We start from the raw sequence: 461373 nt of genomic DNA, 5'->3' as shown, positions 1-461373 counted from the left end.
CGTGCGTAACATGCCGGAATCCCCGGAGATATTCGAGCAGGCGATGCAGAATCTGCCGGAATGTTTTTCTCCGCAGCTGCTGTTCCTTGATGCCGACCGCAATACCCTGATCCGCCGGTACAGCGATACCCGTCGCCTGCACCCGCTCTCCAGCAAGAATCTGTCGCTGGAAAGCGCCATCGACGAAGAGAGCGATCTGCTGGAGCCCCTGCGCTCCCGCGCCGATCTGATCGTCGATACGTCGGAAATGTCGGTGCATGAGCTGGCCGAGATGCTGCGTACCCGACTGCTGGGTAAACGCGAGCGTGAACTGACGATGGTCTTCGAATCCTTCGGCTTCAAGCACGGTATTCCGATCGATGCCGATTACGTCTTTGACGTGCGCTTTCTGCCCAACCCGCACTGGGATCCGAAACTGCGTCCAATGACCGGTCTGGATAAACCAGTGGCCGCCTTCCTCGATCGGCACACTGAAGTGCACAACTTTATTTATCAGACCCGAAGCTATCTTGAGCTATGGTTACCGATGCTGGAGACCAACAATCGCAGCTATCTGACGGTGGCCATTGGCTGTACCGGCGGTAAACATCGTTCGGTTTATATTGCTGAACAACTGGCTGACTACTTCCGCTCGCGCGGCAAGAACGTGCAGTCTCGTCATCGGACGCTGGAAAAACGTAAATCATGACCGTAAAGCAGACCGTTGAAATCACCAATAAGCTGGGCATGCACGCCCGCCCGGCGATGAAGCTGTTCGAACTGATGCAGAATTTCGATGCCGAAGTACTGCTGCGCAACGATGAAGGCACGGAGGCGGAAGCCAACAGCGTGATTGCCCTGCTGATGCTGGACTCGGCGAAAGGGCGACAGATAGAGGTGGAGGCCAGCGGTCCGCAGGAAGTTGAAGCCCTCGCCGCGGTGATTGCCCTGTTTAACGCTGGCTTTGACGAAGACTAAACGTGACGCTTCCCGGCGACGGACGACTGGCGACTGTACCAGCCCCGGCGCCGGAGTAACCCGCTAATAGAGCTTATGCTCGCGCATGAACCCTTCCCCGCCCAGCTGTCGCATCTGGCGTAAGATCCAGGCCTGACGACTGCGCACATAGCCTGACGGCGCATCGGCGCGATAGCGGATCGGGTTCGGCAGCACCGCGGCCAGCAGAGCCGCTTCCCCCGGCGTCAGCTGACTGGCGGGTTTATGAAAATAGCGCTGGGCGGCCGCTTCCACACCAAATATCCCATCGCCGAACTCGGCAATATTCAGGTAGACGGTCAGGATCCGCTTTTTACTCCACACGGTTTCGATCCCGACAGTCAGCCCAGCTTCCAGCCCCTTACGCAGCCAGCTGCGGCCATCCCATAAAAACAGGTTTTTCGCCGTCTGCTGCGACAGCGTTGACGCGCCGCGGATGCGGGTCTCGTGACGTTCATTGTGCGCCAGCGCTTTCTCAATCGCCGACACGTCGAACCCCCAGTGTTCCGGGAACTTCTGATCTTCGGCGGCAATCACCGCCAGCCCCATCCATGGAGAGATCTTATCCATGGCAACCCAGTCGGAATGCGCCAGATAATGGAAATCGCCGGACAGCCAGGCGCTCACCTGCCGCTCAAGCATCACCGCCGAAAACGGCACCGGCAGCACGCTAAACAGCGCGATCCCCCCGCCCCAGAGGACGGCGGCGATCAGCAGCAGACGCAATGCCAGACGTTTTAGCAGCGCAAGGGGCGCAACGCGGAGCCTCATGCGCTCAGCGCCAGCACGCGGGCCACCAGCTTCTCAATCCCGGTGGCGGCTTGCGCAATGTCCTCCGCCAGCATATACGCCGGAGTGGTGACCACTTTGTTGTCTTCATCCACCACGATGTCGTCGACCGGGCAAGGCACGTGCTCTGCCCCCATCTCTTCCACCACATCGGCGGTATCAAGATCGGTCCCAATGGTCATCCGCAGCGGAAACGCAAAGATCTTCGGCAGCATCGCCGGGGCAATGCACATAAAGCCCAGCGGCTTGCCGGTCTGATGCATCGCCAGCGCCAGGGCCCGCAGATCGGGATCCACCTGGCATTCGCTGCCCTCGGCGGCGAAGCTGCTTAGATTTTTCGCCGCGCCGAAGCCGCCAGGGACGATCAGCGCGTCCAGCGTCTCCGCACGCGCCTGCACCAGCGGCAGGATGTCGCCGCGGGCGATACGCGCTGCTTCCACCAGCACATTGCGCTGCTCTGGCATCGCCTCCCCGGTCAGATGGTTGATGACATCGCGCTGCGGTTTATCGGGCGCAAAGCACACTGCCTGCGCGCCGTTGCGCGCGATCGCCAGCAGGGTAATCACCGCCTCATGGATTTCACTGCCGTCGTACACGCCGCAGCCGCCCAGTACCACACCAATTTTTTTCATCGCTTTCGCTCCTCCATGCAACTCGCTGAAACCAGTCAAAAATGTCGATTAACTCGCTATGCTTCACATATTTTACTGATTCATGTAACAAATTAGTTAAGCTTTGCTATCTTAATGAGCGAGCAATCCACTTCTTCGGTTGCGCCACGTAACAACATCACTCAAACAACACTGGCTCAACCACCAGTTCCCTGGTGTTGGCGCAGTATTCGCGCACCCCGGTCTGTCCGGGGTCATTTTTTGCTGGCTTTCGCCACCCACGCCTTCAGTACCGCTACATCGTTTTGCCACTCGGATTTCATCTCTTCAACCCATTCAGCGACATTATCAGACCAGGCAGGCAGATCCGGAGTCTGGATCTGCTGGCCCAGCTGCTGGATGTGGCGCAGTCCGATAGAACCGGCCGCCCCTTTGATCTTATGCCCCTCTTCGACAATCCCTTTTTGGTCGCGGGCGGTCAGATTAGACTCCAGAACGGACATGTAGCCCGGCATCATCTTCTCAAACACCGCGAGGCCATCGTTGATAAGCTTCGGTCCCACCAGCTCGATATATTGCTCCAGCATATCGGTATCCAGCACCGCGTCGGCTTTATGCAGATCGGCCGCCGGCGCTTCCTGCGCTTCCTCATCCGGTGCATCCCAGAATTTCTTGATCATGGCCGTCAGCGCTGGCACCGATAGCGGCTTACTCAACACATCGTCCATTCCGGCGTCGAGATACTCTTTTTTATTCTTCAGCACGTTGGCGGTCAGGGCGACCAGCGGCGGTAGCTCGTCAGCGGCAAAGCGCTGTTTCAGTTCCCGGGAAATATCCAGTCCGGTCATGTCCGGTAACTGAATATCCAACAGCACAAGGTCATATTCGCCTGGCTCAAACATCTCCAGCGCGGCTTTCCCGGTCATCGCCACATCAACGCTGTTACCCAGTTTTTCCAGCACTGAACGGGCCACAATAACGTTGAGCTCAATGTCCTCAACCAGCAGCACGTTGAGCGCCGGTAATGGCATGTCGTCTTCCGCCAGCGTATCTTCCACTTCTTCCGCAATGGCAGGCGCATGGACGGTAAGCGTAAAGGTCGCCCCTTTACCCGGCTGGCTGGTAACGCTGATATCACCGCCCATATTACGCGCCAGGCGACGCGAGACGGCGAGACCAATCCCGGTTCCGGTGGCCGGTTTGCCGCCGTGGCTGTCTTTGACCTGGTAATACATGGCGAAAATTTTGTCCTGTTCCGCTTCAGGAATACCAATTCCGGAGTCTTCCACTTCGAAGTGCAGGATATCGCCTTCGTCATAGCGCACGCGGACGTTCACCCCTCCGCCCTGCGGGGTAAACTTCACGGCGTTACTGATAAGATTCCACAGGATCTGCCGCAGGCGGGTCCCATCCGTGATTACCTTATGCGGCAGCGGCAGGCTCGGCTCCAGCACAAAGCGCAGCCCCTTTTGCTGTGCCTGCAAGCCGGATAGGTTTTCAAGGTCGGCAAGGAAGCTGGTGAAGTCCACCGGCTGGTTATCGAGCTGCACCTTGCGGCGCTCCATTTTGTCCATGTCGATAATATCATTGAAGATATTCCCCAGCGTCACCGCCGAGACATGGATAGTTTTCAGGTATTTTTCCTGTTCGCTGGTCAGTTCGGTATCCAGCAAAATTCGGCTCAGCCCGACGATCCCGTTTAGCGGGGTACGCAGCTCATGACTGATGGTGGAAATAAAGGTGGTTTTATCCCGGCTGGCGCGCTCAAGAGCGTCCTGATAGCGTTTACGTTCGGTGATATCGCGGCCGAAGCCCATCAGGCCGCGACGCTTACCGACGCGATCGTAGTAGGGGACCTTGCGGATTTCAAAGCACGCTTTGCGGCCATCGGGATAGTCCAGCCACTGCTCATAGGTCAGCGATACATTATGGCGGAACACCTTCTCGTCGGTCTCCAGTACCTTTTCCGCCGCCTCTTCGCTATAGACGTCCTGCGGTTTGAGGTGGATCAGCTGTTTCTCGCTTTTGCCGGTCAGCAGCTCCATCGCCCGGTTACAGCCTGAAAACTCCTTATCCTCATTGCGATAGAAGACCAGGTCCGGGGAAGCATCAAGGAAAGAGCGCAGAAAGGAGGATTGCTGTTCGAGCTGGATCTGCGTCTCTTCACGCTCTTTCATCTCAATCTTCAACTGCTCGAGGGTGGTCTCGCGCTCGGCTTCCGCTTTTTCACGTTCGCCAATCTCCTGATTCAACTGCGCGATGTTATCTTTCAGTTGGACGTTCAGCTTTAGATCGCGCTCACGCATCTCCTCCAGCTTGTCCACCAGCCGCGAAAGACGCTGACGGGACTCTTCGAGCTGCTCCACCACCACCGAGAGAAAGTAGACCGCCCAAGGCGTGATCAGCAGGCCAAAGAAGATAGAGCGGATAACGTCGATACTTTCAACCTGGCCATGCAGCACCATGGTAACCGCCATCTGTACCACGATGGCCAGCACCACCAGCGCAAGAGCCAACAGCATCGAAAAGCGGACCAGACCCAGCTTCATCATCAGGTCGACATAATACTGCGCCAGCATACGAATTTGCTTCATAGGGGATTCCTTCACGACAACTCCGCACAATAATACTCAATTCTGAGCAATGCGCTGTAAGTTGTGCAAAAAATGCGGGCAGGAGTCGATACGGCGGCCGGCCGCAGAGGCGAACCAGCCGCAAAAGAGGGGGATCAGAAGAGGGATTAACGCTTGCTTAACGCCTCCCAGAGTCCTTTCAGGTAGGTCACGCCAAGGGCGCGGTCGAACAGGCCATAGCCCGGCCGTCCGGTCTCTCCCCAGATAAAGCGACCATGATCCGGGCGAATATAGCCGTCGAATCCGTTGTCATACAGCGCTTGCATCACTTTGTACATATCCAGGGAGCCGTACTCTGACGGATGGGCGCACTCGTAAAAGTCTTTATCCTGCATCAGCTTTATATTGCGGACGTGGGCAAAATGAATTCGCTTACGCCGCGTAAATTCTGCCAGGATGGCGTACACGTCATTATCAGGATCTTCGGCAATCGAGCCGGTGCAGAGCGTAATGCCGTTGGCGGGTGAATCGACGGCCCGGCAGATCCAGTCCAGATCGTCGCGGTTTTTGACCACCCGCGGCAGGCCAAAAATGGAGTACGGCGGGTCGTCCGGGTGGATCGCCATTTTCACCCCAACCTCTTCGCAAACCGGGATCACCGCCTGCAGAAAATAAACCAGGTTCTCCCGCAGCTTCTGATCATCCACCGCGCTATATTTGGCAAACAGGGTCTGCACCTCCGCCAGCCGTTCCGGCTCCCAGCCCGGCAAGGCGAAGCCGTTTGAATTCTCAAGCACCTCCTTCACCACGTCTTCCAGCCGCTTATCGATATCTTTCTTCTCAAACGCCATCGTCAGCGAGCCATCCGGCAGGACGTAGTTCATATCCGTCTTCATCCAGTCGAAAACCGGCATGAAGTTATAGCAGATGACTTTAACGCCAAAGCGGGCAAGGTTGCGGATGGTCTGCTGGTAGTTGGCAATATAGCGGTCACGGGTAGGTAGGCCGATTTTGATGTCGTCATGGATGTTGACGCTCTCTATCACCTCCATTTTCAGGCCTGCGGCATGGGCCTGACCGACCAGACGCTCAATTTTATCCACCGGCCATACTTCGCCCACCGCGACGTCGTAGAGCGCGCCGACCACCCCCTCAACGCCAGGCACCTGGCGAATATGTTCTAATGAAATCTTGTCTTCCTCTGGTCCAAACCAGCGCATTGTCATCTGCATTGTCTTCACCTGCTCAACTTAGTTTAATTTACCCTACTACCATACCAGTAATCATAGATGATTGAGCGTTGGCTGTCGTGATAGCGATCACATTCCTGCCGACCGGCTCGCCAGCGGTGAATGCGTCGGTGCATTCATAATTTTTTCAATTTATTTCAATAGATTAATCATGCTATGGCTTTTTCTGCCGAGCTTTCTCAAATGTGATCCAGGCCTGATTATGATCTTTTGCATACTTGTATGGTAATAAAAGTAGCGTAATTTGTTCAGAAAAAAGACAATGGAAGGAATCAAAATGAGAAGCGTCGTCGTCAAAGAGCCAGGCCAACTGAACATTGAATCACGTCCGGTTCCAGTTCCGGGCGCCCATGAAGTACGGGTGAAAATTGCTTTTGCCGGGATCTGTGGTTCCGATGTACACATCTATCACGGCCACAACCCTTTCGCGAAATATCCCCGCGTCATCGGCCATGAATTCTATGGCATCATCGACGCCGTCGGCGAGCAGGTATCTCCGGCACGCATCGGCGAGCGTGTCGCGGTGGACCCCGTTGTCAGCTGCGGCCATTGTTATCCTTGCTCGGTAGGAAGGCCGAATGTCTGTACGCAGCTCCAGGTCATAGGAGTTCACCGCGACGGGGGATTTAGCGACTATGCCTGCGTGCCGGCGAAAAATGCCTGGCGCATCCCCGAGGCTATCAGCGACCGTCAGGCAACGATGGTTGAGCCTTTTACCATCGCGGCAAATATTACCGCCCAGCTGCAGCCCACGGCGCAAGATATTGCCCTGGTTTACGGCGCTGGCCCGATGGGGCTGACAATCATTCAGGCGCTAAAGGGGGTATATGGCGTTAAGCAGGTGATCGTCGTGGATCGCATTGCCGAACGTCTGCAGATGGCCCGGGAAAACGGCGCCGATCTGACGCTCGATAACACTGACCAGCCGCTCGCGGAACAGCTGGCGCAGCGGCAGCTTGCCCCCACGCTGGTCATTGATGCCGCCTGCCACCCGGCGATCCTGCAGGAAGCCATTCTCCTCGCCTCCCCCGCCGCCCGCATCGGTATACTCGGTTTCTCCGGCGAGGCCTCGACCCTCACTCAGCAAAGCATCACCAGTAAAGAAATTTCTATTTTCTCCTCCCGGCTGAACAGCGGGCGTTTTCCGCTGGTCATCGACTGGATGGAGAAAGGCCTTATTCGTCCGGAGGCGTTAATCACCCATTGTATGCCGTTGGAGCAGGTGAAAGAGGCCATGGAGATTTTTGCTAACGACCGTAAGACCTGCTGCAAAGTGCTGCTGCAGCTGGGTTAAACCGGCATCGTATAGAATAACGGCCGACGGATATCTGCGTATCCGCCGCGCCTGATATAAATAATATAATGAGCATGGTGTTATCATGGGAAAAAATATCCGCTGGATTATCGTCCTGTTATTATTTTTAGTATATATGATAAATTATCTGGACCGGGTGGCATTATCCATTACGGTCCCGATGATTGAAAAGGACCTTGCACTTAACGCTGAACAATTCGGCATTATTTTCGGCAGCTTTTTCTTCGGCTACGCGGTATTTAATTTTATTGGCGGTTTGGCCGTGGATAAGTTTGGCGCAACGCTGGTAATGGGCCTGGCGGTCGGTCTGTGGTCGCTGTTTTGCGGCTTAACCGCGGTAGCCACCGGCTTTTATTCCATGCTGGTGCTGCGGGTGCTTTTCGGGATGGCGGAAGGCCCGATCTGCGCATCGGCGAACAAGATGATCAACGGCTGGTTTCCTAAAAAGCAAGCGGCTACCGCCGTCGGCTTTCTCAGCGCAGGCTCTCCGCTGGGCGGCGCGGTCGCCGGCCCCATCGTCGGTTACCTGGCCCTGGCATTCGGCTGGCGCCCGGCTTTTATGATTATTTTCGCTATCGGTATTGTATGGATGATAGCGTGGTTTTTCATTGCCGCTAATTCGCCCGAAAAGCATAAAAAAGTCAGCCAGGAAGAACTTAAGCTGATTAATAAAATGAAAGAAGAAGAAGTCGCGCTGGAAACAATAGAAAATCAAACAACTCACTCGCTGGGTTATTATTTGAAACAGCCAATTATTCTGGTAACGGCCTTTGCCTTCTTCTGCTACAACTATATTCTGTTTTTCTTTCTCAGCTGGTTCCCGTCCTATCTGGTACAACAGCACCATCTGGATATTAAACAGATGAGCCTTACCACTATGATCCCATGGATAGTCGGCTTTGTCGGTCTGGCGCTTGGGGGCTATATTTCCGATAAAATTTTTAAACTCACCGGGCGCCTGCTGCTGTCGCGCAAAATTGTGCTGGTGGTATGCCTGCTGATGGCCGCTATCTGCGTGGGACTGGCGGGTACCGTCAGCAGCGTCGTGCCTGCCGTTCTGCTGATGTCGGTCTCCATCTTTTTCCTCTATGTAACCGGGGCGATCTACTGGGCGATTATCCAGGACGTGGTGCATAAATCCCGCGTCGGCGGCGCCAGCGGCTTTATCCATCTTATCGGCAGCGTCTCCGGCATCGTGGGGCCGATTGTTACCGGCTATATCGTGCAGTCTACTGGTAAATTTGACAGCGCTTTCGTACTCGCCGGCACTATCGCCGCGCTTGGCGCCCTGCTGGTGCTGTTCGTGATCAAAACTCCGCGTGTGACGATGAAAGCCAGCCAGGCATAAATGGCAGGAGCGCGATGTCCGGCATTGTTCCGGACATCACGCTCGTACTTCTCACTCAGCCTGGGGAGCAACCCAGCTACGGCCCAGCGCCGAGCCCTGAGCGCCCTGCTGATTCAGATAACGATCCAGTTCAACCATGCCGGTCCAGCGATTTTCACACCACAGCGGCGCCAACAGCGTGGGCCGACGGGCGCTGGCGGAAATACGGTGGTAGATCACCTCCGGCGGCGTATGGCGGATCATCTCTCCAGCGGTGACGGTATACGCCTCCAGCTCAATGCCATCGAGACGCCCGGCCTGCCACGCTTTGGCCATAATGCTGCCTTTCACAATATGCAGTGGATGCAATTTGATCCCATCCACGCCGGTCGCCACTACCTGCTCCAGCGTCTGCAGACAATGCCCCTGGCTCTCTCCGGGCAGACCGACGATCAGATGCGCACAGACTTTCAGCCCCCGCTCTCGCGCCAGGCGCGCGGTACGCTGATAACAGGCGAAATCGTGTCCACGGTTAATGCGATGCAGGGTCTTATCATGAGCAGTTTGCAGCCCCAGCTCCAGCCATACCTCATACCCTTGCTGATGGTATTCACTCAGCAGGTCAAGGACCGCCTGCGGAACGCAGTCCGGGCGGGTGCCGACGCACAGGCCAACGATATTTGCGGCACTGACGGCCTGACGATACATTGAACGGAGCACCTGCACTTCAGCGAAGGTGCTGGTGTAGGCCTGAAAATAGGCCAGATAGCGCTTCGCCCGGTTGACGAGCTGCGCCTGATGAGCGAGCTGTTCGGCGATAGAGCGATGCTGCTGCGCCTCATCGGCAAACGATGCCACGTTACAGAAAGTGCAACCGCCGCGGCCCAGCGTGCCGTCGCGGTTTGGGCAGCTAAAACCGCCATGCAGCGTTAGCTTATGGACCTTTTCGCCATAGCGACGCATAAGATCCCCACCAAACATATTGACTAATTTCTGTAACTGCATAATCTGATAGACCGCCCTCAATAAAGGGGGCCAAGCCTGCCACTTTTCGTCACCGACGGCGATGACCTGGATCAATCGTCAGCGCGGCGATCAACTCTATTGCATAAACAATCAAGATTACTGCAATTTCATTCAACCACCAGGTGATGAGTTTTCCTTATATTTTATCTTCGCATTGCCCTAATCTGCTTTCTGGTAAAAAACGGTATTAATGTCCAGTAGTTAAAAATATTGCAGTCAAATATGCTAATAATGAAATATATTTCAGCGCATATTGGTAATGCAAAGCCGCGTGCACAGTGAGACAGATCACACTAGCCGCACCACCAGCAGGCGTATTCAAAGCATAAAAATTGCCATTATTTTCTTTAATAACAATTAGTTAACTTGTGTATAGCACATTTTTGTATTAATAAGATTGCCATTTGACGTAAGTGTGGATTCCCGATAAGTTGGGAATCCGCTGGAAGCTTTCTGGATGAGCACTCTGCTCATCATATTTATGCAGTAATTGAGATTCCCTCTTAACAGCAAGTCCTCAAACTTGTGTACCGATGCGAAAAGGATTTAAAGAGGGCGAATGCGAGGTGTAAACCCCGTCGCCATGCTCTTTCTGTGCCTGTGCGCAATCGGTATCGGAGGGTGTCCGTAGAGCCTGGGGAGGTTCACTGATATGTTGTACGACAAATCCCTTGAGAGGGATAACTGTGGTTTCGGCCTGATCGCCCACATAGAAGGCGAACCTAGCCACAAGGTAGTGCGAACCGCAATACACGCACTGGCCCGCATGCAGCACCGTGGCGCAATCCTTGCCGATGGTAAAACCGGCGACGGTTGCGGTCTGCTGCTGCAAAAACCCGATCGTTTCTTCCGCATCGTTGCCGAAGAGCGCGGCTGGCGTTTAGCCAAAAACTACGCCGTTGGGATGCTGTTCCTGAATAAAGATCCTGAGCTGGCTAAAGCGGCGCGCCGCATCGTTGAAGAAGAACTTCAGCTTGAGACCCTGTCGATTGTCGGCTGGCGCGATGTGCCGACCAACGAAGGCGTGCTCGGTGAAATCGCCCTCTCCTCGCTGCCCCGTATTGAGCAAATCTTTGTCAACGCCCCGGCTGGCTGGCGCCCGCGCGATATGGAGCGCCGTCTGTTTATTGCGCGTCGTCGCATTGAAAAACGCCTGCAGGAAGACAAGGATTTCTACGTTTGTAGCTTGTCCAATCTGGTCAACATCTATAAAGGTCTGTGTATGCCGGCGGATTTGCCGCGCTTCTACCTGGACCTCGCGGACCTGCGCCTGGAGTCGGCTATCTGCCTGTTCCACCAGCGCTTCTCCACCAACACCGTACCACGCTGGCCGTTGGCGCAGCCGTTCCGCTACCTGGCGCACAACGGTGAAATTAACACCATTACCGGCAACCGCCAGTGGGCCCGCGCCCGTACCTATAAGTTCCAGACCCCGCTGATCCCTGACCTGCACGACGCCGCGCCGTTCGTTAACGAAACCGGCTCCGACTCCAGTTCTATGGACAACATGCTGGAGCTGCTGCTGGCCGGCGGGATGGACATCGTGCGCGCCATGCGTCTGCTGGTGCCGCCAGCCTGGCAGAACAACCCGGATATGGATCCGGAGCTGCGTTCGTTCTTCGACTTTAACTCCATGCATATGGAGCCGTGGGACGGCCCGGCGGGCATCGTCATGTCCGATGGCCGCTACGCGGCCTGTAACCTCGACCGTAACGGTCTGCGCCCGGCGCGCTACGTCATTACCAAAGATAAGCTCATCACCTGCGCCTCCGAAGTCGGCATCTGGGATTACCAGCCTGACGAAGTGGTCGAGAAAGGCCGCGTGGGCCCGGGCGAGCTGATGGTTATCGATACCCGTGCCGGACGCATTCTGCACTCAGCGGAAACCGATGACGATCTGAAGAGCCGCCATCCGTATAAAGAGTGGATGGAGAAAAACGTTCGTCGCCTGGTGCCGTTCGAAGATCTGCCGGACGAAGAGGTTGGCAGTCGCCAGCTGGATGACGACACGCTCGCCAGCTACCAGAAACAGTTTAACTACAGCGCGGAAGAGCTGGACTCCGTCCTGCGCGTGCTCGGCGAAAATGGCCAGGAAGCAGTCGGTTCGATGGGCGATGACACGCCTTTCGCCGTGCTCTCCAGCCAGCCGCGCATTATCTACGATTACTTCCGTCAGCAGTTCGCCCAGGTGACTAACCCGCCGATCGACCCGCTGCGCGAAGCGCACGTCATGTCGCTGGCTACCAGCATCGGCCGCGAAATGAACGTCTTCTGCGAAGCGGAAGGCCAGGCGCATCGTCTGAGCTTCAAATCGCCGATCCTGCTGTACTCCGATTTTAAACAGCTGACGACGATGGAAGAAGAGCACTATCGCGCCGACGTCCTCGATATCACGTTCAACCCGGCAGAGGCCTCCCTCAGCGAGACGGTGAAAGCGCTGTGCGATAAAGCGGAGCAAATGGTGCGCGACGGCACCGTGCTGCTGGTGCTCTCTGACCGCAACATCGCCAAAGACCGTCTGCCGGTACCGGCGCCGATGGCCGTTGGCGCGATCCAGACCCGTCTGGTCGATAAAAGCCTGCGCTGCGATGCCAACATCATCGTTGAAACCGCCAGCGCCCGCGATCCGCACCACTTCGCCGTGCTGCTCGGCTTTGGGGCGACGGCTATCTATCCATACCTCGCCTACGAAACGCTGGCGAAGCTGGTCGACAGCAAAGCCATCGATAAACCGTACCGTGCGGTGATGCTGAACTATCGCAACGGTATCAACAAAGGTCTGTATAAGATCATGTCCAAAATGGGGATCTCGACCATCGCCTCCTACCGCTGCTCGAAGCTGTTCGAAGCGGTCGGTCTGCATCGCGATGTCTCCGATCTCTGCTTCCAGGGCGTGGTCAGCCGCATCGGCGGCGCCAGCTTCGACGACTTCCAGCAGGATCTGCTGAATCTGTCGAAACGCGCCTGGCTGGCGCGTAAGCCGCTGGCCCAGGGCGGTTTGCTGAAATATGTGCACGGCGGCGAATATCATGCCTACAACCCGGACGTGGTGCGCACCCTGCAGCAGGCCGTGCAGAGCGGCGAATACAGCGATTATCAACAATACGCGAAACTGGTTAACGAACGTCCAGCGGCCACGCTGCGCGACCTGCTGGCGCTCAACCCAGGCGAAGACGCCATCAGCATCGACGAAGTAGAGCCGGCGAAGGAGCTGTTTAAACGCTTCGATACCGCGGCGATGTCGATCGGCGCCCTGAGCCCGGAAGCGCACGAGTCGCTGGCGGAAGCGATGAACAGCATCGGCGGCTTCTCCAACTCCGGTGAAGGCGGTGAAGACCCGGCGCGCTACGGCACTAATAAAGTGTCGCGCATCAAGCAGGTCGCTTCCGGCCGCTTCGGCGTCACGCCAGCCTACCTGGTCAATGCCGACGTCATCCAGATCAAAGTCGCCCAAGGGGCGAAACCGGGTGAAGGTGGCCAGCTGCCGGGTGATAAAGTCACCCCGTACATCGCCAAACTGCGCTATTCGGTACCGGGCGTCACGCTGATTTCCCCGCCGCCGCACCACGATATCTACTCTATCGAGGATCTGGCGCAGCTGATTTTCGACCTCAAGCAGGTCAATCCGAAAGCGATGATTTCGGTCAAACTGGTTTCTGAGCCGGGCGTTGGCACCATCGCCACCGGCGTGGCCAAAGCCTATGCCGACCTGATCACCATCGCCGGCTACGACGGCGGCACCGGGGCGAGCCCGCTCTCTTCGGTGAAATATGCCGGCTGTCCGTGGGAGCTCGGCCTGGTGGAAACCCAGCAGGCGCTGGTTGCCAACGGTCTGCGTCATAAGATCCGTCTGCAGGTGGATGGCGGCCTGAAAACCGGTCTTGATATCATCAAAGCGGCGATCCTCGGCGCGGAGAGCTTCGGTTTCGGTACCGGCCCGATGGTCGCGCTGGGCTGTAAATACCTGCGTATTTGCCACCTGAACAACTGCGCTACCGGCGTGGCGACCCAGGATGACAAACTGCGTAAGAATCACTATCACGGTCTGCCGTTCAAAGTGACCAACTACTTTGAATTTATCGCCCGTGAGACCCGCGAGCTGATGGCCCAGCTGGGCGTCAAGCGTCTGGTGGATCTGATTGGCCGCACCGATCTGCTCAAAGAGCTGGATGGGTTCACCGCCAAGCAGCAGAAACTAGATCTGGGTAAACTGCTGGAGACCGCAGAGCCGCATCCGGGCAAAGCGCTGTACTGCACCGAGAACAACCCACCGTTCGATAACGGCGTGCTCAACGCCCAGCTGCTGCAGCAGGCGAAACCGTACGTGGATGAAAAGCAGAGCAAGACGTTCTGGTTTGATATCCGTAACACCGACCGCTCCGTGGGGGCCTCGCTGTCCGGGTATATCGCCCAGACCCATGGCGACCAGGGACTGGCGGGCGACCCGATCGTCGCTCACTTTAGCGGCACCGCGGGCCAGAGCTTCGGCGTGTGGAACGCCGGCGGCGTGGAACTGCATCTGACTGGCGACGCCAACGACTACGTCGGGAAAGGCATGGCGGGCGGTCTGCTGGCCATTCGTCCGCCGGTGGGCTCTGCGTTCCGCAGCCATGAAGCCAGTATTATCGGCAACACCTGCCTGTACGGCGCGACCGGTGGTCGTCTGTACGCCGCAGGCCGCGCGGGCGAGCGTTTCGCCGTGCGTAACTCCGGCGCCATCACCGTGGTGGAAGGCATCGGCGACAACGGCTGCGAATATATGACCGGCGGCATCGTCTGCGTGCTCGGAAAAACCGGCGTCAACTTTGGCGCAGGGATGACCGGCGGCTTTGCCTATGTCCTGGATGAAGATGGCGACTTCCGCAAACGCGTGAACCCGGAGCTGGTGGAAGTGCTGGACGTTGATTCTCTGGCCATCCATGAAGAGCACCTGCGCGGTTTAATCACCGAGCACGTACAGCTTACCGGTTCGCAACGCGGCGAAGAGATCCTCGCCAACTGGCCGGCCTTCTCCGCGAAGTTTGCGCTGGTTAAACCAAAGTCCAGCGATGTTAAAGCACTGTTGGGTCACCGTAGTCGTTCCGCAGCTGAGCTGCGGGTGCAGGCGCAGTAAGGGGTTAAGATGAGTCAGAACGTTTATCAATTTATCGACCTGCAGCGCGTTGATCCGCCAAAGAAACCGCTGAAGATCCGTAAAATTGAGTTTGTGGAAATTTACGAGCCGTTTTCAGAAGGCCAGGCCAAGGCGCAGGCGGATCGCTGCCTCTCCTGTGGCAACCCGTACTGCGAATGGAAGTGCCCTGTGCATAACTACATCCCGAACTGGCTGAAGCTGGCCAACGAGGGGCGTATTTTTGAAGCGGCCGAGCTGTCGCATCAAACCAACACTCTGCCGGAAGTCTGCGGGCGCGTCTGCCCGCAGGACCGCCTGTGTGAAGGCTCCTGTACGCTGAACGATGAGTTCGGCGCGGTGACCATCGGCAACATCGAACGCTATATCAACGATAAGGCATTCGAGATGGGCTGGCGTCCGGATCTCTCCGACGTGAAGCCGACCGGTAAAACCGTCGCGATCATCGGCGCTGGCCCGGCGGGCCTCGCCTGCGCCGACGTGCTGACCCGTAACGGCGTCAAGGCGGTGGTATTTGACCGCCATCCGGAAATCGGCGGCCTGCTGACCTTCGGTATCCCGGCGTTCAAGCTGGAAAAAGAGGTGATGACCCGCCGCCGGGAGATCTTCACCGGCATGGGCATTGAGTTCAAACTCAATACCGAAGTGGGCCGCGACGTGCAGCTCGACGACCTGCTGAAGGAGTACGATGCGGTGTTCCTCGGCGTCGGGACCTATCAGTCGATGCGCGGTGGACTGGACAACGAAGACGCCCCGGGTGTTTACGACGCGCTGCCGTTCCTGATCGCTAACACTAAGCAGATCATGGGCTTTGGTGAAACCGCCGATGAGCCCTATGTCAGCATGGAAGGCAAACGCGTGGTGGTGCTCGGCGGTGGCGATACCGCGATGGACTGCGTACGCACCTCCGTCCGTCAGAATGCGGCGCACGTGATCTGCGCCTATCGCCGTGACGAAGAGAACATGCCCGGCTCAAAACGCGAAGTGAAAAACGCGCGCGAAGAAGGCGTTGAGTTCCAGTTTAACGTCCAGCCGCTGGGCGTGGAAGTGAATGCCAACGGTAAGGTTTGCGGCGTGAAGATGGCGCGCACCGAAATGGGCCAGCCGGATGCGAAGGGCCGCCGCCGCGCGGAGATCGTCCCCGGCTCTGAGCACGTGGTGCCGGCTGACGCCGTAGTCATGGCGTTTGGCTTCCGTCCGCACAGCATGGAGTGGCTGGCGAAGCACAGCGTCGAACTGGACTCCCAGGGCCGTATTATCGCCCCGGAAGGCAGCGAAAACGCCTTCCAGACCAGCAACCCGAAAATCTTCGCCGGTGGCGATATCGTTCGCGGTTCCGATCTGGTGGTCACCGCGATTGCCGAAGGTCGTAAAGCGGCGGACGGGATCCTCAACTACCTTGAAGTCTGATTAGGTCCGGAGCCTCACGCATAAAAGCCCGATGGTTAACGTCATCGGGCTTTTTTATTGCTCATTCGCCGGGTAAACCGCCGCTTTCAGCGCCGTATTATACCAGCCGCAGATATGCTCCAGGCGGGTAATCGCCGAGCCGACGGTCACCGCCCACGCGCCGCAGCGCATCGCCTCCGCCGCCTGGGCAGGCGTGTTATAGCGCCCTTCGGCAATCACTCTGCAGCCCGCCGCGCTCAGGCATTGCACCAGCGCCAGATCCGGCTCATCCGGCGTCTCCTCTGCGGTATAGCCGGAGAGAGTCGTGCCGACAATCTCAGCCCCCAACTGCCAGCACTCGAGTGCATCGTCGAGAGATGAGCAATCGGCCATCGCCACTTTCCCCAGCTGATGAATTTCTGCTAATAGCGCCGACACTGACGCCGGACGCTGACGCTGGGTGCCGTCAATAGCAATAATATCCGCTCCGCCCTGCGCCAGCGCGTCGATATCTTCCAGCCATGGCGTAATACGCACCGGGCTATCGGGCAAATCGCGTTTGATCAACCCAATAACGGGCACCGTCACTAACGGACGAACGGCCTGCAGGTTGGCCAGGCCTTCGATGCGCAGCGCTACCGCTCCCGCCTGCTCAGCCGCCAGCGCCATTGCCGCGACGATAGCGGGATTATCCAGCGGACTGCCCGGCACCGGCTGGCAGGAGACAATTAATCCGCCATGATGACGGATACGCTGGTCCAGTTGTGCGAGTAAAGACATGTCTGCTCCCTAAAAACTACCTGTGGCGATGACGATACCAGCCATGGGACGCCTCGTTTGTGGCAGAGTTAACAAAGCGGACAGACAAAAAAACAGGCCCCGCAGGGCCTGTCAGAGAAGGGATTTACTTCACCACGCGCAGCGCCGGGCGACCACCGCGCGGCGGCGGCGTGTCGTCAGGATCGTCGTCGTGATTATCCGGCTTATCGCCATCGATCACCGACATCACCGTTTCGCTTTCACTCTCCGGCGCGACGTCATCATCGTTGAGGCTGCTGACGTCTTCGTCATAGGCCGCTTCCGGTTCGAACATCGTACCAGCGCCGTTCTCACGGGCGTAGATGGCGAGTACCGCAGCCAGCGGGACAGACACGTTGCGTGGTACCCCGCCAAAGCGCGCGTTGAAGCGCACTTCGTCGTTCGCCAGCTCGAGATTGCCTACCGCACGCGGGGCAATATTGAGAACGATTTGCCCATCGCGCGCGTACTCCATCGGCACGAGCACGCCCGGCAGCGTCACATCCACCACCAGGTGCGGCGTCAGCTGGTTATCCAGCAGCCAGTCATAAAACGCCCGTAACAGATACGGGCGACGCGGCGTCAGCTGTGATACATCCATTATTTAGCCCCGACCGAGGCGCATTTCACGCTCGGCTTCAGTTAAAGAAGCGAGGAAGGAATCACGCTCAAATACGCGAGTCATATAGCCTTTGAGCTCTTTCGCGCCAGCGCCAACCAGCTCCACACCAAGAACCGGCAGACGCCACAGCAGCGGCGCCAGGTAGCAGTCCACCAGGCTGAACTCATCGCTCAGGAAGTAAGGTTTCTGGGTGAAGACCGGCGCGATGGCCAGCAGTTCTTCACGCAGCTGCTTACGCGCAGCATCAGCTTGCGCTGCGGTACCGCTCTGGATGGTGTTCATCAGCGAATACCAGTCCTTCTCGATACGTTGCATATACAGGCGGCTTTCACCACGCGCCACCGGATAAACCGGCATTAACGGCGGGTGCGGGAAACGCTCATCCAGATACTCCATAATGATGCGGGATTCCCACAGAGTGAGCTCACGATCCACCAGCGTCGGTACGCTTTGATTCGGGTTGAGGTCAATCAGATCCTGAGGCGGGTTATCCTTCTCCACGTGCTCTATCTCAAAACTGACACCCTTCTCGGCCAGCACAATGCGGACCTGATGGCTATAGATGTCAGTAGGACCAGAAAACAGCGTCATTACCGAACGTTTGTTGGCAGCGACAGCCATGAAAACCTCCAGGTATATTCAGAATTTTGTACTGCTGCCGGCCACTCATGACCAGCCAGATGTAAAAACCCCATTAGCGCGATGTCACCTTCGTTCACGAATAAAACAAAAAATGAACAATCACCAGCATTTGGGCAGAAAATTGGATGATAGTTTACCAGATTTTGAAGACGTTGTGGTGAGGGGATTCTGGAAATGCTGAAAAAGTGGCGAGAACCGGCGCTATGCTTGTGGATAACAGCCGTTTTATCCATAAAAAAACCCGCCGAAGCGGGTTTTTTCGCAAATTGTTCTGCGTGAGCAGAAAACAATTAACGTTTGGAGAACTGCGGACGACGACGTGCTTTACGCAGACCGACTTTCTTACGTTCAACCTGACGAGCGTCACGAGTAACGAAGCCAGCTTTACGCAGTTCGGAACGCAGGGACTCGTCGTACTCCATCAGAGCGCGGGTGATACCGTGACGGATCGCACCAGCCTGACCAGAGATACCACCACCTTTAACAGTGATGTACAGATCCAGTTTCTCAACCATGTCGACCAGTTCCAGCGGCTGACGAACTACCATGCGGGCAGTTTCACGACCGAAGTACTGTTCCAGAGAACGCTGGTTGATAACGATTTTACCGTTGCCCGGTTTGATGAAAACGCGAGCTGCGGAACTTTTGCGGCGACCAGTGCCGTAGTATTGATTTTCAGCCATTGCCTATAATCCCGATTAGATGTCAAGAACTTGCGGTTGCTGTGCCGCGTGGTTGTGCTCGTTACCCGCGTAAACTTTCAGTTTACGGTACATAGCACGACCCAGCGGGCCTTTTGGCAGCATGCCTTTAACCGCGATTTCAATCACACGCTCAGGACGGCGGGCAATCATCTCTTCAAAGGTCGCTTCTTTGATACCACCGATGTGGCCGGTGTGGTGGTAGTACATTTTGTCTTCGCGCTTGTTGCCGGTAACAGCAACTTTTTCTGCGTTCAGAACGATGATGTAATCACCGGTATCAACGTGCGGAGTGTATTCCGCTTTGTGCTTACCGCGCAGGCGACGAGCCAGTTCAGTAGCCAGACGGCCCAGAGTTTTACCGGTCGCGTCAACAACATACCAGTCGCGTTTTACGGTTTCTGGTTTAGCTGTAAAAGTTTTCATTAAAAGCTTACCCAAATAATAAGTTACACGTTGGTGAACACCCAAACGTTTAGTCAGTTGAGGTTCACACGACATTGTCCAGCAAACCTACCCCTTCGAATAGCCTATGCCGGCGCATAGAAAGTTTCGGGAAAAAAACCTTCTCGTAACGTGGGGTCGCAAGATTATAGAGAAGTCGGGGTCAAAGATCGACCCCTTTATGAGATTTTTCAGGCCGCGCCCGGGGCGGCCTTGCGGCCCTGAATCCGCCTGAAAAAGTCCCCTGTCAGGGCATATGCGGACGTTTGAGGTACTCTTCGCTCTGCATCTCCTGCAGACGCGAGAGACAGCGCTGGAACTCAAACTTCAGCCGCTCGCCCTGGTAAATGTCGTACAGCGGTACTGCCGCGCTGACCACCAGCTTTACATGGCGCTCGTAGAACTCATCCACCAGAGCGATAAAGCGGCGGGCCTCGCTCTCCAGCTGCGCGGTCATCACCGGCACGTCGAACAGCATCACCGTATGGAACAGTCGGGAGAGCGCGATATAGTCATGCTGGCTGCGCGCATCCACGCATAGCGTGGCGAATGACGCCGCCAGCGTCTGGTTTTCTACGCCGAGGGTAGGCAGCTCGCGATGGTTAATCTCCAGCGTCGGCCCGGCAGCGCGCGGCGCGCCCGCCAGCGCGAGCCACAATTTATCCATCTGTTCGCGGGTGTCGTTATTCAGCGGCGACAGCCACAGGTGCGCCTGCGTCAGGGTACGCAGTCGATAATCGATGCCGGCATCGACGTTCATAATATCGCAATGCTGCTTGATGGCGTCGATCGCCGGCAGAAAACGGGCCCGCTGCAGGCCATTGCGATAGAGTTCATCCGGCGGAATATTGGAGGTCGCCACCAGGGTGATGCCGCGGGCGAACAGGGCTTTCATCAGCCCGCCCAACAGCATGGCGTCGGTAATATCGGAGACAAAAAACTCGTCGAAACAGAGCACGTCGGTTTCCGCTTTAAAGCGGTCGGCGACGATCTCCAGCGGGTCGCTATGTCCCTGCAGGGTGGTCAGCTCTTCGTGTACGCGCAGCATGAAACGATGGAAATGCAGGCGCTGTTTACGCTCGCCTGGCAGGCTCTGGTAAAACAGGTCCATCAGCCAGGTTTTGCCTCGCCCCACGCCGCCCCACATATACAGGCCGCGGACAGGTGCCGTCCCGGCAGCCGGCTCGCGCTTACCCAGCAGTTTGCCGAATTTCGCGCGCAAACCGCCGCCTGACGCGACCGGCGCGGGCTGCGTCTGCAGTTCCTGGTAAATGGTATCAAGGCGGCTCACCGCTTCTTGCTGGACGTCGTCGGGTTGATGGCTGCCCTCTTTCAGGGCTAAAAGGTAACGCGATGTTGGAGACAGGCTTTGCATGATCTAATTGTTATTCCTTGAAAACCGTAATGCCGAAGCTCACGATTGACGAAAAAAAGGCCGTTCTACACTACGCGATGATACGCCAGGATTCCACTTCTGTGGAATTAGCGGTTATAGTGGCACTATCGGGCGCAGGCGGAGAGCCTAAGAGCCACCCTACGGAACCACAATACAACGGGAGATGTTCATGACCTGGGAATACGCGCTAATTGGGTTAGTCGTCGGTATCATCATTGGCGCCGTCGCCATGCGTTTCGGCAACCGCAAACTGCGCCAACAGCAGGCGCTGCAGTACGAACTGGAAAAGAATAAAGCCGAGCTTGAAGAGTACCGTGAAGAGCTGGTGAGCCACTTTGCGCGTAGCGCCGAACTGCTGGATAACATGGCGCACGACTATCGTCAGCTATATCAGCATATGGCGAAAAGCTCTAACAACCTGCTGCCGGACTCGATGGCAGACGCCAACCCGTTCCGCAACCGTCTGGAAGAGTCTGAAGCCAGCAACGATCAGGCGCCGGTCCAGATGCCGCGCGACTACTCCGAGGGCGCATCCGGTTTACTGCGCGGAGGCGCAAAACGCGATTAAGCCTCGCTGCGATTAAAATATTCTCCGGGCGCGCCCGTCGCGCCCGCTCCTTCCCCCACTTCCCGGCTACAATTTAAACCAGTCCCCACGTTGTTACCTGTGCAAAAATTCAATAACATCAGGTTATTCAGGACATTTTTCCATACACCTCAGGTTACGAGAGCCAGCATCTAATGAAGAAACAGACTTTGCTGTTGAGTGCGTTAGCGTTAAGCATTGGGTTATCGTTGTCGGTCCTGCCTCCGGCAGCGGCATCCTTACCGACTCAGGTGCCCGGCCAGGGCGCGTTACCAAGCCTGGCGCCGATGCTGGAAAAGGTTCTGCCGGCGGTGGTTAGCGTACAGGTGGAAGGCACTGCCTCGCCGACGCTCAATATGCCGGAAGAGCTGAAAAAATATTTTGGCGATAACGCCCCGCAGGAGCAGGCGCAGCCGTTTGAAGGGCTCGGCTCCGGCGTTATCATCGACGCGGCGAAAGGCTATGTGCTGACCAATAACCACGTCATCAATCAGGCGCAGAAGATCAGCGTCCAGCTGAACGATGGCCGTGAGTTCGATGCCAAACTGGTCGGGAGCGATGAACAGAGCGATATCGCTCTGCTGCAGCTGATTAAGCCAGACCACCTGACGCAAATCGCCATTGCTGACTCTGATAAACTTCGCGTCGGCGACTTCGCCGTCGCCGTCGGCAACCCGTTCGGCCTTGGCCAGACCGCCACATCCGGCATTATCTCTGCCCTTGGCCGCAGCGGCTTGAACCTTGAAGGGCTGGAGAATTTCATTCAGACCGACGCCTCGATTAACCGCGGCAATTCCGGCGGCGCGCTGCTGAACCTCAACGGCGAGCTTATCGGGATCAACACCGCGATCCTCGCGCCGGGCGGCGGCAGCATCGGCATCGGCTTTGCCATTCCAAGCAATATGGCGAAAACCCTCGCCGACCAGCTTATTCAGTTTGGCGAAATCAAGCGCGGCCTGTTGGGCATTAAAGGCATGGAAATGAGCGCCGACATCGCCAAAGCGATGAATCTCAACGTTCAGCGCGGCGCCTTCGTCAGTGAAGTCCTGCCAAACTCCGGCTCCGCCAAAGCGGGGATTAAATCCGGGGACGTCATCGTGAGTCTGAACGGCAAACCGCTGAACAGTTTCGCCGAACTGCGTTCGCGGATCGCCACCACCGAGCCGGGTACCAAGGTCAAACTGGGCCTGCTGCGCGACGGAAAGCCGGTCGATGTCGAAGTGACCCTGGATAAGAGCACCTCCTCAACCGCCAGCGCGGAACTGATTATCCCGGCGCTGCAGGGGGCCTCGTTCAGCGACGGCCAGATGAAAGATGGCACCAAAGGAGTGGTGATCGATAATGTGGATAAAGGCAGCGCCGCCGCCCAGGTCGGTCTGCATAAGGATGACATTATCATTGGCCTTAACCGGCAGCGTATTCACTCGATTGCCGAACTGCGCAAAGCGCTCGAAGGCAAACCGCCGGTCATCGCCCTGAACGTGATCCGCGGCAACGAAAGCATCTATCTGCTGCTGCGCTGATTGTCTCTCCGGGCATCGCCGCCATGTGCGATGTCCGGACAACTCATGCTATGCTGCGCCTGACCATTCATTAACGATATCTGCATCATGCCTGGAAAGTTATTACGTTCAGTACTCATCGGTTTGCTTGTCGGGGGTCTGCTGCTGGCCCTGATGCCCTCGCTGCGCCAGTGGCAGTTGGCGCCGACTACCCAGAACGATACGGCAGACGACTCCCCGGCGAGCTATAACGCCGCGGTGCGCCGCGCGGCGCCCGCCGTGGTGAACGTCTATAACCGCGCCCTGAACAGCACCAGCCATAATCAGCTGACGCTTGGCTCAGGGGTGATTATGGATCAGCGCGGCTATATCCTGACCAACAAGCATGTTATCAACGATGCCGATCAGATTATCGTCGCCCTGCAGGACGGCCGCGTCTTCGAAGCGCTGCTGGTAGGATCCGATTCCCTCACCGATCTCGCCGTGCTCAAGATCAATGCTACCGGCGGGCTGCCGGTGATCCCGATCAATCCGAAACGCACGCCGCACATCGGCGACGTGGTGCTGGCGATTGGCAACCCTTATAACCTGGGGCAGACCATCACCCAGGGGATTATCAGCGCCACAGGGCGCATTGGCCTCAATCCGACCGGCCGCCAGAACTTCCTGCAGACTGATGCCTCGATCAACCACGGTAACTCCGGCGGGGCGCTGGTGAACTCCCTCGGCGAGCTGATGGGGATTAACACCCTCTCCTTTGACAAGAGCAATGACGGCGAAACGCCGGAAGGCATTGGCTTTGCGATCCCGTTCCAGTTAGCGACCAAAATTATGGATAAACTGATCCGCGATGGCCGGGTGATCCGCGGCTATATCGGCATTAGCGGCCGGGAGATCGCCCCGCTGCACGCGCAGGGCGGAGGGATCGATCAGATTCAGGGGATCGTCGTTAACGATGTGGCCCCGGACGGTCCAGCGGCGCAAGCCGGGATCCGCGCCAACGACGTAATCATCTCCGTGAATGACAAACCCGCCGTCTCGGCACTGGAGACGATGGATCAGGTGGCCGAGATCCGCCCGGGATCGGAAATTCCGGTGGTCATCATGCGTGATGATAAGAAAATCACGCTCCATATCGCCGTCCAGGAATACCCGGCCACCAACTAAACGGCTCCCCGTTTGGGGAGCCACGTTAATCGCTAAATACCGGACCGGCCGGGAATCTGACCAGAAACCCGGTTTCCATGAATGCTGGACAATAAAAAGCCGGAACAGCGGTTCCGGCTCTTCTGTTAGGGCGAGATTACTTGTTGACGAAGTCTTCGCCGAGCGCGATATCTTTCTTCAGGGTGTCCAGCATGCCCTCCAGCGCCTGCTGTTCAAAGGCGCTGAGTTTGCCGATAGACTGTCGCTCTTCCACGCCGTTTTTCCCCAGCAGCAGCGGCTGGGAGAAGAAACGCGCATAGTGGCCGTCGCCTTCCACGTAGGCGCACTCCACCACGCCTTTTTCCCCCTGCATGGCGCGAACCAGAGAGAGACCAAAACGGGCAGCCGCCTGGCCCATCGACAAGGTCGCCGACCCGCCGCCCGCTTTCGCTTCCACGACTTCGGTACCGGCGTTCTGAATACGTTTAGTCAGGTCGGCAATTTCCTGATCGCTAAAGCTGACGCCGGGGATCTGCGACAGTAAAGGCAGAATGGTGACCCCGGAGTGACCACCAATGACCGGGACTTCCACCTCGGTTGCCGATTTACCTTTCAGCTCCGCCACAAAGGTATTGGAACGGATGATGTCCAGCGTGGTAACGCCGAACAGTTTGTTTTTATCGTACACGCCGGCTTTTTTCAGTACTTCGGCGGCGATAGCCACGGTGGTATTCACCGGGTTGGTGATAATGCCGATGCAGGCCTGCGGGCAGGTTTTGGCAATCTGCTGCACGAGGTTCTTCACGATACCCGCATTCACATTAAACAGGTCGGAACGATCCATGCCGGGCTTACGCGCCACGCCCGCGGAGATCAGCACTACATCCGCGCCTTCCAGCGCCGGAGTAGCGTCTTCACCGGAAAATCCTTTAATTTTTACATCTGTGGGGATATGACTTAGATCTACCGCCACGCCCGGCGTAACCGGAGCGATGTCGTACAACGAGAGCTCTGAACCTGAAGGCAGTTGGGTCTTAAGTAGTAGGGCAAGCGCCTGGCCGATACCACCGGCAGCGCCAAGGACTGCAACTTTCATCCTAAACTCCTTATTATGGTTAATTTAGTCTTTCGTTATTCCGTCGCCTGGACCTTAATTCACAAGATGAACAATTACAATGATTATGGCTGAAGAATGCATTATTGTGCGTAGCAATAGAACAGCGGCGCACTTTATGCTTCCTGACTGACCATCCAGCAAAGCGAAGTACCGGATCGACTATTGGTTACAATACACCCAGCCAGTTGCGCAAAACAACACCAACTCAATAACATTTCATTTACTTTTACATGGCTTTAAGCGTTGTGATGAGAACATGTTCCTTATACGGTTTTTTTGCTAAAATATGCCCCCTTCATAACATTATTGACCTATCCTTTCGCGGATTATTTGCATAAAAATTCATGGTTATGCATAATGATGTTGATTTTACCACCATAATCTGGGTGACTTATGCGAAGTTCGGCAAAACAAGAAGAACTGGTTAAAGCGTTTAAAGCGCTGCTTAAAGAAGAGAAATTCAGCTCGCAGGGAGAGATCGTCCAGGCGCTGCAGGAAGAGGGCTTCGAGAATATCAACCAATCGAAGGTTTCCCGCATGCTCACCAAATTTGGCGCGGTGCGTACCCGTAACGCCAAAATGGAAATGGTCTATTGCTTGCCTGCCGAGCTTGGGGTACCGACCACCTCCAGCCCGCTGAAGAATTTGGTGCTGGATATCGACTATAACGATGCCGTAGTGGTGATTCATACCAGCCCCGGCGCCGCGCAGCTGATCGCCCGTCTTCTCGACTCGCTGGGCAAAGCGGAAGGCATTCTTGGCAGTATCGCCGGGGATGACACCATCTTTACCACGCCTGCGCGCGGTTTTACGGTGAAAGATCTGCACGACGCCATTCTGGTTCTGTTTGAGCAGGAACTCTGAGTAATTCCCCTCTGGCTACCGTCAGAGGGCGACTCCCCTTTCTTTTGCTTCTCCCCCTTCTGGCACAACAACTATTTAACACTTAGTGTCATTTACGCCGTCTATACGTTCTTTTACTAACGCAAAAATCGTAAAACGCACAAAAGATCAAATTCGTATACCTTTATGAATTTATTAGAAATAAATCTTATCGCTGTCGCTAACGTGTCATTTTTAATTCTTATCCGTTATAAAAAGCGCAATCTATTGTAACTATTAACGCACAAAACAATTAGCATGGTATTAATATTTTTGGTGATTAGTGTATACTTGGTTTTGTGATGAGGGTCACGAAACAAAGACCCCCAACAAAAAGATTCGACGAGGTGAACATCATGAAAATCAAAACCACTGTAGCTGCTATCAGCATCCTGTCCGTCGTGTCGTTTGGCGCTTTCGCCGCTGATATTATCAACAGCGAGCAGGCCCAGGGCCGCGAGGCCATCGGCACGGTTTCCGTCGGCGCGGTAGCATCTTCCCCGATGGATATGCATGAAATGCTGAACAAAAAAGCGCAGGAAGAAGGGGCTTCTTCTTACCGCATTATTGAAGCCCGCACTGGCGACCACTGGCATGCCACTGCTGAGCTGTATAAATAAGTTTTAGACGTCAACGATTAACCTGACAAAAATTCTCTACCGCGGCCCGGCGACATACATCGCCCCGCCGCGGCAAAACAAAGACTGGAGTAAAGATTATGAAACGCGCAATGATCATCGCATCCCTTGGCCTGGCTTCCCTTCTCTCTTTCGGTGCCAGCGCGGCTGTCCAGCAAGTGAACGCAGAGCAAGCCCAAAATCTGCAATCCATGGGCACCATCTCCGTATCCCAGGTAGGTAGTGCGCCAATGGACATGCGTCAGGAACTGGCGGCTAAAGCCGAGAAAGAAGGCGCCAGCAGCTACCGTATTATTGAAGCACGTACCGGCGATAGCTGGCACGCCACCGCTGAGCTGTACAAATAAACCCTCGTCGTCTTATTTCGACGACTTGCCCCCGCCTGCCGGGGGCTTTTTTATGCTTGTCGGGCATTAAAACGCAACTCCCCCTCCAGCTCTTCCTCTGCTTCATCAAACAATAAAATCAATGCGCCAAAGCGCCGGCGCTGCTTGTCATTTAAATGGATGAACTCAATATCCAGCGGCAGCGGTAGCAGGCCACCGGTCACTGCGTCCCATAGCGAATCCAGGTTGTTGACCTTATCCTGAGCCAGCTCGAAGGTTCGGGAAAACTCCCGGTAGAAATCCTGTTGTTCGGCGATTTCGTCAAAATCAAACGTATAGGTGGTCATGACAGCCCCTCCCGCTTCTCTTTCTGTCGCCGTTAAGTATAGCGATAAAAAAACCGACGCCTGGGCGTCGGTTTATGGGTTAGCTGCTGGTCAGCACATGCTGGTACTTATGCAACATCTCAACCAGTCGCCGTACCGGCTCGGTGACCTGCGGCGAGGCCTCCCAGACCCGCAGCTTCTCCTGATAGACATCAAGCTCCGCCAGCAGCTGGGTAAAATAGCGCCGACGCTTATCATCGCTGCCGGCGGAGATCACATGGTCCGCGGTACGTCGCAGCTGACGATGGAAGGCGGAGAGATCGTCGTTCACCGGCACGGGCGCATCGCGCAAGCGCTGATGGGCGATGATTAACGTCAAGGCCAGACGGAAACGGGCGACGTCACCTGGGAATTTATTGAGTAATAAAAACAGCTGCTGATAGAGCGCGGGCAGATGATTCTCTTTGCGACGCGCCGAGTTGGTGGTCAGCGAAGAGACCGCCGCGGAGACAAACTGGTTCAGCAGCACCCGACCGGTTCTGGCCCGGGAGTTATCCCTGACAATAAGAATAACCATCAGAGCGAGGAAACAGCCGACGATCTGCCCCAGCGCGCTATCGAGGAACTGGCTGAACTGGAACTGCATCGGATTATCCAGCACCAGAATGTTGATGGTGCTCGCCAGCGCCCCCAACGATCCGAGACGCCTTTTCTGCACTTCGATCCCGATAAAGAACGCCATCGCCGCCAGGCTGATGCAAAGCAACAGCATGCTCTGCTGCGTCGCCGGCATGATCACCAGGAAGTACAAGGTGCCCAACGGTAACGCCGCCAGGGTGCCATAGAGGAAGTCTATCGCCACCATTCGGGGATTCGGCAGGCGCATCGCCAGCGCGGTAACCACGGCGATCATTACCATCGCGCCGCTGCCTGAGGTCCAGCCCGTCCACAGCCAGAATAGCGTTCCGAGAATACAGGAGACGGAGGTGCGCCAGAAGTTCACCATCGCGTGATGACGTTCGGCGGACTCCACTTTAACCACCGTTTCGCCGCGCAACACGCCATCCTCGATACGGCTGATTTTAGTATTCCCCACCACGCCGCGCTTAAGCAGCAGGTAACGCGTGGCGGCGCCCACCCAGCTATAAATCGTGACCGGGGTATTATGCTCGCCTTTCCAGGTCAGGAAGCGGCGCATGCGCTTCAGCTGCTGGTGAACATCCTGCACCGTCTCAACCGGCTCGGCGAACAGCTCGCGATAGTCGTCCGTGACCATTTCCGGGCGTGAGTTCTGAATCAGATAGGTTTCGCAAGCCTGGGTGATAAGGGTTAGCGAAAGGGTGTTGATCGCCTTCAGGCGCTGATTGGCCTTTGCCCAGCGTGAGGATTCCATAATCAGGTTACTACGCATACCTTCCAGCGCCGTAGTGCGGCGTACCAGCGCTCCCCAGGCTTGATCCACTTCCTCTTTTTCACCGTGCGCGACGCATAACTGCATCAGCTTATACTGTGCAATCAGCAGATTATCGAGCTCGAGGTCGATCTCTTTTTTAATCGAACGCGGCGAAAACAGGAGATCGGCGACGATGGCGCTGACAATACCGATGACAATTTCGCTGCAGCGTTCGACAGCAAACTGCGGCGCCAGCACCGGATTGGTATGGATGGTAATAATGATAATCAGCGCGGTGTACCCGGCCAGCCCCCAGGCATAGGAGTTTTCGACCTTGACCAGCGACGAAACCCAGGTACAAAACCCGGCCCACAGACAGCAGACCAGCATCATCAGCAGAGGCGCGCGGATCATCAGGATGATGATAACCAGCGCCGCAATACAGCCAATAAAGGTCCCGGCAATACGCAACATACCGCGATAGCGGATCGCGCCGGAGTACGGTTCGCCGCCAGCAGCAAAGGCCGGCCCGGCGGCGACGATCGCTGCCGTCAGTACCGCCCAGCGCGGCGTTTCGAGCTGAAAATGGAAACCGACAAACAGCGCCAGCACCACCGCGCATGCAAGCTTAATGGCAAAGCGGAGATGCCGGGGAGCAATGGTATATGTCCCCATAGCGATTAACCAAATTCGCGCAGGCGCATAGCCAGTTTCTGGAAGAAGTTGGCCTGGCTGGTATCACGATCTTCTTGACCGGTGATCACTACCGTCGCCGTGGTGCCCGATGGCCACAGATTCCCCTGCTGGTGATCGAGGCGAATACGCACCGGCACACGCTGCGCCAGACGCACCCACTCAAGGTTGGAGTCGACCGAGGCCATCCCTTTCGAGTCGCTGCTGCTGCTGGCGTTGGTCACCCCCGCAGCGATACTGTCCACCGTCCCTTTAATGGTTTTGCTGCTGCCCAGCGGGGTAATCTCCGCACGATAGCCTGGACGGACGCCCTCCAGTTTGGTCTCTTCCAGATAGGCCATGACGTAAAACGTATTCTCTTTCACCAGCGCCACCGCCGTGGAGCCACGGGTGATAAATTCCCCAGTGTAGACGTTAAGGTTAGTCACCCAGCCATCCGCAGGGGCGCGAATGACCGTCCGCTCCAGATCTAGCCTGGCCAGGTCGCGACTAGCCACCGCTTTCGCCAGCTGATGTTCAACGGTTTGCAGTACGTTGTTCGCCTGATCAATCTCTTCCCGCGACATCGCCTGTACGCCAAGCTTATTACGCCGACCGGCTTCGACGCGTTTTTCCTGAGCTAACGTCTGATAATAGGCGACATCAGCTTCCGCCTGCGCCAGCGCTTTTTGGTAACGAGGTTGGTCAATAACGAACAATACCTGGTCTTTCTTAACCAGTTGGTTATCCTTGACGTTTACCTGAGAAATCAGCCCGGAGACGTCGGGGGCAATCGCCACAATGTCGGCGCTAAAGCGCGCATCACGCGTCCACGGCGAGGCGGTGTAATAAACCCAGGCGCGGAAAATCGCCACGAAGGCCAGAATGACCAGTATCACGGTAATGGCAGTACGGAGGATATTTCTTGTTAGTGTTTTCACATCAACCTCAAACGAACAAGCGCGATATCAAATAAAAAAGGCAGCAATAGAGCGCCGTATTAAACAGTGCTGGGTGCCAGACAAAATCGTAAATGCCGGTCGGAACCAGCAGTCGGTGCACCAGCCAAAAGATAGCCAGCGACAAAAGCAACTCGAAGAAGATCGGCGGAAACGATAAACCGAAAATCACGATGACAGGAAACAGACTCATGATGACCTTGAATAAGAAGCGTACAGGTAGTGAGCAAATGCGTTTATTATGTAGCTAACAATATATTAACGTAACGATTGCCGCATTATCTACAATGTGTGATCTAAATCACTTTTAAGCCAGAGTGAATAATGGAACGATTAAAACGCATGTCCGTTTTCGCCAAAGTGGTCGAATTAGGTTCATTCACCGCAGCGGCCCGCCAGCTTCAGATGAGCGTTTCCTCGATCAGTCAGACCGTCGCCAAACTGGAAGATGAGCTGCAGGTAAAGCTGCTCAACCGCAGCACCCGCAGCCTTGGCTTAACTGAAGCAGGTAAAATCTATTACCAGGGCTGCCGTAGGATGCTGTTTGAAGCGCAGGATGTCCATGAGCAATTATACGCATTTAACAATACCCCCATCGGGACGCTGCGCATCGGCTGCTCTTCAACTATGGCACAGAATGTTCTGGCGCGCATAACGGCGAAAATGCTCAAAGAATACCCCGGGCTCTCTGTTAATCTGGTCACCGGCATACCTGCGCCAGACCTGATCGCCGACGGCCTTGACGTGGTGATCCGCGTGGGCGCCCTGCAGGATTCCAGCCTTTTTTCCCGCCGCCTGGGCTCAATGCCGATGGTATTATGCGCCGCTAAAAGCTATCTGGCGCAGGCTGGCAATCCAGAGAAACCGGCCGACCTTGCCGGACATGCCTGGCTGGAATATAGCGTGCGGCCGGACAATGAGTTTGTCATTATCGCGCCGGAAGGGATCTCGACCCGCCTGACCCCGCAGGGGCGCTTCGTGACCAACGACCCTATGACGCTGGTGCGCTGGCTGACCGCCGGGGTGGGTATCGCCTATGTACCGTTAATGTGGGCGATCGAAGAGATCAACCGCGGTGAGCTTGAGATCCTGCTGCCCAGCTATCAGTCCGATCCGCGACCGGTCTACGCCCTGTATACGGAAAAGGATAAACTGCCGCTGAAAGTGCAGGTCTGTATCAACTATCTGACGGAGTATTTTGTCGACGTGGCGAAGATCTATCAGGGCATGCACGGGCGCGGGATCGCCCGGTGAAGCGGTTCCCGGCAGCGCCGGGAACCAGGTCAGGATCAGGCGGTGCCGCCGACGGTAAGGTTATCGACCTTCAGGGTCGGCTGGCCGACGCCCACCGGCACGCTCTGGCCCTCTTTGCCACAGACGCCGACGCCGTTATCCAGGCGCAGGTCGTTGCCCACCATCGAAATCTGCTGCATGGTCTCAATGCCGGAGCCAATCAGCGTGGCCCCTTTCACCGCCTTCGTGACCTTCCCTTTTTCGATCAGATAGGCCTCGGAAGTGGAAAAGACGAATTTACCGGAGGTGATATCCACCTGCCCGCCGCCGAAGTTAGGCGCAAAGATACCGTAGTCGACCGATTCGATAATCTCCTGTGGCGTCGACTGGCCCGCCAGCATATAGGTGTTGGTCATACGCGGCATCGGCAGATGGGCATACGACTCACGTCGGCCATTGCCGGTCGGTGCGACGCCCATCAGGCGCGCGTTGAGTTTATCCTGCATATAGCCTTTCAGAATGCCGTTTTCGATTAGCACGTTGTATTGCCCCGGCGTCCCTTCGTCATCAATGGCCACCGAGCCACGGCGATCGGCGATGGTGCCGTCATCCACTACGGTGCACAGCTCAGAAGCGACTAATTCCCCCATATGGCCGCTAAAGACCGAGGTGCCACGCCGGTTGAAATCGCCTTCCAGCCCATGGCCGACCGCTTCATGCAGCAGGACGCCAGGCCAGCCGGCGCCGAGCACCACCGGCAGCATCCCCGCAGGGGCGGCGACCGCCGAGAGGTTGACCAGCGCCATGCGCACCGCTTCTTTCGCCCAGGCATCGGCCCGCACGTCGCCCTCCTGGGAGGCGAGGAAATAGTCATAACCAAAACGCCCGCCACCACCGCTGCTGCCGCGCTCACGCTTGCCATCCTCTTCCACCAGCACGCTGACGGAAAGACGAACCAGCGGACGAACGTCGGCGGCCAGAGTGCCATCGGTGGCGGCGACCAGGATCAGCTCATACACCCCGCTCAGGCTGGCTGAAACCTCCTGCACCCGCTGGTCCGCCGCCCGGGCGACTTTGTCTACCCGGCGCAGAATATCCAGCTTCTCTTCCCGGGTCATACTCTGCAGCGGGTCGATGCTGGTGTACAGGGCACGATGCTCTACAGCGCCGAGGGTCTGCACTTTGCCATTGCCGGTGTCGCGCACAATGGTCCGCGCCGCCTGGGCGCTCTGCTCCAGCGCCAGTTTGCTGATCTGATCGGCGTAGGCAAAGCCCGTTTTTTCGCCGCTGACGGCGCGCACGCCTACGCCCTGGTCGATATTGTACGACCCATCTTTAATGATGCTGTCTTCCAGAACCCAGGATTCGTGATAGCTCGACTGAAAATAGAGATCGCCGTAATCGAGGCGGCGCTCGGTCAGTTGACCAAGAATGGCAAACAGGTCCTGATGATTCAGGCCATTTGCCGACAGTAATTGTTCACTTACCAGGTTCAGACTCATCGTTATGCTACTCGTTTGTTGCCGCCTGACAGGCGGAAATACAGAAGGCTATCTATTGAGATTGCGGCAATTCCCGGCAATCGTCAAATCATTGCTTTTTATTGCTGCGCGCCTGGCGCAGCACTTCATTGATCTGCGGCTGGTCAATCGGGCCAGTGATGCGATAGCGCAGAATCGAAACTTTATTCCACAGCGGACCCAGCACTTTGCTGGCGGCAAATACCGCTGCGCCGACGATGGGGTTGACGGCAAAGGCCGCCGCCACGCCGACGGTCGCGGAGATCTCCGGCGCCACCACCGCCTGCAGATCCAGCTGGCGACGCACCAGATCGACCGACCCTTTCATAGCAATATCCGCTTCAAGGCCATCTACCAGCGTATCATCGGTATGCAGTACGCCATCCTTAATCCATGCCGTACTGTTAATCGAATCGAAGTAAAAGCCTTCGCTGAAGGTATCGCTGAAATCGAAACGCAGTTTACGCAGCAGGGCATCCACACTCAGCAGACGCAGCAGCTGGCCAGCGTGCCCGGTACTCAGGTCGGTAAACTGCCCCTTGCCCAGGTGGCTTTTAATGATGCCATTGAGCGACGCGACATCGGGTGACCAGGGCGGCGCGCGCCAGTGCAGATCGTAGTCGATATCAAACGGCGAATCCTTCACCGGCGTGGAGACGCCAAAGAAATCCGCAAATGCATCCGTCTTATTGCCGTGCAGTCTGCCTTTCAGCGAGGTTCGAACCCCTGAAGGGGCGTTCACCCACACGCCGTTGGTCGTCAGCCGGCCAAACCCGGTATCCACCAGGCCGTTGGAGAGCGTTAAGGTATCCCCTTTGATCGCCACATCCCCATCGATGCGGCCATATTTTTGTCCCCACAGCCAGCATTCCGCGCAGCGTAGCTGCAGATCGGGCCAGCCATGGAAATCCAGCCGCGTCGCCGTCTGGGGGGCCACATTCTCTGTTGCGTTCTGGCCGCTGGCGCTGGCCGGATTGAAATAGAGATAACGCACATTTGCCAGCCACGGAGCATTGTCGCGCATCGTCAATGTGGCATTGATCTCACGCCCCTGCGCCTCAACCTGCGAGCCGCCGGCGACCGGCTGGGACATCAGACTGACGTTGTTCCACTGTTGCCCCGCGAGGGCCAGCGACGGCGTACGCAGCACAATGCGCGGTGGAAAGAGCACGCTGCTGCTCACTTCATTTGCCGCGCCGTTCTCGAAGAGCGCCAGCCACTGCGCGCCATCCATCGGCGGCAGGTTGAGCTCGATACCGGGCTGATCGGGCAGCGGAGAGTACCCTTTGCTGTCAGTGGTAAGGATCGCTCTATCCAGCGTCAGCTTATGATTGAGCAACCAGCGGCTGTTAATATGATTCTTCGCCCCGATGGAGCCGGTCAGGTCGAAGCTGCTAAGGCCGCCGGCGACGTTAATTTTGACCGGAAGGGGTTCGCCGGCGGGCTTACTGACTGGCGAAGGTAAGCGACTGCTCACATTCTTCAGATCGCCGTTGATATCGACCTTATAGCTGGCATTGCCATGGTACGGCAGTTCGATAGCGACCTTGCCATCCCACGGGACGCTACCGCTCAACGCCTCACTCATGGCTTTCGGCAGCAGCCCGGTGCGCGACGGCTGCCAGTTGGCATTCATCCCGACATCCACCAGAAACGCTTTTTCACCTTCGCGGGTGGAAAAATTGAGGTTCAGCGGCTGATTAAACCAGGTCGCGCTCAACGTTTGACTATTGAGATCGCCATTCACAAAGCTGAAATTACCGCTCAGGTTCTGCAGCGTAGTATCTAACGGTTTGATAAACAGGCTATTATTCTGCAGGCGCACATCGCCTTTCGCGGTGGTCATCTCGCCGTCGAGGGGGATATTCAGATGTAAGCGAGCGCTCACATCCCCATCCAGCTGCAGGGAATCCAGCGCCGCCCCGAGCGACTCTTTCAGCGGCGTAGTATTAAAGTAAGGTCCAACCTCTTTTCCCGGGCCTTTGATATCGGCATCAATCAGCAGTTTTTCCTGCGCATAGTCCGGGATCGCGGCATCGAGATTGCTGGCGGTCACGTTGCCAAGCATCGCTTTATCCGCCCGCATCCACAGGCCGTTGTTGATAAAATTGAGGTCGATGTTCAGCCCGGTTAACGCCGGCCAGTCCGGTTGGAAGGCAAAAGTGGCGTTCTTCAGCGGAACATAAACCTGGAACTGGCCTTCATTATGCGGATAAGGGAATAGATGCGGATTGCCGCCATACACCAGCGTCGCATCGCTGGCTTGCCCTGCTTTAATCGCGCCGCTGAGATAGTCCACCAGCGCTTTGCCCATCAGATTTTCCGGGAAATAACGCCATGCCTGGCCACCGTCATTGGTGCTGATGCCCGCCAGAATACCCAGCCAGGGATCGTCCCCCTGCGGTTGCAGATAGCGGAAGCCGCCGCGGGCGCGTACGCCTGTCGCCTGCACGTCTATATCGCGGCCATCAAGCATAAACCCTTTGTCGTTTTTCACCCAACTGAGCGTGGCTTCGCCAGCGGCTATCTCCAGCGGCGCGCGGAAGACGCCGGCATACGGCATCAGCGCCTTCGCCATATGAGCGCGTAATTCCCCGTGCTCAACGCTGCCATTCAGACTGCCGGAGAAGTGCTCTGCCCCAGGCAGGAGTTTCCACTGCTTCCACGCCAGATCGCTCCACTGCGCCTGAAAACGCGTTTTCTCCGTCGCCTGCAGGGGGATATCGAGAGCCAGCAAATTGATTTTGCCGCCAGGCTGCGTGGTACGCCAGAGTTCGCCCAGAGAAGGCGCCAGCTTATCAGCAAACGGCTGTAACCCGCTCAGGCCGCTGAGGGCCAAATTGCTGGCGCGAATACGTAACTCATCGCTACGCTGACGATCGTCGCCACCAACGTCCTGCGCCGGGATCCACGCCATCGCCAGGGCTCCGCTTGGCCAGGGTTTATCATCGATAGCGATCCGCGTATCGGGAATATAAAAGGCCCAGCTTTGCTTATCATGGGAGAGATGCGCCGTCAGGTTATCCACCGACAAATGATGGACTTCGTTATCGCCCTGCCAGCTGGCGCCCCCTTTTTTCAGCCATACGTCGCCGCTGGCCACATCGCCTTTTTCAATGGTCATCCAGCCTTCGAGGCTGAAGCGGGCGCTTTTCAGGGCGATATTGTCCTGCATCCAGCGTCCCAGCCACGGTTTGACGTCGATATCATCCGCCTGTAGCCAGACCCGGCCTTTATTCAGCAGGCCATCCTCATCGCGAAGATCCATCCGCACCTGCATGACGCCATGCTGGCCGGTGAGGCTGGAGAGGCTGAGCTGCCCCTCGGCGCGATGACGGTTCCTGCCGTTAAGCCATGTCAGCTGCGGAACCGCCAGCTCCGCCCGCTGACCGGAAAGGGTCAGGAAGCTCAGATGGCTGTCGCGCAGAGTAAAGTGATCGAACTGACGTAAAAAGAGATCGCTGATGCGGTCGGTTTTCAGGCTTTCGCCACCGTCATTGGTCTGAATAGGGGTATTGGTATGGACCTGCAGCTGCCAGAAGGTGAGGTCGCGGAACTGCCAGCGCATATGCAGCAGGCTCTGCCAGACATCCAGCGCCAGGGTTACGCGCTTGACCGCCATTGTGCCGCCATCTTTCAGCCCGACATGGATATCGCGGGCGTCTAACGTCGGACCAAAAGTCTGCCAGCTGGCGGTGATCTGCGAGGCGTCCACCGGCGTACCGGTGAGGGTGGAGATCTTCTCCAGCAGCTGCGGACGCCAGGCGTCGAGCTGTGGCAACACGAGACGCAAGCCACTCACCAGCAGCGCGACGATAACAATCAATGTTGCCACGGTGAGCAATAAAATCCCGGGCAGTCGCCTCACGCCTCTCTCCTTGTCAGCCGCACAATGACGCAGTGTCTTACATCATAACAACATCGAACTGCTCTTGATTATAGAGCGGCTCAATTTGTACCTTCACCTGTTTGCCGACAAAGATTTCCACTTCCGCCAGCGCATGCGACTCTTCCCCTTTCAGGGTTTCCGCCACCGCAGGGGAAGCATAGACCAGGAAGCGATCGGAATCATAAGCATGATGTACGCGGACGATCTCACGCATAATCTCATAGCACACCGTTTCCACCGACTTTACCGTTCCACGTCCGTGGCAGGTTGGGCACTCGTTGCACAGCACATGCTCCACGCTTTCACGGGTGCGTTTACGGGTCATCTCCACCAGGCCCAGCTGGGAGAAGCCGTTAATGCTGGTCTTCACCCGATCTTTACTCAGCGCCTGCTCTAAAGAGTGCAACACCCGTCGACGGTGATCTTCATTGTTCATGTCTATGAAATCAATGATGATAATGCCGCCGAGATTACGCAAACGTAGCTGGCGGGCTATCGCCTGGGTGGCTTCGATGTTGGTATTGAAGATCGTATCGTCAAGATTGCGGTGCCCGACAAAGGCCCCGGTGTTGATATCGATGGTGGTCATCGCCTCGGTCTGGTCGATGATCAGATAGCCCCCCGATTTGAGCTCGACTTTACGCTCCAGCGCGCGCTGAATTTCGTTCTCAACGTCAAAGAGATCGAATATCGGCTGACGGCCGCTGTAGTGTTCCAGCTTGCTGGTCATTTCCGGGATATATTCGGCGGTGAATTCGAGCAACGCCTCATAGGTCAGGCGCGAGTCGACGCGAATGCGATCCAGTTGCGCATCGGCAAAATCACGCAGCACGCGCTGGGCCAGAGCCAGCTCGCCATACAGCTGATAGCGGGTCTGGTTGCGCTTTTTGCGCTCCATCACCTTGGTCCATACGCGCTTAAGATAAGCGGCATCGGCGGCCATCTCCTGCTCGTGAACGCCTTCCGCAGCGGTGCGAATGATAAACCCGCCCTGCTCATCGCAATATTCTGCGACGACCTTTTTTAGGCGCTCGCGCTCGGCTTCGCTTTCAATCCGCTGAGAGACCCCCACGTGGGAGGCGCCTGGCATAAAGACCAGATAGCGGGAAGGCAGGGTAATATCGGTGGTCAGACGCGCGCCTTTGGTACCCAGCGGATCTTTAACCACCTGGACCATCAGGTCCTGGCCCTGGCGCACCAGCTCCGAAATATCGCGCACGGTAAACTGCTTTTGCTCCTCACCGGCGACGCACTCGGTATGCGGCATGATATCGGAGGCGTGAAGGAACGCCGCCTTATCCAGACCAATATCTACAAAAGCCGCCTGCATTCCCGGCAGCACTCGGCTAACACGACCTTTGTAGATATTGCCTACTATTCCGCGTCGCGCTTCACGCTCAATATGGATTTCCTGCAGAATACCGCCATCAATATACGCAACGCGCGTTTCGGATGGCGTTACGTTAACTAATAATTCAGCCGTCATCTTTATCCCTTTCCTTTACGCAGTGAGTTAAAGTTACTGAGCAACTCATACGTTTCCACCAGCGGTAAGCCGACTACGGCGTGATAGCTGCCATTAATCTTCCTGACGAAGCAACCACCCAACCCTTGAATACCGTATGCACCTGCTTTATCTAAAGGCTCGCCGCTGGCCACATAATCGGCGATATCCTGCTCGCTGAGCCGCCGGAAGGTCACTTCCGTGACCACCAGACAGTCCAGCGTTTGCTGCTTATCCGCCAGCGCCACCGCGGTCATGACCTGATGGGTGTGGCCGGAAAGCAAACGCAGCATCGCTGCAGCGTGTTCGGCGTCGCGCGGTTTTTCCAGCACTTCGCCGTTCAAAATGACAATCGTATCCGCTCCCAGCACCGGCAAATCGCGGGTGGCCATCGCCACCCCGGCCTGCGCTTTTTCGCGCGCCAGGCGGACGACATAGTGCTGGGCGCTCTCCTGCGGATGGCGCTGCTCCTCAATACCAGGAACCAGACGCTCGAAAGCGAGACCAAGCTGAGTCAGCAGTTCCTGCCGACGCGGGGAACCAGAAGCGAGATACAGAGTTGTCATATCAACCTTATTGCACTGCAAATTGCTGACGCACTTTACGCATCAGCAGGAAGAGCCATGGCCAGAGGATGCCGTTTACTACACTACTCCAGAATACTTCCGGACGGAAAGAGACGTTGATCACTAAAAACTCTGCCCAGAAAACAATGATATCCACGGCCAGGGATAACAGCATTACCACCAGCGCCTGCTGCCACAGCGCCAGGTTACGGAACAGCTGATACTTCAGCGCGACCAGATAGGCGACGATGCTTAAAGACAGCGCGCGAACGCCGAGCGTTGAACCGCTGATGAGATCAAGAATAGCCCCCATCACGAAACCCGTCCCCACGTTTACCCGGTGCGGCAACGCGAGGATCCAGTACAGCAGGATCAATAATACCCAGTTGGGCCGGAAAACGCTGATGTCCGCCGGCCAGGGCATAATTTGCAGCAATAGCGCGATAAGAAACGAGAGCCAGATAACCCAGCGTCCCTGGCTACGGTAACTTGCCACTATTGCCCCCCTGCAGGCTGCGACGGCTGAGGCGGCGTCAACCCGGTGGCGGGCGCCGGCATCTGCGGCCCCATCGCATCCGGCGCAGGCAGTACCTGCGGCATCATCTGCATCAGACGTTCGTTAGCCACCCGATGAACCTCTTCCGGGGTCATCGGGTTAGCGCCATTACGATCGGCGCCCCACAGCAGCAACAGATAGCGCAAGCGCTGCAGCCCGGCCGTCGGACGCGCCTGAATCACGGTATAGGCGCGCTGGGTGTCCAGTTTCACCGAGGAGACTACCCCAACCGGATACCCTTCAGGGAAACGACCGCCGAGACCGGAGGTCACCAGCACGTCGCCGACGCGAATATCGGTATTCGCCGGCAGATGCTCAAGCTGGAGATCGTCCGTGCAGCCGTTACCGGCGGCAATGACGCGAATGTCGTTACGCAGAACCTGGATCGGCAGCGCATGAGTGGCATCGCAGATCAGCAGCACCCGGCTGGTCATTTTCGCCACGGCCACGACCTGCCCCACGACGCCTTTATCGCTGATAACCGGCTGGCCTTCATAGACGCCGTTCACGCTGCCTTTGTCAATAACCACCTGATCGCTGTAAGGGTCGTTGACCGTTGAGATGACCTGCGTCACCATTTTTTGCTCGTCCTGGCGCAGCGGCGAGCCAAGCAGTTCACGCAGGCGCGCGTTCTCCTGCTTGTACTGGCCCAGCATCAGCAGATCGCTGTTTTTCAGCAACAGCTCCTGGCGCAGCGCGCGGTTTTCCAGTTCGAGCTGGTCGCGGGTAGCTAGCGTCTGCGATACGCTGTCGAGCAGTTCCCGGGGACCATTAGAGACAAAGTAGAAAGGGCTGACGGCTGTATCCATGTACGTTCTGATTTGACTGAACGTACCCAGGCGGCTGTCGGCGATAATCACGCCAAGCGCCACCAGCACCGCCAGAATAAGGCGAATCTGTAGCGAGGGGCCACGGCTAAAAATTGGCTTCATAGGCTATGCGTATTCTCGTGTCAGTAAAGACCAGGGGCAGCTCGTATGCCGCCCCGGACCTTCAGGCTGACTACTCTTCGCTAAACAGGTCGCCGCCGTGCATGTCGATCATCTCCAGCGCCTTGCCGCCGCCACGCGCTACGCAGGTCAGCGGATCTTCAGCAACCACGACTGGAATACCGGTTTCTTCCATTAACAGACGGTCCAGGTTGCGCAGCAGCGCACCACCGCCGGTGAGAACCATCCCGCGTTCAGAGATATCAGACGCCAGTTCCGGCGGGCACTGCTCAAGGGCAACCATGACCGCACTCACGATGCCGGTCAGAGGCTCCTGCAGCGCTTCAAGAATTTCGTTTGAGTTCAGGGTGAAGCCGCGTGGCACGCCTTCCGCCAGGTTACGACCGCGCACTTCAATTTCGCGCACTTCATCGCCCGGGTAAGCCGAACCGATTTCATGCTTGATACGTTCAGCGGTCGCTTCACCGATCAGGGAGCCGTAGTTACGACGCACGTAATTGATAACGGCTTCGTCGAAGCGGTCACCGCCGATACGTACAGAAGAGGAATAGACCACGCCGTTCAGGGAGATAACCGCCACCTCAGTGGTACCGCCACCGATATCCACCACCATGGAGCCGGTCGCTTCAGAAACCGGTAAGCCTGCGCCAATCGCTGCCGCCATCGGCTCTTCGATCAGGAAGACTTCACGGGCGCCTGCGCCCTGCGCGGATTCACGAATAGCGCGACGTTCGACCTGGGTTGCGCCAACCGGTACACACACCAGCACGCGCGGGCTCGGGCGCATAAAGCTGTTGCTGTGCACTTGTTTGATAAAGTGCTGCAGCATCTTTTCCGTCACGAAGAAGTCAGCGATAACGCCGTCCTTCATCGGGCGAATCGCCGCGATATTACCCGGGGTACGGCCGAGCATCTGCTTCGCTTCATGACCCACGGCGGCGACGCTTTTCGGCGATCCGGCACGATCCTGACGAATGGCCACCACGGAAGGCTCATTCAATACGATGCCTTGTCCTTTTACGTAAATAAGGGTATTCGCGGTACCCAGGTCAATGGACAGGTCATTGGAAAACATGCCACGAAATTTTTTTAACATACTAAGGGATAATCCTGAAAGCTGGGGCGGAAAACAAAATCCGCTTACTTTACCAACCACACGCAGCAGCGACAAGGCGCAAAAATCACCTGCTGCGGTGAAAATTAGTGCAGTTCATTTCCTTTGTTACAAATTTTCCCGACTCCGTTCATTGCTGAAATCTTCAGCAGCGCTCCACGCCTGAATTTGTAACCTGTCAAAGGAGGGTCACTGGCATTTACATTGCGATGATCCGGCAGGTAGACAAGCACACCCCCTTCACGATGGCGCGCGTTATTCTACGTGAAATCACGCTAAACGGCAGATCAAACCGAGTATCTTTGCGAATATTTTTTCACATTTGTGTCAAGTGGCTGTGAGGCGGCAAAAAATTCCCCCTGCCCGCCCGTGACACCGCATTGGGACAGTACCAACCACTCGCTGCGGCTGCGTACGCCCGTCGCAAAAACTTGCATAGGCATGCCTTTACAGGCTTCCACCAGGCTTTGCACCAGCAGTTGGTTCTCGCTGCGCTTTTCGATGTTGCGCGCCAGACCCGGATGCAGTTTGATCAGCTCCGCATCCAGCTGCTTGATCCAGCTGGTTCCAACCAGGGTTAACCCCGCCTGAACCACTGCCACCCGAACGCCCAGAGCGTTAACCAATCGCATAACCGGCTGCAGACGGCCGATATATTGACAAACATCTGCCTCTGCAAGTTCAAAAATAATCCGCTGACGCTGCGATTTTTCACACTGCATCAAGGCATCGCGCAGCCAGCGCTGGAAACGCGGACGGATCAGCGACTCCACCGACAGCTGGAGCGCCAGATTCTCCTCGGGCCAGAAGCCTAAAAACGGCAGCAGGCGCGTTACCTGCAGGCGGTCATACTCCTCCGCCAGGCCAAACTGCAGCACCATCGGCATGTATTCCGCTGCAATCACCTCTTCTTTACCGTCGTACATCCGCGACATCAGTTCACGATGATGTACCCGCCCGTCGCGGGTGACAGCTGGTTTTTGGTACAACCGCGGCCCGCCGCGGCTCAGCATCTGTTCGATCAGCGTTCGCCAGCGAACGTTGCCGCGACCTTTCTCCGGAAGGGTGTCATCATAGACCGACCAGCTGTTGCTGCCCTGCAGCACCGCGTTGCGCGTCGCCGCTTCCGCATGTTCCATCACCTGCGCCGCCGATTGCCCGCTGCGGAAAGAACAGATGCCGATATGCATCATATCGTCGCGATCGAGGATACGCGTTGGAGGCAGCGCATCCATCGCCTTCAGCAACAGGCCGGCGATACTATCCGCCTCTTTCAACGTACGGTGCGGCAGCAGCACGGCGAAGTCGCTACGGTGATAGCGCGCCAACAGCGCGCCGGGGTAACGCATAATAAAGGTAGAGAGCAGGTTGATAAGCGTAAAGTAATGTTCTTCGGCCGCCGCCCGTCCCCAGTTGTCCCGTAGCAGATCAAACTCCGGCAGACGGATCATCATCACGATGCCGTAGGCTCCCACCTTCTCCTGGTCTTCCAGCAGCGTGGCCAGCTGATTGTCAAAAAACAGGCGGTTATTCAGTCCGGTTTTCGAATCCTGCGCCGCGTAGGAGCGAATAAGCGTATCCATCCGGCTGCGCTGATCGCTGGCGAACTGCAGCTCCGACAGCAGCATATCCAGCGCGCTACTGGTGCTGGCCGGCCATTCATAGACCGACCCGCGCACCTGCGGCCCGCGCTCGCCGCTCAGGATACGCGTGGAACGCACCTCCAGCAGCTCCTGGCCGGCCAGCTGGCGGCGGATCCAGCGGACGGCGAAGAAAATAATCACCACCATGAAGCCAATGGAGATCGACAGCGGGGCAGTGATCGACAGCGAACGGAAATAGTTCACCATCGGGTCAACGTAGACCAGATGCAGCGTAATACCAGGATGTTTAAGCGACTGAACCGTGATCTCACGGAATTGCTCATGGCTGCCGAGCGGGCGATAGCTATCGGGTCGGGAATGGCTGTAGAGCGGTTTGCCGTTGAGCATGAAATCGATATGCACGATCTCGATCGGCGTCATCAGCTCATCCAACTGCGGTTCAAGCTTATCGAAAGAGGTGGTGATGAGCCGGTTATCCAGCATGGTCGCCACCGCCTGAACGCGGTTTTCGACCTTGTTCTCAATGCCGTTATAAAAACTCAGCGAAGCGCCAATCAGCGTGACAAAGATGGTCAGGCTAGTTAGCAGCGTAATAAAGGCTGAGAACTTCGTCGTTAATCGCATCCCTGTGTTAACTCCGCGAGTGAATGACTACCCGATGAACCATCAGGCTCCCGTGCCGGCGCGCGCCTTGCCGCAAGCATTAACCTTTTAAAGCGCGACGCATACTATCAAAGATGGCGAGTCTGGCAATGGAATGCGTATTATCGGTAAAAGTATGCCGATAGCGAGTATAGTTTGCAGAAAAAATTTGCCAATCGTCGCCCGCCTGCGGCCTGCGCCAGAAGCGCTTTAATTTTAGACGCAGGATGGCAAACCCGCGCCGGCGACGCAAATTATTACCGGTTTACCGTCTGGCCAGCTTACCGCCCCCTTTTCCCTGCTAAAGATGCCGGGTCATGCGCGGCAAAGGAAACGTCTTGCGCCACTTTCCGATGATTCCTGGACGACCGCGCCTCTGCTTCGGCGGCGGCTCCTCATCCTAATGTGCAATTTTTCGTGACATATTCGCCATTCATCGCCGTCTCCGTCATGCTTAGGAAAACGCATGACGGAGGACACCATGAAAAGAAAAAAACTGACGGAAGCCGACGTCACGGCCGAATCCGTTTTTATGCTCAAGCGGCGCCAGGTGCTGAAAATGCTGGGTATCAGCGCGACCGCGCTTTCCCTTCCCGCCGCCGCGCAGGCCGATCTGCTGGACTGGTTTAAAGGAAATGACCGCCCGCCGGCCCCGGCGGGCAAGGCCCTGGAGTTTGCTAAACCCGCCGAGTGGCAGGCTAATCTGACGCTTACCCCGGAAGATAAGGTCGCCGGTTACAATAATTTTTATGAATTCGGCCTCGATAAAGCCGATCCGGCGGCGAACGCGGGTAGCCTGCGCACCGATCCCTGGACGCTCACCATCGGTGGCGAAGTGGCGAAACCTCTGACCCTTGACCATGACGATCTGACCAAACGCTTCCCGCTGGAAGAGCGCATTTATCGTATGCGCTGTGTGGAAGCCTGGTCGATGGTGGTCCCCTGGGTCGGCTTCCCGCTGCATAAACTGCTGGCGCTGGTGGAGCCCACCAGCAGCGCGCGCTATGTGGCCTTCAAAACCCTCTATGCTCCGGATCAAATGCCCGGCCAGAAAGACCGGTTTATCGGCGGGGGGCTCGCTTACCCTTACGTGGAGGGGCTACGGCTGGATGAAGCGATGCACCCGCTGACGCTACTCACCGTCGGGGTGTATGGCAAAGCGCTGCCGCCGCAAAACGGCGCGCCGGTCCGCCTGACCGTGCCGTGGAAGTACGGTTTTAAAGGCATAAAATCCATTGTTAGTATCGAGCTGACCCGCGAGCGGCCGCCAACCACCTGGAACCTGGCGGCGCCGGACGAATACGGCTTCTTCGCTAACGTCAATCCGCACGTCGATCACCCCCGCTGGTCGCAGGCTAGCGAGCGGTTTATCGGCGCCGGCGGCGTGCTCGATGTGAAGCGTCAACCGACGTTGCTGTTTAATGGCTATGCCGACGAAGTGGCGTCGCTGTATCGCGGCATGAATCTGCGGGAGAACTTCTAGTGCGTTTCACCGTCAAACAGATCGTCTGGCTGAAGGTTTTACTTCACCTTGCGGGGTTTTTGCCGCTGGTCTGGTTATTCTGGGCCGGGCACCAGGGCTACTTTAGCGCCGATCCAGCCAAGGATATCCAGCACTTTACCGGCAGAATGGCGCTTAAGTTTCTGCTGGCGACGCTGCTGGTCTCTCCGCTGGCGCGCTATGCGAAGCAGCCATTATTGATTCGCGTTCGTCGGCTGTTAGGTTTATGGTGTTTTGCCTGGGCGACGCTGCACCTGACCAGCTATACCCTACTGGAGCTGGGCATTAACAATCTGGCTCTGCTGGGCTCGGAGATTATCACCCGCCCCTATCTGACATTGGGCATGATCAGCTGGGCGATTCTGCTGGCGCTGGCGGTGACCTCCACGCAAGCGATGCAGCGAAAACTGGGGCGTCGCTGGCAACTTTTACACAACTTCGTCTATCTGGTGGCGATCCTCGCGCCGATACACTACCTGTGGTCAGTGAAGATCGTCTCGCCGCAGCCCGTTATATATGCCCTGCTGGCAGCGGGGCTATTGACATGGCGTTACAAGAAGTTCCGCCAGTGGTGGCGCGCAATCCGGTAATGTGCAGTTTCCCGCAGATCCTTTATCAACCGCGACTCTTTTTCAGATAGCGGTTGATAATCTTCCCTGATAAGACCAGTATTTAGCTGCCAATTGCTACGAAATCGTTATAATGTGCGACTTTGGTTTTCCTGACGGGGTTTTCTGACCCTGAAAAGGTGACAAGGGCGCATTGAAGGTATATGTTGTTTTTTACCCGAAAATGGCAGGAGATCGCCACACAATGGCAGTGAAGTTTCACATTTTGCTTTTGAATGGTCCAAACATTAACATGCTCGGTACCCGCGAGCCTGAGAAGTATGGCCCTCTCACGCTGGCTGAAATTGTTAACCGTTTAACATCTGAAGCGGCGGCGCTGAATGTGAGTCTGGATCACCTGCAGTCCAACGCGGAGCATGCGTTAATCGACCGAATTCATCAGGCTAAAGACAACGTGGACTATATCCTGATTAATCCGGCCGCGTTCACGCATACCAGCGTAGCAATCCGTGACGCTTTGCTCGCCGTGAACATCCCGTTTATCGAGATTCACCTGAGCAATGTGCATGCACGCGAACCCTTCCGCCAGCACTCGTATCTGTCAGATGTCGCCGCTGGCGTCATTTGCGGGCTGGGGGCGGATGGTTATTCATACGCTTTACAGACGGCGGTAAAACGCCTGTCACAATCACACTAAACAAAGAGTACGGAACCCACTCATGGATATTCGTAAGATTAAAAAACTGATCGAGCTGGTTGAAGAATCAGGTATCTCCGAACTGGAAATTTCTGAAGGCGAAGAGTCTGTTCGCATCAGCCGCTCTGCACCGGCCGCAAGCTATCCGGTTATGCAGCAGGCTTATGCTGCGCCGATGATGCAGCCTCAGGCGCCTGCCGCCGCGACTGCCGCACCAGCTGCTGCGGCTGAAGCGCCGGCGAAAGCGGAAATCAGTGGTCACATCGTACGTTCCCCGATGGTTGGTACTTTCTATCGTACGCCGAGCCCGGACGCGAAAGCGTTTGTGGAAGTTGGCCAGAAAGTTAACGTGGGCGACACCCTGTGCATCGTCGAAGCGATGAAAATGATGAACCAGATCGAAGCCGACAAAGCCGGCGTGGTGAAAGCCATTCTGATCGAAAGCGGCCAACCAGTAGAATTCGACGAGCCGCTGGTAGTTATCGAGTAACGAGGCGAACATGCTGGATAAAATTGTCATCGCTAACCGTGGCGAGATCGCACTGCGCATCCTGCGTGCCTGTAAAGAACTGGGCATCAAGACTGTCGCTGTGCACTCCACTGCGGATCGCGATCTAAAACACGTATTGTTAGCGGATGAGACGGTCTGCATCGGTCCGGCTCCGTCCGTAAAAAGCTATCTGAACATTCCGGCCATTATCAGCGCCGCTGAGATCACTGGCGCGGTAGCGATTCACCCGGGTTATGGCTTCCTCTCTGAGAACGCTAATTTTGCTGAGCAGGTTGAGCGTTCCGGCTTTATCTTCATCGGCCCGAAAGCCGACACTATCCGCCTGATGGGCGACAAAGTGTCCGCGATCACCGCCATGAAGAAAGCCGGCGTCCCGACCGTTCCGGGTTCTGACGGCCCGCTGACCGACGACATGGACGCTAACCGCGCCCATGCCAAACGCATCGGCTATCCGGTGATCATCAAAGCCTCCGGCGGCGGCGGCGGTCGCGGTATGCGCGTTGTACGTAGCGACGCTGAACTGGCGCAATCCATCTCCATGACCAAAGCGGAAGCCAAAGCGGCTTTCAACAACGACATGGTCTACATGGAGAAATACCTGGAAAACCCACGCCACATTGAAATTCAGGTGCTGGCGGATGGTCAGGGTAACGCGATCTATCTGGCTGAACGCGACTGCTCCATGCAGCGCCGTCATCAGAAAGTGGTCGAAGAAGCGCCGGCGCCGGGCATCACCCCGGAACTGCGTCGCTACATCGGCGAGCGTTGCGCGAAAGCCTGTGTGGATATCGGCTACCGCGGGGCGGGTACCTTTGAGTTCCTGTTCGAAAACGGCGAGTTCTACTTCATTGAAATGAACACCCGTATCCAGGTAGAGCATCCGGTAACTGAAATGATCACCGGCGTTGACCTGATCAAAGAGCAGCTGCGTATCGCAGCCGGCCAGCCGCTGTCCATCAAGCAGGATGAAGTGGTAGTTCGCGGCCATGCGGTGGAATGCCGTATCAACGCCGAAGACCCGAACACCTTCCTGCCGAGCCCGGGCAAAATCACCCGTTTCCACGCGCCGGGTGGCTTTGGCGTGCGCTGGGAGTCACATATTTACGCCGGTTACACCGTACCGCCGTACTATGACTCCATGATCGGTAAACTGATCTGCTACGGCGAAAGCCGTGACGTGGCGATTGCCCGCATGAAGAATGCGCTGCAGGAGCTGATCATCGATGGCATCAAAACCAACGTCGATCTGCAGATGCGCATTATGAGCGACGAGAATTTCCAGCATGGTGGCACCAATATCCACTATCTGGAGAAAAAACTCGGCTTGCAGGAAAAATAATTCTGCTCTCTCAGCAAAAGGCCGGGTAAACCGGCCTTTTTTCTTTTTCTCTCTCCTCATCTATACCATGCGGTACAATCCCCGCTTTCTTCATCCTCAAGGGACAAAAAATGGACAAACGCTTTGTTCAGGCCCACAAAGAAGCGCGCTGGGCGCTGTGGCTGACCCTTCTCTACCTTGCCGCCTGGCTGGCCGCCGCCTATCTGCCGGGGGTGGCTATTGGCTTTACCGGCCTGCCACACTGGTTTGAAATGGCCTGCCTGCTGGTACCGCTGCTGTTCATTCTGCTGTGCTGGGCGATGGTCAAACTGATTTTCCGCGATATTTCTCTGGAGGACGATGATGCAGTTTGAGGTCATTATTCCCCTGATCGCCTACCTGGTGGTGGTGTTCGGTTTATCCCTCTACGCCATGAGAAAACGCGCCTCAGGTAGCTTTCTTAATGAGTACTTTCTCGGCAGCCGCTCGATGGGCGGCTTCGTGCTGGCCATGACGCTAACCGCCACCTATATCAGCGCCAGCTCATTTATCGGCGGACCCGGCGCCGCCTATAAATACGGCCTGGGCTGGGTGCTGCTGGCGATGATCCAGCTCCCCGCCATCTGGCTGTCGCTGGGCGTGCTGGGGAAAAAATTCGCCATCCTTGCGCGTCGCTATAATGCTGTCACCCTCAATGACATGCTGTTTGCGCGCTATCAGAGTCGCCTGCTGGTCTGGCTGGCCAGCCTGAGTCTGCTGGTGGCCTTTGTCGGCGCCATGACCGTCCAGTTTATCGGCGGCGCCCGCCTGCTGGAGACGGCTGCCGGTATTCCTTACGATACCGGCCTGCTGATCTTCGGGGTCAGCATCGCGCTGTATACCGCCTATGGCGGCTTTCGCGCCAGCGTGCTCAACGACACGATGCAGGGCATGGTAATGCTGATCGGCACGATCGTGCTGCTGGTGGGCGTGATCCACGCCGCCGGGGGGGTTGGCCATGCGGTAGAGACGCTGCAGTCGATCGACGTCAAGCTGGTGTCCCCGCAGGGCGCGGAGGATATCCTCTCGCCAACCTTTATGGCCTCGTTTTGGGTGCTGGTCTGCTTCGGCGTTATTGGTCTGCCACATACCGCAGTGCGCTGTATCTCCTACAAAGACAGCAAAGCCGTGCATCGCGGCATCATTATCGGCACCATCGTGGTGGCGATCCTGATGTTTGGCATTCATCTGGCTGGGGCATTAGGCCGGGCGGTGATCCCCGATTTAACCGTGCCGGATCTGGTGATCCCGACGCTGATGGTTAAAGTGCTTCCGCCCTTTGCCGCCGGGATCTTCCTTGCCGCGCCGATGGCGGCGATTATGTCGACGATCAATGCCCAACTTCTGCAAAGTTCCGCTACGATCATCAAAGATCTGTACCTGAACTGGCGGCCGGATCAGGCGACTAACGAAAAGCGGCTTAAACGCATGTCCGCCGGCATCACGCTCCTGCTGGGGGTCTTGTTGCTGCTCGCGGCCTGGCGGCCGCCGGAGATGATAATCTGGCTGAACCTGCTGGCCTTCGGCGGCCTGGAAGCCGTCTTCCTGTGGCCGCTGGTGCTGGGCCTTTACTGGGAACGCGCCAACGCGGCTGGCGCGCTGAGCGCGATGATCGTAGGCGGCGTCCTGTATGCCGTACTGGCCACGCTGAAAGTGCAGTTTCTGGGCTTTCACCCGATCGTTCCCGCGCTGCTGCTGAGTTTGCTGGCGTTTGTGGCGGGGAACAGTTTCGGTCGTCCCGCCCCACAGTCCCCCATTTTGACTACTGATAAATAAAGAGTTTTGCTATGCCATGGATCCAACTGAAACTAAATACCACCGGCGCGAACGCTGAAGATCTTAGCGATGCGCTGATGGAGGCCGGATCGGTCTCGATCACCTTCCAGGATACGCACGATACGCCGGTATTTGAGCCATTGCCCGGGGAAACCCGCCTGTGGGGGGATACCGACGTAATCGGCCTGTTCGATGCTGAAACCGATATGAAAGCGGTCGTTGCCCAACTGGAGCAGCATCCGCTGCTGGGCGCCGGGTTCGCGCATAAGATCGAGCAGCTGGAAGATAAAGACTGGGAACGGGAATGGATGGATAACTTCCACCCCATGCGCTTCGGGGAGCGGCTATGGATCTGCCCAAGCTGGCGCGATGTTCCGGATGAAAATGCCGTCAACGTGATGCTCGATCCGGGTCTGGCCTTTGGCACCGGTACGCATCCGACGACATCCCTGTGCCTGCAGTGGCTGGATGGGCTCGACCTCAACGGAAAAACGGTGATTGATTTCGGCTGCGGCTCCGGCATCCTGGCGATTGCCGCACTGAAGCTGGGGGCGGCAAAAGCAATCGGGATTGATATCGACCCGCAGGCTATTCAGGCCAGTCGTGATAACGCGCAGCGTAACGGCGTTTCTGAACGCCTGGAGCTCTATCTTCCTCAGGACCAACCGGAGTCGATGAAAGCCGACGTGGTGGTCGCGAATATCCTGGCAGGCCCGCTGCGTGAGCTGGCGCCATTAATCAGCGTCCTGCCCGTTTCAGGCGGTTTGCTGGGGCTTTCCGGCATCCTTGCCAGCCAGGCGGAAAGCGTCTGTGAAGCCTATGCCGATCTCTTCACCCTTGACCCGGTGGTCGAGAAGGAAGAGTGGTGCCGGATTACCGGCCGGAAAAACTAAGCGCGATGCGGCCTACGGGCCGCATTTTTGTTTCCAGTAGCCACCAAATAATGCCAGGAAATGAGAGGCAAATCGCACTACAGAGCACTTTTTTGGCTACAAAAACAGCGTTTTATATCGCCATGCGGCCAGTCTATCCAAGAAAAATCGAGAAGTTTTATGATTTTATAAATGGACACAAATTATCCATCATCCATTAAATCAATGATTAATATAAGTATTTATTCATCCCTTTTACGCTAGTCCCGGATTCATTGATCTGCAACAGAGGATTGCTCAAAGTTTGGCCTTTCATCTCGTGCAAAAAATGCGTAATATACGCCGCCTTGCAGTCACAGTATGGTCATTTCTTAACTCATGCGCATCGGACACCACCAGCTCAGAAATCGCCTGATCGCAGCGCCCATGGCTGGCATTACTGACAGACCATTCCGGACGCTGTGCTACGAGATGGGAGCGGGTTTAACCGTTTCCGAGATGATGTCTTCTAACCCACAGGTGTGGGAGAGCGACAAGTCCCGTTTACGGATGGTGCATATCGATGAGCCCGGTATTCGTACCGTGCAAATCGCCGGTAGCGTGCCGGAAGAGATGGCTGCCGCCGCGCGGATTAACGTGGAAAGCGGCGCCCAGATTATTGATATCAATATGGGATGCCCGGCGAAAAAGGTGAATCGCAAGCTTGCAGGTTCAGCCCTCTTGCAGTACCCCGACCAGGTGAAGTCGATCCTGACGGCGGTCGTTAACGCGGTGGACGTTCCTGTGACTCTCAAGATTCGCACCGGTTGGGAACCGGAACACCGTAACTGCGTAGAGATTGCCCAACTGGCCGAAGAGTGTGGCATTCAGGCTCTGACTATTCACGGACGCACCCGCGCCTGCTTGTTTAACGGAGACGCTGAGTACGACAGTATTCGGGCAGTTAAGCAGAAAGTTTCCATTCCGATTATCGCGAATGGCGACATTACTGACCCGCTTAAAGCCAGAGCTGTGCTCGACTATACAGGGGCTGATGCCCTGATGATAGGCCGTGCAGCTCAGGGAAGACCCTGGATCTTTCGGGAAATCCAGCATTATCTGGACACTGGAGAGCTGCTGCCCCCGCTGCCGCTGGCAGAGGTGAAGCGCTTGCTTTGTGCGCACGTTCGGGAGTTGCATGACTTTTATGGTCAGGCAAAAGGGTACCGAATCGCGCGTAAACACGTCTCCTGGTATCTTCAGGAACATGCTCCAGATGACCAGTTTCGGCGCACATTCAACGCCATTGAGGATGCCAGCGAACAGCTGGAGGCGTTGGAGGCATACTTCGAAAATTTTGCGTAATAGAAATAAAGAGCTGACAGAACTATGTTCGAACAACGCGTAAATTCTGACGTACTGACCGTTTCTACCGTTAACTCTCAGGATCAGGTAACTCAAAAGCCCCTGCGTGACTCGGTTAAACAGGCACTGAAGAACTATTTTGCTCAACTGAACGGTCAGGATGTGAATGACCTGTATGAGCTGGTACTGGCTGAAGTTGAACAGCCCCTGTTGGACATGGTGATGCAATACACCCGTGGTAACCAGACCCGCGCTGCTCTGATGATGGGCATCAACCGCGGTACGCTGCGTAAAAAACTGAAAAAATACGGCATGAACTGATACTAGTCAGTTGCTTGCTTGATATAAAAGGCGCTCTTCGGCATGGGGAAGCGCCTTTTTTATTATCTGCGCCAACAGAACTCATTACTAATTCACCAGCCGTAGCGCAGGCCCTCCCGATAAACGCGCAGCACAGACCACCGCCATTATATTATCCACCAGCGCAGGCGCCTGCTGATAAAGATCGAAGCGTTGCGGATCGAGCAGCCAGTTTTTAATCAGCCCGGAAAAAGCACTGTGTAAAACAATTAATATCATCTCAATGTTTGTTTCGGCTGGCAATATATTGTTACGCACGCAGCACTGCAGGATGCCGCCAATGAGTGAATAATTAAAACCAATACGTTGGCGAATTTCGTATTCCGAAAGCATATCACTGGAAAACTCACAGCGCTGATAAAGAATTTGCATCAGAGCGCGCTGTCGAGGATTCGCAGCAATATAGCGCAGGCCTGCAATAAACCGCTCGCGTAAAGCATTTAACGGCTCCTGTTCGTACTCTATGGCCTGACTGGGCTGAATCAAATCTCTAAGCGGCGGCTGCTGCTGCCACATTTCATTAAACAGCTCCGTCTTACTGGCAAAATGCCAGTACACCGCGCCGCGAGTCACTCCCGCCGCATCGGCGATATCCGTCAGGGTGGTGTTGGTTACTCCGCGCAGGGCGAACTGCTGGATTGCGGACTCAATCAGGAGCTGCCGCGTGCGCTGCGCCTCTTCTTTTGTTTTTCTTGCCATACAAGGCCCCACTTCCCGATAAGCAGATAATATAGGATATTCTTAATTAGAATTAATCTAGCATTTGCCATGAAGTATTATTTAGCAAAAATGCAGACAAGTTAATCCTGATGCGAAAAGAGAATTAATTATTCAAGTGAATATCACCGGAAAATACATTCACTGAAATAATGTCTATTTATCAACTTTTACAATTGCGATAAATCGCAATACTACAGTGACCATTTTTTTGTTTTTGCGTGCCTTGCTGATTGCTTAAAAATAAGTATCTCTTACATCCAACGGCGTTTATTTGTAGGATGGCAAACTGCTTTTTGATTCCCTCTTTCTTTCACAGATTCGCCGCCTGATTGGGTACGTAATCTATAAGGAACCGCCATGACGACTCACGCCAGAGTGACACTTTTATCCGGTTTAATTATCTCGGCCTTATTGCTAACCGGTTGCGATAATTCTGACAACCAGCAACCCCATGCGCAGGCGCCGCAGGTGACGGTCCATGTCGTGAACAGCGCGCCGCTATCAGTCACCACCGAACTGCCGGGCCGAACCTCTGCTTTTCGCGTAGCGGAAGTCCGCCCCCAGGTGAGCGGTATCATCCTGAAGCGTAACTTTGTTGAAGGAAGTGATGTCGAAGCAGGCCAGTCACTCTATCAGATCGATCCGGCGACCTACCAGGCGGCGTGGAACAGCGCCAAAGGCGATGAGGCCAAAGCCGAAGCCGCGGCCGCTATCGCCCATTTGACGGTGAAACGCTACGTTCCACTGCTGGGTACTAAATATATCAGCCAGCAGGAATACGATCAGGCAGTGGCCACCGCCCGCCAGGCCGATGCCGATGTCATCGCCACCAAAGCTGCCGTGGAAACGGCCCGTATCAACCTGGCCTACACCAAAGTAACCTCCCCCATTAGCGGGCGCATCGGTAAATCGAGCGTCACCGAAGGGGCGCTGGTCACCAACGGCCAGTCGGATGCCCTGGCTACCGTCCAGCAGCTCGATCCCATCTATGTTGACGTGACGGAGTCCAGTAATGACTTCATGCGCCTTAAGCAGGAAAGCCTGCAGCGCGGCGGTGATACCAAAAGCGTTGAGCTGGTCATGGAGAACGGCCAGGCCTATCCGCTCAAAGGTTCACTGCAGTTTTCTGACGTCACTGTTGATGAAAGTACGGGCTCAATTACTCTGCGCGCTATCTTCCCTAACCCGCAGCATGTCCTGCTGCCAGGGATGTTCGTCCGCGCCCGCATAGACGAAGGCGTCGATCCGCAGGCTATCCTGGTACCGCAGCAAGGGGTGACCCGCACGCCGCGTGGTGATGCCTCCGTGATGCTGGTGAATGACAAAAACCAGGTTGAAACCCGGGAAGTGGTCGCGACTCAGGCCGTTGGCGATAAGTGGCTTATCACCAGTGGGCTGAAGCCGGGCGATAAAGTGATTGTCAGCGGCTTACAGAAAGTCCGTCCAGGCGTCACTGTCAAAGCGGAAGCGGAGCGTGCGGCGCCGGCCGTGCAATAAGGATACCCAGCCATGTCTAAGTTTTTTATTCATCGACCGGTCTTCGCCTGGGTGCTGGCTATCATTATGATGATTGCCGGCGGCCTGGCCATCCTGCAGCTGCCGATAGCTCAGTACCCGACAATCGCCCCTCCTGCGGTAGCGATCTCCGCCACCTACCCCGGTGCAGATGCCCAGACCGTACAGGATACGGTCACTCAGGTTATCGAGCAGAATATGAACGGCATCGACAATCTGATGTATATGTCGTCGACCAGCGACTCTGCCGGTTCGGTAACCATTACGCTCACCTTTAAATCGGGTACCGATCCCGATATTGCCCAGGTACAGGTGCAAAACAAACTGCAGCTGGCCACGCCGCTGCTGCCCCAGGAAGTACAGCAGCAGGGGATTAGCGTCGAGAAATCCAGTAGCAGCTTCCTGTTGGTCGCCGGCTTTATCTCTGATAACCCGACCACCACCCAGGACGATATTTCTGACTATGTCGCCTCCAATGTCAAAGATCCTATTAGCCGCCTCAACGGCGTGGGCGATGTGCAGCTGTTCGGCGCGCAATACGCCATGCGCGTCTGGCTGGATGGCAACCTGCTGAATAAATACAACCTGACGCCGGTGGACGTCATCAATGCGCTGCAGGTCCAGAACGATCAGATCGCCGCGGGTCAGCTCGGCGGCACGCCAGCGCTGAAAGGCCAGCAGTTGAACGCGTCAATCATCGCTCAGACGCGGCTCAAAGATCCGCAGGAGTTTGGCAAGGTCACGCTGCGGGTCAATGCCGATGGCTCTGTCGTCCATCTGAAAGACGTCGCCCGCATTGAGCTGGGGGGAGAGAACTATAACGTTGTCGCCAGAATTAACGGTAAACCTGCCTCTGGTCTGGGTATTAAGCTTGCGACCGGCGCCAACGCCCTGGATACCGCCACCGCGATTAAAGCGAAGCTGGCCGAGCTGCAGCCCTACTTCCCTCAGGGGATGAAGGTGGTCTATCCGTATGATACGACCCCTTTCGTCAAAATCTCCATTCACGAAGTGGTCAAAACGCTTTTTGAAGCAATTATTCTCGTCTTTCTTGTCATATATCTGTTCCTGCAGAACATGCGCGCAACGCTCATTCCAACCATTGCCGTACCCGTGGTGCTGTTGGGAACCTTCGCGGTATTGTCGATGTTTGGCTACTCCATCAACACGCTGACAATGTTTGGCATGGTGTTGGCGATAGGTCTGCTGGTCGATGACGCTATCGTAGTAGTGGAAAACGTCGAACGTGTGATGGTTGAGGAGAAGCTCTCGCCAAAAGAAGCGACGGAAAAATCTATGTCGCAGATCCAGGGAGCGCTGGTGGGTATCGCCATGGTGCTCTCCGCAGTATTTGTCCCGATGGCCTTTTTCGGCGGCTCAACCGGCGCGATTTATCGTCAGTTTTCAATCACCATCGTCTCCGCCATGGCGCTCTCCGTGCTGGTTGCGCTGGTACTGACGCCGGCGCTCTGCGCCACGTTGTTGAAGCCAGCCTCAGCTGAACACCATGAGAAAAAAGGATTTTTCGGCTGGTTTAACGCCCGCTTCGACCAGAGCGTTAACCACTATACCAACAGCGTCAGCGGTATTTTACGTGGAACTGGCCGTTATCTGGTGATCTACCTGCTGATCGTCGTGGGGATGGCCGTGCTGTTCATGCGCTTGCCCACGTCCTTTCTGCCCGACGAAGACCAGGGCGTCTTCCTGACCATGATCCAGCTGCCGTCCGGTGCTACCCAGGAGCGCACGCAGAAGGTCCTGGATACGGTGACTGATTACTACCTGCATAACGAGAAGGCCAACGTTGAAAGCGTCTTTACCGTTAACGGCTTCAGCTTCAGCGGCCAGGGACAAAACTCCGGTATGGCGTTTGTCAGCCTGAAGCCCTGGGAAGCGCGCAGCGGCGATGAAAACAGCGTGGAGTCCATCATCAAGCGGGCCACCGTAGCCTTTAGCCAGATCAAAGACGCCATGGTTTTCCCGTTCAACATGCCAGCCATTATTGAGCTGGGTACCGCCACCGGCTTCGACTTTGAACTGATCGACCAGGGCGGACTCGGTCATACCGCTCTGACCCAGGCGCGCAATCAACTGCTGGGCATGGTGAAACAGCATCCGGATCAGCTGGTTCGGGTACGCCCTAATGGGCTGGAAGATACCCCTCAGTTCAAACTGGATGTCGATCAGGAAAAAGCGCAGGCGCTGGGCGTATCGCTCTCCGATATCAATGAAACGATATCAGCCGCGCTGGGCGGATACTACGTCAATGACTTTATTGACCGCGGCCGCGTGAAAAAAGTGTACGTTCAGGCTGATGCCCACTTCCGTATGCTGCCGAGCGACATTAACAACATGTATGTTCGTAGCGCCAACGGCGAAATGGTGCCGTTCTCCGCTTTTGTCACTTCACGCTGGATATATGGCTCGCCGCGCCTGGAGCGCTACAACGGGTTGCCATCTATGGAGATCCTCGGTGAAGCTTCGCCAGGCAAAAGTACCGGGGAAGCCATGGCGCTGATGGAAACGCTGGCCAGTAAACTGCCGAGCGGCATCGGTTATGACTGGACCGGGATGTCTTACCAGGAACGGCTCTCCGGCAACCAGGCGCCTGCGCTCTATGCCATCTCGCTGATCGTCGTATTCCTGTGTCTGGCGGCGCTGTATGAAAGCTGGTCGATTCCCTTCTCAGTCATGTTAGTGGTTCCGCTGGGGGTGATCGGCGCGCTGTTAGCCGCCACGCTGCGTGGGCTGAATAATGACGTTTACTTCCAGGTAGGCCTTCTGACCACGATCGGTTTGTCGGCGAAGAACGCGATCCTGATCGTCGAATTCGCCAAGGATCTGATGGAGAAAGAGGGGAAAGGGATCATTGAAGCAACCCTGGAGGCATCGCGGATGCGCCTGCGACCCATTCTGATGACCTCTCTGGCTTTTATTCTCGGAGTCATGCCGCTGGTGATTAGCCATGGTGCCGGCAGCGGGGCGCAGAATGCGGTAGGTACCGGCGTCATGGGCGGGATGCTAACCGCGACACTGCTGGCGATCTTCTTTGTTCCGGTCTTCTTTGTGGTCGTCAGACGACGTTTTACCCGGCACGCTGAATAACGCGGCCTGGTTTTAAAGGCGCCCCCTGCGGGCGCTTTTTTTCGCATGCAATATTGGCAGCCAGCTAAACGCGCCACAGTCTGGCAACCGCCATCGCACGCAGCATCGCTGAATCACAATCTTTCTCTCCATCTTTTCTGCATATTCCCGGGCTTATCTTCACGATATTTACGCGGCTCATATATTGAGATGATTTCGGCCTCCGGCCCGGACAATTCGCGGTGATAAAATAAGCCATTCCGTTCTGCACTGGCTTTCAGTACAACCCAGCGGATTATCCAGAGGTAATATCATGAAAAAGTATTTAATCGTGGCGCTGCTGGCCTCTCTACTGGCAGGCTGTGCCCATGACTCTCCCTGCGTACCGGTTTATGACTCGCAAGGCCGCTTAGTCCATACCAATACCTGTATGAAAGGCACAACAGAAGACAACTGGGAAACCGCAGGCGCAATCGCCGGGGGTGCGGCCGCGGTAGCCGGCCTCACGTTAGGGATCGTTGCTCTGACCCGCTAGATCGCTTCCCCAACCGCAGATACAGGTATATCCCCTGTATCTGCTCCACTCCATTCCCCAAAGTAAGCGATCATTCAGGCTCTTCCTGACGATAGTTCGCCAGCTTTCTTAGCCGTTGTTGTTGCCAGAGACCGCTGGCAATGAGTCGTCCATCGCTATCGGCAAACTTTTCAGATTCAGGGTTCAGAACCAACAAACACCAAAGGCCCGGTCGAAGAGCGGGCCTTTACTCTGATGGTGAGCAATGATGGCGAACGTCCTTTCCCTCTCTCCGGGCCGTTGCTGCGCAATGTTCATATCGATGCCAGTTAGATTTTCCCTGGGCAGCAAAGAAGCTCATCGGCAAACAACAGATAACACAAAAGCAAAAGGCCCAGTCTTTCGACTGGGCCTTTTGCTTTATTTGATGCCTGGCGATTCCCTACTCTCACATGGGGAGACCCCACACTACCATCGGCGCTACGACGTTTCACTTCTGAGTTCGGCATGGGGTCAGGTGGGACCGCCGCGCTATTGTCGCCAGGCAAATTCTTTACAACGTGCCGAACTTTAACCTAAAAAGTGGTGCTGATACCCAGAGTCGAACTGGGGACCTCACCCTTACCAAGGGTGCGCTCTACCAACTGAGCCATATCAGCACGCTAAATTTGATGCCTGGCAGTTCCCTACTCTCACATGGGGAGACCCCACACTACCATCGGCGCTACGGCGTTTCACTTCTGAGTTCGGCATGGGGTCAGGTGGGACCACCGCGCTAGTGCCGCCAGGCAAATTCTGTTTTATCAACACGTTTCACCAACGTATCGATTAATCTGTATCAGAGCTGAAAATTCTCTCAAATCGCCAAAACATCTTCGGCGTTGTAAGGTTAAGCCTCACGGTTCATTAGTACCGGTTAGCTCAACGCATCGCTGCGCTTACACACCCGGCCTATCAACGTCGTCGTCTTCAACGTTCCTTCAGGAGACTTAAAGTCTCAGGGAGAACTCATCTCGGGGCAAGTTTCGTGCTTAGATGCTTTCAGCACTTATCTCTTCCGCATTTAGCTACCGGGCAGTGCCATTGGCATGACAACCCGAACACCAGTGATGCGTCCACTCCGGTCCTCTCGTACTAGGAGCAGCCCCCCTCAATTCTCCAGCGCCCACGGCAGATAGGGACCGAACTGTCTCACGACGTTCTAAACCCAGCTCGCGTACCACTTTAAATGGCGAACAGCCATACCCTTGGGACCTACTTCAGCCCCAGGATGTGATGAGCCGACATCGAGGTGCCAAACACCGCCGTCGATATGAACTCTTGGGCGGTATCAGCCTGTTATCCCCGGAGTACCTTTTATCCGTTGAGCGATGGCCCTTCCATTCAGAACCACCGGATCACTATGACCTGCTTTCGCACCTGCTCGCGCCGTCACGCTCGCAGTCAAGCTAGCTTATGCCATTGCACTAACCTCCTGATGTCCGACCAGGATTAGCTAACCTTCGTGCTCCTCCGTTACGCTTTGGGAGGAGACCGCCCCAGTCAAACTACCCACCAGACACTGTCCGCAACCCCGGTAAGGGGCCAACGTTAGAACATCAAACATTAAAGGGTGGTATTTCAAGGTTGGCTCCACGCAGACTGGCGTCCACGCTTCAAAGCCTCCCACCTATCCTACACATCAAGGCTCAATGTTCAGTGTCAAGCTATAGTAAAGGTTCACGGGGTCTTTCCGTCTTGCCGCGGGTACACTGCATCTTCACAGCGAGTTCAATTTCACTGAGTCTCGGGTGGAGACAGCCTGGCCATCATTACGCCATTCGTGCAGGTCGGAACTTACCCGACAAGGAATTTCGCTACCTTAGGACCGTTATAGTTACGGCCGCCGTTTACCGGGGCTTCGATCAAGAGCTTCTCCTTACGGATAACCCCATCAATTAACCTTCCGGCACCGGGCAGGCGTCACACCGTATACGTCCACTTTCGTGTTTGCACAGTGCTGTGTTTTTAATAAACAGTTGCAGCCAGCTGGTATCTTCGACTGGTCTCAGCTCCATCCGCAGGGACTTCACCTACACACCAGCGTGCCTTCTCCCGAAGTTACGGCACCATTTTGCCTAGTTCCTTCACCCGAGTTCTCTCAAGCGCCTTGGTATTCTCTACCTGACCACCTGTGTCGGTTTGGGGTACGATTTGATGTTACCTGATGCTTAGAGGCTTTTCCTGGAAGCAGGGCATTTGTTACTTCAGCACCGTAGTGCCTCGTCATCACACCTCAGCCTTGATTATCCGGATTTGCCTGGACAACCAGCCTACATGCTTAAACCGGGACAACCGTCGCCCGGCTAACATAGCCTTCTCCGTCCCCCCTTCGCAGTAACACCAAGTACAGGAATATTAACCTGTTTCCCATCGACTACGCCTTTCGGCCTCGCCTTAGGGGTCGACTCACCCTGCCCCGATTAACGTTGGACAGGAACCCTTGGTCTTCCGGCGAGCGGGCTTTTCACCCGCTTTATCGTTACTTATGTCAGCATTCGCACTTCTGATACCTCCAGCAACCCTCACAGGTCACCTTCGCAGGCTTACAGAACGCTCCCCTACCCAACAACACATAGTGTCGCTGCCGCAGCTTCGGTGCATGGTTTAGCCCCGTTACATCTTCCGCGCAGGCCGACTCGACCAGTGAGCTATTACGCTTTCTTTAAATGATGGCTGCTTCTAAGCCAACATCCTGGCTGTCTGTGCCTTCCCACATCGTTTCCCACTTAACCATGACTTTGGGACCTTAGCTGGCGGTCTGGGTTGTTTCCCTCTTCACGACGGACGTTAGCACCCGCCGTGTGTCTCCCGTGATAACATTCTTCGGTATTCGTAGTTTGCATCGGGTTGGTAAGTCGGGATGACCCCTAGCCGAAACAGTGCTCTACCCCCGAAGATGAATTCACGAGGCGCTACCTAAATAGCTTTCGGGGAGAACCAGCTATCTCCCGGTTTGATTGGCCTTTCACCCCCAGCCACAAGTCATCCGCTAATTTTTCAACATTAGTCGGTTCGGTCCTCCAGTTAGTGTTACCCAACCTTCAACCTGCCCATGGCTAGATCACCGGGTTTCGGGTCTATACCCTGCAACTTAACGCCCAGTTAAGACTCGGTTTCCCTGCGGCTCCCCTATACGGTTAACCTTGCTACAGAATATAAGTCGCTGACCCATTATACAAAAGGTACGCAGTCACACCCGAAGGTGCTCCCACTGCTTGTACGTACACGGTTTCAGGTTCTTTTTCACTCCCCTCGCCGGGGTTCTTTTCGCCTTTCCCTCACGGTACTGGTTCACTATCGGTCAGTCAGGAGTATTTAGCCTTGGAGGATGGTCCCCCCATATTCAGACAGGATACCACGTGTCCCGCCCTACTCTTCGAGTTCACAACCTGTGCATTTTGGTGTACGGGACTATCACCCTGTACCGTCGGACTTTCCAGACCGTTCCACTAACACACAAGCTGATTCAGACTCTGGGCTGCTCCCCGTTCGCTCGCCGCTACTGGGGGAATCTCGGTTGATTTCTTTTCCTCGGGGTACTTAGATGTTTCAGTTCCCCCGGTTCGCCTCGTTAACCTATGTATTCAGTTAACGATAGTGTGACGAATCACACTGGGTTTCCCCATTCGGACATCGCCGGTTATAACGGTTCATATCACCTTACCGACGCTTTTCGCAGATTAGCACGTCCTTCATCGCCTCTGACTGCCAGGGCATCCACCGTGTACGCTTAGTCGCTTAACCTCACAACCCGAAGATGTTTCACTTCTGATTGCGAAAATTTGAGAGACTCGAACACACATTAACTGTGTGTCGTTTCAATTTTCAGCTTGATCCAGATTTTTAAAGAGCAAAATTTCACAATGCACTTCGCAGTACATTTTGAAATTTATTATTTATCAAACAATCTGTGTGGACACTACAAAGGCAGGTTCTTTAAGGTAAGGAGGTGATCCAACCGCAGGTTCCCCTACGGTTACCTTGTTACGACTTCACCCCAGTCATGAATCACAAAGTGGTAAGCGCCCTCCCGAAGGTTAAGCTACCTACTTCTTTTGCAACCCACTCCCATGGTGTGACGGGCGGTGTGTACAAGGCCCGGGAACGTATTCACCGTAGCATTCTGATCTACGATTACTAGCGATTCCGACTTCATGGAGTCGAGTTGCAGACTCCAATCCGGACTACGACATACTTTATGAGGTCCGCTTGCTCTCGCGAGGTCGCTTCTCTTTGTATATGCCATTGTAGCACGTGTGTAGCCCTGGTCGTAAGGGCCATGATGACTTGACGTCATCCCCACCTTCCTCCAGTTTATCACTGGCAGTCTCCTTTGAGTTCCCGGCCGGACCGCTGGCAACAAAGGATAAGGGTTGCGCTCGTTGCGGGACTTAACCCAACATTTCACAACACGAGCTGACGACAGCCATGCAGCACCTGTCTCACAGTTCCCGAAGGCACCAATCCATCTCTGGAAAGTTCTGTGGATGTCAAGACCAGGTAAGGTTCTTCGCGTTGCATCGAATTAAACCACATGCTCCACCGCTTGTGCGGGCCCCCGTCAATTCATTTGAGTTTTAACCTTGCGGCCGTACTCCCCAGGCGGTCGATTTAACGCGTTAGCTCCGGAAGCCACGCCTCAAGGGCACAACCTCCAAATCGACATCGTTTACGGCGTGGACTACCAGGGTATCTAATCCTGTTTGCTCCCCACGCTTTCGCACCTGAGCGTCAGTCTTTGTCCAGGGGGCCGCCTTCGCCACCGGTATTCCTCCAGATCTCTACGCATTTCACCGCTACACCTGGAATTCTACCCCCCTCTACAAGACTCTAGCCTGCCAGTTTCGAATGCAGTTCCCAGGTTGAGCCCGGGGATTTCACATCCGACTTGACAGACCGCCTGCGTGCGCTTTACGCCCAGTAATTCCGATTAACGCTTGCACCCTCCGTATTACCGCGGCTGCTGGCACGGAGTTAGCCGGTGCTTCTTCTGCGGGTAACGTCAATCGCCAAGGTTATTAACCTTATCGCCTTCCTCCCCGCTGAAAGTGCTTTACAACCCGAAGGCCTTCTTCACACACGCGGCATGGCTGCATCAGGCTTGCGCCCATTGTGCAATATTCCCCACTGCTGCCTCCCGTAGGAGTCTGGACCGTGTCTCAGTTCCAGTGTGGCTGGTCATCCTCTCAGACCAGCTAGGGATCGTCGCCTAGGTGAGCCGTTACCCCACCTACTAGCTAATCCCATCTGGGCACATCTGATGGCATGAGGCCCGAAGGTCCCCCACTTTGGTCTTGCGACGTTATGCGGTATTAGCTACCGTTTCCAGTAGTTATCCCCCTCCATCAGGCAGTTTCCCAGACATTACTCACCCGTCCGCCGCTCGTCACCCGAGAGCAAGCTCTCTGTGCTACCGCTCGACTTGCATGTGTTAGGCCTGCCGCCAGCGTTCAATCTGAGCCATGATCAAACTCTTCAATTTAAGTTTGATGCTCAAAGAATTAAACTTCGTAATGAATTACGTGTTCACTCTTGAGACTTGGTATTCATTTTTCGTCCGAGGACGTTAAGAATCCATGTCACTTTGAGTGCCCACACAGATTGTCTGATAAATTGTTAAAGAGCAGTTGCGACGCGCTTTAGCGCCCTGTCGCGAGGTGGCGTATATTACGCTTTCCTCTTTCAGAGTCAACCCGTTTTTCAGGATTTTTCTCTGCAACCGAACCGGCTGTTTGTGTGAAGTGATTCACATCTGCCGTGTCAGTGGGTGCGCATTATAGGGATCCCATTTTTTTGCACAAGCCTTTTTTCGATCTTTTTTTTCTGAATGGTGATTTTTCACCCTTTTCGCCGTGTAATTGCACGATTTGCTCAATTTTCACCGTTTTCAGGGGTTGCACAGGGAGATAAAAGCCACCAAAGTCTTCTTACGTTCCCGTATTTTGAGGTCTATATGTCTGCTCAGCTGCGCCCCTACAAAGCATTTTTCCCACAAATCGGTCTTCGCGTCATGATTGACGCATCCAGCGTTGTCATCGGCGATGTCAGAATTGCCGATGACGTCAGCGTCTGGCCTCTGGTGGCCATTCGCGGCGACGTCAACTATGTATCGATAGGTCAACGCAGCAATATTCAGGACGGTAGCGTTCTCCATGTGACCCATAAGTCCTCTTATAAGCCGGAGGGAAATCCGCTGATCATTGGTGAGGATGTAACTGTTGGTCATAAAGTGATGCTGCACGGCTGCACTATCGGCAACCGCGTACTGGTTGGTATGGGTTCGATCTTATTAGATGGTGTCGTCGTTGGCGATGACGTCATGATTGGTGCGGGCAGTCTGGTTCCGCAGAATAAACAGCTGGAAAGCGGCTACCTTTACTTTGGCAATCCGGTCAAACAGATCCGCCCCCTGACAGAGGCGGAACGGGAAGGACTCAAGTATTCAGCAAATAACTATGTGAAATGGAAAAATGAGTACCTGGATCAGGATAACCAGATCCAGCCCTGAGCATCTTCCTGACCATCGCGGATCAATGCTTCTGCCTCTTCCTCTAGATCCCAACGATGTTCCTGGAAGGCGGCCAGCCACTGCGCTGGCCCCTCTGCGCCGAAACGCTGCTGCAAGATTTGCCCTGAAATTGCGCAGGTTAATTGCATCCCATTCACCAGCGCGGGAAAAACCACGCCCTGCCGTTCGGCATCCCATGATTCCCGGTCAGGAAACTGAATCGCCTGATTCATGCATTCAGTTCCTGCTGCAGCGTTTCAATGACCGGAGCGATAGCCGGCAGAACGCCGTGCCATAGCAGAACAGCATGGGCGGCTTGCGCCACCAGCATTCCCAGCCCATCGGCACAGTGAACTGCGCCATATTGCTGGCACCAGTGAAGAAACGGTGTCGGCCCTTTCTGGTAAAACATGTCATAGCAATATACGTCAGCGTTGACAATAGATGCCGGGATAGCTGGTACATCACCGTCTATTCCACTGGACGTCGCATTGACGATCAGATCGAATGTTTCCCCGGATAAGGTATCCATCTCCCTTGCGCTAACGCTCCCGGTATGGGCGAAGAGAGTGGCTAACTCACGGGCACGAGAATAGGTGCGATTCACGATCGTGACGGCGCATCCCAGCGACAGAAGCGGCAAAAGAACCCCGCGAGATGCCCCACCAGCACCAACAAGCAGGATCCGTTGGCGCGGCTTAATGAATCCCAGGCGTTCAAGATCGCTCAGAAGACCAATACCGTCGGTGTTGTCCCCCAGTAAACGGCCATCTTCCAGGCGTTTCAGGGTGTTTACTGCTCCCGCCAGCGCTGCGCGTTCTGTCAGTTCGTCGGCACGCGCAAAGGCTTCCTCTTTAAAAGGAACGGTGACGTTGGCCCCCTTTCCTCCTTCTGCAAAGAACTGATTCAGAGAAGAGACAAAATCATCCAGCGGCGCCAGTACACGTCCATAAGGATGAGTAATTCCTAACTGGCGGGCAAACAGCTGATGAATAGCAGGCGACTTGCTGTGCGCGATCGGATTACCAAAAACGGCATAGGTTTCCATGTTTCACCCCTGGCGGAACAGTTCACCCGTCAGGGCATCACGGATTTCAGATGGGTTTTGCCGGCCGCCCGTGGCCCCATCCACCACCGGGAAGCTGTCGCCAAACTGAGCATGGACCTCTGCGGTAGTACGGCACGGTGGTTGCCCGGTGAGATTGGCGCTGGTCGAAACCAGTGGTTTTCCGTAGGCTTCGCACAATTCGATTACCAGCGGATGGTTAGTCACGCGTACGGCCAGTGAATCAAAACGTCCTGTCAGCCAGCGCGGCGTTTCAGGACGCGCCGGGAATACAAACGTCACCGGTCCCGGCCAGCAAGAGAAGATGGCTTCCCGCTGTGAGTCACTTAACCGTGAATCATCAATATAGGGCTTCAGTTGCTCAAAGCTGGCGGCGATAAGGATCAATCCTTTCTCAACGGGACGCTGCTTCAGCTCCAGCAGGCGTATAACGGCCGTTTCGCTGTCAGGGTCGCAGCCGACGCCAAACACGGCTTCGGTGGGATAGGCGATGACATGTTCATTTTTCAGGACCGCCACGGCATGGGCGACGGCTTCTGAGGGCAGGTTATTATTCACTGATTTATTCCGCCGGGATCGGCTTTCCACATTGTTTACTGGCACAGAAGCGTCTGAGCCCCTGCGCCGTCTTCTTTTCTATTAACAGCGGGTAATGGCATTCAGGGCATTCGCCCGCCACCGGTTTAAAATTGATAACGAACTGGCAATCAGGATAGCGATCGCAGGAGTGAAAGGTTTTACCGAAACGGGAACGACGCTGGACCAGATGGCCTTGTCCGCACTGCGGGCAAGCGATAGCCGTCTCATCGGGTTTATCAATCAGCTCGGTATGTTCACATTCCGGATAGCGGCTACAGCCAATGAACATCCCAAAACGCCCCTGGCGTAACACCATAACCGCACCGCACGATGGGCACTCTTGCCCCTCCAGCACCTTAACGATATGCCCGTCCGCCTGGCTTTTCAGGGGACGAATATAGTCACAGTCCGGATAATGCGAACAGCCGAGAAACGGGCCATGTTTCCCGGAACGGATCACCAGTTCGGCCCCGCACTGCGGGCAGGGCTCATTTTTACGCACCGAAAACAGTGCTGATTTGGTCATAACAACTCGATGTTGCTGCAAAAAGATTAATGCAGCATACCTTCATTTACTTCGAAGAGTAATTCTTCCATTTGCTGATAGGCGTTTTCACAGCCCGGAATATTGAACAGTACCATCAGGATGACCCATTTCAGGTCTTCCAGCTCAAATTCCGCCGTATCCAGCGCCAGTACGCGCTCTATCACCATTTCTCGCGTTTCGAGGTTCAACACCTGAATCTGCTCGAGGAAGAGTAAAAACCCCCGGCAACTGGCATCCAGACGCTGGCACTCCTCTTCGGTATATACCCGAAGAGAGAGCGGGTCGGAAGCGAGCTGCATGGGTTCAACGAGACCTTCCTGATAATCAGCCAGTTTCTCGAGCCACATTAACGCGTTATAGATGTCTTCCCGCTCAAAACCCGCATCGGTAAGATCCCGCGTCAGTTTGTCCTGATCCACGCGCATTTCTGCTTCGCTATGGATGTAAGTTTCAAACAAATACATGAGTACGTCGAACATGGCTTGCCCTCCTTAATCGGACATAGCCGCCGGGTACAGCTGCGATCCAGCCTGCTAACTCCAGTTCAAGTAGCTGAGCTACGGTTACTGGCACAGATTGGCCGGCACGTTCAGCGACAACGTCAACAGGTGTTACCTCATCTCCTACGTTAGCCAGGAGCTCCGGAAATGGCAATGCTACAGACGGCTGATCGACGCAAATATTTATCGAATCAGACGTATCAGTCAGCCAGGCCAGCTCGTTATGCCAGTATTCCACAATATCCTCTGGCGAGGTCACTGGCACCGCGCCTTGCTTAATTAACCAGTGCGGGCCTTCCGATCCCGGATTGCCTATCGGGCCAGGCAGGGCGAACACATCCCTTCCCTGCTCCAGGGCGCAGCGGACGGTGACCAGCGATCCGCTTCGCAACGCCGCCTCAATCACCAGCACGCCCAGGCTTAAGCCGCTGATAATCCGGTTGCGCCTGGGGAAATGTGCGGGAAGCGGCGGCGTAATGAGTGGAAATTCAGATACCAGCGTACCGCCATTGTCGATGATCTGCCGGGCGAGGGTTGCATGGCGCCGCGGATAAACCTGACTCAGCCCATTGCCCAGTACCGCGATAGTTTTACCCTCCGCCGCCAGCGCGCCGCGGTGCGCGACCCCGTCAATGCCTAACGCCAGCCCACTGGTGATGGTAATCCCTTTCTGCGCCAGCGTTTCGCTGAACAGTTTCCCCCAGCGGGCGCCATACCAGGAGTGCGAGCGACTGCCAATAACGGCAAGCTGCGCGCTGTGAAGCAGGGCGAGGCCGCCGCTGACCAGCAACGCGCCGGGATAATCAGCGATAGCCTTTAACCGCAATGGATAGCGCGGATCGTCACCCCGTAACAGATGATGATCCGGTTGTCCCAGCCAGCGCCGCGTCTCGTCAAGCTCATGCTCGTCAAGCCGGAAAAATAACTTTGCCTGCGCCGCGGTCATCCCGACGGCATGCAGCGCTTCACGATCAACGCTGGCGGCTGCGCATAAGCGCTGAGCGATCTCTACCATCCTGTCGCCATACAAGCTACTGACCTTCATCAGCCGCAGCCAAATCTCGTCGGGCGTCATCCTTACCCCCTGCCATAAGCGGTATTGACAATCTTTGCGATTGGACAGTGAGACTGTCAATTGCAGGGGGTTTTGTCTAGAATAGAGCTAATAATCTTATCAACTCCTGAATACGACTCTGGAACTTTATGGCAGTTTTGCAAGTGTTACATATTCCGGACGAGCGCCTTCGCAAAGTCGCCGAGCCGGTCAAAGAAGTGAATGCGGAAATTCAGCGTATCGTCGATGATATGTTCGACACCATGTACGCCGAGGAAGGCATCGGTCTGGCCGCAACCCAGGTCGATATCCATCAGCGCATTATCGTTATTGATGTGTCGGAAAATCGTGAAGAGCAGCTGGTATTAATTAATCCGGAAATGCTGGAGAAAGATGGCGAAACCGGTATTGAAGAAGGCTGCTTGTCTATTCCTGAACAGCGCGCCCTGGTCCCGCGTGCGGAAAAAGTGAAGATCCGGGCACTGGATCGCGATGGTAAGCCGTTTGAACTGGAGGCCGATGGCCTGCTGGCTATCTGTATCCAGCATGAGATGGATCACCTGGTCGGCAAACTGTTTATTGACTATCTGTCACCACTCAAACAACAGCGCATTCGTCAGAAGGTAGAGAAACTGGATCGTTTACGTTCCCGTGCCTGATAACAAGGAATACCGTGTCACAATCACTACGTATCATTTTCGCCGGCACCCCTGATTTTGCAGCGCGTCATCTTGATGCGCTGCTGTCGTCTGAACATCAGGTTGTTGGCGTATTCACTCAGCCTGATCGCCCTGCTGGTCGCGGCAAAAAATTGATGCCAAGCCCGGTAAAAGTGCTGGCAGAAGCCCATAACTTACCTGTGTTCCAGCCATCCTCCCTGCGTCCGCAGGATAACCAGCGGTTAGTCGCCGATCTCGGCGCCGATATTATGGTGGTAGTGGCGTACGGTCTGATTCTGCCTAAAGCGGTGCTGGAGATGCCCCGTCTGGGCTGTATCAACGTTCACGGCTCGCTGCTACCGCGCTGGCGTGGCGCAGCGCCTATTCAGCGTTCACTGTGGGCGGGGGATAGCGAAACTGGCGTAACCATCATGCAGATGGACGTCGGCCTTGATACGGGGGATATGCTGTATAAGCTTTCCTGCCCCATTACCGCAGAGGATACCAGCGGCAGCCTGTACGATAAGCTGGCCGAGCTCGGCCCTCAGGGGCTGCTGGCAACGTTAGCCCAGCTGGCCAACGGCACCGCACGGCCTGAAGTACAAGATGAATCGCTGGTGTGCCATGCCGAAAAGCTGAGTAAAGAAGAGGCTCGTATCGATTGGTCGCTTTCCGCTGCGCAGTTGGAACGCTGCATCCGCGCGTTTAATCCGTGGCCAATGAGCTGGCTGGAAATTGACGGACAACCGGTAAAAGTGTGGCGAGCATCGGTCATCGCCGAAGCCGCTCACGCCGAACCGGGTACTATCGTAGCAGCAACCAAACAGGGTATTCAGGTCGCCACGGGGGATGGGATCCTCAGCCTGGAGTCGCTACAGCCTGCGGGTAAAAAAGCGATGAGCGCCCAGGACTTACTCAATTCCCGCCGGGAGTGGTTTATCCCTGGCACCCGTCTCGCCTGACGGTCGTCTCTTCTGAAGCCCGGGTTCGCCGGGCATTTTTATTTTTGCGCTTATGAAAAAGAATATAAATTTACGCAGCCTGGCCGCCCAGGCTATCGAGCAAGTTGTTGAAAAAGGGCAGTCTTTAAGCAACGTACTGCCCCCTCTACAGCAGAAAGTCAGCGATAAAGATAAAGCGCTACTGCAGGAGTTGTGCTTTGGTGTACTACGTACTCTAAGCCAGCTGGAGTGGCTTATCAGCAAGCTAATGGCGCGTCCGATGACCGGCAAACAGCGCACCGTGCACTTTCTGATCATGGTTGGTCTCTATCAGTTACTCTACACCCGCATTCCACCACACGCCGCGCTGGCGGAAACGGTAGAAGGCGCGGTGGCCATTAAACGCCCGCAGCTTAAAGGGCTAATCAACGGCGTGCTACGCCAGTTCCAGCGCCAGCAGGAAGCGTTGTTAGCCGAATTTGCTGAGCATGAAAACCGCTATCTTCATCCCAAATGGCTGCTGAAACGCCTGCAGCAGGCCTGGCCGCAGCAGTGGCAGGAGATCGTCGAGGCGAACAACCAGCGCCCGCCGATGTGGCTGCGCGTTAACCGCAACCATCATTCCCGGGATGAGTGGCTTGCCCTGCTTAACGAGACCGGTTTAGAGGGCTTTACCCACCCTGATTATCCGGACGCCGTACGCCTGGCCACCCCTGCTCCGGTCCACGCGTTACCAGGCTTTGCCGAAGGCTGGGTGACCGTCCAGGACGCCTCGGCTCAGGGCTGTATGCGCTACCTGCAACCGGAAAATGGCGAACGCATTCTCGATCTCTGCGCGGCGCCGGGCGGGAAGACGACGCATATTCTGGAAGTCGCTCCCCAGGCTCAGGTTATGGCGGTGGATATTGATGAACAGCGTCTGTCCCGCGTCTATGACAACCTGAAGCGTCTGGGTGTAAAAGCGGATGTAAAACAGGGCGATGGCCGCTTCCCTGAGCAGTGGTGTGGCAATGAGCAGTTCGATCGTATTCTGCTGGATGCTCCCTGCTCCGCAACCGGCGTTATTCGCCGCCATCCGGATATCAAATGGCTGCGCCGGGATCGGGATATCGCCGAGTTAGCCCAGCTGCAGGCCGAGATCCTCAATGCCACCTGGACGCACCTGAAGCCTGGCGGCACGCTGGTTTACGCAACCTGTTCTATTCTGCCGGAAGAGAACAGTCAGCAAATTGCCGCCTTCCTCGCGCGAACCCCGGATGCAGAACTTCACGCCACCGGCACGCCGGCGAGCCCCGGGCAGCAAAATCTGCCGGGCGTGGAAGAAGGTGATGGCTTCTTTTACGCTAAGCTAATCAAACGTCGGAACTAATGGGTCACTGCAGATGAAGATTATTATTCTGGGCGCCGGCCAGGTCGGCGGCACGCTGGCGGAAAACCTCGTCGGCGAGAACAATGATATTACGCTGGTTGATACCAATGGCGACCGTTTGCGCAGCCTGCAGGATAAGTTCGACCTGCGTGTCGTCCAGGGGCATGGCTCTCACCCTCGCGTACTGCGTGAGGCGGGGGCCGATGATGCCGATATGCTGGTAGCGGTCACTAGTTCGGACGAAACCAACATGGTGGCCTGCCAGGTCGCTTACTCATTGTTCAATACGCCAAACCGCATAGCGCGTATTCGTGCGCCTGATTACGTTCGTGATGCGGAAAAGCTCTTCAACTCTGAAGCGGTACCCATCGATCACTTAATCGCTCCGGAACAACTGGTCATCGACAACATCCACCGTCTGATCGAATATCCCGGCGCGCTGCAGGTCGTGAACTTCGCCGAAGGAAAAGTCAGTCTCGCGGTAGTAAAAGCCTATTATGGTGGCCCGCTGGTGGGGAATGCCTTATCCACTATGCGGGAGCATATGCCGCATATCGATACGCGCGTGGCCGCCATTTTCCGCCACGATCGCCCCATCCGCCCGCAGGGCTCGACGATTGTCGAGGCCGGAGATGAAGTCTTCTTTATTGCCGCCTCGCAGCATATTCGCGCGGTCATGAGCGAACTGCAGCGACTGGAAAAGCCGTATAAGCGTATTATGCTGGTCGGCGGGGGCAATATTGGCGCGGGTCTGGCCCATAAGCTGGAAAAAGATTACAGCGTTAAGCTTATCGAACGTAATCAGCAGCGAGCCGCTGAGCTAGCGGAAAAGCTGCAGCATACTATCGTCTTCTACGGGGATGCATCGGACCAGGAGCTGTTGGCTGAAGAGCATATTGACCAGGTGGACCTGTTTATTGCCGTCACTAACGACGACGAAGCCAATATTATGTCGGCTATGTTGGCCAAGCGAATGGGCGCGAAAAAAGTGATGGTGCTAATCCAGCGCAGAGCCTACGTGGATCTGGTCCAGGGTAGCGTCATCGATATTGCGATTTCGCCTCAGCAGGCCACAATTTCCGCACTCCTCAGTCATGTCCGTAAAGCCGATATTGTCGGCGTCTCCTCCTTGCGCCGCGGCGTTGCAGAAGCGATTGAGGCAGTCGCGCACGGCGATGAGAGCACCTCCCGGGTAGTCGGGCGTTCGATCGATGAGATCAAACTTCCACCGGGCACGATCATCGGCGCCGTCGTGCGGGGCAATGACGTGATGATCGCCAATAATAATCTACGGATCGAGCAGGGCGACCATGTGATCATGTTTTTGACCGATAAGAAGTTTATTTCCGATGTCGAAAGGCTGTTCCAGCCAAGTCCTTTCTTCCTGTAATTCCCAGGGCGCCGAACAGGCGCCTTTTTATTATCCCTTATTATTCAAAGGTTAATATTTTGCAGTAACTATCTGCTGGGAATGGCAAATGAAAATACATTTGTTAAACTTACAACGTCAGCTGGCACAAGGAGAATAAAATGAGTTTTTTAAAAGAGTTTCGCGAATTCGCGATGCGCGGGAACGTTGTCGATTTGGCAGTGGGTGTGATCATCGGTGCAGCATTCGGTAAAATTGTTTCATCACTGGTCGCGGATATTATTATGCCGCCACTCGGCCTGTTGATTGGCGGGATCGATTTTAAACAGTTTGCCGTCACGCTACGTGATGCCCAGGGCGATGTCCCGGCTGTGGTGATGCATTATGGGGTATTCATTCAGAACGTTTTCGATTTCATCATCGTCGCGTTTGCCATCTTCATGGCGATTAAATTGATGAATAAGTTAAATCGTAAGAAAGAAGAGGCTCCGGCGGCACCGCCAGCCCCCTCTAAAGAAGAAGTTCTGCTGAGCGAAATTCGCGATCTGCTGAAAGAACAAAACAACCGTTCTTAATCAGCAGAGAAAGCAGAAGGCCAGTGGTAAAAAAGCGATTCGCTTGCTTGCCACTGGCCTCCCGATCAATCCTTCCTGCATGTTTATCTTTACGTTGATAGCTTCCTTTCCCTTTCTTGTTTTTCTCTACGCGCTGCCTGAATAACGGATCGTGGAGAAGTGCCTCAATGGCGTTATCTTTAATTTGTCCTTTAGTATGCTGATAGCGACTCATAGTTACTCCGGTATATGTATAAACTCGGCGCGAGTGTAGATCCGCGCGTTTAAAAAATCAACGTCCGCCATTGCCGTTGCTGGCCCCTTGTTCAAGGGCCTCAAGGATAGAACAGTAAACGCTGCTGTGGGCAGTGCCGCAACAGGCATCGTTGAGCCGCTGCAGAGAGCGGCGCATCGTCTGTAGCTCTTTAATCCGCGCCTCAACTTCACTTAATCGCGCCTGAACGATCCCTTTCGACTCCTGACAGGTATGATGCTCCGGATCGATGCGGATCGACAATAATTCGCGGATCGCTTCCAGGGTGAAACCCAGTTGTCGGGCATAACGAATAAAGCGCAGCCGTTGAAGATCGTTATCCGAGTACAGACGAAATCCTCCCTCGGTGCGTATGTCATGATCCATCATCTGCTGCTTTTCATAGTAGCGGATGGTATCAGGCGTCACGTCAGCCAGTTTTGCCAATTCACCAATACGATACATATTTACTCCTGATTTATTTTTTGCAGCAACGCATCGGCGTACTCACCGCGTAAAAAGTCGGTGTTCAGACCTGCCTGACGTAACTTCAGCTCGAGCAGGGCAAGGCGTTTGCTAAGTTCGGCATGACGCGGATCGTCCTGACGGACGCCATTCAGTAAGTCTGCCAGAGCCAACGCTTCTTTGCGTTGCTCCAGTTCCGGAGGAAGACATCCTGCATTTTTCAGAAGGCGATAGCCTGCCCGCAACTCCGCCGGCACATGTGAATCGTCATCGAGAGTCAGCGGTTCTCCGCTGCCGGGTAAATTATCGAACTCACCTTTGGTTTGGGCATCGAGGATATGACGTTCCGCCCACTGATCCAGCAACCACATTCTACGGCTCCAGGGGATGAACAAAAAGAGTACAGATAGTGTAGTGAAATGGGGATGGGGTAGATATAAAAAAACCCGCCAGGGCGGGTTTTTTTACGTTACTACAGATTACTCTGCAGCAGCTTCTGCTTTCGGCTCAGCACGATCAACCAGCTCGATGTATGCCATCGGCGCGTTGTCGCCTGCACGGAAGCCACACTTCAGAATGCGAGTGTAACCACCGGCGCGGCTCGCGAAACGCGGGCCCAGCTCGTTAAACAGTTTTGCCACGATCTCGTTATCACGAGTGCGGGCGAATGCCAGACGACGATTAGCAACGCTATCAGTCTTGGCAAGAGTAATCAGCGGCTCAACTACGCGACGCAGTTCTTTCGCTTTCGGCAGGGTCGTCTTGATGATTTCATGACGAACCAGCGAACCTGCCATGTTACGGAACATAGCCTGGCGATGGCTGCTGTTGCGGTTCAGTTGACGACCACTCTTACGATGGCGCATGACCTTATCCTTCTCAGTAAAACCTTAACCTGTGATCCGGTTACTCGTCAGCAATGCTTGCTGGTGGCCAGTTTTCCAGGCGCATGCCCAGAGACAGTCCACGGGAAGCCAGCACGTCTTTAATCTCAGTAAGAGATTTTTTACCCAGGTTCGGCGTTTTCAGCAACTCAACCTCGGTACGCTGTACCAGATCACCGATATAGTGGATAGCTTCTGCCTTGAGGCAGTTAGCAGAGCGGACAGTCAATTCCAGATCGTCAACAGGGCGCAGCAGGATCGGATCGAATTCTGGTTTCTCTTCTTTCACTTCTGGCTGACGTACATCACGTAGGTCAACAAAAGCTTCCAGTTGTTCAGCCAGGATGGTTGCCGCACGACGAATCGCCTCTTCAGGATCGATTGTGCCGTTGGTTTCCATTTCGATGACCAGCTTGTCCAGGTCGGTACGCTGTTCTACACGCGCAGCTTCAACATTGTAGGCAATACGCTCTACAGGGCTGTAGCAGGCGTCGACCAGCAGACGGCCGATTGGGCGCTCATCTTCTTCCGAATGAATTCGGGCAGAAGCCGGCACATAACCGCGACCGCGCTGAACTTTGATACGCATGCTAATAGCAGCGTTCTCATCAGTCAGGTGGCAAATCACGTGCTGCGGCTTGACGATTTCGACATCACCGTCGTGGGTAATGTCGGCTGCGGTCACAGGGCCAATGCCAGATTTATTCAAAGTAAGGATGACTTCATCTTTACCCTGAACTCTCACCGCCAGCCCTTTCAGGTTGAGCAGGATTTCAAGGATGTCTTCCTGAACGCCTTCTTTGGTGCTGTACTCGTGCAGTACACCATCAATCTCAACCTCGGTCACCGCGCAACCCGGCATCGATGAGAGCAGAATACGGCGCAGTGCGTTACCCAGAGTATGGCCGAAGCCACGCTCTAAAGGCTCAAGGGTCACCTTGGCGTGCGTCGAACTCACTTGCTCGATATCGACCAGGCGCGGTTTTAGAAACTCTGTCACAGAACCCTGCATTGTGTCCTCTCTTTGGTACTAAGCTTTACTTGGAGTAAAGCTCGACGATCAGGTGTTCGTTAATGTCCGCAGACAGATCAGAACGCTCCGGCTGACGCTTGAACGTACCTTCCATCTTGCCAGCATCAACTTCCAGCCAGGTTGGCTTTTCACGCTGCTCAGCCAGCTCCAGAGCGGCTTTCACGCGAGATTGCTTTTTCGCTTTCTCACGAATGCTGACAACGTCATTCGCTTTAACCTGATAAGAAGCGATGTTAACAACACGACCGTTTACCATAATCGCTTTGTGGCTAACCAGCTGGCGTGCTTCAGCACGAGTGGCGCCGAAGCCCATACGGTATACAACGTTGTCCAGACGACCTTCCAGCAGAGCCAACAGGTTTTCACCGGTGTTGCCTTTCAGACGTGCTGCTTCTTTATAGTAGTTACGGAACTGACGCTCCAGCACACCGTACATACGGCGAACTTTTTGCTTTTCACGCAACTGCACACCATAGTCAGACAGACGCGGCTTACGCGCACCGTGCTGGCCAGGAGCTTGTTCAATTTTACACTTGGTATCGATCGCGCGAACGCCAGACTTAAGGAATAAGTCGGTGCCCTCACGACGGCTCAGCTTGAGCTTAGGACCCAAATATCTTGCCATTTTCTTTCTCCAACTAACCTGGAAAACGCAGCGTTATACGCGACGTTTTTTCGGCGGACGACAACCGTTATGAGGGATCGGAGTCACATCAGTAATATTAGTGATGCGGAAACCAGCGGCGTTCAGTGCACGAATGGTAGATTCGCGACCCGGACCCGGACCTTTGACCATAACTTCCAGATTCTTGATGCCGTATTCTTTTACGGCTTCTGCGCAACGCTCTGCTGCAACCTGAGCTGCGAACGGAGTGGATTTGCGAGAACCACGGAAACCGGAACCACCGGCTGTTGCCCAACCCAGTGCGTTACCCTGACGATCAGTGATGGTAACGATGGTGTTGTTAAAAGAAGCATGGATATGAGCCACGCCGTCAGAGACTTGTTTTCTTACACGCTTACGTGCACGAATTGGTGCCTTTGCCATTATTCAATCACCCCGATTATTTCTTGATCGGTTTACGCGGACCCTTACGGGTACGTGCGTTGGTCTTGGTACGCTGACCGCGAACCGGGAGACCACGACGATGACGCAAACCACGGTAGCAACCAAGGTCCATCAGACGCTTGATGCTCAGGGTGATTTCACGGCGCAGATCACCTTCAACGACAAATTTACCTACTGCTTCACGCAGAATATCAATTTGTTCTTCAGACAGCTCACTGATCTTAACATTTTCAGCGATGCCCGTTTCAGCGCAGATGGCTTTAGAACGGGTTTTGCCGATACCGAAAATAGCGGTTAAAGCGATAACGGTATGTTTGTGATCAGGAATGTTAATGCCTGCTATACGGGCCACTATGCACTCCTACTATTTAATATGTACGCACCATGCTGAAAAGCCCGTTTTCAGGATACTCAAATGGAAACGTACAGACATACAAAAGATTGGCTGGCTAATCTAGCCAGCTCAATCCAACTTTGCAAGAAAAATATGCGAAAAAATCAGCCTTGGCGCTGTTTATGCTTCGGCTCGGCACTGCAAATCACACGGATGACACCATCACGCTTAACGATTTTGCAGTTACGGCATAATTTCTTGACGGAAGCACGAACTTTCATTTTTACTCTCCGTAACTTCTCGGGCGACCAGTTTTAACGGCCGTAGCCTTTCAGGTTCGCCTTCTTCAATGCAGACTCATACTGACTGGACATCATCAGAGTTTGCACTTGAGCCATAAAGTCCATAATCACGACAACAACGATAAGCAGCGAGGTCCCACCGAAGTAGAACGGCACTTTCATCGCGTCACGCATGAACTCCGGGATCAGGCAGATAAAAGTAATGTACAACGCACCAACCAGAGTCAGGCGAGTCATCACTTTATCGATATACTTCGCCGTTTGCTCTCCCGGACGAATTCCTGGTACAAATGCACCGGACTTCTTCAGGTTATCTGCTGTTTCACGCGGGTTGAAAACCAACGCCGTGTAGAAGAAACAGAAGAAGATGATTGCAGACGCATAGAGTAACACATAAAGCGGTTGCCCAGGCTGCAAATACAGCGAAATTGTTGTCAGCCAGTTCCAACCAGTACCACCCCCGAACCATGACGTGATGGTTGCCGGGAACAGTATAATACTGGAAGCGAAGATTGCCGGGATTACCCCCGCCATATTCACTTTCAGCGGTAAATGTGTGCTCTGTGCAGCATAGACACGACGACCCTGTTGACGTTTCGCGTAGTTTACCACAATGCGGCGTTGACCACGCTCAACGAATACAACAAAGAAGGTCACTGCAAATACTAATACTGCAACCAACAGCAACAGGAGGAAGTGCAGGTCGCCTTGACGCGCTTGCTCGATAGTATGGGCGATGGCCGGCGGGAGTCCCGCAACGATACCGGCGAAGATAATGATCGAGATACCGTTACCGATACCACGTTCAGTGATCTGTTCGCCGAGCCACATCAGGAACATAGTCCCTGTGACCAGACTGACAACAGCGGTGAAATAGAATGCAAAGCCTGGATTAATCACCAGGCCTTGCATACCAGGCATATTCGGCAGACCGGTAGCAATACCGATCGACTGGAATATCGCCAGCACCAGAGTACCGTAGCGGGTGTACTGGCTGATCTTACGACGACCAGACTCCCCTTCTTTCTTCAGTTCCGCCAGCGGTTGATAAACCACCGTCAGCAGCTGCACGATGATCGATGCCGAAATGTACGGCATAATCCCCAGCGCAAAGATAGAAGCACGGCTGAGAGCACCACCAGAGAACATGTTGAACATTTCAATGATGGTGCCTCGCTGTTGCTCAAGCAGTTTGGCAAGTACAGCGGCATCAATACCAGGGATCGGAATAAAAGAGCCAATACGGAACACTATCAGCGCACCGACCACAAACAGAAGTCTGCGTTTCAGTTCGCCAAGGCCACCTTTGGCACTTTGAAAATCTAATCCCGGTTGTTTAGCCATCTGCTACTTATTCCTCAATTTTACCGCCAGCAGCTTCGATAGCAGCACGAGCACCTTTAGTCACACGCAGGCCACGAACAGTTACCGGACGAGTTACCTCACCAGACAGGATCACTTTCGCGAACTCGATCTGGACACCGATAATGTTAGCCGCTTTCAGCGCGTTCAGGTCTACTACATCGCCTTCTACGTGAGCCAGATCGGAGAGACGGATCTCTGCGGTGATCATCGCTTTACGAGAAGTGAAGCCGAATTTCGGCAGACGACGGTACAGAGGCATCTGACCACCCTCGAAACCGCGACGTACGCCACCGCCAGAACGAGATTTCTGACCTTTGTGACCACGACCACCGGTTTTACCGAGGCCAGAACCGATACCACGACCCAGGCGTTTACCCGCCTTTTTGGAGCCTTCGGCCGGAGACAGAGTATTTAAACGCATCTCTTACTCCTCAACTTTAACCATGAAGGAAACCGCGTTGACCATACCACGAACAGCAGGAGTATCCTCGCGCTCTACGGTGTGACCAATACGACGCAGACCCAGGCCAAGCAGCGTTGCCTTGTGTTTCGGCAGACGACCGATTGCACTGCGGGTTTGAGTAATTTTAATAGTCTTTGCCATGGTTTATTTCCCCAGAATTTCTTCAACGGATTTACCACGCTTGGCAGCGACCATATCCGGGGACTTCATGTTTTCCAGACCGTCGATAGTTGCACGAACCACGTTAATCGGGTTAGTGGAACCATACGCTTTAGCCAGAACGTTACGAACCCCAGCGACTTCCAGAACGGCGCGCATTGCACCACCGGCGATGATACCGGTACCTTCGGAAGCCGGCTGCATGAATACACGAGAACCCGTGTGAGTACCCTTAACCGGGTGCTGCAGGGTGCCGTGGTTCAGCGCGACGTTAATCATATTGCGACGGGCTTTTTCCATCGCTTTCTGGATCGCTGCTGGAACTTCACGCGCTTTACCGTAACCAAAACCAACGCGACCGTTACCATCGCCTACTACAGTCAGAGCTGTGAAGGAGAAAATACGACCACCTTTAACGGTTTTAGATACGCGGTTTACCGCGATCAGCTTTTCCTGCAGTTCGCCAGCTTGTTTTTCGATGTGAGCCATCTTACACCTCTACCTTAGAACTGAAGGCCAGCTTCACGGGCAGCATCTGCCAGTGCCTGGACACGACCATGATATTGGAACCCGGAACGGTCAAAGGAAACATCTTTGATGCCTTTTTCCAGAGCGCGTTCAGCGACAGCTTTACCCACAGCTGCTGCAGCGTCTTTGTTACCGGTGTACTTCAGTTGTTCAGCGATAGCTTTTTCTACAGTAGAAGCAGCTACCAGAACTTCAGAACCATTCGGTGCAATTACCTGTGCGTAAATGTGACGCGGGGTACGATGTACCACCAGGCGAGTTGCGCCCAGCTCCTGGAGCTTGCGGCGTGCGCGGGTCGCACGACGGATACGAGCAGATTTCTTATCCATAGTGTTACCTTACTTCTTCTTAGCCTCTTTGGTACGCACGACTTCGTCGGCGTAACGAACACCCTTGCCTTTGTAAGGCTCAGGACGACGGTAGGCGCGCAGATCTGCTGCAACCTGGCCGATCACCTGCTTATCAGCGCCTTTCAGCACGATTTCAGTCTGAGTCGGACATTCTGCAGTGATACCCGCAGGCAGCTGATGATCAACCGGGTGAGAGAAACCTAAAGCCAGGTTTACTACATTCCCTTTGACCGCTGCACGATAACCTACACCAACCAGCTGCAGCTTCTTAGTGAAGCCTTCGGTAACACCGATAACCATTGAGTTCAGCAGGGCACGCGCGGTACCAGCCTGAGCCCAACCGTCTGCGTAACCATCACGCGGACCGAAGGTCAGTGCATTATCTGCATGTTTAACTTCAACAGCATCGTTGAGAGTACGAGTCAGCTCGCCGTTTTTACCTTTGATCGTAATAACCTGACCGTTGATTTTTACATCAACGCCGGCAGGAACAACGACCGGTGCTTTAGCAACACGAGACATTTTTTCCTCCGATTAGGCTACGTAGCAGATAATTTCGCCACCAAGACCAGCCTGGCGCGCTGCACGATCAGTCATAACACCTTTAGAGGTAGAAACAACTGCGATACCCAGACCGGCCATAACTTTCGGCAGCTCATCTTTTTTCTTATAGATGCGCAGACCTGGGCGGCTGACACGCTGAATGCTTTCTACAACAGCTTTGCCCTGGAAATACTTGAGAGTAAGTTCCAGTTCAGGCTTGGTGTCGCCTTCAACTTTAAAATCTTCGATAAAACCTTCTTCCTTCAGCACGTTGGCGATTGCCACTTTCAGCTTGGAGGAAGGCATGGTGACCGCAGCTTTGTTCGCGGCCTGACCGTTACGGATACGGGTCAGCATATCCGCGATCGGATCTTGCATGCTCATCTGTCTTTACTCCCGTGATTCAATTGGTGACAATTACCAGCTAGCCTTTTTCAGACCCGGGATTTCACCGCGCATAGCGGCTTCACGGACCTTGATACGGCTCAACCCGAACTTCCGCAGGAAACCATGCGGACGACCTGTTTGACGGCAGCGGTTACGCTGACGAGACGGGCTGGAATCACGCGGCAGAGTCTGCAGCTTGAGAACGGCATTCCAACGATCTTCGTCGGTTGCGTTCACATCAGAGATGATAGCTTTCAGTTCAGCGCGTTTAGCGAAGAATTTATCAGCTAAAGCCACGCGCTTTACTTCGCGTGCTTTCATTGATTGCTTAGCCATTAAGTAACCCTACCTTACTTGCGGAACGGGAAGTCAAAGGCAGCCAGCAGAGCACGGCCTTCTTCGTCAGATTTCGCAGTAGTGGTAATGGTAATATCCAAACCACGAACGCGGTCGACTTTATCGTAGTCGATTTCTGGGAAGATGATCTGCTCACGGACACCCATGCTGTAGTTGCCACGACCGTCGAAAGACTTAGCGGACAGGCCGCGGAAGTCACGAATACGCGGTACAGCAATAGTGATCAGGCGCTCAAAGAACTCCCACATGCGTTCGCCACGCAGAGTTACTTTACAGCCGATCGGATAGCCCTGACGGATTTTGAAGCCTGCAACTGATTTGCGTGCTTTGGTGATCAGCGGTTTTTGACCGGAGATTGCTGCCAGGTCAGCTGCTGCGTTATCCAGCAGTTTCTTGTCAGCGATCGCTTCACCAACACCCATGTTCAGGGTGATCTTCTCGACCCGAGGGACTTGCATGACAGAATTGTAGTTAAACTCAGTCATGAGTTTCTTAACTACTTCGTCTTTGTAGTAATCATGCAGTTTCGCCATCGTACTACTCCAAATTACTTGATAGTTTCGCTGTTAGACTTGAAGAAACGGACTTTTTTACCGTCTTCGAATCTAAAGCCTACACGGTCAGCCTTGCCGGTTGCCGCATTGAAGATTGCAACGTTAGAAACCTGAATTGCAGCTTCTTTTTCAACGATGCCGCCTGGTTGGTTCAGAGCCGGAACCGGCTTCTGATGTTTCTTAACCAGGTTGATACCTTCAACAATGACCTTGCCGGAAGACAGGACATTCTTAACTTTACCGCGCTTACCTTTATCTTTACCGGTTAACACGATAACTTCGTCATCACGACGGATTTTCGCTGCCATGATTCGCTCCTTAGAGTACTTCTGGTGCCAGAGAGATAATTTTCATGAACTTCTCGGTACGAAGTTCACGAGTTACCGGCCCAAAAATACGCGTACCGATAGGCTGCTCGCTGTTATTGTTCAGAATAACGCATGCATTACCATCGAAGCGAATGACAGAACCGTCCGGGCGACGAACACCCTTCTTGGTGCGCACCACTACCGCCTTCAGCACATCACCTTTTTTGACCTTACCACGCGGAATTGCTTCTTTGATGGTGATCTTGATGATGTCGCCTACGCCTGCGTAGCGACGGTGCGAGCCACCCAGAACCTTGATACACATTACGCGACGTGCACCGGAGTTGTCGGCGACGTTCAGCATAGTCTGTTCTTGGATCATTTTAGTGCTCCGCTAATGTCAACTACTACTGAGACCCGAAAATTAGGGTCGTTAAAAAGCCCCATATCGAGGGCGCGGCATTATAACACCACAAACCAGATATGGGTAGAAAAAATAAACGGCTCATCGCTGAGCCGTTTATCCGTATCGAGAATGCGTACTCTATTACAGAACCGCTTTCTCTACAACGCGAACCAGCGTCCAGGACTTAGTCTTGGACAGCGGACGGCATTCGCGGATTTCAACCTTGTCGCCGATACCGCATTCGTTGTTCTCGTCATGTACGTGCAGTTTGGTCGTACGTTTGATGAATTTACCGTAAACCGGGTGTTTCACCATACGTTCGATAGCAACAACAATGGATTTCTCCATTTTGTCGCTAACTACGCGACCTTGCAGAGTACGGATTTTATCGGTCATTACGCACCCGCCTTCTGAGTCAGTAAAGTCTTAACGCGTGCAACATCACGACGCACTTGCTTCAGCAGATGAGTCTGTTGCAGCTGGCCACTTGCAGCCTGCATGCGCAGGTTGAACTGCTCACGCAGCAGGTTCAGCAGCTCAGCGTTCAGCTCTTCAACGCTTTTTTCACGCAGCTCTTTTGCTTTCATTACATCACCGTCTTAGTTACAAAGGTGGTTTTGATCGGCAGTTTCGCTGCTGCCAGGCCGAATGCTTCACGGGCCAGCTCTTCCGGTACACCGTCCATTTCATACAGGACTTTACCCGGCTGAATCAAGGCAACCCAGTACTCCACGTTACCTTTACCTTTACCCATACGAACTTCCAGCGGCTTCTCGGTGATCGGTTTGTCCGGGAATACACGGATCCAGATCTTACCTTGACGCTTAACTGCACGGGTCATAGCACGACGTGCTGCTTCGATCTGACGTGCAGTCAGACGACCACGGCCAACAGCTTTCAGACCGAAAGTGCCGAAGCTAACATCCGTACCCTGCGCCAGACCACGGTTGCGGCCTTTGTGCACTTTACGGAATTTTGTACGCTTTGGTTGTAACATCAGCGACGCTCCTTATTTACGGCCTTTACGCTGCTGCTTTTTAGGTTGAGCAGCCGGTTCCGGTTGTTCAACAGCAGCCATACCACCCAGGATCTCACCTTTGAAGATCCATACCTTAACGCCGATTACACCGTAAGTGGTGTGCGCTTCAGAGGTGTTGTAGTCGATGTCAGCACGCAGAGTGTGCAGCGGTACGCGACCTTCACGGTACCATTCGGTACGTGCGATTTCCGCGCCGCCCAGACGGCCGCTAACTTCAACTTTGATACCTTTAGCGCCCAGACGCATTGCGTTCTGTACAGCACGCTTCATCGCACGACGGAACATAACGCGACGTTCCAGCTGAGAAGTGATGCTGTCAGCAACCAGTTTTGCGTCCAGTTCAGGTTTACGAACTTCGGCGATATTGATCTGTGCAGGTACGCCAGCGATATCCGCTACGACCTTGCGCAGTTTTTCTACGTCTTCGCCTTTCTTACCGATAACGATACCCGGGCGAGCGGTGTGAATGGTCACACGGATGCTCTTAGCCGGACGCTCGATAACGATGCGAGATACAGACGCTTTAGCCAGTTCTTTAGTCAGGAACTGACGTACTTTAAAATCGCTGTCCAGGTTGTCAGCGAATTCTTTGGTGTTCGCGAACCAGGTAGAGTTCCATGGTTTGACAATACCCAGGCGAATACCATTAGGATGTACTTTCTGACCCATTGCTAGTCTCCAGAGTCTCAGCGATCGGACACAACCACAGTGATGTGGCTGGTGCGCTTCAGGATGCGATCTGCACGACCTTTAGCACGCGGCATAATGCGCTTCATGCTCGGGCCTTCGTCTACGAAAATTTTCGCAACTTTCAGATCATCAATGTCAGCGCCATCGTTGTGTTCAGCGTTAGCAATGGCAGATTCCAGTACCTTCTTGACCAGTACAGCAGCTTTTTTGTTGGTGTAGGTCAGAATATCCAGGGCCTGCGACACTTTCTTACCGCGAATCAGGTCAGCTACAAGGCGAACCTTCTGAGCAGAAGAACGAGCATGGCGATGTTGAGCTAAAGTTTCCATCTCTTCCTCCTACCTTATTTCTTCTTCGCTTTTTTATCAGCAGCGTGGCCGCGATAAGTACGAGTCGGTGCGAATTCACCCAGTTTGTGACCGACCATTTCGTCGGAAACAAATACTGGAACGTGCTGACGACCATTATGGACAGCGATGGTCAAACCGATCATGTTAGGAAAGATCGTTGAACGACGGGACCAAGTGCGCAGGGGCTTCTTGTCTCCGCTTTCCACCGCTTTCTCTACCTTCTTCAGCAAGTGCAGGTCAATAAAAGGACCTTTCTTGAGAGAACGTGGCATGGCTTATCCTCTAAAATTATTTGCTACGGCGACGTACGATGAATTTATCAGTACGCTTGTTGCTGCGGGTCTTCTTACCTTTGGTCTGCAGGCCCCACGGGGATACCGGGTGCTTACCAAAGTTACGACCTTCACCACCACCATGTGGGTGGTCTACTGGGTTCATCGCAGTACCGCGAACGGTAGGACGAACACCACGCCAGCGTGCAGCACCTGCTTTACCCAGAACGCGCAGCATATGCTCAGCATTGCCAACTTCGCCCAGAGTCGCGCGGCAGTCTGCTTCGACTTTACGCATTTCACCAGAACGCAGACGCAGGGTGACATAAGCACCGTCACGAGCAACGATCTGAACGTAAGTACCAGCGGAACGAGCCAGCTGACCGCCTTTACCTGGTTTCATTTCTACGTTATGAACGGTAGAACCAACCGGGATATTGCGCATCGGCAGGGTGTTGCCTGCTTTGATTGCAGCATCAACGCCAGACTGAATCTGGTCGCCAGCTTTCAGGCCTTTCGGGGCCAGGATGTAACGGCGCTCGCCGTCTTTGTACAGAACCAGCGCGATGTTCGCGGAGCGGTTCGGATCGTACTCAAGACGTTCAACAACTGCCGGGATACCATCTTTGTTGCGTTTGAAGTCAACAATACGGTAAGCCTGCTTGTGGCCACCACCGATATGACGGGTGGTGATACGGCCATTGTTGTTACGACCACCGGATTTGCTGTTTTTTTCCAGCAACGGAGCAAAAGGTTTGCCCTTGTGCAGCTCTGGGTTAACCACTTTAACGACGTGGCGACGACCCGGAGATGTCGGTTTACATTTAACAACTGCCATTGTATTACTCCTCCGACTTACTCAGCGCCGCCAACGAAGTCCAGATTCTGGCCTTCTTTCAGGGTGACGTAAGCTTTTTTCCAGTCGCTACGACGACCGATACGCTGTCCGTGACGTTTAACTTTCCCTTTAACAACCAGGGTGTTAACGACTTCGACTTCGACTTCAAACAGTTTCTGCACAGCAGCTTTGATTTCTGCTTTGGTCGCGTCTTTAGCAACTTTGAGAACGATGGTGTTTGTTTTTTCCATCGCAGTAGACGCTTTTTCAGAAACGTGCGGTGCGCGCAGCACCTTCAGCAGACGTTCTTCACGAATCATGCCAGCATCTCCTCAACTTGCTTAACAGCATCAGCAGTCATTACGACTTTGTCGAAGGCGATCAGGCTAACCGGGTCGATACCGTTCGCATCACGTACGTCAACCTTATGCAGGTTACGTGCGGCCAGGAACAGGTTCTCGTCCAGCTCACCGGTGATGATCAGCACATCTTCCAGAGCCATGTCTTTCAGTTTCTGTGCCAGCAGCTTAGTTTTCGGCGCTTCAACAGAGAACTTCTCGACAACGATCAGACGATCCTGACGTACCAGTTCGGACAGAATGCTTTTCAGCGCGCCGCGGTACATCTTCTTGTTAACTTTTTGACTGTGGTCCTGCGGACGAGCAGCGAAGGTCACGCCACCGGAACGCCAGATCGGGCTCTTGATAGAACCAGAACGCGCACGGCCGGTACCTTTCTGGCGCCACGGTTTTTTACCGGAGCCAGTGATTTCAGCACGAGTCTTCTGAGCACGAGTGCCCTGACGCGCACCGGCTGCATAAGCAACAACAACCTGGTGAACCAGCGCTTCGTTGAAATCACGACCGAAGGTAGTTTCGGAAACAGTCAGCGCGCTCTGCGCGTCTTTCAATACTAATTCCATTGCTATCTCCTCACGCCTTCACAGCTGGTTTAACGATCAGGTCGCTACCGGTCGCACCCGGGACAGCACCTTTAACCAGCAGCAGGTTGCGCTCAGCGTCAACACGTACTACGTCCAGGCTCTGAACGGTTACACGCTCATTACCCAGCTGACCTGCCATTTTCTTGCCTTTGAACACTTTGCCCGGAGTCTGGTTCTGACCGATAGAACCCGGAACGCGGTGGGACAAGGAGTTACCGTGAGTAGCGTCCTGGGTACGGAAGTTCCAGCGCTTAACGGTACCAGCAAAACCTTTACCTTTAGAGGTACCGGTTACGTCAACTTTTTTAACGTCAGCAAACAGTTCAACGCTAATGTTCTGACCTACGGTGAATTCTTCGCCGTCAGCCAGACGGAATTCCCACAGACCACGGCCAGCTTCAACGCCAGCTTTAGCGAAGTGACCCGCTTCCGGCTTGGTTACACGGTTAGCTTTTTTAGCACCGGTGGTAACCTGGATTGCGCGGTAGCCATCGTTAGCCAGGTCTTTAACCTGAGTAACACGGTTTGCTTCAACTTCGATTACGGTTACTGGGATAGAAACGCCATCTTCAGTGAAGATGCGGGTCATGCCCACTTTTTTACCGACTAAACCAATCATTGTTTCAACCTCTCAATCGCTCGATGACCTGATTAACCCAGGCTGATCTGCACGTCTACACCGGCAGCCAGATCCAGACGCATCAGAGCATCAACGGTTTTTTCAGTTGGCTCAACGATGTCAACCAGACGCTTGTGAGTGCGAATTTCGTACTGGTCACGCGCGTCTTTGTTGACGTGCGGGGAGATCAGAACGGTAAAGCGCTCTTTGCGGGTCGGCAGCGGGATCGGACCACGGACTTGCGCACCAGTGCGCTTAGCAGTCTCGACGATTTCCGCGGTTGATTGATCGATCAGACGATGATCAAACGCTTTCAGGCGGATACGGATTCTTTGGTTCTGCATGAGACCAGAGCTCCAATTATTTTATAGACGAAATGATTACTCCTCATACCCATTACGATTGATGGGAGAGTGTAACCGTTCTTACATAGTCCCCCGATTGGGGACATTGTTTGATAACCCAAATGCGATTACCAGGGTTCATATTGAACCGGCCGTCAACTTTGACAGGCCCGCGCATTATACGCAAATTCTGGCGCGACGCAAGTGCTGTTTAGAAAATCATCACAAGGATTTGCGCGCCTTCGCGTTAGCGCGCTGTACGGGGCTGCAATGCGGAGTAAGAGTGCGGATTATGGGATCCATTCCCGGAAAATGCCTTTTGTGCTGAACGGGAGAGGATGAGCATAGTGACGAAATGTTCATCGATCATTGCGGGGTTAACTATGCTCGCCGCCCTCCCCTTCTTGCTGTGCTATAGCGGTTTGACCGTGGCATTATGCCACCAGGATCTGCGCCACGGTCTGTTGCCCGACCGTTACACCTGTCCCCTGCTGTGGAGTGGTTTACTTTTTTATCTCTGTCTGGCGCCGCACCAGCTGCATGATGCCGTCTGGGGGGCGATAGCGGGCTATCTCTCTTTGGCTGCGATTTACTGGCTATACCGCGGTATCCGCGGCTATGAAGGATTGGGTTATGGAGATATAAAATATCTTGCCGCCCTCGGCGCCTGGCATGGCTGGCGGTTACTGCCGCAGTTGGTCCTGGTTGCCTCGCTACTCGCCGGCATAGCGTGGGCAGGAGCAGGTTTATACGCCAGTTGCGGCGGGAGGAGCAAATGGAGAAGAAGCAACCCGCTGCCGTTTGGGCCATTCCTGGCGGCCGCGGGTTTTTGGTGCGGGTGGCAGACGCTGGCTAATCTGACACTTTGATCTGCGACTGCAGGTAATTTTGCAGACCGATTTTGCCAATCAAATCGAGTTCGGTTTCCAGCCAGTCGATATGGCCTTCTTCATCCGCCAGGATCTCAATCATCATATCGCGGCTGACGTAGTCATGGACGCTGTCGGCATAGGCAATAGCCTCACGCAAATTTTGCGCCCCTTCCAGCTCCAGCCTCAAATCGGACCGCAGCATCTCTTCCACATCTTCACCGATGCCAAGTTTGCCGAGATCCTGCAGATTAGGGATACCTTCGAGAAAAAGAATACGCTCGATATACTTATCGGCGTGCTTCATTTCGTCGATGGATTCGTGGTACTCAATATCGTTGAGGCGCATCAGGCCCCAATTTTTAAACATTCTCGCATGAAGAAAGTACTGATTAATTGCGACTAGCTCATTTCCCAATAATTTATTGAGATAACTTATGATTTTGACATCACCTTTCATTATATAGTCCCTCCGCTTCCACTCATTGAAGCGTAGTCCGGCCTATAGGGATGTCAAAAGAGAAGCGTGGACTTCAGGCGATTTCTTTGAATTCCGGCATGGTGGTTAATTCATCTTCCATCACTTCACGCGCGGCACGAACACACTTACCGCATTGATTTCCCACGGGAACAAACTTACGTAATTGCTGAAAAGATTGCGGTTGAAACTGGCGCACAACCTGACGAATTTTTTTATCGCTGACGCCATTGCACAAACAAACGTACATAGAAACTCCCGTTCAATTTATGCACAAATATTAAATGAGAATGGTTATGATTACAATAGACCATTTGCTCATTATCCGCCGCAACGCACGATATGAATAGCCAGCAAAAATTCGTTTTTCGCTGAATGACAGACAGCAAAAAGGGCGCCGAAGCGCCCTTTTTAATTCAAAGCTAACGAATTAGCCCAGAACTTTAGCTACAACGCCCGCGCCAACGGTACGGCCGCCTTCACGGATTGCGAAACGCAGACCGTCGTCCATCGCGATCGGGTGGATCAGGGTAACAACCATTTTGATGTTGTCGCCCGGCATTACCATCTCTACGCCTTCCGGCAGTTCGATGGTGCCAGTCACGTCAGTAGTACGGAAGTAGAACTGCGGACGGTAGCCTTTGAAGAACGGAGTATGACGGCCGCCTTCATCTTTGGACAGGATGTACACTTCAGATTCGAACTTGGTGTGCGGGTTGATGGTGCCCGGCTTAGCCAGTACCTGACCACGTTCGATTTCTTCACGTTTGATACCACGCAGCAGAACACCTACGTTCTCACCAGCACGGCCTTCGTCCAGCAGTTTGCGGAACATTTCAACGCCAGTACAGGTGGTTTTCGCGGTTTCTTTGATACCAACGATTTCAACTTCTTCACCTACTTTGATGATACCGCGCTCTACACGACCGGTAACAACGGTACCACGACCGGAGATGGAGAATACGTCTTCGATCGGCAGCAGGAACGGCTTGTCAATCGCACGCTCTGGTTCCGGGATATAGGTATCCAGGTGGCCAGCCAGTTCGATGATTTTCGCTTCCCACTCTGCGTCGCCTTCCAGCGCTTTCAGAGCAGAACCACGAACGATCGGAGTGTCGTCGCCCGGGAAATCGTACTGAGACAGCAGTTCACGAACTTCCATCTCAACCAGTTCCAGCAGCTCTTCGTCATCAACCATGTCGCATTTGTTCAGGAACACGATGATGTACGGAACGCCTACCTGACGACCCAGCAGGATGTGCTCACGAGTCTGCGGCATCGGGCCGTCAGTCGCAGCAACAACCAGGATCGCGCCGTCCATCTGCGCAGCACCGGTGATCATGTTTTTAACATAGTCGGCGTGGCCCGGGCAGTCTACGTGCGCGTAGTGGCGAGTCGGGGTGTCATATTCAACGTGAGAGGTGTTGATGGTGATACCACGAGCTTTTTCTTCCGGCGCGTTATCGATCTGGTCGAATGCGCGAGCGGAACCACCGTAGGTTTTAGCCAGTACGGTAGTGATGGCAGCAGTCAGGGTAGTTTTACCATGGTCAACGTGGCCGATAGTACCAACGTTGACGTGCGGTTTTGTACGTTCAAATTTTTCTTTAGACACGGCTATATTCCTTACTATAGTGCTCTCCCCTTCGGAGAGAGCACGGGACTTAGGTTTTAATCCTGTGGATTATTTACCACGGGCTTCAATAACGGCCTGAGCAACGTTGTTCGGCGCATCATCATACTTCAGGAATTCCATGGTGTATGATGCACGACCTTTGGTCAGAGAACGCAGCTGAGTTGCATAACCGAACATTTCGGACAGCGGTACTTCAGCGTGGATCTTAACGCCGGTTACTTCGGATTCCTGACCGCGCAGCATACCGCGACGACGGCTCAAGTCACCGATAACGTCACCAGTGTTCTCTTCCGGAGTTTCTACTTCAACCTTCATGATCGGCTCAAGCAGAACTGGTTTTGCTTTCTTAAAGCCTTCTTTAAAGGCAATAGACGCAGCCAGTTTAAACGCCAGCTCAGAGGAGTCAACGTCGTGGTAAGAACCGAAGTGCAGACGGATACCCATATCAACTACCGGGTAACCTGCCAGCGGACCAGCTTTCAGCTGTTCCTGGATGCCTTTATCAACGGCCGGGATGTATTCGCCAGGAATTACACCACCTTTGATGTCGTTGATGAACTCGTAACCTTTCGGGTTAGAGCCCGGCTCCAGCGGGTACATGTCGATCACAACGTGACCGTACTGACCACGACCACCAGACTGCTTGGCGTGTTTACCTTCGATATCGGTAACTTTCGCGCGAATCGCTTCACGGTAAGCAACCTGAGGTTTACCGACGTTCGCTTCAACGTTGAATTCACGCTTCATACGGTCAACGATGATGTCGAGGTGCAGCTCACCCATACCGGCGATAATGGTCTGGTTAGACTCTTCGTCAGTCCATACGCGGAAAGACGGGTCTTCTTTAGCCAGACGACCCAGAGCCAGACCCATTTTTTCCTGGTCAGCTTTGGTTTTCGGCTCAACGGCGATGGAGATTACCGGCTCAGGGAATTCCATACGCTCCAGAATGATCGGCGCATCCGGGTCACACAGGGTGTCACCAGTAGTTACGTCTTTCAGACCGATAGCAGCAGCGATGTCGCCCGCGCGAACTTCTTTGATCTCTTCACGTTTGTTAGCGTGCATCTGAACGATACGACCGAAACGCTCACGTGCAGCTTTCACGGAGTTCAGTACGGTATCACCAGAGTTAACCACACCGGAGTACACGCGGAAGAAGGTCAGGTTACCCACGAACGGGTCGGTAGCGATTTTGAACGCCAGTGCAGAGAACGGCTCGTCGTCGCTTGCGTGACGCTCAGCCGGGGTATCTTTACCGTCGTCCAGGATACCGTTGATCGCAGGTACGTCAACCGGGGATGGCAGGTAATCAATTACCGCATCCAGCATCGCCTGAACGCCTTTGTTCTTGAACGCAGAACCACAGGTTACCAGGATGATTTCGTTGTTCAGAACGCGCTGACGCAGAGCTTTTTTGATCTCTTCTTCAGTCAGTTCTTCACCACCCAGGTATTTTTCCATCAGCTCTTCAGAAGCTTCAGCTGCGGATTCGATCAGGTTCTGGTGCCATTCATCAGCCAGGTCCTGCATGTCAGCCGGGATATCTTCGTATTCGAAGGTTACGCCCTGGTCTGCATCGTTCCAGTTGATGGCTTTCATTTTCACCAGGTCAACAACGCCGGTGAAACCTTCTTCAGCACCAATTGCCAGCTGCAGCGGAACCGGGTTCGCGCCCAGACGGGTTTTGATCTGACCAACAACTTTCAGGAAGTTAGCGCCCATGCGGTCCATTTTGTTAACGAACGCGATGCGCGGAACTTTATATTTGTTTGCCTGACGCCATACGGTTTCAGACTGCGGCTGAACACCACCAACTGCGCAGTAAACCATTACCGCACCATCAAGAACACGCATGGAACGTTCTACTTCGATAGTGAAGTCAACGTGCCCCGGGGTGTCGATGATGTTTACGCGGTGCGGTTCATACTGTTTGGCCATACCAGACCAGAATGCAGTAGTCGCAGCGGAAGTGATGGTGATACCACGTTCCTGCTCCTGCTCCATCCAGTCCATGGTAGCGGCGCCGTCATGAACTTCACCGATTTTGTGGTTTACACCGGTGTAGAACAGAATACGTTCGGTAGTAGTGGTTTTACCGGCGTCGATGTGCGCACTGATACCGATGTTACGGTAGCGTGCGATGGGTGTTGTACGAGCCATTTGATTCCTCGTTTATTTCTTTAGGCGTTCAGTTAAGTTATCCAGAGCGGGCGACTCATCTGAAGCGCCCGCCTGGTGACTATGACTCCGAAGGGATTACCAACGGTAGTGAGCGAACGCCTTGTTGGCTTCGGCCATACGGTGAACGTCTTCACGTTTCTTAACTGCAGTACCTTTGTTGTCTGCAGCATCAGTGAGTTCGTTCGCCAGGCGCAGAGCCATGGATTTATCACCGCGTTTACGAGCAGCTTCAACGATCCAACGCATTGCCAGGGCATTACGACGGACCGGACGAACTTCAACTGGAACCTGATAAGTAGAACCACCTACGCGGCGGGACTTAACTTCGACAGTCGGGCGCACGTTTTCGAGCGCAACTTCGAAGGCTTCCAGTTCAGATTTACCAGAACGCTGAGCCAGGGTCTCCAGCGCGCTGTATACGATAGTTTCTGCAGTAGATTTTTTACCATCTACCATCAGGATATTGACAAATTTAGCCAGCAGTTCTGATCCGAACTTCGGATCCGGCAGAATTTTACGCTGACCAATGACGCGACGACGTGGCATGGAAATACTCCGTTGTTAATTCAGGATTGTCCAAAACTCTAAGAGTTTAGTATGACATTAAGATAAATCAGTTTGGCCTTACTTAACGGAGAACCATTAAGCCTTAGGACGCTTCACGCCGTACTTGGAGCGAGCCTGCTTACGGTCTTTAACGCCGGAGCAGTCAAGCGCACCACGAACGGTGTGGTAACGAACACCCGGAAGGTCTTTAACACGACCGCCACGGATCAGGATCACGGAGTGCTCCTGCAGGTTGTGACCTTCACCACCGATGTAGGAGGTGACTTCGAAACCGTTAGTCAGACGCACACGGCAAACTTTACGCAGTGCGGAGTTCGGTTTCTTAGGAGTGGTGGTATATACGCGAGTACATACGCCACGTTTCTGCGGGCAGGCTTCCAGCGCTGGCACGTTGCTCTTTGCAACTTTGCGCGCGCGTGGTTTGCGTACCAGCTGGTTAATTGTTGCCATTAAATAGCTCCTGGTTTTAGCTTTTGCTTCGTAAACACGTAATAAATCGCCTCATATATTATGAGGACGCAGAATTTTAGGGCGGTGCCGAAAAGGTGTCAAGAAATATACAACAATCCCGCCATCACCAGGCCAACTGACCGGCATGTTTGACTGTGAGTCTGACGAAATCAGTATAGCTAACCCTGCCGACACTGTCCGCAATTTGACCAGCCAGCCCGCGGGCGTCAACGTCGTCTTGCAGCACGTAAAGGGTTATGGGGGCGGATTGCAGGATCTCAAGGAAGCGGCCGCCGGCGATAGCCGCCGCGACGCCATCAGACAACAGTAACAGATCGTCACCCTGCTCCATCAAGCGAAGCATTGCTGCGATATCGGCATGCCAGGGAGAAACACTGAGCGTATGGAGCATGGGGGCCTCAGAAACGCAAAATCACATCAAATTCATGCAGACGGGCGCGCAGGGCATCCGGCGCCAGGCATTCGACATCCACCACCCACGGGGTCGCGGGATCCAGGCCGCGCTCTCGCGCTGAGTCGGCGCACAGCCAGCACTGGTCGATATCATATAGCGACAGCAATTTAAAGGTAGCGATGTAGTCGCGGGCCAGCACAGCGCCAGGCCGCTGTTCGGGTAACAGCTGAAACACGCCGTCGCCCACAAAAAACACGCCAATATCGTCGGTGAGCGCGGAGGTTGCTAATAAGGCATCGAGGCCTTCCCTGCCGGCGGCGCTGCCGTGCGGCGCAGAGGAAAATACAAAAGCCACACGTTTCATCAGAACTGCACCATCCGATCGCAAGTAAGCGCCGCTTCCGCTAGCGCGCCGAGCCCGCTCAAGGTAAAACCCGGCTGCAAATTGTGGCCAGGCAGAGCGAGCTGTTGCGCTTCGCGTTCGTCCGTTACGCCACGACGCAGGGCGGCCGCCACGCAGATATGCAGCGCGACGCCGTGCTCATCGTGGAGGGATTGCCACCCGCGCACCAGATCGAACTCATCGCTGGCGGGCGCCGTCAACTGGTTAGCGTTAAGCACGCCTTCGCGATAGAAAAAAACGCACGCCAGCTCATGGCCTTCCTGCAGCACGGCCTGGGCAAATTGCCAGGCGCTGCTCGCCTGCTGCGTGCCATAGGCTGGGCCGGTCACCGTGAGGGCAAATCGCATTACTTATCCAGCCCCTGGAAATCGCCGCTTTTGAACTGGCGAATATAGAGGTAGACGGTGTGCTTGGAGATGTTCAGACGATCGGCTACCTGGTTAATAGCGTCTTTAATATCGAAGATCCCTTTCTCGTAGAGATTCAGCACGATTTGACGGTTTTTCGCATTGTTAGACACGCTGCGATCGGCATTCACCTCTTCAATGGTGAACTCCAGCGTCTGGGCGACCAGATCGTCTACCGAAGAAGCAAAGTTCACCGGCGAGTTCACTTCAGGCGTTTCTGGCGGAATAAAGGTGCTCATGATCTGGGAAAACGGCACATCCAGATTCATGTTGATACACAGCAGACCAATCACCCGGTGATCGCGGTTGCGAATGGCAATCGTCACCGACTTCATCAGTACGCCGCTTTTAGCGCGGGTAAAGTAGCATTTGGAAACGCTGCTATCGGCGCCCGTCATATCGTGCAGCATGCGCAGCGCAAGATCGGTAATCGGTGAACCAATTTGGCGGCCGGTATGTTCACCATTGGCGATACGGATGGCAGAGCATTTCAGATCCTGCAAAGAATGCAGCACGATTTCACAGTGCGAACCGATGAGCATCGCCAACCCGTCCACTACCGCTTCATAAGATTTGAGAATATCGAAATCGGTCTGGTCAAAGGGACGTTGATCCAGCAGGTCAAGCTCGCTGGTTTCATTGGTTAAAAGCGACCTGGACATGAAAAAAAGCACTCCTTTTCAGGAGCCTGTCGTTATTGTCAGGGCAGGCTCATCATCATTATTAAGCTATCTAAAGTAATACAGCGCCTGAGGATCTTTCCAGTTTTAATTATATCTGCGCTCAATAAAAAAGCCGCCGCCTCTGACGAGACGGCGGCCTGAACCTGATTACTTCTTAGCGTCAGCTTTCGCGTCCGCGGCTTTCGCATCGCCTGCGGCTTCCGGCTGTGCATCTGCCTTCGGCGCCGGTTTGATATCCAGCAGTTCTACATCAAAGACCAGCGTAGAGTTGGCCGGGATGCCCGGGACGCCAGTTTTACCGTAGGCCAGGTCCGGCGGAATAACCAGCTTGATTTTGCCGCCTTTCTTGATGTTCTTCAGGCCTTCAGTCCAGCCCGGGATCACGCCGTCGAGACGGAAAGAGAGCGGCTCGCCGCGAGTATAAGAGTTATCAAACTCTTTACCGTCGATCAGGGTACCTTTGTAGTTTACCACCACGGTATCGCTGTCTTTCGGCGCATCGCCAGCCCCTTCTTTCTCGACTTTATACAGCAGGCCAGTTTTTGAGGTTTTCACGCCCTTCTCTTTGGCAAAGTTGTCACGGAAAGCTTTGCCTTTGGCTTCGTTCTCAGTGGCGTCTTTTTCCATTTTCTGCTGAGCCGCGGTCTTCACGCGCGTTTCAAAGGCCTGCAGAGTCTGTTCGATCTCCTGGTCGGACAGTTTGCTCTTATCGGCAAACGCGTCCTGTACGCCGGCGATCAGCTGGGCTTTATCCAGCTTAATGCCCAGCTTCTCTTGTTCTTTCAGGGAGTTTTCCATGTAACGCCCCAGGGACGCGCCCAGCGCATAGGCCGATTTCTGATCGTCATTTTTAAATGCCGATTTACTCTCAGCCGCCGGGGCTGCCTTCGTTGCCGTATCTGCAGCGAAGGTCAGCGGTGCATTCAGGGCGACGGCCATTGTGGCCGCCAGCAGCGTTACTTTAAACAGTGATTTCATCCATTTCTCCAGGGCCGGGGCCTCTCGCCCCAGGGTTATCGTAAAAAGCAAAAAACGTACTATAGAACGTTGCCGTTAAAATCTACATACGGACGTTCCTGAATATCGCCTCTTTTAGGACTATTTTTGTATGAATAAGTTTCCTGTACGGCGCAGCGATGCTGCGCGCCAGGGGAAACTTAAGTAGAATCCGCCCGCAGGATCAGACTAAAGAGGTTACCCATGCACGATAGCACATTAGAAACGCGCCTTGCGGAGCTGGAAAGCCGGCTGGCGTTTCAGGAAATCACCATCGAAGACCTCAACAAAACCGTGACTGCCCACGAGATCGAGATGGCGAAGATGCGGGAGCATATGCGTCTGATGATCGAGAAGCTGAAGGCGACCCAACCCTCCCATATCGCCTCCCAGGCGGAAGAGACGCCACCGCCGCACTATTGAGGCGTAAAAAAAGCGGGTTTCCCCGCTTTTTTGTCGTCTTCGTGCCGAAGCGCAAAGATTAGTGGCAGCCGCAGCCACCGTGGCCGCCGCAGCCGCCTTTACCATGGTCGTGACCATGATCGTGGCCGTGGCCGCCGCAGCAACCGTCATGACCATGGTCATGATCGTGATCGTGGCCATGCGCGCCGTGCACGTGACCGTGCTCCAGCTCTTCCGCAGTCGCTTCGCGGATGGCGACGACTTCCACATTAAACTTCAGGTTCTGGCCAGCCAGCATGTGGTTGCCATCAACCACAACGTGGTCGTCTTCAACTTCAGTGATTTCTACTGGTACCGGACCCTGATCGGTTTCCGCCAGGAAGCGCATGCCAACCTGCAGTTCATCAACGCCCATGAAGACGTCTTTCGGTACACGCTGCACCAGGTTTTCGTCATACTGACCGTAAGCGTCGTTAGCGCCGACGGCAACGTCAAATTTGTCGCCCACTTCGTGGCCATCCAGCGCGTTTTCCAGGCCGGAAATCAGGGAGCCGTGACCGTGCAGGTAATCCAGCGGCGCGCTTACCGGAGACTCATCAACCAACACACCGTCTTCTGTACGTACCTGATAGGCCAGGCTGACCACCAGGTCTTTTGCTACTTTCATGATATCTCCTGAGATGGGAAGAATAGTGGCGCAGATTGTAGCGGAATTCTGCTGCCGTGTACCCTTTAGCTTAAAAAAAGCCGACGGATAACGCTAGTCGGGATGAAAAATGCCAATCACCTGCTCCTCTTTGCGTACATGCTCACGGGCCTCTTTATCTGCCTCACGCATCTGATGACCGCACTTAACGCACTCAACAACATCGACATTATTCTCACGCCACATTGCCAGCGAATCCTGCGCCTGGCACGCCGGACATTTCGCCCCGGCAATAAAACGTTTACGCACTGCCATAAGATTTACCTTTATTCAAACTCGTCCCAGCCGTCCAGCTGCCGGCTCTCTTTCTGCATTTCGCGCTGGAAAATCTCTTCCAGTTCGCGCCGGGCCTCCCGCACGCGTGATATCTGTACCGTATCAGTATGCACTGGCATTAGCTCGCGCAGCATTCGCATATCGAGGCGTCGGAAGTGCAGCTGCGCGCGCTGGGCCTGGTGAGGATGCATCCCGAGGGTGATGAGCGCTTTGCGCCCCAGCTCCAACGCACTGGAGAAAGTTTCGCGAGAAAACTGCGTCACGCCGGCCTGCAGCAGCTCATGCGCCTCAACGCGCCCGCGAGCGCGGGCCAGAATATGCAGATGTGGAAAGTGTTGTTGACACATTTCCACCAGCCGCATGGTATCTTCTGGCTCATTACAGGTGATGACGATCGACTGCGCCTCTTCCGCTCCCGCCGAGCGCAGCAGCTCCAGCTGGGTGGCATCGCCAAAATAGACTTTATAGCCATAGTTGCGCATCAGATTTACCGCGCTGATGTCCCGCTCCAGTACCGTAATACGCATCTTATTGGCCATCAGCAGGCGACCAATGACCTGACCAAAGCGACCAAACCCGACAATAATCACCTGCGGCTTGTCATCCTCCACCCACGGCGCCTCACCGGTATCGTCCGCCGGGTTCAGCCGTCGCGACAATAGCTTATCTATCCCCTTCATCAGCAGCGGCGTCGTCATCATCGACAACGTTACCGCCACCAGCAGCAGCGCCATCTGGTCGTGCTGAAACAACCGCTGAGAGGCGGGCAGCGAAAAGAGGACAAACGCGAACTCGCCGCCCTGGCTTAATACGCCCGCGAACTGCATCCGCTCGGAACTTCGCAGGCCATAGAGACGGGCCAGCAGATAGAGCACCAGCATTTTTACCGCCACCAGCACCGCCACGCTCACCGCCACCCACAGCAGATGGGTATACAGTACGCCAAGGTTCAGCGCCATGCCGACGGAAATAAAGAACAACCCGAGCAGCAGCCCCTTGAACGGATCGATAGCGATCTCCAGTTCGTGGCGATACTCACTTTCCGCCAGCAGCACGCCGGCAATAAAGGTGCCCAGCGCCATCGACAGCCCCAGCGCCTCCATAAACAGGGCAGATCCGAGGACCAACAGCAGCGTGGCGGCAGTGAACACCTCCCTGACCCCCGAGCTGGCGATAAAACGGAACACCGGCCGCAGCAGATAGCGTCCGCCAATCAGCATCCCGGCAAAGGCCAGGACCTTCATGCCGACCGTCAACCAGTTCACATGCTCATCCGCTGAACCGGCCAGCAGGGGCACCAGCGCCAGCGCCGGGATCACCGCCAGATCCTGAAACAGCAGCACCGAAAAGCCTAGCTGTCCCGCTTCGCTGCGGCTCATTCCCTTCTCACGCATCAGCTGCAGCGCCATGGCGGTGGAAGACATCGCCAGGCCGATCCCGCCGACCACCGCCGCCTGCCATGAAAACCCGGTCGTCATCAGCAACCCACCGAGGATCGCCGCGCTGAGCATCACCTGCGCCGCGCCAACGCCGAAGATGGAGCTCCGCAGTCGCCATAGCTTGGCGGGATTGAGCTCCAGGCCGATGATAAACATCAGAAACACTACGCCGAGCTCAGAGAAATGGAGAATTTCATCCACATCGCTGATAAACCCGAGCCCCCACGGACCAATGGCGATCCCGGCCAGCAGATAGCCCAGCACCGCGCCAATCCCCAGTCTTGAAGCCAGAGGGACGGCGATGACGGCCGCGAACAAAAACAACACCCCCGCCAGCAGCAAATCAGATCCCGCCATGGACACCTCCGGCGGCGATGGGGTTGGCCAACCAGTCCCGGTAGGCCAGGGCGCGGCTACGCAGCTCCTCTGGCTGCTGCCTCCGGGCCCAGTAGACGATAATGGGGCTCATCCAGTGCATACGGCACATGCCGGCGGTCAGTTCAAAAGGACGTAAAATATCGTTCATCGGATAGCGATTAGCATCGCGACGGTAGGCGCTCTCAGGCTCGCCGGTAGTGATCACGCTGCGCCAGTACTTTCCCGCCAGTTCGTTCCCTCCGGCGCCGCTGGCGAAGCCGCGGCTTAACACACGATCCAGCCACTCCTTAAGCAGCGCCGGACAGCTCCAGGTATATAAAGGGTGCTGGAAAACAATCACCTCATGCTGGCGCAGCAGGTCCTGTTCGTAAGCAATATCGATAAAAAAATCCGGATAGTGCGCGTAGAGATCGTGCACGGTGACGTTCGGCAACTGTAAGGCCGGCTCTAATAAAACCCGGTTGGCCACGGAATCCTGAGATTCTGGGTGGGCATACAGCAGCAACACTTTCGCTGTCTGAGACATCATTCCCCTCCCGTAGGTCTTCTGGCGGCCTGCACAGCCCCGGCGTTTTGACACAGCCAGAATGACTTTGTGTATCGTCTTCGTTTTGGGCTACCATGGCGGCCCGGTGAAGCGATTCGCTTCCACACTACATTATCATAATGACAAATTAACATAGTCTGAACATACGGCGCCTTATGATTGTTTTCTCCTCGTTACAAATTCGTCGCGGCGTACGCGTCCTGCTGGACAACGCCACCGCTACCATCAATCCTGGCCAAAAGGTTGGTCTGGTGGGGAAAAACGGCTGCGGGAAATCGACGCTGCTATCGCTTTTGAAAAACGAGATAAGCGCTGACGGCGGCAGTATGACCTATCCCGGCAACTGGCAGCTGGCCTGGGTGAATCAGGAAACCCCGGCGCTACCGCAGCCGGCAATCGATTATGTCATTGACGGCGATCGAGAATATCGCCAACTGGAGGCCGCGCTCCAGCAGGCTAACGAACGCAACGACGGTCATGCTATCGCCACCGTCCACGGTAAGCTGGACGCCATCGACGCCTGGACGATCCGTTCGCGCGCCGCCAGCCTGCTGCACGGTCTGGGTTTCAGCAATGAACAGCTTGAGCGGCCGGTCAGCGATTTTTCCGGCGGCTGGCGTATGCGCCTTAACCTCGCCCAGGCGCTGATCTGCCGCTCCGATCTGCTGCTGCTCGATGAACCGACTAACCACCTCGATCTCGATGCGGTGATTTGGCTGGAGAAGTGGCTGAAGGGCTATACGGGAACGCTGATCCTCATCTCCCACGATCGCGATTTTCTCGATCCTATCGTCGACAAAATTATCCATATCGAACAGCAGACAATGTTTGAGTACACCGGCAACTACAGTTCGTTTGAAGTGCAGCGCGCCACCCGCCTCGCTCAGCAGCAGGCGATGTACGAAAGCCAGCAGCAGCGCGTCGCGCACCTGCAAAGCTATATCGATCGCTTCCGTGCCAAAGCCACCAAGGCCAAGCAGGCGCAAAGCCGGATCAAAATGCTGGAGCGGATGGAGCTTATCGCTCCGGCGCACGTGGATAACCCGTTCCACTTCAGCTTCCGCCAGCCGGAGAGCTTGCCTAACCCGCTGCTGAAGATGGAGAAAGTCAGCGCCGGCTACGGCGAGCGTATTATTCTCGACTCCATCAAGCTTAACCTGGTGCCGGGCTCGCGTATCGGCCTGCTGGGCCGCAACGGCGCCGGGAAGTCGACGCTGATTAAGCTCCTGGCAGGCGAGCTCCAGCCCGTAAGCGGCGAGATCGGCCTCGCGAAAGGCATCAAGCTCGGCTACTTCGCCCAGCATCAGCTGGAATTCCTGCGCGCCGATGAGTCGCCGCTGCAGCACCTGGCGCGTCTGGCGCCGCAGGAGCTGGAGCAGAAGCTGCGTGATTATCTCGGCGGCTTTGGTTTCCAGGGCGATAAGGTGAGCGAAGAAACCCGCCGCTTCTCCGGTGGAGAAAAGGCGCGCCTGGTACTGGCCCTGATCGTCTGGCAGCGCCCTAACCTGCTGCTGCTCGATGAACCGACCAACCACCTTGACCTCGATATGCGTCAGGCCTTAACCGAAGCGCTGATCGACTTTGAAGGGGCGCTGGTGGTCGTATCGCACGATCGGCACCTGATCCGTTCCACCACTGACGATCTGTACCTCGTCCACGATGGTAAAGTCGAGCCGTTCGACGGCGATCTGGAAGATTATCAGCAGTGGCTCAGCGACTCGCAAAAACAGGAGTCCCAGAGCGGCGAGGCGCCAAAAGAGAGCGGCAATAGCGCCCAGGCGCGCAAAGACCAGAAGCGTCGGGAAGCGGAGCTGCGCAGCCAGACCCAACCGCTGCGCAAAGAGATCGCCCGTCTGGAAAAAGAGATGGACAAGCTCAACGCGCAGTTGGCCAGTGCGGAAGAAAAACTTGGCGACAGTGAGCTTTATGACGCCTCACGTAAAGCCGAGCTGACCGAATGCCTGCAGCAACAGGCCAGCGCGAAGTCCGGGCTGGAGGAGTGCGAGATGGCCTGGCTGGAGGCCCAGGAGCAGCTGGAGCGCATGCTTCAGGAAGGCTAAACTCTTCCTCTTCATCCTGCCTGCGCGTACGCTGCCGCTGGCAGGGTGGGTTTCTGCCCTCTTCATGGCCTGGCCATCAGCGACATCAATGATTTGTTTTTGCTGTAAGCTGGCGTCACTGGCCGCAAGACCACATATTGGCTAACCCCCTGCATGCCCTGCGCGGTATAGTCATCATCACGTTTATTAATTGTTCTGGTGCTATGGTTGAAATCATCCCCACAGACATGACGCCCCCCGAAAACGATTCGCGTGAGTTCCATCCGATGCGCGGCGTGGGCAATCGTCATCTGCAAACCATGCTGCCGCGGCTGATTCGCCGTAAATTGCGCTTTACCCCGCACTGGCAGCGCCTTGAGCTGCCGGACGGCGATTTTGTCGATCTGGCCTGGAGCGAAGACCCGCACCAGGCGCGCCATAAGCCGCGCCTCGTCGTTTTTCACGGCCTGGAAGGCAGTCTGCACAGCCCGTACGCCCATGGTCTGATCCACGCGGCGATGCAGCGCGGCTGGCTGGGCGTGGTGATGCATTTCCGCGGCTGCAGCGGCGAACCTAACCGCAATCACCGCATCTATCACTCCGGCGAAACGGAAGATGGCACCTGGTTTTTGCACTGGCTGAAGCGCGAGTTTGGTCCCGCGCCGACCGCGGCCGTCGGCTATTCGCTGGGCGGCAATATGCTGGGCTGCCTGCTGGCAGAGGAAGGCGACCGCTGCCCGCTGGATGCGGCGGTGATCGTCTCCGCGCCTTTCATGCTCGAAGCCTGCAGCTATCATATGGATAAGGGCTTCTCGCGAGTTTATCAGCGCTATCTGCTCAATCTGTTAAAAGCCAACGCTTCACGCAAGCTGAAAGCGTACCCGGGCTCGCTGCCCGTCGATTTACGCCAGCTCAAAGGGATGCGCCGCATCCGGGAATTTGACGATATGATCACCGCCAAAATCCATGGCTTTGCCGATGCGCTGGATTATTACCGGCAATGCAGCGCCATGCCGCGGCTCAGCGATATCACTAAGCCGACGCTCATCATTCACGCGAAAGACGATCCGTTTATGGATCACCACTCGATTCCGCCGCAGGAGCAACTGCCCGCGAACGTAGAGTATCAATTGACCGAGCAAGGCGGCCACGTTGGTTTTGTCAGCGGCACTCTGCGTAAACCGGAGATGTGGCTGGAAAGACGCATTCCCGACTGGTTAAACCGCTGGCTGGAGGTTCCCGCATGATTATTCCCTGGCAGGATCTGGATCCCGAAACGCTGGATAACCTGATTGAAAGCTTTGTGTTACGTGAAGGCACCGATTATGGTGAATATGAACGTTCACTTGCCGATAAAGTCGCCGATGTAAAACAGCAGCTGAAACGCGGAGAGGCGGTCCTTGTGTGGTCGGAACTGCATGAGACGGTCAATATTATGCCGCGCGCGCTGTTTAACGGCTAAGGCGACGCCACTACATCGTTTAACCAGGGAGTTGTTATGTCTGCCAAACATCCGGTGATCGCCGTCACGGGCTCCAGCGGCGCGGGCACTACCACCACCAGCCTTGCCTTTCGCAAAATCTTCGCGCAGCTAAACCTGCACGCCGCGGAGGTGGAAGGCGATAGCTTTCATCGCTACACCCGCCCGGAAATGGACATGGCGATCCGTAAGGCGCGGGATCAGGGCAAACATATCAGCTACTTTGGCCCGGAGGCGAACGACTTCGGCCTGCTGGAGCAGACCTTTGTCGACTATGGTCGCCACGGCAAAGGTCAGTCGCGGAAATACCTCCACACCTATGACGAAGCCGTGCCGTGGAATCAGGTGCCGGGGACCTTTACCCCCTGGCAGCCGCTGCCGGAGCCGACAGACGTGCTGTTCTATGAGGGGCTGCACGGCGGGGTTGTCACGCCGCAGCATGATGTCGCCAGCCATGTCGACCTGCTGGTCGGGGTGGTGCCTATCGTTAACCTCGAGTGGATCCAAAAGCTTATTCGCGACACCAGCGAACGCGGCCACTCCCGGGAGGCGGTGATGGACTCGGTCGTCCGCTCGATGGAAGATTACATCAACTTCATTACCCCGCAATTTTCCCGCACCCATATCAACTTTCAGCGCGTGCCGACGGTGGACACCTCCAACCCGTTTGCCGCCAAAGCGATCCCCTCGCTGGACGAGAGCTTTGTAGTGATCCATTTCCGCAATCTGCAGAATATCGATTTCCCCTGGCTGTTGGCGATGCTGCAGGGCTCGTTTATCTCGCACATGAACACCCTGGTGGTGCCGGGCGGTAAAATGGGGCTGGCGATGGAGCTTATCATGACGCCGCTGGTCGAGCGCCTGATGGAAGGCCGTAAGATAGGCTAACCAAAAAACCCCGGCCTGGCCGGGGTTGAGATTCGATACAACGGCAGGCGAAGACTACGCCTCGATCACTTCATAGGAGTGAGTGATGTTCACCGCTTTTTCCAGCATCAGCGCCACCGAGCAGTATTTCTCTGCCGACAGGTCCACCGCCCGGGAGACCGCGGCATCTTTCAGCGCCTTGCCGGTGACGATAAAATGCAGATTAATATGCGTGAACAGACGCGGAGCCTCTTCGCGACGCTCGGAGGTCAGCTTCACTTCGCAATTGGTCACGTCGTGACGACCTTTTTGCAGAATGGAGACCACATCGATCGCACTGCAACCGCCCGCCGCCATCAGCACCATCTCCATCGGGCTGGGAGCCTTATCCCCGGAGTTGCCATCCATCAGAATCTGGTGTCCCGATGCGGACTCCCCGATAAAGGTTAACCCTTCTACCCATTTCACACGCGCTTGCATAAAATTTAACTCCAGTATCGCAATATTCCTGTCAGATTACGCGCACATAACAATTCTCGCAACGGAAGGCGACCTGCGTCATGCTGAAGCGAGACACCAGGAGACATGCGGCGAAAGCTATGCTAAAACAGTCTGGATGCTACAGTAATACATTGATGTACTGCATGTATGCAGAGGAGTTCACATTACGGGCTGTCGAAAAATCATCAGCCAGCTTCCCAGGTATAGGGAAACAATACGATTGCATGCCCGGACGCCGTGTAGTGTCGGCGCCCGGAGATAGCTTATAACAGAGGATAACCGCGCATGGTGCTTGGCAAACCGCAAACAGACCCTACCCTTGAATGGTTCTTGTCTCATTGCCACATTCATAAGTACCCATCAAAGAGCACGCTGATCCACCAGGGTGAAAAAGCAGAAACGCTGTACTACATCGTTAAAGGCTCCGTGGCTGTACTCATCAAGGATGAAGAAGGTAAAGAGATGATCCTCTCCTACCTCAACCAGGGCGATTTCATCGGTGAATTAGGCCTGTTTGAAGAGGGTCAGGAACGTAGCGCCTGGGTACGGGCGAAAACCGCATGTGAAGTGGCCGAAATCTCTTATAAGAAATTCCGTCAGCTGATCCAGGTGAACCCGGACATTCTGATGCGTCTCTCTTCGCAAATGGCTCGCCGTCTGCAGGTCACGTCTGAGAAAGTGGGCAACCTGGCCTTCCTCGACGTGACGGGCCGTATCGCCCAGACGCTGCTGAACCTGGCGAAGCAACCGGATGCCATGACCCACCCGGACGGTATGCAAATTAAAATTACCCGCCAGGAAATTGGTCAGATCGTCGGCTGCTCTCGTGAAACCGTTGGTCGTATTTTGAAAATGCTGGAAGATCAGAACCTGATTTCCGCGCACGGTAAAACCATCGTCGTCTACGGCACCCGTTAAGTTGCTAAGCGGCGTATTGCTCCCGCAGTACGCCGTTTTTGTTTTTCCCTCATGTGGCGCAGGCTGATTTACCACCCGGAAGTCAACTATGCACTGCGGCAAACGCTGGTGCTGTGTCTGCCCGTGGCCATCGGTCTTCTGCTCGGCCATCTCCAGCAGGGGCTGTTATTTTCCTTAGTCCCCGCCTGCTGCAACATTGCCGGTCTTGATACCCCGCATAAGCGCTTTTTCAAACGCCTGATTATCGGCGGCTGCCTGTTTGCCGGATGCAGTCTGGTGGTGCAGTTGCTGCTTGCCCAGGCGATACCCCTGCCGTTTATTCTCAGCGGCCTGGCGCTCTTGCTCGGCGTTACCGCGGAGATCAGTTCGCTGCACGCGCGGCTGCTGCCCGCGTCGCTGATCGCCGCCATCTTTACCCTGAGCCTGGCGGGCAATATGCCCATCTGGGAGCCGCTGCTGATCTACGCCTTCGGCACGCTGTGGTACGGCGTGTTTAACTGGTTCTGGTTCTGGCTGTGGCGCGAACAGCCGCTACGGGAGTCGCTTAGCCTGCTTTACCGGGAGCTGGCGGACTACTGTGAAGCCAAATACAGCCTGCTGACCCAGCATACCGATCCCTCGACCGCCCTGCCGCCGCTGCTCACCCGCCAGCAGAAAGTGGTCGATCTGATTACCCAGTGCTATCAGCAGATGCATATGCTGGCCGCTAACCAACGCAACGATCATAAGCGCCTGCTGCGGGCGTTTCAGATGGGGCTGGATCTGCAGGAGCATATTTCGGTCAGCCTGCATCAGCCGGAAGAGGTGCAAAAGCTGGTGGAACGCAGCCATGCCGAAGCGGTGATCCGCTGGAACGCGCAGACCGTCGCCGCCCGCCTGCGCGTGCTGGCGGATGACATGCTCTATCATCGCTTTCCAAAGCGCTTTCAGATGGATAAACAGATCGAGGCTCTGGAAAAGATCGCCAGACAACATCCGGATAACCCGGTCGGCCACTTCTGCGCCTGGCACTTCAGCCGCATCGCCCGGGTGCTGCATACCCAGCGCCCGCTGTATGCCCGGGACCTGATGGCCGACAAAGAGCGTCGTTTACCGCTATTGCCCGCGCTAAAGAACTACCTGTCGCTAAAATCGCCCGCGCTGCGCAATGCCGCCCGCATCAGCGTGATGCTGAGCGTCGCCAGCCTGATGGGCAACGCCCTGCACTTGCCTAAGCCCTACTGGATCCTGATGACGGTGCTTTTCGTCACCCAGAACGGCTATGGCGCCACCCGGGTGCGTATTGTTCACCGGGCGGCGGGTACGCTCGCCGGCCTGACGATCGCCGGGCTGACCTTGCATTTTCACGTTCCGGAGAGCTACACCCTGAGCGGGATGCTGCTGATTACCCTGCTCAGCTATCTGATCATTCGCAAACACTATGGCTGGGCGATGGTTGGGTTTACGGTGACGGCGGTATATACCCTGCAGCTGCTGACGCTTAACGGCGAACAGTTTATTATCGCCCGGCTGATCGACACCCTTATCGGCTGCCTGATCGCCTTCGGCGGGATGGTCTGGCTGTGGCCGCAGTGGCAAAGCGGCCTGCTGAAAAAAAACGCCCACGATGCGCTGGAGGCCGACCAGCAGGCAATTCGCCTGATCCTCAGCCCCGACCCGAAAGCACCCGCGCTGGCCTATCAACGCATGCGCGTCAACCAGGCGCACAACGCGCTCTACAACTCCCTGAATCAGGCGATGCAGGAACCCGGGTTTAATACCCACTATCTGGAAGATATGAAGCTGTGGGTGACGCACAGCCAGTTTATCGTCGAACACATCAACGCTATGACCACCCTGGCCCGGGAGCATACGATGCTGACCCCGGATCTTGCCCAGCGCTATCTCGAATCCTGTGAGATTGCGCTGCAGCGCTGCCAGCAGCGGCTGGACAGCGATGGTCCCGGCAGCGCAGGGGATGCCAATATTATGGAGTCGCCGGAAAGCGAGGTGCCGATCGGTCCGTTAAGCACCCTGGAGCAGCATCTGCAACGCATTCTGGGCCATCTGAACACCATGCACACCATTTCGTCAGTGGCATGGCGTCAGCGGCCGCACCATGGCATCTGGCTGCGGAAGATCAACCGTTAATCACCTTTGCCACCGCCTGGGCAAAGCGCGCCATCCCTTCAGTAATATCCTGCTCGTCGATGATCAGCGAGGGAACAAAACGCATCACGTCCGGCCCGGCGTTGAGCACCATGACGCCGGCGTCGGCCGCGGCATAGAGGAAATCACGCGCGCGGCCTTTGTGCTGCGGCTTGAGTTCCGCGCCGATCAGCAGGCCCATCCCGCGTATATCACTGAACAGATCAAACTCGGCATCCAGCCGCTGCAGGTGTTTGACGAACAGTTCGCGCTTCGCGCTCACGCCATCCAGCACCGCCGGGGTATTGATCAGATCGAAGGCGGCGTTGGCGACCGCGCAGGCCAGCGGGTTGCCGCCGTAGGTTGAGCCATGGGAGCCCGCATGGAAGGCGCTGGCGATCTCGTGGGTGGTCAGCATGGCGCTGACCGGGAAGCCGCCGCCCAGCGCTTTGGCGCTGGTCAGAATATCCGGGGTCACGCCGTAGTGCATATAGGCGAACAGCGATCCGGTACGCCCCATACCACACTGTACTTCATCAAAGACGAGCAGCGCCTGGTGCTGATCGCACAGCTCGCGCAGTCCCTGCAGGAAAGCCGGCGTGGCCGCCGTCACGCCGCCTTCGCCCTGAATCGGCTCCACCACCACCGCGCAGGTGTGGTCATCCATCACCGCTTTTACCGCCTGCAGATCGTTGAAGGGAACATGGACAATATCCGCCGGTTTTGGGCCGAAACCATCGGAATACTTCGGCTGACCGCCGACGGAAACGGTAAACAGGGAGCGGCCATGAAAGGCATTATGGAAGGCGATGATTTTGGTTTTATACGGGCTATGGCGGGTCACCGCATAGTGACGCGCCAGCTTAAAGGCCGTTTCATTGGCTTCGGTGCCGGAGTTCATAAACACCACGCGCTCGGCGAAGGTAGCCTCGACAAGTTTACGTCCCAGACGCAGCGCCGGCTCATTGGTAAAGACGTTGCTGGTGTGCCACAGCGTTTCGCCCTGCTGATGCAGCGCCGCCACCAGCGCCGGATGGCAATGGCCAAGCGCCGTCACCGCGATACCGCCGGCGAAATCGATATACTCTTTCCCCTGCTGATCCCAGACGCGGCTGCCTTTCCCCTTCACCGGGATGAATTCTGCCGGTGCATAAATTGGCAAAATAACTTCATCGAATGTGGCGCGGGTGATTGCCGGTTGTTCAGTTGCCATGTCTTGCCCATCCCTCTTCGTTACGCAGATGCGATTATGATAATCTAATCACAAAATATGCATAAAAAATCAGTCAATAGCAACTGAAAATCACCGTTTCAAAAAGTTGGCCAGCAATTGATGGCCCTGCTCGCTGAGGATGCTTTCCGGATGAAACTGCACGCCCTCGAGATCCCATTCGCGGTGACGGATCCCCATAATCTCACCGCTGGCGCTGCGGGCAGTGACGTTAAACTCGGACGGGAGCGTCGGCGGGTCAATCACCAGCGAGTGATAGCGGGTCACCGTCAGGGGATTATTCAGCCCCTGAAACACCCCTTCGCCGTTATGCTCGATAAGCGAGGTTTTGCCATGCATGACCTGGGCCGCCCGCACGATAGTCGCGCCAAACGCCTGGGCGATCGCCTGATGCCCGAGACAGACGCCCAGCAGCGGCGTTTTTCCGGCATAGTGGCGGATAACCGCGAGGGAAATCCCCGCCTCATCCGGCGTGCAGGGGCCTGGCGAGATCACGATTTTCTCCGGCGCCAGCGCCGCTATCTCCTCCAGCGTCAACGCATCGTTGCGCCTGACCAGTACTTCCGCCCCCAGTTCGCAGAAGTACTGATACAGATTCCAGGTGAAAGAGTCATAGTTATCGATAAGCAGGATCATAGCGGCTCCGGAACAATCAAAACCGGGCTATTCTACTCAGATTCCCGCGCTTCGCTTACCACTTTGCGAAAGATCGCCACCAGCGGGGCCAGATCGCCCATCGCGCTCTGCTGGCAGGCCGCACTCCAGCCGGCGGGGTCAACGTCACGCCAGTTAAGAAGGTAGCCGGCATGTATCGCCAGCTGTTCAAAGAAAATGCGCTGGGTCAGGCCATTGCCAAGACGAAAAGGGTGCAGCACATTAATTTCACCATAGAACCAGCTCAGGCGTTCGATGAAGGTATCGCGCGGCAGGCCATTGAGATAATCCTCCTGCTCAAGGGCCTGCATCAGGGCATTCCCCTCCTCCTCGATCCGGGCAAAGTGGCAGAACGGCGTATCGCCCAGGTAGAGGTTCACTTCACGCAAGCGGCCCGCCCAGTCAAACAGATCCTGATACAACTGATGATGAATAGCGCACAGATAGGGTAAGCCGCGCACCCGCGGGCCCAGCGGCAGAGTGGCCGCCCGCAGCGCTGTCATCTCAAAGGCGGCCTGCTGCAGATTTTTAGCCTGGCGGATGCCGAGACGGTTGCGCAGCACGTTCAGCGCCGGATAGAGATAAGGATCGCGTTCATCGCCGAATTTATCGCTCATACTCCCTCCGCAACGTCGCCAGACGCGCCAGCGCCTCTTCGGCAGTCAGCGTAACCAGCGGCACCGTCACGCCTTCAAGGCGACGGCTGGCCTGAAAATTGGTATTGCGTGTCTGTTCCCAGAGTCGGGATTTTTGCTTATCGGTGAGTGGACGCATCGTCGCCCCCCTTATCGTCCCCTGTGTGCCACAAGTATAAGCAGCAATTTCAGGTTATGCCGGGAGGCGACCGGGCGCGGCGATAGACCACCGCGCCGCGGGAGGATTAGGGCAGCACTTTCGCTGAGAGGATAACGACTGGTTTGGTCGGCACATTCTGGTACGGACCAACGTTATGGGTCTGGACCTGGGAGATCTTATCCGCAACATCCATCCCCTTCACCACTTTGCCGAATACCGCATAGCCAAAGTCGCGCTGGCCATGGTCGAGGAAGGCGTTATCCGCCACGTTGATGAAGAACTGACTGGTGGCGCTATCCTGATCGGCGGTGCGCGCCATCGCGATGGTGCCGCGGATGTTGCGCAGGCCGTTGTCTGCTTCATTCTTGATCGGCGGGTTAGGCTGCTTCTGCTGCATCTGTTCGTTAAAGCCGCCGCCTTGCACCATGAATCCCGGGATCACGCGGTGAAAGGTGGTGTTGTTGTAGAAGCCGCTGTTGACGTACTTCAGGAAGTTATCCATGGAAATCGGGGCTTTCTGGCTGTTTAACTCAAGCTCAATGTTACCTGCCGAAGTGGTCAGCAGCACATGCGGATCGCCCTTTGCCGCCATGGCCGGGGAGAACGCTGAAATAGCGAAAACGGCAGCCATCGCCGCCAGTGTTGATTTGAGCATGGAAATTCCTTAACGGAGCAGAATAAAAGCGAGTGCCTTGATTCTAAAGAGCCTTTGCATCCTGGGCCAGCCTTTTACCAAATTTTACTTAGCTGTAATAATTGTAACCGCGCAAACGATCTCCTTTGCAGCGAACAAGCGTGATGCAGATCACATTAAAACATGCAAAAGATAACCCATTTCACAATAAACATTTAATTACATCACCTGAACGAATAAAATCTGTCCGCCCGGCGCAGCGTCAACGCGCTTTACCTTTCTATTCACAGGCCAGTCATGACTAACAGCAACCGTATTAAGCTCACATGGATCAGCTTCTTCTCCTACGCCCTGACCGGCGCGTTGGTGATCGTCACCGGGATGGTGATGGGTAACATTGCGGATTATTTCCATCTGCCCGTTTCCAGTATGAGCAACACCTTTACCTTTCTGAACGCCGGTATTCTTATCTCCATCTTCCTCAATGCCTGGCTGATGGAAATCGTGCCGCTGAAAACTCAGCTGCGCTTTGGCTTTATTTTGATGGTGCTGGCGGTGGCCGGCCTGATGCTCAGCCACAGCCTGGCGCTGTTCTCCGCGTCAATGTTCGTTCTTGGCCTGGTGAGCGGGATCACCATGTCGATCGGGACCTTCCTGATCACCCATATGTATGAAGGCCGTCAGCGCGGGGCGCGTCTGCTGTTTACCGACTCCTTCTTTAGCATGGCGGGCATGATTTTCCCGATGGTCGCCGCCGTCCTGCTGGCGCGCAGCATCGAGTGGTACTGGGTCTACGCCTGTATTGGTCTGGTGTATGTCGCTATTTTCGTCCTGACTTTCGGCTGTGATTTCCCGGTGCTGGGCAAAAAAGCCCAGAGCGAAAACAGCCAGCCGGTGGTGAAAGAGAAGTGGGGCATCGGCGTGCTGTTCCTCTCCGTTGCGGCGCTGTGCTACATCCTCGGTCAGCTGGGCTTTATCTCCTGGGTACCGGAATATGCGAAGAGCCTGGGCATGAGCCTCGGCGACGCCGGTAAACTGGTGAGCGATTTCTGGATGTCCTACATGATCGGCATGTGGTCATTCAGCTTCATCCTGCGCTTCTTCGACCTGCAGCGTATCTTAACCGTCCTCGCCGGGCTCGCGACGGTGCTGATGTACCTGTTTATCAATGGTTCGCCGGAGCATATGCCGTGGTTTATTCTGACCCTGGGCTTCTTCTCCAGCGCCATTTACACCTCGATCATTACGCTCGGTTCGCAGCAGACGCGGGTCGCTTCGCCGAAGCTGGTGAACTTTATCCTCACCTGCGGCACCATCGGCACTATGCTCACTTTCGTGGTCACCGGCCCGATTGTGGCGGCCAGCGGCCCCCTGGCCGCGCTGCACACCGCTAACGGCCTCTATGCCGTGGTATTCGTAATGTGCTTTATCCTCGGCTTCGTCTCCCGTCATCGCCAGAACAACGCTCAGGCGGCGTCTCACTAAGCCTTCGGCCCCTTTGCATCCGCAAGGGGGCTGTTCCTCATAAAAGAAAGCTCCTCGCCACCGCGGTCAGTTTGGATCCAGCTTTGCGCCGGCTGGGTGGTCGCGATCACCCTTCCCTGGCGAATTGACCAGCGCACCGGCACCTGGCAGCGGACGGCCTCAAAGCCATTCTCCACCGGGAGAATGATCAGGTTAGCCGGGTTGCCGCTGACAATGCCGTAATCCTCGAGGCCAAACGTGCGGGCGCTGTTGTCGGTGATAAGCTGCAGGCCGTCGTTGATCTGCTGGTAGCCCATCAGCTGGCAAACATGGAGCCCCATATGCAGGACCTGCAGCATATTGCCGGTCCCCAGCGGGTACCACGGGTCAAAGACGTCATCATGACCAAAGCAAACGTTGATCCCCGCCGCCAACAGCTCCTTCACCCGGGTAATGCCCCGTCGCTTCGGGTAGTCGTCAAACCGGCCCTGCAGATGAATATTCACCAGCGGATTGGCGACAAAGTTGATGCCGGAGAGCTTAAGCAAGCGGAACAGACGCGAGGTATAAGCGCCATTATAGGAGTGCATAGCGGTGGTATGGCTGGCCGTTACCCGCGGCCCTATCCCCGCTTTCAGCGCCAGCGCGGCAACGGTTTCAACAAAGCGCGACTGCTCATCGTCAATTTCATCGCAGTGAATATCCAGTGGGCGGTCATATTGCTGCGCCAGACGGAAGGCGATATGCAGCGATTCCACACCATATTCACGGGTGAACTCAAAATGCGGGATCGCCCCGACGACGTCCGCCCCCAGCTTGAGGGCCTCCTCCAGCAGCGCCTCGCCGTTGGGGTAAGAGAGGATCCCCTCCTGTGGAAAAGCGACAATCTGTAACTCGACCCATGGCGCCACCTCCTGTTTGACCTCCAGCATCGCCTTCAGCGCCGTTAACGTGGGATCGGAAACATCGACATGAGTGCGGACAAACTGCACGCCATTGGCGATCTGCCACTTCAGGGTTTTCCACGCCCGGGCTTTGACGTCCTCATGGCTGAGCAGCGCTTTCCGCTCCGCCCAACGCTCAATCCCCTCGAACAGAGTACCGGACTGATTCCAGTTCGGCTCGCCGGCCGTCTGGGTGGTATCCAGATGGATATGCGGCTCGATAAAAGGCGGGATCGCTAGCCCGCCGCGAGCGTTCAATACCTCGTAGCTTTCATCGTGCGCCTCCCCCATCGGCGTGATCGCGCCAAAGCGGCCCTTATCAATGGCTATTTGCCACAGGCCGTCGCGGTCTGCCAGGCGTACGTTCTGAATCAACCAAAGCGGCGCTGCTGTCATATCACCCTCTCTATTCAATACGGCTTGTTTTCTGTCTAACCCCAATCGCGGCTTACCCAATTCTTGTACACAAAATCAGCAAAAAGGAAAAGTCAGCGTTTTCCATGACTTATAAAAATACTGACAAATCAAACGCATACCCATTAAGTGGTAGGTGAAGTTGTCATTGATTTGCATCAATAAGCCTGATGGCTGAATCGTTAAGGTAGGCGGTAATAGAAAAGAAATCGAGGCAAAAATGAGCAAAGTCAGAATCGCTATTATCGGTAACGGCATGGTTGGCCATCGCTTTATCGAAGAGCTTCTCGATAAGGCGCCTGCCGGACAGTTCGACATTACCGTGTTCTGTGAAGAACCGCGTATCGCCTACGACCGCGTCCACCTGTCGTCTTATTTCTCCCATCACACTGCGGAAGAACTGTCGCTGGTACGCGAAGGTTTCTATGAGAAACACGGCGTCAAGGTGCTGGTCGGCGAACGGGCGATCACCATCAACCGCCAGGAGAAAGTGATCCACTCCAGCGCCGGGCGTACCGTGTTCTACGACAAGCTGATTATGGCGACCGGCTCATACCCGTGGATCCCGCCGATTAAAGGCGCGGAAACCCAGGATTGCTTCGTCTATCGCACTATTGAAGATCTTAACGCCATCGAATCCTGCGCCCGCCGCAGCAAACGCGGCGCGGTAGTCGGCGGCGGCCTGCTCGGCCTGGAAGCGGCCGGCGCGTTGAAAAACCTCGGTGTGGAAACCCATGTTATCGAATTCGCGCCGATGCTGATGGCCGAACAGCTCGACCAGATGGGCGGCGAGCAGTTGCGGCGCAAAATCGAAAGCATGGGCGTGAAAGTTCACACCAGCAAAAACACCAAAGAGATTGTTCAGCAGGGCACCGAGGCGCGCAAAACCATGCACTTCGCCGACGGTAGCGAGCTGCAGGTCGATTTCATCGTCTTCTCAACCGGGATCCGCCCGCGCGATAAGCTGGCCACCCAGTGCGGGCTGGCGGTCGCCCAGCGCGGCGGCATCATGGTCAACGATAGCTGCCAGACCTCCGATCCGGATATCTATGCTATCGGGGAATGCGCCAGCTGGAACAACCGCGTCTACGGTCTGGTCGCCCCCGGCTATAAAATGGCCCAGGTGGCCGTCGACCATCTCCTCGGCAGTGAAAATAGCTTCACCGGCGCCGACCTCAGCGCCAAGCTGAAGCTGTTGGGTGTGGACGTGGGCGGGATCGGCGATGCCCACGGCCGCACGCCGGGCGCCCGTAGCTACGTCTATCTCGACGAAAGCAAAGAAGTTTATAAGCGCCTGATCGTCAGCGCCGACAACAAAACGCTGCTCGGCGCGGTACTGGTCGGCGACACCAGCGACTACGGCAATCTGCTGCAGCTGGTGCTCAACGCCATCGAGCTGCCGGAAAACCCGGATTCGCTGATCCTCCCGGCCCACGCCGGCAGCGGCAAGCCGTCCATCGGCGTCGATAAACTGCCGGACAGCGCGCAGATCTGCTCCTGCTTCGACGTCAGCAAAGGCGACCTGATCGCCGCTATCAACAAAGGCTGCCACACCGTGGCGGCGCTGAAAGCGGAAACCAAAGCCGGGACCGGCTGCGGGGGCTGCATTCCGCTGGTCACTCAGGTGCTCAACGCCGAGCTGGCGAAACAGGGCATCGAGGTCAACAACAATCTGTGCGAACACTTCGCTTACTCCCGTCAGGAGCTGTTCCACCTGATCCGCGTGGAAGGCATCAAAACCTTCGACGAGCTGCTGGAAAAACACGGTCAGGGCTACGGCTGTGAAGTCTGTAAGCCGACCGTCGGTTCCCTGCTGGCCTCCTGCTGGAATGAGTACATCCTCAAGCCGCAGCACACGCCGCTGCAGGACAGCAACGACAACTTCCTCGCCAACATTCAGAAAGATGGTACCTATTCGGTGATCCCGCGCTCAGCTGGCGGCGAAATCACGCCGGAAGGGCTGGTCGCCGTGGGTCGTATCGCGCGTGAATTCAATCTGTACACCAAAATCACCGGCTCTCAGCGCATCGGCCTGTTTGGCGCGCAGAAAGACGACCTGCCGGAGATCTGGCGGCAGCTGATTGAAGCGGGATTCGAAACCGGCCACGCCTACGCCAAAGCGCTGCGAATGGCGAAAACCTGCGTCGGCAGCACCTGGTGCCGCTACGGCGTTGGCGACAGCGTCGGCTTCGGCGTGGAACTGGAAAACCGCTACAAAGGCATCCGCACCCCGCACAAAATGAAGTTCGGCGTCTCCGGCTGCACCCGCGAATGTGCCGAGGCTCAGGGCAAAGACGTCGGGATCATCGCCACCGAGAAAGGCTGGAACCTGTACGTGTGCGGTAACGGCGGGATGAAGCCGCGTCACGCCGATCTACTGGCCGCGGACCTCGATCGCGATACGCTCATCAAATATCTCGACCGCTTTATGATGTTCTACATCCGCACCGCCGATAAGCTGACCCGCACTGCCCCGTGGCTGGACAATATGGAAGGCGGTATCGACTATCTGCGCAGCGTCATCATCGATGACAAGCTCGGTCTGAACGACCATCTGGAAGAAGAACTGGCTCGCCTGCGCGCCGCCTTCGCCTGCGAGTGGACCGAGACCGTCAACAACCCGGCGGCGCAGACCCGCTTCAAACACTTTATCAACAGCGACCAGCGCGACCCGAACGTTCAGGTGGTGCCGGAACGTGACCAGCACCGCCCGGCCACGCCGTATGAGCGTATCCCGGTTACTCTGGTGGAGGAAAAAGCATGAGCCAGTGGGTAAATATCTGCAGCATCGACGACATCCTGCCGGCCACCGGCGTCTGCGCCCTGCTCGGTCAGCAGCAGGTGGCGATCTTCCGTCCCTACCATGACGACAGAGTATTCGCCATCAGCAACATTGATCCGTTCTTCAACGCCAGCGTACTGTCTCGCGGGATTATCGCCGAGCATGACGGCGCGCTATGGGTCGCCAGCCCGCTGAAAAAACAGCGCTTCCGCCTGAGCGACGGCCTGTGCATGGAAGATGCCAGCCACTCTATCGCCCGCTTCGACGCCCGCGTGAAAGACGGACACGTTCAGCTTAAAGCGTAAGTCCTTCTCCCTCCCCCCGGCCACGGGGGGAGATATAAGTAACAGTTCTGACCGACAGCGCATGAGTGCGGGATATGTCGCATGTTTTGTATTACCTTTGCTGCTATTCTACGACCACTCATTTTCTACCCCTTATTTTTATGAGGTTATTCTGTGGATCACTTACCCATATTCTGCCAGTTGCGCCAGCGCGATTGTTTACTGGTTGGCGGCGGGGATGTCGCCGAACGCAAAGCCCGTCTGCTGCTGGATGCTGGCGCTAACGTCACGGTCAATGCGCTCGACTTCACGCCCCAGTTTCAGGTGTGGGCTGATTCACAGATGCTAACTCTGGTGCAGGGGGAGTTTATCCCCTCGCTGCTGGATAACTGCTGGCTGGCCATCGCCGCTACTGATGATGAGACGGTCAACCAGCAGGTTAGCGAGGCGGCCGAAGCGCGGCGTATCTTCTGTAACGTGGTGGATGCCCCGCGCCAGGCCAGCTTTATCATGCCGTCGATCATCGATCGCTCGCCGCTGATGGTCGCCGTCTCCTCGGGCGGGACATCACCGGTTCTGGCGCGCCTGCTGCGCGAGAAACTGGAGTCAATTCTGCCCCTGCATCTCGGCCAGCTGGCCCGCTATGCCGGCCATCTGCGCGCGCGGGTTAAGCAGCAGTTTGCCACCGTAGGCGAGCGTCGCCGCTTCTGGGAGAAGCTGTTTGTTAACGACCGTCTGGCGCAGTCGCTGGCTAATGACGATCGGCAGGCAGTCGCGGATACCACTGAGCAGTTGCTGACGGAGCCGTTGGAGCATCGCGGCGAGGTGGTGCTGGTTGGCGCCGGCCCCGGTGACGCCGGGCTGCTCACGCTCAAAGGCCTGCAGCAGATCCAGCAGGCTGACGTGGTGGTCTATGATCGGCTGGTCTCCGATGACATCATGAATCTGGTGCGCCGCGATGCCGATCGGGTGTTCGTCGGCAAGCGCTCAGGCTACCACTGCGTCCCGCAGGAGGAGATCAACCAGATCCTGCTGCGCGAAGCGCAAAAAGGAAGACGCGTGGTCCGGCTGAAAGGCGGCGATCCCTTTATCTTTGGCCGCGGAGGGGAAGAGCTGGAGACGCTTTGCGAGGCGGGCATCCCCTTCTCCGTTGTGCCTGGCATTACCGCCGCCTCCGGCTGCTCCGCTTATTCGGGGATCCCCCTGACCCACCGCGATTTCGCGCAGGGCGTCCGCCTGGTCACTGGCCACCTGAAAACCGGCGGCGAGCTGGACTGGGCGAACCTGGCGGTGGAGAAGCAAACCCTGGTGTTCTACATGGGTCTGAACCAGGCGCCGGCGATCCGCGAGAAGCTTATCGCTCACGGCATGGCTGAAGATATGCCCGCCGCCATCGTCGAGAACGGCACCGCTGTGACGCAAAAAGTGGTCAGCGGCACCTTAGGACAACTGGATATTCTGGCGCAGCAGATGGCCAGCCCGGCGCTGATCATCGTCGGCCGCGTGGTCGGTCTGCGGGATAAACTGAACTGGTTTTCGAACCATTAACCTTGCCTCCCATAAAGTGACAGGCATAAAAAAGGGCGGGATAGCATCCCGCCCTTTTAGCTGTTGCGTCGCTTACGGCTTGGCGACAAAGCCAATCGCTTCGTATACCGCTTTCAGGGTTTGAGAAGCCCGCGCGCTGGCCTTTTCCGCACCGTCTTTCATCACCTGATTGAGAAACGCTTCGTCGTTACGGAAACGGTGATAGCGCTCCTGCAGGTCAATCAGCATGCCCGATACCGCTTCGGCGACTTCGCCTTTCAGGTGGCCATACATTTTGCCTTCAAAATGCTGTTCCAGCTCAGGAATAGTTTTCCCGGTAACCGCGGAGAGGATATCCAGCAGGTTGGAGACGCCCGCTTTCTCTTTCAGATCGTAACGCACTACCGGCGGCTCGTCGGAGTCGGTGACCGCACGTTTAATCTTCTTGACCACCGATTTCGGATCTTCCAGCAGGCCGATGACGTTGTTGCGGTTGTCGTCGGACTTGGACATCTTTTTCGTCGGCTCCAGCAGCGACATCACGCGCGCGCCGGATTTAGGGATAAACGGCTCAGGCACTTTAAAAATATCGCCGTAGATGGCGTTAAAACGCTGGGCGATATCGCGGCTTAGCTCAAGGTGCTGTTTCTGATCTTCGCCCACCGGAACCTGGTTGGTCTGGTACAGCAGAATGTCAGCGGCCATCAGTACCGGATAATCAAACAGACCGGCGTTGATGTTCTCCGCGTAGCGCGCTGACTTGTCTTTAAACTGAGTCATGCGGCTCAGTTCGCCGAAATAGGTGTAGCAGTTCAGCGCCCAGCCTAGCTGGGCATGTTCCGGCACGTGCGACTGCACGAAGATAGTGCTTTTCTGCGGGTCGATGCCGCAGGCCAGATACAGCGCCAGGGTGTCCAGCGTCGCCTTGCGCAGCTGCTGCGGATCCTGGCGCACGGTGATGGCGTGCTGGTCCACGATGCAATAGATGCAGTGGTAATCGTCCTGCATGTTTACCCACTGACGCAGCGCACCCATATAGTTGCCAATGGTCAGTTCACCTGAGGGCTGTGCGCCACTAAAAACGATGGGCTTAGTCATGTTTCAATTCCTGAGTTTCACTGTGCGGTAACCCGAGAGCGGGTAAGAGTTCGTTAAACTGGTCGAAGAGATAGTCCGGCTCGCTCAGCGCAAGCGGTTCACCATAGTTATAACCGTAGGTCAGACCAACAGAGCAGCAGCCTGCCGCTTTGGCCGCCTGAATATCATTGCGCGAATCGCCGACAAACAGCAGCTCGGCTGGAGCCAGAGAGAGCTTTTCCGCCACCAGCAGCAGCGGTTCCGGATGCGGCTTTTTATTCTGCACGTCATCGCCGCCAATCACCACGGTAAAATATTTCGCAATATCGAGCGCGTCCAACAGCGGGGCGACAAACGGCGTCGGCTTATTGGTAACCAGCGCCAGCGGCAGGCCTTTGGCATGCAGCGCGCCGAGCGTATCGGCCACCGCCGGGAACAGGAAACTGCCCTCTTCCGCCGCTTCGGCGTAATAGCGGTCAAACAGTTTACGCAAAATGCGCAGCTGCTCGTCTTGCGGAATATCATGATCGTCGACGGAAGGCTTACCCATCGCCGCACGTAACGTTGCTCGCTCCTGACGAGCCCAGGTCAGCGCCCGCTCCATCAGGACATCGGCGCCGTTACCGATCCAGGTGATAACGCGTTCTTCTCCCGCCACCGGCAGCTCCAGGGCGTACAGGGCGTTATCAACCGCCGAGGTTAAACCCGGCGCGCTGTCCACCAGCGTGCCGTCGAGATCAAATGCGATGCCGCGGATCGCCTGTAATTTATCCATGACTCACCTTCGCTAATTCACTACGCATTTGATCAATGACTTGCTTGTAGTCCGGCTGACCGAAGATCGCCGAACCGGCAACAAACATATCCGCACCCGCCGCGGCGATTTCGCCGATATTGCTGGCTTTCACGCCGCCATCCACTTCCAGGCGGATGTCGTAGCCGGACGCATCGATGCGCTGGCGCACTTCACGCAGTTTATCCAGCGTCTGGGGAATAAAGGACTGGCCGCCAAAGCCCGGGTTAACCGACATCAGCAGGATCACGTCCAGCTTATCCATCACGTAATCGAGGTAGCTCAGCGGCGTCGCCGGGTTAAACACCAGGCCCGCTTTACAGCCGTGCTCTTTGATAAGCTGCAGGCTGCGATCGACGTGTTCGGAGGCTTCCGGATGGAAGGTGATAATGCTGGCGCCAGCTTCGGCAAAATCAGGAATGATGCGGTCGACCGGCTTCACCATCAGGTGAACGTCGATTGGCGCGGTAATACCGTAATTTCGCAGTGACTTCAGCACCATCGGGCCAATCGTCAGGTTTGGCACGTAGTGGTTGTCCATAACGTCGAAGTGCACGACATCCGCACCCGCCGCCAGCGCCTTCGCGGTATCCTCACCCAGACGGGCAAAATCAGCCGACAGAATCGAAGGGGCAATCAAATACTGCTTCATCCGCATCTCCTTGAAATTTATTTGGTCTTAGGCGGACGGTAGAGCGCTAATAGCTCGTCCACCTTTTTACGCGTACCACCGTTGCTGCTGATGCTGCGCCGCACCTTCACAATATGCGTTTCTGCCGCGTTTTTATACCATTCCTGCGTCAGCGGCGTGCGGTGGTTGGAAATCAGCACCGGGATGCGCTTTTTCATCAGCGATTCCGCCTTTTGCGCCAGCAGTACCTGTTGTTCCAGGTTGAAACTGTTGGTGTGGTAGGCGGTAAAGTTCGCCGTCGCCGTTAGCGGCGCATAGGGCGGATCGCAATACACCACTGTGCGGCTATCCGCACGTTGCATGCACTCTTCGTAAGATTCGCAGTAAAACTCGGCGTTTTGCGCCTTCTCGGCGAAATGATAGAGCTCAGCTTCGGGGAAGTAGGGCTTTTTATAACGGCCAAACGGCACATTGAACTCGCCGCGCAGATTGTAGCGGCACAGGCCATTGTAGCCGTGACGGTTCAAATACAGGAACAGCACCGCGCGACGCAGCGGATCCTGGCTTTGGTTAAATTCATCACGATACAGGTAGTAGCGCTCAGCGACGTTATTTTCCGGGGTAAACATCTCACGGGCGGCGGCGACGTATTCGTCGGTGCGCAGTTTGACGATGTTGTACAGGCCGATTAAGTCACTGTTGATATCCGCGAGGATATAACGAGAAAAGTCGGTATTAAGAAATACCGACCCGGCGCCCACAAAGGGCTCGATCAAGCACTCGCCTTCCGGCAAATGCTTTTTAATATCGTCAAGCAGGGGGAACTTTCCCCCTGCCCACTTCAGAAAAGCGCGATTCTTTTTCATGCTGCCTAACTAATTACACGTTCTCCGGCTGTGGAGAAAGCTCCGACAGCATCCTGCGCTTAAGACTACCCCACGGCATTATTTCAGGTCAGCCTGAACCTGATGCAGCGGTTTTGCCCATGGATTTTTCGCCTGCACGTCCGCCGGCAGCGAGGTGACAGCACGTTTCGCTTCATCTTTCGATGCATAGATACCGCTCACCAGCACGTACCATGGTTGGCCGTTACGCGACGTTTCATAGACAACATATTTATCCAGCTTCTCTTTCTTCGCCCAGTTGTTGAGGTTGTCGTAGTTAGAGGAGCTGCTGAGCTGCAGAGTATAGTGACCCGACGGCGCAGTTTTCATTGAGCTGACGTCACCTGCCGTCTTCCCGGTCTTCGCTGCCGGCGCTGCCGCAGCTGCCGTTGCCGCTGGCGCTGCGGTCGTCGTGGTCGGTTTGCTCTGAGCGGTGGCCACCGGTTTGCTTTCGCTGACGGACGTTTTCGCCGGAGCGGTGGTCGCCGTGCTTTCAACATGCTTCTGCTGGACCGGCTTCGATTCTACCGGCGTTTTCGCCACGGCCTGTGGCTTCGACTGCGGCTTCGCTTCGATAACGGTATGCTTACGTTCAGCCGGACGCGGGGTCGCTGCTGTCTGACGCTCGGTCGCCTGGCGCGGCGCCGCGGTGCCATTGGCGCCATTCCGGATTGGCGCGACGGTAGCCGGTTCAGTCGGCAGCGTCGAGTTAGCCACGGCGCCGTCCAGTTGGCCCTGCTGCTGGGTCAACGCATTGTTCAGATCGCCCTGAACTTCGATACGCTGCTGGCCCTGCGGCGCAACCGCTGCCTGGCCCTGCGTCGGGTTCGCGGCAATAGGCGGTACCGTTACGTCCTGCTGTGAGGTGCTGTTAGCGGCGGCAGTCTGGTCCTGGCCGGCAGCAGGCATGCTGGCGGACTGGTCGTCAGACAGATTAATGCTCTTCTCGCCGGAAGCGGTCTGCTGGCTGGAAGATGATGGCGATTTCAGTGCGGAACCGATACCCACGATCAACAGCAGCAGCACCAGAATCCCCACACCCATCATGATGTACTGGCGGGAGGCCGGTTTGGCCGGCGCTTTTTTACGCTTGCGCGGACGACGCTCTACAGGCTGCTCTTCGAGCATCTCCTCGTCTTGCGCATCCAGTTCTTCTTCGAACTCTTCCTCTTCACGCTCGCGACGGGCCTTACCAGCGCGCGTCGGACGGCCTTCATCGGCATCAAGATCAACATCGTCAAAATTGATCTGCGGATCGGCATCACGCTCGGAAGACTGACGGGAACGACCAGCACGACGATCGTTGCGATCGGCTTTCATATCGTCTTCTGGTTTGAAATCATCCATTTAACACCCCACTAAAAGGCTTATGCTCACGATTATTGCACATCACCCGAAATGATAACGCCGCGCGAACGCGGCCAGACCTTCTTATTGTTGCGCCTGCTGAGTATCAGCAATCGCGCCAAGAACTACATCGTGCGGCACTCCGCCGCGCAGCTCGCTGCTTCCTATTGCGAGCGGGAGCACCAGCCGCATTTCGCCAGCCAGTACCTTTTTATCGCGCATCATATGGGGCAAATACGCCTGCGCACTCATTTCCTGCGGGCCGCGTACCGGTAAGCCTGCACGCTTAAGCAGCTCGATAATGCGCTGAGTATCCTGCGCGCGGAACTGCCCCAGCCGTTCGGACGTGCGTGCCGCCATCACCATACCTGCCGCCACCGCTTCGCCATGCAGCCAGTTACCGTAGCCCATTTCCGCTTCGATAGCATGGCCGAAGGTATGTCCAAGATTGAGTAAAGCACGTAACCCGGTTTCACGCTCGTCGGCTGCCACAACCTCCGCTTTCAGTTCACAGCAGCGGCGAATGCAGTACGCCATGGCGGTATCGTCCAGCGCCAGCAGCGCATCAATGTTGTTTTCCAGCCAGCTGAAGAATTCACCATCCAGGATCACCCCGTACTTGATGACCTCAGCCAGTCCGGAAGCGAGCTCGCGCTTCGGCAGAGTTTTCAGACAGTTAAGATCAACTACCACGGAAACCGGCTGCCAGAAGGCGCCAATCATGTTTTTGCCGAGAGGGTGGTTCACTGCGGTTTTGCCGCCGACCGACGAGTCGACCTGCGACAACAGGGTGGTAGGGACCTGGATGAAACGCACGCCGCGCTGATAGCTTGCCGCGGCGAAACCGGTTAAATCACCGATCACCCCCCCGCCAAGCGCCACCAGAGTGGTGTCGCGGCCATGTGGTTTTTGCAACAGCGCAGTAAACACGGTATCCATCACCGCCAGGCTTTTGTATTGCTCGCCGTCTGGCAGAATGACGCTGTCAACGTTGACCCCTGACTGCTCCAGCGCAGAGCGGACGGTATCCAGATAAAGCGGCGCCAGCGTTTCGTTGGTGACCAGCATAGCCTGGTCGCCCGACTTGAGTGGCAGGAAGGAAGCTGGATCGTTAAACAAACCAGCCGCGATGGTAATCGGGTAACTACGTTCCCCGAGGGTAACAGTAAGCCTCTCCATAACGCGACATCCACCTCAATGACTATTACTCTGACGCACTTTTATTAAGCCAGAATCAGTTGCTTTCCAGCATATGAATAATCTGGTTCGCGACGACTTTCGCACTCTGATCGTCTGTGCGGATAGTCACATCGGCGATCTCTTCATACAGCGGGTTACGCTCGTCAGCCAGCGCTTCCAGCACTTCACGAGGCGGCGCATCGACTTGTAGCAAAGGACGCTTTTTATCGCGCTGCGTACGGGCCAACTGCTTCTCGATCGTAGTTTCCAGGTAGACCACCACGCCGCGGGCGGAGAGACGGTTACGCGTTTCACGGGATTTTACAGAGCCGCCGCCAGTCGCCAGCACAATCCCCTGTTTTTCCGTCAACTCATTGATAATTTTCTCTTCACGGTCGCGGAAGCCTTCTTCGCCTTCAACATCGAAGACCCAGCCCACATCAGCGCCAGTGCGTTTCTCAATCTCTTGATCAGAATCGTAAAATTCCATGTTGAGCTGTTGGGCTAACTGGCGCCCAATAGTGCTTTTGCCGGCACCCATAGGCCCAACCAGAAAGATATTGCGTTTCTCTGCCATTTTTTCGGTACTACTAAGACTATTCGTTAATGATAAACCCGCTTCGCAGACACCCAGCGCCGCAGGGCATGAACTGAAACCTCATATGCAATAGAGCGAGAGTCAGACTAAAAATTATCTCAATACTCCGGCTGGTTTGGCAACTGAATAAAATCGCCGGACAATAAAGGGAGGATTGATGTCGTACCCGACTCTCAAATCGGTACCCCTTGTATGCTAAATCCGTCCTCACGTCAAACACCTGAAACGTGTTTAGCATGAAAAACCTGCTTAACGTACTGCCAGAATCCGTGGCGTAATAAAGACAACCAGTTCGCGACGTTCATTATCTTTCCCGTCACGACGAAACAGACGTCCCAGTACCGGGATATCGCCAAGCAGCGGGACGCTGTCGCGGGCGGTTTTGTTTTTCTGCGAAAAGATGCCGCCCAACGCTAAAGTCTCGTCGCTGCGAACTTCCACCAGGGTCTCTATCTCCTGCTTATCGATGGCCAGCGCTTCGCCGTTTTCCTGCTTCAGCACCTGGCCTGGCGTATTCTCGCTTATTCGCAGCTTAAGCCGCACTCTTCCCTGCTGCAGCACCGTCGGCGTGACCTCCATGCCCAGCACCGCCTCTTTGAACTCCACCGAAGTGGCGCCGCTTTCGCCACTGGAAACCTGATAGGGGATCTCGCTTCCCTGCTTGATGCTGGCAGGCTGCATGTGGGAGGCCAATAAACGCGGGCTGGCAATAATTTCGACCTGCTGCTTGCGCTCCAGCGCGGATAGCTCCAGCTCAAGCAAGCGACCGTTGATCTTGCCGATGTTAAACCCTGCGCGGGTGCTGGCATCGTTTACCGATACATCGCTGCTTAGGGTGGTGATTTGCCCGGAGCCTGGCGGGCTTCCGGCTTCCGCAAGCCGCCACTTCACCCCCAGCTCACGAAGACTGGTTTCGCTCATCGACACGATATGGGCGGCCAGCTCCACCTGGCCGACCGGCAGATCCATCTCCTGCGCCCAGGCCTTCAACGCCGGCAGGTGCCGGGCATCATCGCGGATCAGCAGCCGATTAGTCCGCTTGTCCGCCATCAGGTGTCCCCTGGCGCTGAGCAGCTTTCCGCCGCTTTTAGCCAGCTCCTCAGCGTCGGCAAAGTGCAGGGTCACGCTCTCCGCCTGCAGGGGCAGGTTCTGCAGGCGTTTCTCCTGTTCGGCTTCACGCTGCGCCTGATTTGCCTTTTGCCAGGCCTGAGTGTGCGCGTAGATGACCGTCCCCTGCTGTTGCAAAGAGAGACCCGCGCTATCCGCTACCGCCCGCAGCGCCTGGCTCCAGGGAACCTTCTGCAGACGCAGGGAGAGCGTGCCGCTGACGTCCGGCGCGACGACGAGGTTTTTATGGTTCATTTCGGCCAGGGCTTGCAGCACCTGGGCCACTGGCGCATCGTCAATCACCAGCGAAACCGGTTTATCATTGCGGGCGGCGGGGGCCACCGCCAGCGGCAGCAGCAGAAGCAGCAGGCTTATCCATCGCATCATGTTGTTTCCCTTCACGTTGCCAGCGCCACGCTGGCGGTTCACATCCCGAAGACGTGACGATGTCCAGCTCACCGGCCGTCAGCCGGCTCACCCGCCAGCCCGTGGGCAATTGCTCATCCATGCGTACCCGTCGCCACTTTCCGTTCCCATCCTGCAGAAACCCCGTCCAGCCAGCCTCATCCCCAACCGCCCCGCCATAGCGCCATTGCGAAAGCTGCGCCGTGCGGCAGGGATCCTCAACCGGCTGGAAAGGGTCACGCTCGGCCGCCAGCAGCGACAGCGGTAGCCACAGGAAGATCCAGCGTTTACCGCTCATCTTCCGCCTCCAGCAGCAGTCGCAGGCGGAGCGTCTGCGCCTCACGGCCCAGCGAAAACGAACGCGGATTCATCCCGCAGCGCGCCAGCCAGGAAAAAAGCGCGGGTACCGTTGACCAGGACAGGGTCAGCTCCATCTCGCCGCCGCTTCCCTGCGGACGCCAGGCGATAAGCTTCGCTCCGGAGAGCGGAATGGCTATGGGCGAAAATGACTGCGTGTCGATGCGCGCCCCGGGATTTTCCTCGCCGGGGATGCGCAGCGCCATGATCCGCCGCCACTGCGTTTGCAACGCCGCATCACGGGTTACCGCCGCCTGCGGCGGGCGCAGATCGCGCCAGAGCGCCACGCCGCCTCCCGACAGCCCCATTGCGATCAGGATCGGCAGCCCCGTCCAGGCGCCCCGAAGGTTAATCCGCATCAGCGCGCGCTCCCGTCAGGGTAAAACTGAACTGCCAACGCCCCTCGGCGTCGCGCTGGGTCCCGCCGGCTTTTGCCGGCGCGAATCCCGCGACGCGAGTCAGCGCAGCCTCCACGCTGGTTAGCGCCTGCAGGTTAAGGGCCAGGCCGTCCAGCGTGAGGAGTACGCCCTGGTACTCCAGCCGCGTCAGCCACGCCTGCGCGGGCAGATCTGCCGCCAGCGCCTGCAGCCTGGGTTGCCAGGCGGCGATCGCCGATCTGCGCTGGTACTGCTGGCGCTGCCGTTGATGCTGCTGCCACGCCTCACGCATCGCCTGCTCGCGCTGCTTAAGCGAGGCGAGCAGCTGCGCGTCGGCCGTCGTGTGAAGCGTCGCCAGGAAGTCGCGCTGCAGACGCGCCGTTCGGCTCACCAGCAGGCCCATCCCGCCCAGCAGCACAATGCCGATGGTTAACAACAGGACGTAGCGCAGGCGCTGGCGGCGACGCAGGTCGCGCCAGGGAAGAAGATTAACGACATGCGTCATGCCGCCCGCCTCCCAGCGCCAGCCCAAGGGCAATGGCGTAACGATCGCCATCGGCTGGCAGCGGGGGCTGCCGACGGTGAATCACTTGCCAGACATCAAAGCGACTGGCCTCATCGCCCGCGTCAATACACAGGCGCAGCGGAATCTGAAGCTGCCCCGCCAGCTGGCTTAAGGACCCGACATCAGCGCAGGCGTCGCTGCCCCAGGCCTCACGGGTCGCCCACAGCCAGTGCTTTTCATCCCGCCACGCCAGGCCCTGGTCTGCCGCAGTCATCCAGGGGAAAAAGGCGCCGAGCGCACTGGCATCCGGTACGATGGCCGCCACCCGCAGCCGCAGCCGCCCTGCCAGCTCCCGCAGAACATTGATATCCAGCCGCTGCGCCGCCGTAACCTGCCAGCCGTCATCCCGCGAGGTAGGCGCATAATCAATACATAGCGCGGAGGCAGGCATTGCCAGCTGCTGGCTCATGGCGCTGGCTACCCACGTCGCCTGTTCCCGCTCCCGCAGGGCGAACTGGGGATACGGAAGACGCTTTTGCAGTGTGCGCACCGCGGGAAAGGCGATACTAACCTGATGCTGCGCCGGTAGCTCCCGCCGCCAGGCGGCCAGCCGCGAACCGAGTGCGCTGACGTCCGCCACCATTCCCTGACGCACCAGCCCCGGCGGCAATGGGATACGCCACCAGCGGCGCAGCGCCCAGTGTGAACGTTCATGCAATAGCGCGACAATGGCAATGCTATCCTGTTGGATATGCATTCCAAGCCGCCAGTTTCTGAAAGCCATGCTTACGATCTCCTTATCCGGCAAAACTGCCCGGCTATATCAATGCACCTGGCTTGCCTTTATACTACCGCGCGTTTGTTTATAAACTGCCCAAATAAAACTAAATGGGAAAACACCGGTGAAGTTCGTAAAGTATCTATTGATCCTTGCAGTCTGTTGCGTACTGCTGGGAGCAGGCTCGATTTTTGGCCTCTACAAATACATAGAGCCGCAACTCCCCGACGTCGCAACCCTGAAGGATGTGCGTTTGCAGATCCCGATGCAGGTCTATAGCGCCGACGGTGAGCTTATTGCGCAGTACGGCGAAAAGCGCCGTATCCCTGTGACGTTGCAGCAAATTCCCCCCGAGCTGGTGAAAGCGTTTATCGCCACCGAAGACAGCCGCTTCTATGAGCACCACGGCGTCGATCCGGTAGGTATTTTCCGCGCCGCCAGCGTGGCGATGTTTTCAGGCCACGCCTCCCAGGGCGCCAGCACCATCACCCAGCAGTTAGCGCGTAACTTCTTTCTCAGCCCCGAGAAGACGTTGATGCGTAAAATTAAAGAGGCCTTTCTGGCCATCCGCATCGAGCAGTTGCTGAATAAAGATGAAATCCTTGAGCTGTATCTGAACAAGATCTACCTCGGCTACCGCGCCTATGGCGTCGGCGCCGCGGCGCAGGTCTATTTTGGCAAACCTATCGACCAACTGACCCTGAGTGAGATGGCGGTGATTGCCGGTCTGCCGAAAGCGCCTTCCACTTTTAACCCGCTCTATTCGATGGATCGCGCGACCGCCCGTCGCAACGTGGTGCTGTCGCGTATGCTGAGCGAAGGATACATCACCCAGGCGCAATACGATGAGGCGCGCAGCGAACCCATCGACGCCAGCTATCACGCGCCGAAAATCGCCTTCTCCGCCCCTTACCTGAGTGAAATGGTGCGCCAGGAGATGGTGAATCGCTACGGCGAGCAGGCCTACGAAGATGGTTATCGGGTCTACACCACCATTACCCGTAAAAACCAGCAGGCGGCCCAGCAGGCGGTACGCAATAACGTGCTGGATTACGATATGCGTCACGGCTACCGCGGCCCGGCCAGCGTACTGTGGAAAGTCGGCGAAACGCCGTGGGAGACGAAGAAGATCGTCGATTCGCTGAAGCGTCAGTCTGGCTACGGTCCGCTTTTCCCGGCGGTGGTCACCTCCGCGAATGCCCAGGAGGCTGTCGCGTTGTTGGCTAACGGCGACTCCGTTTCGCTGACGATGGAGGGCGTGCGCTGGGCCCGTCGCTTTATCTCAGATACGCAGCAAGGGGCGACCCCGCGTAAAGTCAACGACGTTGTGCAGGCCGGGCAGCAGATCTGGGTACGCAAGGTGGGTGACAGCTGGTGGCTGTCCCAGCTCCCGGACGTCAACTCAGCGCTGGTCTCCATTAACCCGCAAAACGGCGCGATTATTGCCCTTGTCGGCGGGTTTGACTTTAACCAGAGCAAATTCAACCGCGCCACCCAGGCGCTGCGCCAGGTCGGCTCCAACATTAAACCGTTCCTCTATACCGCCGCGATGGATAAAGGCTTAACGCTGGCAAGTATGCTCAACGATGTGCCGATCTCGCGCTGGGATGCGGGCGCAGGTTCCGACTGGCGGCCGAAGAACTCGCCGCCGCAGTATGCCGGTCCGATTCGTTTACGCCAGGGCCTGGGGCAGTCGAAAAACGTGGTGATGGTGCGCGCTATGCGCGCCATGGGCGTAGACTACGCCGCCGAGTATCTGCAGCGCTTTGGCTTCCCGGCGCAGAACATTGTCCACACGGAATCGTTGGCGCTGGGCTCAGCCTCCTTTACGCCCCTGCAGGTCGCTCGCGGTTATTCGGTGATGGCCAACGGCGGCTTCCTGGTCAATCCTTTCTTTATCAGTAAGATTGAGAACGATCAGGGCGGGGTCCTCTTCGAGGAGCGTCCGAAAATTGCCTGTCCGCAGTGTGATTTACCGGTAATTTACGGCGATACGCCAAAATCCAACGTGCTGGAAAACAAGGATGTGGAAGATGTCGCCACCTCCGCGGAACCGCAGAATGGCAACGTGCCGCCGCAGCCGCAGCTGGAGCAGGCCAACCAGTCGCTGGTCGCGCAGAGCGGCGCACAGGAATACGCGCCGCATGTGATTAACACACCGCTGGCCTTCCTGATCAAGAGCGCGCTGAACAGCAACATCTTTGGCGAGCCGGGCTGGATGGGCACCGGCTGGCGCGCCGGACGCGATCTGCAGCGGCATGACATCGGTGGGAAAACCGGGACCACCAACAGCTCGAAGGACGCCTGGTTCTCAGGCTACGGACCGGGCGTGGTGACCTCGGTTTGGATCGGCTTTGACGATCATCGTCGCGATCTTGGCCGGACCACCGCCTCCGGAGCGATTAAAGATCAGATCTCTGGCTATGAAGGCGGTGCCAAAAGCGCCCAGCCGGCCTGGGACAGCTTTATGAAGAGCGTGCTGGAAGGCGTTCCGGAAGAACCGTTAACTCCGCCGCCGGGTATCGTCACGGTGAATATCGACCGTAGCACTGGTCAGTTGGCGAACGGGGGCAATAGCCGGGCGGAGTACTTTATTGAAGGAACCCAGCCCACCCAGCAGGCAGTCCGTGAGGTTGGCACCACCCTGACTGACGGCGGCGGTGAAACCCACGAATTGTTCTGACAAAAAAAGCGCCTGCGGGCGCTTTTTTATTGCTGCTTAGCGTGGACGCTCGTTCAGAGTCGGCCCTGGGCCTGCAGCCATTCCCGCACTAAAAACAGCGCGCTGACGTTACGGGCCTCATTAAAATCTTCTTCATCCAGCAGCGACATCAGCTGCGCCAGCGGCCAGCGCACCTGCGGTAGCGGCTCAGGTTCATCGCCCGGCAGTGACTCCGGATAGAGATCTTCCGCCACCATGATATTCATTTTGCTGGAGAAGTAGGAGGGGGCCATACTGAGCTTCTTCAAAAACGTCAGCTTATTGGCGCCATAGCCAACCTCTTCTTTCAGCTCGCGATTGGCCGCTTCATCCACGGTTTCACCTGGATCAATCAGCCCTTTGGAGAAGCCCAGCTCGTAGGACTCCGTCCCCACGGCATACTCACGAATCAAAATAATGTGATCATCCACAATCGGCACAATCATCACCGCTTCACGGGTGGAAGGCCGCATACGTTCATAAACGCGACGCACACCGTTGCTGAACTCCAGATCGACGCTTTCGACATTAAAGAGGCGCGAACGGGCGACAGTTTCAACATTGAGAATGGTGGGTTTTTGTAATGATTTGCTCATTGTCATCGGTCTATGCTGTGATTAAGCAGTCATTGTGCGATACGCAACACGCTTTCGGCAATCCAAATTGCTACTTATTTACAGAGTTGTAACCTTTTCCCTGCAGGGGGAAAAGTAATAAAGATAAAAAAGTCAATAGCTTGAATTCGCTTTGAGAATTTACCGATTTCTGCGCTTTAACGTTTTTGGTAAGCTTGTGCGCTGCTGCATGACATATTCACTACCCTGTAAGCAGGTGCGCCGCTAACACTGCAGCTTGACGTTAGTCTTCACGTTCACCGACGATTTCGTAAGAAAAAAATAACTTTGATGGGATGGGCATGGGCACCTTTCTGATATTCCTTACAGCTCTGCTAATCTGCGTATTGCTCATCGGATGGTGGTATCGCGCTCACGCCAGACGCCGCCGACTCCCCCTACTGCACGCCTTTAGCGACGCTACCACGCGGCAGCTTCCTGCGGATGAGCGCCAGGCTATTGAGAAGTATGTTGCCGAGTTGAGCCACGCCCAGCAGGTGCCGGCGTCCGGTGCGACCAGCGCGCCTGTCGCTCTGGCGCTGAACGAACAGAGTGATACCGTCTATGCGGTGACACGCGCCATCACCCGCTACGGGATCACCACCGACGCGCCGAATAAATGGCGCTATTTCCTCGATTCGGTTGAAGTTCATCTGCCGCCGTTCTGGGAACAGCATATCAACGATGAAAACAGCGTCGAGCTGATCCCCACCGACAGCCTGCCGCTGGTTATCACCCTTAACGGTCATAGCCTGAGCGACTATCGCCAGGAAGCGCAAAGCTACGCCCTGGAACGCGCTTCGGCCACCCAGGCCTCCATTCGCGGCGAAGAGAGCGAGCAGGTAGAGTTGCGGCAGATCCGTCGGGAAACGCCTGAAGAACACGCTCTGAATCGCCCGGACGGGCTGCGCGAAGCGATCCTGATCGTCGCCTCCTTTCTGTTCTTTTATTTCAGCCTGATTGGGCCAGCTGTCTTTACCCCCTGGCTGGTCGCCGCAGGTTTGTTGCTGCTCGCCGCCGGACTGTGGGGGATTTATGCCCCGCCGCGTCGCGCCGCGCTGCGCGAAATCCATTGCCTGCGGGGCGTCCCTAAGCGCTGGGGATTGTTTGGCGAAAACGATCAGGAGCAAATCAATAACATCTCGCTGGGCATTATCGATCTCATCTATCCGCGCCACTGGCAACCCTGGATTGCCCAGGACCTGGGGCAGCAGACCGATATTGATATCTATCTCAACCGCCACGTGGCCCGTCAGGGACGCTACCTGTCGCTTCATGATGAAGTGAAAAACTTCCCGCTGCAGTACTGGCTACGCAGCGCGATTATCGCCGCCGGCGCCCTGGTGGTGGTGATTATGCTGTGGGCCAGCGTACCGTTGAATATGCCGTTTAAGTTCACCCTGTCGTGGCTGAAGGGCGCGCAAACGATTGAAGCCACTACCGTCAGCCAGCTGGAAAAAGCCCATGTGCGCATTGGCGATACGCTGCGCCTGGCCGGTACCGGGATGTGTAATATCCGCACGCCGGGCAGTTGGTCCGCCAAAGAGGATTCGCCGTTCCTGCCTTTCGATTGTTCACAGATTGTGTGGAACGACGCCCCTCCTCTGCCGCTGCCGGAGTCTGACATTGTCAGCAAAGCGACCGCCCTGATGCAGTCCGTCCAGCGCCAGCTGCACCCGGAAACCGACGATGATTCCCGCGTCAGCCCTGCCCTACGCTCCGCCATTCAGAAATCAGGCATGGTGCTACTGGATGATTTCGGCGATATCGTGCAGAAAACTAACGATCTCTGCTCGGCAAAGGATGATTGCCTGCGGCTGAAGAATGCGTTGGTCAATCTTGGCAATACCCGTAACTGGGAAACGTTAACCAAGCGCGCCACCGCCGGCAAGCTGGATGGCGTGAACGTGCTGCTGCGGCCGGTCAGCGCCGAGTCGCTGGAGAATCTGGTGACCACCTCAACCGCGCCCTTTGTGATACGCGAAACCTCACGGGCCGCGCAGGCGCTGAACAGCCCGGCTCCCGGCGGTTTTCTTATCGCCAGCGATGAGGGCAGCGTACTGGTCAATCAGCCGTGGCCGGCGGTGAGTCTGTATGATTATCCGGCCCATGAGCAGTGGGGCGAACTGCGGCGGCTGGCCGGTATGCTCATGCATACCCCCTTCCATGCCGAAGGTATCGTTACCAACCTGTTTACTGACGCCAACGGCACGCAGCATATCAACCTGCATCGCATCCCCGACCGCAGCGGCCTGTGGCGTTATCTGGGCATCACCCTGCTGCTGCTGTCAATGGTGGGGTGCATGGCTTACCACGCCGTGCAGGCCCTGCGTCGTTATCAACGCCATCGTCAGCGTATGGAAGAGATTCAGAAATATTACGAAAGCTGCCTTAATCCGGTTTTGCTCCCCTCATCTGACTCGCAAGATTAATTTTCCCGGCGACAGGGTGTGATACCCTGTCGCCCATTTTCCGCTCGCTGGAGAGTCATCATGCACTTTGATATCGCCTGGCAGGAGGTCGATACCGTTCTGCTGGATATGGACGGCACGCTCCTGGACCTCGCCTTCGACAACTACTTCTGGCAAACGCTGGTGCCTGAAACCTGGGGGGCCGCCCGCGGCCTCAATTTGCAGGAGGCGAAAGACGCCATGCGCCAGGAGTATCACGCCGTGCAGCATACGCTAAACTGGTACTGTCTGGATTACTGGAGCGAGCGCCTGGGTTTGGATATTTGTGCGATGACCAGCGAACAAGGTCCGCGCGCCACGCTGCGCGAGGATACCGTGCCGTTCCTTGATGCGCTCAAGGCCTGCGGTAAGCGACGCATTCTGTTGACCAATGCCCATCCCCACAATCTGGCGGTGAAGCTCAAACACACCGGCCTGGACGCGCACCTTGATTTATTACTTTCCACCCACACATTTGGTTATCCGAAAGAGGATCAGCGTCTGTGGTGCGCCGTGGCGGAGGAAACTGGCCTTGAGGCGCACAAAACGCTGTTTGTCGACGACAGCGAGGCGATACTGGATGCCGCGAGGGAGTTTGGCATTCGTTACTGCCTGGGTATTACCAATCCTGACTCCGGACTGGCGGAAAAGCAGTATCTGCGCCATCCGGGGCTGAATGATTACCGACGACTGATCCCTTCGCTTACCCCGAAGGAGAGGCGATGAAAGAGAAGCCCACCGAAACCGTCAGACTGGACAAATGGCTTTGGGCCGCCCGCTTTTACAAAACCCGCGCGCTGGCGCGGGAAATGATTGAAGGCGGCAAGGTGCATTACAACGGACAACGTAGCAAACCCGGAAAAATCGTCGAACTCGACGCCATGCTGACGCTGCGCCAGGGCAACGACGAGCGGACGGTGCGCATTATCGGCATTACCGAACAGCGCCGCCCGGCAAGCGAAGCCGTCAACCTGTATGAAGAGACGGCGGAGAGTATCGAGAAGCGTGAAAAAATGGCCCTGGCGCGCAAAATGAACGCCCTGACCATGCCGCACCCTGACAGACGTCCGGACAAGAAAGAGCGCCGCGACCTGATGAGATTTAAACACGGCGAGAGTGAATAACTCGCGCCAGAAAGAGAGATGATTATGACTCAACACGATCAATTACATCGTTATCTGTTTGAAAACTATGCCGTGCGCGGCGAGCTGGTGACGGTGTCGGAAACCCTGGAACAGATTCTGGCGAATCACACCTATCCCCAACCGGTCAAAACGGTGCTGGCGGAGCTGTTGGTCGCCACCAGTCTGCTGACCGCGACGCTGAAGTTTGCCGGCGACATTACCGTACAGCTGCAGGGGGATGGCCCTTTACAGCTGGCGGTGATCAACGGCAATAACCAGCAGCAGCTGCGCGGCGTCGCGCGCGTGCAGGGCGAGATTGCGGACGATGCGGATCTGAAAACGATGGTCGGCAACGGCTACCTGGTCATTACCATCTCTCCGGAAGAAGGTGAGCGCTATCAGGGCGTGGTCGGTCTGGAAGGCGATACGCTGGCCGCCTGCCTGGAAGATTATTTCCAGCGTTCAGAGCAGCTGCCGACGCGCCTTATCATCCGCACCGGCGATCATGAAGGCCAGCCGATGGCGGGCGGGATGCTGCTGCAGGTGATGCCGGCGCAGGATGCCCAGACTGCCGACTTCGAGCACCTGGCGACGCTTACCGAGACCATTAAGGCGGAAGAGCTGTTCACCCTGCCGGCAAATGATGTGCTGTGGCGCCTGTATCATGAAGAAGAAGTCACGGTCTACGACCCGCAGAGCGTGGAGTTCAAGTGCACCTGCTCCCGCGAACGCTGCGCCGGCGCGCTGAAGACGCTGCCGGATGAAGAGATTGATAGCATCCTCGCCGACGAAGGCGAAATTGATATGCACTGCGACTACTGCGGTAACCACTATATCTTCAATGCCATGGACATCGCCGAGATCCGTAATAACGCCTCTCCGGCCGATCCGCAGGTTCATTAATCCCCGCATCTTTCTCAGGCACAGGGCGGCAATGTTGTTTGTCGCGTTGTGCCTGACTTTTAATTTATTCGCGAGTTGAATCGATTTTCCCTGAAAGAGTTACGTAATTTAATTTCAGGAAAGCGATTACATTCACATTTCGGCAGTTTTTTTAATTACTTTTTAACCATTGAGAAACATCTAACCCCACCATCCGCCCATTTCCTGAGATAATCCACTCCACTTCGTGACAGGAGTCACCGTTTTTATCGTCATTCTGAGGAATGTCGAGATACGTAAATCTATGAGCCTGGTCGCGGTCAATACCCGGCAATTAACCCTACAATTTACAGCAGTACATCTTGGCTAAGGAGCAGTGACATGCGCGTTAATCATGGTTTAACCCCGCAGGATCTCAAGGCTTATGGTATCAATGACGTCCAGGATATCGTCCACAACCCCAGCTACGACATGTTGTTTCAGGAAGAGCTCGACCCGAACCTGGAAGGCTACGAACGTGGCGTATTAACCACTCTGGGTGCTATCGCCGTCGACACGGGCATTTTTACCGGTCGTTCTCCGAAAGATAAGTATCTCGTGCGCGACGACACCACCCGCGACACCGTCTGGTGGTCCGATAAAGGCAAAGGTAAAAACGACAACAAGCCGCTTTCGCAGGAAACCTGGCAGCATCTGAAAGGGCTGGTGACCCAGCAACTGTCCGGTAAACGCCTGTTTATCGTCGACGCTTTCTGCGGCGCCAACGCCGATACCCGTCTCAGCGTACGTTTCATTACCGAAGTGGCCTGGCAGGCGCACTTCGTTAAAAACATGTTCATCCGTCCGAGCGATGAAGAGCTGGCTGAATTCGTGCCCGACTTCATCGTGATGAACGGCGCGAAATGCACCAATCCGCAGTGGAAAGAGCAGGGCCTCAATTCGGAAAACTTCGTCGCCTTCAACCTCACCGAGCGCATTCAGTTGATCGGCGGCACCTGGTACGGCGGCGAGATGAAGAAAGGGATGTTCTCGATCATGAACTACCTGCTGCCGCTGAAGGGCATCGCCTCCATGCACTGCTCAGCCAACGTCGGCGAGAAAGGCGATGTCGCCATTTTCTTCGGCCTCTCAGGCACCGGCAAAACCACCCTCTCCACCGACCCGAAACGCCGCCTGATTGGCGATGACGAACATGGCTGGGATGACGACGGCGTGTTTAACTTCGAAGGGGGCTGCTACGCCAAGACCATCAAGCTCTCTGAAGCGGCCGAGCCGGATATCTATCACGCCATCCGCCGCAACGCCCTGCTGGAAAACGTGGTGGTACGCGCCGACGGCACGGTCGATTTCGATGACGGTTCAAAGACCGAAAATACCCGCGTCTCCTACCCCATCGACCACATCGACAACATTGTTAAGCCGGTGTCTAAAGCGGGTCACGCTACCAAAGTGATCTTCCTGACGGCCGATGCGTTCGGCGTCCTGCCGCCGGTCTCCCGCCTGACCGCCGACCAGACGCAGTACCATTTCCTGTCCGGGTTTACCGCCAAACTGGCCGGCACCGAGCGCGGCGTAACCGAACCCACGCCAACCTTCTCCGCCTGCTTCGGCGCCGCCTTCCTGTCGCTGCACCCGACGCAGTACGCCGAAGTGCTGGTCAAACGCATGCAGGCGGCTGGCGCGCAGGCTTATCTGGTCAATACCGGCTGGAACGGCACCGGCAAGCGCATCTCGATTAAAGATACCCGCGCGATCATCGACGCCATCCTCAATGGCTCGCTGGACAACGCGGAGACCTTTACCCTGCCGATGTTTAACCTGCAGATCCCGACGGCGCTCCCGGGCGTGGATACCCACATCCTCGATCCGCGCAGCACCTATGGTTCCCCGGAGCAGTGGCAGGAAAAAGCCGACCAGCTGGCGAAGCTGTTTATTGAGAATTTTGAGAAGTATACCGATACGCCAGCGGGCGCCGCGCTGGTGGCGGCAGGACCGCAGCGCTAACGGGCGCAAAGGTGAAAAAGCCGGGCTTGCCCGGCTTTTTATTGTGCAACATCCTGAGCAGCTAACCGCGGGCGCGATCAGCTCTCCCTGGCGGGTTTCATCGGCGCCAGCATCCGGTGCACCGGCAGCCAGGCGCGGATCAGTAACCCGCCGCGTTCGCTGGAGCCAATCTCCAGCCGGCCGTTGTGATTGTCGATAATACGCTGAACAATCGCCAACCCCAGCCCGGTGCCGCTGGTGCTGCGGGCGCTGTCGCCGCGTACAAACGGCTGAAACAGGTGCTCCCGCTGCTCAGGTTTAATCCCCGGTCCGTCATCTTCTACCTGGAACCAGGCCCGGCTCGCTTCGCTGCCGCTGCTGACCTTGATCCAGCCATTGCCATAGCGGGCCGCGTTGACCACCATATTCGCCAGCGCGCGCTTGATAGACAGCGGGTGCATACGTACCGGAATTTCGCCGGCCTGCAGGGCGGTGGCGATTTCCCGCTCATAGCCGCTCTCCGCAGCGATCACTTCCCCCAGCACCGCATTCAGATCCGCCAGCTCCATCGGCATCTCCTGCCCGGTGCGCAGATAGTCGATAAACTGCTCGATGATGGCGTTGCACTCTTCGATATCTTTGTTGATCGACTCCGCGAGATAGCCGTCCTGCTCGCCCATCATCTCGGTGGCCAGACGAATGCGGGTCAGCGGGGTTCGTAAATCATGACTGACCCCGGCCATCAGCAGCGTACGGTCATCAGCCAGCTGCTTCACGCCCGCCGCCATATGGTTAAAGGCGCGCGTCACCGAACGCACTTCGGAGGCGCCATACTCGCGCAGCGGCGGCGGAATAATGCCGCGCCCGACCTGCAGCGCCGCGTGCTCCAGATCCACCAACGGGCGGTTCTGAATACGAATAAACAGCCAGGCGCCGCCTATCGCCAGCAGCATGATCGCCAGGGTATAGCGGAACAGCGGCGAGAAGTCGCCCTGATGGATCTCGGTCAGCGGCACCCGCACCCAGATATTGGGCGACAGCCAGGTCTTCAGCCACACCACAGGGGAGCTTTTATTGACCTCTACCCGCACCTCTGTGGGGCCACCAAGCTGATGGGCCATCTGCTGACTTAAGAATTCATAATGCTGCGCCCAGCGCAGGCCTGCGTCTTCCGCCGCTTCATTGGAATAGAGCGAAATCCCCAGCTCGCGATAAATTTCACGACGAAACGCCGGGGGCACCACCAGCTGGGTGCCATCCTCCAGCTGCAGTTTGTCGGTCATCAGCATACGCACTTCGTAGGCTAACACTTTATTAAACTGCTGGAGACTCGGCAGGATCGCGAAATTCAGTACCACCAGATAGGTCGTCACCAGGCTGACGAACAGCAAGGTGACGATCAGGAGCAGTGTGCGAGCAAAGGAGCTGCGCGGCGAAAAGCGCACGCGTTTCATGCCTTAGAACCGTCCGGGACGAAGACGTAGCCCAGACCCCAGACGGTCTGGATGTAGCGCGGATGCGCCGGGTCCTCTTCCACCATGCGGCGCAGGCGGGAGATCTGTACGTCGATGGAGCGCTCCATCGCAGAGTATTCGCGGCCGCGGGCGAGGTTCATCAGCTTATCGCGCGACAGCGGCTCACGGGGATGGCTCACCAGCGCCTTCAGGACCGCGAATTCGCCGCTGGTCAACGGCATCGGCTCGTCTTCACGGAACATCTCGCGGGTACCCAGGTTCAGTTTGAATTTACCAAAGGCGATAACCGCCTCTTCCTGCGACGGCGCGCCCGGCAGCTCGTTCGCCTGGCGGCGCAGCACCGCCCGGATGCGGGCCAGCAGTTCGCGCGGGTTAAACGGCTTCGGAATATAGTCGTCAGCACCGATCTCCAGACCCACGATCCGATCGACCTCTTCGCCTTTCGCCGTCACCATAATGATCGGCATCGGGTTACTCTGGCTGCGCAGACGACGGCAGATAGAGAGACCATCTTCGCCCGGCAGCATCAGATCCAGCACCATCAGGTGGAAGGATTCACGGGTTAACAGACGATCCATCTGTTCGGCGTTCGCCACGCTACGAACCTGGAAGCCCTGCTCGGTCAGATAACGCTCGAGCAGCGCACGCAGGCGCATGTCGTCATCCACAACCAGAATCTTATAATTCTCTTGCATTGTTTGTACTCCCAAAGGTTCACTGCAATAGTCAGTGCGTATTCTCAAAAAAGCCCGGCGCGCTCACCAGCTAAATCTGGTATATATTCCAGGCTAAATTGTTACAAAGCATATTTAACAGCAGGTTAAGTATACATTTAATCATAAGACACAGTATTTATCCTGTCGGTATTATTACGCGCTACAAATTGTGCGCAACGACAGACAGTCAGAAGGTTGAACTCACGATGAAAACGCCGCTGATCACCCGCGAGGGATATGAAAAACTGAAGCAGGAGATGGACTACCTGTGGCGCCAGGAGCGTCCGGAAGTGACCAAAAAGGTGACCTGGGCCGCCAGCCTCGGCGACCGCAGCGAGAACGCGGACTACCAGTACAACAAAAAGCGCCTGCGGGAGATCGATCGCCGGGTCCGCTATCTGACCAAATGTCTGGAACAGTTGAAAATCGTCGATTACTCGCCGCAACAGGAAGGTAAAGTCTTCTTCGGCGCCTGGGTAGAGATTGAAAACGATGAAGGCGATATCAAGCGCTTTCGCATCGTCGGTTACGATGAAATTTTTGGCCGCAAAGACTATATCTCCATCGACTCGCCGATGGCGCGCGCACTGTTAAAAAAAGAGGTTGGCGATCTGGCCATCGTCAACACGCCGGCGGGCGAAGCCAGCTGGTATGTCAACGAGATCGAATACGTTAAATAGACAAGAACTTTCCGAGAGACGCCCGGCGCGGCTGGTATTTTTAGCCGTCAGTCCGTATAACTAGTCCCTGTTTTTTGACCCTAAAGATGAATTAAAAGCCATGATGAATGATTCGCTCTGCCGCATTATTGCGGGTGAACTTCAGGCCAGAGCCGAACAGGTAGAAGCTGCCGTTCGCCTGCTTGATGAAGGGAACACCGTGCCGTTTATTGCACGTTATCGTAAAGAAGTCACCGGCGGTCTGGATGACACGCAGCTGCGTAATCTGGAAACTCGCCTCGGCTATCTGCGCGAACTCGAAGACCGTCGTCAGGCGATCCTCAAATCCATCGCTGAACAGGGCAAACTGACCGACGCGCTGGAAAAAGCCATCAACACCACGCTCAGCAAAACCGAACTGGAAGATCTCTACCTGCCCTACAAGCCGAAGCGCCGTACACGCGGGCAGATCGCTATCGAAGCCGGGCTCGAACCGCTGGCTGACCTGCTGTGGAACGAACCGGCCCACGATCCGGAAGCGGAGGCCGCAAAATATATTGATGCCGATAAGGGCGTAGCCGACAGCAAAGCGGCCCTGGACGGCGCGCGCTATATTCTGATGGAGCGGTTTGCCGAAGACGCCGCGCTGCTGGCGAAGGTCCGTGACTATCTGTGGAAAAACGCCCACCTGGTCTCCACCGTCGTCAGCGGTAAAGAAGAGGAAGGCGCTAAATTCCGCGACTACTTCGATCACCATGAACCGATCGCCACCGTGCCGTCGCATCGCGCGCTGGCGATGTTCCGCGGTCGCAACGAAGGCGTCCTGCAGCTCTCTTTAAACGCTGACCCGCAGTTTGACGAGCCGCCGAAAGAGAGCCACGGCGAGCAAATTATTATCGACCACCTGGGCCTGCGCCTGAATAACGCCCCGGCGGACAGCTGGCGTAAAGGCGTCGTCAGCTGGACCTGGCGGATCAAAGTCCTGATGCATCTCGAAACCGAGCTGATGGGCACCGTGCGCGAACGCGCGGAGGACGAGGCAATCAACGTCTTCGCCCGCAACCTGCACGATCTGCTGATGGCCGCGCCCGCCGGGCTGCGCGCCACCATGGGACTCGATCCGGGCCTGCGCACCGGGGTGAAAGTGGCCGTCGTCGACGCCACCGGTAAACTGGTCGCTACCGATACCATCTATCCCCACACCGGCCAGGCCGCCAAAGCGGCCGTCGCCGTCGCCGCGCTGTGTGAGAAGTACAACGTTGAGCTGGTGGCCATCGGCAACGGTACCGCCTCGCGTGAAACCGAGCGTTTCTTCCTCGACGTGCAGAAACAGTTCCCGAAGGTCACCGCCCAGAAGGTGATCGTCAGCGAAGCCGGGGCTTCCGTTTACTCCGCCTCCGAGCTGGCGGCGCAGGAGTTTCCGGACCTCGACGTGTCGCTGCGCGGCGCGGTCTCCATCGCCCGCCGTCTGCAGGATCCCCTGGCCGAGCTGGTGAAAATCGACCCGAAATCCATTGGCGTCGGCCAGTATCAGCACGACGTCAGCCAGACCCAGCTGGCGCGTAAGCTGGACGCGGTGGTGGAAGACTGTGTGAACGCCGTCGGCGTTGACCTGAACACCGCCTCCGTTCCGCTGCTGACCCGCGTCGCCGGCCTGACCCGCATGATGGCGCAGAACATCGTCGCCTGGCGCGACGAGAATGGTCAGTTCCAGAACCGCCAGCAGCTGCTTAAAGTCAGCCGTCTGGGGCCGAAAGCCTTTGAACAGTGCGCGGGCTTCCTGCGTATCAACCACGGCGACAACCCGCTGGATGCCTCCACCGTTCACCCGGAAGCTTACCCGGTGGTCGAACGTATTCTGGCCGCCACCCAGCAGGCGCTAAAAGATCTGATGGGCAATAGCAGTGCGCTGCGCCACCTGAAGGCAGTGGACTTCACCGATGAGAAGTTTGGCGTCCCGACGGTCACCGACATTATCAAAGAGCTGGAAAAACCGGGCCGCGATCCGCGTCCGGAGTTTAAGACCGCGAAGTTCGCCGATGGTGTGGAGACCATGAATGACCTGCTGCCGGGAATGATTCTGGAAGGTGCCGTCACCAACGTCACCAACTTCGGCGCGTTTGTTGATATCGGCGTTCATCAGGACGGACTGGTACACATTTCGTCGCTTTCTGACCGGTTTGTTGAGGATCCGCACACCGTGGTGAAAGCGGGCGACATCGTCAAGGTCAAAGTGATGGAAGTCGATCTGCCGCGTAAGCGTATCGCCCTGACCATGCGTCTCGACGAGCAGCCGGGCGACAGCAACGCCCGCCGCGGCGGTGGTCAGGAGCGCCCGCAGGGAAATCGCCCGGCTGCGAAAGCCGCCAAACCCCGCGGTCGCGAGGCGCAGCCTGCCGGCAACAGCGCGATGATGGATGCCCTCGCCGCAGCGATGGGTAAAAAACGCTAAACTCTCCCTGCCCCTTTTTCAGGGGCAGTTTTTTTTCATGACCAGGCCATCGCCATCACGCGCAAAACAGGTTCAGTTGTTTCTGATAACCTGCTTTTATTCCATGCCTGAAAGGCAGCGAAATTAATATTTTCATTTCGTTAACTTCAGAAACCTTAATTAAACATTAGATCGTCGAAATAATATTTCGCGCATTTTTGATTACAGGCTGACTTTGCGGCATATCAATAAAAAGGTGATTTTCACTTTAAAAATAGCCTGCAGCGCATCATATGTATTGATGATAAAAACCATTCTCATTATCATCGATTACAGAACGTTTTTTCTTTTTTCGTTGGCTACGGTCCCCGGCGCAACTGCCTCCAGGCGTCCGGAAAATTCTTCTTCGGTTAGCGATAGACAAGTAGGCCCTATGCAATTCACACCTGATAGTGCGTGGAAAATTACCGGTTTTTCTCGCGATATTAGCCCAGCATACCGTCAGAAACTGCTCTCCCTCGGCATGCTGCCCGGTTCCTCTTTTCATGTGGTTCGCGTGGCGCCGCTCGGCGATCCTGTTCATATTGAAACCCGACGCGTCAGTCTGGTATTACGCAAAAAAGATCTCGCCTTAATCGAACTGGAAGCGGTTGCACAATAACGGCTGGCCCGGCACAAGAGTCTGAAATATGCAAAAATTAACCGTTGGTTTAATTGGTAATCCTAATTCCGGCAAGACCACCTTATTTAATCAGCTGACCGGCGCTCGCCAGCGCGTGGGCAACTGGGCTGGGGTGACCGTTGAGCGTAAAGAGGGGATTTTCGCCACCACTGACCACCAGGTCACGCTGGTCGACCTCCCGGGAACCTACTCCCTGACCACCATCTCCTCGCAGACCTCGCTGGACGAGCAGATTGCCTGCCACTACATCCTGAGCGGCGACGCCGACATGCTGATTAACGTGGTCGATGCCTCCAACCTCGAGCGCAACCTCTATCTGACGCTGCAGCTGCTCGAGCTGGGGATCCCCTGCGTCGTCGCGCTGAACATGCTGGATATCGCCGAAAAGCAGCAGGTGCGGATCGATATCGACGCCCTCGCCGCCCGTCTCGGTTGCCCGGTCATTCCGCTGGTATCGACTCGCGGACGGGGGATCGAAGCGCTGAAGATCGCCCTCGACCGTCATCAGGCGAACAGCGATCTTGAGCTGGTCCACTATCCGCAGCCGCTGCTGCGCGAAGCTGACCTACTGGCGCAGCAGATGTCAGCGCAGATCCCGACCCGGCAGCGGCGCTGGCTGGGTCTGCAGATGCTGGAGGGCGATATCTACAGCCGGGCCTATGCCGGCGACGCCGCCGATAAACTGGATATCGCCCTGGCGAATCTCAGCGACGAGATCGACGACCCGGCGCTGCACATCGCTGACGCGCGCTATCAGACCATCGCCGCCATTTGCGACGCCGTCAGCAATACCCTGACCGCCGAACCAAGCCGCTTCACCGCCGCGATGGACAAAGTGATCCTCAACCGCTTCCTCGGGTTGCCGATTTTTCTCTTTGTCATGTACTTGATGTTCCTGCTGGCGATCAACATCGGCGGCGCGCTGCAGCCGATTTTCGATGCCGGCTCGGTCGCGATCTTTGTGCATGGCATTCAATGGCTGGGTTACACCCTGCACTTCCCGGACTGGCTGACCGTGTTCCTCGCCCAGGGGATCGGCGGCGGTATCAACACCGTGCTGCCGCTGGTGCCGCAGATCGGCATGATGTATCTGTTTCTCTCCTTCCTTGAGGACTCCGGCTACATGGCGCGCGCCGCCTTTGTGATGGATCGCCTGATGCAAGCCCTCGGCCTGCCGGGGAAATCCTTCGTCCCGCTGATTGTCGGTTTTGGCTGCAACGTGCCGTCGGTGATGGGCGCCCGCACCCTTGACGCGCCGCGCGAGCGTCTGATGACCATTATGATGGCGCCGTTTATGTCCTGCGGCGCGCGGCTGGCGATCTTCGCCGTCTTCGCGGCCGCCTTCTTTGGTCAGAACGGCGCGCTGGCGGTCTTCTCGCTCTATGTGCTGGGCATTGTGATGGCCATCCTCACCGGCCTGATGCTGAAGCACACCATTATGCGCGGCGAAGCCTCGCCGTTCGTGATGGAGCTGCCGGTGTACCACGTTCCGCATATCAAAAGTCTGATTATCCAGACCTGGCAGCGCCTGAAAGGCTTTGTGCTGCGCGCCGGGAAGGTGATCGTCATCGTCAGCATCTTCCTCAGTGCGCTGAACAGTTTCTCACTGAGCGGTAAGGTCGTCGACAACATCAACGACTCCGCGCTGGCCTCGGTGAGCCGGGTCATTACGCCGGTGTTTAAACCGATCGGCGTGCATGAAGATAACTGGCAGGCCACCGTCGGCCTGTTTACCGGCGCGATGGCGAAAGAAGTGGTAGTGGGTACGCTGAACACCCTCTATACCGCCGAAGATATCCAGAATGAGGAATTCAATCCGCAGACCTTCAGTCTCGGCGAAGAACTGCTCGCCGCCGTCGATGAGACATGGCAGGGACTGAAAGACACCTTCAGCCTCAGCGTCCTGGCCAACCCCATCGAAGCCAGCAAAGGCGATGGCGAAATGGCCACCGGCGCCATGGGGGTGATGGGCAGTAAATTTGGCAGCGCAGCGGCGGCATACAGCTACCTGATCTTCGTCCTGCTCTATATTCCCTGCATCTCGGTGATGGGCGCCATCGCCCGCGAATCAAGCCGCGGCTGGATGACCTTCTCCATCCTGTGGGGGCTGAATATCGCCTATTCGCTCTCGACGCTCTATTACCAGACCGTTAGCTTTAGCGATCACCCGCGCTACAGTCTGGTGTGTATCCTGGCGGTAGTGTTGTTCAACGTGGTGCTCTTCGGCCTGTTGCGCCGGGCGCGCAGCCGGGTGGACGTCTCGCTGCTGGCCACGAGAAAAACGCCGGCCTCCTGCTGTTCCAGCCCGGCTGGCGATTGCCACTAAGGAGGGACTGTGGCGTCGTTAATGGAAGTCCGCGATATGCTGGCCCTGCAGGGCCGCATGGAGGCGAAACAGCTCAGTGCTCGCCTGCAGACGCCTCAGCCGCTGATTGACGCCATGCTTGAGCGAATGGAAGCCATGGGTAAGGTGGTCCGGATCAGCGAAACGAGCGAGGGCTGCCTCTCCGGCAGCTGTAAAAGTTGCCCTGAAGGGAAAGCGGCGTGCCGGCAGGAGTGGTGGGCGCTGCGATGAAAGGAGTCAGGCCTGGTCGCGCAACGAGGTAAAACGAGTAAGACAGCTATGAAAAACGGGCCAGCAGGCCCGTTTTCTTATGACTGGATTATTTATAAACGTCAGCGTTCGCGTGTACGGTTTTTTCGTTTTTCTGCCCGGCAATCACCACAAAGTATTTCCCACCCAGCTCATCGGCTTTTTTCGACAGATCGCGTCGGGCATCCATCGGCGACGTCGTCCTGGAGGTCGTAATGCTACCGACCTTGGTCAGATTCATCTTCGCCACGTCTTCTTTTTGGATCTCTTTCGCGGCGAATGCGCCGAAAGAGAGGGTGCCTATCACCAGAGATGCAACCATTCCTGTAACAAGTTTCATAGCCTCTACTCTCCATAAGGTTGTTATTGTAGGTCACGGTGGCGGATTGAAATAATCAACCACCGTAACAACCTAAGTATTGCTAGGAATGGCCCTTTTACCATGGCGCGGCAAAAAAAATTACCCCAGCCGCGTCTTCAGCGCCAGCAGCGGCTCGCAGAAGGCCGCGGGATGGGAAACAAACGGCGCATGCGCGGCCTTATCGAAGAGGATTGACTCGCTTTCCGGCCACAGGTCATCCAGCAATGGGACGATCTTGCGCGGCACCAGTCCATCCAGCCGGCCATACAGCCGCAGAAACGGCATCGGCAGCCTGACCAGCGCCTGACGCAGATCGACGGTTCTGAGGATCTCCAGTCCGCCATTCAGCGCCTCGGCGGAAGGCATCGGCAGCGAGAGCACCGCCTGCTTTAACACCCGCGCATCCTGACGCGCGCTCTCTGTGCCCATGGTTTGCAGGGCGAGGAATCGCTCGACGGTGCGCTGGAAATCGTCGCTCAGCTGCTGCTGAAATCCGGCCAGCACCTCGGGCTTGATGCCGGGCCAGTCGTCACGAGCCGCGAAACAGGGGGAAGAGGCAACCGTCACCAGCGCCTGCACGCGTTCCGGACGCATAATCGCGACCTGGCTGGCCACCAGCCCGCCCAGGCTCCAGCCCAGCCACACCGCCTGTGGAGGGGCCTGCTCCAGCACCCGCTGCGCCATCGCCTCCAGCGACATCGCCCCAAACCCGCCGCTGCGGCCATAGCCCGGCAGATCCACCAGGTGGAGGGTAAAATGCGAAGCCAGCTGCGGCGTGATGCAATCCCATACCTGAGCGTTCAGCCCCCAGCCGTGCAGCAGCACAAGATGACAATCTCCTTCGCCGATTGTTTGCCACCAGATGTCGTTCATCCGTTACCGTTCTCTTTTTACTGGACAGAAGGCCAAATATGCTAACAGCACACAGCTTATGCTGGCTATGCCAAATGCCGCTGGCAGTCGCCCGCTGGGGGATCTGCTCCCGCTGCAGCCGCGCCCTGCTCGCCTGTCCCCCGCTCTGCCCGCAGTGCGGCCTGCCGGCGGCGGCATCCCGTCACCCCTGCGGCCGCTGCCTGCAAAAGCCGCCTCCCTGGCATCGGCTGGTGGCGGTCAATGACTATCGCCCGCCGCTGAGCGGTCTGGTGCAGCAGCTGAAGTTTCACCATCGCCCGGAGCTGGGCCCCGCCCTCGCGCGTCTGCTGCTGCAGCGCCTTCTGCAGCGTGACGATTTGCCGCCAGTAGACGCTCTGGTCGGCGTGCCGCTATGGCATCGCCGTCGCTGGCGCCGGGGTTATAATCAGTGCGACGAACTGTGCCGACCGTTAGCCCGCTGGCGAGGATGCGTCTGGCATCGCGAAGGCCTGACTCGCCAGCGAGCCGGCGCCGTCCAACATTCGCTCAATGCCCGCCAGCGCAGGCAGAACCTGAAAAATGCCTTTCAGCTTGAATTTGCCGTGCAGGGACTCCATATCGCTCTGGTGGATGATGTCGTCACGACCGGCAGCACCGTCGCCGAGATATCCCGCCTGCTTTTGCGAAACGGCGCCGCGACGGTTCAGGTATGGTGTTTGTGCCGTACCTTGTAGACCCCCGCTGATGGGCGTATTATAACCCAGTAAAATAGTCAACTATTAGGCCAACGCTATGATCCGTATTTCCGATGCTGCACAAGCGCACTTTGCCAAACTGCTGGCAAATCAGGAAGAAGGGACGCAAATTCGCGTATTTGTGATTAATCCCGGCACCCCAAACGCTGAGTGCGGCGTATCCTACTGCCCACCGGATGCGGTGGAAGACACCGACACGGCGCTGAAATTTGAACAGCTGACCGCCTATGTCGATGAGCTCAGCGCGCCCTATCTGGAAGACGCTGAAATTGATTTCGTCACTGACCAGCTCGGCTCGCAGCTGACGCTGAAAGCGCCGAACGCCAAAATGCGCAAAGTCTCTGACGATGCCCCGCTGATGGAGCGCGTCGAGTACCTGCTGCAGTCGCAGATTAACCCGCAGCTGGCGGGCCACGGCGGCCGCGTATCGCTGATGGAGATCACCGACGACGGTCTGGCTATCCTGCAGTTCGGCGGCGGATGCAACGGCTGCTCGATGGTCGACGTGACCCTGAAAGAAGGTATTGAAAAACAGCTGCTGAACGAGTTTCCGGAGCTGAAAGGGGTTCGCGATCTGACCGAGCATCAGCGCGGCGAGCACTCCTACTACTAAGCCCTTCCTCCGGCGGCACCCTGCCGCCGGTCCTCCCTGGCCCTTTCTGTGTTACCGCGCAACATCTCCCGCTAAATGACCGGCAAAAACCGGGGAAAGAGTATGACTTAAGTCTCATATTTAACATTTTCCCCCGTCAGGTGATTCTCAACCCTCACATGTTACCCGTATCATCCATTTCAGGCGCCACCGGCAAAAAAATAGCCAGCTATCCTTTCTCTGGGTAAGGATAATGCAAGCGTTTACGGCGCCAGACTATTTTGCTCCCTGACGGAGCGGATGCTCTACAGGTTCGAACTTTGACGTTACCCATAACAAATTAAGGCCAGGTAAATCATGCCATTAGTCATCGTTGCTATCGGGGTTGCCCTGTTGTTGCTGTTAATGATCCGTTTCAAAATGAACGGCTTCATTGCGCTGGTTCTGGTGGCGCTCGCCGTCGGATTAATGCAGGGTATGCCACTGGATAAAGTGATCGTCTCCATCAAAAACGGCGTTGGCGGCACCCTTGGCAGCCTCGCGCTGATCATGGGCTTCGGCGCTATGCTCGGTAAGCTGCTGGCAGACTGCGGCGGCGCCCAGCGTATCGCCACCACGCTTATCAATAAGTTCGGTAAGAAGCATATTCAGTGGGCGGTGGTCCTGACCGGCTTCACCGTTGGCTTCGCCCTGTTCTATGAAGTGGGCTTCGTGCTGATGCTGCCGCTGGTGTTCACCATCGCCGCCTCGGCCCGTATTCCGTTGCTGTACGTCGGCGTACCGATGGCAGCCGCGCTCTCCGTCACCCACGGCTTCCTGCCGCCGCATCCGGGTCCGACCGCGATCGCCACCATCTTCCATGCCGATATGGGCAAAACGCTGCTCTACGGCACCATTCTGGCTATCCCGACGGTTATCCTGGCGGGACCGGTGTTTGCGCGCTTCCTGAAAGGGATAGATAAGCCGATCCCGGAAGGCCTGCATAACCCGAAAGTGTTCACTGAAGAAGAGATGCCAGGCTTTGGCGTCAGCGTCTGGACCTCGCTGGTTCCGGTGATCCTGATGGCGATGCGCGCCGTGGCTGAGATGATCCTGCCGAAAGGCCACGCCTTCCTGCCAATTGCCGAGTTCTTCGGCGACCCGGTGATGGCCACCCTGATTGCGGTACTGATTGCCCTGTTCACCTTCGGTTTGAACCGCGGCCGCTCCATGGAGCAGATCAACGATACCCTGACCTCTTCGATCAAAATCATCGCCATGATGCTGTTGATTATCGGCGGCGGCGGTGCCTTCAAGCAGGTGCTGGTGGATAGCGGCATGGATAAATACATCGCCTCTATCATGCACGAATCGAACATGTCTCCGCTGTTTATGGCGTGGTCTATCGCCGCGGTGCTGCGTATCGCGCTGGGTTCGGCGACCGTAGCCGCCATCACCGCGGGCGGGATTGCCGCGCCGCTGATCGCCACCACCGGCGTCAGCCCGGAGCTGATGGTTATCGCCGTTGGCTCCGGCAGCGTTATCTTCTCCCATGTTAACGATCCGGGCTTCTGGCTGTTCAAAGAGTACTTTAACCTGACCATCGGCGAGACCATCAAGTCCTGGTCGGTGCTGGAAACCATTATCTCAGTCTGCGGCCTGGTGGGCTGTCTGCTGCTGGGGATGGTGGTGTAAGGTCACTCCCGCCACAGAAAAAGGCCGGTCCGCGTGAAGCGGGCCGGCCTTTTTTATCGGACATGCTCTTCGCCGCGCAGAGGAGCGCGCGGCAGGAAGTTATCAGGAGGCGGCTTTCTTGCTCGCCGCCTTGCGCCGTTTATCCAGATCTTTAATCAGCTTATTGACCCGTTCATCGGCAAACATCTGCTCCAGGGTGACGGACAGCTTCCGGCGCCAGTTCGGGTACTCGGTGCTGGTGCCCGGAATGTTAACCGGCGTCGCCATCTCCAGCCAGTCTTCCGGCTGCAGGCCCAGCAGGGCGCTGTTGCTGTCGGCAATATAACGCTGCATCCCCCGGTTGAGGATCCCCGTCATGCTCATCAGCGAGGCCTTATGGCCGGCGCGCTTGGGCAGACAGCCGTACTTATGCAGTGCGTCCAGCAGCCCTTGTTTCGCCAGCTCGCGGTCCTGGTACAGTCCGCGCAGCACCACCTCATCAGGATAGAGGCCCAGCGCTTTACCTAACGTCAGATCGCCGCTTTCCCAGTAGCCGCGGAGAGTGGGCAGGTCGTGCGTCGTCGCCACAGCCATTGATTGCTCCGGGTACAGCGCCGGCGCGCGGAACGTTTTCTCTGCATCACTCTCAAAATAGAGCACCTTATAAGAATAGACGCCGCTGTTGCGTAACTTGCTGACGATCTCCACCGGTACCGTGCCCAGATCTTCACCGATCACCATGCAGCGATGACGCTGGCTTTCCAGCGCCAGCAGCGACAGCAGATCGTCGACCGGATACTGAACGTAAGCGCCATGGTCGGCGGTTTCACCATACGGGATCCACCACAGACGCAGCACAGACATCACGTGATCGATGCGCAACGCGCCGCAGTTCTGCATATTAGCGCGCAGCAGGTCGATAAACGGCTCATAGGCGCGGGCGGCAATGATATGCGGATCCATCGGCGGCAGGCCCCAGTTCTGGCCCAGCGGGCCCAGAATATCCGGCGGCGCGCCTACGGATGCTTTCAGGCAGTACAGTTCACGATCGCACCAGGTTTCCGACCCGCCCTCGGCGACGCCCACCGCCAGGTCGCGGTAGAGGCCGATCGGCATGCCGTCACGCTGGCTGGTTTCCCAGCAGGCGGCAAACTGACTCCAGGCCAGCCACTGCAGCCAGAGATAGAAACTGACGTCATCCTCATGCTCGACGCAGAAGGCTTTCACTTCCGGGCTGTCGATATCCTGAAAGGCCTTCGGCCAGGCGGGCCAGCCCCAGCGCAGCGGGTCCTGTTGTACCTGCCAGGCGTGCAGCGCATCGAAAGCCGCCTGCCAGTAGAGGCTTTCCCCTTCGCGCAGAACAAACTCGCGGAACGCTGTCATCTGCTCATCTTCACGACGAGAGAATTGTTTCCACGCCATACGCAGCGCGGTCATTTTCAGCGTAGTGACGGCGGTATAATCCACATCGTCCGTTTCCCGCGCCGCCTGCAGTGCCTGCTGCGTTGCCGGAGACTGCCACCACGCCTGCGCCTCTTCGCTACGCTGGAAATCTTCAACCGCGTTGACGTCGATATAAATAACGTTCAGCCAGCGACGTGAAGACGGGCTATAGGGGCTGGCGCTCTCCGGGTTCGCCGGATAGAGGGCATGAATCGGGTTAAGGCCAATAAACGACCCGCCGCGGCGGGCGATTTCCGGCAGCATGGCCCGCAGATCGCCAAAATCGCCGATCCCCCAGTTTTTCTCGGAGCGCAGGGTATACAGCTGCACGCAGGTGCCCCACAGCTTTTTCCCCTCTTTCAGCGGCTGCGGCTCATAGCAGCGGGCTGGCGCGACGATAGTTCGGCAGTGCCAGCGCTCCCCCTCCTGGGTGAGGGTCAGGGAGTGGTACCCCTCCGGCAGTTTGGCCGGCAGCGGCAGCGTCTCGCCGCCGCGGGTTTTCCCTTGATACTGCTTACCGTCCTCAGTAGTCAGGATCCACTGATACTCACCGCGTCCTGCCACCGGCAGCGACATTTTTTTGCCGTGAGTGAAAATTTTCACGTTCGGCAGCGGGTTAACCGCCACTTTCGTGGCGGCGGTAGAGCGATGCATCGCATCCAGCAGGCGCTGTTTGGTGACAGCCGCGATAGACTGCGGCTTGCCGTGCGCGTTGATATAGCTGGGGCTGATGCCCGCCGCCAGCGCGGCATTATCGAGGCGTTTACTCTCCATAGGCCTTCCTTTAGCGTTTCGCCTGCCAGATACGTTGCTGATAATCGCGGATCGAGCGGTCGGAGCTGAACATGCCGCAGCGCGCGGTGTTGAGGATAGCCGCGCGGGTCCAGGCCTCCTCGTCGCGATACAGCTCATCTACCCGTTTTTGCGCCGCTACGTAGGCTTCGAAATCGGCCAGCACCAGGTACGGATCGCCGCCCTGCAGCAGGCTGTGCAGCATCTGATCGAAGGCATGCTTGTCGCCGTTGCTGTAGGTGCCGTTCTCCAGCTCCTTAAGCACCGCATCGAGCAGCTTGTCTTTTTTACGCCATTTCAGCGGATCGTAGCCTTTCGCTTTCAGGGCTTTCACCTCTTCAACCGTGTGGCCGAAGATAAAGATGTTCTCCTCGCCCACCTGCTCAGCGATTTCCACGTTAGCGCCATCCAGCGTCCCGACGGTCAGCGCGCCGTTCAGCGCCAGCTTCATGTTGCCGGTGCCAGAGGCTTCTTTACCCGCGGTGGAGATCTGCTCGGAGATATCCGCCGCCGGGATCAGTTTTTCTGCTGCCGATACACAATAGTCCGGCAGGAAGACCACCTTCAGCTTATCGCCGACTTTCGGGTCGTTGTTGATCGCTTCCGCTACCTTATTGATGGCAAAAATAATGTTTTTCGCCAGATAGTAGCCCGGCGCCGCTTTCGCGCCGAACAGGAAGACGCGCGGTACGCGGTCGGACTGCGGGTTTTCGCGGATCTCTTTGTACAGCGCAAGGATATGCAGCAGGTTAAGGTGCTGACGCTTATACTCGTGCAGACGTTTGATCTGGATATCGAAGATCGCCTGCGGGTTGATCTCAATCCCGGTACGCTGCTTCACAAACTCAGCCAGATGAACTTTGTTGGCCTGCTTGATATCGCGATAAGTCTGACGGAACGCCGCATCGTCAGCATATTTTTCCAGGTTGATCAGCTGGTCGAGGTCATTGGCCCACTCTTTTTTCAGCGTCTCATCCAGCAGCGAGGCCAGCGCCGGGTTGCACTGCTTGATCCAGCGGCGCGGCGTGATGCCGTTGGTCACGTTATGGAATTTGTTCGGCCACAGCTGGTTATATTCCGGGAACAGATCTTTTACCACCAGATCCGAGTGCAGCGCCGCCACGCCGTTGACAGCAAAGCCGCCCACCACGCACATGTTGGCCATCCGAACCTGTTTGTCATGCACCACCGCCAGCTTCGCCCAGACCTGCTTATCGCCCGGCCAGGTTTTGTCCACCAGCTGTTTAAAGCGGTCGTTGATCTCTTTAATGATCTGCATATGGCGCGGCAGCAGCGCTTTTACCAGCTTCTCATCCCAGCATTCCAACGCTTCCGGCATCAGGGTGTGGTTGGTGTAAGCAAAGGTTTTGCTGGTGATCGCCCAGGCGTCGTCCCAGCTCAGCTGGTGCTCGTCGATCAGCACGCGCAGCAGCTCCGGGATGGCGATGGTCGGGTGCGTATCGTTCAGCTGGATCACTTCGTAATCCGCCAGTTCGGCCAGCTTGCGGCCTGCCAGATGATGACGGCGCAGGATATCGGCCACTGAGCAGGCGCACTGGAAGTACTGCTGCATCAGGCGCAGTTTTTTACCGGCCTGATGGTTGTCGTTCGGGTACAGCACCTTGGTCAGTTTTTCCGCGTCGATGCCCTGCTGCTCGGCGCGCAGGAAATCGCCATCGTTGAATTTGGTCAGGTTGAACGGATGAGCGTGTTTGGCCTGCCACAGACGCAGCGGCTGGGCGACGTTGTTGCGATAGCCAAGCACCGGCAGGTCCCAGGCTTCGCCGGTAATGACGAACGCCGGCTGCCATTCGCCGTTTTTGCTGACTTTCCCGCCGATACCTACCTGGACATCCAGCGCTTCGTTATGACGGAACCACGGGTAGCTGCTGCGCCCCCAGTCGTCAGGGGCTTCCATCTGCTGGCCATCGTCAAATGACTGGCGGAACAGGCCATACTGGTAGTTGAGACCGTAACCGGTCGCCGACTGCCCCACCGTCGCCATGGAGTCGAGGAAGCAGGCTGCCAGACGTCCCAGGCCACCGTTACCCAGCGCCGGGTCAGTCTCTTCTTCCAGCAGATCGGTGAGGTTGACATCGTAGCCTTTCAGCGCGTCGCTGACGCCCTCGTACCAGCCCAGGTTGAGCAGGTTGTTGCCGGTCAGACGACCAATCAGAAACTCCATTGAGATGTAGTTAACGTGACGCTGTCCTTGCGCCGGTTTCGCTACCGGCTGCGCCGCCAGGAGTTCCGCCAACGCTCCGCTGACTGCGCGCCACCATTGACGCTGTGTCATCTCGGAAGCGGACTGTAAACCAAAATGCTGCCACTGACGCGTCAGTGCAGCCTGAAACTGAGCTTTGTTAAATGTAGTCTGTGACATAATGAGATCCGGGTCCTTTACTAAAACGATGGCGCTAGTGTGCCGACCTCCCGATTCATCGTCCTCATCCTGACGGGGATTAGACAGGGAGGAGTGGCGGGGATGAGCGAAAAGTGTGATCCTGAACACTATAGTTTGGGCGAGAAGGCAAAAATATGCTGTAAAAATCACCGCGATATGACAATTGAGAGGTTACCTCCGGTAGCTAAAAATTTGTTACAGGCCAATACGCGTAAAAAATCTTCCAGTTCCTCGCCACGTTATTAACAAAATAAATAGAGGCCCCTGAAGAAATAAGCACCTTTCATCGCATTGACCCGCAAAAAAGATTACTTCTAAGAAATCGCTGACAATAATTTAATAAAAACAAACAACTACTCTTAGCGTAAAATAAATCCACCCACACTCCGCCAGCTACCGCCTGAAAACCGCGGCCGACCAGTCCTGCCTGCGATTTTTTCCCATTCTCAGCCAATGTCAAAATTTGTGACATAGAGCAAATTCAAGAGCATAAACTTCGGACATAACTTGCAATAAATTTCATAATCACCGACCTTATTAGATATTAATTACGAAGCGCAAAAAAAATCGCAACCTCTCTCTTGCACAGCGAAATGTAGAACTATGTTGATTCCGTCCAAATTAAGTCGTCCGGTCCGCCTTGAACACACTGTGGTTCGTGAGCGCTTACTGGCGAAACTTTCCGGCGCGAACAATTATCGTCTCGTGCTGATCACCAGTCCTGCCGGGTACGGTAAGACAACGCTCATTTCTCAGTGGGCCGCGGGTAAAAACGATCTTGGGTGGTTTTCGCTGGACGAAGGCGACAACCAGCAGGAGCGTTTTGCCAGCTATCTGATCGCGGCGATTCAGCAGGCTACCGGCAACCACTGCGCGGCCAGTGAAGCGATGGTGCAAAAACGCCAGTACGCCAGTCTCTCCTCTCTTTTTGCGCAGCTGTTTATTGAACTTGCCGACTGGCAGCGCCCGCTGTATCTCGTCATTGATGATTACCATCTGATCAATAATCCGGTGATCCATGACGCGATGCGCTTTTTCCTGCGCCATCAGCCGGAGAATATGACCCTGGTGGTCCTGTCGCGTAACCTGCCGCAGCTGGGCATTGCCAATCTGCGCGTCCGCGATCAGCTTCTGGAGATTGGCAGTCAGCAGCTGGCCTTTACCCACCAGGAGGCGAAACAATTTTTCGACTGTCGTCTGACATCGCCTATCGAAGCCGACGACAGTAGCCGGCTGTGCGACGATGTCGCCGGGTGGGCCACCGCGCTACAACTCATCGCCCTCTCCGCCCGCCAGAATAACTCCTCCGCCCAACACTCCGCCCGCCGCCTCGCCGGGATTAACGCCAGCCATCTGTCGGATTATCTGGTGGATGAAGTGCTGGATAACGTTGACGCCCGCACGCGCAACTTTTTGCTGAAGAGTTCTCTGCTGCGCTCAATGAACGACGCGTTAATCGTGCGCGTCACCGGCGAAGAGAATGGCCAGATGCAGCTGGAGGAGATCGAACGCCAGGGGCTGTTCCTGCAGCGGATGGATGATTCCGGCGAATGGTTCCGCTATCACCCGCTGTTTGGCAGCTTCCTGCGCCAGCGCTGTCAGTGGGAGCTGGCGGTTGAACTACCGGAGATCCACCGCGCCGCCGCGGAAAGCTGGATGGCGCAAGGTTTCCCCAGCGAGGCCATCCACCATGCGCTGGCGGCCGGCGATGCCAAAATGCTGCGCGATATCTTGCTCAATCATGCCTGGGGCATGTTTAACCATAGCGAGCTGGGGCTACTGGAGCAGTCGCTGGCGGCGCTGCCATGGTCCAATCTGCTGGAAAATCCGCGCCTGATCCTGCTCCAGGCCTGGCTGATGCAGAGCCAGCATCGCTACAGCGAAGTCAATACCCTGCTGGCGCGCGCCGAGCAGGAGATGAGTGTGGAAATGGACACCGCGATGCATGGCGACTTCAACGCGCTGCGCGCGCAGGTGGCGATTAACGATGGCGACCAGGACGAGGCGGAACGTCTGTCAATGGTGGCCCTGGAAGAGCTGCCGCTGGCCAACTATTACAGCCGCATCGTCGCCACATCGGTGCATGGCGAAGTTCTCCATTGTAAGGGAAAGCTGACCAAATCCCTCGCCGTGATGCAGCAGACCGAACAGATGGCCCGCCGTCATGACGTATGGCATTACGCCCTGTGGAGCATCATTCAGCAAAGCGAAATCCTCTTCGCCCAGGGCTTCCTGCAGGCCGCCTGGGAGAGCCAGGAGAAAGCCTTCCAGCTGGTACGCGAACAGCATCTTGAGCAGTTGCCGATGCATGAGTTCCTGCTGCGCATCCGTTCTCAGCTGCTGTGGGCATGGGCGCGCCTCGACGAGGCTGAAGCTTGCGCCCGCCAGGGGATGGACGTGCTATCCACCTATCAGCCGCAGCAGCAGCTGCAGTGCCTGGCGCTGATGGTCCAGTGCTCACTGGCGCGCGGCGATCTGGATAATGCCCGCAGCCACCTGAACCGGCTGGAAAACCTGCTCGGTAATGGTCACTATCACAGCGACTGGGTCTCCAACGCCGATAAGGTGCGAGTGATCTACTGGCAGATGACCGGTGATAAAACCGCGGCGGCCAACTGGCTGCGCCAGACGCCAAAGCCGGAGTTCGCCAACAACCACTTCCTGCAGAGCCAGTGGCGCAACATTGCCCGGGCGCAGATCCTGCTGGGCGACTTCGAACCGGCGGAAATGGTGCTGGAAGAGCTGAACGAAAATGCGCGTTCGCTGCGTTTGATGAGCGATCTCAACCGCAACCTGCTGCTGCTCAACCAGCTGTACTGGCAGTCAGGACGCAAGAGCGAAGCGCAGAAAGCCCTGCTGGAAGCCCTGACGCTCGCCAACCGCACCGGTTTTATCAACCACTTTGTGATTGAAGGCGAGGCGATGGCCCAGCAGCTGCGCCAGCTGATCCAGTTGAACACGTTGCCGGAGCTGGAGCAGCATCGCGCCCAGCGTATTCTGCGCGACATCAACCAGCATCATCGCCACAAATTCGCCCACTTTGACGAAGGGTTCGTCGAGCGACTGCTGAATCATCCGGAGGTGCCGGAGCTTATCCGCACCAGCCCGCTGACCCAGCGCGAGTGGCAGGTGCTTGGCTTAATCTATTCCGGTTACAGCAACGAGCAGATTGCCGGCGAGCTTGACGTGGCGGCCACCACCATCAAGACCCACATTCGCAACCTGTATCAGAAACTGGGCGTCGCCCACCGGCAGGACGCGGTACAGCATGCCCAGCAGTTACTTAAGATGATGGGATACGGCGTCTGACGACGCCGTTGCCGTTTAGCACAGCTCCAGCTGAAGGTTGTTATCAGTGATCACCTTCAGCACGCCGGCCGGCGGCAGCACGTCGGTATAGACCGCATCGACCATACTGATGCTGCCCATGTTGACCATCGCATTGCGGCCAAACTTGGTATGGTCCACCACCAGCATCACGTGGCGTGAATTCTCAATGATCGCCCGCTTGGTGCGAACTTCATGATAATCAAACTCCAGCAGCGAGCCATCGCTGTCTACGCCGCTGATGCCGAGAATGCCGAAGTCGAGGCGGAACTGCGAGATAAAGTCGAGGGTGGCTTCCCCGATGATCCCGCCGTCCCGGCTACGCAGTTCGCCGCCGGCGAGAATAATACGGAAGTCCTCTTTCACCATCAGCGTGTTGGCGACGTTAAGGTTATTGGTCACAATCCGCAGATCGTTGTGATCGAGCAGGGCGTGCGCCACCGCTTCCGGCGTGGTGCCGATATCAATAAACAGCGTCGCCCCGTCCGGGATCTCGCTGGCCACCCGCCGGGCGATACGCTCTTTCTCCGCCGTCTGGGTCGCTTTGCGATCGTGCCAGGAGGTGTTCACCGAGCTGGAGGGCAGCGCCGCGCCGCCGTGATGGCGGAGGATCATTTTCTGTTCGGCTAAATCGTTCAGGTCGCGGCGGATGGTCTGCGGGCTTACCGCGAACTGCTCAACCAGCTCTTCCGTGCTGACGTAACCCTGTTTTTTTACCAGCTCGATAATGGCGTCATGACGTTGTGTTTGTTTCATGAAATATCCCTGGAAAAATGTCGCCTACCCGACCCCTGTCGGTAAGTCTTTATGCGCGTTTTCGCCCATGTAAGGTATCAACAAACGCCATCGCCAGGCCGGTCGCCAGACCAGCCACGTGCGCGCCGTTGGCGATCGCCATGCCGAAAACATCAAACCAGCCAGCAATTAACCACACTAAAGAGAAGAGTATCAACCCGCGCTGCAGATAAATACCGCTCTGCGGATCGCGCTCGCCCCGCAGCCAGACGTAGCCCATCAGCGCGTAGACCACGCCCGACAAGCCACCAAACCACGGGCCGCTAAACTGGTGCTGCACGAAGCCGCTTAGCAGAGCGCTGATGACGGTGATCACCACCAGCTTGCCGCTGCCGATGCGCTTTTCCACCGCGCCGCCAAGATACCACCACCATAGCAGGTTGAAGAGAATATGCATCAGCGAGAAATGCATGAAAGCATGGCTGAAATAGCGCCAGGCTTCGAACTGCAGCGAAGGATCGTAGGGCCAGGCCAGCCAAATCATCACCGGCTGATCGCCCAGCAGATTTTGCAGGATGAACACCGCGATGCAGATCAGCAGAATCGCCCAGGTGAACGGACCGGCGTTATGCCGCAGCGTGGCAAAGAAAGGAAAGCGCTGATAGCGCAACCCGCTATTGGTCTGTCCGGACTGCCAGCTCGCCGCCAGATAGCGCGGGTCCGCCGGGTTTTCGAGAAAACGCGCCAGCTCAGCCCTGACGCGCCCGGCCTGACTCTCATCAGCCAGCCAGACGTCGCTCTGGGTATGCTGCTGGATGGTCAGGATAATCCCCTGCGTCGCCATATAATCGACAAACGCCTGGGCCACCCGCGGGTTGGCAAAAGAGGTAATCATTAACATGCAGCGAATCGCTTATTCCACACAAAGGGGGATAGTATACCTGCCAGTCGTTAAAACGTCCCGCGCGCCACTTCCGCCGGGAAATGGCGATGCCAGGCGTCGAACCCGCCGTCAACGCTATAGACCTTATCAAATCCCTGCTGCAGCAGATACTGCGCGGCGCCCTTGCTGCTGTTGCCGTGATAGCACATCACCATCACCGCCGTGTCAAAGTCGTTGTCACGCATAAACGCGCCCAGCGTATCGTTGGTCAGATGAAACGCGCCCGGCGTATGACCCATCGCATAGCTTTGCGGATCGCGGATATCGACCAGTACCGCCGTCTGCTGATGCAGTTTCTGGTGCGCTTCTTCAACATTGATGCATTCAAACTGTTCCATGATTCTCTTCTCTTTCTCGTCATGACGGGCGATGGCCGGCCCAATTTTACCCTGTAGTGTACCGTCAGGCGGTAAAGAAACGCCAATATGTTACACCCATCACTTCAAAATGTTTTTTTGATGTTACCAAAAGCGCGTTTGTTTGCTATAGTGAGCGATATCGAGCATTTATGAGCTTAAACGAAAGTGTGAGAGGGTAAGAACGTGGAAACCAAAGATCTGATTGTGATAGGCGGAGGCATCAACGGTGCCGGTATCGCGGCAGATGCCGCCGGGCGTGGTTTATCCGTACTGATGCTGGAAGCGCGCGATCTCGCCTGCGCCACCTCCAGCGCCAGTTCCAAACTGATCCACGGCGGGCTACGCTACCTCGAACACTATGAGTTCCGTCTGGTCAGCGAAGCGCTGGCCGAGCGTGAAGTGCTGTTAAAAATGGCCCCGCATATCGCCTTCCCGATGCGCTTTCGCCTACCGCATCGCCCGCATCTGCGCCCGGCATGGATGATCCGTATCGGCTTGTTTATGTACGATCATCTGGGCAAACGCACCAGCCTCCCGGGATCCACCGGGTTGCGTTTTGGCGCAGAATCGGTACTTAAACCGGAAATTGTGCGCGGTTTCGAATATTCCGACTGCTGGGTCGACGATGCCCGCCTGGTGCTGGCCAACGCGCAGATGGTCGTCCGCAAAGGCGGCGAAGTGCGTACCCGCACCCGCGCTATCTCGGCGAAACGTGAGAATGGCCTGTGGGTGGTGGAAGCGGAAGATATTGATAGCGGTGAGAAGTTTACCTGGAAGGCGCGCGGCCTGGTCAATGCCACCGGCCCATGGGTCAAACAGTTCTTCGACGAAGGGATGCATCTGCGCTCGCCTTACGGCATCCGTCTGATCAAGGGCAGCCACATCGTGGTGCCGCGGGTGCATACCCAGAAACAGGCTTATATTCTGCAGAACGAAGATAAACGCATAGTGTTTGTTATTCCGTGGATGGATGAGTTCTCTATCATCGGCACGACGGACGTCGAGTATAAGGGCGATCCGAAAGCGGTGGCCATTGATGATAAAGAGATCAACTATCTGCTGAACGTCTATAACGCGCACTTTAAAAAGACCCTCAGCCGGGACGATATCGTCTGGACCTACTCCGGCGTCCGTCCGCTGTGCGACGACGAGTCGGATTCGCCGCAGGCCATTACCCGCGACTATACCCTGGATATTCACGATGAGAACGGTCAGGCGCCGCTGCTGTCCGTCTTCGGCGGCAAGCTGACCACCTATCGCAAACTGGCCGAGCATGCACTGGAAAAACTGACCCCCTATTACAAAGGGATCGGCCCGGCATGGACCAAAACCGCGGTGCTCCCCGGCGGCGATATCGGCGGCGACCGCGACGACTACGCGGCAAAACTGCGCCGTCGCTTCCCGTTCATCAGTGAATCACTGGCCCGCCATTATGCCCGCACCTACGGGAGCAACAGCGAGTGGATCCTGAAGGAAGCCAGCGCCCTGAGCGATCTCGGGGAAGATTTCGGCCACGAGTTTTATGAAGCCGAGCTGAAATATCTGGTGGAGCACGAGTGGGTGCGCAGCCTGGATGACGCCATCTGGCGTCGTACCAAACAGGGCATGTGGCTGACTGCCGAGCAGCAGGCGCGCATCAGCGAATGGCTGGCGCAGCATGCGGGAAAGTCTGAGCTGTCGTTAGCGTCGTAACGCTGCCGGCGGAAACGCCTGAGGCCAGGTTCAACCGCAATAATCAAACAACGGGGTCAAATGGCCCCGTTGTGTTGCGTTGACTGGCTTACAGCCTTACCGGGTCGATATGCCAGATATATTTCGCGTACTCCTGGATCGTCCGGTCGGAAGAGAAGTAGCCCATGTTGGCAATATTCAGCATCGCCTTATAGGCCCACTCTTCCGGGTTTTGATACAGCTCGTCGACGCGATCCTGGCAGTCCACATAGCTACGATAGTCCGCCAGAACCTGGTAGTGGTCGCCAAAGTTAATCAGCGAATCCAGCAGGTCGCGGTAGCGCCCCGGTTCTGCCGGGCTGAAGACGCCGGTACCGATCTGCGTCAGCGCCTGGTGGAGCTCTTCATCCTGCTCGTAATATTCGCGTGGTTTATAGCCGCTGCGACGTAGCTCCTCCACCTCTTCCGCGGTGTTACCGAAGATAAAGATATTCTCTTCGCCCACGTGCTCCTGCATCTCCACGTTTGCCCCATCAAGGGTGCCGATAGTCAGCGCGCCGTTAAGGGCAAACTTCATATTACTGGTGCCGGAAGCTTCAGTGCCTGCGAGGGAGATCTGTTCCGACAGGTCTGCCGCCGGAATGATCAGCTGCGCCAGGCTAACGCTGTAGTTGGGGATAAAGACGACCTTCAGCTTGTCGCCAATCTGCGGATCGTTATTAATCACCGCCGCCACATCGTTGATCAGGTGAATAATGTGCTTGGCCATGTAGTAGGCCGAGGCCGCCTTACCGGCGAAAATATTCACCCGCGGCACCCACTCGGCCTGCGGATCGGCCTTGATCCGGTTATAGCGGGTGATGACGTGCAGCACATTCATTAGCTGCCGTTTGTATTCATGGATACGTTTGATCTGCACATCAAACAGCGCCTTCGGATTGACCACCACATTGAGCTGTTGAGCAATATAGCTGGCCAGCCGCTGTTTGTTCTCAAACTTGGCCTGACGCACCGCCTGATTGACCATCGGGTAGTCGATATGCTGTTTCAGCTCATCAAGCTGACTCAGATCGGTCCGCCAGGTGCGGCCGATATGCTCATCCAGCACTTTCGACAGCGGCGGGTTGGCCAGCGCCAGCCAGCGGCGCGGCGTCACACCGTTGGTCACGTTGATAAAGCGCATTGGGAAGATTTTGGCGAATTCGGCAAACAGTGACTCCACCATCAGTCGGGAATGCAGCTCGGACACCCCGTTGACCTTGTGGCTGACCACTACCGCCAGCCAGGCCATCCGCACACGGCGGCCGTTAGACTCGTCGATAATCGAGGTGCGGCTGAGGAGGTCGGTATCGTTCGGATACTGCTCCTGCAAGGTCTTGAGGAAATAGTCGTTAATCTCGAAGATAATCTGCAGATGGCGCGGCAGAATTTTACCCAGCATATCCACCGGCCAGGTCTCGAGCGCTTCGCTCATCAGGGTATGGTTGGTATAGGAGAAGACCTGACAGGTCACCTCGAACGCCTCGTCCCAGCTGAACTTATGTTCGTCGATAAGCAGACGCATCAGCTCCGGTATCGACAGCACCGGGTGGGTGTCATTCAGGTGAATGGCAATCTTGTCCGCCAGGTTGTCATAGGTCTTATGCAACATGTAATGGCGACTCAGGATATCCTGCACCGTGGCCGACACGAGGAAATACTCCTGGCGCAGGCGCAGCTCGCGGCCGGAGTAGGTCGAGTCGTCCGGATAGAGCACGCGGGAGACGTTTTCGGAGTGGTTTTTATCCTCTACCGCGGCGAAGTAGTCGCCCTGGTTGAATTTACCGAGGTTAATTTCGCTACTGGCCTGCGCGCTCCACAGACGCAGCGTGTTGGTGGCGTCGGTGTCAAAGCCGGGGATGATCTGGTCGTAGGCTTCCGCAATGATCTCCTCCGTCTCAATCCAGCGGGTTTTCTTTCCTTCCTGCTGAATGCGGCCGCCGAAGCGCACTTTATAGCGGGTGTTGTGGCGCTCAAACTCCCACGGGTTACCGTACTCCAGCCAGTAGTCAGGAGACTCTTTTTGTCGGCCATCGACAATATTCTGTTTAAACATCCCGTAGTCGTAGCGGATGCCGTAACCGCGTCCCGGCAGACCCAGCGCCGCCAGGGAGTCAAGGAAGCAAGCCGCCAGGCGGCCCAGACCGCCGTTGCCAAGCCCGGGGTCATTCTCTTCATCGATCAGCTCTTCGAGATCGAGCCCCATCTCCGCCAGCGCGCTGCTCACATCGTCATAAATGCCCAGCGACAGCAGCGCATTCGAGAGGGTGCGGCCGATCAGAAACTCCATCGACAGATAGTACACCTGGCGCACTTCCTGGGAGAGCTGCGCGCGGTTGGAGCGCAGCCAGCGCTCCACCATGCGATCGCGAACGGCAAACAGCGTGGCGTTAAGCCATTCATGCTTGTTGGCGATGGCCGGATCTTTACCGATGATAAACATCAGTTTATAGGCAATAGAATGCTTTAACGCCTCAACGCTCAGCGTCGGTGATGCATAGCTAAAGGGTACATTCATAACAATGACTCCAGTGGTTACATCAAGCGTTGATAAAGTTCGCGATAGGAGTTCGCGGCAACCTGCCAGCTAAAATCCATATTCATCGCCTGACGCTGAACGTAGCGCCAGAGCGACGGGCGCGACCAGAGGACAAAGGCGCGACGGATAGCGCGCAGCAATGACAGCGCATTGCTGTCCTCAAAGACAAACCCTGTCGCCAGACCATCGGCCAGATTCTCCAGCGAACTGTCAGCGACGGTGTCCGCCAGACCGCCGGTGCGGCGCACCAGCGGCAGCGTCCCGTACTTCAGACCATACAGCTGGGTCAGGCCGCAGGGTTCAAAGCGGCTCGGGACCAGAATGACGTCGGCGCCGCCCATAATGCGGTGGGAGAAGGCCTCATGGTAGCCAATCTGCACACCCACTTTGCCCGGGTGCTCGGCGGCGGCGGCGAGGAAACCTTCCTGCAGCACCGGATCGCCGGCGCCCAGCAGCGCCAGCTGGCCGCCCTGCTCAAGCAGACCCGGCAGCGCTTCAAGCACCAGGTCCAGCCCTTTCTGGCTGGTAAGACGGCTGACGACGGCAAACAACGGCGCTTTATCATCGACCTTCAGGCCCATGGCAATCTGCAGCTGACGCTTGTTCTCCGCCTTCTCCTCCAGCGTGTCGCGATCGTAGCGCATCGGCAGCAGCAGATCGTTTTGCGGGCTCCAGATACCGTCGTCAACGCCGTTGAGAATTCCCGACAGCCGACCTTCATGATGGCGCTGGCGCAGCAGCCCCTCCATGCCGTAGGCGTACTGCGGCTCGGTGATCTCGCGCGCGTAGGTCGGGCTCACCGCCGTAATATGGTCGGCGTAGTAGAGGCCGGCCTTGAGAAACGAGATCTGCCCGTTAAACTCGAGGCCATGCATGTTATAGAACGACCAAGGCAGCTCAATGTCATTCATATGCCAGGAGTAAAACATCCCCTGGTACGCCAGGTTGTGCACGGTAAACACCGATTTAGCCGGGCGTCCGCGCGCCGCCAGGTAGGCCGGCGTCAGGCCGGCGTGCCAGTCATGGGCATGCACCACATCCGGGCGCCAGAACGGATCCAGTCCGCTGGCCATTTCACTTCCCACCCAGCCCAGCAGCGCAAAGCGCAGGACGTTGTCGGGATAAGCGTGCTGGTTGGTATCGTGGTAAGGGCTCCCCGGACGGTCATAGAGATGCGGGGCGTCTATCAGGTAGATCCCCACGCCGTTAAAGTGGCCGTACAGCAGCGTGATCCGCCCGGCGAAGGTATCCCGGCGGGTCACCACCTGGGCATCCACCACGCCGCGACGGATATCGGGAAACGCCGGCAACAGCACGCGCGTATCGATACCCTCCGCGATTTGCGCCGCCGGCAGTGCGCCGATGACGTCCGCCAGACCGCCCGTCTTTAACAGCGGGAACATCTCAGAACATACATGTAAGACCTGCATTAGCGCTCCTGTTTGTGCCCTAATTTCCGCAGCATGTCGCGGGTCACCAGCACGATACCTTCCTCTGAGCGATAGAAGCGGCGTGCATCCTCTTCCGCATTCTCACCAATCACCATTCCTTCCGGGATAACACAGGCGCGGTCAATCACGCAGCGACGCAGGCGGCATGAGCGCCCCACCCAGACATCTGGCAACAAGACTGCCGAATCAATGTTACAGAACGAATTCACCCGCACGCGCGGGAACAGCACCGACTGCACCACCACCGACCCGGAGATAATGCACCCCCCGGAAACCAGCGAGTTCAGGGTCATGCCGTGGCTACCGGAGCGGTCCTGCACGAACTTCGCCGGCGGCAGCGATTCCATATGGGTGCGGATCGGCCAGTTCTGGTCGTACATATCCAGCTCCGGCGTGACTGACGCCAGATCGAGGTTAGCCTTCCAGTAGGCTTCCAGCGTCCCCACGTCGCGCCAGTAAGGTTCGGCGTTCGGGTCGGACTGCACGCAGGAGAGCGGGAAAGGATGTGCATAAGCCATGCCAGCTTCGGTGATCTTCGGAATGATGTCTTTGCCGAAATCGTGGCTGGAGTTCTCGTTGCGATCGTCTTCTTCCAGCAGCTCATAAAGATAGGCGGCGTCAAAGACATAAATGCCCATGCTGGCCAGCGATTTGGTCGGGTCGGTCGGCATCGCCGGCGGGTTGGCGGGTTTCTCGACAAACTCAATGATTTTTTCGTTTTCGTCGACCGCCATGACGCCGAAGGCGGATGCCTCTTCAATGGGCACCGGCATGCAGGCCACGGTGCAACGCGCCCCTTTTTCGACATGGTCGATCAGCATGCGCGAGTAGTCCTGCTTATAAATATGGTCGCCCGCGAGGATCACCACGTACTCGGCCTTGTAGCGGCTGATGATATCCAGGTTCTGCGTCACCGCATCCGCCGTGCCGCGATACCAATTTTCGCCATGCACGCGCTGCTGAGCCGGCAGCAGATCGACAAACTCGTTCATCTCTTCGCTGAAGAACGACCAGCCGCGCTGGATGTGCTGCACCAGCGTGTGCGACTGATACTGGGTAATAACGCCGATGCGGCGGATCCCTGAGTTAATGCAGTTAGATAATGCGAAATCGATAATACGGAACTTGCCGCCAAAGTGAACGGCAGGTTTCGCACGCTTAATGGTGAGATCCTTCAGCCGGGTGCCACGCCCGCCCGCGAGGATCAACGCCACGGATTTGATGGGTAATTGACGCGCCAGCATCAGCGGATCGTTTTTTTCAAGCCTAACCATGATTAACTCCTTTTTACACCCCCGCTTTCCAGCTCATCCCGCCGCGCCGCCGCCACGGGTCCAACCGAAAGCTTCAGGGCTTACGACCTTTGAAATACGCACACTCCGTGCGCGGGCCCATGCCAGACAGCCATGATGACCGGATTATCCTCTCCGGCGAATGGAGGAACGGCGCGCCATTCCCCCTCGGGTAAAACCATATCGACCACCTCTGCGGTGGCGTTCAGCGTGAGCAGCCAGCGATCCGACAACTGGATCTGCATACACGCGGCCCCCTGCTGCCACTCCGCGGCAGTCAGGGGCTGGGCGTTGCGATTAAGCCAGCGGACGTTGCCATCCCCCTCCTGCCACCAGCGGTTGCGGGTGAGCGCCGGAATACGGCGCCGCAGGTGGATCAGCGCCGCGGTAAAGGCGGTTAATCCCGGGTTCGCCTGGCGCCAGTCCAGCCACGTCAGGGCGTTGTCCTGGCAGTAAGCATTATTGTTGCCGTGCTGGCTGTGGCCCTGTTCATCGCCCGCCAGCAGCATTGGCGTCCCCTGAGCCAGCAGCAGCGTCGTCAGCAGCGCATGCGCGCTGGCGCGCCGCCGTTCAATCACCGCAAAATTCGCTTCTAATCCTTCTATACCATGATTGTTGCTGTAGTTATTGTTAGTCCCATCGCGATTCTCCTCCCCGTTTGCCTCATTGTGTTTCTGATTGAAACAAACGCAGTCGCGCAGCGTGAAGCCATCGTGGGCCGTCACCAGGTTGACCGTCGCCGATGGCGGTTTGCCATCGCGGGCAAAGAGATCGCTGGAGGCCGCGAAACGTTGGGCAAAATCCCCCAGGGAGACATTTTGCTGTAGCCAGAAGCGTCGGGCGCTATCGCGAAAATGGTCATTCCATTCAGCGAACAGCGCTGGGAAATTACCCACCTGATAGCCGCCCGGGCCGATATCCCAGGGTTCCGCAATCAGTTTCACCTGCGACAGCACGCTGTCGCGGCGGATAGCCTCGAACAACGGCGCATCCTGGCGGAATTCCGGCGTCCGCCCCATCACTGAGGCGAGGTCGAAGCGAAAGCCGTCGACATGGCACTCATCCACCCAAAAGCGCAAACACTGGCGCGCCCACTCCACCACGCCGGGGTGGCTAAGATTGAGCGTATTACCGCACCCGGTCCAGTTGTGATAATCGCCATCCTCCCTTACCCAATAATAGCTACGGTTGTCGATTCCGCGCAGGGAGACGGTGGGCCCTTCGAGATCGATTTCCGCACTATGGTTGAGCACGATATCCAGAATCACTTCGATACCGGCGGCGTGCAGCGCCTTAACCGCATCGCGAAACTCATCCAGGGCGCGATCCGGGTCGCTGGCGTAGCGCGGATCCAGCGCGAACCACGCCAACGGGTTGTAGCCCCAGTAGTTGCTTAACCCCATCCGCTGCAGTCGCGGCTCGCTGGCGAACTGCGCCACCGGCAACAGCTCAAGGGCGCTGATGCCCAGCGATTTGAAGTAAGCGATCATCGCCGGGTGGCCCAGCGCTTTATAGGTTCCGCGAATGGCTTCCGGTAGCTGCGGATTAAGCAAGGTGAGCCCTTTCACGTGCGCTTCATAAATCACCGTTTCCCCCCATGGGGTACGCGGCGGTTTATCGCCACGCCAGTCATAGCGCAGATCCACCACCTGCGATTTTGGCGCGACCGCGGCGCTGTCGCGGCGATCGGGCTGCCACATGCCGCCGTGCAGGCGCTCATCGTCAGGCAGATCGCCCTCGACCCGGTGGGCGCTGGGATCGATCAACAGCTTGGCCGGGTTAAAGCGGTGCCCCTGCGCCGGGTCCCAGGGACCATGTACCCGATAGCCGTAGCGCAGGCCCGGCCCGGCGGCGGCCAGCCAGCCGTGCCAGATGTCGCCGCTGCGCGCCGGGAGATCGAAGCGTTGCTCGTTGCCCTGCTCGTCGAATACGCACAGCTCCACCCGCTCCGCATGGGCGGAGAAGAGGGCGAAATTCACCCCCTTGCCGTCATAGCTGGCGCCCAATGGCGCAGGTTTGCCTGCCGCGAGTGAGGTCATTGCGCCTCCCGGACCAGCCAGATCGTCGCCAGCGGGGGCAGGGTCAGCGACAGCGAATGTTCGCGGCCATGGCTGGCGATAGCGTCGCTTTCCACCACGCCGCCATTGCCCTGATTGCTGCCGTGATAGTGCATGGAGTCGGTATTTAGCGCCTCGCGCCAGCGGCCCGGCTGGTTAATGCCGAAGCGGTAGTCGTGGCGCGGCACCGGCGTGAAGTTGCTGGCGACGATAATCTCGTTGCCCGCCCGGTCACGGCGTACAAAGACAAACACCGAGCGCTCATGGTCGTCGACCACCAGCCATTCGAAGCCGTAGGGGTCAAAATCCAGCTCGTGCAGCGCTTTATGATGACGGTAGGTATGGTTCAGGTCGCGCACCAGCCGCTGGACGCCGTGGTGCCAGTTGTCGCCGCCCTCCAGCAGATGCCAGTCGAGGCTAACGTCATGGTTCCACTCGCGGCCCTGAGCGAACTCATTGCCCATAAACAGCAGCTTTTTCCCCGGGAAGGCGAACAGCCAGCCGTAGTAGGCGCGCAGGTTGGCGAACTTCTGCCAGGCATCGCCCGGCATGCGGTCGAGAATCGATTTTTTGCCGTGCACCACTTCATCGTGGGAGAGCGGCAGCACAAAATTCTCGGTGTAGTTGTAGAGCATGCCGAAGGTCATTTTGTCATGATGGTAGCGGCGATGCACCGGATCGAGCTTCATGTAATCCAGGGTGTCGTGCATCCAGCCGAGGTTCCATTTGAACCAGAAACCGAGGCCGCCGCCGGCTGGCGGACGGGTCACCCCGGCAAAATCGGTGGACTCTTCCGCCATGGTGACCGCGCCCGGCGTCTGTTCGCCAAGGATGCGGTTGGTGTTGCGCAAAAACTCAATGGCTTCCAGATTCTCCCGACCGCCGTATTCGTTGGGGATCCACTCTCCCGCCTTGCGGCTGTAATCGCGATAGATCATCGAGGCCACCGCGTCGACCCGCAGCGCATCGATGCCGAAGCGTTCGATCCAGTACAGCGCGTTACCCACCAGGTAGTTGCTGACTTCCCGACGTCCGTAGTTGTAGATCAGGGTATTCCAGTCCTGGTGATACCCCTCGCGCGGATCGCTGTGCTCATACAGCGAAGTGCCGTCAAACGAGGCAAGGGCAAAATCATCCGCCGGGAAGTGGCCGGGCACCCAGTCAAGAATGACGTTCAGCCCGGCGGCGTGCGCGGCATTGATAAAGTAACGGAAATCGTCGCGGGTGCCGAAGCGGCGGGTCGGCGCATAGAGCCCGGTGGGTTGATAGCCCCAGCTGCCGTCGAACGGGTGCTCGTTAACCGGCAATAGTTCGAGATGGGTGAAGCCCATCCATTTCGCATAGGGCACCAGCTGGTCGGCCAGCTCGCGGTAGCTCAGCCAGAAATTATTATCGGTATGACGGCGCCAGGAGCCGAGATGCACTTCATAGATAGAGATCGGGGCATCAAACTGGTTCGCCGCTCTACGGTCCGCTGGCTGTTCCACTTTGGGCGGCAGATCGCAGATAAGCGAGGCGCTTTCCGGACGCATTTGCGACTCAAAGGCGTAAGGGTCGGCTTTGACCCGCAGATTGCCGTGGGCGTCAATCAGTTCGAATTTATACAGCTGGCCATTGTGCGCGCCGGGAACGAACAGCTCCCAGATCCCGGACTCTTTGCGGAATCGCATCGGGTGGCGACGGCCATCCCAGTAGTTAAACTGCCCCACCACCGATACGCGGCGGGCGTTCGGCGCCCACACCGAGAAACGGGTACCGGTGACGCCGTCCATGGTGGCAGCGTGCGCGCCCAGCGTTTCGTAAGGGCGCAGGTGGGTCCCTTCCGACAGCAGCCAGACGTCAAGGTCCTGCAACAGCGGACCAAAGCGATAAGGGTCATCGATCAGATTCTGCTGCCCGTGCCAGGTGACGGCCAGCTGATAGCGAAAAGCGTTTTTACGCCGCGGCAGGACGCCGCTGAAGAAACCACGCGAGTCGAGACATTCGAGCTTGCCGACTTTGCGTCCGGTTTTCGGTTCAATAACCCACACGTCGGTGGCATCGGGTAATAATGCGCGCACTTCCAGCCCGGCGTCAGTACGGTGCATGCCGAGCACGGAAAAGGGATCCGCGAAATGACCGGCGATTAGCGCATTAATCACGTCTCTATCAATATGATTAGACATGCTTTCATCCTGTTGTAAGTGTCGCTCATTCCTGTAACTGGCGACTTTTTTTGACCTGAACGGCGCAGTGCTCTCAGCATCCTCCTGCTCCGTCCCACCTTCAGGTAAGGAATTCCTTACTTAAAGCATAGCCAAGGCTGAGTTACCTCCGTGGGGAAAAATCTAACATCCGCGTTTACTCCTTGTATTACGCAAAAAAAAAGGGGGCTTGAAGACCCCCTTTCTGTTCATCCTGGGCTTACGCCAGCTGGCGAAGCATCCGGCGCAGCGGCTCCGCGGCGCCCCACAGCAGCTGGTCGCCAACGGTAAAGGCCGATAGATACTCCGGCCCCATATTCAGTTTACGCAGGCGTCCTACCGGGGTGGTCAGGGTGCCCGTCACCGCGGCTGGGGTCAGCTCGCGCATGGTAATCTCACGATCGTTCGGTACCACTTTGGCCCACGGGTTGTGCGCGGCCAGCAGCTCCTCAACGGTCGGGATAGAAACGTCTTTCTTCAGCTTGATAGTAAACGCCTGGCTGTGGCAGCGCAGCGCGCCAACGCGAACGCAGAGGCCGTCTACCGGGATAACGGACGAGGTGGCGAGGATCTTGTTGGTCTCCGCCTGGCCTTTCCACTCTTCGCGGCTCTGACCGTTATCCAGCTGTTTGTCGATCCACGGGATCAGGCTGCCCGCCAGCGGTACGCCAAAGTTATCGACCGGCAGCTCGCCGCTGCGGGTCAGCGACGTCACTTTGCGCTCAATATCCAGGATGGCGGAAGCCGGGTCCGCCAGCTCCGCGGCCACATGATTATGCAGCTGCCCCATCTGGCTCAGCAGCTCACGCATATGACGCGCGCCGCCGCCGGAAGCCGCCTGGTACGTCGCCACGCTGACCCACTCCACCAGATCCTGAGCAAACAGGCCGCCGAGGGACATCAGCATCAGGCTGACGGTGCAGTTGCCGCCGACAAAGGTTTTCACGCCGTTGTTCAGGCCGGCGGTGATCACGTCCTGGTTAACCGGGTCGAGGATAATGATCGCATCGTCCTTCATGCGCAGCGAAGAAGCCGCGTCAATCCAGTAACCCTGCCAGCCGCTTGCGCGCAGCTTCGGGTAAATCTCGTTGGTGTAATCGCCGCCCTGGCACGTGACAATAATGTCCAGCGCCTTCAGAGCGTCCAGATCGAACGCATCCTGCAGCGTGCCACCGGTGCTACCGCCGAATGACGGCGCTGGCTGTCCCAGCTGGGAGGTAGAGAAGAACACCGGGCGAATGGCGTCGAAATCGCGCTCTTCAACCATGCGTTGCATGAGGACAGAGCCGACCATTCCGCGCCAGCCGATAAAACCAACATTTTTCATAACGTATTCCTGCGAGGTGTGTGCTGTTTGTGCCTGGCCAGTTTCCAACTGGAGTATCCCTCACCTTACAAAATGCAGCTAAAGTCGCAAGTGAAATTAATCAATGATTGCTGAACAATCAGAAAAGCAACTTATCCTGCACATTGTCCACCGTCGCTGGTCGTCGTCAAAAGCGCAACGATTATCGGGGAAATCCCCTGGGGAATGGAATATTTTCCGTCGCTATTTTATTGATCCTGATTATGGATTAAGCGTGAAATCTGGTGCTTTTCCGCTTGCCAAAAAAAAGCGACAAACCCAGTCACAGCAAGGGCTGACGAGGGATACGAGCATCGTCGTAGCGCTAATAAGGGCCAATAGCTGGCAAGGAAAAGAGGGAAAAAGGACGGTTTATTGCAAAGAAGCCAGGGTAAGCAGCGTTACCCTGGCTTTTTATTTCCCGCGAGCGGGAGATGAGCGGGCTTAGCTCAGCAGCTGGAAGGCGATCATACCGACAATCGCCCCGGTGGTGCCAAGGATGGTTTCCATCATGGTCCAGGTCTTCAGCGTCTGGGCTTCACTGGCGCCGGTAAATTTACCAAACAGCCAGAAGCCGGCGTCGTTCACGTGGCTTACCACAATCGAGCCGCCGGCGATACAGATAGACAATGCCGCCATCTGCGCGCCGCTGTAATTCAGCTGCTCAATCACCGGCATCACCAGGCCGACCGCCGTCAGGCACGCCACGGTGGCAGAGCCCTGAATGATACGCACCGCCGCCGCCAGTACGAAGCAGGTAATAGCGATCGGCAGCCCCATTCCGGTCAGCGCTTCACCAAGCGCCGGGCCAACGCCGGAGTCAACCAGCACCTGCTTGAAGACGCCGCCTGCCCCGATCACCAGCAGAATAATCCCGGCCGGCTGCAGCGCGTGGCCGCAAATCTCCATCACCCGGTCTTTCGCCATTCCCTGACGTACCGCCAGACCGTAAATCGCCACCAGGCAGGCCACCAGGATCGCGGTGAACGGGTGGCCGATAAACTCGAACCATTCGTAGGCAGTGGAACCCACCGGCACAAAGCGCGCGGCGATGGTTTTCAGGCCAACCAGCACCAGCGGCAGCAGGATCAGCGCCAGGCTGAAGCCGAAGGAGGGCATTTTGCCTTCGCCGAGATGCGGTTCCGTGACGTCGTCAGGAATATGCAATTCGACGTAGCGGCTGATGAAGTTGCCCCATAGCGGACCGGCGATAATCATCCCCGGAATGGCCGCACACAGGCCAATCAGGATCATCCAGCCAAAGTCGGCGTGCATTTGCGACGCCAGCAGCATCGGCGCCGGTCCAGGCAACAGAAACGCCGCGGCGGCGGCAACGCCGGCAAACAGCGGGATCACCAGCTTCACGAGGTTAGTACCGGTATGGCGCGCCATCGAGAAGGCGACGCTAATCAGCAGTACGATCGCCACTTCGAAGAACAGCGGCAGCGCGCAGATGAGACCGGCGAGACCAATCGCATAGTGCGCGCGATTGTGGCCAAATGATTTGAGCATCTTGACGGCAATCTGATCGACCGCCCCCGTTTCATGCAGGATCTTACCGAACATCGCGCCGAGCGCGACGACGATCGCCAGGAAGCCCAGCGTACCGCCCATCCCTTTCTCCATCGTCGCCGCGATTTTATCCAGCGGCATGCCGGAGAAGAGACCGGCGCCAATAGAAACCACCATCAAAGCCACGAAGGCGTGCATTCGCGCCTTCATGACTAAAAACAGCAGCAGCAATACCGAGCCGACTGCTGTTAAAACAAGCGTTAAAGTACTCACTAGTGACTGCCTTTGTTGATCACCTCGATGGTGCTGGCCACCACGCCTTCCAGCGGCTGGTCGATATCGACGATAAGCACATCGCTCTCGTCGGCGCCTGGTTCCTGCAGCGTTTCAAACTGCGTCACCAACATTTGGGTTTTAAAGAAGTGCCCTTTACGCGCCTTCAGACGGCTTTCGATCACGTCGAAATCGCCTTTCAGGTAGATGAAGGAGAGGTTCGGGTTGCCCTTGCGCAGAATGTCGCGATAGCTCTTCTTCAGCGCCGAGCAGACGATCAGCGACACCTTGTTGGTACGCTGCATGGCGAACGCGGCGTCATTTAGCGCCTGCAGCCACGGCGTGCGGTCGTCATCGTTGAGCGGCTCGCCGGAGGCCATCTTGGTGATATTGCTGCGCGGATGGAGAAAGTCGCCGTCAAGAAACGCGGCATGCAGTTGATGCGCCACTTCGCTGGCGACAGCGGATTTTCCGCTGCCGGAAACGCCCATCAGGACATAGACGTGGTGATCATGGTTAGTCGTGCTCAAAGCGTCCTCCCACTGGACTGGTACGCCGCGCCGGGGCTGACTCATCCAGCGCGAAGGCGGCGTATCGGTTAATTGTTACGGGTAACTGTTATCGGTAACATTGTCATGCCGGACCTGTGGAGAAGCAATATCCATTCGTGCCAGATGTGAATATGTGTGATCTACTTCAAACTTGTCAGTTTAAATTGATCCGCCCGGTGACAATGTGAAACCTAAATCTAACATCTTAGGGGTAATCGCTTCACCACGAATGCGCGCCAGCAGCCGTTCGGCACCGATGCGCCCCATCCGCTCGCGCGGGGTCAGGACGCTGGCCAGCCGCGGCTCCATCACCTGGCCGATATCATGGCCGTGGAACCCGGCGATCGCCATATCATCGGGGATCTTCAGTCCCAGACGCTGGCACTCGAACGCCGCGCCGACCGCGAGGTCATCGTTGGTGCAGAAGATGCCGTCGAGCTGTGGATATTCGCGGCGCGCCTGGCGCATCAGCTCAATCCCCGAAGAATAGGACGAGGATTGCTCCACCATCACGCTGTAGGGCGTCATCCCGGCGTCAAGCATCGCCTGCTCGTACCCCTTCTGTTTGATGATAGTACGTTCATCAAGACGCGCCCCCAGATAGGCGACATGGCGGTGGCCGCGGGCGATGATCGCCGCGGTCATCTGCCGGGCGGCTTCAAAGTTATCAAACCCGACGGCAATATCGAGACACGGCGACCGGCTGTCCATCAGCTCCACCACCGGAATGCCGGCGACTTCGATCATCTTCAGGGTGCGCGGCGTATGGGTGCGTTCGGTGAGGATCAGGCCATCAATGTTCCAGGAGAGCATCGATTCGAGGCGTTTCTCTTCCATTTCCGGCTTATAGCCGTAGTGCGCCAGCATGGTTTGATAGCCGAAGGCGTCGGTGACGCTTTCGATACCGCGCAGTACTTCCGAAAAGACCTGATTGGTTAACGACGGCAGCAGCACGCCGATGGCGCGGCTGGTGGCGTTGGAAAGAATGTCAGGGGCGCGATTGGGAATATAACCCAGTTCATCGAGGGCAACGGCAATCTTGCCACGCAGCGCTTCGGAGACCTGCTCCGGGTTGCGTAAATAGCGACTGACCGTCATTTTGGTCACGCCGACAAGATCGGCTACATCCTGAAGTACGGGTCTTTTCTTTTTCATCGTCCTGACTGTGATCAACGGGGAAACATTTTCTCAGTTTATCACGGACAAAGCGCAACCTTCCCTAACATGAGGGAAGGTTGCGCAATTTATTTAACCTGGCTCAGATAACTATCAAACCGGCGGCAGATCGAACAGCAGGATCTCGCTATCGCTGTCGGCATGAACCGAAATCGCCTGCTCGTCCCAGATGGCCAAACCGTCGCTGGTGGTGGCTTTGGTACCGTTGATGGTCACTTCGCCTTTGACCACCTGGATCCACACGCGGCGTTCCGCGGCAATCTGGTGAACCGACTGCTCATCTTTCAGCAGCGCCCAGCGATAGAGTTCCATATCCTGGTACACCTTCAGCGAGCCATCTCGCGCATCCGGCGACAGCACCAGCTGTTTGCCCTGGGCGGCGTCGAAGCGGCGCTGCTCGTAGCGCGGGGTAATGCCGGTTTCTTCCGGAATAATCCAGATCTGATACAGACGCAGACGTTCGGTTTTGCTCGGGTTGTACTCAGAGTGGCGCACCCCGGTACCCGCGCTCATGATCTGGAACTCGCCCGCCGGCACCTGCTCTTTGTTGCCCATGCTGTCCTGGTGCTCCACCGCCCCTTCCAGCACATAGGTCAGGATCTCCATGTCTTTGTGCGGGTGGGTACCGAAGCCCTGACCGGCGTCGATGACGTCGTCGTTAATCACCCGCAGGGCGGAGAAGCCCATAAAGTTCGGGTCATAATAGTTGGCGAAAGAGAAAGTATGCCAGGAATCCAGCCAGCCATGGTTAGCGTGGCCACGTTCGTTCGCTTTGCGTAAATAGATCATGTTGCACCCCCGTATGTTGTCGATGGAGTCAGTGTGGACCCATTTCGCCGGCGATCATAGAGGGTGAAAATTGACTCCTCTGTTCAAAAAATATGAACAAGCGCAGAGGAGCCAATTTGACTTATCGGGTAAGGGTAATGGTGGCCGGTGAAGGCTGCTCAAAGCCGCGCTGCAGGATCTCCATATTGGTGAGAACGTCAGTTTCCTTGACGTAATTCGGCTGGCCGTTGACGAGGGTGTCGTACAGCGCGTCGTACACCCGACCATAATCGCCGCTCTCCAGCGGCACCGCTTCGCGCACCATCTCCCCTGCCTCGTTGACATACACCAGCTCGCCAACGCTGTCGTCCGCGCCAAATCCCGGCTCGCCCGGCATGACATTGGCCTTCAGGCTGGTCTCCTGCTGGTCAATGCCGTACTTCACAAACGAACCTTTGTGCCCGTGAACGATAAATTTCGGGTAATCGATCTGCACCAGATGGCTGGTCTTAACGATGGCCTTCATATCGCCGTAGAACAGCTGGGCTTCAAAGGTGTCATCCGGGTTGGCTTTATTGCGCAGCGAGCGCAGATCGTAAGAGACATGGTCCGGGCGGCCGAACAGCGAAATGATCTGATCCAGGGTATGCACGCCAAGGCCATAGAACTCGCCGTTTTGCGGACCGCCGGGGTTGGTCTCCGCCAGTGGGCGGTAGTTATCAAAATGACTTTCGATCTCCACCAGTTCGCCGAGTTTCCCGCTCTCAATCACCTTTTTGGTGGTCAGGAAGCAGGAGTCGAAACGGCGGTTCTGATAGGGCGTCACCGTCAGGCCTTTGCTGTTCGCCAGGGCAAACAGAGTTTTTGCTTCCTCCAGCGTCGGGGTGAACGGCTTTTCCACCAGCACGTTTTTTCCTGCCTCCAGCGCCTTTTTCGCATATTCAAAATGGCTGTCGGCGTGAGTGCAGACCACCACCAGCTTGACCAGTGGATCGTTTAATACTTCATCAAGGTCGCTGGTGAAATGAATATGGGAATACTGCGGCGCCTGCTCCTCGGGCTTCGCCCGGCGGCGGTAAATGTGCGCTACCTGCCAGCGGTCTTTGCGGTGCAAAACGTAAGGAAGGTGATAGCGGGTGGTGCTTTTACCAAAGCCAATAAATGCGCAGTGCAGAGTCATAACGCTGTCCTTAGTTAATGAGCTACCTTCAACCATAGCGCAAGCCGGTCCCTCACTTCATCCTCTCTGTTCGCTTGCAGTGAAGATTCGTTAGGAAAATAGTTCGAGTATCACTCATACGTAATTATTAATAACTTATTGATTAATAAGTGATTAGATCAACAGTTTTCGGCAAAAAACCTTGATCGCCATGGCAAAACTGCGGATAAGTGGAGAGCAAACCAGGAGGTTGCTGATGACTAACGGAGTAGCCAGCCGCTGCTGATGGACAAACAGTATCTCGCCATAAACGGCGCCCTTTTTTTCTGGCTTCTCGCGCTGATCGCCTGGTCTGTCGATGCAAGCGCGCTGGCGCGCCTGGCGGCCGCCTGCGCGCTTATCGCTTTCCTCCTCCATAGCCAACGGAACAAGATTAACGCGATGTTTATTAAGAAAAATAAAACGGAACCTCAGATATCAGAAGCAGCCACGCCTCCGGCAATTAACCCAGAACCCGAAGCGGTCGCCAGCAAAAAACACGAGACTACGGTCATCGCCAGCGGGGTGCATTTCGTCGGCAATATAGTCGCCAGCGGCCATGTCTATATCCACGGTCAGGTCACCGGCAACATTGAGGCCAAAGAGCATTTGATTAAGGTAATGCGTGAAGGCCAGGTGGAGGGCAACGTCAGCTGCCGGGAGCTAATAATTGACGGCAAGGTGCAGGGCCAGTGTCATGGCGACAGCATCACCATCGAGGAGCACGGCCATCTGGAGGGTACCCTCGCCTATCGCGCGCTGGCGATCAAGAAAGGCGGCGTTTTTAGCGGTCGCGCTGAAATGCTGGCCGCCGCGGAGAACAAAAGTCATATTCTCGGTCTGGTAGCAGACGCACCCTCCAAAACCGACGCGGAGCCCGTCAGGCCGCAGAGCGCCTGAGATAGCAGCAAAAAAAAAAGCCAGCACCCGGCTGGCTAAAGTAATACTGGAAGCAATGTGAGCAATGTCGTGCTTTCAGGCTTTCCGCAAGGGTCTCCCTGAATGCAGGACAATAATAATCATTCTCATTCGCACTTGTCTACTTTTTTTTGCAAATAATGCGTGTTGACTCGAACGCCGTAGTCAGTGATGTTTAAAGGGACTTTTCACCTGAATGAGGAACAAGGAATGAGTGACATCGTGATACGCCATGCTGAACCGAAAGATATTGACGCGATTCGTCAAATTCACGCCCAGCCGGAGGTGTATCACAACACGCTACAGGTCCCTCATCCATCCGAACATATGTGGCGGGAGCGGCTAACCGATACGCCCGGCGTGAAGCAACTGGTGGCCTGTATCGATGAGCAAGTCGTCGGCCATTTAAGCATTGCCGTCGTCCAACGTCCCCGCCGTAGCCACGTCGCCGATTTTGGTGTCAGCGTGGATTCGCGCTGGCACAACCGCGGCGTCGCCAGCGCGCTGATGCGTACCATGATTGATATGTGCGACAACTGGCTGCGCGTCGAGCGTATTGAGCTGACGGTGTTCGCCGATAATGCCCCGGCGATTGCGGTGTATAAGAAGTACGGCTTTGAGATCGAAGGCACCGGCAGGCGTTACGCGCTGCGCAACGGTGAGTATGTGGATGCGTATTATATGGCGAGAATGAAGTAGCGTGTTGCCGGGTGGCGGCTTCGCCTTACCCGGCCTGCGTTCGTGCAGTTGTAGGCCCGGTAAGCGCAGCAGCGCCACCGGGCAACACATCAATACCCCGCCGTTAAATCATCCGGCGAACGCGGATCGGAGGCGCCATACAGCATGCCGTCCGGTCCCACCATGATGCTCTGGGTACTGCCCATCGCCTCTTTCAGCGCCACTTTCTGCCCCTTCGCCTCCAGCAGCTTGAGGGTATCCGGGCTAAAGCCTTTCTCCACCCGCAGCTCATCCGGCAGCCATTGATGGTGGAAACGCGGCGCGTTGGTGGCTTCCGCGACGTTCATCCCGAAATCGATGGTATTGACCACCATCTGCAGTACGGTGGTGATGATCCGACTGCCGCCCGGGCTGCCGGTCACCAGCCAGGTTTTGCCGTCTTTCACCACAATGGTCGGCGACATTGACGACAGCGGGCGTTTTTTCGGCTCCACCGCATTGGCGTCGCCGCCCACCAGACCATAGACGTTAGGCACGCCGGGCTTCGCCGAGAAATCATCCATCTGGTTATTGAGCAGAATGCCGGAATTACCGGCCACAATGCCGGTACCGAAGGTCGTATTCAGTGTATAGGTCACCGCCACCGCATTGCCGTCTTTATCGACCACCGAGAAGTGGGTGGTCTGGTTGCTTTCATAGGGCGCCAGCTTGCCCGGACGGATCTGGCTGGAAGGCTTCGCCTTGTTGACATCAATCTCGGCGGCGATCGCTTTGGCGTAAGCCTTGCTGGTCAGCGCCTGCCACGGCACGTTGACGAAGTCAGGGTCGCCGAGATATTCAGAGCGGTCGGCGTAGGCGTGTTTCTCTGCCTCCGCCATCACCTGCATGGCGTCGGCGCTGCCAAAACCATATTTCTGCATATCGAAGTTTTCGAGGATATTGAGGATCTGCACGATATGGATCCCGCCGGAGGACGGCGGCGGCATAGAGTAAACCTCATACCCGCGATACTCGCCGCTAACCGGCGTACGCTCCACGGCCTTATAGCCGGCGAGATCGGCTTTGGTGATTAGCCCGCCGTGCTTTTTCATCTCGTCAGCGATCTGGTCGGCGATGGCCCCTTTATAGAAGGCGTCCGGGCCGTGCTCGGCAATCAGCTCCAGGCTCTTACCGAGGTTCTTCTGCACCAGCCGATCGCCCTTCTTCAGCGGCTCGCCGTTCTTCCAGAAGATCGCTTTACTATTTTCATGCTGCGGGATCACTTCGCTGCCGTAGGTCTTCAGATCGTCCGCCAGCGCATCGTTAACGATAAACCCCTCTTCCGCCAGCTTAATCGCCGGACGGATCACTTTGTTCAACGGCATGGTGCCATACTTTTCCAGCGCGAGGGAGAAACCGGCGACGCTGCCTGGCGTGCCGGAGGCCAGATGCGAAGTCAGTGATTTTTTACTGTCCGGGTTGCCCTGGTCGTCAAGGAACATGTCGCGGGTGGCCTGCTCTGGCGCCATTTCGCGGAAATCGATCGCCGTGGTCTTGCCGTCTTTAGTCCGCAGCATCATAAAACCGCCGCCGCCAATATTCCCGGCCTGCGGATGGGTGACCGCCAGCGCGTAGCCTACCGCTACCGCCGCATCGACAGCGTTACCGCCCTGGCGCAGGATATCCACGCCGACGCGGGTCGCCAGCGCGTCCACCGAGGCCACCATCCCCTGCCGGGCGCGTACCGGGTGGAACACATCTTCCTCTACGCCATAAGAGACCGGCGGCGGCGGTGGCGGATTGGCGGCGACGGTAAAGCTGCCCCCCGCCAGCAACGCAGCGATGACCACCTGACGCCATATTGTTGTTTTTATCATTGTCTTACTCCTGAAAGGTAGGTTTCATTCCCCGCTTAAGCCTGGTTGATAACTCCTAAAAAATCATTGTTATGGCAGATTCGAGGTACACTTAAGTGATCCCACGCACGGGAGGAGAAAACCATGAAAGCGATTCTGTTTCTGGCGGCGCTGATGCCGCTTGGCGTATTAGCCCAGCCGATCAATATTAATAACAACCCTAACCAGCCGGGTTACGTGGTCCCCAGCCAGCAGCGCATGCAAAATGAGATGAAGGTGCAGCAACAGCAGCAGCAAAGCATGCTGAAGCAGGATCTGAACAATCAGACCCGCTCGCAGCAGCAGCATTTGCAAAACCAGCTGCAGACTAATCAGCAGCGCGCGGCCCAGGGCGGCAATCTGAATGCGCCGCAGCAGGTGCGGCCAAATAACAACGGTGGAATGCTGCGGCAGACTAATCCGTAAAGGTCGTCCGCCGCAAATCCGTCTTAAGGCTGGAAATTCGGCCCGATGACATCAATGGCATCGGTGCAGATGCAGTCTACGCCCCAGCACAGCAGTTCGGCGGCGCGCTGGGGTTTATTGACCGTGTACACCAGAATGTGCAGGCCGGCCTGTTTCAGGCTCGCCACCCGCGCCGCATCCAGCAGTTTGTGATTGAGGTGAATCGACACGCAGCCCAACCGGGTGGTCAATTCGCGCCAGTCATCGCGCCACTCATCCAGCAGCAGCCCGCGCGGCAGCTCGGGCGCGGCTTCCTGCGCCGCCTCCAGGGCGTCGATTTCAAAAGAGGAGAGCAGCGGCGCGGTCATGCCTTGCCATAGATCGCGCGCGGCCAGCGCCACCACTTTCCCGGTCTGCGGCCCCAGCCCGGTGGTCGGCTTAATTTCGATATTCGCCATCATGCCGTGACGACGGCAGCGCTCCGCCACCTGGGAGAGCAGCGGCAGCGGCTCGCCCTTAAATTCACGGCTGAACCAGCTACCGGCATCGACCTTCAGCAGATCGTCCCACGCCAGCTCGCCCGCCACGCCCCAGCCATTGCTGGTGCGTTCGAGATTATCGTCATGCAGCAGAAAGATCTGCCCGTCCTTCGACAGCTTGGCGTCAAATTCAATCATCGTGTGCCCGTAGCGGGCGCCGACGTCGATAGCCGCCAGGGTGTTCTCCGGCGCCAGTTTACCGCCGCCGCGATGGGCGACGATGCGGGGATAAGGCCAGTTACTCATGCGCGTTGTCCTGTTTCACCATCAAAGAGGTGCAGATGTTCCAAAGGCAGATGCAGCCATAGCGTGCTGCCTGCCGCCGGGCGCTGCTGGTGCGGCAGTCTGACCACCAGCTTCTGTTCGCCCCAGCGCCCGTGAGCGAGGTTATCGGCACCTAAAATTTCCAGGGTGTCCATCAGCAGCGGAATACCACCTTGCGCCTGCGAGCTTAAGATAAAATGCTCCGGACGGATACCGAGCGTCATTTTACGCCCAGCGTGGCGCCGGTGCTCATGATTCGTCGGCAGCTGCATGCCGCCCGCCAGCTCAAAGCGACCGCCGTCATCGCTGATGCGCCCTTCCAGCAGGTTCATGGCCGGGCTGCCGATAAAGCTCGCCACAAAGCGGCTGGCTGGCTTCTCATACACTTCCACCGGGGTGCCGATCTGCTCGGCAACGCCTTTGTTCATCACCATCACCCGCTGGGCGAGGGTCATCGCCTCCACCTGGTCATGGGTGACGTACAGCGAGGTGGTTTTCAGGCGGCGATGCAGCTGCTGCAGTTCCAGACGCATCTGCACGCGCAGCTTGGCGTCGAGGTTTGACAACGGTTCGTCGAACAGGAATACCGCCGGGTCACGCACGATGGCGCGGCCCATCGCCACGCGCTGGCGCTGGCCGCCGGACAGTTCCCGCGGGCGGCGCTTGAGCAGACCATCCAGCTCAAGAATGCGCGCCGCCTCCTGCACCCGCTCGGCGATCAATCCCTTACCCATGCCGCGAATCTTCAGCCCCCACGCCATGTTCTCTTCCACGCTCATATGCGGATAAAGGGCATAGTTCTGGAACACCATCGCGATGCCGCGATCTTTCGGCTCCATCTCGGTCACCCGTTTACGATCGATCCAGATATCGCCGCTGGTCACCCGTTCAAGTCCCGCGACCATCCGCAGCAGCGTTGATTTCCCGCAGCCCGACGGGCCGACCATAACGATAAATTCCCCGTCCGCCACGTCCAGCGTCAGCGGTTGAATTACCTGGGTTTTGCCATCCCAGCTTTTGCTTACTGCCTGTAGTTTTAAACCAGCCATTTTATTTCTCACTATCGACCAGGCCGCGCACAAACGCGCGCTGCATGGCTAAAACGATGACGACCGGCGGGATCAGGGTCAGCAGCATCGCCGCCATCACCTGATTCCACTGGGTAGTACCTTCGCCGGTGGCGATCATGCCTTTAATACCGGCGACGGCGGTGCCAAGATTCACATCCTGAATAATCAGCAACGGCCACAGATACTGGTTCCAGCCGTAGATAAAGGTGATGACGAACAGCGCGGCGAGGTTGGTTTTCGACAGCGGCAGCACGATGTCGCGAAAGAAGCGCATCGGCGAAGCGCCATCGATACGCGCCGCTTCAATCAGCTCGTCCGGCAGGGTCATAAAGAACTGGCGGAACAGGAAGGTGGCGGTGGCCGAAGCCATCAACGGCAGCGTTAACCCGGCATAGCTGTCGAGCATGTTGAGGTTGGCGATCACCTCCACCGTCGGGAAAATACGCACCTCGACCGGCAGCATCAGGGTGATAAAGATCATCCAGAAGAACAGGTTACGCAGCGGAAAGCGGAACCAGACGATGGCGAACGCCGAAAGCATCGACACCACGATTTTGCCGACCGTAATGGCGAACGCCATGATGAAACTGTTGAGCATCATCAGCCAGAACGGCGCGCTGTTGACGCCGACGCCGTTCACCCAGATGGTCTTCATGTTCTCCAGCAGATGTCCGCCGGGGATCAGCGTCATCGGCGTTTCAAACACCGATTTGTTATCCAGCGTCGCCGCCACGAAGGCGACGTACAGCGGGAATAAAATGACGGCAATGCCCAGAATCAGCATGGTGTGGCTGAAAATCGTCAGCCCGCGACGGTTCTCAATCATTGGTAACGCACCTTACTTTCAACGTAACGGAACTGCACCACCGTCAGGATAATGACGAGGAACATCAGCACCACCGACTGCGCGGCGGAAGCGGAAAGATCGAGCCCGGCGAAACCTTCGCGATAAATTTTGTAGATTAGGGTGGTGGTCGCCTGCACCGGGCCGCCGGCGGTGGCGGCATCGATCACCGGGAAGGTATCGAAGAAGGCGTAAACCAGGTTGACCACCAGCAGGAAGAAACTCACCGGCGCAATCAGCGGCAGCGCCAGCTTGAAGAAGCGGCGAATCGGCCCGGCGCCGTCGATGGCGGCGGCCTCAACCAGCGAACGCGGGATCGACTGCAGCGCGGCGAAGAAGAACAGGAAGTTGTAGCTTATCTGCTTCCAGACCGAGGCGAAGACCACCAGGAACATCGCCTGGCCGCTGTTTTGCGCGTGGTTCCAGTCGTAACCCAATTCGCCGAGGAAATGAGTGATCAGCCCGCGTCCGGGATTGAAGAGGAAGATCCACAGCACCGCCGCGACGGCGGGAGCCACGGCATACGGCAGCAGCATCAGCGTTTGATAAAAGCGGCTGCCGCGCACCACATAGTCGACCAGCGCGGCGAAAAACAGCGAAATGAGCAGGCCGCTGACGGTCACCAGGGCGCTAAATTTTATGGTGGTCCAGAACGAGTCCAGGTAGTACGGATCGTGGAACAGCGCAACGAAGTTATCCAGGCCGACGAACTGGCTGGAAAGGCCAAAGGGATCGACGCTCTGCAGCGAGTACCACAGCGCTTCGCCTGCGGGCCAGATAAAGAAAATCAACGTGATAATCAGCTGCGGCGCGACCAGCACATAGGGCAGCCAGCGCGAGCGGAATACCGGACGGGATGATGACATTGAGATTGGGTTCCTGAACAATGCCGGGTGGCGGCTACGCCTTACCCGGCCTACATAGGGCACATCGTAGGCCCGGTAAGCGCAGCGCCACCGGGCAAGTTACAGATTACGATTTGGTCGCTTGCTCGAAGCGACGCAGCAGCTGGTTCCCTCGCTGCACGGCGGAATCCAGCGCCTGCTGCGGGGTTTTCTTGCCGGTCCACACGCTCTCCAGCTCTTCATCGACGATGGTGCGGATTTGCGGCATGTTGCCCAGGCGCAGACCTTTGGTGAACGGCAACGGCGGCTTGTTCAGCATCTGGCGGGTAGCGATATCGGCGCCCGGGTTCTTATCATAGAAGCCCTGCTGACGCGTCAGATCGTAGGCCACGGTAGTGATCGGCAGGTAGCCGGTTTTCTGGTGCCACTCGGCGGCGTTTTCCGGTTTGGTCAGGAAGTCGAGGAACTTCGCCACGCCGGTGTAGGTCTCTTTGTCTTTGCCCTGCATCACCCACAGGCTGGCCCCGCCGATGATGGCGTTCTGCGGCGCGCCTTTCACGTCGGCATCGTAAGGCATCATGCCGACGCCGTAGTTAAATTTGGCGTACTGGCGGATATCGGCCAGCGAGCCGGACGAGGCAGTGGTAATGGCGCAGTCGCCGTTATAGAACTTTTCGGTAGACTCGTCTTTACGCCCGAAGTAGCTGAAATCGCCCTTCTTGTTCATCTCTTCGAGCAGCGCGATATGCTTCACCTGCTCCGGCTTGTTGAACTCAAGAACCGCGTCGGTACCGTCGAAGCCGTTATTCTTCGTGGCCACCGGCAGACCGTGCCAGGCGCTGAAGTTTTCAATCTGGATCCAGCCCTGCCAGCCGCTGGCGTAGCCGCACTTCATCCCGGCGGCTTTCAGCTTCGCGGTGTAGGCCGCCAGATCCTGCCAGGTCTTCGGCGGCTGCTCCGGATCTAAGCCGGCTTTTTTGAAGGCGTCTTTGTTGTAGTAGAGCACCGGGGTAGAGCTGTTAAACGGCTGGGAGAGCAGATGGCCGGTTTTCGAATCGGTGTAATACCCGGCCACCGTCGGTACGAACTGCGATTCATCAAACTTGATGCCCGCCTCGCTAAACACCTGGTAGACCGGCTTAATGGCTTTTGACGCCATCATGGTGGCGGTGCCGACTTCATACACCTGCAGGATAGCCGGCGCGTTGCCGGTACGGAAGGCGGCGATACCGGCGCTCAGGCTCTGCTCGTAGTTGCCTTTGTATACCGGAACGATTTTGTAATCAGGATTGGCCGCGTTAAAGCGTTGCGCCAGAGAATCCACTTCTTTACCCAGCTCGCCTTCCATTGAGTGCCAGAATGGGATGGTGGTAACCGCCAGGGCCTGACCGGCAAAAGCCAGGCTCAGCGCCAGTCCTAAAGCTGTATGTCGTAACGATATCATCGGTTATCTCTCTTGTTGTGCCGGATGCGCGATTTCACGCGTTTTATGCTCGCGGGGTAACATGACATGTTCGAATTACAGAAAAATAACTTTTTTATTACAAAAAAAAGATAGTAACGGGTCAGAGAGATGACAAGCCGATGAAAGGACGGGGGAAGTAAAGTGGGAGCTGAGACACGGATAATATTCGTGCGGTCGGCTCCCGGGGTCGGCGCAAGCGCCTCGCCCGGGCTACAAACCGGCGAAGCCGCCGGGTTGCAACGAGTTAACCGTCATCCACGCAAACGCGCGACAATCTGTTCCAGGGTAAGTTGCCCTGCTGCTGCCTCGACGGTCATGCCGACGAAGTCTGGATTCGCTGGCAATATAATTCCATTTCGCTTTAAAAAAAGCAGGGTGATAAACAGTGCCGTACGCTTATTACCATCATTAAATATATGACCGCGAGAAATCGCCAGCAGATGCATCGCAGCGAGTCGCCACACGTCTGTCACACCTTCATATTCAATTTTGTTTAGCACCCTATACATTATCGCTTCGGCACGCCCCGGATCGGGCATACCGGCAACGCCAGGCGTGACGCGGAGCAGCCTGTCGTGAAACTGTATTATCTCTTCCGCTGAGATAATCTGCAGCGTCATTTATCCGCAAGCTCCCTGATCTCATCACCATGAACCGCCATGATAGCCGCGAACTCATCATCCATTCTGGCCGCCTGGTAGCGTTCAAACTCTTCTGCACTAATGATGACTGCAGATTTATGCCCACGACGGGTAATGGTCACAGGTACACCTGTCACTGCGCTTTCCAGCACATCGGCCAGATTTTGCCGGGCTTCGCTATAGTTAACCGTTCTCATAAAAACCTCCTAAGCTGTACTCTTTTATTGTACAACATACATGTACAAAAAAAGAGCCAACAGGCTCTTTTAAATGTATTCGTGCGATCGGCTCCCGGGGTCGGCGCAAGCGCCTCGCCCGGGCTACAAACCGGCGAAGTGAACGACGCCGGGTTGCGATGAATTAACCGCCGAGATAGGCGCTGCGCACCGCCTCGTTGGCCAACAGCGCGTCGCCGGTGTCCTCCAGCACCACGTGGCCGTTCTCCAGCACATAGCCGCGGTCGGCCAGCTTCAGCGCCTGGTTGGCGTTCTGCTCAACCAGGAAGATCGTCATTCCCTGCTCGCGCAGCTGCTCGATGGTGTCGAAAATCTGCTGAATGATAATCGGCGCCAGCCCCAGCGACGGTTCATCCAGCAGCAGCAGGCGCGGTTGGCTCATCAGGGCGCGACCGATCGCCAGCATCTGCTGCTCGCCGCCGGACATGGTGCCGGCGCGCTGAATACGGCGTTCATGCAGACGCGGGAACAGCTCATACACCCATTTGATGCGGGTCTGGAACTGATCGCGGTCGGCAAAAAAACCGCCCATCGCCAGGTTCTCTTCCACCGTCATACGCGAAAAGACGCGCCGCCCTTCCGGAACGATCGCCACCGCCTCGCGCATGATCTTCGCGGTTTGCCAGTCGGTAATATCCTTACCGTCAAAGACAATGCGCCCGCTGGAGGCGCGCGGGTCGCCGCACAGCGTGCCGAGCAGGGTGGTTTTCCCCGCGCCGTTGGCGCCGATAAGCGTGACGATCTCGCCCTGTTTGATATGCAGGCTGACGTTGTGCAGCGCCTGAATCTTGCCGTAGTGGGCGCTGACGTTGTCAAAAGTTAACATCGCGTTTTCCATCTTATGCCTCACCAAGGTATGCGCGGATCACGTCCGGGTTATTACGAATCTCTTCCGGCGTCCCGTTGGCCAGCGGTGTTCCCTGGTTCACGACGTAGATGCGATCGGAAATGCCCATCACCAGCTTCATATCGTGTTCGATAAGCAGGATGGTGGTGTTGTGATGGTTACGCAGCTCGGCGATAAGCTCGTCCAGCTCTTTGGTCTCTTTCGGGTTCAGCCCCGCCGCCGGTTCATCGAGCATCAGAATTTCCGGCTGGGTCACCATGCAGCGGGCAATCTCCAGCCGACGCTGGTCGCCGTAGGCCAGGTTGCTGGCCTGACGGTTGGCATGCTCCAGCAGGCCGATACGCTCCAGCCAGGTGGCGGCCCTGTCCAGCGCTTCGCTCTGTGCGCGACGGAAGGCCGGCGTTTTCAGCAGGCCGGAGAAGAGCCCGGTTTTCAGCTGCTGATGCTGCGCCACCAGCAGGTTTTCAATCACCGTCATTTCGCGGAACAGGCGCACGTGCTGGAAGGTCCGCACCACGCCCATCCGCGCAATCTGCTGACCCGGCAGCCCTTCCAGGTGCTGGTCGCGCAGCAGAATAGTGCCGCCGGTGGGCTTGTAAAAACCGGTCAGGCAGTTAAAGACGGTGGTCTTCCCGGCGCCGTTGGGGCCGATCAGCGAGACGATCTCGCGCTCTCTGAGCTCCAGCGACACATTGTTGACGGCCAGCAGACCGCCGAAACGCATCATCAGGCCGCTAACGGATAATAATGGCTGACTCATGCCTGCTCTCCTTTCGCCTGACCGTTTTTCAGCTTCAACTGCACGCGCGTCATTGGCAGAAGCCCCTGCGGACGCCAGATCATCATCAGCACCATCAGGCCGCCGAGCATTAACATGCTGTATTCGTTGAAGTCACGCATCAACTCGCGCGAGACCACCAGCAGAATAGCCGCGAGGATCACCGCGAACTGCGAGCCCATCCCGCCCAGCACGACGATCGCCAGCACAAAGGCTGACTCGGCGAAGGTAAAGGATTCCGGGCTGACGAAGCCCTGGCGCGCGGCGAACAGCGTGCCGGCGAAGCCAGCAAACGCGGCGCTGATGGTAAAGGCGGTCAGCTTGATGCGCGTCGGGCTCAGGCCCAGCGAACGACAGGCGATCTCATCTTCACGCAGCGCTTCCCACGCCCGGCCCAGCGGCATTCGCAGCAGGCGGTTGATGACGAACAGGCTGAGCACTACCAGCAGCAACGCCACCAGGTAGAGGAAAATCACCCGGTCGGAGGGATCGTATTTGACGCCGAAGAAGTTGCTGAAGGTATCCCAGCCGCCTTCGCGGGCGCTGCGGCTAAATTCGAGGCCAAAGAAGGTCGGTTTCGGGATCTGGCTGATGCCGTTCGGCCCGCCGGTGATCTCGGTATTGTTGAGCAGCAGAATGCGCACGATCTCGCCGAAGCCTAAGGTCACAATCGCCAGGTAGTCTCCGCGCAAACGCAATACCGGGAAGCCCAGCAGGAAACCGGCCGCCGCGGAGACCAGGCCGGCCAGCGGGAGACAGGTCCAGAAGCCGAGACCGTAATAGTGGTTCAGCAGCGCAAAGGTATACGCGCCGATGGCATAGAACCCGCCGTAGCCCAGCACCAGCAGGCCGGAAAGGCCGACCACCACGTTCAACCCGAGGCCGAGGATGATATAGATCATCGTCAGGGTGGCGATATCCACCGTGCCGCGCGACACCATAAACGGCCAGGCCACGGCAATCACCAGCAGGGCTATCAGGAACAGCTTCTGCTTCACCGTCGACCCGTCAATCGCCGGCATAATAAATTTCGGCCCGGAGACGTTCTTAACCGCTTTCTGGAACAGCGGCCGCAGCAGCTGGAAGAAAAAGACCACCGCGGTACCGATGAAGATCCACTGCCAGCGAATATCGGCGGCGGTATCGACCACCAGTTTGGTGCCGTTCAGCTCCAGCTGCACGCCCATAAAGACGCCCGCCAGAATGAAGAACATCACGGCAGAGAGCAGCGCCATTGCAATTTGCATCGGTTTCATACTTTTTCCACCTCCGGGCGGCCCAGAATGCCGGTCGGCATCACTAACAGCACCAGAATCAGCAGCGCGAAGGAAACGACGTCCTTATATTCGGTGCTGAGATAGGCGGAAGAGAGCGCCTCGGCAATACCCAGGATCAGGCCGCCGATCATCGCGCCAGGGATGCTGCCGATCCCGCCGAGCACGGCGGCGGTGAACGCCTTCATCCCGGCCATAAAGCCGATGTAGGGGTTAATCACGCCGTAGAACTGCCCCAGCAGCACGCCGGCCACCGCCGCCATCGCTGCGCCGATGACAAAGGTCAGGGCAATGACGCGGTCGGTGTTAATCCCGAGCAGGCTGGCCATTTTCAGATCTTCCGCGCAGGCGCGGCAGGCGCGCCCCATCCGCGAGTAGCGAATAAACAGCGTCAGGGCCAGCATGGCGATAAAGGTCACCACCCAGATCACCAGTTGCATGGTGGTGATCGTCGCGGAGAAGCTGTCGCTGTGGCCGACGACCCACTGGCCGTTAAACAAGCTCGGCAGCGCCACGTCGCGGGAGCCCTGGGTCAGGCTGACGTAGTTCTGCAGGAAGATAGACATCCCGATGGCGGAGATCAGCGCAATCAGGCGCTTGGAGTTACGCACCGGCCGATAGGCCACGCGCTCAATGCTCCAGCCGTAGGCGCTGGCAATCACAATGGCGCCCACGAATCCGGCGGCGACCAGCAGCCAGCTAGTGTCAATGCCCATCATCATCAGCGCGGCGATGATCATGAAGGAGACATAGCTGCCAATCATATAGACCTCGCCGTGGGCGAAGTTGATCATGCCGATAATGCCGTACACCATCGTATAGCCGATGGCGATCAGCGCATAGGTACTGCCCAGCGTGACGCCGTTAAACATCTGCTGCAGAAAATAGAGAAACTGCTCGGACATAAGGTAACCTTTTTCAAACCGCCCGCGGTTCGCGGGCGGAGGGATAACTCGTCTTCAGCGCTTATTTCGCCGCGCTCGAAGAGCCGTCGGCGTGCCACTGGAAGACACCAAACTCAAATCCCTTCAGATCGCCTTTTTCATCCCAGGTCAGCGGCCCAATCACGGTTTTCGCCCCGTGCGCTTTCAAATCTTTGATTAAATCCAGCGGCTGCTGGCTGCCGGTTCTGTCCATCGCCTGCGCCAGCGACTGAACGGCGGCATAGGTGATCCAGACGTACGGTCCGCTCGGATCTTTCTTCTCCGCTTTCAGCGCGTTGACGATGGCGCTGTTGGCAGGGTCCTGATCGTAGCGTTTTGGCATTGTCACCAGCATGCCTTCCGCCGCGGCGCCCGCGATATTGGACAGCGAGGCGTTGCCGACCCCTTCCGGCCCCATAAACACGGTTTTCAACCCGACGGAGCGCGCCTGGCGCAGCATCTGGCCCATTTCCGGGTAGTAGCCGCCGTAGTAGACGAAGTCGATGTTCTCTTTCTTCAGGCGCGCCAGCAGGGCGGAGAAATCTTTTTCCCCCGCGGTGATGCCATCGAAGAAGACGATGTTGGCCCCGGCTTTCTTCAGGTTGTCCTGCACCGAACGCGCCAGCCCTTCGCCGTACTGCTGCTTGTCATGAATGATGGCGATACGCTGCGGTTTCACTTTCTCGACGATATATTTCGCCGCGGTCGGCCCCTGCGAGGAGTCGAGGCCGGCGGTACGCATGATGTACTGGTATCCGCGCTGGGTCAGCTCCGGGTTGGTCGCCCCGGGGGAGATCATCAGGATGCCTTCATCCTCATAGATGTCGGAAGCCGGCTGGGTGGAAGAGGAGCACAGGTGGCCGATAACGTACTGAATGCCGTCGTTGACGATTTTGTTGGCCACCGCGACCGCTTGCTTCGGATCGCAGGCGTCGTCATATTCGACGGCCACCAGCTTGTCGCCCTTAATGCCGCCGCTGGCGTTGATGTCTTTAATCGCCTGACGCGCGCCATTGAACTCCATGTCGCCCCACTGGGCCACTGGACCCGACATCGCGCCGACCACGGCGACCTTAATATCCTTGGCCATCGCCGCGTGCGACATCGCTAATGCGACAATGCCCGCGACGATGGTTTTCGCGTTCCTTTTCATGCTGCAGAACCCCGTTCGTGATGTGGTGTAAATGTTTTGTATTTTTATGGTTAAAAAGCATTCTGTGCTTTTATTAAACAACGCCATTTTTACCATTGAGTTTAATGGTTTAGCGCAGTTTTTCACTAAAAAACAGATTAAAACCTCTATTTTTCAGTCGATTAAGCAAAGATAATATTCTGTATTTTGGTGAAGATAAACAAAAAAAAGTCCATCCTGCAGCATAAAATAACGATACATAAGGCGGAATAAAACGCTGCACATTAGGTTAAAATTCTGCTTATTTTTCGATCCATGACGGATTGCGCTACCCTGACAACGCCAGGAAAACGAATCCCCTGATGTACGCGCAAAAAACAGCGCTCCGCCAGACAGCAATTTTGGGTACACTGGCGCCTCTGTTTTGCACTGGATTTGCCGCCCATGAAACTGACCATTATCCGTTTACAGCACTTCAGCGATCAGGATCGCATTGATCTGGGGAAAATCTGGCCGTCACAGGATCTGTCGACGCTGACCCTTGATGAAAACCATCGTCTCTACGCCGCCCGCTTTAACGAGCGCCTGCTGGGCGCCGTGCGCGTTACCCTGCGCGGCGTCGAAGGTGAGCTCAGCGATCTGTGCGTGCGTGAAGTGACCCGCCGCCGCGGCGTCGGACAATACTTAGTGGAAGAGACATTGCGTGATAACCCGGCGATCAATAGCTGGCGCGTCGCCGACCATGGGGTGGAGGACCGCGGCGTGATGGCGGCCTTTATGCAGGCGCTCGGCTTTAGCGCCCAGCAGAATGGTTGGGAAAAGCATTAAGCCGTAGCCCCAATAAGCGGAGCATGACCAAGGAAGAACCCGGCGGCGCTTCGCTTAGCCGGGCTACCTGGCGACTGTAGCCCCGGTAAGCGCAGCGCGACCGGGGTCAGACAACGCATTTGCAGTGGGAAAGGCGCCCCCCATTTAACCCAGCATTTCGCGTTGCAAAAAGGCGTCAAGACCCGACATCCCCGGGAGCTTACATCAGTAAGTGACCGGGGTTGAGGGCCGCAGACAACGCATTTGCAGAGTGAAAGGCCCCCACCCATTTAACCCAGCATTTCGCGTTGCAAAAAGGCGTCAAGACCCGAAATCCCCGGGAGCTTACATCAGTAAGTGACCGGGGTTGAGGGCCGCAGACAACGCATTTGCAGCGTGAAAGGCGCCCCTCATTTAACCCAGCATTTCGCGTTGCAAAAAGGCGTCAAGACCCGAAATCCCCGGGAGCTTACATCAGTAAGTGACCGGGGTTGAGGGCCGCAGACAACGCATTTGCAGAGTGAAAGGCCCCCACCCATTTAACCCAGCATTTCGCGTTGCAAAAAGGCGTCAAGACCCGAAATCCCCGGGAGCTTACATCAGTAAGTGACCGGGGTTGAGGGCCGCAGACAACGCATTTGCAGCGTGAAAGGCGCCCCTCATTTAACCCAGCATTTCGCGTTGCAAAAAGGCGTCAATACCCGAAATCCCCGGGAGCTTACATCAGTAAGTGACCGGGGTTGAGGGCCGCAGACAACGCATTTGCAGCGTGAAAGGCGCCGGTTAAATTATTTGGCGTCGGTCGCCGTACCATTAGCATGCCAGGTAAAGACCCCGAACTCAAAGCCTTTCAGGTCGCCTTTCTGATCCCACGACAGCGGGCCCATCACGGTGTCTACTGTCGCGCCTTTCAGGTATTTAGCGATTTCCGCCGGATCGTCAGACTGATTCAGGCCTGCCTGCAGCGACTGCAGCGCCGCGTAGGTGGTCCACACGAAGGCGCCGCTCGGATCCTGTTTCTTCGCCTTGATCGCATCCACGATCGGTTTGTTCGCCGGCACCTGGTCGTAGTTCTTCGGCTTGGTTACCAGCAGGCCTTCCGCCGACTCGCCGGCGATGTTAGACAGGGAGACGTTCGCTACGCCTTCCGGGCCCATAAACTGGGTTTTCAGACCGGCGGCGCGCGCCTGACGCAGGATCTGGCCCATTTCCGGGTGATAGCCGCCGTAGTAGACGAAATCGATATCCTCTTTCTTCAGGCGCGCCACCAGGGTGGAGAAATCTTTCTCACCGGCGGTGATCCCGTCGAAGAAGACCACGTTTGCCCCACCTTTTTTCAGGCCATCCTGCACCGCACGGGCCAAACCTTCGCCGTACTGCTGTTTGTCATGTACCACTGCGATACGCTGCGGCTTCACTTTGTCGAGAATGTATTTCGCCGCGGTTGGCCCCTGATCGGAGTCCAGACCGGTGGTGCGCAGGATCAGCTTATAGCCGCGCGCCGTCAGCTCCGGAGCAGTCGCTGCCGGGGTAATCATCAGAATGCCTTCGTCTTCATAGATATCAGACGCCGGCTGAGTGGAAGAGGAACACAGGTGACCAATAACGTATTTGATGCCGTCGTTGACCACTTTGTTGGCTACCGCTACCGCCTGTTTCGGGTCGCAAGCGTCATCATATTTGACGATCTGCAGCTTATTGCCCTTGATGCCGCCCTTAGCGTTGATATCCGCTACCGCCTGCTCTGCGCCGGTAAACTCCTGGTCGCCGTACTGGGCCACCGGGCCGGACATCGCCCCGACTACCGCGATTTTGATATCTTCTGCCAGCGCCGCGCTGCTCATAACTAAGGCAATACATCCTGCCAGTAACGCTTTACCCTTCATATTCATCCTGAGGCTCCCCATTATTATGGTTTTTGCATTTGTTGTGATGTTGTTTATTAGCGCATTATTTTGTTTATACCGATAGGAAAAGCATATGATAGCTAATCAACCGGGGGCTGCCCGCGCTTTTGCAGCACACTATGCTAAACATACCGTCATTCTGAGGAATTTGAAACGACTAAATTGCGGGCTATGTAACAGATAAGTGACAAATAAAAAAACCGCGCCAGCATGAACCGGACGCGGTGCAAAACAGAGCCTGATTACCAGCCTGCGGGTAGGTAGCCCACCGCGGATGCTATCGCGTAGGCGGCGCTGCAAAGATACAACAACACAATGAAGCATTGGATAAGCGGATGGGTCATCCAGGCCGGACAGGTCCAGCCCGGGGTCAGATCGCCACGCTGGCGGGCGCCCTTGAGCATCAGGATCGGCATAATCGATAAAATGACGCCGCTGAACACCCCGGCAAAATAGAGCGCGTTGACGAAGGAAACCATGCCGCTATAGGCCAGTACAAACGGCGGGATCGCCACCACCAGCAGCACCATCAGGCGCCGGGCGGGCTGTTCGTCATTCCCCAGGCGGAACTGATCGAAGATATTGGTCAGGAAGCTGCCGCCCAGTCCCCAGTAGGAGGTCAGCATCGCGCACAGCGCAAACAGATTGGCTGAGAAGAAGGCCCATTCGCCAAGCGCCCGCCCCCAGGAGATGGTGGCCACATCCGAGATATTGTCCAGACCGTTAAGCGAGATCACCGACAACGGCACCAGCGCCAGCAGGGTAAAGGTCAGCGCCATGCCGACCATGATGGCTTTAGGCAATTTTTCCGGTTTGTCGGCGAAGCCCCGCGCCATCTCCGGCACGATATACTGTGCCGAGAAGCAGAATGCTACGACGTTGAAGACCGGAACCATATACAGCCAGTTGCCGTCGAGCAGATAGCCGACGCGGGTGGTCTCTTTCAACAGCGTGGCAATCACCAGCACCGAGATCATCACCACCATGCCGATGCTGATAAATTTCTCACCGCGGCCGATCGCCTTCAGCCCCAGGTAGAGTACCCCTGCCGCCGGAACGAAAAACAGCACGCTGCCCAGCGCCGGCGAGATGCCAAACAGGGAGTGCAGCAGCTTACCGCTGCCGGTCATATACGCCGTCAATGCCCCGACGCTATTGACGCAGACGGAGAGAAACATCATCAGCGCGCCAAAGCCGCCGACGTAGCGCTTCGATAATCCACTGAGCTGCAGATGTTTACGGGTGCGCAGCGTGGATTCCGCGACATAGAGCATAGTCACCGTGGTCAGACTACCCACCAGCACCAGCCAGAACAGCAGTGGTAAAAAGCCCGCTTTGCTTGACGCATAGGCGATAGAGAGGACGCCCGCGCCAATATTGGTACCGACAATCATCGATACCCCTTCGACGAAGCTCAGAGATTTTGCAGGGACAGCCGTACGTTCCCGGCCGGTGAGGACGGGAGAAAAGGTGGAGTTTTCAGACATAATACTTTCCGTTTTACTCCGGCGGTTGTCACCGCCGGAAAAAAGGTGATATCAGGGTGATAAACCACTCACGCTGAGCATAAACAGCCGGCTGCGGCGTCCTGTTTCTGTTCGGCTTCCCTGCCGCCGCAGCCCGCCGGGGAGACGTTAGCTCTTCAGTACGCGCGCCAGAATATCCAGCGCTTTCGAGAACTGGGCATCCGGAATCGTCAGCGGATACAGGAAGCGGATCACGTTGCCGTAGACGCCACAGCTCAGCAGCAGCAGGCCGTTCTCCTGCGCTTTCTGTTGCACCTGGCGGGTGAACTCCGGCGACGGCTCGCCAGTTTGCGGATCGTTAAACTCCACTGCCACCATCGACCCCCGGCCGCGGACATCAACGATCGCCGGGCAGGTAGCGCGCGCCTGGTTGAGCACTTCCTGCAGATGGCTACCCAGCTGTTCAGCGCGCTGGCACAGCTGCTCTTCGGCAATGACATCCAGCACCGCGTGCGCCGCGGCCACCGCCAGCGGGTTACCGGCATAGGTTCCGCCCAGCCCGCCTGGGGCTGGCGCATCCATCACCTCGGCGCGACCGACAACGCCCGACAGCGGGAAACCGCCGGCGAGGCTTTTCGCCATCGTCATCAGATCCGGTTTCACCTCATAGTGCTGCATAGCGAACAGCTTGCCGGTGCGGGCGAAACCGGTCTGCACTTCATCGGCGATCAGCAGAATGCCGTGGGTATCGCACAGGTCGCGCAGCGCCTGCATAAAATCGGCCGGCGCGACGTTAAAGCCGCCTTCCCCCTGGATCGGCTCGAGAATGATGGCCGCTACCTGGTCCGGCGCAATATCCGCTTTGAAAATGCGCTCCAGGCTTTTCAGCGCATCCGCGGTGGTCACGCCATGCGCCGCATTGGGGTAAACGCCGTGATACACCGAGCCCGGGAACGGCCCGAAGCCGATTTTGTAGGGCGCGACCTTACCGGTGAGGGCCATGGTCATAAAGGTACGGCCGTGGAAGCCGCCGCCGAAGGTAATCAGCCCCGGACGACCGGTGTAAGCGCGGGCGATTTTCACCGCGTTCTCGACCGCTTCCGCGCCGGTGGTGAAGAAAGCCGTTTTTGCCGGCCCGTCAATTGGCGCCAGATCGTTGATACGCTCCGCCAGCGAAACATAGCTTTCGTACGGCACAATCTGATAGGCGGTGTGGGTGAACGCCTGCAGCTGCTCGGCTACCGCGGCGACCACTTTCGGATGGCGGTGACCGGTATTTAACACGGCGATCCCGGCGGCGAAATCGATCACCTCATTGCCTTCGATATCCCACAGCGTGGCGTTTTCCGCCTTCTCGACAAAGTAGTTACACATTACGCCTACGCCGCGCGGCGTCGCCTGCTGGCGACGTTGATTCAGTTCTGAGCTTTTCACCTGCGAATCTCCTGTCGTGTATGTCACGTTATCGCAACAAATTAGAAACGATGTCGTTTATTTACACAGGAGTTGGCCCTATAATCGAGTACCAATTTTGAATATCTGAGGGATCCAATTGCGTTCGCTGGTGGGTGACCTGGTGCTGGTCCGTCTGCAGGAAGAGCGGGATCCTCTTCTGCACAAACGCTTATATAACGCGCTGCGCCGCGCGATCCTCGACGGTTCGCTGGCGCCTCAAAGCCGTCTGCCGCCGTCGCGGGACCTGGCGGGCGAACTTGGCGTGTCAAGAAACACCATATTAACAACTTATGAACAATTGCTGGCGGAAGGATATGTGGTTTCCCGTCGGGGAAGCGGAACATTCGTTGCCCAAACCGCCCCTGAGAGCTCATTGACGGCTAAAGAAGAGCGGGAAAACAACAGTCTTGCGGCACCGACGGCGCATCTTTCACACCGAGGCCAGCATCTGCTCGGCCAGGTCAGCGCCAGCCCGCGCCAGTGGGGAGCGTTTATACCCGGCGTGCCGGACGTTAACGCCTTCCCCCACCCGCTGTTCAGTAAGATCCAGGCCCGCATCAGCCGTCGGCCCAAACCGGAGCGGCTCAGCTATAGCTGCAACGGCGGCACTCCGGAACTGCAGCAGGCGCTGGTGGATTATCTGCGCGTGTCGCGCGGCGTCCACTGTCAGTCAGATCAAATTCTTATCACCGAGGGGATCCACCAGGCGATCGATCTGGTCACCCGCATGCTGTGTGATAACGGCGATCTGGCGTGGGTGGAGGAGCCTTCCTACTGGGGGATCCGCCACGTGCTGGCGATGAACGACGTTCGGGCAGAGCCCCTGACCGTCGATGCCAACGGCCTGTGCCCGCCGGAGACGGTTGACGATGCGCCGAGGCTGATCTTCGTTACGCCTTCCCACCAGTATCCGCTGGGCGCGGTGATGAGCCTTGAGCGCCGCCAGCGCCTGCTGGCGCTCGCCCGTCAGCAGGGGAGCTGGATCGTCGAAGATGATTATGACAGCGAGTTTCGCTTTTCCGGTCAGCCGATCCCCGCCCTGCAGGGTCTGGTCGCCGACGCCCCGGTGGTCTATATCGGCACCTTCAGCAAGACGCTCTATCCCGGCCTGCGTCTGGGCTACGTGGTGATCCCGCGGCCGCTGGTCAGCGACCTGAAGCACGCCCATGCCGAGCTTTACCGCGGCGGCCATTCGCTGATCCAGATGGCGCTGGCGGAGTTTATTACCGCCGGCCACTATTCGGCCCATATCCGCCGTATGCGGCTGCTCTACAGCCGTCGCCGCGCCTTTTTAACTGAGCTTATCCAGCAGCACTGTATGCCGTACGCCCTGTCTGACTTCAGCGATAATGCCGGGCTGCATTTGATCCTCAATTTGCCCGCAGAGGCTGACGATGTGGCGATCGCCAGAGAGGCCAATGCGCGGCACATTCTGGTGCGGCCGCTGTCGCGCTACTACCTGACGGCGGCGCGCAAGAAAGGATTACTGATGGGATTCGCCAGCCAGCCCGAAGAGCAGATGGCGTCGGCGTTCAGCGTCTTACTCGGCTGCCTGCAGACGCACTGCCCGCAGATGCTCCTGCTCCGGGAGGACGCAGAAAAACAAAACGCCCCAACCTGAGGCGGGGCGTTATCGGGGAGCCTGATATCAGGTATCAGGCAGGCGTGGCGTATCAGGCTTCGATAGCGGCACGCAGTTTTTTCATGGCGTTCTTTTCCAGCTGACGCACGCGCTCTGCGGAGACGCCGTAGCGGTCGGCCAGTTCCTGCAGCGTGGACTTGTTATCTTCGTCCAGCCAGCGGGCGCGGATGATGTCCTGGCTACGCTCGTCCAGGCCCTGCATCGCGTCAGTCAGCTTATTCGCCGCCTGCTCTTCCCAGTTATCGTCTTCGATGCCGTCGGCAAAGTTAGACGTTTTGTCCTGCAGATACAGGACCGGCGCCATCGGCTGGCTGTCGGACTCATCGTCGGACGACATGTCGAAGGTCATGTCCTGGGCCGCCATACGGGATTCCATCTCGCGGACGTCTTTGCTCGACACGCCCAGCTCACGGGCTACCATTTCCACTTCATCCTGGTTGAACCAACCCAAACGCTGTTTGGTTTTACGCAGGTTAAAGAACAGCTTACGCTGTGCTTTGGTGGTAGCGACCTTCACAATACGCCAGTTGCGCAGCACGTATTCGTGAATTTCGGCTTTAATCCAGTGCACGGCGAAGGAGACCAGGCGCACACCCACTTCCGGGTTGAAGCGACGCACGGCTTTCATCAGGCCGATATTGCCTTCCTGGATCAGATCCGCCTGCGGCAGGCCATAGCCCGAGTAGTTACGAGCAATGTGAACAACAAAGCGCAGGTGAGACAGAATCAGCTTTTTCGCTGCTTCCAGATCGCCCTGGTAATGCAGCTTTTCAGCAAGCTCCCGCTCTTCATCAGCCGACAGCATCGGCCAAGTGTTAGCGGCCCGGATGTACGATTCCAGGTTACCAACGGGGGCTAAAGCTAAAGTTTGCATTTCTTTGGTCATTCAAATCCTCTCAATTGATATCTTCTGACGCGTTCTTGTCCCCATCAGGCAACAAGCATGCCAGCATTCATGAGCAACGAGAATATCACTCACATTAGTATCAGACAGTGATTTTATCCACAAGTTCCATGCAACGGTGTGAATAAATTACGCACAAAATGTGACACCACGATGAAAAAGTGAGGGCAGGAAAAGGGGAACAAGCTTGCGGTATCTTTCCCTGCGAACAGGAACTCATTGCAGCAGGGAAAGATTATATCACGCTTTTATTAATCGGGAGTAAAGTGACGTAAATGTTGCACTGTCGCCAGCCAGGCGGCTACCCACCCGATCATCGAGCAGACGATCAACATCAACAGACACTCGTCGAAGCCTAAGCCGCTCAGCTCAAACTGGGTGCCGAAGACTTTCGCCACTTCGGTCACCGCCGACGAGAGGCGCATTACCAGAATCTCCGACAGGATCAGCGATAAAAACGCGCCGGAAAAGCCCAGCATCGCTCCGCCGTAGAGGAACGGACGCAGGATAAAGCCGTCGGTGGCGCCGATAAGCTTCTGAACGTTAATGGTATCGCGGCGGGCGAAGATGCTCAGGCGCACGCTGTTGCCGATCACCAGGAACACCGCCGCCACCATCAGCACGCCGATCATCGCCGACACGCGTCCTACCAGCCCGGTGAGCGAAGAGAGACGGGCAAACCAGCTGTCGTCCATCCGCACTTCATCGACCCCCTGGATCCGCGTTACCCGATCGCGCAGGGTATTCAGCGCCTCGGTGCTCTGGAAATCCAGCTTCGGCACCACGATGGCGACCGCCGGCAGCGGGTTCTCCTCCAGCATATCCAGGGCGCCGCCAAAGCCTGACCAGTTACGGAACTCCCCCAGCGCCTCGTCACGGGACAAATAGTTTACCTTGTCGACGCCCTGCTCCGCCTGCAGCTGGCCCACCACCCGCGCCGCGGCATCGTCATCCAGCGTTTTTTCCAGATAAACGGTGATCTGCGGCGAGGGATAATACTGGGACGCCGCGCTGCTGACGTTTTTGTAGACCATGTAGCAGACGCTTGGCAGGGTCAACGAAATGGCGATGACCATTACCGTCAGGAAGGTCGCCAGCGGCGTGCTTTTTAGATCCTGCAGCGCGCCGTGCCAGGCATAGCGCACCTGCTCGTTGAATACGTTGCTCTTACGCGAGGCCGGGTTAGGCGCCGCTTTCGGCCGTTTTGGCGCATTGCGCCCGCCGCCGCCGCCGCCCGCGGCGTTGCGCAGGCGATCGAACTTGCTGCCGAACTGGCGAATCTGGTTCATTGCGTCGCGCTTATTCACCCCGAATGCCTCCATGCAGATGGCCGTCGCTAAGCGTCAGCACGCGGTACGGACGACTGGAGATAAGCCCCAGATCGTGCGTGGCCATCAGTACCGTCACCCCGACGCGGTTAAACTCTTCAAACAGACGTAAAATCCCCTCCGAGAGCGCCTCGTCGAGGTTGCCGGTCGGTTCATCCGCCAGCAGCACCGCCGGCTTGTTGACCACCGCGCGAGCGATTCCCACGCGCTGCTGCTCACCGCCGGAGAGCTGAATGGGAAAATTCTTCGCTTTGTCCAGCAGGCCAACCTTGTCCAGCGCCGCCGAGACGCGACGACGAATATCATCGCCGCTGGCGCCGGCGATAATCAGCGGGATCGCCACGTTGTCATACACGGTACGATCCATCAGCAAATGGTGGTCCTGGAAAATCATACCGATCTGGCGGCGCAGGAACGGCACCTCACGGCTCTTCAGACGGCTGATTTCATGACCGCTGAAGAAGATTTTCCCGGCGCTGGGCCGTTCGATACCACAGATAAGCTTCAGCAGGGTACTCTTCCCTGCGCCGGAATGGCCGGTCAGAAACGCCATCTCGCCCGGCTGCAGGTGGAAGGTCACCCCCTGCAGCGCTTGTCTCCCACCGAGATAGGCTTTGCTGACTTGTTCAAAGCGAATCATTCTTAATCCTCTCGGGCAAAAAGTGCCTCAATAAAGTCGCCCGCATTAAACGGACGCAGATCCTCAATACGCTCGCCGACGCCAATATAGCGAATCGGAATGCCGAACTGATCGGCCACCGAGAAGATCACGCCGCCTTTGGCGGTGCCGTCCAGCTTGGTCAAAGTGATCCCGGTCAAACCTACCGCCTCATGGAACAGTTTGGCCTGGCTAATAGCATTCTGCCCGGTGCTGGCGTCAATGGTTAACATCACCTCGTGCGGCGCGTCGACGTCCAGCTTTTTCATTACCCGGACAATCTTCTTCAGCTCTTCCATCAGGTGCGATTTATTTTGCAAACGCCCGGCGGTATCGGCAATCAGTACGTCAACATGGCGCGCCTTCGCCGCCTGAATGGCGTCGAAAATCACCGAGGCGGAGTCGGCGCCGGTGTGCTGGGCGATCACCGGGATATTATTACGCTGGCCCCAGACCTGCAGCTGTTCCACCGCCGCCGCACGGAAGGTATCCCCCGCCGCCAGCATCACCGACTTACCCTGCTGTTCAAACTGACGCGCCAGCTTGCCGATGGTAGTGGTTTTCCCCACCCCGTTCACACCGACCATCAGAATAACAAATGGCGTTTTGCCTTCAACGTTCAGCGGCTCGTCTACTTTGGCGAGAATCTCGCCCATCTCTTCTTTCAGCAGGCCGTACAGCGCTTCCGCATCGCGCAGCTGCTTACGGCTGGCGCCTTCCGTCAGGTTGGTAATGATCTTGCGGGTGGTTTCCACCCCGACGTCGGCGATCAGCAGCTGTTCTTCCAGCTCTTCAAACAGATCATCGTCGATCTTCTTACCGCGGAACAGGCTGATAAATCCGGAACCGAGATTTTGCTTCGTTTTCAGCAGGCTACGTTTGAGGCGGGCGAAGAAACCTTCTTTTGTCGGTTTTTCCTGCTCCTGAGCCAGCGCTTCAAGCGGCGCCTCGTCCTCGGGCGCCGGCACCACTACCGCCGCCTCTTCTGCCGCTTCGGCCGCCAGCGCCTGCGCTTCCAGCTCTTCATCGCTTAACGGCGCGTCCTCTTCGGGCGCTTCTGTCTCCTGCGGCTGGACAACGATGCCTTCCACAGGCTGCTCTGCTACGGCTTCCGCCACCACCGGTTCGGCGATAACCTCTTCCGCCAGCGGCTCAACCACCGCAGGCTGTTCAGGCGGTTCGCTGACCGCGGGCTCCGGTTCAACAACAGGCGTTTCTTCGGTCAGAACAGGCGTTTCCACCCACTCTTCTTCCTGCGCGCTGGCAGGCTCCGCGAGGTGCGCTTTTTCGCTTTCGACCACCGTCTCGGTCACTTCGACGACGTCTTCGGCAAACGCCTCCGGGTCTACTTTCGGCGCGCTCGGCTCAGCAGGGGTTTCAACCGCCGGTATCTCTTCGGCAACCGCTTGCTGTTCTTCTACTTTTTGCTCAGTCTCGGTTTCCTGTGCCTGTTCTTTCTGTCCAAAGCCCAGCCAGGAAAAGAAGCCACGTTTTTTCTCTTTTGCCATTTGCGACCACACTCCTCGCTGTTTATTCATGGCGCAGCTTCATCAGAAGCTGAAAAAATGATGAAATTAGTTGGATAGTCTATCACTTAACTTAACTCGCAGCACCGCCCCCGGATTAAGGTTTCGTCAACCGCCGTCGATCGCTAGAATAGCAGGCTGGAAGTTGAGACTTGAGCAGAGAGATGAAAAAACCAAACCACGCGGGCAGCGGCCAGATCCGCATCATCGGCGGGCAATGGCGCGGCCGTAAATTACCGGTGCCGGAGAGCCCGGGCCTGCGGCCGACCACCGACCGGGTTCGCGAAACCCTTTTTAACTGGCTGGCGCCGTCCATTGTTGACGCGCACTGCCTCGATTGCTTTGCCGGCAGCGGCGCGCTGGGGCTGGAAGCGCTGTCCCGCTATGCGGCCAGCACCACGCTGCTGGAGATGGAGCGCGGCGTAGCCCAGCAGCTGCAAAAAAATCTCGCCACCCTGAAAGCGGATCGCGGCAAGGTGATCACCACCAACACCCTCAGCTTCCTGAGCCAGCCGGGGACCCCGCACCAGATCGTGTTCGTCGACCCGCCGTTCCGTCAGGGGCTGCTGGAGGAGACGCTACGTCTGCTGGAGACACAAGGCTGGCTGGCCGATGAGGCCCTGGTGTACGTCGAAAGCGAAGTCGAAAACGGCTTACCGCCGGTGCCGGCTAACTGGCAATTGTATCGTGAAAAAGTGGCCGGACAGGTCGCCTACCGTCTTTACCAACGTGAGGCCCAAGGAGAGCACCATGCTGATTAATTTAGGCCGCCTGCTGATGCTGTGCGTCTGGGCCTTTCTGTTATTGAATCTGTTTCAGCCCTTCCCGAAGCCGCTGAATATCTTTGTCAACGTCGCGCTGATTTTCATGATCCTGATGCACGGTCTGCAGCTGACGCTGCTCAAGGCGACGCAGCCGAAAGAGGCGCCGCCGCTGAGCCGCTTTGAGCAAATCCGCATTTTTATTTTCGGCGTGTTTGAGCTCGTCGCCTGGCAGAAAAAACTGAAGGCGACGCTGAAAAAATAGTCCTGAAAAGGGCTCAGGGATCGGGCGTAAACGCCACGAACGCTGTGCCCTTATAACTCAACATTCCGCGATCGCCGACGCTCAGCGCGTGATATTGCGGCGCGTCAAGGCGAAACACCACCTCCAGACCACCGTTTTCGGGGCGAAAGCTCGCTTCATAGCGCATCTCACTGCCTGCAGGCGTCACCGTCTGCTGCCGCGAGCGCCGATCGTTAATCACTTTTTCCCGTTTATTGCTGACGATAACCCGCTTTTGTAGCAACGGCGCGGCGTCATTCGCCTGTTTCTCACGGCGCTGCTGGACATAGCGAAACGAAGCCGCCACCACAATCACCGCGACGACCAGAACAAAAAAGAGGGGCATTTTACTCATTAGGGTTACCCATAAAAAATATCAGGAATCAGCATACTGCGTCGGGAATAACATTGTCATCTGCTACGCCAAACCACTACACTGAGTAGTAGCATCACGCATCCGTAACTTTCTTTATGATAACAGATACAGGGACTTACTATGCTTTGGTCATTTATTGCTGTCTGTTTCTCCGCATGGCTTTATGTCGATGCATCCTATCGTGGGCCGGCATGGCGACGCTGGGTTTTTAAACCTGTCACCCTGATTCTGTTGCTGTTACTGGCTTGGCAGGCGCCGATGTTCAATGCCATCAGCTATCTGGTGCTGGCTGGCCTGTGCGCCTCGCTGCTCGGCGACGCCCTGACCCTGCTGCCGCGCCAGCGGGTGATGTACGCGGTGGGCGCTTTCTTCCTGTCACATCTGCTGTATACCATCTGGTTCGCCAGCCAGCTGACGCTGTCGTTCTTCTGGCCGCTGCCGCTGGTGCTGCTGGTATTCGGCGCCCTGCTAATGGCGGTGATCTGGAGTCGGCTGGAAGAGATGAAAATGCCGGTGCTGACCTTTATCGGAATGACGCTGGTAATGGTCTGGCTGGCCGGTGAGCTGTGGTTTGCCCGCCCCACCAACACCGCGCTGTCCGGTTTCGCCGGCGCAGCCCTGCTGCTGCTGAGCAATGCCGTGTGGCTGGTGAGCCACTATCGTCGCCGCTTCCGCGCCGATAACGCCATCGCCGCCGCGTTCTACTTTGCCGGCCACTTCCTGATCGTGCGCGCGCTGTACCTGTAATTTAGTCCTTGACTCTGGAGTCGACTCCAGAGTGTATCCTACGGCTAATGAGAAAATTATCATTTCCCGGAGGGTGCCATGTCGACTCCAGACACGCAGGATAAAAAAGTCCCACAATTCTCGTCTTTCACCATGCGGCCAGCAACCGCCCCGGCGGAGAGCTGCTGTACAGATCACGTCTGCGCCACAGAGTCCGCCCCTGCCGCCGAAGCGCTTAGCGACGCCCGCTATAGCTGGCAAGTTGATGGCATGGACTGCGCCGCCTGCGCCCGCAAGGTGGAAACCGCGGTCCGTCAGGTGCCCGGGGTCAGTCAGGTCCAGGTGCTGTTCGCCACAGAAAAGCTGCTGGTTAACGCCGAGGGCGATGTCCGCGCTCAGGTTGAGAACGCGGTCCGCCAGGCGGGGTATACGCTGCGCGATGCCGATGCTCCCGCAGCTAAGCAAACCCGAGGGTCGCTGCTGCGCGACAATCTGCCGTTACTGACGCTGGTTATCATGATGGCCTTGAGCTGGGGGCTGGAGCAGGCCAACCACCCTGCCGGTCAGTTGGCCTTTATTGCCACCACCCTGGTTGGCCTGTGGCCGGTTGCTCGCCAGGCGCTGCGCCTGATCAAGAGCGGGAGCTGGTTCGCCATTGAAACGCTGATGAGCGTCGCCGCCATCGGGGCGCTGTTTATCGGCGCCACCGCGGAGGCGGCGATGGTGCTGCTGCTGTTCCTGATCGGCGAGCGTCTCGAAGGCTGGGCCGCCAGCCGCGCACGGCAGGGGGTGAGCGCGCTGATGGCGCTGAAGCCCGACACCGCCATCCGTCTGCGCAACGGCGTGCGGGAAACCGTCGCCCAGCGCGACCTGCGTCCCGGAGATGTGATTGAAGTGGCTGCCGGCGGGCGTCTGCCGGCGGATGGACAACTGCTGTCGCCGTTTGCCAGCTTTGATGAAAGCGCCCTGACCGGCGAGTCGGTGCCGGTGGAGCGTCAGGCCGGGGAACGGGTAGCGGCGGGCGCCACCAGCGTCGATCGCCTGGTGCAGCTTACCGTGATATCCGAACCGGGCGACAGCGCCATCGACCGCATCCTGAAGCTGATTGAAGAGGCTGAGGAGCGTCGGGCGCCAATCGAGCGCTTCATCGACCGCTTCAGCCGGATCTACACCCCGGCCATTATGGTCGTGGCCTTGTTGGTCGCCATTGTCCCGCCGCTGTTCTTCGCCAGCGCCTGGCTGCCGTGGATTTATAAAGGGCTGACGCTGCTGCTGATCGGCTGTCCGTGCGCGCTGGTCATCTCCACGCCGGCGGCCATCACCTCCGGCCTGGCGGTCGCCGCCCGCCGCGGGGCGCTAATCAAAGGCGGCGCGGCGCTGGAGCAGCTGGGCCAGGTGCGCCAGGTGGCGTTCGATAAAACCGGCACCCTGACCGTCGGCCAGCCGCAGGTGACTTCGGTTATTGCCACGGCCAAAGTTGACGACAACGCGCTGCTGGCGCTGGCGGCGGCGGTGGAGCAAGGCTCCAGCCACCCGCTGGCGCAGGCTATCGTCCGTGAAGCGCAGCGGCGTCAGCTGAGCATTCCGCTTGCCAGCGGCCAGCGGGCGCTGGCGGGCTCTGGTATCGAAGCCGAAGTCAACGGCAGCCGCATCCTGATCTGCGCCGCCAGCAAAGCCGCCCCGGCAGAGCATGAGGCGCAGATCCAGCAGCTGGAAAGCGCCGGGCAAACGGTAGTGCTGGTAATGCGCGGCGAGACGCTGTTCGGCATTCTGGCGCTGCGCGATACCCTGCGCGACGACGCGCGTCAGGCGGTGGATGCTTTGCATCAGTTGGGCGTTCAGGGGGTGATCCTTACCGGGGATAACCCGCGCGCCGCGGCGGCCATCGCCAGCGAACTGGGGCTGGAATTCCGCGCCGGTCTGCTACCGGCGGACAAGGTCAACGCGGTGATAGCGCTGAATGCCGACGCGCCGCTGGCGATGGTCGGGGACGGTATCAACGACGCGCCGGCGATGAAAGCGGCCACCATCGGCATCGCCATGGGCAGCGGAACCGACGTGGCGCTGGAGACGGCCGACGCCGCGCTGACCCATAACCGTCTGACCGGCCTGGCGCAGATGATTTCCCTGGCGCGCGCCACCCACGCCAATATCCGCCAGAACATCGCGATTGCCTTAGGGCTGAAGGGGATTTTCCTCGTCACCACCCTGCTCGGCCTGACCGGTCTGTGGCTGGCGGTGCTGGCGGATACCGGCGCCACCGTGCTGGTAACGGCTAACGCGCTGCGGTTATTGCGTAAGAAGTTGTAGCATCGATACCGGCTTCCCTGCTCGCGCTACGCTTAGCAGGGCTACGGTTCCAGACCGTCGGGTAGCCCGGATAAGGCGCTACGCGCCGCCATCCGGGAGAGGCTCAGTGGCTTTTGCGGATCAGGTAGCGGTACGGCAGGGCTTCGGTTTCCTGGGCCACCAGCTCATGCTCCATAAAGCGGCAGAATCCCGGGATATCGCGGGTGGTGGCCGGATCGTCAGCAATAATCAGCAGCGTCTCGCCCACCGGCATCGTCCGCACGGTTTTACGCACCATCATGACCGGCTCCGGGCAGCGGAGTCCCAGGGCATCCAGGGTGTGGTCAGGAGTGGAGAAAAGTTCGCTCATTTCAGTCTCACGTCAATAAAACGGCCCTAGTTTACCCCCTGCTCGCCAGTACGCAAGCCAGGTTAACGTTTGCGCGAAAAACAACCATTGCATTACGCCGGCAACGCAGTATCATGCAGCCGTTTTTAATTGGGTTCCCTCACCCCAACGTTCCGCTGCCGATTGCTCATTCACCTGAAGCATGACGGGCATAAAAAGGTCACAATATGAATCCGTTTACTACCGTACAGCGCAAAAAAGCGCTCGTCTGGCTTTCGCTATTTCATTTGCTGGTCATCACCTCCAGCAACTATCTGGTTCAGCTGCCGATCTCCATCTTTGGTTTCCATACCACCTGGGGCGCGTTTAGTTTTCCGTTTATTTTCCTCGCCACCGACCTGACGGTGCGAATTTTTGGCGCCCCGCTGGCGCGACGCATCATTTTCGCGGTGATGGTCCCGGCGCTGGCCATTTCTTACGGCATCTCCGCGCTGTTCTACATGGGCGAATGGCAGGGCTTTGCCGCGCTGGGCACCTTTAATCTCTTCGTCGCGCGCATCGCCGTCGCCAGCTTTATGGCCTATGCGCTGGGGCAGATCCTCGACGTTCACGTCTTTAACCGCCTGCGGCAGAGCCGCCGCTGGTGGTTGGCCCCTACCGCCTCGACGCTGTTCGGCAACATCAGCGATACCGTGGCGTTTTTCTTTATCGCTTTCTGGCGCAGCCCGGACCCGTTTATGGCCGCCCACTGGGGGGAAATCGCCCTCGTCGACTACAGCTTTAAAGTGCTTATCAGCATCATTTTCTTCCTGCCGATGTACGGCGTGCTGTTAAATATGCTGTTGAAAAGACTGGCGGATAAATCTGATTTGTCGGCATTACAGCCGAGTTAAAGGTACTCGCGGGCTGATGTGTTAAGATAGCCGGATGAGCCATTAGTGGCCGTTTATCGAAAGGAAGATGTCAATGCGCAATTTGGTTAAATATGTCGGTATTGGCCTGCTGGTGATGGGGCTTGCCGCCTGCGATAACAGCGATTCAAAAGCGCCAACCGTTGGCGCAGCAGCGGAGAGCAATGCCAGCGGCCAGGCAATCAGCCTGCTGGATGGCAAGCTGAGCTTCACCCTGCCTGCGGGCATGGCCGACCAGAGCGGCAAACTGGGTACCCAGGCGAACAATATGCACGTCTACTCTGACGCTACCGGCCAGAAAGCGGTCATCGTCATCGTCGGCGACAGCACCAATGAAGATCTGGCGGTGCTGGCGAAACGCCTGGAAGATCAGCAGCGCAGCCGCGACCCGCAGCTGCAGGTGGTAAGCAATAAACCGCTGGAGATTAAAGGCCATACCCTGCAGCAGCTGGACAGCATCATCTCCGCCAAGGGGCAGACCGCCTGGTCTTCCGTGATCCTCGGCAAAGTGGATGACAAGCTGCTGACCCTGCAGGTCACCCTGCCGGCGGATAACCAGCAGCAGGCGCAGACCGAAGCGGAAAGCATCATCAACACCCTCACCATCCAGTAATTACTGGCCTGGTGCGCTGGCCTCCGGTTCGCTAACCGGGGGCCGTTTTTTTAGCCGCCAGCCCAACAGCAGCGCCGCCATCACCAGCCCCGCCGCGGCGAGATAAATCATCGAGATCCCGGTCCACGCCATCAGCAATCCGGCCAGCGGCCCGCTGACGCCCAACGACAAATCCATAAACACGGTATAGGTCGCCAGCGCCGACCCCTGATTGTGCTGCGGCACCGCTTTCACCGCCACCACGCCCAGCGCCGGAAAGACCAGCGAAAAGCCAGCCCCGGTAAGCAAAGTACCGATTTTCGCCATCATCGGCGTATCGGCAAAGCCGACCAGCAGCAGGCCGATCGCCTCCACGCTAAAGCAGAGCATCGCCACGTTCAGCCCGCCGAGTCGGTTAATGGCGTTGGGAAACAGCAGCCGCGAGCCAACGAACGCGCAGCTGAATAATGTCAGCGCGAAAGCCGCGCCGTCCCAACCTTTGGCGTCATAAAATAGCGTGATAAAGGTGGCGATCACCCCAAAGCCGGCGGAGGCCAACGCCAGCGCCATGCCGTAGGGCCAGACCCGGCCGAGCACCGCGCGAAACGACATCGCTTTGCCTTTGGCAGCCTTCACCGCCGCGCGGGGCAGCGCGCAGAGGATAGCCACCAGCGCTACCGCCATAATGACCCCGGCCAGACCGCTGAGGCCAATGTGCGAATAGCACAGCACGCCGAGCGGCGCGCCCATCGCCATCGCCCCATAGGTCACAATCCCGTTCCACGAGATCACCCGCCCGATATGCAGCGAACCGACCACGCCGACGCCCCACAGCGTCGAGCCTGTGCCGGCGAAGCTCTGGCCGATACCAAGGATCACCCGTCCGAGGCATAGCAGCAGCAGGCTAATCAGTGGCCAGCCGCTGCCCCAGGCGGCCAGCAGATAGCTTAAACCGCTCAAAAAGCAGCCGCCGAGGCCGAAGACGACAATCTTTTTGGGCCCCAGCAGGTCGGCATAGCGCCCGGCATGCGGGCGGCTGAGCAGCGTGGCGAAATATTGCAGGCTAATCACCAGCCCGGCCCAGAAAGCGCTAAAGCCCATGACATCATGAACATAGCCGGGCAGCACCGCCAGCGGCAGGCCGATGGTGAGGTAGCTGGCAAAGTTAAAGATAACGACAGAGACAATCCGCAGATTGAGGCGCAGTCCATTAAGCGCCGGTTCGGCGACGGGTTCGGGCATCAGGTTCCACCAGATTTCGACAACCAGCTTTCACTATTACCACGCTGTCGGCGGAAAAGCAGCCCTCCTTTCGGAATATTGGCAGTCGGCGAACCGCTACACTTATCTGGCGCGACTCATAAAAGGAATACCTATGTCCCCTCCGCAGGCTGATAAAGCCGGGCTTCATATTTTACTTAAGCTGGCGGCGCTGGTGATTATCCTCGCCGGGATCCACGCCGCCGCCGATATCCTGGTGCAGCTGCTGCTGGCGCTGTTTTTCGCTATTGTTCTCAACCCGCTGGTCACCTGGTTCATTCGCCGCGGGGTGCGGCGTCCGTTCGCCATTACCCTGGTGGTGACGGCGATGCTGGTGATGCTCACCGCGCTGCTCGGCGTGCTGGCGGCGTCGCTCAATGACTTTGTCGCCATGCTGCCCGATTTCAACCGCGCCCTGACGCGCAAGATCCTCCAGCTCCAGGAGTATCTCCCCTTCCTTAATCTGCATATCAATCCGGAGCGGATGCTGCGGCGCATGGATTCAGAACGGCTGATGACCTGGGCCACGACGCTGATGACCCAGCTTTCCGGGGCGATGGCCAGCATCGTGCTGCTGGTGATGACGGTGATCTTTATGCTGTTTGAGGTTCGCCACCTGCCCTACAAACTGCGTTTTGCCCTCAATAACCCGCGCCTGCATATCGCCGGATTGCACCGGGCGCTGAAAGGCGTCACCCATTATCTGGCGCTGAAGACGCTGATTAGCCTGTGGACCGGGCTGATTGTCTGGCTGGGGCTGCTGGCGATGGGGGTACAGTTCGCCCTGATGTGGGGGGTGCTGGCGTTTTTGCTGAACTATGTGCCGAACATTGGCTCCGCCATCTCCGCTATCCCCCCCATGCTGCAGGCGCTGCTGTTCAGCGGCATTTATGAGTGCCTGTTGGTAGGGGCGCTGTTTCTGGTGGTGCATATGGTGCTGGGCAACATGGTGGAGCCGCGCATGATGGGCCACCGGCTGGGGATGTCGACCCTGGTGGTGTTCCTGTCGTTGTTGGTCTGGGGCTGGCTGCTGGGGCCGGTGGGAATGCTGCTCTCGGTGCCGTTAACCAGCGTCTGTAAAATCTGGATGGAAACCACCGTCGGGGGCAGCAAGCTGGCGATCCTGCTCGGCCCGGGCCGTCCCAAAAGCCGGCTCCCCGGCTAGCGGCGTTTCACCGGCCAGAAGATGGTCAATACGCCGGCGACGATGATCGCCACACCCAGCAGCGATTGCCAGTAGAACGGCTCATGCCAGCCGGGCAGCCAGATGGCGGCGGCCCACACGAGGATATAGCTCAGGCTCAGTAGCGCATACGCTTTCGACAGCGGCAGGCGATGGAGGGCAAAGTACCAGCAGACCATCGACAGCAGGTAGCCCAGCAGGCCGAAAAACAGGCCGAAAGTCCCGGGCTGGAAATGCAGCAGATGCTGGAGAAATGCCACAATATCGGTCAGCGGCGGCAAGGCCACCATGGCGCTGCGCAGCAGCAACTGCGCGGCGCTGACGAGGCCGACGCTGAGTAATGCCCAGAAAAAGCCCATCAGACGCTGGTCCCCAGAATGACAATGCCCACGACGATCAACCCGACGCCAAGCCAGTGGCGACGGGCGACCGGCTCATGCCAGATGCCCCAGCCCGCGAGGGTAACCCAGACGAAATTCAGGCTCAGCATCGGATAGGCGATGCTGACCGGAATAGACTGCAGGACGCTCAGCCACAGCAGCATGCCGCAGCCCAGACATAACAGCGCCATCCCCAACCAGAAGAGTATATGGCGACTCCGCCGTCCGCGACGGGACGGGCGGGTCGCCTGTTTCTGGCAGAGCTGTCCGGCGCAGCTCAGCAGGCTGGCGCACACCAGACAGATCCAGACGCTCATTGCGGCAGGTACTGAAGGAAAACGACCCGGCCCAGCTCGTAGGCGTTATCCGGCTTCGGTAACGGTAAGTCGAGCATACTCTCTCCTTTATCCATCAACAGCACCAGCGAGACCGGCCCCTGCTGACGATGCGCGGCCAGCCAGTCGGCAAAACCGGCCTGGCTGACAAAGCTTCCCTGAGCATCCGGCCAGTCGAGACCGTACTTCAGCTCACCCTGTTTGTCGAACATAATAATATCGCTTCGCTTCAGCTCCCAGGCCAGGCCGCCGGCGATCCCAACGTTGTTGGTCAGGACGTAACGGCTGGGCTGCAGGGATTCGCTGACGATATCCACGAGGAACTGCGGCTGTTTGCTGTCGATAACCCGGTCCGGGATGGCGAAGCCCACCAGCAGCGCCAGGCCGAGCGGACAGAGCGCGGCGAGGCTCCAGCGGCGGCCAGAGTCTTTCATCGCCAGCCAGCCCATCAGCGCCCAGACGGCAAAAGCGATCGCCGCCAGCAGACATTTATACAGCTCAATCTTGGTCCACACCGGCTTATGCATGAAGCCCCACGGCGAGACCACCAGCACGGCGATAAGCCCCAGCAAACCAACGCCCAGGTTGATCATCCCGTTGATGCGCAACGCTTTCGCGCCGGTCTTTGCGGCCTCCAGCGCGTAGCGGGCCATCAGGATCGACAGCGGCGCAAAGCACGGCAGAATATAGGTCGGCAGTTTGCCTTTGGCGATACTGAAGAACAGGAACGGCATCGCCACCCAACCCAGCAGATACAGCGCGCCGCGGGCCTCATCGCGCTCAAGCCAGCCGCGCTTTAGCGCCCCCGGCAGCAGGGCCAGCCACGGCAGACTGCCGGCGATCAGGAACGGGATGTAGTACCAGAACGGCGCTTTGTGCTGGGCGTCTTTTTCAGCAAAACGCTGAATATGCTCGACCCAGAAGAAGTAGCGCCAGAAGTCCGGCTCGCGCTGAGCGATAGCCAGCCCCCAGGGCAGCACCACCAGCGTACAGACGATTACCGCCAGCCAGCCGTAGGTCAGCACTTCACGCCAGCGTTTACGGGCGATCACCCACGGCAGAACGCCCACCACCGGCACCGCCAGCGCCAGGAAGCCCTTGGTCATCACCCCCATCCCGCAGGCGACGCCCAGCAGCACGTAGCCCAGTATTTTGCCGCTGCGGCTGTGCGCCTGCACCGCGCCCCAGAAGCTGCACATCGCCAGCGCCAGCCACAGGGTGATCATCGGGTCCAGCACCGCATAGGTGCCAATCGCATACACCAGCATCGCGGTGAGGAAGATAATCGGCGACAGGATAGCTACCCGCTTATCACGAAAGATCCGCCACGCCAGCCAGGCCACCAGCAGGGCGGTCATGGTGATGGCGAAGACCGACCCGAAGCGTACGCCGAAGTTATTATGGCCAAACAGCCACTGACCGATACTGTTGATCCAGTAACCGGCAATCGGTTTTTCGAAGTAGCGCAGGCCGAGAAAATGCGGTACCACCCAGTCGCCGGTGGCCAGCATTTCACGGCTGATCTCCGCGTAGCGGGTTTCGTCGGGTTGCCAGAGCAAACGGAAATTGAGCGGCAGCAGATAATACAGCGCAAACAGCGCAATCAGAGAGACGCCATAGCGAATGCTTTTCATCAAACACCCGAAGTCAGTAATTGTTCACGTCCGAGCCAGCCTTCCCGGCCAGCCAGTTCACCACGAACCACTTTGCCTGAGGGCAGCTCGCTAAAGTCAGCGGGCAGCAGCTGGCTCAGTGGGCAAAACTGAATTTCCTCTTCCGCCGCCATGGTCAGCAGTTCATTGAACTGATCGGCGTAAGCAATACCTTCCACTTCGGCGTGAATGGTATAGACCGGCACGCCCGGGTCGCGATGGATGCAGTCGAGCAGGTAGCGGTTAAAGCCGGCGATATCGACCGCCGTGCCCACCGCCTCATCCCAGGTCGGCAGCGTGACCGGGATCTGCACCGTACCGAACGTGCCGCTACCGAGCTGGGGCAGGAACGGCCGCGTGCCGCGACAGTCGCTGTTGTAGAGAAAATCGAAGGATTCTTTGGCTTTGACCACCCGCTGATCGGCGCGCCAGCCGGCGACGGCCGAGCAGGTCACCGGCCGGCCGATGATGCGCTCGAGCTCCAGCAGGCCGCGCTCAACCTCCAGCGCCAGCCGTTCCTGCGGCCAGACGCCGCTCCACGCCTGCCAGCTGTAGTGGTCCCAGGCGTGCAGGCCGACTTCATGAGATTCGGCGGCGGCGCGGATCACCGCTTCGTTCCCTGCTCCGATGCGGCGCCCCGGCCAGGCGGTGCCGGCCAGCAGAATATCCCAGCCGTACAGCGAGGCGGCTCTGGAACGCAGCATCTTCCACAGAAACTTCGGTTTTACCAGGCGCCACAGGTGGCGCCCCATATTGTCCGGCCCGACGCTGAAGAAGAAGCTTGCCTGGATCCCATGCCGGCCCAGCAGCTCCAGCAGCCGCGGAACGCCGTCCCGCGTGCCGCGAAAGGTATCGACATCTATGCGTAAGCCGACCTGTTTCATGGATTTTTATCGTCCACCAGTTCAACCGTGCGCAGGAAGAAGTCCAGCGTGTGTTCGACCGTTTCTTCCATCTCCACCTTCGGCTCCCAGTTCAGGCAGCGTTTGGCGTTGCGGATGCTCGGCTTACGATGCTCAACGTCCTGGTAGCCCTTTCCGTAGTAATCGCTGCTTTCCACTTCACGGAAGCCGGCGAACGGCGGGAAGCGATCGCGCAGCGGATGACGTTCGAAGCAGGCGAGCAGCATTTCGGCCAGCTCTTTGATGCTCGCTTCGTTATCCGGGTTACCGATGTTAATGATCTGCCCGTCGCAGCGGCCGTCTTTGTTCTCGATGATGCGGAACAGCGCTTCGATACCGTCGCTGATGTCGGTGAAGCAGCGCTTCTGCTTGCCGCCTTCGATAAGCTTGATCGGCGACCCTTCCACCAGGTTGAGGATCAGCTGAGTGATGGCGCGGGAGCTACCGATACGCGCGGCATTAAGGTTATCCAGCCGCGGCCCCATCCAGTTGAACGGACGGAAAAGGGTGAACTTCAGGCCGTTCTTATCGCCATAGGCCCAGATCACGCGATCGAGCAGTTGCTTGGAGACCGAGTAGATCCAGCGCTGTTTGTTGATCGGCCCCACCACCAGGTTGGAGCTATCTTCGTCGAAATTTTTGTCGGTGCACATGCCGTACACTTCCGAGGTCGACGGGAAGATAATGCGCTTATTGTATTTTACGCAGTCGCGGATGATTTTCAGGTTCTCTTCGAAATCCAGCTCGAACACGCGCAGCGGGTTGCGGGTGTATTCGATAGGCGTGGCGATGGCCACCAGCGGCAACACCACGTCGCATTTCTTAATGTGATACTCGATCCACTCAGAGTGAATGCTGATATCGCCTTCCACAAAGTGGAAACGCGGACAGTCGAGAAAACGGCTGATGGCGTCGGAGCCGATATCCAGACCGTAAATCTCATAGTTGTCGTCCTGCAGCAGGCGCTCGGTCAGGTGGTTACCGATAAAGCCGTTGACGCCGAGGATCAGCACCCGGGTGCGACGCTTAATCGCCACCACCGGTTTGCTGCTGATCACCGCCCCGGACACCAGGCCCAGCGCCTGCGCCAGCTGAGCGCCCTGCATGTACACGCCGCGTTCGGTCTGGCCGGTGACAATCTCCAGCGCCCCGTCCTGGCACGCGACGATCAGCGGCGCAATGGAGATCACGGTGCCCGGTTTAGCTGCTGGCAAATCGTGGCGAACGCGGGATTTCCAGACGATAAACTTGTTCGCTCCGGCGTAGCCGAAGGCGCCCGGCCACGGATCCGAGACCGCACGCACCAGATTGTGCAGGGTCTGCGCCGGCAGCTCCCAGTCCAGCCGGCCATCTTCCGGGGTACGACGCCCCACATAGGTTGCCTGGCTGTGATCCTGCGGACGCTCATCGGTGGTGCCGGCGAGGATCGCCGGCAGCGCCCGGCTCAGCAGCTCAGTGGCGGCAGCGCACAGCTTACGATGCAGCGTCAGGGCGGCGTCATCCGCGCCAATCGCCACGGCCTGCTGGGCGACGATATCGCCAGCGTCTGCGCGGTTCACCATCCGGTGCAGGGTGACGCCGGTTTCGCTTTCGCCATTGACCAGCACCCAGTTCAGCGGCGCGCGGCCGCGATATTTTGGCAGCAGCGAACCGTGCAGGTTGAACGCCCCTTTCGGCGCCAGATTGAGGATCTCATCGCCCAGCAGGTTGCGATAGTAGAAGGAGAACAGCACGTCCGGCTTCATCTCGCGGATACGCTCAATCCACAGCGGATGGTTCACGTCTTCCGGCGCCCACACCGGAATACCCTGCTCGGCGGCAAGGCGCGCCACGGAGCCAAAGAAATGGTTTTCGCCAGGGTTATCCGGGTGGGTGAAAATAGCAGCGATATCATACCCGGCGTCCAGCAGGGACTGGATACCGGTGCAGCCCATATCGTGATAAGCGAAGACTACGGCTTTCATGAACGATCTTCCTCTTTAGATGCCGTTTCCGGCTGGCGAACAACACGTTGAATAAAGTAGCGGGGGCGGGCGCGCACGTCGTTATAGATGCGGCCGATATACTCCCCGAGCAGGCCCATACCGACAAACTGGGCGCCGATGAACATGAACAGCACGGCGAAGAGCATAAACACCCCTTCCGCCGCCCACTGCGGGCCGAAGGCCAGACGCAGCACCACCAGCAGCAGGCCGAAGGCGAAGCCCAGCAGGGCAATCACGCTGCCGAAAATGCTGAGCAGACGCAGCGGCGTGGTGGTCAGACAGGTCACCAGGTCGTACATCAGGTTGATCAGGCGCATAAAGCTGTATTTGGAGTCGCCGAATTCGCGCTCGGCGTGCATCACCGGGATCTCCACCGCGCGCCGGGCGAAGGTATTCGCCAGGATCGGGATAAAGGTGCTGCGCTCATGGCAGTTGAGCATGGCGTCGATGATATGGCGGCGGTAAGCGCGCAGCATGCAGCCGTAGTCGCCCATCGCTTTGCCGGTGGTGCGCTGGATCAGGCGGTTGATCATCTTCGACGCGGTTTTACGGAAGATGCTGTCCTGACGGTTCTGGCGGACGGTGCCCACCACGTCGTAACCTTCATCAGCCTTCGCCACCAGCCGCGGGATCTCCTCCGGCGGGTTTTGCAGGTCGGCGTCGAGGGTAATAATCAGATCGCCGGTTACATGGCTGAAGCCGGCCATGATCGCCGAGTGCTGGCCGTAGTTACGGTTTAACAGCACGGCGACGACGTGGCTGCCTTCCGCCTCGGCGGCTTCGGTGAGCATGCGCGCGGAATCGTCGCTGCTGCCATCGTCGATCAACAGAATTTCATATTGCCGCCCCAGGGTGGCGCAGGCGGCATCCGTACGACGAAGCAGTTCCGGCAGGCTATCCTGTTCGTTATAAACCGGGATAACCACCGAGACCTTCTTCACGGGAGGGTAAGTAAGCATATCAACGTCCTGACAACTGGCGCAGTGCGGAGATAACGCGAGTGACATCGTCATCGGTCATATCCGGGAACAACGGGAGAGAGCAGATGCGGGCGCTGTTCCATTCGGTATTCGGCAGGGAAACCTCAGGGAAGCGCTCGCGGTAATATTTTTGCGTATGGGCCGCACGGAAGTGCAGGCCGGTGCCGATGCCCATCGCCTTCAGCTTTTCCATCAGCGCGTCGCGGCTGATGCCGCACGCGGCCTCATCGACGCGGATGATAAACAGATGCCAGGCGTGCTGGTGCTCCCATGCCGGGACGCTCAGCGGTTTAAACGACGTGTCCGCCAGCTCGCGCAGGTAGCGCTGGGCAATCTCGGTCCGGCGCTGATTGGCGTGGCTCAGTTTTTCCAGCTGGACCAGCGCCAGAGCGGCGTTGATATCGGCAAGGTTGTACTTGAAGCCCGGGGTGATCACCTCCGCCTGCGGCGCGCGGCCGTGGGTCTGGCGATCATAAGCGTCCACGCCCAGACCATGGAATTTCAGGCTACGGATGCGGGAGGCCAGCTCGTCGTCGTCGGTGACAATCAGCCCGCCTTCGGCGCAGGTCATGTTTTTGATCGCGTGGAACGAGAAAATGGCGGTCCCCTGCCAGCCCACGTGGCGGCCTTTATAATGGGTACCGGCCGCATGGGCGGCGTCTTCGATCACCGAAATGCCATGGCGCTCGCCCACCGCGCGAATGGCGTCGATGTCGGCTGGCGCCCCGGCGTAATGCACGGGAATTATCGCTTTGGTACGCGAGGTGATCGCCGCTTCCACCGCTGCAGGGGTAATCATCAGATTGTCGTTATCGACATCGATCATCACCGGCGTGGCGCCCAGCAGGCAGATCATATTGAGAGTGGAGACCCAGGTCTGGGACGGCGTAATGACTTCATCGCCGGGGCCAATACCCAGCGCCATCAGGGTCACATGCATCCCGCCGGTCGCTGAACTGACGGCAATCGCATGACGGTTGCCGGTCAGCTGGCAGAATGCCGCTTCAAGTGCCTGATTCTTCGGCCCGGTGGTGATCCAGCCCGACGCTAAAACTTCACGCAGCGCAGCCAGCTCTGCGTCGCCCATCGACGGGCGCGAAAAAGGCAAAAAATCGCTCATCATCATCCTGTTCTGTAGATGACCCACGCACGAATCTGGGTCGTTAGAATAAAATATCCTGCGCCTGCGGACTTAAACGAAATTAAAATGAAGTGAGTTCAGCACGGCATTCCATTTCAGGGTATCTCGACCACTATTAATGTAGTCGACCTTGCTTAGGATAATATTAAGAAATTAATATTTCTTCGGAATAAGAAATAAATTATTAATAAACAGTATGATAGGAGTTTTTTATGGCAGAAATTTGACGGAGATGCGTTCCTGTCACGAAAAAGAGAACAGGAACGCAATAGTTGAAATTAAACGAGAACTAAACCAGTTCACAATTTATTATTCTGTCATTGTCACGCTTAATGACAAAAAGTTAGCGCAGATCACAAAGTTATTTCTGCTGAATTACAAATTTGCAGGAAAATCCGCAGGCAATTCGCTCGCCGGGCAATTAATGACCTCGTCATTATCCGCGCCACAGTCGCGAATGAAGGTGATAGTGGCAAACTCGTCAATCACTTCCGTCGGGTAGGCCGGGCCGGCATCGCGATACGAATTCATCAGCGGAATATGGTCGTTCTGGAAGCAGATGGTTTTTTCCGGGTTATTCATGATCCAGCGCGGGAAGAAAATAGTGCCGTGGAACAGTTTGTCGCCCAGGTTGACGATCAGGCTGACGTCGGTGCCGGTCGGTTCGGTCCAGGAGATTTTGTAGATACTTTCCCCCACCCGCACAATGTACGCTTCCTGATCTTTCACCCAGCGATTGCCGACGATGCCGCTGTGAATACGGTAGTCGAGGGTGTGGCCATTTTTGACGTAAATCTCGTAGTTCCAGCCGTTGTCGTAGGTATAGACCAGATGTTTACCGATAAAGCCGCTGAGGTCATGTTTGTCGAAAGTGCTCATCATTTATTCTCCTCTGTTTTGTTGAGGACAGCATACGTCTTTAAAAAATGAATGAATAACGCTATGTTTGGATTAAATACATTCAAATTTTAGATTGATTATGCACAAGACAACCCTGGAGCAGTGGGCGTTACTCGAAAAGGTAGTGGAATTGGGGAGCTTTGCCAGAGCGGCGGAGGAGACCAATCGCAGTCAGTCATCGGTAAGCTATAACCTCGCGCTGCTGCAGGAGCGCTTAGGCGTGGCGCTGCTGGCGCCGTCCGGCCGGCGGGCGGTGCTGACGCCGGCTGGCGAACTACTGCTGAATCAGGTCAAGCCGCTGCTGCAGGCCTTCGCCTACGTCGAGACGCACGCCGCCACTCTGCGCAACGGGGCGCGGACCCGCCTGGATCTGGTGGTCGACAGTATTTTCCCGCGCCAGCGGCTGTTCGCGATTTTACGCCAGTTTCAGCAGCGCTATCCGCAGACCCAGGTCAGGCTCACCGAAGTGCTGGAAAACCTGGATGACGAGAGCGCGGCGCGGACGGAAGCCGATGTGATGGTGTTGACCCGCCGCCAGGATATTACCGGCCGCGGGGAGTGGCTGATGAATATTGATTTCATCGCCGTCGCCCACCGCGACCACCCTCTCGCCGCGCTGGACGGACCGCTGGAGGATAGCGCGCTGGCGCCGTGGCCGCTGGTGCGCATTGCCGATCAGGGCGGAGATAGCCAGGCGCCGCGAGACGCCTGGACCTTCTCCACCATTGATGCCGCCATTGATGCGGTGATGTATCAGGTCGGCTTCGGCTGGCTGCCGGAGGAGCGCATTCGCCCCCATCTCGACCAGGGCGTGCTGAAGCGGTTGCCCCTCAGCCATGGCGCGCGCCGCGCGACGCCGCTGCATCTGATCGTCAAGCGGGACCTGGCGCCGATCGACGAACAGGTGGCCACGCTGCTGGCGTTGTTCCGGACGCCCTGAGGGGTAAGGCGGCGCTGGTCGCCTGGGCGTAATGATACGATTTTCTTATACTTTCCGGCGCAATATTGATCCAGGTTACTCCCAAAGTATGATGAATCACTAAAATCGTCATACTTTCCTGTCGTTGAGATTGCCGTCTTGTCTATTATCCGCCTCACCCTGCTGGCGCTGGTCGCCTGCGTCCCTCTGCTGGCTCAGGCCGCGCCGTACCAGCTCACCACCGCCTGGCCGGTTAACGTCGGCCCGCTGAATCCCCATCTCTATACGCCCAACCAGATGTTTGCCCAAAGCATGGTCTATGAACCGCTGGTGAAGTATCAGGCTGACGGCAGCGTACAGCCCTGGCTGGCAACCCGCTGGCGTCACTCCGCCGACGGAAAAACCTGGTGGTTCACCCTGCGCGACGATGTGGCCTTCTCCAACGGCGAACCGTTTAACGCCCAGGCCGCGGCGGCCAATTTTCAGGCGGTGCTGGCCAACCGCCAACGCCACGCCTGGCTTGAGCTCGCCAACCAAATAACCGACGTGCGGGCCCTCAGCGCCACCGAGCTGCAGATCACCCTGAAAAGCGCCTACGCCCCCTTACTGCAAGAGCTGGCCCTGCCCCGCCCGTTCCGCTTCATCGCCCCCTCGCAGTTTATCGATGGCGGCACCGCCAGGGGCATTAAAGCCCCGATCGGCACCGGCCCGTGGCGGCTGGCAAGCTCGCAGCTCAATCAGCGCGATGTGCTGGTGCGCAATGAGCGCTACTGGGGTCGCAAACCCGCGCTACAGCAAATCACCATCAAGGTGATCCCTGACGCCACCAGCCGGGCGGTGGCGTTCGAAACCGGGGAAATAGATATGCTCTACGGCGATGAAGGGCTGCTGCCGCTGGACACCTTCGAACGCTTTCGCCATCACCCCGGCTACGTGGCGCGCCTGTCCGCCCCGGCGGAGACGGTAATGCTGGCGCTAAACGCCAGCCAGGGCCCGACCCGCGAGCAGGCGGTTCGTGAGGCGCTCAACTACGCCGTCGATAAACAGACCCTTGTCGATAGCGTGTTGTATGGCACCCAGCAGGTTGCCGACACCCTGTTTGCCCCCTCCGTCCCTTACGCCCCGCAGGATCTGACGCCGCGCCGTTACGACCCGACAAAAGCCCGCGCCCTGCTGGAACAGGCCGGCTGGCAGCAGCTGGAGGGCCAGCCCTGGCGACAAAAAGCCGGGCAACCGTTGGCGATTGAGCTGGCGTTTATTGGCACCGACGCGCTGGCTAAATCGATGGCCGAAATTATTCAGGCCAATCTGCGGCAGGTCGGCGTGCAGGTCACCCTGGTGGGCGAGGAGGAAAGCAGCATTTACGCGCGCCAGCGCGAAGGCCGCTTCGGCATGATCTTCAATCGCACCTGGGGCGCGCCCTACGATCCGCATGCCTTTTTAAGCTCGATGCGCGTCCCGTCGCATGCGGATTACCAGGCCCAGCGCGGCCTGCCAGACAAGGCACTGATTGATAAAGAGATTAGTGAAGTGCTGACCACCGGGGACGAGGCGCAGCGGAGAAAACTGTACCATGATGTGCTGACCCGTCTGCATCAGGACGCGGTGTATCTGCCCATCAGCTATGTCTCGCTGATGTCGGTCGCGCGCCAGGAGGTCGGGGAGATCCCGTTCGCCCCGGTGACCAGCGAGATCCCTTTCGACCAGATTACCCCGGTAACGCCATAATGCTACGCTATATTTTACGCCGCCTGCTGCTGCTGATCCCGCTGCTGCTCGCCGCCTCAGCCATCATCTTTCTGCTGCTGCGGCTCGGCGCCGGCGACCCGGCGCTGGATTATTTACGCCTGTCGAACCTGCCGCCCACTGAAGAGATGGTTGCCTCGACCCGCGAGCTGCTGGGGCTCAACCAGCCGCTGGCAATGCAGTATCTGCACTGGCTATGGCGGGCGCTGCACCTGGATTTCGGTCTCTCCTATGCCACCCAGCGCCCGGTGCTGGACGACCTGCTGCACTTCCTGCCGGCCACCCTGCTGCTCACCGGCGCGGCGCTGGCGCTGATCCTCGTCACCTCCCTGCCGTTGGGCATCTGGGCGGCGCGCCATCGCGATCGCCTGCCGGACTATATCGTACGGCTGATTGCCTTCCTCGGCGTCTCAATGCCCAACTTCTGGCTGGCCTTTCTGCTGGTGATGCTCTTTTCCGTGCATCTGCAGTGGCTCCCGGCGATGGGGTATGGCGACTGGCAGCACCTGATTTTGCCCGCCGTCTCCATCGCCTTTATGTCGCTGGCGATCAACGCCCGCCTGCTGCGCGCCAGCATGCTGGACGCCGCCAGCCAGCGTCACGTGATATGGGCGCGGCTGCGCGGATTGAGCGCGCGCCAGGTGGAGCGCCGACATATCCTGCGCAATGCCACCCTGCCGGTGGTGACCGCCATGGGCATGCACATTGGCGAGCTGATCGGCGGCACCATGATTATCGAAAATATCTTTGCCTGGCCCGGGGTCGGCCGCTACGCAGTTTCCGCCATTTTCAATCGCGATTACCCGGTGATCCAGTGCTTTACCCTGATGATGGTGACGGTGTTCGTGCTGGCTAATCTGGCGGTAGATGTGCTTAACGCGGCGCTCGACCCGCGCCTGCGCCGCCACGAGGAGGTGAGCGCATGAGAGGGCTACAAAGCTTTCGCTGGCCGGTAAAACTGGCCATGCTGGTTATCGCGCTGCTGGCGGTCATCGCCATCGGCAGCGGCTGGTGGCTGCCCTGGGATCCAGCGGCGATTGACCTTCAGCAGCGGCTGCTGCCGCCGGGCGCAGCGCACTGGCTCGGCACCGATCATCTCGGCCGGGATATTTTCTCACGCCTGCTGGCCGCCACCCGCGTTTCGCTGGGGGCGGTGATGGCTTGTCTGCTGCTGGTGCTGCTGATCGGCCTGGCGGTCGGCGGCTGCGCCGGACTGCTGGGCGGCCGCGCCGACCGCGGCCTGATGCGCATCGCCGAACTGTTTATGACCTTTCCGACCTCGATCCTGTCGTTCTTTATGGTGGGAGTGCTGGGTACCGGGCTGACCAACGTGATCCTCGCCATTGCGCTGTCGCACTGGGCCTGGTACGCCAGAATGGTGCGTAACCTGGTGGTTTCCCTGCGCCAGCGCGAATTTATCCTCGCCGCCCGTCTGAGCGGCGCCAGCCAGTGGCGGCTGTTCAGCGACCATCTGGCCGGCGCGGTGATCCCCTCGCTGCTGGTGCTCGCCTCGCTGGATATCGGCCATATGATGCTTCACGTAGCCGGCATGTCGTTCCTCGGTCTCGGCGTCAGCGCGCCGACGGCGGAATGGGGGGTGATGATCAACGACGCCCGGCAGTATATCTGGACCCAGCCGCTGCTAATGGTCTGGCCGGGGCTGGCGCTGTTCATCAGCGTGATGGCTTTTAACCTGCTGGGCGACGCGCTGCGCGATCGTCTCGATCCCCACCTGATCGCGGAGCATAGCCACTGATGCCGCAGAAGATCCAACTGGAACAGATCTCGCTTGCCGCTGACCGACCGCTGGTCAGCGACGTCTCCTTCACCCTGCGCCGCGGCCAGGTGCTGGCGCTGCTCGGCAGCAGTGGTTGCGGAAAATCGCTGACCTGCGCCGCCGCGCTGGGCCTGCTGCCGCCCGGCGTCAGGCAAACCGCCGGCCGGGTGCTTCTCGACGGCATTCCGGTGCACGGCGAACAGCTGCGCGGGGCGACCATCGCCACCATCATGCAGAACCCGCGTAGCGCCTTTAACCCGCTGCAGACCATGGCCGCGCACGCCCGGGAAACCTGCCGGGCAGCGGGTCGTGAAACGAATGACGCCGTGCTGCTGGCAGCGATGGAGGAGGTCGGTCTGGACAATCCGCGGGCGCTACTGAAGCGCTACCCTTTTGAAATGAGCGGGGGCATGCTGCAACGGATGATGGTCGCTCTCGCCCTGCTCAGCCGCGCGCCCTTTATCATCGCCGACGAGCCGACGACCGATCTCGATGCCATCGCCCAGGCGCGCATCCTCGACCTGCTGGCGGATATTGTCGCCAGGCGCGGTCTGGGACTGCTGCTGGTGACGCATGACATGGGCGTCGTGGCGCGGCTGGCGCATCACGTAACGGTGATGGAGAACGGTCGCCTCGTTGAACACTGCGATGTGAATACGCTATTTAGCGCCCCGCGGCACCCGCTCAGCCAGCGCCTGCTGGCCGCGCATCTGGCGTTATACGGTCTGGAGAAAACACCATGAATTTACTCAGCGTCACCGGGGTGAGTCACGATTATCCTCACCACGGCAGAGTCCTGCACGAGATACAACTCGCCATCGCCCCCGGCGAAACGGTGGCCCTGCTCGGACGCAGCGGCTGTGGGAAAAGCACCCTGGCGCGGATGCTGGTGGGTCTGGAAACGCCGCAGCACGGCGATATTGCCTGGCGCGGCGCGCCGCTGGCCGCCCTGAAGGGCGAGGCCATCGGCGCCTTCCGCCGCGATATTCAGCTGGTATTTCAGGATGCCTTCAGCGCGGTGAATCCGCGCAAAACGGTGCGCGAGATCGTCAGCGAGCCGCTGCGCCATCTGTTGTGCTTGCCGCGTGAGGCGCGTGCGCGGCGGGTGGAAGAGATGCTGCTGGCCGTCGACCTCGCGCCGTCGCTGCTCGATAAGCGCCCGGCGCAGCTCAGCGGCGGACAGCTGCAGCGCGTCTGCCTGGCACGCGCCCTGGCGGTACGGCCGCAGCTGTTGATCCTTGATGAAGCGGTTTCAAATCTCGATCTGCTGCTGCAGGCGGAGATTATCGCCCTGCTGAAGCGTCTGCAGGCGCAGTTTGACACCGCCTGCCTGTTCATCACCCATGACCTGCGGCTGGTGGAGCGCTTTTGCCAGCGAGTGCTGGTGATGGAGCACGGGCGCATCGTCGAAACCGCAACGGTTAGTCTACCGCTACGCCTGCGCTCTCCTGCCGGACAGGCGCTCCAGCAGGCGGTGCTCCCCCCTTTTCCTGCCACTCTGCTTAACGAGGCCATGCCATGCAGCGCGTAACCCTGACCCTTGATGATGACCTGCTGGCCGCCCTCGATGCGCTCAGCGCCCGCCGCGGCTACCACAACCGTTCGGAGGCGGTACGCGATATTCTGCGCGACGCCCTCAACCAGGATCCTCCGTCGCCGGAATCACGGCGCGGGTATGCCGTCCTGTCGTACGTGTATGAACATGAAAAACGCGAACTGGCGAGCCGGCTGGTGGCCACCCAGCATCATCATCACGATCTCTCCGTCGCCACGCTGCATGTGCATATCAGTCATGACGACTGCCTGGAGATTGCGGTGCTGAAAGGTGATATGGCCGAGGTACAGCATTTTGCCGACGACGTGATTGCCCAGCGCGGCGTGCGCCATGGGCATTTGCAGTGTTTAGCGGATGAAAATTAAAACGATAACGATCTGCTGCAGGCTGTTTTAAGCCTGTTTGAGACGTTCATTGAGCGTCTCAAGGATCCAGGTATTTACGGAAACCTGCTCCTCCGCAGCGGCGGAGCTAAGACGCTCACCAAATGACTCAGGATAGCGCAGCGTGAAGGTTTTCATCTTTTCCGGGTGAGCATAAGGCTCAATCCCCGCTTCATGACAATCTGCGAGATACTCCTGTAATGATATCTCGCCCTCCTGTTGTAACCCTTGAATACTATCGGAAACAAAATCGCAATATCCTGATAATCCCAGGAACTTACCGCGGAATGCATTGAGCTCAGGCACGTAATTGATAACGGCAGGCTGGCCGGCAATCTCCATTGAGTTTGGCGTTTTAGGTTTGATCATGGTTTTATCCCTCCTTGCCGCATGATTCACTTACTGAAATCATTTTTCTGATAGCACAATGTGAAGTCAACTTCTTACCAGGCAAACTTTGTTTATCAACAGTTGATAAACCATATAAATTATACGCTTTGTGAATTATCCCTCTTCGCCAATAATGGCGCCTCATTTAACGATCTCGTTATGGCGAGGCTCCTGCATAAATACAAGTTACCGCCCTGTTGGTATCGAGAGAGACCACTCAGGGAAATACAGGCTTCCATCGAATCAAGGTGTTGCCAAGGTAACTTCTGGCGGTCATGACCGTTCAGATACGTTATGCAGTGCTAAAACCAGGACGTAGGGATCTGCCTGCGCTAACCCTGTCTTGTTCGCCCCTATGAGTGATTTTTTATAGGGATTTTTAAACATGTCTTCCATTCAACTCTGCGCCGCCCATCAGGCGACCTCTGGCTTCGACGGCGATGCGATCGTCCAGTACATGCGTACCGATTTTATTACGCTGCAGGAACATCTCAGCGTTCATGAGGCGCGCGAACACTTTATCTCCCAGCTGGCCAGCGATGATATTCCCGGGCAGGTGTTTGTCGTCGCCGGCAAGAAGCTGCGTGGCAGCCTGTCGGTCAAAAAGCTACTCCAGGAAACGGATATCAACCAGTCTATCCGCCACCTGATGGACAGCTGCCTGTTTCGCGTCAAACCTGACGATGAGCGCCAGCAGGTGATTGCCGAGCTCAGCGAGCGCGGCCTCGACCTGGTCCCCGTCGTCGATAAAGGCGAGCTGGTCGGCTGCCTGATGGAGAAGGAGATCGCCCATCTGCTGGAGGATGACGTCACCGAAGATGCTCAGCTGCAGGGGGCAACGCTGCCGCTGGAAAAACCGTACCTCGAGATCAGCCCCTGGACGCTGTGGAAAAAACGCTCGGTGTGGCTGCTGCTGCTGTTTGTGGCCGAAGCCTACACCAGCAGCGTACTGCAGCATTTCGAAGAAGCCCTGGAATCGGCCATCGCGCTGGCCTTCTTTATTCCGCTGCTCATCGGCACCGGCGGCAACAGCGGAACGCAGATCACCTCGACGCTGGTGCGCTCGATGGCGCTGGGGGAAGTGCGACTGCGCGATATGGGGCGGGTGATCCGCAAAGAGGTATCGACCTCGTTTCTGATTGCCCTGACCCTGGGCCTGGCGGGCTGCCTGCGCGCCTGGATGATGGGGATTGGCATGGAAATCACGCTCATCGTCAGCCTGACGCTGGTGTGCATTACCCTGTGGAGCGCGATTGTCTCCTCGGTCATTCCGATGGTGCTTAAGCGGATCGGCATTGACCCGGCGGTAGTTTCCGCGCCGTTTATCGCCACGCTGATTGATGGCACCGGGCTGATTATCTATTTCAAAATCGCCCAGTATTTTCTTGGGTTGAACTGATCATATACGTCCGGGCACCAGGGCGCCCGGACGCGTAGATTACCCTTCCACCAGCGCCTGCGCGCAGGCCCAGGCGCTTGACCACGCCCACTGGAAGTTATACCCCCCGAGCCAGCCGGTAACGTCCATCACTTCGCCGATAAAGTAGAGACCCGGCGCCTTACGCGCCTCCATAGTACGCGACGAGAGTTCGTTGGTGTCCACGCCGCCGAGGGTCACCTCCGCCGTCCGGTAGCCTTCGGTGCCGTTCGGCTGCACGCGCCAGGCGGTTAACGTCTCCACCAGCGTCTGCTGATCGCGAACGTTCAGTTGCTTGAGCGTCACATCAGGTATCTGCCCCAGCTGCTGCAGACACTCCACCAGCCGCTTCGGCAGCTGCATCGCCAGGGTGTTCTTCAGGCTCTGGTTGGGATGCGCGCTGCGCTGCTCGTTAAGGAAGTCATCAAGATCGCAGTCCGGTAGCAGATTAACGGTGACGAACTCGCCGGGCTGCCAGTAGCTGGAAATTTGCAGCACCGCCGGTCCGGAAAGGCCGCGGTGGGTGAACAGCAGATTTTCGCGAAACAGAGTGCCGTTCTCGGCGGTAATGGTCGACGGCACCGACACGCCGGAGAGGACCTGCAGCTGCTCAAGCAATGGCTTGTGGAGGGTAAACGGCACCAGCCCCGCGCGGGTCGGCAGCACCTTCAGGCCGAACTGCTCGGCGACTTTATAGCCAAACGGCGAGGCGCCGAGCCCCGGCATCGACAGACCGCCGGAGGCGATCACCAGCTTTTTGGTCACCAGCGTTTCGCCGTTCACCTGTAGCCGGTAGCCTTGTTCATCGCGCTCCACGCTGAGGATTTCGCTGCGCAGACGGATCTGCACGCCGCCCTTTTCACATTCCGCGAGCAGCAGATTGACGATCTGCTCCGCCGAATCATCGCAAAACAGCTGGCCGAGGGTCTTCTCATGCCAGGCGATGCCGTATTTACCGACCAGCTCGATAAAGTCCCACTGGGTGTAGCGCGCCAGGGCAGATTTGCAAAAATGCGGGTTTTGGCTCAAATAGGCCGCCGGTTCAACATACATGTTGGTAAAGTTGCAGCGGCCGCCGCCGGACATCAGAATTTTTCGCCCCGGCTTTTTGCCGTTATCCAGCAGCAGGACGCGGCAGCCAAGCTGGCCCGCCTGCGCTGCGCAAAACATTCCCGCCGCTCCGGCGCCAACGACAATGGCATCAAACCTTTCCACACCGCGTTCCTCGTTCCCCAATTGTCGGGTTTTGTAAATATTTCACTCTGGTCACACCAGCGGGAAAAATCCCGCATTAGATACATCATTGAAAGATATAGGATTACTCTCAACAGGGTAAAACCTAAACAGGAAGAAAATCAAAAAAAGTCTATATTTCACTTTGCCCGCGCCGCTAAAGTCACTGATAATGCGCCGCGTTCATGTCCTCAAAATGGCGTAACGTCCTATGCTACATTTATTTGCCGGTCTGGATTTACATACCGGACTATTATTATTGCTTGCTTTAGCTTTTGTACTGTTTTACGAAGCGATTAACGGTTTCCATGATACCGCAAACGCGGTGGCTACGGTTATCTACACTCGCGCAATGCGCTCACAGCTCGCTGTGGCGATGGCGGCGCTCTTCAACTTCTTCGGCGTTCTGCTGGGCGGTCTCAGCGTAGCCTATGCCATCGTGCATATGCTGCCGACCGATCTGCTGCTTAACATGGGTTCCGCACATGGCCTCGCCATGGTGTTCTCTATGCTGCTGGCGGCGATCATCTGGAACCTCGGCACCTGGTACTTCGGTCTTCCAGCTTCCAGTTCTCATACCCTGATTGGCGCCATCATCGGCATTGGTTTAACCAATGCGCTGATGACCGGTACTTCCGTGGTTGATGCGCTGAATATCCCGAAAGTCATCGGTATTTTTGCTTCGCTTATCATCTCGCCGATCGTCGGTCTGGTGATCGCGGGCGGCCTGATTTTCCTGCTGCGTCGCTACTGGAGCGGAACCAAAAAACGCGCGCGTATCCACCTGACGCCCGCAGAGCGTGAAAAGAAAGACGGTAAGAAAAAGCCGCCGTTCTGGACCCGTATCGCGCTGATCCTGTCTGCTATTGGCGTGTCGTTCTCTCACGGTGCTAACGATGGGCAGAAAGGCATTGGCCTGGTGATGCTGGTGCTGATCGGCGTCGCGCCGGCGGGTTTCGTGGTGAATATGAATGCCTCTGGTTACGAAATCACCCGTACCCGCGATGCGGTCAACAACGTGGAAACCTTCTTCCAGCAGCGTCCTGAACTGCTGAAAAAAGCCACCGGCGTCGATCAGCTGGTGCCTTCTCCGGATACCAATACCGCGGCCAATGGCGAGTTCCACTGCCATCCGGCGAACACCATCAACGCCCTTGACCGCGTCAAAACCATGCTGACCGGCGTTGAGAACTACGAGTCGCTAAAACCGGAACAGCGCGGCCAGCTGCGTCGCATCATGCTCTGCATCTCCGACACCACCGACAAGGTGGCGAAGCTGCCGGATGTGAGCGCTGACGACCAGCGTCTGCTGAAGAAACTGAAAACCGATATGCTGAGCACCATCGAGTACGCGCCAATCTGGATTATCATGGCTGTCGCGCTGGCGCTGGGTATCGGCACCATGATCGGCTGGCGCCGCGTGGCGACCACCATCGGTGAGAAGATTGGTAAGAAAGGCATGACCTACGCTCAGGGGATGTCGGCTCAGATGACCGCAGCGGTTTCTATCGGTCTGGCGAGCTACACCGGGATGCCGGTTTCCACCACCCACGTACTCTCCTCCTCGGTAGCGGGGACGATGCTGGTGGATGGCGGTGGTCTGCAGAAAAAGACGGTGACCAGCATTCTGATGGCCTGGGTGCTGACCCTGCCGGCAGCGATTATCCTTTCAGGCGTCCTTTACTGGCTCTCCCTGAAACTGATTTAAGCGTTATTCGTTCAAAACGGGCCAGCTTGCTGGCCCGTTTTTTTATTCTGAAACGTTAGTGCCAGATCATCAGCGCAATCAGGCTCACCACCACCAGGCCGCACAGGGCGCTGGTCAGGATAAACTGGCGACGAACACGTTCGCAGCGACGAATAAATTCATCATCGTGATGGTCACGGTAGCGCTGGGCATAGATATACCACACCAGCCGCATCTGTTTGCTGGGCTGCCCGTGCGAGGTAAAAAAGCCGCCGCCATCAACATACTGATAGAGCAAGGGATCGCAACCACGTAGCACCACCAATAATGCACGCAACGATGAGAAGTAGCGTGCCATATTCACCACACAAACGACACACAGGGCCCAAAACAGCGCAATAGTGCTGATCATACCTCCTCCCCGGCGACCCGCCTACGGAGAAAACCTCCGCGGCTACCGCTCCCCAAATAACCCACGACGATACCGTAAAGAGTGCGATTCCGATCACATTTATTTTTCCGACCGGCTCATTAAATAGTGTAGGAGATCCATTAATTTTTTTACCACAAGGTTATTCGTTATCAATACGTAAGACGGATAAATTTGTTTAACTTTTAGGTGAACCCAGTGCATTGACGGAGTGCGGGGGGCGCTATAAGGTAGGAAATATCTTCTACAATGAAGTCCTTAAAGGCTACCCTCCCGCGAATGTAGCACGCAGGACGCGGGCGAAACGGCAGCGCCAGCTGTCAGGTCCAATGGTCATCGACAAACTTATGGAAGGAGTAACACTATGGCTTACAAACATATTCTGATTGCAGTAGACCTGTCCCCGGAGAGTAAAGTACTGGTTGAAAAAGCCGTTTCTATGGCCCGCCCGTATAACGCGAAAGTCTCCCTGATCCATGTGGATGTGAATTACTCCGACCTCTACACCGGGCTGATTGACGTTAACCTCGGCGACATGCAAAAACGCATCTCCGAAGAGACCCATCACGCGCTGACCGAGCTCTCGACCAACGCAGGCTATCCCATCACCGAGACCCTGAGCGGCAGCGGCGACCTTGGCCAGGTGCTGGTCGATGCGATTAAAAAATACGATATGGACCTGGTGGTCTGCGGCCATCATCAGGACTTCTGGAGCAAGCTGATGTCCTCTGCCCGCCAGCTGATTAACACCGTTCATGTCGACATGCTGATCGTCCCGCTGCGCGACGAAGAAGACGAATAACCGTCTCGTTTTATCCGCGCAATACGCCCGCCGATGCGGGCGTTTTTTATTTTCGCTTTCCCTCGCCATGCGGCAGAACTTCAATCCATAAAATCGCCATTCAATTAGTGTGATCAACCAGTTATTCGGCGAAATATCTATATAATAATCTATTCCATAAGCCAATAACCGCAGCATGGCGAGTTATCAGACATTTTCGGCGCGTTCTGGCATACGCGTTCATACTTTTTGGGAAAGTAATACAAGGCGAAGGAATATGAATACAACTGCACCTACGGGCTTGCTGCAGCAACCTCGTCCGTTCTTTATGATCTTCTTTGTGGAGCTCTGGGAACGTTTTGGCTATTACGGCGTTCAGGGGATCCTGGCGGTCTTCTTTGTTAAACAGCTGGGCTTCTCTCAGGAACAGGCCTTTATCACCTTCGGCGCCTTCGCGGCGCTGGTTTACGGGCTGATCTCCATCGGCGGCTACGTGGGCGACCATTTGCTGGGGACCAAACGCACGCTGGTGCTCGGCGCCATTGTGCTGGCTATCGGCTACTTTATGACCGGGATGTCGCTGCTGAAACCGCAGCTGATCTTTATCGCTCTCGGCACCATCGCCGTCGGCAACGGTTTGTTTAAAGCCAACCCGGCGAGCCTGCTCTCCAAATGCTATCCGCCGAAGGATGCCCGTCTCGACGGGGCATTTACCCTGTTCTATATGTCGATAAACATCGGTTCGCTGCTGTCGCTGTCGCTGGCGCCGGTGATCGCCGAAAAATTTGGCTACGCGGTAACCTATAACCTGTGCGGCGCGGGGCTGATTATCGCGCTGCTGGTCTACTTCGCCTGCCGCGGGATGGTGAAAGATATTGGCTCCGAGCCGGATCATCGCCCCCTCAGCCTACGCAATCTGGCGCTGGTGCTGGCCGGTACGGTGGTAATGATTTTTCTCTGCGCCTGGCTGATGCATAACGTGATGATCGCCAACCTGGTGCTGATTGTTCTGTCGGTCGTGGTTATTGCGTTCTTTTTCCGTGAGGCGTTTCGCCTCGATAAAACTGGACGCAACAAAATGTTCGTCGCCTTTATTCTGATGATCGAGGCGGTGCTGTTTTACATTCTGTATGCCCAGATGCCGACCTCGCTGAACTTCTTCGCCATCAACAACGTCCATCATGAGATCCTTGGCTTTACCATCAACCCGGTCAGCTTCCAGGCGCTGAATCCCTTCTGGGTAGTGGTCGCCAGCCCGGTGCTGGCGTCGATCTACACCCATCTCGGTCATAAGGGTAAAGACCTGACCATGCCGGTGAAATTTACCCTCGGGATGTTCCTCTGCGCGCTGGGCTTCCTGACCGCCGCGGCGGCCGGGATGTGGTTCGCCGACGCCCAGGGGTTAACCTCGCCGTGGTTTATTGTGCTGGTCTATCTGTTCCAGAGTCTGGGCGAACTGTTAATCAGCGCTCTGGGGCTGGCGATGGTTGCCGCACTGGTGCCGCAGCATCTGATGGGCTTTATTCTGGGGATGTGGTTTCTGACCCAGGCCGCCGCGTTCCTGCTGGGCGGCTATGTGGCGACCTTTACCGCGGTGCCGGAAAACATCACCGATCCGCTGCAGACCTTGCCGGTCTATACCAATGTGTTCAGTAAAATTGGCCTGGTGACGCTGGGCGTCACGGTGGTGATGGCGCTGATGGTGCCGTGGCTGAACCGGATGATTAATACACCGGCCAGCGCCGAGTAACCGTTTAAGATGGCCGATCCGCACTGGCGCCGTTTGTTCAGATATTGTGGTTCCCGGCTTGCGCTACGCGGAGCCGGGCGACGATTCGGTAGCCCGGATAAGGCGCGTTGCGCCGCTATCCGGGAGTTACCACCACGGCGTAATATTACTCCGGCGTACCGGCGTAAATATCAAACCGATGCCCTTTGGTCACCACCGCATTCGGCGTGGCGACTTCCGCCAGCGGCGGCGCGTAATCCGGGCGCTTCACCACCACCCGCTTAGTTGCCAGCTGGCGCGCCGGGGCCAGCAGGCCATCGGCGTCTAAATCCGGCCCCACCAGCGACTGAAAGACGCGCATCTCTTTCTTCACCAGCGCGCTTTTCTGCTTATGCGGGAACATCGGATCGAGGTACACCACCTGCGGGCGCGGGGTGATATCGATTAACGCCGTCAGGCTGGAGGCGTGGATCAGCTGCAGCCGCTCCTGCAGCCAGCCGCCGATTTCCGCGTCAGCATAGCCGCGCGCCAGGCCATCATCGAGCAGCGCGGCGACCACCGGATTACGCTCCAGCATCCGCACGCGACAGCCGACCGACGCCAGCACAAAGGCATCGCGTCCCAGCCCGGCCGTCGCATCGACGACATCCGGCAGGTAATCGCCTTTAATACCCACCGCTTTAGCCACCGCTTCGCCGCGGCCGCCGCCAAACTTGCGCCGGTGGGCCATCGCCCCGCCGACGAAATCGACGAAGATGCCGCCAAGCTTGGGCTCATCGCGCTTGCGTAGCTCCAGATGCTCCGTCGTCAGCGCCAGCGCCATCGGGTTATCGTCATCCTGCTCCAGCCCCCAGCGGGCGGCTAAAACAGATAAGGCGCCGTCACCGGCGCCTGTTTCATCAATTAAGCAGATCTTCACGTAGCAATCAGCCTTTGATCCCGTAATGCTCCAGCATCGCGTCCAGCTGCGGCTCGCGCCCGCGGAAGCGTTTGAACAGCTCCATCGGCTCTTCGGAACCGCCGCGGCTCAGGATATTGTCGAGGAACGACTGACCGGTTTCACGGTTGAAAATCCCCTCTTCTTCGAAGCGTGAGAAGGCGTCTGCCGCCAGCACGTCGGCCCACAGGTAGCTGTAGTAACCTGCCGCATAGCCGCCAGCGAAGATGTGGCTGAAGGCGTGCGGGAAGCGGCCCCAGGTCGGCCCCGGCACCACGGCGACCTGCTTTTTAATCTCGGCCAGGGTCTCAAGGATTTTCGCCCCCTGCTCCGGTTTGTACTCCGCATGCAGGCGGAAATCGAACAGGCCGAACTCCAGCTGGCGCAGAATAAACATCGCCGCCTGGTAGTTTTTCGCCGCCAGCATTTTCTCCAGCAGCTCCTGCGGCAGCGGTTCACCGGTTTCATAATGGCCGGAGATAAACGCCAGCGCTTCCGGCTCCCAGCACCAGTTCTCCATAAACTGGCTCGGCAGCTCGACCGCATCCCACGGCACCCCGCTGATGCCGGAAACCCCGGCGGTGTCGATGCGGGTCAGCATATGGTGCAGACCGTGGCCGAACTCGTGGAACAGGGTGATCACTTCGTCATGGGTGAACAGCGCCGGCTTGCCGTTGACCGGGCGGTTGAAGTTACAGGTCAGGTAGGCGACCGGCTTCTGCAGGGAACCATCCAGTTTACGCATCTGGCCGACGCAGTCGTCCATCCACGCCCCCCCGCGCTTATGCTCGCGGGCATACAGGTCGAGATAGAAGCTGCCGCGCAGCTCGTTGTGTTCGTCATACAGCTCGAAGAAGCGCACTTCCGGATGCCACACATCGACATCGGTACGCTCTTTAGCGGTAATACCGTAAATGCGCTTAACCACTTCAAACAGGCCGCTAACGGCTTTGTTTTCCGGGAAATAGGGGCGCAGCTGCTCATCACTGATGCTGTAGAGGTGCTGCTTCTGTTTTTCGCTGTAGTAGGCAATGTCCCACGGCTGCAGCTCATCGACGCCAAACTCGGCTTTGGCGAAGGCGCGCAGCTGGGCCAGCTCTTTTTCGCCCTGCGGATGGGCGCGTTTTGCCAGGTCGGTGAGGAAATCGAGCACCTGCTGCGGATCCTTCGCCATTTTGGTGGCGAGGGATTTATACGCATAGCTGTCAAAGCCCAACAGCTGCGCCAGCTCGTGACGCAGGGCGAGGATCTCCGCCATCACCGGGCTGTTATCCCATTTCCCGGCGTTCGGGCCCTGATCGGAGGCGCGGGTGGAATAGGCGCGATACATCTCTTCGCGCAGCGCCTGGTTATCGCAGTAGGTCATCACCGGCAGATAGCTCGGAATATCCAGGGTCAGCAGATACCCTTCCTGCTCTTTGGCCTGCGCCTGAGCCTGAGCGGCGGCCAGCGCGCTTTCCGGCATGCCGGCCAGATCGGCGACATCGGTCACCAGCTTGTTCCAGCCCATGGTGGCGTCGAGGACGTTGTTGCTGTACTGGTTGCCCAGCTCAGAGAGGCGCGCGGCGATTTCACCGTAGCGTTTCTGCTCCTCCGGCGGCAGGCCAATCCCGGATAATTCAAAATCGCGCAGCGCGTTATCAACCGCTTTTTTCTGCGCGGTATTCAGCGTGGCGTAGTTATCGCCATCGCGCAGGTCGCGATAGGCTTTATACAGGCTTTCATGCTGGCCGACCCAGGTGCTGTACTCGGAGAGCAGCGGCAGCGTCTGTTCGTAGGCCTCACGCAGTTCAGGGCTGTTTTTAACCGAATTCAGATGGCTGACAGGCGAGAAGATGCGTCCCAGCACATCGTCCACTTCCGCCAGCGGCTGGCAAAGATTTTCCCAGCTATACGGCGCGCCGTGCGCCACCGCGCTTTCCACCGCGGCCCGGCAATCCTCCAGCGCTTTGGTGACCGCAGGGACCACGTGCTCTGGTTTGATCGCAGAAAAAGGCGGCAGGGAGAAAGGCGTCAATAATGGATTGGTCATATGCGCTGTCCTGTTGAAAAGGGTGAATGAAGCGCGCGTCCGGCGCTTATGCATGAGATCTAGAATGGGGGATAGTTGGGGGAATTTCAATGACGGGCGGTGCGTCAGCCTGGGTATTGCTGCGATAAGTCCGCCCGTTGCCGGAAAAGCGCGACACGCAGTGCAGCGTGCCGGAAACCACATTAATGCCTTTTTTGCGCCATCTCCCAGGCCGCCGACAGATTCAGCCGCTGCCAGAATTGCTGTTCGGGGGTGGCGCCGGATAGCGGGTAACCCGCCGGCAGCGCGGTGTTGACCATCAGCGCCCGACGCTGGGCCGCTGACAGATGCGGCAGGGCATCTTCCAGCAGCACTTCCGCCCCCTCCGGCACCTGTAAACGCGGCTGCGGACCCTTCTGCTGCGGCAGATCGTAGGTCATGGTGAAGCGAGAGAAATCACGCATCGCCGGATCGCGCCAGGGATCGTCTTTCACGCTGCTCTTCGCGCACTCGGCAAGCGATGTGCCGCAGGCCTTCGCCAGCGCGGCGCGCAGCTGATCGCGGGCTTCGTTAAATAATACCCGGTAGTGCGGATCGTTAAGATAGTGGGCCACGTTGCGCTCGGCCACCATTCGCGAGCCGATCACGTCCAGCGGGTAGTGGACGCCCAGCACGATGCGCGAGTAGCCATAGCGGGCGCCGCGCGCCACCAGCGCGTCGTAGCGCTCCGGGATCATCGCCGCCAGCAGCAGCGCATCGGTATAGCCGGTGTTGGTGTGGCCGCTGGGGAACGAGCCGCCGTCGGCGGTGTAGGGCTGGTTATCTTTCACCACCACATCGTCAGGCACCAGGTGAATGGTGTTGCCCTGCACCAGAAACGGCCGCGGATTATTGAAGTGCTTTTTCGCCTCGCCGGTGCTGACCTCCGAGGCTTTGATCAACGCTGCCGCTTTCCCCAGCGCGCCCTGGTCATAGGCGGTCAGAAACGCTTTGCCAAGGCGTGGCCCCAGCGCATCGCTGAGGAAGTAGAGGTAGCTAATGCCTTCCGCATCGGCCAGCGCCTGACGGCGCGTGGTCTGCACGGCGTCGCGATTGATGGCGGTCACCGTCGCCAGATTCTGCTTCACGACGGTCTCCGGCAGGGTGCTGAACGCCGACAGCAGCGCAATGCCCGCCTGCTGGTTGGCCCGGGTCTGGAAGTCATAGCCGCTGGCCTTCAGCCAGGCGGTATCGGCCTGAGTTTGGTTTTGTTTGGTGTGCGCCAGCCGATCGCGGGTCAGCGTGGCGGCATTCCCCTGCAGAGCGTGGCGTAGCTGCGCCAGCGCCTGTTGCTCAAGATCGTCATACGCCTGGCTGGAGGCAGCCGGCGTCACGCTATTGGCGAGGGCCGCCGCCCTGTTCAGCGGGATGTCTTTAGCCAGAACCGGTTGCGCCAGCAGCAGCGCGACGGCCAGCAGCGAGAGTTGCCTTTTCATTATTTTTCCTTTTATTCAAATAATTACCTTGCCTGTATCCGACGCTAGCGCGGCCGTTTGACGTTTTTATGACAGCGTTATGTTTTGCAACGCTTTTGGCAGAAATGAAACAGCGCGGCGGCGCAGCGGTAATCTCGGCCGATCTGCGGTAAACTATCGGTTAACTTGTTTACTTCCCGGAATCTCTGCATCCATGCTCAGTTATCGCCACAGCTTTCACGCAGGCAACCACGCCGACGTCCTCAAACACACCGTTCAGAGCCTGATCATTGAATCACTGAAAGAGAAAGAAAAACCGTTTCTCTACCTGGACACTCACGCCGGCGCGGGCCGCTATCAGCTGAGCGGCGAGCACGCCGAACGTACCGGCGAGTATCTTGAAGGCATCGCCCGCATCTGGCAGCAGGACGACCTGCCGGCGGAGCTGGAGCCGTATATTTCGGTAGTCGAACACTTCAACCGTAACGGCCAGCTGCGCTACTACCCGGGCTCGCCGCTGATTGCCCGCCAGCTGCTGCGCGAGCAGGACAGCCTGCAGATGACCGAGCTGCACCCGAGCGACTTCCCGCTGCTGCGCGCTGAATTCCAGAAAGACAGCCGCGCGCGCGTCGATAAAGCCGATGGCTACCAGCAGCTGAAAGCCAAGCTGCCGCCGGTATCGCGCCGCGGTTTGATTCTGATCGACCCGCCGTACGAAATTAAAACCGACTATCAGGCGGTGGTCACCGGGATTAACGAAGGCTACAAACGCTTCGCCACCGGCACCTACGCCCTGTGGTACCCGGTGGTGCTGCGCGCGCAAATCAAACGCATGATCAAAGAGTTAGAAGCCACCGGCATCCGCAAAATCCTGCAGATTGAGCTGGCGGTGCGTCCGGACAGCGACCAGCGCGGCATGACCGCCTCCGGGATGATCGTCATCAACCCGCCGTGGAAGCTGGAGCAGCAGATGAATAACGTGCTGCCGTGGCTGCACAGCAAACTGGTTCCGACCGGCACCGGCCACGCCACCGTCAGCTGGATCGTACCGGAGTAATCGCAACCATCGGTGGAACCTTTTAAGCCTCGCGCTACAATCGCGGCAATCAACGATTAAGGACATATGGGCATGAGCAAACATTATGATTACCTCGCCATCGGCGGCGGTAGCGGCGGTATCGCCTCAATTAACCGCGCGGCCATGTACGGCCAGAAGTGCGCGCTGATTGAAGCCAAAGAGCTGGGCGGCACCTGCGTCAACGTCGGCTGCGTGCCGAAAAAGGTGATGTGGCATGCGGCGCAGATCCGCGAAGCGATTCATCTTTACGGCCCGGACTACGGTTTCGATACCACCATCAACCATTTTGACTGGGAGAAGCTGGTCGCCAGCCGTAGCGCCTATATCGACCGTATTCATACCTCTTACGACAACGTACTGGGTAAGAATAAAGTCGATGTGATCAAAGGCTTCGCGCGCTTTGTCGATGCCCACACCGTGGAAGTCAACGGCGAGATCATCACCGCTGACCATATCCTGATCGCCACCGGCGGCCGGCCGAGCCACCCGGATATTCCGGGCGTCGAATACGGTATTGATTCCGACGGTTTCTTCGAACTGCCGGCGCTGCCGAAGCGCGTGGCGGTGGTCGGCGCAGGCTATATCGCCGTTGAGCTGGCGGGGGTGATTAACGGCCTCGGCGCCGAAACCCACCTGTTCGTGCGTAAACACGCGCCGCTGCGCAGCTTCGATCCGCTGATCGTTGAGACCCTGGTGGAAGTGATGAACGCCGAAGGCCCGCAGCTGCATACCAATGCGATCCCGAAAGCGGTGGTGAAGAATGCCGACGGCAGCCTGACGCTGGAGCTGGAAGATGGCCGCAGCCAGACCGTTGACTGCCTGATCTGGGCGATTGGCCGCGAACCGGCGACCGACAACTTCAATCTGGCGGCAACGGGCGTTAAAACCAACGATAAAGGCTACATCATCGTTGATAAATTCCAGAACACCAACGTGCCGGGCATCTACGCGGTGGGCGATAATACCGGCGCCGTTGAGCTGACGCCGGTCGCCGTGGCCGCAGGCCGTCGTCTCTCCGAACGCCTGTTTAACAACAAACCGGAAGAGCATCTGGACTACAGCAACATCCCGACCGTGGTCTTCAGCCATCCGCCAATCGGCACCGTCGGCTTGACCGAGCCGCAGGCGCGCGAGCAGTACGGCGACGACGCCGTGAAGGTCTACAAATCTTCCTTCACCGCGATGTATACCGCCGTGACCTCTCACCGTCAGCCGTGCCGCATGAAGCTGGTGTGCGTCGGCCCGGAAGAGAAGATCGTCGGCATCCACGGCATCGGCTTCGGGATGGATGAGATGCTGCAGGGCTTTGCGGTGGCCCTGAAGATGGGCGCCACCAAAAAAGACTTCGACAACACCGTCGCCATTCACCCGACGGCGGCAGAAGAGTTCGTCACCATGCGCTAAGACGCGATCGCCGGATGATAAAAAGAAGCCCCGGGGGCTTCTTTTTTTATGCTCAGGCCACGCCGTTATTGCCATGGCGCATAAACGCCGGGCGCTGATTGAGCGCCATATACCAGCGCTCCACGGCTGGCATCTCCGGATGGGCGAAAGGGGTCATTTTCCAGCGATGCACCGACAGCCCCAGCACGATATCGGCCAGGGTGAAGCGCTCGCCGGCTATCCACGCCCCGGTACGCTGCAGCTGCGCTTCAACAATGCGCACGCAGTGGGTCCAGGCGGCAATACTCTCTTTAATCGCCACCGGATCCTGAAAGCGCGGATCTTTACGCACCAGCCCCATAAAAGCATGGCGCCAGGCAGTGTTAAACTCGGTCGCCTGCCAGTCCATCCAGTGCTCCACCTCGGCGGCGGGCTGCGGCTCGGCGGGCAGCAGATCCCAGCGCTCCGCTTTGCGCGCCAGATAGCGGCAGATACTGTTCGACTCCCAGAGCACGAAGTCATCGTCCAGTAGCACCGGCACCAGGCTGTTAGGATTCAGACGCTGAAACTCAGGCGTATCCAGGGGCTTAAATCCGCTGCCGTAATCTTCCTGCTGGTACGCCAGCCCGGCTTCCTCGCAGGTCCACAGCACTTTCCGTACATTAATTGAAGAGCGTTTACCCAGAATTGTTAGCATCGTCAGCGATTCCTCAGCCATAAAAGACAGTTCATTCACTCTACTCTATTGCCAGCCAGCAACAAGGCAGAGCGCTGGATAATGTGTATAGTTGATTCCAGCCTGTTTGCCGAAAAGGAACCCGACATGTTGACCCCTTTTACCGTTTTGATGCCTGCAAATATTCGTTTTGGCCGTGGTCAGGCCGAGAGCGCCGCCCCCTGGCTGGCGCAACAGGGCGGCCCAATCCTGCTGGTGCATGGCGCCAGCCCGCAGCGGGCGGCGTTTCTCCGCCAGCAGCTGGAGGCGCTGCAGCTTGCGGTCACGACGCTGGCGATAAGTCGCGAACCCTGGCTTAGCGATATCGAGCAGGGCGTCCAGCTGGCGCGCGAGAAAGGGATCAGAGCGGTGGTCAGCCTCGGCGGCGGCGCGGTGATTGACGCCGGTAAGGCGATTGCGGCGCTGGTCCCCGCCGTCGGCCCGGTGATCGACTATCTGGAGGTGGTGGGAACGGGCCGTCAGCTGGAAGCCAGTCCCCTGCCGTTCGTGGCGATCCCCACCACCGCTGGCACGGGCGCGGAGGTCACCAAAAATGCGGTGATCAACGTTCCGGAACAGCAGCGGAAAGTGAGCCTGCGCGACGACCGAATGCTGCCTGACCTGGCGATTGTCGACCCGACGCTAACCGACAACGCGCCGCGGAGCATCACCCTGAGCTCCGGCCTCGACGCCCTGACCCAGGTGATCGAGCCCTGGCTCTGCAGCCGGGCCACTCCCTTCACCGATGCTCTCTGCCAGCAGGCGATCCCGCGGGGAATTCGCGCGCTAAAAATCCTGATGGAACAAGAGTGTCCGGCCAGCCGCGACGAGATGGCCTGGGTCAGCCTGTGCGGCGGACTGGCGCTGGCGAACGCCGGGCTGGGGGTGATCCACGGCCTCGCCGGCCCGCTGGGCGGCCTGAGCCGCGCCTCGCACGGCGCCCTATGCGGCAGTTTGTTGCCGTTTGGCCTGGCGCTCAATGAGTCGCAGATCAACGACCCTGGCCTGCGCCAGCGCGTTAACGATGTCCGCCGCTGGCTGGCCGACGGGCTGGACGTCCCTGTGGATCAGGTCTGGGACAGTCTGCGGGAATGGAGCCATCGCGCTGGCCTTGGCACCCTGCGCGACCTCGGCGTAGCGCGCGATGCGCTGGAACCGGCGGCGCTGGCCGCCAGCACCTCCTCATCGATGAAGGCCAACCCGGTCAGCCTGAGCGGCGAACAGCTGCTGGAGATGCTGGAGGCGGCGTGGGAGTGAGCGCCCCGGGATAAAATTTTGTTGCATAATGAATGCTCCGAATTTCATCTGCGCCAGGATGTACAATTTTTAATTACTTATCAACAGCGTACTTTGAAATGGCAGCTTTTCTTCTCGGCGGAAAAGCGTGATCTCACGCACAGTTTGCTTCACACTCACCGAAGCGACTGTCTACGCTTAATAGACAAGGCCGGGTATGCCCGGCCCCGAACTCACGCTATCCGGAGGTCCGTATCGCTATGTTCAGCCAGAAATTACGCCACGTTGAAGACGACGAGTTAAGGATCGACATCGATCCCTGCTACGAAGCCGATCCGTACGAATTAAAGCTGGATGAGATGATAGACGCTGAACCGGAGCCTGAGGTGATCGAGGGGCTTCCGGCGTCCGATGCCCTCACCCCGGCGGATCGCTATCTTGAGCTGTTTACCAACGTGCAGAAATCACGCATTTTCGCGGACAGCAAAACCTTCCCCGACTGCGCGCCGAAACACGATCCGCTGGACATCCTGCGGAACTACCGCAAGGTCAAACGCCAGCCCGACTTCGATCTGCGGCAGTTCGTTGAGGACAACTTCTGGCTGCCGGAGAGCCAGAGCGACATCTATATCTCCGACCCCAGCCTGACCCTGAAAGAACACATCGACAAGCTGTGGCCGGTGCTGACCCGCGAGCCTCAGGATCATATCCCGTGGTCATCGCTACTGGCGCTGCCGCAGGCCTACATCGTGCCCGGCGGTCGCTTTAGCGAAACCTATTACTGGGACTCTTATTTCACCATGCTGGGGCTGGCGGAGAGCGGCCGGGAAGATTTGCTGAAATGCATGGCCGATAACTTTGCCTGGCTGATTGAAACCTACGGCCACATTCCGAACGGCAACCGCACCTACTACCTCAGCCGCTCGCAGCCGCCGGTGTTCGCCCTGATGGTCGAACTCTTTGAAGAGGATGGCGTGCGCGGCGCGAAGCGCTATCTGGACCATCTGAAGATGGAGCACGCCTTCTGGATGGACGGCGCCGAGTCGTTGATCCCGCACCAGGCGTATCGCCACGTGGTGCGTATGCCGGATGGCTCCCTGCTCAATCGCTACTGGGACGACCGTGACACGCCGCGGGATGAGTCGTGGCGCGAAGACGTGGAGACCGCCCGACACTCCGGGCGGCCCGCCAATGAAGTATACCGCGACCTGCGGGCGGGCGCCGCGTCCGGCTGGGACTACTCCAGCCGCTGGCTGCGGGATATCACGCGGCTGGCCAGCATCCGCACGACGCAGTTTATCCCCATCGACCTGAACGCCTTCCTGTTCAAGCTGGAGACGACCATTGCCAACCTCTCCGGCCTGAAGGGCGATCGCGAGACGGAGACGGCCTTCCGCCAGAAGGCCCAGGATCGGCGGGCGGCGGTCAACCGCTATCTGTGGGATGATGAGAACGGCTGTTTCCGCGATTATGACTGGCGCCGTGAACAGCTGGCGCTGTTTTCCGCAGCCAGTATCGTCACCCTTTACGTCGGCCTGGCGACCCACGAACAGGCAGAACGCCTTGCCGATGCGGTGCGGGCCCGCCTGCTCACCCCCGGGGGGATCATGGCCACCGAATACGAAAGCGGTGAGCAGTGGGATAAACCCAACGGCTGGGCGCCGCTGCAGTGGATGGCGATCCAGGGATTTAAACGTTACGGCCAGGATCCGCTGGGAGATGAGATTGCCTGGAGCTGGCTGCAGACGGTCAACCACTTTTACAAGCAGCATCACAAGCTGATTGAAAAATACCATATTGCCACCGGCGTCCCCCATGAGGGCGGCGGCGGGGAGTATCCCCTGCAGGATGGCTTTGGCTGGACCAACGGCGTGGTGCGCCGACTGATTGGCCTGTACGGTGAGCCAACCTAGTCGGGCTGTTCCCGGCGGCTTTCTCCTGCTATGTTCAGAGGATTCGCCCTGCCCGGAACGACGCTTATGCCTGAACTTCTGACGCCGCGCCTGCGCTGCTCACCGCTGCAGCTGGACGACTGGTCGTTTTTTCTTTCCCTGCAGCAGGATCCGCAGGTCATGCTCTACGTCGCCGATCCCCGACCGCAGGCGGCCATCCGCGAGGCGTTCGATTCGCGGCTGCCGCCGTGGACGCCCGGGGATGAACACTGGCTGTGCCTGGTGGTGCGCGACAGGCTGACCCATACCCCGCTCGGCCTGACCGGTTACCAGCATCATCAGCGCGACATTGCCGAGGTTGGCTTTCTCTTCGCCCCGGCGGCGCAGGGTCGGGGCTACGGCTACGAATCGCTGCGCGCGCTGTGCGACTACGCCTTTACCACCGGCGGCGTGCGCCGCCTGACCGCCAGCGTCACCGCCGGCAACGAGACGTCTAAGCAGTTACTGCTCAAAGCCGGCTTCCGGCTGGAGGGGGAGCTGCGGGAAAACTACTGGCTCAACGGACGCTGGCACAACGACTGGCTGTTCGGTCGGCTGCGTGGGGAGGGCGATGCGCCGTAGCGCACCGCCGGTCACAGGCTGGGGGCAGTCAGGATCAGAGGAACATCCCGCCCGAGACTTCCACACGCTGCGCGTTCATCCACGCCAGCTCATCGCTGAGCAGGGCGGCGATGGCGTCGCCGATATCATCCGGCAACCCAACGCGCCCCAGCGCAGTCTGGGCGGCGATATGCCGATTCACCTCGGCGTTATCGCGCACCTCCCCGCCGCCAAAGTCGGTCTCAATGGCCCCCGGCGCGATGATGTTCACCGATATCCCCCGTCCGCCCAGCTCTTTCGCCTGATAGCGGGTCAGAACCTCCATCGCCCCCTTCATCGCGGCGTAGGCCGCATAGCCCGGCAGGGCAAAGCGCGCCAGGCCGCTGGAGACATTGAGGATACGCCCCCCATCCTGCAGGAGAGGCAGCAGACGCTGGGTCAGGAAAAACGGCCCTTTGAACTGGATATTCATCAGCTCGTCACACTGCGCTTCGCTGGTCTCGGCGAAGGGCGCGTTGAGTCCGATCCCGGCATTGTTCAGTAAATAATCAAAGGTTGTGCGTCCCCACTTCTGCGCCAGCACCTGCGCCACCTCGCTGGCGAATGCGTCAAATGTTGTGGAATCGCCGACGTTCAGCGCTAATGCTGCCGCTTTGACCCCTTTTTGCTCTATTTCCGCCACCACGTCGAGGGCCGCCTGGCGGTTGCTGTGATAGGTCAAAAGAATATCGGTTCCCTTTGCCGCCAGCTTCAACGCGGCGTTTTTACCCAGACCGCGGCTGCCGCCGGTCACTAAAGCGATACGTTGTGTCATCAGAAGACCCCTTTCAGGTTGCGTTGTGATTGTGTTGTAGCTTATTAACTGCTCATGCAACAATAAATACGCTACATTGCGTTTTACTGTTTCATTAACAACAACAATAGGCGATCGGCATGGATAAAATTCATGCAATGCAGTTATTCATTCGCGTAGCGGATCTGGAGAGCTTCTCCCGCGCCGCCGAGACCTTGGCGCTACCTAAGGGTAGCGTCTCGCGACAGATTCAGGCCCTGGAAAGCCATCTTGGCGTGCGGCTCCTGCACCGCACCACCCGCCGGGTCCAGCTCACCCAGGATGGGATGGTCTACTACGAGCGGGCGAAAGATCTGCTGAGCAACCTCGACGAACTGGACGGCATGTTCCAGCACGATCCGGCGAGCATCAGCGGCCGGCTGCGGGTGGATATGCCGGTCGGTTTTGCTAAAAAAATGGTGATCCCGCATCTGCCGACTTTTTTACAGCAGTATCCGGGCATCGAACTGGAGCTGAGCAGCAGCGATCGGCTGGTGGACGTGATCCGCGAGGGGTTTGACTGCGTGGTGCGCGTCGGCGCGCTCAAAGACTCAGGGCTGATTGCCCGCCCGCTGGGCAAGCTGACGCAAATTAACTGCGCCAGCCCGGACTACCTGGCGCGTTTTGGCTATCCGCAATCCCTGGAGGATCTGGCGGATCATGCCCTGATCCACTACGCCAGCACCCTCGGGGTCCGTCCCCCCGGCTTTGAGGTAATGATCGACGGCGCGGTGCGCTGGGTAAAAACCGGCGGCATATTGACGGTCAACAGTACGGAAACCTATCAGGCAGCCTGTATCGCCGGGCTGGGGATTATTCAGGTGCCACGCACCGGCGTGCGCGAGGCGTTACGCGCCGGCGACCTGATTGAGATCCTGCCCCAGTACCGCGCCGAGCCGCTACCGGTCTCGCTGATCTATCCGCACCGGCGCAATCTCTCCCGCCGGGTAAATCTGTTTATGGAGTGGCTGGGCGGACTGATGAAAGCGTATGTCGATTGAGCGGCGCGGCTGAAAAACGGGCGGTGGAGAGAGGCATTCCTGCAGGATACGGCATTTAAGGTATACTTTTTGCTGAATCTCGCTGTAAAAAAGGAAGAAATTACGTATGACGCCGGAAAACGACGATCGACGCCCGCCACAGGAACCGGATACGCAGCCGGAGAAAAGCAAAAGCACGCTCGAGGCCCTTAATGACACCGCCGTCGGGCAAAAAGCCAGCCAGGCGCTGAAGACCGTCACCGGAACGGCGGCCAAAGTGCAGCGCAACCCGGTGATCGCCCATCTGCTGCGCGCCGCAGAGCGCTTCAATGACCGGCTCGGCAATCAGTTTGGGGCAGCTATCACCTATTTCTCGTTCCTGTCGATGATCCCGATCCTGATGGTCTCCTTTGCCGCCGCCGGCTTCGTGCTGGCCTGGCACCCAACCCTGCTGCAGGACATTTTCGACAAAATTCTGCAAAACGTCAGCGACCCAACGCTGGCGGCAACGTTGAAAAACACCATCAACACCGCGGTGCAACAGCGCACCGCCGTCGGTCTGGTCGGCCTGCTGGTCGCCCTCTATTCCGGTATTAACTGGATGGGCAACCTGCGCGAAGCGATCCGCGCTCAATCGCGCGACGTCTGGGAGCGCCGGCCGCAGGACGAGGAGAAAATCTGGGTAAAGTACTTCCGCGATCTTATCTCGCTGATCGGTCTGCTGGTGGCGCTGATTATTACGCTGTCGATCACCTCCGTCGCCGGCTCCGCCCAGCAGATGATTATCTCCGCGCTGTATCTCGACAACATTGAATGGCTGAAACCCGCCTGGCGGCTAATCGGCCTCGCCATCTCGATTTTTGCCAACTATCTGCTCTTTTTCTGGATTTTCTGGCGCCTGCCGCGCCATCGTCCGCGGCGCAAGGCCCTGTTTCGCGGCACGCTTATCGCGGCGATTGGCTTTGAAATCATAAAAATCGTCATGACCTGGACGCTGCCGGCGCTGGTGAAATCCCCGTCCGGGGCGGCGTTCGGATCGGTGCTGGGGCTGATGGCCTTTTTCTATTTCTTCGCCCGCCTGACGCTATTCTGCGCCGCGTGGATCGCCACCGCGGAGTATAAAGACGACCGGCGGATGCCGGGCAAAACCCACCGCTGAGGTATTGCGAGGATGAATAAAAGAGGCAAAATTCATCCTCGCGCTTGATTTCAGCAGATAAATCCAGCATGTAACTTTTATTTAACTCAAAACTGGTTTTATTCTCTATCTTTTTAATTGTGTGAAGCATTTCATAGAACTATTTTTACTGGTGTAAAAATTATCCGCTTTTTGCCTCTTTTTTGCCCATTTTCCGCGTTTGTTACAGATTGAAATGTCCCTGTGGCTGTGGCTATATGGCTTTTCGTTCGCGCAAAAATAAGAAAGATCTATGCAAGCCACAGCCACCACTCTCGAAAACACGCAGGAAACCGCCCCGGTCAACTCACGCAACAAGGTTGTTGTCGCCTCGCTCATTGGCACCGCCATTGAGTTTTTCGACTTCTACATCTATGCCACCGCCGCGGTCATCGTCTTCCCGCATATCTTTTTCCCGCAGGGCGATGCCGCTGCGGCCACCCTACAGTCGCTGGCCACCTTCGCCATCGCCTTCGTCGCCCGGCCGATCGGCTCCGCGCTGTTTGGCCACTTCGGCGATCGCGTCGGCCGGAAGGTCACCCTCGTGGCCTCGCTGTTAACCATGGGGATCTCCACCGTGGTGATCGGCCTGCTGCCCGGCTATGAAAGCATTGGCATTGTCGCGCCGATGCTGCTGGCGCTGGCGCGTTTCGGTCAGGGCCTTGGCCTCGGCGGGGAATGGGGCGGCGCAGCGCTGCTGGCTACGGAAAACGCCCCGGCGCGCAAGCGCGCCCTGTACGGCTCCTTCCCGCAGCTGGGCGCGCCGATCGGCTTCTTCTTCGCCAACGGCACCTTCCTGCTGCTCTCCTGGCTGCTGACCGACCAGCAGTTTATGGAGTGGGGCTGGCGCGTGCCGTTTATCTTCTCTGCGGTGCTGGTGATCATCGGTCTGTATGTTCGCGTCTCGCTGCATGAGACCCCGGTCTTCGCCAAAGTGGCGGCGGCGAAAAAACAGGTCAAAATCCCGCTGGGTACCCTGTTGACCAAACACGTCCGGGTGACGGTGCTGGGCACCTTCATCATGCTGGCCACTTATACCCTGTTCTACATCATGACCGTCTACTCGATGACCTTCAGCACCGGCGCGGCGCCGAATGGCCTGGGTCTGCCGCGTAACGAAGTGCTGTGGATGCTGATGATGGCGGTGATTGGCTTTGGCGTAATGGTGCCTGTCGCCGGCCTGCTGGCGGACGCTTTTGGTCGTCGCAAGAGCATGATTATCATCACCACGATGATTATTTTGTTCGCCCTGTTCGCCTTTAAACCGCTGCTGGGCTCCGGCAATCCGCTGCTGGTCTTCGCCTTCCTGCTGCTGGGCTTAAGCCTGATGGGACTGACCTTTGGCCCGATGGGCGCGCTGCTCCCGGAGCTGTTCCCGACGGAAGTGCGCTACACCGGCGCGTCGTTCTCCTATAACGTGTCGTCGATCCTCGGCGCTTCGGTCGCGCCGTACATTGCCGCCTGGCTGCAGGGTAACTACGGTCTCGCGGCGGTCGGCACCTATCTGGCGGCGATGGCGGCGCTGACGCTGATCGCCCTGCTGCTGACCCACGAGACCCGCCACCAGTCGTTGTGATCCTTCGCCCTGACGCCCCCGGCGTCAGGGCTCTCCTCTACTTTTTCATCTGCGACAAAATGGTCCGACACTGGTTGCTATCGCCCTCCGCCGGGGAGATCAGCGCCAGCAGCGCGGCGGCCGGCGTCACCAGGGTTGCCAGCGCCGCCGCTACCGCGCCGCGGACAATCAGCGGCCCGGCCTTCACCCCCGCCTGCGGCGATTTAAAGGTGCCCCGGACATACAGCGGGGAACGCAGGGTGATCACCCGAAAGCCTTTGCTTTCCGGATCGATGGTCAGGTCCAGCTGCTCGGAGGCGAAGCTGGCGGTCCCGGTCACATTGATTAGCGCGTTTTCTGTATCGAAGGCAAAAATCTGCGGCCGGGCGACGCCGTTGGTTACGTCGATATTGGCCGCAGCGCAGTTTACCCGAACCTCCTCATCGCCAAAAATCTGGCCGATCAGGTAGTTACCGACGTTAAGACCGAGGATTTCCATCAGGTTGCGACTGATCAGTCCGTCGTTCATCAGCAGCTTCAGGTTACCGTTACTGTTGCCGAGCAGGGCCGCCACCGAGTTGCCGCTGCCGCGCAGCTGGACGTCGCCATTCATCTCGCCGAGGGTTTTCTGCATCATCTCGACGTTTGGCATCAGCGCCTTCAGCTTCAGGCGTCGCGCCTGCAGATTGGCCTCACCCTGCAGCGGCTTTTTATCGCCCTGCAGGTGTACGCTGCCGGCAATCGACCCGTTGGCCAGGCCAAAGCGCACCGGCTGCAGGCGCAGGTCACCATCCTCCAGAATCACATGGGTCGACAGATCGCTGATCGGCAGGGTGCCGCCGTGCTCAATTCTCCGGCCCTTAAAGCGCACATCGGCATCCATCACCTGCCACTTGTCGGTTTCAAAGCGGTCCGCCGGCAGCACTTTACCCGCCGGCTGCGGCCGGTCACCCGCCTGGCGCGAAGCGCTTTTCTTCGTTCCTTTGCCGGAATCAACGCCGATTAATGGCCCGAGGTCCGCCAGACGCAGCTGCTTCGACTCCATATCGCCGCTGAGTTTCGGCCGCGGCTTGCCGGTGGTGTAGGTCAGGGAGCCATGAATGTCGCTATCGCCGATTCGGCCGTTAAAATTCTGATAGTTAAAGCGCATGCGGTTTTTTTGCGTAAAGTCGGCGCGCAGGCGGCCGTCGGTGGAGAATGACGGCGTCTCCGGCAGCAGCACGCCGGTCAGGTCGTAGAGATCGCGCAGCGAGTCACCGGCGAATTTTAGCCGCAGGTCAATGCCGCCGACGTTGAGCGGGTCGCTGACCGTGCCGCTGAACGCTACCCGGGTGTTACCGGAGTGGAAGTCGCCCTGCAATGGGAAGGGGGCGCTTGCGCTGCGCAGGGCCAGCATGCCGCCGATTTTCCCGTTGCCGGTGACCGGCTGGCCCTTGTAACGGCCCTTCAGCGACAGACCAAAGACATAGTCGCCTGGTTTCGCCGCGCTATGGCGATCCTTTGTGCCGGTCACTTCGCTGAACGGCAGCGGTTTGCCGAGGGGATCGACGAGGATGGTGATATCGCTGCGGGTGATCTTGTCGTCAATGGCGATAGTCCCGCGATCAAAGAGAATATTATCGAGGCGAAAGGACCAGCTGGAGGGCGCGCTGTCGCCCGAAGTACGCTTATCGCCCGCCAGCTGAAAGGTCCAGTTATTGTTGTCTTCCGCCAGGCGGATCAACCGTACGTCGGGCTGCTCCAGCTTGATCCACGGCAGGTACACCGTTTTGCTCAGCAGCGCCAGCGGGGCAAGGGTCGCCTCCACCCGCGGCAGATGGATCATGGTCACCTGGGGAATGGCCGGCGGGTTGCCCAGCACGATATCCTCCGCGTGTACGTGGGGCCACGGGATCCAGCTGCGCCAGCCGCGCTCGTCCGGCTGCCGCTCCCAGACCACGCCGAGATCGCCGCGGATGGCGAACGGGCGGTTAAGTTCGGCGGACACTTTCTGATTGATCGTCGGCTTCAGCCGGTTCCAGTCAAAGGTGGCCAGCACGATAAAGAAAAGAACGATCAGCAATAGTATCGTTCCTGTGATGATAACCAACGTTTTACGGGTTCTGCTCATCCCTACTCCGCTCCTTTTGCATCACGTCAGTCCTGAATATAGTCAAAAAGCGGCGTTTATCCTGGAAATGCGCTTTTCGTCACATTACGCGCGTCAGGTCAAAAAAATAATGGAACGATGTTTTAATATGATTGACCAGCAAAACAGCGCAGCGCACACTAGCGCTTATATCGATTCCATTGCAGGTTCTGGCTATGTCTAAAAAAATTGCCGTTATTGGCGAATGCATGATTGAGCTGTCAGAGAAAAACGGGGCCGTTAACCGCGGCTTTGGCGGCGATACCTTAAACACCTCGGTCTATATCGCGCGGCAGACGGATGCCAGCGCATTGAGCGTCCACTACGTCACCGCCCTGGGAACCGATGCGTTCAGCCAGCAGATGCTCGACAGCTGGCAACAGGAAAACGTCAACACCGATCTTATCCAGCGGATGGCCGACCGCCTGCCGGGACTGTATTACATTGAAACCGATGACACCGGCGAGCGCACCTTCTACTACTGGCGCAACGAGGCGGCGGCAAAGTTCTGGCTGGAGAGCGATCGCGCGGCGGCGATTTGCGAAGAGCTGGCCACTTTCGACTATCTCTATCTGAGCGGCATCAGTCTCGCCATTCTCAGCCCGGCCAGCCGCGACAAGCTGTTCACGCTGCTGCGTGAGTGCCGCGCCAACGGTGGCAAGGTGATCTTCGACAACAACTATCGTCCGCGCCTGTGGGCCAGCCAGGCGGAAACGCAGCAGGTCTATCAGGAGATGCTCGCCTGCACCGATATCGCGTTTCTGACCCTCGATGATGAAGACGCGCTGTGGGGAGAAAAACCGGTTGCTGAGGTGATCGCCCGCACGCACGCCGCCGGCGTGGAAGAGGTGGTGGTGAAGCGCGGCGCGGAAGCCTGCCTGGTCTCGGTTAGCGGGCAACCGCTGCGGGAAGTGCCGGCCGTCAGGCTGGCCAAAGAGAAGGTGGTGGATACCACCGCCGCCGGAGACTCCTTCAGCGCCGGCTACCTGGCCGTTCGCCTGACCGGCGGCGATGCCGAATCCGCCGCCAGACGCGGACACCTGACCGCCAGCACGGTGATCCAGTATCGCGGGGCGATCATCCCGCGGGAAGCGATGCCGCAGTAATTCTCCGCACAAAGCGCTCTCCGGCCGCCGCTGGCGCGTCGGAGAGGCGTTAGGTTACTGCCCCGGCGGGATGTCGCTGGCCTCGCTGTGGGCGTCAACCGTATCGGCGCTGCCGCTAGTCGCCGTGGCCGCCGGATTCGGCGCCATCAGTTTTTCCCAGGTGGCCTGCAGTTCCTTCATATTGTATTCCGGTTCGCCCTTCGGCTGTTGCAGCACCAGCGCCATGTCCTGCGAGAGCTGCTGGCGCAGATACTGGTTCAGCATGTCCACCGTCAGGGAGTTGAGGAACTCCTGACGCAGCTTCTGGTACTGCTCCGGCGCGATGTCCACCACCTGATTCTGCAGGGAGCGCATGCGCTGGCTCATCAGAATGTCGGTGTCAGTGCGCGCATAGGTGGCAAACAGCTTCTGCAGCTCGAGGCTTTTCTGAGCGATAAGCGCGTCAAACTCCTCCTGCGGCAGGCCGTTGTCCCGCACTTTCGCCAGCTCGCGCGAAACCACGCTCAGGTTGTTGTTCAGGCGCTCGCCCGGTGAATCGATGTTGATGGCGCACTGCGCGCGCTGATATAGCACCCGGCAGTCAAAGCCAAGGCCAATATCCTTCACGTTATTTTTGCTCAGGCTCTGCTGCACGTGCCAGAACAGCGCTTCACGGGCGAGATCGTCACGCCAGTAGCGCTGCAGCGCCGCGGAGTCGCGGATCGGCTGCCATGGCGCATCCCACATGATGGACAGTTTGTCCTGACGCACCGCGTTGGTCATGATGCTGACCGGCACGGTAGGCAGCGGCGATAAGGTCGGCACCGCTGCGGGGGTTTCCCGCTTGCCCTTCAGATCGCCAAAGGTCTTATTGATTTGCTCGGCAACGCTGCGGCTGTCGACATTCCCCACCACGATCAGCGTCATGGCGTCGGGGGTGTACCATTTTTGATAAAAGTCTTTCAGCTGAGCCACGTCGATCGGCTGCTTCAGCGGCGCGGCGGGGTCATGGCCCAGCATGGTGGACCCTTTCAGGCGATAGCGCCACCAACCCTCTTTGGTATCCAGTGGCCAGGTCGCCACCATGTCGCTGCCCTGCAGCGCATGATTGATCGATTCAGGCGTAATGGCCAGTTTACCGCTGGCGTCCGCCAGCCAGCTCAGCGCCTCTTTCAACAGATCGTTGCGGTTATTGGGCAGGCTGAGATTAAACATCGTGTAATCGTAGGAGACGATGGCCGGCGGCAGAGGACGCTTCGGGTCAATACTCTGCTGCCATAAAGAGCGCGCCTGCATCGTCGGCAGGCTGCCGCTTTGCGTCAACGCCAGGCGGGGAATAAAGCGGCTGAAACCGCTCTGCTGAGTGCTTTCGCTCAGCGAGCCAATATTGACGGACAAACGGACTTCGATACGGTCGCTGGGACGTTGCGGCGTGGCCAATACCTGCCACGACAAACCATTCGCTAAGGTCCCTTGTTGCCAGGCCGGATCAGGCTGGAGCGCTTCTGCCTGCACATAACCGGCCGCCGCTACCATCAGCAAACCGCCCGTTAAGAGTTTAATTGTTGTGCCCTGCATGTGAACCCCTGATGAACATTCCTGGTTACAACAGCACCCCACTGACGGGCTGCCGAAAAAAGTGAGAGTGAAATACGTCGGTTAGACCACACGGAGACGAAAATGTCGCATGACAACGTAAAATAATCATTTCGTGTCATTCCCACCGGGCGGGAATGACCTCTAATTATGCGCAGGAGGCCGTACTCCAGCAAGGGAGTACGGGCCTAAGAGGAGGATTTAAGAGGATAATTCGTGCGTTTTGTTCGCCGGAACACGGTTATTCAGAACGTCATCCATCTGTTTGGCATCCAGTTCTTTCACCCATTTCGCCACCACCACCGTGGCAACGCCGTTACCCACCAGGTTAGTCAGCGCGCGGGCTTCGGACATAAAGCGGTCGATACCGAGGATCAGCGCCAGACCAGCCACCGGTAAATGACCGACGGCCGAGATGGTCGCCGCCAGCACGATGAAGCCGCTGCCGGTCACCCCTGCCGCCCCTTTGGAGGAGAGCAACAGCACCACCAGCAGGGTGATCTGATGGAAAATATCCATATGGCTGTTGGTCGCCTGGGCGATAAAGACTGCGGCCATCGTCAGATAGATAGAGGTGCCATCGAGGTTGAACGAATAGCCGGTCGGGATCACCAGGCCTACCACCGATTTACGGCAGCCCAGCTTCTCCATCTTGTCGAGCATTCTCGGCAGCGCCGATTCTGATGAGGAGGTCCCCAGCACAATCAGCAGCTCTTCCCGGATATAGCGGATAAATTTGAAGATGCTGAAGCCGGTGGCCCGGGCGATGCTCCCCAGCACCACCACCACGAACAGGATACAAGTGATATAGAAGCAGATAATCAGCTGCCCCAGCTGCACCAGGGTGCCGACGCCATATTTACCGATGGTAAAGGCCATGGCTCCGAAGGCGCCGATCGGCGCCAGGCGCATGATCATATTGATAATGCCGAAGATAACCAGGGAGAAGCTTTCAATGACGTTGAAAATCAGCTGGCCCTTGCTGCCCAGACGGTGCAGGGCAAAACCAAACAGGACGGCGAACAGCAGAACCTGCAGAATGTTGCCGCTGGCGAAGGCGCCAATGACGCTGCCCGGGATCACATCCAGTAAAAAGGCCACTACCCCTTGATCTTTAGCCTGCTCAGCGTACACCGCCACCGCTTTCGCATCGAGCGTCGACGGGTCGACGTTCATCCCGGCGCCCGGCTGCACCACGTTGACGATAATCAGACCGATAATCAGCGCGATGGTGCTGACCACTTCGAAATAGAGCAACGCCACCGCCCCGGTACGGCCAACGGCTTTCATGCTTTCCATCCCGGCGATCCCCGTCACGACGGTACAGAAGATAACCGGAGCAATCACCATTTTAATCAGCTTAACGAAGGCGTCGCCAAAGGGTTTCATTTGCGCGCCCAGTTCCGGGTAAAAATGGCCCAGCAGAATACCGATCGCTATGGCCGTCAGCACCTGGACATAGAGGCTTTTAAAGATAGAGGTTTTCATAGGGTGTCCTTTGGGAATAACCACAGAGCAAGAAGGGATATTTGACGTCTGTGGCTTAAAAATAACACCCTGGAAACATTTCAGAAATAACTAACGCCGAAAGTGCAACGCAATTGTTAAAATCTTTGAGCTGACTCGCACAAGTCAACAAAACATTTACAAATTTTCATCCTCCCGAACCGGGGAGAGATAGCGCGCGCTGAATGCCTCCTGCGGCAAAGCGCAACCGAACAGATGGCCCTGGAGCACCTCGACGCCGGCGGCTTGCAACCAGCGGCGCTGGGCGTCGTTCTCCACCCCTTCCGCCACGATACGCAGCGACAGGCCGCGCGCGAGCTGGATCATCGCCGGCACCATGCTGACATCCTCCGGCAGCATATCGATGAATACTTTATCGATTTTCAGAATATCCACCGGCAGAGCTTTCATCTGCTGCAGCTGGTGCAACCCGGCATAACCCATGCCAAAATCATCCAGCGCAATCTGTACCCCGGCCTCGCGCAGCGGTCGCAACCGGGCCATCACATCCTGCGGATCGTCCATCCGGCAGCTCTCCGTCACCTCGAGGATGAGGGTGCCCGGGGCGATGCGGTAGCGGGCGATCAGCTTTAGCATCTCCTCGCCGCGGTCGTGTTCCAGCAGCTGGAGCAGGGAAACATTGACCGACAGCGGCAGCATAATCCCCTGGCTTTGCCAGGCCGCCAGCTGGCGGCAGGCCTCTTCCATCACCCAGTAGCCGACCGGGATAATCAGCCCGCAGGACTCAATGCGCTCAATCAGCGACGGCGGTAGCGACCAGCTGCCATCCGCCTGCCGCTGGCGCAGCAGTACCTCGGCGCCGCAGATCTCGCCGCTGGCGCAGGCCACCTGCGCCTGCAGCCAGATCGCGAACTGCTGGTTATCGAGCGCGGTCATAATGTCGTGCTCTTCCATCAGGCGGCGCTGAGCCTTTTCCATCTGCTCGGGATCGAAGAACTCGATCTGGTTTTTGCCTTTACGTCGTGCGGTGACGGCGGCCGACACCGCGCGCCGGTAAAACTGCTCGGCGCTGAGCCCGGCGTGGAACATGGCGATCCCGACGCTGGCGTAGGGCCGCAGCTGCAGCCCATGCAGCGGTAAACGCTCATTAATAATAGTGAGCACTTGCTTACTTAACGTTACCGCCTGCCACGGTTCGGCGAGGCCATCGGCGAGAATCGCGAAGTCATACCCGCTCACCTGAGCCAGCATCATCTGCGGCGGGATCGCGGCCCGCAGCTTCTCCACCAGCGTCAGGAGCAGCATTTCGCGCTGACTCTCCTTGAGGACTCCGGCGGCGTCCTGCAGGGTTTCACAGGCGACGACGATCAGCGCGGCGCTCTGCGGGCGGGCCACCGTCTGCTCCAGCATCGCCAGCAAAAAGGCTTTATTCGGCAGCTCGGAGACCGGGAAGCGGGTCGACTGGATGGACAGCTCATCATGCTGGCGGACCAGGCTCTGCTGGTTGCGGTTATAGCTACGCACCAGCATACCGATCTCGTCGTCATGGTGCAGGCGCGGCAGGGTCAGCTGATGGCCAAGACGCTCCTGCTGGGAGAGATCGTTCAGCTCGCGGGCGATACGCCGCAGAGGGCGAACCATCAGCCGGTTGATGCACCAGGTGAGCGCCACCGTCAGCATCAGCACCAGAAGTAAGTAAGCAGTCACTAACGTAGCAAGGGCGCTCATGACGAATTTATACATGCGATAGGAGTCGGCCTGCAGCACCAGATAGGCCAGCGGCTGCGGGTTGGCCGGCCGCTCCAGCGAATAAATGGGCAGCGAAATCTGCACCGGCAGCTCAAACAGCCGGGTGACGGTTACCGGCACCGGCCGCTCGGGGATAAATCGCATCCGCAGCGCCTGGAACTGGTTCGGCAATACCACATCCGCCCGGCTGACGATGCCAGCAGGCTGGATACGGCTTAAAATGGCTTCCGCTTCCGGAATATCGGCTTTCAGAATAGCCGCAGACAGCGGTTCGCGAACGGATCGCGCGATACTTTCTAACTGCGTGGCCGTGGTAAAGCGACTCTGTTGCACAAAGTGAAACAGCAAAATAGTGCAAAAAACCAATACAAAGGCCATGGACACGCTCGCGACCATCGCCATCTGTTTGATTGTAAGTGAACGGCTGACGCGCAACGGTGTTCTCCACTGATACTGAATACATACCCGGTATCAATCCTTCAATCCCGGTCGTTTCAGGCTGATTATATACTTAAATCCTTCGCCCACGCCCGCGAGGGATGAAGTGACGGGATATTTCCGCGCGGTGGCGCGGACGCCGGGATACATCCCCGACGGCCAACGGTGGGCAACGCCTCACGAGTATACGCGAAGCGCGTCGCGGAGTGGCGCTCTGTAACGTAATTCAGCCTATTCTGCTACCAGTCGGCGTAGGGCACCAGCGGCTGGGGCGGCATATCCAGATCCCCCTGCCAGCCGGCCGCCGAGTAGCGGACGTAAAGCAGCGCATGGCTCGGGGTGTAATCCTTCGCCTGCTGAATATCGACCGCGGCGCCGACGAACCAGTTGCTGGTCACCCGCCGCTCCACCAGCGCTCTGGCGGTGTAACCGAATCCATGGCTGCTGCTCCCCTCCTCCGTCAGCTCGCTGGCGCGCTGCCGGTAGTCGGACGGGATCAGGTTCAGCAGCGGATAGCGGGCTTGCGTCTGGGTGCGCGAATGGGACCATGACACCGACCCGCCGAGCTCCCAGGACCAGTTCTCGGTGCGCTGACGCCAGGTCACCGGCACGGCGAACGAGAGATACTCCTGTGGGCTGTAATAGCCGCCCTGGCCGAGGGTGTAGCCGCTGAGATCTTTGTCGTAGTGCCAGATCATATTGTTGAGGCCGACGGTGACGCGACGATTATTCTCGTTGATGACCTTGTAGTAGTACCCGGTCATCCAGCGCACACGCCAGTTATCCGCCACGTTTTTACCGGTCAGCGAGTCGGCGCCCAGCGAGGACCAGATGCCGTGAGCCTCCCCGCGATCGTAGCTCAGGCTCAGGCCGCCGCCGTCGGCGCGGACGCCGCCCCAGGTGGCGCCGGTATGGCTGCTGCTGTCCTTCTGCCCGCCAAAGGAGAGCAGCGAGCTGGAGATAGGCCGCCGGTGGACGTTGACCGTGTACCCCACCGGCCCGACGTCGCTGCTGTAGCTCAGCCCCCCCACCACATCGACGACATTGAAGCCCATCGGCGTGGTGCCGATATCCCCGCTCCAGGTGTCATTCTTCCAGCCGACCGCCACGCTGGCCCCGCTGTCGGTCTGATTTTTACTGCCGCTGGTACAGGCGATCTCCCCGCAGGTGCCCCAGCTGGGCGAGTAGCTCCCGTCGCTGTGGGTGGAAAAGCTGCCGGCATCCATATTGACCAGGTCGGTGCGGAAGAACATCCGGCCATCCGCCAGCGGAGCATCCACCTGCAGCATGGTGGTATGCGCCTTCAGGTCGGAATAGCCGCCGGTGCCGCTGGAACCCCAGAAGTCATGTTCCAGGGTGACGTTCAGATCCTGCTGACGATAAAGGTCGGCGGCATCGCTGCGGATCCCACGCTTCAGCCAGTCATCATGGCTGTCGTTGCGCGTCAGCCGCGTAAAAGTATCGTTATCCTGCGGCTGCGCGGGGGTAATGCCGGAGGCCACCATCGCTTCCCGGTAGTGCGTCAGCGCCTGCTGCGGCGCCCCGCTCTGGGTGGCAAAGCGCGCGGCATCGCGCAGCACCAGCGCGCTCTCCATCGAGGGCGGCTGCGCCTTCGCCTGCGGCACAATCTGATTAAAAATCCGTTGCGCGTCAGCGGTATCGCCAAGGCCAGCTCGCGCCAGCGCCACCCGCCGCTGCATGTTCATGGATTCGGTCTCTGCGCCTTTCAGCTGCATGACCTGCGCCCGGGCGGCCGGTTTATCGCCCTCCGCCAGGTAGACTTCCGCAAGGCCGAGGCGCGCATCGCCGTTGTCGGCTTCCTGACGCAGCACCCGCCGATAGTCGGCAATCGCCGTCTGGCTGTCGCCGCGCTGCTGCGCCCAGTCGGCCAGCGTCAGGTCATAGCGCACCGAAGACGGCTGCCGTTTGATGAGGGCGATCGCCTGCGCTTCGTCGCCGCTGTCGCGCAGCTGGTTGGCCTGGCGCAGCACCCGGTCGCTTTGCAGGCGCGCTTCGAGTTCACGAATGTTATCCGTCCACGCGCTGCGCGGCAGAGCGGCGATTTGCGCCAGAGCCAGATCGTCCTGGTCGTTCCCCGACAGGTAGAGTCCCGAGGCGTAGACCCGTTCGGCGTCCTGCGGCTGGCGGTTGACCATCGTCCGCATCAGCGCGTCGGCCTCCTGGCGTTCACCGGCGCTGACCAGATCCCGCGCCAGACGGTAGGTTATCCAGACGCTGTCCGGATCCAGCGCCAGGCGCCGACGCTGAACTTCCGCCGCCTGCGCCCAGTTGCCCTGGCTCTCCAGAGCCTGCGCCTGTTTCTCCAGCCGGTCGTTAGTCAGGCTGCGCTCAATATCATCGATGCTCCGCCGCTGAGCGGGAGGGAGGCCGGCGATCCAGGCGCTGGCTTTCTCCGGCGATTCGGCGCGGTAGAGGTTGGCCAGGCCGCGCACCGCCAGGTTATTGCCGCGATCCAGGCGCAACGCCTGCTGGTAATAGCGCTCCGCCGCCGCCGCCTCTTTGCGCGCCGCCGCGACGTCCCCCAGCCCCAGCACGGCATAGCTGTCGGTGCGATCGACCCGCTGCGCCTGGGCATAATAGTTCTGCGCCTGCGAAAGCTGGCCGGCTTTCAGGGCGTTATCCCCCTGCTTTATCAGCAGCCAGTAGCGGTTAGTTTGCAGCAGGCTGTCCCACTTGCCGCGGTTCGGGCTGTCAGGGTCCATAGCAATCGCTTTACTGAGCTGCGCCACTGCCCGCGCGCGGTCGCCGCGCTGGGAATAGGCCTGGCCAAGAGCGCCCACCGCGTCGCTGTCGCGGCTGTCGGCCTGAACGGCTTTCTGCAGATCCGCGACCGCCTGCGTGGTATTCCCGGACTTGACCGCCGCCAGCCCTTCCGAGCGGGCGCGGAAAGTCGGATCCTGCAGCTGCGCCTGCTGTTGGTCGAGCAGAACGCGGGCGTTCGCCGCCACCGAGCCGGTGGGAAACTGCAGAAGAAATTGCTGCAACGCCTGCACGCTGGCCTTACTCACCGGCATGCTTTTCACCTCACTGAACCACATATCGGCGGCGATACCGCGTCCCGAGGCCGATCGGGCCATCTCCGCCAGATAGGCGAACCCCTCCTGCGGTTTGTTATCTGCGAACATCTGCTTCGCCAGCGAAGTCAGCAGGCTGACGTTGCCCGGCGCGCTGGCGTTCAGTTTTTTCAACTGGCTGACGCCTTCGCTATGGCGGGACGGCAGGCGCGCCACCAGCGTCCAGTATTCAATGGCGACGTCAACGTCATCCGGCACCCCGCCGTACAGTTTTTCATAGGCGGCGATGGCTTCATCGACCTTCCCGGCCACGCCCAGCAGTCGCGCCTGCTGCAGCGCCTGGCGGCCCTCGCCGGTGTTGCTTTTCATCTCATTGCGCGACGCCTTCAGCTCCGGGGAGTCCGGCGCCAGCTTCGTCAGTCGTTCCAGCTCTTTTTGCGCCCCGGCGGCATCCCCCTGACGCAGCAGATAGCGCATCCGCGCGGCAATCAGCTCCGGGTTGTTGGGATCAATCAGCTCCAGACGGTACAGCGACTGGCGCACCAGGTCTTCACGATTGCTGGCCTCGCCGAGGCGCACCTGCTCCAGCAGATGCTCCTGGGCAGGCGTCGTCGTCGCCTGCGCTAACGGCAGCAGCGCAACGCCGAGGGACAGCGTGAGTAAACTTAGTGTGAGCTTGCGCATTCCTGGTTCCAGTCAGGTTGTAATTCGCCACTCGCCGTGAAACGAAAACGGTGTTGATCCCAACCCTGGCCGAACAGCGTCAGAACTGCGCTGTAGTAGGCATCCGCGCCGGGATAGTTATCGGCGACGCGCTGGCGTTGCACCGACCGGGCCTCGTCGTCCTGTAAAAACGGCAGCATTGCCGCGGAGAAGCCCACTGGCCCCTGACCGCTGGTTTTGCCGGTGACGATATTCACTTTCTCCGGGGGTACCCCATGCTCCGTGGTCTGCGCCGCCATCGGCGCGAAGCGTTGCAGCAGACGCGCTTTCTGCTTATCGCCATCATGGAGCATGCCCACCCACAGGTAGACGCGAATCGCGTCATAGCTGCCGATCGGCGGCTTTTCGGTTTTCAGCTGCCAGCCTTTCCCTTTCTCATAGCGCACCCAGTCCGGGGTAAAGCCTTTCGGCGCGGTCTCCAGCAGCAGGCGCAGGTTACTGTCGCGCAGAGCGGGCCACGGCGCGCCAAAACGCACAAAGTAGGTGGCCAGCTGCGGCGGAAGATAGCTGGGGTTAAACCGCCAGCCGCTGTCATCGGCAAAACCGACTTTTCCCGGCAGCAGCATCGTGCCGAGGCCCGGCACCGCCACCGTCTCTTCAGCGACAATCCGCGCCAGCAGGGCTTTACCGGTCTCGGTGTACTGCGGCTGTTGCCACAGGCGCCCCGCCTCCAGCAGCGCCCAGGCTATCCACAGATCCGAGTCGGACGCCGAGTTGCTGTCCAGCAGGGTCCACTGCTCATCGTCCTTTTTGCCCCACAGCCAGCCCGGCAAATGTTGTTTCAGATCGCCTTCCGCCAGGTTGTTCTGCGTCCAGGTCAGCAGTTTGTCGAACCCTGCGCGATCGTTGGCCGCCAGGGCGAAAAACAGGCCATAGCTCTGTCCTTCCGAGGTGGAGATTTTGCGCGCATCGCTGGGGTCAATCACCCGTCCCTCGGGGCTGACGTACGCTTGTTTAAACTGCTCCCAGGCGGGCCACTGGCAGGCGGCGCCCACCTGGCCCGCCGCCAGCAGCAGCGCCGAGAGCACCGCGCCACAAAGTACTTTCATCATGGTTTACTCATCATCCAGGCTAAGACGGCGGCGGCTGATGATGCGCAGCATGCGCCACAGCACCCATGCCAGCAGCACAATGCTGATGGCGGCGAAGATCGCCAGCAGTATCGGGTGGTTAGAGAGCGCGAACCAGATGCGCTCGAACCAGGGCAGATGACCCACGTAGTAAATATCCCCCACCCGCAGACTGTTGACGCCGGATTCGCGGATCACCGCCACCGAGCCAAACATCGCTGCCCGCTTACCGCTGTCGTTGAGGGCGTTGGTCAGCAGTTCATTACCGCGCGGGCTGTCGGCCAGCAGGGCCACCACGCTGCGCTGATCGTTATACGGCGACTGGAAGCCAATCACCGCCGCCATCGGCCCGGAAGAGGTAATGTCGGTGCGGGTATTGGGTGTGCGGGCCTCATCGTCGGGATAAATGCTCGCCAGGTCATAGTGGCGCATCGGCATTTTCACCCAGCTTTTGGTCGCCTCGACCAGCAGGTTGATTTTGGTATCGTCCTTGAGCGACGACGGGATCGCGCCGATCAGCAGCAGATCCGCGTCTTTATTCTTGATCTGGTTGCCATCGTCGGTCATTTGCAGATTAATCGCCGCCAGACCGGTCTGCGAACCGATGCCCCCCAGCGCCTGCAGCAGCGTCGCCACCTGGCCCTGGGTCGGCGCCTTCGGCACCACCACCAGCGTGTCGGAAAGGTCCGCCATACGGCTGTAAGGGAAGCCCGCATTGGCGAAGACGCGCAGGTCCGGCAAGGCGATAAAGTGATAATACTTCGAGAAGTCGATGGTCGAATCGTCGCCGATCACCACGTGGTTCTGCACCGGCTGGAAGGTAATACAGTTGTCGATGGAGCCGCCGGGCATCGGGTTCATATACTGGAAGTCAAAGCGCAGCTGGTTGACCGCCCCAAGACGCAGCGCGGGGATGGTGACCTCCGATTTGCCGTCCAGCAGCCCCTGCAGCACCGGCAGGCGCAGGATCAGTTTGTTCACGTCCTGGGAGCTGTTAAGGCTGAACGACTGCAGGAACTGGTCGTTGAGGCTGATATCCATCCGCGAGCTGTCCTTCACCGGCGGCATGGTGTAGCGGTATTTCAGATCCATATCGATGCCGTTGGCCCGCAGCAGATAGAGATCCGGCGGCAGGTTAAGCGCCACGGTGATGGCATCCGGCACCAGCCCGCTGGACTGCAGCTGTTGTTCATAGGTTTTCAGCTCAGCAAAGGTGACCGAACGGTCGGTGCGCACCCAGTTCGGCGCGTCGTAAGGCTGACGCGGCTGCAGGGTTTTGATGCCGTCCACGGTGACGCTGCTGCCGCGGAACAGAATATTGCCCTGAGCAATCCCCTTCGCCGCCAGCAGCAGGTCGTTATCATCGCGGCCGAAAATCACCAGCAGCTTGACGTAGGGATCGTTCGGGTTGTCGATCATTTCGATGGTCGGCGCCTTGACCGGCGGATGATCGCGCAGGAAGTCCGGACGCTTGTCGTTGGTGGCGAAGACAATGGCGTTACGATCCGGCAGTTCATTGAAATAGACCGGGAACTGCTGGCCGCGCCAGCCGGCCTTGCTGCCGAACCAGGAGGCGACTATCGCCGCCGCCTGCTGCTGGGTGACCGCTGGCGAGCCCGGGAAAATCATCGGCAGCTTCAGCGGGCGGTTATCGCGCGGATCGTAGAACGGCACCGGGAAGTGTGACAGATCGTTATTTACCTTCAGCGACTGGTAGGTGAGATCCAGATAGCTTTCGCGTCCGACGTCCAGCCACAGCGTGCTGCTGGCCGGGTTTTCGCAGACGTCGCGGTAGTGGCCGACAAACTCCAGCCGTACGCGGTTGAAGTCGGTGATGTACAGCGGGTCAATCGGCAGCTGCGCGCGGATCTTTTTCCCCAGCTGCTCTTTGGTGACGGGCAGGACGCCCATCAGCTCATCGTTAAGATAGACCTTCAACTGCGACTGCACGGGCAGCAGCGAGGGCGATGGGGTGTATTCCAGATTGAGCAGCGCGTTGGCGACCAGCTCATCGCTGCGCATGCCGAATTCGACCGACGCGTCAGGCCGTGAGCCGCGCAGCACGATGCTGCCGGGCGGCGGCGCGATGGTGGCAAAGCTCAGCTTCACCTCCCGCTGCGGCACGTTCTCGGCCACCGCCGCCGGAGCGGTCGGTTCGGCGAGGGTCGCCGTCGGCTCGCCCACCACGATCGGCGCAGCCGGGGTCGCGGCCTGCGGCTGAACGACAGGGGCAGCGTTCGCCACCGCGGCCGGCGCCGCATAAGAGGCCAGTGGATACCAGCTGCACATGCCCACCGCTACTGCACACATCCAGGAAAGTTTTCTTTTCATCGCATTATCATCATTGTTGAGCCATTGCCGGGTCTGCGGAGAGCGTCGGCGCGGCGCGTTCAGGGCGTCGGGGTACAAACGACGCTATCCAGGCCACCAGCGAAGTGAGCGCGCGGAAAACCACCTTCACCGACGGCGGCGAAAACTCCGCCAGGTGACGATAGCCACGAAAGCCCAGCTTGAGGATATCCAGCAGGCTTTCCATCGGCTTATCTTCCGGGAAGCTATCCTGCCAAAGCGCCCACGTATCAGCGCGGGCAAACGTACACTGCACAAAATCGATATGCTGCTGGTTGGTTAACGGCAGCAGCTGGAGCCCCACTTCGCTGCCGTTGACCCGCGCGACCCTGACCGGGAAGGCATACTCCTGCTGTCCCCGTTTGAGCAGCAGCCTGGCGTTCTGGCCTTCCAGCACCTGCGCGTCGCCGTTAATTTTGATCCCCAGTCCGCCATCGGAATAGTCGTGGACGGTGCAGGAGAACAGGTGACCATCTTCGCGGGCGATAGCCGCCGGCATGCTCATTTCGACACGGTGCGAACGGCGAACCTGCTTGCTTTCAACCGAGACCGCCACCGCGCCGCCAAGAATAATCAGGTTGTAGAATACCCAGACAATACTCACCCAGACGGTGAGGATTTCATTTTCCGGGCCGTACATGAAGCGCCAGATCCCCACCGCGACGCCGACCAGATTGAGCAGCACCAGGTAGATATAGGGCCGGGAGATCACCCAGTCGACATACTCCTCTTCCACCAGCCCGCCCTTCGCGGTGACGTTGAACTTGCCTTTATGCGGGTTGATCAGCGCCACAAAAGTGGGCGGCGCGATATACCAGGCCAGCACCGTCTCGTAAATTTCACTCCAGAACGAATGGCGATATTTGCCCTGAATCTTCGAGTTGGTCAGGCTGGCGTGGATCATGTGCGGCAACACGAATAGCGCGATCATCAGCGCTGGCGCATAAATGATATAGGCATGGAGCAGCAAAAAGGCCAGCGGCGCCGTGAGGAAGATGAGGCGCGGAATACCGGAGAGAAAGTGAAGCATGGCGTTGGCGTAGCAGACGCGCTGCACCAGCTTCAGGCCTTTGCCAAACAGCGGATTATCGAGGCGGAATATCTGCACCATCCCGCGCGCCCAGCGGATGCGCTGGCCGATATGCGCGGATAAACTCTCCGTCGCCAGCCCCGCCGCCTGCGGAATACGCATATAGGCGGAGGTATATCCCCGCCGGTGCAGACGCAGCGAGGTGTGGGCATCTTCGGTCACCGTTTCGACGGCTATCCCGCCAATTTCATCCAGCGGGCCGCGGCGGATAACGGCGCAGGAGCCGCAGAAGAAGGTGGCGTCCCACATGTCGTTCCCGTCCTGCACCAGGCCGTAGAATAACGTCCCTTCGTTCGGCGTTTTGCGAAAACGACCAAGGTTGCGCTCAAAGGGATCGGGCGAGAAGAAGTGGTGCGGGGTCTGCATCATCGCCAGCTCTTTCTCTTTCAGGAACCAGCCCATGGTCATCTGCAGAAACGAGCGCGTCGGCACATGGTCGCAGTCAAAGATCGAGACGAACTCTCCTTTGGCATATTTCAGCGCATTATTGATGTTGCCGGCCTTGGCGTGTTCGTGGCTGGTGCGGGCGATATAGTGCACCCCAACATCTTTGGCAAACTGGCGAAACGCTTCCCGTCCGCCGTCGTCGAGGATCCAGATGTTCAGCTTGTCCTTCGGCCAGTCGATACCCTGCGAGGCGTAAATGGTGTTTTTCACCACGTTGAGATCTTCGTTATAGGTGGGGACGAAGATGTCCACAGTTGGCCACAAATCCATGTCCTCCGGCAGCGGCACCGGCTGGCGATTCAGCGGCCAGACCACCTGGAAGTAGCCCAGCACCAGCACCACCCAGGCGTAGGTCTCTGCGAACAGCAGAATGATCCCGCACACCAGACTTACCGGGTCGTTCCAGTTCAGCGTCGAGGTATAGCGCCACCAGATATAGCGGCACGACACCGTCAGCGACAGCACGATCAGCATCAGCGCCGAGAAACGGCCCGGGATGCGTCGCACCAGCAGCGCCACGCCCCACAGCAGCATCAGGAAGATAAACTGCGACAGCGGGTTAAAGGGCTGCGTAATACACATCAGCGCCAGCACCAGCGAGCAGAAGGTCACCCCCCCAAGGATCGCCCGGCGCAGTTTAGGATTGAGGTGTGCCAGCTCTTTCTGTTTATCCAGATGGCCGGTGCGGGCGTTCATCTGCTCAGGCAATTTTTCCAGCCACTGCGTATAGCGACCGTGCACCCCTTCCAGCGCCGCCAGCGAACGCCAGTTGACCTTTTTCTCCGGCTCCGGCACGCGCGTCGTCAGTAACCACAGGGATTGCAGCAGGTAGCGCAGCGGATCCAGCGGACGCGGGCGATGCGGATTTATGTGGGGAAAATAGGTTTCATGGCGGGCCAGAATCGCCTGCCAGCGCGGCGTCTCCAGCGGCATCAGCGCCCAGACCAGCGACGCCCACAGACAGCCAAGCGACGCCGACAGCCACGAAGCGCCGTGCTGCCGATAGTCATCATAGCGCGCACGCAGCCGCTCCCCCACCGGCGGGGCCAGCAGCAGCGTACTGAGGCGGATCATGCCGCTCTCCCGGCGGAATAGTGGATCAGGCACCAGTTCGCCAGGGTCAGCACCTCTTCCGCCGCCAGCGAATCCTGACGATACTCCCCGAGAGGTTGTTTCGCCGCCAGGCACTCGGCCATCGCCTCGTCGCGGTGAATCGTCACCGGCAGGATGCGCGGCTGGCTCTCCAGCCACAGCTGGTAGAGATCTTCCTGCAGCTGGCTGCCGACCCGCAGATCGTTAATCAGAATATCGCCGTTGGCCGGGAGGGGCTGCTGGTGTAGACGGATATGGCTATTGGCGTCGGGATGAACCACCACCAGCGAGCGATCGCAAAGCGTCAGCAGCTCGCGGGTCAACGGCGAATAACCCGCCGGCAGATCCAGCAGCAGCCAGCGGTACTGGCCCTGTAGCTGCTGTACTGCCTCCGCTATCGCCCCCAGGGTGGGCTGCAGCTGGTCGACATTTTCTCTTTCGCCGGCGCTGAGCTGGCCAAACGGCAGTAGATCGATATGCTGCGTATAGCGCAAGCCCGCGTCACGCCAGTCCCGGCCGTCGAGCAGCGCCCGCGCCCAGCCGTCCTGATGATGGATATCGGTATTAAAGAAAAAGCGCAGCATATTATCCGGGCTGGCGTCGATCGCCAGCACGCTTTCACCGAGCAATTGCAGGGCCCAGGCGAGTGCAGCCGTAATGGACGTGACGCCAGTTCCCCCGCGCACGCCCTGTAATCCCAGAATAGCCATCTCCGGCTTCCTTATTTTTTCTCTGCAAACTCTGCCAGCAGCGGCCAGCGCTTCAGCGCCGCGTTCAGCTGTTCGCGCCTGGAAATATCATGATAATCAATATCCGGCAGGGAAAATGCCCGGCTAAGCGCCAGAAAATCATTTTGAAAGGTGTACCCCAGCGTGGCGTCCGTGGGTACCGCAGGATCTTTTGCTGGCATATCTCTGTCCGTTCGAAATTTATTATTAAACCAGAGGACGTATACAGCTCATCCTTAAAAGCAGGTGTACATGCTAAAACTGATGACCTTTAATTTCAATGTTAGGTTTACTCTGTCGGTTTCGCTAGTAAACTTATTCAGTGTCAATCAGGGCGCACGAGGGATGCCGTGGATAATGTATTTACTTTGGGTATTTCATCATTATGGGATGAAGTGTGCCATATGCCGGTCGGCGGAGTATGGTGGCTCAACGTCGACCGTTATGCCGATGCCGTCAGCCTGTTTAATCAGACACTGGCCGCGCAGGCGAAAAACAGCCACGTTGCCGCGCTGGTTATGGGAAACAAACCCAAGGATATCATTTTCTTAGATCATACTCACGGTCCGGATAATATCGCGCTGTTCACCCTGCCGAATCGCCCGCAGGCACTGGAGGAAATACACCGCGATTTAGTCTGCTCCCTCGAACCTGGCAATTATTTGTTTATTCTGCTATGCGCTGAAAATGCCTGGCAAAATATAAATAATGAAAAGTTATGCGCCTGGGTAGAAAAGACCAGCCGCTGGGCGCAATATCACCGTTGCGCGTTCTTAGCGATCAATTCCGCGCAGGATATCGATCGGCAGCTGACTCCCTTATTACGTGAGTACCGCTCCCTTTCCGGACTGGCAAGTATTCGTTACCAGGGCGACCGGCATATCTTTGATATTGCCTGGTGGGGAAGCGATAAGGGTATCAGCGCCCAACAGCAGCTGATGGTGCAACATGATGACGCCGGCTGGCGATTAGCGCAGGACGCTGAAACCAGCGTGCAGCCGCGCAGCGACGAAAAAGCGATCCTCAGCCATGTGCGCGTGCTGGAAGGCGCCCCGCCGCTGTCGGAATACTGGACGCTGTTTGACACCAACGACGAGGTCTTCAACGCCGGGCGCACCGCGCAAGCGGCGACGATCCTCTTCTCCATTACCCAAAATACGCAAATTGAACAGCTGGGCCGCTATATTCATACCCTGCGTCGCCAGCGCGGTACGGCGCTGAAAATCATCGTCCGTGAACAAACCCCGAGCCTGCGCGCGACCGATGAGCGGCTACTGCTCAGCAGCGGCGCCAGCCTGGTGATCCCCAGCAGCGCATCGCTCTCCCGCTGCCTGACGCTAATCGAAAGCGTACAGAACCAAAAGTTCTCCCGCCATATCCCGGAAGATTTTGCCACCCTGCTGACCTGGAGCCAGCCGTTAAAGCTGCGCGGCTACCAGAAGTGGGATGCCTTCTGCGAAGCGGTGCACAACGTGATGACCAATACCCTGCTTCCACCCGACAGCAAAGGCGTGATGGTGGCCCTGCGCCCGGCGCCGGGGCTGCGCGTTGAGCAGGCGCTGACGTTATGCAAACCTAACCGGATGGGCGACATCATGACCATCGGCAATAACCGGCTGGTGCTGTTTTTGTCGTTTTGCCGGATCAATGACCTCGATACCGCGCTAAACCACATTTTCCCGCTGCCGACCGGCGATATTTTTTCTAACCGTATGGTGTGGTTTGAAGACAAGCAAATCCTCTCGGAAATCGTAATCATGCGCGGCGTCGAGCCGGCGCGCTGGAACACGCCGCTGCCTCTCTCGGTCGGTAAAAACGAGACCATTAACGCCACCCACGATGGACGCCACTGGCGACGCTACCCCGAACCACACCGGTTAACCACCCGCGAGGAGCAAGCCTGATGATGTCTCTCGCCGATATTCTGCAACTGGTGGTGCTCTGCGCCCTGCTGTTTTTTCCGCTGGGCTACCTGACGCGCCACTATCAGCGCCGGATCCGCACGACGTTAAGACTGATGTTCTTTAAACCCCGTTACGTGAAACCGGCAGGGGTATTACGCCGGAGAACAACGGTTAAGCAAGGCAAAGCGAACAAATGACAAATAAAAAAACGACCGCGGCACCGCTTCCGCTCTGGCAGTACTGGCGCGGCCTTGGCGGCTGGAACTTCTACTTTCTGGTCAAGTTTGCCCTGCTGTGGGCCGGGTATCTCAATTTCCATCCGATGCTGAACCTGGTATTTCTCGCCTTTCTGCTGGTGCCGATCCCGCGCGAAAAGCTACACCGTATCCGCCACTGGATCGCTATTCCGCTGGGATTCGCGCTGTTCTGGCACGATACCTGGCTGCCCGGGCCAGAGTCGATTTTTAGCCAGGGGTCGCAAATCGCCGGCTTCAGCGCCAGCTATATCTGGGATCTGATTGTCCGCTTTATCAACTGGAGCATGGTTGGCGCCTTCTTTGTTTTGCTGGTGCTATGGTTGTTTATCAGCCAGTGGCTGCGCGTCACCGTGTTTGTCTCGGCAATGGTCGTCTGGCTGGCGGTCAGCCCGCTGCTGCCGGCCTTTACCCTATGGCCCTCCGGTCAGCCCACCACGGCCGCCGCCACGACCGCACAGGCCAATACCGGGGCCAACGCCGCCGCTGGCGCCGCGTCCAGCCCCGCCAACAGCGATATTCCGCCGCAGACCGAGCCGCCGACCTCAGCCAACCTGACCAACTGGCTGAACGCTTTCTATGCCGCCGAGCAGAAGCGCAAGACGCCGTTCCCGGACCAGCTGCCGGCGGATGCGCAGCCGTTTGACCTGCTGGTGATCAACATCTGCTCCCTCTCCTGGTCGGATATTGAAGCCGCCGGTCTGATGGATCATCCGCTATGGAAGCACTTTGATATTGTCTTCAAAAACTTTAACTCCGCGACCTCCTACAGCGGCCCGGCGGCGGTGCGCCTGCTGCGCGCCAGCTGCGGCCAGCTGTCGCATACTAACCTGTATCAGCCGTCCGGCGCCGACTGCTACCTGTTTGAAAACCTGGCGAAGCTCGGCTTCAACCAGCAGCTGATGCTCGGCCATAACGGTCTGTTCGGCGACTTCCTGAAAGAGCTGCGTTCGCTGGGCGGCATGCAGAGCCCGCTGATGGACCAGACCGGTCTGCCGGTCAGCCTGCAGGCGTTTGACGGCTCCCCGGTGTATGAGGATCTGGCGGTCCTCAACCGCTGGCTGAAGACCGAAGAGGCCAGCAGCAATCCGCGGAACGCCACCTTCTATAACACCCTGCCGCTGCATGACGGCAACCACTTCCCGGGACAAAGCAAAACCGCAGACTACAAAGTGCGGGCGCAGAAGCTGTTTGATGACCTGGATAACTTCTTCACCGAGCTGGAGAAATCGGGGCGGAAAGTGATGGTGGTGGTGGTGCCGGAACACGGCGGCGCGCTGAAGGGCGATAAGATGCAGGTATCTGGCCTGCGCGATATTCCAAGCCCGTCGATCACTAACGTCCCGACGGCGGTGAAATTCTTCGGTATGAAGGCGCCGCATGAAGGGGCGCCGATTATCATCGATCAGCCCAGCAGTTATCTGGCGGTGTCGGAGCTGGTGGTGCGCGCCCTCGACGGCAAAATGTTCAGCGAGGACAGCGTCAACTGGCAGCAGTATGTCGCCAACCTGCCGCAGAGCGCGGCGGTGTCCGAGAACGCCAACGCCATCGTCATCCAGTATCAGGGCAAGCCTTATGTCCAGCTGAATGGCGGTAGCTGGGTGCCTTATCCGCAATAAGCGACAAGGCCGCCTATGTTGGCGGCCTTACATCGTGAGACGTTCCCATTCTACCTTCTCAGCCCGCAGGCATACGGGCGGGGAAGGCGGCAAATCAATCACCGTATTTAGCGCTGATCCTGTTTCGCCAGCCAGACCAACAGCTTGAGGCTGGCAGAGTAATAATCATCCTTGTCGTCAATCTGCGGCGCCTCCTGCGGTTCACCCAGCGTCAGATCGCGCACCGCCAGCAGGCCGCCGGCCATATACCAGGGGGCCACCTCGTTGGTGCTGACGTTGATCCACGCCGGGGTTTGCAGGCGCGGGTAACTCTGCATCCAGGCCTTCCAGGGCGCGAGCAAGGCGCTGTGCGGATCGGCCCACGAGAGATACAGCGGGATACGGATCGCATCGAAACTCATCCGCGGCGGCCACTCTTTGGCTGGCAGCATCTTGCCATCCGCCCGCAGCGCCACCCAGTCGCTGGGTAGATGTGATTTCCCCCAGCCCATCTGCCCCAGCAGCGCCTGTCCGTCGCTCTGCAATGTCCGCCAGGCGGTGAGATGCGTCCGCTCCGCGAAGGCGCGCCAGGCCGGGAAGATGAAATAGGAAGGGTTAAGGTTCAGGTGATCATTGAGGTTGAACCCTTTCACGCCCGGGAGCATCACCTGGCGACCGGCGAAAGTCACCACCGTAGACTTCAGCAGGGCGGCGGTGATGGCGTCAGAGGCAATCGCATAGCGCTTATCCTGCCACTGCTTTTGCGCGCGCAGCAGCGCCCAGGCGATCAGGGTATCGCCATCGGAGGCGTTGTTTTTATCGGCGATAGGGTCCGGCGCCACCGGGTTATAGCGCCAGTAAAACAACCCGTTAGACTTGTTGCGCAGGGTGTTGTCCGTCCACTGCCACAGCTTGTCGAACGCCGGACGATCGTTATTCGCCACCGCCAGGAGCATGGCGAAGCCCTGACCTTCCGTATGCGACACATTGCCATTGGCGGTATCAATGATACGACCATCCGGCATCATAAAACGGGCCTTATAGCGCTCCCAGGCCGTATCCGCCCACGCCCTGGGCACCAGCATCACTACCGTTGTCACTATCACCGCCACTAAAGCACGCAGGGGCATAAATTCACTCTTTATGGATGGTAGTAGAGAAACTGAACGTCAGAGACGGAGAACACCCGCTCACGCTGCAGTATCACGTGGGCACTGCCTCCCTGACTCTGCAGCCAGCGAGAATATAACCCCTCGAGTATGGCACAGAACGCGTTGCACCAGCGCACGCGCCCCGCTTCGTCGCGGCTGACCGGCAACGCCTGATGGCGCAGGCGCAGGCCGTCCTCACCGACATCGATGGTCACCACGCCCCAGTGAAAATGAGTCAGCAGCCGGTTGATATTGGCCTCCAGATCCCCCACCGTCTCCGACGCCGGCAGCGGATGGGTCTCCGCCAGCGAGGCGCCCATCTGACGCAGGAAGGGCTGGCTTTCCAGCTCGCCGGCATTATTTAGCATACCTTCGATCATAATAATCAACAGATCGAACCATCCGGCAGGCGTCTGCTGCTGCTGAAACCAGGTCATCACCACCGGGTTATTGTTCTCCGTCATCATCAATGATCTCCTAACATATAGCGAATATAGAGCCCGGCGGTGCTTTCGTTATAATCCCCGAAGGTGTCATAGCCAATCTGGCCCCCCAGGGTCATTTGTTTGTTGACCTTGTAATCCGCCCCGGCGCGCAGGGTATACCCTATGCCGCTCTTCGAGGTCGCGGAGTAGTAGGCTTCCTTGGCAAACCCATTGCTCACCGCCGTCTCCAGGGTCTGCTGCCACTCCGAATTGGTCGGGAAATAGGCGCTCTTATCCTGACTGTAAGACTGATAGCCCACCGAGCCGCCGAGCTTCATGGTCCAGTTATCATATTTCTCCGTCAGACTGACCGGCAGCGATACGCTGACGTAGTTTTGCGGACTAAAGTAGCCCCCCTGACCATAGGTGAAGTAGCTGAGGTTTTTGGAGTAATCCATATAGCTCATGCTCAACCCGGCCTGCAGCTGGCGGTATTCGTCATGGTAGGGACGAAGATAGACCCCGGCATTGGCGTTGATACTGGTGTTGCTGGCGACGTTCTGCCCCAGATAGCTGTATCCACCGCCGCCGACATAGAAGCCCGCGTCGCCGTCGTCATAGCTCAGCTGCAGGGTGCCGCCGTTTTTCGTCACCTGCCCCCAGGTTTTCCCGGAATAGGCGTCTTTCAGACCCACGTAGGAAAGCAGGCTGTCGGTTAGCGAGCGGCGTTCGCCGGTGAGGATCAGCGACAGATAGTTGGTCAGCTTGGGCGACCATTTCACCCCGCCGACTACGGTATTAAGATCCTGGCCCAACGGCGTGCTGCCGATATCGACCCGGTAATCGTCACCACTTAACGCCAGCGCCAGTTCGACGCCATTGGCCTTCTGCGAATCGGTCGAGCCGCTGGTCTGGTCAACGTTCGGCTTGCGGCTGGACGAAGAGAGATAGCTGGCCACCTGCCCCGCATCATAGCTCCCGAGCTTCGCCAGGTTTTCCATCCCGCTGCTGGTGGTAGGATTGAAATCTGCCGCGTTCAGGGTGCCGAGGCCGCTTAACGCCTCGGCCCCTGGATTGCTGGCGAAATAGGCCGTCCGCTCCGCCTCGGTCATCGAGGCGATCGCCGCCTGCTCGCTGGTGGCGGTACTCACCATGTTGGAGACCGCGTTAGCCAGCGGGTTGGCGCCGTAGCGACGCCAGGCGTCGCCGCTGGCGGTCCCGGCGTTCAACGACACCGGGGTGACGGTAAAGTCAAAGCGCGAGTCGCCAAACGGCGAGGATGACCAGGTCAGCGGCGTCCGGAGCTCCGTCAGCTTGCTGGTGCCCGATTCGCCGTCGCGTCCACGCACGTCCATTCCCCCCTGCAGCCAGCTGCCGGTTTTCTCCTGCAGCGACTCCATCATGGTGTCCACCTGACGCAGCATCCGCGTCTGGGCGGTGTCCACCGGCAGATCGGTGCGCTGGATCCCCGGCAGCGTGGAACCAGGCGCGGCGGCCGACTGGGCAACCTGCCACGGCATGTACTGCCCGTAGGCGGAGGCCGTCCGCGTCGGCGCCGACGTTTGCGACACGCCGATAAAGGGGTTATCCGCCGCCAGCACCCCGCCGACGGTCGGCGTTTCGCTACTGTTGGTGCTTTGCATGCCCAGCAGTTTGCCGCGGGCGCTGCGCAGATAGGTCATCGCCTGCTGATGATGTCCCTGGGCCTCCGCCACTCTCGCCAGCAGCAGCAGGCGATCCGGGGAGTTATCCTGGCGCAAACCGCCGGCCAGCTGTTCAGCGCGATCGTTGTTCCCCGCCGACAGCGCCACGTCGATGGCCCCGGCGCGCGCATCCTGGTTCGGCGTATCGCGCGTCATCAGGTAGTCATAGACCACCCCGGCCTCTTTGTTCATTTTGCCGCTCTGGTACAGCCGCGCCATGGCGAACATCAGATCGGTATTTTGCGGATCGCTTTGCATAGCGCGGATCAGCTTGTCATACGCCGCAGCGTAATTGCCCTGCTCGCGCAGGCGGTCGGCTTCGTTGATCACATAGCCATTGCGAATGCTCGCCAGCTGCGTCGGCGTACTGCTGGCCTGCAGCTGCGGATTGCTGATCAGGTTCTGCGCCTCGCCGGTCAGCCCGGCCTGATTCAGGACGGCGATCTGATCGGCGTAATCCCCGGCATTGCCGGATACGCCGCTGCTGATATTGTTGCGCACCAGCGAGACCGCGGTGGTCAGGTCGCCGCTCTCGGCCAGCAGACGCGCCAGCTTGCCGGCGTCCGCCGGGGCTTTTGGCGGCGTGGAGGCCATCGCCCGCAGGGTATTGCTGGCGGCGATGGTATTGCCCTGCGCCAGGTAGTTTTCGGCCGTCACCAACTGCAGGTTGTAGTTCACCCGCTGGCGCAAATCGCGCATGTCGCTGGTCTGGCTGCCGCCGGGAATGCGCGCCAGCAGCGTCTGCGCCTGCTGCCAGGCGCCGTTTTCGCTGGCAAACAGGGCGGCGGCATACAGCGCACTGTTGCTGGCGCCGGGGCGATAGGCCGCCGACATCAGCGAAGAGGCCTCGCTGCCGTTACCCGATTTTTGCAGCAGCCGGGCCAGGTCGAGGCGCAGCCAGGGATCGTCCGGATAGCGGGCGACGCCTTCGCGCAGAGTGGCAATGGCGCCGGCTGGGTTACCGCCGCTGACCTGCGCCTGGGCCTGACGGCGCAGGGCATCGCCCGGCATACCGGCCACCACCCGCGGCTGCAGTTTTTGCCGCAGGCTCTGCGGGAGAGTCTGCAGCATCGCCTGCGCCTCGGCGGATTTATTCTGCTCGCGCAGCACGTAATAGAGGTTTTCCCGCGCCGCCGCGTTCTGCGGATCGTCATTTAACAGTGAGCGCAGCGTTTGCTCCGCCTGGGGCAAATCTTTGTTGTGCCGCAGCACATCGGCGCGGAACAGCTTCGCCGAGGCGCCCTGCGCCCCGCTCTGCTGCGCCAACGGCGCGGAGAGCGCCAGCGCCTGGCTGATATTGCCCTGCTTATAGGCCTGCTGGGCCTGCGCCAGCTGGCCGTAGAACAGCGCATCGGCCGCCTGCTGACGACGGGTCGCCGAGGCGTCGCCGCCGAGGTCCGCGGCCCGGCTCAAATACTGCGACGCGGCCTGGTAGTCGCCGCTGCGCTGGGCGATATAGCCCATGCCCGCCAGCGCATCGGCATCCTGGGGGTTGGTCTGCAATACCTCTTCAAACTGCTGCTTCGCGGCGGCGGTATTGCCGCTGTTGAGATTGGCGTAGCCCTGGCCGCGCGCCTGACCGCTGCGCCGTTCGCGAAAGTAATTCTGAACTTCGCTGTCCTGGGGATGCCGCTGCATCCAGGTGTCGTAATACTGCTCATCCCCGGCCTGCGGGCCCAGCCAGAGCAGCGCCTGGCGCAAGCCGCTGTCCGCCTCTTTATTGCCGCTGGCCATCGGCTCGAGCAGGGCGATCCCTTCCCGGCGAGTCTCTTCCCGCCAGGTTAACGCTTTGCCCAACGCCACCCGCGGGGCGTTCTCCTGCGGATGCTGCGCCACGTACTGGCGCAGCTCGCTGATAGCCTGCGGATAGAGCGATTTGTCGCTGGCCATGGTCAGGTAATATTCCGCCGCCAGCCCGGCAGGCGGCGTATTGCCATTGAACATGCTGCGCCAGGTCGCCAGCGCCCCGGGGATATTGCCTCCGCGCGCCTGCTGGCGGGCCAGGCTGAGCTGGCCCTGCGGCACCTGCGACATCTTTTTGGCGTTGTCCAGATCCTGTAGTCCCGGGCTGTCAGGGGCCGCTTTCGCCAGCCGCGCGCGCCACTGCGCCGCCGCCTGCATATCGCCGCCCTGCTGCGACCAGAGCGCCATCAGATACAGCGCCTGGGTGTTGTTGGCATCCACCGAGAGCACCTTCTGCAGGGACTCCATCGCCAGCTCGTCATGAGATTTCTCATGCCAGTAGTTGGCCTGAGCGAACAGCGCCTGTAGCGCCGCGTCGTTCCCCGCCGCCAGCGCGCCGCCCGAGGCAGCGAGAGTCAACGCGCCGGTGAGGCAGAACGTGGTGAGCCGACGGGTGTTTTTCATCGTTATTATTATTTTTCTTTTCATTGGTTATCCCCCGAACCCAGACGCTTACGGGCGTGACGTTTAAACATCGCGGTCAGCGCCAGTCCCATTATCGAGGTGGCAATCAGCCCCAGCACCGCCAGGAAACCTGAGTGCTGGCTTGCATACCAGACCGCCATCATGTACCACGGCATCTGACCGCTGGGGAACGGCGTACTCACCTGGAAGCTGCGCACCCCGTTATCGCTGGTGATCACCGCGGTATCGCCGCGGATCCCGGCGTTAATGCGCGGCGATTCCAGATCGGTCTTCAGTCGCGCCAGCTGGTCATCATTGCTGGCCAGCGCCACCACCACCAGGCGGGTGGAATTCCACGGCGAGCGATAGCTGATGAACCCGCGCCAGGCGCTGCTCGACGAAAAGTAGCGATCGGCGTCGAGGCTGGCGGAAGTCCAGTCGCCGGTGAGCCGGCGCTGGACTTTTTGCCACAGGTCTGGCTCGCGGACGCTCAGCACATTATCTACCGGACGGTAGGGTGAGTCGGCCAGCAGGCTCTGGTTAAAGGCATGCTGATCGAGAGCGGTGACCGCCAGCACGTCACGTTCACGCAGCGACTGCAAATCCCCCCCGCCGGTGGGCATCCCGAGCACGACGCGGTTATTCGCCAGCGCGGTGCCGGTCGCGTTTCCCGAGCGTGCCGCCAGATTCAGCAGGGTCGCCACCTGGGTTTCAGACGGGTCCGCCGGCAGCAGGAGGGTCGTCTGCGAATAGTCCGCCAGCCGCGAGAAGGGGAACGAGGCGCCGACAAAGTAGGAGAGATTGGGCAACAGCGAGAAGTGACGCGTCTTGCTCAAATCGATCCAGGAGTCGTCAGTGATCCGGCTCTTGATATTGTTATTCAGCAGCACCGAACATGGAACATCGTCCTTTGGCACCACATTGAAGTACATCGACAGCTGGTTATCGCCGTAAATCAGGTAAGGCGCCAGCGGGATGGTAAAGCGCTCCTGGCGCGCATCGCCCCCGAGGTAGCGCCAGACTTTCTCCAGCGGCCCCTGCTTGTTCATCGGCAGGTTGTTGAGGAAGGTGCCGTTGAGCGCGACGCTCAGCAAGGACTTGTCCTCATTAATCCAGCTTTCCGACGGGAAGCGGTAGCCAACCTGTAGCGGAATGGTCTCTCCATCCCACAGATAGAGATCGGGCGCGGCGCGGAAGGCGATACGTAAAGGTTCGTGCCAGACGCCGCTGACGGTCGGGCTTTGATCCTTACGCAGCAGCTCGCTGAGCTTGACCGGACGATCGGTGGGGATCCAGCGCGGGGCATCATATGCTTTGCCAACCGGGATGGTCTGCGGTTCGACATCCAGCGTCGCGGTTTGCGGCGCAAAGTTGCCGCGGGTTAACCGCCAGGCGGCCATGCGCAGCGCCGTATCGTTTTTGCCGACAATCAGCAGCAGTTTATAGGCCGGATTGGCGGGGTTGGCGATGATGCGCAGCAGCGGCTTATCGGTTTCCGGCAGCATCATGCCGCCCACCTGCTCCCCCGGATGGCCAATCACGATGCCGTGGCGTTCCGGCAGGCGGTCGCGCAGAGCGCTGAAGGCAATGCCGCGATAGTCCGCCTGGATACCCAGCCAGGAGGAGATCAGCGCCGCGGCGCTGAAGACGTCCGCCGACGGCTTGGCCCCATAGGCGACCGCAATGTCCGCCGGGGTCATCTGCATGCTGTCAAAGAAGGGCCGCGGGAAGTGGCTCAAGTCGTCGCTGATGTTCAGCTGCTGGCTTTCCCAGCTGAAATGCGACGTGGGCAGCACCGTCACCCGCGACGTATCATGAATGTCACGCTGGCACTGCAGGGTATCGCCATCATTGATCTTCACGCTCAGGTTATTGCTGGAGACCATCAGCGCGGGCGGAATATCCAGCTGATAATGGGAGACATCCTCGCCATCGGCGCCCAGCGGCAGCGTGCCGAGCGGTTGACCGTTGAGCATCAGCTGCAGGGTGGCGTTGCGGCTCGCCATCTCCGGCGATACGCGAACGGCAAGGCTGAGCTGAGAATGGATCACCACCTGATCGGCAGGCAGGGTAAAGCTGACCCCACCCTGTCGCTGGCCGCCGCTGAGGATAATCCCGTCCGGCATCCCCATCTGCGCCAGATTCAGATCGCCTCCCCAGACCGGAGCGACAGGAATGACCTCCGGCGCGGCCGTGCCGCTCACCGGCGGGGGTAAGTCCGGCATAACCGGCGCAGGGGCCGTCGCCACCGCATCGCCGGCGGTGGCGGGGGCTGCCGGAGAGGCGCCCTCCTCCGGCGAGGCAGCCGGAGGTTCGTCGCCTGGCTCGCTGTCCGCCGCGTCGTTGAGCTGCGGGAAGCTCAGCGGGGCAGCGGAGCCGGAGCCCGGTTCTTCACTGTGTAGCGCAGGCGCAGAGAGCATCCCTGCCAGCAGCGCCAGCGTGGTTAATCGCTTCATAACGTCCCATCCTCCTGCGCCGTTTTCGCCACTGTTGCCCGATTGCGCTGGCTACGACGGGTTTTCCACGTCAGCCAGAACAGTTCGAACACGCAGCGTAAAATGGTGAAGAAGGAGCGGAACGGGTTATCCTGCGGGCGCGGCGGATTAATCCACGCATCCGCGCGGGCCAGCACCACCCGCACCAGTTCACGGCGGCGCGAAAGCGGAATATCTTCATCAAACTTGAGGCGCAGGAAGCGCTCGTCAGAGGTGACCAGCTGGGCCGGAATAGAGATAGCCCCGGACTGCAGGATCAGCTCAATCTCTTCGATGTCATCCTCCAGATGGCGATTATCAGGCGCGACCACGCGGCAGCCGCCCATCGACAGATCCGCGGTATGACTGCGCGAGACGATGCCGCTGGCGTAATGGATCACCACCGGAATGTCGACATCGATACGAATGGTTTTTCGCACCTGCCGCGTTTCGCGCGCCACGGCAATCGCCGCCAGCAGGAAGATCAGACTGTAGATCCCCCACCCGACGTTGAGGGCGATAACGTTGGGATCCGAGCCAAAGTAGTCATGGCCAATCGCCCGGACGATGCCGACGATCACCCCCAGGGCCAGCAGGCAGGCCACCACCAGATGCGGGCGCACCACGGTGAAATCGAAGTAGCCGACGTCCAGCAGGCCGCCCTTATCGGTGACGTTGAACTTGCCGCGTTTAGGGAAAATCATCGTCACCAGGGTCGGCAGCACCAGGTGGAAGGCCAGCACAATATCGTAGATCTCCCCCCAGAAGCTGTAGCGATAGCGGCCGTTCATTCGCGAACCGACGTAAATAGCGAGGAACAGGTGCGGCAGCGCATAGGAGACAATCAGGCTCGCTGAAGAGTAAATAATATTGAGGTTAAACAGCAGGTAAGCCAGCGGGGCGGTGACAAACACCACCCTCGGGAGCGCGAACTGGTAGTAGAGCATGGCGCTGAGATAGCACAAGCGCTGCTGAAAAGTCAGCCCGCGGCCAAACAGAGGATTATCGACGCGGAAAATCTGCGTCATCCCGCGCGCCCAGCGGGTACGCTGGATGACGTGCACCACCAGGCGTTCAGTAGCGAGGCCTGCGGCCAGTGGGATATCGAGAAAGGCCGACTTCCACCCCAGACGCTGAAACTTCAGCGCCGTATGAGCATCTTCGGTCACCGTTTCGACGGCGAAACCGCCGATCTGCGCCAGCGCCTCGCGACGGATCACCGCGCAGGAGCCGCAGAAAAAGGTGGCGTTCCAGTTGTCGTTCCCCTGCTGAATCGGGCCATAGAACAACATCCCTTCGTTGGGAATGTTGCGTCCGACGGAGAGGTTACGTTCAAATGGATCCGGGGAATAGAAGTAGTGCGGCGTCTGCACCAGAGCCAGCATCGGGTCTTTCAGGAAGCCGCCGACGGTGGCCTGCAGGAAGACGCGCGTGGCGACGTGGTCGCAGTCGAAAACGCAGATAAGCTCCCCCTGAGTCAGGGTCAGCGCATGGTTAAGGTTCCCCGCTTTGGCGTGCTTGTTGTCATTGCGGGTGATATAGCCCACCCCAACGTCGGCGGCGAAGACGGCAAACTCGCTGCGCTTACCGTCATCCAGAAGATAGATTTTCATTTTATCTTTTGGATAATCAATGCATTGTGCCGCCAGGACGGTATCGCGCACCACCTCCAGCGGTTCGTTATAGCTCGGAATATAGATATCGACCGTCGGCCACTTACTCATATCATCCGGCAGCGGAACAATGCCGCGCTTCAGCGGCCAGACCGTCTGCAGATAGTTAAGCAGTAGCATCACCCAGATATAGACTTCCGCCAGAAAGAGTCCCATGCCGAGAATAGCTTCAATGGACGAGTTGAAGTGCAGGGTCTGCGTGAGGCGAAAATACATGTAACGGGTGGACATCAGCAGCGACGTGACGACCATAATGACCGATACGCTGCGGCGCTTGCTGAAGCCCATCAGAAAGAGAATACCGATACTTAACAGACCAAAAATATACTGCTTTTGGCTGTCCATCGGCGTGATCACCACCAGCACGGCGACGGGTGACAGCACCAGCGCCAGCAACCAAAAAAGAGATTTTTTCATTCAGCAGCCCTGCAAAAAGTTAACGCCCTGACATGCGTGGCTGGCTGTGCACCGTGCCATCGCCAATATGAATACCCAACAGCGAAGATATTTTTTTAGCCATGATTTCAATATCGAAGGCCGCTGCCGAGGAAGCGTTAAAGTCCAGGATCGACTTCTGCGAGGCATTGGCCTCCACCACGCTTTCATCACGATGGATCACGCCAAGCAGTCGCTCGCCCAGTTTCTCTTCCATCAGGCTGGTGACGTCCCGGCTGACCTGGCGACGGCTATCGCTTTGGTTAATGACGAAATAGTGCCCGTGCTTATAATTCAGCGCCGCGCCGGTCAGGCGCTGCTTTTCTACGTGCGCCAGGGTCGACATCGAGGCGGTATCCGCCAGCAGCGGGATAAGATGCAGGTCCGCCAGCCCCGTCAGCGCCTTTAGCGCGGGCGAAGGTCCAGGGGGCATATCGGCGATGGTGATAAGCCCGGGATAATTAAGCAGCGCGGACAGACCGCGCTGGAGGAAATGGTCATTATGGGTCAGTTGCTCATCAAACGCCTGACGCTGCGCCTCGCTCACTTCGCCATATGGCAGGACGAAAATATTACTGCCGGCGCTCAACACGCACTGGCTCCAGTCGTGCAGCTCCAGCGCCTTCGCCACATAGCCCCGCTCATCGTTCAGCGGTACGCCAAAATGCAAACGCAGCGCGTTCTGGACATCAAAATCCAGCGCCAGAACTTTGCTGCCCGTCCGCGCCAGCGAATAGGCTAAATTGGCCGCCAGGGTCGTTTTCCCTACGCCGCCTTTCGGTGAACAGACGCAAATCAACGGCATGTCGCGATCCTTTCCAGAAGTGATTTCAAAGGCTGGTCTTTATTTTTCGCCACCGGCTCCGCGCTTTTCGCGGCGAACAGGTGGGCATAGTTCTCGGCGGCGGCCGCGGGTCGGGGGGCCATTCTCGGCGGCGGCGCCATGGCCGGTTCCGACGCCGGAATTGAAGGCGCAGGGGTCGGCGCAGGCTCCTGCCTGACCGGCTCCGGTGCGGCTGCGGCGGTCTCCACGACCGGCTGGGAAGTAGCAGGCGCGGCCGAAGCGGCAGACACAACAGGATCAGAGGTTGGCGCCGCTGCTACGGCCGCCTCTACCTGGCGGAACAGATCCGCGGGCACCGACTGCGGCAACGGCGCGGAGACCGAGCCTCCCAGCGCCAGAGAAGAGGGTTTCTCGGCGCCGGGATTTAGCTGATTGAGGATCGCCCAGTCGCCGTGTTCCCGCGTGGCGGCTTGCGAAGAAAGATCCTGAAAGTTGAGGTTTTGCGTCCGCGTTTTTTCTTGAAAGCGCTGCAGATCATCATAATGGTTCATTGATAACCTCATGATTTTAAAAATTTCATATTAAGTTTGTTGTTATTTTCTGCGTATATTAAAAATATCGTGACGCTTCTGGGATGGCAGATAACGCGCCGATGGTGACGTACCAATACACACGATTGACAGGGTTATAATAGTTTAGAATTTGATTTTCGGGATGATTCCACGGCAGAAGTATCGCTACACTAACATTTCCCTTGCAGAAGGGTAGCCCCATTTTTTAGGTATGCGTACATCCTTAACTTCCCGCAATCACCACGCTTCCCAGTCGTTTTTATATAAAAGTATTAGGTCATGATGAAATCATAGCGTCAGATCAGCGAAAGAATAAACCTGAACCATTTTAATTTCTCTTTAATTCTATAAAAATGGACTGAAAGGCTTATTTTTTCGGATAATCTACGAAGAATGCTCTGAGAGCGTGACATAAACTGCGGCAATATGCGTAAGCGCCAGGTTTTATCCACGGCGGGAGAGAAGCTCCCGGCCATGGGACCGGGAGCGCGCCATCAGGCGTGGGACTTTTGCGGATTCTCATCCTGGTCGACGGCAAAGCAGGCCACCAGCTGGCCGCCGTAATCCTTCAGCTGCGGCTGGAGCTGAGTGCAGGGGCCAAAGCGACGGCGACAGCGCGCGTTAAAGGCGCAGCCCGGTGGCGGATTTAGCGGGCTCGGCAGTTCGCCGGTCAGCTTGATCCGCTCGCGCCGGTCGTCTGGGTTCAGACGCGGCGTCGCCGACAGCAGCGCCTGGGTGTACGGATGACGCGGATTGTTGAAGATCTGGTCTTTGGTGCCCTTCTCCACGCAGCGGCCGAGATACATCACCATCACTTCATCGGCGATGTGCTCAACGACCGACAGATCGTGGGAGATAAACACGTAGGACAGCCCTAAATCCTGCTGCAGATCCATCATCAGGTTCAGCACCTGAGCGCGTACCGAAACGTCCAGCGCGGAGACCGGCTCATCGGCAATCACCACATCTGGATCCAGCATTAGCCCGCGAGCAATAGCGATACGCTGACGCTGACCGCCGGAGAACATATGCGGGTAGCGATCGTAATGCTCGGTTTTCAGGCCCACTTTCGCCATCATCGCCAGCGCTTTTTCACGCCGCTGCTCTTTGCTCAGGCTGCTGTTAATCAGCAGCGGCTCCTCCAGAATCTGCCCCACTTTTTTACGCGGGTTCAGCGAACCATACGGGTTCTGGAACACAATCTGGATTTTTTGCCGCCGCAGCTTCTGCGCCTGCGGGTCGTGCTTAAGCAGATCCTGCCCCTGATAATAGAGCTCGCCGCCGGTGGGGATCTCAATCATCGTCAGCAGACGACCGAGGGTCGATTTGCCGCAGCCCGACTCCCCCACTACCGCCAGCGTTTTACCGCGCTCAAGGGTAAAGGAGACGCCGTCCAGCGCCTTCACCAGCCGTTCCGGGGCGAATAACCCCTTCTTCACCGGATAGTGTTTTTTCAGATCAATGGCCTGCAACAGCGGTTGTGGCGTGGCGGCCTTTTGCGTACTCATAATCCAGGCCTCCCGGCATCATCGAGTGGGTAGTGACATTTAGACTGGCGGCCGCCGGTCAGATCCGCGAGCGCCGGCTCTTCGCTACGGCATTTATCCGTGGCATAGGGGCAGCGCGGATTAAGCAGGCAGCCGTTGGGACGGTCATATTTCCCCGGCACCACGCCCGGCAGCGAGGCCAGACGCGCTTTATCCTGGGCGAATTCCGGCAGCGCGCGCAGCAGCGCCTGGGTATAAGGATGGCGCGGCGCGCGGAAGATATCTTTCGCGTCACCGGTCTCCACCACCTGACCCGCGTACATAACGATAATTTTATGCGCGGCTTCCGCCACCAGCGCCAGGTCGTGGGTGATCAGCACCAGCGCCATATTCTCCTGCTGCTGCAGATCCAGCAGTAGCTCAATGATTTGCGCCTGAATGGTCACGTCCAGCGCGGTGGTCGGTTCATCGGCAATCAGTAGTTTTGGCCGACAGGCAATCGCCATCGCGATCATCACACGCTGGCTCATGCCGCCGGAAAGCTGATGCGGATAGACGTCCAGCCGCGAGGCCGGATCGGGAATGCCCACCAGGTTCAGCAGGTCGATGGCCCGCTGGCGGCGGGTTTGCTTATTACCGCCCTGATGGACCTTAATCGCTTCCATAATCTGGTAGCCGACGGTGAAGCACGGGTTGAGGCTGGTCATTGGATCCTGGAAGATCATCGCCACTTCCGCCCCCACCAGCTGGCGCCGCTCTTTTTCAGAGATGCGCTGCAGATCGCGGCCGTTAAATTCCAGTTTGTCCGCCATCACCCGGCCGGGATAGTCAATCAGCCCCATAATCGCCAGCGAGCTGACGGATTTACCGGAGCCGGACTCCCCGACGATACCGACCACTTCACCCTGCTTCACGCTATAGCTGATGCGGTCTACGGCGCGAAACGGCGCGTTTTCATCGCCGAAATGCACCGATAATTTATCTACATTCAATAACGCCATCTCGAACCTCTTACTGCTTCAGTTTGGGATCGAGCGCGTCACGCAGACCGTCACCCATCAGGTTAAATGCCAGCACCGTCAGCAGGATCGCCACGCCCGGGAAGGTGACTACCCACCAGGCGCTCTGCGCGAACTGCAACACGTCGGAAAGCATGGTGCCCCACTCCGGCGTCGGCGGCTGCGCGCCCATGCCGAGGAACCCCAGCGCTGCCATGTCGAGAATGGCGTTGGAAAAGCCCAGCGACGCCTGAACGATCAGCGGCGCGAGACAGTTAGGGAGAATATTAACGAACATCTGGCGCATCGCGCCGGCGCCCGCTACGCGGGAGGCGGTCACGTAGTCACGGTTGACCTCCACCAGCACCGCGGCGCGCGTGAGACGCACATAGTGCGGGAGCGCCACGAAGGTTAGCGCCAGCGAGGCGTTGACGATGGAGGGCCCGAAGATTGCCACCAGCACCAGCGCCAGCAGCAGACTCGGCAGCGCCAGCATAATATCGACGACGCGCATGATGATTGAGTCCACCACTCCGCCGAAATAGCCCGCCACCAGGCCGAGCACCACGCCGAGGATCAGCGACAGAACCACCACCAGGCAGCCCACCAGCAGCGACAGTCGGGCGCCGTACATCAGGCGCGACAGAATATCGCGGCCCACGTCGTCGGTGCCGAGCAGATGCGCCATGCTGCCGCCGTCCTGCCAGAACGGCGGCGCCAGCAGCGAATCACGGAACTGATCCGCCGGGTTATAGGGGGCGAGGAAGTTGGCGAATACCGCGATGACGATCATCACCACCACGTATACCAGCCCGACGACTGCCCCTTTGTTGCGTTTGAAATAGTGCCAGAACTCCTGCAGCGGAGTCATGGGTACCGGCGCAGCGATAACTTTATTTTCAGTAACTTGTGACATGATGGCCCCTTACTTCTTATGCCGGATACGCGGGTTCACCACGCCGTACAGCAGGTCGACCAGCAGGTTGACGAGGATAATCATCGTCGCCACCAGCAGCACCCCGCCCTGCACCACCGGATAATCGCGACGCTGCAGCGCGTCGATCAGCCAGCGACCTAAACCAGGCCATGAGAAAATGGTTTCCGTCAGGATGGCGCCCGCCAGCAGGGTGCCCACCTGCAGACCAATCACCGTGACCACCGGCAGCATCGCGTTACGCAGCGCGTGGATCACGATCACCCGCATCCGGGTCAGGCCTTTGGCGCGCGCGGTACGGATATAGTCTTCGCCAAGCACTTCCAGCATCGACGAACGGGTCATACGCACGATCACCGCCAGCGGGATGGTGCCCAGCACGATAGCGGGCAGGATCATATGCATTAAGGCGTCAATAAAGTCGCCCTGCTCGCCCCAGATGGCGGTGTCGATCAGCATAAAGCCGGTCAGCGGCAGGGTATCGTCAAGGAACACCGTATCGCTGATGCGCCCGGAGACCGGCGTCAGGTTCAGCTGTACCGAAACCAGCATAATCAGCATCATGCCCCACCAGAAGATAGGCATTGAGTAGCCGGTCAGCGCCAGGCCCACCGCGGTGTGGTCAAAGATGGAGCCGCGTTTTACCGCAGCCAGCACGCCCACCGGAATGCCGACGGCGACGGCGAAGATCATCGCGCAGACGCCCAGCTCAAGGGTGGCTTTAAAGCGTGGGACAAACTCCTGCCACACGGGAATGCGGCTTTTCAGCGAGATGCCTAAATCGCCGTGCAGCACGCCCCAGATATAGTGGGCATATTGCTGCCACAGCGGCTTATCAAGGCCCATTTCGGCCAGCAGCTGCGCGTGACGTTCGGGGGAAATACCACGTTCGCCCGCCATAATCATCACCGGATCGCCGGGGATCATATGGACGAAGGCAAAGGTGAGAAGGGTGATACCGATAAATGTCGGGATGACTAGTCCCAGACGTCGGAGAATAAACTGCAACATAACCCGGATTCTCTCTAGTGACGCCCCGCCTGGCGACAGGGCGTCTGTATTGCTCACAAAAGCATTCCCCGGAATAGCGGGAATACGCCCCCCGCCTCTCCCACGCGGGGAGAGGGGGTCAGGCATCGTGCTTATTATTCGACAGAGACGTTATCGAAGTGGTGTTTGCCCAGCGGGTCCACCACATAGCCTTTGACTTCTTTACGCACCGGCTCATAGACAGTGGAGTGAGCAATGATCAGCGCCGGAGCCTGGTCATGCATCACTACCTGAGCCTGTTTGTACAGTTCAATACGCTTGTTGTGGTCATCGGTAGCGCGGGCCGGCTGAATGAGATCTTCAAACGGCTTATAGCACCAGCGCGAGTAGTTGGAGCCGTCTTTCGCCGCGGCGCAGCTGAACAGGGTCGCGAAGAAGTTATCCGGATCCCCGTTGTCGCCGGTCCAGCCCATCATCACGCTCTGGTGCTCGCCCGCTTTCGCCCGCTTCAGATACTCGCCCCACTCGTAGGTGACGATCTTGGCCTGGACGCCAATCTTGGCCCAGTCAGCCTGAATCATCTCCGCCATGCGGCGGGCGTTCGGGTTGTACGGACGCTGTACCGGCATCGCCCACAGATCGATGGTGAAGCCTTTTTCCAGGCCCGCTTCTTTCAGCAGCTGCTTCGCCTTCTCCGGATCGTAGGTGTAGTCCTTAACGTCGTCGTTATAGCCCCACATGGTCGGCGGGATCAGGTTCTTCGCCGCCTGGCCTGCGCCCTGGTAAACCGCTTTGATGATCGCTTCTTTGTTGACCGCGTAGGTCAGCGCCTGACGTACTTTGACGTCGTCCAGCGGTTTCTTCTCGGTGTTAAAGGAGAGATAACCAACGTTCAGACCCGGCTGTTCCAGCAGGGTAATGTTCTTATCTTCCTTCATGCGCGCGATGTCCGCCGGGTTCGGGTACGGCATCACCTGGCACTCATTTTTCTGCAGCTTGGCATAGCGCACGGAAGCGTCCGGGGTGATGGAGAAGACCAGACGATCGATCTTCGGCTTGGTACCCCAGTAGCCTGGGAAGGCTTTATACAGAATGCGGGAATCTTTCTGGTATTGCAGCAGCTGGAATGGACCGGTACCGATAGGATTGAGATCCACTTTTTCCGGCGTGCCGGCTTTCAGCATGTTGTCAGCATACTCTTTCGAAAGAATGGAGGCGAAGTCCATGGCCAGATCAGCGAGGAACGGCGCTTCCGGACGGGTCAGGACGAACTGGACGGTATTATCGTCCACTTTCTTCACTTCGCTAATCAGGTCCGGTAAGCCCATCCCTTCAAAGTATTCATAGCTGCCGCCAGAAACTTTATGGTACGGGTTATTAGTATTCTTCTGGCGATCGAAGGAGAACACCACGTCATCGGCGTTCAGGTCACGGGTTGGTTTAAAGTCTTTATTATCCTGCCACTTCACACCCTGACGGAGGTGGAAAGTATAGGTTTTGCCATCCGCACTGACTTCCCATTTCTCAGCAAGTCCTGGAATAACTTCCGTCGTACCGGTTTTAAATTCGACCAGGCGGTTATAGATCGGTACGGAGCTGGCATCATAGGTGGTGCCAGAGGTGAAGAGCTGTGGGTTAAATCCTTCCGGCGAGCCTTCAGAACAATAAACCAGGGTTTTCGCTTGCACGCTGGCGGCGACGGTCATGGCGACCAGGCTCAGACCAAGCTTCAGCATCCCTGATTTCTTCAAGGAAATACTCATTATTCTGCTCCAAAATTGTGATGTTGTTTGCATATATCCGCCGGACCTTTATTTATTTTTTACCCGGTCCGGTCGGTGGTGCCCGAAGGCGTAGAGAGAGATGGGGATTCCTTTCGCAAAAACGACTGAGTTGCAGTACGGATTCTCCATGAAATGCCCCTCATGCCCTACAATCTGTCAACAGAATGGGGAAACGTCAATACAGCCAGCCGGGTTTTACATCCAGCGTGAGAAACGGCAGGCAAAGATTAAAAAAACTTCAGGACGCTATTTTCAGCAGAGAAATTTATGCTACTGGCAATTCAGCAGAATAAAGACCTTATTAATTTGCAACACCCAGTGGGAAACAATGCCAGCAAATGAGAAAAATTTCTTGCTGTGTGACCAATATGTGAGCGATTAATAGCGTGAACGTTAAAACGCACAGCGGAAAATGCTGCATTCAGCCATAAGCTTCGCGAAAAAAGATCTGTTCATCGATAAAAAAATGCAATGGAAGATGTCACAAAATAGCGAATAGCCGGCTGAAAACGTGAGTAAAGACGTTTATTGTGATTTTGGTGGTATTTTTGGCCAGTTGTGCACTGATGATGCCCGGCGGCGCTGCGCTTGCGCGGGCCTACGAAACGCGAGTCGAACCTCCTGCCCCCGGAGGTTCTCATCCTCACTGGCCCCAGATGCAAAAAAGCCTGCTCATTGAGCAGGCTTTTCGAATTTGGTCGGTGATAGAGGATGACTCACCACTTCGTGGCTCGCCCTGCGGGCCGTTGCTGACGCAACGTTCTCTCGCTTCGCTCGAGTCGAACCTCCTGCCCCCGGAGGTTCTCATCCTCACTGGCCTCAGATGCAAAAAAGCCTGCTCATTGAGCAGGCTTTTCGAATTTGGTCGGTGATAGAGGATTCGAACCTCCGACCCCTTCGTCCCGAACGAAGTGCGCTACCAGGCTGCGCCAATCACCGAATGCGGGGCGCATCTTACTGCTGGGATGCCTACCCGTCAATGCCTTATTTTCAAAAAATCGCTCAACCGGCGAGAAACTCAGCAGCCTGAGCAGCGAATCGCCGGTTGCTCAACGTTTTTAGCGGCAGTTGACCTCAAACGTTTTGCGATACTCGGATACCTTACATGTCACCGGCTCGCCGAGATAGGTTGCGCCCGCCGGGGTGAATGTAAACTCTCCCAGTAGCATCGTCAGCTCCCCCAGCTCCGGGCAGGATTGCTGATGACGCATAATATCCGGGCGGGTATCGTTATTCACCGCCCGGGCAATGTCGCTGTATGCCAGCTTGTCGGCAAAGGCATTAGCACAAAACTGCAGTTCGCTTTGCGCCATATGCGCGGCCTGCCCCTTCAGCTCGGCATGCTGTGCCAGCAGCAACTGGCGAACCTCGCCGGCCCGGCTGTAGCCAATCGCCGTATAGCCGGCCTTATTGCTGAGGTTGACGCTGGCGCCAGCCGCAAGCAGCGCCTCGACATTGGCTTTATTATTCATTTTGACCGCCAGCATCAGCGGGCTGAGATCGTTGGCGGAAAGCTGGTCCACCTTTGCGCCGCGCTGCACCAGCGCCGCGATCACCGCAGGCGCCCCCTGACCCGCCGCCACCTGCAGCGCCGTGAGTCCTTCACGGTTCGGCTTATCCACTTCCACCCCGGAGGCCGACAGCGCCAGCACCAGATCGGGATCATCCCCCGCCGCCGCCAGCATCAGCGGTGTGGTGCCGGATTTATCCGCCAGGCTGGTGTCCGCCCCGGCGTTGGCCAACGTCGTGATGGTTTCCGCCGATCGCGCGTGATCGACAGCGAGGAAAAATGCCGATTCCCCGGACGCGTTGACGGCCTTCACGTCCGCGCCGTGCTTGAGGAGCAGCGCCACGATCTCGTCGACGTTCTTCTTAAACGCGCCGGGCGCCAGTTGTAACGCCATGTCTTCGGTCATCAGCGCGCGATTGCCCGTCGCCAGCGATTTCGCCGCCGTTGCGCCAACTATCTTGTCCAGCGTACTCTCCTCTTCGACAGGCGCATCGGGCTTTTTCATCGCCAGAATATGCTGATAGTCGTTTCTGACGTCCCCGCCGTCGGAGATGGCGGACATCAATGCCGTACTCTTGTCGATGGAGGTCTGATTCACCGACGCTCCCGCCTGGAGAAGATCGCCGATAATCGCGGTATCGCTGCCACGCGCCGCCGCCAGCATTAGCGCCGTGACGCCCTGGCGCGTCTGGAGGTTCGGCTTCGCCCGACGCTTAAGCAGCAATTCCACCACATCGCGTCGATTTTCCGCAGCAGCGACCATCAGGCCGCTTAAGCCGGTTTTATCCTGACCATCCACATCAATGCCGTTATCCAGCATGGCTGCGATCGTCGCTGGCGCATCGTATTTACAGGCCAGCAGGAACTGGCTGGTCTCTTCCTCAGACTGGCAGCCCGCGAGCATCATCAGGCACAATAGGACCAACCCCTTTATCACCTTCATCCTTTCTCTCCATGAAAAGTTCATGCACAGGGGAAGCGAGGAAACAGGGGTAATCAAAGAAGAAGAGGTCACCTGCCAGACACGTCCACTGTGCGAAAAAAATCCCTCGCGCGGCGTCAGCCGGCGAGGGATTAGCTTATCCTGGGCTCAGGAAAGGAAAACAGACCCGAGAATCTGAAAACTATCGGGCCTTACTTTTTCCACCGGCACCAGTTGTTGTTCTCATTGATCCCGCCATCCGGCGAGGTATAGCCGAGGCAGCCCATAATGGTGTCGTACAGCTCGACGTGACGGCGCGGCACCTTCATCGCAGCCTGCTGCTGCAGATGGGCAAACGCGGCGGCGTGATCGGGATTTTCCAGGTACTTATCCGACATCCACACCATCATCGGCACGCGGAACTGCTCCGGCGGCGCCATCTTGCGCGGCGTACCGTGCAGGTGTTCACGCTCGTTAATCGACTCCCCGTGATCGGCGGCATAGAACACAATCGCTTTCTTATCCCGCAGCTGGTCGAGGACGCTGACGATAAAGTGATCGACATAGGTCACGCTATTGTCGTAGGAATTGATCAGTTCCGCTTTCGAGCACTTGTTGTCGACGCCGACGCACTCCGGTTTCCACTGGGCGAAGCTGCGCGGGTAGCGTTGGGTGTAGTTAAAGTGGGAGCCTTTGGTGTGGAGAATGATCAGATGCTTACCGGAGGCGTTGCCCTGCGCCATACCGCGCTTCATCTCATCCACCAGCAGCATATCGTCAACGCTCTTACCGCGGTTGCGCGGCTCGGCGCCAATCTGCTCGCGGTAGGCGATATTGTTGGCCATCGTGTTGCTGTAGAACCACATCTCGCTCTGCATGGCGTACAGATTGCCGCTGAAGCCCAGCTGATGCAGCACGGCAAAGACATTCTGCTCTTTGAGCGTCCGCTGGGGGTTATCTTCCGCCCCGCCCTCGCGCACAAACATGCAGCGTAACGACAGTTTGGTAGCGGTATCGCACGAGTAACCGCGGAAGGCGACGAGATTCTTCTCTTTCTCCAGCTCTGGCGTGGTATTGCGGCTATAGCCGAGGATGCCCATATGGTCCCAGCGGGTCGTTTCGCCAATGATAAACACCACGTAGGTATCATCCAGACCTTCCGGCGCGACGTAGGTGAACTTCTTCGCCGGGTTAATCAGCGATTTGTTGTCTGAGGATTCATCCACCTGCGCCCAGGCGTACAGTCCCAGCGCCGACAACCAGTTCGACGGCAGGTAAGAGTTGGCGATCACCCCGCCATAACTCGGCATATCCACTTCCGAATGGCGCTCCACATCATGCTGGCGCAGCTCTAGCAGGCGGATGGGTCCCCAGACAATTAGTCCGGCCAGCACCACGATCAGCACGTTTTTAACCCGCTGGCCCGGGGTGCGCAGCTGGCGCAGCAGCGTATGGCGGCAGCGGTTGCTCCAGATGAACAGCAACGGCGGCGCGCTCACCGCCACCAGCCAGAGGATCAGGTGCCAGCCGATGACCTCTTTCGACAGGTCGATATCGGTGGTCATCACCGAAGCGATAATCCCGTAGCCAATCACCACATTGAGGAACGTCATGTAGTAACTCGCCGCGGCGGAAAACAGGACAATCAGCGTCGCCAGAATGCGCCAGATACGGCGGCCGAACAGCGACAGAAGACGTAACAGGAAGAAGGTGACAAATACCGTGGCAACCAGTTCAACAACACCGGAAAGCCCTTTCCAGAAAGTGAACTCTTGAGCATAACCATCGAAACGCCGGAAAAAAACGGCGACGTTCATAAACCAGCCGATGTACAGCGCCAGCCAAAAACTAAGCTTCTGCTGCGTCATCGTTCTAATATATTTCATGCAAGCAAACCTGGAAAAAGAAGAATAAAACACCGCCTGACGCTGTGGCACGAGTCAGTAGGCTAATAGGGTGCGTTAGGGTTGGTTATCAGAAACCTCTACAAACCGCGATAAGTAGACCACAGGGAACGAGAAAAGTATCAGGAGGGAATGTGATCCAGCCAAACATTTACAAAACATTTGGCTGGATTGGCACTATTTGCTTAGGGAAATAACCAGGGGCACGTTTCACGCCGCAGGTTTCAGGCGTGCGCCTCGTTATATACCGTGCTTTTCGGCTGACGAATGGTGGTGGATAACGCCAGCGAGAGGATCAGCAGGGCGAAGATCACGCAGAAGGTCACGTAGAAACCGCCGAACAGCGAAGCGATGAGAGAGCCGCAGATGCTGCCGATACCGAAGCCCAGATAAATCACGCCATAGTTTTTCGCCAGATTGTTCAGACCAAAGAACTCACTCACCAGCGACGGGAAGACGGTAATGGTGCCGCCGAAGTTAAAGGCGACGCAGGCGATGGCGGCGAAGAAGGTCAAGGCATTCAGCGGGGCGAACAGCAGCGCGGCCATCCCCACCAGCGACACGACCTGACCGATGGTAATCACGCGAATGCGGGAGATTTTATCAGACAGGATACCTAACACCAGGCGACCGCTGAGGTTCGCAATCGAGATAACCGTTACCGCGTTGGCCGCCGTGGCGACATCCAGGTGGACCATTCCCTGGGCAATATCTTTCGCTACGCCAATTACGTACAGACCGCTCATGCAGGCCGTCAGGAACATCACCGCCAGCATCCAGTACTGCGGTTTACGCATCGATTCGGCGAGGGTGAAGTCGTTTTCCACGACGCCGTTGGCCGCGGTGGCTGCCGGGTGATTTGGCGCATCTTTCATCAGGGTCGCGCCAAAGACGATCATCACCAGCACGATAGCGCCCCAGATAACGAAGGTTTTTTCCAGGCCAACGGTGGCCAGCAGGTGGGAATCAATGAATTTGAACCCCAGGCTGCCGAGACCATAGGAGCCAATGGAGAAGGCGGAGATCAACCCTTTACGCTCCGGGAACCATTTCACGCAGTTCGACAGGGTCAGCAGGTAACCGGCGCCGTCCGCCAGCCCCACCAGCACGCCCGCGCTCAGCCACAGCATCATCAGGCTGCTGGAGTGCGCGGTCAGGAAGAAGCCCAGGCCGAGCAGGATCCCGGAGGCCATGGTGACGCGCTTCACGCCAAAGCGCTCCTGCAGCTTGCCGGCGACCGACGAAGAGAGCGCCAGCCCGAGGCTCAGCAGACCAAAGGAAAAAGCCACCTGACTGACCGGCTCGCCCAGTTTGTCAGACAGCGAACTGTTAAACAGGCTCCAGGTATAAACCGAACCGAGAGCGAATTGGGTGATGATGGTGCCGATCAGTGTCAGCCAGCGGGTCGATTGACGGTTTGCAGCGTTCATAGCAGTTGTCCTGATAAATTAACTGCCGCCAGAATAGCGAAGGCCCCTCATCCAGTGGGGGAAAAAGGCATGAACTGCCATCAGCGGGGAATGAAATGCATTAATGTTGGAATGAATGGCATTGCATAACATTCATTCCGTAAATTACAGGCAAAAAGTTAGTGTGCGCTATCTCACAGAAATGCGCCATTGCTGAGATTTAACAATAACCACATCGTTTCAAATGCGTAACAATTCCCGATTAAAAATTGGCGCTGACCCCCATCAAATAGAGCGTATTTTCCCCTGACGGCAGGTTATCCGCCTGCGACAGCGTTGCCCATGCCGCCACGTGGGATCCCAACCGCATATCAGCGCCCAGGGTGACATCGCTCCAGCCTCCCTCCCTGGCACGGGACATCGGCGCCCAGACATCGCTGGCGAGCGACTGGTTATAGCTCACCTGCGCCCAGGGATGCACGCCCCACAGCGCCTGATAATCCATGCGCCAGCCGAGCGTGTTAACATAGCCCGCCTCGCCTGCGCTTCTCACCGTCGGCGCGGTGACGTCGCTGCGCAGGCTGGCCACCGGCCCGGAGGTTACGCCGTTTGCCAGCGGATAATTCCAGCCAATGCTCAGGCCGCGGCCGCTGTCCGGCGGCGCCAGCCCCTGGTTTAACGCCAGCCCCCCGGGCGTCTCAGAGGACTTCATCCGCTCGGCGAGAATATCTTCATAACGTGGTTGGTGATCGCTATCCCATGTATAGCGTTCCGACGTATTACTTTTTGTATCGATAGCGATATATTCCTGTTGCCAGGCATTCGCTCCAGAGACACATGACACCCAGACGGATACGCTCGCCGGGATCAAGAACCCCCGGAGGCCATTGCATTTCTTTATTATCATTAATGCGACTCCAGAAAAGAGCCGAATCGGCAATATTGCTGTGTTTTTAGTGGGGATACGATTTCCCTGTATTAACTATTATCTTTATCTTTCAGCCGTCAAGGCGGGCGTCCACTTTTTTAGCGCAGAGGGAGAAACAGCTATGCAGCGTTGCGGATGGGTGAGTCAGGATCCGTTATACATCGAGTATCACGATACCGAATGGGGTGTGGCGCAAAAAGAGGGTCGCCAGCTGTTTGAAATGATCTGCCTTGAGGGCCAGCAGGCCGGTTTATCGTGGATCACGGTGTTAAAAAAACGGCAGAACTACCGCCAGGCTTTTCACCAGTTCGATCCGGTGCGCGTGGCGGCGATGGGTGATGACGATATCGAGCGACTCCTGCAGGATACCGGCATCATTCGCCATCGGGGAAAAATCCAGGCCATTATCGGCAACGCCCGCGCCTATCTGGCGATGGAAGAAAATGGCGAGTCGTTCACTGATTTTGTCTGGTCCTTCGTCGACAATGCGCCACAGGTGACCCGCGCTGCGACGCTGGCGGAAATTCCCGCCACGACGCCGGCTTCCGATGCGCTGTCGAAGGCATTGAAAAAACGCGGCTTTAAGTTTGTCGGCTCGACAATCTGTTATTCCTTTATGCAGGCCTGTGGGCTGGTCAACGACCATGTCACCGGCTGCTTCTGTCACCCTGGAGGTCAGGATGATCCGCAAGTGGGACACTGAAGATACCGCGCCGCTGCTGGCGCTGTGGCTGGACAGCACGATTCATGCCCATCCTTTTATCAGCGAAAGCTACTGGCGCGACAGCGTCGCGGTAGTACGGGATGTCTATCTTCCCGCCGCCAGCACCTGGGTCTGGGAGCAGGATGGCGAGTTAAAAGGCTTTGTCAGCGTACTGGACTCCCGTTTCGTCGGCGCGCTGTTTGTTGCGCCGGGCGCCACCCGCCAGGGCATTGGCCGGGCGCTGCTGGATGAAGTCAAACAGCACTACGCCTGGCTGAGCCTTGAGGTTTATCAGAAGAACGAATCGGCGGTGAGTTTCTACCATGCGCAGGGCTTCCGGATTGAAGACTGCGCATGGCAGGACGATACTCAGCACCCGACGTGGATTATGCGTTGGCCGGCGGATCAAATGCCGTAAGCGGCAGCGCCGGGCCGGTATATTTCTCCAGCCACGCCAGGGCGGTGTTCCCGGCACAGCCGTTGCCCAGCCGGGATGTCGGAATATCTTTGGTTAAGACGTTCACCGCCCCGTTTTTGCAGATGCCGACCTGCGGATCCAGGTCGGGCCACGCTCCTTCATGCAGGCAAATCACCCCCGGGCGGATCCCCTCCGTCACCACGGCGCCGGCCAGCACCTGACCGCGGGCGTTCCACACCCGCACCAGATCGCCATCGACAATCCCGCGCGCCTGCGCATCCTGCGGATGAATAGTCACCGGTTCGCGCCCGGCGACGGCATAGCGCTCGCGCAGCGCGGTGTGGTTCAGTTGACTGTGCAGACGGTGGGCCGGATGGGCCGACAGCAGCTGCAGCTGCCCCGCCTCTGCGTTGCCATGCCACTCGTCGGGCTCCAGCCACATCGGATGCGGCGGACAGTCGGCGTAACCAAAAGCGGCGATGGTCGGCGAGTGGATCTCTATTTTACCGCTCGCCGTTTTCAGCGGGTTGGCCTGGGGATCGGCGCGGAAGGCGGCGAAACGCGCAAAACGGGCATTCTCCGGCTCCTCCGGCATCTCAATCAGCTTGTTAGCCTGCCAGAATTCGGCAAATGGCGGCAGCGTCACCTGCTGCTGGGCGCCGCGCCGGGCGGCCATCTGATAGAAAGTCTCCAGCCACTGCAAATCACTCTTCCCTTCGGTGAAGCGTTCGCGGCCACCCGCCTCCCAGCGTTCGCTGAGGTCGGCAAAGACCGCGAAATCGTCGCGCGCTTCATCTCGCGGGGCAACCACCTGCTTCATCGGCACCAGATGCTGGTTACTGTAGTCCCCGGTCATGGTCAGATCGTTGCGCTCAAACGAGGTGGTCGCCGGCAGGACGATATCGGCATGGCGCGCGGCGGCGGTCCAGAAGCATTCGGAAATGACGATAAGCTCCGGTTTCTGCCACGCCTGAATCAGTCGGTTGGTGTCCTGATGATGAGTAAAGTTGGCGCCGCCGGCCCACCAGATAAAGCGAATATCGGGAAAGCGCCGCGCCATGCCGTTGTGCTGATACTCCGCCCCCGGATTCTCCAGCGCCTCGACAATTCGTGCGACCGGGATCTTCTCCACCGCGTCCACGCCTCCGGCCACGCTCCCCTGCATCGAGCCCAGCACCGCCGCGCGGCGGGTCGGGTTGCCGCCGTTGGCAAAATGATAGGAAAGACCAAACCCGCCACCGGGGGTGCCGATCTGTCCCAGCATGGCGGCCAGAGTGACCAGCATCCAGTGTTTCTGCTCGCCATACTGCTGACGCTGCATGCCCCAGCCGGCCATCAGCATAGTGGTATTTTCGTGGAAAAGTTTCGCCAGTTCGCGGATTTTATCTGCTTTAACGCCGCAGATAGCTGCTGCCCAGTCAGCGGTTTTCGCTACGCCGTCGCTTTCGCCGGTCAGATAGCGGGCAAAAATATCGTAGCCGCTGGTGCAGCGGGTAAGAAACGCATCATCCTGCCAGTCATTTTCCACCAGCGTATGGGCGATCCCCAGCATCAGCGCGACGTCGGTGCCCATATGCGGCGCGATCCACTCCATCGAATCGCCAAAGAAATCGACGGTTTCCGATCGCATCGGATCGATGCAGATCAGCCGCTTACCGCTCTGGCGCAGCCGATCAAACCACGGGATCCCTTGCTCGTCGGAGGCATTCCAGGCAATTTTCAGCGTGTTCAGCGGGTTGGCGCTCCACAGCACCACCACTTCGCTGTGCTCGAGCACCAGCGGCCAACTGGTCTGCTGCTGATACACCTCATTGCCGCCAACGACGTAAGGCATGATCGCCTGCGCCGCGCCGGTGGAGTAATCGCCAAGATGGCCGGTATAGCCGCCCGCCAGGCTCATATAGCGCTGCAGCAGCGTCGCCGCCTTATGCAATACGCCGTTAGAGCGCCAGCCGTAGGAGCCGGCAAAAATGGAGGCCGGACCGTAGCTGTCGCGGATCCGCCGATGCTGGGCATCGATCAGTTCCAGCGCCTGCTCCCAGCTCACCCGCACGAATTCATCCTGACCGCGGACCCCCTGGGGCTTGTCCGGTGAAGCAAGGAAGCCTTTACGCACCATTGGATAGCGCACGCGGGTTTTGCTGTGCACCTGATCGCGCACTGCCGTTTGCAGCGAGTTGGCAAACGGTGTCGCCAGCGCGCCGCGGGAAGAGAGGACGTTTTCCCCGTCCGTTTCCACCAGCATCGGTCCCCAGTGGGCGGCGGTTAAGATGGTTTTGGTTGCAGATGAGGTTGGCAAGGGCGGCTCCTGGTCAGCGAATGCAGGTGTCATGACGGCGTGATGGGCAACCGTTCAATGTTATTTACAAAAAGAGATGGTATCCGGGGAATTTTCTCCGTAATCGCGCGTCATAATCAACCGTCACGTTCGCTGTGACAAAGAATAAAAAGGATTAAGGACATTAAATGAAAAAACGCGTACTTATGATTGCGGCGCTGGTCAGCGGCACTCTGGCCATTTCTGGCTGCACCACCAACCCCTATACCGGTGAACGTGAAGCAGGCAAATCCGGTATTGGCGCAGGTATTGGCTCCTTAGTGGGCGCTGGCGTCGGCGCGCTCTCCTCTTCCAAACATGACCGCGGCAAAGGCGCGCTGATTGGCGCAGCGGCAGGCGCGGCGCTCGGCGGCGGCATTGGTTACTACATGGACGTGCAGGAAGCGAAGCTGCGCGACAAAATGCAGGGAACCGGGGTCAGCGTGACGCGAAATGGCGACAATATCGTGCTGAACATGCCGAATAACGTCACCTTCGACAGCAATAGCGCCAACCTGAAGCCGGCCGGCGCCAACACCCTGACCGGCGTGGCCATGGTGCTGAAAGAGTATGAGAAAACCGCCGTTAACGTGGTCGGCTACACCGACAGCACCGGCAGCAAGGATCTGAATATGCGTCTGTCGCAACAGCGTGCGGACAGCGTCGCCAGCGCGCTCATCACCCAGGGCGTGGCGGCCAATCGCATTCGCACCACCGGCATGGGCCCGGCGAACCCGATCGCCAGCAACAGCACAGCGGAAGGCAAAGCGCAGAACCGTCGCGTGGAAATTACCCTCAGCCCGCTGCAGTAAGCGCAACCTCATGTCGCCCGGCAGCCGCTCTGCCGGGCAAAATGCTTGATATCGCTATTTTTCGCGCTAAGGTGTTGGCAGATTTTCAGCAAAGGAAGCCACCATGGCGAAAGCGGCGCGTGCAACTATCAGCGATGTGGCGAAAGCCGCAAAGACCGGCAAAACCAGCATTTCACGTTATCTTAACGGCGAGAAGCATCTGCTTTCCGACGACCTGTTATCACGTATTGAAAAAGCCATTGCCGAACTCGACTACCGCCCCAGCCTGATGGCCCGCGGCCTCAAGCACGGCCGAACCCGCCTCATCGGCCTGATCATCGCCGATATCACCAATCCCTACTCGGTCAACGTCATGAGCGGCATTGAAGCAGCCTGCCGGGAAAAGGGCTTCACCCTGCTGGTGTGTAATACCAATAACGAGCTCGATCAGGAGCTGCACTACCTGGACCTGCTGCGCAGCTACCAGGTGGAAGGCATCGTGGTCAACGCAGTCGGTATGCGGGAGGATGGCCTGAACCGCCTGCAGCAGTCGGCCCTGCCGATGGTGCTGATTGACCGTAAAATCCCCGACTTCGCCTGCGATGTGGTCGGGCTTGATAACGCCCAGGCCGCCACCACCGCCACCGAACATCTGGTGGAAAAAGGATTCGAGGCCATCCTGTTTCTCAGCGAACCGCTGGGCTCGGTGAATACCCGTCGCGAGCGCCTGAGCGCCTTTCGCGCCACGCTTGCCCGCCACCACGGCGTGGTGGCCGAAAACGCCGAGGTGCAGCTTAACGACGGCGCGATGCTGGACAACGTCCTGCGTCAGTTCCATGCCCGCCACCGCGGGATGCGCAAAGCGGTCATCTCCGCCAACGGCGCGCTGACGCTGCAGGTAGCCCGCGCCCTGAAGCGCGTCGGCCTGATCTGGGGGAGCGATATCGGCCTGCTGGGCTTCGACGAACTGGAGTGGGCGGAGCTGGCCGGCGTCGGTATTACCACCCTCAAACAGCCGACGTGGCAGATCGGCTACGCGGCGGTCGAACAGGTTATTCGGCGCATTGCCGGCACTAACGACCCCATCCGCGAACGGGTATTTTCCGGCGAGCTTATCGTCCGCGGATCAACCTCCCGTTAACGATCCTTCGTGATGCCGATCATAAATTAAACATCTCGCCCTTTCTTATGGAACCGATACCATCTAGCGTATTAAGGAGATTAAGCAACAAACGCCGGGAGTAAGAGCGCGATGGCCAGAAAAATTATTGTCGTTACCGCTGCGTATGGTAATGACCATGTTAAATCCTTAGGCGGGCAGGCCGCCGTCCTGCCGTTTATCGCCAACGCCGGCGCGGACGGCGTCGAAATCCGCCGCGAGCTGTGCAGCGCGGAAGAGCTCAACGCTCTGCCCTCGCTGGCGGCCACCATTGAGCGCCACGGCCTGCTGGCCTGCTACTCCGCGCCGCAGGCGCTGTTCACCGACAACGGCGAGCTTAACCCGGATCTCCCGACGTTGCTCGCGGAAGCGCAAACTCTGAACGCTCTGTGGCTGAAGCTCTCCCTTGGCCATTTCCTCCACAATCAGCAGTTGGATGAGCTGCGCGATATCCTCAGCGACAGCGGCATGGCGTTGGTGGTAGAGAATGACCAGACCGACTGCGGCCAGCTGGCGCCGATGCAGCGCTTCAAAGCCGCCTGCCGGGTCCATCAGCTGCCGATCACCTTAACATTTGATATGGGCAACTGGCTGTGGGTTGGCGATTCGCCGGAAGAGGCGGCACGTCATCTTGCGCCGGCAGTCAGCTATATTCATGTTAAAGCGGCGGAGCCTCATCATGAGAAATTCCGCGCTGTACCGCCGGATCAGGCCGCCGAACGCTGGCTGGCCCTGCTCGATAATCTTCCCGCCGACGCGCCGCGTGGAATCGAGTTTCCGCTGACTGGCCATGACCTGACGGCCGTGACCCGCCGCTACGTCAACCTGTTACGCGAGGATTAAGTCGTGGAAAATTTAGATGTCATCACCATCGGCGAAGCTATGGCCATGTTTGTCGCCACCGAAACCGGGGATCTGGCCGAGGTGGAGCATTTCATGAAACGTGTCGCCGGCGCCGAGCTGAACGTCGCCACCGGCCTGGCGCGCCTGGGTCTGAAAGTCGGCTGGGTGAGCCGCGTCGGCAACGACAGCTTTGGCCGCTTCGTACTGCAATCGCTGGCGAAAGAGGGGATCGATAGCCACGCTGTGGCCATCGACAACCGCTTCGCTACCGGTTTCCAGATGAAATCGAAAGTCGAAAATGGAACCGATCCCATTGTGGAGTATTTCCGCAAAGGATCCGCAGCCAGCCATCTTTCGCCGGACGATTTTCGCGCCGACTACTTCACCAGCGCCCGCCATCTACACCTGAGCGGCGTCGCGGCGGCCCTTTCTGAGAGCTCTTACGCGTTGCTGGAGCATGCGGCGAAGGTAATGAAAGCCGAAGGAAAAACCCTCTCTTTCGACCCCAATCTGCGCCCGGTGCTGTGGAAAAGCGAAGCCGAGATGGTGGAGAAACTCAACCGTCTCGCCTTCCAGGCTGACTGGGTTTTGCCAGGCTTAAAAGAGGGCGTGATTCTTACCGGCCAGCAGACCCCGGAAGGGATTGCCGATTTCTATCTCTCCCGCGGCGTCAAGGCGGTAGTCATTAAAACCGGCTGCGACGGCGCCTGGTTCAAGAGCGCCAGCGGCGAACAGGGAACGGTCGATGCCATTAAAGTTGATAACGTCGTCGATACCGTCGGCGCCGGCGACGGCTTTGCCGTCGGGGTGATTAGCGCCCTGCTGGAAGGCAAAACCCTGCTTCAGGCGGTGAACCGCGGCAATAAAATCGGTTCGCTGGCGATTCAGGTCCAGGGCGACAGCGAGGGGCTGCCCACTCGCGACGCGCTGGGCGAGTAACTTTTCTACGCAACGATAACAGCCGTCCTGTACCCTACCTGCAGCGCGGCACAGCAGCGTCCGTTTCGACGGACGTATGTCTCCTCATTGACAGAGGCAAGCCTATGAATAGCTCAACAAATGCAACGAAACGCTGGTGGTACATCATGCCTATCGTGTTTATCACGTATAGCCTGGCGTACCTCGACCGCGCCAACTTCAGCTTCGCCTCCGCGGCAGGCATTACCGAAGACCTGGGCATCACCAAGGGGATCTCCTCCCTGCTGGGGGCGCTGTTCTTCCTCGGCTACTTCTTCTTCCAGATCCCCGGCGCTATCTATGCGGAGCGCCGCAGCGTTCGCAAACTGATCTTTATCTGCCTGATCCTGTGGGGCGGTTGCGCCTCCCTGACCGGTATTGTGCATAATATCCCGGCGCTGGCGGCGATCCGCTTTATCCTCGGCGTCGTCGAAGCCGCGGTGATGCCGGCGATGCTTATCTATATCAGCAACTGGTTCACCAAATCAGAGCGCTCTCGCGCCAACACCTTCCTGATCCTCGGTAACCCGGTGACGGTCCTGTGGATGTCGGTAGTCTCCGGCTACCTGATTCAGGCCTTCGGCTGGCGGGAAATGTTCATCATCGAAGGGGTGCCGGCGGTGATCTGGGCCTTCTGCTGGTGGGTGCTGGTGAAAGATAAGCCGTCGCAGGTGTCCTGGCTGGCGGAGAGTGAAAAAGCGGCGCTGCAGGAACAACTGGATCGTGAACAGCAAGGCATCAAAGCGGTGCGTAACTATGGCGAAGCCTTCCGCTCCCGCAACGTGATCCTGCTCTGCGCGCAGTATTTTGCCTGGAGTATCGGCGTATACGGCTTTGTACTGTGGCTGCCGTCGATTATCCGCAGCGGCGGTGAAAATATGGGGATGGTGGAAGTGGGCTGGCTCTCTTCTGTCCCGTACCTGGCGGCCACCATCGCCATGATCGTCGTCTCCTGGGCCTCGGATAAACTGCAAAACCGTAAGCTGTTCGTCTGGCCGCTGCTGCTGATTGGCGGACTGGCCTTCATCGGTTCCTGGGCGGTCGGCGCCAACCACTTCTGGGTCTCCTACACCCTGCTGGTGGTAGCCGGGGCGGCAATGTATGCGCCTTACGGCCCCTTCTTCGCCATTATTCCGGAAATGCTGCCGCGCAACGTCGCCGGGGGCGCCATGGCGCTGATCAACAGCATGGGCGCCCTGGGCTCCTTCTGCGGCTCGTGGTTTGTCGGCTACCTGAACGGCGCCACCGGCAGCCCCGCAGCGTCCTATATTTTTATGGGGGTAGCGCTTTTCGCCTCAGTATGGCTGACTTTGATTGTTAAGCCTGCTAATAATCAAAACCTTCCACTTGGCGCTCATCACGCCTGAACGACTCATACTACGGAGATTCGCATGAAGCCGTCTGTCATTCTCTATAAAACGCTTCCCGACGACCTGCTACAGCGTCTGGAGGAGCACTTTTCCGTCACTCAGGTGAAAAACCTGCGGCCGGAGACCGTTTCGCAGCACGCTGAGGCCTTCGCCCAGGCTGAAGGCCTGCTGGGCTCCAGCGAAAAGGTTGACGCCGCGCTGCTGGAGAAGATGCCGAAGCTGCGTGCGACCTCCACCGTTTCCGTTGGCTATGACAACTTCGACGTCGAGGCGCTGAACGCCCGCCGGGTGCTGCTGATGCATACCCCGACCGTGCTGACCGAGACAGTCGCCGATACGGTCATGGCGCTGGTGCTGAGTACCGCGCGTCGGGTAGTGGAAGTGGCGGAGCGCGTCAAAGCGGGTGAATGGACGAAGAGCATTGGTCCGGACTGGTTCGGCACGGATGTTCACCATAAAACCTTAGGCATCGTCGGCATGGGCCGCATCGGTATGGCGCTGGCGCAGCGCGCCCACTTCGGGTTCGGCATGCCGATCCTGTATAACGCGCGTCGCCAGCATCCGCAGGCGGAAGAACGCTTCAATGCCCGCTATTGCGATCTCGATACCCTGCTGCAGGAGGCTGACTTTGTCTGCCTGATCCTGCCCCTGAGCGAAGAGACTCACCATCTGTTCGGTCAGGCGCAGTTTGCCAAAATGAAATCTTCCGCCATCTTCATTAACGCCGGGCGTGGCCCGGTAGTGGACGAGCAGGCGCTGATCGCCGCCCTGCAGAACGGTGAGATCCACGCTGCCGGTCTCGATGTGTTCGAACACGAACCGCTGGCCAAGGACTCACCGCTGCTGAGCCTGCCGAACGTCGTCGCGCTGCCGCATATCGGCTCCGCCACCCATGAGACGCGCTACAATATGGCGGCCTGCGCGGTGGACAACCTGATCGACGCCCTGAACGGCAACGTAGAGAAAAACTGCGTCAATCCGCAGGTAAAATAAGCCATAAAAAAACCCGGGTAACGGCGGCAACCGCCCTCCCCGGGTTCTTTTTGCATCCTGTCCATCATCCTGCCCGTTCGCCGCAGCCAACGTCAGCCAGATGAAGCATTAACGGGTGGCGTTCACCGCCGCCGTCCATGCCTGATTAAACGCCTGATGCTGCGCCGCCAGCGGCCCAATCAGCGCATTGTACTGGCTGGCCTGCTGGGAGGTCGGGAACTGAATGCCGTTGGCCACAAAGCTCACCTGCGTCCCCTGCTGAGCGACAAAATCCCCAACCTGAACCAGCTGCTGGGTAAAGATCTGCGCGGCCGGGATCAGCGGCTGCAGCGCGTCGGCTGGCGCCGTCACCACCTTGGCGTAAACCTGATCGAAGACCGGCTTGAGATCGTCAGCCTGCTTCAGCGCGCCATGCGCGGCATCGGCCTGCATTTTCGCATTCTGCAGCTGCTGGCTGAGCACGCCCAGCGCGCCGTTCGCCTGACGCAGCGGCTCACGCTGGGTCATATAATCCTGCGGGACGCGGATCGCATTGACGCTGTCCACCACCGGGCGCAGACCAGCGTCCATCGCCTGGCTCACCTGCTGCGAGTAACCGTAGATCACCGCGTAGTCAGAGACAAAAGGCCCAAACTGTTTTTTCTGATCGGCGGTCAGCGTCGGCAGACGTTCACCGCTACGCATCGCCGTATTCTGCAGGAAGTCGATAAACGCTTTGCGCTGATCGCCCTCTTTATCAAAACACCCACTCAGGCTAACCACCATCAATAAGGCCGCCATAGCCGCAAACCAGCGAGAGCAGGACTTTCCTGTCGCCATTTTTTTACTCCTTTCAGCCAAAAAAAGCGCACAACGGCACACACGTGCCAGACGCTGACAAGGATAGTCCAGCTCGGCCTCGCAGGATACCCTTTCCTGCTAATCTTACGCGGGAAAAACACCATTTTGCACGCCATCGTCGCGCTGTAGAACGTCTGTTATGCGCATCACAAATATGGTCTTAAGATCAGGTGGGTCAGAACTTCATAAGTCATTGATATTAATATAAATGAAAAGCCACAACCCGGCACTGCGCCTTAAAGCGGACGATAATCGCACGCTTTGGCACGCGTCTGGATTGCCTGCCTCGCACTTCAATGATTTGATGAATGAGCGATTAACGGCGACATGTTCGATTATCGCACAAATCAAACTCAACGACGCGAAGGCGACGATAATAATAAACCTCTGTCCCTCGCTCAGTCTGCCAGGAAAGCCGTATGACTAAGACAACCATCGACATTCAGGCCTTTATCAACGAGCACCCCTTCACCCGCTACCAGTGGATGATCCTTGCGCTCTGCTTTATCACCGTCGCGATGGACGGGTTCGATACCGCAATTATCGGGTTCATCGCCTCCGACCTGGTGCAAGAGTGGGGCGTGGAAAAATCGGCCCTCGGCCCGGTGATGAGCGCCGCGCTGGTGGGCCTGGCGGTCGGCGCCTTAACCGCAGGGCCGCTGGCTGACCGCATCGGCCGCAAAAAAGTGCTGATCATGTCGATCGTGGTGTTCGGCGGATTCAGCCTGCTCACCGCCTTCGCCACCAGCCTTAATCAGCTGACGCTGCTGCGCTTCCTGACCGGTCTGGGCCTTGGCGCGGCGATGCCGAATGCCGCGACGCTAATGAGTGAATATGCGCCGGAGCGCCGTCGGGCGCTGCTGGTGAACCTGATGTTTGTCGGCTTTCCGATGGGATCTTCGCTGGGCGGCTTTTTATCCGCCTGGATGATCCCGCACTATGGCTGGCAGAGCGTGCTGGTGCTGGGCGGCGTGATGCCCCTCCTGCTGGCGGTGGCATTAATATTCCTGCTGCCAGAGTCCGTCCGCTATCTGGTGGTGAAGCAGCACCCGGCGCAGCGCATTGCTGCTATCCTGCGCCGTATCGCGCCGCTGCCGAAGGCGGTGGAATTTGTACTACGCGAAGCAGGCCAGGTGAAAGAGAAATCCGCGATCGGCGTCATTTTCTCCCCTCGCTACGCGGTGGGTACCGTGATGCTGTGCCTGACCTACTTTATGGGCCTGCTGATTTTCTATCTGCTGACCAGCTGGCTGCCGCTGCTCATCCGTGAAACCGGCGCCTCGATGAGTCAGGCCTCAATTATCACCGCCCTGTTCCCGCTCGGCGGCGGGATTGGCGTGCTGATCCTCGGAGCCCTGATGGACAAGATCAACCCCAATAAAGTGGTGGCCGTCGGCTGGCTGCTGACCGGCGTTTTTGTCTGCCTGGTGGGTTTCTCCACCAGCAGCCTGGCGCTAATGGGAGTGATGGTCTTTATCGCCGGTAGCATTATGAACGGCGCGCAGTCGTCGATGCCGGCGCTGGCGGCTGGCTTCTATCCGACGCAGGGGCGCGCCACCGGCGTCGCCTGGATGCTGGGTATCGGCCGCTTCGGCGGCATCCTCGGCGCGTTCAGCGGCGCCTTCCTGATGCAGGCTCAGCTCTCCTTTGAGACCATTTTCACCCTGCTGGCCATCCCGGCGTTCCTGTCAGCCATTGCGCTGCTGATCAAGTACCGGGTCAGTAAATCCGTGCCGGCGACGACAGATGAGGCGAGAAGCCTGCAGAAAGCCTAACCCTATAAGCCGGCGCCCCGCGCCGGCTTTGCCACTTTTTTCTTATCCGTTTACAAAAATTTTCGAAGCCACCTCATCGCGTTAATAATCATTCTTTTAGGCTACGCTGCCGTTTGGTTGTCGGGGCAGATTCGATAGCCTGTTGGCAAATAATCACCGACGTTACCATCCCTTGCGCCATTTTCTGACTATTCTTAATGAGCTATAGAAAAATCTTTTCCGCTGTGTGATAAAAGGAGTTCTCAATGGAATATAAAGATCCCGTGTTTGAACTGCTGAGCAGCCTGGAACACATCGTTTTTAAGGATGATAATCAGAAACTTACCTCAAACCGTAAGTCCACTGTATTTAGTGAATTTGAACAGCTGCGTAAAGGCACTGGACTTAAGATTGACGACTTTGCCAACGTCATGGGCGTGAGCGTCGCCATGGTAAGAGAGTGGGAGTCGAGACGGGTCAGACCGTCTCCCACCGAGCTGAAATTGATGCGCCTGATTCAGGCCAATCCACAGCTTTCACGACAATTACTCGATTAATCTCGCGCGCAGCGGCAAAGGCCAGTAAGGGAGCTTTTGCCGCTGCACCGTAAAAAAAGTTTGCTATCAGGTGCTGAACGTGCGTTAATGCTCGCAGGTTTGATGTACAGACCACAGAGCAGTCGAATAGAGCAGTCCTTCTAAGGTTATCCAAAGATACCCCCGTAGTGAACTTTCCCTTTATCGCTTTAAATCTGTAGTCCAGACCCCTACGCCGCAAGGCTCACTTATTTTTTTAAAGGTAATTCACTATGTCCGGTAAAATGACTGGTATCGTAAAATGGTTCAACGCTGACAAAGGCTTCGGCTTCATCACTCCTGACGATGGCTCTAAAGACGTGTTCGTACACTTCTCTGCTATCCAGAACGATGGCTACAAATCCCTGGACGAAGGTCAGAAAGTATCCTTCACCATCGAAAGCGGCGCTAAAGGCCCGGCAGCTGGCAACGTAACTTCTCTGTAAGTTCAAGCCGCTAAGAATCGAGAATCCCTGCCTGATGGCGGGGATTTTTTTTATCTGTCGCCAGTAGCCGCCAGCATAAGATGGCGGCTACCGGGCATTCAGAGCAGGGAAAAGTGCCAGCCCGTCTCCCGCCACGCCAGACTATGGGTCAGCTTCAGACCTTGTAAAAACGCCTCATCATGCGACACCACCAGCATCGCGCCGGGAAACGCCGCCAGCGCGCTTTCAATAGCCTGCGTCGACGCTAAATCGAGATGGTTGGTTGGCTCATCCAACAAAAGCAGCTGGGCAGGCTCGCATCGCCAGAGCACGCACGCCAGCGCCGCTTTCAGGCGCTCGCCGCCGCTGAGCGCCGACAGCGGCAGAGTGACCTTATCCGCGCCCAGCTGGAGCTGCGCCAGGCGGGTGCGCAGGAGGCCCTCATCCAGTGGGGTATCTTCCAGGCTCAGGTGCGCCATTACCGACAGGGATAAATCCAGCTGCGTCAGATGTTGATCGAGGTAAGCGGCGCTCACCGAAAGCCGGACATCGCCTGACGCGGCCTGCTCCAGCCCCAACAGCGTTTTCAGCAAAGTGGTTTTGCCACAGCCGTTTGGCCCCTTTAGCGCGATGCGCATCGGGCCATCGATACGCCAGTTCAGCGGCGCAGCCGGCGCATGGTCGAGCTGTAATGACTCCACCACCAGCACCTGCTTGCCGGCGGCCACTTCGCTACCCGGCAGGGTGAACATCACCGGATTGTCGTCTTCTATCCGCTCCCGCGCCTGCTGCACGGCGGCATTCAGACTGCTGTTCTGTTCACGATGTTGACGGCGCAGCGCTCCCGGGCGCTCTTTTGCCGCGCCTTTGTACTTCACGCGTTCGAAGGAGGCGATATTTAGCGTATCAACGGTACGCAGCGTCTGAGCCGAGCGCCGCTGGGCGGCGTCATGCTCCTTTTGCATTCGCGCGCGGGTGCGCCGTCGGTCGGTCACGGCATGCTCCAGCGCCGCGCGCGCGGCCTGCTGCTCCGCCATACGCTGGCGCTGATATTCATCATAGTTGCCGCCGTAGCTGCGCAGCGCCATCGGCGTCAGCTCAATAATCCTCGGCATCCGCGTCAGCAGCTCGCGGTCGTGGCTGGCGATCAGAGCCCCGCCCTGCCAGCTTTCCAGTTGGTGATAGAGCCACTCCCGCCCCTGGCGGTCCAGATGGTTGGTAGGCTCATCCAGCAGCAGATAATCGGCGCCCGAGACGAAGGCGCCGCACAGCAGAGCCTTCATCCGCTCGCCGCCGCTGAGTGAAAACGCGGGGCGATCGGCAGAGAACGGCGGGAGATCGGCTTCACGGAACGCTAAACTCAGGCGATCGGTGAGATCCCAGTGACCATCTAACAGATCGAAATCGTCGGCCAGCCCTTGGCCCTGTTCAAGGCGAGACAAGGCGGCAAAAACCGACGCATAGCCCAGCAGCGTAGCGAGGGTGGTCTCCGGCGTGAGCGTCGGCTGCTGCGCTACCCAGGCAACGGCGGCGGCGCGCTCAATATGGCCGCCGGCAGGAGAATCAAGGCCCGCCAGCAGACGCAGCAGACGCGTCTTGCCGACGCCGTTCCGGCCGACCAGGCCGCAAAGGGACGGTTCCAGCGAGACGCTGAGCGGACCAAACAGGGTCTGTCCCGTCGCAAACTGACAGGTGACCTGATGTAAAACAAAAGCGGGGATGTGGGCGCAATGAGCCATAAGCACTCCTGAATGAAATCAATACTCCCCTACCCGCAAGGTCTGCGAGGTAAGGCGTGAAATTCATCAGTCGTGTTTGTTCATTTGTGGGGCGCGCTCCGGTGAGACGAGGGATTCGTCGGGACATAGGATAGCCACACTCCGGTATGCGTTGCAAGCCTGTTTTATTCAACGATCTTGTAAAAATAAAAAGGCCTCCTGATATCAGGAGGCAAAGGATTTATTTGGTGAACAATGAAAGGGTGCATTGAGAATGCCTGACACCGCAAGCATGGTGGGGATAGATCCCCACCAGATGCTCTTACTGTTTAATATCACAGGCTAAGAATGCCACCAGCTCAATATTTCCCTGCCTGAGCTGTAATTCACATAGCGAATCACGAACCATCCAGGTCAATAATAAAATAGTGAAGCAAATCACTACTAAGCCAAACAACAGATACTTTTGCGGCATTCCTCGCCTCCAGTGTTGATTTTCAACAAGTAAGAGGCTACTCTTATGGTGTTCATGCATAGGGGAGCCTCACTTTGTACTGACCCCAAAAAGTTGGACAGATTAACCGAGGCATCAGAGAAAGAGTCCATTTAATACATGGGCTCTTTTTTGTTCCCTATAATGCTAAATAATCAATTTCGCAGCTGTATTATCCATTCCACAGCATTCCTACTGCACGTGCATTCTTGTCTAGCCAATAACTCGTTCACCATCTTCTCACATGAAGTATGTCTATTGAACTAACCGCATGCGCACTATTTAATTATTGCTCATAAAGTTCCGAACAAAAGGTCCTTTCGCATTACTGAGGGAGTCTGAGGAACAGTGTCCGCGGCTGAGTTTGTGATGGTTTGAAACCATGGTGAATGTAGAAATTTTTGGCTTCTTCTGTGAGCGCATGAACCATGATTGCACGTACACCTATATTCTCGGCAACCCGATAGCAACGAAGTACTGCATCATGAAGTAAATCAGCGCCAAGCCCTTTTCCGCGCAATGAGACATCTACCGCCAGGCGAGCGAGTATAATCACCGGTATAGGATCTGGCATGTTACGCCGAAGACTGCCTGTCGCTTCCGTATGGTTAACGCTACCGGTGGCCAAAGAGTAAAAACCAGCTACTTGCTTCGTACCCTTCTTGCAAACAACGAACGTTCGGGCAGCGCCAAGAGCTTGATTTTTTAAACCTCTCTGGTTTAGCCATTCATCGAGGACTGTCTCTCCACTGACGAACTCAGCCAGCTGATGAGCGCTGGATAACGGCTCGGGCGCGGTTATACGTCCCACTGAGGTTTCCTTGCCAGTAGTTTATTAATGGCGGGCTCATCCTCGACTGGTGCATCGAGCATATCGATGAACTCTGCATACTGTTCGTCGTTAAAATTGAAAACACGGCGATCAAGGATCACATTCTCCGCAGCCTTGCAGGCCATCTCCAGGATAAAGTCGGTTCGCGATTTATGAAGGATCTCTGCAGCGGCATCGATGAGTGCTCTCTGAGACTCTTTAGCTCTTAGGTTGAGCTGAACATCTGATTTCATACACACCTCTCTTGTATAGCATTTGCTTTACAAGAATAGCACAACCACCACGTATAGCATATGCTATACATAAAATCATCGTTTTTTTATTTTTTTGAATACTGATGTCCGCTTTGTGCTGGGTGCGGACGCTCAGAAATTGAGTTTCAGGCACTTTAAAAGCGAGGCAAGCGACTCGACAGGTCCAGCGTGGCCACTAGGTGAGCGGGTTTCATCCCAGGGCATTGCATCATCAGTGCAGAAGTCTCCTGCACATTCCATGTCAAGACGTTCGTCAATTAAACCAACAGGAACCCAGACATAAGGTACGTCTCGCAGACTGTTAGGCACAGTTGAGCCACATACATTGCAAAAATCTGTACGGTACCCCGTTGGCTTAGACCATGAAGCAACGCAGTTTTTCCCCTTTATCCAGCGAAACTCACTGTCTTTCACTAGTGTGGCGAGATTGTAACCCACGCCGCTCTGCTTTCTGCAAAGCGAGCAATGACAACGATAAAACACTGCTGGTTTATGAGTAAGTTCAAATTCAATTGTTCCACACAAACAAGATCCATTCATTTCAAAACCATTCCTGCAAGGCCTAAGAGATTTTATGAAACATTACCATCTTTTTAGTACTGAATAGGAGTGCTTTTTTTGGTAACTCAAAATCAGCTATCAGTCGGTGTGAATATCCGCTCATCGCTCATAGCAGACATTTGCGTGAGCGTGTCCAACGACGTTCAGGTTTCCTGATAGAATCCCTGTACAGAGCCTTGTTAATTTCTGCCTGGATAGCTCTTTAGGCGGTATTCAACCGGGCTGAGTCCCTTGAATTTAAGGCTAATTCGTCGGGTATTGTAGTATCGTATGTAATCCTCAATAACTATCTTAAGTTCATCAATATCCTTAAATTTACTGGTGTAAAAACATTCTGATTTTAAAGTCCCGAAAAAACATTCTGCACAGGCATTATCGAGGCAGTTGCCTTTGCGGGACATACTTTGGATGATGCCAAACTCCCGTAACTGATACTGGTACCATCGATGACGGTATTGCCAGCCCTGATCTGAATGAAGAACCGGATTGGTACCCGCATCAAGCCTGGCAAATGCCTTAATGAGCATGTCATCGATCATCGGCATGGTTGGATGTTCTGAAATACTGTAGGAGATCACTTCGTTATTGAAGAGATCAATAATGGGTGAAAGGTAGAGTTTGCGGCCACTGACGGCGAATTCAGTGACATCGGTGACCCATTTTTCGTTGGGCCGGCTGGCTTTGAAGTTTCGTTGCAGGATATTGTCAGCAGCGCGCCCATGTTCACCCCGCCATGAACTGTAGCGCTTCACTCTTATCGCAGCTTTGAGACGAAGCACATTCATCAGACGTTGAACCACTTTGTGGTTCAACGCTCCTCCCTCTCTTCTGAGCGCCAGTGCTATCCGCCGATAACCATAGCGGCCCAGGTTCTCATCATAGATCTCTTTGATTCTGCATTTCACTTCATCGTATTTTCCCGGAGAGCGGAGTGCTTTCAGATGATAGTAAAACGTACTCCTGGGTATCTGAGCTATCTGCAAAAGCTGGTCGAACGAATAGTGCTGCCTCAGTTCGTCGATAATTCTGACCTTATCCCTTACCGAACTAAGGCTTTCAACTTTTTTAAATAAAGTATCCGCAATTCCAGACGGCGGACTTTTTGTTCAAGCTCCTGAATACGTTTATCTTTCGAACGCTCCAGTTCTACCTCAAGCGCAACAGGATCATCAATCATATGAAGTGCCCTTTTCTTGCCCACACGGAGAGAACGAAGCCCTTCCTCTCCATGTTCGCTGAACACCTTCATCCACTTCCCAACCGAGGCCGAACCCGCGACGTTAAATTTCGCAGCAGCCTGCGTCTGGGAAATCTGTCCCGTCAGTACAGCCTTCACGGCTTCGACTCTGATATCGGGATCGATTGATACGCCCTTATCCCTGGGCTTCAGACCTTCTTCTCCATAAGCATCATAGGCTGCAACCCAAATTCTTACCTGGGTTCTGGGAACGTTAAAGCGAGCTGAAGTTAAGCGATAGCCTTCATCGGTAGCGAAATAGTGCATAACCACTTCGAGGCGCTGTTGAAAGGTGTACTTACGTCTGGACATGGAACTCTCCAATTTGAGAGTCCAACTAAATGGGCGCAGTGCACTTTGATTACTATCAGGTGGGGCTTTTCTCTGTCTGTCTCCCGCTGAATACCTGAGAAACATAGTCTCAAGCACCCGCCGCCATTCTAGCGTAAATACCTCTCGGAATTATGTTTATATATTCCTAAAACGTTTCTTCTCGATGAATGAAAATAATGAAGATATCAATGACAGAATTATTAACGGTTCACCTATTCATATTTCACGTATAAAAAAACCTGCCCTGAGGCAGGTCTTTTATTATTTCCGATACGCTTACTGCAGCAGAGAAATATCCGCGACCTGCAGGAACAGTTCACGCAGTTTGGACAGCAGCGTCAGACGGTTGATGCGAACATCTTTGTCTTCAGCGTTAACCATCACGTTCTCGAAGAACTCATCCACCGGCTCGCGCAGCGCGGCCAGCTCAATCAGCGCATCCTGATAACGGCCTGCGGCGAAATACGGCTGCAGCTTGTCGCGCAGCACCACCAGATTACCCGCCAGCTTAATTTCCGCCGCTTCTTTCAGCACCGAAGCGTGAACGATGTCGTTCAGCGTCTCATCGGATTTCGCGAGGATGTTGGAGACACGTTTGTTTGCCGCCGCCAACGCGGAGGACTCTTCCAGAGTACGGAAGTGCGATACCGCCTTCATACGCGCATCGAAATCCGCCGGGCGGGTTGGACGACGCGCCAGTACCGCCTGGATCGTGTCGACGCCGTAGCCTTCGTCCTGATACCAGGCACGGAAGCGGCCCAGCATAAAGTCGATCACATCATCAACCACGTTGGCGTTGGTCAGCTTCTCACCGTACAGACGAACCGCTTCTTCGGTCAGCGTCTGCAGATCGAGATCCAGGTTCTTCTCAACGATGATACGCAGCACGCCCAGCGCGGCGCGACGCAGCGCAAACGGGTCTTTATCGCCTTTCGGATGCTGACCGATACCAAAGATACCCGCCAGGGTGTCCATCTTATCGGCAATCGCTACCGCGCAGGCCACCGGATTAGATGGCAGCGCGTCGCCAGCAAATCGCGGCTGATACTGCTCGTTCAGCGCCACGGCCACGTCTTCCGCTTCGCCGTCATGGCGCGCGTAGTGCATCCCCATCACGCCCTGGGTGTCGGTGAACTCGAAGACCATGTTGGTCATCAGGTCGCACTTGGACAGCAGGCCCGCGCGGGTTGCGTGGTTCACGTCAGCGCCAATCTGTTCGGCAATCCAGCCCGCCAGCGCCTGGATGCGATCGGTCTTGTCGCGCAGGGTGCCCAGCTGCTGCTGGAACAGCACGGTTTCCAGACGCGGCAGGTTATCTTCCAGACGTTTTTTACGGTCGGTATTGAAGAAGAACTCGGCATCGGCCAGACGCGGACGGACCACCTTCTCGTTACCGGAGATGATCTGCTGCGGATCTTTGGACTCGATGTTGGCCACGAAGATAAAGTTCGGCAGCAGTTTGCCGGCGTTGTCGTAGACCGGGAAGTACTTCTGGTCGCCCTTCATGGTGTAAACCAGCGCTTCAGACGGCACCGCGAGGAATTTTTCTTCGAACTTCGCCGTCAGCACCACCGGCCATTCCACCAGCGAGGTGACCTCTTCCAGCAGGCTTTCGCTCAGATCGGCTTGACCGCCGATCTTACGCGCCGCCTCTTGCGCATCAGCTTTGATTTTGGCTTTACGCTGTTCGTAATCGGCGATGACTTTACCGCGCTCCAGCAGGATCTGCGGGTACTGGTCGGCATGGTCGATGGTGAACTCCGGCTCGCCCATAAAGCGATGCCCGCGAATCACGCGATCGGACGGAATACCAAGGATAGTGGCCGGGATCACTTTGTCACCCAGCAGCAAAGTCACCGTGTGTACCGGACGCACGAAGTGGACGTCAGACGCGCCCCAGCGCATCAGTTTCGGGATCGGTAGCTTCGCCAGCGAGCTGGCAATCATGTTCGGCAGCAGCGCTTCGGTGCTTTCACCCTTCACATGGGCGCGATACAGCAACCACTCGCCTTTGTCCGTGGTCAGACGTTCGGCCTGATCGACGGTGATACCGCAGCCGCGCGCCCAGCCTTCGGCCGCTTTGCTTGGCTTGCCTTCGGCATCGAACGCCTGGGCAATAGCCGGGCCGCGTTTTTCCACTTCGCGATCGGCTTGCGCCGCCGCCAGGTTGGCCACCTTCAGCGCCAGACGACGCGGGGCGGCAAACCATTCCACTTTACCGTGCGCGAGGCCAGCGTTATCCAGCTCCGCGGTCACATTCGCAGCAAAAGATTCCGCCAGGCTGCGCAGCGCTTTTGGTGGCAGCTCTTCAGTGCCGATTTCCACCAGAAAAGTATTCTCAGACATGGCCGCCTCTTATTTATTCTTGTTGCACATCGGGAAGCCGAGCGCTTCACGGGAAGCGTAGTACGCTTCCGCCACTGCTTTAGTCAGGGTGCGAATGCGCAGGATATAGCGCTGACGCTCGGTGACGGAGATGGCTTTACGCGCATCCAGCAGGTTGAAGCTGTGAGCCGCTTTCAGAATACGCTCGTAGGCCGGCAGCGGCAGCGGGGTCTCCAGCGCCAGCAGCTGCTGGGCCTCTTTCTCATACTGTTCGAAGCAGGTGAACAGGAAGTCAACGTCGGCATATTCGAAGTTATAGGTGGACTGCTCCACTTCGTTCTGGTGGAACACGTCGCCGTAGGTGGTTTTCCCCAGCGGGCCATCGCTCCAGACCAGGTCATAGACGCTGTCCACGCCCTGGATGTACATCGCCAGACGCTCCAGACCGTAGGTGATCTCGCCGGTCACCGGCTTACACTCGAGGCCGCCGACCTGCTGGAAGTAGGTGAACTGCGTCACTTCCATGCCGTTGAGCCACACTTCCCAGCCCAGACCCCAGGCGCCCAGCGTCGGGTTTTCCCAGTTGTCTTCGACAAAGCGAATGTCGTGGATAGTCGGGTCCATACCCAGCTCTTTCAGCGACCCGAGGTACAGCTCCTGGATGTTGTCCGGAGAGGGTTTAATCACCACCTGGAACTGATAGTAGTGCTGTAAACGGTTCGGGTTTTCGCCATAGCGGCCATCGGTTGGACGACGGGAAGGCTGTACGTAGGCGGTCGCCATCGGCTCCGGTCCTAACGCGCGCAGGCAGGTCATCGGGTGAGAGGTGCCGGCGCCGACTTCCATGTCCAGTGGTTGAACAATGGTGCAGCCCTGACGAGCCCAGTAATCCTGTAAGGTCAGGATCAGGCCCTGGAAGGTCCTGGTATCAAACTTTTGCATATGATTTCGTGCTGGATACGTGTGGATTTAAAGGAAGGAGTCAGTATACCCGCTGGCTGCGAGATATACAGTACGAAACGGCGTTGTTTCAGGAAAACGGACGAAATTTACGCCAGGCGGGGTCGATTCAGCGCATCGAAAGATGCATAAACTGGCCGTCCGGGTCAAAGGAACAGATGAAACGCTCATTCTTGCCGGTACGGCCAGAAAGCTCATAGCTCGCCTGGAATTGTTCAAAGTGGTTCACGTCAACGAGCTGCGTTTGCGTGTTATAGCGGATAGCCGCCTGATCCTTGCAAAGCTGCGCCATATTGAGCGTGGTTTGCGGCGTAATACGAGCGCGCTGCGCTTTTTGCGTCGGCGGGGAGACGGTCTCGCTGCAGCCCGCGAGGAGCAGCACCAGCATGACGGAAACAACACCTTTCACCACGTTCTCCTCCACCGCCTTGTTAGCAAGTTGTTATCTTAAAGATTCAGTATTACAGGTATTTTGCGAATATCATGAAACTGCGACAAGTCTGTGACCGAAAACTCAGACTAATCTATTGCGACACCGGGAAACCGGGCAGGTCATATCTTATTTCTCCAGCAGACATTGAGGGACTGATGCAAGAAAAGATACACTGGATCACCAACCTGCGCGGCATCGCCTGCATGATGGTGGTGATGATCCACAGCACCAGCTGGTATATCACTCACCCCCATGCGATTACCCTGCTGCAATGGGATATCGCCAATCTGCTCAATTCCGCCTCCCGCGTCAGCGTGCCGCTGTTTTTTATGATCTCGGGCTACCTCTTTTTTGGGGAACGCAGCGCCCAGCCGCGCCATTTCTGGCGGATTGGCCTGTGCATTGCGTTCTATAGCGCGCTATCTCTGCTGTATATCACGCTGTTTACCCATATCAACGTCGAGCTGTCGTTAAAGAATTTGCTGCAGAAGCCCGTCTTCTACCACCTGTGGTTTTTCTTTGCTATCGCCGTCATCTACCTGCTCTCGCCGCTGCTTCAGGTTAAGTCCACCAGTAGCACAATGCTGCTGGCGCTGATGGCGATCCTCGGCATTCTGGCCAACCCCAATATGGTCAGCGTTAAAGCCGCCGGGATTGAGTGGCTGCCAGTCAACCTTTATATCAACGGCGACACCTTCTACTACGTGCTCTACGGCGTGCTGGGCAGAGCCATTGGCACCCTGGACACCGATAAAAAATGGCTAACACCGCTCTGCGCCGCGCTGTTCATCGCCGCCGTGTGGGTCATTTCCCGCGGCACGCTGCATGAGCTGCGCTGGCGCGGAGACTTCGGCGACACCTGGTATCTCTACTGCGGACCGGCGGTGTTTGTTTGCGCGGTCACCCTGCTGACGCTGGCCAAAAACTGGCTTAACGCGCGTCCCCTGCCCGGTATCGCCTGCATTGCGCGACATTCGCTGGGGATCTACGGCTTTCATGCCCTGATAGTGCATGCGCTGCGCGCCAGCCATCTGGAGCTATCCCGCTGGCCGCTGCTGGATATTGTGTGGATATTTAGCGCCGCCCTGCTCGGCAGCCTGCTGCTGTCAGGCCTGGTGCAGCGGATTGATAGCCGCCGGCTGGTCAGCTAACGGTCCGCCGCCCGGAGGGGCCCGACTTACGTCTCAGGCCCCTCTTCCGTCACGCTGAGAGGTTCCCGTAAGCGCGTCGGGTCCCAGACATCACGCACGTTTTTCTGTACCGCAACAGCGCCAAACAGGCTCAAAAAATACGCCAGCCCATAGAACCCTTTCTCGCTGAGCAGCAGAGTGGCATTCCACAGTCCGATAACCAGCAGACCTACAGCGATAACGAAGACCACCAGACAGGTGGTGTAGTACAGCGCGGTGGTCGGAATGGCTTCATACTTATCGCGCACCGTCTTTTGATAAGATGCCGCGGCAAACAGCCCCAGTACCAGGACGGCAAAATAATAGCCTTTCTCATTCAACTGTATATCGGCATTCCACAGCCCCACCAGATAGGTGACGATGCCGCCGATCAGGGCAATCCAGGAGATCAAATGAAACGCAGGAGAATACGTCGCGTGCTTGTTTTCCATCACTTTTTACCTTTTACGCGCCTCGGGGCGGCGCTTATTCCGTTTTTTGCATCGCGCGGGCGATGCGGGTCCGTTCGGGGGTTGCCGATGCGCCATATAAGCAGACAAACCATGCCGCGATATAGACGGCTTTTTCATGCCAGTCTGCCGGTACATACCAGGCGCCGACCAGCAGCAGGCCGACCGATAGCAGCAGCACCAGCCGGCATAAGGCAATAAAACCGTCGTCCTGTTCCTGCCACTGACTGGCGCGCTGATGGGCGAGAACAGCAAACATCCCCATCACCAGCACGCCGAGAAAATACCCTTTGCCGCTGAACAGCGGGCAGGTCCGCCAGATACCGAGCAGATAAACCAGCGATCCTGCCGCCATCATCCCCCTGGCAATATTGCGTTTTGTGATCATCTCACCTCCCTGGTCGACAGGGGCTGATTATGACCGACTCCCTCGTCGATGCCTCAGATTACGTACGACAAAGCGGAGATTTCGGAATAAATAAATACGCATTTATGGATGGATGTAGCCGGGACATTCAGGAAGGGAATCCGCCCGGCGCTGCCGGACGGACTGAGGCTAAGACATCAGCGGTTTCAGTTGCTGATAAATCTGGCGGAAGGTTTCCCGCTGCGGCGCATAGTGGGCCACACGGCGATCGTCCGGGCGATGGGCTTGTTCAAGCGGCAGCGGCTTCAGCAGCCCGGGGCGGTCTGCCTCGTCGTGAACCGCCAGCTGCGCCAGCCTGGCCGCCCCCAGCGCCGGGCCGACATCGCCCCCGGTACGGTAATCGAGCTGCAGGCCGCTGATATCCGCCAGCATTTGCCGCCAGTAAGCGCTGCGCGCCCCGCCGCCGATAAGCGTGATGCTCTGCGGCTTGATGCCGCAGGCGTGCACCACGTCCATACCATCCGCCAGCGCATAGCCCACCCCTTCCAGCACCGCCCGCGCCAGCTCTGCCGGCCCATGCTGATGCGTCAGGCCAAAAAAGACGCCCTTAGCCTGCGGGTTGTTGTGCGGCGTGCGTTCGCCAGACAGATAGGGCAGGAACCACACCGGACCGGCGCTTTCATCCGCCGTCTGCGCCGCCGCGATCAGCGCCGGCACGCTGGCGAGACCGGTTAATTTTGCCGCCCAGTCCAGACAGGAGGCCGCGCTGAGCATCACCGACATCAAATGCCAGCGGCCCGGCAGGGCATGGCAGAAGCTGTGCACCGCGCTTTCGGGTTTGCTAAGGAACCCTTCACTGACGGCGAAGTAGACGCCTGACGTACCCAGCGACAGCATCGCCTGACCGGCATCGGCCATGCCGACCCCGACCGCGCCCGCGGCGTTATCGCCCCCGCCGCCCACCACCAGCGCCGGCGGCATATTCCACGCCTGCGCCACCTCAGGTCGCAGTTGCCCGGTGACGTCGCTGCCTTCGAACAGCGCCGGCATCGCATCCCGACTGAGATCGCAGGCGGCGAGCATCTCGTCGCTCCAGTCGCGCCGGGCGACGTCCAGCCACATCGTGCCGGCGGCGTCAGACATATCGCTGGCGAGCTCGCCGGTCATGCGCAGGCGCAGATAATCCTTGGGCAGCAGCACTTTATCGACCTGGCTGAACACTGCCGCCTCGTGGCGCTGTACCCATAAGAGCTTCGGCGCCGTAAAGCCCGGCATCATCAGGTTGCCGGTGATCTGCCGGGAAGCGCTGACTTTGTCTTCCAGCAGCTGGCACTCTTCGGCGCAGCGGCCGTCATTCCATAAAATGGCCGGACGCAGCACCTGTAACGATTTATCCAGTAGGGTGGCGCCGTGCATCTGCCCGGCAATGCCCAGCGCCTTCACGTCGCGCAGGCTATGCTGCGCGCCCAGGGCTTTCATCGCCGTGTCCGTCGCCAGCCACCACTGTTCGGGATCTTGCTCCGACCACAGCGGATGCGGACGCGAGACGGTGAGTTTTTCGGTATGCGATGCCACTACCTCACCCTGCTCATTGAGCAGGATGGCTTTGACGCCCGACGTCCCCAGATCGATGCCGATATACATACTCCCTCTCCTTAAACGCGCGCCACGGCTGAGCGTGGCGCGAACAGAGCATCCTGGTTGCGGCGCCGGTCACCCCGGGCGCCGCCGCATGATTACTTGTCAAACAGATAATGGTTGACCAGGTTTTCCAGTTGTTCCTGCTGGCCGCTGCGATGCTGCGGCGCCAGCTGATGCTGAGCGGCATACTGGGCAATATCGCTCAGGGTCATCTGCCCGTTAAGGATCTGCTGCCCCAGCTCACCGTTCCAGCCAGCGTAGCGTCTGGCCACGCGCTTATCCAGTTCGCCGTCCTCGATCATCCGCGCCGCGACCTTCAGCGATAGCGCCATGGTATCCATCGCGCCAATATGACCATAGAACAGATCGTATTTGTCGGTGCTCTGCCGGCGCACTTTCGCATCAAAGTTGAGCCCGCCGGTGGTGAAGCCGCCCGCTTTGAGGATTTCATACATCACCAGCGCATTCTCTTCGACGCTGTTCGGGAACTGGTCGGTATCCCAGCCCAGCTGCGGATCGCCGCGGTTGGCGTCAACGGAGCCGAACAGCCCCAGCGCGATGGCCGTCGCAATCTCATGATGGAACGAATGACCAGCGAGCGTCGCGTGGTTAGCTTCAATATTCAGTTTAATCTCTTTTTCCAGACCAAACTGTTTGAGGAAGCCGTAAACGGTAGAGGCATCATAGTCATACTGATGCTTGGTCGGCTCCTGCGGTTTGGGCTCAATCAGCAGCGTGCCTTTAAAGCCGATTTTATGCTTATGCTCCACCACCAGCTGCATAAAGCGGCCAATCTGCTCACGCTCCTGGCGCAGGTCGGTATTCAGCAGGGTTTCATAGCCCTCGCGACCGCCCCACAGCACATAGTTTTCACCGCCCAGTTGATGAGTGGCATTCATGGCGGTGACCACCTGGGTGGCCGCCCAGCTAAATACTTCCGGATCCGGGTTGGTGGCCGCGCCGGCGCCGTAGCGCGGGTTGGTAAAGCAGTTTGCGGTCCCCCACAGAAGCTTCACGCCGCTCTGCTGCTGTTTCTCAGCCAGCACCTCGACCATCCGGGCGAAGTTATTGCTGTACTCCTTGAGCGAAGCGCCTTCCGGCGAGACGTCAACGTCGTGGAAGCAGTAGTAAGGCACGTTGAGTTTATGGAAGAATTCGAACGCCACATCGGCTTTGCGTTTGGCCATCTCCAGGGCATCGCCAGGCTGCTGCCAGGGACGATCAAAGGAGCCCACGCCAAACATATCGGCGCCATTCCAGCAGAAGGTGTGCCAGTAACAGGCCGCAAAACGCAGATGATCTTCCATCCGTTTGCCCAGCACCAGTTCATCCGGGTTGTAATGACGGAAAGCCAGCGGGTTAGTGGATTTCGGGCCTTCGTAACGAACGCGATCGAGTTGATCGAAATAGGTCTGCATAGAGAACTCCATATTCAGAGATGCGGCGAATAACCAATCAGATACCCTAAATAATTCGAGTTGCAGGAAGGCGGCAGGAGCGCGAGTCCCCGGTAACCGGGGGCGGAGCAACGAATGTCACCAACCCACCTACAACTTGAAGTATGACGGGTTTAAGCCAATATAGAATTTCGCTTTCATTTTCCTCAATTACGTTATTTCACACCGCCATTGAGAGAATCCACAAACGTGCGCCAGCTCGCAAAAATAATATCCAGTCGCCGTTGCGCCGCTCTGTCAGAGACAGTCCAGTGCAATAATAAGAGCGTGCATGAATAAAATACGATCGCCGTCATAATTTGCACATTAAACGAAATTTCATAACGGCAAAATAAGAACCGGTAATTGCCAGCCCTGCTTTCCGCGTTAAGAATCTGTAACGTATCCGCAACCTCATGTATCAAACATTATTTTCCGTTCGTCTTACCTACCCTTACAAAAAAGGTATCGTTATTATGAAGATAAAGAACCTTTGCCTTACGCTTTGCGCCAGCTCCCTCCTGCTCGCCAGCATGGCGGGGATGGCGAAAGAAGTGAAGATTGGCATGGCCATCGACGATCTGCGTCTGGAGCGCTGGCAGAAAGACCGTGATATTTTCGTCAATAAAGCGGAATCCTTAGGCGCCAAAGTTTTTGTCCAGTCCGCTAATGGCAATGAAGAAACGCAGATGTCGCAAATTGAAAACATGATCAACCGCGGCGTCGATGTGTTAGTCATTATTCCTTATAACGGCCAGGTACTCAGTAACGTTATTAAAGAAGCCAAGCAGGAAGGTATTAAAGTCCTGGCCTATGACCGTATGATTAATAATGCCGACATTGATTTCTATATATCTTTCGATAATGAAAAAGTTGGTGAAATGCAGGCGCAAAGTCTGGTCGACAAAGTGCCGCAGGGTAATTATTTCCTGATGGGCGGTTCGCCGGTGGATAATAACGCTAAACTGTTCCGCGCCGGACAGATGAAGGTTCTCAAGCCGTATGTCGATGATGGCAAAATTAAGATTGTCGGCGATCAGTGGGTTGACGGCTGGCTGCCGGAGAACGCGCTGAAAATAATGGAAAACGCGCTAACGGCGAATAATAACAAGATCGATGCCGTGGTCGCCTCCAATGACGCCACCGCCGGCGGCGCCATCCAGGCCTTAACCGCCCAGGGGCTGGCCGGCAAAGTGGCGATCTCCGGTCAGGATGCTGACCTGGCGGGCGTGAAGCGCATTATTTCCGGTACCCAGACGATGACCGTCTATAAACCGATAACCACCCTGGCCACCAACGCCGCTGAAATCGCCGTTGAGCTGGGTAACGATAAGCAGCCGAAGGCCGATACCACGCTGAATAACGGCTTAAAAGACGTCCCTTCGCGCCTGTTAACGCCAATTGAGGTGAATAAAGAGAATATCGACGCCACGGTGATTAAAGACGGTTTCCATAAAAAGAGTGAACTGTAATGGCTGACGCCCCGCTGCGGGGCGTCATTTTCATCCCGCCGGATATCACTGTTGCGGAGTCTTTATGACCTGGCTACTCGAAATGAAGAACATCACCAAAACCTTCGGCGCTGTTAAAGCCGTGGATAACGTCAGCCTGCGCCTGAACGCAGGCGAGGTGGTCTCGTTATGCGGTGAAAATGGGTCGGGGAAATCGACGCTGATGAAGGTGCTGTGCGGTATCTATCCGCACGGAAGCTATGAGGGCGAGATTATTTTTGCCGGCGAAACGCTGCAGGCAAACCATATTCGCGATACCGAACGCAAAGGCATCGCCATTATTCATCAGGAGCTGGCGCTGGTGAAACATCTCACCGTGCTGGAGAATATTTTCCTCGGCGCCGAGATATCCCGCCATGGTCTGCTGGATTATGAAACCATGACGCTGCGCTGTCAGAAGCTGTTGGCGCAGGTCAATCTGCCCATTTCCCCCGATACCCGCGTCGGCGACCTCGGCCTTGGTCAGCAGCAGTTGGTGGAGATCGCCAAGGCGCTGAATAAACAGGTTCGCCTGCTGATCCTCGACGAACCGACCGCCTCCTTAACCGAACAAGAAACCGCGACGCTGCTGGCGATCGTTCGCGATCTGCAAAACCACGATATCGCCTGCATCTATATCTCGCATAAGCTCAATGAGGTCAAAGCGATCTCCGATACGATCTGCGTGATCCGCGACGGCAAGCACATCGGCACCCGCGATGCCAGCGGCATGAGCGAAGACGATATCATCACCATGATGGTCGGCCGCGAGCTCACCGCGCTCTATCCCAGCGAGCCGCACGCCCACGGCGAGGAGATCCTGCGGGTTGAACATTTAACCGCCTGGCACCCGGTAAACCGCCATATTAAACGGGTCAATGACGTCTCATTTTCCCTGCGTCGCGGAGAAATCCTCGGCATCGCCGGGCTGGTCGGCGCCGGACGTACCGAGGCGGTACAGTGCCTGTTCGGCGTCTGGCCGGGGCGCTGGCAAGGGGAGATCTTTATTGATGGCCAGCCGGTGAGCATCTCTAACTGCCAGCAGGCCATTGCCCACGGCATCGCCATGGTGCCGGAAGACCGCAAAAAAGACGGCATCGTGCCGGTGATGGCGGTGGGCAAAAACATTACCCTCGCGGCGCTCAACCAGTTCACCGGCGCAATGAGCAGCCTGGACGACGCCGCCGAGCAGCACTGCATTCAGCAGTCCATTCAGCGTTTGAAAATTAAAACCTCCTCGCCGGAGTTGGCGATTGGCCGTCTGAGCGGCGGCAACCAGCAAAAGGCGATTCTGGCGCGCTGTCTGCTGCTCAATCCGCGCATTCTGATCCTCGACGAACCCACCCGTGGCATCGATATCGGGGCGAAGTATGAAATTTATAAACTGATTAACCAGCTGGTGCAGCAGGGCATCGCGGTCATTGTCATTTCATCCGAACTGCCCGAGGTGCTCGGTCTCAGCGATCGGGTGCTGGTCATGCACGAAGGCAGACTAAAAGCCAATTTGGTTAATCAACATCTGACCCAGGAACAGGTGATGGAAGCCGCGCTGAGGAGCGAACGCCATGTCGAAGAACACGTCGTCTGAAATCAAACTCACCCCAACCGCCCCCGCGGCCCTGCCGGCGCTAAAAGGGCTGAATCTCCAGGTCTTCGTGATGATCGCCGCCATCGTCGTCATTATGCTGTTTTTCACCTGGGTTACCGATGGCGCCTACCTGAGCGCACGCAATATCTCCAACCTGCTGCGGCAGACGGCCATCACCGGCATCCTCGCCGTCGGCATGGTGTTTGTGATTATTTCGGCAGAAATCGACTTGTCCGTTGGCTCGATGATGGGGCTGCTGGGCGGCGCTGCGGCGATCTTTGACGTCTGGCTCGGCTGGCCGCTGCCGCTCACCATTCTGGTGACGCTGGTGATGGGCCTGCTGCTCGGCGCGTGGAACGGATGGTGGGTAGCCTATCGCAAGGTGCCCTCGTTTATCGTCACCCTTGCCGGGATGCTGGCGTTTCGCGGCATTCTGATCGGCATCACCAACGGGACCACCGTCTCGCCCACCAGCCCGGCGATGTCGCAGATCGGCCAAAGCTACCTGCCAGACGGCATCGGCTTCGGCATCGGCGTTGTCGGCATGGCGGTGTTTATCGTCTGGCAGTGGCGCGGGCGGATGCGCCGGCAGGCGTTAGGTCTGGCGACCTCGTCCTCCACCGCCGCCGTCGGCCGCCAGGCCATTACCGCGGTGATTGTGCTGGGCGCAATCTGGCTGCTCAATGACTATCGCGGCGTACCGACCCCGGTGCTGATCCTCGCCGCCCTGCTGCTGGCGGGCCTGTTTATGGCCACCCGCACCGCCTTTGGTCGCCGCATCTACGCCATCGGCGGCAACCTGGAGGCGGCCCGTCTGTCCGGGATTAACGTCGAGCGTACCAAGCTGGCGGTGTTTGCCATTAACGGCCTGATGGTCGCCATTGCCGGGCTAATCCTCAGCTCACGGCTCGGCGCGGGGTCGCCTTCGGCGGGCAATATCGCCGAACTGGACGCCATCGCCGCCTGCGTCATCGGCGGCACCAGCCTGGCGGGCGGCATCGGCAGCGTCGCCGGGGCGGTAATGGGGGCGTTTATTATGTCGGCCCTGGATAACGGCATGAGCATGATGGACGTCGCCACCTTCTGGCAATATATCGTTAAAGGCGCCATTTTGCTGCTGGCGGTGTGGATGGACTCTGCCACCAAGCGGCGCGCATAAGGAGAGACTCTCTGAAGAATGTCTGAATTCTTTGCGCTACCGCCAAACTTCGCCATAAGGCGCTTGAAATATCTCGGGCATTAGCCGGTAGTGTATACCCAACATCATTCGGGTTGCAGACGGCGCCCCCGGCCGCGTACCGGCGTACGTGGCCGGGATGAGTGGTAAGTCAGGCCATCGGCAACATCTTGAATGAAGGGGTATGACCGGGGTTAGAGCAGGAACATTATCTATGTTTGAAAAGCGTCACCGTATAACGCTGTTATTTAACGCCAACAAAGCTTATGACCGCCAGGTAGTTGAAGGTGTCGGCGAGTATCTGCAGGCCTCCCAGTTGGAGTGGGATATCTTTATTGAAGAGGACTTTCGGGCACGCATCGAAAACATCAAAGAGTGGTTGGGCGATGGCGTTATCGCCGACTATGACGATCCCGAAATCGAAAAGCTGCTGGCCGATGTCCACGTGCCCATCGTCGGCGTCGGCGGATCTTATCATCAGCCAGAGCAGTACCCGCCGGTCCACTATATCGCCACCGACAACGCCGCACTGGTGGAAAGCGCTTTTCTCCATTTGAAGGAAAAAGGGGTGCACCGCTTCGCGTTTTACGGACTCCCCGCCTCCAGCGGTAAACGCTGGGCGGTAGAGCGCGAGTATGCCTTCTGCCAGCTGGTCGCGAAGGAGAAGTATCGCGGCGTGGTCTACCAGGGGCTGGAGACAGCGCCGGAGAACTGGCAGCACGCGCAAAACCGGCTCGCCGACTGGCTGCAAACCCTGCCGCCGCAAACCGGCATCATCGCCGTCACCGACGCCCGCGCCCGCCACGTCCTGCAGGCCTGCGAGCTGCTGCATATCCCGGTGCCAGAGAAACTGTGCGTTATCGGCATCGATAACGAGGAGCTAACCCGCTATCTCTCTCGCGTCGCCCTCTCCTCTGTCGCCCAGGGCACCCGCCAGATGGGTTATCAGGCGGCAAAATTACTCCACCGGCTGTTGAATAACGAGGCCCTCCCGCTGCAGCGCCAGTTGATCCCGCCGATGCGCGTCGTTGAGCGACGCTCCACCGACTACCGGTCGTTAAACGATCCCTCCGTGATACAGGCGATGCATTACATTCGCAACAATGCCTGCAAAGGCATCAAGGTGGAACAGGTGCTCGACGCCGTGGGCATCTCTCGCTCTAATCTGGAAAAACGCTTCAAAGAGGAGGTCGGGGAGACCATCCACACGGTGATCCACAGCGAAAAACTGGAAAAGGCGCGCAGCCTGCTGGTGTCCACTAGTCTGTCGATCAATGAGATTTCGCAGATGTGCGGCTATCCGTCGCTGCAATATTTCTATTCGGTGTTTAAGAAGGAGTACGACGTGACGCCGAAGGAGTACCGCGATCGGCACAGCGAGGTGATGCTGTAGGGTAAAAAAATGCCCGGCGACAAGGCCGGGCATCCGGATTACAGATGGGCGGCGATGAGCCGCTGATTGTCCTGATACATCGCGAAGAGATAGTTGTTGTAGCTCGACCCTTTGGTCGAATACCCCTTCAGCTTATGGATCATGGTGCTGGCAGTTACTTCCTGATCCGCCTTGCGCAGCTGCAGGCGCGACTTGCGGAAAGAAGAATAGGCCGGGTGGGTGTTCAGGTTTGTTACGTAAGCCTGCACCGACTGCTCTACCGACTCAAACTGCGAGTAACCTTTCATCGCGCCGCGGCAGCGACCGGCGCCGCACTTCATGCCGAACAGGTTGTTATTCTCGCGCGCCAGCCTGGAGGTACCCCAGCCACTTTCCGCCGCCGCCATGGTCGCCACCATGCTGTTCGGAATAATGTCGACACGCTCAAGCAGCGCGTTCCAGGGCACATGACGCGTATTGCCTGACCACTTCACCTTATAACGGGAAGCGATATCCTTCAGGCGCGCCTTCTCAGTCGGTGACCAGCGAGCATCGTACTGCTTGGAAATAAGCCAGTTACGATCCGCAGTAATCGCCTGATTCTGCTTGGTAATATAAGGCATGACCGTCCGGAGAAACGCTTTTTTCCTTGGTGTTCCGGAAGGGTATTTTCGCAAGTCAGGAAGTGAACTGCTCTTTACACTATTGCGAGAATACTCTTGTTTACTGCTTACCTTAGTACTACTTATCTTCTTTACCGTTGGGGCTTTATGACTCTTTGTCGCTGTGTGCGTTGTCGCCAACACACTACCTGAAAAGATGCAGGTTAGTAACATAAGTATGGCGGCCCCATATCGTCGTATGGGATTCGATATCATCAGGTCTCCTGGTCGGATATATGCATTCCAACACCTTGTTTTTCACAAAAAAACGATAGCTGAATCGCTAATAGTATCAAAAATACGCACTGAGGGCATCAACAGAAATAGTCCAATTCCGAATTGCTGTCATCTGAAATCGGTTTCTGCGGCGCATCGCCAGCGCGAAAATGCTAGCTTCGTCTCATTTTTAGCCTATTTTTTGAGCGGTGTCACTCACCCCTTTTCATCCTCCTGGTAAAACGCGCGTCAGGATGAGTTCACCCGCGCGGCGACAAGGCACACTAGATAAAAACCGCTCACAGGATCTCGCAATGAAACTCGCTGCGCTTGCCACGTTATTCGTGCCTGGGATGGCCTTTGCCGCCTGGACTACCACCGACTTTCCTGCTTTTACCGAAGAAGGGACCGGCCGATTCATCAGCCAGAAAGTGGTTGAGAAGGGTACACGTCCCCTGCAGCTAAATTTTGACCAGCAGTGCTGGCAGCCTTCCGGCGGCATTAAGCTCAACCAGATGCTGTCCATGGAGCCCTGTCGCGGCACACCGCCGCAATGGCGCATCTTCCGCCAGGGTCTGTATACCCTGGAGGTGGATACCCGTTCCGGCACGCCAACGATGATGATTTCGCTGGAGGAAAAAGAGACCAGCGCCGCGGCGCCGCAGATCCGCCAGTGTCCGAAGTGGGACGGAAAACCGCTGACCATCGACGTCAGCAAAACCTTCGCCGAGGGCAGCAAGGTCCGCGATTTCTACAGCGGCAATGTCGCGACCGTCAGCGGCGGCAAAATCACCCTGCAGCCCGCCTTCGGCAGCAATGGACTGCTGCTGCTTGAGCGTGCCGAGACCGCCGCCCCGGCGCCGTTTGACTGGCACAATGCCACCGTCTACTTCGTCCTGACCGATCGCTTCGTAAACGGTAACCCGGCCAACGACAACAGCTATGGTCGCCATAAAGACGGCATGCAGGAGATCGGCACCTTCCACGGCGGCGACCTGCAGGGATTAACCAGCAAGCTGGATTATCTGCAGCAGATGGGAGTTAACGCCCTGTGGATCAGCTCCCCGCTCGAGCAGATCCACGGCTGGGTCGGCGGCGGCACGAAGGGCGATTTCCCTCACTACGCCTACCACGGCTATTACACCCAGGACTGGTCGAAACTGGACGCCAACATGGGGACCGAAGCGGATCTCCGCCGACTGGTGGATGAAGCGCATAAGCGCGGAATACGTATTCTGTTCGACGTGGTGATGAACCATGCCGGCTACGCCACCCTGGCCGACATGCAGGAGTTCCAGTTCGGCTCCCTGTATCTGCAAGGAGATGAGCTGAAAAAAACTCTCGGCGAGCGCTGGACGGACTGGAAGCCGGGCGCGGGACAGACCTGGCACAGCTTTAACGACTATATCAACTTCAGCGACAAAGCCGGGTGGGAGAAATGGTGGGGTAAGAAGTGGATCCGCACCGATATCGGCGATTACGACAATCCGGGCTATGACGATCTCACCATGTCGCTGGCCTTCCTGCCGGACCTGAAAACCGAATCGAAGGAGGTCTCAGGCCTGCCGAACTTCTATAACCATAAACCAGACACCGCAGCGAAAGCGATCCCGGGCTATACGCCGCGCGACTATCTGACACACTGGCTGAGCCAGTGGGTACGTGACTACGGCATCGATGGCTTCCGCGTCGATACCGCCAAACATGTGGAGATGGACGCCTGGCAGCAGTTAAAAACCCAGGCCACCGCCGCGCTGGCGGAGTGGAAGAAAGCCAATCCGGATAAAGCGCTGGATGCGGCGCCGTTCTGGATGACTGGCGAAGCCTGGGGACATGGAGTGATGCAGAGCGATTATTATCGCCACGGTTTTGATGCGATGATCAATTTCGACTACCAGGACCAGGCGGCGAAAGCGGCGACCTGTATGGCCAATATTGACCTCACCTGGCAGCAAATGGCGGACAAGCTGCAGAGCTTTAACGTCCTGAGCTACCTCTCCTCGCACGATACGCGGCTGTTCCGCGAAGGCGGCACCACCGCGGCGGAGCTACTGCTGCTGGCCCCTGGCGCCGTGCAGATTTTCTATGGCGACGAATCATCGCGCCCGTTCGGCCCCACCGGCTCGGACCCGCTGCAGGGTACCCGCTCGGAGATGAACTGGCAGGATGTCAACGGCAAGGCGGCCCGCAGCGTTACCCACTGGCAGAAGATCGGCCAGTTCCGCGCTCGCCATCCGGCAATCGGCATGGGCAAACAGACAACGCTGTCGATGTCGCGTGGTTACGGGTTCGTGCGTGAGAGCGGTGAAGACAAAGTGATGGTCATCTGGGCCGGCCAGCAGCAGTAATCCACATGTGGCTCTCCGCCCTGCGGGGAGCCACCATTTAGAACAAAATGCTAACAAAATAGCAATATACAGGATAAAGATAAAAACCCGCCTCCTCCCGCCGATTTGCACCACGCCAGCGCTGGCGTTATGGTTAGCCACTTTCCAGAACCACCGATAGACTATTCGCGATGACATTTTCCCTTTTCGGCGACAAATTCACCCGTCATTCAGGCATCACCCGCTTGATGGAAGACCTTAATGACGGTCTGCGCACGCCGGGCGCTATTATGCTGGGCGGCGGCAACCCCGCTCAGATCCCGGAAATGAATGACTACTTCCAGCAGCTGCTGGCCGACATGCTGGATAATGGCAAAGCCCTTGATGCGCTTTGTAATTATGATGGTCCACAGGGCAAAAGCGAGCTGCTGGCTCTGCTGGCGAACATGCTGCGCGACGAGCTGGGCTGGGAGATCGAACCACAGAATATTGCGCTAACAAACGGCAGTCAGAGCGCATTTTTCTACTTATTTAATCTGTTTGCAGGCCGTCGGGCAGATGGCACCACCCGTAAGGTACTGTTCCCACTGACGCCGGAATATATCGGCTACGCCGATGCCGGTCTGGAAGAGGATCTGTTCGTTGCCACCCGGCCGAACATCGAACTGCTGCCGGAAGGCCAGTTTAAGTACCATGTTGATTTTGAGCATCTGCAGGTGACGGAAGAGACCGGGATGATCTGCGTCTCGCGCCCCACCAACCCGACCGGCAACGTCATCACTGATGAAGAGCTGATCAAACTGGATGCGCTGGCGAATCAGCACGGGGTCCCGCTGGTGATTGATAACGCCTACGGTGTACCGTTCCCGGGCATTATCTTTAGCGACGCCCGACCGCTGTGGAATCCGAACATCGTGCTGTGTATGAGCCTGTCCAAGCTGGGCCTGCCGGGCAGCCGCTGCGGGATTATCATCGCCAACGAAAAAATCATCACCGCCATCAGCAACATGAACGGCATTATTAGCCTCGCCCCTGGCGGCATCGGGCCGGCAATGATGTGCGAAATGATTAAACGACAGGATCTGCTGCGCCTGTCAGAGACGGTGATCAAGCCCTTCTATTACCAGCGGGTGCAGGAAACCATCGCCATTATTCGCCGCTATCTGCCGGAGGAGCGCTGCCTTATTCACAAACCGGAGGGGGCAATCTTCCTCTGGCTGTGGTTTAAGGATCTGCCGATCTCCACCGAGCTGCTGTATCAGCGGCTGAAAAAGCGCGGCGTGCTGATGGTGCCGGGGGATTACTTCTTCCCTGGTCTGGATAAACCGTGGCCGCACACCCACCAGTGTATGCGCATGAACTATGTACCGGACCCGCAAAAAATCGAAGCCGGAGTGAAAATCCTCGCCGAAGAGGTTGAATTTGCCTGGCGCGAACAGGAAGCATAGTCTCTGACGCCGCGGGCGGGTAACGTTCGTCAGCGACCCCATTCACGCCAGCGCCAGCCGCTGGCGTTTTTGCGCGCATAGCGCTTCCAGCTCCGCGGGAACCATCACCCGCAGCGCCTGCGTCGGGCAGGCGGCCACGCAGGCCGGTCCTTCGGCGCGGTGATGGCATAGATCGCATTTCAACGCCTGCGCCTGCTGGTTCATTACCGTAACGGTCATCGCGCCGTACGGGCAGGCCACCATGCAGCTTTTGCAGCCGATGCAGCGCCGCTGGTCGACCCACCAGACGTCATTGTCGCGCTGAATCGCCCCCTGTGGGCAAACGCTGGCGCAGGGCGCATCCTCGCACTGCCGACAGGCCATCGCCGTCGATATGTCACCGCTTTTCACCACCCGGATACGCGGCGCGAAATGGTTCGTCGACAGGGCGGCGACATCCTGCGCCTGCTGGTGCGCCACCGCGCAGGCCACTTCGCAGGTACGACAGCCGATGCACCGCTGGGCATTGGCAATAAGAAACTGGTTCATCCTCTGCTCCCTGGGGATAAAACCGCAGGGTGCCAGAATATCCCCTGCCCGCGCTTTGATCCTGAATGGAATCAGCGCTGTTTTTTGTCAGATGGCCGGCAGGATGTGGTCATTTGCCTGACGCTTCACGCACCGTGAAACCCAGCTCACGCGAAATTGCTTCGGCGGTCTCACGTAGTGGTTTTAACAAGTTCTTTTCGCCAGCTCCCCGGCACGAAGTCCGCCGGGGAGCCGACGTTAATGATTACCGGAACAATGCCTTATCGCGCAGGATATGATCGTTGCCGCGACGGCGGGTGAAGCCAATCCGATCGAAATACTCCAGGATCTGGATCGCCAGCTTCCGCCCGACGTTTAAGGTATCGCGGAAATCCGCCGCGCAGGTTGAACCGCGCAGCCGATCCAGCTCGCGCACCCGCTGGGCGAACTGCACAATGCGATCGTTGCGGTAGTAACGATCCTTGACGATCGCAGTAATCATCCCCTGCTGCGCCGCCTGGCGCAGCACCGCGCGCATCAGGGACTCTTCAACATGGACTTCGCGCGCAAGATCGCGCACCCACCACGGATCGTCGCCGAACAGAGTCTCCACCTTCTGCCAGACCGCCTGCTGCTCGTCGGTAAACCCGGCTTTATGCTCCGGCAAATGCAGCCAGCCGTGATGGCTGTGGACTAAGCCGCTCTCGCGCATCTGCTCAATCAGCAGCAGCACCAGCGCTTCATCTTCCATCGGCAGCGCGATGCGGCGCAGGCGCTCCCGGCCAGGGCCCGGCTCGTCTCGATGCTGCTCATGGTAGCGCGCAAGGGCATCCAGCAATTTTCGCTGCCAGCGGGCGGCAAGCGGCGCGCTAAGCAGGCGCTGTCCGGCCTGCAGATAGTCCGGTCGCTGGATCAGGGCCGCCATTCCGGCTTCGCTGAGCTGCCGCGCCCAGGCGAAGTGCTCAAGCCGGACGGCATCCCGCTGCAGATGCAGCTCCAGCGCCTGCGCATCGTCAGCGCCGACCGCTGCCAGGGCGTGCAGCCACTGCAGATATTCCGGTTTACGTTTGCCGCGACGCGGAGGATCCAGCGTCACCACCCGTGCGCCCGCCAGCGTCAAGCGAGCAGAGATATCGCGGAGCACCAGCCGGTCGTTATCCGCCAGCCACAGCGGAGTATCCAGCACCAGCTCCGCCAGGTTGCCCTCAAGGAGAGACACCCGGCCGGTAATGTGGCTGGCAGCATGGTGAATATGCAGCGGCTGCCACTGGCTGAGCGGCGTATGGCACTGCAGCTCGACAATCACCCGTTCTGCTGGCTCCGGCGGTGGTGAGGAGAGCAGCCAGTCGCCGCGGTGCACTGCCTCTTTTTGCGCATCGCCGACAATGTTCAGCGCAATGCGCTGTCCGGCGTGCGCCTGCTCAACCGCTTGATTCTGGGCATGCAGGCCGCGGACGCGCATCGGCGTGTTGACGCCGGTAAGCCATAGGGTATCCCCGACCCGTACTTCGCCGGAGAGCGCCGTCCCGGTGACCACCAGCCCCGCGCCTTTGACGGTAAAAGCGCGATCCAGCGCCAGGCGAAACCGCTGCTGCTGCGGGCGGGGGCGCTCCGCAAGCTGCAGCAGATGGCTGCGCAGTTCCGCAATACCGATGTTTTCCGCCGCCGCGGTGGGAAAGAAAGCGACGGCGTCAAAGCCCAGCTCGCCCAGGGTCTGCTCGACCTCTGCCTGAACCTCCGCCACCCTGGCGGCCGCCACGCGGTCCGTTTTGGTCAGCGCCACGGTCAGCGTCGGCTTTCCGGTCAGCTGCAGGATCGCCAGGTGTTCGCGGGTTTGCGCCATCACCCCGTCATCGCAGGCTACCACCAGCAGCGCATGGTCAATACCGCCCACCCCCGCCAGCATGTTGGACAAAAACTTTTCGTGCCCGGGAACGTCAATAAATCCCAGCACCCGCCCGTCCGGCTGCGGCCAGTAGGCATAGCCGAGATCGATCGTCATTCCCCGCGCTTTCTCCTCCGGCAAACGATCGGCATTCACGCCGGTTATCGCCTGCAGCAGCGTCGTTTTGCCGTGGTCAACATGTCCAGCGGTGGCAATAATCATCGTAACAACATCTCCATAAAGCGGGTTTCATCTTCCAGACAGCGCAGGTCCAGCCAGAGCCGACCGTCATAAATGCGGCCAATCACCGGACACGGCAGCGCGCGCCAGCGGGCCGCCAGCGCCTCCAGCCGGCTACCGCGGCCGTCATGCGGGGTAAAGGTCAACGCCGCGCTGGGCAGGCGGTCGACGGGTAACGAACCGCTGCCAATCTGCGACTGGCAGGCTGCCACGCTGACGGCAAAGTCAGCATAGTGTGCCGCCAGGTCAGGCAGCAGGCGTTCAGCCAGCCGGCGGATCTCTTCCGCCGGACGGGTGAGCAAGCGCAGCGTCGGTAATCTCTCCGTCAGCACCTCCGGGTGCTGATAGAGGCGCAGCGTGGCTTCCAGCGCCGCGAGGGTCATTTTATCGGCGCGCAGGGCCCGCTTCAGCGGATGGCTTTGCAGCCGGGCAATCAGCGCGCGTTTGCCGACGATAATTCCGGCCTGCGGGCCGCCGAGCAGCTTGTCGCCAGAGAAACTGACCAGGCTCACCCCGGCGGAGATCATCTCCTGCGGCATCGGCTCCTTCGGCAGGCCATACTGGCTGAGATCCACCAGCGACCCGCTGCCCAGGTCGGCCACCACCGGGATGTCCAGTTCGCGGCCAATGGCCGCCAGCTCCGCTTCGTCGACGGCTTTGGTAAAGCCTTCAATGCTGTAGTTGCTGGTGTGAACCTTCATCAGCAGCGCGGTATTGTCATTCACCGCCTGACGATAGTCTTTGGCATGGGTGCGGTTGGTGGTACCCGCTTCGTGCAGCTGACAACCCGCCTGACGCATCACATCAGGAATGCGAAATGCGCCGCCGATCTCCACCAGTTCGCCGCGGGAAACCACCACTTCGCGGCCGCTGGCGGTGGCCGCCAGCATCAGCAGAACGGCCGCCGCGTTGTTGTTCACGATACAGGCATCTTCCGCGCCGGTGATCTGGCACAGCAGATCGGCAATGGCGCGATCGCGATGGCCGCGCCCGGCGTCGTCGAGATCATATTCGAGCGTCACCGGCGCGCGCATCGCGCTGGCAACCGCCTCCACGGCCGACTCCGCCTGGATGGCGCGCCCCAGATTGGTATGCAATACCGTACCGGTGAGATTAAACACCGGACGCAGGGCGCTCCGCTGGCCGGCGGTGAGCCGCTGCGCGCAGGCGCTCGGCCAGTCATGGCTCCAGTCAGGCAGTGTCTGACACTGGCGGATCTGTTCCCGCGCCTCGTCCAGCATCTGGCGCAGCTGCGTCACCACCTGCGAATGGCCGTGCTGCGCCAGCAGGGAGGAAAAAGCGGGGTCGCGTAGTAAGCGGTCAATGGCCGGAAGCCGGGTATAAAGCGCACGAATTTCGGTAGTCATGAATGGGCCTGGCGGTAAGTTATTTTCCCCCCTCCCGACGGGAGAGGGAGTCAACAATCAGCGGCGATTGTAACGCCTCCTTGCGCAAACTGTTACCTGCCTGGGTCAAGTCCGCGGCGGTTCAGTGCGCGCAAAGCTGGCGCGCTGGAACAACGCATCCACCAGCTTCACCAGCTGCGGCCGGGTGGCGCACCAGCCGGGCGCGACCCGGCGAAAGTTCAGATAAGCAATGGCGCAGGCCGTGGAAATGGTCGCCAGATTAACCTCGTCGCCGCGCAGCGTTCCGTCTGCCGCGCAGGCTTCCAGCCTGTCGAGACCGCGAGCCACTTTCTCCCGCTGGCGGAGCAGTTCTTGCTCTGACTGTTGCGCACCCGGGCGAGCCTTTTCACGCACCAGCGCCTGGGCGGCCTCCATCACGCCATCCGCCAGCGCCTCTAGCTGGCGCATCCTGAGAGCGGCTCTGGGGTCGGCGGGGATCATCGGCGGCGCCACGCCCAGCAGCTCCAGATACTGGGCGATGACCGGGGAGTCAAACCAGCACTCACCGTCGTCCGTCACCAGCGCCGGTACCTTGCCCAGCGGGTTATAGCGCGCCACACCGTTGCTTTCGCTGTAGGGGGATTCGTTGACAAACTCAAATGGGATGCGCTTTTCCAGCAGGATCACCGATATTTTGCGCACAAAGGGACTGGTGTAGCTGCCGATCAGTTTCATAGCCTGCTCCTTATCGCCAACAAATTATCGCCAACAAAGATATGAGTATGGCTCAGGGCAGGACAAAAGGCAGGTGAGCGTCCGGCTCAACCTGCCGCCGATCGCATTAATGATCGAGATAGAGGTAGTGCATCCAGCTGGTCATCCGCAGCAGCACTTTACGCATCACCGAGACGTGGGTGAAATGGTCGGAGTAGACCGCTACCTGCGCGTAGATACCATCAGGCAGCGCATCAATTTCGGCATTGGGGTCGAGCTCGATGGTCGCCAGCACGCCATCGCTGCCCGGCATCACGGTCAGCGACTGTAACGCCCCTTGCGCCTGATAACTTCCTCCCGGCACCACCGGTAAAATACTCACCAGTTTGCCGTGGAACACCTGCCCGGGCAGGGCGTTAAACACCGCTTCCGCGTCGTCGCCTTTCTCCAGCCTTAACAGGGAATTTTGCCGAAACTGGGCGACGATCAGCCGTTTTTGCTCGGGGATAAACACCATCACCGGACGCAGCGGCAGCGAGGCGGCATAGGTCCCCGGACGGATCAGCACCTGGGTGATATACCCATCGCTTGGCGCCCGCACGGTGGTCTGATCGAGATTATATTTCGCCTCCGCCAGCTGGGCGCGCAGGCTGGCCACTTGCGACTGCTCGCCGTTGATCATGCTGTCCAGCTGGCTCTGGATCTGCGCCTGCTCCGCCACCGACGCCTTGACCAGCGCGTCCTGGGCAAGGTAATTCTGCCTGGCGTTATCGATGTCGCTTTCCGAGAACGGGTTCACCCGCGCCTGGCTCCCTTTCAGGTAGCGCTGATAGTCCTTGTATAAGCGATCGCGTTCCGCCGACACGCGGGTGGTGTTGGCCTGGGCTTCAGAGAGCTGCGCTTTGAGGGTGTTAATACTGTGCAGCGCCGTCACCAGGTCGGCCTGCAGACGGTCGACCCGCGCCTGATAGCGCGCCGGGTCAATAGTAAAAAGCACCTCACCCTTTTTGACGCGCTGATTCGCTTTGTCGGTGACGCTGTTAACCACTCCGGTAACCTGCGGCGTAATAGGAATAGATATCACCGCCTTTTGCGCCAGAAAGGTGTAAGGGTGGTTATAGTTCATTAATAAAATAAGCGCGCTAACAATAAATACGCCCCCCAGCGCCGCGGTAGGTACCGTCCATTTATTTACCGGTATTTTGAAGATTTTAAATATCGACCAGGCGATGGCCACGTAGGTCAAAATTATCAACAGATCCATAGATTATTTCTCCGCCGCAGAGGTGGACTGCGGCCGCTGGATGGCCGCCACCTGGTGTTCAAGGTCGCTCAGTCGTTGGCGAAGCTGTTGTATATCGGTCTCTTTTTCAGGTTCGTCAGGGGCCGTATTCGCCTTATGCTGCATGCCCCAGCCGCGCTCAGGCTGGTACAACGTGGCCCAAATCCATAAAAACGGCCAGATGACGTGGAGAGTAAAAAGACTGACCCATCCGGCGACATGAATAGCATCGGAATGAGGGTGGTTGCGTTTTTTGGCGATCAAATAAGGAATATCGTGAATAATGATAATCCCATAAAAAATGACCAGAAAAACGAAGATCAGAACGCCCAGCGCAAAATAATTGAGAAACATAATTCCCTCGGCTTTACGCTAATAATTTATATGAATTTTATTCACGACCCACTGACATTCGGGCCGCTATTTTGAGCATAATTCACGCCTTTCATTTTTGCCATCCGGCGTAAAAAAGTTATTCGGCAGTTAAGGTTGCTTAGTTACAGAGCCATCTCGCCCTGGCCGCAAAACCGGGCCGAGATCACAGCGGCAAAAATCCACCGTGAAATTCTTTGTGATCAAAATCACAAACAAACAACAAAACCACGAAACAAAATTGTGACAAATATCACACAAAAAGGCAGATCAGCGGCTAAAAAGGCGCTGTGTTGTTTTTTTACACAGGAATTATGTGATCAGCATCACTACAAAAAGCGCTTTGCCCCCTATATTCATGTGATCCGTATCACACAAAAGGGCGCTGGCTGGACAGCTAAACGATTCAGTGCCAGATTTCGCACTATCAATCAGGGCCCGGCTACCTCTGCCGCCACATTAACAACAAACCTCGGGCTTTAAGCCTGCGCGATACGCAAAACAGAAGAAGGGGTGTTTTATGTCATCCGATATCAAGATCAAGGTGCAAAGCTTTGGTCGTTTCCTCAGCAATATGGTGATGCCGAATATCGGCGCGTTTATCGCGTGGGGTATCATCACCGCGCTTTTCATTCCGACAGGGTGGTTGCCAAACGAAACGCTGGCGAAGCTGGTCGGTCCGATGATCACCTACCTGCTGCCGCTGCTGATCGGTTACACCGGCGGTAAATTAGTCGGCGGCGAACGTGGTGGCGTGGTCGGGGCGATCACCACCATGGGCGTTATCGTCGGCGCGGATATGCCGATGTTCCTCGGCTCAATGATTGCCGGCCCGCTGGGCGGCTACTGCATCAAGAAGTTCGATAACTGGGTAGACGGTAAGATCAAATCCGGTTTTGAAATGCTGGTGAATAACTTCTCCGCTGGCATCATCGGGATGATCCTCGCCATTCTGGCCTTCCTCGGCATCGGCCCGGCGGTTGAAGTTCTGTCGAAAATTCTGGCAGCTGGCGTTAACTTTATGGTGGCGCACGACATGCTGCCGCTGGCGTCTATCTTCGTGGAACCGGCAAAAATCCTGTTCCTCAATAACGCCATTAACCACGGTATCTTCTCGCCGCTGGGTATTCAGCAGTCCCACGAGCTGGGTAAATCTATCTTCTTCCTGATTGAAGCTAACCCGGGTCCGGGGATGGGCGTTCTGCTGGCGTACATGTTCTTTGGTCGCGGCAGCGCAAAACAGTCAGCAGGCGGGGCGGCTATCATCCACTTCCTGGGGGGTATCCATGAAATCTACTTCCCGTACGTGCTGATGAACCCACGTCTGATCCTGGCCGTTATCCTCGGCGGGATGACCGGTGTCTTCACCCTGACCATCCTCAATGGCGGTCTGGTCTCTCCGGCTTCCCCAGGCTCTATCCTGGCGGTGCTGGCGATGACGCCGAAAGGCGCCTACTTCGCTAACATCGCCGCGATTATCGCAGCGATGGCGGTCTCCTTCGTGGTCTCTGCGGTTCTGCTGAAGACCAGCAAGGTAAAAGAAGAAGACGATATCGAAGCCGCAACGCGTCGTATGCATGACATGAAAGCGGAATCCAAAGGCGCCAGCCCGCTGGCGGCCGGTAATGTCACCAACGACCTGAGCCATGTGCGTAAAATCATCGTCGCCTGCGACGCCGGGATGGGTTCCAGCGCCATGGGCGCCGGGGTACTGCGCAAGAAAGTGCAGGATGCCGGCCTGAGTAACATCTCGGTCACCAACAGCGCGATCAATAATCTGCCACCGGATGTTGACCTGGTGATCACCCACCGTGACCTGACCGAGCGGGCGATGCGCCAGGTACCACAGGCGCAGCATATTTCGCTGACCAACTTCCTCGACAGCGGTCTGTACACCAGCCTGACTGAGCGTCTGGTCGCGGCCCAGCGCCACATCGAGAATGAAGTGAAAGTTACCGATAGCCTGAAAGACAGCTTTGATGATGGCGACAAAAACCTGTTCCAGCTGGGTGCGGATAACATCTTCCTCGGGCGCAAAGCAGCCACCAAAGAAGAAGCCATTCGCTTCGCCGGCGAGCAGCTGGTGAAAGGCGGCTACGTCGAGCCGGAATATGTGCAGGCGATGCTGGACCGCGAAAAACTGACCTCGACCTATCTCGGCGAGTCCATCGCGGTACCGCACGGCACCATCGAAGCGAAAGACCGTGTGCTGAAAACCGGCGTCGTCTTCTGCCAGTACCCGGAAGGCGTGCGCTTCGGGGAAGATGAAGACGATGTCGCCCGCCTGGTGATCGGTATCGCGGCTCGCAACAACGAGCATATTCAGGTTATCACCAGCCTGACTAACGCCCTGGATGACGAAACCGTGATTGAGCGCCTGGCGAAAACCACCAGCGTCGACGAAGTTCTGGCACTGTTGAATAAATAACCAAAGCAGTCCATTCCCTCTCCCTTTGGGAGAGGGTTTGGGTGAGGGGAAAAGCCTCACCCCAGCCCTCTCAGGTAAAAACATTAATTGAAGGTTAATACTATGAAAGCATTACATTTTGGCGCAGGTAATATCGGACGTGGCTTTATCGGTAAATTGCTGGCCGACGCGGGCATTGAACTGACGTTCGCCGATGTCAATCAGACCTTACTTGATGCCCTGAATGCCCGTCATAGCTATCAGGTTCACGTCGTCGGTGAGAATGAGCAGGTGGACACCGTCTCCGGCGTCAATGCCGTCAGCAGCATCGGCGATGAGGTTGTGGACCTGATCGCTGAGGTGGATCTGGTCACCACCGCCGTCGGTCCCGTCGTGCTCGAGCGCATCGCGCCAGCGATCGCCAAAGGGCTGGCGCAGCGCAAAGCGCAGGGCACCGAACGCCCGCTGAACATCATCGCCTGCGAAAATATGGTGCGCGGCACCACGCAGTTAAAAGGCCACGTGTTTAACGCGCTGGCGGAAGAAGATAAAGCGTGGGTGGAAGCGCATATCGGCTTTGTCGACTCTGCCGTTGACCGTATTGTGCCGCCATCGGCTTCCGCCACTCATGACCCGCTGGAAGTCACCGTGGAAACCTTTAGCGAATGGATTGTCGATAAGACTCAGTTCAAGGGCGCGCTGCCGACTATCCCGGGGATGGAATTAACTGATAACCTGATGGCATTTGTCGAACGCAAGCTCTTCACCTTGAACACCGGGCATGCTATAACCGCCTACCTCGGAAAACTGGCGGGCCATCAGACGATTCGCGACGCGATCCTCGACGAGAAAATTCGTGCCGTCGTGCAGGGCGCGATGGAAGAGAGCGGCGCGGTGCTGATCAAACGTTACGCCTTTGACCCGCAGAAGCACGCGGCTTATATCCAGAAAATACTTGGCCGTTTCGAGAACCCGTACCTGAAAGACGATGTTGAGCGCGTTGGCCGTCAGCCGCTGCGCAAACTGAGCGCTGGCGACCGTTTAATTAAGCCGCTGCTGGGTACACTGGAATACGGGCTGCCGCACCGCAACCTGGTAAAAGGGATTGCGGCGGCGATGCATTTCCGTAGCGAAGACGATCCGCAGGCGCAGGAGCTGGCGGCACTGATCGCCGACAAGGGGCCGCAGGCCGCGCTGGCGCAGATTTCCGGCCTGGATGCCGCAAGTGATGTCGTCGCGGAGGCCGTTAACGACTACAACGCGGAAAAATGATGCACAACCTGGCGCGGCCGACGTCGCGCCCATTACGACTCCTGTCAGATATGCAGGCAATGATGGAAGAAACACAAGCATTTGAAAACCGTGTGCTTGAGCGTCTGAATGCTGGCAAAACCGTACGAAGCTTCCTGATCGCCACCGTCGAGCTGTTAACGGAAGCGGTCAATATTCTGGTGCTTCAGGTGTTCCGTAAAGACGACTACGCGGTGAAATACGCCGTCGAGCCCTTGCTGGAGGGCAGCGGGCCGCTCGGCGATCTCTCTGTACGCCTGAAGCTGATTTATGGCCTTGGGGTGATAAGTCGTGCCGAATATGAAGACGCTGAGCTGCTGATGGCCCTGCGCGAAGAGCTTAACCACGACGGCAATGAGTACAGCTTTACCGACGACGAAATTATCGGTCCGTTCGGCGAGCTGCACTGCGTCGCCGCCCTGCCGCCAACGCCGCAATTTGATGACAGCGATGCCGAACTGCTGGCAATGCAGAAACTGCGTTACCAGCAGATGGTGCGCTCAACGATGGTGCTGTCCCTGACTGAGCTGATTTCACGAATCAGCTTAAAAAAAGCCTTTCAGAAATCAACGCTCTGATTCCGGTTCCGTCTGGTCGCAGGTCGGCCGGTAAAGCTGACGATAATATTCCAGACGCTGCAGGAACAACGCTTCCTTATCCTGAGGAATGTCTCGCGGTACATGCTGCAGACGCGGAGACTTTTTCAAATACTCCATAAACGCCTGACTGGAAGCCATAAAATCAACCGCTTTGTCGATTAAACGTGGTACGCCGTCGCCGATCTTTGCCATCACGTCCTCCTTTTGGGAATAATCTGATTAAGCATTAGCCAATTCACCGGCGTGGGTTAAGGAAAACGTGCTTATCTGCCGACAGGCTTCACAGAAATGAAATTAGAACGGGTATTAGGCGGAATATTAATAAAATTCAAATTATTAGCGATAAATGATATTGCATTCCGCGGGCGACAAACGGCGAATTTTTGATAAATAGCTATCAACAATAGCGGTCACGGCACATACTATAGGCGAATGAAGCCCCTTTATTAACAGATCAAATCACCATGAAAGAAGTCGAAAAGAATGAAATCAAGCGTCTGAGCGATCGTCTCGACGCCATCCGCCACCAGCAGGCCGAGCTGTCGCTGGTGGAAGCCGCCGATAAATACGCTGAACTGGAAAAAGAAAAAGCCACTCTGGAAACGGAGATTGAACGTCTGCGTTCCGTCCAGAGCCAGAAGCTGAGCAAAGAGGCGCAGAAGCTGATGAGCCTGCCGTTTCGCCGCGCGATTACCAAAAAAGAGCAGGCCGATATGGGCAAGCTGAAGAAAAGCGTTCGCGGCCTGGTGGTTGTCCATCCGATGACCGCCCTGGGCCGGGAAATGGGTCTGAAAGAGATGACCGGTTTCGCCCGCAGCGAATTTTGATCCCCAGCCCTCTCCGTACGGAGAGGGCTATTCTGTCTTCACTCCCCCACATTTTTACCTTCAGCCGGGTCGATTGGTCCAACCAATAATTTCATCCACCCCCTGGCAGTTCACAAATCCGTCAAAACCCATCACAAACACGTTGCTTAAGAGCAACATCTGATTAACCATTCGTTGTCATCAACCCTGATACCCTTAATTGGCCGGGCCAATTTTACCTTCGGTGGGATCGGCAATGAGCGCAGACTCAGCCCTCCTCTCCTGGCGGCCCGATGGAGACCCTGCATGAATCTCTGGCAACAAAACTACGATCCCGCCGGTAATATCTGGCTATCCAGTCTTATCGCATCGCTACCGATTCTGTTTTTCTTTTTTGCGCTGATTAAGCTCAAACTGAAAGGCTACATCGCTGCCACCTGGACCGTCGCAATCGCGCTGGTCGTTGCCTTGCTGTTCTATAAAATGCCGGTGGACCGCGCCTTAGCCTCGGTGGTCTACGGCTTCTTCTACGGCCTGTGGCCTATCGCGTGGATTATTATCGCCGCGGTCTTCGTCTATAAAATCTCGGTGAAGACCGGACAGTTCGACATCATCCGCTCATCGATTCTGTCGATTACGCCGGACCAGCGCCTGCAGATGCTGATCGTCGGCTTCTCGTTCGGCGCCTTTCTCGAAGGGGCGGCGGGTTTCGGCGCACCGGTGGCGATTACCGCCGCGCTGCTGGTTGGTCTCGGGTTTAACCCGCTGTATGCGGCTGGCCTGTGCCTGATCGTCAACACCGCGCCGGTGGCCTTCGGTGCGATGGGCATCCCGATTCTGGTCGCCGGCCAGGTGACCGGTATCGATAGCTTCGCCATCGGCCAGATGGTGGGCCGCCAGCTGCCGTTCCTGACCATTATCGTGCTGTTCTGGATCATGGCGATTATGGATGGCTGGCGCGGCATTAAAGAGACCTGGCCGGCGGTGATAGTCGCAGGCGGTTCGTTCGCTATTGCCCAGTACCTCAGCTCTAACTTCCTTGGCCCGGAGCTGCCGGATATCATCTCGTCGCTGGTCTCCCTGGTCTGTCTGACCCTGTTCCTCAAACGCTGGCAGCCGGTACGCATCTTCCGCTTCGGCGATCTCGGCGCCTCGCAGGTGGATATGACGCTGGCCCGCACACGCTACACGGCGGGACAAGTGATCCGCGCCTGGTCGCCGTTCCTGTTCCTGACCGCCACCGTGACCCTGTGGAGCGTGCCGCCATTCAAAGCGCTGTTCGCTCCTGGCGGCGCGATGTATGACTTCGTTATCAATATTTCGGTACCATTCCTCGACAAAATGGTTGCCCGTATGCCGCCGGTGGTTAGCGCCGCAACGCCCTACGCCGCGGTATATAAATTCGACTGGCTGTCGGCAACCGGCACCGCCATTCTGTTCGCCGCCCTGCTGTCCATCGTCTGGCTGCGCATGAAGCCGAAAGATGCGCTGACCACCTTCGCCGGGACGCTGAAGGATCTGGCGCTGCCGATCTACTCTATCGGCATGGTGTTGGCGTTCGCCTTTATCTCTAACTATTCCGGGCTGTCGTCGACCCTGGCCCTGGCGCTGGCCCATACCGGCCACGCGTTTACCTTCTTCTCGCCGTTCCTTGGCTGGCTGGGGGTATTCCTGACCGGTTCGGACACCTCGTCTAACGCCCTGTTCGCCGCGCTGCAGGCAACGGCGGCGCAGCAGATTGGCGTCTCCGATATCCTGCTGGTCGCGGCCAATACCACCGGCGGCGTTACTGGCAAGATGATTTCCCCGCAGTCGATCGCCATCGCCTGCGCCGCGGTAGGCCTGGTGGGCAAAGAGTCGGATCTGTTCCGCTTTACCGTCAAACATAGCCTGATCTTCACCTGCATGGTGGGGCTGATCACCACGCTGCAGGCCTACGTTTTAACCTGGATGATCCCGTGATAGTGATGCCTAAACGCCTGGCCGACGACGTGGCGCGTCGCGTCCGGGCGCTGATTGAAGAACAACAGCTGGAGGCGGGCATGCGACTGCCCGCCGAGCGCCAGCTCGCCGCCCAGCTCGGCGTCTCACGCAATTCCCTGCGCGAAGCGCTGGCGATGCTGGTCAATGAAGGGGTGCTGTTGAGCCGTCGCGGCGGCGGCACCTTCGTCCGCTTTCAGCATGAGCCGTGGTCAGAGCAAAACATCGTCCAGCCGCTGAAGACGCTGCTGGCCGATGACCCGGACTACAGCTTCGATATCCTCGAAGCCCGCCACGCCATCGAAGCCAGCACCGCGTGGCACGCGGCGATGCGCGCCACCGACGCCGATAAAGAAAAAATTCGTCTGTGCTTTGAAGCGACCCAGAGTGAAGACCCGGATATCGCCTCGCAGGCGGATGTCCGCTTTCACCTGGCGATCGCCGAAGCCTCGCATAACGTGGTGCTCCTGCAAACCATGCGCGGCTTTTTCGACCTGCTGCACTCCTCCGTTAAGCAGAGCCGCCAGCGCATGTATCAGGTGCCGCCGGTGTTTGCCCGCCTGACCGAACAGCACCAGGCCGTCATGGAGGCGATTGTCGCCGGCGACGCCGAGGCGGCGCGCCAGGCGATGATGGGCCACTTAGGCTTTGTCCACGCCACCATCAAACGTTTTGATGAAGACCAGGCCCGCCAGGCGCGAATTACCCGCCTGCCCGGTGACCACAATGAAAATTCCAGGGAGAACTCGTGATGATTATTTCCGCCGCCAGCGACTATCGCGCCGCCGCACAGCGTATCCTGCCGCCGTTTCTGTTCCACTATATTGACGGCGGCGCCTACGCCGAACATACCCTGCGCCGCAACGTCGAGGACCTTTCCGATGTAGCCTTGCGCCAGCGTATTTTGCGCAATATGTCGGACCTGAGTCTGGAAACGACGTTATTCAACGAGAAGCTGGCGATGCCGACGGCGTTGGCGCCGGTCGGGCTGTGCGGGATGTACGCCCGCCGCGGCGAAGTGCAGGCCGCCGGCGCGGCGGACGACAAAGGCATTCCGTTCACCCTCTCTACCGTTTCCGTCTGCCCGATCGAAGAGGTCGCCCCGACCATCAAGCGCCCGATGTGGTTCCAGCTGTATGTCCTGCGCGACCGCGGCTTTATGCGCAATGCGCTGGAGCGCGCCAAAGCCGCCGGCTGCTCGACGCTGGTCTTTACCGTCGATATGCCGACTCCCGGCGCCCGCTACCGCGACGCCCATTCAGGCATGAGCGGCCCGAACGCCGCCCTGCGCCGCTACTGGCAGGCCGTCACCCATCCGCAGTGGGCGTGGGACGTCGGCCTTAACGGTCGCCCGCACGATCTGGGCAATATCTCCGCCTATCTCGGCAAACCGACCGGGCTTGAGGATTACATTGGCTGGCTGGCGAATAACTTCGATCCGTCGATTTCATGGAAAGACCTGGAGTGGATCCGCGATTTCTGGGACGGTCCGATGGTGATCAAAGGGATCCTCGATCCGGAGGACGCCCGCGACGCGGTGCGCTTCGGCGCTGACGGCATTGTCGTCTCCAACCACGGCGGCCGCCAGCTCGATGGCGTGCTCTCCTCGGCCCGCGCCCTGCCGGCAATTGCCGACGCGGTGAAAGGCGACATCACTATTCTCGCCGACAGCGGCATCCGTAACGGGCTCGACGTGGTGCGGATGATCGCTCTGGGCGCCGACAGCGTGCTACTGGGCCGCGCTTACCTGTACGCCCTGGCGACCCACGGTAAGCAGGGCGTGGCGAATCTGCTGAACCTCATCGAGAAAGAGATGAAAGTGGCGATGACCCTCACCGGGGCGAAAAGTATCCGTGAAATCAGCCGTGATTCGCTGGTGCAGAACGCCGAAGCGCTGCAGACCTTCGATGCGCTGAAGCAGAATAACGCCGCGTAATTCTCCACGTTTTCCCTTACGCCGCCCCTCTCCCTCAGGGTGAGGGTTCGCCAAATATCTGCTATTCTGCCCCCCGCAATTAAGGGGGCAGTATGCTGAACATCGTGTTATTCGAACCAGAGATCCCGCCGAACACCGGGAATATTATCCGCCTGTGCGCCAACACGGGCTTCAGTCTGCATATCATTGAGCCGATGGGCTTCACCTGGGACGATAAACGCCTGAGACGCGCCGGACTGGACTATCACGAGTTCACTGCCGTGCAGCGCCATGCGGATTACGCGGCGTTTGTCGCCAGCGCGCAGCCGCAGCGTCTGTTCGCCCTGACCACCAAAGGCACGCCTGCGCACAGCGCAGTGAGCTATCAGGACGGCGATTTCTTGATGTTTGGCCCGGAAACCCGCGGTCTGCCGGCCAGCATCCTCGATGCCCTGCCGCCGGAGCAGAAAATCCGTATTCCGATGATGCCGGACAGCCGCAGTATGAACCTGTCAAACGCGGTGTCGGTGGTGGTGTATGAAGCCTGGCGCCAGCTGGGGTATCCTGGCGCGGTCTTGCGCAGCTAACCTGAGCGGTTCCCGGATTGCAGCGCAAGGAGCCTTATCCGGGCGACAGGCTGGCGGGATGAGATCGTAGGCCCGGTAAGCGCAGCGCCACCGGGCAAGACGTTAAATCCCGTCGCCGTACTCGAAGGTGTGGTGGATGCCGTTGAAATGCTGATCCATATCCATCGCCGGCTTGTCGCTCTCCGGCTTGCCGACGATGCGCGCCGGTACGCCCGCCGCGGTGGTGTGCGGCGGAACCGGCTGCAATACCACCGAACCGGCGCCAATCTTCGCGCCACGCCCGACTTCGATATTGCCGAGGATCTTCGCCCCGGCGCCAATCATCACGCCTTCGCGAATTTTCGGGTGACGGTCGCCGCTGGTTTTACCGGTCCCGCCGAGGGTCACAGACTGCAGGATGGATACGTCGTCTTCAATCACCGCCGTTTCACCGACCACAATGCCGGTGGCATGGTCGAGCATGATCCCGCGGCCGATTTTCGCCGCCGGGTGGATATCTACCTGGAAAGAGACGGAGACCTGATTTTGCAGGAAAATCGCCAGCGCGCGTCGCCCCTGAGTCCACAGCCAGTGGCCGATACGATAGGCTTGCAAGGCATGGAAACCCTTCAGATAGAGCAACGGCGTGGAGTATTTATCCACCGCCGGGTCGCGCGTGCGCACCGCCTGAATATCGCAGGCGGCGGAGGCGATCATTTCCGGATCGGCGGCGTAGGCCTCTTCCACCACTTCGCGAATGGCGATCGCCGGCATAATCGGGGAAGCCAGCTTGTTGGCCAGCATATAGCTCAGCGCGCTGCCGAGATTTTCATGCTTGAGTAGCGTTGCGTGGTAAAAACTGGCGAGCATCGGCTCACAGTCAGCCAAAGCCCGGGCTTCGGCTTTAATATTATTCCAGACGATATCCAGTTCTTCACACGGCATTGCATACTCCAGGCGATATAGTAATGACCTGCCAGTTCTGCGCTGGCAGGGTCATTCAGGTGACAAAGGAAAGCTAATTGCTGCTGCGCTCGTCCTTGCGGGCGCGACCCAATAAGGTCAATGCTGCCTCGCGCGCAATTTTTCCGCAATACAATACCTGATAAATTTCCTCGGTTATTGGCATTTCGACACCTAAACGCTGTGCCAGAACGCGAACTTCCTTGGTATTGCGGTAGCCTTCAACCACCTGGCCAATCTTGTCCTGGGCGCTCTGCACGTCCATACCCTGGCCGAGCATCATGCCGAAGCGACGGTTACGGGACTGGTTGTCGGTGCAGGTGAGCACCAGGTCACCGAGGCCGGCCATGCCCATAAAGGTTTCCGGATCGGCGCCCAGCGCCGCGCCGAGGCGGGACATTTCCACCAGCCCACGGGTAATCAGCGCCGTACGCGCATTGGCGCCGAAGCCGATGCCATCCGACATACCTGCCCCGATGGCAATGACGTTTTTCACCGCGCCGCCGAGCTGCACGCCGATAAAGTCCGGGTTGATGTAGACGCGGAAGCTTTTGCCGCAGTGCAGTAGGCGCTGAAGGTCTTCCGCAAACTGCGGATCCGTGGCCGCCAGCGAAATCGCCGTCGGCAGGCCGGCGGCCAGCTCTTTGGCGAAGGTTGGCCCCGAGATCACCGCCAGCGGAATATCATCGCCCAGCGCTTCACGCGCCACGTCCTGCAGCAGACGGCCGGTTTCGGCCTCCAGGCCTTTGGTGGCCCACACCAGCCGCGCGTCGGAACGCATCAACGGTTTAATCTGGCGTAACACCTGACCGAATACATGGCTCGGCACCACGACAAGGATGTCGCGGCTGGCGGCCAGCGCGGTGGCCAGGTCGCTCTCAAGATGCAGCGTATCCGGGAAAGGCACATCGGGAAGGAACGCGGCGTTGCAGCGATCGTGTTGCAGCGTCGCGATATGTTTCGGGTCATGGCCCCACAGCACAACGTGGTGGCCATTTCTTGCCAGGGTGATGGCAAGAGCGGTGCCGTAAGAGCCGGCACCGATCACAGTCATTGCAGCATTAAGTGCGTTCATCAGGCATCCTGATGTTGTTCAGCACCTTCGCCAGCCTGCTGCTGCAGATAGTTCATGAACAGCGCGTCGAAGTTCACTGGCGCAAGGTTAAGTTGCGGGAAGGTACCGCGGGAAACCAGGCTGGTGATGCACTCGCGCGCGTACGGGAACAGAATGTTCGGGCAGTATGCGCCGAGGCAGTGCGCCATCTGGGTGCCTTCGATGCCGTCGATGGAGAAAATACCGCCCTGCTGTACTTCACAGAGGAACGCGGTTTCTTCGCCCAGCGCAGCGGTCACGGTCACACGCAGCACCACTTCATAAACGCCTTCAGCCAGCTGGGTGGAGGCGGTATCCAGATCAAGTTTAACTTCCGGCTGCCAGTCTTTCTGGAAAACTTGCGGCGCGTTCGGCGCTTCAAATGAGATATCTTTGGTATAGATACGCTGGATCTGGAAGGTCATTTCGGTGCTGTTTTGTTCTGACATAGTAAAACCCTTTCGTGTTGTCCTTAAATACGCGCTTCCGCCAGGGAAAGCGCGCAAAAATTAGCGCAAGAGGGGATCAAGTCCACCACGTGAATCAAGCGCATACAAGTCGTCACAGCCGCCAATGTGCTGCGCATCAATAAAAATCTGCGGAACCGTCGTCCGTCCGCTGCGCTGGATCATCTCCTCACGCTTCGCGGCATCGCCATCGATCGGCAACTCATGGAACGTTACGCCTTTGCTGTTCAGCAGCGCTTTCGCGCGGATGCAGAACGGGCAGGTCGCTTTGGTGTAGATCTCAATATTGGCCATGACTTCACTCCTGTTGTTACCCTGAGGGTTTTACGCCGCAGCCTGTGTTCCCTTCACGTCAGGCGTGAAGGAGAAAACGCGGCGGCATCACCACGCGAGGTAAGTTATTTGCCGCGTACCAGAGGGAGGTTTTCGCCGCTCCAGCCAGCAATGCCCTCTTTCAGTACAAAGACTTTTTCAAACCCGGCTTTGTTCAGCGCGCTGGCGGGCTCTTGCGCCTGCATGCCGGAACCGTCTACCACAATAATGGGTTGCGATTTGTGTTTTTCCAACTCGCCGACGTTATTGGCTTTGATATCGCTGGGCAGCAGGTTAATAGCGCCGGCAATATGGCCTTTACGGAAATCGTCACGCTGACGCAGGTCGACCACCACCGCATCTTCTTTATTGATAAGACGCGTCGCTTCACCACGGGTGATGACTTTAACTTTCGACATCAGCCCCTTGAAGGTGGTGAACACTACCGCACCCAGCAGCGCGATCCACGCGATGCTCAGGACCGGGTGACGGCCGATGAATTGCATAATTTCTTGCATGGGGGGTTACAACTCCCGACTAAGTGAGAAAAAAACCAGGAAAGGAGTATACCTGTGCCTTGCGGCAATTACAGCCAGTGAGCGCGATGTAATGTATTTTCTGCGGGCGGTGGCGAAAAAAAGCCGCTCTCGCTGACCCGGCGCGGCCCGGCCGCTCCCTTTCTTTGATCTTTCACGGGGATTTAAACGATTCAGCTGTAGTAAAATTACGCAAAATTTCTGTCTTTGAGCATGAGGTTGTCGCAATGTCGGTTTCTAAAAAACCTATGGTACTGGTGATTCTGGATGGCTACGGCTATCGCGAAGACCAACAGGATAACGCCATTTATAGCGCTAAAACGCCGGTAATGGACGCGCTGTGGGCCAAACGTCCACATACCCTGATCGATGCATCCGGCCTCGAAGTCGGCCTGCCGGACCGTCAGATGGGGAACTCCGAAGTAGGCCACGTCAACCTGGGCGCCGGTCGTATCGTCTATCAGGACCTGACCCGTCTCGATGTGGAAATTAAAGAACGCACCTTCTTCGCCAACCCGGTACTGACCGCCGCGGTCGATAAAGCGGTTGCCGCCGGCAAAGCAGTACATATCATGGGCCTGATGTCGCCAGGCGGCGTCCACAGCCACGAAGATCACATCATGGCGATGGTGGAGCTGGCGGCAGAGCGCGGCGCTGAGAAGATCTACCTGCACGCCTTCCTCGACGGCCGTGATACGCCGCCGCGCAGTGCGGAAAAAACGCTGGCGACATTCGAAGCCAAATTTGCCGCGCTGGGCAAAGGTCGCATCGCGTCGCTCATCGGCCGCTATTACGCCATGGACCGCGACAACCGCTGGGATCGCGTAGAACAAGCTTATGATCTGCTGACCCTGGCCAAAGGCGAATTCCAGGCCGATACCGCCGTCGCGGGCCTGCAGGCCGCCTACGCCCGTGACGAAAACGACGAATTCGTGAAAGCGACCGTTATCCGCGCCGCCGGCCAGGCCGATGCCGCGATGGAAGACGGCGACGCGCTGATCTTCATGAACTTCCGTGCCGACCGCGCGCGTGAAATCACCCGCGCCTTCGTCAACGCCGACTTCGACGGCTTTGCGCGTAAGAAAGTGGTTAATCTCGATTTCGTGATGCTCACCGAATACGCCGCCGACATCAAAGTCGCCTGCGCCTATCCGCCCGCCTCGCTGGTCAATACCTTCGGCGAGTGGATGGCGAAGCACGATAAAACCCAGCTGCGCATCTCCGAAACTGAAAAATACGCTCACGTCACCTTCTTCTTCAACGGCGGCGTAGAAGAGCCGTTTAAAGGCGAAGAGCGGATCCTGATTAACTCGCCGAAAGTGGCGACCTACGATCTGCAGCCGGAAATGAGCTCCGCCGAGCTGACCGAGAAACTGGTCGCCGCCATCAAAGGCGGAAAATACGACACCATCATCTGTAACTACCCGAACGGCGATATGGTTGGCCATACCGGGGTGATGGAAGCAGCCGTAAAAGCGGTTGAAGCGCTGGATCGCTGCATCGACCAGGTGGCTCAGGCGGTGGAATCCGTTGGCGGCCAGCTGCTGATCACCGCCGACCACGGCAACGCCGAGCAGATGCGCGACCCGGCCACCGGCCAGGCGCACACCGCCCATACCAATCTGCCGGTTCCGCTGATCTACGTCGGTAATAAAGCGGTCAAAGCGGTCAACGGCGGCAAACTTTCCGACATCGCCCCGACCATGCTGTCGCTGATGGGAATGGAAATCCCGCAAGAGATGACTGGCAAGCCGCTGTTCATCGTGGAATAATCCTTCCCCATGAGGGGAAAGGCGATGTATTCAACTACATGGATCGCAGCGGCAGTTCGATCCGTCCTTTACGCCAGCGCGCTCAGCGCTGGCGTATTGCTGTGCGCGTCATCTGCGCATGCCGACGATCGCGATCAGCTAAAGTCCATCCAGGCCGACATCGCCGCCAGGCAGCGGGCGATTAAGCAACAGCAGCAGCAGCGCGCAAGCCTGCTCGCCCAGCTCAAAGCGCAGGAAGAGGCGATCGCCGCCGCGGCCCGCAAACTGCGCGAAACCCAGGATAGCCTGAACCAGCTCAATAAGCAGATTGACGAGATGAACGCCGCTCTCGCGAAGCTGGAGCGCCAGCGCGCGTCTCAGGAGCGGAACCTCGCCGCGCAGCTCGATGCCGCTTTCCGCCAGGGGCCGCATACCGGCATCCAGATGGTGCTCAGCGGTGAAGAGGGCCAGCGCAATCAGCGGATGCAGGTCTATTTCAGCTATTTCAACCAGGCCCGCCAGGAGACTATCGCGGAGTTGAAGAAAACGCGCGAAGAGATGGCGGTGCAAAAGTCGATGCTCGAAGAAAAACAGAGCCAGCAGCAAACGCTGGTCTACGAGCAAAAGGCCCAGCAGGCGAAGCTGGAGCAGGCGCGTAACGAACGGAAAAAGACCCTTTCCGGCCTGGAGTCTTCCATTCAGCAGGGTCAGCAACAATTAAGTGAATTACGGGCTAACGAATCGCGCCTACGCGGTCGTATCGCCCAGGCGGAGGCTGCCGCCAAAGCCCGCGCCGATCGGGAAGCACGCGACGCGCAGGCGGTGCGCGACCGCCAGCAGGAAGCATCGCGCAAAGGCACCACCTATAAACCAACGGAAAGTGAGCGTTCGCTGATGTCACGCACCGGCGGGCTGGGCTCGCCGCGCGGTCAGGCGTTCTGGCCGGTTCGCGGTCCGCTCCTTCATCGATATGGCGAACAGCTGCAAGGTGAACTACGTTGGAAAGGGATGGTTATCGCCGCGTCTGAAGGCACCGAAGTCAGAGCCATTGCCGATGGTCGTGTCATTCTGGCCGACTGGCTGCAGGGCTATGGTCTGGTGGTGGTGGTCGAACATGGCAAAGGCGACATGAGCCTGTATGGCTATAACCAAAGCGCGCTGGTCAGCGTTGGTACTCAGGTGCGTGCCGGCCAGCCTATCGCGCTCGTAGGCAGCAGCGGCGGTCAGGGCCGTCCGTCGCTCTATTTCGAAATTCGCCGCCAGGGTCAGGCGGTCAATCCACAGCCGTGGTTGGGAAGATAAGTTTTGCTTCAATTTCGCGCAATTGCTCTTGCCGTAGCCGGTTCGCTGGCTCTGGCGGCGCCAGCGTTCGCTGGCAAACTCTCCATCGTTATTGACGATTTTGGCTACCGCCCGCAGACCGAGAATCAGGTGCTGGCGCTGCCGGCAACTATCTCCGTCGCCGTGCTGCCGAACGCGCCGCACGCCCGGGAAATGGCCACTAAAGCGCATAATCAGGGCCATGAAGTGCTCATCCACCTGCCAATGGCGCCGCTCAGCAAACAGCCGCTGGAAAAAGACACCCTGCGTCCCGAAATGAGCAGCGAGGAGATCGAGCGCATTATTCGCGAGGCTTACGGCAAAGTCCCTTACGCCGTCGGGCTGAATAACCATATGGGCAGCGCGATGACCTCCAACCTGTTTGGCATGCAGAAGGTGATGCAGGCCCTGGAGCGCTACAATCTCTATTTTCTCGACAGCGTCACCATCGGCAACACCCAGGCCATGCGCGCCGCGCAGGGTACCGGCGTGAAGGTGATTAAGCGCAAGGTGTTTCTCGACGATACGCAGAATGAAGCCGATATCCGCAACCAGTTCAATCGCGCCATCGCCCTGGCGCGGCGCAACGGTTCGGCGATAGCCATTGGCCATCCGCATCCGACGACGGTGCGGGTGCTGCAGCAGATGGTCTATAACCTGCCGCCGGATATCACGCTGGTGCGCCCGAGCAGCCTGCTGAACGAGCCGCAGGTCGACAACTCGACGCCAAACTACGCCCAGCCGCCCGCGCAACAAACACAGCAGAAGCCGCGTAATCCGTTCCATGGCGTGAAGTCTTGCAAACCGAAGCGCCCGCTGGAGCCTGTGAACGCCAGCCGCTTCTTCACTATCCTCAGCGATAGCATCAGCCAGAGCGCGCTGATCCAGTACTATCGCCTCAAATGGCAGGGCTGGGACAATCCCGGCAACTAGACCACTCAGGGGTCCGTTCGCTTTTGCGCGACGGGCGCCTGGTTATCTTCGTGGGCGTACCACGCCTTAAAATATTTCAGAAAGCTGTAAAACGTCGCGTACAGGCCGGTCACCACGCCGACCTTGCCATAGCGCCACGCTCCGCTAAACAGATACCACTTAAAGAAAGCGCCAATGGCGCTGATGATCCCCCGCGTCAGCGAAGGTTTGATCTGCTGGTACTTCACCAGCCGGGTGGTATAGCTGTTCAGCTTATTAAACACTTCATGCAGCGAATAAAAGGTATCGTGGCGAACGAAGCCCGGCAGCCTGACGGAGCTCGCGTGTCCGACCACCTGGTCATCCACCGGCCGATCGTTAAACCGCGCCTGCTGGCGGTTAAAGAGGCGCACCGGATAATCCGGTGAGGAAATGGGGTAGATAGTCCGTACCTGTTTGCCTAGCACAAACCAGTAGCGCGGCAGACGCCAGGCGCAGGTCGGGTCAGGCTCCTCCCCCGCTTTTAGCGCCTGAATGGCCGTCACCACGTCATTATCAAGAATTTCGTCGCTGTCCATGCACAGCACCCAGTCATGGCTGGCCAGCCCGATGGCATAGTTCATCTGCGCGCCGTGGGCTTTATAGGCATGGTGATGGACGGTGAGACCAAACTGCTGACAAATAGCGACGGTTTCGTCGGTACTGCCGGAGTCGACGACGATACATTCATCGGCCACCTTCAGCAGAGGCGGCAGCACCTCCATCAGCAGGCGCGCAGAGTTACAGGTCAGTAAGCATACGGAGAGTTTAAGCATGATAGTTACAAAGTTAAACTGCGACTAAACACACTGTATAAGCGAATAACCGTAAAATCGATGTAGAAATTGTGCGCTTAATATTAAGCAGGCTAAAAATGTTATCCAAATCTAAATTAAGGCGCCCGCAGGCGCCTTTTTTGCTGATTTTTACGCCAGCATGGGGGGTTAGTCCCAGCTCAAAACCACTTTACCGGACTGGCCGGAGCGCATCGCGTCAAAACCTTTCTGGAAGTCATCAATGCCGAAGCGGTGGGTGATGATCGGTGAGAGATCCAGACCAGACTGGATCAGCGCCGCCATCTTGTACCAGGTTTCGAACATTTCGCGACCATAGATACCTTTGATAAACAGCCCTTTGAAGATGACCTTGGTCCAGTCGATGGACATATCCGACGGCGGGATACCCAGCATCGCGATACGGCCGCCGTGGTTCATGGTATCCAGCATGCTGCGAAACGCCGGCGGCGCGCCGGACATCTCCAGACCCACATCGAAACCTTCGGTCATCCCCAGCTCGGCCATCACGTCATTAAGGTTCTCTTTGGCCACGTTCACCGCGCGGGTAACGCCCATTTTGCGCGCCAGCTCAAGACGGTACTCGTTGACGTCGGTGATCACCACGTTACGCGCGCCGACGTGTTTCGCTACCGCCGCCGCCATCACGCCGATCGGACCGGCGCCGGAAACCAGCACGTCTTCCCCGACCAGATCGAAGGAGAGCGCGGTGTGCACCGCGTTGCCGAACGGGTCGAAGATAGACGCCAGGTCATCAGAGATATTGTCGGGGATTTTAAAGGCGTTAAAGGCCGGGATCACCAGATACTCAGCAAAGCAGCCCGGGCGGTTGACGCCCACGCCGATGGTGTTGCGGCACAGATGGGTGCGGCCCGCGCGGCAGTTACGGCAGTGGCCGCAGGTGATATGCCCTTCGCCGGAGACGCGGTCGCCAATCTTAAAGCCGCGCACTTCCTGACCAATCCCCACCACTTCGCCGACATATTCGTGACCGACCACCATCGGCACCGGAATGGTCTTCTGCGACCACTCATCCCAGTTGTAGATGTGCACGTCGGTCCCGCAAATGGCGGTCTTGCGGATTTTAATCAGCAGATCGTTATGGCCGACTTCCGGTTCCGGTACGTCGGTCATCCAGATGCCTTCTTCCGCTTTCAGTTTGGATAACGCTTTCATCTCATACCCTTATTAGGCGATGACGCCCAGTTGTTTGCCGATGCGGGTAAAGGCTTCCACCGCACGCTCAATTTGTTCAGGGGTATGCGCCGCCGACATCTGGGTGCGAATACGCGCCTGGCCTTTCGGTACCACCGGATAGAAGAAGCCGGTGACATAGATCCCTTCTTTCTGCAGCTCGCGGGCAAAGTTCTGCGCCACCACCGCCTCGCCCAGCATCACCGGAATGATGGCGTGGTCGGCGCCGGCCAGCGTGAAGCCTGCCGCGGTCATTTTTTCGCGGAACAGACGCGCGTTAGCCCACAGGCGATCGCGCAGGTCTGCCCCCTCTTCAACCATCTCCAGCACTTTGATGGAGGCGGCCACGATGGCCGGCGCCAGAGAGTTGGAGAACAGATACGGACGGGAGCGCTGGCGCAGCCACTCAACCACCTCTTTGCGCGCGGCGGTGTAGCCGCCGGAGGCGCCGCCCAGCGCTTTACCCAACGTGCCGGTGATGATATCGACGCGCCCCATCACATCGCAGTATTCGTGGGAGCCGCGGCCGTTTTCGCCGACGAAGCCGACGGCGTGGGAGTCATCGACCATCACCAGCGCATCGTATTTATCCGCCAGGTCGCAAACGCCTTGCAGGTTGGCGATCACGCCATCCATCGAGAACACGCCGTCGGTGGCGATCAGCACGTGACGCGCGCCGGCCTCGCGAGCTTCTTTCAGACGCGCCTCCAGCTCTTGCATATCGTTGTTGGCATAGCGGAAGCGCTTCGCTTTACACAGACGCACGCCGTCGATGATCGAGGCATGGTTCAGGGCGTCGGAGATAATGGCGTCTTCCGGGCCGAGCAGCGTTTCAAACAGGCCGCCGTTGGCGTCGAAGCAGGAAGAGTAGAGGATCGCGTCTTCCATACCGAGGAAATCGGCCAGTTTCTTCTCCAGCTGCTTATGCGTATCCTGGGTGCCGCAGATGAAGCGTACCGAGGCCATCCCGAAACCGTGGCTGTCCATGCCGGATTTCGCCGCGGCAATCAGTTCCGGGTGGTTCGCCAGACCCAGATAGTTATTGGCGCAGAAGTTAATCACGTGGCTGTCGCCGACGGTAATGTCCGCCTGCTGCGCCGAGGTGATGATGCGCTCTTCTTTGAACAACCCTTCGGCCCGAGCGGTCTCCAGATTGCTAGTTAACTGTTTGTAGAAATCACCACGCATTGCAACTCTCCAGATTCGGCAAAATTTGGCACATATTACCCAAAGCTATACGCTGATACGAGATGATGCAGGCCTGAATGAATTATTTGCAGCATAAATCACGTCAGCCCAGCACCTTATTCTGCGAATGGCTGTAGGCTTGCTCATGTGGTGATATGATAAGAGCATTCATGTCCGGATTGTCTCCGGGCTCCCAACTTCAAAGGTACAGTTATGATCATCGTTACCGGCGGCGCAGGCTTTATCGGCAGCAACATCGTTAAAGCGCTGAATGACAAAGGCATCACCGACATTCTGGTTGTCGACAATCTGAAAGACGGCACCAAGTTTGTAAACCTGGTTGACCTGAACATCGCTGACTACATGGATAAAGAAGACTTTCTGATCCAGATTATGGCGGGTGAAGAGTTCGGTGAAATCGAAGCAATCTTCCACGAAGGCGCGTGCTCTTCCACTACCGAGTGGGATGGTAAGTACATGATGGACAACAACTATCAGTACTCCAAAGAGCTGCTGCACTACTGCCTGGAGCGCGAAATCCCGTTCCTGTACGCCTCCTCCGCGGCCACCTATGGCGGACGCACCAGCGACTTCATCGAGTCCCGCGAGTACGAACAGCCGCTGAACGTTTACGGCTACTCCAAATTCCTGTTCGACGAATACGTCCGCCAGATCCTGCCGGAAGCCAATTCGCAGATCGTCGGCTTCCGCTACTTCAACGTCTACGGGCCGCGCGAAGGCCACAAAGGCAGCATGGCGAGCGTCGCTTTCCACCTCAATACCCAGCTGAATAATGGCGAAAGCCCGAAACTGTTCGAAGGCAGCGACGGCTTCAAGCGCGACTTCGTCTACGTGGGCGACGTGGCTGACGTCAACCTGTGGTTCTGGGAAAACGGCGTTTCCGGCATCTTCAACCTCGGCACCGGCCGTGCGGAATCCTTCCAGGCCGTCGCCGATGCGACCCTGGCGTACCACAAAAAAGGCAGCATCGAGTACATCCCGTTCCCGGACAAACTGAAAGGCCGCTACCAGGCGTTCACACAGGCGGATCTGACTAACCTGCGCAAAGCGGGCTATGACAAACCGTTCAAAACCGTTGCCGAAGGCGTAACGGAATATATGGCCTGGCTAAACCGCGACGCGTAAGAAACAAGCATGAAAATATTGGTGGTAGGCCCGTCTTGGGTGGGCGACATGATGATGTCGCAAAGTCTTTATCGTACGCTCAGGGCGCGCTATCCCCAGGCGATTATCGACGTGATGGCGCCAGCCTGGTGCCGTCCGTTGCTTTCGCGCATGCCGGAAGTGAACGAAGCGATCCCGATGCCGCTGGGTCACGGCGCGCTGGCTATCGGCGAACGCCGTAAGCTCGGCCACAGCCTGCGCGAACGTCGCTACGATCGCGCTTACGTGCTGCCGAACTCGTTTAAATCGGCATTAGTCCCTTTCTTTGCCAATATCCCGCTGCGCACCGGCTGGCGCGGCGAGATGCGCTACGGACTGCTCAACGACGCCCGGGTGCTGGACAAAGACGCCTGGCCGCTGATGGTGGAACGCTACGTGGCGCTGGCCTACGACAACGGCGTGATGCGCTGCGCCAAAGATCTGCCGCAGCCGCTGCTGTGGCCGCAGCTGCAGGTCAACGAAGGGGAAAAGTCGCAGGCCTGCAGCGCCTTTAACCTGTCCTACGATCGGCCGATCGTCGGCTTCTGCCCCGGCGCGGAGTTCGGCCCGGCCAAACGCTGGCCGCACTATCATTATGCTGCGCTGGCGAAAAAGCTTATCGACGATGGCTATCAGATTGCGCTTTTCGGCTCGGCGAAAGATAACGAGGCCGGCAAAGAGATCATCGCCGCCCTCAGCAGCGAGCAGCAGGCCTGGTGCCGTAATCTGGCGGGTGAAACCCAGCTGGAGCAGGCGGTCATTCTGATCGCCGCCTGTAAAGCTGTAGTGACTAACGATTCGGGGCTGATGCACGTCGCCGCAGCGCTGGACCGCCCGCTGGTGGCGCTGTATGGCCCGAGCAGTCCGGACTTTACCCCGCCGCTGTCGCATAAAGCGCGGGTTATCCGTCTGATTACCGGCTACCACAAGGTGCGCAAAGGCGATGCCGCCGAAGGCTATCATCAGAGCCTGATCGACATCACCCCAGAACGCGTCCTGCAAGAGCTGAACGAACTGTTAGCGGAAAAAACCGAGCACGAGGAAGCGTAACGGATGCGGGTATTGATCGTTAAAACCTCCTCCATGGGCGACGTGCTGCACACGCTGCCCGCGCTAACCGACGCCGCGCAGGCTATCCCCGGCATCCGCTTCGACTGGGTGGTTGAAGAGGGTTTCGCGCAGATCCCCTCCTGGCATAAAAGCGTCGAACGGGTGATCCCGGTGGCGATCCGCCGCTGGCGCAAAGCCTGGTTCTCCGCGCCGATCAAAGCCGAGCGTCAAGCCTTTCGCGAGGCCGTTCAGGCGGTAAAGTATGACGCCATCATCGACGCCCAGGGGCTGGTGAAAAGCGCCGCGCTGGTTACTCGCCTGGCGCACGGCGTCAAGCACGGTATGGACTGGCAATCGGCCCGCGAGCCGCTGGCGAGCCTGTTTTACAACCGCCGCCACCATATCGCGAAACAGCAGCACGCGGTGGAGCGTACCCGTGAGCTGTTCGCCAAAAGCCTTGGCTACGCGAAACCCCAGACCCAGGGGGATTACGCCATTGCGCGCCATTTCCTGCAGCACGAGGCTAGCGCTGCCGCGCCCTATCTGGTGTTTCTGCACGCCACCACCCGCGACGATAAGCACTGGCCGGAAACCCGCTGGCAGGAGCTTCTCGATCTGCTGGCCGACAGCGGCGTCCACATTAAGCTGCCGTGGGGGGCCCCGCACGAAGAGGCGCGGGCGAAGCGGCTGGCGGAAGGCCGGGAGTATGTTGAAGTGCTGCCGCGCATGAGCCTTGAGCAGGTGGCGCAGGTTCTGGCCGGCGCCCGGGCCGTCGTCTCGGTCGATACCGGGCTGAGCCATCTGACCGCCGCGCTGGATAAACCGAACTTTACGCTCTACGGCCCGACCGACCCGGGGCTGATTGGCGGATACGGTAAAAACCAGCACACTCTAATATCTCCGACCAAAGAAACCAAAGATATTAGTGCCACAACAATCATGCAGGCGATTCAGGAAGTGATTTAATGCGTAAACTCCATATTATCAACCTAGAAAAAATGGGTGGTGTCGAACGCCTATTTTTACAATACATTCAAGATGTTACTACAAATCAGGACTGTATTTTCTGTATAAGTAATCAAATAGGGCCTGAAATAGCCCAACATTTAACTGGTCGCAAAGTGACTTTTGTGAACCGAATTCTGAACAATTATCCGATTAAATTTCCACCTTTTTTACGCAAGTATGCCCTGCAAACCAAAACCTGGCTGGCAAACCCAGAGGCAATCATCGTCTGGGATCTAGTCCCTGTTTTTGTGGCTAAGCCTACGCGAGGAAAGGTCATTTATTACGATCATGGCTGCTCGTGGCGTTATCCGCATAATAAAAAAACCATGAATTTCTTTGCGGCACTGGATGGCACAATTTCCGCCTCCTATGCGTCAAAAAGGGTCATGGAGCTACGTTTTAATCTGTCGTGCCCCTCCCAGGTATTGATTAACCGCATTCTCCCGCCTGCAAATATTTTTACCGGTGACAAACCGCTTACCGCCCCGTTGCGTCTAGGAATTGCGGCGCGCCTCGTTGGTCTGAAAGGGATTAGTGTCGCACTCCTGACCTTAAAAAACCTGCTCGATCGCGGGATAAATGTCACCTTAGATATTGCAGGCAAAGGGCCGGATGAACATCAATTTATCCAGCTTGCACAGAAGCTGGGGATTGCGGGAAATGTAAACTTCCTTGGATTTCGCGATGACCTGAGCGATTTTTTTAATAGTATCCATATTTACCTTAGTACTCCAGTCACTGAGCCCTTCGGCCTTTCCTGCCTGGAATCGTTGTTTTATGGCGTTCCGGTGATCTACCCATTGATTGATGGGCAGCCTGAAGTTGTCAAAAATGGGGTCTGCGGTATCGGGATCACGCCAGACATCACGCCCGAAGCGCATTTTGAGCAGTGTGGAATCAACGTCAATTTTCCTTATGATGTTTATTTTCCAGGGCAGGACGCGTTACACCCTCCGCGATTACTGGCACCGGAAAAATGTGCTGATGCCGTTTTACGCATCGTTAACGGCGACTATGAGGCTTTCCGCAAAAACGCTTTTGAACATGTAAAATCAAATTTCGACGCTTCCGCTTTTATGAGCGACTTTAACTCTACTATCAGCGAAATTCTGGATGCATCGCGTGCTTAACACTCGTCTAAAAATCAAGAACATGGTTCTTAACCTTGCCGTTTTGCTTTATTTATTTACGTTTATGCTATTTTACGCCGCACCGGTAGAAATGAGAAAGATCTACTATTTAGCAGGTTATCTGACGTTTTTTGTCGCATTGTTAGGATGCCGTTCACTGACATCCTGGAAAAACAATCGAGATATTGCGGGCGCAACAGCGCTTTTTGGCCTTACGCTACTGGGGTGGTATGCTCTAAACTTCACTCATAGCGAATATTGGTCGATCTACGACTCCTATAAAGAAACAGGTAAGGTATTGCTCATTACCGCGCTTATCGTGTTTTTAGTTTCTAATCTCCGTTTTTCTTTTCCAGCCGAAAGGTTTTCGTGGCTGCTTATCGTCGCTGGGCTAGCGACTAACGCCTATGCCATCTACCAAGGCCTGGAGATAGAATCAGTTCGATTGCAAATCGAACTCGACCGTGCCACGGTTATCGCCTATATCTTTACCATGACGAATATCGTCATGCTGGCCGCAATTCTCGAACTTAAGAGCCAATATCGCTATTTTCTTTTCCTTCTTGCCGCATTAAGCGGATTCGCAGCCATTGCCTATACCGAAACGCGGGCTGCGCTTCTGACGTTCCCTGTATTAATTATCTTGCTATTAATCGTGCATCCCCGGGTTCGAAAAAAACAACTGCTCAAGCTCGGTACAGCCTTTATCGTTATGTTGGCACTACTGGCAATTGCCTTCCATCAGAAGTTGACGGACCGCTATCAGGGTTTACGTAACGATGTTAGCCAATATCAGGACAACAACAGCGTATCCTCTATCGGCTCACGATTAGCCATGTTCCAGAGTGGTCTACAGGCCGCCCTGGATGCACCTTTTGGCGAGTCGGCAGAACGGCGTAACGATAACATCAAGCGCCAAGTAGAGAAAAAACCAAAACTTACCGGGGCGCTGGATTACATGGATGTCCACATGCATAACGAGCTTATTGAAAATTTCTCACTGCGCGGCGTAGGGGGAGTCATCACACTCATTATTTTCTATGCTACTTTATTAATAAACGCCTGGCGCAAATGTAATGTGATGCAAGGCATGTTAACCTTGTCGGTGATTATCTATGGTTTAAGTGACGTTATTTTCTTCGGCAAAGAGGCCGTTATAATATTTTCTACGGCATTAATCCTTAGCATCTTGTATCAAAAAATTGTGATACATAAGGATGAGAACCATGAGTGACAAGCGACCTCTACTCAGTATCATTATTCCTGTTTTTAATAATGAGCTATATATAAAACAGACCCTCACATCCGTTTTCGAGCAAATCGATAACGATGTAGAAGTTATTATTGTCAACGACGGTTCCACAGATAATAGCGCCGCGCTCATTCAGAAGGCAATTGATGAGTATCAAGGCACTGGCGACCTTCACTTTATTAGCCAGCAAAATGCTGGCGTATCCGTAGCGCGCAACGTCGCACTCGACAAAGCGCAGGGCCGCTGGATTGGCTTTATTGATGGAGACGACCTCTGGTGTCCTCACTTTTTGCAGACGATCAAGCCTCTGCTATTAGAGGATGAAGGGGATTTAATCGACTTCCAGTATCACTATTTTGCCCAGCACCCTCCAACTTCCAGCGTACCAACGCTTGTAAAACGCACCGATATCACACAAGTTAACCATGATGCGCTTTATGAAATCTTCCGTCGTTCCCACTGGCATATCTGGAGCCGTATCTATCGCCACGAGCTCATTAATCAGCGTCGTTTTCACGTTGGGCGGCGCTACGAAGATATGATGTTCACTCCGTGGCTGTATCTCGAAGCCCACCATATCATTAGCCTTGATCAAGTCCTCTATTGGTATCGCGATAATGCACAGGGGATTACGCGCAATATTCAACCGTCAGATGCCAATGATATGGTTTTTGCCCTAAATCAAATTATTGATAATGCCAGAACTCAGCCACCGTCGCAGATGCCCTCTCGAATAATTACGCCTTTAATCATAAATTGCTTCAATGAAATCAAGGGGATACATGCAAAGCTTTATGGGTTTTATAACTACAGTGAACACACTATATCAACATTGAAGGCTGCCGCCGGGCTTCTTCCCTCCGGTAGCCTTTCACTAAAGCGTCGACTCCATCTACGCTATCCCGGTCTCTGGAAACGCGTTTCTCAGCTTCGCCATATACTGCGCCGGGGACGATAGTTAGCATTTCCGCTGGTAATATTCTGCCAACGTCATACCCTTCACCTGCGGCGCCAGCCAGCTAAAAAAGGCTTCGAGGTCAGCGTATAAACGCTCAATATCCCGTTCATTCTGGAACGTGGGGCTGCCGCCGGGCATATACTCTGAAGAGTGGAGCATATATTCCACGTAGTCATTGCCCTGCGTCAACGTTTGTTCGACGACTTTTTTCATCGTCTCCACATTGCCGCCCATCGGTCGCAGCCAGTGTACGGAGGGGGAACGCACTTTGCCGCGCAGGCGGTCGTAGCCCTGCTTCACGCTGTTCATCCACGCTGAGTGCTTGTACTGGATGCTCATCGGCACTTCCAGCAGCGGCGAGTGGCCCTCGCGGCTGATGTCATTTTCATCGAGGAAATAGGCATGCTGCGGAAAGCGGCGATAATCGGTCCCGCCATCGCCCTGCGGCGCCCCCTTGGCGGTCTTCCAGTTCACCCGCGGGGTCACCGAGCAATCCACCTGATACCCGTATTCCACCAGCAGACGCGCATAGCGCTCGTCAAAAGCCCAGCGCCCGGCGCGATGACTAACCATTTTGGTCTGGAAGGTATCCTCCAGCAGACGCGTCATATAGTCGACCTTCTCACGCATCATAGCGTCGCTGTATTCAATAAGATAAGGCTTATGGCGCCAGTCATCTGCGGTCAGCGGCTCGGTCGGCGGGCTGTTCCACGCATGCAGATGCATGCCGACTTCCGCGGTGCCGCGGGCAATCACGTCTCTGGCGAATTCGATATAAAAGGGGTCGATGGCCATTTCATAGTTGGTCAAATAGACCGGTTTAAAGCCATACTTTTCGCAAAGCTGCTGAAAACGCGGAAGATAACGCGCATTCTCGGTGGTGATGCTGTCATGTTTTTGCCAGAGGTTATCGCCCTCTGTATCAATCGTAATGAGAAATGCGGGATTGTGCACGAAAACGTCCTCAGGCCATACGTATCGGGTCATGGTAGAGCAATACAACGCTTCTCTCAATCTGTCTGATCCCCTAGAATCGGAACCCTTATCCTGGATGAAGAACAGAGTATGACGCCTGAAACCCTCTCCCGCGGCCCGTTGAACCCGGCGCGGATCCTGGTCATTAAGCTGCGCCATCATGGCGACATGCTGCTGATCACGCCGCTTATTCACGCGCTGAAACAGCAGTACCCCGCCGCCAGCGTGGATGTCCTGTTGTATGAAGAGACCCGGGATATGCTCGCAGCCAACCCCGATATCCACCATATTTATGGTCTCGATCGCCGCTGGAAAAAGCAGGGAAAAAGGTATCAGCTGAAGATGCAATGGCAGCTCATTCAGACGCTGCGCCAGCAGCGGTACGATATGGTGCTTAACCTGGCCGACCAGTGGCCGAGCGCGGTTATCAGCAAACTGACCGGCGCCGCGACGCGGATTGGTTTTGATTTTCCGAAGCGCCGCCACCCGGTCTGGCGCTATTGCCACACCGCGCTGGCCTCCACCCAACAGCACAACCAGCTGCATACGGTACAGCAGAATCTCTCTATTCTCGCTCCGCTCGGTCTCCAGTTGAACGATGCGCCGGCGCGGATGGGCTACAGCGAAGCAGACTGGGCCGCCAGCCGCGCCCTGCTGCCGGAGGACTTCCGGGAACACTACATCGTCATCCAGCCGACGTCGCGCTGGTTCTTTAAATGCTGGCGTGAAGATCGGATGAGCGCCCTGATCAACGCGCTGTCCGCCGAAGGATACGCGGTGGTGCTCACCTCCGGCCCCGATGCTAGAGAGAAGAAGATGGTGGATACCATCATCGCCGGCTGCCCGCAGGCGCGACTACACTCTTTAGCCGGCCAGTTAACGCTGCGCCAGCTGGCGGCGGTGATCGATCATGCCCGGTTGTTTATCGGCGTCGACTCGGTGCCGATGCATATGGCTGCAGCCCTTGGCACTCCGCTGGTCGCCCTGTTCGGTCCCTCGAAGCTGACCTTCTGGCGTCCGTGGCAGGCGAAAGGCGAGGTGATTTGGGCCGGCGACTTCGGTCCGCTGCCCGATCCGGACGCTATCAACACCAACACCGACGAACGTTATCTTGATTTAATTCCTACCGACGCCGTGATCGCGGCGGCGAAAAAGGTACTGGCATGAGTAAATTCAGGCTGGCTCTGGTGCGGCAGAAGTACCGCCCGGACGGCGGCGCAGAACGGTTTGTCTCCCGCGCGCTGGAAGCCCTCGACAGCAGTCATCTGCAACTGAACGTCATCACCCGCGAATGGCAGGGGCCGGTGAAACCGGACTGGCAGATCCATATCTGTAACCCACGTAAATGGGGGCGCATCAGCCGCGAGCGCGGCTTTGCCAACGCCGCGCGCGCGCTCTGGCAGCGCGAGTCCTTCGACCTGGTGCAGAGCCATGAACGTATTCCCGGCTGCGATCTCTACCGCGCTGGCGATGGCGTTCATCGCCGCTGGCTGCAGCAGCGCTCGCGCATTTTACCGGCCTGGAAAAGCCGCCTGCTGTTCGCCGACCGTTACCACCGCTACGTCATGCAGGCGGAGCGCGAGATGTATGAAGACTCACACCTGCGCGGGGTGATCTGCAACGCCGAGATGATCAAGCGCGAGATCATCGAAGACTTTGGCCTGCCGGCGGAGAAGATCCACGTTATTTATAACGCCATTGATAACCAGCGCTTCCTGCCGCCGGACGAAGAGACCTTTGCCGCCTTACGCGCCAAATGGCAGCTACCGCTGCAGGCGACCTGCCTGATCTACGTCGGCTCCGGCTTTGAGCGCAAGGGGCTGGCGGCGGCGATCCGCGCCATCGCTCCCACCGATCGCTACCTGCTGGTGGTCGGCAAAGATAAGGATCAGCCTCGCTATCAGGCGCTGGCGAAGAGCCTGAACTGTGAAGCGCGGGTGCGCTTCTTCGGCATGCAGTCGGAGACATTGCCCTTCTATCAAATGGCCGATGGTCTGCTGCTGCCGACCCTCTACGATCCGTTCCCCAACGTCATCCTCGAGGCAATGGCCTGCGGTCTGCCGGTGATCACCACTACCGGCTGCGGCGGGGCGGAGTTTATCGTCGACGGCCACAACGGTTACGTCTGCGACGCTCTGGATATCCCGGCGCTACAGCAGGCGGTAATGGCCCTGCCCGCGCGCGCGCTGGGCTCCGCGCAAGGCGGTCACGCCCGCGAGCGCATTATGGCCTGCACCAGCGAGCGACTCTCAACCCAGCTGCTTTCTCTTTATCAGGATCTGGTGAATTAACGATGCGCATCTTATTTGTGATTGACGGTTTACCCGGCGGCGGCGCGGAAAAAGTGGTCCTGACCTTGGCGGCACAGTTCCTGCGCGACGGCGATCGGGTGTCGCTCATTTCGCTGCGCGATGTCTGCGAGTACCCATTGCCCGAGGGGCTCGACTACCAGGTAGTTGCCGATCGCTGCCGTAAACCGTGGCGCAAGCTGACCGAGCTGTCCCGCCGCGCCCGCCAGCTGGACGCCGCAGTCGTGCGGGCCGAACAGCAGGGGCAATTTGACCTTGTGCTCTCCAACCTGCACAAAACCGACCGCATCGTCGCCCGCAGCCGGGCGCTGCGCGAGCGTAACGTCTGGTTCTGTCTGCACGGCGTCTTTTCGGCCTCCTATCTCGGGCACCGCACCGGCTTTGACCGCTGGATGAAGCAGCAGAAAATTAAGCGAATTTATCAGGGTCGCAACGTGGTGACGGTTTCCGACGCGGTGGGGCGAGATCTGGTGGAAGAGTTTGCCCTGCGCCCGGCGCAGCTGAAAACCATCTACAATCCCTTCGATATCACTGCCCTGCGCGCCGAGGCGGAAGCCGATAGCGAGCGCCCGGACGGTGACTACCTGATTCACGTCGGTCGCTTCCATCCGGGCAAACGCCATGACCGCCTGCTTGAAGCCTATGCGCAGAGCGGCATCGACGCACCGCTGGTGCTGCTAGGCCAGGGAAAACCGGAGCAAGAGCAGCGCCTGCGCCAGCTGGCAAAAACGCTGCACATTGACGATCGGGTGTGGCTCAAAGGCTTTCAGAAAAACCCCTTACCGTGGATCAAAGGCGCACGGATGCTGGTTTTGAGCTCCGATAGCGAAGGATTCGGCAATGTGGTGGTGGAGGCGCTGTTGTTACATACTCCTGTCGCCAGCACCCGCTGCCCCGGCGGCGTCACCGAGATCCTCACCGGCGAACTTGCCCGTGGTCTGGCGGATTTGACCAGTCCGGCGCTGGCTCAGACGATGCAAAGCATTTACCATAACCCGCCGGCCATCGACGATGCCGCGCTGGAAAAATTCAGCGTCGTATCCATTTGTCAGCAGTACCGTCAGCTGCAGCGCACCTGACGCCGTTAGTTAACCAGGATCGAAGATTTATGAGTCAAACGCCTTTATTGAGCATCGTGGCTGCCGTCTACAACGGTGAGAAATTTCTAGCGCAATTCTTTGAGTGCATTGAACAGCAGCAGCTGGACAGCTATGAACTGATCCTGGTGAACGATGGTTCGACAGACAACAGCCTGGCGGTGATCGCCGAATGGCAGGAGCGGCTGCAGAACGTCCAGGTGCTGGAGCAGGAAAACCAGGGCGTCTCGGTCGCGCGCAATACCGGCCTCGCCGCCGCCAGCGGCAAATATCTCGCGTTTCCGGATATCGACGACAAACTCTATCCGGGCATGTATCGCACGCTGCTGGAGATGGCCGAGAAAGAACATCTCGATATCGCCACCTGCAACGGCACCTATGTGTACGAAAAGCGCCGCGAGAGCCACCCGATCTTCCCACTGGATCGCCTGCCCTCGACGGATGTGCTGCCGGGCCATGTCTGGCTTAAGCAGGCCCTGGACTCGCGGAAGTTTCTGCACGTCACCTGGCTTAATATTTATCGTCACGACTTTATCCGCCAGCATCACTTCCATTTCGAGCCTGGCCTGCGCCATCAGGATATCCCATGGACCACAGAAGCCCTGCTGGCCGCGGAGCGCGTGCAGTACACCAGTCAGCAGTTCTATGATTACTACATTCACTCTGAGTCGGTGTCGCATAAGCCGGACAACGACGACACGCTGATGCGTTCGGCGCGCCACTATATGAAGATTCTGGAGATGCTGGAGGCGATTAACCAGCGCTACCCGGATAAAGTACGCCATATCGCCGCCTGTCGCTGGCAGATCGCCAAAGAAGGCCTGGGGATCATCCATACCTTCGATAGCATGAAAGATGAGTCCAAAAAGCATGTTATTATTAACGAATTCTTCGACCGCGGTATCTGGCGGTTAATCTGGAAAAACGCCTGTACTTTCCGTTTACGCTGGCGCCTGGGACGCCGTTATCTGCGTATTAAGCGTTATCGCCACGCGGGATAGACCAAAAACCCGCTGTTTCCGCCAAAGAGATAGCTTTACGCGGGCTAAATGCTTAGAATTTGCCCGCCAAAACAGAGAACGGATAAATAGTTTGGAATTGCTTTATACCACCCTACTTTACCTTATTCAGCCGCTGGTGTGGCTGCGGCTGCTGCTGCGCAGTCGTAAGGCTCCTGCCTATCGCAAACGCTGGGCGGAACGCTATGGCTTCTGTCAGAACAAGGTAGAGCCGGATGGCATTCTGCTGCACTCCGTTTCCGTCGGCGAGACCTTAGCCGCCATTCCGCTGGTCCGCGCCCTGCGCCACCGCTACCCTTCTCTGCCGATCACTGTCACCACCATGACGCCGACCGGCTCCGAGCGCGCCATGTCGGCGTTTGGCAAAGATGTTCATCACGTCTATCTGCCCTACGATCTGCCCGGCGCCATGAACCGCTTCCTGAACACCGTTCAGCCGAAGCTGGTGATCGTTATGGAGACCGAGCTGTGGCCGAATATGGTGGCCGCGCTGCATAAGCGTAAGATCCCGCTGGTGATCGCCAACGCGCGCCTGTCCGAACGTTCCGCCAAAGGCTATGCCAAACTGGGCGGCTTTATGCGCCGCCTGTTGAGCCGCATTACGCTTATCGCCGCGCAGAATGAAGAAGATGGTAACCGCTTCCTCTCTCTGGGGCTGAAGCGCAACCAGCTGGCGGTCACCGGCAGCCTGAAATTCGATATCTCCGTAACGCCAGAGCTGGCGGCCCGGGCGGTGACGCTGCGTCGGCAATGGGCACCGCACCGCAAGGTCTGGATTGCCACCAGCACCCACGACGGTGAAGAACAAATCATCCTCCAGGCGCATAAAAAACTGCTGGAGACTTTCCCGAACCTGCTGCTGATCCTTGTTCCCCGCCATCCGGAGCGCTTCCCCGACGCCCGTGAGATGGTACAAAAGGCTGGGATGAGCTTTACTCTGCGCAGCACCGGCGAGATCCCCTCCTCCAGTACCCAGGTAGTCATTGGCGATACCATGGGCGAGCTGATGCTGCTCTACGGCATTGCCGACCTCGCCTTCGTCGGCGGCAGCCTGGTGGAGCGCGGCGGCCATAACCCGCTAGAGCCGGCGGCGCACGCCATTCCGGTGCTGATGGGTCCGCATACCTTCAACTTCAAAGATATCTGCGCCAAGCTGCAGCAGGACGATGGCCTGATCACCGTTACCGATGCCGATTCGCTGGTCAGGGAGGTGTCCACGCTCCTGACCGATGAAGATTACCGTCTGTGGTATGGCCGTCACGCGGTGGAAGTGCTGCACCAGAACCAGGGCGCGCTGTCGCGTCTGCTACAGTTACTGCAACCTTACCTGCCGCAGCGGAGTCATTAATGTCGAACCGGCTTTCCGTGGTGATGATCGCTAAAAACGCCGCCGACCTGCTGCCGGATTGTCTGGGCTCCGTTAGCTGGGCGGATGAAATTATCGTCCTCGACTCCGGTAGCACCGACAACACCGTTGAGCTGGCCCGCCGCCTCGGCGCCCAGGTCTATACCCATACCGACTGGCGAGGCTATGGCATTCAGCGCCAGCGCGCGCAGGATTACGCCACCGGCGACTGGGTGTTGATGATCGATACCGATGAGCGCGTCACGCCAGAACTCAGGCAGGCTATTCTTAAGGTACTGGACGCCCCCCAGCGCGGCGCCATCTACAGCATCGCCCGCCGTAACTATTTTCTCGGACGCTTTATGCGCCACAGCGGTTGGTATCCCGATCGCGTCCTGCGCCTGTACGAACGCGCCCGTTACCGCTATAACGATAATCTGGTCCATGAATCGCTGGATAGCCTGGGCGCCGAGGTTATTCCGCTGACCGGCGATCTCCTGCACCTGACCTGCCGCGACTTCGCTGGCTTCCAGCAAAAACAGCTGGCGTATGCCGCCGCGTGGGCGCTTGAGCGTCACCAGAAGGGCAAGAAGACCTCGATGGCAGGGATTTTCAGCCATACGCTGGGCGCGTTCCTCAAGACGCTGCTGTTGCGCGGTGGGGTGCTGGACGGTAAACAGGGATGGTTACTGGCGATGGTCAACGCGCAGTATACGTTTACGAAATATACCGAGCTGTGGGCGCTGAGCCACGGCTACTCGGAGAAAGAGTCATCATGAGCACAAAAGCGATCTATCCGGGTACCTTCGACCCCATCACCAACGGTCATATCGATATTGTCACCCGCGCGGCAAGTATGTTCGATAAAGTGGTGCTGGCTATCGCCGCCAGCCCGAGTAAAAAGCCGATGTTCAGCCTTGATGAGCGCATTGCGCTGGCAGAGCAGGCGACGGCCCACCTGGTGAACGTGGAGGTTATCGGCTTCAGTGATTTAATGGCCAATTTCGCGCGCGCGCAGCAGGCCAATATCCTGATCCGCGGCCTGCGGGCGGTGGCGGATTTCGAGTATGAGATGCAGCTGGCTCATATGAACCGCCACCTGATGCCCACCCTTGAGAGCGTGTTTCTGATGCCGTGCAAAGAGTGGTCGTTTATCTCTTCCTCACTGGTGAAGGAAGTGGCGCGCCACCAGGGCGACGTTTCTCACTTTCTGCCAGCTAATGTGCATCAGGCGCTGTTGAATAAGCTGAAGTAACGCATCTGCCGGGACATGAGCCACGTCGGCTGGCGCAGCACTGCGCCGCTGGGCCATTCACACCGGCTCTGTCCCGGTCTTTGTGCCAGATGGCGCTACGCTGACCTGGCCTACAAACGCCCCCGGCCCACCAGATGCGCACCCGCAGGCCCGCTGACCTGGCCGACAAACATTCCTGTTCCTGAGACTACTTCTGGCACTGACGGCAATAAAAGGTCGCCCGCTGGGCATGTTTGGTCCCGACGACCGGCGTGCCGCAGATCCGGCAGGGTTCGCCCTTGCGGCCATAGACCTGTAGCTCCTGGGCGAAGTAGCCCGGCTTGCCATCGCTTTGCAGGAAATCCTTTAACGTGGTGCCGCCCTGCTCTATCGAACGCAGCAGGACCAGCTTAATCACCTTCACCAGCTGCTCACACTCTTCCCGCGACAGCGAGGACGCCAGCCGGTCAGGATGGATCCCGGCGGAGAACAGCGATTCACTGGCGTAGATATTCCCCACGCCCACCACCAGCTTGTTATCCATCAGCCAGGGTTTGATCGCGGTTTTCTTCTTCGCGCATTTTTGCTGGAGATAGTCGGCGTTGAACGCGTCGCTGAGCGGCTCCGGGCCAAGATGGGCCAGTACCGGATGGCCTTCCAGCGTTCTGGTCCACAACCAGGCGCCAAAGCGGCGTGGATCGGTGTAGCGCAACACCTTGCCGTTACTCATGACCAGGTCAACGTGATCGTGTTTTTCAGCAGGCAGCTCTTCGCTCAGGATGCGCAGGCTCCCCGACATCCCAAGATGGACGATGATCCAGCCGTCCGGCAGCTCCAGAAGCAGGTATTTGGCGCGGCGACGCACGCTGAGAACCGGAACGTCGCTCAGGCGATAGATCTCTTCGGAAACCGGCCAGCGCAGCCGTCCGTTGCGCACGACGGCGTGCAGAATGGTTGCGCCAACCAGGTGCGGCTCGATGCCGCGGCGGCTGGTTTCAACCTCTGGTAATTCAGGCATGATTTTCCTCCGTTTACCCGACGTATTGTGCTTCACGGACAGGTGACTGAAAAGGGAGTATGTGAAAGCAATATGGGGGAGTTTTAAAAACAAAAAACCCCGCCGAAGCGGGGTTTTTATACAAGGAGGCTAAAATTATTTAATTTTAGCTTCTTTGTAGATAACGTGCTGACGTACAACCGGATCGTACTTTTTCAGTTCCATTTTTTCCGGTTTGGTACGTTTGTTCTTCGTGGTGGTGTAGAAGTGACCAGTACCAGCGGAAGAAACCAGCTTGATTTTCTCACGAATACCTTTAGCCATGATTTATTTCCTCTAAGTACTTAGTACTTTTCGCCACGGGCACGCAGTTCAGCCAGAACTGTATCGATGCCTTTCTTATCGATTACACGCATACCTTTAGCAGATACGCGCAGGGTGACAAAACGCTTCTCGCTCTCAACCCAGAAACGGTGAGAGTGCAGGTTCGGCAGGAAACGGCGTTTAGTCGCGTTCAGTGCGTGGGAACGGTTGTTACCGGTCACCGGACGCTTGCCAGTAACTTGGCAGACTCGGGACATGTCTATTCTCCAAAAATCAAATTAGCTCGAGCTTCGTATGGGGTATTGGCGCCTCGTCAGGCTTTACAGCCTGGTCATCGCAGTTCAATGTGAACTCTCGACTGCCAGGCCCAAATGCCAAACCCGAGATTCTCAAAGGTGGCGTAGTATACGCTGACTCGGCGATGTGCTCAAGTCCCGAACAGACAAAGATCCCGAAGGATCGCCAGTTCGGGGCTAAATCCAGCCACGTTCGGCAAAAGATACATACGCACCGCGGCCGATAACCAGATGATCAAGCACGCGTATCTCCATGAATCTACAACATTTTATCACCCTTTCGGTAATCAGTCTGTCGGCCTGACTTGGCTCCGGGCTACCGGAGGGATGATTATGCGCAAGGATCACGGCGGCGGCGTTCACTTTGATGGCTTCGCGTACAATTTCTCGCGGATGCACCTCAACGTGGCTAAGAGTACCAGAAAAAAGACGACTATGTTTCAACACCCGGTTCTGATTATCTAAAAAGATCACCATAAAGATCTCGCGCTCCTCTTCCGTCAGCTGGCTTTGTAAAAACTCGCGCGTCATCGAGGGGGTGACCAGCGCGGCCTCCTCGACCAGCTGCGAGCTAAAATAGCGTCGCGCCAGCTCGGCAATGCCCTTCAGTTGGGCATATTTCGCCAGCCCCAGTCCGTCTACAGCAATCAGTTGCGCTTTATCAGCGGAAAGCAGAGCGTAGAGTGAGCCAAAACGCTGCAGTAACGCCTGGGCATAGCTGAGCACATCCTGACGACGCGTGCCGACGCGCAGAAACAGCGCCAGCAGCTCAACATCCGTTAGCGTTTCGATGCCGTATTGCAGCATCTTCTCCCGTGGCATCAGATTTTCCATTCCGTCCATGCGCCCTCCTGGGTGAATCAGCCTATCCTGGCACAGCCTGACGGCGCTGCCGACCCGTCGATTTTCACCCTGCGTAGCCGCTCGCAAAGTGAATGCCCGGCAGAGACACGACGGCGGCAGGATTGTGATAAGATGCGCGGATTCTGGTCTACGGCAACAGGAAGACATCATGATGACTCTGGCGGGTAAAAAAATCGTCCTGGGCGTCAGCGGCGGCATCGCGGCGTATAAAACCCCGGAACTGGTGCGCCGGCTGCGTGAACGCGGCGCGGAAGTGCGTGTCGCGATGACGGAGGCGGCAAAAGCGTTCATCACCCCACTCAGCCTGCAGGCGGTATCCGGCTATCCGGTTTCCGACAGCCTGCTCGATCCGGCGGCGGAAGCGGCAATGGGCCATATTGAGCTCGGTAAATGGGCCGACCTGGTGATCCTCGCCCCAGCGACCGCCGATTTAATCGCTCGCGTGGCGGCCGGCATGGCCAACGATCTGGTGTCGACGATCTGTCTTGCCACCCCATCCCCGGTTGCCGTGGTGCCCGCCATGAACCAGCAGATGTATCGCGCGCAGGCCACCCAGCATAATCTGCAGACGCTCGCTACCCGCGGGCTGCTGCTATGGGGACCAGACAGCGGTAGCCAGGCCTGCGGCGACGTCGGCCCGGGGAGAATGCTCGATCCGTTAACTATCGTAGACATGGCCGCGCAGCATTTCGCCTCCCCTGTCAAAGATTTGCAACATCTCAACCTCATGATTACCGCGGGCCCGACCCGTGAGCCATTGGATCCGGTGCGTTATATCACCAACCACAGCTCTGGCAAGATGGGCTTCGCGATTGCCGCCGCCGCAGCGCAGCGGGGCGCGAACGTGACCTTGATCAGCGGGCCGGTATCGCTACCGACCCCGCCGTTTGTGCAGCGCATTGATGTCACTACCGCGCTGGAGATGGAAGCGGCCGTCCAGGCTGGCGCCCAGCAGCAGCACATTTTTATTGGCTGCGCCGCAGTAGCGGATTACCGCGCCGCCGTCATCGCCGAAGATAAAATAAAAAAACAAGGTGATGAATTAACAATAAAAATGGTTAAAAACCCGGATATCGTGGCCGGGGTCGCGGCGCTAAAATCACATCGCCCCTACGTCGTTGGGTTTGCCGCCGAAACGAATAATGTGGAAGAATATGCGCGGCAAAAACGTGCCCGCAAGAACCTCGACCTGATTTGCGCCAACGATGTTTCCCAGCCTAATCAGGGCTTTAACAGCGACAGCAACGCACTACACCTTTTCTGGCAGGATGGGGAAAAGCGCTTACCACTTGAGCGCAAGGAACTCCTGGGCCAATTATTACTCGACGAGATCGTGACCCGTTATGATGAAAAAAATCGACGTTAAGATTCTGGACCCGCGTGTCGGCCAGCAATTTCCGCTGCCGACCTATGCCACCTCCGGCTCCGCCGGACTTGACCTGCGAGCCTGTCTCGACGACGCCGTAGAGCTGGCGCCGGGCGCAACCACGCTGTTGCCGACCGGCCTTGCGATTCATATCGCCGATCCCTCTCTGGCGGCGGTGATCCTGCCGCGCTCCGGCCTGGGTCATAAGCATGGCGTAGTCCTGGGCAACCTGGTGGGCCTTATCGACTCCGATTACCAGGGGCAGCTGATGGTGTCCGTCTGGAACCGCGGTCAGCAGAGCTTTATTATCGAGCCGGGCGAACGTATCGCGCAGATGGTCTTTGTGCCGGTCGTTCAGGCGGAATTTAACCTGGTGGAATCCTTCGATGCCACCGACCGCGGCGAAGGCGGCTTCGGTCACTCAGGGCGTAAATAAGCCCAGCAACACGGAATCTGCATCCCAACGCGCATAACGCAATAACATTACCGCAAGCCCTGGTTTGCGGTCGCGTTGTGGATGTCTGCCTGACAAGTGCTTATTTTCAGGGGTATTTTAAAACATGGCAGAAAAGCAAACTGCGAAACGGAATCGTCGCGAAGAAATACTTCAATCTCTGGCGCTGATGCTGGAATCCAGCGATGGTAGTCAGCGTATTACCACCGCGAAACTGGCGGCTTCCGTCGGCGTCTCTGAAGCCGCGCTGTATCGCCATTTTCCCAGCAAAACCCGCATGTTTGACAGCCTGATCGAGTTCATTGAAGACAGTCTGATTACGCGCATCAATTTGATTTTGAAAGATGAAAAGGACACCACCGCGCGCCTGCGCCTGATCGTTCTGTTGATTCTTGGCTTTGGCGAGCGTAATCCTGGGCTGACGCGTATCCTCACCGGGCACGCGCTGATGTTCGAACAGGACCGGCTTCAGGGTCGCATCAACCAGCTTTTTGAGCGCATCGAAGCGCAGCTACGCCAGGTGATGCGCGAGAAAAAAATGCGCGAAGGCGAAGGCTACACCCTCGACGAAACCCTGCTGGCCAGCCAGCTGCTGGCTTTCTGCGAGGGCATGCTGTCGCGCTTTGTGCGCAGCGAGTTCAAATATCGTCCGACGGATGATTTCGACGCCCGCTGGCCGCTGGTCGCCGCACAGCTGCAGTAATCTTCTTCTGAGATGCCCGGTAGCGTGACGCTTACCGGGCGTATGTCTTAGACGCCGTAGGCTTCACGATAGGCGCGAACTGACGCCAGGTGTTCCGCCATCTCGGGTTTCTCTTCCAGATAAGTAATCAGCTCTTTCAGAGTGATGATTGAGATAACCTGGCAGCCGTAATCCCGCTCCACTTCCTGAATGGCGGAGATCTCGCCGCGGCCGCGTTCCTGACGATCCAGGGAGATCAGAACGCCCGCCAGCTGCGCGCCCTGGGCCTGGATAATCTCCATGGATTCGCGAATCGCCGTACCGGCGGTGATCACGTCATCCACCAGCATTACCCGGCCCTGCAGCGGGCTACCGACCAGATTGCCGCCTTCGCCATGGGTTTTTGCCTCTTTGCGGTTAAAGCAGTAAGGCAGATCGCGGTCATGATGCTCGGCTAACGCCACCGCGGTGGTGGTGGCGATTGGGATTCCTTTGTAGGCCGGGCCAAACAGCAGGTCAAACTCAATTCCGGAATCCACCAGCGCCTCGGCATAAAAACGGCCCAGCAGAGCCAGATCGCGCCCGGTGTTAAACAGGCCGGCGTTGAAGAAATAGGGGCTCTTGCGCCCGGATTTCAGCGTGAATTCGCCAAACTTAAGAACCTGCTTGCTAAGCGCAAACTCAATAAACTGGCGCTGATACGGCTTCATGGATTCGCTCCTTTGGTACTTTTCATCATTGTCAGACTGCGCGCTCCCCTTCGCAGGTGTGATGAAGGATAAAGCGCAAAAAAAAGGCGACTTCTCAGTCGCCTTAATCATTAATTTTCTAACGCCGCCTTCTGCGTCGTGATAATGGACTCGATCCCCCCTCGGGCTAACGCCAGGAGAGTGAGGAGTTCTTCATGGGTAAACGGCTCACCTTCCGCAGTGCCCTGCACCTCAATAATACGGCCATCTTCGGTCATCACCACGTTCATGTCGGTCTCCGCGGCGGAGTCTTCGATGTACTCCAGATCGCAGATGGCTTCGCCATTTACGATACCGACGGAGACCGCGGCCACCATCCCTTTCATCGGATTGGTTTTCAGCTTGCCGGCGGCGACCAGCTTATTCAGCGCATCGGCCAGCGCCACGCAGGCACCGGTAATGGAGGCGGTGCGGGTGCCGCCGTCGGCCTGCAGTACATCGCAGTCGAGAGTAATCGTGAATTCGCCCAGCGCTTTCAGGTCAACCGCTGCGCGCAGCGCGCGGGCAATCAGGCGCTGAATTTCCATCGTCCGGCCGCCCTGCTTGCCTTTTGCCGCTTCACGCGCGTTACGCGTGTGCGTAGAACGCGGCAGCATGCCGTATTCAGCGGTGATCCAGCCCTGGCCCTGGCCTTTCAGGAAACGCGGAACGCCTTCGTCAATAGAGGCAGTGCACAGCACTTTGGTATCACCGAATTCGACCAGCACGGAGCCTTCAGCGTGTTTTGTGTAATTACGGGTCAGGGTGACGGGACGCACCTGATTAGCGCTACGGCCTGCTGGACGCATGATAGAAATCTCCGGCTTGAAACGAATGTGAGGGCGCATTATACGAATTTCATGGCAAAAAGCCTATGCCCACTCCAGCCGGACGCGCCGATAATGTCAGTCCAGCGTTTTACGATAAGATTTCAACCCCACGCCAATGACAATCACCGCCAGGCCTATCAGCGGCAAGAGGTCAGGCAACAATGCCGTTGCTGAATAGCCTTTCAGCATAATGCCCTTAACCAGGCGGATGAAGTAGGTCAGCGGTAAACAGGAGCCAATGGCTTTCGCCCAGTCAGGCATACTAATAAAGGGGCTAATAAAGCCGGACAGCATAATGGAAGGGATAAAGTAAAAAGAGGACATTTGCAGCGCCTGCAGCTGGTTTTGTGCTAAGCCAGAAATACCGATACCAATTGACAGACAAAGAAAGACATAAATTAACAGCACAAAAAATAGTAGGAAGACGCTACCGTGAAGGGGGATATCGAACAACAAAACGGCGGCAATCAGGATTAACGTCGCCTGAAACAGACCAATGATAACAAAAGGCGTTATTTTCCCAATAATGACCTCAAGCCCGGACAACGGAGAGACCAGTAAATTTTCTAACGCCCCGTTTTCTCGCTCGCGGGTAATTGACAGGGCGGTCATCAGGATTAACGTTGTACTGAGTATAGACCCCATAATACCGGGAATAGTATTAAACTGGGTTATCCCCTCAGGGTTAAACATGCGATGAATGATAAGCTCGAAATCATCCTCTTTTTGCACCACACGCATGTCGCCCGGCAAATCGTGCTGAAACATCGACTTCGCCACCTGCACAAGGGCGCTGAGCGCATTCCCCGTGGTGATCGGATCGATGGCATCCCCCTGAATTAATAGTTGTGGCTTTTCTCCACGCAGTAACTTGCGCGTAAACCCTTCAGGGATCGTCACGATAAAAGTGACATCCCCCCGCACAAAGGCTTTCTGCGCCGCCTCTTCTGAATCGACAGGAATCATCGAAAAATACCCGGTATTTTGCGCTTCCGTCACAAAGATTTGACTCATGCGTTCGGTATCATAATTTAGTAAGGCGGTCGGAAGATTATGCGGATCCATATTGATGGCATAGCCAAGAATGATCAGCTGAAAAAGAGGTGTCAGGAGCACCATACTGATGCTGACTTTATCACGGCGTAGCTCGTGAATTTCCTTAATAACCACGCCAATCCACCGCGTAACGGAGAAGCTAAAATTAATTTTTTTCACAATTATTTTTCATCAAGTAGGTAAATGCATCTTCCAGATTGGTATCCACCTTACAGAACTCATAACCCTGTTGCGTAAAGGCAAAAAGCGCGGATTTTAACTTCGCTTCATCTCTGGATGTAATATAAAGCTGATTGCCAAAAATGACCGTTTGCTCAATATCCGGCAAGCGCTGTAGCTGGCTTTCAAGCAGCGTCAGACCGGCGCCGCTGGTTCGCATGGTGATCAAATTCTGGGAGGCGATAATCGACGCAATAGTGCCATTCGCCAGCAGCCGACCATATGAGAGATAGGCAACCTTATGGCAGCGCTCAGCCTCATCCATATAATGCGTGCTCACCAGTATCGAGATCCCCCGGTCAGAGAGCTGGTGCAGCATTTGCCAGAACTCTCGCCGCGCCTTGGGATCCACGCCAGCAGTCGGCTCATCCAGAAATAGCAAAACAGGTTCATGCAACATACAGGCGGCGAGGGCCATTCTTTGCTTCCAGCCCCCAGAAAGCTCCTTAGCCAGCTGGTGCTGTCGGGCAGTGAGGCCTAACTCAGAAAGCGCACGTTCAACCCGATCTCTACGCCGATCGAGGCTATATAACCGCGCAATAAAAAGTAAGTTTTCCCGAATAGTTAAATTTCCCCACATTGAGAAATACTGGGTCATGTAGCCTATCTTTTTCTTTATCTTTTCCCGCTGCGTAAAGATATCCATACCCAGACAAGTACCTTCACCGGAATCCGGCGTAATCAAACCACACATCATTCGAATCGATGTCGTTTTTCCGCTACCGTTCGGACCGAGAAAACCATAGATCTCGCCTTTTGCTACCTGTAAAGAGAAATCCTTTACGACGTGATGCTCGCCAAAATGTTTATTGAGATTTTTTACATCAATACAAAGATTATTCATCGCCAATAATCTCCACATCAAACGGTTGGCCGATTTTCATCCGCCCTGCCTGCTGCAGCGCAGGGATAGCCTCCGCCATAAAAATGAGCTTCTCACGACGTTTCGTACTATAAATAACTGGAGGCGTAAACTCGGCCTCAGGGCTGATATAGTTAATAACGCCAGCAATGGGCTCAGCGCAACCATCGCATATAAGTTTTACCTTAGATCCGATTTTAAATTTACCGAGCTTCGCTTCGGGTATAAAGAAGCGTACTTTTATATTCTCAGGAGGTAACAGACTGATTATTGGTTTACCAGCAGAAGGGCGCTCCCCGGCACGATAAATAATATCGAAGACTTTAGCATTGACCGGAGAAACAATCGTCGTTTGCTGGACATCCCACAGCGCCTTATCCCGTTCGAGTTTTGCCGCGGCCACCATTGAGCGCTGCTTGCTAATCTCATCCTGCCGGGCAGGGAGTTGCCGTGCTTTGAGTTGATTAATTAACTCTTCAACCTGTGCGCCTTTTTGAGTTAATTCATCCCGGATATCCTCCCATTCCGCAAGCGATATGGCATGATTGGCGTAAAGATTACGATATCGCCCAAGCTGCCGCTTTACCTGGGATTCTGCCGATTGTGCTTTTTTAATCTGCGAACGTATAATATCCAGCTCTTCAGGCCGTTCTCCAGATTCCAGATTTCGTAATAGAGCGCTCTCTGCTGATAGTTTTTCCTCAGCGCGCAGGAAAATATTTTGCGCATCGAAGGACTCAATCTTCACTAACTCCTGTCCTGCGGCGACGTTATCTCCTTTATTGATCAAGATCCGTTCTATTTTTTCATTACCAGAATATGAAAGGTATACAAATTCTCCATGTGAATAACCGGATAACATGTTATCTGGTTTGTTATCACACCCGGTGAGTATCAGCACCGATATCAGTATAATAAATACATTTATTGGCTTTCGCATTAAAACGCATCCATACGCATATCATTTCCCTTATCACTACGGTCTGGATTGAGGCACGCTCGCTCCAGGACCGGACAATCATCGTCAGTTTAATCTCTTAAATAATGCTTAACGTAGCTTTCATTCAATTTATCTATAGAGCTCAGATTTAACCCAGCTATCGAATTAAAAGAATAATCTTTTGTGAATGCAAGAATCGACGATCCGCCCGGGGAGAACCATTTAGCACTCTGTTTAAAAGGCCAGGGAAGTTCATAACCTTCTTCTCTCAGCAGGTGATTAAGCATGCTCCAGTCTGCTCTAAAATCTTCGCCACAAAATGGAGTATCATCCTGTACATTTTCGGCAGTGAACAATGCTATCGGCGTACAAAAATCAGCTGTCGAGGAAAAGTATATATTATAGAAACTGATGATGAGCTTCTGTACTTTTTCAGGAAAAGCTCCAGGAATGGTCAGCACACCCAGCAAGTATTTATAGTCCGGATATCTTTTTATAAAGTCAAATATCCCTTGCCATAAATAATCAAGCACCTTACTTTTTTGATAAGGTTTCTGAATAAAACCGCGGCCAATTTCCACACACTTCTCTAAACAGGAATAGGCATTATCATGGTATTTAAACAAGCTGTTGCTATAGAGGCCTGTTACACCATGTTGGGCCAGCTGCTCGCCAACGGGCATAACACGATATGCTCCCAGGATTTCCACATCAGAAGGATCCCACAAAATGATATGATAATAACTTTCATCAAAAACATCGTTATCTCGGTCGTTACCAGTTCCGGCACCAATATCGCGATAACAGCGTTCGCGTAAGCGCCCTAACTCATCAATAATGGGTGAGGTTCGGTTAGTATTACAGCGATATATCACTAGTTTTCTACCGTCTTCAAACTGCCTTAATATTTCGCACTCCTCTATTGCGCTAATTAGCTCCTCTTTACCTGGTTCTAATTCTTGCGGCGCAATCGTATCTAACAGAGCCGGGCCATTCTTCGCTATACTCTGGAGGTGCGTCAAACATACATTTGCCGCGGCAGAAAGATCTTTATTGTATTCTTTAAACGAGGATAAGGCTATTTGCTGTCCTATATTGATTTTCATGGTCTTGCCATGATGGCGGAGAGCTTCACGAATAACCATCATATTCGACAGTTGCCGCCAGAATGTTGCAGTAAGATAATAAATCTTACTGTTTGCTCCCGTAATATGAATTGGTACCAATGCTGCATTATTTCTCATAGCAAGCTGTAAAAAACCGGGGTTCCACTTATGCTCCTGTAACCCGGAAAGAGACCAGTTAGCTAGCTTACCCGCAGGACATATAATCAATACGCCTCCTTTTCGCAGGTGATCGTTCATCTCGCGGAATTTTTTATGGCTCATCTTACCGGCCATATTCTCAATTCCAATGGTAAGTTCCGATACCTGGGGGAATATAATTGGCAAAACGTGATTAGCTATTATTTTTATATCACTCCTGACTCGGGAGACCGTATGTATTAAGCTAAGTCCATCGATAACCGTCGGATGATTTGAAATAACAACCGTAGCCCCATGCTCAGGTATGTTGTTAAATTGGTGGTGTTCGCTTTCACATTTCAACTCAAGGAGTTCAACAACTGCATTAACCCACTCGACCCCATTTTTATTAACGAGTCGCTCGTTATATATTAAGCGAGAAAATACCTTATTGCCAAATGCCGTCCTGAATAGCCATTTTTTCCAAAAAGGTATGGTTGTATTTGGAAAAAATTCCCTTACGACTCTGTCAAAGATAGCGTCCATATTAAAATCCTTTTTATAGAACTCATCGTAAACGACTATACTAGCGTTCTTTCAGTCGGACAATACCGCATAAAACTTAAAAAGGCCAAAACAAAACAATTAGATATAATTAATACAACAGTATTCTCACCATAAATACAATCACCAAAGTTTTAATAAATTTATAGTAATCAATGCAAAAAAAACATACATAATGCTTAAAGGTAATACCCTATCTCATTTCTGGTGGTTATACTTCCTAAAACTCACAGAATAGCTTTTCTGGCGGTATATGCATTTGTACAAAGGCATCCGAATTCCATGCCCGTATCTAATATCAGAAAAATATTAACTATGGATTCCCATAATATATAACCCCACCTACAGCCCCTGGTGAAAATAACTTTGCGGCGATATCCCTTAAAACAATCGTCCTTGAAGTATTTCATCACTATTCCTGTTAAGTCACCGCCCGCACGGCTATAATCCTTGCATTCATTATTACGAAAACAGGAACGCCTATGATCCGCAGTATGACCGCCTATGCCCGCCGTGAAATCAAGGGTGACTGGGGTAGCGCCGCATGGGAGCTGCGCTCGGTAAACCAGCGCTATCTGGAAACGTACTTCCGCCTGCCGGAGCAGTTCCGTAGTCTGGAGCCCGTGGTACGCGAGCGCATTCGCGCCCGCCTGACTCGCGGTAAAGTCGAATGCACCTTGCGTTTTGAACAAGATCCCAGCGCTCAGGGTGAACTCATCCTCAACGAAAAGCTGGCTAAACAGCTGGTAAACGCTGCCAACTGGGTGAAAATGCAGAGCGATGAAGGGGAAATCAACCCGGTTGATATCCTGCGCTGGCCGGGCGTGATGGCCGCCAAAGAGCAGGATCTCGACGCCATCGCCGTCGACATTCTGGCCGCTCTTGACGGCGCGCTGGACGACTTCATCGTCGCCCGCGAAACGGAAGGCCAGGCCCTGAAAGCGCTTATCGAGCAGCGGCTTGAAGGCGTGAGCGGCGAAGTGGCGAAAGTTCGCGCTCATATGCCGGAAATTCTCCAGTGGCAGCGCGAGCGACTGGTCGCCAAGCTGGAAGATGCGGAAGTACAGCTGGAAAATAACCGCCTTGAGCAAGAGCTGGTGCTGATGGCGCAGCGTATCGACGTTGCCGAAGAACTGGACCGTCTCGAAGCGCACGTTAAAGAGACCTATAACATTCTGAAGAAGAAAGAAGCTGTGGGTCGCCGTCTCGACTTTATGATGCAGGAGTTCAACCGTGAATCGAACACCCTGGCGTCAAAATCGATTAACGCCGAGGTGACCAACTCCGCGATTGAGCTGAAGGTACTCATCGAGCAAATGCGCGAGCAAATCCAGAATATCGAGTAACGCTTTCTCGTTTGTTAATGTATTTCGGTATCCAGGGCCATGATAAATCATGGCCTTTTTATTTATCTCTCTCACGGGCGAATGATAAGAATCTACTTATAAAAAATAGTCGTCCAGTTTTCGGTTGTGGCAAATAAGCACAACGCGGCACAGTCAGGAAAACACTACCGCGAGAGAAAAGAATGGACTTTAATGCGCTTCACCAGCAAAACCAACCTTTGTTGCTTGCCAATGTCTGGGATGCCAGCAGCGCTCAGGCTGCTCAGCAGGCTGGTTATCAGGCGCTGGGATCCTCCAGCGCTGCTATCGCCGCAATGTTAGGGTATGAAGATGGCGAAGAGATGAGTTTTGACGAGCTGTTTTATGTCGTCTCACGCATCAAAACCGTTAGCGAACTGCCGTTAAGCGTCGATTTAGAGGCGGGCTACGGCGCGACAACCAGCCACATCATTGACAATATCCGGCGTCTGGCGCATCTCGGCGTGAGTGGAATAAATCTCGAGGATAGTCATGTGGTGGATGGTACGCGTCGTCTTGACGATGCGGAGCGCTTTGCCGTCAAACTGCAGGAAATCACCCGCGCCTGTCCCGGTCTGTTTGTTAATGTCCGCACCGATACCTTTCTTCTCAACGTACAAGATGCGCTGGTTCAGACGCTCTATCGCGGTCAACTCTACGCCAAACACGGCGCATGCGGTTTTTTTGTGCCTTGCGTCACCCGCGCGGAGGATATTATCGCCATCGTTCACCACGTGCGTTTACCCTTAAACGTAATGTGTATGCCTGAGCTGGCTGACTTCAGCACCTTATCGACACTGGGCGTAAAACGAATTTCGATGGGCAATTTTATTTATGCTGCGACGCAGGCCAGACTGAAAGACTTATTATGTCAGGTGCAAACCCAACACTCTTTCTCAGGTGTTTTTTGACCATGAAAATTACCGACAGCATGCAGTGCGATATCTGGTATCAGGCGCTGCTTGAACGCGCGGTGGAATTCACCGGCGTTTTTTTCGTCGGCGTGAAAACCACCGGCGTATTTTGTATCTCGGTCTGTCGGGCGCGAAAACCCCGGCGGGAAAACGTCGAATTTTATAATGACTTTAAATCCGCGCTGGATGCCGGCTTCCGGCCATGCAAAGTCTGTCGCCCGACGGAGAATGCCCGGACGGCCCCCGCCTTTGTTGAACAAGCGCTCCGCCTGCTGCGAGAAGCTCCAAAGGTCCGCCTCAGCGATAGCGAGCTACGTCAGCACGATATTAGCCCGGAACGCGTTCGCCGCTGGTTCCTGCAAAACCACGGGATCACCTTTCAGGCTTTTCAACGGATGCAGCGTTTGAATATGGCGCTTCAGGAATTAAAAGCAGGCCGCTCAACTACCGATGTCGCTTTCGATAGCGGTTACGAGTCCTTAAGCGGCTTCGGCTATACCTGCAAAAAATTGACCGGTTTCGCACCCAGCGCGCAACGCCAGGTTGTTTTAATTCATCGTTTTACCACCCCGTTAGGGCCAATGTTTGTTTGTGCAACGCAACGGGGAATTTGTCTGCTGGAGTTTGTCGACAGACGAGCGCTGGAGTCAGAATTCAGCGACCTGCAGCGGCGGTTCAACGCCAGCATCATCGCAGGTGAAAATGCCCACACCAGGCAGGCGCAACAGGAAATAACGGAGTATTTCGCCGGACAGCGTCAATCGTTCGAGGTGGCGCTTGATACCCCAGGCAGCGAATTCCAGCGAGCGGTCTGGCGCCGTTTACAGCACGTTAGCTTCGGTGAGACGACGCATTATCAATCGATTGCGATGGAGATAGGTAAACCAACGGCCACGCGCGCGGTGGCTGCTGCAAACGGCGCTAACCGCGTCGCGATTATCATCCCGTGCCATCGAATTATCGGCAAAGATGGTTCGATGACCGGTTACGGCGGCGGCATTGCACGAAAAATATGGCTTATTAACCATGAGGCAACCATCAGGGAAAAACGCGGCTGATTTTACTTTCAGGATCAACGGGCCCCTCCCTGACTTTCACCGCGGCTCGGTAAGCCTATTTTTTATCCAGCGCCCGGCAGGTTAAAAACGCCCCTGCCGCGCACAGCAGCGCCGGAGCCAGATAGCTGTGATCCATGTGGGTAAACTCCATCACCAGCGCCACCGCGGTCAGCGGCATCTGCATGGAGGCGGCGAGAAACGCGGCCGCCCCCACCACAGCGAAGCTGCTTTTATCACCGCCAGGGAAGCCGAGCTGCCAGAGCGCGCAGAGCAGCAGGCTGACCAATCCGCCCACCGCCAGCCCTGGGGTTAACAATCCACCCTCCGCGCCGCCGCGCAGCACCGCCAGAATCACCACCATCTTCAATACTAACAGGACAGCGACCATGGAGAGAGGCAGCCCGTCGCTGAGCGCCAGCTGCATTGGACCCTTGCCATTGCCCGGAAGCTCGGGGAAATAAAGACTCAGGATGGCAAGAAGACAAAACCCCAGCAGACAGAACACCGGCATCTGCCAGTTACTTCGCGCGCGTGAACGCGCCGCGCTGGTCGCTTTACGAAAGAGCCAGGCGCCGGTGCCAAGAATCGGGCCCGCCAGAATCGCCCACCAGAGAAAGGTGTGCGGAAGTGCGCTGGAAACAAAATGGTATTGCGATTCATCCCCTAACCTCAGGGTGGCCGTCCAGGCGGCAATCGCCGAGGTCATTATCGCCGCCAGCGTTTTTTCCCAGCTAAACGACAGCAGCATGACCTCAAGGCTGAACAACGCCCCGGCCAGCGGGACGTTATAGACCGCCGCCAGACCCGCGCCCGCCCCACAGGCAATCAGCGTGCGGGTTTCATCTTCCAGCAGGCGCAGCTTACGCGCCACCATCCCCGCCCCCAGCGCGCCCATTTCCCGGGGCGCCACCTCGCGGCCAAGCGGGGAGCCCAGCGCTACGGTGACGATCTGCAGCAGCGCGTGGATCGTCGTGGTGCCCGCGGGCATGGGTACGCAGGGGTTGGCCACCGCCGCCGCAATGGAAACCCGCCTCTGCCCATAGCGACCAAGCAGCCACCAGCCAAATCCGGCGACGGCGCCGCCGGCCACGATTGCCACGATGCGGCGTGGCCAGGACGACTCCGTGACGCCCTGTAAAAATGACACCGAACCGACGATCTGCCCATAACTGTAACCAAAAGCCAGGTGCTGAATCGCGTGTAAAATTAGTGCCAAAACCATGCCGGACAGACCGGCCAGAATCCCGGTTAATACCACGGCTATCAGGCGGATCAGATGATTTTTATTCCCGGCGGCGACGCTCATTTTCTCAGGCCTTGAAAAGGAAAAATAAAAGAATAAAGGACGAGACTTAAACATTGCGTAATCATAGTGTTTTCGATAGTGATACCCATCGCTTCACTTAGCATTACTTTTTCTAATCAATAAAAATCCCTAAAAAATCAATAAACCTTTAAATCAAGCCATCACAGATACTATTTCCATTAATTTTTCCTGGCGTAAATGATTCGCTTTAGAAAATCTCAATCGTGATCCTGCGCACAAATCGTTAACCTGCCCGCCATTACCTGGGGGGATCTATGCTGCTTCATGTTCTGTATTTAATCGGTATCACCGCGGAAGCCATGACCGGCGCACTGGCTGCCGGGCGCCGGCGGATGGATACGTTTGGCGTCATCATTATCGCCACTGCGACCGCGCTGGGCGGGGGTTCCGTTCGCGATATCCTGCTGGGGCACTATCCTCTTGGTTGGGTGAAGCATCCCGAATATGTCATCATTGTCGCCGTCGCCGCCGTCCTCACGACCATTGCCGCTCCGGTGATGCCGCACCTTCGTCGGCTGTTTCTGGTGCTGGACGCGCTGGGGCTGATCGTGTTTTCCATCATCGGCGCGCAGATCGCCCTGGACATGGGCGAAGGCCCGGTTATCGCCTCTATTGCCGCCGTGATCACCGGTGTCTTCGGCGGCGTACTGCGCGATATGTTCTGCAAACGCATTCCGCTGGTCTTCCAGAAAGAGCTGTATGCCGGGATCTCCTTTGCCGCAGCCGTACTCTATATTGCTCTGCAACATTACGTCAGCAGCCACGATGTGGTGGTGCTGGCTACACTGCTGTTCGGCTTTACCGCCCGCATGCTGGCGCTACGCTGGAAACTGGGGCTACCGGTCTTCCACTACACCCATGACGCCCACTAACCGCCTTAAAATCCCGGGATGCGCTGCCCGCTAAGCCATTGCGCCAGCGCCACCACGTCCGGATGGTGCAGGAAAGCCACCAGCTGGCGGGCTCTGATCTCCCCCACGCCCGGCAGCGTGCGCCATTGCGCTTCACTTTTTGCCGCCAGCAGATGCCAGTTCTCGCTTTCGAGCTGCGCCAGCGCCCCCTGCGGCACCGGGATCCCCATCGCCAGCACCCAGCGGATAAAAGGTCGTTTGCGAACAAGATCAAACTGATGCCAGAGGTGCTGCCCGCGGGCGGCGGAAATCCCTGGCACCGCCTGCAGCTGCTCAACGGTAAGCGCCAGCCAGGAAAAGATATGCGTCATCGGGTTTTGCTGCTGAATGACGCGCCATAAATTTTCCCCCACGCCATCGACATTCAGGGCGGACTTTGATGACAACCAGATCAGCCTGGAAAGAAACTGTTCGCTGCACTCAGGGGTGGCGAAATAGCAGGTTAGCGCATTAAATTTCGCCGGCGGCGGCGTCGGTTTATGGCGCTCGGCCGTCCGCCAGACGACGGCGTCGACCCAAGGAATACCCTGCCCTGCCAGACTGATCTGCAGCTGATCGCCAACCCCAATATCCAGCATCTGCCAGCGGGACACAGAGCCAACGTTAACCCGCTGCACGCGTTTATCATCCAGCCGCTGGGGCTCAAGCTCGGCCACCACGTTGAGTCTGCCGCTGCGGCCGATACTGAAACGGATCGCCCGTACCTGCATCACCCGCGATGCCGGAGGATATTTCCAGGCAGCCAGCCACTCGCCCTTTCCGGGCGACCAGACTCGCCCCGGCGGCTCGCGTCCTTCGCGCACAATCACACCGTCGCTGACGAAGGGCAGCGGCGAGCGATACCAGCGCTGGCGCCACTGCGCCACCTGCTCGATGCGCGACACCGGATGGGTATATTGTCCGCTGTACTTAAACCCCGCCTGCGCCAGCAGCTGCTGACGACGGCGCATATCCGACGGGCCGTCTGGCCAGGCCCAGATAAAGACGTCCAGTTGGCTGAGCGCAGCCGCCGCGTCGGCTCGCATCATCAACCCGGCGACTTTCGCCCGCGCATTCATCCCCCCGGCCTGCTGCTGGACATGGCCGTCCCGGCGTAGAAACAGTTCCCCCTGCAGTACGCTGTCGGCCAGTTCACCGGTCATCACTTTCTCCAGCGCCGGGATCTGCCGCGCTCGGGCGGTCCATGCCTCACCGCGTAGACCATCTCCGCGGCTAATGGCCTGAACCAGACGCCCCTGGCGATAAACGAGAGTCACCGCCACGCCGTCCACTTTAGGCTGTATCCACAGGTCGGATTTATTTTTCATCCAGCGGGCAACGCTGTCCTCATCCGCCAGCTTGCGCACGCCGGTATGGGCCACCGGATGACGCGCATCGCCGGTGGGCGGAGGCAGATCGTCATCCTCAGGCGTCGCGCCCGGAAAGCATTGTCGCCACTGCGCCAGGCGCAGGGTGAGCTGGTCGTAAACGTCATCGCTCACTCCGCTGGCGCCCTGCCGCCAGTAAGCCTCTTTCCAGGCGACAATTTGCTGATGAAGGCGTGATGTCTCCTGCCTTCCTCTGGCCGGGGGCCAGTCCGGACACGTCGCCAGCGCGCTGGCAGAGAACATCCCTAACGCCAGCCACCACCCTCCTTTACGCATTGCAGTCCCCTCCTCCATCACCTGGCGGAGAGTCTGCTGCAGAATGCCGCGAGCCGCGACGGAAGCTTTTTCGCCTTGCGAAGCGCCTTCCAGGATTTACGCCTCATTGCAGCAACGGCTGGCGAATTCAGGAAAACGGCAGGCAAAATGAAAGAAACAGCGGCAAAAAGTGTGACAATGACTGCGTCACGCCGCGGCGACGTGTATAATAGGCTCGTATGTAGGACCTCTTTCGATAACCACATACAAAAGACACTCATGGCTCAAGGCACGCTTTATATTGTTTCCGCCCCTAGCGGCGCGGGTAAATCCAGCCTGATTCAGGCTTTATTAAAAACCCAACCGTTGTATGACACCCAGGTATCGGTCTCCCATACCACGCGGGCGCCGCGTCCGGGTGAAGTGCACGGCGAACACTATTTCTTCGTGAATCACGACGAATTCCGCTCGATGATTGGCGAAAACGCGTTTCTGGAACATGCAGAGGTCTTTGGCAACTATTACGGCACGTCGCGTAAAGCGATCGAGCAGGTGCTGGCGACCGGCGTCGATGTCTTCCTCGATATCGACTGGCAAGGCGCGCAGCAGATCCGTAAAAGCATGCCCGGCGCGCGCAGTATTTTTATTCTGCCGCCGTCAAAAGATGAACTGGACCGTCGCCTGCGCGGCCGCGGCCAGGACAGCGAAGAGGTGATCGCGAAACGGATGGCCCAGGCCGTTGCGGAAATGAGCCATTACGCGGAATATGATTACCTGATTGTGAACGATGATTTTGACACCGCCCTGAGCGACCTGAAAAATATCATCCGCGCTGAACGTCTGCGCATGAGCCGCCAAAAGCAGCGACATGGCGCTTTAATCACCAAACTATTGGCAGACTGAACCCACATTCAGTATCATGCCCAGTCATTTCTTCACCTGTGGAGCATTTTAAGTATGGCACGCGTAACTGTTCAGGACGCTGTAGAGAAAATTGGTAACCGTTTTGACCTGGTACTGGTCGCCGCGCGTCGCGCTCGTCAGATGCAGGTTGGCGGAAAGGATCCGCTGGTACCGGAAGAAAACGATAAAACCACCGTTATCGCACTGCGCGAAATCGAAGAAGGTCTGATCAACAACCAGATCCTCGACGTACGTGAGCGCCAGGAACAGCAAGAGCAGGAAGCCGCTGAATTACAAGCCGTTACCGCGATTGCTGAAGGTCGTCGTTAATCACACAGCGGGTCGCCCTTGTATCTGTTTGAAAGCCTGAATCAGCTGATTCAAAACTACCTGCCGGAAGACCAGATTAAGCGTCTGCGGCAGGCGTATCTCGTTGCACGTGACGCTCACGAGGGTCAGACACGTTCAAGCGGTGAACCCTATATCACGCACCCGGTCGCGGTAGCCTGCATTCTGGCCGAGATGAAGCTCGACTATGAAACGCTGATGGCCGCGCTGCTGCATGATGTGATTGAAGATACCCCCGCCACCTACCAGGACATGGAACAGCTTTTTGGTAAAAGCGTCGCCGAGCTGGTAGAGGGGGTGTCGAAACTTGATAAGCTCAAGTTCCGCGATAAGAAAGAGGCGCAGGCCGAAAACTTTCGCAAAATGATCATGGCGATGGTGCAGGACATCCGCGTCATCCTCATCAAGCTTGCCGACCGCACCCACAACATGCGTACTCTGGGCTCGCTGCGCCCGGATAAACGCCGACGCATCGCCCGCGAAACCCTGGAAATTTACAGCCCGCTGGCGCACCGTTTAGGCATCCATCACATCAAAACCGAGCTCGAAGAGCTGGGCTTTGAAGCGCTGTACCCTAATCGCTACCGCGTCATTAAAGAGGTGGTCAAAGCGGCGCGCGGCAACCGTAAGGAGATGATTCAAAAGATCCTCTCCGAAATCGAAGGGCGTTTGCAGGAAGCGGGGATCCCCTGCCGCGTCAGCGGTCGCGAGAAGCATCTATACTCCATCTACTGTAAAATGGTGCTCAAAGAGCAACGTTTTCACTCGATCATGGATATCTACGCCTTCCGCGTTATCGTCCATGATGCCGATATCTGCTATCGCGTGCTCGGCCAGATGCACAGCCTCTACAAACCGCGTCCGGGTCGTTTTAAAGACTACATCGCCATTCCGAAAGCTAACGGCTATCAGTCTTTGCACACCTCGATGATCGGCCCCCACGGCGTCCCGGTCGAGGTACAAATTCGTACCGAAGACATGGACCAGATGGCGGAGATGGGGGTAGCGGCGCACTGGGCTTATAAAGAGCACGGCGGCGAAAGCAGCACCACCGCGCAAATCCGCGCTCAGCGCTGGATGCAAAGCCTGCTGGAGCTGCAGCAGAGCGCCGGTAGCTCGTTTGAATTTATCGAGAGCGTAAAATCCGATCTGTTCCCCGATGAGATTTACGTTTTCACCCCGGAAGGGCGCATTGTCGAACTGCCTGCCGGCGCCACGCCGGTGGACTTCGCCTACGCGGTGCATACCGATATCGGTCATGCCTGCGTCGGCGCGCGCGTCGACCGTCAGCCCTATCCGCTGTCGCAGCCGCTCTCCAGCGGTCAGACTGTCGAAATTATCACCGCGCCGGGCGCTCGCCCGAACGCCGCCTGGCTGAACTTTGTCGTCAGTTCGAAAGCGCGCGCCAAGATCCGTCAGCTGCTGAAAAACCTTAAGCGCGACGATTCGGTTAGCCTTGGCCGTCGTCTGCTCAATCACGCGCTGGGCGGAAGCCGCAAACTCGCCGAGATCCCGCCGGAGAATATCCAGCGCGAACTCGATCGCATGAAGCTGGCCTCGCTTGACGATCTGCTGGCGGAAATCGGTCTGGGCAACGCCATGAGCGTCGTGGTGGCAAAAAACCTGCAGCAGGGCGAAGCCGCTGCGGCGCCGGTGCCGGCTAACGCGTCGAACCACGGTCATCTGCCAATCAAAGGCGCCGATGGCGTGTTGATCACCTTCGCCAAGTGCTGTCGTCCAATTCCAGGTGACCCGATTATCGCCCACGTCAGCCCGGGTAAAGGGCTGGTTATCCACCATGAATCCTGTCGTAACATTCGCGGCTACCAGAAAGAGCCGGAGAAATTTATGGCGGTTGAGTGGGATAAAGAGACCGCTCAGGAGTTCATCACCGAAATCAAGGTGGACATGTTTAACCACCAGGGCGCGCTGGCTAACCTGACGGCGGCGATCAACACCGCGTCTTCCAATATCCAGAGCCTGAATACGGAAGAGAAAGATGGCCGCGTATACAGCGCCTTTATCCGCCTGACCGCGCGCGACCGCGTGCATCTGGCGAATATCATGCGCAAAATCCGCGTCATGCCGGACGTGATTAAAGTCACCCGTAACCGAAACTAGCTTTATGAACTCAAAGCGCTACGAGCGTATCTGCGAGATGCTCGCCAGGCGTCAGCCTGACCTGACGGTCTGCATGGAGCAGGTCCATAAGCCTCATAACGTCTCTGCGGTCATCCGGACCGCAGATGCCGTTGGCGTACACGAAGTGCATGCCGTCTGGCCGAGCAGCCGGATGCGTACCATGGCCTCCGCCGCCGCGGGCAGCAACAGCTGGGTGCAGGTTAAAACCCACCGCACTATCGCAGATGCCGTCGGCCACCTGAAAGGCCAGGGCATGCAAATTCTCGCCACTCACCTTTCCGACAAAGCCATCGATTTTCGTGAAATCGACTATACGCGTCCAACCTGCATCCTGATGGGTCAGGAAAAAACCGGCATCACCCAGGAAGCGCTGGCGCTGGCCGATCAGGACATCATTATCCCGATGATCGGCATGGTGCAGTCGCTGAACGTCTCCGTCGCCTCGGCGCTGATCCTCTACGAGGCGCAGCGCCAGCGGCAGAATGCCGGGATGTACCAACGCGCCAACAGCATGCTGCCGCCACAAGAGCAGCAGCGCCTGCTGTTCGAAGGCGGCTATCCGGTGCTGGCCCGCGTCGCCAGACAAAAAGGTCTGCCTTACCCCCACGTTAACGAGCAGGGCGAAGTGGAAGCCGATGCCGCGTGGTGGGCTACCATGCAGGCTGCGAGGTAAACCCAATGTCAGGCCACCTGTTAGATGCCGTTCCGCTCAGTTCACTCACCGGTGTGGGCGCTGCGCAGAGCAGCAAACTGGCGAAGATTGGCCTGCATACGGTACAGGATCTGCTGCTGCACCTGCCGCTGCGTTACGAAGATCGCACCCATCTTTACCCGATAGCCGAGCTGCTTCCCGGAGTTTATGCCACCGTGGAAGGTGAAGTGCTCAACAGCAATATCACCTTCGGCGGCCGGCGGATGATGACCTGCCAGATCAGCGATGGCACCGGCATCCTCACCATGCGCTTTTTCAACTTCAACGCGGCGATGAAAAACAGCCTCGCGACCGGTCGTCGGGTGCTGGCCTACGGTGAAGCCAAACGCGGGAAGTACGGCGCCGAGATGATCCACCCGGAATATCGCGTCCAGGGCGATATGAGCACCCCGGAGCTGCAGGAAACGTTAACCCCAGTCTATCCGACCACCGAAGGCATCAAGCAGGCGACCCTGCGCAAGCTCACCGATCAGGCGCTTGAGCTCCTGGAAACCTGCGCGATTAGCGAACTCCTGCCGCCGGAGCTGGCGCAGGGGATGATGAGCCTGCCGGAGGCGCTGCGTACGCTGCACCGCCCGCCTCCCTCCTTGCAACTTAGCGAGCTGGAAAGCGGCAAGCACCCGGCGCAGCAGCGTCTGATTCTGGAAGAGCTGCTGGCGCATAACCTCAGCATGCTGGCGCTGCGGGCAGGCGCCCAGCGCTATCACGCCCTGCCGCTCGGCGCCAACGATACCCTGAAAAACCAACTGCTGGCCTCCCTGCCCTTTAAGCCCACCGGCGCGCAGGCGCGGGTTACCGCCGAGATTGAACACGATATGGCGCTGGACGTGCCGATGATGCGCCTGGTGCAGGGCGACGTTGGCTCCGGTAAAACGCTGGTCGCTGCCCTGGCCGCCTTGCGCGCTATCGTCCACGGCAAACAGGTGGCGCTGATGGCGCCCACCGAACTGCTTGCCGAGCAGCATGCCAATAACTTCCGCAACTGGTTCGAACCGCTGGGTATTGAAGTCGGCTGGCTGGCGGGCAAACAGAAAGGCAAAGCCCGCCAGGCGCAGCAGGAGGCTATCGCCAGCGGCGAGGTGCAGATGATTGTCGGCACCCACGCCATCTTCCAGGAGCAGGTGCAGTTTAACGGCCTGGCGCTGGTGATTATTGACGAACAGCACCGCTTCGGCGTGCATCAGCGGCTGGCGCTGTGGGAGAAAGGTCAGCAGCAGGGATTCCACCCGCATCAGCTGATCATGACCGCCACGCCGATCCCCCGCACCCTGGCGATGACCGCCTACGCCGATCTGGACACCTCGATTATCGACGAGCTGCCGCCAGGCCGAACTCCGGTGACCACCGTCGCCATCCCCGACACCCGGCGCAGCGATATTATCGACCGCGTGCGCAACGCCTGTACCCATGAAGGTCGCCAGGCCTATTGGGTCTGTACGCTGATTGAAGAGTCCGATCTGCTGGAAGCCCAGGCGGCGGAAGCCACCTGGGAAGAGCTCAAACTGGCGCTGCCGGAACTGAATATCGGCCTCGTCCACGGGCGGATGAAACCGGCCGAGAAGCAAGCGGTGATGCAGGCCTTCAAGCAGGGCGAGATGCATCTGCTGGTGGCCACCACGGTGATTGAAGTCGGTGTTGACGTGCCTAACTCAAGCCTGATGATTATCGAAAACCCGGAACGTCTGGGTCTGGCGCAGCTGCACCAGCTCAGAGGGCGCGTCGGGCGCGGCGCGGTCGCTTCCCACTGCGTGCTACTCTATAAATCGCCGCTCTCCAAAACGGCTCAGAAACGCCTGCAGGTCCTGCGCGACAGCAACGATGGTTTCGTCATCGCCCAGAAAGACCTCGAAATCCGCGGTCCCGGCGAGCTGCTCGGCACCCGCCAGACCGGCAACGCCGAATTTAAAGTGGCGGACTTGCTGCGCGATCAGGCGATGATCCCCGACGTTCAACGCATTGCTCGCCATATTCATGAACGCTATCCGCTGCAGGCCCAGGCGCTTATCGAGCGCTGGATGCCGGAAACCGAACGCTATTCCAACGCGTAGCGCGCGCTTTTGCCGCGCTGCGGGCAATTTTTCTACACAACGAGTGGATTATGAAACGAGAACTGGCCATCGAATTTTCGCGTGTCACCGAAGCCGCCGCGCTGGCGGGCTATAAATGGCTGGGCCGCGGCGATAAGAATACCGCCGACGGCGCAGCGGTTAACGCCATGCGCATTATGCTTAACCTCGTCAATATCGACGGCACCATCGTCATCGGCGAGGGCGAAATCGATGAAGCGCCGATGCTCTATATCGGCGAAAAAGTGGGTACCGGCAAGGGCGATGCGGTAGATATCGCCGTCGATCCCATCGAAGGCACCCGCATGACGGCGATGGGCCAGGCCAACGCCCTGGCGGTGATGGCGGTCGGCGATAAGGGCTGCTTCCTCAACGCGCCGGATATGTATATGGAAAAGCTGATCGTCGGCCCGGGCGCTAAAGGCGCTATCGATCTCAATCTGCCGCTGGAAGAGAACCTGCACAATATCGCTCGCGCCCTGAACAAGCCGCTGGGCGAGCTGACCGTCACCGTGCTGGCGAAACCGCGCCACGACGCGGTCATTGCCCAGCTGCAGCAGCTGGGCGTGCGCGTGTTCGCTATTCCCGATGGCGACGTCGCGGCCTCTATTCTCACCTGCATGCCGGATAGCGAAGTCGACGTACTGTACGGCATCGGCGGCGCGCCGGAAGGGGTGGTTTCCGCCGCGGTGATCCGCGCCCTCGACGGGGATATGCAGGGGCGCCTGCTGGCTCGCCACCACGTGAAGGGCGATAACGAAGAGAACCGCCGCATCGGTGAAAATGAGCTGGCGCGCTGCAAAACCATGGGCATTGAAGCGGGCAAAGTGCTGCGTCTGGATGAAATGGCGCGCAGCGATAACGTCGTCTTCTCCGCCACCGGGATCACCAAAGGCGATCTGCTGGACGGCATCACCCGCAAGGGCAACATGGCCACCACCGAGACGCTGCTGATCCGCGGCAAGTCGCGCACTATCCGTCGTATCCAGTCGATTCATTACCTCGACCGTAAAGATCCAGACATTCAGCAGCACATCCTGTAATACCGCTTTTTCTCTCCCAGGCAACCGTCCGCAGGCGGTTGCCCTGTTCTTCGTTTATATTTGATCAATAGAGCTTTCTTGCGCCTTCGGGGTGGAAATCTGGCTCGTCTGGACCGAAGATAAGGCATCGCTTGGCAACAGGAGAAGACGATGGCGGACTGGGTTAGCGGCAAAGTGACAAAAGTGGAGTACTGGACGGACGCCTTGTTCAGTTTATACGTGCGGGCGCCTGTTCATCCGTTTACCGCCGGGCAATTTACCAAGCTCGGGCTGGAAATCGACGGCGAACGCGTGCAGCGCGCCTACTCCTACGTCAACGCCCCCGGCAATCCCGACCTCGAGTTCTATTTGGTCACCGTCCCGGAAGGCAAGCTGAGCCCGCGTCTGGCGGCGCTGAAGCCGGGCGATGAAGTCCTGGTGGTGAGTGAAGCGGCAGGTTTCTTCGTCCTCGAGGAGGTACCGGATTGCGATACCCTGTGGATGCTGGCGACCGGCACTGCGCTGGGGCCGTACCTGTCAATTTTGCAGGAAGGCAAAGACCTTGAGCGCTTTAACAACCTGGTGCTGGTCCACGCCGTCCGCTACGCCGCGGACCTGAGCTATCTGCCGCTAATGCGCGAACTGGAGCAGCGCTATGCCGGCAAACTCCGTATTCAGACGGTGGTCAGCCGCGAAACCGTGGAAGGCTCGCTGACCGGCCGGGTGCCGTTTCTGATTGAAACCGGCGCGCTGGAAGAGGCCGTCGGCCTGCCGATGACCACCGACACCAGCCATGTGATGCTGTGCGGCAACCCGCAAATGGTGCGCGATACCCAACAGCTGTTAAAAGAGACCCGGCAGATGACCAAACATCTGCGTCGCCGGCCGGGCCATATGACGGCGGAGCACTACTGGTAATCAGGCGTCCGCTTTCCAGCGCACGTCCTGGGTCTCCTTGCCGAACTTATTCTCGCCCTGGGTGCCGACAAACGCCCCCAGGTCGATCAGCATCATGACGATAATCAGCGTCGGCACAAAGCGCCCGACGCCCCACTGCCAGACCTGCGGCAACATCGACCAGTTCCCCGCCAGCAGCATCCACGCCAGAACCATCAGCAGCGCCCACAGCCCGGATTTGCCGCGATCGTGCAGCCGCTTGACCACCACCGCCGCCGTCGGCCACAGCAGGCAGACGATAATAAACGCCGCCGTCTGCAGGTTGAGCAGATTGCTGCCTGCCAGGGTAAACAGGGCGCTCATGGTCACCAGCCAGATGGCAATCCAGATCCAGAAATCGCGGCGGCCAATGCGCCCTTTAATTGAGAATAACCACTGCTGTAGGGTCATGCGTTTTTCCTTATCATCATCGTCTGCGTAGTTTACCCTGGCGTCGTGACTTTTTGACAAGCGCCGCGCTTCCCGATTTAATCGTCAGCAGGCAAAAAAAGGAACGACGGGCATGAAGAAGTGGACAATTTTGTGGTTAAGTGGGCTGATGGGCCTTGCCGTCGGCCCGCACGCGTTGTCCGCAGAGAGCGAATCGACGACCGCGGCAGCGCCCTACCTGCTCGCCGGCGCGCCGAGCTTTGACCAGTCGATCAGTCAGTTCCGCGAGAAATTCAACGCCGATAACCCAAAGCTGCCTCTGAACGAATTCCGTTCCATCGCCACCAGTCGCGATCGGGCTAACCTGACCCGCGCCGCCAGCAAAATTAACGAAAATCTCTATGCCTCCACCGCGCTGGAGCGCGGCACGCTGAAGATCAAATCCATGCAGATCACCTGGCTGCCGATCCAGGGGCCGGAGCAAAAGGCGGCCAGGACCAAAGCGCTGGAGTATATGAGCGCCATGATCCGCGCCTTCGTGCCGACTTTTAGCCAGGCGCAAAGCCAGCAAAAACTGCAGAAACTGCTGGCCGCCGGCAAGGGCAAGCGCTACTTCGCCGATACCGAAGGCGCCGTGCGCTATGTGGTGGCAGATCATGGGGAAAAGGGCCTGACCTTCGCCATTGAACCGATTAAGCTGGCGCTATCTGAAACGCTGGAAGGTAACAATAAATGACAAAAAGCAAAGCCTTTCCAGTGACGAGTCTCTATACTGTTTCACAGACCATGCTGCCCTCTGGGGCGGCTATATTCCTTAATTCGCTTAAGTAGCGTGGAGAATTAAAATGCGACATCCTTTAGTGATGGGTAACTGGAAACTGAACGGCAGCCGCCACATGGTAAACGAACTGGTTGCGAACCTGCGTACCGAGCTGGCTGGCGTAAGCGGCTGTGCAGTTGCCATCGCCCCGCCGGAAATGTATCTGGACCTGGCTAAGCGCGCGGCAGAAGGCAGCCACATTCACCTGGGCGCGCAGAACGTTGACGTGAACCTGTCCGGCGCATTCACCGGTGAAACCTCCGCCGAAATGCTGAAAGATATCGGCGCGCAGTACATCATCATCGGCCACTCCGAGCGTCGTACCTACCACAAAGAATCCGACGAGCTGATCGCGAAGAAATTCGCGGTGCTGAAAGAGCAGGGTCTGACCCCGGTTCTGTGCATCGGTGAAACCGAAGCCGAAAACGAAGCGGGCAAAACGGAAGAAGTTTGCGCACGTCAGATCGACGCCGTGCTGAAAACCCAGGGCGCTGCCGCTTTCGAAGGCGTGGTTATCGCTTACGAACCAGTATGGGCTATCGGTACCGGCAAATCAGCGACCCCGGCTCAGGCGCAGGCGGTGCACAAATTCATCCGTGACCACATTGCTAAAGCTGACGCCAAAATCGCTGAGCAAGTGATCATCCAGTACGGCGGTTCCGTTAACGCTGGCAACGCCGCAGAGCTGTTCACCCAGCCGGACATCGACGGCGCGCTGGTTGGCGGCGCCTCCCTGAAAGCTGACGCTTTCGCGGTGATCGTTAAAGCAGCAGAAGCAGCGAAAAAAGCGTAATTCGCTTTTCCCGGTGGCGACACGCGACCGGGTTGACTGACAAAACGTGGGAGCCCGGCTTAGCACAGCGCAAGCCGGGCTTTCTTTTGCCGTTACAGTTTCCCCAACAGCTGATACCAGGCGTAGTCCAGCGGCAGTAAAATCAGATAACTCACCGCCGCCAGCGCCAGACACAGTTGCATCCCCGCCCTCGCCGGGACCTTGCCTAACCCCATCGCCACCACGATCGGCGACGCCTGATAGGGCAGCAGCGGCGTGGAATAGCCCAGCACCTGAATCATAATCACGCTTAGCAGCGGAAAACCGGTGGCGTCGGCAAAGCTCTGAGCAAAAGTGGTATACAGCGCCGGCACGCCGTTGGCGGTCATAATAAAGTTCAGCGCGCTGGTTATCCCGGTCAGGGCGAGAAAGCTGGTGAAAGGATTGTCTTTATCCAGGGGCATCACCTGCAGCAGCGCATTGCCCACCGCGCCGCCAATCCCGGTTTGGGTGACGGCGATCGCTAGCCCCAGAATCCCGGCGACGTAAATGCAGGTGCGCATATTCACCCCGCTGGCAAACTCCTCGCCATTGATAAAGCCCACCCGCGGCAGCAGCGTGATCACAGCCGCCGCCAGGCCGGTCCACGCCGGGCCGACGCCGTGCCAGCTCTCGGTCACCCATAGCGAGAGGACCACCGCCAGCAGCCACGCCAGACGTTTCTCGTCGCGGCTCATCGGCGGCAGCGGCGCCAGGTCGCGCGGTGGATGCGGCTTGCCGGGAAACAGCCAGCAAATCAGCGCCACCAGCACCGCCCCTTTCAGCCAGCCAAGCACCGGCGTATGCAGCAGTAAATAGGGAACATAATTCAGATGGATACCGTACGAGCCTTCCGCCGCGCCACTCATCACCAGATTCGGCACGTTGGCGGGCAAAATCGTCGCCGACAGCTGAAAGGTGCCGAACCCCACCGCCAGCGCCAGGCCGAACCAGCCGCGGCTGCCGTCGGCAATGCCCGCGCGGCGGGCCATCGCCGCCACGATCGGCATCAGCAGCGCGATGCGCCCCATGTTGGAGGGCATCACGAACGCCAGGGCGTAGCTCAGGAGTACCACGCTGGCGACCATCCGCGGCCAGGAGTCGGTGAGCCTGGCCGACAACGCCTGCGCCGCCCGGTCCGCCAGTCCGGTTTTACGGATGGCGATGCCGAGCACAAAGCCGCTGAACACCAGCCAGAACGCCGAAGAGGCAAAGCCGCCGAAGATCACCTCCGGCGGAGCGATTTTCGCCATCATTGACGCTGCGAAGAACAGCAGCGCGGTGATAAATTCCGGCAGCAGCGACGTCGCCCAGAGCACGATGGTGACGCCGACAATCAATGAAGGAAGGAACAGCGGGTGGGTAAGCCAGAGCGACATGCCTGTCTCCTGTCGTTTTTTTCAGCAAGAATACGACGACAGGTAAGACAGGTAAACGCCAGAACTAGTGGTTTGCGTTAAGGATGGCGCAGCGATGATCCTGAATTTCTTCCGCTGAAGCCCGGTTCAGGGTCAGCAGGTTACGCTCCGTCGCCAGCAGCACCAGCGAGCCGTCGCTCTGTTGCGCCATTGCCAGCGCGAAGCGTCCCATATGCTGGCGCGCCTCCGGCACCTCTTCCGCCAGCATCAGGAACGGGCTACGCTGGGCCAGCTCCGCCTCCGTCACCCGGCGCGCCAGGTATTCGTGGCCCTGAAGCCCGCCCGGTAACGGCAGCCAGCGGCTGCTGATCGCTGCGGCATCCTTATCTAACTGCGCGCGCACATCGGGGCGCAGGCAGGAGATATGAATATGGAAATGGTTTTGCGTACGTCCACTGCGCGAGTTGATCGCCAGCGATACCGCGTTATCAGGAACCGGCGCGCCGTGGCGCTGGCTCATGATTTCACGCCCCTGCCAGGCCTGCCAGAAAAAGTTCGGCGTCAACGGATCCAGCAGCAGCGGGCTTTCGGTGCCGTTGATGCGGTAGGTCGGCATCAGCAAATACTGCAGCGGGCCGTTACGGTCTTTAAACAGCACATAGCCGCCCTTGAGGTTCACTTCCGCGCACGGCGACGGGTTTTGCTGCTGTTGCTGATGGGGTACGCACTGCTGCAGGACAATCTTGCGTAATGCGTCCGGGTTGCCAGAGTGCAGCCAGTAGTAGCCGCCCGCCAGCGCCGCGAGGATCGCCACCAGCAGCGCCAGCAAAAAGTATCTTACTCTTCTCATTTTCATTCCCTGTTAAGCCTGAAGCGGAAGAGTAGCGTAATTTGATGACTAAATGAAAACAGATGGTGAACGGGGCGTTATCCCGGGTAGCGGCTGACGCCTTACCCGGGCTACGCACCGCGCAAAACTGTAGCCCTGCTAAGCGTAGCGCAAGCAGGGACAAGAGAATTAACGCTGGCTAATCTGGTCGAAGGTGCCGCCGTTGGAGAAGTGCTCTTTCTGCGCTTTCGTCCAGCCGCCGAACTCCTGATCGATGGTAAACAGCTTCAGTTTCGGGAATTCTTTAGCATATTTCTTCGCCACATTCGGATCGCGCGGGCGGTAGAAGTTCTTCGCCGCAATCTCCTGGCCTTCCGGCGAGTAGAGATACTTCAGGTATGCTTCCGCCACCTGGCGCGTGCCTTTCTTATCCACCACTTTGTCGACCACCGAGACGGTCGGCTCAGCCAGAATCGACTCACTTGGGGTCACGATTTCAAACTTGTCTTTGCCCAGTTCGTTGGTCGCCAGCAGCGCTTCGTTTTCCCAGGCGATCAGTACGTCGCCGATGCCGCGTTCTACGAAGGTATTGGTCGAACCGCGTGCGCCGGAGTCCAGCACTTCCACGTTTTTATACAGCGCCTTGACGAATTCCTGGGCTTTCGCCTGGTCGCCGTGATTCTGATGCAGGGCATAGCCCCAGGCCGCCAGGTAGTTCCAGCGGGCGCCGCCGGAGCTTTTCGGGTTCGGGGTAATGACCGACACGCCCGGTTTGATCAGATCGTTCCAGTCATGGATCTGTTTCGGATTGCCCTTGCGGACGAGGAACACGATGGTGGAGGTATACGGCGCAGAGTTATCCGGCAGGCGTTTCAGCCAGTTTTTATCGATGCGGCCGCGTTCGGCAATAGCGTCGACATCGTAGGCCAGCGCCAGCGTGACCACATCCGCTTCAATACCGTTAATCACCGAGGTCGCCTGTTTGCCAGAGCCACCATGCGACTGGCGGATCACCACGTTGTCGCCGGTCTCCTGCTTCCAGTGTGCGCTAAACGCTTTGTTGTACTGTTCGTACAGCTCGCGCGTTGGATCATAAGATACGTTTAATAGCTGAATGTCTTTTGCCAGAACGCTGGCGGATGCCAGCAACAGAGTTAACCCTACGCCCCACTTATTCATCGCACCGCTCTCTTTATGTGTGTTGTGATGGGTTAAGCGTGCCAGAAAGCGATTCAATGATTAAAGAATAAAAAAAGATTGGCTATAACTTGCGGATATAAAGACACGAGTAAGGATGACCCCCTCCCGGGCGGGAGAGGGCGCGAAGCGATTAGACTTCTTCCATGCGACCCAGCAGCGCCTGCAGACGTTCCTGCCAGCCCTGCTGCTGCTCTTTCAGCTGGCTGTTTTCGCGCTCCAGCTCTTCACGACCATGCTGCGCGCTCTGAACTTCCTGCACCAGGGTGTTGTTCTTTTCTTTCAGCTCTTCGATTTCCATCTGCAACAGAGTGATGGTATCAATCGCCTGCTGAACCTTAGATTCTAATTTCTCAAACACTTCTAATGACATCGTCATACCTCTCCTGAACTTGCAAGGCGTTGATAGAAACTCGTGTTTCGTATACGCGGTCCCGCCTTAACGAAAATTAGCGCACATAGCGGTGTTATCGTCGATTGTATGAATCCCCGCCGCCCCTGTCCAGCGGCAAGCCGCGTAGATTGCGGTTTGCAACACTTTTCAGTCTTTACCTGGTGCTTTCAGCGCAGTTCGCTCGTAGTTCATGGGTCAATGTTAATTTTATGGTTAACAAAATGCGTGGTGAAACGCTCCGGCAGCGCTCTCGATGCGCGCAAATGGCGCGAAAACGCTCATTTTCTTGACGAGGCACACACATTTGAAGTTCGATATTTCTCGTTTTTGCTCGTTAACGATAAATTAACACTATGCCTACATGGCAATATGGTCGTCTGTGACCACCCTACATACAATAATCATCACCACGCTTCAGGATTCGATTATGAGCCAAACATCAACCTTAAAAGGCCAGTGCATCGCAGAGTTCCTCGGTACCGGGTTGTTGATCTTTTTCGGCGTTGGGTGCGTGGCTGCGCTCAAGGTCGCGGGAGCCAGCTTCGGACAATGGGAAATCAGCATCATCTGGGGTCTGGGCGTCGCCATGGCGATCTACCTGACCGCCGGGGTCTCCGGTGCGCACCTTAACCCAGCGGTGACTATCGCGCTGTGGCTGTTCGCCTGCTTCGAAGGCCGCAAAGTGGTTCCTTTTATTATTTCGCAATTCGCTGGCGCCTTTTGCGCTGCGGCATTAGTTTACGGGCTTTACTACAATCTTTTCCTCGATTATGAAACCACCCACCATATGATTCGCGGCAGCGTGGAAAGCCTCGATCTGGCCGGCATTTTCTCCACTTACCCGAACCCGCACATCAATTTTGTGCAGGCCTTCGCGGTAGAGATGGTGATTACCGCTATCCTGATGGGCGTCATCCTGGCGCTGACCGACGATGGCAACGGCATACCGCGCGGCCCGCTGGCCCCTCTGCTGATTGGCCTGCTGATTGCGGTGATTGGCGCCTCCATGGGACCGCTGACCGGCTTCGCCATGAACCCGGCGCGTGACATCGGCCCGAAAGCCTTCGCCTGGCTGGCGGGGTGGGGTGACGTCGCCTTCACCGGCGGCAAAGATATTCCTTATTTCCTGGTGCCGCTGTGCGCACCGGTGGTCGGCGCGGCGCTGGGCGCATTCAGCTATCGTAAGCTGATTGGCCGTCACCTGCCTTGCGACACCTGCGTGGAGGAAGAGCAACAGAGCCCCTCCTCTTCCACCGCTCAACATAAAGCTTCGCTGTAATCTGACTACGGGACACCGACTATGACCGACAAAAAATATATCGTTGCGCTTGACCAGGGCACTACCAGCTCCCGGGCCGTTGTGATGGATCATGATGCCAATATCGTCAGCGTCTCCCAGCGAGAATTTGAACAAATTTATCCTAAGCCAGGCTGGGTCGAACACGACCCGATGGAAATCTGGGCTTCCCAAAGCTCGACGCTGGTCGAAGCGCTGGCCAAAGCGGATATCAACTCCGATCAGATCGCGGCCATCGGCATCACCAATCAGCGTGAGACCGTGGTGGTGTGGGAGCGAGAGACCGGTAAACCCATCTACAACGCTATCGTCTGGCAGTGCCGCCGTACCGCGGAGATCTGCGAGCAGCTCAAGCGTGACGGGATGGAAGAGTATATCCGCAAGGCCACAGGCCTGGTGGTGGACCCGTACTTCTCCGGCACCAAGGTGAAATGGATCCTCGACCATGTCGAAGGTTCCCGTGAGCGTGCGAAGCGCGGCGAGCTGCTGTTCGGCACCGTTGATACCTGGCTTATCTGGAAGATGACCCAGGGCCGCGTGCACGTCACCGACTACACCAACGCCTCGCGTACCATGCTGTTCAACATCCACGACCTCGACTGGGACGACAAGATGCTCGACGCGCTGGACATTCCGCGCGCCATGCTGCCGGAAGTGCGCAAGTCTTCCGAAGTGTACGGCCAGACCAACATCGGTGGTAAAGGCGGGACCCGTATTCCTATCGCCGGGATCGCCGGTGACCAGCAGGCGGCCCTGTTCGGCCAGCTGTGCGTCAAAGAAGGGATGGCGAAAAACACCTACGGCACCGGCTGCTTTATGCTGATGAATACCGGCGAAAAAGCGGTCACCTCCACCCACGGTCTGCTGACCACCATCGCCTGCGGCCCGCGCGGCGAGGTGAACTACGCTCTGGAAGGGGCGGTGTTTATGGCCGGCGCGTCTATTCAGTGGCTGCGCGACGAGATGAAGCTCATCAGCGATGCCTTCGACTCCGAGTACTTCGCCACCAAAGTGAAGGATACCAACGGCGTGTACGTGGTACCCGCGTTCACCGGTCTTGGCGCACCGTACTGGGACCCGTATGCCCGCGGCGCGATTTTCGGCCTCACCCGCGGCGTGAACTCCAACCACATTATCCGTGCGACGCTGGAGTCCATCGCCTTTCAGACCCGCGACGTGCTGGAGGCGATGCAGGCTGACTCTGGCATTCGTCTGCACGCCCTGCGCGTAGACGGCGGCGCGGTGGCTAACAACTTCCTGATGCAGTTCCAGTCCGATATCCTCGGCACCCGTGTCGAGCGTCCGGAAGTACGCGAAGTGACGGCGCTGGGCGCGGCCTATCTGGCCGGTCTGGCGGTCGGTTTCTGGCAGAATCTGGATGAACTGCAGGAGAAAGCGGTGATTGAGCGCGAATTCCGCCCGGGTATTGAAACTACTGAGCGTAACTATCGTTACAGCGGCTGGAAGAAAGCGGTGAAACGCGCGTTAGCGTGGGAAGAGCACGACGAAGCGTAAGATTGTGAAGTTATTCCCGGCTTGCGGCGTAAACGCCTTAGCCGGGCTACAAAACCCCAAACAGCACGATCTTGTAGCCCGGACAGGTGCGCAGCACCGCCTCCGGGTTTTTTATCAACCAAAAATCGGCAGCAGCAGGTACAGCTTAATCACCAGCGCGTTGACGATATCGATAAAGAACGCCCCCACCATCGGCACTACCAGGAAGGCCATATGCGATGGCCCGAAACGGTCGGTAATCGCCTGCATATTGGCGATCGCCGTCGGCGTTGCCCCCAGGCCAAACCCGCAATGCCCGGCTGCCAGCACCGCGGCATCGTAGTTTTTACCCATCATCCGATAGGTGACGAACACCGCGTACAGCGCCATCGCTACCGCCTGCACCGCCAGGATAATAATCATCGGCAGCGCCAGAGAAGCCAGTTCCCAGAGCTTGAGGCTCATCAGCGCCATGGCGAGGAACAGCGACAGGCTGACGTTGCCCAGCACCGACACCGCGCGATCGAACACCCGATACAGCCCCGCCAGCGCCAGGCTGTTGCTGAGGATCACGCCGATAAACAGCACGCAGACAAAGGTCGGCAATTCAAAGACACTGCCCGCCAGCAGTTGCGCAACCACCTTGCCCACCGTCAGACAGATGGCGATCAGGGCGATACTCTCGATCAGCACCAGCGAGGTGATCACCCGCCCCACGTCCGGCTTTTCGAAGGCGGTCGGCGCCACCTGATCGTCCGGCGTCCCGTCCGGCGAGGAAGAGTGTTTCACCAGGTAACGCGCCACCGGGCCGCCGATCAGGCCGCCGAGCACCAGGCCGAAAGTCGCGCAGGCCATCGCCACCTCGGTGGCGTTGGCAAAACCATAGCGCTCAACGAACAGCTTGCTCCATGCCGCCCCGGTGCCGTGGCCGCCGGATAAGGTAATAGAACCGGCCAGCAGACCCATCAGCGGATCCAGCCCCAACAGCTTCGCCATGCCGATACCGAGGGCGTTCTGCAGCAGCAACAGACCAACCACCACAATCAGAAAGGTACCCAGCACCTTGCCGCCCGCCCGCAGGCTGGCCAGGTTGGCGTTCAGACCGATGGTGGCGAAGAACGCCAGCATCAGCGGATCTTTCAGACTCATATCGAAATCAATATCGATATCCATACTTTTTTTCAGCACCAGCAGCGCCAGCGCCACCAGCAGACCGCCGGCAACAGGTTCAGGAATGGTGTATTTCTTGAGGAGGGGTACGGTTTGGACGAGTTTTCTGCCGAGTAATAGCACAAGCGTTGCGGCAACGAGCGTCGATAAGGTATCGAGATGAAACATAAAAAGCTCCTTATGGGCGCATGATCCATTCACACGCGACGATATTCCTGGTGTCTTTAGCTTCTCATCATGAGGAGTCAGAGGGGGATTTTACGCAGAACGGCGGAAAAATTGACAGAAAAAGATATTTTGTATCATGAATGATGCGATTTAGCATACAAAATGTTAATTATCTCGTTGCGCATATTCACGGTATAAATTTTTATGAGCAAACGCTGGCAAACGTTTGCTTTTGGTCTACAGTCCGATAAAATTCCCGCTTTGCCACCTTGGGATTGCTTGTGATGTCCGTTAACACCGCAGAGTCAGAAAATGCGCAACCGGTTGCGCATAAACCAGCCAGCGAATTAATCTACCGCCTCGAAGATCGCCCGCCGCTACCGCAAACCCTGTTCGCCGCCTTCCAGCACCTGCTGGCGATGTTTGTCGCGGTGATCACCCCGGCGCTGTTAATCTGCCAGGCTCTCGGTCTCCCGGCGCAAGATACCCAACATATCATCAGCATGTCGCTGTTCGCCTCCGGCGTCGCCTCTATTATTCAGATCAAAGCCTGGGGCCCGGTCGGCTCCGGACTGCTCTCCATCCAGGGCACCAGCTTCAACTTTGTCGCCCCGCTGATCATGGGCGGTACCGCCTTGAAAACCGGCGGCGCCGACGTCCCCACCATGATGGCCGCCCTCTTCGGCACCCTGATGCTGGCCAGCTGCACCGAAATGGTCCTCTCCCGGGTCCTGCACCTGGCGCGCCGTATCATTACCCCGCTGGTTTCCGGCGTGGTGGTGATGATTATCGGCCTGTCGCTGATTCAGGTCGGATTGACTTCCATCGGCGGCGGCTACGCGGCGATGGCCGACCACACCTTTGGTGCGCCGAAAAATCTGCTGCTGGCGGGTATCGTGCTGGCGCTGATTATTATCCTCAACCGCCAGCGCAACCCGTACCTGCGCATCGCCTCGCTAGTGATTGCCATGGCTGCCGGTTATCTGGCGGCGTGGTTCCTGGATATGCTGCCAGCCAACACCGCCCCGACCAACAGCAGCCTCATCACCGTCCCGACGCCGCTCTATTATGGCCTCGGCATCGACTGGAGTCTGCTGCTGCCCCTGATGCTGGTGTTTATGATCACCTCCCTGGAAACCATCGGCGATATCACCGCCACCTCCGACGTCTCCGAACAGCCGGTCTCGGGTCCGCTGTATATGAAGCGCCTGAAAGGCGGCGTGCTGGCTAACGGCCTGAACTCCTTCGTTTCCGCGGTCTTCAATACTTTCCCGAACTCCTGCTTCGGCCAGAACAACGGCGTGATCCAGCTGACCGGGGTCGCCAGCCGCTACGTCGGCTTTGTGGTCGCCCTGATGCTGATCGTCCTCGGCCTGTTCCCGGCGGTGAGCGGCTTCGTGCAGCACATCCCTGAGCCGGTGCTCGGCGGCGCCACGCTGGTGATGTTCGGCACCATCGCCGCGTCCGGCGTGCGCATCGTCTCCCGTGAACCGCTGAACCGTCGGGCGATCCTGATTATCGCTCTGTCGCTGGCGGTAGGCCTCGGCGTGTCGCAGCAGCCGCTGATCCTGCAGTTCGCCCCGGACTGGCTGAAAAACCTGCTTTCCTCCGGGATTGCCGCCGGCGGTATCACGGCGATTGTTCTGAATTTAATTTTCCCGCCAGAAAAGGCGTGATCTCATGCGTTCCCGGTCGCGCATCGGCCGGGACGTCCTCCAACCACCTGCCCCATCACGGAAATAAACCACGCCTGCCTTGAGAAGTGCGCCTAAATCGGGCATAACACGGTGATGTGCATCTCACAGAATGGAAGACCATGAAATTTCTTGGAAAGCTGATTCTCTGGCTGCTAGTCGCTCTGCTGCTCGTCATTATTGGCGCGTGGTTCCTGCTGCAAACCCACTGGGGCGCCCGCCAGGCCAGCGCCTGGCTCAGCAATGGCACCGGCTGGCAGGTCTCCTTCGATGAGATGGAGCACGATTTCTCCTCCCCCCTTCATGTGCAGTTGCGAAACGTCACCTTTGGTCGGGAAGGCAAGCCTGCCACTTTGGTGGCAAAAACGGTCGACATTGGCTTCAGCACCCGCCAGTTTAGCGATCCGCTGCATGCGGATGAGATAGTCCTTAACGACGGCACTCTGAATCTGTCACCCCACTCTGCAGACCTGCCGTTCGCTGCCGACCGGCTGATGTTGCGCAATATGGCTTTCAACAGCCCGGAAACCGGCTGGGCGCTCAGCGCGCAGCGCGTCACCGGCGGCGTCAGCCCATGGACGCCGGAGGCGGGCAATGTGCTGGGGAAAACGGCGCAGATCCAGATGAGCGCGGGCTCGATGACGCTCAATGGCGTCGAAGCCAGCAACGTTCTGATTCAGGGTAAGATTGATCAGGGCGAGGTCACCCTCTCCACCCTCGGCGCCGATGTCGCCCGCGGCACCTTAACCGGCAATGCCAAACGCAGCGCCGATGGCAGCTGGCGGGTGGATAACCTCCAGCTCAACGAGATTCGACTGCAGAGCCCCGCCTCGCTGGCCGAGTTTTTCGCGCCGTTAACCACGGTCCCCTCTCTGCAGATTGGCCGCCTGGACATCACCGACGCCCGCCTGCAGGGACCGGACTGGGCGGTAACCGACCTCGACCTGAGCCTGCGCAACCTGACCCTTAGCCACGGCGGCTGGCAGAGTGAGGACGGCACGCTGTCGATGAACGCCAGCGAATTTATCTACGGCTCGCTGCATCTTTTCGACCCGATCCTCAATGCCGAATTCTCTCCCCAGGGCATTGCGCTGCGCCAGTTCTCCTCGCGCTGGGAGGGCGGCATGGTGCGCACCTCCGGCAACTGGCTGCGCGCCGGGAACGCCCTGGTGCTCGACGATACCGCTTTCGCCGGACTGGAGTACACGCTGCCGGCGAACTGGAAACAGCTGTGGATGACGCCGCTGCCAGCCTGGCTGCAAAGCCTGACGCTGAAAAAATTCAGCGCCAGCCGCAATCTGATCATCGATGTGGACCCTGCTTTCCCGTGGCAAATTACCGCCCTCGATGGCTATGGCGGCGAGCTACAGCTGGTGAAAAACGGTAGCTGGGGAGTATGGAACGGCAGCGCGACGCTGAACGCCGCGGCGGCGACTTTCAACCGGATCGACGTGCGCCGCCCATCACTCAAACTGAACGCCACAGCCTCGACGGTCAATATCACTGAGCTTAGCGCCTTCACCGAGCGCGGCATTTTGCAGGCCACCGCCGCGGTATCCCAGCTGCCGCAGCGCCAGGTCAATCTGAGCTTCAGCGGCCGCGGCGTGCCGCTGAATATTCTGCAGGCCTGGGGCTGGCCGTCGCTACCTATAAGCGGGGATGGCAATCTCCAGCTGACCGCCAGCGGCAGCGTGCAGGCCGATGCCCCGCTCAAACCGACGGTCAACGGGCAGCTCAGCGCCGTGAATATGGAGAAACAGCAGGTGGCGCAAATCATGCGCAACGGCGAGGTCAGCCCCGCCCCCGCCGCGCCAGCGCCCACTCCCGTCACCCCATAGCGATGCCCATTCCCTCTCCTCTATGGGGAGAGGGATTGCTTCCCGGCAAAACTCCACTCTGACAACTCTCTCCCTTTCAGGGAGAGAGTTGGGGTGCGAGTCCTGAAACCTGTGTGCAATACGCGGCTATCTGTACCTATTTAGCGCAACAGGTTCCTTTCAAATATCAGAGTTGCTATAACCAAATCACTGGAAGTCGATAAAAAACCGCTCCCTGTACCTACAAAAATATAAAAGGATCAATCATGCCTGAAATACGTCAGCGTATTCTGGAGAATATGCAAAAATTCTCCCGGGCCATGATCGGCGCCGTATTGTTCTTGCCGGTCATTGGCTTAATTCTGGCCCTCAGTTCAGTATTAACTAATCCGACATTAATTGCTGAAACCAGTTTCTTACATCAGCTTGGGCAAATGCTCGGCGACACCTTTTGGCCTTTATTTGGCAACCTCGGCTTATTATTTTGCGTCGGCATCAGCTATGGCCTGGCAAAGGATAAAAAAACCGAAGTCGCACTGGTTTCAGTGATGTGCTTTATTATGTTTCTTGGCGCCAACCACTCCTGGCTGGAACACACCCATGGACTCGCCGAAAAAATTAACGGTGAATATTATGGCACCGGGCAAACCCAGCTGCTGGGCTTTGTGGTGGTGGATATGGGCGTTTTCCTGGGCATTATTCTCGGCTGCACGATTGCGTGGGTGCACAATAAAGTCTCTGCCATTGAGCTGCCTGGCGCGCTGTCGATGTACGGCGGCGCCAAGCTGACGCTGGTGGCGATGACGCCGGTGGTTATCTTCTACGCCATCGCCTTTACCTGGATTTGGCCCTTTATGACCCACGGCATCTCCGCCCTCACCGGTTTTATGAAAAATGCCGGGGTCGCCGGGGTCTTCGTCTATGGTTTCTTTGAAAAATTCCTTATCCCCACCGGCCTGCACCATTTCGTCTGGTCCCCCTTCCAGCTCACCCAGATTGGCGGCACGCTGAACGTGGATGGTCAGGTGGTCTCCGGCACCCAGGCCATATTCCTCGCCTATATGCGCCATCCCGACCTGACGCCGGTCATGAACGACGCATTACGTTTTTCGCAGCAAGGGATGACCACCATCTTCGGCCTGGCGGGCGCCTCGCTGGCGTTCTACCACACCGCGAAACCGGAGAAGAAAGCGATGGCGAAGGCGATTCTGCTGCCGGCGATTATCACCTCGATGCTGACCGGCATCACCGAACCGATTGAGTTCACCTTCTTATTTGTCTCGCCGCTGCTGTGGGTGATCCACGCGACGTTAACCGCCGCCTCGCAGGCCATTTGCGACATCTTCACCGTACGTCCCTGGGGTGCATCGGGCCTGATCGAGTTTCTGATCTATAACCTGCCGCTGCCGGTCTCCTTAACGCGCTGGCCGGGCTATGTCCTTATCGGTATCGGCCAGTTCGCCGTCTACTACGTGATTTTCCGCACCCTGGTGGTGAAGCTGAACCTGAAAACGCCGGGCCGGGAAGATGACGAGAACGTGAAGCTCTACAGCAAAGCAGAGTACCGCCAGAAAGTCGCGCAACCGCAGTCGGTCACCGATGACATTATCCGCGGCCTCGGGGGCAAGGAGAATATTCTCTCCGTCGATAATTGTTTTACTCGCCTGCGCGTGGCCGTGCGCGATATGGCGCGGGTTGATGACACGCAATTAAAAAATACCGGCGCCAACGGCGTCGTACGCAATCGAAATGAAGTTCAGGTTATTTATGGCGTCAAAGTGGGACAGGTACGTTCCCGGGTTGATAACTGGTTAGCAGAAAATTAATGAGGAGTATTTATGAAATTAACCGTATTAGGCGGGGGCGGCGTTCGCTCTGCATTTTTAGCGAAATCTCTGGCCTATAACGCTCACCGCATTGGTTTAACAGAAGTCGTTTTTCTCGATAACTCTGCTGATAATCTGGCGATATTTGGCGAAATTGCCCGCTATGTATTTAATACCATTCGCCCGGATATTCAGTTTAGTACCACCACCGACCCGGTCGCAGCCCTGCAGGACGCCAACTATATCATTACCACCCTGCGGGTTGGCGGCGATGAAAGCCGCATTCGCGACGAACGTATTGCGCTTGAGCATAACACTCTCGGCCAGGAGACCACCGGCGCCGGCGGTTTCGCGATGGCCATGCGCTCGATCCCGGCGATCCTTCGCTATTGCCGGCTGATCGAAGAACATGCCGCCGAAGACGCTATTCTGTTTAACTTTACCAACCCGTCAGGTCTGGTGACGGAAGCGATTATTAAGTCCGGCTTTAAGCGCCGGGTCTATGGGATCTGCGATGCCCCCTCCGAGCTGATTCGTGAACTGCCGGCGATCCTTGGCTGTGAGGAGCGCGACCTCAGCGTGGAATGCTATGGGCTGAACCATTTCTCCTGGTTTACCCACTTCACCGTCCGTGGGGAAGAGGTGACCGAACGGCTGATCGCCAGCCCGGAACTGTACCAGAAGACGGCGATGCAGTACTTCTCCCCGGAGCTGGTACGGCTTTGCGATAATCAGCTCCTCAATGAATATCTCTATTATTACTACTATCGCGACGAGGCGCTGAAGGCGATTCAGGGGGCCGGCGAGACGCGCGGAGAGCAGATCGCCCGCATCAATCAGGAGATGCGCGAGGCGCTGCGCACCGTGGATGCCAGAACGCAACCGGAGGCCGCCTTCACCATCTGGATGCAGCATTATCTGCGCCGGGAAAACAGCTATATGCAGAACGAATCCCGGCAGGAGAAATTCCACACCCGCGAACCGCTGACGCTGCGCCAGTTTATCGAAGAGCCGGACACCGGCGGCTATGCCGGAGTGGCGCTGGATATCCTGGAAGCGGTGAACAGCACCACCACTAAGCGGATCGTGGTGTCGATCCAGAATAATGGCACGCTCGACTTTTTGCGCCCGGACGACGTGATCGAGATCAGCTGCGACCTGAGCCGGGATGGCCTCAAGCCGGTGACGCCGGTGAAGGTGCCGACAGCGCAGAAGAATATGATTGCCTGCGTGAAGGAGTATGAGCGGCTGGCGGTGGCGGCGATCCTGCAGCAGGATAAATCGCTGGCGGTGCGGGCGCTGATGGCGCATCCGCTGATCGGTTCCTATTCACTGGCGAAAACCCTGATCGAAGCCTATCTCGACGATGAGCAGTTCGCCGCCTGGCGGTAATCCGCTGCCGATGGGATTCCCCCGCTCGCACCGCGCTTAGCGGGGGCTAACTATTGCTACGTAGACTGGTAAACCACATCTTCAATAGTCGCTCAAAGCCTAAGATGCAGTAGCCGAAAAACGGGTTGCTCCAGTAAATATCATCATCGAACTTCTGCGGGTCGTGAATAATAAACGCCGTATCCGCGGCCTGCGCCAGCGGGCTTTGGTAGTCGCCGGTAAAGCAGACCAGATTAATCTCCTTCCCCTCCAGGGCCTTAACCCAGTTGAGCGCCGAGCTGCTGCGCCCGGATTTAGAAATGATCCAGATGGAGTCGAAGCAGGCGGCGTTTTTCTGTTCGAGGATTTCGTAATCGGGCCACAGCGCCAGGCTGGCATTCACGCCGGTGACGAGAAACTTGTTGTAAATATACTGGGCGATCAGCTGTGAAAAGCCGCTGCCGTGGATCAGGATGCGCTGCTGTTTAAGGCTTGCCAGCAGCGGCGTCAGCGCTTCTTCCGGCTGAACGCTCATGTAGTCGATATCGTTGGTGACATCGAGCTTCGGCATGGTGATATTGAACTTGATGAAATAGACCAGCTCCAGCCAGCCGCTGAACTTCAGTTTCTTTGCCAGCCGGACCAGGGAAGAGGGGTTGCTGTAGCACTGTTCAGCCACAGCGCGAACTCCCTGGCGGATACACTGCTCCGGGTCGTTCTGAATAAAGCGCAGCACGGTCATTTCCGTTTTGCTTAGCTTCACGTCACGAAAGATATTTTCTACGTCCATGGCGGGCTCCTCTCAGCGGCAGAATACGCTAACACCGTTCGACAACCGCGTCTGCGGCCTGAGTCACCACAATGAAATGAACGTTACTTTTTGTACAAAAATGGAATAAAAAAACCCTCTCCGCCTGGCGAAGAGGGCTGCTGCTGTTAACCTATTTACAACGTAATCGTCAGCGTATTACCCTCGGCGCTCACCACCACGCCCAGTTCGCTACCGGTCTGCGTACCGCCCTGCACGCCCGCGACCTGCGGGATATTGCGCAGACACAGCGTCCAGCCGCGGGCCTCGCCTTCGCCGCTCACAGCGATGGCGTTACCCTGGCGCCTGGCCTTCAGGGTGAAGATCGTCGAGCCGTCTGCCGCCGGAACGTCACAGCGTGCCTCGCGTCCATCCTCAAGGTGGAACAGCTGGAAGGCGGTGCCCTCATGCCAGGCGTAATCCGGCTTCTGGTCATTGTTGCCCAGCGCCAGCAGGCTGTTGTCGCGAACGTAGACCGGCAGGCTCAGCGCATCGTGATGCTGCTTATGCCAGCGGCTACCCGGCAATTCATCGTTATGCCACAGATGCGTCCAGTGCCCTTCCGGCAGATAAAACTGCACTTCGCCGGCCTCGGAGAACACCGGCGCCACCAGGACCGAATCGCCCAGCATATACTGGCGGTCGAGATAGTCGCAGGCCGGATCGTCCGGGAACTCGAGCAGCATCGCGCGCAGCATCGGCGTGCCGCACTCGTTGGCCAGCGCCGCCTGACGATAGAGATACGGCATCATGCGGCATTTCAGCTGCGTGAAGTGGCGCACCACGTCGCAGGACTCGTCATCGTAGGCCCATGGCACCCGATAGGATTTGCTGCCGTGCAGGCGGCTGTGGCTGGAGAGCAGACCGAAGGCGCACCAGCGCTTGTAGACGTGGGCCGGCGCGGTGTTTTCGAAACCGCCGATATCGTGACTCCAGAAACCGAAGCCGGACATGCCGATCGACAGCCCGCCGCGCAGGCTTTCCGCCATCGATTCGTAGTTGGCGTAGCAGTCGCCGCCCCAGTGCACCGGGAACTGCTGCGCGCCCACCGAGGCGGAGCGGGCGAACAGCACCGCCTCCTGCTCGCCGACGGTCTCTTTCAGCACCTTCCACACCAGCTCGTTATAGATGAAGGCGTAGTGGTTGTGCATTTTCTGCGGATCGGAACCATCAAACCACTGGACGTCGGTCGGGATACGCTCGCCAAAGTCGGTCTTGAAGCAATCGACCCCCATCGCCACCAGGCCTTTTAGTTTGTCGGCATACCACTGGCGGGCTTCCGGATTGGTGAAGTCATAAATCGCCAGCCCCGGCTGCCACTTATCCCACTGCCACAGCGAACCGTCCGGGCGCTTCAGCAGATAACCCTTCTCTTTCAGCTCCTTGAACACCGGCGAGCGCTGACCGATGTACGGGTTGATCCACACGCAGACCTTCAGCCCTTTCGCCTTCAGGCGCTTGATCATCCCTTCCGGGTCCGGGAAGGTCTGCGGATCCCATTCAAAATCGCACCACTGGAAGGCCTTCATCCAGAAGCAGTCGAAGTGGAAGACGTGCAGCGGCAGATGGCGCTCAGCCATACCGTCGATGAAGCTATTCACCGTCGCTTCGTCATAGTTGGTGGTGAACGAGGTCGTCAGCCACAGACCAAACGACCATGCCGGCGGCAGCGCCGGGCGGCCGGTGAACTGCGTATAGCGGTTAAGCACCGCTTTCGGCGTCGGGCCGTCGATGACGAAGTACTCAAGGTATTCGCCTTCAACGCTGAACTGGACTTTAGAGACTTTCTCCGAGCCCACCTCGAAGGAGACGCGCTGCGGATGGTTGACCAGCACGCCGTAGCCGCGGTTGGTCAGATAGAACGGGATATTTTTGTAGGATTGCTCGGTGCTGGTGCCGCCGTCCTCGTTCCAGGTTTCTACCGTCTGGCCGTTGCGCACCAGGGCGGTAAAGCGCTCGCCGAGGCCGTAGACGGTTTCGCCGACGCCGAGGTCGAGGCGCTCAAACATGTAGTTGCGCTGGGTCTTACTATCCTGCACGTAGCCGTTGTTTTTTAGCTGGCTACCGGTGATACGCAGGCCGTCGCGCAGAAAATCCAGCGCCCAGAATTCGCCTTTAGTCACCCGCACGCTGAGGCTGCCGCTTTTCAGCTCGGCGAACCCGGCCGTATTTTCTATTTCGACATGGACGTCTTTCTGCACGTTCAGCGGATAGTGCGGGCCGTTATCCAGCGCGCCCTGGAAGTGCTCCATACGCACGCCGATTATCCCTTCCTGCGGCGAGAAAAAGCGCAGGGTGAACAATGGCGTATCCAGCTGCCAGGCGCGTTCGCGGACATCGCGCGGCGCGGCATAGACCACCATTTCATTCCCCTGCTGCTCCACCTCGTAAACCTGTACGGGTTGGATCAGGTTGAGCCCTGGTTGAATGAGCCAGTTTCCATCACTGATTTTCATTAAAACGTCCTCTTAGTTTTGCCATTCTTTGTCGATCGGGGCGGCGGTGAAATCTTGTTCGTTGCGACGCGCGCCCTCGGCCAGCTCGGCCATCATTTTTTTCAGGAACGGCGTTTTCAGCGTGTAGTAGCGTTTGGCGATCACCGCGCTCAGCAGGTAGCACACCGCCGGAACGAGGGTGAACAAGGCGATAATGATGGTGAGGGTGGCGCTGTTCTGGGTTTTAGCGGCGGCATCATAGCCGCCGCCGGCCAGCATCCAGCCGATCAGCGCGCCGCCCAGCGCCAGCCCCAGCTTGAGCACAAACAGGGTGCCGGCGAAGCTGATGCCGGTCAGGCGTTTGCCGTTACACCATTCGCCGTAGTCGACGGTGTCGGACATCATTACCCACTGGATTGGCGTCACCAGCTGGTGCAGTACGCCAATGACGAAGATAAAGACAAACATGGTGATTTCGGCGTCCATCGGTACGAAGAACATCGCCACGCTGAGCACCGCCAGGAGGGCGTTGGTCCACCAGAAGACGCTGACTTTGCATTTCCAGTCGGTCAGCGGTTTCGCCAGCGCCGAGCCAATCAGGTTGCCGACGCAGTAGGTCGTGAGGAAGGCGGTGAACAGCGCCGCCGAGCCCATGATCCAGGTGGTGTAATACATCATCGCGCCGCCGCGAACGCAGACCGCGAGGATATTGAGGATGGTGAGCACGCCGACCACCCGCCACTGGTCATTGCGCCAGATATCACGCAGGTCTTCACGCATCGAAGTACTGCTCGGCGGCGCTTCGACACGCTCTTTGGTGGTGAAAAAACAGAAGGCCAGCATCAGGAAGGCGACCACCGAGAGCACCGCAATGCCGCCCTGGAAGCCGAGCGCTTTATCTTCGCCGCCGATAAAGTTGACCAGCGGCATCATCAGCACGGTGGAGAGCATGCCCCCCGCCGTCGCCAGCACGAAGCGCCAGGACTGCAGCGAGATGCGCTGCGTCGGGTTGTCGGTGATCACGCCGCCGAGCGCGCAGTAGGGGATATTCACTACGGTGTAGAGCAGGGTCAGCAGCGTGTAGGTCACGGCGGCGTAGATCAGCTTGCCGTTGGGGCTTAAATCCGGCGAGCTGTAGGCCAGCACGCAGACGAGGCCGAACGGGATAGCGCCGAAGAGGATCCATGGGCGGAACTTACCCCAGCGGCTGCGGGTACGGTCGGCAAGCAGACCCATACACGGGTCGGAAATCGCGTCCAGCGCGCGCGCCAGCAGGAACATGGTGCCGACAAAGCCGGCGGGGATACCAAAAATATCGGTGTAAAAAAACATCATGTACAACATGACGTTATCAAAAATAATGTGGCTGGCGGCATCACCCATGCCATAACCAATTTTCTCTTTGACGGACAAAATGTGATCTTTCATATGCGCACTATTCCCTTAGCGGCACCGAGGGTTGGTACCGGTTACGGTTTTTGTAAACCTTTGTCGCACTAAGATGAATTGCGATATCTCGTTATCAGATTACGTTTCTTGTTTTCTGTGATCGTGGTAGGGAATCAGGGAGTGAAAAAGTGTAACTCACGGATTTTGTGAGGATTTGTCCAGGACTGTTCTGTAAAGTCCAGTTTTAACAGTAAAAAAGTGCGTTTAGGTATGTGGTAAACGGCTGAAAGTAGCTATAATGCGCCCCGCCTCCATGTAGCAATCGAGGCGCGGAAGATCGTCATCTCCGGTGAGGTGGCTGGACTTCAAATCCAGTTGGGGCCGCCAGCGGTCCCGGGCAGGTTCAACTCCTGTGATCTTCCGCCAGTTTGCCTCTGCTCTCCCAAAGCCACGCCATACCAACCTGAGCCCCCCAAACTCATCATCCCAGCCAATCATTTTCATCCAAACCCTGCGTTATTTTGTCTCTCGCAAACCCGTTACACTGGCGCGGTGGCCGCGTGCCGTTACCAACCGAAACAGGAGAGCCATAATGACCCCCGAACTCAGACACTGTTTTTCCATTACCATCCAGGTTGATAAACCGATAATCGTCTCCCGCAGCCCGCAGACCGGTAAGCGCCAGCTGATCCCGATTGTCGGCGGCAGCGTCTCGGGTCAACTTCGCGGCCAAGTGCTGCCCGGCGGCGTCGACAGCCAGATAATCGAACCCGACGGCACCTGCAGGCTGTCCGCCCGCTATGCCCTGCAGGTGGCGGAAGGCACGGTCTATGTGGAAAACAATGGCATCCGCCGGGTGCCGGCCCAGTATCATGACCAGCTTTTCGCCGACGATATGCGCTTTTTTAGCGATATTCCGCCAGAAGCCATCTATTTTCGCACCGTGCCCACCTTTGAGGTGGATGCTCCCGCGCTCAGCTGGCTAACCACCTCGCTGTTTATCTGCGCCGGTGGCCGGACCCAGGATGGGGTGATGCTCGACTTCTATCAGGTGGGCTGATTTTCACTTTCTGCATATAACTGTTATTGCCGTTAGCCCGTTTTTCCCCTCCCGGCAGCGGTCTACGATGGCTCCATCTTTTCATTCACCCGAATCACAGACCGGAGCAGTTATGAAAGCTATCGCCATTACTCAAGCCGCCGCTGACGGCAACAACATCCCTTCTTTAACCGAGATCGACCTGCCGATCCCCACCGCCCACGGGCGTGATCTGCTGGTCGCTGTGAAGGCTATCTCGGTCAATCCGGTAGACACCAAAGTGCGCGCCGGCTTTCAGGGCGACACGCCGCGGGTGCTGGGCTGGGACGCCGTTGGCGTGGTGCAGTCCGTCGGTGAGGAAGTGACGCTGTTCGCGCCCGGGGACGAGGTCTGGTACGCCGGCGCGCTGGGCCGGGCCGGCAGCAACAGTGAATATCAGCTGGTGGATGAGCGCCTGGTAGCGCACAAACCGCGCACCCTCGATAATGCCTCCGCCGCCGCGCTGCCGCTGACGGCGATCACCGCCTGGGAGCTGCTGTTTCACCGTCTCGGCGTTGAGGAAGGCGGCAATGCGGGCGACACGCTGCTAATCGTCGGCGCGGCGGGCGGCGTGGGGTCTATCCTGACCCAGCTGGCCAGTAAACTGACCGCCATGACGGTGATCGGCACCGCCTCGCGTCCCGAGAGCCAGCAGTGGGTCCGCGAGGCGGGCGCGCACCATGTGATCGATCACAGCAAGCCGCTCGCCGACGAGCTGGCGCGCATTGGTATCACGTCGGTAACCCATGTCGCCAGCCTGACCAATACCGAGCAGCACTTCAACGCGCTGATCGACGCCCTCGCCCCGCAGGGCAAGCTGGCGCTGATTGATGACCCGGAGACCCTGGACGTGGTGCCGCTGAAAGCGAAAAGCCTGTCCCTGCACTGGGAATTTATGTTCACCCGTTCAATGTTTGAGACGGATGATATGATCGCCCAGCATCAGCTGCTCAACCGCGTGGCGGCGCTGATCGACAACCACACTATCAAAACCACCCTTGGCGAACACTACGGCGCCATCACCGCCGCCAATCTGCAGAAAGCGCATCGCCAGCTGGAAACCGGACGCGCCGTCGGCAAGATCGTGCTGGAGGGGTTTTAAGATGATATCGCTTATCGCCGTGCTCAAGGCGAAACCGGGCCAAACGGACGCCCTGCGTCAGGCCCTGCAGGCGCTGCTCCTACCGACGAGACAGGAGCCGGGCAACCTCGACTATGCCCTGTTTCAGCTGCGCGACGCGCCGGACACCTTCTATATGCGCGAGGCGTGGCAGGGACAGGACGCCCTCGATGCCCATGTCGCGATGCCCTATTTTCAGGCGTTTATGACGCAGATGGAGTCTCTGCTGGCTGAGCCGCTGCGGCTGGACTTTCTGACGCCGGTTGAGCCTTAGCCCACCGGCTGACGAGGGGTGGGAAAATCACGCCCCTCCGCCGCGCGGGTTTAAAAGTGGGCGGGAAGCGTGCGGGTTATCTTTTCCAGCACCCCGCGATGGACCGTAATGTAACCACCTTTGCGCAGCTCTGCCAGAATCGACATAACACGGCTGCGCGACAGGTTGGTGCGGCGCTGTATAAAGCTTAACGCATTAATTTGGCGACGATATGCCTCCGGATAGTCCGCCAGCTCTGTTAGCAGGGTTCGCACCATCGGATAAGAATCCACCCCCACCATCTCCTGCGAACGCATGCTCAACACCATCAGCCGCTGCGCCAGAACATGGGCCATCTCCTGCCACAGGTTTTGCGCATTGAGGATCTCGACCGCGGCCTGGTGTCCTATCCAGCGTCCGCGCAAATCTGTCTCAGCAAACAGAGAGCAGTGGTGTTTTTCCGGAATACCGTTAAAGACGCCGTAACCATCGATTAATCCCAATAGCGAAGGGGCAAATATCGTTGATATCACCCTGTTGTTTTCCGCATGGCATAGCGAGGCAATCCCCTCTTCGAGCAGAATTAATCCGGATTCAGCCTGGGTCGGCGGAAAACGATAATAGGTCGATCGCGGCAGCGCAAAGGGTGAGCTGGCGGGCAGGAACGCAGATAACAGGGATTCCACCGCGAATAACGGCTTTGTCTGTCTTCCGTAATAAAAAGACGGTAACGCCTGGTCAGTAGAGAGGCTGGCTGCAGGGATCGACATGGTTTTTATGCCATCAGGTCAGGTTGAAAAAGTGATTCGTTGAGAATCATAGTATCAACAGGTGAATTAACGAATAAAAGACAAGACGTTACGAGGATAAAAAGAGTGTAAGCATCATTATCTGCAATAACTATTTATCTCTATTTTACAGGAATAAAAAATACGATGAGCCTTAATTACCTATAAGGCTTAGCGGCGATAAAGATAAGGCCACCTTATTATTTACTGCGCTGGCTAACGCCGCGCCTGAGGGTTCCTCTACCGCTTTCCCCCTCGCATCTCGGCCAGTCCAGGCTACGCTTATCGATGCCACTGACCACCCGCATTCCCCTCCCGTTCTATTGAGTCCATTCATCAAGAAGAGGTTTCGCTATGCTGATCAACGCTATTGGTACCTACTCCGCCAGCCAGCCGCTGGAATCAATGGCCATCACCCGCCGCGACCCGGGGCCGCAGGATGTACAGATCGCCATCGCTTACTGCGGCGTCTGCCACTCCGATCTCCACCAGGCGCGATCGGAATGGGCAGGAACGCTGTATCCCTGCGTGCCGGGGCATGAAATTGTGGGTCGGGTGACCGCGGTCGGCAACGCCGTCTCGCGCTACGCCGTCGGCGATCTGGTGGGCGTCGGCTGTATGGTCGATAGCTGTCAACAGTGCGAAGAGTGCGCCGAGGGGCTGGAAAACTACTGCGACCACATGGTGCTGACCTATAACGGGCCGACCCAGGACGCGCCGGGACACACGCTTGGCGGTTATTCACAGCAGATCGTGGTCAATGAACGCTACGTGCTGCGGATAACCCATCCCGAAGCGCAGCTGGCCGCCGTCGCGCCGCTGCTGTGCGCCGGGATCACGACATACTCGCCGCTGCGCCACTGGCACGTCGGGCCGGGTAAAAAAGTCGGCGTGGTCGGCATCGGCGGCCTGGGGCATATGGGGATCAAGTTGGCCCATGCCATGGGGGCCCACGTGGTGGCCTTTACCACCTCTGAATCCAAGCGTAATGCGGCCAGAGCGCTGGGCGCCGATGACGTGGTGGTGTCGCGCAACGACGACGAAATGGCGGCCCACGTCAAAAGCTTCGACTTCATCCTCAACACCGTGGCGGCGCCGCACAATCTCGATGCCTTCACCACGCTGCTGAAACGCGATGGTACCATGACGCTGGTTGGCGCCCCGGCCACGCCGCATCCGTCGCCGGAAGTGTTCAATCTGATCTTCCGCCGCCGGTCAATTGCCGGCTCGATGATCGGCGGTATTCCGGAAACTCAGGAGATGCTCGACTTCTGCGCCGAACACGGCATCGTCGCCGATATCGAATTGATCCGCGGCGATGAGATCAACGAAGCCTGGGAAAGAATGGTCAAGGGTGACGTGAAATACCGCTTCGTGATCGACAGTGCGACCCTCGCCGGCTAAGCGCCGCGACGAAAGGTACGCCGCCATTCCGTCGGGCTGACGCCAAAGCGCGCTTTAAACTGCTGGCGCCAGGTGACCGCTGAAAGATAGCCCACCGCCTCCGCCACCTGCTCGACCGGCAGATCGCCCGCCTCAAGCAGAGTCTGGCTGCGGCGCAGACGTTCGGCGGTCAGCCAGTCAGTAATGCTCATCCCGGTTGCCCGGGCGAAGTGGCGGGTCAGGGTACGGCGGCTCATCGCCACCACCCGGGCCAGCGAATCGAGACTGTGCGGCTCGGCAATATGCTGCTGCAGATAATCCAGCAGGCAGTTGATTCGCGCATCGCGGGTGTTTTTCGGCACCGGCTGGGCGATAAACTGCGCCTGGCCGCCCTCGCGGTGCGGCGAAACAATCATCCGCCGGGCGATCTGGTTGGCCGCGAGGCTGCCGAAACGCTGGCGGATGATGTAGAGGCAACAGTCCAGCGCCGCCGCGGTGCCCGCCGAAGTAATGATCCGCTGGTCGTCGACGTACAGGGCGTTGATATCCAGCTGCACCTGCGGAAACCGGCGCTGGAAATCCTGCTCGAACTCCCAGTGAGTCGCCGCTCGCCTGCCGTCCAGCAGCCCGGCGTAGCCGAGGACAAACGCGCCGAGACACAGGCCGACAATCTCCGCGCCGTTATCCCGGGCCCGCACCAGGCTATCAAGCAGCGCCTGCGGCGGACGTCGATCGACCTCGCCCCAGTAAGGCACCACCACGATATCCGCCTGTTCCAGCGCGGCATAATCGCCGGTGGCGTACAGCGCAAAACCATCGCGGGCGCGCAGCAGCCCCGGCCGCTCGGCGCAAATGTGCAGATTAAAGCGTTTGATTTCCGAAACCGAATCGCCAAACAGCATGCAGGGGACGGCGTAGTGAAACGGGCTAAAGCCCTCTACGGCGACAATCGCCACGTCGGTGATTTTCATCGTCTCTTCCCCTTACGCATGTTAATAAACGACGGTTTCTCCATCCTGCGGGATACTCACCACATCGGCAATCTGATTATCCAGCGCATACTGGCGCATCTCTTCCCGGCTCACCAGACAGTGGTTGACCGCCTCGAGGTGGATAGCCATGATTTTTGCTTCCGGCAGGGCGAAGTGCACGTTCAGGAGATCTTCCTTGCCCATGATAATCGGGCCAAAGCCGATGACGTGGGCGTAGCCGGCGTTGAGGACCACCACGTCCGGGCGCAGCTTCAGCAGGTCGGCTGCAATGTCATCGCGCCAGATAGTATCCCCCACCAGCCACAGCGTCTTCTCCTGCGGATGGCGAAACACCACGCCGCAGGCCTCGCCCAGGCGTTCAGCCATCGCCGGCACCGCGTAGGTGCGGTCGCTGCCATGCTGCCCGGAGGTGGTTTTCAGCAGACGCACGCCGGCAAATTCGCTGTCTGCCGACAGCAGGCGCAGATCCTGAAATCCCTGGCTGCGCAGTAGCGCGGCGTCGGCCTTATGCTGGGCGAACACCGGCAGGGTTTTCGGGATCGCGGCGATCGCCGCCGCGTCCCAGTGATCGTCATGGGTGTGGGTGACGATCACCGCGTCAACGTCGACAATTTTATCGCGTGAAAACGGCAGCTCAACCAGCGGATTGCGCAGTTCGCTGCGCGCGGTGCCCGGAAAACCCGGCCAGGCGCCTTTGTCCGCCAGCATCGGATCGATGAGAAATCTTTTCCCGGCGTAGTGAATAATCTGGGTCGCATTACGGATGTGGGTGATGTTCATGTTGGCGTTCCTCTGGGGTCATCTGACGAACATCGTACTGAGTCCCCGCCTGGCTCAACAGGGGCGTTTGGGCAATGATCGATGAAATCGGGCCAACCTGCGGCGGTTGCCATCCGCCTCCGGCTATGTTGTTCTTAAGGCTCAATTTTTGACAGGAGTGGCAGGATGAAAAAGAAACTGACCGCCGCCGATATGCACGACCCGCAGGTCATCGCCGAGACGCCGTGGTTCAGCATGCGTAAGGTGGGTATTGATGTCGCCCCCGGCGAGCGCCGCGACTTTTATTCCATTCATTACCCGCGCCCGGCGGTGGGGATTGTGGCCATCCAGGATGAGAAAGTGCTGCTGATTCGCCACTACCGCTACCTGATCGATAAGGTGGTGTGGGCGATCCCCTCTGGCGGCGTCGATGAAGAGGAAGACCCGGCGGTCGCCGCGCTGCGCGAGCTGTGGGAAGAGACCGGCTGGCAGGCGCAACGCGTTGAGGAGATCATTCGCTTTAACCCCTCCTACGGCAGCAGCGATCAGCTGTTTATCACCTGGCTGGCCACCGGTTTACGCTGGGTGGGGATGGATGCAGATCAGGATGAGGTGATGGAGACCGGCTGGTTTACCTTCGACGAGATAAACCAACTGATCGCCCGCGGCGAGATGCCGGACGGGCTGTCGCTGGTGCCGCTGCTGCAGCTGATGGCGCAGCGGCGAAGCGGCTCGCTTACGGCTTAAGCATCCGCCAGCGGAACCACAGCTGGGCCACGAGGATCAGCACGCCGCCGATAATCTTCTGCAGCGGCAGCTGTTCGCCGTACCACAGCGCGGCGGCAATGACCGTCAGCAGCGGTTCGAGCACCATGATGATCGCCGCGCTGGCCACCGCCGCGTACTTCTGCCCCTTCATCTGCAGACCGAAGCGCAGGCTGGTGGCGATGACAATGCTGGCCACCAGCCAGCCGAGAGTCGGCAGGGTCATCGGCTGGTCCCAGCGTTCAACGGCAGCGGAGATGGTCAACCCGACGATACCGGTGATCGCCAGCTGCACGGTGGTCAGGGGGATCAGCGGTATTTCACGCGCGCAGCGACTGGTGTAACAGAACCAGATCGACTGCACCAGCGCCGTCAGCAAAAACCAGCCCTGGCTGGGGTGGAAGGCTATCGGCATATGCAGACTGAGCAGCCCCAGGCCAACCACCGCGATCGGCAGGCACTCCCACCAGGCGCGCGGCGGGCGCACCTTCATCATCACCCACGCGGTCAGCGGGACGAACATCATCGACAGGCTCATGATAAACGCCCCTTCGCCGAGCGACGCCGTCGTGGAGACCGAATAGATCCACAGGCAGAGGTTGAGCGCAAACCAGAGTCCGCTGATGATGAGTTTTGGCCAGTGCTGCTTTTGCGGGCGAAAACCGCGGCAGAACGGCAGCAGAAGCAGCGCGGCGAAGAAAAAACGCAGCCCAAGAAACGCGAACACCGGCATGCCGGCGATCGCCTCGCGGGAAAATATCCAGCCGCAGGCGGCAATCACCGTCGCGGCAATCAGCAGCAGGTCAGCCTGCCGTTGGCGTACCATACGCACCTCTCCCTGTGTGTTGGCTTACCAGCCAGGCACCGCGCCGCCGTTGAAGATAGTCTCTGCCGCCTTCGCCACCTCCGGCGACTGGTACGACTGCATAAACTCCTTCACGTTTTGCGCGTCTTTATTGTCTTCCCGGGTCACGATGATGTTCACGTAGGGCGAGTTTTTATCTTCGATAAAGATGCCGTCACGAACCGGCGACAGCCCGGTTTGCTGCAGGTAGGTGGTGCTGATGATAGCCACGTCGACTTTGGGATCGTCGAGTACGCGCGGCAGTTGCGCCCCTTCCAGCTCCATGATCTTCAGGTTACGCGGGTTGTCGGTGATATCCACCGCCGTCGGCAGCAGGCCGGTCCCGGCTTTGAGGGTAATCAGCTTCTCTTTTTGCAGCAGCAGTAGCGCCCGCCCGAGGTTGGTCGGATCGTTGGGGATAGCGATCGTCGCGCCGTCTTTCAGTTCGGCGACTGACTTGATCTTGCGCGAATAGCCGGCCATCGGGAAGACGAAGGTATTCCCGACCGCCACCAGATGATAATTATGCGCTTTGTTGTCCTGCTCAAGGAAAGGCCGATGCTGGAAGACGTTGGCGTCCAGATCCCCGGCGTTGGTCGACTCGTTGGGCAGCAGTGAGCCGCTGAACCCCACCAGCTCGACCTCCAGACCGTACTTCTCTTTGGCCACCTTCTTCGCCACTTCCGCCACATCCTGCTCGGCGCCGTTAATCACACCGACCTTAATGTGCTTCGCTTCATTATCCTTTTGGTCGCAGCCGACCAGCGCCAGACCCGCCAGCATCACTGCGGCGGCGGCCCGTAAACGTAATCTCATCCTCTTCACCCTGTCTGTCCTGAATGTCATTGTTTTTTTCGTACAAAACTATAGCGACTTTCGGGTCGGGTAATAAACAGCAAACCACGCAACTGGAAATAAAATCATCTTCGCGAAACGCGAGGCGCTAGCCCCGTCGCCACTCGCCCGGCGTCACGCCATAGCGCATTTTGAAGCGCTTTGAGAAGGACGCCAGCGACTGAAAGCCGCAGCGTTCGGCAATGACCTCGAGGTTGGTCTGACGCTCCAGGCGCAGCAGCCGGGCGGCCAGCGCCATTCGCAACTGCGACAGCCACGCCTGCGGCGTCAGGTGATAGACGCGGGCAAAATGACGGGCAAAGGTGGCCCGTGATAAAAACGCGCGGGCGGCCATACTCTCCAGCGTCCACGGTTGCTCCGGGGTCGCCATCACCGCCAGCACCGCCGGCATCAGGCGTTCATCGCTCATCAGGCGCAGCAGCCCGCCGGGCGGCTGTTGCTCGCCAAGCAGCATGCGCAGCAGGAGCACCAGCAGCGTATCGCCGAGGCTGCGCACGATAGCGCTGCCGCCGGGACGCTGCGCCAGGCTCTCGCGCACCAGTATATTAAGCAGCGCGTCCAGCTCCGGGCAGTCTTCACGCGCATCGGTATGGAGATGGATCAGCGTCGATGCTTCACTGAACAGCCAGCTGACGTGCGGACCAAAATAGAATTCGCCGCACAGCATCTCCAGCGCCCCCTCCGCCGGGCCGGCGCGCATTTCCGTCACCGTGCCGTTAAACCGGTGCGCCACCGGCAGCACCTGGCCCCACTCCACCAGGCTCTCCATCAGATGCGGCGAACCGTGCGGCAGGAGGACGACATCTCCCGCGCGCAGGTGATGAGTCTGGCCGCCGACGTTGAGCCGCCCCTCGCCGCGCAGCACCACGTGCCAGGGCACCACGCCGCTGCGCATTTGCTGGTGCCCGGCCTGCCAGCGGCCGCCGAAGCGACAGTGCAGGTTCACTTCGCAGCGCGGCGCCAGCAGCGCCAGCAGATGACTGAGACTGTCCATGCTTCTCCTGAGACGATAAGACAAAAAGGTGAGACGAAGACCGCCAGTCTAGCATGCGGCAAGCGCCTAAGATGACCCCATTGCCAACACACCCTCGATAACAACAGGAGTTAACCATGAGCCGTTTAGCAGATATCCGTGAACAAGACGCCACCGGCAAAGCCGCCGATATTTTCGCCGGGATTAAAAAAGCGATGGGCAAAGTGCCGAACGCCTACCTGACCATCGGCGGCCACTCGCCGGCGGCGCTGCAGCAGGCGCTGGCGCACAATGCGATGCTCCATAAAGGCAGCCTCAGCGCCCAACAGCTGGAGGCGATTAATCTGTCGGTCAGCGAAGCCACCGGCTGTGACTACTGCCTGGCCGCGCACACCCTGATGGCGAAAAAAGCCGGCTTCAGCAGCGAACAAATCCATGCCCTGCGCCGCGGGGAGTATGCGGAAGAGGCGCAGCTTGATGCGCTGGTGAAATTCGCGCAGACCCTGGTGACCACCACCGGTACGCTGCCGGAAGCCGACGTCGCCGCGCTGCGCAATGCCGGTTTTAGCGACCAGCAGGTGATTGAGATTATCAGCGCCATCAGCGCCATCCTGTTCACCAACATGGTGAACCGGGTTAACGACACGGTGGTCGACTTCCCGAAAGCCGATTAATCCGTCGCGCAGCGCCGGTTTTACAGCCCCAGATCGCTGAGCCCCGGATGATCGTCCGGGCGGCGCCCCTGCGGCCAGTGGAACAGGCGCTCGCTTTCGGCGATCGGCAGATCGTTGATGCAGGCGTAGCGCGTCTGCATCAGTCCGTGCTTATCAAACTCCCAGTTCTCATTGCCATACGAGCGAAACCAGTTGCCGCTGTCGTCGCACCACTCGTAGGCGAAGCGCACGGCAATGCGATTCTCCTGCCATGCCCACAGCTCCTTAATCAGCCGGTATTGCTGCTCCTTGCGCCATTTTCGCTGCAGGAACTCAACAATTTGCCCCCGACCGTGGACAAATTCGCTGCGGTTGCGCCATTCGCTATCCACGGTGTAGGCCAGGGCGACTTTTTCCGCATCGCGGCTGTTCCAGCCATCTTCCGCGGCGCGGACCTTCTGGATAGCGCTGTCGCGGGTAAACGGCGGTAACGGGGGACGTTGTTCGGTCATGCTTACTCTCCTCTACGGGCTAATTGCTGCTGCAGGCGCTGATTCTCCTGCTCCAGGTCCTGAATACGTTGCTGCAGGTTCTGGCTGTACTCCGCCACCTGCTGCGCGCTGTAGCGCGGCGTAATGTGCTGCGGGCAGTTCCAGTCAAACGCCTGCAAATGAAAAAGAAACAGACGTTCAATGCGGGCGCGATAGTTGGCCGGCGCCACCTGCGCCAGCAGCTGCGGGTGGTCCTCTGCCGCCAGGACTTCGACGGTGGCGTAGATTTTCAGCCTGGCACGGCGCGGATAATCCATCAAAAACAGGCAGGCCCGGTCGCTGCCGCGCAGATTGCCGGTAGTAATGTACTGGCGGTTACCACCGAAATCGGCCATCGCCAGGGTGGTGTCATCCAGCAGATGCAGAAACCCCGGCGGGCCGCCGCGATGCTGCATGTAGGGCCAGCCGCTCTGCGACACCGTCGCCAGATAAAAGCTGTCGCGGGTGGCGATCATCCCCGCTTCGCTGTCGCCGAAGCGGTCGGCCTGGCGGCGACTGTGCGGCGTTTGCCACAGCGAGTCGCTGCCCATTTCATGCTGCACATCCATCACGTCCGGGGTGATAGCGATATCGAGAAAGGTTGCTGCCATAGCGCCTCCTGTTGTCTGGCGCCATCATGGACTGTACTGTGAAGAATGATAATACGGGTAAAGTGGCAATCATCTTTCCGCAAAACGGGAGAATAATGGATCGATTAAGCGCGATGGCGCTGTTGGTGAAAGTGACCGAGCTGGGGAGCATGTCGGCGGCGGCGCGGGCGCTGAATATGCCGTTGACCACCGTCAGCCGCCATATTGGCGAACTGGAGAGCGCGCTGGGCGTACGCCTGCTGGCGCGAACCACCCGCAAACTAACGCTCACCGACGCCGGGGGCGATTATGTCGCCGCCGCGCGGCGGATCCTTGAGGAGGTGGAAAACGCCGAACGCCAGGCGACGGGCGAATATCAGGAGCCAAAGGGTGAGCTGGTGATCTCCGCGCCGACGATGTTTGGACGCCAGCACGTTCTTCCGGTAATCAGTGAATTTATCGCCCGCTACCCGCTAATTCGCGTCCGTTTGCTGCTCAGCGATCGCAATGCCGACCTGGTGAGCGACCATGTCGATCTGGCGGTGCGGATTGGCGACCTGGCGGACAGCAGCATGGTGGCCACCCGCCTCGGCACCATGCGGATTGTGGCCTGCGCCCATCCGGCGCTGCTGGCGAAATACGGCGAGCCGCAGCGGCCGCGCGATCTGGCGGCGCTGCCGATCATCCGCATTGAATCGCCGATGCCCTATCGCGGCTGGCGCTTTCGCGCCGCTGAGCGCGAGGACCAGCTGATTAACCTGCCGCCGGTGCTATCCGTCACCACGCCAGAGAGCGCCGCCGATGCCGCGCGGCTGGGGGTGGGGGTGGCCCGCTTACTGCATTATCAGGCGCTGGATGGCCTGCGCCACGGGGAGCTCCGTCTGCTGCTGGAAAACGTCGAGCCGGATCCGGCGCCGGTCCATTTGCTGTATACCGCTCGGGATCTGGCGCCGCTTAAGCTGCGCAAATTTATCGATTTTGCCGCACCGGCGCTGCGTCAGGCACTGCTGCGCATCGCCGGGGCCGCTTAATGCGTCGCGGTCTTCAGCGGCGCCTCCTTTAACAGCCATGAGAGGACAAACGCCACCGCCATAATGCCGGCCGCCATCAGAAACGCCGCGTGGATCGCCGCGCCGAAGGCGTCGAGGTAGTCGAGGCGGATATCCGCGGGCAGGTGCTGGACCGCCACCGGATTCATTCCCGGCGGCAGCACCGCGCCTTCCGGCAGCAGTTGTTGCAGGTTGCTCTGCAGCACGTGCGTGAACACCGCGCCAAACAGCGCCACGCCGATGGAGCCGCCAATCGAGCGGAACAGGGTCACGCCGGAGGTGGCGACGCCGTACTTCTGCGCCGGCATCGCATTCTGCACCGCCAGGACCAGCACCTGCATCACCAGCCCCAGACCCGCTCCCAGCACGCCGGTAAACAGGTACAGCTGCCACAGCGGCGAGTGAATGGTGATGCGGGTCAGCAGTACCATGCCGGTCACGCCGAGCAGGGTGCCGAGGATCGGAAACAGGCGATATTTACCGGTACGGCTGATAATCCGCCCGCTGATAATCGAGGTCAGCAGCAGGCCGCCCATCAGCGGGATTAACTGTAACCCGGCCTCGGTGGGCGTCGCCTCCTTCACCACCTGCAGATAGAGCGGCAGGAAGGTGACTGACCCGAACAGCGACATGCCGATGACGAAGCCGATCAGGCTGCACAGCAGGAAGCTGCGGTTGCGGAACAGCGCCAGCGGAATAATCGGCTCGGCGGCCATCCGTTCTTCGTAAATAAAGCCGATGATCCCCACGATGCCGAAGGCCAGAATGCACCACAGCTGCGGGTCATTCCACGCATGGACGCTGCCCCCTTCCGAGGTAAACAGGATGATGCACAGCAGCGCCATGCTGAGATAAATCGCCCCCAGCCAGTCAATCTGATGCTGGCTGCGTTTATTGCTGCTGTGGAATACCGCGCCGATCACCAGCAGCGCGAACAGGCCGAGCGGCAGGTTGATATAGAAGATCCAGCGCCAGGAGGCGTGCTGCACCAGAAAACCGCCGATCAGCGGGCCGATCACCGTCGCCAGGCCGAAAACGCCGCCGAACAGCCCCTGATAGCGGCCGCGGTTGGCGGGCGGGATGACGTCGGCGACCGCCGCCATGCTGATCACCATCAGGCCGCCGCCGCCGAGCCCCTGCAGGCCGCGCATCAGCACCAGTTGGGTCATATTCTGCGCCAGCCCGCAGAGCGCGGAGCCGACGAGAAACAGCCCAATCGCCACCTGCAGCACGATTTTGCGGCCGAACAGATCGCCAAATTTACCGTACAGCGGCACCGCGATGGTGGAGCTGAGGATATAGGCGGTGACCACCCAGGAAAGCTTGTCCAGCCCGCCCAGTTCGCCGACAATCGTCGGCAGCGCGGTGGAGACAATGGTCTGATCCAGCGCTGAAAGCAGCATCACCAGCAGCAATGCGCTGAACAGCAGGCGTATCGACTGCACCGGTGGGTTTGCGACTTGAGTAGTCATTACAACGCTCGCTTGAAATTAATTAAATGCATAATTAATATTTAGTGAAAGAATGAGTCGGGTCAAGAGATCGCCATATCATGACAGCACAAAAGGATCAGGATGCTCCCCGCCGCCCGGGTCGGCCGCGCGGTAAAAAACCGGGTACCGCCAACCGCGAACAGTTGATGGACATCGCCCTGACGCTGTTTGCCCGAGACGGGGCGGGCCGCGTATCGTTGAACGCCATCGCCAAAGAGGCCGGGGTGACGCCGGCGATGCTGCATTACTACTTCAGCTCGCGGGATGCGCTGGTGACTCAGCTGATTGAGGAGCGCTTTATGCCGCTGCGCAATCACATCAGCCGCATCTTTGTCGATCATCCACAGGACCCGGTACTGGCGCTGACGATGATGGTCGAGACGCTGGCGCATATGGCGGAGAAAAACGCCTGGTTCGCGCCGCTGTGGATGCAGGAGATCATCGGCGAAATGCCGATTCTGCGCCAGCATATGGATGCCCGCTTCGGCGAGGAGCGTTTTCAGGTGATGCTGGGGACGGTGCGTCGCTGGCAGCAGGAAGGCAAGATCAATCCGGCGCTGGCGCCGGAGCTGCTGTTTACCACGGTAATTAGCCTGGTGCTGGTGCCATTTTCACGCATCCACAGCGATCCGCGTTTACAGGCGGTCAACCGTCAGACCATCGTCAGCCACGCGCTGGCGTTAATGGGCCACGGCGTTGGAGGTTAAGGCGTGGTTTTGACGCTTTTGTAGTCCGGATAAGACACCACGCGCCGCCATCCGGGATTTTCCCTGCTCGCACTACGCTTAGCAGGGCTACAACTTCTATGTTAATTCCCGGCAGATTGCGCTCCCGGTTGATCTTCTGCGTTATGTCTCTTATGGCGCAGGGAGCGCACAGGGGGCGGCCAGTCGCCGCCGCCCCCTGTACCCCCGGGCTCCGGCCAGCAAAATCGCCGCTACGCGGTCCCTTCGACTTATCCCTGCAGGCTTCGGGTCGGGCCGAGGCAGCGTCCGTGCAAAACACGGCCCTCAGCCCGCATCCATGCGGGCTGCCCCGGCCTTCCGGGAACGTCTCAGCGATTTTGAGGCCGCCAGCACCGGCAGTTTCAGTCGCGCAAGTGGTTAAAATAACAACAGGTCGCACGAACAGTAGGCCGGATAAGGCCTTTATGCCGCCATCCGGCACAACCACAGGTGCGGTACCTGACCGCCCGGGGATACCAGGATCGTTACAGCGCCTTCGACAAATAGTGGCGCTGCATGCCTGCGTGCGGGAAGTCGGGCAGCGACATCTGCAGCTGATAGCCTAATTTCTGATAAAACGGCAGCGCCTGGAAGCTAAAGGTATCCACCAGCAGATGGCTGCAGCCTTGCGCCTGCGCCTGCTGTTCCGCCTCCTGCATCAGCTCGCTCCCCAGCCCGCGCCCGCGCGTCGTCTCGCTAACCCACAGATACTCAATGCACAGCCAGTTGCCCTTGCGTTTGGCAATCAGCCCGCCCTGCATTACCCCTTGCCCATCGCGGGAGTAAACCCCCAGATCGCCAAACTGCGCCGCATCGAGATACTGCTGATTATACTGCCGTAGACCGGCAAACAATTCTTGTTGATCGTCGGGATTAATGCTTTTTGTAATGATTAGTGTCATTAACTATCTCCAGTATCGCGCTGCCGAATGGTTATTTTCCCTCTCCACTTTCACAAAATATTCTTATTTTCTCCATGATTATTTGCCTTAATTTTTTGCGTTCTAAAAGTAAGCAAAAAAACCTTTCCATTATCGCGACGGATCGTATAATGGGGAAAAATGAGAATGATCATTCTCACCACAAAACCAGAGGAGATGCGCTTTTCACCTCCTGAAGACCGAAGAGGTTGGCTTCAGCGGAGACACAATAACAATCACGTTCAGGAACATCTGTGTTCCTTTTTTGTCATTTTCGCTCACCCGAAAATGCCTCAGCGCCCAACCTATTCCCTCGTTTTTAAATAAACGGGGCGGACGTCTTATATCTTGAGAAAATATAATGAAATACATCATAGCTCCCATCGCGACAGCATTATTTCTCCTTAGCGGGTGCGATAATGCGCAGACATCTGCTCCGCAGCAACCCACGCCGGAAGTGGGCGTGGTCACCCTGCAAAGCCAGCCGGTGCCGGTAGTCAGCCAGCTCACCGGCCGCACCACCGCCTCGCTCAGCGCCGAAGTTCGCCCGCAGGTGGGCGGCATCATCCAGAAACGCCTGTTTACCGAAGGCGATATGGTGAAGGCCGGGCAGGCCCTTTACCAGATCGATCCCTCCAGCTATCGCGCGACCTGGAACGAAGCGGCGGCGGCGCTGAAACAGGCCCAGGCGCTGGTGGTCTCCGATTGCCAGAAGGCCCAGCGCTACGCGTCGCTGGTCAGGGATAACGGCGTTTCCCGCCAGGATGCTGACGACGCCGCCTCCACCTGCGCCCAGGACAAGGCCAGCGTGGAATCGAAGAAAGCGGCGCTGGAGAGCGCGCGCATTAACCTGAACTGGACCACCGTCACCGCGCCGATTGCCGGGCGCATCGGCATCTCGTCGGTTACGCCGGGGGCGCTGGTCTCCGCCGATCAGGATACCGCGCTGGCGACGATCCGCGGGCTCGACACCATGTATGTTGATCTGACGCGATCCAGCGTCGATCTCCTGCGTTTACGCAAGCAAAGCCTGGCCAGCAACAGCGACACCCTCAGCGTGACGTTAACCCTGGAAGATGGCAGTACCTATCCCGAAAAAGGGCGTCTGGCGCTCACCGAAGTCGCCGTCGATGAATCTACCGGCTCGGTAACCCTGCGCGCTATCTTCCCCAACCCGCAGCACGTCCTGCTACCGGGGATGTTCGTCCGCGCGCGCATCGATGAAGGCATCATGAACGACGCGATCCTCGCCCCGCAGCAGGGGATCACCCGCGATGCCAAAGGCGACGCCACGGCGCTGGTGGTCGATGCCGCCAACAAAGTTGAGCAGCGTACCGTGGAAACCGGCGACACCTACGGCGATAAATGGCTGGTGCTGAGCGGCCTGAAAGCGGGCGACAAGCTGATTGTCGAAGGCACCGGTAAAGTGGCCCCCGGACAGACAGTGAAGGCCGTCGCCGTCAACAATAACGGAGGCAACGCCTGATGTTCTCCCGTTTCTTCGTGCGTCGCCCGGTATTTGCCTGGGTGATCGCCATTCTGATTATGCTCGCCGGGGTGCTGGCGATCCGCACCCTGCCGGTAGGCCAGTACCCGGATGTCGCCCCGCCGGCGGTGAAAATCTCCGCCACCTATACCGGGGCGTCCGCCGAAACCCTGGAGAACAGCGTCACCCAGGTCATCGAGCAGCAGCTCACCGGCCTCGACCATCTGCTCTACTTCAGCTCCACCAGCAGCTCCGACGGCTCGGTCAGCATCACCGTCACCTTTGAGCAGGGGACCGACCCGGACACCGCCCAGGTGCAGGTACAAAATAAAGTGCAGCAGGCGGAATCGCGGCTGCCGAGCGAAGTCCAGCAGTCCGGCGTAACGGTGGAAAAATCGCAGAGCAGCTTTCTGCTGATCCTCGCGGTGTATGACAAAACCAACCGCGCCACCAGCTCCGATATCTCCGACTGGCTGGTCAGCAATATGCAGGACCCGCTGGCGCGCGTGGAGGGCGTCGGCAGCCTGCAGGTATTCGGCGCCGAATACGCGATGCGCGTCTGGATGGACCCGACCAAACTCGCCTCCTACTCGCTGATGCCTTCCGACGTCCAGTCGGCGATTGAGGCGCAGAACGTGCAGGTTTCCGCCGGTAAAATCGGCGCGCTACCGTCGTCCAATGCCCAGCAATTAACCGCCACCGTGCGCGCGCAGTCCCGGCTGCAAACCCCTGACCAGTTCAAAGCGATCATCGTGAAAAGCCAGGCCGACGGCTCGGTAGTACGCCTGAGCGATGTCGCGCGGGTGGAGATGGGTAGCGAGGATTACACCGCCACCGCCAATCTGAACGGCCACCCTGCCGCCGGGATCGCGGTGATGATGGCCCCCGGCGCCAACGCGCTGGACACCGCGACGCTGGTGAAAAGCAAAATCGCCGAATTCCAGCGTCAGATGCCGCAGGGTTACGATATTGCCTATCCGAAGGACAGCACCGAGTTCATCAAAATCTCGGTCGAGGACGTGATTCAGACCCTGTTCGAAGCGATTATCCTCGTCGTCTGCGTGATGTATCTGTTCCTGCAGAACTTCCGCGCGACGCTCATTCCGGCGGTGGCGGTGCCGGTGGTGCTGCTTGGCACCTTCGGCGTGCTGGCCCTGTTCGGCTACTCGATTAACACCCTGACGCTGTTCGCCATGGTGCTGGCGATCGGCCTGCTGGTGGATGACGCCATCGTGGTGGTGGAGAACGTCGAGCGCATTATGCGCGACGAAGGGCTCCCCGCTCGCGAAGCCACCGAAAAATCGATGGGCGAAATCTCCGGCGCGCTGGTGGCGATTGCCCTGGTGCTGTCAGCGGTGTTCCTGCCGATGGCCTTCTTCGGCGGTTCGACCGGGGTCATCTATCGCCAGTTCTCGGTAACCATTATCTCGGCGATGATGCTGTCGGTGGTGGTAGCGCTGACCCTCACCCCGGCGCTGTGCGGCGCGCTGCTCAGCCACTCCAAACCGCACACCAAAGGGTTCTTCGGCGCCTTTAACCGCCTGTGGGGACGTACGGAGGCGGGCTACCAGCGCCGGGTGCTCGGCGGCCTGCGCCGGGGCGCAGTGATGATGGGCGCTTACGTGCTGATTTGCGGGGCGATGGCGCTGGCGATGTGGAAGCTGCCGGGCAGCTTCCTGCCGGTGGAGGACCAGGGGGAGATCATGGTCCAGTACACCCTGCCCGCCGGGGCGACGGCGGTGCGTACCGCCGAGGTGCGCCGCCAGGTCACCGACTGGTTCCTCACCAAAGAGAAAGCCAATACCGATGTCATTTTCACCGTCGACGGCTTCAGCTTTAGCGGCAGCGGGCAGAACGCCGGGATGGCCTTCGTGTCGCTGAAAAACTGGTCGCAGCGCAAAGGGGACGACAACACCGCCCAGGCCATCGCCCTGCGCGCCACCAAAGAGCTGGGGACGATCCGCGACGCCACCCTCTTCGCCATGACCCCGCCGTCGGTAGACGGTCTCGGGCAGAGCAACGGCTTCACCTTCGAGCTGATGGCCAGCGGCGGTACCGACCGCGACAGCCTGATGAAGCTGCGCAGCCAGCTGCTGGCGGCGGCCAACCAGAGCAGCGAACTGCAGTCGGTGCGCGCTAACGACCTGCCGCAGATGCCGCAGCTGCAGGTGGATATCGACAACAACAAAGCCGTCTCGCTGGGGCTGTCGCTGAGCGACGTGACCGATACGCTCTCCAGCGCCTGGGGCGGTACCTACGTGAATGACTTTATCGATCGCGGCCGGGTGAAAAAGGTCTATATCCAGGGCGAAAGCGACGCGCGCGCGGTGCCGTCGGACCTTGGCAAATGGTTCGTTCGCGGCAGCGATAACAGCATGACGCCGTTCTCCACCTTCGCCACCACCCACTGGCAATACGGCCCGGAAAGCCTGGTGCGCTACAACGGCTCCGCCGCCTTTGAGATCCAGGGCGAAAACGCCGCCGGCTTCAGCTCCGGCGCGGCGATGGACAAGATGGAAAAGCTGGCCGACAGCCTGCCGGCGGGCTCCACCTGGGCGTGGAGCGGCATTTCGCTGCAGGAAAAGCTGGCCAGCGGCCAGGCGATGAGCCTGTACGCCATCTCGATTCTGGTGGTGTTCCTGTGCCTGGCGGCGCTGTATGAGAGCTGGTCGGTGCCGTTCTCGGTGATCATGGTCATCCCGCTCGGCCTGCTTGGCGCGGCGCTGGCGGCGACGCTGCGCGGCTTAAGCAACGACGTCTACTTCCAGGTGGCGCTGCTGACCACCATCGGCCTGTCGTCGAAAAACGCCATCCTGATCGTGGAGTTCGCTGAATCCGCCGTGGATGAGGGGTATTCGCTCTCCCGGGCGGCGATCCGCGCCGCGCAGACTCGCCTGCGCCCGATTGTCATGACCTCGCTGGCGTTTATCGCCGGGGTGCTGCCGCTGGCCATCGCCACCGGCGCCGGAGCCAACAGCCGCGTGGCGATCGGCACCGGGATTATCGGCGGCACCCTGACGGCCACCCTGCTGGCGGTGTTCTTCGTACCGCTGTTCTTCGTGCTGGTGAAACGTCTCTTCACCCGCCAACGTCCTTCTCAGGAGTAAGGTATGTTTCGTTTGAGTTTTATGTTTATCGCGCTCCTGACCGCGGGCTGCGTCTCGCTTGACCCGCATTATGATCGCCCGGCCGCGCCGGTGCCGGCCACCCTGCCCGGGGCGCACGGCGAATCGACGGCGGTGGTCGGCGACTGGCAGAAAGTGGTCAATGACGCGCGGCTGAAAAAAGTGGTCAGCATCGCGCTGAACAGCAACCGCGATGTGCAAAAGGCGCTGGCCGATATCGAGGCCGCGCGCGCCCAGTATGGCGAAACGCGGGCATCGCTGTTTCCCACCGTTGATGCCGAACTGAGCCACACCCGCAGCAAAACGGTGGCCAGCGGCCTGAGCTCCGCTTCACAGGCCGACGGCGCGGTCTCCAGCTTCGAACTGGACTTGTTCGGCAAGAACCAGAGCCTGTCGCGCGCGGCGCGCGAAACCTGGCTTGCCAGCGAATTCACCGCGCAGAATACCCGGCTGACGATGATTGCCGATTTGACCACCGCCTGGGTGACGCTGGCGACGGATAACAGCAATCTGGCGCTGGCGCAGCAGACGATGGACAGCGCGGCAAACTCGCGCAACATCGTCGCCCGCCAGATGGCGGTTGGCACCGCCTCCGCGGGTGATTTAAGCTCGGCGGAAAGCGTCTATCAGCAGGCGCGCGCCAGCGTCGCCAGCTATCGTACGCTGGTGGCGCAGGATAAAAACGCCATTAACCTGCTGGCGGGGGAAACCGTGCCGGAGAGCCTACTGCCCGGCACTCTCGAGAGTCTCGGGGATAACAGCATCGCGCTGGTGCCGGCGGGCGTGTCGTCGTCGGTGCTGCTGCGTCGGCCGGACATTCAGGAAGCGGAGCACAATCTGAAGAGCGCCAATGCCGATATCGGCGCGGCGCGGGCGAACTTCTTCCCGTCGATTTCCCTGACCGCCAGCGCCGGGGTCGGCAGCGACTCGCTGTCGTCGCTGTTCAGCCACGGGATGCAGGTGTGGTCGTTCGCCCCCTCCATCAGCCTGCCGCTGTTCACCGGCGGCAGCAACCTGGCGCAGCTGCGCTATGCGGAAGCGGAGAAAAAGGGGCTGATCGCCACCTACGAGAAATCGATTCAGAGCGCGTTTAAGGACGTTGCCGATGCGCTGGCGCGCCGGGAAACGCTGAGCGAAGAGCTCGATGCCCAGCGGCAGTACGTCGCCGCCGAGCAGACATCGCTGGATATTGCCATGAAGAGCTATCAGGCCGGAGTCGGCGATTATCTGTCGGTGCTTACGGCCCAGCGCACGCTGTGGTCGGCGAAGACGACGCTGCTGTCCCTGCAGCAGACCGACCTCAATAACCGGATCACCCTCTGGCAGTCGCTGGGCGGCGGCGCCAGTTAATTTCACCCGCCGGGCGGCCGCGCCCGGCTTCTGTAAGGAATCGTTATGCCACGTGTTTCCCTCTCCTGGGCGCTGATCCTCGGCCTGCTGTCGGGTATCGGCCCGCTGTGCACGGATTTTTATCTACCGGCGCTGCCGGAGATCACTCAGCAGCTGCAGGCCACCAGCACCCAGACCCAGCTGTCGCTGACCGCCGCGCTGATTGGTCTCGGCCTGGGTCAGCTGTTTTTCGGCCCGCTGAGCGACCGCATTGGCCGCCTGAAACCGCTGGCGCTGTCGCTGCTGCTGTTTATCTTCTCTTCGGCGATGTGCGCCCTGACCCGCGATATCAACATGCTGATTGTCTGGCGCTTTTTACAAGGCTTTGCCGGCGCCGGCGGCTCGGTGCTGTCGCGATCCATCGCCCGCGATAAATACCAGGGCACCCTGCTGACCCAGTTTTTCGCCCTGCTGATGACCGTGAACGGCATTGCGCCGGTGCTGTCCCCGGTGCTGGGCGGCTACGTTATCACCGCCTTCGACTGGCGAATTCTCTTCTGGACGATGGCCGCCATTGGCGGCGTGCTGCTGGTGATGAGCCTGGCGATCCTGCGGGAAACGCGCCCGGCCACAGCGGCGCATGCCAGCCGCCAACGGCCCGGCCAGCCGGTGCTGAAAAATCGCCGCTTTCTGCGCTTCTGCCTGATCCAGGCCTTTATGATGGCCGGGCTGTTCTCCTACATCGGCTCTTCTTCCTTCGTGATGCAGAGCGAATACGGCATGAGCGCCATGCAGTTCAGTCTGCTGTTCGGTCTGAACGGTATCGGGCTGATCATCGCCGCGATGATCTTTTCCCGTCTGGCGCGCCGCTTTAGCGCCGAAAGCCTGCTGCGCGGCGGCCTGACGCTGGCCGTGAGCTGTGCGGCGATCATGCTGCTGTTTGCATGGCTGCAGCTGCCGGTGCTGGCGCTGGTCGGCCTGTTCTTTACCGTGTCGCTGATGAGCGGCATCAGCACCGTCGCTGGCGCGGAGGCGATGAGCGCCGTCGATGCCGCGCAGTCCGGGACCGCGTCCGCGCTGATGGGCACCCTGATGTTTGTCTTCGGTGGCATCGCCGCGCCGCTGGCGGGTCTCGGCGGCGAAACGATGCTGAAAATGAGCCTCGCGATGGCCATCTGCTACCTGCTGGCGCTGCTGCTGGGCCTCAGCAAACCGCGCGACGCACGCTAATCTCCTGCTGCGGTAATAAAATATTCCAGATTTATTACCGCACTATTTCCCGCCATATCTGCCATTCTCGTATTATTCTCCACGTACTAATCGTGATACCCTTCACAGGAAAGGAATAAATAATTCCTTATACTGCGCGCCACTGAGAATAACGAGGTTTCTATGAGTATCGACCTGAGCAAACTGCTGACCGAGCGACGTAACGCCAACAGCGCCAACATTGACACCCTCTCCACCCTCGAGATGCTGACGGTGATAAACCAGGAAGACCAGCAGGTAGCCCAGGCGATAACGCCCTATCTGCCGCAGATTGCCGAGGTGGTGGATAAGGTCGCGGCGGCGCTGCAGGCCGGTGGCCGCTTGATTTACATTGGCGCGGGTACCTCAGGGCGTCTGGGGATCCTCGATGCCAGCGAATGCCCGCCAACCTTCGGCACCCGCCCGGAGCAGGTGGTGGGGATCATCGCCGGCGGACATAAAGCGATTCTCAGCGCCGTGGAAAACGTGGAAGACAACAAAGCGCAGGGGGCGATGGATCTGCAGAACCTGAACTTCAGCAACCGCGATGTGCTGGTGGGGCTGGCGGCCAGCGGACGCACGCCGTACGTCATTGGCGCCATGGAATACGCCCATAGTCAGAATGCCTTTGTCGCCATCGTCAGCTGTAACCCGCATGGCGAAATGGCCCAGCTGGCGGACGTGGCGATCACCCCGGTAGTCGGCCCGGAAGTGGTCACTGGCTCTACCCGCCTGAAAGCCGGCACCGCGCAGAAGCTGGTGCTGAACATGATCTCCACCGGGGCGATGATCCGCGTCGGCAAGGTGTACAGCAACCTGATGGTCGACGTTGAAGCGACCAACGCCAAGCTGATTGAGCGCCAGGTCTCTATCGTGATGGAGGCGACCGACTGCGATCGTCCCACTGCCCGGAAGGCGCTGGAGGCCTGCGGCCGCCACTGTAAAACGGCGATCGTGATGGTGCTGGCGGACTTAAGTGCCGAAGACGCGCAGTCGCTGCTGGCAAAAAACAACGGCTATATCCGCAAGGCGCTCAGCAACACCTGAGCACCGACAGACAGGTAACGGGCAATGGCAAAAATAACGAAAGAGATGATAGCGCGGATCCTCGCCCACGTGGGCGGCGCCGCAAACGTCGCGCAGGCGGGCAACTGCATGACGCGCCTGCGCTTGACCCTGCGCGATGAAAGTCTGGCCGACAGCGCCGCCATCCGCCAGATTGACGGCGTGATGGGGGTGATCGTCAGCGACGAGCAGTTCCAGGTGGTGCTCGGCCCCGGCAAGGCGCAAACCGCCGCCGAAATGATGAACGGCCTGCTGGAGGCGGCGCCCGCCGCCGCGCCGACGCTGGCCGACGTCGCGGCGGAGAAAAAGCAGGCGCTGAAGGGCAAGCAGACCAGTGCGGTGCAGAAGTTTCTCGCCAAATTCGCCACCATCTTTACGCCGCTGATCCCCGGCTTTATCGCCGTCGGGCTGCTGCTGGGCTTCGCCACCCTGGCGGAACAGGTTTTCGTACTGGAGAACGCCCATCCGAACGCCAGCCTGGTGGCGCTGATTGGCTATATGAAGGTCTTCAGCAAAGGGATGTTCACCTTTCTGAGTATCCTGATTGGCTATAACGCGCAGAAGGCGTTCGGCGGCTCCGGCGTGAACGGCGCGATTATCGCCTCGCTGTTCGTGCTGGGCTACAACCCGGAGGCAACCAGCGGCTTCTACGCCGGCATTTCCACCTTCTTCGGCCATGGCATCGATCCGCGCGGCAATATCATCGGCGTACTGATCGCCGCTATCCTTGGCGCGTGGGTTGAACGCCAGGTGCGGCGGGTGATGCCGGCCAACCTCGATATGATCCTCACTTCGGCGGTGACGCTGCTGATCATGGGCGCGGTGACCTTTACGGTGATCATGCCGATTGGCGGCTGGTTGTTTACCGGCATGTCGTGGCTGTTCCTGCATCTTAACGGCAACCCGTTTGGCTCGGCGGTGCTGGCCGGCCTGTTCCTGCTGGCGGTGATGTTCGGCGTCCATCAGGGGTTTGTCCCGGTCTATTTTGCGCTGGTGGACGCCCAGGGCTTTAACTCGCTGTTCCCGATCCTGGCGATGGCCGGGGCCGGGCAGGTGGGGGCGGCGCTGGCGCTGTTCTGGCGGGCGAAGCGCGATTCGCTGCTGCGAACCCAGATTAAAGGGGCGATTATTCCGGGCTTCCTCGGGATTGGCGAGCCGCTGATCTACGGCGTCACCCTGCCGCGGATGAAGCCGTTTGTCACCGCCTGCCTCGGCGGCGCCTGCGGCGGGTTCTTCGTCGGACTGATCGCCTGGCTGGGGCTGCCGGTCGGCCTGAACACGGTGTTCGGTCCGTCCGGTCTGGTGGCGCTGCCGCTGATGACCTCCGGCAGCGGAATTTACGCCGGGATGGCGGTCTACGCCGGCGGGCTGGCGGTCTCCTACCTGTGCGGTTTTGTCCTCACCTGGCTGTTCGGCAGTAAAAATGTCGATTTAAGCTAGAACGCGACTATCGGTTAATGCCCGGCGGCGGCTTCGCCTTACCGGGCCTGCAAAATAGTTACGCCGCCGCGCCCGACTACCATTTCCTGCCCCGCCGCCCGGGCGCGCGCATGCTATGATTCCCCTTTGTCATATTTCGCTTGAGGAAAAGATGGGCTCCAGCAAAAAAGGGATGCTGAACGTACTGATTGCCGCCGTGCTGTGGGGCAGTTCCGGGGTGTGTGCGCAATTTATTATGCAGGAAAGCCAGATGTCGTCGCCGTTTCTGACCATGACGCGTCTGCTGTTCGCCGGGCTGATCCTGCTGATGCTCGGCTTTGTTCACGGCGACCGCATTTTCCGCGTGCTGCAAAACCGCCGCGACGCCCTAAGCCTGCTGTTTTTCTCGCTGTTTGGCGCGCTAACCGTGCAGTTCACCTTTCTGATGACCATTGAAAAATCCAATGCCGCCACGGCCACGGTGCTGCAGTTTCTGTCGCCGACGATCATCGTCGCCTGGTTCGCCCTCGCCCGCAAAGCGCGTCCCACACCGCTGGTGCTGGGGGCTATCTGCACCTCGCTGGCGGGCACCTTTCTACTGGTGACCCACGGCAACCCAACGACGCTGTCGATTTCGCCGGCGGCGCTGTTCTGGGGGATCGCCTCGGCGTTTGCCGCCGCGTTTTATACCACCTATCCTTCAACGCTTATTGCCCGCTACGGGACGCTGCCCATCGTCGGCTGGAGCATGCTGTTCGGCGGCGCGATGCTATTGCCGTTTTACGGCGGCCAGGGCACCGATTTTGTGGTTAACGGCAGCCTGCTGTTAGCTTTTTTCTACCTGGTGGTGATCGGTACTTCGCTGACCTTCAGCCTCTATCTCAACGGCGCGCAGAAGATTGGCGGCGCAAAGGCCGGGATCCTCAGCTGCGCCGAACCGCTGAGCAGCGCCCTGCTATCGCTCCTGCTGCTGGGGATCACCTTCACGCTGCCGGACTGGCTGGGCACTCTGCTGATCCTCGCGTCGGTGGTGCTGATCGCCATCGACTCGCGGCGGCGGGTGAGAGCCGCCTGAGCAGGCGATAAAAATTGCATTTTCAATAAGTTAAACTGACCACTATTTGCGTGTTTTCGCGCCTGCGCATATAGTTGACGGAAGCGATTACGGAAGGAGAAGCCTGATGAAAGCATGTTGGATGGTATGCCTGGTCACCGCCCTGAGCGCCACGTCGGCGTGGGCCGAATCACCGCTGCAAAGCCTGCAGTTCGAGCAGCAAAAACAGCAGGTGCTCAAAGCGGTGAAGGAAAAATGCGCGCCAGCAAGCCACCTCAGCGATAACGATTTTGCCAATAAAGTGCTGGCGACCGACGGTAACAAGAACGCGGTCCGCGAAGCAACGCTGGCGAAGGAGCGCAATAACCAGAAAAGCTACCAGGCCGCAATCGACAAAATCGTCTGTCCGGCCAAATAGCGGTTATTTCAGCCTCGCGACCAGCGTTTTCCAGTCAAACGGCGTAAGCTGCCTGTAGCTCAGGCTACGGGCGGCCATCTGCTCCGGCAGCTGGCGCTGGCTTTTCGCGATCGCCTCACTCATTATCCCGGCGCTCCCCACGTCACGCAGGGTTTTCACCACCTCTTCCATCTCTTCGCTGCGCCGAATGCCATGTTCCGCCACCCGGCTGATCAGATAGTCGGGGAACGCGCCTGTCCAGCCCAGAGAGGGGAAACTATGATGCAAGGAGCTAAGCACCTCCTCCTCAACGCCGTATTCACGAGCCGCAAACAGGCATTCTGTGGTAAGCGCTTCAAGACCTTTGATCATCACGCTACGGCACATTTTTATCGCCGACACCTGGCCCACCGTACTGGCGCCATAGCGGGCATTCAGCCCCAGCCCCTGCAGACGCGGCGCGATCGCCTCCGCCTGCGGCCCGCCGATCAATAACGGTGTCTGCAATCGGGCCGGCGGTACCGGCGCCATCACCGCGACATCGATGTAGGCGCCCGGCAGAAAATGTTCAGCCGCCTGCCGTTTCGTCTCCGGCGCCACGGAGTTGAGATCGAGGAAATATTGTCCCGGCTGCAGCAGCGCGGCCGCCTGCTGCGCCACCTTTAGCGCCTCACCGGCGGTCACAGTAGAAAAAACCAGCGTGGCCCCCTCCAGCGCCTGCGCCAGCGAATTTCCCACCTGAACGCGCGAATCACGGGCTTTCCTGAGCATTGCCTCTCGCTCCGGGCCATTGAGCTTGCAATCCCAAATGGTCACCGCATGCTCACGGGCCAGATCCGCCGCCAGAATGCCACCCGCCTCGCCAAAACCAATAAACGCGATTGTCATCATCACTCCTCACGCGGCCAGACGCGGGCCGGAATAAAAACCTCGCCAGCAAACAGCAGTCGCGCCGTGCGTAACAGGCCGCAGCCAGCCAGGGCGCCGTCAGCATCAAGCTGAAGCGTCACGCTAAATTCGCCTGTCGGATGCTCGACGCTGAGCAGCGGCGTATCGCCTGGCGCTACCTGCGCCAGGCCCTGCGCGACAGAGCCGGGGAGCAGACAAGCGCTGGCCACGCTCACCGCGCCAAATACGCCGATCGACGCGTGGCAGCGGTGGGGGATAAAGGTGCGGCTGCTGATGGCGCCGCCGTGTCGCGGCTCGGCGATCAGGGTCATCTTGGGCACCGTGCGCTGGCTGACGTCGCCAAGCTGCATCAGCGGCCCGGCCTGCAGGCGAATCGACTCCAGGCGACGTTTAAGCGCGTCGTCATTATCCAGCCGTTCGCGCGTCTCATAGCCGGTGCAACCGAGGTCGCACGCGCGCAGCAGGATCACCGGCATTCCGTTATCGATGCAGGTCACCTCGACGCCGTCAAAACGGTCACGAACCCGGCCGGTCGGCAGCAGCGCCCCGCAGCTGGAGCCGGCGACATCAAGAAAATGGAGCAGGATCGGGCTGGCGCTGCCCGGCACGCCATCGATACGACTCTCGCCGACGTAGTTGACCCCGTCGGCGTCACAGGGGATCTCTGCCACCGCCAGTTGCCCCGTGTTCTCCATAAAAATACGCACCCGAGTGAGCGGCGCATCGTGGCGAACCAGACCGCGCTCGATGGCGAAAGGGCCAACGGCGGCAAGAATATTGCCGCAGTTTTGGCCGTAATCCACGGTAGCCGCCGCCACGTTCACCTGGGCAAACAGATAGTCCACATCGGCGTCAGGCCGTGCGGAGCGGCGGATAATCGCCACTTTGCTGGTCAGCGGATCGGCGCCGCCGATCCCGTCAATTTGCCGGGGATCAGGCGAGCCCATCACCGCCAGCAGCACCGCATCACGTCGCACCGGATCGGCAGGCAGATCGTCGGCCAGAAAACAGGCCGCTTTAGAGGTGCCGCCGCGCATCCATAGACAGGGGATTCCGCGTTGCGCCATTTATTCCTCCACCTCGTCTGCGCGGTCGTAATACCGCAGGCCCTTTTCCGCCAGACGCGGACGCATAGCGTAAATATCCAGCCCCAACTCGCCATTGCGCATCCGCTCACGTTTCGCAAGCTCATTGCTCATGCGGGCTTCCGCTTTATGGAGCACATCACGGACCCGGGCGTGAGGCAGCACCACGACGCCATCGTCGTCGGCCACTACGACATCGCCCGGCTGTACAAGCTGACCTGCGCATATCACCGGGACGTTAACCGAACCGAGGCTCTCTTTCACCGTCCCCTGGGCATAAACCTGACGGGACCAGACGGCGAATCCCATTTCCCGCAACGTTTGCGAATCACGAATGCCGATATCGCCCACCAGCCCGACCACGCCGCGCGATTGGAGAGACGTCGCCAGTAGATCGCCGAAGAAGCCATCGCCGCACGGCGAGGTCGGGACCACCACCAGAATATCGCCGGCGCGGCACTGCTCGACCGCCACATGAAACATCCAGTTGTCGCCAGGCGTCACCAGCACGGTTACCGCGTTGCCCGCCCGGCTGACGCCCTGCTGAATCGGACGGATTGCCGGCCCCATCAGCCCCTGACGATCCCAGGCTTCATGGAGCGTCGCCACCCCGGCCGCCTCACAGCGGCGCAAAACCGCCTCGTCATGGCGCGGCAGGTGGCGGATCACAAGGCCTTTTTTATTTAACAGGTTCATGCCAGGTTCTCCGTTACGCGGGGGAAGATGCTCTGGAAGGCTTCGCCGTGAACGATATCGCGTGCGGCCGTGATGCCGATATTGCGCTTGGCCTGCACCCCGCGCTGCAGCGCCACGCGGGTGTAGTATTCCCACAGATGCTCCTGACCCTGCATGCACTGAATGGCCTGATACTTTTTCTCCCAGACGGCGGTGATGTCCAGCAACACATCGGGTTTCCAGTTGCACTGCTCCGGCTGGTGCGGTTCGAAACAGTAAACCGGGGGAGCAGAGACAATTTTCTCGCCAGGGCGATAGCCTTCTGCCTGGGCGATAATCCGTGCTTCCTGGGCCAGATGGGAGGCCAGCGGATGATCGTAGTTATAGGGATCGTGCAGGGAGTGCGTCAGGACAAAGTGGGGCTGGATACGGCGATACACATCCGCCAGACGAAATAGCGTCTCTTTATCGGCGCGCAGCGGATAGTCGCCGATATCAAAGAATTCGACGCTGGCGCCCAGGATCGCGGCGGCGGCCTGCGCCTCTTCGCGACGCACCTGCTTCACCGCCTCCTCGGTCATGTTGCCTTTACGCCACAGTTTGGCGGACTCGCCGCGCTCGCCAAAGGATAAACAGACCACATGGACCTGATAGCCCTGCAGGGCATGCAGCGCTATCGCACCGCCCGCGCGCCAGACGAAATCGGCCGAGTGGGCGCTGACGACAAGGGCACTTTTTTCGCTAACCGGATGAGACATGATGGCTTCCTCTGTTGTTTTTTTCAGCTTGTCATGTCCCGTCGTGGGGAGGTAATTCGTTAACTTGCGAAGGCTATGATTTTTATTTATGTTGTCGTCTCACTCACTTTTTCAGGCCTGACGAACAATGCTAAAGAGAAAGCACGATAAAATTATAAATATCATGCAGCTGCGCTTTTTCTGTCAGGTCGCGCTGCGCGGTAGCGTCTCACGCGCGGCCGATGACTTATTCCGCACGCAGTCAGCGATAACCCGGGCTATTCGCGATCTTGAAGCCGCGTTGAACGTCACGCTGTTCGAACGCCATTACAGCGGCATGGTGCCCACCGAGTATGGCAAGTGCATCCTGCCGCGCGCCCGGCGGGCGATTGACGACCTGCAGGCCATCCCGGCGCTGCTGCAGAAGCACCATACCCGCAGCAGCGGCCCGCTGGCGGACGCCGGCTGGCTGTTCAATACCCGCCGCTTAGCCATTTTTATTCAGCTCTATCACGTCAACCATACCCAAACCGTCGCGCAACAGTTGGGGATCACTCAGCCGGCGGTCAGTGCCGCGCTGAAGGTCCTGGAAAAAGGAGCGGATTCGGCGCTATTTCGCCGGACGCCAGAGGGGGTGCGTCCCACGCCTGCCGCAGAGCTACTCTATCCCCCGGTGAGCAGAGCGCTCAACGAGCTGGAAAACATCTGGAGCGATCTCGCTGCCCGTCGCGGGGTGTTGGAGGGCACCGTGCGCATTGGCGCCCTGCCGCTGAGCCGGACCCGGCTACTGCCCTCCGCCATCGCCGCCTTTCTGGCCCAGCACCCGGGCATCACCCTCATGACCAATGAAAGCCCGTATGAGTCGCTGGTCGCCGATATGCGGGCAGGTAATATTGATTTTATTATCGGCGCCCTGCGCCAGGATGAAGATCTCCCGGACCTCTGTAGCGAAGCGTTATTCGAAGAGGATATGTTGATTTTACTGCGTAATAACCACCCGCTGCTGCGCCATCCGGACCCGCGCAGCCAGCTGGCGACAGCGCAATGGGTGCTGCCGCGCGCCAACGCGCCGGCGCGCAATTTGCTGGATAAGGCGTTTGTCACCCTGGGGCTGCCGCTGCCCCAGCCGACGGTGGAGACCGGGGATGCGGCGATGGTGCGAGGATTGCTGCAGGGCTCCGACATGCTGGCGGCGGTCTCCGCCAGCCAGATGCGTTTTGAAACTGACAATGGGCTGCTCAGCGTGTTGCCGGTTCCCCTGCCCGATACCACCCGGCGTATCGGGCTGACGTTTCGCGCCGGCAGCCTGCCCTCCCCGGCGACGCAGGCGCTGTTGCGTTTTATTTACCAGCAGGTTCAGGACGGGGCCGTTTAACGTTTACCCGCCACCGAATAGGTTACCTGCTGGTTGCGCGTTTGCTGAAACGCCTCCAGCGTCTGCCCGCGCATCGCGGCGTAAATATGCAGGTTGGATACGCCGACCACCGCGCCCATTTTCTCCAGCAGGAAGAAGCTGGCGCCATACTGAATTAATCCCCGCCAGTCGCGCGCGTTGAGCAACTGCTGTTCCTCCTCACTCAGTCCGGCTTCGGCATAAAGCGACTGAGGCGACTGCAGAAAACGTTCGCGCCAGGCAGGCTCAATCAGCCGATGCAGGAAACGGTTAAGCCGCAAGCCATTCAGGCTGCGCTCGTGGGCAAAAGGATAGGTTCCCGGCAGTTTCTCCACCCCGGCCAGCTGCTGCGCCATATGCTGGCGATGACGCGTCAGGGTATCGACGGGGGGCAGGCGCGCATTGTTCTCAAGGATCAGCGTGGCGATACCGGTCATCGACGGCAGGTAATAGTCGCGCCAGGTTTCGGTGACATTGGCTGATAGCGCGCCGCGCATCACCAGCCACATGATCACTTCGGACCCCTCCATCCCCCCCAGCTCGGCATATTCGCCAAGGGTCATTTCGGTAAGCTTTTCCGGGTCATTAACCAGCATATCAACAAACTGGGCATCCCAGTCGGGATTATTAAATCCGCAGCGCTCGCCATGAACCTGATGCGAGAGCCCGCCGGTCGCGACAATCGCCACATTGATATCTTCCGGGAAGCTTTCAATCGCCCGGCGCAGCGCCTGGCCGAGTTTGTAACAACGGCGCGCGCTTGGTACCGGAAATTGCAGCACGCCGATCTGTAACGGGATCACCGCCGTCGGCCACCCCTGCGCTTCATCCCAGGGCAACAGCGCCGAAAGCGGCGAGAAAAGGCCGTGGTCGAGCTTTTTATCCATAAAGAACGACATATCAAACTCGTCGGCCATCAGGCTGGCGCCAATGTGCCTTGAGAGCGCCGCGTTGCCCTGGACCGGCGGCAGACAGCGCGGTCCGCCGCCCTCATCGGCAACGTCATATTGACTGTCGATTCCCAGCGTAAAAGTCGAATAGTGATCGAAGAAAAAGGCGGTCACATGGTCATTAAAGATGTACACCAGCGCATCCGGTTTTTTCTCCTCCAGCCAGCGCTGCAGCGGTTCGAAGCTCTGGAAGATCGGCGCCCACGCCGGGTCCTGCTGTTTATGATGATCGACCGCGAAGCCGATAGTCGGGGTATGAGAGACGGCGATACCGCCGAGAATGTTAGCCATCAGATAACTCCACTTATCGGTGTTCGAGGGGGGATGACAAAGCGTCAAGTTCTGCCTCTGTGAGTCGAGGCTTAGCGTGATTCATACGGTGCAACAAAATACAGATCCCCGCCAGGCAGGCCGG

At 57.7% G+C, this 461373-nt stretch carries 432 protein-coding genes, 3 tRNA genes, 4 rRNA genes, 1 other RNA gene, 3 pseudogenes and 1 riboswitch (2 of these 444 only partly in view); of the genes and pseudogenes, 180 read left to right on the top strand and 263 right to left on the bottom strand.

Going from position 1 to position 461373, the window contains the following annotated elements:
- A protein-coding gene (gene rapZ, locus AB1E37_RS02495; RefSeq protein WP_002918428.1) for an RNase adapter RapZ crosses the window boundary here: on the top strand, positions 1-688 show its 3' portion. Its footprint begins 167 nt before the window's first position; the window shows 688 of its 855 coding nt (coding positions 168-855); the start codon falls outside the window, past its left edge; it ends in the stop codon at positions 686-688.
- Positions 685-957, top strand: a complete 273-nt coding sequence (gene npr, locus AB1E37_RS02490) for a PTS phosphocarrier protein NPr (protein WP_002918431.1) — start codon at positions 685-687, stop codon at positions 955-957. The genes rapZ and npr overlap by 4 nt, the downstream gene beginning before the upstream one ends.
- A 63-nt stretch (positions 958-1020) precedes the next feature.
- On the opposite strand, the gene mtgA is transcribed toward npr, so the two are convergent.
- The 4 genes from mtgA to uxuA all read right to left on the bottom strand — a co-directional run bounded on the left by mtgA (position 1021) and on the right by uxuA (position 6180).
- Positions 1021-1746: a monofunctional biosynthetic peptidoglycan transglycosylase gene (mtgA, locus tag AB1E37_RS02485; RefSeq protein WP_004211950.1), complete on the bottom strand. Its 726-nt coding sequence runs from the start codon at positions 1744-1746 to the stop codon at positions 1021-1023.
- Positions 1743-2396: an isoprenoid biosynthesis glyoxalase ElbB gene (elbB, locus tag AB1E37_RS02480; RefSeq protein ID WP_023342254.1), complete on the bottom strand. Its 654-nt coding sequence runs from the start codon at positions 2394-2396 to the stop codon at positions 1743-1745. The genes mtgA and elbB overlap by 4 nt, the downstream gene beginning before the upstream one ends.
- A 233-nt stretch (positions 2397-2629) precedes the next feature.
- Entirely contained in the window at positions 2630-4969 is a 2340-nt protein-coding gene (arcB, locus tag AB1E37_RS02475; protein ID WP_002918444.1) for an aerobic respiration two-component sensor histidine kinase ArcB, read from the bottom strand.
- Between the two features lie 146 nt (positions 4970-5115).
- Positions 5116-6180 carry a mannonate dehydratase gene (uxuA, locus tag AB1E37_RS02470; RefSeq protein WP_004174133.1) on the bottom strand — a complete coding sequence of 355 codons (1065 nt, stop codon included), beginning with the start codon at positions 6178-6180 and terminating at the stop codon, positions 5116-5118.
- A 295-nt stretch (positions 6181-6475) separates the two neighbouring features.
- On the opposite strand from uxuA, the gene AB1E37_RS02465 reads away from it, so the two are divergent.
- Positions 6476-7492, top strand: a complete 1017-nt coding sequence (locus AB1E37_RS02465; RefSeq protein WP_002918451.1) for a Zn-dependent oxidoreductase — start codon at positions 6476-6478, stop codon at positions 7490-7492.
- An 85-nt stretch (positions 7493-7577) separates the two neighbouring features.
- Entirely contained in the window at positions 7578-8861 is a 1284-nt protein-coding gene (locus AB1E37_RS02460; RefSeq protein WP_004188427.1) for an MFS transporter, read from the top strand.
- 51 nt (positions 8862-8912) lie between these two features.
- Here the strand turns inward: AB1E37_RS02460 and AB1E37_RS02455 are convergent, their stop codons facing one another.
- On the bottom strand, positions 8913-9845 hold the full coding sequence (locus AB1E37_RS02455) for a TIGR01212 family radical SAM protein (RefSeq protein ID WP_002918455.1): 933 nt from the start codon (positions 9843-9845) through the stop codon (positions 8913-8915).
- A gap of 673 nt (positions 9846-10518) precedes the next feature.
- On the opposite strand from AB1E37_RS02455, the gene gltB reads away from it, so the two are divergent.
- Positions 10519-14979, top strand: a complete 4461-nt coding sequence (gene gltB / locus AB1E37_RS02450; RefSeq protein ID WP_004144939.1) for a glutamate synthase large subunit — start codon at positions 10519-10521, stop codon at positions 14977-14979.
- A 9-nt stretch (positions 14980-14988) separates the two neighbouring features.
- A complete protein-coding gene (locus AB1E37_RS02445; protein ID WP_002918461.1) occupies positions 14989-16407 on the top strand; it encodes a glutamate synthase small subunit in 1419 nt (472 codons plus the stop codon).
- A 54-nt stretch (positions 16408-16461) separates the two neighbouring features.
- On the opposite strand, the gene AB1E37_RS02440 is transcribed toward AB1E37_RS02445, so the two are convergent.
- From AB1E37_RS02440 to zapE, 7 genes are all read right to left on the bottom strand, one after another.
- Positions 16462-17166, bottom strand: coding sequence for an N-acetylmannosamine-6-phosphate 2-epimerase (locus AB1E37_RS02440; protein WP_021314739.1), 705 nt, complete (start codon positions 17164-17166; stop codon positions 16462-16464).
- 124 nt (positions 17167-17290) lie between these two features.
- Positions 17291-17785, bottom strand: coding sequence for a ClpXP protease specificity-enhancing factor (gene sspB, locus AB1E37_RS02435; protein WP_002918465.1), 495 nt, complete (start codon positions 17783-17785; stop codon positions 17291-17293).
- Between the two features lie 3 nt (positions 17786-17788).
- Positions 17789-18427 (bottom strand): stringent starvation protein SspA, encoded by a 639-nt coding sequence (gene sspA, locus AB1E37_RS02430; RefSeq protein ID WP_002918467.1) that lies wholly within the window; start codon positions 18425-18427, stop codon positions 17789-17791.
- On the bottom strand, positions 18397-18681 hold the full coding sequence (locus tag AB1E37_RS02425) for a hypothetical protein (protein ID WP_135801240.1): 285 nt from the start codon (positions 18679-18681) through the stop codon (positions 18397-18399). The genes sspA and AB1E37_RS02425 overlap by 31 nt, the downstream gene beginning before the upstream one ends.
- Before the next feature lie 57 nt (positions 18682-18738).
- Positions 18739-19131 (bottom strand): 30S ribosomal protein S9, encoded by a 393-nt coding sequence (gene rpsI, locus AB1E37_RS02420; protein WP_000829818.1) that lies wholly within the window; start codon positions 19129-19131, stop codon positions 18739-18741.
- Between the two features lie 15 nt (positions 19132-19146).
- Positions 19147-19575 (bottom strand): 50S ribosomal protein L13, encoded by a 429-nt coding sequence (rplM, locus tag AB1E37_RS02415; protein WP_002918559.1) that lies wholly within the window; start codon positions 19573-19575, stop codon positions 19147-19149.
- A gap of 265 nt (positions 19576-19840) precedes the next feature.
- On the bottom strand, positions 19841-20968 hold the full coding sequence (gene zapE, locus AB1E37_RS02410) for a cell division protein ZapE (protein WP_004144945.1): 1128 nt from the start codon (positions 20966-20968) through the stop codon (positions 19841-19843).
- Between the two features lie 190 nt (positions 20969-21158).
- On the opposite strand from zapE, the gene zapG reads away from it, so the two are divergent.
- The 3 genes from zapG (at position 21159) to degS (ending at position 24244) form a co-directional block, all read left to right on the top strand.
- The gene (gene zapG, locus AB1E37_RS02405) at positions 21159-21557 is read left to right on the top strand and encodes a Z-ring associated protein ZapG (protein ID WP_002918565.1); all 399 of its coding nucleotides are present in this window, start codon (positions 21159-21161) and stop codon (positions 21555-21557) included.
- A gap of 173 nt (positions 21558-21730) precedes the next feature.
- The gene (gene degQ, locus AB1E37_RS02400) at positions 21731-23098 is read left to right on the top strand and encodes a serine endoprotease DegQ (protein WP_004174125.1); all 1368 of its coding nucleotides are present in this window, start codon (positions 21731-21733) and stop codon (positions 23096-23098) included.
- 87 nt (positions 23099-23185) lie between these two features.
- Positions 23186-24244 carry an outer membrane-stress sensor serine endopeptidase DegS gene (gene degS, locus AB1E37_RS02395; RefSeq protein ID WP_002918568.1) on the top strand — a complete coding sequence of 353 codons (1059 nt, stop codon included), beginning with the start codon at positions 23186-23188 and terminating at the stop codon, positions 24242-24244.
- Between the two features lie 136 nt (positions 24245-24380).
- Here degS and mdh read toward each other — a convergent pair whose 3' ends face one another.
- Positions 24381-25319, bottom strand: a complete 939-nt coding sequence (gene mdh / locus AB1E37_RS02390) for a malate dehydrogenase (RefSeq protein ID WP_002918570.1) — start codon at positions 25317-25319, stop codon at positions 24381-24383.
- Between the two features lie 414 nt (positions 25320-25733).
- On the opposite strand from mdh, the gene argR reads away from it, so the two are divergent.
- The 3 genes from argR (at position 25734) to yhcN-B (ending at position 27207) form a co-directional block, all read left to right on the top strand.
- A complete protein-coding gene (gene argR, locus AB1E37_RS02385) occupies positions 25734-26204 on the top strand; it encodes a transcriptional regulator ArgR (RefSeq protein ID WP_002918625.1) in 471 nt (156 codons plus the stop codon).
- Positions 26205-26578: 374 nt separating this feature from the next.
- Positions 26579-26842: a peroxide/acid stress response protein YhcN gene (gene yhcN / locus AB1E37_RS02380; RefSeq protein ID WP_002918626.1), complete on the top strand. Its 264-nt coding sequence runs from the start codon at positions 26579-26581 to the stop codon at positions 26840-26842.
- A 98-nt stretch (positions 26843-26940) separates the two neighbouring features.
- Positions 26941-27207, top strand: a complete 267-nt coding sequence (gene yhcN-B / locus AB1E37_RS02375) for a DUF1471 family stress response protein YhcN-B (protein WP_002918627.1) — start codon at positions 26941-26943, stop codon at positions 27205-27207.
- Between the two features lie 50 nt (positions 27208-27257).
- Here yhcN-B and AB1E37_RS02370 read toward each other — a convergent pair whose 3' ends face one another.
- The 4 genes from AB1E37_RS02370 to aaeX form a co-directional block, all read right to left on the bottom strand.
- On the bottom strand, positions 27258-27533 hold the full coding sequence (locus tag AB1E37_RS02370) for a barstar family protein (protein WP_002918629.1): 276 nt from the start codon (positions 27531-27533) through the stop codon (positions 27258-27260).
- A gap of 79 nt (positions 27534-27612) precedes the next feature.
- Positions 27613-29580 carry a p-hydroxybenzoic acid efflux pump subunit AaeB gene (aaeB, locus tag AB1E37_RS02365; protein WP_032448151.1) on the bottom strand — a complete coding sequence of 656 codons (1968 nt, stop codon included), beginning with the start codon at positions 29578-29580 and terminating at the stop codon, positions 27613-27615.
- A 5-nt stretch (positions 29581-29585) separates the two neighbouring features.
- Positions 29586-30518 (bottom strand): p-hydroxybenzoic acid efflux pump subunit AaeA, encoded by a 933-nt coding sequence (gene aaeA, locus AB1E37_RS02360; RefSeq protein WP_002918639.1) that lies wholly within the window; start codon positions 30516-30518, stop codon positions 29586-29588.
- A 7-nt stretch (positions 30519-30525) separates the two neighbouring features.
- A complete protein-coding gene (aaeX, locus tag AB1E37_RS02355; protein WP_002918640.1) occupies positions 30526-30729 on the bottom strand; it encodes a p-hydroxybenzoic acid efflux pump operon protein AaeX in 204 nt (67 codons plus the stop codon).
- 131 nt (positions 30730-30860) lie between these two features.
- On the opposite strand from aaeX, the gene aaeR reads away from it, so the two are divergent.
- A complete protein-coding gene (aaeR, locus tag AB1E37_RS02350) occupies positions 30861-31790 on the top strand; it encodes an HTH-type transcriptional activator AaeR (RefSeq protein WP_002918641.1) in 930 nt (309 codons plus the stop codon).
- 35 nt (positions 31791-31825) lie between these two features.
- Here aaeR and tldD read toward each other — a convergent pair whose 3' ends face one another.
- From tldD to AB1E37_RS02305, 9 genes are all read right to left on the bottom strand, one after another.
- On the bottom strand, positions 31826-33271 hold the full coding sequence (tldD, locus tag AB1E37_RS02345; RefSeq protein ID WP_004144958.1) for a metalloprotease TldD: 1446 nt from the start codon (positions 33269-33271) through the stop codon (positions 31826-31828).
- An 88-nt stretch (positions 33272-33359) separates the two neighbouring features.
- The gene (gene yhdP / locus AB1E37_RS02340) at positions 33360-37157 is read right to left on the bottom strand and encodes an AsmA2 domain-containing protein YhdP (RefSeq protein ID WP_032448153.1); all 3798 of its coding nucleotides are present in this window, start codon (positions 37155-37157) and stop codon (positions 33360-33362) included.
- Between the two features lie 37 nt (positions 37158-37194).
- Complete coding sequence (gene rng, locus AB1E37_RS02335) at positions 37195-38664, bottom strand: ribonuclease G (protein WP_002918644.1); 1470 nt, start codon at positions 38662-38664, stop codon at positions 37195-37197.
- A 2-nt stretch (positions 38665-38666) separates the two neighbouring features.
- A complete protein-coding gene (locus AB1E37_RS02330) occupies positions 38667-39248 on the bottom strand; it encodes a nucleoside triphosphate pyrophosphatase (protein WP_032448155.1) in 582 nt (193 codons plus the stop codon).
- A 7-nt stretch (positions 39249-39255) separates the two neighbouring features.
- Entirely contained in the window at positions 39256-39744 is a 489-nt protein-coding gene (gene mreD, locus AB1E37_RS02325) for a rod shape-determining protein MreD (RefSeq protein ID WP_002918648.1), read from the bottom strand.
- Positions 39744-40736 carry a rod shape-determining protein MreC gene (gene mreC, locus AB1E37_RS02320; RefSeq protein WP_004149974.1) on the bottom strand — a complete coding sequence of 331 codons (993 nt, stop codon included), beginning with the start codon at positions 40734-40736 and terminating at the stop codon, positions 39744-39746. The genes mreD and mreC overlap by 1 nt, the downstream gene beginning before the upstream one ends.
- Before the next feature lie 70 nt (positions 40737-40806).
- A complete protein-coding gene (gene mreB / locus AB1E37_RS02315) occupies positions 40807-41850 on the bottom strand; it encodes a rod shape-determining protein MreB (protein ID WP_002918653.1) in 1044 nt (347 codons plus the stop codon).
- Positions 41851-42155: 305 nt separating this feature from the next.
- Entirely contained in the window at positions 42156-44096 is a 1941-nt protein-coding gene (csrD, locus tag AB1E37_RS02310) for an RNase E specificity factor CsrD (RefSeq protein WP_023288032.1), read from the bottom strand.
- 79 nt (positions 44097-44175) lie between these two features.
- Positions 44176-44367, bottom strand: a complete 192-nt coding sequence (locus AB1E37_RS02305) for a hypothetical protein (RefSeq protein WP_004211674.1) — start codon at positions 44365-44367, stop codon at positions 44176-44178.
- A 228-nt stretch (positions 44368-44595) separates the two neighbouring features.
- On the opposite strand from AB1E37_RS02305, the gene msrP reads away from it, so the two are divergent.
- The 10 genes and pseudogenes from msrP to fis all read left to right on the top strand — a co-directional run bounded on the left by msrP (position 44596) and on the right by fis (position 53062).
- Positions 44596-45597 carry a protein-methionine-sulfoxide reductase catalytic subunit MsrP gene (msrP, locus tag AB1E37_RS02300; protein ID WP_004211677.1) on the top strand — a complete coding sequence of 334 codons (1002 nt, stop codon included), beginning with the start codon at positions 44596-44598 and terminating at the stop codon, positions 45595-45597.
- Entirely contained in the window at positions 45597-46205 is a 609-nt protein-coding gene (msrQ, locus tag AB1E37_RS02295; RefSeq protein ID WP_004185869.1) for a protein-methionine-sulfoxide reductase heme-binding subunit MsrQ, read from the top strand. The genes msrP and msrQ overlap by 1 nt, the downstream gene beginning before the upstream one ends.
- Positions 46206-46428: 223 nt before the next feature.
- Positions 46429-46881: a type II 3-dehydroquinate dehydratase gene (aroQ, locus tag AB1E37_RS02290; protein WP_004174104.1), complete on the top strand. Its 453-nt coding sequence runs from the start codon at positions 46429-46431 to the stop codon at positions 46879-46881.
- A 22-nt stretch (positions 46882-46903) separates the two neighbouring features.
- The gene (gene accB, locus AB1E37_RS02285; protein ID WP_002918736.1) at positions 46904-47371 is read left to right on the top strand and encodes an acetyl-CoA carboxylase biotin carboxyl carrier protein; all 468 of its coding nucleotides are present in this window, start codon (positions 46904-46906) and stop codon (positions 47369-47371) included.
- A gap of 10 nt (positions 47372-47381) precedes the next feature.
- On the top strand, positions 47382-48731 hold the full coding sequence (gene accC / locus AB1E37_RS02280; RefSeq protein ID WP_004174096.1) for an acetyl-CoA carboxylase biotin carboxylase subunit: 1350 nt from the start codon (positions 47382-47384) through the stop codon (positions 48729-48731).
- Between the two features lie 110 nt (positions 48732-48841).
- Positions 48842-49084, top strand: coding sequence for a YhdT family protein (locus tag AB1E37_RS02275; RefSeq protein WP_002918740.1), 243 nt, complete (start codon positions 48842-48844; stop codon positions 49082-49084).
- Positions 49074-50525 carry a sodium/pantothenate symporter gene (panF, locus tag AB1E37_RS02270; protein ID WP_032448156.1) on the top strand — a complete coding sequence of 484 codons (1452 nt, stop codon included), beginning with the start codon at positions 49074-49076 and terminating at the stop codon, positions 50523-50525. Before AB1E37_RS02275 ends, panF begins: the two co-directional genes overlap by 11 nt.
- A gap of 11 nt (positions 50526-50536) precedes the next feature.
- The gene (gene prmA / locus AB1E37_RS02265; RefSeq protein ID WP_004144971.1) at positions 50537-51418 is read left to right on the top strand and encodes a 50S ribosomal protein L11 methyltransferase; all 882 of its coding nucleotides are present in this window, start codon (positions 50537-50539) and stop codon (positions 51416-51418) included.
- Positions 51419-51775: 357 nt separating this feature from the next.
- Positions 51776-52784 (top strand): annotated as a pseudogene (gene dusB / locus AB1E37_RS02260) (tRNA dihydrouridine synthase DusB).
- Positions 52766-53062, top strand: coding sequence for a DNA-binding transcriptional regulator Fis (gene fis / locus AB1E37_RS02255; RefSeq protein ID WP_000462905.1), 297 nt, complete (start codon positions 52766-52768; stop codon positions 53060-53062). The pseudogene dusB and the gene fis overlap by 19 nt, the downstream one beginning before the upstream one ends.
- An 87-nt stretch (positions 53063-53149) precedes the next feature.
- Here fis and envR read toward each other — a convergent pair whose 3' ends face one another.
- A complete protein-coding gene (gene envR / locus AB1E37_RS02250; protein WP_032417626.1) occupies positions 53150-53800 on the bottom strand; it encodes an acrEF/envCD operon transcriptional regulator in 651 nt (216 codons plus the stop codon).
- A gap of 378 nt (positions 53801-54178) precedes the next feature.
- Between envR and AB1E37_RS02245 the strand changes: the two genes are divergently transcribed.
- The 3 genes from AB1E37_RS02245 (at position 54179) to AB1E37_RS02235 (ending at position 58955) form a co-directional block, all read left to right on the top strand.
- Positions 54179-55318, top strand: a complete 1140-nt coding sequence (locus AB1E37_RS02245) for an efflux RND transporter periplasmic adaptor subunit (RefSeq protein WP_002919101.1) — start codon at positions 54179-54181, stop codon at positions 55316-55318.
- Positions 55319-55330: 12 nt separating this feature from the next.
- A complete protein-coding gene (locus tag AB1E37_RS02240; RefSeq protein ID WP_110218126.1) occupies positions 55331-58441 on the top strand; it encodes an efflux RND transporter permease subunit in 3111 nt (1036 codons plus the stop codon).
- A gap of 292 nt (positions 58442-58733) precedes the next feature.
- A complete protein-coding gene (locus AB1E37_RS02235) occupies positions 58734-58955 on the top strand; it encodes a membrane protein (RefSeq protein ID WP_002919103.1) in 222 nt (73 codons plus the stop codon).
- 408 nt (positions 58956-59363) lie between these two features.
- Here AB1E37_RS02235 and rrf (AB1E37_RS02230) read toward each other — a convergent pair.
- The 5 genes from rrf (AB1E37_RS02230) to AB1E37_RS02210 form a co-directional block, all read right to left on the bottom strand.
- Positions 59364-59479: ribosomal RNA gene (gene rrf / locus AB1E37_RS02230) — 5S ribosomal RNA — on the bottom strand.
- 38 nt (positions 59480-59517) lie between these two features.
- A tRNA-Thr gene (locus AB1E37_RS02225) sits at positions 59518-59593 on the bottom strand.
- Between the two features lie 14 nt (positions 59594-59607).
- Positions 59608-59723, bottom strand: a 5S ribosomal RNA gene (rrf, locus tag AB1E37_RS02220).
- Between the two features lie 96 nt (positions 59724-59819).
- A 23S ribosomal RNA gene (locus tag AB1E37_RS02215) occupies positions 59820-62720 on the bottom strand.
- A gap of 198 nt (positions 62721-62918) precedes the next feature.
- Positions 62919-64458 (bottom strand): 16S ribosomal RNA (locus AB1E37_RS02210).
- The 16S, 23S and 5S rRNA genes sit together here with 1 tRNA gene alongside, the layout of an rRNA operon.
- Positions 64459-64929: 471 nt before the next feature.
- Here AB1E37_RS02210 and AB1E37_RS02205 point away from each other — a divergent pair.
- The gene (locus tag AB1E37_RS02205) at positions 64930-65484 is read left to right on the top strand and encodes a gamma carbonic anhydrase family protein (RefSeq protein ID WP_002919123.1); all 555 of its coding nucleotides are present in this window, start codon (positions 64930-64932) and stop codon (positions 65482-65484) included.
- Here AB1E37_RS02205 and AB1E37_RS02200 read toward each other — a convergent pair.
- From AB1E37_RS02200 to dprA, 6 genes are read right to left on the bottom strand one after another with little or no spacing between them, the layout of a single operon-like run.
- Positions 65460-65717: a DUF1488 domain-containing protein gene (locus tag AB1E37_RS02200; RefSeq protein WP_002919125.1), complete on the bottom strand. Its 258-nt coding sequence runs from the start codon at positions 65715-65717 to the stop codon at positions 65460-65462. The genes AB1E37_RS02205 and AB1E37_RS02200 overlap by 25 nt on opposite strands.
- The gene (aroE, locus tag AB1E37_RS02195) at positions 65714-66532 is read right to left on the bottom strand and encodes a shikimate dehydrogenase (RefSeq protein WP_002919126.1); all 819 of its coding nucleotides are present in this window, start codon (positions 66530-66532) and stop codon (positions 65714-65716) included. Before aroE ends, AB1E37_RS02200 begins: the two co-directional genes overlap by 4 nt.
- Before the next feature lie 3 nt (positions 66533-66535).
- A complete protein-coding gene (tsaC, locus tag AB1E37_RS02190; RefSeq protein ID WP_032447903.1) occupies positions 66536-67108 on the bottom strand; it encodes an L-threonylcarbamoyladenylate synthase type 1 TsaC in 573 nt (190 codons plus the stop codon).
- 4 nt (positions 67109-67112) lie between these two features.
- On the bottom strand, positions 67113-67655 hold the full coding sequence (locus tag AB1E37_RS02185; protein ID WP_004145330.1) for a type I DNA topoisomerase: 543 nt from the start codon (positions 67653-67655) through the stop codon (positions 67113-67115).
- A gap of 26 nt (positions 67656-67681) precedes the next feature.
- Entirely contained in the window at positions 67682-68155 is a 474-nt protein-coding gene (gene smg / locus AB1E37_RS02180) for a DUF494 family protein Smg (RefSeq protein WP_002919137.1), read from the bottom strand.
- Entirely contained in the window at positions 68127-69251 is a 1125-nt protein-coding gene (gene dprA, locus AB1E37_RS02175; protein WP_002919139.1) for a DNA-protecting protein DprA, read from the bottom strand. The genes smg and dprA overlap by 29 nt, the downstream gene beginning before the upstream one ends.
- A gap of 128 nt (positions 69252-69379) precedes the next feature.
- On the opposite strand from dprA, the gene def reads away from it, so the two are divergent.
- The 5 genes from def (at position 69380) to mscL (ending at position 74143) form a co-directional block, all read left to right on the top strand.
- Entirely contained in the window at positions 69380-69889 is a 510-nt protein-coding gene (gene def, locus AB1E37_RS02170) for a peptide deformylase (protein WP_004174081.1), read from the top strand.
- Between the two features lie 14 nt (positions 69890-69903).
- On the top strand, positions 69904-70851 hold the full coding sequence (fmt, locus tag AB1E37_RS02165) for a methionyl-tRNA formyltransferase (protein WP_004150007.1): 948 nt from the start codon (positions 69904-69906) through the stop codon (positions 70849-70851).
- Between the two features lie 52 nt (positions 70852-70903).
- Complete coding sequence (gene rsmB / locus AB1E37_RS02160; protein WP_004174079.1) at positions 70904-72199, top strand: 16S rRNA (cytosine(967)-C(5))-methyltransferase RsmB; 1296 nt, start codon at positions 70904-70906, stop codon at positions 72197-72199.
- 13 nt (positions 72200-72212) lie between these two features.
- Positions 72213-73589: a Trk system potassium transporter TrkA gene (gene trkA / locus AB1E37_RS02155; RefSeq protein ID WP_002919153.1), complete on the top strand. Its 1377-nt coding sequence runs from the start codon at positions 72213-72215 to the stop codon at positions 73587-73589.
- Between the two features lie 140 nt (positions 73590-73729).
- On the top strand, positions 73730-74143 hold the full coding sequence (mscL, locus tag AB1E37_RS02150; RefSeq protein ID WP_004145325.1) for a large-conductance mechanosensitive channel protein MscL: 414 nt from the start codon (positions 73730-73732) through the stop codon (positions 74141-74143).
- Here the strand turns inward: mscL and AB1E37_RS02145 are convergent.
- The 31 genes from AB1E37_RS02145 to rpsJ all read right to left on the bottom strand — a co-directional run bounded on the left by AB1E37_RS02145 (position 74079) and on the right by rpsJ (position 88977).
- Positions 74079-74357, bottom strand: a complete 279-nt coding sequence (locus AB1E37_RS02145; RefSeq protein WP_004145324.1) for an alternative ribosome-rescue factor A — start codon at positions 74355-74357, stop codon at positions 74079-74081. The two genes, mscL and AB1E37_RS02145, sit on opposite strands and share 65 nt — an antisense overlap.
- A gap of 57 nt (positions 74358-74414) precedes the next feature.
- The gene (gene zntR, locus AB1E37_RS02140; RefSeq protein WP_004185894.1) at positions 74415-74840 is read right to left on the bottom strand and encodes a Zn(2+)-responsive transcriptional regulator; all 426 of its coding nucleotides are present in this window, start codon (positions 74838-74840) and stop codon (positions 74415-74417) included.
- A gap of 2 nt (positions 74841-74842) precedes the next feature.
- Positions 74843-75211 (bottom strand): DUF1992 domain-containing protein, encoded by a 369-nt coding sequence (locus tag AB1E37_RS02135; RefSeq protein WP_002919204.1) that lies wholly within the window; start codon positions 75209-75211, stop codon positions 74843-74845.
- A gap of 108 nt (positions 75212-75319) precedes the next feature.
- Positions 75320-75706, bottom strand: coding sequence for a 50S ribosomal protein L17 (gene rplQ, locus AB1E37_RS02130; RefSeq protein WP_002919206.1), 387 nt, complete (start codon positions 75704-75706; stop codon positions 75320-75322).
- A gap of 40 nt (positions 75707-75746) precedes the next feature.
- Entirely contained in the window at positions 75747-76736 is a 990-nt protein-coding gene (rpoA, locus tag AB1E37_RS02125) for a DNA-directed RNA polymerase subunit alpha (protein WP_002919219.1), read from the bottom strand.
- 25 nt (positions 76737-76761) lie between these two features.
- Positions 76762-77382, bottom strand: a complete 621-nt coding sequence (rpsD, locus tag AB1E37_RS02120) for a 30S ribosomal protein S4 (protein WP_002919224.1) — start codon at positions 77380-77382, stop codon at positions 76762-76764.
- Between the two features lie 33 nt (positions 77383-77415).
- A complete protein-coding gene (gene rpsK, locus AB1E37_RS02115; protein ID WP_002919257.1) occupies positions 77416-77805 on the bottom strand; it encodes a 30S ribosomal protein S11 in 390 nt (129 codons plus the stop codon).
- 16 nt (positions 77806-77821) lie between these two features.
- Complete coding sequence (gene rpsM / locus AB1E37_RS02110; protein WP_002919259.1) at positions 77822-78178, bottom strand: 30S ribosomal protein S13; 357 nt, start codon at positions 78176-78178, stop codon at positions 77822-77824.
- A 146-nt stretch (positions 78179-78324) separates the two neighbouring features.
- Positions 78325-78441, bottom strand: coding sequence for a 50S ribosomal protein L36 (rpmJ, locus tag AB1E37_RS02105; RefSeq protein ID WP_000868187.1), 117 nt, complete (start codon positions 78439-78441; stop codon positions 78325-78327).
- Between the two features lie 33 nt (positions 78442-78474).
- Positions 78475-79806: a preprotein translocase subunit SecY gene (secY, locus tag AB1E37_RS02100; RefSeq protein WP_002919515.1), complete on the bottom strand. Its 1332-nt coding sequence runs from the start codon at positions 79804-79806 to the stop codon at positions 78475-78477.
- 7 nt (positions 79807-79813) lie between these two features.
- Positions 79814-80248, bottom strand: coding sequence for a 50S ribosomal protein L15 (rplO, locus tag AB1E37_RS02095; RefSeq protein ID WP_002919516.1), 435 nt, complete (start codon positions 80246-80248; stop codon positions 79814-79816).
- 3 nt (positions 80249-80251) lie between these two features.
- Positions 80252-80431 (bottom strand): 50S ribosomal protein L30, encoded by a 180-nt coding sequence (gene rpmD, locus AB1E37_RS02090; RefSeq protein ID WP_001140434.1) that lies wholly within the window; start codon positions 80429-80431, stop codon positions 80252-80254.
- A gap of 3 nt (positions 80432-80434) precedes the next feature.
- Positions 80435-80938: a 30S ribosomal protein S5 gene (gene rpsE / locus AB1E37_RS02085; protein ID WP_002919545.1), complete on the bottom strand. Its 504-nt coding sequence runs from the start codon at positions 80936-80938 to the stop codon at positions 80435-80437.
- Between the two features lie 14 nt (positions 80939-80952).
- Positions 80953-81306 carry a 50S ribosomal protein L18 gene (gene rplR / locus AB1E37_RS02080; RefSeq protein WP_000358960.1) on the bottom strand — a complete coding sequence of 118 codons (354 nt, stop codon included), beginning with the start codon at positions 81304-81306 and terminating at the stop codon, positions 80953-80955.
- A gap of 9 nt (positions 81307-81315) precedes the next feature.
- Positions 81316-81849, bottom strand: coding sequence for a 50S ribosomal protein L6 (gene rplF, locus AB1E37_RS02075; RefSeq protein WP_002919662.1), 534 nt, complete (start codon positions 81847-81849; stop codon positions 81316-81318).
- Positions 81850-81861: 12 nt separating this feature from the next.
- Positions 81862-82254, bottom strand: a complete 393-nt coding sequence (rpsH, locus tag AB1E37_RS02070; RefSeq protein ID WP_002919665.1) for a 30S ribosomal protein S8 — start codon at positions 82252-82254, stop codon at positions 81862-81864.
- Positions 82255-82287: 33 nt separating this feature from the next.
- The gene (gene rpsN / locus AB1E37_RS02065; RefSeq protein ID WP_002919667.1) at positions 82288-82593 is read right to left on the bottom strand and encodes a 30S ribosomal protein S14; all 306 of its coding nucleotides are present in this window, start codon (positions 82591-82593) and stop codon (positions 82288-82290) included.
- A gap of 14 nt (positions 82594-82607) precedes the next feature.
- On the bottom strand, positions 82608-83147 hold the full coding sequence (gene rplE / locus AB1E37_RS02060; protein ID WP_001096200.1) for a 50S ribosomal protein L5: 540 nt from the start codon (positions 83145-83147) through the stop codon (positions 82608-82610).
- Positions 83148-83161: 14 nt separating this feature from the next.
- Positions 83162-83476, bottom strand: a complete 315-nt coding sequence (rplX, locus tag AB1E37_RS02055) for a 50S ribosomal protein L24 (RefSeq protein ID WP_000729185.1) — start codon at positions 83474-83476, stop codon at positions 83162-83164.
- A 10-nt stretch (positions 83477-83486) separates the two neighbouring features.
- Positions 83487-83858, bottom strand: coding sequence for a 50S ribosomal protein L14 (gene rplN / locus AB1E37_RS02050; protein ID WP_002919748.1), 372 nt, complete (start codon positions 83856-83858; stop codon positions 83487-83489).
- 165 nt (positions 83859-84023) lie between these two features.
- Positions 84024-84278, bottom strand: a complete 255-nt coding sequence (gene rpsQ, locus AB1E37_RS02045) for a 30S ribosomal protein S17 (protein WP_002919751.1) — start codon at positions 84276-84278, stop codon at positions 84024-84026.
- On the bottom strand, positions 84278-84469 hold the full coding sequence (gene rpmC / locus AB1E37_RS02040; protein WP_002919754.1) for a 50S ribosomal protein L29: 192 nt from the start codon (positions 84467-84469) through the stop codon (positions 84278-84280). Before rpmC ends, rpsQ begins: the two co-directional genes overlap by 1 nt.
- The gene (gene rplP / locus AB1E37_RS02035; protein WP_002919759.1) at positions 84469-84879 is read right to left on the bottom strand and encodes a 50S ribosomal protein L16; all 411 of its coding nucleotides are present in this window, start codon (positions 84877-84879) and stop codon (positions 84469-84471) included. The genes rpmC and rplP overlap by 1 nt, the downstream gene beginning before the upstream one ends.
- Positions 84880-84891: 12 nt before the next feature.
- Positions 84892-85590 (bottom strand): 30S ribosomal protein S3, encoded by a 699-nt coding sequence (rpsC, locus tag AB1E37_RS02030; RefSeq protein WP_002919766.1) that lies wholly within the window; start codon positions 85588-85590, stop codon positions 84892-84894.
- Positions 85591-85607: 17 nt separating this feature from the next.
- On the bottom strand, positions 85608-85940 hold the full coding sequence (gene rplV, locus AB1E37_RS02025; protein WP_002919773.1) for a 50S ribosomal protein L22: 333 nt from the start codon (positions 85938-85940) through the stop codon (positions 85608-85610).
- A 14-nt stretch (positions 85941-85954) separates the two neighbouring features.
- The gene (gene rpsS / locus AB1E37_RS02020) at positions 85955-86233 is read right to left on the bottom strand and encodes a 30S ribosomal protein S19 (RefSeq protein WP_001138115.1); all 279 of its coding nucleotides are present in this window, start codon (positions 86231-86233) and stop codon (positions 85955-85957) included.
- Between the two features lie 16 nt (positions 86234-86249).
- Positions 86250-87071 (bottom strand): 50S ribosomal protein L2, encoded by an 822-nt coding sequence (gene rplB / locus AB1E37_RS02015; RefSeq protein ID WP_002919786.1) that lies wholly within the window; start codon positions 87069-87071, stop codon positions 86250-86252.
- A 17-nt stretch (positions 87072-87088) separates the two neighbouring features.
- A complete protein-coding gene (gene rplW / locus AB1E37_RS02010; protein WP_000617546.1) occupies positions 87089-87391 on the bottom strand; it encodes a 50S ribosomal protein L23 in 303 nt (100 codons plus the stop codon).
- On the bottom strand, positions 87388-87993 hold the full coding sequence (rplD, locus tag AB1E37_RS02005) for a 50S ribosomal protein L4 (RefSeq protein ID WP_002919794.1): 606 nt from the start codon (positions 87991-87993) through the stop codon (positions 87388-87390). Before rplD ends, rplW begins: the two co-directional genes overlap by 4 nt.
- 10 nt (positions 87994-88003) lie before the next feature.
- Complete coding sequence (gene rplC, locus AB1E37_RS02000) at positions 88004-88633, bottom strand: 50S ribosomal protein L3 (RefSeq protein ID WP_002919796.1); 630 nt, start codon at positions 88631-88633, stop codon at positions 88004-88006.
- 32 nt (positions 88634-88665) lie between these two features.
- Positions 88666-88977: a 30S ribosomal protein S10 gene (rpsJ, locus tag AB1E37_RS01995; RefSeq protein ID WP_001181005.1), complete on the bottom strand. Its 312-nt coding sequence runs from the start codon at positions 88975-88977 to the stop codon at positions 88666-88668.
- Positions 88978-89360: 383 nt separating this feature from the next.
- Here rpsJ and AB1E37_RS01990 point away from each other — a divergent pair, with 383 nt between their 5' ends.
- A complete protein-coding gene (locus AB1E37_RS01990; protein WP_020801891.1) occupies positions 89361-89846 on the top strand; it encodes an A24 family peptidase in 486 nt (161 codons plus the stop codon).
- Here the strand turns inward: AB1E37_RS01990 and bfr are convergent.
- From bfr to fkpA, 11 genes are all read right to left on the bottom strand, one after another.
- The gene (gene bfr / locus AB1E37_RS01985; RefSeq protein ID WP_002919971.1) at positions 89830-90306 is read right to left on the bottom strand and encodes a bacterioferritin; all 477 of its coding nucleotides are present in this window, start codon (positions 90304-90306) and stop codon (positions 89830-89832) included. The two genes, AB1E37_RS01990 and bfr, sit on opposite strands and share 17 nt — an antisense overlap.
- A gap of 73 nt (positions 90307-90379) precedes the next feature.
- Positions 90380-90574 (bottom strand): bacterioferritin-associated ferredoxin, encoded by a 195-nt coding sequence (gene bfd / locus AB1E37_RS01980; protein WP_004152415.1) that lies wholly within the window; start codon positions 90572-90574, stop codon positions 90380-90382.
- A gap of 180 nt (positions 90575-90754) precedes the next feature.
- A complete protein-coding gene (tuf, locus tag AB1E37_RS01975) occupies positions 90755-91939 on the bottom strand; it encodes an elongation factor Tu (RefSeq protein ID WP_004174069.1) in 1185 nt (394 codons plus the stop codon).
- A 69-nt stretch (positions 91940-92008) separates the two neighbouring features.
- Positions 92009-94123 carry an elongation factor G gene (fusA, locus tag AB1E37_RS01970; protein ID WP_002920103.1) on the bottom strand — a complete coding sequence of 705 codons (2115 nt, stop codon included), beginning with the start codon at positions 94121-94123 and terminating at the stop codon, positions 92009-92011.
- Between the two features lie 96 nt (positions 94124-94219).
- Positions 94220-94690, bottom strand: coding sequence for a 30S ribosomal protein S7 (gene rpsG, locus AB1E37_RS01965; protein WP_002920113.1), 471 nt, complete (start codon positions 94688-94690; stop codon positions 94220-94222).
- Between the two features lie 96 nt (positions 94691-94786).
- Positions 94787-95161 carry a 30S ribosomal protein S12 gene (gene rpsL / locus AB1E37_RS01960; RefSeq protein ID WP_002920115.1) on the bottom strand — a complete coding sequence of 125 codons (375 nt, stop codon included), beginning with the start codon at positions 95159-95161 and terminating at the stop codon, positions 94787-94789.
- A gap of 124 nt (positions 95162-95285) precedes the next feature.
- The gene (gene tusB, locus AB1E37_RS01955; RefSeq protein WP_032447911.1) at positions 95286-95573 is read right to left on the bottom strand and encodes a sulfurtransferase complex subunit TusB; all 288 of its coding nucleotides are present in this window, start codon (positions 95571-95573) and stop codon (positions 95286-95288) included.
- 7 nt (positions 95574-95580) lie between these two features.
- Positions 95581-95940, bottom strand: coding sequence for a sulfurtransferase complex subunit TusC (tusC, locus tag AB1E37_RS01950; RefSeq protein ID WP_004174061.1), 360 nt, complete (start codon positions 95938-95940; stop codon positions 95581-95583).
- Positions 95940-96326: a sulfurtransferase complex subunit TusD gene (tusD, locus tag AB1E37_RS01945; protein WP_002920128.1), complete on the bottom strand. Its 387-nt coding sequence runs from the start codon at positions 96324-96326 to the stop codon at positions 95940-95942. The genes tusC and tusD overlap by 1 nt, the downstream gene beginning before the upstream one ends.
- The gene (locus tag AB1E37_RS01940) at positions 96326-97048 is read right to left on the bottom strand and encodes a transcriptional regulator (protein ID WP_002920130.1); all 723 of its coding nucleotides are present in this window, start codon (positions 97046-97048) and stop codon (positions 96326-96328) included. Before AB1E37_RS01940 ends, tusD begins: the two co-directional genes overlap by 1 nt.
- A gap of 168 nt (positions 97049-97216) precedes the next feature.
- Positions 97217-98047 (bottom strand): FKBP-type peptidyl-prolyl cis-trans isomerase, encoded by an 831-nt coding sequence (gene fkpA, locus AB1E37_RS01935; protein WP_004185922.1) that lies wholly within the window; start codon positions 98045-98047, stop codon positions 97217-97219.
- 222 nt (positions 98048-98269) lie between these two features.
- On the opposite strand from fkpA, the gene AB1E37_RS01930 reads away from it, so the two are divergent.
- Positions 98270-98488, top strand: coding sequence for a protein SlyX (locus tag AB1E37_RS01930; protein ID WP_002920136.1), 219 nt, complete (start codon positions 98270-98272; stop codon positions 98486-98488).
- A 58-nt stretch (positions 98489-98546) separates the two neighbouring features.
- Here AB1E37_RS01930 and slyD read toward each other — a convergent pair whose 3' ends face one another.
- The 4 genes from slyD to kefG all read right to left on the bottom strand — a co-directional run bounded on the left by slyD (position 98547) and on the right by kefG (position 101795).
- Positions 98547-99134: a peptidylprolyl isomerase gene (slyD, locus tag AB1E37_RS01925; RefSeq protein ID WP_002920140.1), complete on the bottom strand. Its 588-nt coding sequence runs from the start codon at positions 99132-99134 to the stop codon at positions 98547-98549.
- Between the two features lie 93 nt (positions 99135-99227).
- Positions 99228-99428, bottom strand: a complete 201-nt coding sequence (locus AB1E37_RS01920; protein WP_002920143.1) for a YheV family putative zinc ribbon protein — start codon at positions 99426-99428, stop codon at positions 99228-99230.
- An 11-nt stretch (positions 99429-99439) separates the two neighbouring features.
- A complete protein-coding gene (gene kefB, locus AB1E37_RS01915; RefSeq protein WP_004150031.1) occupies positions 99440-101245 on the bottom strand; it encodes a glutathione-regulated potassium-efflux system protein KefB in 1806 nt (601 codons plus the stop codon).
- Positions 101232-101795, bottom strand: a complete 564-nt coding sequence (kefG, locus tag AB1E37_RS01910; protein ID WP_004151401.1) for a glutathione-regulated potassium-efflux system ancillary protein KefG — start codon at positions 101793-101795, stop codon at positions 101232-101234. Before kefG ends, kefB begins: the two co-directional genes overlap by 14 nt.
- 173 nt (positions 101796-101968) lie before the next feature.
- On the opposite strand from kefG, the gene AB1E37_RS01905 reads away from it, so the two are divergent.
- The 4 genes from AB1E37_RS01905 to AB1E37_RS01890 all read left to right on the top strand — a co-directional run bounded on the left by AB1E37_RS01905 (position 101969) and on the right by AB1E37_RS01890 (position 106220).
- Positions 101969-103873 carry an ABC transporter ATP-binding protein gene (locus AB1E37_RS01905; protein WP_004174057.1) on the top strand — a complete coding sequence of 635 codons (1905 nt, stop codon included), beginning with the start codon at positions 101969-101971 and terminating at the stop codon, positions 103871-103873.
- Between the two features lie 266 nt (positions 103874-104139).
- The gene (locus tag AB1E37_RS01900) at positions 104140-105099 is read left to right on the top strand and encodes a hydrolase (protein ID WP_004162455.1); all 960 of its coding nucleotides are present in this window, start codon (positions 104140-104142) and stop codon (positions 105097-105099) included.
- Positions 105096-105314: a YheU family protein gene (locus AB1E37_RS01895; RefSeq protein ID WP_004174055.1), complete on the top strand. Its 219-nt coding sequence runs from the start codon at positions 105096-105098 to the stop codon at positions 105312-105314. The genes AB1E37_RS01900 and AB1E37_RS01895 overlap by 4 nt, the downstream gene beginning before the upstream one ends.
- 36 nt (positions 105315-105350) lie before the next feature.
- Positions 105351-106220, top strand: a complete 870-nt coding sequence (locus tag AB1E37_RS01890; protein ID WP_002920153.1) for a phosphoribulokinase — start codon at positions 105351-105353, stop codon at positions 106218-106220.
- 54 nt (positions 106221-106274) lie between these two features.
- Here the strand turns inward: AB1E37_RS01890 and AB1E37_RS01885 are convergent, their stop codons facing one another.
- Positions 106275-106679 carry an OsmC family protein gene (locus AB1E37_RS01885; protein ID WP_002920158.1) on the bottom strand — a complete coding sequence of 135 codons (405 nt, stop codon included), beginning with the start codon at positions 106677-106679 and terminating at the stop codon, positions 106275-106277.
- Between the two features lie 306 nt (positions 106680-106985).
- Here AB1E37_RS01885 and crp point away from each other — a divergent pair, with 306 nt between their 5' ends.
- Together crp and AB1E37_RS01875 are read left to right on the top strand one after the other, a co-directional pair.
- Positions 106986-107618 (top strand): cAMP-activated global transcriptional regulator CRP, encoded by a 633-nt coding sequence (gene crp / locus AB1E37_RS01880; RefSeq protein WP_000242758.1) that lies wholly within the window; start codon positions 106986-106988, stop codon positions 107616-107618.
- 51 nt (positions 107619-107669) lie between these two features.
- Positions 107670-109748, top strand: a complete 2079-nt coding sequence (locus AB1E37_RS01875; protein ID WP_014906846.1) for a YccS/YhfK family putative transporter — start codon at positions 107670-107672, stop codon at positions 109746-109748.
- On the opposite strand, the gene AB1E37_RS01870 is transcribed toward AB1E37_RS01875, so the two are convergent.
- From AB1E37_RS01870 to ppiA, 5 genes are all read right to left on the bottom strand, one after another.
- The gene (locus AB1E37_RS01870; protein WP_004174049.1) at positions 109738-110958 is read right to left on the bottom strand and encodes an aspartate aminotransferase family protein; all 1221 of its coding nucleotides are present in this window, start codon (positions 110956-110958) and stop codon (positions 109738-109740) included. The genes AB1E37_RS01875 and AB1E37_RS01870 overlap by 11 nt on opposite strands.
- Before the next feature lie 90 nt (positions 110959-111048).
- Positions 111049-111612 carry an aminodeoxychorismate synthase component 2 gene (gene pabA, locus AB1E37_RS01865; RefSeq protein ID WP_002920229.1) on the bottom strand — a complete coding sequence of 188 codons (564 nt, stop codon included), beginning with the start codon at positions 111610-111612 and terminating at the stop codon, positions 111049-111051.
- A 32-nt stretch (positions 111613-111644) separates the two neighbouring features.
- Positions 111645-112247, bottom strand: coding sequence for a putative adenosine monophosphate-protein transferase Fic (locus AB1E37_RS01860; protein WP_004181446.1), 603 nt, complete (start codon positions 112245-112247; stop codon positions 111645-111647).
- On the bottom strand, positions 112237-112404 hold the full coding sequence (locus tag AB1E37_RS01855; protein ID WP_002920231.1) for a YhfG family protein: 168 nt from the start codon (positions 112402-112404) through the stop codon (positions 112237-112239). The genes AB1E37_RS01860 and AB1E37_RS01855 overlap by 11 nt, the downstream gene beginning before the upstream one ends.
- 106 nt (positions 112405-112510) lie before the next feature.
- On the bottom strand, positions 112511-113080 hold the full coding sequence (gene ppiA / locus AB1E37_RS01850) for a peptidylprolyl isomerase A (RefSeq protein ID WP_032447912.1): 570 nt from the start codon (positions 113078-113080) through the stop codon (positions 112511-112513).
- Positions 113081-113356: 276 nt separating this feature from the next.
- Here ppiA and tsgA point away from each other — a divergent pair, with 276 nt between their 5' ends.
- A complete protein-coding gene (tsgA, locus tag AB1E37_RS01845; RefSeq protein ID WP_002920240.1) occupies positions 113357-114544 on the top strand; it encodes an MFS transporter TsgA in 1188 nt (395 codons plus the stop codon).
- Here the strand turns inward: tsgA and AB1E37_RS01840 are convergent.
- Positions 114541-115863, bottom strand: a complete 1323-nt coding sequence (locus tag AB1E37_RS01840; RefSeq protein ID WP_032447913.1) for a cytosine deaminase — start codon at positions 115861-115863, stop codon at positions 114541-114543. The genes tsgA and AB1E37_RS01840 overlap by 4 nt on opposite strands.
- 238 nt (positions 115864-116101) lie before the next feature.
- Between AB1E37_RS01840 and nirB the strand changes: the two genes are divergently transcribed.
- The 3 genes from nirB to cysG all read left to right on the top strand — a co-directional run bounded on the left by nirB (position 116102) and on the right by cysG (position 120495).
- Positions 116102-118645: a nitrite reductase large subunit NirB gene (gene nirB, locus AB1E37_RS01835; RefSeq protein WP_002920243.1), complete on the top strand. Its 2544-nt coding sequence runs from the start codon at positions 116102-116104 to the stop codon at positions 118643-118645.
- Complete coding sequence (gene nirD, locus AB1E37_RS01830) at positions 118642-118968, top strand: nitrite reductase small subunit NirD (RefSeq protein ID WP_002920249.1); 327 nt, start codon at positions 118642-118644, stop codon at positions 118966-118968. The genes nirB and nirD overlap by 4 nt, the downstream gene beginning before the upstream one ends.
- A gap of 153 nt (positions 118969-119121) precedes the next feature.
- Positions 119122-120495, top strand: a complete 1374-nt coding sequence (cysG, locus tag AB1E37_RS01825; protein WP_002920252.1) for a siroheme synthase CysG — start codon at positions 119122-119124, stop codon at positions 120493-120495.
- Between the two features lie 72 nt (positions 120496-120567).
- Here cysG and trpS read toward each other — a convergent pair whose 3' ends face one another.
- The 12 genes from trpS to AB1E37_RS01765 all read right to left on the bottom strand — a co-directional run bounded on the left by trpS (position 120568) and on the right by AB1E37_RS01765 (position 130518).
- Positions 120568-121572, bottom strand: coding sequence for a tryptophan--tRNA ligase (trpS, locus tag AB1E37_RS01820; RefSeq protein ID WP_002920253.1), 1005 nt, complete (start codon positions 121570-121572; stop codon positions 120568-120570).
- Entirely contained in the window at positions 121565-122326 is a 762-nt protein-coding gene (gene gph, locus AB1E37_RS01815; RefSeq protein ID WP_004188345.1) for a phosphoglycolate phosphatase, read from the bottom strand. Before gph ends, trpS begins: the two co-directional genes overlap by 8 nt.
- Complete coding sequence (gene rpe / locus AB1E37_RS01810; protein ID WP_002920259.1) at positions 122319-122996, bottom strand: ribulose-phosphate 3-epimerase; 678 nt, start codon at positions 122994-122996, stop codon at positions 122319-122321. Before rpe ends, gph begins: the two co-directional genes overlap by 8 nt.
- Before the next feature lie 17 nt (positions 122997-123013).
- Complete coding sequence (dam, locus tag AB1E37_RS01805; RefSeq protein WP_002920260.1) at positions 123014-123841, bottom strand: adenine-specific DNA-methyltransferase; 828 nt, start codon at positions 123839-123841, stop codon at positions 123014-123016.
- 78 nt (positions 123842-123919) lie between these two features.
- Complete coding sequence (damX, locus tag AB1E37_RS01800; protein ID WP_004901053.1) at positions 123920-125206, bottom strand: cell division protein DamX; 1287 nt, start codon at positions 125204-125206, stop codon at positions 123920-123922.
- 84 nt (positions 125207-125290) lie between these two features.
- Entirely contained in the window at positions 125291-126385 is a 1095-nt protein-coding gene (aroB, locus tag AB1E37_RS01795; RefSeq protein ID WP_004150047.1) for a 3-dehydroquinate synthase, read from the bottom strand.
- A gap of 55 nt (positions 126386-126440) precedes the next feature.
- Positions 126441-126962, bottom strand: a complete 522-nt coding sequence (gene aroK, locus AB1E37_RS01790) for a shikimate kinase AroK (protein WP_002920267.1) — start codon at positions 126960-126962, stop codon at positions 126441-126443.
- A gap of 270 nt (positions 126963-127232) precedes the next feature.
- The gene (hofQ, locus tag AB1E37_RS01785) at positions 127233-128477 is read right to left on the bottom strand and encodes a DNA uptake porin HofQ (protein ID WP_284302705.1); all 1245 of its coding nucleotides are present in this window, start codon (positions 128475-128477) and stop codon (positions 127233-127235) included.
- Positions 128410-128793, bottom strand: a complete 384-nt coding sequence (locus AB1E37_RS01780; protein ID WP_002920279.1) for a HofP DNA utilization family protein — start codon at positions 128791-128793, stop codon at positions 128410-128412. Before AB1E37_RS01780 ends, hofQ begins: the two co-directional genes overlap by 68 nt.
- The gene (locus tag AB1E37_RS01775; protein WP_004174029.1) at positions 128783-129211 is read right to left on the bottom strand and encodes a hypothetical protein; all 429 of its coding nucleotides are present in this window, start codon (positions 129209-129211) and stop codon (positions 128783-128785) included. Before AB1E37_RS01775 ends, AB1E37_RS01780 begins: the two co-directional genes overlap by 11 nt.
- Entirely contained in the window at positions 129201-129734 is a 534-nt protein-coding gene (locus tag AB1E37_RS01770) for a PilN domain-containing protein (protein ID WP_004174028.1), read from the bottom strand. Before AB1E37_RS01770 ends, AB1E37_RS01775 begins: the two co-directional genes overlap by 11 nt.
- Positions 129718-130518 (bottom strand): hypothetical protein, encoded by an 801-nt coding sequence (locus AB1E37_RS01765; RefSeq protein WP_004174027.1) that lies wholly within the window; start codon positions 130516-130518, stop codon positions 129718-129720. Before AB1E37_RS01765 ends, AB1E37_RS01770 begins: the two co-directional genes overlap by 17 nt.
- Before the next feature lie 118 nt (positions 130519-130636).
- Here AB1E37_RS01765 and mrcA point away from each other — a divergent pair, with 118 nt between their 5' ends.
- The gene (gene mrcA / locus AB1E37_RS01760; RefSeq protein ID WP_004185951.1) at positions 130637-133195 is read left to right on the top strand and encodes a peptidoglycan glycosyltransferase/peptidoglycan DD-transpeptidase MrcA; all 2559 of its coding nucleotides are present in this window, start codon (positions 130637-130639) and stop codon (positions 133193-133195) included.
- A gap of 53 nt (positions 133196-133248) precedes the next feature.
- Here mrcA and nudE read toward each other — a convergent pair whose 3' ends face one another.
- Positions 133249-133809 (bottom strand): ADP compounds hydrolase NudE, encoded by a 561-nt coding sequence (gene nudE, locus AB1E37_RS01755; protein ID WP_002920321.1) that lies wholly within the window; start codon positions 133807-133809, stop codon positions 133249-133251.
- Between the two features lie 320 nt (positions 133810-134129).
- Between nudE and AB1E37_RS01750 the strand changes: the two genes are divergently transcribed.
- From AB1E37_RS01750 to pckA, 5 genes are all read left to right on the top strand, one after another.
- A complete protein-coding gene (locus AB1E37_RS01750) occupies positions 134130-136259 on the top strand; it encodes an intracellular growth attenuator family protein (RefSeq protein WP_117116871.1) in 2130 nt (709 codons plus the stop codon).
- A 60-nt stretch (positions 136260-136319) separates the two neighbouring features.
- A complete protein-coding gene (gene yrfG, locus AB1E37_RS01745) occupies positions 136320-137003 on the top strand; it encodes a GMP/IMP nucleotidase (protein WP_004210367.1) in 684 nt (227 codons plus the stop codon).
- Complete coding sequence (gene hslR / locus AB1E37_RS01740) at positions 137000-137401, top strand: ribosome-associated heat shock protein Hsp15 (protein WP_002920326.1); 402 nt, start codon at positions 137000-137002, stop codon at positions 137399-137401. Before yrfG ends, hslR begins: the two co-directional genes overlap by 4 nt.
- Before the next feature lie 18 nt (positions 137402-137419).
- The gene (gene hslO / locus AB1E37_RS01735; RefSeq protein WP_004188324.1) at positions 137420-138304 is read left to right on the top strand and encodes an Hsp33 family molecular chaperone HslO; all 885 of its coding nucleotides are present in this window, start codon (positions 137420-137422) and stop codon (positions 138302-138304) included.
- Positions 138305-138664: 360 nt separating this feature from the next.
- Complete coding sequence (gene pckA / locus AB1E37_RS01730) at positions 138665-140287, top strand: phosphoenolpyruvate carboxykinase (ATP) (RefSeq protein ID WP_004210368.1); 1623 nt, start codon at positions 138665-138667, stop codon at positions 140285-140287.
- Positions 140288-140364: 77 nt separating this feature from the next.
- On the opposite strand, the gene envZ is transcribed toward pckA, so the two are convergent.
- Both envZ and ompR read right to left on the bottom strand, forming a co-directional pair.
- On the bottom strand, positions 140365-141720 hold the full coding sequence (gene envZ / locus AB1E37_RS01725) for a two-component system sensor histidine kinase EnvZ (RefSeq protein ID WP_002920333.1): 1356 nt from the start codon (positions 141718-141720) through the stop codon (positions 140365-140367).
- Entirely contained in the window at positions 141717-142436 is a 720-nt protein-coding gene (gene ompR / locus AB1E37_RS01720; protein WP_001157751.1) for a two-component system response regulator OmpR, read from the bottom strand. Before ompR ends, envZ begins: the two co-directional genes overlap by 4 nt.
- Before the next feature lie 227 nt (positions 142437-142663).
- Here ompR and greB point away from each other — a divergent pair, with 227 nt between their 5' ends.
- The 5 genes from greB (at position 142664) to feoC (ending at position 148804) form a co-directional block, all read left to right on the top strand.
- On the top strand, positions 142664-143137 hold the full coding sequence (gene greB / locus AB1E37_RS01715) for a transcription elongation factor GreB (RefSeq protein WP_002920503.1): 474 nt from the start codon (positions 142664-142666) through the stop codon (positions 143135-143137).
- Between the two features lie 100 nt (positions 143138-143237).
- The gene (locus AB1E37_RS01710) at positions 143238-145568 is read left to right on the top strand and encodes a Tex family protein (protein ID WP_004150056.1); all 2331 of its coding nucleotides are present in this window, start codon (positions 143238-143240) and stop codon (positions 145566-145568) included.
- 412 nt (positions 145569-145980) lie between these two features.
- A complete protein-coding gene (gene feoA, locus AB1E37_RS01705; RefSeq protein WP_002920506.1) occupies positions 145981-146208 on the top strand; it encodes a ferrous iron transporter A in 228 nt (75 codons plus the stop codon).
- Between the two features lie 28 nt (positions 146209-146236).
- Positions 146237-148555 carry a Fe(2+) transporter permease subunit FeoB gene (gene feoB / locus AB1E37_RS01700; RefSeq protein ID WP_002920508.1) on the top strand — a complete coding sequence of 773 codons (2319 nt, stop codon included), beginning with the start codon at positions 146237-146239 and terminating at the stop codon, positions 148553-148555.
- Between the two features lie 9 nt (positions 148556-148564).
- Positions 148565-148804, top strand: a complete 240-nt coding sequence (gene feoC, locus AB1E37_RS01695) for a [Fe-S]-dependent transcriptional repressor FeoC (RefSeq protein WP_002920509.1) — start codon at positions 148565-148567, stop codon at positions 148802-148804.
- A gap of 88 nt (positions 148805-148892) precedes the next feature.
- Here the strand turns inward: feoC and AB1E37_RS01690 are convergent, their stop codons facing one another.
- Complete coding sequence (locus tag AB1E37_RS01690; protein WP_002920510.1) at positions 148893-149162, bottom strand: YdgH/BhsA/McbA-like domain containing protein; 270 nt, start codon at positions 149160-149162, stop codon at positions 148893-148895.
- A gap of 120 nt (positions 149163-149282) precedes the next feature.
- On the bottom strand, positions 149283-150056 hold the full coding sequence (gene bioH / locus AB1E37_RS01685) for a pimeloyl-ACP methyl ester esterase BioH (protein WP_023317326.1): 774 nt from the start codon (positions 150054-150056) through the stop codon (positions 149283-149285).
- Between the two features lie 38 nt (positions 150057-150094).
- Here bioH and gntX point away from each other — a divergent pair, with 38 nt between their 5' ends.
- The 3 genes from gntX to gntT all read left to right on the top strand — a co-directional run bounded on the left by gntX (position 150095) and on the right by gntT (position 153056).
- Complete coding sequence (gene gntX / locus AB1E37_RS01680; RefSeq protein ID WP_004185961.1) at positions 150095-150769, top strand: DNA utilization protein GntX; 675 nt, start codon at positions 150095-150097, stop codon at positions 150767-150769.
- A gap of 58 nt (positions 150770-150827) precedes the next feature.
- The gene (nfuA, locus tag AB1E37_RS01675; protein ID WP_002920540.1) at positions 150828-151403 is read left to right on the top strand and encodes a Fe-S biogenesis protein NfuA; all 576 of its coding nucleotides are present in this window, start codon (positions 150828-150830) and stop codon (positions 151401-151403) included.
- 336 nt (positions 151404-151739) lie between these two features.
- Entirely contained in the window at positions 151740-153056 is a 1317-nt protein-coding gene (gene gntT / locus AB1E37_RS01670) for a gluconate transporter (RefSeq protein WP_002920542.1), read from the top strand.
- Between the two features lie 102 nt (positions 153057-153158).
- Here the strand turns inward: gntT and malQ are convergent, their stop codons facing one another.
- Together malQ and malP are read right to left on the bottom strand one after the other, a co-directional pair.
- The gene (malQ, locus tag AB1E37_RS01665; RefSeq protein ID WP_002920543.1) at positions 153159-155252 is read right to left on the bottom strand and encodes a 4-alpha-glucanotransferase; all 2094 of its coding nucleotides are present in this window, start codon (positions 155250-155252) and stop codon (positions 153159-153161) included.
- A gap of 10 nt (positions 155253-155262) precedes the next feature.
- Positions 155263-157653: a maltodextrin phosphorylase gene (gene malP, locus AB1E37_RS01660; protein WP_004151407.1), complete on the bottom strand. Its 2391-nt coding sequence runs from the start codon at positions 157651-157653 to the stop codon at positions 155263-155265.
- Between the two features lie 624 nt (positions 157654-158277).
- Here malP and malT point away from each other — a divergent pair.
- The gene (gene malT / locus AB1E37_RS01655) at positions 158278-160983 is read left to right on the top strand and encodes an HTH-type transcriptional regulator MalT (RefSeq protein WP_002920545.1); all 2706 of its coding nucleotides are present in this window, start codon (positions 158278-158280) and stop codon (positions 160981-160983) included.
- A gap of 15 nt (positions 160984-160998) precedes the next feature.
- Here the strand turns inward: malT and AB1E37_RS01650 are convergent, their stop codons facing one another.
- The 3 genes from AB1E37_RS01650 to glpE are packed head-to-tail and all read right to left on the bottom strand — an operon-like array spanning position 160999 to position 163017.
- Entirely contained in the window at positions 160999-161757 is a 759-nt protein-coding gene (locus AB1E37_RS01650) for a DeoR/GlpR family transcriptional regulator (RefSeq protein ID WP_002920548.1), read from the bottom strand.
- Positions 161758-161806: 49 nt separating this feature from the next.
- Positions 161807-162637: a rhomboid family intramembrane serine protease GlpG gene (gene glpG / locus AB1E37_RS01645; protein WP_004151408.1), complete on the bottom strand. Its 831-nt coding sequence runs from the start codon at positions 162635-162637 to the stop codon at positions 161807-161809.
- A gap of 50 nt (positions 162638-162687) precedes the next feature.
- A complete protein-coding gene (glpE, locus tag AB1E37_RS01640) occupies positions 162688-163017 on the bottom strand; it encodes a thiosulfate sulfurtransferase GlpE (RefSeq protein ID WP_002920552.1) in 330 nt (109 codons plus the stop codon).
- Between the two features lie 204 nt (positions 163018-163221).
- Here glpE and glpD point away from each other — a divergent pair, with 204 nt between their 5' ends.
- Complete coding sequence (gene glpD / locus AB1E37_RS01635; RefSeq protein WP_002920554.1) at positions 163222-164730, top strand: glycerol-3-phosphate dehydrogenase; 1509 nt, start codon at positions 163222-163224, stop codon at positions 164728-164730.
- Between the two features lie 88 nt (positions 164731-164818).
- Here glpD and glgP read toward each other — a convergent pair whose 3' ends face one another.
- From glgP to asd, 6 genes are all read right to left on the bottom strand, one after another.
- Positions 164819-167266, bottom strand: coding sequence for a glycogen phosphorylase (gene glgP / locus AB1E37_RS01630; RefSeq protein ID WP_002920561.1), 2448 nt, complete (start codon positions 167264-167266; stop codon positions 164819-164821).
- Positions 167267-167283: 17 nt separating this feature from the next.
- Complete coding sequence (gene glgA, locus AB1E37_RS01625; protein ID WP_002920564.1) at positions 167284-168717, bottom strand: glycogen synthase GlgA; 1434 nt, start codon at positions 168715-168717, stop codon at positions 167284-167286.
- A complete protein-coding gene (gene glgC, locus AB1E37_RS01620) occupies positions 168717-170012 on the bottom strand; it encodes a glucose-1-phosphate adenylyltransferase (protein WP_002920566.1) in 1296 nt (431 codons plus the stop codon). The genes glgA and glgC overlap by 1 nt, the downstream gene beginning before the upstream one ends.
- An 80-nt stretch (positions 170013-170092) precedes the next feature.
- Positions 170093-172069, bottom strand: a complete 1977-nt coding sequence (glgX, locus tag AB1E37_RS01615) for a glycogen debranching protein GlgX (RefSeq protein WP_004901094.1) — start codon at positions 172067-172069, stop codon at positions 170093-170095.
- Positions 172066-174252 carry a 1,4-alpha-glucan branching enzyme gene (gene glgB, locus AB1E37_RS01610; RefSeq protein ID WP_004150069.1) on the bottom strand — a complete coding sequence of 729 codons (2187 nt, stop codon included), beginning with the start codon at positions 174250-174252 and terminating at the stop codon, positions 172066-172068. Before glgB ends, glgX begins: the two co-directional genes overlap by 4 nt.
- Before the next feature lie 238 nt (positions 174253-174490).
- The gene (asd, locus tag AB1E37_RS01605; RefSeq protein WP_002920570.1) at positions 174491-175597 is read right to left on the bottom strand and encodes an aspartate-semialdehyde dehydrogenase; all 1107 of its coding nucleotides are present in this window, start codon (positions 175595-175597) and stop codon (positions 174491-174493) included.
- Between the two features lie 103 nt (positions 175598-175700).
- Between asd and AB1E37_RS01600 the strand changes: the two genes are divergently transcribed.
- On the top strand, positions 175701-176063 hold the full coding sequence (locus tag AB1E37_RS01600) for a hypothetical protein (protein ID WP_032432318.1): 363 nt from the start codon (positions 175701-175703) through the stop codon (positions 176061-176063).
- Here AB1E37_RS01600 and gntU read toward each other — a convergent pair.
- The 5 genes from gntU to AB1E37_RS01575 all read right to left on the bottom strand — a co-directional run bounded on the left by gntU (position 176060) and on the right by AB1E37_RS01575 (position 181075).
- On the bottom strand, positions 176060-177400 hold the full coding sequence (gntU, locus tag AB1E37_RS01595; protein WP_002920773.1) for a gluconate transporter: 1341 nt from the start codon (positions 177398-177400) through the stop codon (positions 176060-176062). The two genes, AB1E37_RS01600 and gntU, sit on opposite strands and share 4 nt — an antisense overlap.
- The gene (gntK, locus tag AB1E37_RS01590; protein ID WP_002920775.1) at positions 177400-177930 is read right to left on the bottom strand and encodes a gluconokinase; all 531 of its coding nucleotides are present in this window, start codon (positions 177928-177930) and stop codon (positions 177400-177402) included. The genes gntU and gntK overlap by 1 nt, the downstream gene beginning before the upstream one ends.
- Before the next feature lie 180 nt (positions 177931-178110).
- The gene (gene gntR, locus AB1E37_RS01585; RefSeq protein ID WP_002920777.1) at positions 178111-179106 is read right to left on the bottom strand and encodes a gluconate operon transcriptional repressor GntR; all 996 of its coding nucleotides are present in this window, start codon (positions 179104-179106) and stop codon (positions 178111-178113) included.
- A 114-nt stretch (positions 179107-179220) separates the two neighbouring features.
- Positions 179221-179916 carry a pirin family protein gene (locus tag AB1E37_RS01580; protein WP_004901099.1) on the bottom strand — a complete coding sequence of 232 codons (696 nt, stop codon included), beginning with the start codon at positions 179914-179916 and terminating at the stop codon, positions 179221-179223.
- A 121-nt stretch (positions 179917-180037) separates the two neighbouring features.
- Positions 180038-181075 carry an oxidoreductase gene (locus tag AB1E37_RS01575; protein WP_004181468.1) on the bottom strand — a complete coding sequence of 346 codons (1038 nt, stop codon included), beginning with the start codon at positions 181073-181075 and terminating at the stop codon, positions 180038-180040.
- Between the two features lie 264 nt (positions 181076-181339).
- Between AB1E37_RS01575 and AB1E37_RS01570 the strand changes: the two genes are divergently transcribed.
- Positions 181340-181993, top strand: coding sequence for a polymer-forming cytoskeletal protein (locus AB1E37_RS01570; RefSeq protein ID WP_004188304.1), 654 nt, complete (start codon positions 181340-181342; stop codon positions 181991-181993).
- Between the two features lie 228 nt (positions 181994-182221).
- Positions 182222-182710: an N-acetyltransferase gene (gene yhhY / locus AB1E37_RS01565; protein WP_004181470.1), complete on the top strand. Its 489-nt coding sequence runs from the start codon at positions 182222-182224 to the stop codon at positions 182708-182710.
- Positions 182711-182799: 89 nt separating this feature from the next.
- On the opposite strand, the gene ggt is transcribed toward yhhY, so the two are convergent.
- Positions 182800-184545, bottom strand: coding sequence for a gamma-glutamyltransferase (gene ggt, locus AB1E37_RS01560; protein WP_009308738.1), 1746 nt, complete (start codon positions 184543-184545; stop codon positions 182800-182802).
- 123 nt (positions 184546-184668) lie between these two features.
- On the opposite strand from ggt, the gene AB1E37_RS01555 reads away from it, so the two are divergent.
- A complete protein-coding gene (locus AB1E37_RS01555; RefSeq protein WP_004185983.1) occupies positions 184669-184989 on the top strand; it encodes a DUF2756 family protein in 321 nt (106 codons plus the stop codon).
- Between the two features lie 23 nt (positions 184990-185012).
- On the opposite strand, the gene ugpQ is transcribed toward AB1E37_RS01555, so the two are convergent.
- The 12 genes from ugpQ to livK all read right to left on the bottom strand — a co-directional run bounded on the left by ugpQ (position 185013) and on the right by livK (position 195847).
- A complete protein-coding gene (gene ugpQ / locus AB1E37_RS01550) occupies positions 185013-185753 on the bottom strand; it encodes a glycerophosphodiester phosphodiesterase (RefSeq protein ID WP_004185985.1) in 741 nt (246 codons plus the stop codon).
- Entirely contained in the window at positions 185750-186820 is a 1071-nt protein-coding gene (locus tag AB1E37_RS01545) for a sn-glycerol-3-phosphate import ATP-binding protein UgpC (RefSeq protein WP_004150074.1), read from the bottom strand. Before AB1E37_RS01545 ends, ugpQ begins: the two co-directional genes overlap by 4 nt.
- A gap of 1 nt (position 186821) precedes the next feature.
- Positions 186822-187667, bottom strand: coding sequence for a sn-glycerol-3-phosphate ABC transporter permease UgpE (ugpE, locus tag AB1E37_RS01540; RefSeq protein ID WP_004145129.1), 846 nt, complete (start codon positions 187665-187667; stop codon positions 186822-186824).
- Positions 187664-188551 (bottom strand): sn-glycerol-3-phosphate ABC transporter permease UgpA, encoded by an 888-nt coding sequence (ugpA, locus tag AB1E37_RS01535; RefSeq protein ID WP_002920792.1) that lies wholly within the window; start codon positions 188549-188551, stop codon positions 187664-187666. The genes ugpE and ugpA overlap by 4 nt, the downstream gene beginning before the upstream one ends.
- A gap of 106 nt (positions 188552-188657) precedes the next feature.
- Positions 188658-189974, bottom strand: a complete 1317-nt coding sequence (ugpB, locus tag AB1E37_RS01530) for a sn-glycerol-3-phosphate ABC transporter substrate-binding protein UgpB (protein ID WP_032447920.1) — start codon at positions 189972-189974, stop codon at positions 188658-188660.
- 272 nt (positions 189975-190246) lie between these two features.
- Positions 190247-190615 carry a type II toxin-antitoxin system death-on-curing family toxin gene (locus AB1E37_RS01525; protein ID WP_002920800.1) on the bottom strand — a complete coding sequence of 123 codons (369 nt, stop codon included), beginning with the start codon at positions 190613-190615 and terminating at the stop codon, positions 190247-190249.
- Positions 190612-190833: a type II toxin-antitoxin system Phd/YefM family antitoxin gene (locus tag AB1E37_RS01520; RefSeq protein ID WP_004174006.1), complete on the bottom strand. Its 222-nt coding sequence runs from the start codon at positions 190831-190833 to the stop codon at positions 190612-190614. The genes AB1E37_RS01525 and AB1E37_RS01520 overlap by 4 nt, the downstream gene beginning before the upstream one ends.
- A gap of 163 nt (positions 190834-190996) precedes the next feature.
- Positions 190997-191710 carry a high-affinity branched-chain amino acid ABC transporter ATP-binding protein LivF gene (livF, locus tag AB1E37_RS01515; RefSeq protein WP_004145133.1) on the bottom strand — a complete coding sequence of 238 codons (714 nt, stop codon included), beginning with the start codon at positions 191708-191710 and terminating at the stop codon, positions 190997-190999.
- A gap of 1 nt (position 191711) precedes the next feature.
- Positions 191712-192479: a high-affinity branched-chain amino acid ABC transporter ATP-binding protein LivG gene (gene livG / locus AB1E37_RS01510; RefSeq protein WP_002920803.1), complete on the bottom strand. Its 768-nt coding sequence runs from the start codon at positions 192477-192479 to the stop codon at positions 191712-191714.
- A complete protein-coding gene (livM, locus tag AB1E37_RS01505) occupies positions 192476-193753 on the bottom strand; it encodes a branched chain amino acid ABC transporter permease LivM (protein WP_004174005.1) in 1278 nt (425 codons plus the stop codon). Before livM ends, livG begins: the two co-directional genes overlap by 4 nt.
- The gene (livH, locus tag AB1E37_RS01500; RefSeq protein WP_002920807.1) at positions 193750-194676 is read right to left on the bottom strand and encodes a high-affinity branched-chain amino acid ABC transporter permease LivH; all 927 of its coding nucleotides are present in this window, start codon (positions 194674-194676) and stop codon (positions 193750-193752) included. The genes livM and livH overlap by 4 nt, the downstream gene beginning before the upstream one ends.
- A 61-nt stretch (positions 194677-194737) precedes the next feature.
- Positions 194738-195847 carry a high-affinity branched-chain amino acid ABC transporter substrate-binding protein LivK gene (gene livK, locus AB1E37_RS01495; RefSeq protein WP_002920808.1) on the bottom strand — a complete coding sequence of 370 codons (1110 nt, stop codon included), beginning with the start codon at positions 195845-195847 and terminating at the stop codon, positions 194738-194740.
- A gap of 423 nt (positions 195848-196270) precedes the next feature.
- Here livK and panM point away from each other — a divergent pair, with 423 nt between their 5' ends.
- Entirely contained in the window at positions 196271-196654 is a 384-nt protein-coding gene (gene panM / locus AB1E37_RS01490) for an aspartate 1-decarboxylase autocleavage activator PanM (RefSeq protein ID WP_002920810.1), read from the top strand.
- Positions 196655-197421: 767 nt separating this feature from the next.
- On the opposite strand, the gene livJ is transcribed toward panM, so the two are convergent.
- The 3 genes from livJ to AB1E37_RS01475 all read right to left on the bottom strand — a co-directional run bounded on the left by livJ (position 197422) and on the right by AB1E37_RS01475 (position 201440).
- The gene (gene livJ / locus AB1E37_RS01485; RefSeq protein WP_032447925.1) at positions 197422-198525 is read right to left on the bottom strand and encodes a branched chain amino acid ABC transporter substrate-binding protein LivJ; all 1104 of its coding nucleotides are present in this window, start codon (positions 198523-198525) and stop codon (positions 197422-197424) included.
- A gap of 257 nt (positions 198526-198782) precedes the next feature.
- Positions 198783-200027, bottom strand: coding sequence for an aromatic amino acid transport family protein (locus tag AB1E37_RS01480; protein WP_004150081.1), 1245 nt, complete (start codon positions 200025-200027; stop codon positions 198783-198785).
- Positions 200028-200174: 147 nt separating this feature from the next.
- Positions 200175-201440, bottom strand: a complete 1266-nt coding sequence (locus tag AB1E37_RS01475; RefSeq protein ID WP_004188289.1) for a 4-aminobutyrate--2-oxoglutarate transaminase — start codon at positions 201438-201440, stop codon at positions 200175-200177.
- A 118-nt stretch (positions 201441-201558) separates the two neighbouring features.
- Here AB1E37_RS01475 and AB1E37_RS01470 point away from each other — a divergent pair, with 118 nt between their 5' ends.
- Positions 201559-203082: a PLP-dependent aminotransferase family protein gene (locus AB1E37_RS01470; protein WP_032447926.1), complete on the top strand. Its 1524-nt coding sequence runs from the start codon at positions 201559-201561 to the stop codon at positions 203080-203082.
- Between the two features lie 52 nt (positions 203083-203134).
- Here AB1E37_RS01470 and rpoH read toward each other — a convergent pair whose 3' ends face one another.
- The 4 genes from rpoH to ftsY all read right to left on the bottom strand — a co-directional run bounded on the left by rpoH (position 203135) and on the right by ftsY (position 207501).
- Positions 203135-203989, bottom strand: a complete 855-nt coding sequence (gene rpoH / locus AB1E37_RS01465) for an RNA polymerase sigma factor RpoH (protein WP_002920815.1) — start codon at positions 203987-203989, stop codon at positions 203135-203137.
- A gap of 269 nt (positions 203990-204258) precedes the next feature.
- Positions 204259-205314: a permease-like cell division protein FtsX gene (gene ftsX, locus AB1E37_RS01460; protein WP_004173994.1), complete on the bottom strand. Its 1056-nt coding sequence runs from the start codon at positions 205312-205314 to the stop codon at positions 204259-204261.
- A complete protein-coding gene (ftsE, locus tag AB1E37_RS01455) occupies positions 205307-205975 on the bottom strand; it encodes a cell division ATP-binding protein FtsE (protein WP_002920817.1) in 669 nt (222 codons plus the stop codon). The genes ftsX and ftsE overlap by 8 nt, the downstream gene beginning before the upstream one ends.
- Positions 205976-205977: 2 nt before the next feature.
- The gene (gene ftsY, locus AB1E37_RS01450) at positions 205978-207501 is read right to left on the bottom strand and encodes a signal recognition particle-docking protein FtsY (protein ID WP_004901121.1); all 1524 of its coding nucleotides are present in this window, start codon (positions 207499-207501) and stop codon (positions 205978-205980) included.
- A 182-nt stretch (positions 207502-207683) separates the two neighbouring features.
- On the opposite strand from ftsY, the gene rsmD reads away from it, so the two are divergent.
- Positions 207684-208280: a 16S rRNA (guanine(966)-N(2))-methyltransferase gene (rsmD, locus tag AB1E37_RS01445; protein WP_002920820.1), complete on the top strand. Its 597-nt coding sequence runs from the start codon at positions 207684-207686 to the stop codon at positions 208278-208280.
- Positions 208270-208545 carry a DUF1145 family protein gene (locus AB1E37_RS01440; RefSeq protein WP_002920822.1) on the top strand — a complete coding sequence of 92 codons (276 nt, stop codon included), beginning with the start codon at positions 208270-208272 and terminating at the stop codon, positions 208543-208545. Before rsmD ends, AB1E37_RS01440 begins: the two co-directional genes overlap by 11 nt.
- A gap of 13 nt (positions 208546-208558) precedes the next feature.
- On the opposite strand, the gene AB1E37_RS01435 is transcribed toward AB1E37_RS01440, so the two are convergent.
- Positions 208559-208909 carry a DUF2500 domain-containing protein gene (locus AB1E37_RS01435; protein ID WP_004173989.1) on the bottom strand — a complete coding sequence of 117 codons (351 nt, stop codon included), beginning with the start codon at positions 208907-208909 and terminating at the stop codon, positions 208559-208561.
- 150 nt (positions 208910-209059) lie between these two features.
- On the opposite strand from AB1E37_RS01435, the gene AB1E37_RS01430 reads away from it, so the two are divergent.
- Both AB1E37_RS01430 and zntA read left to right on the top strand, forming a co-directional pair.
- The gene (locus AB1E37_RS01430) at positions 209060-209686 is read left to right on the top strand and encodes a lysoplasmalogenase (protein WP_004173987.1); all 627 of its coding nucleotides are present in this window, start codon (positions 209060-209062) and stop codon (positions 209684-209686) included.
- Positions 209687-209764: 78 nt separating this feature from the next.
- Positions 209765-211975, top strand: a complete 2211-nt coding sequence (gene zntA / locus AB1E37_RS01425) for a Zn(II)/Cd(II)/Pb(II) translocating P-type ATPase ZntA (RefSeq protein WP_085855838.1) — start codon at positions 209765-209767, stop codon at positions 211973-211975.
- A 103-nt stretch (positions 211976-212078) separates the two neighbouring features.
- Here the strand turns inward: zntA and tusA are convergent, their stop codons facing one another.
- A complete protein-coding gene (tusA, locus tag AB1E37_RS01420; RefSeq protein ID WP_002920858.1) occupies positions 212079-212324 on the bottom strand; it encodes a sulfurtransferase TusA in 246 nt (81 codons plus the stop codon).
- 206 nt (positions 212325-212530) lie between these two features.
- Between tusA and AB1E37_RS01415 the strand changes: the two genes are divergently transcribed.
- Positions 212531-213196 carry a 7-cyano-7-deazaguanine/7-aminomethyl-7-deazaguanine transporter gene (locus tag AB1E37_RS01415; protein ID WP_002920860.1) on the top strand — a complete coding sequence of 222 codons (666 nt, stop codon included), beginning with the start codon at positions 212531-212533 and terminating at the stop codon, positions 213194-213196.
- A 73-nt stretch (positions 213197-213269) separates the two neighbouring features.
- Complete coding sequence (locus tag AB1E37_RS01410; protein WP_002920861.1) at positions 213270-213827, top strand: DcrB family lipoprotein; 558 nt, start codon at positions 213270-213272, stop codon at positions 213825-213827.
- Here AB1E37_RS01410 and AB1E37_RS01405 read toward each other — a convergent pair whose 3' ends face one another.
- Positions 213828-215048 (bottom strand): MFS transporter, encoded by a 1221-nt coding sequence (locus AB1E37_RS01405; protein WP_032447928.1) that lies wholly within the window; start codon positions 215046-215048, stop codon positions 213828-213830. It lies immediately after the preceding gene.
- Positions 215049-215181: 133 nt separating this feature from the next.
- On the opposite strand from AB1E37_RS01405, the gene AB1E37_RS01400 reads away from it, so the two are divergent.
- Positions 215182-216231: an AI-2E family transporter gene (locus AB1E37_RS01400; protein ID WP_004145147.1), complete on the top strand. Its 1050-nt coding sequence runs from the start codon at positions 215182-215184 to the stop codon at positions 216229-216231.
- Here the strand turns inward: AB1E37_RS01400 and arnF are convergent.
- From arnF to AB1E37_RS01360, 8 genes are all read right to left on the bottom strand, one after another.
- Positions 216228-216608, bottom strand: coding sequence for a 4-amino-4-deoxy-L-arabinose-phosphoundecaprenol flippase subunit ArnF (arnF, locus tag AB1E37_RS01395; protein ID WP_002920863.1), 381 nt, complete (start codon positions 216606-216608; stop codon positions 216228-216230). The two genes, AB1E37_RS01400 and arnF, sit on opposite strands and share 4 nt — an antisense overlap.
- On the bottom strand, positions 216608-216946 hold the full coding sequence (gene arnE / locus AB1E37_RS01390; RefSeq protein ID WP_002920864.1) for a 4-amino-4-deoxy-L-arabinose-phosphoundecaprenol flippase subunit ArnE: 339 nt from the start codon (positions 216944-216946) through the stop codon (positions 216608-216610). Before arnE ends, arnF begins: the two co-directional genes overlap by 1 nt.
- A complete protein-coding gene (gene arnT, locus AB1E37_RS01385; protein WP_004901135.1) occupies positions 216943-218598 on the bottom strand; it encodes a lipid IV(A) 4-amino-4-deoxy-L-arabinosyltransferase in 1656 nt (551 codons plus the stop codon). The genes arnE and arnT overlap by 4 nt, the downstream gene beginning before the upstream one ends.
- On the bottom strand, positions 218598-219500 hold the full coding sequence (gene arnD / locus AB1E37_RS01380) for a 4-deoxy-4-formamido-L-arabinose-phosphoundecaprenol deformylase (RefSeq protein WP_004901138.1): 903 nt from the start codon (positions 219498-219500) through the stop codon (positions 218598-218600). The genes arnT and arnD overlap by 1 nt, the downstream gene beginning before the upstream one ends.
- Complete coding sequence (arnA, locus tag AB1E37_RS01375; RefSeq protein WP_004901142.1) at positions 219497-221482, bottom strand: bifunctional UDP-4-amino-4-deoxy-L-arabinose formyltransferase/UDP-glucuronic acid oxidase ArnA; 1986 nt, start codon at positions 221480-221482, stop codon at positions 219497-219499. Before arnA ends, arnD begins: the two co-directional genes overlap by 4 nt.
- The gene (gene arnC, locus AB1E37_RS01370; protein ID WP_002921035.1) at positions 221479-222462 is read right to left on the bottom strand and encodes an undecaprenyl-phosphate 4-deoxy-4-formamido-L-arabinose transferase; all 984 of its coding nucleotides are present in this window, start codon (positions 222460-222462) and stop codon (positions 221479-221481) included. Before arnC ends, arnA begins: the two co-directional genes overlap by 4 nt.
- A 1-nt stretch (position 222463) precedes the next feature.
- Positions 222464-223603, bottom strand: a complete 1140-nt coding sequence (arnB, locus tag AB1E37_RS01365; protein ID WP_004173962.1) for a UDP-4-amino-4-deoxy-L-arabinose aminotransferase — start codon at positions 223601-223603, stop codon at positions 222464-222466.
- Between the two features lie 396 nt (positions 223604-223999).
- The gene (locus AB1E37_RS01360; RefSeq protein ID WP_004181483.1) at positions 224000-224506 is read right to left on the bottom strand and encodes a phenolic acid decarboxylase; all 507 of its coding nucleotides are present in this window, start codon (positions 224504-224506) and stop codon (positions 224000-224002) included.
- Positions 224507-224603: 97 nt separating this feature from the next.
- On the opposite strand from AB1E37_RS01360, the gene AB1E37_RS01355 reads away from it, so the two are divergent.
- The 7 genes from AB1E37_RS01355 to nikR all read left to right on the top strand — a co-directional run bounded on the left by AB1E37_RS01355 (position 224604) and on the right by nikR (position 230886).
- Positions 224604-225464 (top strand): LysR family transcriptional regulator, encoded by an 861-nt coding sequence (locus AB1E37_RS01355; protein WP_004151421.1) that lies wholly within the window; start codon positions 224604-224606, stop codon positions 225462-225464.
- A gap of 138 nt (positions 225465-225602) precedes the next feature.
- Entirely contained in the window at positions 225603-227171 is a 1569-nt protein-coding gene (gene nikA, locus AB1E37_RS01350; protein ID WP_004181484.1) for a nickel ABC transporter substrate-binding protein, read from the top strand.
- Positions 227171-228115 (top strand): nickel ABC transporter permease subunit NikB, encoded by a 945-nt coding sequence (gene nikB / locus AB1E37_RS01345; protein ID WP_002921105.1) that lies wholly within the window; start codon positions 227171-227173, stop codon positions 228113-228115. Before nikA ends, nikB begins: the two co-directional genes overlap by 1 nt.
- Positions 228112-228945 (top strand): nickel ABC transporter permease subunit NikC, encoded by an 834-nt coding sequence (gene nikC, locus AB1E37_RS01340; RefSeq protein WP_004901155.1) that lies wholly within the window; start codon positions 228112-228114, stop codon positions 228943-228945. Before nikB ends, nikC begins: the two co-directional genes overlap by 4 nt.
- The gene (locus tag AB1E37_RS01335) at positions 228945-229709 is read left to right on the top strand and encodes a nickel import ATP-binding protein NikD (protein ID WP_004173959.1); all 765 of its coding nucleotides are present in this window, start codon (positions 228945-228947) and stop codon (positions 229707-229709) included. Before nikC ends, AB1E37_RS01335 begins: the two co-directional genes overlap by 1 nt.
- On the top strand, positions 229706-230497 hold the full coding sequence (gene nikE, locus AB1E37_RS01330; protein WP_002921186.1) for a nickel import ATP-binding protein NikE: 792 nt from the start codon (positions 229706-229708) through the stop codon (positions 230495-230497). Before AB1E37_RS01335 ends, nikE begins: the two co-directional genes overlap by 4 nt.
- Complete coding sequence (gene nikR, locus AB1E37_RS01325; protein ID WP_004181488.1) at positions 230485-230886, top strand: nickel-responsive transcriptional regulator NikR; 402 nt, start codon at positions 230485-230487, stop codon at positions 230884-230886. The genes nikE and nikR overlap by 13 nt, the downstream gene beginning before the upstream one ends.
- A gap of 27 nt (positions 230887-230913) precedes the next feature.
- On the opposite strand, the gene AB1E37_RS01320 is transcribed toward nikR, so the two are convergent.
- Positions 230914-231273 (bottom strand): type II toxin-antitoxin system HicB family antitoxin, encoded by a 360-nt coding sequence (locus AB1E37_RS01320; protein WP_004181489.1) that lies wholly within the window; start codon positions 231271-231273, stop codon positions 230914-230916.
- Between the two features lie 167 nt (positions 231274-231440).
- Positions 231441-231622: riboswitch (M-box (ykoK) riboswitch) on the top strand.
- 57 nt (positions 231623-231679) lie between these two features.
- On the opposite strand from AB1E37_RS01320, the gene AB1E37_RS01315 reads away from it, so the two are divergent.
- Positions 231680-232693, top strand: a complete 1014-nt coding sequence (locus AB1E37_RS01315; RefSeq protein WP_002921192.1) for a magnesium transporter — start codon at positions 231680-231682, stop codon at positions 232691-232693.
- 39 nt (positions 232694-232732) lie between these two features.
- On the opposite strand, the gene AB1E37_RS01310 is transcribed toward AB1E37_RS01315, so the two are convergent.
- Complete coding sequence (locus AB1E37_RS01310) at positions 232733-233926, bottom strand: NAD(P)/FAD-dependent oxidoreductase (RefSeq protein ID WP_004150109.1); 1194 nt, start codon at positions 233924-233926, stop codon at positions 232733-232735.
- Between the two features lie 229 nt (positions 233927-234155).
- Between AB1E37_RS01310 and pitA the strand changes: the two genes are divergently transcribed.
- Positions 234156-235652 (top strand): inorganic phosphate transporter PitA, encoded by a 1497-nt coding sequence (pitA, locus tag AB1E37_RS01305; RefSeq protein WP_002921200.1) that lies wholly within the window; start codon positions 234156-234158, stop codon positions 235650-235652.
- Between the two features lie 55 nt (positions 235653-235707).
- Here pitA and uspB read toward each other — a convergent pair whose 3' ends face one another.
- Positions 235708-236043, bottom strand: coding sequence for a universal stress protein UspB (gene uspB / locus AB1E37_RS01300; RefSeq protein WP_002921203.1), 336 nt, complete (start codon positions 236041-236043; stop codon positions 235708-235710).
- Positions 236044-236425: 382 nt separating this feature from the next.
- Between uspB and uspA the strand changes: the two genes are divergently transcribed.
- Both uspA and dtpB read left to right on the top strand, forming a co-directional pair.
- Positions 236426-236863: a universal stress protein UspA gene (gene uspA / locus AB1E37_RS01295; protein ID WP_004145166.1), complete on the top strand. Its 438-nt coding sequence runs from the start codon at positions 236426-236428 to the stop codon at positions 236861-236863.
- A 280-nt stretch (positions 236864-237143) separates the two neighbouring features.
- Positions 237144-238592 (top strand): dipeptide/tripeptide permease DtpB, encoded by a 1449-nt coding sequence (dtpB, locus tag AB1E37_RS01290; RefSeq protein WP_232551038.1) that lies wholly within the window; start codon positions 237144-237146, stop codon positions 238590-238592.
- 145 nt (positions 238593-238737) lie between these two features.
- Here dtpB and rsmJ read toward each other — a convergent pair whose 3' ends face one another.
- From rsmJ to AB1E37_RS01275, 3 genes are all read right to left on the bottom strand, one after another.
- Entirely contained in the window at positions 238738-239490 is a 753-nt protein-coding gene (gene rsmJ, locus AB1E37_RS01285; RefSeq protein WP_032447930.1) for a 16S rRNA (guanine(1516)-N(2))-methyltransferase RsmJ, read from the bottom strand.
- 7 nt (positions 239491-239497) lie between these two features.
- Positions 239498-241540: an oligopeptidase A gene (gene prlC / locus AB1E37_RS01280; RefSeq protein ID WP_032447931.1), complete on the bottom strand. Its 2043-nt coding sequence runs from the start codon at positions 241538-241540 to the stop codon at positions 239498-239500.
- A gap of 182 nt (positions 241541-241722) precedes the next feature.
- Positions 241723-242994 carry a phosphatase PAP2 family protein gene (locus AB1E37_RS01275; protein ID WP_004150114.1) on the bottom strand — a complete coding sequence of 424 codons (1272 nt, stop codon included), beginning with the start codon at positions 242992-242994 and terminating at the stop codon, positions 241723-241725.
- 193 nt (positions 242995-243187) lie between these two features.
- Between AB1E37_RS01275 and AB1E37_RS01270 the strand changes: the two genes are divergently transcribed.
- Both AB1E37_RS01270 and gorA read left to right on the top strand, forming a co-directional pair.
- Positions 243188-244030, top strand: a complete 843-nt coding sequence (locus AB1E37_RS01270; RefSeq protein WP_002921269.1) for a 23S rRNA (adenine(2030)-N(6))-methyltransferase RlmJ — start codon at positions 243188-243190, stop codon at positions 244028-244030.
- Positions 244031-244102: 72 nt separating this feature from the next.
- Positions 244103-245455: a glutathione-disulfide reductase gene (gene gorA / locus AB1E37_RS01265; RefSeq protein ID WP_002921271.1), complete on the top strand. Its 1353-nt coding sequence runs from the start codon at positions 244103-244105 to the stop codon at positions 245453-245455.
- A gap of 52 nt (positions 245456-245507) precedes the next feature.
- Here the strand turns inward: gorA and AB1E37_RS01260 are convergent, their stop codons facing one another.
- Positions 245508-246131, bottom strand: a complete 624-nt coding sequence (locus AB1E37_RS01260; RefSeq protein ID WP_002921273.1) for a glutathione S-transferase family protein — start codon at positions 246129-246131, stop codon at positions 245508-245510.
- A gap of 126 nt (positions 246132-246257) precedes the next feature.
- Between AB1E37_RS01260 and AB1E37_RS01255 the strand changes: the two genes are divergently transcribed.
- The 3 genes from AB1E37_RS01255 (at position 246258) to AB1E37_RS01245 (ending at position 249898) form a co-directional block, all read left to right on the top strand.
- A complete protein-coding gene (locus AB1E37_RS01255; RefSeq protein ID WP_284302593.1) occupies positions 246258-247406 on the top strand; it encodes an iron-containing alcohol dehydrogenase in 1149 nt (382 codons plus the stop codon).
- Between the two features lie 239 nt (positions 247407-247645).
- Positions 247646-249298: an alpha,alpha-trehalase gene (locus tag AB1E37_RS01250; RefSeq protein WP_004150117.1), complete on the top strand. Its 1653-nt coding sequence runs from the start codon at positions 247646-247648 to the stop codon at positions 249296-249298.
- Between the two features lie 66 nt (positions 249299-249364).
- Positions 249365-249898 carry a GNAT family N-acetyltransferase gene (locus tag AB1E37_RS01245; RefSeq protein WP_004901185.1) on the top strand — a complete coding sequence of 178 codons (534 nt, stop codon included), beginning with the start codon at positions 249365-249367 and terminating at the stop codon, positions 249896-249898.
- A 34-nt stretch (positions 249899-249932) separates the two neighbouring features.
- On the opposite strand, the gene AB1E37_RS01240 is transcribed toward AB1E37_RS01245, so the two are convergent.
- Positions 249933-250691: an SDR family NAD(P)-dependent oxidoreductase gene (locus AB1E37_RS01240; RefSeq protein WP_004901188.1), complete on the bottom strand. Its 759-nt coding sequence runs from the start codon at positions 250689-250691 to the stop codon at positions 249933-249935.
- 119 nt (positions 250692-250810) lie between these two features.
- On the opposite strand from AB1E37_RS01240, the gene AB1E37_RS01235 reads away from it, so the two are divergent.
- The 3 genes from AB1E37_RS01235 (at position 250811) to AB1E37_RS01225 (ending at position 254442) form a co-directional block, all read left to right on the top strand.
- Entirely contained in the window at positions 250811-251710 is a 900-nt protein-coding gene (locus AB1E37_RS01235; RefSeq protein WP_004145179.1) for a LysR family transcriptional regulator, read from the top strand.
- 106 nt (positions 251711-251816) lie between these two features.
- On the top strand, positions 251817-252848 hold the full coding sequence (gene yhjD, locus AB1E37_RS01230) for an inner membrane protein YhjD (RefSeq protein ID WP_002921337.1): 1032 nt from the start codon (positions 251817-251819) through the stop codon (positions 252846-252848).
- 271 nt (positions 252849-253119) lie between these two features.
- Complete coding sequence (locus AB1E37_RS01225; RefSeq protein WP_004150118.1) at positions 253120-254442, top strand: MFS transporter; 1323 nt, start codon at positions 253120-253122, stop codon at positions 254440-254442.
- A 37-nt stretch (positions 254443-254479) separates the two neighbouring features.
- On the opposite strand, the gene AB1E37_RS01220 is transcribed toward AB1E37_RS01225, so the two are convergent.
- Positions 254480-256531, bottom strand: a complete 2052-nt coding sequence (locus tag AB1E37_RS01220; RefSeq protein WP_004901194.1) for an AsmA family protein — start codon at positions 256529-256531, stop codon at positions 254480-254482.
- 194 nt (positions 256532-256725) lie between these two features.
- Between AB1E37_RS01220 and AB1E37_RS01215 the strand changes: the two genes are divergently transcribed.
- Positions 256726-257655: a sugar kinase gene (locus AB1E37_RS01215; RefSeq protein WP_004901196.1), complete on the top strand. Its 930-nt coding sequence runs from the start codon at positions 256726-256728 to the stop codon at positions 257653-257655.
- Between the two features lie 54 nt (positions 257656-257709).
- Here AB1E37_RS01215 and AB1E37_RS01210 read toward each other — a convergent pair whose 3' ends face one another.
- The 9 genes from AB1E37_RS01210 to bcsR form a co-directional block, all read right to left on the bottom strand.
- Positions 257710-259212: a pitrilysin family protein gene (locus AB1E37_RS01210; protein WP_004145185.1), complete on the bottom strand. Its 1503-nt coding sequence runs from the start codon at positions 259210-259212 to the stop codon at positions 257710-257712.
- A 219-nt stretch (positions 259213-259431) separates the two neighbouring features.
- Positions 259432-260718, bottom strand: coding sequence for a dicarboxylate/amino acid:cation symporter (locus AB1E37_RS01205; protein WP_117116870.1), 1287 nt, complete (start codon positions 260716-260718; stop codon positions 259432-259434).
- A 156-nt stretch (positions 260719-260874) separates the two neighbouring features.
- A complete protein-coding gene (gene hmsP, locus AB1E37_RS01200) occupies positions 260875-262881 on the bottom strand; it encodes a biofilm formation regulator HmsP (RefSeq protein WP_029884430.1) in 2007 nt (668 codons plus the stop codon).
- Positions 262882-263123: 242 nt separating this feature from the next.
- Entirely contained in the window at positions 263124-266603 is a 3480-nt protein-coding gene (bcsC, locus tag AB1E37_RS01195; protein WP_004901204.1) for a cellulose synthase complex outer membrane protein BcsC, read from the bottom strand.
- Positions 266585-267694 (bottom strand): cellulose synthase complex periplasmic endoglucanase BcsZ, encoded by a 1110-nt coding sequence (gene bcsZ / locus AB1E37_RS01190; RefSeq protein ID WP_014599275.1) that lies wholly within the window; start codon positions 267692-267694, stop codon positions 266585-266587. The genes bcsC and bcsZ overlap by 19 nt, the downstream gene beginning before the upstream one ends.
- A 3-nt stretch (positions 267695-267697) precedes the next feature.
- Complete coding sequence (gene bcsB, locus AB1E37_RS01185; RefSeq protein ID WP_014906804.1) at positions 267698-270043, bottom strand: cellulose biosynthesis cyclic di-GMP-binding regulatory protein BcsB; 2346 nt, start codon at positions 270041-270043, stop codon at positions 267698-267700.
- Between the two features lie 10 nt (positions 270044-270053).
- Positions 270054-272672 carry a UDP-forming cellulose synthase catalytic subunit gene (gene bcsA / locus AB1E37_RS01180; RefSeq protein ID WP_002921508.1) on the bottom strand — a complete coding sequence of 873 codons (2619 nt, stop codon included), beginning with the start codon at positions 272670-272672 and terminating at the stop codon, positions 270054-270056.
- Positions 272669-273400, bottom strand: coding sequence for a cellulose biosynthesis protein BcsQ (bcsQ, locus tag AB1E37_RS01175; protein ID WP_002921510.1), 732 nt, complete (start codon positions 273398-273400; stop codon positions 272669-272671). The genes bcsA (AB1E37_RS01180) and bcsQ overlap by 4 nt, the downstream gene beginning before the upstream one ends.
- A gap of 11 nt (positions 273401-273411) precedes the next feature.
- Positions 273412-273600 carry a cellulose biosynthesis protein BcsR gene (gene bcsR / locus AB1E37_RS01170; RefSeq protein WP_002921513.1) on the bottom strand — a complete coding sequence of 63 codons (189 nt, stop codon included), beginning with the start codon at positions 273598-273600 and terminating at the stop codon, positions 273412-273414.
- 168 nt (positions 273601-273768) lie between these two features.
- Between bcsR and bcsE the strand changes: the two genes are divergently transcribed.
- The 3 genes from bcsE to bcsG are packed head-to-tail and all read left to right on the top strand — an operon-like array spanning position 273769 to position 277195.
- Complete coding sequence (gene bcsE, locus AB1E37_RS01165; RefSeq protein ID WP_029884433.1) at positions 273769-275322, top strand: cellulose biosynthesis protein BcsE; 1554 nt, start codon at positions 273769-273771, stop codon at positions 275320-275322.
- Complete coding sequence (bcsF, locus tag AB1E37_RS01160; RefSeq protein WP_004901215.1) at positions 275322-275519, top strand: cellulose biosynthesis protein BcsF; 198 nt, start codon at positions 275322-275324, stop codon at positions 275517-275519. The genes bcsE and bcsF overlap by 1 nt, the downstream gene beginning before the upstream one ends.
- Entirely contained in the window at positions 275516-277195 is a 1680-nt protein-coding gene (gene bcsG / locus AB1E37_RS01155) for a cellulose biosynthesis protein BcsG (protein WP_004173944.1), read from the top strand. The genes bcsF and bcsG overlap by 4 nt, the downstream gene beginning before the upstream one ends.
- Before the next feature lie 107 nt (positions 277196-277302).
- On the opposite strand, the gene AB1E37_RS01150 is transcribed toward bcsG, so the two are convergent.
- The 19 genes and pseudogenes from AB1E37_RS01150 to AB1E37_RS01060 all read right to left on the bottom strand — a co-directional run bounded on the left by AB1E37_RS01150 (position 277303) and on the right by AB1E37_RS01060 (position 301540).
- The gene (locus tag AB1E37_RS01150) at positions 277303-278304 is read right to left on the bottom strand and encodes a glycosyl hydrolase family 8 (RefSeq protein ID WP_002921526.1); all 1002 of its coding nucleotides are present in this window, start codon (positions 278302-278304) and stop codon (positions 277303-277305) included.
- 11 nt (positions 278305-278315) lie between these two features.
- Positions 278316-278792, bottom strand: a complete 477-nt coding sequence (bcsD, locus tag AB1E37_RS01145; protein ID WP_002921529.1) for a cellulose biosynthesis protein BcsD — start codon at positions 278790-278792, stop codon at positions 278316-278318.
- A complete protein-coding gene (locus tag AB1E37_RS01140; protein ID WP_004173943.1) occupies positions 278792-282844 on the bottom strand; it encodes a cellulose biosynthesis protein BcsC in 4053 nt (1350 codons plus the stop codon). The genes bcsD and AB1E37_RS01140 overlap by 1 nt, the downstream gene beginning before the upstream one ends.
- Positions 282841-285276, bottom strand: a complete 2436-nt coding sequence (gene bcsB, locus AB1E37_RS01135) for a cellulose biosynthesis cyclic di-GMP-binding regulatory protein BcsB (protein WP_032447933.1) — start codon at positions 285274-285276, stop codon at positions 282841-282843. The genes AB1E37_RS01140 and bcsB (AB1E37_RS01135) overlap by 4 nt, the downstream gene beginning before the upstream one ends.
- Positions 285273-287384: a UDP-forming cellulose synthase catalytic subunit gene (gene bcsA, locus AB1E37_RS01130; protein WP_004186066.1), complete on the bottom strand. Its 2112-nt coding sequence runs from the start codon at positions 287382-287384 to the stop codon at positions 285273-285275. Before bcsA (AB1E37_RS01130) ends, bcsB (AB1E37_RS01135) begins: the two co-directional genes overlap by 4 nt.
- Positions 287385-287403: 19 nt before the next feature.
- Positions 287404-288196 (bottom strand): annotated as a pseudogene (locus tag AB1E37_RS01125) (cellulose synthase operon protein YhjQ/BcsQ).
- A gap of 1 nt (position 288197) precedes the next feature.
- Positions 288198-288737 carry a cellulose biosynthesis protein BcsO gene (locus AB1E37_RS01120; RefSeq protein ID WP_009484206.1) on the bottom strand — a complete coding sequence of 180 codons (540 nt, stop codon included), beginning with the start codon at positions 288735-288737 and terminating at the stop codon, positions 288198-288200.
- Positions 288738-289054: 317 nt separating this feature from the next.
- Positions 289055-289234 carry a hypothetical protein gene (locus tag AB1E37_RS01115; protein WP_004145206.1) on the bottom strand — a complete coding sequence of 60 codons (180 nt, stop codon included), beginning with the start codon at positions 289232-289234 and terminating at the stop codon, positions 289055-289057.
- Positions 289235-289252: 18 nt separating this feature from the next.
- Entirely contained in the window at positions 289253-290266 is a 1014-nt protein-coding gene (gene dppF / locus AB1E37_RS01110; protein ID WP_002921784.1) for a dipeptide ABC transporter ATP-binding subunit DppF, read from the bottom strand.
- Entirely contained in the window at positions 290263-291246 is a 984-nt protein-coding gene (gene dppD, locus AB1E37_RS01105; RefSeq protein WP_002921785.1) for a dipeptide ABC transporter ATP-binding protein, read from the bottom strand. Before dppD ends, dppF begins: the two co-directional genes overlap by 4 nt.
- A 10-nt stretch (positions 291247-291256) precedes the next feature.
- Positions 291257-292159, bottom strand: a complete 903-nt coding sequence (gene dppC, locus AB1E37_RS01100; RefSeq protein ID WP_004145207.1) for a dipeptide ABC transporter permease DppC — start codon at positions 292157-292159, stop codon at positions 291257-291259.
- A 9-nt stretch (positions 292160-292168) separates the two neighbouring features.
- Positions 292169-293188, bottom strand: coding sequence for a dipeptide ABC transporter permease DppB (gene dppB / locus AB1E37_RS01095; RefSeq protein WP_002921786.1), 1020 nt, complete (start codon positions 293186-293188; stop codon positions 292169-292171).
- Between the two features lie 134 nt (positions 293189-293322).
- Complete coding sequence (gene dppA / locus AB1E37_RS01090) at positions 293323-294930, bottom strand: dipeptide ABC transporter periplasmic-binding protein DppA (RefSeq protein ID WP_002921789.1); 1608 nt, start codon at positions 294928-294930, stop codon at positions 293323-293325.
- Between the two features lie 716 nt (positions 294931-295646).
- Positions 295647-295780: non-coding RNA, RtT sRNA (locus AB1E37_RS01085), on the bottom strand.
- A 33-nt stretch (positions 295781-295813) separates the two neighbouring features.
- Positions 295814-295890, bottom strand: a tRNA-Pro gene (locus AB1E37_RS01080).
- Positions 295891-296009: 119 nt separating this feature from the next.
- Positions 296010-297404 (bottom strand): ankyrin repeat domain-containing protein, encoded by a 1395-nt coding sequence (locus AB1E37_RS01075; protein ID WP_004188216.1) that lies wholly within the window; start codon positions 297402-297404, stop codon positions 296010-296012.
- A gap of 191 nt (positions 297405-297595) precedes the next feature.
- Entirely contained in the window at positions 297596-299269 is a 1674-nt protein-coding gene (eptB, locus tag AB1E37_RS01070; RefSeq protein WP_004152427.1) for a kdo(2)-lipid A phosphoethanolamine 7''-transferase, read from the bottom strand.
- Positions 299270-299511: 242 nt separating this feature from the next.
- Positions 299512-300717 carry an MFS transporter gene (locus AB1E37_RS01065; RefSeq protein ID WP_002921907.1) on the bottom strand — a complete coding sequence of 402 codons (1206 nt, stop codon included), beginning with the start codon at positions 300715-300717 and terminating at the stop codon, positions 299512-299514.
- A gap of 241 nt (positions 300718-300958) precedes the next feature.
- The gene (locus tag AB1E37_RS01060; protein WP_004220756.1) at positions 300959-301540 is read right to left on the bottom strand and encodes a lipase; all 582 of its coding nucleotides are present in this window, start codon (positions 301538-301540) and stop codon (positions 300959-300961) included.
- Between the two features lie 205 nt (positions 301541-301745).
- Here AB1E37_RS01060 and tag point away from each other — a divergent pair, with 205 nt between their 5' ends.
- Entirely contained in the window at positions 301746-302327 is a 582-nt protein-coding gene (gene tag / locus AB1E37_RS01055) for a DNA-3-methyladenine glycosylase I (RefSeq protein ID WP_004145213.1), read from the top strand.
- Positions 302305-302745 carry an N-acetyltransferase gene (locus AB1E37_RS01050; RefSeq protein ID WP_004173935.1) on the top strand — a complete coding sequence of 147 codons (441 nt, stop codon included), beginning with the start codon at positions 302305-302307 and terminating at the stop codon, positions 302743-302745. The genes tag and AB1E37_RS01050 overlap by 23 nt, the downstream gene beginning before the upstream one ends.
- Here the strand turns inward: AB1E37_RS01050 and AB1E37_RS01045 are convergent.
- Entirely contained in the window at positions 302714-305044 is a 2331-nt protein-coding gene (locus AB1E37_RS01045) for a molybdopterin guanine dinucleotide-containing S/N-oxide reductase (protein ID WP_032447934.1), read from the bottom strand. The two genes, AB1E37_RS01050 and AB1E37_RS01045, sit on opposite strands and share 32 nt — an antisense overlap.
- Positions 305045-305211: 167 nt before the next feature.
- On the opposite strand from AB1E37_RS01045, the gene AB1E37_RS01040 reads away from it, so the two are divergent.
- From AB1E37_RS01040 to ghrB, 6 genes are all read left to right on the top strand, one after another.
- Positions 305212-305874: an OmpA family lipoprotein gene (locus tag AB1E37_RS01040; RefSeq protein ID WP_002921917.1), complete on the top strand. Its 663-nt coding sequence runs from the start codon at positions 305212-305214 to the stop codon at positions 305872-305874.
- Positions 305875-305977: 103 nt separating this feature from the next.
- Positions 305978-306994: a LacI family DNA-binding transcriptional regulator gene (locus tag AB1E37_RS01035; RefSeq protein WP_002921918.1), complete on the top strand. Its 1017-nt coding sequence runs from the start codon at positions 305978-305980 to the stop codon at positions 306992-306994.
- Between the two features lie 111 nt (positions 306995-307105).
- On the top strand, positions 307106-307855 hold the full coding sequence (locus tag AB1E37_RS01030; RefSeq protein WP_002921919.1) for a sugar phosphate isomerase/epimerase: 750 nt from the start codon (positions 307106-307108) through the stop codon (positions 307853-307855).
- Between the two features lie 3 nt (positions 307856-307858).
- Positions 307859-308794 carry a sugar kinase gene (locus AB1E37_RS01025; RefSeq protein ID WP_002921921.1) on the top strand — a complete coding sequence of 312 codons (936 nt, stop codon included), beginning with the start codon at positions 307859-307861 and terminating at the stop codon, positions 308792-308794.
- A 104-nt stretch (positions 308795-308898) separates the two neighbouring features.
- Positions 308899-310179 (top strand): MFS transporter, encoded by a 1281-nt coding sequence (locus tag AB1E37_RS01020; protein WP_002921927.1) that lies wholly within the window; start codon positions 308899-308901, stop codon positions 310177-310179.
- 24 nt (positions 310180-310203) lie between these two features.
- Complete coding sequence (gene ghrB, locus AB1E37_RS01015; protein WP_004145219.1) at positions 310204-311175, top strand: glyoxylate/hydroxypyruvate reductase GhrB; 972 nt, start codon at positions 310204-310206, stop codon at positions 311173-311175.
- 108 nt (positions 311176-311283) lie between these two features.
- Here the strand turns inward: ghrB and AB1E37_RS01010 are convergent, their stop codons facing one another.
- A complete protein-coding gene (locus AB1E37_RS01010; RefSeq protein ID WP_002921929.1) occupies positions 311284-311994 on the bottom strand; it encodes a DUF3053 domain-containing protein in 711 nt (236 codons plus the stop codon).
- A gap of 440 nt (positions 311995-312434) precedes the next feature.
- On the opposite strand from AB1E37_RS01010, the gene AB1E37_RS01005 reads away from it, so the two are divergent.
- From AB1E37_RS01005 to cspA, 3 genes are all read left to right on the top strand, one after another.
- Positions 312435-313790: an aromatic acid/H+ symport family MFS transporter gene (locus AB1E37_RS01005; RefSeq protein ID WP_004188196.1), complete on the top strand. Its 1356-nt coding sequence runs from the start codon at positions 312435-312437 to the stop codon at positions 313788-313790.
- A 245-nt stretch (positions 313791-314035) separates the two neighbouring features.
- Positions 314036-314326, top strand: coding sequence for an HTH-type transcriptional regulator (locus tag AB1E37_RS01000; RefSeq protein ID WP_002921931.1), 291 nt, complete (start codon positions 314036-314038; stop codon positions 314324-314326).
- A gap of 251 nt (positions 314327-314577) precedes the next feature.
- A complete protein-coding gene (cspA, locus tag AB1E37_RS00995; RefSeq protein WP_000014594.1) occupies positions 314578-314790 on the top strand; it encodes an RNA chaperone/antiterminator CspA in 213 nt (70 codons plus the stop codon).
- 98 nt (positions 314791-314888) lie between these two features.
- Here the strand turns inward: cspA and AB1E37_RS00990 are convergent, their stop codons facing one another.
- The 9 genes from AB1E37_RS00990 to AB1E37_RS00950 all read right to left on the bottom strand — a co-directional run bounded on the left by AB1E37_RS00990 (position 314889) and on the right by AB1E37_RS00950 (position 323891).
- Positions 314889-316508, bottom strand: coding sequence for an ATP-binding cassette domain-containing protein (locus AB1E37_RS00990; RefSeq protein WP_040237813.1), 1620 nt, complete (start codon positions 316506-316508; stop codon positions 314889-314891).
- Positions 316509-316809: 301 nt separating this feature from the next.
- Positions 316810-316962 carry a type I toxin-antitoxin system toxin HokA gene (gene hokA / locus AB1E37_RS00985; RefSeq protein ID WP_012967075.1) on the bottom strand — a complete coding sequence of 51 codons (153 nt, stop codon included), beginning with the start codon at positions 316960-316962 and terminating at the stop codon, positions 316810-316812.
- 343 nt (positions 316963-317305) lie between these two features.
- On the bottom strand, positions 317306-317791 hold the full coding sequence (locus AB1E37_RS00980; RefSeq protein WP_004901283.1) for a GNAT family N-acetyltransferase: 486 nt from the start codon (positions 317789-317791) through the stop codon (positions 317306-317308).
- Positions 317779-318045 carry a DUF1778 domain-containing protein gene (locus AB1E37_RS00975; RefSeq protein ID WP_003026799.1) on the bottom strand — a complete coding sequence of 89 codons (267 nt, stop codon included), beginning with the start codon at positions 318043-318045 and terminating at the stop codon, positions 317779-317781. Before AB1E37_RS00975 ends, AB1E37_RS00980 begins: the two co-directional genes overlap by 13 nt.
- 132 nt (positions 318046-318177) lie before the next feature.
- Entirely contained in the window at positions 318178-318606 is a 429-nt protein-coding gene (locus AB1E37_RS00970) for a GFA family protein (protein ID WP_072001701.1), read from the bottom strand.
- A gap of 200 nt (positions 318607-318806) precedes the next feature.
- Positions 318807-320176, bottom strand: a protein-coding gene (locus tag AB1E37_RS00965) for an IS3 family transposase (RefSeq protein ID WP_087661561.1) whose coding sequence is annotated in 2 segments (ribosomal slippage) — positions 318807-319687 and positions 319687-320176 — 1371 coding nt in all. Because the reading frame shifts where the segments join, the coding sequence is not laid out codon by codon here.
- Between the two features lie 297 nt (positions 320177-320473).
- Entirely contained in the window at positions 320474-322543 is a 2070-nt protein-coding gene (gene glyS / locus AB1E37_RS00960) for a glycine--tRNA ligase subunit beta (protein WP_002922127.1), read from the bottom strand.
- Positions 322544-322552: 9 nt separating this feature from the next.
- On the bottom strand, positions 322553-323464 hold the full coding sequence (gene glyQ / locus AB1E37_RS00955) for a glycine--tRNA ligase subunit alpha (protein WP_002922128.1): 912 nt from the start codon (positions 323462-323464) through the stop codon (positions 322553-322555).
- A 127-nt stretch (positions 323465-323591) separates the two neighbouring features.
- Positions 323592-323891, bottom strand: coding sequence for a YsaB family lipoprotein (locus AB1E37_RS00950; protein WP_002922129.1), 300 nt, complete (start codon positions 323889-323891; stop codon positions 323592-323594).
- Between the two features lie 179 nt (positions 323892-324070).
- Here AB1E37_RS00950 and AB1E37_RS00945 point away from each other — a divergent pair, with 179 nt between their 5' ends.
- Entirely contained in the window at positions 324071-325066 is a 996-nt protein-coding gene (locus AB1E37_RS00945) for an acyltransferase (protein WP_016946692.1), read from the top strand.
- Between the two features lie 26 nt (positions 325067-325092).
- Here AB1E37_RS00945 and yiaA read toward each other — a convergent pair whose 3' ends face one another.
- The 4 genes from yiaA to xylA form a co-directional block, all read right to left on the bottom strand.
- Positions 325093-325539, bottom strand: a complete 447-nt coding sequence (yiaA, locus tag AB1E37_RS00940) for an inner membrane protein YiaA (RefSeq protein WP_162550534.1) — start codon at positions 325537-325539, stop codon at positions 325093-325095.
- 31 nt (positions 325540-325570) lie between these two features.
- Positions 325571-325942, bottom strand: a complete 372-nt coding sequence (gene yiaB / locus AB1E37_RS00935; RefSeq protein WP_004181516.1) for an inner membrane protein YiaB — start codon at positions 325940-325942, stop codon at positions 325571-325573.
- A 168-nt stretch (positions 325943-326110) separates the two neighbouring features.
- A complete protein-coding gene (xylB, locus tag AB1E37_RS00930; protein WP_004150156.1) occupies positions 326111-327565 on the bottom strand; it encodes a xylulokinase in 1455 nt (484 codons plus the stop codon).
- A gap of 92 nt (positions 327566-327657) precedes the next feature.
- The gene (gene xylA / locus AB1E37_RS00925; protein ID WP_002922139.1) at positions 327658-328980 is read right to left on the bottom strand and encodes a xylose isomerase; all 1323 of its coding nucleotides are present in this window, start codon (positions 328978-328980) and stop codon (positions 327658-327660) included.
- Between the two features lie 494 nt (positions 328981-329474).
- Here xylA and xylF point away from each other — a divergent pair, with 494 nt between their 5' ends.
- From xylF to xylR, 4 genes are all read left to right on the top strand, one after another.
- Positions 329475-330470: a D-xylose ABC transporter substrate-binding protein gene (xylF, locus tag AB1E37_RS00920; RefSeq protein WP_004152040.1), complete on the top strand. Its 996-nt coding sequence runs from the start codon at positions 329475-329477 to the stop codon at positions 330468-330470.
- Positions 330471-330534: 64 nt separating this feature from the next.
- Complete coding sequence (locus AB1E37_RS00915) at positions 330535-332076, top strand: xylose ABC transporter ATP-binding protein (RefSeq protein WP_032434528.1); 1542 nt, start codon at positions 330535-330537, stop codon at positions 332074-332076.
- Positions 332054-333235, top strand: a complete 1182-nt coding sequence (gene xylH, locus AB1E37_RS00910) for a xylose ABC transporter permease XylH (protein WP_002922349.1) — start codon at positions 332054-332056, stop codon at positions 333233-333235. The genes AB1E37_RS00915 and xylH overlap by 23 nt, the downstream gene beginning before the upstream one ends.
- Before the next feature lie 232 nt (positions 333236-333467).
- Positions 333468-334646 (top strand): D-xylose utilization transcriptional activator XylR, encoded by a 1179-nt coding sequence (gene xylR, locus AB1E37_RS00905; protein WP_002922351.1) that lies wholly within the window; start codon positions 333468-333470, stop codon positions 334644-334646.
- Between the two features lie 38 nt (positions 334647-334684).
- On the opposite strand, the gene AB1E37_RS00900 is transcribed toward xylR, so the two are convergent.
- Positions 334685-335503, bottom strand: a complete 819-nt coding sequence (locus AB1E37_RS00900; RefSeq protein WP_004188166.1) for a protein bax — start codon at positions 335501-335503, stop codon at positions 334685-334687.
- Between the two features lie 314 nt (positions 335504-335817).
- Between AB1E37_RS00900 and AB1E37_RS00895 the strand changes: the two genes are divergently transcribed.
- Positions 335818-337851 carry an alpha-amylase gene (locus tag AB1E37_RS00895; protein ID WP_004173926.1) on the top strand — a complete coding sequence of 678 codons (2034 nt, stop codon included), beginning with the start codon at positions 335818-335820 and terminating at the stop codon, positions 337849-337851.
- A gap of 170 nt (positions 337852-338021) precedes the next feature.
- Positions 338022-339278, top strand: a complete 1257-nt coding sequence (gene avtA, locus AB1E37_RS00890; protein ID WP_002922359.1) for a valine--pyruvate transaminase — start codon at positions 338022-338024, stop codon at positions 339276-339278.
- A 42-nt stretch (positions 339279-339320) separates the two neighbouring features.
- Here avtA and AB1E37_RS00885 read toward each other — a convergent pair whose 3' ends face one another.
- From AB1E37_RS00885 to AB1E37_RS00855, 7 genes and pseudogenes are all read right to left on the bottom strand, one after another.
- Positions 339321-339806, bottom strand: coding sequence for a 4Fe-4S dicluster domain-containing protein (locus AB1E37_RS00885; RefSeq protein WP_002922360.1), 486 nt, complete (start codon positions 339804-339806; stop codon positions 339321-339323).
- A 109-nt stretch (positions 339807-339915) separates the two neighbouring features.
- Positions 339916-340008, bottom strand: a pseudogene (locus tag AB1E37_RS00880) (IclR family transcriptional regulator); the annotation flags it as partial.
- A 42-nt stretch (positions 340009-340050) separates the two neighbouring features.
- Positions 340051-341892 carry a selenocysteine-specific translation elongation factor gene (gene selB, locus AB1E37_RS00875; protein ID WP_004173923.1) on the bottom strand — a complete coding sequence of 614 codons (1842 nt, stop codon included), beginning with the start codon at positions 341890-341892 and terminating at the stop codon, positions 340051-340053.
- On the bottom strand, positions 341889-343277 hold the full coding sequence (gene selA, locus AB1E37_RS00870; RefSeq protein ID WP_032447938.1) for an L-seryl-tRNA(Sec) selenium transferase: 1389 nt from the start codon (positions 343275-343277) through the stop codon (positions 341889-341891). The genes selB and selA overlap by 4 nt, the downstream gene beginning before the upstream one ends.
- 105 nt (positions 343278-343382) lie before the next feature.
- The gene (locus AB1E37_RS00865; protein WP_004145238.1) at positions 343383-343991 is read right to left on the bottom strand and encodes a glutathione S-transferase; all 609 of its coding nucleotides are present in this window, start codon (positions 343989-343991) and stop codon (positions 343383-343385) included.
- A 106-nt stretch (positions 343992-344097) separates the two neighbouring features.
- Positions 344098-345234 (bottom strand): HlyD family secretion protein, encoded by a 1137-nt coding sequence (locus AB1E37_RS00860; RefSeq protein ID WP_032447939.1) that lies wholly within the window; start codon positions 345232-345234, stop codon positions 344098-344100.
- A 3-nt stretch (positions 345235-345237) separates the two neighbouring features.
- Positions 345238-345606, bottom strand: a complete 369-nt coding sequence (locus AB1E37_RS00855) for a DUF3302 domain-containing protein (protein ID WP_004152044.1) — start codon at positions 345604-345606, stop codon at positions 345238-345240.
- 538 nt (positions 345607-346144) lie between these two features.
- On the opposite strand from AB1E37_RS00855, the gene mtlA reads away from it, so the two are divergent.
- The 3 genes from mtlA to mtlR all read left to right on the top strand — a co-directional run bounded on the left by mtlA (position 346145) and on the right by mtlR (position 349899).
- Positions 346145-348052, top strand: coding sequence for a PTS mannitol transporter subunit IICBA (gene mtlA, locus AB1E37_RS00850; protein ID WP_004173919.1), 1908 nt, complete (start codon positions 346145-346147; stop codon positions 348050-348052).
- Between the two features lie 102 nt (positions 348053-348154).
- Positions 348155-349303, top strand: coding sequence for a mannitol-1-phosphate 5-dehydrogenase (gene mtlD, locus AB1E37_RS00845; RefSeq protein WP_004173918.1), 1149 nt, complete (start codon positions 348155-348157; stop codon positions 349301-349303).
- On the top strand, positions 349303-349899 hold the full coding sequence (gene mtlR, locus AB1E37_RS00840; protein WP_002922401.1) for a mannitol operon repressor MtlR: 597 nt from the start codon (positions 349303-349305) through the stop codon (positions 349897-349899). The genes mtlD and mtlR overlap by 1 nt, the downstream gene beginning before the upstream one ends.
- Here mtlR and AB1E37_RS00835 read toward each other — a convergent pair.
- Positions 349888-350112 (bottom strand): hypothetical protein, encoded by a 225-nt coding sequence (locus AB1E37_RS00835; RefSeq protein WP_002922402.1) that lies wholly within the window; start codon positions 350110-350112, stop codon positions 349888-349890. The genes mtlR and AB1E37_RS00835 overlap by 12 nt on opposite strands.
- A gap of 272 nt (positions 350113-350384) precedes the next feature.
- Between AB1E37_RS00835 and AB1E37_RS00830 the strand changes: the two genes are divergently transcribed.
- From AB1E37_RS00830 to trmL, 5 genes are all read left to right on the top strand, one after another.
- Positions 350385-350747 (top strand): YibL family ribosome-associated protein, encoded by a 363-nt coding sequence (locus tag AB1E37_RS00830; RefSeq protein WP_002922410.1) that lies wholly within the window; start codon positions 350385-350387, stop codon positions 350745-350747.
- A gap of 285 nt (positions 350748-351032) precedes the next feature.
- Positions 351033-352688 (top strand): L-lactate permease, encoded by a 1656-nt coding sequence (gene lldP, locus AB1E37_RS00825; protein WP_002922413.1) that lies wholly within the window; start codon positions 351033-351035, stop codon positions 352686-352688.
- Positions 352685-353458: a transcriptional regulator LldR gene (lldR, locus tag AB1E37_RS00820; protein ID WP_002922415.1), complete on the top strand. Its 774-nt coding sequence runs from the start codon at positions 352685-352687 to the stop codon at positions 353456-353458. Before lldP ends, lldR begins: the two co-directional genes overlap by 4 nt.
- Positions 353458-354642 (top strand): FMN-dependent L-lactate dehydrogenase LldD, encoded by a 1185-nt coding sequence (gene lldD / locus AB1E37_RS00815; RefSeq protein ID WP_002922420.1) that lies wholly within the window; start codon positions 353458-353460, stop codon positions 354640-354642. The genes lldR and lldD overlap by 1 nt, the downstream gene beginning before the upstream one ends.
- A gap of 92 nt (positions 354643-354734) precedes the next feature.
- Entirely contained in the window at positions 354735-355208 is a 474-nt protein-coding gene (gene trmL, locus AB1E37_RS00810; protein ID WP_002922423.1) for a tRNA (uridine(34)/cytosine(34)/5-carboxymethylaminomethyluridine(34)-2'-O)-methyltransferase TrmL, read from the top strand.
- Positions 355209-355310: 102 nt separating this feature from the next.
- Here the strand turns inward: trmL and cysE are convergent, their stop codons facing one another.
- The 5 genes from cysE to AB1E37_RS00785 form a co-directional block, all read right to left on the bottom strand.
- The gene (cysE, locus tag AB1E37_RS00805) at positions 355311-356132 is read right to left on the bottom strand and encodes a serine O-acetyltransferase (protein WP_002922426.1); all 822 of its coding nucleotides are present in this window, start codon (positions 356130-356132) and stop codon (positions 355311-355313) included.
- A gap of 73 nt (positions 356133-356205) precedes the next feature.
- Positions 356206-357225, bottom strand: a complete 1020-nt coding sequence (gene gpsA, locus AB1E37_RS00800) for an NAD(P)H-dependent glycerol-3-phosphate dehydrogenase (protein WP_002922427.1) — start codon at positions 357223-357225, stop codon at positions 356206-356208.
- Positions 357225-357692, bottom strand: a complete 468-nt coding sequence (gene secB / locus AB1E37_RS00795) for a protein-export chaperone SecB (RefSeq protein WP_002922428.1) — start codon at positions 357690-357692, stop codon at positions 357225-357227. Before secB ends, gpsA begins: the two co-directional genes overlap by 1 nt.
- A gap of 60 nt (positions 357693-357752) precedes the next feature.
- The gene (grxC, locus tag AB1E37_RS00790) at positions 357753-358004 is read right to left on the bottom strand and encodes a glutaredoxin 3 (RefSeq protein WP_002922429.1); all 252 of its coding nucleotides are present in this window, start codon (positions 358002-358004) and stop codon (positions 357753-357755) included.
- 104 nt (positions 358005-358108) lie between these two features.
- On the bottom strand, positions 358109-358540 hold the full coding sequence (locus tag AB1E37_RS00785) for a rhodanese-like domain-containing protein (RefSeq protein WP_002922436.1): 432 nt from the start codon (positions 358538-358540) through the stop codon (positions 358109-358111).
- Between the two features lie 245 nt (positions 358541-358785).
- Between AB1E37_RS00785 and gpmM the strand changes: the two genes are divergently transcribed.
- The 3 genes from gpmM to AB1E37_RS00770 are packed head-to-tail and all read left to right on the top strand — an operon-like array spanning position 358786 to position 362562.
- Complete coding sequence (gene gpmM / locus AB1E37_RS00780; RefSeq protein WP_004173915.1) at positions 358786-360330, top strand: 2,3-bisphosphoglycerate-independent phosphoglycerate mutase; 1545 nt, start codon at positions 358786-358788, stop codon at positions 360328-360330.
- Between the two features lie 9 nt (positions 360331-360339).
- Positions 360340-361611, top strand: coding sequence for a murein hydrolase activator EnvC (gene envC, locus AB1E37_RS00775; protein ID WP_002922458.1), 1272 nt, complete (start codon positions 360340-360342; stop codon positions 361609-361611).
- Between the two features lie 3 nt (positions 361612-361614).
- Positions 361615-362562 (top strand): divergent polysaccharide deacetylase family protein, encoded by a 948-nt coding sequence (locus AB1E37_RS00770; RefSeq protein WP_002922459.1) that lies wholly within the window; start codon positions 361615-361617, stop codon positions 362560-362562.
- 5 nt (positions 362563-362567) lie between these two features.
- On the opposite strand, the gene AB1E37_RS00765 is transcribed toward AB1E37_RS00770, so the two are convergent.
- From AB1E37_RS00765 to kbl, 3 genes are all read right to left on the bottom strand, one after another.
- Positions 362568-363305 (bottom strand): glycosyltransferase family 2 protein, encoded by a 738-nt coding sequence (locus AB1E37_RS00765; protein ID WP_104460260.1) that lies wholly within the window; start codon positions 363303-363305, stop codon positions 362568-362570.
- Positions 363306-363524: 219 nt separating this feature from the next.
- Entirely contained in the window at positions 363525-364550 is a 1026-nt protein-coding gene (gene tdh / locus AB1E37_RS00760; protein WP_002922461.1) for an L-threonine 3-dehydrogenase, read from the bottom strand.
- 12 nt (positions 364551-364562) lie between these two features.
- On the bottom strand, positions 364563-365756 hold the full coding sequence (gene kbl, locus AB1E37_RS00755) for a glycine C-acetyltransferase (protein WP_002922462.1): 1194 nt from the start codon (positions 365754-365756) through the stop codon (positions 364563-364565).
- A gap of 213 nt (positions 365757-365969) precedes the next feature.
- Between kbl and rfaD the strand changes: the two genes are divergently transcribed.
- The 6 genes from rfaD to AB1E37_RS00725 are packed head-to-tail and all read left to right on the top strand — an operon-like array spanning position 365970 to position 372318.
- Positions 365970-366902, top strand: a complete 933-nt coding sequence (gene rfaD, locus AB1E37_RS00750) for an ADP-glyceromanno-heptose 6-epimerase (protein ID WP_002922463.1) — start codon at positions 365970-365972, stop codon at positions 366900-366902.
- Between the two features lie 9 nt (positions 366903-366911).
- Positions 366912-367970, top strand: coding sequence for an ADP-heptose--LPS heptosyltransferase RfaF (rfaF, locus tag AB1E37_RS00745; protein ID WP_004196077.1), 1059 nt, complete (start codon positions 366912-366914; stop codon positions 367968-367970).
- A gap of 3 nt (positions 367971-367973) precedes the next feature.
- Positions 367974-368936, top strand: a complete 963-nt coding sequence (gene rfaC, locus AB1E37_RS00740) for a lipopolysaccharide heptosyltransferase RfaC (RefSeq protein ID WP_004901354.1) — start codon at positions 367974-367976, stop codon at positions 368934-368936.
- Positions 368936-370108, top strand: a complete 1173-nt coding sequence (locus AB1E37_RS00735) for a glycosyltransferase (protein WP_004901358.1) — start codon at positions 368936-368938, stop codon at positions 370106-370108. Before rfaC ends, AB1E37_RS00735 begins: the two co-directional genes overlap by 1 nt.
- The gene (locus AB1E37_RS00730) at positions 370092-371342 is read left to right on the top strand and encodes an O-antigen ligase (RefSeq protein ID WP_004901359.1); all 1251 of its coding nucleotides are present in this window, start codon (positions 370092-370094) and stop codon (positions 371340-371342) included. Before AB1E37_RS00735 ends, AB1E37_RS00730 begins: the two co-directional genes overlap by 17 nt.
- Positions 371335-372318 (top strand): glycosyltransferase, encoded by a 984-nt coding sequence (locus AB1E37_RS00725; RefSeq protein WP_004901362.1) that lies wholly within the window; start codon positions 371335-371337, stop codon positions 372316-372318. Before AB1E37_RS00730 ends, AB1E37_RS00725 begins: the two co-directional genes overlap by 8 nt.
- Here AB1E37_RS00725 and AB1E37_RS00720 read toward each other — a convergent pair whose 3' ends face one another.
- On the bottom strand, positions 372319-373272 hold the full coding sequence (locus AB1E37_RS00720) for a polysaccharide deacetylase family protein (protein WP_004901364.1): 954 nt from the start codon (positions 373270-373272) through the stop codon (positions 372319-372321).
- A gap of 111 nt (positions 373273-373383) precedes the next feature.
- Between AB1E37_RS00720 and rfaQ the strand changes: the two genes are divergently transcribed.
- The 7 genes from rfaQ (at position 373384) to coaD (ending at position 380318) form a co-directional block, all read left to right on the top strand.
- The gene (gene rfaQ / locus AB1E37_RS00715; protein WP_004181527.1) at positions 373384-374460 is read left to right on the top strand and encodes a putative lipopolysaccharide heptosyltransferase III; all 1077 of its coding nucleotides are present in this window, start codon (positions 373384-373386) and stop codon (positions 374458-374460) included.
- Positions 374457-375584: a glycosyltransferase family 4 protein gene (locus tag AB1E37_RS00710; protein WP_004901367.1), complete on the top strand. Its 1128-nt coding sequence runs from the start codon at positions 374457-374459 to the stop codon at positions 375582-375584. The genes rfaQ and AB1E37_RS00710 overlap by 4 nt, the downstream gene beginning before the upstream one ends.
- Positions 375585-375586: 2 nt before the next feature.
- Entirely contained in the window at positions 375587-376681 is a 1095-nt protein-coding gene (locus AB1E37_RS00705; RefSeq protein WP_032447940.1) for a glycosyltransferase, read from the top strand.
- 29 nt (positions 376682-376710) lie between these two features.
- Positions 376711-377700 (top strand): glycosyltransferase, encoded by a 990-nt coding sequence (locus AB1E37_RS00700; protein WP_004173909.1) that lies wholly within the window; start codon positions 376711-376713, stop codon positions 377698-377700.
- A 91-nt stretch (positions 377701-377791) separates the two neighbouring features.
- Positions 377792-379066 (top strand): lipid IV(A) 3-deoxy-D-manno-octulosonic acid transferase, encoded by a 1275-nt coding sequence (gene waaA, locus AB1E37_RS00695; protein WP_004145263.1) that lies wholly within the window; start codon positions 377792-377794, stop codon positions 379064-379066.
- Positions 379066-379842: a glycosyltransferase family 2 protein gene (locus tag AB1E37_RS00690; RefSeq protein ID WP_004145264.1), complete on the top strand. Its 777-nt coding sequence runs from the start codon at positions 379066-379068 to the stop codon at positions 379840-379842. The genes waaA and AB1E37_RS00690 overlap by 1 nt, the downstream gene beginning before the upstream one ends.
- A complete protein-coding gene (gene coaD / locus AB1E37_RS00685; RefSeq protein ID WP_002922501.1) occupies positions 379839-380318 on the top strand; it encodes a pantetheine-phosphate adenylyltransferase in 480 nt (159 codons plus the stop codon). Before AB1E37_RS00690 ends, coaD begins: the two co-directional genes overlap by 4 nt.
- Before the next feature lie 187 nt (positions 380319-380505).
- Here coaD and mutM read toward each other — a convergent pair whose 3' ends face one another.
- The 4 genes from mutM to radC form a co-directional block, all read right to left on the bottom strand.
- Positions 380506-381315: a bifunctional DNA-formamidopyrimidine glycosylase/DNA-(apurinic or apyrimidinic site) lyase gene (gene mutM / locus AB1E37_RS00680; protein ID WP_004173907.1), complete on the bottom strand. Its 810-nt coding sequence runs from the start codon at positions 381313-381315 to the stop codon at positions 380506-380508.
- Between the two features lie 135 nt (positions 381316-381450).
- A complete protein-coding gene (rpmG, locus tag AB1E37_RS00675; RefSeq protein WP_002922510.1) occupies positions 381451-381618 on the bottom strand; it encodes a 50S ribosomal protein L33 in 168 nt (55 codons plus the stop codon).
- A 20-nt stretch (positions 381619-381638) separates the two neighbouring features.
- On the bottom strand, positions 381639-381875 hold the full coding sequence (rpmB, locus tag AB1E37_RS00670; RefSeq protein ID WP_000091955.1) for a 50S ribosomal protein L28: 237 nt from the start codon (positions 381873-381875) through the stop codon (positions 381639-381641).
- Positions 381876-382091: 216 nt separating this feature from the next.
- Complete coding sequence (gene radC, locus AB1E37_RS00665; protein WP_002922589.1) at positions 382092-382757, bottom strand: DNA repair protein RadC; 666 nt, start codon at positions 382755-382757, stop codon at positions 382092-382094.
- Positions 382758-382929: 172 nt separating this feature from the next.
- Between radC and coaBC the strand changes: the two genes are divergently transcribed.
- The 3 genes from coaBC to slmA all read left to right on the top strand — a co-directional run bounded on the left by coaBC (position 382930) and on the right by slmA (position 385301).
- Positions 382930-384144 (top strand): bifunctional phosphopantothenoylcysteine decarboxylase/phosphopantothenate--cysteine ligase CoaBC, encoded by a 1215-nt coding sequence (coaBC, locus tag AB1E37_RS00660; RefSeq protein WP_004188117.1) that lies wholly within the window; start codon positions 382930-382932, stop codon positions 384142-384144.
- Complete coding sequence (gene dut, locus AB1E37_RS00655; RefSeq protein ID WP_004145270.1) at positions 384122-384580, top strand: dUTP diphosphatase; 459 nt, start codon at positions 384122-384124, stop codon at positions 384578-384580. Before coaBC ends, dut begins: the two co-directional genes overlap by 23 nt.
- Before the next feature lie 124 nt (positions 384581-384704).
- The gene (gene slmA / locus AB1E37_RS00650; RefSeq protein WP_002922598.1) at positions 384705-385301 is read left to right on the top strand and encodes a nucleoid occlusion factor SlmA; all 597 of its coding nucleotides are present in this window, start codon (positions 384705-384707) and stop codon (positions 385299-385301) included.
- 47 nt (positions 385302-385348) lie between these two features.
- Here slmA and pyrE read toward each other — a convergent pair whose 3' ends face one another.
- From pyrE to AB1E37_RS00625, 5 genes are all read right to left on the bottom strand, one after another.
- Positions 385349-385990, bottom strand: coding sequence for an orotate phosphoribosyltransferase (gene pyrE / locus AB1E37_RS00645; protein ID WP_002922600.1), 642 nt, complete (start codon positions 385988-385990; stop codon positions 385349-385351).
- A gap of 110 nt (positions 385991-386100) precedes the next feature.
- Entirely contained in the window at positions 386101-386817 is a 717-nt protein-coding gene (gene rph, locus AB1E37_RS00640; protein ID WP_002922602.1) for a ribonuclease PH, read from the bottom strand.
- Between the two features lie 96 nt (positions 386818-386913).
- Positions 386914-388053 carry an ABC transporter permease gene (locus tag AB1E37_RS00635; protein ID WP_002922603.1) on the bottom strand — a complete coding sequence of 380 codons (1140 nt, stop codon included), beginning with the start codon at positions 388051-388053 and terminating at the stop codon, positions 386914-386916.
- Positions 388040-388957 (bottom strand): ABC transporter ATP-binding protein, encoded by a 918-nt coding sequence (locus AB1E37_RS00630; RefSeq protein WP_004152982.1) that lies wholly within the window; start codon positions 388955-388957, stop codon positions 388040-388042. Before AB1E37_RS00630 ends, AB1E37_RS00635 begins: the two co-directional genes overlap by 14 nt.
- A complete protein-coding gene (locus AB1E37_RS00625) occupies positions 388950-389876 on the bottom strand; it encodes an HlyD family secretion protein (protein ID WP_269465041.1) in 927 nt (308 codons plus the stop codon). Before AB1E37_RS00625 ends, AB1E37_RS00630 begins: the two co-directional genes overlap by 8 nt.
- On the opposite strand from AB1E37_RS00625, the gene AB1E37_RS00620 reads away from it, so the two are divergent.
- Complete coding sequence (locus tag AB1E37_RS00620) at positions 389836-389967, top strand: hypothetical protein (protein ID WP_004216995.1); 132 nt, start codon at positions 389836-389838, stop codon at positions 389965-389967. The two genes, AB1E37_RS00625 and AB1E37_RS00620, sit on opposite strands and share 41 nt — an antisense overlap.
- Before the next feature lie 37 nt (positions 389968-390004).
- On the opposite strand, the gene AB1E37_RS00615 is transcribed toward AB1E37_RS00620, so the two are convergent.
- Entirely contained in the window at positions 390005-391705 is a 1701-nt protein-coding gene (locus AB1E37_RS00615; protein ID WP_032447942.1) for a lysophospholipid acyltransferase family protein, read from the bottom strand.
- Positions 391706-392205: 500 nt separating this feature from the next.
- Between AB1E37_RS00615 and AB1E37_RS00610 the strand changes: the two genes are divergently transcribed.
- The 3 genes from AB1E37_RS00610 (at position 392206) to AB1E37_RS00600 (ending at position 395059) form a co-directional block, all read left to right on the top strand.
- Positions 392206-393069 carry a YicC/YloC family endoribonuclease gene (locus AB1E37_RS00610; protein WP_032447943.1) on the top strand — a complete coding sequence of 288 codons (864 nt, stop codon included), beginning with the start codon at positions 392206-392208 and terminating at the stop codon, positions 393067-393069.
- Between the two features lie 182 nt (positions 393070-393251).
- Positions 393252-393998, top strand: a complete 747-nt coding sequence (locus AB1E37_RS00605; RefSeq protein WP_016946589.1) for an isocitrate lyase/phosphoenolpyruvate mutase family protein — start codon at positions 393252-393254, stop codon at positions 393996-393998.
- A gap of 2 nt (positions 393999-394000) precedes the next feature.
- Entirely contained in the window at positions 394001-395059 is a 1059-nt protein-coding gene (locus tag AB1E37_RS00600; RefSeq protein WP_004151500.1) for a bifunctional transcriptional activator/DNA repair enzyme AdaA, read from the top strand.
- Positions 395060-395114: 55 nt separating this feature from the next.
- Here AB1E37_RS00600 and AB1E37_RS00595 read toward each other — a convergent pair whose 3' ends face one another.
- The gene (locus tag AB1E37_RS00595) at positions 395115-396365 is read right to left on the bottom strand and encodes a chloride channel protein (protein ID WP_284302588.1); all 1251 of its coding nucleotides are present in this window, start codon (positions 396363-396365) and stop codon (positions 395115-395117) included.
- A gap of 275 nt (positions 396366-396640) precedes the next feature.
- Between AB1E37_RS00595 and AB1E37_RS00590 the strand changes: the two genes are divergently transcribed.
- Positions 396641-397258, top strand: coding sequence for a trimeric intracellular cation channel family protein (locus tag AB1E37_RS00590; protein ID WP_002922654.1), 618 nt, complete (start codon positions 396641-396643; stop codon positions 397256-397258).
- A gap of 5 nt (positions 397259-397263) precedes the next feature.
- Here AB1E37_RS00590 and ligB read toward each other — a convergent pair whose 3' ends face one another.
- Positions 397264-398940 carry an NAD-dependent DNA ligase LigB gene (gene ligB, locus AB1E37_RS00585; RefSeq protein ID WP_004901407.1) on the bottom strand — a complete coding sequence of 559 codons (1677 nt, stop codon included), beginning with the start codon at positions 398938-398940 and terminating at the stop codon, positions 397264-397266.
- A gap of 258 nt (positions 398941-399198) precedes the next feature.
- On the opposite strand from ligB, the gene gmk reads away from it, so the two are divergent.
- From gmk to fpr, 7 genes are all read left to right on the top strand, one after another.
- Positions 399199-399822: a guanylate kinase gene (gmk, locus tag AB1E37_RS00580; RefSeq protein ID WP_002922664.1), complete on the top strand. Its 624-nt coding sequence runs from the start codon at positions 399199-399201 to the stop codon at positions 399820-399822.
- Positions 399823-399876: 54 nt separating this feature from the next.
- The gene (gene rpoZ, locus AB1E37_RS00575) at positions 399877-400152 is read left to right on the top strand and encodes a DNA-directed RNA polymerase subunit omega (protein WP_000135058.1); all 276 of its coding nucleotides are present in this window, start codon (positions 399877-399879) and stop codon (positions 400150-400152) included.
- 18 nt (positions 400153-400170) lie between these two features.
- A complete protein-coding gene (gene spoT, locus AB1E37_RS00570) occupies positions 400171-402291 on the top strand; it encodes a bifunctional GTP diphosphokinase/guanosine-3',5'-bis pyrophosphate 3'-pyrophosphohydrolase (protein ID WP_004150214.1) in 2121 nt (706 codons plus the stop codon).
- A gap of 4 nt (positions 402292-402295) precedes the next feature.
- Positions 402296-402985, top strand: a complete 690-nt coding sequence (trmH, locus tag AB1E37_RS00565; RefSeq protein ID WP_004181538.1) for a tRNA (guanosine(18)-2'-O)-methyltransferase TrmH — start codon at positions 402296-402298, stop codon at positions 402983-402985.
- Between the two features lie 5 nt (positions 402986-402990).
- A complete protein-coding gene (gene recG, locus AB1E37_RS00560; protein ID WP_004901415.1) occupies positions 402991-405072 on the top strand; it encodes an ATP-dependent DNA helicase RecG in 2082 nt (693 codons plus the stop codon).
- Positions 405073-405122: 50 nt separating this feature from the next.
- On the top strand, positions 405123-406133 hold the full coding sequence (gene glpX / locus AB1E37_RS00555; RefSeq protein WP_002922903.1) for a class II fructose-bisphosphatase: 1011 nt from the start codon (positions 405123-405125) through the stop codon (positions 406131-406133).
- A gap of 150 nt (positions 406134-406283) precedes the next feature.
- The gene (gene fpr / locus AB1E37_RS00550; RefSeq protein WP_004173895.1) at positions 406284-407030 is read left to right on the top strand and encodes a ferredoxin--NADP(+) reductase; all 747 of its coding nucleotides are present in this window, start codon (positions 406284-406286) and stop codon (positions 407028-407030) included.
- Here the strand turns inward: fpr and AB1E37_RS00545 are convergent, their stop codons facing one another.
- The gene (locus AB1E37_RS00545; protein ID WP_004901418.1) at positions 407031-407459 is read right to left on the bottom strand and encodes a DUF805 domain-containing protein; all 429 of its coding nucleotides are present in this window, start codon (positions 407457-407459) and stop codon (positions 407031-407033) included.
- Positions 407460-407571: 112 nt separating this feature from the next.
- Here AB1E37_RS00545 and AB1E37_RS00540 point away from each other — a divergent pair, with 112 nt between their 5' ends.
- On the top strand, positions 407572-408174 hold the full coding sequence (locus tag AB1E37_RS00540) for a YiiQ family protein (RefSeq protein WP_002922908.1): 603 nt from the start codon (positions 407572-407574) through the stop codon (positions 408172-408174).
- A gap of 109 nt (positions 408175-408283) precedes the next feature.
- On the top strand, positions 408284-409051 hold the full coding sequence (gene tpiA / locus AB1E37_RS00535; protein WP_002922909.1) for a triose-phosphate isomerase: 768 nt from the start codon (positions 408284-408286) through the stop codon (positions 409049-409051).
- Positions 409052-409143: 92 nt separating this feature from the next.
- Here the strand turns inward: tpiA and AB1E37_RS00530 are convergent, their stop codons facing one another.
- From AB1E37_RS00530 to zapB, 4 genes are all read right to left on the bottom strand, one after another.
- A complete protein-coding gene (locus tag AB1E37_RS00530; protein WP_004901427.1) occupies positions 409144-410448 on the bottom strand; it encodes an SLC13 family permease in 1305 nt (434 codons plus the stop codon).
- A 64-nt stretch (positions 410449-410512) separates the two neighbouring features.
- Positions 410513-411283, bottom strand: coding sequence for a CDP-diacylglycerol diphosphatase (locus tag AB1E37_RS00525; RefSeq protein WP_020324206.1), 771 nt, complete (start codon positions 411281-411283; stop codon positions 410513-410515).
- Between the two features lie 162 nt (positions 411284-411445).
- Entirely contained in the window at positions 411446-412435 is a 990-nt protein-coding gene (locus tag AB1E37_RS00520; RefSeq protein ID WP_004901431.1) for a sulfate ABC transporter substrate-binding protein, read from the bottom strand.
- Positions 412436-412586: 151 nt separating this feature from the next.
- Positions 412587-412832 carry a septal ring assembly protein ZapB gene (gene zapB / locus AB1E37_RS00515; protein ID WP_004150222.1) on the bottom strand — a complete coding sequence of 82 codons (246 nt, stop codon included), beginning with the start codon at positions 412830-412832 and terminating at the stop codon, positions 412587-412589.
- A 442-nt stretch (positions 412833-413274) separates the two neighbouring features.
- Between zapB and AB1E37_RS00510 the strand changes: the two genes are divergently transcribed.
- Positions 413275-414126, top strand: a complete 852-nt coding sequence (locus tag AB1E37_RS00510; RefSeq protein ID WP_002922941.1) for an MIP/aquaporin family protein — start codon at positions 413275-413277, stop codon at positions 414124-414126.
- A gap of 21 nt (positions 414127-414147) precedes the next feature.
- Positions 414148-415659 carry a glycerol kinase GlpK gene (gene glpK / locus AB1E37_RS00505; protein WP_002922944.1) on the top strand — a complete coding sequence of 504 codons (1512 nt, stop codon included), beginning with the start codon at positions 414148-414150 and terminating at the stop codon, positions 415657-415659.
- Between the two features lie 114 nt (positions 415660-415773).
- Here glpK and gltS read toward each other — a convergent pair whose 3' ends face one another.
- Positions 415774-416976 carry a sodium/glutamate symporter gene (gene gltS, locus AB1E37_RS00500; RefSeq protein WP_004901437.1) on the bottom strand — a complete coding sequence of 401 codons (1203 nt, stop codon included), beginning with the start codon at positions 416974-416976 and terminating at the stop codon, positions 415774-415776.
- Between the two features lie 284 nt (positions 416977-417260).
- On the opposite strand from gltS, the gene AB1E37_RS00495 reads away from it, so the two are divergent.
- The 4 genes from AB1E37_RS00495 to AB1E37_RS00480 all read left to right on the top strand — a co-directional run bounded on the left by AB1E37_RS00495 (position 417261) and on the right by AB1E37_RS00480 (position 423705).
- Positions 417261-418652, top strand: a complete 1392-nt coding sequence (locus AB1E37_RS00495) for an NCS2 family protein (protein ID WP_004150226.1) — start codon at positions 417261-417263, stop codon at positions 418650-418652.
- Between the two features lie 140 nt (positions 418653-418792).
- Complete coding sequence (locus AB1E37_RS00490; protein WP_004901441.1) at positions 418793-420508, top strand: AsmA family protein; 1716 nt, start codon at positions 418793-418795, stop codon at positions 420506-420508.
- A gap of 245 nt (positions 420509-420753) precedes the next feature.
- On the top strand, positions 420754-422313 hold the full coding sequence (locus AB1E37_RS00485; protein WP_002922953.1) for a PTS transporter subunit EIIC: 1560 nt from the start codon (positions 420754-420756) through the stop codon (positions 422311-422313).
- A gap of 12 nt (positions 422314-422325) precedes the next feature.
- Positions 422326-423705, top strand: coding sequence for a glycoside hydrolase (locus AB1E37_RS00480; protein WP_032447945.1), 1380 nt, complete (start codon positions 422326-422328; stop codon positions 423703-423705).
- A 46-nt stretch (positions 423706-423751) separates the two neighbouring features.
- On the opposite strand, the gene AB1E37_RS00475 is transcribed toward AB1E37_RS00480, so the two are convergent.
- From AB1E37_RS00475 to AB1E37_RS00465, 3 genes are all read right to left on the bottom strand, one after another.
- A complete protein-coding gene (locus AB1E37_RS00475) occupies positions 423752-424474 on the bottom strand; it encodes a MurR/RpiR family transcriptional regulator (RefSeq protein WP_004173889.1) in 723 nt (240 codons plus the stop codon).
- Between the two features lie 155 nt (positions 424475-424629).
- Positions 424630-426948 carry an alpha-xylosidase gene (yicI, locus tag AB1E37_RS00470; protein WP_004901445.1) on the bottom strand — a complete coding sequence of 773 codons (2319 nt, stop codon included), beginning with the start codon at positions 426946-426948 and terminating at the stop codon, positions 424630-424632.
- A 12-nt stretch (positions 426949-426960) separates the two neighbouring features.
- A complete protein-coding gene (locus AB1E37_RS00465; RefSeq protein WP_004901448.1) occupies positions 426961-428355 on the bottom strand; it encodes a glycoside-pentoside-hexuronide family transporter in 1395 nt (464 codons plus the stop codon).
- Between the two features lie 292 nt (positions 428356-428647).
- Here AB1E37_RS00465 and AB1E37_RS00460 point away from each other — a divergent pair.
- From AB1E37_RS00460 to AB1E37_RS00445, 4 genes are all read left to right on the top strand, one after another.
- A tRNA-Sec gene (locus AB1E37_RS00460) sits at positions 428648-428742 on the top strand.
- Positions 428743-428908: 166 nt separating this feature from the next.
- The gene (locus AB1E37_RS00455) at positions 428909-429376 is read left to right on the top strand and encodes a DUF3237 domain-containing protein (RefSeq protein WP_004901452.1); all 468 of its coding nucleotides are present in this window, start codon (positions 428909-428911) and stop codon (positions 429374-429376) included.
- 112 nt (positions 429377-429488) lie between these two features.
- Positions 429489-430496: a zinc-binding alcohol dehydrogenase family protein gene (locus AB1E37_RS00450; RefSeq protein ID WP_004901456.1), complete on the top strand. Its 1008-nt coding sequence runs from the start codon at positions 429489-429491 to the stop codon at positions 430494-430496.
- A 1-nt stretch (position 430497) separates the two neighbouring features.
- Positions 430498-430788, top strand: a complete 291-nt coding sequence (locus AB1E37_RS00445; protein WP_002922965.1) for a putative quinol monooxygenase — start codon at positions 430498-430500, stop codon at positions 430786-430788.
- 50 nt (positions 430789-430838) lie between these two features.
- On the opposite strand, the gene AB1E37_RS00440 is transcribed toward AB1E37_RS00445, so the two are convergent.
- Positions 430839-431537: a winged helix-turn-helix transcriptional regulator gene (locus AB1E37_RS00440; RefSeq protein WP_032447946.1), complete on the bottom strand. Its 699-nt coding sequence runs from the start codon at positions 431535-431537 to the stop codon at positions 430839-430841.
- 372 nt (positions 431538-431909) lie between these two features.
- On the opposite strand from AB1E37_RS00440, the gene AB1E37_RS00435 reads away from it, so the two are divergent.
- A complete protein-coding gene (locus AB1E37_RS00435) occupies positions 431910-432959 on the top strand; it encodes an NAD(P)-dependent alcohol dehydrogenase (RefSeq protein ID WP_004901462.1) in 1050 nt (349 codons plus the stop codon).
- Here the strand turns inward: AB1E37_RS00435 and AB1E37_RS00430 are convergent.
- Together AB1E37_RS00430 and AB1E37_RS00425 are read right to left on the bottom strand one after the other, a co-directional pair.
- Complete coding sequence (locus AB1E37_RS00430) at positions 432956-433909, bottom strand: GlxA family transcriptional regulator (RefSeq protein ID WP_004901466.1); 954 nt, start codon at positions 433907-433909, stop codon at positions 432956-432958. The two genes, AB1E37_RS00435 and AB1E37_RS00430, sit on opposite strands and share 4 nt — an antisense overlap.
- 21 nt (positions 433910-433930) lie before the next feature.
- Positions 433931-434710: an MBL fold metallo-hydrolase gene (locus tag AB1E37_RS00425; protein ID WP_023285660.1), complete on the bottom strand. Its 780-nt coding sequence runs from the start codon at positions 434708-434710 to the stop codon at positions 433931-433933.
- 165 nt (positions 434711-434875) lie between these two features.
- Between AB1E37_RS00425 and AB1E37_RS00420 the strand changes: the two genes are divergently transcribed.
- Complete coding sequence (locus AB1E37_RS00420; protein WP_032447947.1) at positions 434876-435436, top strand: NUDIX hydrolase; 561 nt, start codon at positions 434876-434878, stop codon at positions 435434-435436.
- Here AB1E37_RS00420 and AB1E37_RS00415 read toward each other — a convergent pair.
- The 3 genes from AB1E37_RS00415 to AB1E37_RS00405 all read right to left on the bottom strand — a co-directional run bounded on the left by AB1E37_RS00415 (position 435426) and on the right by AB1E37_RS00405 (position 438147).
- Positions 435426-436280, bottom strand: a complete 855-nt coding sequence (locus AB1E37_RS00415) for a DMT family transporter (RefSeq protein ID WP_032447948.1) — start codon at positions 436278-436280, stop codon at positions 435426-435428. The genes AB1E37_RS00420 and AB1E37_RS00415 overlap by 11 nt on opposite strands.
- 24 nt (positions 436281-436304) lie before the next feature.
- Positions 436305-437114, bottom strand: a complete 810-nt coding sequence (gene nlpA, locus AB1E37_RS00410; RefSeq protein WP_032440429.1) for a lipoprotein NlpA — start codon at positions 437112-437114, stop codon at positions 436305-436307.
- Between the two features lie 127 nt (positions 437115-437241).
- A complete protein-coding gene (locus AB1E37_RS00405; protein WP_004150236.1) occupies positions 437242-438147 on the bottom strand; it encodes an AraC family transcriptional regulator in 906 nt (301 codons plus the stop codon).
- Between the two features lie 116 nt (positions 438148-438263).
- Between AB1E37_RS00405 and AB1E37_RS00400 the strand changes: the two genes are divergently transcribed.
- Complete coding sequence (locus AB1E37_RS00400; protein ID WP_004145017.1) at positions 438264-438800, top strand: carboxymuconolactone decarboxylase family protein; 537 nt, start codon at positions 438264-438266, stop codon at positions 438798-438800.
- A 20-nt stretch (positions 438801-438820) separates the two neighbouring features.
- Here the strand turns inward: AB1E37_RS00400 and AB1E37_RS00395 are convergent, their stop codons facing one another.
- Positions 438821-439291, bottom strand: coding sequence for a nuclear transport factor 2 family protein (locus AB1E37_RS00395; protein WP_004173883.1), 471 nt, complete (start codon positions 439289-439291; stop codon positions 438821-438823).
- A gap of 2 nt (positions 439292-439293) precedes the next feature.
- Positions 439294-439920 (bottom strand): pyridoxamine 5'-phosphate oxidase family protein, encoded by a 627-nt coding sequence (locus tag AB1E37_RS00390; protein ID WP_032447949.1) that lies wholly within the window; start codon positions 439918-439920, stop codon positions 439294-439296.
- A gap of 38 nt (positions 439921-439958) precedes the next feature.
- Between AB1E37_RS00390 and AB1E37_RS00385 the strand changes: the two genes are divergently transcribed.
- A complete protein-coding gene (locus AB1E37_RS00385) occupies positions 439959-440930 on the top strand; it encodes a LysR family transcriptional regulator (protein WP_072196386.1) in 972 nt (323 codons plus the stop codon).
- On the opposite strand, the gene AB1E37_RS00380 is transcribed toward AB1E37_RS00385, so the two are convergent.
- Positions 440927-442420, bottom strand: coding sequence for an MDR family MFS transporter (locus AB1E37_RS00380; protein WP_032447950.1), 1494 nt, complete (start codon positions 442418-442420; stop codon positions 440927-440929). The two genes, AB1E37_RS00385 and AB1E37_RS00380, sit on opposite strands and share 4 nt — an antisense overlap.
- A gap of 80 nt (positions 442421-442500) precedes the next feature.
- Between AB1E37_RS00380 and AB1E37_RS00375 the strand changes: the two genes are divergently transcribed.
- Positions 442501-443148, top strand: a complete 648-nt coding sequence (locus AB1E37_RS00375) for a TetR/AcrR family transcriptional regulator (protein WP_004181564.1) — start codon at positions 442501-442503, stop codon at positions 443146-443148.
- A 503-nt stretch (positions 443149-443651) separates the two neighbouring features.
- Here AB1E37_RS00375 and AB1E37_RS00370 read toward each other — a convergent pair.
- Positions 443652-444068 carry a GNAT family N-acetyltransferase gene (locus AB1E37_RS00370; protein WP_032447951.1) on the bottom strand — a complete coding sequence of 139 codons (417 nt, stop codon included), beginning with the start codon at positions 444066-444068 and terminating at the stop codon, positions 443652-443654.
- Here AB1E37_RS00370 and AB1E37_RS00365 point away from each other — a divergent pair.
- The gene (locus tag AB1E37_RS00365; protein WP_014343452.1) at positions 444043-444159 is read left to right on the top strand and encodes a hypothetical protein; all 117 of its coding nucleotides are present in this window, start codon (positions 444043-444045) and stop codon (positions 444157-444159) included. The two genes, AB1E37_RS00370 and AB1E37_RS00365, sit on opposite strands and share 26 nt — an antisense overlap.
- On the opposite strand, the gene AB1E37_RS00360 is transcribed toward AB1E37_RS00365, so the two are convergent.
- A complete protein-coding gene (locus AB1E37_RS00360) occupies positions 444119-444241 on the bottom strand; it encodes a hypothetical protein (protein WP_004150240.1) in 123 nt (40 codons plus the stop codon). The genes AB1E37_RS00365 and AB1E37_RS00360 overlap by 41 nt on opposite strands.
- 206 nt (positions 444242-444447) lie before the next feature.
- On the opposite strand from AB1E37_RS00360, the gene eefA reads away from it, so the two are divergent.
- The 8 genes from eefA (at position 444448) to AB1E37_RS00320 (ending at position 455230) form a co-directional block, all read left to right on the top strand.
- Complete coding sequence (eefA, locus tag AB1E37_RS00355) at positions 444448-445572, top strand: multidrug efflux RND transporter periplasmic adaptor subunit EefA (RefSeq protein WP_004150241.1); 1125 nt, start codon at positions 444448-444450, stop codon at positions 445570-445572.
- Positions 445572-448679 carry a multidrug efflux RND transporter permease subunit EefB gene (eefB, locus tag AB1E37_RS00350; protein WP_032447952.1) on the top strand — a complete coding sequence of 1036 codons (3108 nt, stop codon included), beginning with the start codon at positions 445572-445574 and terminating at the stop codon, positions 448677-448679. The genes eefA and eefB overlap by 1 nt, the downstream gene beginning before the upstream one ends.
- A 3-nt stretch (positions 448680-448682) precedes the next feature.
- Positions 448683-450047, top strand: coding sequence for a multidrug efflux RND transporter outer membrane subunit EefC (gene eefC, locus AB1E37_RS00345; RefSeq protein WP_004186228.1), 1365 nt, complete (start codon positions 448683-448685; stop codon positions 450045-450047).
- Positions 450048-450092: 45 nt separating this feature from the next.
- Positions 450093-451256 (top strand): multidrug effflux MFS transporter, encoded by a 1164-nt coding sequence (locus AB1E37_RS00340; RefSeq protein WP_019725155.1) that lies wholly within the window; start codon positions 450093-450095, stop codon positions 451254-451256.
- A 162-nt stretch (positions 451257-451418) separates the two neighbouring features.
- The gene (gene murQ / locus AB1E37_RS00335; protein ID WP_032447953.1) at positions 451419-452321 is read left to right on the top strand and encodes an N-acetylmuramic acid 6-phosphate etherase; all 903 of its coding nucleotides are present in this window, start codon (positions 451419-451421) and stop codon (positions 452319-452321) included.
- A gap of 24 nt (positions 452322-452345) precedes the next feature.
- Entirely contained in the window at positions 452346-453779 is a 1434-nt protein-coding gene (gene murP, locus AB1E37_RS00330; protein WP_002923111.1) for a PTS N-acetylmuramic acid transporter subunit IIBC, read from the top strand.
- Positions 453780-453930: 151 nt separating this feature from the next.
- The gene (locus AB1E37_RS00325; RefSeq protein ID WP_002923118.1) at positions 453931-454833 is read left to right on the top strand and encodes a DMT family transporter; all 903 of its coding nucleotides are present in this window, start codon (positions 453931-453933) and stop codon (positions 454831-454833) included.
- A 106-nt stretch (positions 454834-454939) separates the two neighbouring features.
- Positions 454940-455230: a YicS family protein gene (locus tag AB1E37_RS00320; protein ID WP_002923120.1), complete on the top strand. Its 291-nt coding sequence runs from the start codon at positions 454940-454942 to the stop codon at positions 455228-455230.
- Between the two features lie 3 nt (positions 455231-455233).
- Here AB1E37_RS00320 and AB1E37_RS00315 read toward each other — a convergent pair whose 3' ends face one another.
- Genes AB1E37_RS00315 through galB form a run of 4 tightly spaced genes read right to left on the bottom strand, consistent with a single transcriptional unit; the run spans position 455234 to position 458636 of the window.
- Complete coding sequence (locus AB1E37_RS00315) at positions 455234-456097, bottom strand: NAD(P)-dependent oxidoreductase (protein ID WP_032412624.1); 864 nt, start codon at positions 456095-456097, stop codon at positions 455234-455236.
- Between the two features lie 2 nt (positions 456098-456099).
- The gene (locus tag AB1E37_RS00310; protein ID WP_032447954.1) at positions 456100-457185 is read right to left on the bottom strand and encodes a 4-oxalomesaconate tautomerase; all 1086 of its coding nucleotides are present in this window, start codon (positions 457183-457185) and stop codon (positions 456100-456102) included.
- Positions 457186-457899 carry a 4-carboxy-4-hydroxy-2-oxoadipate aldolase/oxaloacetate decarboxylase gene (locus AB1E37_RS00305; RefSeq protein ID WP_032447955.1) on the bottom strand — a complete coding sequence of 238 codons (714 nt, stop codon included), beginning with the start codon at positions 457897-457899 and terminating at the stop codon, positions 457186-457188.
- Positions 457896-458636 (bottom strand): 4-oxalmesaconate hydratase, encoded by a 741-nt coding sequence (gene galB, locus AB1E37_RS00300; RefSeq protein WP_004211137.1) that lies wholly within the window; start codon positions 458634-458636, stop codon positions 457896-457898. The genes AB1E37_RS00305 and galB overlap by 4 nt, the downstream gene beginning before the upstream one ends.
- Positions 458637-458763: 127 nt before the next feature.
- Between galB and AB1E37_RS00295 the strand changes: the two genes are divergently transcribed.
- Complete coding sequence (locus AB1E37_RS00295; RefSeq protein WP_002923147.1) at positions 458764-459990, top strand: LysR family transcriptional regulator; 1227 nt, start codon at positions 458764-458766, stop codon at positions 459988-459990.
- Here AB1E37_RS00295 and AB1E37_RS00290 read toward each other — a convergent pair.
- On the bottom strand, positions 459987-461249 hold the full coding sequence (locus AB1E37_RS00290) for a gallate dioxygenase (RefSeq protein WP_032447956.1): 1263 nt from the start codon (positions 461247-461249) through the stop codon (positions 459987-459989). The genes AB1E37_RS00295 and AB1E37_RS00290 overlap by 4 nt on opposite strands.
- 13 nt (positions 461250-461262) lie before the next feature.
- Positions 461263-461373, bottom strand: the end of a protein-coding gene (locus AB1E37_RS00285) for an aromatic acid/H+ symport family MFS transporter (RefSeq protein WP_023284409.1). Its footprint extends 1260 nt past the window's final position; the window shows 111 of its 1371 coding nt (coding positions 1261-1371); its start codon lies beyond the right edge, outside the window; it ends in the stop codon at positions 461263-461265.

The organism is Klebsiella sp. Shm-1 (assembly GCF_040804525.1).
Taxonomy (GTDB): domain Bacteria; phylum Pseudomonadota; class Gammaproteobacteria; order Enterobacterales; family Enterobacteriaceae; genus Klebsiella; species Klebsiella pneumoniae.
This window is presented reverse-complemented; position numbering and strand designations above follow the sequence as displayed.

Bases quoted from the DNA above. Each gene is read 5' to 3' on its own strand.
- AB1E37_RS01770 (WP_004174028.1), bottom strand. From the start codon at position 129,734: ATGACGCATGTCGTTAATCTTCTTCCCTGGCGCGACCTGCGTCGCCGC.
- sspA (WP_002918467.1), bottom strand. From the start codon at position 18,427: ATGGCTGTCGCTGCCAACAAACGTTCGGTAATGACGCTGTTTTCTGGT.
- nirB (WP_002920243.1), top strand. From the start codon at position 116,102: ATGAGCAAAGTCAGAATCGCTATTATCGGTAACGGCATGGTTGGCCAT.
- rpmJ (WP_000868187.1), bottom strand. From the start codon at position 78,441: ATGAAAGTTCGTGCTTCCGTCAAGAAATTATGCCGTAACTGCAAAATC.
- AB1E37_RS00600 (WP_004151500.1), top strand. From the start codon at position 394,001: ATGAAAATTACCGACAGCATGCAGTGCGATATCTGGTATCAGGCGCTG.
- accB (WP_002918736.1), top strand. From the start codon at position 46,904: ATGGATATTCGTAAGATTAAAAAACTGATCGAGCTGGTTGAAGAATCA.
- fusA (WP_002920103.1), bottom strand. From the start codon at position 94,123: ATGGCTCGTACAACACCCATCGCACGCTACCGTAACATCGGTATCAGT.
- ligB (WP_004901407.1), bottom strand. From the start codon at position 398,940: ATGCGTAAAGGAGGGTGGTGGCTGGCGTTAGGGATGTTCTCTGCCAGC.
- AB1E37_RS02465 (WP_002918451.1), top strand. From the start codon at position 6,476: ATGAGAAGCGTCGTCGTCAAAGAGCCAGGCCAACTGAACATTGAATCA.
- rpsC (WP_002919766.1), bottom strand. From the start codon at position 85,590: ATGGGTCAGAAAGTACATCCTAATGGTATTCGCCTGGGTATTGTCAAA.
- AB1E37_RS01150 (WP_002921526.1), bottom strand. From the start codon at position 278,304: ATGCCCCTGCGTGCTTTAGTGGCGGTGATAGTGACAACGGTAGTGATG.
- AB1E37_RS00700 (WP_004173909.1), top strand. From the start codon at position 376,711: ATGAGTCAAACGCCTTTATTGAGCATCGTGGCTGCCGTCTACAACGGT.
- arnD (WP_004901138.1), bottom strand. From the start codon at position 219,500: ATGAAACAGGTCGGCTTACGCATAGATGTCGATACCTTTCGCGGCACG.
- zntA (WP_085855838.1), top strand. From the start codon at position 209,765: ATGTCGACTCCAGACACGCAGGATAAAAAAGTCCCACAATTCTCGTCT.
- xylB (WP_004150156.1), bottom strand. From the start codon at position 327,565: ATGTATATCGGCATCGATCTGGGGACGTCGGGCGTCAAAGCCATCCTG.
- AB1E37_RS01035 (WP_002921918.1), top strand. From the start codon at position 305,978: ATGGCGAAAGCGGCGCGTGCAACTATCAGCGATGTGGCGAAAGCCGCA.
- AB1E37_RS01440 (WP_002920822.1), top strand. From the start codon at position 208,270: ATGCTGATTAATTTAGGCCGCCTGCTGATGCTGTGCGTCTGGGCCTTT.
- AB1E37_RS01225 (WP_004150118.1), top strand. From the start codon at position 253,120: ATGCAAGCCACAGCCACCACTCTCGAAAACACGCAGGAAACCGCCCCG.
- AB1E37_RS01875 (WP_014906846.1), top strand. From the start codon at position 107,670: ATGTGGCGCAGGCTGATTTACCACCCGGAAGTCAACTATGCACTGCGG.
- argR (WP_002918625.1), top strand. From the start codon at position 25,734: ATGCGAAGTTCGGCAAAACAAGAAGAACTGGTTAAAGCGTTTAAAGCG.
- nirD (WP_002920249.1), top strand. From the start codon at position 118,642: ATGAGCCAGTGGGTAAATATCTGCAGCATCGACGACATCCTGCCGGCC.
- AB1E37_RS00765 (WP_104460260.1), bottom strand. From the start codon at position 363,305: ATGGAGGTGCTGCCGCCTCTGCTGAAGGTGGCCGATGAATGTATCGTC.
- lldP (WP_002922413.1), top strand. From the start codon at position 351,033: ATGAATCTCTGGCAACAAAACTACGATCCCGCCGGTAATATCTGGCTA.
- AB1E37_RS00915 (WP_032434528.1), top strand. From the start codon at position 330,535: ATGACCTGGCTACTCGAAATGAAGAACATCACCAAAACCTTCGGCGCT.
- AB1E37_RS01360 (WP_004181483.1), bottom strand. From the start codon at position 224,506: ATGATGAGCACTTTCGACAAACATGACCTCAGCGGCTTTATCGGTAAA.
- AB1E37_RS00295 (WP_002923147.1), top strand. From the start codon at position 458,764: ATGCTAAAGAGAAAGCACGATAAAATTATAAATATCATGCAGCTGCGC.
- AB1E37_RS01840 (WP_032447913.1), bottom strand. From the start codon at position 115,863: ATGACAGCAGCGCCGCTTTGGTTGATTCAGAACGTACGCCTGGCAGAC.
- tldD (WP_004144958.1), bottom strand. From the start codon at position 33,271: ATGAGTCTGAACCTGGTAAGTGAACAATTACTGTCGGCAAATGGCCTG.
- dppB (WP_002921786.1), bottom strand. From the start codon at position 293,188: ATGTTGCAGTTTATTCTCCGACGTCTGGGACTAGTCATCCCGACATTT.
- zntR (WP_004185894.1), bottom strand. From the start codon at position 74,840: ATGTATCGTATTGGTGAATTGGCAAAACTGGCTGACGTGACGCCTGAT.
- AB1E37_RS02240 (WP_110218126.1), top strand. From the start codon at position 55,331: ATGTCTAAGTTTTTTATTCATCGACCGGTCTTCGCCTGGGTGCTGGCT.
- glgB (WP_004150069.1), bottom strand. From the start codon at position 174,252: ATGTCTAATCATATTGATAGAGACGTGATTAATGCGCTAATCGCCGGT.
- nudE (WP_002920321.1), bottom strand. From the start codon at position 133,809: ATGAGCAAATCATTACAAAAACCCACCATTCTCAATGTTGAAACTGTC.
- murQ (WP_032447953.1), top strand. From the start codon at position 451,419: ATGAGTATCGACCTGAGCAAACTGCTGACCGAGCGACGTAACGCCAAC.
- ftsY (WP_004901121.1), bottom strand. From the start codon at position 207,501: ATGGCAAAAGAGAAAAAACGTGGCTTCTTTTCCTGGCTGGGCTTTGGA.
- AB1E37_RS00525 (WP_020324206.1), bottom strand. From the start codon at position 411,283: ATGAAAATGAGAAGAGTAAGATACTTTTTGCTGGCGCTGCTGGTGGCG.
- AB1E37_RS01885 (WP_002920158.1), bottom strand. From the start codon at position 106,679: ATGCAAGCGCGTGTGAAATGGGTAGAAGGGTTAACCTTTATCGGGGAG.
- rpsQ (WP_002919751.1), bottom strand. From the start codon at position 84,278: ATGACCGATAAAATCCGTACTCTGCAAGGTCGCGTAGTTAGCGACAAA.
- gntT (WP_002920542.1), top strand. From the start codon at position 151,740: ATGCCATTAGTCATCGTTGCTATCGGGGTTGCCCTGTTGTTGCTGTTA.
- AB1E37_RS01480 (WP_004150081.1), bottom strand. From the start codon at position 200,027: ATGTCTGAAAACTCCACCTTTTCTCCCGTCCTCACCGGCCGGGAACGT.
- arnT (WP_004901135.1), bottom strand. From the start codon at position 218,598: ATGAAAAGCATTCGCTATGGCGTCTCTCTGATTGCGCTGTTTGCGCTG.
- yicI (WP_004901445.1), bottom strand. From the start codon at position 426,948: ATGAAAATCAGTGATGGAAACTGGCTCATTCAACCAGGGCTCAACCTG.
- dppD (WP_002921785.1), bottom strand. From the start codon at position 291,246: ATGGCGTTATTGAATGTAGATAAATTATCGGTGCATTTCGGCGATGAA.
- murP (WP_002923111.1), top strand. From the start codon at position 452,346: ATGGCAAAAATAACGAAAGAGATGATAGCGCGGATCCTCGCCCACGTG.
- AB1E37_RS00605 (WP_016946589.1), top strand. From the start codon at position 393,252: ATGGACTTTAATGCGCTTCACCAGCAAAACCAACCTTTGTTGCTTGCC.
- hokA (WP_012967075.1), bottom strand. From the start codon at position 316,962: ATGCCGCAAAAGTATCTGTTGTTTGGCTTAGTAGTGATTTGCTTCACT.
- rplN (WP_002919748.1), bottom strand. From the start codon at position 83,858: ATGATCCAAGAACAGACTATGCTGAACGTCGCCGACAACTCCGGTGCA.
- AB1E37_RS01765 (WP_004174027.1), bottom strand. From the start codon at position 130,518: ATGGCTTTCAGAAACTGGCGGCTTGGAATGCATATCCAACAGGATAGC.
- zapG (WP_002918565.1), top strand. From the start codon at position 21,159: ATGACCTGGGAATACGCGCTAATTGGGTTAGTCGTCGGTATCATCATT.
- degQ (WP_004174125.1), top strand. From the start codon at position 21,731: ATGAAGAAACAGACTTTGCTGTTGAGTGCGTTAGCGTTAAGCATTGGG.
- AB1E37_RS00520 (WP_004901431.1), bottom strand. From the start codon at position 412,435: ATGAATAAGTGGGGCGTAGGGTTAACTCTGTTGCTGGCATCCGCCAGC.
- AB1E37_RS01140 (WP_004173943.1), bottom strand. From the start codon at position 282,844: ATGAAAAGAAAAATAATAATAACGATGAAAAACACCCGTCGGCTCACC.
- rpsG (WP_002920113.1), bottom strand. From the start codon at position 94,690: ATGCCACGTCGTCGCGTCATTGGTCAGCGTAAAATTCTGCCGGATCCG.
- ppiA (WP_032447912.1), bottom strand. From the start codon at position 113,080: ATGCTCAAATCAACACTGGCGGCGATGGCTGCCGTTTTCGCTATTTCA.
- AB1E37_RS00620 (WP_004216995.1), top strand. From the start codon at position 389,836: ATGTTATCTGGTTTGTTATCACACCCGGTGAGTATCAGCACCGATATC.
- AB1E37_RS00430 (WP_004901466.1), bottom strand. From the start codon at position 433,909: ATGAAAATCACCGACGTGGCGATTGTCGCCGTAGAGGGCTTTAGCCCG.
- panF (WP_032448156.1), top strand. From the start codon at position 49,074: ATGCAGTTTGAGGTCATTATTCCCCTGATCGCCTACCTGGTGGTGGTG.
- aaeB (WP_032448151.1), bottom strand. From the start codon at position 29,580: ATGGGGACATATACCATTGCTCCCCGGCATCTCCGCTTTGCCATTAAG.
- AB1E37_RS00320 (WP_002923120.1), top strand. From the start codon at position 454,940: ATGAAAGCATGTTGGATGGTATGCCTGGTCACCGCCCTGAGCGCCACG.
- AB1E37_RS00530 (WP_004901427.1), bottom strand. From the start codon at position 410,448: ATGTCGCTCTGGCTTACCCACCCGCTGTTCCTTCCTTCATTGATTGTC.
- secY (WP_002919515.1), bottom strand. From the start codon at position 79,806: ATGGCTAAACAACCGGGATTAGATTTTCAAAGTGCCAAAGGTGGCCTT.
- ggt (WP_009308738.1), bottom strand. From the start codon at position 184,545: ATGATAAAAACAACAATATGGCGTCAGGTGGTCATCGCTGCGTTGCTG.
- rpsI (WP_000829818.1), bottom strand. From the start codon at position 19,131: ATGGCTGAAAATCAATACTACGGCACTGGTCGCCGCAAAAGTTCCGCA.
- AB1E37_RS00365 (WP_014343452.1), top strand. From the start codon at position 444,043: ATGCTTTTTGTAATGATTAGTGTCATTAACTATCTCCAGTATCGCGCT.
- galB (WP_004211137.1), bottom strand. From the start codon at position 458,636: ATGTCTCATCCGGTTAGCGAAAAAAGTGCCCTTGTCGTCAGCGCCCAC.
- AB1E37_RS00545 (WP_004901418.1), bottom strand. From the start codon at position 407,459: ATGACCCTACAGCAGTGGTTATTCTCAATTAAAGGGCGCATTGGCCGC.
- AB1E37_RS00360 (WP_004150240.1), bottom strand. From the start codon at position 444,241: ATGATCATTCTCATTTTTCCCCATTATACGATCCGTCGCGATAATGGA.
- nfuA (WP_002920540.1), top strand. From the start codon at position 150,828: ATGATCCGTATTTCCGATGCTGCACAAGCGCACTTTGCCAAACTGCTG.
- AB1E37_RS00830 (WP_002922410.1), top strand. From the start codon at position 350,385: ATGAAAGAAGTCGAAAAGAATGAAATCAAGCGTCTGAGCGATCGTCTC.
- AB1E37_RS01255 (WP_284302593.1), top strand. From the start codon at position 246,258: ATGTTGACCCCTTTTACCGTTTTGATGCCTGCAAATATTCGTTTTGGC.
- envR (WP_032417626.1), bottom strand. From the start codon at position 53,800: ATGGCAAGAAAAACAAAAGAAGAGGCGCAGCGCACGCGGCAGCTCCTG.
- msrP (WP_004211677.1), top strand. From the start codon at position 44,596: ATGAAAAGAAAAAAACTGACGGAAGCCGACGTCACGGCCGAATCCGTT.
- rfaD (WP_002922463.1), top strand. From the start codon at position 365,970: ATGATCATCGTTACCGGCGGCGCAGGCTTTATCGGCAGCAACATCGTT.
- rplO (WP_002919516.1), bottom strand. From the start codon at position 80,248: ATGCGTTTAAATACTCTGTCTCCGGCCGAAGGCTCCAAAAAGGCGGGT.
- pitA (WP_002921200.1), top strand. From the start codon at position 234,156: ATGCTACATTTATTTGCCGGTCTGGATTTACATACCGGACTATTATTA.
- sspB (WP_002918465.1), bottom strand. From the start codon at position 17,785: ATGGATGTATCACAGCTGACGCCGCGTCGCCCGTATCTGTTACGGGCG.
- hslR (WP_002920326.1), top strand. From the start codon at position 137,000: ATGAAAGAGAAGCCCACCGAAACCGTCAGACTGGACAAATGGCTTTGG.
- asd (WP_002920570.1), bottom strand. From the start codon at position 175,597: ATGAAAAATGTTGGTTTTATCGGCTGGCGCGGAATGGTCGGCTCTGTC.
- mutM (WP_004173907.1), bottom strand. From the start codon at position 381,315: ATGCCTGAATTACCAGAGGTTGAAACCAGCCGCCGCGGCATCGAGCCG.
- csrD (WP_023288032.1), bottom strand. From the start codon at position 44,096: ATGCGATTAACGACGAAGTTCTCAGCCTTTATTACGCTGCTAACTAGC.
- mtlD (WP_004173918.1), top strand. From the start codon at position 348,155: ATGAAAGCATTACATTTTGGCGCAGGTAATATCGGACGTGGCTTTATC.
- nlpA (WP_032440429.1), bottom strand. From the start codon at position 437,114: ATGAGATTACGTTTACGGGCCGCCGCCGCAGTGATGCTGGCGGGTCTG.
- bcsB (WP_014906804.1), bottom strand. From the start codon at position 270,043: ATGAAAAGAAAACTTTCCTGGATGTGTGCAGTAGCGGTGGGCATGTGC.
- rpsJ (WP_001181005.1), bottom strand. From the start codon at position 88,977: ATGCAGAACCAAAGAATCCGTATCCGCCTGAAAGCGTTTGATCATCGT.
- dam (WP_002920260.1), bottom strand. From the start codon at position 123,841: ATGAAAAAGAATCGCGCTTTTCTGAAGTGGGCAGGGGGAAAGTTCCCC.
- gltB (WP_004144939.1), top strand. From the start codon at position 10,519: ATGTTGTACGACAAATCCCTTGAGAGGGATAACTGTGGTTTCGGCCTG.
- rfaF (WP_004196077.1), top strand. From the start codon at position 366,912: ATGAAAATATTGGTGGTAGGCCCGTCTTGGGTGGGCGACATGATGATG.
- livH (WP_002920807.1), bottom strand. From the start codon at position 194,676: ATGTCCGAGCAGTTTCTCTATTTTCTGCAGCAGATGTTTAACGGCGTC.
- AB1E37_RS02330 (WP_032448155.1), bottom strand. From the start codon at position 39,248: ATGACAACTCTGTATCTCGCTTCTGGTTCCCCGCGTCGGCAGGAACTG.
- AB1E37_RS01710 (WP_004150056.1), top strand. From the start codon at position 143,238: ATGATGAATGATTCGCTCTGCCGCATTATTGCGGGTGAACTTCAGGCC.
- rpmB (WP_000091955.1), bottom strand. From the start codon at position 381,875: ATGTCCCGAGTCTGCCAAGTTACTGGCAAGCGTCCGGTGACCGGTAAC.
- uspA (WP_004145166.1), top strand. From the start codon at position 236,426: ATGGCTTACAAACATATTCTGATTGCAGTAGACCTGTCCCCGGAGAGT.
- glgP (WP_002920561.1), bottom strand. From the start codon at position 167,266: ATGAATGTACCCTTTAGCTATGCATCACCGACGCTGAGCGTTGAGGCG.
- gpmM (WP_004173915.1), top strand. From the start codon at position 358,786: ATGTCGGTTTCTAAAAAACCTATGGTACTGGTGATTCTGGATGGCTAC.
- nikR (WP_004181488.1), top strand. From the start codon at position 230,485: ATGCAGCGCGTAACCCTGACCCTTGATGATGACCTGCTGGCCGCCCTC.
- eefB (WP_032447952.1), top strand. From the start codon at position 445,572: ATGTTCTCCCGTTTCTTCGTGCGTCGCCCGGTATTTGCCTGGGTGATC.
- eefA (WP_004150241.1), top strand. From the start codon at position 444,448: ATGAAATACATCATAGCTCCCATCGCGACAGCATTATTTCTCCTTAGC.
- rplC (WP_002919796.1), bottom strand. From the start codon at position 88,633: ATGATTGGTTTAGTCGGTAAAAAAGTGGGCATGACCCGCATCTTCACT.
- uspB (WP_002921203.1), bottom strand. From the start codon at position 236,043: ATGATCAGCACTATTGCGCTGTTTTGGGCCCTGTGTGTCGTTTGTGTG.
- selA (WP_032447938.1), bottom strand. From the start codon at position 343,277: ATGACTACCGAAATTCGTGCGCTTTATACCCGGCTTCCGGCCATTGAC.
- tusB (WP_032447911.1), bottom strand. From the start codon at position 95,573: ATGCTCCATACGCTCAGTGTTTCTCCCTGGCATGCCGATATCGCAGCA.
- nikE (WP_002921186.1), top strand. From the start codon at position 229,706: ATGAATTTACTCAGCGTCACCGGGGTGAGTCACGATTATCCTCACCAC.
- dppA (WP_002921789.1), bottom strand. From the start codon at position 294,930: ATGAGTATTTCCTTGAAGAAATCAGGGATGCTGAAGCTTGGTCTGAGC.
- rfaQ (WP_004181527.1), top strand. From the start codon at position 373,384: ATGACGCCTGAAACCCTCTCCCGCGGCCCGTTGAACCCGGCGCGGATC.
- hslO (WP_004188324.1), top strand. From the start codon at position 137,420: ATGATTATGACTCAACACGATCAATTACATCGTTATCTGTTTGAAAAC.
- AB1E37_RS01545 (WP_004150074.1), bottom strand. From the start codon at position 186,820: ATGGCTGGTTTAAAACTACAGGCAGTAAGCAAAAGCTGGGATGGCAAA.
- AB1E37_RS00735 (WP_004901358.1), top strand. From the start codon at position 368,936: ATGCGTAAACTCCATATTATCAACCTAGAAAAAATGGGTGGTGTCGAA.
- AB1E37_RS01010 (WP_002921929.1), bottom strand. From the start codon at position 311,994: ATGGCGACAGGAAAGTCCTGCTCTCGCTGGTTTGCGGCTATGGCGGCC.
- selB (WP_004173923.1), bottom strand. From the start codon at position 341,892: ATGATTATTGCCACCGCTGGACATGTTGACCACGGCAAAACGACGCTG.
- aroK (WP_002920267.1), bottom strand. From the start codon at position 126,962: ATGGCAGAGAAACGCAATATCTTTCTGGTTGGGCCTATGGGTGCCGGC.
- arnB (WP_004173962.1), bottom strand. From the start codon at position 223,603: ATGAGCGATTTTTTGCCTTTTTCGCGCCCGTCGATGGGCGACGCAGAG.
- AB1E37_RS00885 (WP_002922360.1), bottom strand. From the start codon at position 339,806: ATGAACCAGTTTCTTATTGCCAATGCCCAGCGGTGCATCGGCTGTCGT.
- AB1E37_RS01650 (WP_002920548.1), bottom strand. From the start codon at position 161,757: ATGAAACAAACACAACGTCATGACGCCATTATCGAGCTGGTAAAAAAA.
- AB1E37_RS01900 (WP_004162455.1), top strand. From the start codon at position 104,140: ATGCGCGGCGTGGGCAATCGTCATCTGCAAACCATGCTGCCGCGGCTG.
- kefB (WP_004150031.1), bottom strand. From the start codon at position 101,245: ATGGCGGGATCTGATTTGCTGCTGGCGGGGGTGTTGTTTTTGTTCGCG.
- slmA (WP_002922598.1), top strand. From the start codon at position 384,705: ATGGCAGAAAAGCAAACTGCGAAACGGAATCGTCGCGAAGAAATACTT.
- AB1E37_RS00900 (WP_004188166.1), bottom strand. From the start codon at position 335,503: ATGATATCGAATCCCATACGACGATATGGGGCCGCCATACTTATGTTA.
- AB1E37_RS01555 (WP_004185983.1), top strand. From the start codon at position 184,669: ATGAAAGCGATTCTGTTTCTGGCGGCGCTGATGCCGCTTGGCGTATTA.
- arcB (WP_002918444.1), bottom strand. From the start codon at position 4,969: ATGAAGCAAATTCGTATGCTGGCGCAGTATTATGTCGACCTGATGATG.
- rplQ (WP_002919206.1), bottom strand. From the start codon at position 75,706: ATGCGCCATCGTAAGAGTGGTCGTCAACTGAACCGCAACAGCAGCCAT.
- panM (WP_002920810.1), top strand. From the start codon at position 196,271: ATGAAACTGACCATTATCCGTTTACAGCACTTCAGCGATCAGGATCGC.
- tusC (WP_004174061.1), bottom strand. From the start codon at position 95,940: ATGAAACGTGTGGCTTTTGTATTTTCCTCTGCGCCGCACGGCAGCGCC.
- npr (WP_002918431.1), top strand. From the start codon at position 685: ATGACCGTAAAGCAGACCGTTGAAATCACCAATAAGCTGGGCATGCAC.
- uxuA (WP_004174133.1), bottom strand. From the start codon at position 6,180: ATGCAGATGACAATGCGCTGGTTTGGACCAGAGGAAGACAAGATTTCA.
- dppF (WP_002921784.1), bottom strand. From the start codon at position 290,266: ATGAGTACGCAAAAGGCCGCCACGCCACAACCGCTGTTGCAGGCCATT.
- rplB (WP_002919786.1), bottom strand. From the start codon at position 87,071: ATGGCAGTTGTTAAATGTAAACCGACATCTCCGGGTCGTCGCCACGTC.
- AB1E37_RS00895 (WP_004173926.1), top strand. From the start codon at position 335,818: ATGAAACTCGCTGCGCTTGCCACGTTATTCGTGCCTGGGATGGCCTTT.
- bcsZ (WP_014599275.1), bottom strand. From the start codon at position 267,694: ATGATGAAAGTACTTTGTGGCGCGGTGCTCTCGGCGCTGCTGCTGGCG.
- kbl (WP_002922462.1), bottom strand. From the start codon at position 365,756: ATGCGTGGTGATTTCTACAAACAGTTAACTAGCAATCTGGAGACCGCT.
- AB1E37_RS01355 (WP_004151421.1), top strand. From the start codon at position 224,604: ATGCACAAGACAACCCTGGAGCAGTGGGCGTTACTCGAAAAGGTAGTG.
- radC (WP_002922589.1), bottom strand. From the start codon at position 382,757: ATGGACGGAATGGAAAATCTGATGCCACGGGAGAAGATGCTGCAATAC.
- envC (WP_002922458.1), top strand. From the start codon at position 360,340: ATGAGGGGAAAGGCGATGTATTCAACTACATGGATCGCAGCGGCAGTT.
- nikB (WP_002921105.1), top strand. From the start codon at position 227,171: ATGCTACGCTATATTTTACGCCGCCTGCTGCTGCTGATCCCGCTGCTG.
- AB1E37_RS00495 (WP_004150226.1), top strand. From the start codon at position 417,261: ATGTCCGTTAACACCGCAGAGTCAGAAAATGCGCAACCGGTTGCGCAT.
- gorA (WP_002921271.1), top strand. From the start codon at position 244,103: ATGAGCAAACATTATGATTACCTCGCCATCGGCGGCGGTAGCGGCGGT.
- cspA (WP_000014594.1), top strand. From the start codon at position 314,578: ATGTCCGGTAAAATGACTGGTATCGTAAAATGGTTCAACGCTGACAAA.
- tpiA (WP_002922909.1), top strand. From the start codon at position 408,284: ATGCGACATCCTTTAGTGATGGGTAACTGGAAACTGAACGGCAGCCGC.
- AB1E37_RS00450 (WP_004901456.1), top strand. From the start codon at position 429,489: ATGAAAGCTATCGCCATTACTCAAGCCGCCGCTGACGGCAACAACATC.
- AB1E37_RS00480 (WP_032447945.1), top strand. From the start codon at position 422,326: ATGAAATTAACCGTATTAGGCGGGGGCGGCGTTCGCTCTGCATTTTTA.
- prmA (WP_004144971.1), top strand. From the start codon at position 50,537: ATGCCATGGATCCAACTGAAACTAAATACCACCGGCGCGAACGCTGAA.
- AB1E37_RS01435 (WP_004173989.1), bottom strand. From the start codon at position 208,909: ATGCCCCTCTTTTTTGTTCTGGTCGTCGCGGTGATTGTGGTGGCGGCT.
- rpmC (WP_002919754.1), bottom strand. From the start codon at position 84,469: ATGAAAGCAAAAGAGCTGCGTGAAAAAAGCGTTGAAGAGCTGAACGCT.
- gltS (WP_004901437.1), bottom strand. From the start codon at position 416,976: ATGTTTCATCTCGATACCTTATCGACGCTCGTTGCCGCAACGCTTGTG.
- AB1E37_RS01260 (WP_002921273.1), bottom strand. From the start codon at position 246,131: ATGCTAACAATTCTGGGTAAACGCTCTTCAATTAATGTACGGAAAGTG.
- glpG (WP_004151408.1), bottom strand. From the start codon at position 162,637: ATGTTAATGATTACCTCTTTTGCCAACCCGCGGGTGGCCCAGGCGTTT.
- rplD (WP_002919794.1), bottom strand. From the start codon at position 87,993: ATGGAATTAGTATTGAAAGACGCGCAGAGCGCGCTGACTGTTTCCGAA.
- ugpQ (WP_004185985.1), bottom strand. From the start codon at position 185,753: ATGAGTAACTGGCCTTATCCCCGCATCGTCGCCCATCGCGGCGGCGGT.
- trpS (WP_002920253.1), bottom strand. From the start codon at position 121,572: ATGACTAAGCCCATCGTTTTTAGTGGCGCACAGCCCTCAGGTGAACTG.
- glgA (WP_002920564.1), bottom strand. From the start codon at position 168,717: ATGCAGGTCTTACATGTATGTTCTGAGATGTTCCCGCTGTTAAAGACG.
- fis (WP_000462905.1), top strand. From the start codon at position 52,766: ATGTTCGAACAACGCGTAAATTCTGACGTACTGACCGTTTCTACCGTT.
- smg (WP_002919137.1), bottom strand. From the start codon at position 68,155: ATGTTCGACGTACTCATGTATTTGTTTGAAACTTACATCCATAGCGAA.
- AB1E37_RS01920 (WP_002920143.1), bottom strand. From the start codon at position 99,428: ATGGCAGTGCGTAAACGTTTTATTGCCGGGGCGAAATGTCCGGCGTGC.
- AB1E37_RS01040 (WP_002921917.1), top strand. From the start codon at position 305,212: ATGAAAAAACGCGTACTTATGATTGCGGCGCTGGTCAGCGGCACTCTG.
- AB1E37_RS00435 (WP_004901462.1), top strand. From the start codon at position 431,910: ATGCTGATCAACGCTATTGGTACCTACTCCGCCAGCCAGCCGCTGGAA.
- AB1E37_RS00475 (WP_004173889.1), bottom strand. From the start codon at position 424,474: ATGGACGTAGAAAATATCTTTCGTGACGTGAAGCTAAGCAAAACGGAA.
- rpe (WP_002920259.1), bottom strand. From the start codon at position 122,996: ATGAAGCAGTATTTGATTGCCCCTTCGATTCTGTCGGCTGATTTTGCC.
- coaD (WP_002922501.1), top strand. From the start codon at position 379,839: ATGAGCACAAAAGCGATCTATCCGGGTACCTTCGACCCCATCACCAAC.
- AB1E37_RS00865 (WP_004145238.1), bottom strand. From the start codon at position 343,991: ATGAAACTGATCGGCAGCTACACCAGTCCCTTTGTGCGCAAAATATCG.
- AB1E37_RS00725 (WP_004901362.1), top strand. From the start codon at position 371,335: ATGAGTGACAAGCGACCTCTACTCAGTATCATTATTCCTGTTTTTAAT.
- glgC (WP_002920566.1), bottom strand. From the start codon at position 170,012: ATGGTTAGGCTTGAAAAAAACGATCCGCTGATGCTGGCGCGTCAATTA.
- mreC (WP_004149974.1), bottom strand. From the start codon at position 40,736: ATGAAGCCAATTTTTAGCCGTGGCCCCTCGCTACAGATTCGCCTTATT.
- arnE (WP_002920864.1), bottom strand. From the start codon at position 216,946: ATGAGCGTCTGGATCTGTCTGGTGTGCGCCAGCCTGCTGAGCTGCGCC.
- AB1E37_RS02445 (WP_002918461.1), top strand. From the start codon at position 14,989: ATGAGTCAGAACGTTTATCAATTTATCGACCTGCAGCGCGTTGATCCG.
- rpsE (WP_002919545.1), bottom strand. From the start codon at position 80,938: ATGGCTCACATCGAAAAACAAGCTGGCGAACTGCAGGAAAAGCTGATC.
- rpsN (WP_002919667.1), bottom strand. From the start codon at position 82,593: ATGGCTAAGCAATCAATGAAAGCACGCGAAGTAAAGCGCGTGGCTTTA.
- dppC (WP_004145207.1), bottom strand. From the start codon at position 292,159: ATGTCACAAGTTACTGAAAATAAAGTTATCGCTGCGCCGGTACCCATG.
- AB1E37_RS01235 (WP_004145179.1), top strand. From the start codon at position 250,811: ATGGATAAAATTCATGCAATGCAGTTATTCATTCGCGTAGCGGATCTG.
- AB1E37_RS00425 (WP_023285660.1), bottom strand. From the start codon at position 434,710: ATGAACATCACCCACATCCGTAATGCGACCCAGATTATTCACTACGCC.
- AB1E37_RS02185 (WP_004145330.1), bottom strand. From the start codon at position 67,655: ATGACCAAATCAGCACTGTTTTCGGTGCGTAAAAATGAGCCCTGCCCG.
- AB1E37_RS01775 (WP_004174029.1), bottom strand. From the start codon at position 129,211: ATGCGGATTAACCTTCGGGGCGCCTGGACGGGGCTGCCGATCCTGATC.
- xylH (WP_002922349.1), top strand. From the start codon at position 332,054: ATGTCGAAGAACACGTCGTCTGAAATCAAACTCACCCCAACCGCCCCC.
- yhjD (WP_002921337.1), top strand. From the start codon at position 251,817: ATGACGCCGGAAAACGACGATCGACGCCCGCCACAGGAACCGGATACG.
- arnA (WP_004901142.1), bottom strand. From the start codon at position 221,482: ATGAAAGCCGTAGTCTTCGCTTATCACGATATGGGCTGCACCGGTATC.
- glgX (WP_004901094.1), bottom strand. From the start codon at position 172,069: ATGACCTCACTCGCGGCAGGCAAACCTGCGCCATTGGGCGCCAGCTAT.
- xylF (WP_004152040.1), top strand. From the start codon at position 329,475: ATGAAGATAAAGAACCTTTGCCTTACGCTTTGCGCCAGCTCCCTCCTG.
- yiaB (WP_004181516.1), bottom strand. From the start codon at position 325,942: ATGATCACAAAACGCAATATTGCCAGGGGGATGATGGCGGCAGGATCG.
- tsgA (WP_002920240.1), top strand. From the start codon at position 113,357: ATGACTAACAGCAACCGTATTAAGCTCACATGGATCAGCTTCTTCTCC.
- xylR (WP_002922351.1), top strand. From the start codon at position 333,468: ATGTTTGAAAAGCGTCACCGTATAACGCTGTTATTTAACGCCAACAAA.
- AB1E37_RS00990 (WP_040237813.1), bottom strand. From the start codon at position 316,508: ATGGCTCATTGCGCCCACATCCCCGCTTTTGTTTTACATCAGGTCACC.
- eptB (WP_004152427.1), bottom strand. From the start codon at position 299,269: ATGAAATATATTAGAACGATGACGCAGCAGAAGCTTAGTTTTTGGCTG.
- AB1E37_RS01215 (WP_004901196.1), top strand. From the start codon at position 256,726: ATGTCTAAAAAAATTGCCGTTATTGGCGAATGCATGATTGAGCTGTCA.
- aroQ (WP_004174104.1), top strand. From the start codon at position 46,429: ATGGCAGTGAAGTTTCACATTTTGCTTTTGAATGGTCCAAACATTAAC.
- AB1E37_RS00390 (WP_032447949.1), bottom strand. From the start codon at position 439,920: ATGGCAGCAACCTTTCTCGATATCGCTATCACCCCGGACGTGATGGAT.
- AB1E37_RS01005 (WP_004188196.1), top strand. From the start codon at position 312,435: ATGACTAAGACAACCATCGACATTCAGGCCTTTATCAACGAGCACCCC.
- AB1E37_RS01030 (WP_002921919.1), top strand. From the start codon at position 307,106: ATGGCCAGAAAAATTATTGTCGTTACCGCTGCGTATGGTAATGACCAT.
- arnC (WP_002921035.1), bottom strand. From the start codon at position 222,462: ATGCTTACTTACCCTCCCGTGAAGAAGGTCTCGGTGGTTATCCCGGTT.
- aroB (WP_004150047.1), bottom strand. From the start codon at position 126,385: ATGGAGAGGCTTACTGTTACCCTCGGGGAACGTAGTTACCCGATTACC.
- AB1E37_RS00710 (WP_004901367.1), top strand. From the start codon at position 374,457: ATGAGTAAATTCAGGCTGGCTCTGGTGCGGCAGAAGTACCGCCCGGAC.
- AB1E37_RS00395 (WP_004173883.1), bottom strand. From the start codon at position 439,291: ATGACCGAACAACGTCCCCCGTTACCGCCGTTTACCCGCGACAGCGCT.
- tdh (WP_002922461.1), bottom strand. From the start codon at position 364,550: ATGAAAGCGTTATCCAAACTGAAAGCGGAAGAAGGCATCTGGATGACC.
- trmH (WP_004181538.1), top strand. From the start codon at position 402,296: ATGAACTCAAAGCGCTACGAGCGTATCTGCGAGATGCTCGCCAGGCGT.
- glpE (WP_002920552.1), bottom strand. From the start codon at position 163,017: ATGGAACAGTTTGAATGCATCAATGTTGAAGAAGCGCACCAGAAACTG.
- rpsK (WP_002919257.1), bottom strand. From the start codon at position 77,805: ATGGCAAAGGCACCAATTCGTGCACGTAAGCGTGTAAGAAAACAAGTC.
- AB1E37_RS01780 (WP_002920279.1), bottom strand. From the start codon at position 128,793: ATGAGCGGTAAACGCTGGATCTTCCTGTGGCTACCGCTGTCGCTGCTG.
- aaeX (WP_002918640.1), bottom strand. From the start codon at position 30,729: ATGAGTCTGTTTCCTGTCATCGTGATTTTCGGTTTATCGTTTCCGCCG.
- AB1E37_RS00375 (WP_004181564.1), top strand. From the start codon at position 442,501: ATGACAGCACAAAAGGATCAGGATGCTCCCCGCCGCCCGGGTCGGCCG.
- glyQ (WP_002922128.1), bottom strand. From the start codon at position 323,464: ATGCAAAAGTTTGATACCAGGACCTTCCAGGGCCTGATCCTGACCTTA.
- AB1E37_RS02235 (WP_002919103.1), top strand. From the start codon at position 58,734: ATGAAAAAGTATTTAATCGTGGCGCTGCTGGCCTCTCTACTGGCAGGC.
- AB1E37_RS01400 (WP_004145147.1), top strand. From the start codon at position 215,182: ATGTCCCCTCCGCAGGCTGATAAAGCCGGGCTTCATATTTTACTTAAG.
- AB1E37_RS00315 (WP_032412624.1), bottom strand. From the start codon at position 456,097: ATGACAATCGCGTTTATTGGTTTTGGCGAGGCGGGTGGCATTCTGGCG.
- elbB (WP_023342254.1), bottom strand. From the start codon at position 2,396: ATGAAAAAAATTGGTGTGGTACTGGGCGGCTGCGGCGTGTACGACGGC.
- rng (WP_002918644.1), bottom strand. From the start codon at position 38,664: ATGACGGCTGAATTATTAGTTAACGTAACGCCATCCGAAACGCGCGTT.
- AB1E37_RS01855 (WP_002920231.1), bottom strand. From the start codon at position 112,404: ATGCGTCCACTCACCGATAAGCAAAAATCCCGACTCTGGGAACAGACA.
- AB1E37_RS01065 (WP_002921907.1), bottom strand. From the start codon at position 300,717: ATGAACGCTGCAAACCGTCAATCGACCCGCTGGCTGACACTGATCGGC.
- degS (WP_002918568.1), top strand. From the start codon at position 23,186: ATGCCTGGAAAGTTATTACGTTCAGTACTCATCGGTTTGCTTGTCGGG.
- AB1E37_RS01250 (WP_004150117.1), top strand. From the start codon at position 247,646: ATGTTCAGCCAGAAATTACGCCACGTTGAAGACGACGAGTTAAGGATC.
- gph (WP_004188345.1), bottom strand. From the start codon at position 122,326: ATGGATAAATTACAGGCGATCCGCGGCATCGCATTTGATCTCGACGGC.
- coaBC (WP_004188117.1), top strand. From the start codon at position 382,930: ATGACTCTGGCGGGTAAAAAAATCGTCCTGGGCGTCAGCGGCGGCATC.
- AB1E37_RS01240 (WP_004901188.1), bottom strand. From the start codon at position 250,691: ATGACACAACGTATCGCTTTAGTGACCGGCGGCAGCCGCGGTCTGGGT.
- AB1E37_RS00615 (WP_032447942.1), bottom strand. From the start codon at position 391,705: ATGGACGCTATCTTTGACAGAGTCGTAAGGGAATTTTTTCCAAATACA.
- secB (WP_002922428.1), bottom strand. From the start codon at position 357,692: ATGTCAGAACAAAACAGCACCGAAATGACCTTCCAGATCCAGCGTATC.
- rph (WP_002922602.1), bottom strand. From the start codon at position 386,817: ATGCGTCCAGCAGGCCGTAGCGCTAATCAGGTGCGTCCCGTCACCCTG.
- AB1E37_RS00400 (WP_004145017.1), top strand. From the start codon at position 438,264: ATGAGCCGTTTAGCAGATATCCGTGAACAAGACGCCACCGGCAAAGCC.
- bcsA (WP_002921508.1), bottom strand. From the start codon at position 272,672: ATGATCCGCCTCAGTACGCTGCTGCTGGCCCCGCCGGTGGGGGAGCGG.
- AB1E37_RS02455 (WP_002918455.1), bottom strand. From the start codon at position 9,845: ATGCAGTTACAGAAATTAGTCAATATGTTTGGTGGGGATCTTATGCGT.
- crp (WP_000242758.1), top strand. From the start codon at position 106,986: ATGGTGCTTGGCAAACCGCAAACAGACCCTACCCTTGAATGGTTCTTG.
- AB1E37_RS01930 (WP_002920136.1), top strand. From the start codon at position 98,270: ATGCACGATAGCACATTAGAAACGCGCCTTGCGGAGCTGGAAAGCCGG.
- AB1E37_RS01940 (WP_002920130.1), bottom strand. From the start codon at position 97,048: ATGTCCAGGTCGCTTTTAACCAATGAAACCAGCGAGCTTGACCTGCTG.
- AB1E37_RS01520 (WP_004174006.1), bottom strand. From the start codon at position 190,833: ATGAGAACGGTTAACTATAGCGAAGCCCGGCAAAATCTGGCCGATGTG.
- AB1E37_RS00970 (WP_072001701.1), bottom strand. From the start codon at position 318,606: ATGAATGGATCTTGTTTGTGTGGAACAATTGAATTTGAACTTACTCAT.
- AB1E37_RS01870 (WP_004174049.1), bottom strand. From the start codon at position 110,958: ATGGCAACTGAACAACCGGCAATCACCCGCGCCACATTCGATGAAGTT.
- AB1E37_RS00975 (WP_003026799.1), bottom strand. From the start codon at position 318,045: ATGAAATCAGATGTTCAGCTCAACCTAAGAGCTAAAGAGTCTCAGAGA.
- AB1E37_RS01315 (WP_002921192.1), top strand. From the start codon at position 231,680: ATGTCTTCCATTCAACTCTGCGCCGCCCATCAGGCGACCTCTGGCTTC.
- AB1E37_RS00325 (WP_002923118.1), top strand. From the start codon at position 453,931: ATGGGCTCCAGCAAAAAAGGGATGCTGAACGTACTGATTGCCGCCGTG.
- gmk (WP_002922664.1), top strand. From the start codon at position 399,199: ATGGCTCAAGGCACGCTTTATATTGTTTCCGCCCCTAGCGGCGCGGGT.
- yhcN (WP_002918626.1), top strand. From the start codon at position 26,579: ATGAAAATCAAAACCACTGTAGCTGCTATCAGCATCCTGTCCGTCGTG.
- AB1E37_RS00465 (WP_004901448.1), bottom strand. From the start codon at position 428,355: ATGAAAGATCACATTTTGTCCGTCAAAGAGAAAATTGGTTATGGCATG.
- pabA (WP_002920229.1), bottom strand. From the start codon at position 111,612: ATGATCCTGCTTATCGATAACTATGACTCTTTCACCTGGAATCTGTAT.
- malT (WP_002920545.1), top strand. From the start codon at position 158,278: ATGTTGATTCCGTCCAAATTAAGTCGTCCGGTCCGCCTTGAACACACT.
- rplM (WP_002918559.1), bottom strand. From the start codon at position 19,575: ATGAAAACTTTTACAGCTAAACCAGAAACCGTAAAACGCGACTGGTAT.
- AB1E37_RS01860 (WP_004181446.1), bottom strand. From the start codon at position 112,247: ATGAGCGATAAATTCGGCGATGAACGCGATCCTTATCTCTATCCGGCG.
- mtgA (WP_004211950.1), bottom strand. From the start codon at position 1,746: ATGAGGCTCCGCGTTGCGCCCCTTGCGCTGCTAAAACGTCTGGCATTG.
- AB1E37_RS02245 (WP_002919101.1), top strand. From the start codon at position 54,179: ATGACGACTCACGCCAGAGTGACACTTTTATCCGGTTTAATTATCTCG.
- AB1E37_RS01320 (WP_004181489.1), bottom strand. From the start codon at position 231,273: ATGATCAAACCTAAAACGCCAAACTCAATGGAGATTGCCGGCCAGCCT.
- glpK (WP_002922944.1), top strand. From the start codon at position 414,148: ATGACCGACAAAAAATATATCGTTGCGCTTGACCAGGGCACTACCAGC.
- AB1E37_RS00455 (WP_004901452.1), top strand. From the start codon at position 428,909: ATGACCCCCGAACTCAGACACTGTTTTTCCATTACCATCCAGGTTGAT.
- rplF (WP_002919662.1), bottom strand. From the start codon at position 81,849: ATGTCTCGTGTTGCTAAAGCACCGGTCGTTGTTCCTGCCGGCGTTGAT.
- pyrE (WP_002922600.1), bottom strand. From the start codon at position 385,990: ATGAAGCCGTATCAGCGCCAGTTTATTGAGTTTGCGCTTAGCAAGCAG.
- slyD (WP_002920140.1), bottom strand. From the start codon at position 99,134: ATGAAAGTAGCAAAAGACCTGGTGGTCAGCCTGGCCTATCAGGTACGT.
- fkpA (WP_004185922.1), bottom strand. From the start codon at position 98,047: ATGAAATCACTGTTTAAAGTAACGCTGCTGGCGGCCACAATGGCCGTC.
- malP (WP_004151407.1), bottom strand. From the start codon at position 157,653: ATGTCACAGACTACATTTAACAAAGCTCAGTTTCAGGCTGCACTGACG.
- AB1E37_RS01220 (WP_004901194.1), bottom strand. From the start codon at position 256,531: ATGAGCAGAACCCGTAAAACGTTGGTTATCATCACAGGAACGATACTA.
- livM (WP_004174005.1), bottom strand. From the start codon at position 193,753: ATGAAACCGATGCAAATTGCAATGGCGCTGCTCTCTGCCGTGATGTTC.
- bfd (WP_004152415.1), bottom strand. From the start codon at position 90,574: ATGTACGTTTGTTTGTGCAATGGCGTCAGCGATAAAAAAATTCGTCAG.
- AB1E37_RS00610 (WP_032447943.1), top strand. From the start codon at position 392,206: ATGATCCGCAGTATGACCGCCTATGCCCGCCGTGAAATCAAGGGTGAC.
- rplV (WP_002919773.1), bottom strand. From the start codon at position 85,940: ATGGAAACTTTAGCTCAACATCGCCATGCTCGTTCTTCTGCTCAGAAG.
- gpsA (WP_002922427.1), bottom strand. From the start codon at position 357,225: ATGAACGCACTTAATGCTGCAATGACTGTGATCGGTGCCGGCTCTTAC.
- rpsH (WP_002919665.1), bottom strand. From the start codon at position 82,254: ATGAGCATGCAAGATCCGATCGCGGATATGCTGACCCGTATCCGTAAC.
- livJ (WP_032447925.1), bottom strand. From the start codon at position 198,525: ATGAATATGAAGGGTAAAGCGTTACTGGCAGGATGTATTGCCTTAGTT.
- zapE (WP_004144945.1), bottom strand. From the start codon at position 20,968: ATGCAAAGCCTGTCTCCAACATCGCGTTACCTTTTAGCCCTGAAAGAG.
- AB1E37_RS00445 (WP_002922965.1), top strand. From the start codon at position 430,498: ATGATATCGCTTATCGCCGTGCTCAAGGCGAAACCGGGCCAAACGGAC.
- rplW (WP_000617546.1), bottom strand. From the start codon at position 87,391: ATGATTCGTGAAGAACGTCTGCTGAAGGTGCTGCGCGCACCGCACGTT.
- yhhY (WP_004181470.1), top strand. From the start codon at position 182,222: ATGAGTGACATCGTGATACGCCATGCTGAACCGAAAGATATTGACGCG.
- AB1E37_RS01205 (WP_117116870.1), bottom strand. From the start codon at position 260,718: ATGAAAACCTCTATCTTTAAAAGCCTCTATGTCCAGGTGCTGACGGCC.
- rpsL (WP_002920115.1), bottom strand. From the start codon at position 95,161: ATGGCAACAATTAACCAGCTGGTACGCAAACCACGCGCGCGCAAAGTT.
- AB1E37_RS01245 (WP_004901185.1), top strand. From the start codon at position 249,365: ATGCCTGAACTTCTGACGCCGCGCCTGCGCTGCTCACCGCTGCAGCTG.
- bcsB (WP_032447933.1), bottom strand. From the start codon at position 285,276: ATGAAGCGATTAACCACGCTGGCGCTGCTGGCAGGGATGCTCTCTGCG.
- AB1E37_RS01600 (WP_032432318.1), top strand. From the start codon at position 175,701: ATGATTGCTGAACAATCAGAAAAGCAACTTATCCTGCACATTGTCCAC.
- AB1E37_RS01690 (WP_002920510.1), bottom strand. From the start codon at position 149,162: ATGAAACTTGTTACAGGAATGGTTGCATCTCTGGTGATAGGCACCCTC.
- rpoA (WP_002919219.1), bottom strand. From the start codon at position 76,736: ATGCAGGGTTCTGTGACAGAGTTTCTAAAACCGCGCCTGGTCGATATC.
- ugpB (WP_032447920.1), bottom strand. From the start codon at position 189,974: ATGATATCGTTACGACATACAGCTTTAGGACTGGCGCTGAGCCTGGCT.
- AB1E37_RS02135 (WP_002919204.1), bottom strand. From the start codon at position 75,211: ATGTGGTTGCTGGATCAGTGGGCGGAACGTCATATCCTCGATGCCCAA.
- rsmB (WP_004174079.1), top strand. From the start codon at position 70,904: ATGAAAAAGAATATAAATTTACGCAGCCTGGCCGCCCAGGCTATCGAG.
- AB1E37_RS01270 (WP_002921269.1), top strand. From the start codon at position 243,188: ATGCTCAGTTATCGCCACAGCTTTCACGCAGGCAACCACGCCGACGTC.
- AB1E37_RS01075 (WP_004188216.1), bottom strand. From the start codon at position 297,404: ATGAAGGTGATAAAGGGGTTGGTCCTATTGTGCCTGATGATGCTCGCG.
- AB1E37_RS02205 (WP_002919123.1), top strand. From the start codon at position 64,930: ATGTCTGCTCAGCTGCGCCCCTACAAAGCATTTTTCCCACAAATCGGT.
- AB1E37_RS01430 (WP_004173987.1), top strand. From the start codon at position 209,060: ATGCTTTGGTCATTTATTGCTGTCTGTTTCTCCGCATGGCTTTATGTC.
- def (WP_004174081.1), top strand. From the start codon at position 69,380: ATGGCAGTTTTGCAAGTGTTACATATTCCGGACGAGCGCCTTCGCAAA.
- AB1E37_RS01525 (WP_002920800.1), bottom strand. From the start codon at position 190,615: ATGACGCTGCAGATTATCTCAGCGGAAGAGATAATACAGTTTCACGAC.
- rfaC (WP_004901354.1), top strand. From the start codon at position 367,974: ATGCGGGTATTGATCGTTAAAACCTCCTCCATGGGCGACGTGCTGCAC.
- dut (WP_004145270.1), top strand. From the start codon at position 384,122: ATGATGAAAAAAATCGACGTTAAGATTCTGGACCCGCGTGTCGGCCAG.
- eefC (WP_004186228.1), top strand. From the start codon at position 448,683: ATGTTTCGTTTGAGTTTTATGTTTATCGCGCTCCTGACCGCGGGCTGC.
- ftsE (WP_002920817.1), bottom strand. From the start codon at position 205,975: ATGATTCGCTTTGAACAAGTCAGCAAAGCCTATCTCGGTGGGAGACAA.
- bcsD (WP_002921529.1), bottom strand. From the start codon at position 278,792: ATGATGACGGAGAACAATAACCCGGTGGTGATGACCTGGTTTCAGCAG.
- AB1E37_RS01335 (WP_004173959.1), top strand. From the start codon at position 228,945: ATGCCGCAGAAGATCCAACTGGAACAGATCTCGCTTGCCGCTGACCGA.
- AB1E37_RS00860 (WP_032447939.1), bottom strand. From the start codon at position 345,234: ATGGATCTGTTGATAATTTTGACCTACGTGGCCATCGCCTGGTCGATA.
- AB1E37_RS00370 (WP_032447951.1), bottom strand. From the start codon at position 444,068: ATGACACTAATCATTACAAAAAGCATTAATCCCGACGATCAACAAGAA.
- xylA (WP_002922139.1), bottom strand. From the start codon at position 328,980: ATGCAGACCTATTTCGATCAACTCGATCGCGTTCGTTACGAAGGCCCG.
- prlC (WP_032447931.1), bottom strand. From the start codon at position 241,540: ATGACCAATCCATTATTGACGCCTTTCTCCCTGCCGCCTTTTTCTGCG.
- rpsS (WP_001138115.1), bottom strand. From the start codon at position 86,233: ATGCCACGTTCTCTCAAGAAAGGTCCTTTTATTGACCTGCACTTGCTG.
- bcsF (WP_004901215.1), top strand. From the start codon at position 275,322: ATGATGTCTCTCGCCGATATTCTGCAACTGGTGGTGCTCTGCGCCCTG.
- AB1E37_RS02370 (WP_002918629.1), bottom strand. From the start codon at position 27,533: ATGACCACCTATACGTTTGATTTTGACGAAATCGCCGAACAACAGGAT.
- AB1E37_RS01120 (WP_009484206.1), bottom strand. From the start codon at position 288,737: ATGAACCATTATGATGATCTGCAGCGCTTTCAAGAAAAAACGCGGACG.
- mtlA (WP_004173919.1), top strand. From the start codon at position 346,145: ATGTCATCCGATATCAAGATCAAGGTGCAAAGCTTTGGTCGTTTCCTC.
- AB1E37_RS00855 (WP_004152044.1), bottom strand. From the start codon at position 345,606: ATGTTTCTCAATTATTTTGCGCTGGGCGTTCTGATCTTCGTTTTTCTG.
- AB1E37_RS00595 (WP_284302588.1), bottom strand. From the start codon at position 396,365: ATGAGCGTCGCCGCCGGGAATAAAAATCATCTGATCCGCCTGATAGCC.
- AB1E37_RS00945 (WP_016946692.1), top strand. From the start codon at position 324,071: ATGCAAGAAAAGATACACTGGATCACCAACCTGCGCGGCATCGCCTGC.
- greB (WP_002920503.1), top strand. From the start codon at position 142,664: ATGAAAACGCCGCTGATCACCCGCGAGGGATATGAAAAACTGAAGCAG.
- rplX (WP_000729185.1), bottom strand. From the start codon at position 83,476: ATGGCAGCGAAAATCCGTCGTGATGACGAAGTTATCGTGTTAACCGGT.
- AB1E37_RS01050 (WP_004173935.1), top strand. From the start codon at position 302,305: ATGATCCGCAAGTGGGACACTGAAGATACCGCGCCGCTGCTGGCGCTG.
- rsmD (WP_002920820.1), top strand. From the start codon at position 207,684: ATGAAAAAACCAAACCACGCGGGCAGCGGCCAGATCCGCATCATCGGC.
- zapB (WP_004150222.1), bottom strand. From the start codon at position 412,832: ATGACGATGTCATTAGAAGTGTTTGAGAAATTAGAATCTAAGGTTCAG.
- AB1E37_RS02425 (WP_135801240.1), bottom strand. From the start codon at position 18,681: ATGGATAAAACGGCTGTTATCCACAAGCATAGCGCCGGTTCTCGCCAC.
- rpoH (WP_002920815.1), bottom strand. From the start codon at position 203,989: ATGACCAAAGAAATGCAAACTTTAGCTTTAGCCCCCGTTGGTAACCTG.
- AB1E37_RS01210 (WP_004145185.1), bottom strand. From the start codon at position 259,212: ATGCAGGGCACAACAATTAAACTCTTAACGGGCGGTTTGCTGATGGTA.
- AB1E37_RS01905 (WP_004174057.1), top strand. From the start codon at position 101,969: ATGATTGTTTTCTCCTCGTTACAAATTCGTCGCGGCGTACGCGTCCTG.
- AB1E37_RS00785 (WP_002922436.1), bottom strand. From the start codon at position 358,540: ATGCAAGAAATTATGCAATTCATCGGCCGTCACCCGGTCCTGAGCATC.
- AB1E37_RS01890 (WP_002920153.1), top strand. From the start codon at position 105,351: ATGTCTGCCAAACATCCGGTGATCGCCGTCACGGGCTCCAGCGGCGCG.
- rpsD (WP_002919224.1), bottom strand. From the start codon at position 77,382: ATGGCAAGATATTTGGGTCCTAAGCTCAAGCTGAGCCGTCGTGAGGGC.
- AB1E37_RS01000 (WP_002921931.1), top strand. From the start codon at position 314,036: ATGGAATATAAAGATCCCGTGTTTGAACTGCTGAGCAGCCTGGAACAC.
- AB1E37_RS00835 (WP_002922402.1), bottom strand. From the start codon at position 350,112: ATGGCAAAGATCGGCGACGGCGTACCACGTTTAATCGACAAAGCGGTT.
- AB1E37_RS01575 (WP_004181468.1), bottom strand. From the start codon at position 181,075: ATGACTCTGCACTGCGCATTTATTGGCTTTGGTAAAAGCACCACCCGC.
- feoA (WP_002920506.1), top strand. From the start codon at position 145,981: ATGCAATTCACACCTGATAGTGCGTGGAAAATTACCGGTTTTTCTCGC.
- pckA (WP_004210368.1), top strand. From the start codon at position 138,665: ATGCGCGTTAATCATGGTTTAACCCCGCAGGATCTCAAGGCTTATGGT.
- AB1E37_RS00540 (WP_002922908.1), top strand. From the start codon at position 407,572: ATGAAGAAGTGGACAATTTTGTGGTTAAGTGGGCTGATGGGCCTTGCC.
- livG (WP_002920803.1), bottom strand. From the start codon at position 192,479: ATGAGTCAGCCATTATTATCCGTTAGCGGCCTGATGATGCGTTTCGGC.
- yrfG (WP_004210367.1), top strand. From the start codon at position 136,320: ATGCACTTTGATATCGCCTGGCAGGAGGTCGATACCGTTCTGCTGGAT.
- kefG (WP_004151401.1), bottom strand. From the start codon at position 101,795: ATGATGTCTCAGACAGCGAAAGTGTTGCTGCTGTATGCCCACCCAGAA.
- AB1E37_RS00485 (WP_002922953.1), top strand. From the start codon at position 420,754: ATGCCTGAAATACGTCAGCGTATTCTGGAGAATATGCAAAAATTCTCC.
- AB1E37_RS00440 (WP_032447946.1), bottom strand. From the start codon at position 431,537: ATGTCGATCCCTGCAGCCAGCCTCTCTACTGACCAGGCGTTACCGTCT.
- rplR (WP_000358960.1), bottom strand. From the start codon at position 81,306: ATGGATAAGAAATCTGCTCGTATCCGTCGTGCGACCCGCGCACGCCGC.
- AB1E37_RS01115 (WP_004145206.1), bottom strand. From the start codon at position 289,234: ATGGCCGGGAGCTTCTCTCCCGCCGTGGATAAAACCTGGCGCTTACGC.
- ugpA (WP_002920792.1), bottom strand. From the start codon at position 188,551: ATGTCATCATCCCGTCCGGTATTCCGCTCGCGCTGGCTGCCCTATGTG.
- gntR (WP_002920777.1), bottom strand. From the start codon at position 179,106: ATGAAAAAGAAAAGACCCGTACTTCAGGATGTAGCCGATCTTGTCGGC.
- AB1E37_RS01020 (WP_002921927.1), top strand. From the start codon at position 308,899: ATGAATAGCTCAACAAATGCAACGAAACGCTGGTGGTACATCATGCCT.
- AB1E37_RS01895 (WP_004174055.1), top strand. From the start codon at position 105,096: ATGATTATTCCCTGGCAGGATCTGGATCCCGAAACGCTGGATAACCTG.
- livF (WP_004145133.1), bottom strand. From the start codon at position 191,710: ATGGAAAACGCGATGTTAACTTTTGACAACGTCAGCGCCCACTACGGC.
- envZ (WP_002920333.1), bottom strand. From the start codon at position 141,720: ATGAAACGCGTGCGCTTTTCGCCGCGCAGCTCCTTTGCTCGCACACTG.
- aroE (WP_002919126.1), bottom strand. From the start codon at position 66,532: ATGGAAACCTATGCCGTTTTTGGTAATCCGATCGCGCACAGCAAGTCG.
- fpr (WP_004173895.1), top strand. From the start codon at position 406,284: ATGGCGGACTGGGTTAGCGGCAAAGTGACAAAAGTGGAGTACTGGACG.
- rpmD (WP_001140434.1), bottom strand. From the start codon at position 80,431: ATGGCAAAGACTATTAAAATTACTCAAACCCGCAGTGCAATCGGTCGT.
- bioH (WP_023317326.1), bottom strand. From the start codon at position 150,056: ATGAACGACATCTGGTGGCAAACAATCGGCGAAGGAGATTGTCATCTT.
- bfr (WP_002919971.1), bottom strand. From the start codon at position 90,306: ATGAAAGGTGATGTCAAAATCATAAGTTATCTCAATAAATTATTGGGA.
- tusA (WP_002920858.1), bottom strand. From the start codon at position 212,324: ATGAGCGAACTTTTCTCCACTCCTGACCACACCCTGGATGCCCTGGGA.
- AB1E37_RS00380 (WP_032447950.1), bottom strand. From the start codon at position 442,420: ATGACTACTCAAGTCGCAAACCCACCGGTGCAGTCGATACGCCTGCTG.
- glyS (WP_002922127.1), bottom strand. From the start codon at position 322,543: ATGTCTGAGAATACTTTTCTGGTGGAAATCGGCACTGAAGAGCTGCCA.
- AB1E37_RS00290 (WP_032447956.1), bottom strand. From the start codon at position 461,249: ATGGCTAACATTCTCGGCGGTATCGCCGTCTCTCATACCCCGACTATC.
- damX (WP_004901053.1), bottom strand. From the start codon at position 125,206: ATGGATGATTTCAAACCAGAAGACGATATGAAAGCCGATCGCAACGAT.
- AB1E37_RS00490 (WP_004901441.1), top strand. From the start codon at position 418,793: ATGAAATTTCTTGGAAAGCTGATTCTCTGGCTGCTAGTCGCTCTGCTG.
- dprA (WP_002919139.1), bottom strand. From the start codon at position 69,251: ATGACGCCCGACGAGATTTGGCTGCGGCTGATGAAGGTCAGTAGCTTG.
- mscL (WP_004145325.1), top strand. From the start codon at position 73,730: ATGAGTTTTTTAAAAGAGTTTCGCGAATTCGCGATGCGCGGGAACGTT.
- AB1E37_RS00590 (WP_002922654.1), top strand. From the start codon at position 396,641: ATGCTGCTTCATGTTCTGTATTTAATCGGTATCACCGCGGAAGCCATG.
- AB1E37_RS02145 (WP_004145324.1), bottom strand. From the start codon at position 74,357: ATGAGTCGCTATCAGCATACTAAAGGACAAATTAAAGATAACGCCATT.
- feoB (WP_002920508.1), top strand. From the start codon at position 146,237: ATGCAAAAATTAACCGTTGGTTTAATTGGTAATCCTAATTCCGGCAAG.
- hofQ (WP_284302705.1), bottom strand. From the start codon at position 128,477: ATGATGCGATGGATAAGCCTGCTGCTTCTGCTGCTGCCGCTGGCGGTG.
- accC (WP_004174096.1), top strand. From the start codon at position 47,382: ATGCTGGATAAAATTGTCATCGCTAACCGTGGCGAGATCGCACTGCGC.
- grxC (WP_002922429.1), bottom strand. From the start codon at position 358,004: ATGGCCAATATTGAGATCTACACCAAAGCGACCTGCCCGTTCTGCATC.
- AB1E37_RS00690 (WP_004145264.1), top strand. From the start codon at position 379,066: ATGTCGAACCGGCTTTCCGTGGTGATGATCGCTAAAAACGCCGCCGAC.
- avtA (WP_002922359.1), top strand. From the start codon at position 338,022: ATGACATTTTCCCTTTTCGGCGACAAATTCACCCGTCATTCAGGCATC.
- AB1E37_RS00305 (WP_032447955.1), bottom strand. From the start codon at position 457,899: ATGAACCTGTTAAATAAAAAAGGCCTTGTGATCCGCCACCTGCCGCGC.
- trmL (WP_002922423.1), top strand. From the start codon at position 354,735: ATGCTGAACATCGTGTTATTCGAACCAGAGATCCCGCCGAACACCGGG.
- aaeR (WP_002918641.1), top strand. From the start codon at position 30,861: ATGGAACGATTAAAACGCATGTCCGTTTTCGCCAAAGTGGTCGAATTA.
- AB1E37_RS00510 (WP_002922941.1), top strand. From the start codon at position 413,275: ATGAGCCAAACATCAACCTTAAAAGGCCAGTGCATCGCAGAGTTCCTC.
- ugpE (WP_004145129.1), bottom strand. From the start codon at position 187,667: ATGATTGAGAACCGTCGCGGGCTGACGATTTTCAGCCACACCATGCTG.
- arnF (WP_002920863.1), bottom strand. From the start codon at position 216,608: ATGGGCTTTTTCTGGGCATTACTCAGCGTCGGCCTCGTCAGCGCCGCG.
- cysE (WP_002922426.1), bottom strand. From the start codon at position 356,132: ATGCCGTGTGAAGAACTGGATATCGTCTGGAATAATATTAAAGCCGAA.
- AB1E37_RS00405 (WP_004150236.1), bottom strand. From the start codon at position 438,147: ATGGACAGTCTCAGTCATCTGCTGGCGCTGCTGGCGCCGCGCTGCGAA.
- AB1E37_RS00310 (WP_032447954.1), bottom strand. From the start codon at position 457,185: ATGGCGCAACGCGGAATCCCCTGTCTATGGATGCGCGGCGGCACCTCT.
- AB1E37_RS02460 (WP_004188427.1), top strand. From the start codon at position 7,578: ATGGGAAAAAATATCCGCTGGATTATCGTCCTGTTATTATTTTTAGTA.
- bcsA (WP_004186066.1), bottom strand. From the start codon at position 287,384: ATGAAAAAATCTCTTTTTTGGTTGCTGGCGCTGGTGCTGTCACCCGTC.
- mtlR (WP_002922401.1), top strand. From the start codon at position 349,303: ATGCACAACCTGGCGCGGCCGACGTCGCGCCCATTACGACTCCTGTCA.
- gntX (WP_004185961.1), top strand. From the start codon at position 150,095: ATGCTAACAGCACACAGCTTATGCTGGCTATGCCAAATGCCGCTGGCA.
- mreB (WP_002918653.1), bottom strand. From the start codon at position 41,850: ATGTTAAAAAAATTTCGTGGCATGTTTTCCAATGACCTGTCCATTGAC.
- bcsG (WP_004173944.1), top strand. From the start codon at position 275,516: ATGACAAATAAAAAAACGACCGCGGCACCGCTTCCGCTCTGGCAGTAC.
- AB1E37_RS01580 (WP_004901099.1), bottom strand. From the start codon at position 179,916: ATGATCTATTTACGCAAAGCGAACGAACGTGGCCACGCTAACCATGGC.
- rplP (WP_002919759.1), bottom strand. From the start codon at position 84,879: ATGTTACAACCAAAGCGTACAAAATTCCGTAAAGTGCACAAAGGCCGC.
- AB1E37_RS02200 (WP_002919125.1), bottom strand. From the start codon at position 65,717: ATGAATCAGGCGATTCAGTTTCCTGACCGGGAATCATGGGATGCCGAA.
- AB1E37_RS00420 (WP_032447947.1), top strand. From the start codon at position 434,876: ATGAAAAAGAAACTGACCGCCGCCGATATGCACGACCCGCAGGTCATC.
- AB1E37_RS01415 (WP_002920860.1), top strand. From the start codon at position 212,531: ATGAATCCGTTTACTACCGTACAGCGCAAAAAAGCGCTCGTCTGGCTT.
- malQ (WP_002920543.1), bottom strand. From the start codon at position 155,252: ATGGAGAGTAAACGCCTCGATAATGCCGCGCTGGCGGCGGGCATCAGC.
- AB1E37_RS02275 (WP_002918740.1), top strand. From the start codon at position 48,842: ATGGACAAACGCTTTGTTCAGGCCCACAAAGAAGCGCGCTGGGCGCTG.
- AB1E37_RS02440 (WP_021314739.1), bottom strand. From the start codon at position 17,166: ATGTCTTTACTCGCACAACTGGACCAGCGTATCCGTCATCATGGCGGA.
- ompR (WP_001157751.1), bottom strand. From the start codon at position 142,436: ATGCAAGAGAATTATAAGATTCTGGTTGTGGATGACGACATGCGCCTG.
- bcsR (WP_002921513.1), bottom strand. From the start codon at position 273,600: ATGCCAGCAAAAGATCCTGCGGTACCCACGGACGCCACGCTGGGGTAC.
- AB1E37_RS00730 (WP_004901359.1), top strand. From the start codon at position 370,092: ATGCATCGCGTGCTTAACACTCGTCTAAAAATCAAGAACATGGTTCTT.
- glpX (WP_002922903.1), top strand. From the start codon at position 405,123: ATGAAACGAGAACTGGCCATCGAATTTTCGCGTGTCACCGAAGCCGCC.
- AB1E37_RS00705 (WP_032447940.1), top strand. From the start codon at position 375,587: ATGCGCATCTTATTTGTGATTGACGGTTTACCCGGCGGCGGCGCGGAA.
- rpoZ (WP_000135058.1), top strand. From the start codon at position 399,877: ATGGCACGCGTAACTGTTCAGGACGCTGTAGAGAAAATTGGTAACCGT.
- mdh (WP_002918570.1), bottom strand. From the start codon at position 25,319: ATGAAAGTTGCAGTCCTTGGCGCTGCCGGTGGTATCGGCCAGGCGCTT.
- AB1E37_RS01570 (WP_004188304.1), top strand. From the start codon at position 181,340: ATGGACAAACAGTATCTCGCCATAAACGGCGCCCTTTTTTTCTGGCTT.
- trkA (WP_002919153.1), top strand. From the start codon at position 72,213: ATGAAGATTATTATTCTGGGCGCCGGCCAGGTCGGCGGCACGCTGGCG.
- AB1E37_RS01275 (WP_004150114.1), bottom strand. From the start codon at position 242,994: ATGAAAAGGCAACTCTCGCTGCTGGCCGTCGCGCTGCTGCTGGCGCAA.
- bcsQ (WP_002921510.1), bottom strand. From the start codon at position 273,400: ATGGCTATTCTGGGATTACAGGGCGTGCGCGGGGGAACTGGCGTCACG.
- bcsC (WP_004901204.1), bottom strand. From the start codon at position 266,603: ATGCGCAAGCTCACACTAAGTTTACTCACGCTGTCCCTCGGCGTTGCG.
- nikC (WP_004901155.1), top strand. From the start codon at position 228,112: ATGAGAGGGCTACAAAGCTTTCGCTGGCCGGTAAAACTGGCCATGCTG.
- livK (WP_002920808.1), bottom strand. From the start codon at position 195,847: ATGAAAAGGAACGCGAAAACCATCGTCGCGGGCATTGTCGCATTAGCG.
- recG (WP_004901415.1), top strand. From the start codon at position 402,991: ATGTCAGGCCACCTGTTAGATGCCGTTCCGCTCAGTTCACTCACCGGT.
- rpmG (WP_002922510.1), bottom strand. From the start codon at position 381,618: ATGGCTAAAGGTATTCGTGAGAAAATCAAGCTGGTTTCTTCCGCTGGT.
- lldD (WP_002922420.1), top strand. From the start codon at position 353,458: ATGATTATTTCCGCCGCCAGCGACTATCGCGCCGCCGCACAGCGTATC.
- AB1E37_RS01405 (WP_032447928.1), bottom strand. From the start codon at position 215,048: ATGCCCGAACCCGTCGCCGAACCGGCGCTTAATGGACTGCGCCTCAAT.
- AB1E37_RS00630 (WP_004152982.1), bottom strand. From the start codon at position 388,957: ATGAATAATCTTTGTATTGATGTAAAAAATCTCAATAAACATTTTGGC.
- AB1E37_RS01750 (WP_117116871.1), top strand. From the start codon at position 134,130: ATGGGCACCTTTCTGATATTCCTTACAGCTCTGCTAATCTGCGTATTG.
- AB1E37_RS00415 (WP_032447948.1), bottom strand. From the start codon at position 436,280: ATGGTACGCCAACGGCAGGCTGACCTGCTGCTGATTGCCGCGACGGTG.
- yhcN-B (WP_002918627.1), top strand. From the start codon at position 26,941: ATGAAACGCGCAATGATCATCGCATCCCTTGGCCTGGCTTCCCTTCTC.
- ghrB (WP_004145219.1), top strand. From the start codon at position 310,204: ATGAAGCCGTCTGTCATTCTCTATAAAACGCTTCCCGACGACCTGCTA.
- tusD (WP_002920128.1), bottom strand. From the start codon at position 96,326: ATGCGATTTGCCCTCACGGTGACCGGCCCAGCCTATGGCACGCAGCAG.
- tag (WP_004145213.1), top strand. From the start codon at position 301,746: ATGCAGCGTTGCGGATGGGTGAGTCAGGATCCGTTATACATCGAGTAT.
- AB1E37_RS00340 (WP_019725155.1), top strand. From the start codon at position 450,093: ATGCCACGTGTTTCCCTCTCCTGGGCGCTGATCCTCGGCCTGCTGTCG.
- AB1E37_RS01410 (WP_002920861.1), top strand. From the start codon at position 213,270: ATGCGCAATTTGGTTAAATATGTCGGTATTGGCCTGCTGGTGATGGGG.
- AB1E37_RS01990 (WP_020801891.1), top strand. From the start codon at position 89,361: ATGCTCGCCGCCCTCCCCTTCTTGCTGTGCTATAGCGGTTTGACCGTG.
- rplE (WP_001096200.1), bottom strand. From the start codon at position 83,147: ATGGCGAAACTGCATGATTACTACAAAGACGAAGTAGTTAAGAAACTC.